The organism is Fictibacillus sp. KU28468 (genome assembly GCF_026153615.1).
Classification (GTDB): Bacteria; Bacillota; Bacilli; order Bacillales; family Fictibacillaceae; genus Fictibacillus_C; species Fictibacillus_C marinisediminis.
This window is the reverse complement of sequence record NZ_CP110666.1, coordinates 2,005,361-2,466,733: the sequence shown is the minus strand read 5'-3', so window position 1 is coordinate 2,466,733 and position 461,373 is coordinate 2,005,361. Positions and strand designations below refer to the sequence as shown.

General features: G+C 42.5%; 451 protein-coding genes, 2 tRNA genes, 2 other RNA genes, 22 pseudogenes, 2 riboswitches and 2 other annotated features (1 of these 481 running past the window's edge). Of the genes and pseudogenes, 257 read left to right on the top strand and 220 right to left on the bottom strand.

Features of this window, described 5'->3' with window-relative positions; all coding sequences use genetic code 11:
- Positions 1-199 precede the first annotated feature (199 nt).
- Positions 200-1,711, top strand: coding sequence for a phospholipase C (locus tag OKX00_RS12805; RefSeq protein ID WP_265407624.1), 1,512 nt, complete (start codon positions 200-202; stop codon positions 1,709-1,711).
- 255 nt (positions 1,712-1,966) lie between these two features.
- Positions 1,967-2,944 carry an NAD(P)H-dependent flavin oxidoreductase gene (locus tag OKX00_RS12800; protein ID WP_265407623.1) on the top strand — a complete coding sequence of 326 codons (978 nt, stop codon included), beginning with the start codon at positions 1,967-1,969 and terminating at the stop codon, positions 2,942-2,944.
- A 62-nt stretch (positions 2,945-3,006) separates the two neighbouring features.
- On the opposite strand, the gene OKX00_RS12795 is transcribed toward OKX00_RS12800, so the two are convergent.
- Positions 3,007-3,165: a response regulator gene (locus OKX00_RS12795; RefSeq protein WP_322114318.1), complete on the bottom strand. Its 159-nt coding sequence runs from the start codon at positions 3,163-3,165 to the stop codon at positions 3,007-3,009.
- A gap of 198 nt (positions 3,166-3,363) precedes the next feature.
- On the opposite strand from OKX00_RS12795, the gene OKX00_RS12790 reads away from it, so the two are divergent.
- On the top strand, positions 3,364-3,864 hold the full coding sequence (locus OKX00_RS12790; RefSeq protein ID WP_265407622.1) for a hypothetical protein: 501 nt from the start codon (positions 3,364-3,366) through the stop codon (positions 3,862-3,864).
- A 176-nt stretch (positions 3,865-4,040) separates the two neighbouring features.
- On the opposite strand, the gene OKX00_RS12785 is transcribed toward OKX00_RS12790, so the two are convergent.
- A complete protein-coding gene (locus tag OKX00_RS12785; RefSeq protein WP_265407621.1) occupies positions 4,041-5,372 on the bottom strand; it encodes a CitMHS family transporter in 1,332 nt (443 codons plus the stop codon).
- 171 nt (positions 5,373-5,543) lie between these two features.
- On the bottom strand, positions 5,544-6,410 hold the full coding sequence (locus OKX00_RS12780) for a LysR family transcriptional regulator (protein WP_265407620.1): 867 nt from the start codon (positions 6,408-6,410) through the stop codon (positions 5,544-5,546).
- Between the two features lie 152 nt (positions 6,411-6,562).
- On the opposite strand from OKX00_RS12780, the gene OKX00_RS12775 reads away from it, so the two are divergent.
- Positions 6,563-7,720, top strand: coding sequence for a 2-methylaconitate cis-trans isomerase PrpF family protein (locus OKX00_RS12775; RefSeq protein ID WP_265407619.1), 1,158 nt, complete (start codon positions 6,563-6,565; stop codon positions 7,718-7,720).
- Between the two features lie 419 nt (positions 7,721-8,139).
- Here the strand turns inward: OKX00_RS12775 and OKX00_RS12770 are convergent, their stop codons facing one another.
- Positions 8,140-8,490, bottom strand: coding sequence for a response regulator transcription factor (locus OKX00_RS12770; RefSeq protein WP_265407618.1), 351 nt, complete (start codon positions 8,488-8,490; stop codon positions 8,140-8,142).
- A 519-nt stretch (positions 8,491-9,009) separates the two neighbouring features.
- On the opposite strand from OKX00_RS12770, the gene OKX00_RS12765 reads away from it, so the two are divergent.
- The 3 genes from OKX00_RS12765 to OKX00_RS12755 are packed head-to-tail and all read left to right on the top strand — an operon-like array spanning position 9,010 to position 13,292.
- The gene (locus tag OKX00_RS12765; protein WP_265407617.1) at positions 9,010-10,158 is read left to right on the top strand and encodes an iron-containing alcohol dehydrogenase; all 1,149 of its coding nucleotides are present in this window, start codon (positions 9,010-9,012) and stop codon (positions 10,156-10,158) included.
- A gap of 14 nt (positions 10,159-10,172) precedes the next feature.
- Positions 10,173-11,810 (top strand): ATP-binding protein, encoded by a 1,638-nt coding sequence (locus OKX00_RS12760; protein WP_265407616.1) that lies wholly within the window; start codon positions 10,173-10,175, stop codon positions 11,808-11,810.
- Between the two features lie 30 nt (positions 11,811-11,840).
- Complete coding sequence (locus OKX00_RS12755; RefSeq protein WP_265407615.1) at positions 11,841-13,292, top strand: sigma-54-dependent transcriptional regulator; 1,452 nt, start codon at positions 11,841-11,843, stop codon at positions 13,290-13,292.
- A gap of 44 nt (positions 13,293-13,336) precedes the next feature.
- Here the strand turns inward: OKX00_RS12755 and adhP are convergent, their stop codons facing one another.
- Complete coding sequence (gene adhP, locus OKX00_RS12750; protein ID WP_265407614.1) at positions 13,337-14,347, bottom strand: alcohol dehydrogenase AdhP; 1,011 nt, start codon at positions 14,345-14,347, stop codon at positions 13,337-13,339.
- Between the two features lie 305 nt (positions 14,348-14,652).
- On the opposite strand from adhP, the gene OKX00_RS12745 reads away from it, so the two are divergent.
- The 12 genes and pseudogenes from OKX00_RS12745 to OKX00_RS12690 form a co-directional block, all read left to right on the top strand.
- Positions 14,653-14,970 (top strand): hypothetical protein, encoded by a 318-nt coding sequence (locus OKX00_RS12745; protein ID WP_265407613.1) that lies wholly within the window; start codon positions 14,653-14,655, stop codon positions 14,968-14,970.
- 4 nt (positions 14,971-14,974) lie between these two features.
- On the top strand, positions 14,975-15,163 hold the full coding sequence (locus OKX00_RS12740) for a hypothetical protein (RefSeq protein ID WP_265407612.1): 189 nt from the start codon (positions 14,975-14,977) through the stop codon (positions 15,161-15,163).
- Positions 15,164-15,256: 93 nt separating this feature from the next.
- A pseudogene (locus tag OKX00_RS12735) lies at positions 15,257-15,346 on the top strand (ATP-dependent Clp protease proteolytic subunit); the annotation flags it as partial.
- A gap of 105 nt (positions 15,347-15,451) precedes the next feature.
- On the top strand, positions 15,452-16,333 hold the full coding sequence (locus tag OKX00_RS12730; RefSeq protein WP_265407611.1) for a LysR family transcriptional regulator: 882 nt from the start codon (positions 15,452-15,454) through the stop codon (positions 16,331-16,333).
- A 286-nt stretch (positions 16,334-16,619) separates the two neighbouring features.
- Positions 16,620-16,784: a hypothetical protein gene (locus OKX00_RS12725; RefSeq protein WP_265407610.1), complete on the top strand. Its 165-nt coding sequence runs from the start codon at positions 16,620-16,622 to the stop codon at positions 16,782-16,784.
- A gap of 458 nt (positions 16,785-17,242) precedes the next feature.
- Positions 17,243-18,455 (top strand): annotated as a pseudogene (locus OKX00_RS12720) (DUF2515 domain-containing protein).
- A 55-nt stretch (positions 18,456-18,510) separates the two neighbouring features.
- Positions 18,511-18,831 (top strand): CBO0543 family protein, encoded by a 321-nt coding sequence (locus tag OKX00_RS12715; RefSeq protein ID WP_416054339.1) that lies wholly within the window; start codon positions 18,511-18,513, stop codon positions 18,829-18,831.
- 574 nt (positions 18,832-19,405) lie between these two features.
- Complete coding sequence (locus OKX00_RS12710) at positions 19,406-20,326, top strand: dihydrodipicolinate synthase family protein (RefSeq protein ID WP_265407609.1); 921 nt, start codon at positions 19,406-19,408, stop codon at positions 20,324-20,326.
- Between the two features lie 283 nt (positions 20,327-20,609).
- Positions 20,610-20,957, top strand: a complete 348-nt coding sequence (locus OKX00_RS12705; protein WP_265407608.1) for a VOC family protein — start codon at positions 20,610-20,612, stop codon at positions 20,955-20,957.
- 174 nt (positions 20,958-21,131) lie between these two features.
- Positions 21,132-21,350 (top strand): annotated as a pseudogene (locus OKX00_RS12700) (IS110 family transposase); the annotation flags it as partial.
- A gap of 691 nt (positions 21,351-22,041) precedes the next feature.
- Positions 22,042-22,824 carry an SDR family NAD(P)-dependent oxidoreductase gene (locus OKX00_RS12695; protein ID WP_265407607.1) on the top strand — a complete coding sequence of 261 codons (783 nt, stop codon included), beginning with the start codon at positions 22,042-22,044 and terminating at the stop codon, positions 22,822-22,824.
- Positions 22,825-23,227: 403 nt separating this feature from the next.
- Positions 23,228-23,608 (top strand): annotated as a pseudogene (locus OKX00_RS12690) (IS110 family transposase); the annotation flags it as partial.
- Positions 23,609-23,875: 267 nt separating this feature from the next.
- On the opposite strand, the gene OKX00_RS12685 reads toward OKX00_RS12690, so the two are convergent.
- Both OKX00_RS12685 and OKX00_RS12680 read right to left on the bottom strand, forming a co-directional pair.
- Positions 23,876-24,793: a DMT family transporter gene (locus OKX00_RS12685; RefSeq protein WP_265407606.1), complete on the bottom strand. Its 918-nt coding sequence runs from the start codon at positions 24,791-24,793 to the stop codon at positions 23,876-23,878.
- Positions 24,794-24,999: 206 nt separating this feature from the next.
- Positions 25,000-25,893, bottom strand: coding sequence for a LysR family transcriptional regulator (locus OKX00_RS12680; RefSeq protein ID WP_062231962.1), 894 nt, complete (start codon positions 25,891-25,893; stop codon positions 25,000-25,002).
- 234 nt (positions 25,894-26,127) lie between these two features.
- On the opposite strand from OKX00_RS12680, the gene OKX00_RS12675 reads away from it, so the two are divergent.
- Together OKX00_RS12675 and cysI are read left to right on the top strand one after the other, a co-directional pair.
- Positions 26,128-27,942 (top strand): assimilatory sulfite reductase (NADPH) flavoprotein subunit, encoded by a 1,815-nt coding sequence (locus tag OKX00_RS12675; RefSeq protein ID WP_265407605.1) that lies wholly within the window; start codon positions 26,128-26,130, stop codon positions 27,940-27,942.
- Positions 27,943-27,968: 26 nt separating this feature from the next.
- Positions 27,969-29,687: an assimilatory sulfite reductase (NADPH) hemoprotein subunit gene (gene cysI / locus OKX00_RS12670; RefSeq protein WP_265407604.1), complete on the top strand. Its 1,719-nt coding sequence runs from the start codon at positions 27,969-27,971 to the stop codon at positions 29,685-29,687.
- 65 nt (positions 29,688-29,752) lie between these two features.
- Here cysI and lexA read toward each other — a convergent pair whose 3' ends face one another.
- Positions 29,753-30,373 (bottom strand): transcriptional repressor LexA, encoded by a 621-nt coding sequence (lexA, locus tag OKX00_RS12665; RefSeq protein WP_062231969.1) that lies wholly within the window; start codon positions 30,371-30,373, stop codon positions 29,753-29,755.
- A gap of 155 nt (positions 30,374-30,528) precedes the next feature.
- Here lexA and OKX00_RS12660 point away from each other — a divergent pair, with 155 nt between their 5' ends.
- The 11 genes and pseudogenes from OKX00_RS12660 (at position 30,529) to OKX00_RS12610 (ending at position 37,483) form a co-directional block, all read left to right on the top strand.
- Entirely contained in the window at positions 30,529-30,807 is a 279-nt protein-coding gene (locus tag OKX00_RS12660; protein WP_265407603.1) for a cell division suppressor protein YneA, read from the top strand.
- A 7-nt stretch (positions 30,808-30,814) separates the two neighbouring features.
- Positions 30,815-31,471: a YneB family resolvase-like protein gene (locus OKX00_RS12655; RefSeq protein ID WP_265407602.1), complete on the top strand. Its 657-nt coding sequence runs from the start codon at positions 30,815-30,817 to the stop codon at positions 31,469-31,471.
- A 44-nt stretch (positions 31,472-31,515) separates the two neighbouring features.
- The gene (locus tag OKX00_RS12650; RefSeq protein WP_053354391.1) at positions 31,516-31,755 is read left to right on the top strand and encodes a DUF896 domain-containing protein; all 240 of its coding nucleotides are present in this window, start codon (positions 31,516-31,518) and stop codon (positions 31,753-31,755) included.
- Between the two features lie 106 nt (positions 31,756-31,861).
- Entirely contained in the window at positions 31,862-32,146 is a 285-nt protein-coding gene (locus tag OKX00_RS12645) for an iron-sulfur cluster biosynthesis family protein (RefSeq protein ID WP_053354390.1), read from the top strand.
- Positions 32,147-32,326: 180 nt separating this feature from the next.
- Positions 32,327-34,324 (top strand): transketolase, encoded by a 1,998-nt coding sequence (gene tkt / locus OKX00_RS12640; protein WP_265407601.1) that lies wholly within the window; start codon positions 32,327-32,329, stop codon positions 34,322-34,324.
- Positions 34,325-34,463: 139 nt separating this feature from the next.
- Complete coding sequence (gene sirA / locus OKX00_RS12635; protein ID WP_053354388.1) at positions 34,464-34,904, top strand: sporulation inhibitor of replication protein SirA; 441 nt, start codon at positions 34,464-34,466, stop codon at positions 34,902-34,904.
- Positions 34,905-34,984: 80 nt separating this feature from the next.
- Positions 34,985-35,197 (top strand): YneF family protein, encoded by a 213-nt coding sequence (locus OKX00_RS12630; RefSeq protein ID WP_053354387.1) that lies wholly within the window; start codon positions 34,985-34,987, stop codon positions 35,195-35,197.
- A gap of 561 nt (positions 35,198-35,758) precedes the next feature.
- Positions 35,759-35,953, top strand: a pseudogene (locus OKX00_RS12625) (ABC transporter ATP-binding protein); the annotation flags it as partial.
- A gap of 89 nt (positions 35,954-36,042) precedes the next feature.
- The gene (locus OKX00_RS12620; RefSeq protein ID WP_062231978.1) at positions 36,043-36,753 is read left to right on the top strand and encodes a cytochrome c biogenesis protein CcdA; all 711 of its coding nucleotides are present in this window, start codon (positions 36,043-36,045) and stop codon (positions 36,751-36,753) included.
- Positions 36,754-36,843: 90 nt separating this feature from the next.
- Positions 36,844-37,302, top strand: a complete 459-nt coding sequence (locus OKX00_RS12615) for a CcdC family protein (protein WP_091005558.1) — start codon at positions 36,844-36,846, stop codon at positions 37,300-37,302.
- A 31-nt stretch (positions 37,303-37,333) separates the two neighbouring features.
- Entirely contained in the window at positions 37,334-37,483 is a 150-nt protein-coding gene (locus OKX00_RS12610; protein ID WP_265407600.1) for a hypothetical protein, read from the top strand.
- Between the two features lie 152 nt (positions 37,484-37,635).
- Here OKX00_RS12610 and OKX00_RS12605 read toward each other — a convergent pair whose 3' ends face one another.
- Positions 37,636-38,061 (bottom strand): DUF2621 domain-containing protein, encoded by a 426-nt coding sequence (locus OKX00_RS12605; RefSeq protein WP_265407599.1) that lies wholly within the window; start codon positions 38,059-38,061, stop codon positions 37,636-37,638.
- Between the two features lie 486 nt (positions 38,062-38,547).
- Between OKX00_RS12605 and OKX00_RS12600 the strand changes: the two genes are divergently transcribed.
- The gene (locus OKX00_RS12600) at positions 38,548-39,078 is read left to right on the top strand and encodes a type 1 glutamine amidotransferase domain-containing protein (RefSeq protein ID WP_265407598.1); all 531 of its coding nucleotides are present in this window, start codon (positions 38,548-38,550) and stop codon (positions 39,076-39,078) included.
- Between the two features lie 60 nt (positions 39,079-39,138).
- On the opposite strand, the gene OKX00_RS12595 is transcribed toward OKX00_RS12600, so the two are convergent.
- Both OKX00_RS12595 and OKX00_RS12590 read right to left on the bottom strand, forming a co-directional pair.
- Positions 39,139-39,235 (bottom strand) — tRNA-Sec (locus tag OKX00_RS12595).
- 259 nt (positions 39,236-39,494) lie between these two features.
- Positions 39,495-39,713, bottom strand: coding sequence for a helix-turn-helix domain-containing protein (locus tag OKX00_RS12590; protein WP_053354381.1), 219 nt, complete (start codon positions 39,711-39,713; stop codon positions 39,495-39,497).
- Between the two features lie 135 nt (positions 39,714-39,848).
- Here OKX00_RS12590 and selB point away from each other — a divergent pair, with 135 nt between their 5' ends.
- Positions 39,849-41,747, top strand: a complete 1,899-nt coding sequence (selB, locus tag OKX00_RS12585) for a selenocysteine-specific translation elongation factor (protein ID WP_265407597.1) — start codon at positions 39,849-39,851, stop codon at positions 41,745-41,747.
- A 28-nt stretch (positions 41,748-41,775) separates the two neighbouring features.
- Here the strand turns inward: selB and selD are convergent, their stop codons facing one another.
- The gene (selD, locus tag OKX00_RS12580) at positions 41,776-42,834 is read right to left on the bottom strand and encodes a selenide, water dikinase SelD (protein WP_265407596.1); all 1,059 of its coding nucleotides are present in this window, start codon (positions 42,832-42,834) and stop codon (positions 41,776-41,778) included.
- Positions 42,835-42,928: 94 nt separating this feature from the next.
- Here selD and selA point away from each other — a divergent pair, with 94 nt between their 5' ends.
- Complete coding sequence (gene selA / locus OKX00_RS12575) at positions 42,929-44,314, top strand: L-seryl-tRNA(Sec) selenium transferase (RefSeq protein WP_265407595.1); 1,386 nt, start codon at positions 42,929-42,931, stop codon at positions 44,312-44,314.
- Positions 44,315-44,345: 31 nt separating this feature from the next.
- Here selA and OKX00_RS12570 read toward each other — a convergent pair whose 3' ends face one another.
- Entirely contained in the window at positions 44,346-44,486 is a 141-nt protein-coding gene (locus OKX00_RS12570) for a small acid-soluble spore protein P (protein ID WP_053354377.1), read from the bottom strand.
- 80 nt (positions 44,487-44,566) lie between these two features.
- On the opposite strand from OKX00_RS12570, the gene OKX00_RS12565 reads away from it, so the two are divergent.
- Positions 44,567-44,821: a hypothetical protein gene (locus OKX00_RS12565; protein ID WP_053354376.1), complete on the top strand. Its 255-nt coding sequence runs from the start codon at positions 44,567-44,569 to the stop codon at positions 44,819-44,821.
- A 1-nt stretch (position 44,822) separates the two neighbouring features.
- On the opposite strand, the gene sspO is transcribed toward OKX00_RS12565, so the two are convergent.
- Complete coding sequence (gene sspO, locus OKX00_RS12560; protein WP_062231999.1) at positions 44,823-44,999, bottom strand: small acid-soluble spore protein SspO; 177 nt, start codon at positions 44,997-44,999, stop codon at positions 44,823-44,825.
- An 89-nt stretch (positions 45,000-45,088) separates the two neighbouring features.
- Positions 45,089-45,280, bottom strand: coding sequence for a DUF378 domain-containing protein (locus OKX00_RS12555; protein WP_265407594.1), 192 nt, complete (start codon positions 45,278-45,280; stop codon positions 45,089-45,091).
- 268 nt (positions 45,281-45,548) lie between these two features.
- On the opposite strand from OKX00_RS12555, the gene acnA reads away from it, so the two are divergent.
- The 7 genes from acnA (at position 45,549) to OKX00_RS12520 (ending at position 50,581) form a co-directional block, all read left to right on the top strand.
- Positions 45,549-48,278 (top strand): aconitate hydratase AcnA, encoded by a 2,730-nt coding sequence (gene acnA, locus OKX00_RS12550; protein WP_062232001.1) that lies wholly within the window; start codon positions 45,549-45,551, stop codon positions 48,276-48,278.
- Positions 48,279-48,390: 112 nt separating this feature from the next.
- Entirely contained in the window at positions 48,391-48,519 is a 129-nt protein-coding gene (locus tag OKX00_RS12545; protein WP_082316242.1) for an FbpB family small basic protein, read from the top strand.
- Positions 48,520-48,590: 71 nt separating this feature from the next.
- Positions 48,591-48,731, top strand: coding sequence for an acid-soluble spore protein N (locus tag OKX00_RS12540; protein WP_053354373.1), 141 nt, complete (start codon positions 48,591-48,593; stop codon positions 48,729-48,731).
- Between the two features lie 162 nt (positions 48,732-48,893).
- Entirely contained in the window at positions 48,894-49,403 is a 510-nt protein-coding gene (locus OKX00_RS12535; RefSeq protein ID WP_053354372.1) for a hypothetical protein, read from the top strand.
- 67 nt (positions 49,404-49,470) lie between these two features.
- Positions 49,471-49,692 (top strand): small acid-soluble spore protein Tlp, encoded by a 222-nt coding sequence (tlp, locus tag OKX00_RS12530; protein ID WP_265407593.1) that lies wholly within the window; start codon positions 49,471-49,473, stop codon positions 49,690-49,692.
- A gap of 137 nt (positions 49,693-49,829) precedes the next feature.
- The gene (locus OKX00_RS12525; protein ID WP_053354370.1) at positions 49,830-50,258 is read left to right on the top strand and encodes an acyl-CoA thioesterase; all 429 of its coding nucleotides are present in this window, start codon (positions 49,830-49,832) and stop codon (positions 50,256-50,258) included.
- Between the two features lie 2 nt (positions 50,259-50,260).
- On the top strand, positions 50,261-50,581 hold the full coding sequence (locus OKX00_RS12520; protein WP_265407592.1) for a hypothetical protein: 321 nt from the start codon (positions 50,261-50,263) through the stop codon (positions 50,579-50,581).
- A 20-nt stretch (positions 50,582-50,601) separates the two neighbouring features.
- Here OKX00_RS12520 and OKX00_RS12515 read toward each other — a convergent pair whose 3' ends face one another.
- Positions 50,602-50,889: a HesB/YadR/YfhF family protein gene (locus OKX00_RS12515; protein ID WP_053354368.1), complete on the bottom strand. Its 288-nt coding sequence runs from the start codon at positions 50,887-50,889 to the stop codon at positions 50,602-50,604.
- A gap of 171 nt (positions 50,890-51,060) precedes the next feature.
- Between OKX00_RS12515 and asd the strand changes: the two genes are divergently transcribed.
- The gene (gene asd, locus OKX00_RS12510; RefSeq protein WP_265407591.1) at positions 51,061-51,906 is read left to right on the top strand and encodes an archaetidylserine decarboxylase; all 846 of its coding nucleotides are present in this window, start codon (positions 51,061-51,063) and stop codon (positions 51,904-51,906) included.
- Here asd and OKX00_RS12505 read toward each other — a convergent pair.
- Complete coding sequence (locus OKX00_RS12505; protein ID WP_265407590.1) at positions 51,875-52,177, bottom strand: hypothetical protein; 303 nt, start codon at positions 52,175-52,177, stop codon at positions 51,875-51,877. The two genes, asd and OKX00_RS12505, sit on opposite strands and share 32 nt — an antisense overlap.
- Positions 52,178-52,279: 102 nt before the next feature.
- Here OKX00_RS12505 and OKX00_RS12500 point away from each other — a divergent pair, with 102 nt between their 5' ends.
- Positions 52,280-52,915, top strand: a complete 636-nt coding sequence (locus OKX00_RS12500) for a uracil-DNA glycosylase family protein (RefSeq protein ID WP_265407589.1) — start codon at positions 52,280-52,282, stop codon at positions 52,913-52,915.
- Here the strand turns inward: OKX00_RS12500 and OKX00_RS12495 are convergent.
- Positions 52,912-54,321: a Na+/H+ antiporter NhaC family protein gene (locus tag OKX00_RS12495; RefSeq protein ID WP_265407588.1), complete on the bottom strand. Its 1,410-nt coding sequence runs from the start codon at positions 54,319-54,321 to the stop codon at positions 52,912-52,914. The genes OKX00_RS12500 and OKX00_RS12495 overlap by 4 nt on opposite strands.
- Before the next feature lie 394 nt (positions 54,322-54,715).
- Here OKX00_RS12495 and OKX00_RS12490 point away from each other — a divergent pair, with 394 nt between their 5' ends.
- The 3 genes from OKX00_RS12490 (at position 54,716) to OKX00_RS12480 (ending at position 60,660) form a co-directional block, all read left to right on the top strand.
- Positions 54,716-56,221: a degradosome RNA helicase CshA gene (locus tag OKX00_RS12490; RefSeq protein WP_053354364.1), complete on the top strand. Its 1,506-nt coding sequence runs from the start codon at positions 54,716-54,718 to the stop codon at positions 56,219-56,221.
- Between the two features lie 93 nt (positions 56,222-56,314).
- Positions 56,315-56,866 carry a GNAT family N-acetyltransferase gene (locus OKX00_RS12485; protein WP_265407587.1) on the top strand — a complete coding sequence of 184 codons (552 nt, stop codon included), beginning with the start codon at positions 56,315-56,317 and terminating at the stop codon, positions 56,864-56,866.
- Positions 56,867-56,976: 110 nt separating this feature from the next.
- Entirely contained in the window at positions 56,977-60,660 is a 3,684-nt protein-coding gene (locus tag OKX00_RS12480; protein ID WP_265407586.1) for a dynamin family protein, read from the top strand.
- Here the strand turns inward: OKX00_RS12480 and OKX00_RS12475 are convergent.
- A complete protein-coding gene (locus OKX00_RS12475) occupies positions 60,651-60,932 on the bottom strand; it encodes a hypothetical protein (protein WP_265407585.1) in 282 nt (93 codons plus the stop codon). The two genes, OKX00_RS12480 and OKX00_RS12475, sit on opposite strands and share 10 nt — an antisense overlap.
- 171 nt (positions 60,933-61,103) lie before the next feature.
- Positions 61,104-61,421, bottom strand: a complete 318-nt coding sequence (locus tag OKX00_RS12470) for a hypothetical protein (RefSeq protein WP_265407584.1) — start codon at positions 61,419-61,421, stop codon at positions 61,104-61,106.
- Positions 61,422-61,593: 172 nt separating this feature from the next.
- Between OKX00_RS12470 and OKX00_RS12465 the strand changes: the two genes are divergently transcribed.
- On the top strand, positions 61,594-61,857 hold the full coding sequence (locus OKX00_RS12465) for a DUF2533 family protein (RefSeq protein ID WP_265407583.1): 264 nt from the start codon (positions 61,594-61,596) through the stop codon (positions 61,855-61,857).
- 32 nt (positions 61,858-61,889) lie between these two features.
- Here the strand turns inward: OKX00_RS12465 and OKX00_RS12460 are convergent, their stop codons facing one another.
- Positions 61,890-63,059: an aminotransferase A gene (locus OKX00_RS12460; RefSeq protein WP_265407582.1), complete on the bottom strand. Its 1,170-nt coding sequence runs from the start codon at positions 63,057-63,059 to the stop codon at positions 61,890-61,892.
- A gap of 168 nt (positions 63,060-63,227) precedes the next feature.
- On the opposite strand from OKX00_RS12460, the gene OKX00_RS12455 reads away from it, so the two are divergent.
- Positions 63,228-64,484, top strand: coding sequence for a bacillibactin exporter BcbE (locus OKX00_RS12455; protein ID WP_062232025.1), 1,257 nt, complete (start codon positions 63,228-63,230; stop codon positions 64,482-64,484).
- A gap of 28 nt (positions 64,485-64,512) precedes the next feature.
- On the opposite strand, the gene zwf is transcribed toward OKX00_RS12455, so the two are convergent.
- The gene (gene zwf / locus OKX00_RS12450; protein ID WP_416054338.1) at positions 64,513-66,021 is read right to left on the bottom strand and encodes a glucose-6-phosphate dehydrogenase; all 1,509 of its coding nucleotides are present in this window, start codon (positions 66,019-66,021) and stop codon (positions 64,513-64,515) included.
- 92 nt (positions 66,022-66,113) lie between these two features.
- On the opposite strand from zwf, the gene OKX00_RS12445 reads away from it, so the two are divergent.
- The 10 genes from OKX00_RS12445 to OKX00_RS12400 all read left to right on the top strand — a co-directional run bounded on the left by OKX00_RS12445 (position 66,114) and on the right by OKX00_RS12400 (position 76,283).
- Positions 66,114-66,950 (top strand): sulfurtransferase, encoded by an 837-nt coding sequence (locus OKX00_RS12445; RefSeq protein WP_265407580.1) that lies wholly within the window; start codon positions 66,114-66,116, stop codon positions 66,948-66,950.
- A 48-nt stretch (positions 66,951-66,998) separates the two neighbouring features.
- On the top strand, positions 66,999-67,841 hold the full coding sequence (locus OKX00_RS12440; RefSeq protein ID WP_265407579.1) for a PHP domain-containing protein: 843 nt from the start codon (positions 66,999-67,001) through the stop codon (positions 67,839-67,841).
- 105 nt (positions 67,842-67,946) lie between these two features.
- On the top strand, positions 67,947-68,810 hold the full coding sequence (ablB, locus tag OKX00_RS12435) for a putative beta-lysine N-acetyltransferase (RefSeq protein WP_265407578.1): 864 nt from the start codon (positions 67,947-67,949) through the stop codon (positions 68,808-68,810).
- 68 nt (positions 68,811-68,878) lie between these two features.
- Positions 68,879-70,279, top strand: a complete 1,401-nt coding sequence (locus OKX00_RS12430; RefSeq protein ID WP_265407577.1) for a sigma-54 interaction domain-containing protein — start codon at positions 68,879-68,881, stop codon at positions 70,277-70,279.
- A gap of 168 nt (positions 70,280-70,447) precedes the next feature.
- A complete protein-coding gene (gene ablA / locus OKX00_RS12425) occupies positions 70,448-71,872 on the top strand; it encodes a lysine 2,3-aminomutase (RefSeq protein ID WP_416054238.1) in 1,425 nt (474 codons plus the stop codon).
- A 10-nt stretch (positions 71,873-71,882) separates the two neighbouring features.
- Entirely contained in the window at positions 71,883-72,161 is a 279-nt protein-coding gene (locus OKX00_RS12420) for a YokU family protein (RefSeq protein ID WP_053354352.1), read from the top strand.
- A gap of 67 nt (positions 72,162-72,228) precedes the next feature.
- Positions 72,229-73,596 (top strand): aspartate aminotransferase family protein, encoded by a 1,368-nt coding sequence (locus tag OKX00_RS12415; RefSeq protein WP_265407576.1) that lies wholly within the window; start codon positions 72,229-72,231, stop codon positions 73,594-73,596.
- Positions 73,597-73,615: 19 nt separating this feature from the next.
- Complete coding sequence (locus OKX00_RS12410) at positions 73,616-74,341, top strand: CoA transferase subunit A (protein WP_265407575.1); 726 nt, start codon at positions 73,616-73,618, stop codon at positions 74,339-74,341.
- The gene (locus tag OKX00_RS12405; protein WP_265407574.1) at positions 74,308-74,970 is read left to right on the top strand and encodes a 3-oxoacid CoA-transferase subunit B; all 663 of its coding nucleotides are present in this window, start codon (positions 74,308-74,310) and stop codon (positions 74,968-74,970) included. The genes OKX00_RS12410 and OKX00_RS12405 overlap by 34 nt, the downstream gene beginning before the upstream one ends.
- 20 nt (positions 74,971-74,990) lie before the next feature.
- Positions 74,991-76,283 carry a peptidase gene (locus tag OKX00_RS12400; RefSeq protein WP_265407573.1) on the top strand — a complete coding sequence of 431 codons (1,293 nt, stop codon included), beginning with the start codon at positions 74,991-74,993 and terminating at the stop codon, positions 76,281-76,283.
- A gap of 26 nt (positions 76,284-76,309) precedes the next feature.
- On the opposite strand, the gene OKX00_RS12395 is transcribed toward OKX00_RS12400, so the two are convergent.
- Entirely contained in the window at positions 76,310-76,699 is a 390-nt protein-coding gene (locus tag OKX00_RS12395) for a hypothetical protein (RefSeq protein WP_062232044.1), read from the bottom strand.
- A 98-nt stretch (positions 76,700-76,797) separates the two neighbouring features.
- Positions 76,798-77,049 (bottom strand): hypothetical protein, encoded by a 252-nt coding sequence (locus OKX00_RS12390; protein WP_062232046.1) that lies wholly within the window; start codon positions 77,047-77,049, stop codon positions 76,798-76,800.
- Between the two features lie 113 nt (positions 77,050-77,162).
- Between OKX00_RS12390 and OKX00_RS12385 the strand changes: the two genes are divergently transcribed.
- The 3 genes from OKX00_RS12385 (at position 77,163) to OKX00_RS12375 (ending at position 78,585) form a co-directional block, all read left to right on the top strand.
- Positions 77,163-77,303: a hypothetical protein gene (locus tag OKX00_RS12385; RefSeq protein WP_265407572.1), complete on the top strand. Its 141-nt coding sequence runs from the start codon at positions 77,163-77,165 to the stop codon at positions 77,301-77,303.
- 34 nt (positions 77,304-77,337) lie between these two features.
- Positions 77,338-77,522: non-coding RNA, 6S RNA (gene ssrS, locus OKX00_RS12380), on the top strand.
- Between the two features lie 169 nt (positions 77,523-77,691).
- On the top strand, positions 77,692-78,585 hold the full coding sequence (locus tag OKX00_RS12375; RefSeq protein ID WP_053354345.1) for a 5'-3' exonuclease: 894 nt from the start codon (positions 77,692-77,694) through the stop codon (positions 78,583-78,585).
- Here OKX00_RS12375 and OKX00_RS12370 read toward each other — a convergent pair.
- Both OKX00_RS12370 and OKX00_RS12365 read right to left on the bottom strand, forming a co-directional pair.
- The gene (locus OKX00_RS12370) at positions 78,582-79,505 is read right to left on the bottom strand and encodes a DMT family transporter (RefSeq protein ID WP_053354344.1); all 924 of its coding nucleotides are present in this window, start codon (positions 79,503-79,505) and stop codon (positions 78,582-78,584) included. The two genes, OKX00_RS12375 and OKX00_RS12370, sit on opposite strands and share 4 nt — an antisense overlap.
- On the bottom strand, positions 79,502-79,900 hold the full coding sequence (locus OKX00_RS12365; protein ID WP_265407571.1) for a reverse transcriptase-like protein: 399 nt from the start codon (positions 79,898-79,900) through the stop codon (positions 79,502-79,504). Before OKX00_RS12365 ends, OKX00_RS12370 begins: the two co-directional genes overlap by 4 nt.
- Positions 79,901-79,984: 84 nt before the next feature.
- Between OKX00_RS12365 and OKX00_RS12360 the strand changes: the two genes are divergently transcribed.
- Together OKX00_RS12360 and OKX00_RS12355 are read left to right on the top strand one after the other, a co-directional pair.
- Positions 79,985-80,647, top strand: coding sequence for a reverse transcriptase-like protein (locus OKX00_RS12360; protein WP_053354342.1), 663 nt, complete (start codon positions 79,985-79,987; stop codon positions 80,645-80,647).
- 57 nt (positions 80,648-80,704) lie between these two features.
- Positions 80,705-80,992, top strand: a complete 288-nt coding sequence (locus OKX00_RS12355) for a DUF6123 family protein (protein ID WP_265407570.1) — start codon at positions 80,705-80,707, stop codon at positions 80,990-80,992.
- Positions 80,993-81,014: 22 nt separating this feature from the next.
- On the opposite strand, the gene OKX00_RS12350 is transcribed toward OKX00_RS12355, so the two are convergent.
- Entirely contained in the window at positions 81,015-81,266 is a 252-nt protein-coding gene (locus OKX00_RS12350) for a DUF2564 family protein (RefSeq protein ID WP_091005610.1), read from the bottom strand.
- A 73-nt stretch (positions 81,267-81,339) separates the two neighbouring features.
- On the opposite strand from OKX00_RS12350, the gene OKX00_RS12345 reads away from it, so the two are divergent.
- A complete protein-coding gene (locus OKX00_RS12345) occupies positions 81,340-81,984 on the top strand; it encodes an HD domain-containing protein (RefSeq protein ID WP_053354339.1) in 645 nt (214 codons plus the stop codon).
- 58 nt (positions 81,985-82,042) lie between these two features.
- On the opposite strand, the gene OKX00_RS12340 is transcribed toward OKX00_RS12345, so the two are convergent.
- Positions 82,043-82,363, bottom strand: coding sequence for a 2Fe-2S iron-sulfur cluster-binding protein (locus tag OKX00_RS12340; RefSeq protein ID WP_062232057.1), 321 nt, complete (start codon positions 82,361-82,363; stop codon positions 82,043-82,045).
- 183 nt (positions 82,364-82,546) lie between these two features.
- Here OKX00_RS12340 and OKX00_RS12335 point away from each other — a divergent pair, with 183 nt between their 5' ends.
- The 4 genes from OKX00_RS12335 (at position 82,547) to OKX00_RS12320 (ending at position 86,967) form a co-directional block, all read left to right on the top strand.
- Positions 82,547-84,235 carry a formate--tetrahydrofolate ligase gene (locus tag OKX00_RS12335; RefSeq protein ID WP_265407569.1) on the top strand — a complete coding sequence of 563 codons (1,689 nt, stop codon included), beginning with the start codon at positions 82,547-82,549 and terminating at the stop codon, positions 84,233-84,235.
- Positions 84,236-84,281: 46 nt separating this feature from the next.
- Positions 84,282-84,434 (top strand): YycC family protein, encoded by a 153-nt coding sequence (locus OKX00_RS12330; protein WP_082315907.1) that lies wholly within the window; start codon positions 84,282-84,284, stop codon positions 84,432-84,434.
- 95 nt (positions 84,435-84,529) lie between these two features.
- A complete protein-coding gene (locus OKX00_RS12325) occupies positions 84,530-85,390 on the top strand; it encodes a CvfB family protein (protein ID WP_265407568.1) in 861 nt (286 codons plus the stop codon).
- Between the two features lie 158 nt (positions 85,391-85,548).
- On the top strand, positions 85,549-86,967 hold the full coding sequence (locus tag OKX00_RS12320) for an amino acid permease (RefSeq protein ID WP_265407567.1): 1,419 nt from the start codon (positions 85,549-85,551) through the stop codon (positions 86,965-86,967).
- A 24-nt stretch (positions 86,968-86,991) separates the two neighbouring features.
- On the opposite strand, the gene OKX00_RS12315 is transcribed toward OKX00_RS12320, so the two are convergent.
- Both OKX00_RS12315 and OKX00_RS12310 read right to left on the bottom strand, forming a co-directional pair.
- A complete protein-coding gene (locus tag OKX00_RS12315) occupies positions 86,992-88,533 on the bottom strand; it encodes a solute symporter family protein (protein ID WP_091005616.1) in 1,542 nt (513 codons plus the stop codon).
- Positions 88,530-88,868: a DUF485 domain-containing protein gene (locus OKX00_RS12310; protein WP_265407566.1), complete on the bottom strand. Its 339-nt coding sequence runs from the start codon at positions 88,866-88,868 to the stop codon at positions 88,530-88,532. The genes OKX00_RS12315 and OKX00_RS12310 overlap by 4 nt, the downstream gene beginning before the upstream one ends.
- 220 nt (positions 88,869-89,088) lie before the next feature.
- Here OKX00_RS12310 and OKX00_RS12305 point away from each other — a divergent pair, with 220 nt between their 5' ends.
- The 8 genes from OKX00_RS12305 to OKX00_RS12270 all read left to right on the top strand — a co-directional run bounded on the left by OKX00_RS12305 (position 89,089) and on the right by OKX00_RS12270 (position 95,260).
- A complete protein-coding gene (locus OKX00_RS12305; RefSeq protein WP_265407565.1) occupies positions 89,089-89,769 on the top strand; it encodes an MgtC/SapB family protein in 681 nt (226 codons plus the stop codon).
- A gap of 22 nt (positions 89,770-89,791) precedes the next feature.
- Positions 89,792-90,370, top strand: a complete 579-nt coding sequence (locus OKX00_RS12300) for a cysteine hydrolase family protein (protein WP_265407564.1) — start codon at positions 89,792-89,794, stop codon at positions 90,368-90,370.
- A gap of 77 nt (positions 90,371-90,447) precedes the next feature.
- Positions 90,448-91,098, top strand: coding sequence for an SDR family oxidoreductase (locus OKX00_RS12295; RefSeq protein ID WP_265407563.1), 651 nt, complete (start codon positions 90,448-90,450; stop codon positions 91,096-91,098).
- A 77-nt stretch (positions 91,099-91,175) separates the two neighbouring features.
- Positions 91,176-91,607, top strand: coding sequence for a BrxA/BrxB family bacilliredoxin (locus OKX00_RS12290; RefSeq protein WP_248252704.1), 432 nt, complete (start codon positions 91,176-91,178; stop codon positions 91,605-91,607).
- A 161-nt stretch (positions 91,608-91,768) separates the two neighbouring features.
- Positions 91,769-93,061, top strand: coding sequence for an ammonium transporter (locus tag OKX00_RS12285; RefSeq protein WP_265407562.1), 1,293 nt, complete (start codon positions 91,769-91,771; stop codon positions 93,059-93,061).
- A 59-nt stretch (positions 93,062-93,120) separates the two neighbouring features.
- Positions 93,121-94,179: a DUF294 nucleotidyltransferase-like domain-containing protein gene (locus OKX00_RS12280; RefSeq protein WP_265407561.1), complete on the top strand. Its 1,059-nt coding sequence runs from the start codon at positions 93,121-93,123 to the stop codon at positions 94,177-94,179.
- Positions 94,157-94,894, top strand: coding sequence for an exonuclease domain-containing protein (locus tag OKX00_RS12275; protein WP_265407560.1), 738 nt, complete (start codon positions 94,157-94,159; stop codon positions 94,892-94,894). The genes OKX00_RS12280 and OKX00_RS12275 overlap by 23 nt, the downstream gene beginning before the upstream one ends.
- Before the next feature lie 39 nt (positions 94,895-94,933).
- Positions 94,934-95,260, top strand: a complete 327-nt coding sequence (locus tag OKX00_RS12270) for a hypothetical protein (protein ID WP_265407559.1) — start codon at positions 94,934-94,936, stop codon at positions 95,258-95,260.
- On the opposite strand, the gene yjcZ is transcribed toward OKX00_RS12270, so the two are convergent.
- The 3 genes from yjcZ to OKX00_RS12255 form a co-directional block, all read right to left on the bottom strand.
- Positions 95,250-95,495, bottom strand: coding sequence for a sporulation protein YjcZ (yjcZ, locus tag OKX00_RS12265; RefSeq protein ID WP_265410534.1), 246 nt, complete (start codon positions 95,493-95,495; stop codon positions 95,250-95,252). The genes OKX00_RS12270 and yjcZ overlap by 11 nt on opposite strands.
- A gap of 254 nt (positions 95,496-95,749) precedes the next feature.
- Complete coding sequence (gene plsY, locus OKX00_RS12260; protein WP_265407558.1) at positions 95,750-96,328, bottom strand: glycerol-3-phosphate 1-O-acyltransferase PlsY; 579 nt, start codon at positions 96,326-96,328, stop codon at positions 95,750-95,752.
- Between the two features lie 141 nt (positions 96,329-96,469).
- Complete coding sequence (locus OKX00_RS12255; RefSeq protein ID WP_265407557.1) at positions 96,470-98,644, bottom strand: MMPL family transporter; 2,175 nt, start codon at positions 98,642-98,644, stop codon at positions 96,470-96,472.
- Between the two features lie 107 nt (positions 98,645-98,751).
- Between OKX00_RS12255 and OKX00_RS12250 the strand changes: the two genes are divergently transcribed.
- Both OKX00_RS12250 and OKX00_RS12245 read left to right on the top strand, forming a co-directional pair.
- Entirely contained in the window at positions 98,752-99,528 is a 777-nt protein-coding gene (locus OKX00_RS12250) for a class I SAM-dependent methyltransferase (protein WP_265407556.1), read from the top strand.
- A 10-nt stretch (positions 99,529-99,538) separates the two neighbouring features.
- The gene (locus OKX00_RS12245) at positions 99,539-99,823 is read left to right on the top strand and encodes a hypothetical protein (RefSeq protein ID WP_265407555.1); all 285 of its coding nucleotides are present in this window, start codon (positions 99,539-99,541) and stop codon (positions 99,821-99,823) included.
- A gap of 49 nt (positions 99,824-99,872) precedes the next feature.
- Here OKX00_RS12245 and OKX00_RS12240 read toward each other — a convergent pair whose 3' ends face one another.
- Positions 99,873-100,148 carry a YciI family protein gene (locus OKX00_RS12240; protein ID WP_265407554.1) on the bottom strand — a complete coding sequence of 92 codons (276 nt, stop codon included), beginning with the start codon at positions 100,146-100,148 and terminating at the stop codon, positions 99,873-99,875.
- Positions 100,149-100,300: 152 nt separating this feature from the next.
- Here OKX00_RS12240 and OKX00_RS12235 point away from each other — a divergent pair, with 152 nt between their 5' ends.
- Both OKX00_RS12235 and ltaE read left to right on the top strand, forming a co-directional pair.
- Entirely contained in the window at positions 100,301-101,122 is an 822-nt protein-coding gene (locus tag OKX00_RS12235; RefSeq protein ID WP_265407553.1) for a vanadium-dependent haloperoxidase, read from the top strand.
- 86 nt (positions 101,123-101,208) lie between these two features.
- The gene (gene ltaE, locus OKX00_RS12230; RefSeq protein ID WP_256226869.1) at positions 101,209-102,249 is read left to right on the top strand and encodes a low-specificity L-threonine aldolase; all 1,041 of its coding nucleotides are present in this window, start codon (positions 101,209-101,211) and stop codon (positions 102,247-102,249) included.
- 53 nt (positions 102,250-102,302) lie between these two features.
- Here the strand turns inward: ltaE and OKX00_RS12225 are convergent, their stop codons facing one another.
- Both OKX00_RS12225 and OKX00_RS23365 read right to left on the bottom strand, forming a co-directional pair.
- The gene (locus OKX00_RS12225; protein WP_265410533.1) at positions 102,303-103,763 is read right to left on the bottom strand and encodes an amidase family protein; all 1,461 of its coding nucleotides are present in this window, start codon (positions 103,761-103,763) and stop codon (positions 102,303-102,305) included.
- A gap of 23 nt (positions 103,764-103,786) precedes the next feature.
- Positions 103,787-104,050, bottom strand: a pseudogene (locus OKX00_RS23365) (DUF6081 family protein).
- A gap of 289 nt (positions 104,051-104,339) precedes the next feature.
- Here OKX00_RS23365 and OKX00_RS12215 point away from each other — a divergent pair.
- From OKX00_RS12215 to OKX00_RS12160, 12 genes are all read left to right on the top strand, one after another.
- Complete coding sequence (locus tag OKX00_RS12215; protein WP_053354320.1) at positions 104,340-104,552, top strand: hypothetical protein; 213 nt, start codon at positions 104,340-104,342, stop codon at positions 104,550-104,552.
- 111 nt (positions 104,553-104,663) lie between these two features.
- Positions 104,664-105,047, top strand: a complete 384-nt coding sequence (locus OKX00_RS12210; RefSeq protein WP_248252715.1) for a DUF2203 domain-containing protein — start codon at positions 104,664-104,666, stop codon at positions 105,045-105,047.
- Positions 105,048-105,136: 89 nt separating this feature from the next.
- Positions 105,137-105,211 (top strand) — tRNA-Arg (locus OKX00_RS12205).
- Positions 105,212-105,299: 88 nt separating this feature from the next.
- On the top strand, positions 105,300-106,238 hold the full coding sequence (locus OKX00_RS12200) for an oxygen-dependent tRNA uridine(34) hydroxylase TrhO (protein WP_265407552.1): 939 nt from the start codon (positions 105,300-105,302) through the stop codon (positions 106,236-106,238).
- Between the two features lie 182 nt (positions 106,239-106,420).
- Positions 106,421-107,170: a DeoR/GlpR family DNA-binding transcription regulator gene (locus OKX00_RS12195; protein ID WP_265407551.1), complete on the top strand. Its 750-nt coding sequence runs from the start codon at positions 106,421-106,423 to the stop codon at positions 107,168-107,170.
- On the top strand, positions 107,167-108,141 hold the full coding sequence (gene pfkB / locus OKX00_RS12190; protein ID WP_265407550.1) for a 1-phosphofructokinase: 975 nt from the start codon (positions 107,167-107,169) through the stop codon (positions 108,139-108,141). The genes OKX00_RS12195 and pfkB overlap by 4 nt, the downstream gene beginning before the upstream one ends.
- Entirely contained in the window at positions 108,092-109,972 is a 1,881-nt protein-coding gene (locus tag OKX00_RS12185) for a PTS fructose transporter subunit IIABC (protein ID WP_265407549.1), read from the top strand. Before pfkB ends, OKX00_RS12185 begins: the two co-directional genes overlap by 50 nt.
- 96 nt (positions 109,973-110,068) lie before the next feature.
- A complete protein-coding gene (locus tag OKX00_RS12180; protein ID WP_053354315.1) occupies positions 110,069-110,380 on the top strand; it encodes a hypothetical protein in 312 nt (103 codons plus the stop codon).
- On the top strand, positions 110,367-110,747 hold the full coding sequence (gene kapB / locus OKX00_RS12175) for a kinase-associated lipoprotein KapB (protein WP_062232096.1): 381 nt from the start codon (positions 110,367-110,369) through the stop codon (positions 110,745-110,747). The genes OKX00_RS12180 and kapB overlap by 14 nt, the downstream gene beginning before the upstream one ends.
- A gap of 121 nt (positions 110,748-110,868) precedes the next feature.
- Complete coding sequence (nadE, locus tag OKX00_RS12170; protein ID WP_265410531.1) at positions 110,869-111,696, top strand: NAD(+) synthase; 828 nt, start codon at positions 110,869-110,871, stop codon at positions 111,694-111,696.
- Positions 111,697-111,791: 95 nt separating this feature from the next.
- A complete protein-coding gene (locus OKX00_RS12165) occupies positions 111,792-112,046 on the top strand; it encodes a hypothetical protein (RefSeq protein ID WP_053354312.1) in 255 nt (84 codons plus the stop codon).
- A gap of 178 nt (positions 112,047-112,224) precedes the next feature.
- Positions 112,225-113,481: an MFS transporter gene (locus OKX00_RS12160; protein ID WP_265407548.1), complete on the top strand. Its 1,257-nt coding sequence runs from the start codon at positions 112,225-112,227 to the stop codon at positions 113,479-113,481.
- A 36-nt stretch (positions 113,482-113,517) separates the two neighbouring features.
- Here the strand turns inward: OKX00_RS12160 and OKX00_RS12155 are convergent.
- Positions 113,518-113,664, bottom strand: a pseudogene (locus OKX00_RS12155) (Lrp/AsnC family transcriptional regulator); the annotation flags it as partial.
- 98 nt (positions 113,665-113,762) lie between these two features.
- Here OKX00_RS12155 and dat point away from each other — a divergent pair.
- The 4 genes and pseudogenes from dat to OKX00_RS12135 form a co-directional block, all read left to right on the top strand.
- Positions 113,763-114,620 carry a D-amino-acid transaminase gene (gene dat, locus OKX00_RS12150; RefSeq protein ID WP_265407547.1) on the top strand — a complete coding sequence of 286 codons (858 nt, stop codon included), beginning with the start codon at positions 113,763-113,765 and terminating at the stop codon, positions 114,618-114,620.
- 12 nt (positions 114,621-114,632) lie between these two features.
- Complete coding sequence (locus OKX00_RS12145) at positions 114,633-115,205, top strand: DUF502 domain-containing protein (RefSeq protein ID WP_265407546.1); 573 nt, start codon at positions 114,633-114,635, stop codon at positions 115,203-115,205.
- Between the two features lie 114 nt (positions 115,206-115,319).
- Entirely contained in the window at positions 115,320-115,688 is a 369-nt protein-coding gene (locus tag OKX00_RS12140) for a hypothetical protein (protein WP_265410619.1), read from the top strand.
- Positions 115,642-115,995: pseudogene (locus OKX00_RS12135) on the top strand (DUF2515 family protein); the annotation flags it as partial. The gene OKX00_RS12140 and the pseudogene OKX00_RS12135, both read left to right, overlap by 47 nt.
- Before the next feature lie 331 nt (positions 115,996-116,326).
- Here OKX00_RS12135 and OKX00_RS12130 read toward each other — a convergent pair.
- The 3 genes from OKX00_RS12130 to OKX00_RS12120 all read right to left on the bottom strand — a co-directional run bounded on the left by OKX00_RS12130 (position 116,327) and on the right by OKX00_RS12120 (position 118,633).
- Complete coding sequence (locus OKX00_RS12130) at positions 116,327-116,866, bottom strand: hypothetical protein (protein ID WP_265407545.1); 540 nt, start codon at positions 116,864-116,866, stop codon at positions 116,327-116,329.
- A gap of 125 nt (positions 116,867-116,991) precedes the next feature.
- Entirely contained in the window at positions 116,992-117,999 is a 1,008-nt protein-coding gene (locus OKX00_RS12125) for an inorganic phosphate transporter (protein ID WP_053354304.1), read from the bottom strand.
- A 13-nt stretch (positions 118,000-118,012) separates the two neighbouring features.
- Positions 118,013-118,633, bottom strand: coding sequence for a DUF47 domain-containing protein (locus OKX00_RS12120; RefSeq protein ID WP_265407544.1), 621 nt, complete (start codon positions 118,631-118,633; stop codon positions 118,013-118,015).
- Positions 118,634-119,058: 425 nt separating this feature from the next.
- Here OKX00_RS12120 and OKX00_RS12115 point away from each other — a divergent pair, with 425 nt between their 5' ends.
- Positions 119,059-119,724, top strand: coding sequence for a GDSL-type esterase/lipase family protein (locus OKX00_RS12115; RefSeq protein WP_265407543.1), 666 nt, complete (start codon positions 119,059-119,061; stop codon positions 119,722-119,724).
- On the opposite strand, the gene OKX00_RS12110 is transcribed toward OKX00_RS12115, so the two are convergent.
- Complete coding sequence (locus tag OKX00_RS12110) at positions 119,712-121,574, bottom strand: terpene cyclase/mutase family protein (protein WP_265407542.1); 1,863 nt, start codon at positions 121,572-121,574, stop codon at positions 119,712-119,714. The genes OKX00_RS12115 and OKX00_RS12110 overlap by 13 nt on opposite strands.
- 83 nt (positions 121,575-121,657) lie before the next feature.
- Here OKX00_RS12110 and OKX00_RS12105 point away from each other — a divergent pair, with 83 nt between their 5' ends.
- Entirely contained in the window at positions 121,658-121,786 is a 129-nt protein-coding gene (locus OKX00_RS12105) for a hypothetical protein (RefSeq protein ID WP_265407541.1), read from the top strand.
- Between the two features lie 257 nt (positions 121,787-122,043).
- Positions 122,044-122,330, top strand: a pseudogene (locus tag OKX00_RS12100) (fructosamine kinase family protein).
- On the opposite strand, the gene OKX00_RS12095 reads toward OKX00_RS12100, so the two are convergent.
- The 3 genes from OKX00_RS12095 to OKX00_RS12085 all read right to left on the bottom strand — a co-directional run bounded on the left by OKX00_RS12095 (position 122,325) and on the right by OKX00_RS12085 (position 124,651).
- A complete protein-coding gene (locus OKX00_RS12095) occupies positions 122,325-122,936 on the bottom strand; it encodes a DUF2238 domain-containing protein (protein WP_265407539.1) in 612 nt (203 codons plus the stop codon). The pseudogene OKX00_RS12100 and the gene OKX00_RS12095 overlap by 6 nt on opposite strands.
- 105 nt (positions 122,937-123,041) lie before the next feature.
- Positions 123,042-123,878, bottom strand: coding sequence for a pyrroline-5-carboxylate reductase (gene proC / locus OKX00_RS12090; RefSeq protein ID WP_265407538.1), 837 nt, complete (start codon positions 123,876-123,878; stop codon positions 123,042-123,044).
- 200 nt (positions 123,879-124,078) lie between these two features.
- A complete protein-coding gene (locus OKX00_RS12085) occupies positions 124,079-124,651 on the bottom strand; it encodes a cysteine dioxygenase (protein WP_265407537.1) in 573 nt (190 codons plus the stop codon).
- Positions 124,652-124,871: 220 nt separating this feature from the next.
- Between OKX00_RS12085 and OKX00_RS12080 the strand changes: the two genes are divergently transcribed.
- Positions 124,872-125,465: a cell wall hydrolase gene (locus OKX00_RS12080; RefSeq protein ID WP_265407536.1), complete on the top strand. Its 594-nt coding sequence runs from the start codon at positions 124,872-124,874 to the stop codon at positions 125,463-125,465.
- A 41-nt stretch (positions 125,466-125,506) separates the two neighbouring features.
- Here the strand turns inward: OKX00_RS12080 and OKX00_RS12075 are convergent, their stop codons facing one another.
- The gene (locus OKX00_RS12075; RefSeq protein WP_265407535.1) at positions 125,507-125,995 is read right to left on the bottom strand and encodes a universal stress protein; all 489 of its coding nucleotides are present in this window, start codon (positions 125,993-125,995) and stop codon (positions 125,507-125,509) included.
- A 164-nt stretch (positions 125,996-126,159) separates the two neighbouring features.
- Positions 126,160-126,268, top strand: a riboswitch (SAM riboswitch).
- Between the two features lie 82 nt (positions 126,269-126,350).
- On the opposite strand from OKX00_RS12075, the gene metX reads away from it, so the two are divergent.
- Positions 126,351-127,445: a homoserine O-acetyltransferase MetX gene (gene metX, locus OKX00_RS12070; protein ID WP_265407534.1), complete on the top strand. Its 1,095-nt coding sequence runs from the start codon at positions 126,351-126,353 to the stop codon at positions 127,443-127,445.
- 29 nt (positions 127,446-127,474) lie between these two features.
- On the opposite strand, the gene OKX00_RS12065 is transcribed toward metX, so the two are convergent.
- Both OKX00_RS12065 and fabL read right to left on the bottom strand, forming a co-directional pair.
- A complete protein-coding gene (locus tag OKX00_RS12065) occupies positions 127,475-129,079 on the bottom strand; it encodes an MDR family MFS transporter (RefSeq protein WP_265407533.1) in 1,605 nt (534 codons plus the stop codon).
- 252 nt (positions 129,080-129,331) lie between these two features.
- Complete coding sequence (fabL, locus tag OKX00_RS12060; protein ID WP_231689113.1) at positions 129,332-130,084, bottom strand: enoyl-[acyl-carrier-protein] reductase FabL; 753 nt, start codon at positions 130,082-130,084, stop codon at positions 129,332-129,334.
- Positions 130,085-130,250: 166 nt separating this feature from the next.
- On the opposite strand from fabL, the gene OKX00_RS12055 reads away from it, so the two are divergent.
- Together OKX00_RS12055 and OKX00_RS12050 are read left to right on the top strand one after the other, a co-directional pair.
- Positions 130,251-131,144, top strand: coding sequence for an ATP-binding protein (locus OKX00_RS12055; RefSeq protein WP_053354290.1), 894 nt, complete (start codon positions 130,251-130,253; stop codon positions 131,142-131,144).
- Positions 131,145-131,172: 28 nt separating this feature from the next.
- A complete protein-coding gene (locus OKX00_RS12050; RefSeq protein WP_265407532.1) occupies positions 131,173-133,065 on the top strand; it encodes a vWA domain-containing protein in 1,893 nt (630 codons plus the stop codon).
- 133 nt (positions 133,066-133,198) lie between these two features.
- Here OKX00_RS12050 and OKX00_RS12045 read toward each other — a convergent pair whose 3' ends face one another.
- Positions 133,199-134,569 carry an MATE family efflux transporter gene (locus OKX00_RS12045; protein ID WP_265407531.1) on the bottom strand — a complete coding sequence of 457 codons (1,371 nt, stop codon included), beginning with the start codon at positions 134,567-134,569 and terminating at the stop codon, positions 133,199-133,201.
- Between the two features lie 136 nt (positions 134,570-134,705).
- The gene (locus tag OKX00_RS12040) at positions 134,706-135,782 is read right to left on the bottom strand and encodes a bifunctional 3-deoxy-7-phosphoheptulonate synthase/chorismate mutase (RefSeq protein WP_265407530.1); all 1,077 of its coding nucleotides are present in this window, start codon (positions 135,780-135,782) and stop codon (positions 134,706-134,708) included.
- 249 nt (positions 135,783-136,031) lie between these two features.
- Positions 136,032-136,263 (top strand) — a binding site (T-box leader).
- A gap of 53 nt (positions 136,264-136,316) precedes the next feature.
- Here OKX00_RS12040 and aroC point away from each other — a divergent pair.
- The 15 genes from aroC (at position 136,317) to OKX00_RS11965 (ending at position 154,954) form a co-directional block, all read left to right on the top strand.
- Positions 136,317-137,486 carry a chorismate synthase gene (gene aroC, locus OKX00_RS12035; protein WP_265407529.1) on the top strand — a complete coding sequence of 390 codons (1,170 nt, stop codon included), beginning with the start codon at positions 136,317-136,319 and terminating at the stop codon, positions 137,484-137,486.
- Positions 137,486-138,589: a 3-dehydroquinate synthase gene (gene aroB / locus OKX00_RS12030; protein WP_265407528.1), complete on the top strand. Its 1,104-nt coding sequence runs from the start codon at positions 137,486-137,488 to the stop codon at positions 138,587-138,589. The genes aroC and aroB overlap by 1 nt, the downstream gene beginning before the upstream one ends.
- The gene (locus OKX00_RS12025; RefSeq protein ID WP_265407527.1) at positions 138,582-139,682 is read left to right on the top strand and encodes a prephenate dehydrogenase; all 1,101 of its coding nucleotides are present in this window, start codon (positions 138,582-138,584) and stop codon (positions 139,680-139,682) included. The genes aroB and OKX00_RS12025 overlap by 8 nt, the downstream gene beginning before the upstream one ends.
- 17 nt (positions 139,683-139,699) lie before the next feature.
- On the top strand, positions 139,700-140,998 hold the full coding sequence (aroA, locus tag OKX00_RS12020) for a 3-phosphoshikimate 1-carboxyvinyltransferase (RefSeq protein WP_062232149.1): 1,299 nt from the start codon (positions 139,700-139,702) through the stop codon (positions 140,996-140,998).
- 188 nt (positions 140,999-141,186) lie between these two features.
- Entirely contained in the window at positions 141,187-142,806 is a 1,620-nt protein-coding gene (locus OKX00_RS12015; protein WP_265407526.1) for an ABC-F family ATP-binding cassette domain-containing protein, read from the top strand.
- A gap of 412 nt (positions 142,807-143,218) precedes the next feature.
- Complete coding sequence (gene pxpB / locus OKX00_RS12010) at positions 143,219-143,938, top strand: 5-oxoprolinase subunit PxpB (protein WP_265407525.1); 720 nt, start codon at positions 143,219-143,221, stop codon at positions 143,936-143,938.
- On the top strand, positions 143,922-144,890 hold the full coding sequence (locus tag OKX00_RS12005; protein WP_265407524.1) for a 5-oxoprolinase subunit C family protein: 969 nt from the start codon (positions 143,922-143,924) through the stop codon (positions 144,888-144,890). The genes pxpB and OKX00_RS12005 overlap by 17 nt, the downstream gene beginning before the upstream one ends.
- A 4-nt stretch (positions 144,891-144,894) precedes the next feature.
- Entirely contained in the window at positions 144,895-145,653 is a 759-nt protein-coding gene (locus tag OKX00_RS12000; protein WP_265407523.1) for a 5-oxoprolinase subunit PxpA, read from the top strand.
- Positions 145,654-145,666: 13 nt separating this feature from the next.
- Positions 145,667-146,842 carry an NRAMP family divalent metal transporter gene (locus OKX00_RS11995; protein ID WP_265407522.1) on the top strand — a complete coding sequence of 392 codons (1,176 nt, stop codon included), beginning with the start codon at positions 145,667-145,669 and terminating at the stop codon, positions 146,840-146,842.
- A 118-nt stretch (positions 146,843-146,960) separates the two neighbouring features.
- Positions 146,961-147,464 (top strand): thioredoxin family protein, encoded by a 504-nt coding sequence (locus OKX00_RS11990; RefSeq protein ID WP_416054337.1) that lies wholly within the window; start codon positions 146,961-146,963, stop codon positions 147,462-147,464.
- A 132-nt stretch (positions 147,465-147,596) separates the two neighbouring features.
- Positions 147,597-148,529, top strand: coding sequence for an EamA family transporter RarD (gene rarD, locus OKX00_RS11985; protein ID WP_256226912.1), 933 nt, complete (start codon positions 147,597-147,599; stop codon positions 148,527-148,529).
- 312 nt (positions 148,530-148,841) lie between these two features.
- Positions 148,842-151,724 carry a 2-oxoglutarate dehydrogenase E1 component gene (locus OKX00_RS11980; RefSeq protein WP_265407520.1) on the top strand — a complete coding sequence of 961 codons (2,883 nt, stop codon included), beginning with the start codon at positions 148,842-148,844 and terminating at the stop codon, positions 151,722-151,724.
- The gene (odhB, locus tag OKX00_RS11975) at positions 151,717-153,000 is read left to right on the top strand and encodes a 2-oxoglutarate dehydrogenase complex dihydrolipoyllysine-residue succinyltransferase (RefSeq protein ID WP_062232162.1); all 1,284 of its coding nucleotides are present in this window, start codon (positions 151,717-151,719) and stop codon (positions 152,998-153,000) included. Before OKX00_RS11980 ends, odhB begins: the two co-directional genes overlap by 8 nt.
- A gap of 131 nt (positions 153,001-153,131) precedes the next feature.
- Entirely contained in the window at positions 153,132-153,377 is a 246-nt protein-coding gene (locus OKX00_RS11970; protein ID WP_265407519.1) for a DUF2584 domain-containing protein, read from the top strand.
- A gap of 110 nt (positions 153,378-153,487) precedes the next feature.
- Entirely contained in the window at positions 153,488-154,954 is a 1,467-nt protein-coding gene (locus OKX00_RS11965) for a UDP-N-acetylmuramoyl-L-alanyl-D-glutamate--2,6-diaminopimelate ligase (protein ID WP_265407518.1), read from the top strand.
- A gap of 50 nt (positions 154,955-155,004) precedes the next feature.
- Here OKX00_RS11965 and OKX00_RS11960 read toward each other — a convergent pair whose 3' ends face one another.
- Positions 155,005-156,075 carry a DctP family TRAP transporter solute-binding subunit gene (locus OKX00_RS11960; protein ID WP_265407517.1) on the bottom strand — a complete coding sequence of 357 codons (1,071 nt, stop codon included), beginning with the start codon at positions 156,073-156,075 and terminating at the stop codon, positions 155,005-155,007.
- 100 nt (positions 156,076-156,175) lie between these two features.
- Here OKX00_RS11960 and OKX00_RS11955 point away from each other — a divergent pair, with 100 nt between their 5' ends.
- From OKX00_RS11955 to OKX00_RS11930, 6 genes are all read left to right on the top strand, one after another.
- Positions 156,176-157,774, top strand: coding sequence for an ATP-binding protein (locus OKX00_RS11955; protein ID WP_265407516.1), 1,599 nt, complete (start codon positions 156,176-156,178; stop codon positions 157,772-157,774).
- Positions 157,771-158,469 carry a response regulator gene (locus OKX00_RS11950; protein ID WP_062232170.1) on the top strand — a complete coding sequence of 233 codons (699 nt, stop codon included), beginning with the start codon at positions 157,771-157,773 and terminating at the stop codon, positions 158,467-158,469. Before OKX00_RS11955 ends, OKX00_RS11950 begins: the two co-directional genes overlap by 4 nt.
- A gap of 142 nt (positions 158,470-158,611) precedes the next feature.
- Entirely contained in the window at positions 158,612-159,883 is a 1,272-nt protein-coding gene (gene dctP, locus OKX00_RS11945; RefSeq protein ID WP_062232172.1) for a C4-dicarboxylate transporter DctP, read from the top strand.
- Between the two features lie 310 nt (positions 159,884-160,193).
- Entirely contained in the window at positions 160,194-160,400 is a 207-nt protein-coding gene (locus OKX00_RS11940; RefSeq protein WP_053354268.1) for a DUF6501 family protein, read from the top strand.
- A gap of 38 nt (positions 160,401-160,438) precedes the next feature.
- Positions 160,439-160,597 carry a hypothetical protein gene (locus OKX00_RS11935; protein ID WP_265407515.1) on the top strand — a complete coding sequence of 53 codons (159 nt, stop codon included), beginning with the start codon at positions 160,439-160,441 and terminating at the stop codon, positions 160,595-160,597.
- The gene (locus tag OKX00_RS11930; protein WP_062232174.1) at positions 160,594-161,121 is read left to right on the top strand and encodes a D-glycero-alpha-D-manno-heptose-1,7-bisphosphate 7-phosphatase; all 528 of its coding nucleotides are present in this window, start codon (positions 160,594-160,596) and stop codon (positions 161,119-161,121) included. The genes OKX00_RS11935 and OKX00_RS11930 overlap by 4 nt, the downstream gene beginning before the upstream one ends.
- 43 nt (positions 161,122-161,164) lie before the next feature.
- Here the strand turns inward: OKX00_RS11930 and recQ are convergent, their stop codons facing one another.
- Positions 161,165-163,285, bottom strand: coding sequence for a DNA helicase RecQ (recQ, locus tag OKX00_RS11925; RefSeq protein WP_265407514.1), 2,121 nt, complete (start codon positions 163,283-163,285; stop codon positions 161,165-161,167).
- Between the two features lie 334 nt (positions 163,286-163,619).
- On the opposite strand from recQ, the gene OKX00_RS11920 reads away from it, so the two are divergent.
- The gene (locus OKX00_RS11920) at positions 163,620-164,270 is read left to right on the top strand and encodes a C40 family peptidase (RefSeq protein ID WP_265407513.1); all 651 of its coding nucleotides are present in this window, start codon (positions 163,620-163,622) and stop codon (positions 164,268-164,270) included.
- A gap of 124 nt (positions 164,271-164,394) precedes the next feature.
- Positions 164,395-165,918 carry an FAD-dependent oxidoreductase gene (locus OKX00_RS11915; RefSeq protein WP_265407512.1) on the top strand — a complete coding sequence of 508 codons (1,524 nt, stop codon included), beginning with the start codon at positions 164,395-164,397 and terminating at the stop codon, positions 165,916-165,918.
- A 33-nt stretch (positions 165,919-165,951) separates the two neighbouring features.
- Here the strand turns inward: OKX00_RS11915 and OKX00_RS11910 are convergent, their stop codons facing one another.
- The gene (locus tag OKX00_RS11910; RefSeq protein ID WP_265407511.1) at positions 165,952-166,668 is read right to left on the bottom strand and encodes a gamma-glutamyl-gamma-aminobutyrate hydrolase family protein; all 717 of its coding nucleotides are present in this window, start codon (positions 166,666-166,668) and stop codon (positions 165,952-165,954) included.
- 214 nt (positions 166,669-166,882) lie between these two features.
- Between OKX00_RS11910 and OKX00_RS11905 the strand changes: the two are divergent.
- Positions 166,883-167,134, top strand: a pseudogene (locus OKX00_RS11905) (gamma-glutamyltransferase); the annotation flags it as partial.
- Positions 167,135-167,170: 36 nt separating this feature from the next.
- Positions 167,171-167,395 carry a hypothetical protein gene (locus tag OKX00_RS11900; protein ID WP_265407510.1) on the top strand — a complete coding sequence of 75 codons (225 nt, stop codon included), beginning with the start codon at positions 167,171-167,173 and terminating at the stop codon, positions 167,393-167,395.
- Between the two features lie 88 nt (positions 167,396-167,483).
- On the opposite strand, the gene cbpA is transcribed toward OKX00_RS11900, so the two are convergent.
- A complete protein-coding gene (gene cbpA / locus OKX00_RS11895; RefSeq protein WP_265407509.1) occupies positions 167,484-168,137 on the bottom strand; it encodes a cyclic di-AMP binding protein CbpA in 654 nt (217 codons plus the stop codon).
- A 254-nt stretch (positions 168,138-168,391) separates the two neighbouring features.
- Between cbpA and OKX00_RS11890 the strand changes: the two genes are divergently transcribed.
- The 16 genes from OKX00_RS11890 to OKX00_RS11815 all read left to right on the top strand — a co-directional run bounded on the left by OKX00_RS11890 (position 168,392) and on the right by OKX00_RS11815 (position 185,746).
- The gene (locus OKX00_RS11890; RefSeq protein ID WP_265407508.1) at positions 168,392-169,900 is read left to right on the top strand and encodes a M1 family metallopeptidase; all 1,509 of its coding nucleotides are present in this window, start codon (positions 168,392-168,394) and stop codon (positions 169,898-169,900) included.
- Positions 169,901-170,031: 131 nt separating this feature from the next.
- Positions 170,032-171,387: a D-serine ammonia-lyase gene (locus OKX00_RS11885; RefSeq protein WP_265407507.1), complete on the top strand. Its 1,356-nt coding sequence runs from the start codon at positions 170,032-170,034 to the stop codon at positions 171,385-171,387.
- 338 nt (positions 171,388-171,725) lie between these two features.
- Positions 171,726-172,706 carry a sugar-binding protein gene (locus OKX00_RS11880; protein WP_091005741.1) on the top strand — a complete coding sequence of 327 codons (981 nt, stop codon included), beginning with the start codon at positions 171,726-171,728 and terminating at the stop codon, positions 172,704-172,706.
- The gene (locus tag OKX00_RS11875) at positions 172,703-174,136 is read left to right on the top strand and encodes a sensor histidine kinase (protein WP_265407506.1); all 1,434 of its coding nucleotides are present in this window, start codon (positions 172,703-172,705) and stop codon (positions 174,134-174,136) included. Before OKX00_RS11880 ends, OKX00_RS11875 begins: the two co-directional genes overlap by 4 nt.
- Positions 174,114-175,532, top strand: a complete 1,419-nt coding sequence (locus tag OKX00_RS11870) for a response regulator (protein ID WP_265407505.1) — start codon at positions 174,114-174,116, stop codon at positions 175,530-175,532. The genes OKX00_RS11875 and OKX00_RS11870 overlap by 23 nt, the downstream gene beginning before the upstream one ends.
- Positions 175,533-175,644: 112 nt before the next feature.
- Entirely contained in the window at positions 175,645-176,922 is a 1,278-nt protein-coding gene (locus tag OKX00_RS11865) for an ABC transporter substrate-binding protein (protein WP_416054235.1), read from the top strand.
- Positions 176,923-176,998: 76 nt separating this feature from the next.
- Positions 176,999-177,973, top strand: a complete 975-nt coding sequence (locus OKX00_RS11860; protein WP_265407504.1) for a carbohydrate ABC transporter permease — start codon at positions 176,999-177,001, stop codon at positions 177,971-177,973.
- Positions 177,973-178,794, top strand: coding sequence for a carbohydrate ABC transporter permease (locus OKX00_RS11855; RefSeq protein WP_265407503.1), 822 nt, complete (start codon positions 177,973-177,975; stop codon positions 178,792-178,794). The genes OKX00_RS11860 and OKX00_RS11855 overlap by 1 nt, the downstream gene beginning before the upstream one ends.
- 112 nt (positions 178,795-178,906) lie before the next feature.
- Entirely contained in the window at positions 178,907-179,383 is a 477-nt protein-coding gene (locus tag OKX00_RS11850; protein WP_091005751.1) for a hotdog fold thioesterase, read from the top strand.
- An 88-nt stretch (positions 179,384-179,471) separates the two neighbouring features.
- Positions 179,472-180,752 (top strand): ergothioneine biosynthesis protein EgtB, encoded by a 1,281-nt coding sequence (egtB, locus tag OKX00_RS11845; RefSeq protein ID WP_265407502.1) that lies wholly within the window; start codon positions 179,472-179,474, stop codon positions 180,750-180,752.
- 217 nt (positions 180,753-180,969) lie between these two features.
- Entirely contained in the window at positions 180,970-181,881 is a 912-nt protein-coding gene (locus OKX00_RS11840) for an NAD(P)/FAD-dependent oxidoreductase (protein ID WP_265407501.1), read from the top strand.
- A 21-nt stretch (positions 181,882-181,902) separates the two neighbouring features.
- Positions 181,903-183,084, top strand: coding sequence for a MalY/PatB family protein (locus OKX00_RS11835; protein WP_265407500.1), 1,182 nt, complete (start codon positions 181,903-181,905; stop codon positions 183,082-183,084).
- A gap of 265 nt (positions 183,085-183,349) precedes the next feature.
- Positions 183,350-183,847, top strand: coding sequence for a hypothetical protein (locus OKX00_RS11830; protein ID WP_265407499.1), 498 nt, complete (start codon positions 183,350-183,352; stop codon positions 183,845-183,847).
- A 93-nt stretch (positions 183,848-183,940) separates the two neighbouring features.
- Positions 183,941-184,354 (top strand): YflT domain-containing protein, encoded by a 414-nt coding sequence (locus OKX00_RS11825; protein WP_062232214.1) that lies wholly within the window; start codon positions 183,941-183,943, stop codon positions 184,352-184,354.
- 204 nt (positions 184,355-184,558) lie between these two features.
- Positions 184,559-185,356: an STAS domain-containing protein gene (locus tag OKX00_RS11820; RefSeq protein ID WP_265407498.1), complete on the top strand. Its 798-nt coding sequence runs from the start codon at positions 184,559-184,561 to the stop codon at positions 185,354-185,356.
- Positions 185,357-185,380: 24 nt separating this feature from the next.
- Positions 185,381-185,746, top strand: coding sequence for an STAS domain-containing protein (locus OKX00_RS11815; RefSeq protein ID WP_265407497.1), 366 nt, complete (start codon positions 185,381-185,383; stop codon positions 185,744-185,746).
- Here OKX00_RS11815 and OKX00_RS11810 read toward each other — a convergent pair.
- A complete protein-coding gene (locus OKX00_RS11810; protein ID WP_265407496.1) occupies positions 185,714-186,061 on the bottom strand; it encodes a hypothetical protein in 348 nt (115 codons plus the stop codon). The two genes, OKX00_RS11815 and OKX00_RS11810, sit on opposite strands and share 33 nt — an antisense overlap.
- A gap of 119 nt (positions 186,062-186,180) precedes the next feature.
- On the opposite strand from OKX00_RS11810, the gene fdhF reads away from it, so the two are divergent.
- Positions 186,181-189,138, top strand: a complete 2,958-nt coding sequence (fdhF, locus tag OKX00_RS11805) for a formate dehydrogenase subunit alpha (RefSeq protein WP_265407495.1) — start codon at positions 186,181-186,183, stop codon at positions 189,136-189,138.
- On the top strand, positions 189,131-189,670 hold the full coding sequence (locus tag OKX00_RS11800; RefSeq protein WP_265407494.1) for a helical membrane plugin domain-containing protein: 540 nt from the start codon (positions 189,131-189,133) through the stop codon (positions 189,668-189,670). The genes fdhF and OKX00_RS11800 overlap by 8 nt, the downstream gene beginning before the upstream one ends.
- Before the next feature lie 418 nt (positions 189,671-190,088).
- Here OKX00_RS11800 and OKX00_RS11795 read toward each other — a convergent pair whose 3' ends face one another.
- Positions 190,089-190,991: a glutamate biosynthesis transcriptional regulator GltC gene (locus tag OKX00_RS11795; RefSeq protein WP_265407493.1), complete on the bottom strand. Its 903-nt coding sequence runs from the start codon at positions 190,989-190,991 to the stop codon at positions 190,089-190,091.
- Between the two features lie 119 nt (positions 190,992-191,110).
- On the opposite strand from OKX00_RS11795, the gene gltB reads away from it, so the two are divergent.
- Positions 191,111-195,676 carry a glutamate synthase large subunit gene (gltB, locus tag OKX00_RS11790; RefSeq protein ID WP_265407492.1) on the top strand — a complete coding sequence of 1,522 codons (4,566 nt, stop codon included), beginning with the start codon at positions 191,111-191,113 and terminating at the stop codon, positions 195,674-195,676.
- Between the two features lie 17 nt (positions 195,677-195,693).
- Entirely contained in the window at positions 195,694-197,175 is a 1,482-nt protein-coding gene (locus OKX00_RS11785; protein ID WP_265407491.1) for a glutamate synthase subunit beta, read from the top strand.
- A gap of 166 nt (positions 197,176-197,341) precedes the next feature.
- Here OKX00_RS11785 and yhfH read toward each other — a convergent pair whose 3' ends face one another.
- Positions 197,342-197,470 (bottom strand): protein YhfH, encoded by a 129-nt coding sequence (gene yhfH, locus OKX00_RS11780; RefSeq protein ID WP_082315898.1) that lies wholly within the window; start codon positions 197,468-197,470, stop codon positions 197,342-197,344.
- A 216-nt stretch (positions 197,471-197,686) separates the two neighbouring features.
- Here yhfH and OKX00_RS11775 point away from each other — a divergent pair, with 216 nt between their 5' ends.
- Complete coding sequence (locus OKX00_RS11775) at positions 197,687-198,622, top strand: manganese-dependent inorganic pyrophosphatase (RefSeq protein ID WP_265407490.1); 936 nt, start codon at positions 197,687-197,689, stop codon at positions 198,620-198,622.
- A gap of 128 nt (positions 198,623-198,750) precedes the next feature.
- Positions 198,751-199,446, top strand: a complete 696-nt coding sequence (locus OKX00_RS11770; protein WP_256226949.1) for a YukJ family protein — start codon at positions 198,751-198,753, stop codon at positions 199,444-199,446.
- 36 nt (positions 199,447-199,482) lie between these two features.
- Here OKX00_RS11770 and OKX00_RS11765 read toward each other — a convergent pair whose 3' ends face one another.
- Complete coding sequence (locus OKX00_RS11765; protein ID WP_265407489.1) at positions 199,483-200,163, bottom strand: CAP domain-containing protein; 681 nt, start codon at positions 200,161-200,163, stop codon at positions 199,483-199,485.
- Positions 200,164-200,337: 174 nt separating this feature from the next.
- Between OKX00_RS11765 and OKX00_RS11760 the strand changes: the two genes are divergently transcribed.
- Positions 200,338-201,474, top strand: a complete 1,137-nt coding sequence (locus tag OKX00_RS11760) for an NADH-dependent flavin oxidoreductase (protein WP_265407488.1) — start codon at positions 200,338-200,340, stop codon at positions 201,472-201,474.
- A 268-nt stretch (positions 201,475-201,742) separates the two neighbouring features.
- On the opposite strand, the gene OKX00_RS11755 is transcribed toward OKX00_RS11760, so the two are convergent.
- A complete protein-coding gene (locus OKX00_RS11755; protein ID WP_265407487.1) occupies positions 201,743-202,747 on the bottom strand; it encodes a zinc-binding dehydrogenase in 1,005 nt (334 codons plus the stop codon).
- 386 nt (positions 202,748-203,133) lie between these two features.
- On the opposite strand from OKX00_RS11755, the gene OKX00_RS11745 reads away from it, so the two are divergent.
- Positions 203,134-203,988, top strand: a complete 855-nt coding sequence (locus tag OKX00_RS11745) for a VOC family protein (RefSeq protein ID WP_265407486.1) — start codon at positions 203,134-203,136, stop codon at positions 203,986-203,988.
- Between the two features lie 46 nt (positions 203,989-204,034).
- Here OKX00_RS11745 and OKX00_RS11740 read toward each other — a convergent pair whose 3' ends face one another.
- Positions 204,035-204,619 (bottom strand): YitT family protein, encoded by a 585-nt coding sequence (locus OKX00_RS11740; RefSeq protein ID WP_062232235.1) that lies wholly within the window; start codon positions 204,617-204,619, stop codon positions 204,035-204,037.
- Positions 204,620-204,757: 138 nt separating this feature from the next.
- On the opposite strand from OKX00_RS11740, the gene glsA reads away from it, so the two are divergent.
- Together glsA and speD are read left to right on the top strand one after the other, a co-directional pair.
- Positions 204,758-205,687, top strand: coding sequence for a glutaminase A (gene glsA, locus OKX00_RS11735; protein ID WP_256227000.1), 930 nt, complete (start codon positions 204,758-204,760; stop codon positions 205,685-205,687).
- Between the two features lie 126 nt (positions 205,688-205,813).
- Positions 205,814-206,632, top strand: a complete 819-nt coding sequence (gene speD, locus OKX00_RS11730) for an adenosylmethionine decarboxylase (protein WP_053354234.1) — start codon at positions 205,814-205,816, stop codon at positions 206,630-206,632.
- A gap of 127 nt (positions 206,633-206,759) precedes the next feature.
- Here the strand turns inward: speD and OKX00_RS11725 are convergent, their stop codons facing one another.
- Positions 206,760-206,951: an alpha/beta-type small acid-soluble spore protein gene (locus OKX00_RS11725; protein WP_053354233.1), complete on the bottom strand. Its 192-nt coding sequence runs from the start codon at positions 206,949-206,951 to the stop codon at positions 206,760-206,762.
- Between the two features lie 189 nt (positions 206,952-207,140).
- Here OKX00_RS11725 and OKX00_RS11720 point away from each other — a divergent pair, with 189 nt between their 5' ends.
- The 4 genes from OKX00_RS11720 (at position 207,141) to OKX00_RS11705 (ending at position 210,493) form a co-directional block, all read left to right on the top strand.
- Positions 207,141-207,710, top strand: a complete 570-nt coding sequence (locus OKX00_RS11720) for a nitroreductase family protein (protein WP_062232237.1) — start codon at positions 207,141-207,143, stop codon at positions 207,708-207,710.
- 114 nt (positions 207,711-207,824) lie between these two features.
- The gene (locus OKX00_RS11715) at positions 207,825-208,811 is read left to right on the top strand and encodes an aldo/keto reductase (RefSeq protein ID WP_265407485.1); all 987 of its coding nucleotides are present in this window, start codon (positions 207,825-207,827) and stop codon (positions 208,809-208,811) included.
- Positions 208,812-208,905: 94 nt separating this feature from the next.
- Entirely contained in the window at positions 208,906-209,268 is a 363-nt protein-coding gene (locus OKX00_RS11710; protein ID WP_265407484.1) for a MerR family transcriptional regulator, read from the top strand.
- Complete coding sequence (locus tag OKX00_RS11705) at positions 209,255-210,493, top strand: multidrug effflux MFS transporter (RefSeq protein ID WP_265407483.1); 1,239 nt, start codon at positions 209,255-209,257, stop codon at positions 210,491-210,493. Before OKX00_RS11710 ends, OKX00_RS11705 begins: the two co-directional genes overlap by 14 nt.
- 14 nt (positions 210,494-210,507) lie before the next feature.
- Here OKX00_RS11705 and OKX00_RS11700 read toward each other — a convergent pair whose 3' ends face one another.
- Entirely contained in the window at positions 210,508-210,822 is a 315-nt protein-coding gene (locus OKX00_RS11700) for a hypothetical protein (RefSeq protein ID WP_265407482.1), read from the bottom strand.
- A 398-nt stretch (positions 210,823-211,220) separates the two neighbouring features.
- On the opposite strand from OKX00_RS11700, the gene OKX00_RS11695 reads away from it, so the two are divergent.
- The 15 genes from OKX00_RS11695 (at position 211,221) to OKX00_RS11625 (ending at position 225,210) form a co-directional block, all read left to right on the top strand.
- Positions 211,221-212,447 carry an acyl-CoA dehydrogenase gene (locus tag OKX00_RS11695; RefSeq protein WP_265407481.1) on the top strand — a complete coding sequence of 409 codons (1,227 nt, stop codon included), beginning with the start codon at positions 211,221-211,223 and terminating at the stop codon, positions 212,445-212,447.
- A gap of 26 nt (positions 212,448-212,473) precedes the next feature.
- Positions 212,474-213,247, top strand: a complete 774-nt coding sequence (locus OKX00_RS11690) for an SDR family oxidoreductase (protein ID WP_265407480.1) — start codon at positions 212,474-212,476, stop codon at positions 213,245-213,247.
- A gap of 27 nt (positions 213,248-213,274) precedes the next feature.
- Positions 213,275-214,027, top strand: a complete 753-nt coding sequence (locus OKX00_RS11685) for an SDR family NAD(P)-dependent oxidoreductase (RefSeq protein ID WP_265407479.1) — start codon at positions 213,275-213,277, stop codon at positions 214,025-214,027.
- 152 nt (positions 214,028-214,179) lie between these two features.
- Positions 214,180-215,799, top strand: a complete 1,620-nt coding sequence (locus tag OKX00_RS11680) for a long-chain-fatty-acid--CoA ligase (protein ID WP_265407478.1) — start codon at positions 214,180-214,182, stop codon at positions 215,797-215,799.
- A 97-nt stretch (positions 215,800-215,896) separates the two neighbouring features.
- Positions 215,897-216,466, top strand: coding sequence for a TetR/AcrR family transcriptional regulator (locus OKX00_RS11675; RefSeq protein WP_053354223.1), 570 nt, complete (start codon positions 215,897-215,899; stop codon positions 216,464-216,466).
- A 24-nt stretch (positions 216,467-216,490) separates the two neighbouring features.
- A complete protein-coding gene (locus OKX00_RS11670) occupies positions 216,491-217,375 on the top strand; it encodes a 3-hydroxyacyl-CoA dehydrogenase family protein (RefSeq protein WP_265407477.1) in 885 nt (294 codons plus the stop codon).
- Entirely contained in the window at positions 217,375-218,154 is a 780-nt protein-coding gene (locus OKX00_RS11665; protein ID WP_053354222.1) for an enoyl-CoA hydratase, read from the top strand. Before OKX00_RS11670 ends, OKX00_RS11665 begins: the two co-directional genes overlap by 1 nt.
- Before the next feature lie 29 nt (positions 218,155-218,183).
- Complete coding sequence (locus tag OKX00_RS11660; protein ID WP_265410529.1) at positions 218,184-218,603, top strand: acyl-CoA thioesterase; 420 nt, start codon at positions 218,184-218,186, stop codon at positions 218,601-218,603.
- A gap of 27 nt (positions 218,604-218,630) precedes the next feature.
- Positions 218,631-219,689 carry a phosphotransferase family protein gene (locus OKX00_RS11655; RefSeq protein ID WP_265407476.1) on the top strand — a complete coding sequence of 353 codons (1,059 nt, stop codon included), beginning with the start codon at positions 218,631-218,633 and terminating at the stop codon, positions 219,687-219,689.
- A gap of 9 nt (positions 219,690-219,698) precedes the next feature.
- A complete protein-coding gene (locus OKX00_RS11650; RefSeq protein ID WP_265407475.1) occupies positions 219,699-220,451 on the top strand; it encodes a 2-phosphosulfolactate phosphatase in 753 nt (250 codons plus the stop codon).
- A gap of 23 nt (positions 220,452-220,474) precedes the next feature.
- Positions 220,475-222,250 carry an acyl-CoA dehydrogenase family protein gene (locus OKX00_RS11645; RefSeq protein WP_265407474.1) on the top strand — a complete coding sequence of 592 codons (1,776 nt, stop codon included), beginning with the start codon at positions 220,475-220,477 and terminating at the stop codon, positions 222,248-222,250.
- A 12-nt stretch (positions 222,251-222,262) separates the two neighbouring features.
- Positions 222,263-223,039: an SDR family NAD(P)-dependent oxidoreductase gene (locus OKX00_RS11640; protein WP_265407473.1), complete on the top strand. Its 777-nt coding sequence runs from the start codon at positions 222,263-222,265 to the stop codon at positions 223,037-223,039.
- 18 nt (positions 223,040-223,057) lie between these two features.
- A complete protein-coding gene (locus OKX00_RS11635; protein WP_265407472.1) occupies positions 223,058-223,837 on the top strand; it encodes an enoyl-CoA hydratase/isomerase family protein in 780 nt (259 codons plus the stop codon).
- 10 nt (positions 223,838-223,847) lie between these two features.
- Positions 223,848-224,822 (top strand): quinone oxidoreductase family protein, encoded by a 975-nt coding sequence (locus tag OKX00_RS11630; RefSeq protein WP_265407471.1) that lies wholly within the window; start codon positions 223,848-223,850, stop codon positions 224,820-224,822.
- Between the two features lie 238 nt (positions 224,823-225,060).
- Entirely contained in the window at positions 225,061-225,210 is a 150-nt protein-coding gene (locus OKX00_RS11625) for a hypothetical protein (RefSeq protein ID WP_265407470.1), read from the top strand.
- A gap of 37 nt (positions 225,211-225,247) precedes the next feature.
- On the opposite strand, the gene OKX00_RS11620 is transcribed toward OKX00_RS11625, so the two are convergent.
- Entirely contained in the window at positions 225,248-226,372 is a 1,125-nt protein-coding gene (locus tag OKX00_RS11620) for an NAD(P)/FAD-dependent oxidoreductase (protein WP_265407469.1), read from the bottom strand.
- Positions 226,373-226,516: 144 nt separating this feature from the next.
- Here OKX00_RS11620 and OKX00_RS11615 point away from each other — a divergent pair, with 144 nt between their 5' ends.
- Positions 226,517-227,236: a YebC/PmpR family DNA-binding transcriptional regulator gene (locus tag OKX00_RS11615; protein WP_265407468.1), complete on the top strand. Its 720-nt coding sequence runs from the start codon at positions 226,517-226,519 to the stop codon at positions 227,234-227,236.
- Positions 227,237-227,295: 59 nt separating this feature from the next.
- On the opposite strand, the gene OKX00_RS11610 is transcribed toward OKX00_RS11615, so the two are convergent.
- Positions 227,296-227,811 (bottom strand): DoxX family membrane protein, encoded by a 516-nt coding sequence (locus OKX00_RS11610; protein WP_265407467.1) that lies wholly within the window; start codon positions 227,809-227,811, stop codon positions 227,296-227,298.
- 206 nt (positions 227,812-228,017) lie between these two features.
- On the opposite strand from OKX00_RS11610, the gene OKX00_RS11605 reads away from it, so the two are divergent.
- The 35 genes from OKX00_RS11605 (at position 228,018) to OKX00_RS11435 (ending at position 261,670) form a co-directional block, all read left to right on the top strand.
- Positions 228,018-228,200 (top strand): hypothetical protein, encoded by a 183-nt coding sequence (locus tag OKX00_RS11605; RefSeq protein ID WP_053354213.1) that lies wholly within the window; start codon positions 228,018-228,020, stop codon positions 228,198-228,200.
- Positions 228,184-229,323 (top strand): stage II sporulation protein P, encoded by a 1,140-nt coding sequence (locus tag OKX00_RS11600; RefSeq protein WP_265407466.1) that lies wholly within the window; start codon positions 228,184-228,186, stop codon positions 229,321-229,323. Before OKX00_RS11605 ends, OKX00_RS11600 begins: the two co-directional genes overlap by 17 nt.
- 60 nt (positions 229,324-229,383) lie before the next feature.
- On the top strand, positions 229,384-229,875 hold the full coding sequence (locus OKX00_RS11595; protein WP_053354211.1) for a DinB family protein: 492 nt from the start codon (positions 229,384-229,386) through the stop codon (positions 229,873-229,875).
- A 278-nt stretch (positions 229,876-230,153) separates the two neighbouring features.
- The gene (locus tag OKX00_RS11590; protein WP_265407465.1) at positions 230,154-230,567 is read left to right on the top strand and encodes a hypothetical protein; all 414 of its coding nucleotides are present in this window, start codon (positions 230,154-230,156) and stop codon (positions 230,565-230,567) included.
- On the top strand, positions 230,564-231,838 hold the full coding sequence (locus OKX00_RS11585; RefSeq protein ID WP_265407464.1) for an ammonium transporter: 1,275 nt from the start codon (positions 230,564-230,566) through the stop codon (positions 231,836-231,838). Before OKX00_RS11590 ends, OKX00_RS11585 begins: the two co-directional genes overlap by 4 nt.
- 126 nt (positions 231,839-231,964) lie before the next feature.
- Positions 231,965-232,189: a binding site (T-box leader), on the top strand.
- Between the two features lie 49 nt (positions 232,190-232,238).
- On the top strand, positions 232,239-233,363 hold the full coding sequence (gene proB / locus OKX00_RS11580) for a glutamate 5-kinase (RefSeq protein ID WP_265407463.1): 1,125 nt from the start codon (positions 232,239-232,241) through the stop codon (positions 233,361-233,363).
- A complete protein-coding gene (locus tag OKX00_RS11575) occupies positions 233,360-234,607 on the top strand; it encodes a glutamate-5-semialdehyde dehydrogenase (RefSeq protein ID WP_265407462.1) in 1,248 nt (415 codons plus the stop codon). Before proB ends, OKX00_RS11575 begins: the two co-directional genes overlap by 4 nt.
- Positions 234,608-234,715: 108 nt before the next feature.
- Complete coding sequence (locus OKX00_RS11570) at positions 234,716-234,997, top strand: DUF6509 family protein (protein ID WP_256226976.1); 282 nt, start codon at positions 234,716-234,718, stop codon at positions 234,995-234,997.
- A gap of 235 nt (positions 234,998-235,232) precedes the next feature.
- Positions 235,233-236,066: an MBL fold metallo-hydrolase gene (locus OKX00_RS11565; RefSeq protein ID WP_265407461.1), complete on the top strand. Its 834-nt coding sequence runs from the start codon at positions 235,233-235,235 to the stop codon at positions 236,064-236,066.
- A 234-nt stretch (positions 236,067-236,300) separates the two neighbouring features.
- Complete coding sequence (locus OKX00_RS11560; RefSeq protein WP_265407460.1) at positions 236,301-236,582, top strand: hypothetical protein; 282 nt, start codon at positions 236,301-236,303, stop codon at positions 236,580-236,582.
- A 331-nt stretch (positions 236,583-236,913) separates the two neighbouring features.
- The gene (locus OKX00_RS11555) at positions 236,914-237,702 is read left to right on the top strand and encodes a response regulator transcription factor (protein ID WP_265407459.1); all 789 of its coding nucleotides are present in this window, start codon (positions 236,914-236,916) and stop codon (positions 237,700-237,702) included.
- Positions 237,703-238,776: an XdhC family protein gene (locus OKX00_RS11550; protein ID WP_265407458.1), complete on the top strand. Its 1,074-nt coding sequence runs from the start codon at positions 237,703-237,705 to the stop codon at positions 238,774-238,776.
- A 53-nt stretch (positions 238,777-238,829) separates the two neighbouring features.
- Positions 238,830-239,381, top strand: coding sequence for a nucleotidyltransferase family protein (locus OKX00_RS11545; RefSeq protein ID WP_265407457.1), 552 nt, complete (start codon positions 238,830-238,832; stop codon positions 239,379-239,381).
- Positions 239,382-241,811 (top strand): xanthine dehydrogenase family protein molybdopterin-binding subunit, encoded by a 2,430-nt coding sequence (locus OKX00_RS11540; RefSeq protein WP_265407456.1) that lies wholly within the window; start codon positions 239,382-239,384, stop codon positions 241,809-241,811. It begins immediately after the preceding gene.
- The gene (locus OKX00_RS11535) at positions 241,811-242,266 is read left to right on the top strand and encodes an SRPBCC family protein (protein ID WP_062232281.1); all 456 of its coding nucleotides are present in this window, start codon (positions 241,811-241,813) and stop codon (positions 242,264-242,266) included. Before OKX00_RS11540 ends, OKX00_RS11535 begins: the two co-directional genes overlap by 1 nt.
- A 20-nt stretch (positions 242,267-242,286) precedes the next feature.
- The gene (locus OKX00_RS11530; RefSeq protein WP_062232283.1) at positions 242,287-243,156 is read left to right on the top strand and encodes an FAD binding domain-containing protein; all 870 of its coding nucleotides are present in this window, start codon (positions 242,287-242,289) and stop codon (positions 243,154-243,156) included.
- A 5-nt stretch (positions 243,157-243,161) separates the two neighbouring features.
- Positions 243,162-243,653, top strand: a complete 492-nt coding sequence (locus OKX00_RS11525) for a (2Fe-2S)-binding protein (RefSeq protein WP_053354198.1) — start codon at positions 243,162-243,164, stop codon at positions 243,651-243,653.
- Between the two features lie 4 nt (positions 243,654-243,657).
- Positions 243,658-245,211, top strand: coding sequence for a class I adenylate-forming enzyme family protein (locus tag OKX00_RS11520; RefSeq protein ID WP_265407455.1), 1,554 nt, complete (start codon positions 243,658-243,660; stop codon positions 245,209-245,211).
- A gap of 28 nt (positions 245,212-245,239) precedes the next feature.
- On the top strand, positions 245,240-246,028 hold the full coding sequence (locus OKX00_RS11515) for an enoyl-CoA hydratase/isomerase family protein (RefSeq protein WP_053354196.1): 789 nt from the start codon (positions 245,240-245,242) through the stop codon (positions 246,026-246,028).
- A gap of 145 nt (positions 246,029-246,173) precedes the next feature.
- Positions 246,174-247,511, top strand: coding sequence for an MFS transporter (locus tag OKX00_RS11510; protein WP_265407454.1), 1,338 nt, complete (start codon positions 246,174-246,176; stop codon positions 247,509-247,511).
- A gap of 58 nt (positions 247,512-247,569) precedes the next feature.
- Positions 247,570-249,057, top strand: coding sequence for an aldehyde dehydrogenase family protein (locus OKX00_RS11505; RefSeq protein WP_265407453.1), 1,488 nt, complete (start codon positions 247,570-247,572; stop codon positions 249,055-249,057).
- Positions 249,054-250,232, top strand: a complete 1,179-nt coding sequence (locus OKX00_RS11500) for an iron-containing alcohol dehydrogenase (protein WP_265407452.1) — start codon at positions 249,054-249,056, stop codon at positions 250,230-250,232. The genes OKX00_RS11505 and OKX00_RS11500 overlap by 4 nt, the downstream gene beginning before the upstream one ends.
- Before the next feature lie 31 nt (positions 250,233-250,263).
- Positions 250,264-251,094, top strand: coding sequence for a R2-like ligand-binding oxidase (locus tag OKX00_RS11495; protein WP_265407451.1), 831 nt, complete (start codon positions 250,264-250,266; stop codon positions 251,092-251,094).
- 65 nt (positions 251,095-251,159) lie between these two features.
- On the top strand, positions 251,160-251,519 hold the full coding sequence (locus tag OKX00_RS11490; RefSeq protein ID WP_265407450.1) for an SLC5/6 family protein: 360 nt from the start codon (positions 251,160-251,162) through the stop codon (positions 251,517-251,519).
- Positions 251,520-251,539: 20 nt separating this feature from the next.
- Positions 251,540-252,958, top strand: coding sequence for a UbiD family decarboxylase (locus OKX00_RS11485; protein WP_265407449.1), 1,419 nt, complete (start codon positions 251,540-251,542; stop codon positions 252,956-252,958).
- Positions 252,959-253,194: 236 nt separating this feature from the next.
- Entirely contained in the window at positions 253,195-253,473 is a 279-nt protein-coding gene (locus OKX00_RS11480) for a diadenylate cyclase (RefSeq protein WP_322114373.1), read from the top strand.
- A 185-nt stretch (positions 253,474-253,658) separates the two neighbouring features.
- Complete coding sequence (locus OKX00_RS11475) at positions 253,659-254,039, top strand: hypothetical protein (RefSeq protein WP_322114316.1); 381 nt, start codon at positions 253,659-253,661, stop codon at positions 254,037-254,039.
- 107 nt (positions 254,040-254,146) lie between these two features.
- On the top strand, positions 254,147-255,004 hold the full coding sequence (locus OKX00_RS11470; protein ID WP_265407448.1) for a DMT family transporter: 858 nt from the start codon (positions 254,147-254,149) through the stop codon (positions 255,002-255,004).
- A gap of 339 nt (positions 255,005-255,343) precedes the next feature.
- Positions 255,344-256,393: a Delta(5) desaturase DesA gene (locus OKX00_RS11465; protein WP_062232293.1), complete on the top strand. Its 1,050-nt coding sequence runs from the start codon at positions 255,344-255,346 to the stop codon at positions 256,391-256,393.
- A 116-nt stretch (positions 256,394-256,509) separates the two neighbouring features.
- Positions 256,510-257,637 carry a sensor histidine kinase gene (locus OKX00_RS11460; RefSeq protein WP_062232295.1) on the top strand — a complete coding sequence of 376 codons (1,128 nt, stop codon included), beginning with the start codon at positions 256,510-256,512 and terminating at the stop codon, positions 257,635-257,637.
- On the top strand, positions 257,634-258,233 hold the full coding sequence (locus OKX00_RS11455) for a response regulator transcription factor (RefSeq protein ID WP_053354185.1): 600 nt from the start codon (positions 257,634-257,636) through the stop codon (positions 258,231-258,233). The genes OKX00_RS11460 and OKX00_RS11455 overlap by 4 nt, the downstream gene beginning before the upstream one ends.
- Before the next feature lie 406 nt (positions 258,234-258,639).
- Positions 258,640-260,088 (top strand): sensor histidine kinase, encoded by a 1,449-nt coding sequence (locus tag OKX00_RS11450; protein ID WP_265407447.1) that lies wholly within the window; start codon positions 258,640-258,642, stop codon positions 260,086-260,088.
- Complete coding sequence (locus tag OKX00_RS11445; protein ID WP_265407446.1) at positions 260,085-260,771, top strand: response regulator transcription factor; 687 nt, start codon at positions 260,085-260,087, stop codon at positions 260,769-260,771. The genes OKX00_RS11450 and OKX00_RS11445 overlap by 4 nt, the downstream gene beginning before the upstream one ends.
- A 271-nt stretch (positions 260,772-261,042) precedes the next feature.
- The gene (locus OKX00_RS11440) at positions 261,043-261,423 is read left to right on the top strand and encodes a hypothetical protein (protein WP_265407445.1); all 381 of its coding nucleotides are present in this window, start codon (positions 261,043-261,045) and stop codon (positions 261,421-261,423) included.
- 28 nt (positions 261,424-261,451) lie between these two features.
- Complete coding sequence (locus tag OKX00_RS11435; RefSeq protein WP_265407444.1) at positions 261,452-261,670, top strand: SHOCT domain-containing protein; 219 nt, start codon at positions 261,452-261,454, stop codon at positions 261,668-261,670.
- Positions 261,671-261,766: 96 nt separating this feature from the next.
- Here OKX00_RS11435 and OKX00_RS11430 read toward each other — a convergent pair whose 3' ends face one another.
- Complete coding sequence (locus OKX00_RS11430) at positions 261,767-262,102, bottom strand: hypothetical protein (protein ID WP_265410527.1); 336 nt, start codon at positions 262,100-262,102, stop codon at positions 261,767-261,769.
- Between the two features lie 401 nt (positions 262,103-262,503).
- On the opposite strand from OKX00_RS11430, the gene OKX00_RS11425 reads away from it, so the two are divergent.
- Positions 262,504-262,845, top strand: coding sequence for a YflT domain-containing protein (locus tag OKX00_RS11425; protein WP_053354181.1), 342 nt, complete (start codon positions 262,504-262,506; stop codon positions 262,843-262,845).
- 559 nt (positions 262,846-263,404) lie between these two features.
- Positions 263,405-264,019, top strand: coding sequence for a class I SAM-dependent methyltransferase (locus OKX00_RS11420; protein ID WP_256226992.1), 615 nt, complete (start codon positions 263,405-263,407; stop codon positions 264,017-264,019).
- Between the two features lie 103 nt (positions 264,020-264,122).
- Here the strand turns inward: OKX00_RS11420 and OKX00_RS11415 are convergent, their stop codons facing one another.
- Positions 264,123-264,350, bottom strand: coding sequence for a hypothetical protein (locus OKX00_RS11415; RefSeq protein ID WP_265407443.1), 228 nt, complete (start codon positions 264,348-264,350; stop codon positions 264,123-264,125).
- 255 nt (positions 264,351-264,605) lie between these two features.
- Between OKX00_RS11415 and OKX00_RS11410 the strand changes: the two genes are divergently transcribed.
- Positions 264,606-264,887, top strand: a complete 282-nt coding sequence (locus tag OKX00_RS11410) for a YggT family protein (RefSeq protein ID WP_265407442.1) — start codon at positions 264,606-264,608, stop codon at positions 264,885-264,887.
- A gap of 240 nt (positions 264,888-265,127) precedes the next feature.
- Here OKX00_RS11410 and OKX00_RS11405 read toward each other — a convergent pair whose 3' ends face one another.
- Entirely contained in the window at positions 265,128-265,394 is a 267-nt protein-coding gene (locus OKX00_RS11405) for a hypothetical protein (protein ID WP_265407441.1), read from the bottom strand.
- Positions 265,395-265,594: 200 nt separating this feature from the next.
- Here OKX00_RS11405 and OKX00_RS11400 point away from each other — a divergent pair, with 200 nt between their 5' ends.
- Positions 265,595-266,296 (top strand): DUF1510 family protein, encoded by a 702-nt coding sequence (locus tag OKX00_RS11400; protein ID WP_265407440.1) that lies wholly within the window; start codon positions 265,595-265,597, stop codon positions 266,294-266,296.
- 370 nt (positions 266,297-266,666) lie between these two features.
- Here OKX00_RS11400 and OKX00_RS11395 read toward each other — a convergent pair.
- Positions 266,667-267,187 (bottom strand): annotated as a pseudogene (locus tag OKX00_RS11395) (DinB family protein).
- A gap of 288 nt (positions 267,188-267,475) precedes the next feature.
- Between OKX00_RS11395 and OKX00_RS11390 the strand changes: the two are divergent.
- The gene (locus tag OKX00_RS11390) at positions 267,476-267,988 is read left to right on the top strand and encodes a GNAT family N-acetyltransferase (protein WP_265407439.1); all 513 of its coding nucleotides are present in this window, start codon (positions 267,476-267,478) and stop codon (positions 267,986-267,988) included.
- Positions 267,989-268,109: 121 nt separating this feature from the next.
- Entirely contained in the window at positions 268,110-268,283 is a 174-nt protein-coding gene (locus OKX00_RS11385) for a hypothetical protein (RefSeq protein ID WP_265407438.1), read from the top strand.
- Between the two features lie 455 nt (positions 268,284-268,738).
- Here the strand turns inward: OKX00_RS11385 and OKX00_RS11380 are convergent, their stop codons facing one another.
- Positions 268,739-269,221 (bottom strand): YndM family protein, encoded by a 483-nt coding sequence (locus OKX00_RS11380; protein WP_265407437.1) that lies wholly within the window; start codon positions 269,219-269,221, stop codon positions 268,739-268,741.
- A gap of 515 nt (positions 269,222-269,736) precedes the next feature.
- Here OKX00_RS11380 and OKX00_RS11375 point away from each other — a divergent pair.
- Positions 269,737-270,816, top strand: coding sequence for a DUF3626 domain-containing protein (locus OKX00_RS11375; protein ID WP_265410526.1), 1,080 nt, complete (start codon positions 269,737-269,739; stop codon positions 270,814-270,816).
- A gap of 171 nt (positions 270,817-270,987) precedes the next feature.
- On the opposite strand, the gene OKX00_RS11370 is transcribed toward OKX00_RS11375, so the two are convergent.
- Positions 270,988-271,827: a tyrosine-type recombinase/integrase gene (locus OKX00_RS11370; RefSeq protein ID WP_265407436.1), complete on the bottom strand. Its 840-nt coding sequence runs from the start codon at positions 271,825-271,827 to the stop codon at positions 270,988-270,990.
- A gap of 144 nt (positions 271,828-271,971) precedes the next feature.
- Here OKX00_RS11370 and OKX00_RS11365 point away from each other — a divergent pair, with 144 nt between their 5' ends.
- The gene (locus OKX00_RS11365; RefSeq protein ID WP_265407435.1) at positions 271,972-272,193 is read left to right on the top strand and encodes a hypothetical protein; all 222 of its coding nucleotides are present in this window, start codon (positions 271,972-271,974) and stop codon (positions 272,191-272,193) included.
- A 135-nt stretch (positions 272,194-272,328) separates the two neighbouring features.
- On the opposite strand, the gene OKX00_RS11360 is transcribed toward OKX00_RS11365, so the two are convergent.
- Positions 272,329-272,904 carry an STAS domain-containing protein gene (locus OKX00_RS11360; RefSeq protein WP_265407434.1) on the bottom strand — a complete coding sequence of 192 codons (576 nt, stop codon included), beginning with the start codon at positions 272,902-272,904 and terminating at the stop codon, positions 272,329-272,331.
- A 519-nt stretch (positions 272,905-273,423) separates the two neighbouring features.
- Here OKX00_RS11360 and OKX00_RS11355 point away from each other — a divergent pair.
- The 4 genes and pseudogenes from OKX00_RS11355 to OKX00_RS11340 all read left to right on the top strand — a co-directional run.
- Positions 273,424-273,879 carry a GNAT family N-acetyltransferase gene (locus OKX00_RS11355; RefSeq protein WP_265407433.1) on the top strand — a complete coding sequence of 152 codons (456 nt, stop codon included), beginning with the start codon at positions 273,424-273,426 and terminating at the stop codon, positions 273,877-273,879.
- A 1,385-nt stretch (positions 273,880-275,264) separates the two neighbouring features.
- Positions 275,265-276,461, top strand: a complete 1,197-nt coding sequence (locus OKX00_RS11350) for a hypothetical protein (protein WP_265407432.1) — start codon at positions 275,265-275,267, stop codon at positions 276,459-276,461.
- Positions 276,462-276,489: 28 nt separating this feature from the next.
- Complete coding sequence (locus OKX00_RS11345) at positions 276,490-277,359, top strand: hypothetical protein (RefSeq protein WP_265407431.1); 870 nt, start codon at positions 276,490-276,492, stop codon at positions 277,357-277,359.
- A gap of 76 nt (positions 277,360-277,435) precedes the next feature.
- A pseudogene (locus OKX00_RS11340) lies at positions 277,436-277,657 on the top strand (glyoxalase/bleomycin resistance/dioxygenase family protein); the annotation flags it as partial.
- Between the two features lie 134 nt (positions 277,658-277,791).
- On the opposite strand, the pseudogene OKX00_RS11335 reads toward OKX00_RS11340, so the two are convergent.
- Positions 277,792-278,248: pseudogene (locus OKX00_RS11335) on the bottom strand (arsenic resistance protein).
- 76 nt (positions 278,249-278,324) lie between these two features.
- On the bottom strand, positions 278,325-278,672 hold the full coding sequence (locus tag OKX00_RS11330; RefSeq protein ID WP_416054336.1) for an ArsR/SmtB family transcription factor: 348 nt from the start codon (positions 278,670-278,672) through the stop codon (positions 278,325-278,327).
- A 169-nt stretch (positions 278,673-278,841) separates the two neighbouring features.
- Between OKX00_RS11330 and OKX00_RS11325 the strand changes: the two genes are divergently transcribed.
- A complete protein-coding gene (locus OKX00_RS11325) occupies positions 278,842-279,387 on the top strand; it encodes an AAA family ATPase (protein ID WP_265407430.1) in 546 nt (181 codons plus the stop codon).
- Between the two features lie 164 nt (positions 279,388-279,551).
- Here the strand turns inward: OKX00_RS11325 and OKX00_RS11320 are convergent, their stop codons facing one another.
- Positions 279,552-280,805: a Y-family DNA polymerase gene (locus tag OKX00_RS11320; RefSeq protein WP_265407429.1), complete on the bottom strand. Its 1,254-nt coding sequence runs from the start codon at positions 280,803-280,805 to the stop codon at positions 279,552-279,554.
- Between the two features lie 501 nt (positions 280,806-281,306).
- On the opposite strand from OKX00_RS11320, the gene OKX00_RS11315 reads away from it, so the two are divergent.
- The 5 genes from OKX00_RS11315 (at position 281,307) to OKX00_RS11295 (ending at position 285,104) form a co-directional block, all read left to right on the top strand.
- Positions 281,307-281,792 carry a tetratricopeptide repeat protein gene (locus tag OKX00_RS11315; protein WP_265410524.1) on the top strand — a complete coding sequence of 162 codons (486 nt, stop codon included), beginning with the start codon at positions 281,307-281,309 and terminating at the stop codon, positions 281,790-281,792.
- A gap of 128 nt (positions 281,793-281,920) precedes the next feature.
- Positions 281,921-282,463 (top strand): GNAT family N-acetyltransferase, encoded by a 543-nt coding sequence (locus OKX00_RS11310; RefSeq protein ID WP_265407428.1) that lies wholly within the window; start codon positions 281,921-281,923, stop codon positions 282,461-282,463.
- 168 nt (positions 282,464-282,631) lie between these two features.
- Positions 282,632-283,132 (top strand): GNAT family N-acetyltransferase, encoded by a 501-nt coding sequence (locus OKX00_RS11305; protein WP_265407427.1) that lies wholly within the window; start codon positions 282,632-282,634, stop codon positions 283,130-283,132.
- A 208-nt stretch (positions 283,133-283,340) separates the two neighbouring features.
- A complete protein-coding gene (locus OKX00_RS11300) occupies positions 283,341-283,814 on the top strand; it encodes a DinB family protein (RefSeq protein ID WP_265407426.1) in 474 nt (157 codons plus the stop codon).
- 453 nt (positions 283,815-284,267) lie between these two features.
- A complete protein-coding gene (locus OKX00_RS11295; protein WP_265407425.1) occupies positions 284,268-285,104 on the top strand; it encodes an STAS domain-containing protein in 837 nt (278 codons plus the stop codon).
- Between the two features lie 177 nt (positions 285,105-285,281).
- Here the strand turns inward: OKX00_RS11295 and OKX00_RS11290 are convergent, their stop codons facing one another.
- The 3 genes from OKX00_RS11290 to OKX00_RS23360 all read right to left on the bottom strand — a co-directional run bounded on the left by OKX00_RS11290 (position 285,282) and on the right by OKX00_RS23360 (position 288,114).
- The gene (locus tag OKX00_RS11290; RefSeq protein WP_265407424.1) at positions 285,282-285,641 is read right to left on the bottom strand and encodes a hypothetical protein; all 360 of its coding nucleotides are present in this window, start codon (positions 285,639-285,641) and stop codon (positions 285,282-285,284) included.
- A 682-nt stretch (positions 285,642-286,323) separates the two neighbouring features.
- Positions 286,324-287,151, bottom strand: a complete 828-nt coding sequence (locus OKX00_RS11285) for a hypothetical protein (RefSeq protein WP_265407423.1) — start codon at positions 287,149-287,151, stop codon at positions 286,324-286,326.
- Between the two features lie 846 nt (positions 287,152-287,997).
- The gene (locus OKX00_RS23360) at positions 287,998-288,114 is read right to left on the bottom strand and encodes a hypothetical protein (RefSeq protein WP_416054335.1); all 117 of its coding nucleotides are present in this window, start codon (positions 288,112-288,114) and stop codon (positions 287,998-288,000) included.
- Between the two features lie 150 nt (positions 288,115-288,264).
- On the opposite strand from OKX00_RS23360, the gene OKX00_RS11280 reads away from it, so the two are divergent.
- A complete protein-coding gene (locus tag OKX00_RS11280) occupies positions 288,265-289,485 on the top strand; it encodes an MFS transporter (protein ID WP_265410434.1) in 1,221 nt (406 codons plus the stop codon).
- A 105-nt stretch (positions 289,486-289,590) separates the two neighbouring features.
- Here OKX00_RS11280 and OKX00_RS11275 read toward each other — a convergent pair whose 3' ends face one another.
- The 4 genes from OKX00_RS11275 to OKX00_RS11260 all read right to left on the bottom strand — a co-directional run bounded on the left by OKX00_RS11275 (position 289,591) and on the right by OKX00_RS11260 (position 292,807).
- Entirely contained in the window at positions 289,591-290,490 is a 900-nt protein-coding gene (locus OKX00_RS11275; protein ID WP_265410433.1) for a D-2-hydroxyacid dehydrogenase, read from the bottom strand.
- Between the two features lie 235 nt (positions 290,491-290,725).
- Positions 290,726-290,920 (bottom strand): AtuA-related protein, encoded by a 195-nt coding sequence (locus OKX00_RS11270; RefSeq protein ID WP_265410432.1) that lies wholly within the window; start codon positions 290,918-290,920, stop codon positions 290,726-290,728.
- 410 nt (positions 290,921-291,330) lie between these two features.
- Complete coding sequence (locus OKX00_RS11265) at positions 291,331-292,425, bottom strand: PRK06851 family protein (RefSeq protein WP_416054334.1); 1,095 nt, start codon at positions 292,423-292,425, stop codon at positions 291,331-291,333.
- Positions 292,426-292,531: 106 nt separating this feature from the next.
- A complete protein-coding gene (locus OKX00_RS11260) occupies positions 292,532-292,807 on the bottom strand; it encodes a hypothetical protein (protein WP_265410430.1) in 276 nt (91 codons plus the stop codon).
- A gap of 502 nt (positions 292,808-293,309) precedes the next feature.
- Here OKX00_RS11260 and OKX00_RS11255 point away from each other — a divergent pair.
- Positions 293,310-293,672: an STAS domain-containing protein gene (locus OKX00_RS11255; RefSeq protein WP_265410429.1), complete on the top strand. Its 363-nt coding sequence runs from the start codon at positions 293,310-293,312 to the stop codon at positions 293,670-293,672.
- Between the two features lie 202 nt (positions 293,673-293,874).
- Positions 293,875-294,270, top strand: coding sequence for a DoxX family protein (locus OKX00_RS11250; RefSeq protein ID WP_265410428.1), 396 nt, complete (start codon positions 293,875-293,877; stop codon positions 294,268-294,270).
- A gap of 72 nt (positions 294,271-294,342) precedes the next feature.
- Here OKX00_RS11250 and OKX00_RS11245 read toward each other — a convergent pair whose 3' ends face one another.
- The 12 genes and pseudogenes from OKX00_RS11245 to OKX00_RS11190 all read right to left on the bottom strand — a co-directional run.
- Entirely contained in the window at positions 294,343-295,557 is a 1,215-nt protein-coding gene (locus OKX00_RS11245) for a M20 family metallopeptidase (RefSeq protein ID WP_265410427.1), read from the bottom strand.
- Positions 295,554-296,543: a P1 family peptidase gene (locus OKX00_RS11240; protein ID WP_265410426.1), complete on the bottom strand. Its 990-nt coding sequence runs from the start codon at positions 296,541-296,543 to the stop codon at positions 295,554-295,556. Before OKX00_RS11240 ends, OKX00_RS11245 begins: the two co-directional genes overlap by 4 nt.
- A complete protein-coding gene (locus OKX00_RS11235) occupies positions 296,543-297,100 on the bottom strand; it encodes an ECF transporter S component (protein WP_053358239.1) in 558 nt (185 codons plus the stop codon). The genes OKX00_RS11240 and OKX00_RS11235 overlap by 1 nt, the downstream gene beginning before the upstream one ends.
- Before the next feature lie 48 nt (positions 297,101-297,148).
- The gene (locus OKX00_RS11230; RefSeq protein ID WP_265410425.1) at positions 297,149-297,991 is read right to left on the bottom strand and encodes an energy-coupling factor transporter transmembrane component T family protein; all 843 of its coding nucleotides are present in this window, start codon (positions 297,989-297,991) and stop codon (positions 297,149-297,151) included.
- A gap of 2 nt (positions 297,992-297,993) precedes the next feature.
- Positions 297,994-298,860, bottom strand: coding sequence for an energy-coupling factor transporter ATPase (locus tag OKX00_RS11225; protein WP_265410424.1), 867 nt, complete (start codon positions 298,858-298,860; stop codon positions 297,994-297,996).
- Positions 298,857-299,720: an energy-coupling factor transporter ATPase gene (locus tag OKX00_RS11220; protein WP_265410423.1), complete on the bottom strand. Its 864-nt coding sequence runs from the start codon at positions 299,718-299,720 to the stop codon at positions 298,857-298,859. Before OKX00_RS11220 ends, OKX00_RS11225 begins: the two co-directional genes overlap by 4 nt.
- 30 nt (positions 299,721-299,750) lie before the next feature.
- On the bottom strand, positions 299,751-301,076 hold the full coding sequence (locus OKX00_RS11215; RefSeq protein ID WP_265410422.1) for an MFS transporter: 1,326 nt from the start codon (positions 301,074-301,076) through the stop codon (positions 299,751-299,753).
- A gap of 46 nt (positions 301,077-301,122) precedes the next feature.
- Positions 301,123-301,896: an SDR family NAD(P)-dependent oxidoreductase gene (locus tag OKX00_RS11210; RefSeq protein ID WP_265410421.1), complete on the bottom strand. Its 774-nt coding sequence runs from the start codon at positions 301,894-301,896 to the stop codon at positions 301,123-301,125.
- Complete coding sequence (locus tag OKX00_RS11205) at positions 301,893-303,341, bottom strand: aldehyde dehydrogenase family protein (RefSeq protein ID WP_265410420.1); 1,449 nt, start codon at positions 303,339-303,341, stop codon at positions 301,893-301,895. The genes OKX00_RS11210 and OKX00_RS11205 overlap by 4 nt, the downstream gene beginning before the upstream one ends.
- A 15-nt stretch (positions 303,342-303,356) precedes the next feature.
- Positions 303,357-304,442, bottom strand: a complete 1,086-nt coding sequence (locus OKX00_RS11200) for a tartrate dehydrogenase (protein WP_322114365.1) — start codon at positions 304,440-304,442, stop codon at positions 303,357-303,359.
- Positions 304,443-304,594: 152 nt separating this feature from the next.
- Positions 304,595-306,430, bottom strand: coding sequence for a sigma-54 interaction domain-containing protein (locus tag OKX00_RS11195; protein ID WP_265410419.1), 1,836 nt, complete (start codon positions 306,428-306,430; stop codon positions 304,595-304,597).
- Between the two features lie 282 nt (positions 306,431-306,712).
- Positions 306,713-307,165: pseudogene (locus tag OKX00_RS11190) on the bottom strand (ATP-binding cassette domain-containing protein); the annotation flags it as partial.
- A 289-nt stretch (positions 307,166-307,454) separates the two neighbouring features.
- Here OKX00_RS11190 and OKX00_RS11185 point away from each other — a divergent pair.
- Both OKX00_RS11185 and OKX00_RS11180 read left to right on the top strand, forming a co-directional pair.
- A complete protein-coding gene (locus tag OKX00_RS11185) occupies positions 307,455-308,939 on the top strand; it encodes a class I adenylate-forming enzyme family protein (RefSeq protein WP_265410418.1) in 1,485 nt (494 codons plus the stop codon).
- A gap of 3 nt (positions 308,940-308,942) precedes the next feature.
- Entirely contained in the window at positions 308,943-310,670 is a 1,728-nt protein-coding gene (locus OKX00_RS11180; RefSeq protein ID WP_265410417.1) for an acyl-CoA dehydrogenase family protein, read from the top strand.
- A gap of 205 nt (positions 310,671-310,875) precedes the next feature.
- Here OKX00_RS11180 and OKX00_RS11175 read toward each other — a convergent pair whose 3' ends face one another.
- The 17 genes and pseudogenes from OKX00_RS11175 to OKX00_RS11095 all read right to left on the bottom strand — a co-directional run bounded on the left by OKX00_RS11175 (position 310,876) and on the right by OKX00_RS11095 (position 330,437).
- Positions 310,876-311,712 carry an SDR family oxidoreductase gene (locus tag OKX00_RS11175; RefSeq protein WP_265410416.1) on the bottom strand — a complete coding sequence of 279 codons (837 nt, stop codon included), beginning with the start codon at positions 311,710-311,712 and terminating at the stop codon, positions 310,876-310,878.
- 20 nt (positions 311,713-311,732) lie between these two features.
- Positions 311,733-312,053 (bottom strand): annotated as a pseudogene (locus OKX00_RS11170) (mannonate dehydratase); the annotation flags it as partial.
- A gap of 53 nt (positions 312,054-312,106) precedes the next feature.
- On the bottom strand, positions 312,107-313,003 hold the full coding sequence (locus OKX00_RS11165) for an ROK family protein (protein WP_265410415.1): 897 nt from the start codon (positions 313,001-313,003) through the stop codon (positions 312,107-312,109).
- Positions 313,004-313,014: 11 nt separating this feature from the next.
- Entirely contained in the window at positions 313,015-314,049 is a 1,035-nt protein-coding gene (locus OKX00_RS11160; protein ID WP_265410414.1) for an SIS domain-containing protein, read from the bottom strand.
- On the bottom strand, positions 314,046-315,008 hold the full coding sequence (locus tag OKX00_RS11155; RefSeq protein WP_265410413.1) for a 1-phosphofructokinase family hexose kinase: 963 nt from the start codon (positions 315,006-315,008) through the stop codon (positions 314,046-314,048). The genes OKX00_RS11160 and OKX00_RS11155 overlap by 4 nt, the downstream gene beginning before the upstream one ends.
- Entirely contained in the window at positions 315,005-315,856 is an 852-nt protein-coding gene (locus tag OKX00_RS11150) for a class II fructose-bisphosphate aldolase (RefSeq protein WP_265410412.1), read from the bottom strand. Before OKX00_RS11150 ends, OKX00_RS11155 begins: the two co-directional genes overlap by 4 nt.
- Positions 315,843-316,943, bottom strand: coding sequence for a dihydrodipicolinate synthase family protein (locus tag OKX00_RS11145; protein ID WP_265410411.1), 1,101 nt, complete (start codon positions 316,941-316,943; stop codon positions 315,843-315,845). The genes OKX00_RS11150 and OKX00_RS11145 overlap by 14 nt, the downstream gene beginning before the upstream one ends.
- A complete protein-coding gene (locus tag OKX00_RS11140; RefSeq protein WP_265410410.1) occupies positions 316,944-317,960 on the bottom strand; it encodes an NAD-dependent epimerase/dehydratase family protein in 1,017 nt (338 codons plus the stop codon).
- Positions 317,961-318,027: 67 nt separating this feature from the next.
- Entirely contained in the window at positions 318,028-320,133 is a 2,106-nt protein-coding gene (locus OKX00_RS11135) for a beta-galactosidase trimerization domain-containing protein (RefSeq protein WP_265410409.1), read from the bottom strand.
- Between the two features lie 16 nt (positions 320,134-320,149).
- Positions 320,150-320,995, bottom strand: coding sequence for a carbohydrate ABC transporter permease (locus OKX00_RS11130; RefSeq protein ID WP_265410408.1), 846 nt, complete (start codon positions 320,993-320,995; stop codon positions 320,150-320,152).
- On the bottom strand, positions 320,992-321,927 hold the full coding sequence (locus OKX00_RS11125; protein WP_265410407.1) for a carbohydrate ABC transporter permease: 936 nt from the start codon (positions 321,925-321,927) through the stop codon (positions 320,992-320,994). Before OKX00_RS11125 ends, OKX00_RS11130 begins: the two co-directional genes overlap by 4 nt.
- Positions 321,928-321,999: 72 nt before the next feature.
- The gene (locus OKX00_RS11120; protein ID WP_265410406.1) at positions 322,000-323,298 is read right to left on the bottom strand and encodes an ABC transporter substrate-binding protein; all 1,299 of its coding nucleotides are present in this window, start codon (positions 323,296-323,298) and stop codon (positions 322,000-322,002) included.
- Positions 323,299-323,447: 149 nt separating this feature from the next.
- Entirely contained in the window at positions 323,448-325,334 is a 1,887-nt protein-coding gene (locus tag OKX00_RS11115) for a beta-N-acetylhexosaminidase (RefSeq protein WP_265410405.1), read from the bottom strand.
- Between the two features lie 2 nt (positions 325,335-325,336).
- Positions 325,337-326,569: a DegT/DnrJ/EryC1/StrS family aminotransferase gene (locus OKX00_RS11110; RefSeq protein WP_265410404.1), complete on the bottom strand. Its 1,233-nt coding sequence runs from the start codon at positions 326,567-326,569 to the stop codon at positions 325,337-325,339.
- A complete protein-coding gene (locus OKX00_RS11105) occupies positions 326,562-327,836 on the bottom strand; it encodes a DegT/DnrJ/EryC1/StrS family aminotransferase (protein WP_265410403.1) in 1,275 nt (424 codons plus the stop codon). Before OKX00_RS11105 ends, OKX00_RS11110 begins: the two co-directional genes overlap by 8 nt.
- Positions 327,829-329,529, bottom strand: coding sequence for a polysaccharide deacetylase family protein (locus tag OKX00_RS11100; RefSeq protein ID WP_265410402.1), 1,701 nt, complete (start codon positions 329,527-329,529; stop codon positions 327,829-327,831). The genes OKX00_RS11105 and OKX00_RS11100 overlap by 8 nt, the downstream gene beginning before the upstream one ends.
- Positions 329,526-330,437, bottom strand: a complete 912-nt coding sequence (locus tag OKX00_RS11095; RefSeq protein WP_265410401.1) for a Gfo/Idh/MocA family protein — start codon at positions 330,435-330,437, stop codon at positions 329,526-329,528. Before OKX00_RS11095 ends, OKX00_RS11100 begins: the two co-directional genes overlap by 4 nt.
- Before the next feature lie 159 nt (positions 330,438-330,596).
- On the opposite strand from OKX00_RS11095, the gene OKX00_RS11090 reads away from it, so the two are divergent.
- Positions 330,597-331,964 carry a GTP cyclohydrolase IIa gene (locus tag OKX00_RS11090; protein ID WP_265410400.1) on the top strand — a complete coding sequence of 456 codons (1,368 nt, stop codon included), beginning with the start codon at positions 330,597-330,599 and terminating at the stop codon, positions 331,962-331,964.
- A 3-nt stretch (positions 331,965-331,967) separates the two neighbouring features.
- On the opposite strand, the gene OKX00_RS11085 is transcribed toward OKX00_RS11090, so the two are convergent.
- Positions 331,968-333,089, bottom strand: a complete 1,122-nt coding sequence (locus OKX00_RS11085) for a mandelate racemase/muconate lactonizing enzyme family protein (protein WP_265410399.1) — start codon at positions 333,087-333,089, stop codon at positions 331,968-331,970.
- 143 nt (positions 333,090-333,232) lie between these two features.
- On the opposite strand from OKX00_RS11085, the gene OKX00_RS11080 reads away from it, so the two are divergent.
- Positions 333,233-334,900 carry a hypothetical protein gene (locus OKX00_RS11080; RefSeq protein ID WP_265410398.1) on the top strand — a complete coding sequence of 556 codons (1,668 nt, stop codon included), beginning with the start codon at positions 333,233-333,235 and terminating at the stop codon, positions 334,898-334,900.
- Between the two features lie 37 nt (positions 334,901-334,937).
- Here OKX00_RS11080 and OKX00_RS11075 read toward each other — a convergent pair whose 3' ends face one another.
- From OKX00_RS11075 to OKX00_RS11045, 7 genes are all read right to left on the bottom strand, one after another.
- A complete protein-coding gene (locus OKX00_RS11075; RefSeq protein ID WP_265410397.1) occupies positions 334,938-335,888 on the bottom strand; it encodes an acetylxylan esterase in 951 nt (316 codons plus the stop codon).
- A gap of 45 nt (positions 335,889-335,933) precedes the next feature.
- Positions 335,934-337,133, bottom strand: a complete 1,200-nt coding sequence (locus OKX00_RS11070; protein ID WP_265410396.1) for an ROK family transcriptional regulator — start codon at positions 337,131-337,133, stop codon at positions 335,934-335,936.
- Positions 337,087-337,845, bottom strand: coding sequence for a sugar isomerase domain-containing protein (locus tag OKX00_RS11065; RefSeq protein WP_062232420.1), 759 nt, complete (start codon positions 337,843-337,845; stop codon positions 337,087-337,089). The genes OKX00_RS11070 and OKX00_RS11065 overlap by 47 nt, the downstream gene beginning before the upstream one ends.
- The gene (locus tag OKX00_RS11060; RefSeq protein WP_265410395.1) at positions 337,823-339,007 is read right to left on the bottom strand and encodes an N-acetylglucosamine-6-phosphate deacetylase; all 1,185 of its coding nucleotides are present in this window, start codon (positions 339,005-339,007) and stop codon (positions 337,823-337,825) included. The genes OKX00_RS11065 and OKX00_RS11060 overlap by 23 nt, the downstream gene beginning before the upstream one ends.
- A complete protein-coding gene (locus OKX00_RS11055; RefSeq protein WP_265410394.1) occupies positions 339,008-339,778 on the bottom strand; it encodes a glucosamine-6-phosphate deaminase in 771 nt (256 codons plus the stop codon). It abuts the gene before it with no gap.
- The gene (locus tag OKX00_RS11050) at positions 339,753-341,072 is read right to left on the bottom strand and encodes a neutral/alkaline non-lysosomal ceramidase N-terminal domain-containing protein (protein WP_265410393.1); all 1,320 of its coding nucleotides are present in this window, start codon (positions 341,070-341,072) and stop codon (positions 339,753-339,755) included. Before OKX00_RS11050 ends, OKX00_RS11055 begins: the two co-directional genes overlap by 26 nt.
- A gap of 472 nt (positions 341,073-341,544) precedes the next feature.
- The gene (locus tag OKX00_RS11045; protein ID WP_265410392.1) at positions 341,545-342,870 is read right to left on the bottom strand and encodes an esterase-like activity of phytase family protein; all 1,326 of its coding nucleotides are present in this window, start codon (positions 342,868-342,870) and stop codon (positions 341,545-341,547) included.
- Positions 342,871-342,935: 65 nt separating this feature from the next.
- Here OKX00_RS11045 and OKX00_RS23355 point away from each other — a divergent pair, with 65 nt between their 5' ends.
- Positions 342,936-343,151, top strand: a complete 216-nt coding sequence (locus OKX00_RS23355) for a GrpB family protein (protein WP_416054322.1) — start codon at positions 342,936-342,938, stop codon at positions 343,149-343,151.
- 1,084 nt (positions 343,152-344,235) lie between these two features.
- Here OKX00_RS23355 and OKX00_RS11035 read toward each other — a convergent pair.
- The 4 genes and pseudogenes from OKX00_RS11035 to OKX00_RS11020 all read right to left on the bottom strand — a co-directional run.
- Positions 344,236-344,364, bottom strand: a pseudogene (locus tag OKX00_RS11035) (sugar ABC transporter substrate-binding protein); the annotation flags it as partial.
- Positions 344,365-344,381: 17 nt separating this feature from the next.
- The gene (locus tag OKX00_RS11030) at positions 344,382-346,076 is read right to left on the bottom strand and encodes a WG repeat-containing protein (RefSeq protein ID WP_265410391.1); all 1,695 of its coding nucleotides are present in this window, start codon (positions 346,074-346,076) and stop codon (positions 344,382-344,384) included.
- A gap of 289 nt (positions 346,077-346,365) precedes the next feature.
- Positions 346,366-349,119, bottom strand: coding sequence for a bifunctional YncE family protein/alkaline phosphatase family protein (locus OKX00_RS11025; RefSeq protein ID WP_265410390.1), 2,754 nt, complete (start codon positions 349,117-349,119; stop codon positions 346,366-346,368).
- Between the two features lie 189 nt (positions 349,120-349,308).
- Complete coding sequence (locus OKX00_RS11020) at positions 349,309-352,398, bottom strand: efflux RND transporter permease subunit (protein WP_265410389.1); 3,090 nt, start codon at positions 352,396-352,398, stop codon at positions 349,309-349,311.
- Positions 352,399-352,945: 547 nt separating this feature from the next.
- Here OKX00_RS11020 and OKX00_RS23350 point away from each other — a divergent pair.
- The 4 genes and pseudogenes from OKX00_RS23350 to OKX00_RS11005 all read left to right on the top strand — a co-directional run.
- A pseudogene (locus OKX00_RS23350) lies at positions 352,946-353,002 on the top strand (LacI family DNA-binding transcriptional regulator); the annotation flags it as partial.
- Between the two features lie 72 nt (positions 353,003-353,074).
- Positions 353,075-353,463 (top strand): annotated as a pseudogene (locus OKX00_RS11015) (substrate-binding domain-containing protein); the annotation flags it as partial.
- A 135-nt stretch (positions 353,464-353,598) separates the two neighbouring features.
- Positions 353,599-354,924 (top strand): alpha-glucosidase/alpha-galactosidase, encoded by a 1,326-nt coding sequence (locus tag OKX00_RS11010; protein ID WP_265410388.1) that lies wholly within the window; start codon positions 353,599-353,601, stop codon positions 354,922-354,924.
- A gap of 35 nt (positions 354,925-354,959) precedes the next feature.
- Entirely contained in the window at positions 354,960-355,181 is a 222-nt protein-coding gene (locus OKX00_RS11005) for a hypothetical protein (RefSeq protein WP_265410387.1), read from the top strand.
- A 383-nt stretch (positions 355,182-355,564) separates the two neighbouring features.
- On the opposite strand, the gene OKX00_RS11000 is transcribed toward OKX00_RS11005, so the two are convergent.
- From OKX00_RS11000 to OKX00_RS10945, 12 genes are all read right to left on the bottom strand, one after another.
- Positions 355,565-356,824, bottom strand: a complete 1,260-nt coding sequence (locus OKX00_RS11000) for a M20 family metallo-hydrolase (RefSeq protein WP_265410386.1) — start codon at positions 356,822-356,824, stop codon at positions 355,565-355,567.
- Between the two features lie 59 nt (positions 356,825-356,883).
- Complete coding sequence (locus OKX00_RS10995) at positions 356,884-357,117, bottom strand: hypothetical protein (protein WP_265410385.1); 234 nt, start codon at positions 357,115-357,117, stop codon at positions 356,884-356,886.
- A gap of 34 nt (positions 357,118-357,151) precedes the next feature.
- Positions 357,152-358,567 carry a dihydropyrimidinase gene (hydA, locus tag OKX00_RS10990; RefSeq protein ID WP_265410384.1) on the bottom strand — a complete coding sequence of 472 codons (1,416 nt, stop codon included), beginning with the start codon at positions 358,565-358,567 and terminating at the stop codon, positions 357,152-357,154.
- A complete protein-coding gene (gene preA, locus OKX00_RS10985; protein WP_265410383.1) occupies positions 358,564-359,850 on the bottom strand; it encodes an NAD-dependent dihydropyrimidine dehydrogenase subunit PreA in 1,287 nt (428 codons plus the stop codon). The genes hydA and preA overlap by 4 nt, the downstream gene beginning before the upstream one ends.
- A 40-nt stretch (positions 359,851-359,890) precedes the next feature.
- Positions 359,891-361,264 carry an NAD(P)-dependent oxidoreductase gene (locus OKX00_RS10980; protein WP_265410382.1) on the bottom strand — a complete coding sequence of 458 codons (1,374 nt, stop codon included), beginning with the start codon at positions 361,262-361,264 and terminating at the stop codon, positions 359,891-359,893.
- A gap of 27 nt (positions 361,265-361,291) precedes the next feature.
- A complete protein-coding gene (locus OKX00_RS10975) occupies positions 361,292-362,182 on the bottom strand; it encodes a nitrilase-related carbon-nitrogen hydrolase (protein ID WP_062232482.1) in 891 nt (296 codons plus the stop codon).
- Positions 362,183-362,776: 594 nt separating this feature from the next.
- Positions 362,777-364,123: an aspartate aminotransferase family protein gene (locus OKX00_RS10970; protein WP_322114364.1), complete on the bottom strand. Its 1,347-nt coding sequence runs from the start codon at positions 364,121-364,123 to the stop codon at positions 362,777-362,779.
- Positions 364,124-364,139: 16 nt separating this feature from the next.
- Positions 364,140-365,603, bottom strand: a complete 1,464-nt coding sequence (locus OKX00_RS10965; protein ID WP_265410380.1) for a CoA-acylating methylmalonate-semialdehyde dehydrogenase — start codon at positions 365,601-365,603, stop codon at positions 364,140-364,142.
- A gap of 156 nt (positions 365,604-365,759) precedes the next feature.
- Positions 365,760-367,316: a PucR family transcriptional regulator gene (locus OKX00_RS10960; RefSeq protein ID WP_265410379.1), complete on the bottom strand. Its 1,557-nt coding sequence runs from the start codon at positions 367,314-367,316 to the stop codon at positions 365,760-365,762.
- Between the two features lie 284 nt (positions 367,317-367,600).
- Positions 367,601-367,909 (bottom strand): DUF4870 domain-containing protein, encoded by a 309-nt coding sequence (locus tag OKX00_RS10955; RefSeq protein ID WP_062235577.1) that lies wholly within the window; start codon positions 367,907-367,909, stop codon positions 367,601-367,603.
- Positions 367,910-368,009: 100 nt separating this feature from the next.
- The gene (locus OKX00_RS10950; protein ID WP_265410378.1) at positions 368,010-369,065 is read right to left on the bottom strand and encodes an anthranilate phosphoribosyltransferase; all 1,056 of its coding nucleotides are present in this window, start codon (positions 369,063-369,065) and stop codon (positions 368,010-368,012) included.
- A gap of 107 nt (positions 369,066-369,172) precedes the next feature.
- Positions 369,173-369,907 carry a L,D-transpeptidase family protein gene (locus OKX00_RS10945; protein ID WP_082683454.1) on the bottom strand — a complete coding sequence of 245 codons (735 nt, stop codon included), beginning with the start codon at positions 369,905-369,907 and terminating at the stop codon, positions 369,173-369,175.
- Positions 369,908-370,134: 227 nt separating this feature from the next.
- Here OKX00_RS10945 and OKX00_RS10940 point away from each other — a divergent pair, with 227 nt between their 5' ends.
- The gene (locus OKX00_RS10940; RefSeq protein WP_265410377.1) at positions 370,135-372,177 is read left to right on the top strand and encodes a molybdopterin oxidoreductase family protein; all 2,043 of its coding nucleotides are present in this window, start codon (positions 370,135-370,137) and stop codon (positions 372,175-372,177) included.
- A 20-nt stretch (positions 372,178-372,197) separates the two neighbouring features.
- Entirely contained in the window at positions 372,198-372,383 is a 186-nt protein-coding gene (locus tag OKX00_RS10935; protein WP_053358194.1) for a ribbon-helix-helix domain-containing protein, read from the top strand.
- Positions 372,384-372,411: 28 nt separating this feature from the next.
- On the opposite strand, the gene OKX00_RS10930 is transcribed toward OKX00_RS10935, so the two are convergent.
- The 5 genes from OKX00_RS10930 to OKX00_RS10910 form a co-directional block, all read right to left on the bottom strand.
- Positions 372,412-372,741 (bottom strand): MGMT family protein, encoded by a 330-nt coding sequence (locus OKX00_RS10930; protein WP_265410376.1) that lies wholly within the window; start codon positions 372,739-372,741, stop codon positions 372,412-372,414.
- 83 nt (positions 372,742-372,824) lie between these two features.
- Entirely contained in the window at positions 372,825-373,082 is a 258-nt protein-coding gene (locus OKX00_RS10925; protein ID WP_265410375.1) for an alpha/beta fold hydrolase, read from the bottom strand.
- The gene (locus OKX00_RS10920; protein WP_265410374.1) at positions 373,054-373,215 is read right to left on the bottom strand and encodes an alpha/beta fold hydrolase; all 162 of its coding nucleotides are present in this window, start codon (positions 373,213-373,215) and stop codon (positions 373,054-373,056) included. Before OKX00_RS10920 ends, OKX00_RS10925 begins: the two co-directional genes overlap by 29 nt.
- A gap of 12 nt (positions 373,216-373,227) precedes the next feature.
- Positions 373,228-373,389: a hypothetical protein gene (locus OKX00_RS10915; protein ID WP_265410373.1), complete on the bottom strand. Its 162-nt coding sequence runs from the start codon at positions 373,387-373,389 to the stop codon at positions 373,228-373,230.
- Between the two features lie 26 nt (positions 373,390-373,415).
- Entirely contained in the window at positions 373,416-373,901 is a 486-nt protein-coding gene (locus OKX00_RS10910) for a DinB family protein (protein ID WP_265410372.1), read from the bottom strand.
- Positions 373,902-374,019: 118 nt separating this feature from the next.
- Between OKX00_RS10910 and OKX00_RS10905 the strand changes: the two are divergent.
- Positions 374,020-374,936: pseudogene (locus OKX00_RS10905) on the top strand (helix-turn-helix transcriptional regulator).
- Between the two features lie 41 nt (positions 374,937-374,977).
- Here OKX00_RS10905 and splB read toward each other — a convergent pair.
- The 4 genes from splB to OKX00_RS10885 all read right to left on the bottom strand — a co-directional run bounded on the left by splB (position 374,978) and on the right by OKX00_RS10885 (position 377,408).
- On the bottom strand, positions 374,978-376,006 hold the full coding sequence (splB, locus tag OKX00_RS10900; protein WP_265410371.1) for a spore photoproduct lyase: 1,029 nt from the start codon (positions 376,004-376,006) through the stop codon (positions 374,978-374,980).
- A gap of 14 nt (positions 376,007-376,020) precedes the next feature.
- A complete protein-coding gene (locus tag OKX00_RS10895) occupies positions 376,021-376,263 on the bottom strand; it encodes a transcriptional regulator SplA domain-containing protein (RefSeq protein WP_265410522.1) in 243 nt (80 codons plus the stop codon).
- A gap of 202 nt (positions 376,264-376,465) precedes the next feature.
- Positions 376,466-377,008 carry a GNAT family N-acetyltransferase gene (locus OKX00_RS10890; RefSeq protein WP_416054333.1) on the bottom strand — a complete coding sequence of 181 codons (543 nt, stop codon included), beginning with the start codon at positions 377,006-377,008 and terminating at the stop codon, positions 376,466-376,468.
- Between the two features lie 118 nt (positions 377,009-377,126).
- Positions 377,127-377,408: a hypothetical protein gene (locus OKX00_RS10885; protein ID WP_062235547.1), complete on the bottom strand. Its 282-nt coding sequence runs from the start codon at positions 377,406-377,408 to the stop codon at positions 377,127-377,129.
- 103 nt (positions 377,409-377,511) lie between these two features.
- Between OKX00_RS10885 and OKX00_RS10880 the strand changes: the two genes are divergently transcribed.
- The gene (locus OKX00_RS10880; RefSeq protein WP_322114363.1) at positions 377,512-377,976 is read left to right on the top strand and encodes a DUF4395 domain-containing protein; all 465 of its coding nucleotides are present in this window, start codon (positions 377,512-377,514) and stop codon (positions 377,974-377,976) included.
- A 40-nt stretch (positions 377,977-378,016) separates the two neighbouring features.
- Here the strand turns inward: OKX00_RS10880 and OKX00_RS10875 are convergent, their stop codons facing one another.
- The 13 genes and pseudogenes from OKX00_RS10875 to OKX00_RS23245 all read right to left on the bottom strand — a co-directional run.
- Entirely contained in the window at positions 378,017-378,517 is a 501-nt protein-coding gene (locus OKX00_RS10875) for a metal-dependent hydrolase (RefSeq protein ID WP_053358185.1), read from the bottom strand.
- Between the two features lie 83 nt (positions 378,518-378,600).
- A complete protein-coding gene (parC, locus tag OKX00_RS10870) occupies positions 378,601-381,039 on the bottom strand; it encodes a DNA topoisomerase IV subunit A (protein ID WP_265410369.1) in 2,439 nt (812 codons plus the stop codon).
- A 3-nt stretch (positions 381,040-381,042) separates the two neighbouring features.
- Positions 381,043-383,019, bottom strand: a complete 1,977-nt coding sequence (gene parE / locus OKX00_RS10865; RefSeq protein WP_256225906.1) for a DNA topoisomerase IV subunit B — start codon at positions 383,017-383,019, stop codon at positions 381,043-381,045.
- A gap of 287 nt (positions 383,020-383,306) precedes the next feature.
- Positions 383,307-383,723 carry a CoA-binding protein gene (locus OKX00_RS10860; RefSeq protein WP_265410368.1) on the bottom strand — a complete coding sequence of 139 codons (417 nt, stop codon included), beginning with the start codon at positions 383,721-383,723 and terminating at the stop codon, positions 383,307-383,309.
- Positions 383,724-383,829: 106 nt separating this feature from the next.
- Positions 383,830-385,347, bottom strand: coding sequence for a carboxypeptidase M32 (locus tag OKX00_RS10855; RefSeq protein WP_265410367.1), 1,518 nt, complete (start codon positions 385,345-385,347; stop codon positions 383,830-383,832).
- A 303-nt stretch (positions 385,348-385,650) separates the two neighbouring features.
- Positions 385,651-385,845 carry a hypothetical protein gene (locus OKX00_RS10850; RefSeq protein ID WP_248252938.1) on the bottom strand — a complete coding sequence of 65 codons (195 nt, stop codon included), beginning with the start codon at positions 385,843-385,845 and terminating at the stop codon, positions 385,651-385,653.
- A gap of 90 nt (positions 385,846-385,935) precedes the next feature.
- Positions 385,936-387,072, bottom strand: coding sequence for a THUMP domain-containing class I SAM-dependent RNA methyltransferase (locus OKX00_RS10845; protein ID WP_416054321.1), 1,137 nt, complete (start codon positions 387,070-387,072; stop codon positions 385,936-385,938).
- A gap of 111 nt (positions 387,073-387,183) precedes the next feature.
- Positions 387,184-387,573, bottom strand: an RNA gene (gene rnpB / locus OKX00_RS10840) — RNase P RNA component class B.
- Between the two features lie 78 nt (positions 387,574-387,651).
- Positions 387,652-387,960, bottom strand: a complete 309-nt coding sequence (gene gpsB / locus OKX00_RS10835) for a cell division regulator GpsB (RefSeq protein WP_053358547.1) — start codon at positions 387,958-387,960, stop codon at positions 387,652-387,654.
- Between the two features lie 151 nt (positions 387,961-388,111).
- Positions 388,112-388,684 (bottom strand): SLOG family protein, encoded by a 573-nt coding sequence (locus OKX00_RS10830; RefSeq protein WP_322114362.1) that lies wholly within the window; start codon positions 388,682-388,684, stop codon positions 388,112-388,114.
- Between the two features lie 375 nt (positions 388,685-389,059).
- Entirely contained in the window at positions 389,060-390,319 is a 1,260-nt protein-coding gene (locus OKX00_RS10825) for a ribonuclease H-like domain-containing protein (protein WP_265410365.1), read from the bottom strand.
- Positions 390,288-392,594, bottom strand: a complete 2,307-nt coding sequence (locus OKX00_RS10820) for a DEAD/DEAH box helicase (protein ID WP_265410364.1) — start codon at positions 392,592-392,594, stop codon at positions 390,288-390,290. Before OKX00_RS10820 ends, OKX00_RS10825 begins: the two co-directional genes overlap by 32 nt.
- Positions 392,595-392,926: 332 nt before the next feature.
- Positions 392,927-393,194 (bottom strand): annotated as a pseudogene (locus OKX00_RS23245) (carbonate dehydratase); the annotation flags it as partial.
- Positions 393,195-393,396: 202 nt separating this feature from the next.
- Between OKX00_RS23245 and OKX00_RS10810 the strand changes: the two are divergent.
- Positions 393,397-393,960, top strand: coding sequence for a glycerol-3-phosphate responsive antiterminator (locus OKX00_RS10810; RefSeq protein ID WP_062235523.1), 564 nt, complete (start codon positions 393,397-393,399; stop codon positions 393,958-393,960).
- Positions 393,961-394,012: 52 nt separating this feature from the next.
- On the opposite strand, the gene OKX00_RS10805 is transcribed toward OKX00_RS10810, so the two are convergent.
- The 5 genes from OKX00_RS10805 to OKX00_RS10785 all read right to left on the bottom strand — a co-directional run bounded on the left by OKX00_RS10805 (position 394,013) and on the right by OKX00_RS10785 (position 398,192).
- A complete protein-coding gene (locus OKX00_RS10805) occupies positions 394,013-394,684 on the bottom strand; it encodes an MgtC/SapB family protein (protein ID WP_091005282.1) in 672 nt (223 codons plus the stop codon).
- Between the two features lie 52 nt (positions 394,685-394,736).
- Positions 394,737-395,549, bottom strand: a complete 813-nt coding sequence (locus OKX00_RS10800; RefSeq protein WP_265410363.1) for an HAD-IIA family hydrolase — start codon at positions 395,547-395,549, stop codon at positions 394,737-394,739.
- Between the two features lie 139 nt (positions 395,550-395,688).
- A complete protein-coding gene (locus OKX00_RS10795) occupies positions 395,689-396,465 on the bottom strand; it encodes a sugar phosphate isomerase/epimerase family protein (RefSeq protein WP_265410362.1) in 777 nt (258 codons plus the stop codon).
- The gene (locus OKX00_RS10790; RefSeq protein WP_265410361.1) at positions 396,449-397,813 is read right to left on the bottom strand and encodes an MFS transporter; all 1,365 of its coding nucleotides are present in this window, start codon (positions 397,811-397,813) and stop codon (positions 396,449-396,451) included. Before OKX00_RS10790 ends, OKX00_RS10795 begins: the two co-directional genes overlap by 17 nt.
- 190 nt (positions 397,814-398,003) lie before the next feature.
- Entirely contained in the window at positions 398,004-398,192 is a 189-nt protein-coding gene (locus tag OKX00_RS10785; RefSeq protein ID WP_265410360.1) for a hypothetical protein, read from the bottom strand.
- A 436-nt stretch (positions 398,193-398,628) separates the two neighbouring features.
- On the opposite strand from OKX00_RS10785, the gene OKX00_RS10780 reads away from it, so the two are divergent.
- Entirely contained in the window at positions 398,629-400,572 is a 1,944-nt protein-coding gene (locus OKX00_RS10780; RefSeq protein WP_265410359.1) for a lamin tail domain-containing protein, read from the top strand.
- Between the two features lie 94 nt (positions 400,573-400,666).
- Here the strand turns inward: OKX00_RS10780 and OKX00_RS10775 are convergent, their stop codons facing one another.
- The 5 genes and pseudogenes from OKX00_RS10775 to mutM all read right to left on the bottom strand — a co-directional run bounded on the left by OKX00_RS10775 (position 400,667) and on the right by mutM (position 405,906).
- Positions 400,667-401,800, bottom strand: a complete 1,134-nt coding sequence (locus OKX00_RS10775) for a Gfo/Idh/MocA family protein (protein ID WP_265410358.1) — start codon at positions 401,798-401,800, stop codon at positions 400,667-400,669.
- Between the two features lie 17 nt (positions 401,801-401,817).
- Entirely contained in the window at positions 401,818-402,840 is a 1,023-nt protein-coding gene (locus OKX00_RS10770) for a Gfo/Idh/MocA family protein (protein ID WP_265410357.1), read from the bottom strand.
- A gap of 53 nt (positions 402,841-402,893) precedes the next feature.
- Positions 402,894-404,003 (bottom strand): GntR family transcriptional regulator, encoded by a 1,110-nt coding sequence (locus OKX00_RS10765; RefSeq protein ID WP_265410356.1) that lies wholly within the window; start codon positions 404,001-404,003, stop codon positions 402,894-402,896.
- Between the two features lie 130 nt (positions 404,004-404,133).
- Positions 404,134-404,815: pseudogene (locus OKX00_RS10760) on the bottom strand (carbohydrate ABC transporter permease); the annotation flags it as partial.
- Between the two features lie 281 nt (positions 404,816-405,096).
- Entirely contained in the window at positions 405,097-405,906 is an 810-nt protein-coding gene (gene mutM / locus OKX00_RS10755; RefSeq protein WP_265410355.1) for a bifunctional DNA-formamidopyrimidine glycosylase/DNA-(apurinic or apyrimidinic site) lyase, read from the bottom strand.
- A 104-nt stretch (positions 405,907-406,010) separates the two neighbouring features.
- Between mutM and OKX00_RS10750 the strand changes: the two genes are divergently transcribed.
- The gene (locus tag OKX00_RS10750) at positions 406,011-406,367 is read left to right on the top strand and encodes a DUF2512 family protein (protein WP_265410354.1); all 357 of its coding nucleotides are present in this window, start codon (positions 406,011-406,013) and stop codon (positions 406,365-406,367) included.
- A gap of 55 nt (positions 406,368-406,422) precedes the next feature.
- On the opposite strand, the gene OKX00_RS10745 is transcribed toward OKX00_RS10750, so the two are convergent.
- Positions 406,423-407,622, bottom strand: coding sequence for a phosphoglycerate dehydrogenase (locus tag OKX00_RS10745; protein ID WP_265410353.1), 1,200 nt, complete (start codon positions 407,620-407,622; stop codon positions 406,423-406,425).
- A gap of 127 nt (positions 407,623-407,749) precedes the next feature.
- Positions 407,750-407,828: riboswitch (ZMP/ZTP riboswitch) on the bottom strand.
- 173 nt (positions 407,829-408,001) lie between these two features.
- On the opposite strand from OKX00_RS10745, the gene OKX00_RS10740 reads away from it, so the two are divergent.
- Positions 408,002-408,229 (top strand): hypothetical protein, encoded by a 228-nt coding sequence (locus tag OKX00_RS10740; RefSeq protein WP_265410352.1) that lies wholly within the window; start codon positions 408,002-408,004, stop codon positions 408,227-408,229.
- A gap of 184 nt (positions 408,230-408,413) precedes the next feature.
- Here OKX00_RS10740 and OKX00_RS10735 read toward each other — a convergent pair whose 3' ends face one another.
- Positions 408,414-408,911 (bottom strand): metallophosphoesterase family protein, encoded by a 498-nt coding sequence (locus tag OKX00_RS10735; protein ID WP_265410351.1) that lies wholly within the window; start codon positions 408,909-408,911, stop codon positions 408,414-408,416.
- A gap of 202 nt (positions 408,912-409,113) precedes the next feature.
- Between OKX00_RS10735 and OKX00_RS10730 the strand changes: the two genes are divergently transcribed.
- Positions 409,114-410,502, top strand: a complete 1,389-nt coding sequence (locus tag OKX00_RS10730; protein ID WP_265410519.1) for a peptide MFS transporter — start codon at positions 409,114-409,116, stop codon at positions 410,500-410,502.
- A gap of 59 nt (positions 410,503-410,561) precedes the next feature.
- Here the strand turns inward: OKX00_RS10730 and OKX00_RS10725 are convergent, their stop codons facing one another.
- Both OKX00_RS10725 and OKX00_RS10720 read right to left on the bottom strand, forming a co-directional pair.
- Complete coding sequence (locus OKX00_RS10725) at positions 410,562-410,747, bottom strand: hypothetical protein (protein WP_053358100.1); 186 nt, start codon at positions 410,745-410,747, stop codon at positions 410,562-410,564.
- A gap of 108 nt (positions 410,748-410,855) precedes the next feature.
- Complete coding sequence (locus tag OKX00_RS10720) at positions 410,856-411,767, bottom strand: oxygen-dependent tRNA uridine(34) hydroxylase TrhO (protein ID WP_265410350.1); 912 nt, start codon at positions 411,765-411,767, stop codon at positions 410,856-410,858.
- Between the two features lie 165 nt (positions 411,768-411,932).
- Here OKX00_RS10720 and OKX00_RS10715 point away from each other — a divergent pair, with 165 nt between their 5' ends.
- On the top strand, positions 411,933-412,715 hold the full coding sequence (locus tag OKX00_RS10715) for a LysM peptidoglycan-binding domain-containing protein (protein WP_265410349.1): 783 nt from the start codon (positions 411,933-411,935) through the stop codon (positions 412,713-412,715).
- 68 nt (positions 412,716-412,783) lie between these two features.
- Here OKX00_RS10715 and OKX00_RS10710 read toward each other — a convergent pair whose 3' ends face one another.
- The 5 genes from OKX00_RS10710 to OKX00_RS10690 all read right to left on the bottom strand — a co-directional run bounded on the left by OKX00_RS10710 (position 412,784) and on the right by OKX00_RS10690 (position 416,097).
- Entirely contained in the window at positions 412,784-413,254 is a 471-nt protein-coding gene (locus OKX00_RS10710; protein ID WP_265410348.1) for a hypothetical protein, read from the bottom strand.
- The gene (locus tag OKX00_RS10705; protein ID WP_416054332.1) at positions 413,255-414,475 is read right to left on the bottom strand and encodes a DEAD/DEAH box helicase; all 1,221 of its coding nucleotides are present in this window, start codon (positions 414,473-414,475) and stop codon (positions 413,255-413,257) included.
- Positions 414,476-414,477: 2 nt separating this feature from the next.
- A complete protein-coding gene (locus OKX00_RS10700; RefSeq protein ID WP_265410346.1) occupies positions 414,478-415,008 on the bottom strand; it encodes a hypothetical protein in 531 nt (176 codons plus the stop codon).
- 159 nt (positions 415,009-415,167) lie between these two features.
- Positions 415,168-415,524, bottom strand: coding sequence for a YppE family protein (locus OKX00_RS10695; protein ID WP_053358095.1), 357 nt, complete (start codon positions 415,522-415,524; stop codon positions 415,168-415,170).
- 63 nt (positions 415,525-415,587) lie between these two features.
- A complete protein-coding gene (locus OKX00_RS10690; protein ID WP_265410345.1) occupies positions 415,588-416,097 on the bottom strand; it encodes a MerR family transcriptional regulator in 510 nt (169 codons plus the stop codon).
- A gap of 192 nt (positions 416,098-416,289) precedes the next feature.
- Between OKX00_RS10690 and OKX00_RS10685 the strand changes: the two genes are divergently transcribed.
- Positions 416,290-416,412, top strand: coding sequence for a hypothetical protein (locus OKX00_RS10685; protein WP_255357569.1), 123 nt, complete (start codon positions 416,290-416,292; stop codon positions 416,410-416,412).
- A 38-nt stretch (positions 416,413-416,450) separates the two neighbouring features.
- Entirely contained in the window at positions 416,451-416,720 is a 270-nt protein-coding gene (locus tag OKX00_RS10680; protein WP_265410344.1) for a hypothetical protein, read from the top strand.
- A 191-nt stretch (positions 416,721-416,911) separates the two neighbouring features.
- On the opposite strand, the gene OKX00_RS10675 is transcribed toward OKX00_RS10680, so the two are convergent.
- Positions 416,912-417,892 carry a DUF2515 family protein gene (locus OKX00_RS10675; RefSeq protein ID WP_265410343.1) on the bottom strand — a complete coding sequence of 327 codons (981 nt, stop codon included), beginning with the start codon at positions 417,890-417,892 and terminating at the stop codon, positions 416,912-416,914.
- 112 nt (positions 417,893-418,004) lie between these two features.
- Between OKX00_RS10675 and OKX00_RS10670 the strand changes: the two genes are divergently transcribed.
- The 3 genes from OKX00_RS10670 to OKX00_RS10660 all read left to right on the top strand — a co-directional run bounded on the left by OKX00_RS10670 (position 418,005) and on the right by OKX00_RS10660 (position 421,739).
- Positions 418,005-418,253 carry a glutaredoxin family protein gene (locus OKX00_RS10670; RefSeq protein ID WP_062235455.1) on the top strand — a complete coding sequence of 83 codons (249 nt, stop codon included), beginning with the start codon at positions 418,005-418,007 and terminating at the stop codon, positions 418,251-418,253.
- Positions 418,254-418,340: 87 nt separating this feature from the next.
- A complete protein-coding gene (recU, locus tag OKX00_RS10665) occupies positions 418,341-418,949 on the top strand; it encodes a Holliday junction resolvase RecU (RefSeq protein ID WP_265410518.1) in 609 nt (202 codons plus the stop codon).
- An 84-nt stretch (positions 418,950-419,033) separates the two neighbouring features.
- Positions 419,034-421,739: a transglycosylase domain-containing protein gene (locus tag OKX00_RS10660; RefSeq protein ID WP_265410342.1), complete on the top strand. Its 2,706-nt coding sequence runs from the start codon at positions 419,034-419,036 to the stop codon at positions 421,737-421,739.
- Between the two features lie 47 nt (positions 421,740-421,786).
- Here the strand turns inward: OKX00_RS10660 and OKX00_RS10655 are convergent, their stop codons facing one another.
- The 19 genes and pseudogenes from OKX00_RS10655 to OKX00_RS10565 all read right to left on the bottom strand — a co-directional run bounded on the left by OKX00_RS10655 (position 421,787) and on the right by OKX00_RS10565 (position 439,321).
- Positions 421,787-423,055, bottom strand: coding sequence for a glycosyl hydrolase family 18 protein (locus OKX00_RS10655; protein ID WP_265410341.1), 1,269 nt, complete (start codon positions 423,053-423,055; stop codon positions 421,787-421,789).
- Positions 423,056-423,118: 63 nt separating this feature from the next.
- A complete protein-coding gene (locus OKX00_RS10650; RefSeq protein ID WP_091004937.1) occupies positions 423,119-423,595 on the bottom strand; it encodes a YpoC family protein in 477 nt (158 codons plus the stop codon).
- Positions 423,588-424,265 carry an endonuclease III gene (gene nth / locus OKX00_RS10645; RefSeq protein ID WP_062235439.1) on the bottom strand — a complete coding sequence of 226 codons (678 nt, stop codon included), beginning with the start codon at positions 424,263-424,265 and terminating at the stop codon, positions 423,588-423,590. Before nth ends, OKX00_RS10650 begins: the two co-directional genes overlap by 8 nt.
- Before the next feature lie 57 nt (positions 424,266-424,322).
- Positions 424,323-425,042 (bottom strand): DnaD domain-containing protein, encoded by a 720-nt coding sequence (locus OKX00_RS10640; protein ID WP_062237030.1) that lies wholly within the window; start codon positions 425,040-425,042, stop codon positions 424,323-424,325.
- Between the two features lie 145 nt (positions 425,043-425,187).
- On the bottom strand, positions 425,188-426,480 hold the full coding sequence (gene asnS / locus OKX00_RS10635; RefSeq protein WP_265410340.1) for an asparagine--tRNA ligase: 1,293 nt from the start codon (positions 426,478-426,480) through the stop codon (positions 425,188-425,190).
- Between the two features lie 77 nt (positions 426,481-426,557).
- Positions 426,558-427,742 carry a pyridoxal phosphate-dependent aminotransferase gene (locus OKX00_RS10630; RefSeq protein WP_265410339.1) on the bottom strand — a complete coding sequence of 395 codons (1,185 nt, stop codon included), beginning with the start codon at positions 427,740-427,742 and terminating at the stop codon, positions 426,558-426,560.
- Between the two features lie 18 nt (positions 427,743-427,760).
- On the bottom strand, positions 427,761-428,243 hold the full coding sequence (locus tag OKX00_RS10625; protein ID WP_053358084.1) for a cell wall elongation regulator TseB-like domain-containing protein: 483 nt from the start codon (positions 428,241-428,243) through the stop codon (positions 427,761-427,763).
- A gap of 12 nt (positions 428,244-428,255) precedes the next feature.
- Positions 428,256-428,426, bottom strand: a complete 171-nt coding sequence (locus tag OKX00_RS10620) for a YpmA family protein (RefSeq protein WP_265410338.1) — start codon at positions 428,424-428,426, stop codon at positions 428,256-428,258.
- Positions 428,427-428,574: 148 nt separating this feature from the next.
- Positions 428,575-431,385 carry an ATP-dependent DNA helicase DinG gene (gene dinG / locus OKX00_RS10615; RefSeq protein ID WP_265410337.1) on the bottom strand — a complete coding sequence of 937 codons (2,811 nt, stop codon included), beginning with the start codon at positions 431,383-431,385 and terminating at the stop codon, positions 428,575-428,577.
- An 86-nt stretch (positions 431,386-431,471) separates the two neighbouring features.
- Entirely contained in the window at positions 431,472-431,855 is a 384-nt protein-coding gene (gene panD / locus OKX00_RS10610) for an aspartate 1-decarboxylase (protein WP_062235427.1), read from the bottom strand.
- 5 nt (positions 431,856-431,860) lie between these two features.
- On the bottom strand, positions 431,861-432,721 hold the full coding sequence (gene panC, locus OKX00_RS10605; RefSeq protein WP_265410336.1) for a pantoate--beta-alanine ligase: 861 nt from the start codon (positions 432,719-432,721) through the stop codon (positions 431,861-431,863).
- A gap of 1 nt (position 432,722) precedes the next feature.
- Entirely contained in the window at positions 432,723-433,556 is an 834-nt protein-coding gene (gene panB, locus OKX00_RS10600) for a 3-methyl-2-oxobutanoate hydroxymethyltransferase (RefSeq protein WP_265410335.1), read from the bottom strand.
- A gap of 208 nt (positions 433,557-433,764) precedes the next feature.
- Positions 433,765-434,752: pseudogene (locus tag OKX00_RS10595) on the bottom strand (biotin--[acetyl-CoA-carboxylase] ligase).
- Positions 434,737-435,924, bottom strand: a complete 1,188-nt coding sequence (locus tag OKX00_RS10590) for a CCA tRNA nucleotidyltransferase (RefSeq protein ID WP_265410334.1) — start codon at positions 435,922-435,924, stop codon at positions 434,737-434,739. Before OKX00_RS10590 ends, OKX00_RS10595 begins: the two are co-directional and overlap by 16 nt.
- A gap of 6 nt (positions 435,925-435,930) precedes the next feature.
- Complete coding sequence (gene bshA, locus OKX00_RS10585; protein ID WP_265410333.1) at positions 435,931-437,058, bottom strand: N-acetyl-alpha-D-glucosaminyl L-malate synthase BshA; 1,128 nt, start codon at positions 437,056-437,058, stop codon at positions 435,931-435,933.
- A gap of 11 nt (positions 437,059-437,069) precedes the next feature.
- A complete protein-coding gene (gene bshB1, locus OKX00_RS10580) occupies positions 437,070-437,762 on the bottom strand; it encodes a bacillithiol biosynthesis deacetylase BshB1 (RefSeq protein WP_265410332.1) in 693 nt (230 codons plus the stop codon).
- Positions 437,759-438,175 carry a methylglyoxal synthase gene (gene mgsA, locus OKX00_RS10575; protein WP_053358075.1) on the bottom strand — a complete coding sequence of 139 codons (417 nt, stop codon included), beginning with the start codon at positions 438,173-438,175 and terminating at the stop codon, positions 437,759-437,761. The genes bshB1 and mgsA overlap by 4 nt, the downstream gene beginning before the upstream one ends.
- A 14-nt stretch (positions 438,176-438,189) precedes the next feature.
- Positions 438,190-438,993 carry a 4-hydroxy-tetrahydrodipicolinate reductase gene (gene dapB, locus OKX00_RS10570; protein WP_265410331.1) on the bottom strand — a complete coding sequence of 268 codons (804 nt, stop codon included), beginning with the start codon at positions 438,991-438,993 and terminating at the stop codon, positions 438,190-438,192.
- 1 nt (position 438,994) lies between these two features.
- The gene (locus tag OKX00_RS10565; RefSeq protein ID WP_053358538.1) at positions 438,995-439,321 is read right to left on the bottom strand and encodes a nucleotide pyrophosphohydrolase; all 327 of its coding nucleotides are present in this window, start codon (positions 439,319-439,321) and stop codon (positions 438,995-438,997) included.
- A 157-nt stretch (positions 439,322-439,478) separates the two neighbouring features.
- Here OKX00_RS10565 and OKX00_RS10560 point away from each other — a divergent pair, with 157 nt between their 5' ends.
- The gene (locus tag OKX00_RS10560; RefSeq protein WP_265410330.1) at positions 439,479-440,351 is read left to right on the top strand and encodes a YitT family protein; all 873 of its coding nucleotides are present in this window, start codon (positions 439,479-439,481) and stop codon (positions 440,349-440,351) included.
- A 374-nt stretch (positions 440,352-440,725) separates the two neighbouring features.
- On the opposite strand, the gene OKX00_RS10555 is transcribed toward OKX00_RS10560, so the two are convergent.
- The 26 genes from OKX00_RS10555 to OKX00_RS10430 all read right to left on the bottom strand — a co-directional run.
- Positions 440,726-441,403 carry a zinc metallopeptidase gene (locus OKX00_RS10555; RefSeq protein WP_265410329.1) on the bottom strand — a complete coding sequence of 226 codons (678 nt, stop codon included), beginning with the start codon at positions 441,401-441,403 and terminating at the stop codon, positions 440,726-440,728.
- 73 nt (positions 441,404-441,476) lie between these two features.
- On the bottom strand, positions 441,477-442,262 hold the full coding sequence (locus tag OKX00_RS10550) for a sporulation protein YpjB (RefSeq protein WP_265410328.1): 786 nt from the start codon (positions 442,260-442,262) through the stop codon (positions 441,477-441,479).
- A 59-nt stretch (positions 442,263-442,321) separates the two neighbouring features.
- The gene (locus OKX00_RS10545) at positions 442,322-442,909 is read right to left on the bottom strand and encodes a lipoprotein heptaprenylglyceryl N-acetyltransferase LhaT (RefSeq protein WP_265410327.1); all 588 of its coding nucleotides are present in this window, start codon (positions 442,907-442,909) and stop codon (positions 442,322-442,324) included.
- 66 nt (positions 442,910-442,975) lie between these two features.
- A complete protein-coding gene (locus OKX00_RS10540) occupies positions 442,976-443,734 on the bottom strand; it encodes a menaquinol-cytochrome c reductase cytochrome b/c subunit (RefSeq protein WP_053358069.1) in 759 nt (252 codons plus the stop codon).
- Positions 443,735-443,867: 133 nt separating this feature from the next.
- Positions 443,868-444,539 carry a menaquinol-cytochrome c reductase cytochrome b subunit gene (qcrB, locus tag OKX00_RS10535; RefSeq protein WP_053358068.1) on the bottom strand — a complete coding sequence of 224 codons (672 nt, stop codon included), beginning with the start codon at positions 444,537-444,539 and terminating at the stop codon, positions 443,868-443,870.
- Positions 444,540-444,542: 3 nt separating this feature from the next.
- A complete protein-coding gene (locus OKX00_RS10530; protein ID WP_062235401.1) occupies positions 444,543-445,046 on the bottom strand; it encodes a Rieske (2Fe-2S) protein in 504 nt (167 codons plus the stop codon).
- A 134-nt stretch (positions 445,047-445,180) separates the two neighbouring features.
- A complete protein-coding gene (locus OKX00_RS10525; RefSeq protein ID WP_265410326.1) occupies positions 445,181-445,642 on the bottom strand; it encodes a YpiF family protein in 462 nt (153 codons plus the stop codon).
- A gap of 90 nt (positions 445,643-445,732) precedes the next feature.
- Entirely contained in the window at positions 445,733-446,269 is a 537-nt protein-coding gene (locus OKX00_RS10520) for a ReoY family proteolytic degradation factor (RefSeq protein ID WP_053358065.1), read from the bottom strand.
- Positions 446,270-446,378: 109 nt separating this feature from the next.
- Positions 446,379-447,638 (bottom strand): tetratricopeptide repeat protein, encoded by a 1,260-nt coding sequence (locus tag OKX00_RS10515; RefSeq protein WP_265410325.1) that lies wholly within the window; start codon positions 447,636-447,638, stop codon positions 446,379-446,381.
- Between the two features lie 319 nt (positions 447,639-447,957).
- The gene (gene hisC / locus OKX00_RS10510; RefSeq protein ID WP_265410324.1) at positions 447,958-449,070 is read right to left on the bottom strand and encodes a histidinol-phosphate transaminase; all 1,113 of its coding nucleotides are present in this window, start codon (positions 449,068-449,070) and stop codon (positions 447,958-447,960) included.
- An 18-nt stretch (positions 449,071-449,088) separates the two neighbouring features.
- On the bottom strand, positions 449,089-449,904 hold the full coding sequence (gene trpA / locus OKX00_RS10505; RefSeq protein ID WP_265410323.1) for a tryptophan synthase subunit alpha: 816 nt from the start codon (positions 449,902-449,904) through the stop codon (positions 449,089-449,091).
- Complete coding sequence (gene trpB / locus OKX00_RS10500; protein ID WP_265410322.1) at positions 449,894-451,102, bottom strand: tryptophan synthase subunit beta; 1,209 nt, start codon at positions 451,100-451,102, stop codon at positions 449,894-449,896. Before trpB ends, trpA begins: the two co-directional genes overlap by 11 nt.
- On the bottom strand, positions 451,083-451,745 hold the full coding sequence (locus OKX00_RS10495; RefSeq protein ID WP_265410321.1) for a phosphoribosylanthranilate isomerase: 663 nt from the start codon (positions 451,743-451,745) through the stop codon (positions 451,083-451,085). The genes trpB and OKX00_RS10495 overlap by 20 nt, the downstream gene beginning before the upstream one ends.
- Positions 451,735-452,493, bottom strand: coding sequence for an indole-3-glycerol phosphate synthase TrpC (gene trpC, locus OKX00_RS10490; protein ID WP_265410320.1), 759 nt, complete (start codon positions 452,491-452,493; stop codon positions 451,735-451,737). The genes OKX00_RS10495 and trpC overlap by 11 nt, the downstream gene beginning before the upstream one ends.
- Positions 452,474-453,514, bottom strand: a complete 1,041-nt coding sequence (gene trpD, locus OKX00_RS10485) for an anthranilate phosphoribosyltransferase (RefSeq protein ID WP_265410319.1) — start codon at positions 453,512-453,514, stop codon at positions 452,474-452,476. Before trpD ends, trpC begins: the two co-directional genes overlap by 20 nt.
- A 338-nt stretch (positions 453,515-453,852) precedes the next feature.
- Positions 453,853-454,635, bottom strand: a complete 783-nt coding sequence (locus OKX00_RS10480) for a CheR family methyltransferase (protein ID WP_322114360.1) — start codon at positions 454,633-454,635, stop codon at positions 453,853-453,855.
- Positions 454,636-454,754: 119 nt separating this feature from the next.
- Positions 454,755-455,198 carry a nucleoside-diphosphate kinase gene (gene ndk, locus OKX00_RS10475; protein ID WP_053358056.1) on the bottom strand — a complete coding sequence of 148 codons (444 nt, stop codon included), beginning with the start codon at positions 455,196-455,198 and terminating at the stop codon, positions 454,755-454,757.
- A gap of 98 nt (positions 455,199-455,296) precedes the next feature.
- Positions 455,297-456,262, bottom strand: coding sequence for a heptaprenyl diphosphate synthase component II (hepT, locus tag OKX00_RS10470; RefSeq protein ID WP_265410317.1), 966 nt, complete (start codon positions 456,260-456,262; stop codon positions 455,297-455,299).
- Between the two features lie 9 nt (positions 456,263-456,271).
- Positions 456,272-457,120, bottom strand: coding sequence for a menaquinone biosynthesis protein (locus OKX00_RS10465; RefSeq protein WP_265410316.1), 849 nt, complete (start codon positions 457,118-457,120; stop codon positions 456,272-456,274).
- Positions 457,120-457,710, bottom strand: a complete 591-nt coding sequence (locus OKX00_RS10460) for a UbiX family flavin prenyltransferase (RefSeq protein ID WP_265410315.1) — start codon at positions 457,708-457,710, stop codon at positions 457,120-457,122. The genes OKX00_RS10465 and OKX00_RS10460 overlap by 1 nt, the downstream gene beginning before the upstream one ends.
- Positions 457,707-458,570, bottom strand: a complete 864-nt coding sequence (locus tag OKX00_RS10455; protein WP_082316216.1) for a UbiA-like polyprenyltransferase — start codon at positions 458,568-458,570, stop codon at positions 457,707-457,709. Before OKX00_RS10455 ends, OKX00_RS10460 begins: the two co-directional genes overlap by 4 nt.
- 15 nt (positions 458,571-458,585) lie before the next feature.
- Positions 458,586-459,293 (bottom strand): demethylmenaquinone methyltransferase, encoded by a 708-nt coding sequence (locus OKX00_RS10450; RefSeq protein ID WP_265410314.1) that lies wholly within the window; start codon positions 459,291-459,293, stop codon positions 458,586-458,588.
- 3 nt (positions 459,294-459,296) lie between these two features.
- On the bottom strand, positions 459,297-460,004 hold the full coding sequence (locus tag OKX00_RS10445) for a heptaprenyl diphosphate synthase component 1 (protein ID WP_256225951.1): 708 nt from the start codon (positions 460,002-460,004) through the stop codon (positions 459,297-459,299).
- Between the two features lie 128 nt (positions 460,005-460,132).
- Entirely contained in the window at positions 460,133-460,366 is a 234-nt protein-coding gene (gene mtrB, locus OKX00_RS10440) for a trp RNA-binding attenuation protein MtrB (RefSeq protein ID WP_053358050.1), read from the bottom strand.
- Positions 460,367-460,390: 24 nt separating this feature from the next.
- Entirely contained in the window at positions 460,391-460,972 is a 582-nt protein-coding gene (gene folE / locus OKX00_RS10435) for a GTP cyclohydrolase I FolE (RefSeq protein ID WP_416054320.1), read from the bottom strand.
- Between the two features lie 174 nt (positions 460,973-461,146).
- A protein-coding gene (locus tag OKX00_RS10430) for an HU family DNA-binding protein (RefSeq protein WP_053358048.1) crosses the window boundary here: on the bottom strand, positions 461,147-461,373 show its 3' portion. 46 nt of this gene lie beyond the right edge of the window; the window shows 227 of its 273 coding nt (coding positions 47-273); the start codon falls outside the window, past its right edge; the stop codon is at positions 461,147-461,149.

The following is a 461,373-nucleotide window of genomic DNA, read 5'->3' as shown; positions in this document are numbered from 1 at the left end:
TGAAAATCTCTTCCTTTTATTTTTTCAAAATGCTGTTTTTATTAACTTGCCATCCTCTGGAATCAACACACATTTGTCAATCCTCAAAAAAATAAGTTTAAACTAAAGCTTAAAAGCTTTGTAACTAAAAGTTAATAATTGAACATTAGTCTTGATATGTAACAGAATCATCAATCGGCACGATATAAAGGAGACAGCTATGAAAAAGTTATTCAGTGTAATGGGAATAGCCGCTTTATGCTCTACGATGGCATGTTCTACAACGCATGCAGGGAACAACACGCAAGTTAATCCAGACCTAGATACTAAAACACCGATTAAACACGTGGTTGTTTTATTTGGTGAAAATGTTTCATTTGACCATTATTTCGGCACGTATCCACATGCTAAAAATCCAGACGGTGAACCTAAATTTACTGCTAAGCCAAACACACCATCGGTGAATGGCTTGTCAAAAGAACTTCTTACCAATAACCCAAACCAATTTAATCCAAAGCGATTAAGCCGTGCACAAGCAGTAACAGATGATATGGACCATGAGTATACTGCTGAACAAAAAGCATTCAACGGTGGGAAAATGGACAAGTTTGTGGAGAATACATCAGGTGGGACCGATAAATCCCTCGTAATGGATTATTATGATGGCAATACAGTTACCGGCCTGTGGAATTACGCCCAAAACTACGCAATGAGCGATAATTCATTTAATACAACTTTTGGGCCTTCCACTCCAGGAGCACTTAACTTGATCTCTGGCCAAACCCACGGTGGAACAGGATTTGTAAATGGTGTGAAAGTAGGAGATATTGAAGAAAATATTGCAAATGGATCAGTGATTGGTGACCCGGACCCTCATTATGACAATGCTTCTAATACAAAACGGGCACAAGCCTCTATGGATGGAAAAAATGTTGGGGATCTTTTGAACAAAAAATCCGTCACATGGGGCTGGTTTCAGGGAGGTTTCCGAGATACCACTGCTAAACACGCCAACATAGCGGGCCAATACAGTACAGATTACAATCCGCACCATGAGCCATTCCAATACTATAAATCAACAGCCAATCCGGACCACTTGCCGCCAAGTTCTGTTGAAAAAATTGGGCATAACGATCAAGCGAACCATCAATATGATCTTGAAGACTTTTGGAAAGCAGCCGATAAAGGTAACATGCCTGCTGTAAGTTTCCTCAAAGCGGCCAACTATCAAGATGGCCATGCAGGTTATTCTGATCCGCTCGATGAACAGCATTTTATCGTTAATACCATTAACCATCTTCAAAAGCTGCCAGACTGGAAACATACTGCCGTTGTATTAGCCTACGATGATTCAGATGGTTGGTATGATCACGTGATGCATAACCCTCTGGTTAACGGTTCAGATGATCTGAAAACAGACGCACTTTATGGTCCTGGAGATGCTGGAAAGCCTCGATTGGGCTCCTATAAAGATCGAGCCGGATTTGGTCCTCGCTTGCCATTGCTTGTAATTTCGCCATATGCGAAGAAGAATTTTGTGGATCACGCATTAACGGATCAAACATCCATTCTTCGATTTATTGAGGATAACTGGAGTCTTGGAAAAATAGGAGATTATTCGTTTGATTCGGTTGCAGGCAGCATGGAAAACATGTTTGACTTTAATCATGCCCCTTCGGATAAAAAACTGTTCCTTGATCCAGAAACCGGACAGCCAATCAAGAAGAAGTAAATAAATGAAGGAAAGATGAGTTGGCCTTTTGGCCAACTCTTTTAATTAAGAAAGTGTGGATAAAATATTGTGGAATCCTTATTCTTGTTAACTGAAGCGATTGTTTGATCGCTGCGGCGGTCATTTTTTCTTGTTGAACTGGGCAGATTAGCACAACAAGAGCTTCCTTTTTAGGAACAATTGCAGGATTAATAATCTTTTGTGTGGAATGTTTAACCTCATACATAGAACATCTGAAAAGGAGTGGGATAAACTATGAAAACACGAGTAACCGAGACTTTTGGAATTAAATATCCAATTGTACAAGGAGGACTTGCCTACCTTGCTTATGCTGAACTGGCGGCTGCGGTCTCGAATGCAGGAGGACTTGGACAAATTACTGCAGCAACGCTGCGTTCACCTGAAAAGCTTCGGGAGGAAATTCGTAAAGTACGCACACTTACCAATAACCCATTCGCCGTAAACTTTGCCATTGCAAGGCACGATGGACAATATAAGGAATTGCTTGAAGTTGCTATTGAAGAAAAGGTACCTGCAATTTCTATAACAGGAGCTAATCCTCAAACTATTTTTGAACGTATAAAAGGAGAAAATATTCGAACGCTTGTCCTTGTTGCAGGCGTTAGACAGGCACAGAAAGCAGAACAACTCGGTGCTGACGCTGTAATGGCAGTTGGACAGGAAGGCGGTGGACATTTAGGACGAGACGATATTGGTACAATGGTACTTATTCCTCGTGTAGTCGATTCCGTATCGATTCCAGTGTTAGCGAGCGGTGGGATTGGAGATGGACGAGGTTTATTAGCAGCTTTTGCACTTGGGGCAGAAGGAATTGAAATGGGTACTCGCTTTATTGCTACTAAAGAGTGCGTTCACGCAAACGAGAAATATAAGCAGGCAATTGTTAATGCGAAAGAGTCGGATACAGTAATTATTAAGAGAACAATTGGTTCACCAGGACGAGTCTTGAAAAGTGAATTTACTCTGGATATTATCGAACGTGAAAAAGAAGGAGCCACCTATGAAGATCTACAAGAAATAATTGGCGGAAATGCTAATTGCAGATATATCTTTGATGGAAATGAAGATGAAGGTTTTGGATGGGCTGGACAAGTAATCGGACTTATTAACAATATTCCTACTGTTCAGGAGTTATTTGATGAAATGATTCTAACAACAGAAAAAGGATTAAACCGTATTGGTAATATTATCGGAGAGCAGACCCATCGATAATTATTTATTATATTTATGGACGTTTTCTGAATCGTTAATGGTTGCTGCGGCAACCATTTTTATTAGCCATAAGCCAAATCCACATTTCTGGTGGTTTTGGCTTTTTTAACTGACTTTCCGTTGTGTTCGATGAGGACCTCATATCCTTCAAGCTCCAATTCTATTTTTAACATCCGAGCGATTTGTACTTCATCTTCTACGACTAAAATACGATGTTTCATTGCAAACCTGTTATTGTATAGTATGAAATTTGATACTGCAATAACTTTTTTGGTAATAAAATCCTAGTAAAGTAAGTGTATGCTTTTGAAAATAGTACAATAAACGCATTTCTTTACCTTTGGTTGAATAAGAACACAACTGATGTCATAGAAAATAATAAGGGAAACAGCTGTGAACAGTTGAAAAGGGGGAAAACCTTGAGAAAACGTTACGCTGCAACTCTTATATTTTGTATTCTGTTTTCCATGGTTGGTTGTAATCACATTAGGAAAACAAAAATTTCGGTTGAGGCAAAGGTTTTAAAATTAAGTAATAAACAATTTGATGAAGTCGGAACCGAAGGTTTAAAAGATCCTACAATGAATGATTTTCGTAAGTTAACCTTCAATTTTAAGATGGATAATCCACCCGATACCTCACGAAAAATTGTATTTCCCAAAACGATTTCTTGGAAGAAATCGATAAACTCCGTAGATGGAAAAGTTAGGTACTGGGGTGGCGAAGAATACCAACAAGATAATGAAGGTGAAAATTTCGCACTTTATCACAGAGACTTTCTCTTTTACTCCAAAGGGTTAAGCGAAGATGAAATAAAAGAAGCATTCGACTCAATTGTCTTGAAAGTAGCTTGGAAAACGAAAGATGAGACCCAAGAAGAAAAAGAATACAAGGTGAGCAAATTAATCAAATTTAAATGAACATTAGTTTAAAAAAGGGAAAGCTCAAGGGCTCATTTTTGAATAGGTGCCTTTATTATAATACGAAAACCCTAGGCAAGGCCTAGGGTTCCAAAAAGCTTATAACCAGGCGAAAAATTTGGGTTTCCATCGTTGTAATTTTACCCAAAGGAGGCAGATAAGTAACAAATACGAAGTTAGAGCAAGGTTAATGCTCCGGTAATCAGAGCTAAGCCTGTAATAACTACACCAGTCAAAATGGCCCATTTATAGGCAAACCGCTGAAAAGCGCTAATATCGACATTCACCATACTCACTAGTAAAAAGGTAGAAGCCACCAGCGGGCTCATTAAATGGACCGGCTGTCCCATAATGGAAGCCCTTGCAATTTCAATGGGACTTACTCCATAAGCGGAAGCTGCTTCTGCAAGAATGGGGAGTACACCAAAGTAATACGCATCATTGGAGAGAACAAAGGTAAATGGCATACTGGTAATGGCCACAATTGCTGGAAAAAGCGGTCCGGCTGAGTCCGGAATGATAGATATGAGGGCCTGGGCGATCGCGTCCACCATCTTGGTGCCTGATAATATACCTGCAAAAACACCCGCAGCAAACACCAGCAGTACTACGGTCAGCGCATTGTTCGCGTGTGCAGCGATGCGCTCCTTCTGAAGATCAAGATTTGGGTAGTTGATCATTAACGCAACGATGAAACCGACCAAGAATAAAGCTGGAGCCGGAAGCAATCCCATTACTAAAACCGTCATGACCACAAGAACAAGCAATAAGTTGAAATAGCGGAGATGCGGCCGTTTGATGCTTGCAGAACCATCGTTATAAACTGTTTCCTGGGCGGCAGCCAATTGCGAGAGAATCTCAGGATCTACTTTTTTATGCTGTATATCTGCAATCCCAATCCGCCGGCGTTCTCTTTTTCCAAGCAGATACCCTGTAAAAACGACCCATAACGCGCCACCGATCATGGTCGGCAGCAGCGGGATGAAAAATTCCGAAGCATCCAGCCCCATTACGGCAATGGCACGTGTAGCAGGACCTCCCCACGGAGTCATACCGCTCATAATGCTGAGGGAAAGCATGGATACGGTTGCCAGAATCAATGGATTCATTCCAATGCGGATATAAAGGGGAAGCAATGCGGAAACAGCGATCATATAAGTGGTGGTTCCATCCCCGTCCAACGCAACCAGCAAGGAAAGAATAGCCGTTCCCATGGCAATTTTTACAGGATCTCCTTTAACAATCTTGAGAATCTTTTCAACGAGTGGATCAAACAATCCAGCATCGATTAAAATACCGAAAAATAGAATGGCAAAAAGCAGCAAAGCAGCAGAAGGGGCGACAAGCTTCAGACCGTCCATGATCATGGTGCCAAGCTTCCCTCTAAACCCTCCCAAAACAGCAAACACAACAGGAACAAGAGTCAGAGATGCGATGGGTGATAATCGTTTCGCCATAATCAAATACGTAAACACCACAATCATTACGGTACCTAAAATAGCCAGCATAGTACGAAAACCTCCTCAATTCTGTATACGCTTTCAAAAACGGATTTTATAAAAGCGTCTAACATGTTTGTTCAAGAATAATACATGTAAAAGAATAAGTTAAATATATATTTTTTGAGACTTTATATAAAAAATATTTATAACACAACTATGCTGGGTGAAAGCTCTTTATTAGGTTGTGGACAGTTCTTGGTGTAAAAAATCAGTAAATGCTTTTACTACAGCCAAATTGAGAGAATCGGGATGATACATTAGCCATGTATCACGGAGGACCGGTTCGTTATTTTTATAAGAAAGACCTTTAACAAAAAGATCATCTGACGGCTGCAGACAGATTTCAGGAACAATTCCGAATCCAAGCCCGTGCTTTACCATTACCTTGCACGTTTCCTGGCGGTCCACTTCCATGGCAACAGAAGGAGGGTTTGTAAAATTATCGCGCCACCAGGCATTGATCAAATTATCGAGAGATGTGTCGGTCTTGTAGTGGATTAACGGTAAATCGGGCAGCTTTTCCAGATTAATTTCTGATTTGGAGATCAGACACAGCCTTTCCTTTGTCAGCAAAAATTTATCTCCCTGCCAATGGTAATCCCCTCTTAAAACACCAACATGAACACTGGAAGCATCCAGTAGATTCATTATTTTCGTACTCCAGCCGGTATTCACTTTAAATTGGACATCAGGATAGATTTGCGAAAACCGTTTAAGAATATCGGGCAGGCGGTACTGCGCAAAATTACTGGAAACCCCGATTCGAAGTGTTCCTTTAACATCCTGTCCAATATTTGAGATATGATCTTTTGCCCTCTGCAGCTCTTCAATCATCTGTTCTGCATATTTAGCGAGATACTCTCCTTCTGCGGTAAACTCAATTCCTCTTTTTCTTTTATAAAACAACTGGCTGCCGAAGGCCGCTTCGAGGTGCTTCAGGCGGTAGCTCAAAGCAGGCTGGGAAATGTACAGTCTTTCTGCCGCCCGCGTAATGCTTTTTTCCTCAAATAATATTTTCATTAATGCCCAATCTTTCTCGTCCATTTCTCTCACTCCTTTTTTTCATCCTAACACTTCTGTTTCTAGTTATAAATATTTTTTAAGGTTTTAGATAAATAATATGTATTTAATTTATCGGAAGAATTGGACTAAGATGAGGTCAAAGAGAGAAGTTCAGATTAGTTGAGGTGATGAAGATGACGAAAATTCCGGTAACCATTATGCGGGGAGGAACAAGCAAAGGCGCATTTTTCAATGAACAGGCTATGCCTAAGCAGCGGAAGGATTGGGAAGAATTTTTGCTGGATGTCATGGGAAGCCCGGACAATATGCAAATTGACGGATTGGGCGGCGCCAATTCACTTACCAGTAAAGTAGCCATCATTAAAAAGTCAAAGGAAGCCGATGTGGACATTGATTATACCTTTGCCCAGGTCAGCATCGACAAGAAAATGGTCGATTTTAAAGGGAACTGTGGAAATATTTCTTCAGCAGTCGGCCCTTATGCGATCGAACAGGGGTTAGTGGCGGCAAGGGAGCCGGTTACTGAAGTAAGGATTTACAACACGAATACAAAAAAGGTGATTATTTCTGAAGTGGAAGTAGAGGACGGAAGGGTAAAACAGGTAGGGAATTGTTCGATTCCCGGCGTGCCAGGTACGGGGTCTCCTATCTATCTGTCCTTTAAAGATGCCGAAGGATCAGTGACAGGCAAGGTGTTTCCAACCGGAAATGCTATTGATTTAATTGAGACATCATTCGGTGCCTTTTGTATCTCTATCGTTGATGTCGCAAATCCACTTGTTTTTGTAAAAGCCGCAGATATGGGGTTGGATGGAACCGAAATGCCTGATGACTACACTCCGGAATCGTTAGCAAAGCTGGAAGAAGTAAGGTCGATCGCGGCTGAGCTTTGCAGATTTTGTCCGAAAGAAGGGGCGACAGAGAATTCACCAGCTGTGCCAAAGCTTACGATTGTGGCAGAACCCATAGATTATATAGATCTGACCGGAAGGGAGCGGAAGGCAGAGGACATGGATTTGGTGATCCGCATGATGTCCATGCAGCGGCCTCACAGAGCATTGGCCATAACGGGGGCAGTATGTACAGCAGCGGCTGCCTACCTGGAAAACACCATTGTGTCCCGAATGGTTCAAAATCGCACCAGCACACTGCGTCTTGCTCATCCTGCCGGGATCATGGAAACTCAGGCACAATTGTATGAAAAGAAAGTGCACGCGATAAAAGTGGTCCGAACCTCCAGAAGAATTATGGAAGGCTATGTTTATACGAAAAAAGAGTATGAAATGGCAGGTTCAACAAACAAACAAAAAAGAGAACAGCTCGTGTTTTAAGAGCGATGATTTCCCCATCCGGCATAAATTGCCGCGGTTAATCCGCTTGCTGTGCCGGCCAGAAGATACTCCATCGTATCTTTATTCCCGCCGAGCTGCATGGTATGGGTAGCCACCAGATCTCCGGTAAATTCATAGATATCCCAAAGAGCGGAGGCAAGAGTGGTGAAGGAGAGAACAAAAAGAAGAGAAAGCCAGGGAGATACGCTGTTCCTGAGCTTTTCTGGCACGAAAATGTTGTAAAGCTATAGGGCACATAAGCCGACTAAGGTTACTTTGTTAGGATAAAAGTTCTATAATCTCAAACTCTTTTTTTGCCAAAGAAATCTGGATGTCGTTACAGTATAGCGCCGCTCAGAATAGTCGATGACATGGCGATGGCTGAATTTTACCAAACATTTCTGTTGATTTCGCATTTCTCAGCGCAAATGGGCAGCCACTCTGGCACCTAGTTCATGAATACCGATTGGTTTCTGAATATATTCATCTCCTCCTGCCTGAAAATCAGAAATTTTTTCCGCATCTTCTATACGTGCAGTAAGGAATAAAATAGGACAGGACACAAACCCACATATTTCACGAAAAACGTCCAGAACATCCTTCTCAGGCATGTTGATATCCAGCAAAATAATATTCGGTTGCTTTTCTGCTTGCCGCAGAGCCTCAATGCCGTCCTTAGCTATGAAAACGACATAACCGTTCAATTGAAAGTAATCCGCCAGAAGTTTTCGAAGGTCTGCTTGATCATCAATTATTAATATCTTTTCCATTTGCTCTCCCTGCTTCCGTACATTTATTACCAATATTATACTATCAATGCCGTGATTTTTTTGTCTGGTTCTACTGGGAGTTTCACGATAAATCCGGATAAGTCTTTATCTGGATTTATCGTGAAGCAAATCGTTTGGCCGCTCAAGGCCTGAATGGCGAGCTCGCCATGAACAACAAGCCGGTTACCGGAAATGTTGATAAAAAAAGTACTGCTGGCAGGTCCAGCAGTGCTTTTTGTTTTCGGAAAATGAAAATGACTTGATATGCAACTATTCCTTGTCAACCGCAAGTAATGCCCAAGCCAAGAGACCATAACACCTCAAAACGCTGATCAAACCATCGAATTTCCTTTAACTAGACCTCTTTATTCTCAATACCATGAGACGTAATACATGTTTTTCGTGAGAAAGGTGTTGAGGAAGCCGATTTTCTATGGTATGTCTAATTAAAAGATAATTCTGTTCTTTATTGAAATATCCATTATCAGCACAACTACAGCCATGGAAAAGGAGCGCCGAATGAACATCAATAAATTTGTTATGCCGGAAGTTATTTTTGGTCATGGTTCAAGGGATCAGGTTGGAGAAAGCTGTCTTCGGCTGGGAGCTAAAAAAGTTCTGATCGTAAGCGATCGGGGTGTCATGAATGAGGGGTGGCTCGAGAATGTGATTGAAAACTGCAAAAAGGCAGGGCTGCTCTTTGCTACTTTTTATGATATTACGACCAATCCAAAAGACTTCGAGGTTGAAAAGGGGAAAGAACAGTATATTGCCAATGAGTGTGATGCTGTCATTGGCGTAGGAGGAGGGAGCGCGATTGATACAGCAAAAGCAATCGCCATCCTGGTGACCAATGGCGGAAGTATTCATGATTATGAAGGTGTGGATAAAATCAATGAACCATTGCCGCCAATGGTTATGATCGCCACCACCGCTGGTTCGGGCTCTGAAGTTTCCCAGTTCTCTGTTATCGTTGACTCAAAAAATAAAAAGAAAATGACCATTGTATCGAAATCATTAGTTCCGGATATTGCCATTGTTGATCCTCAAACACTGACGACCAAAAGTCCTCAATTGACCGCTTCAACCGGATTGGATGTATTAACCCATGCGATAGAAGCCTATGTAAGTATAGCAGCCACACCTTTGACAGATGTTCAGGCCAAAAATGCGATTCAGCTTGTGGCAGACCATCTCCGTCCATCCGTTGCCTCGAAAATTAATATGGAATCCAAGTATCATATGGCGATGGCTTCCTTACAGGCAGGATTGGCTTTTTCCAACGCCATATTGGGAGCCGTGCATGCCATGTCTCATGCCATTGGAGGCCGGTTTCCATTGCTTCATGGTGAGGTAAATGCCGTATTGCTACCGCATGTCATGGAGTTCAACTTTCTTGCTGTACCGAAAAAATTCAGCACGATTGCTGAATTGTGCGGAGAAAGCGTTCAGAACCTGTCAAATATAGAGGCAGGAAAAAAAGCTATTGATTATATTAAACAATTATCCCTGGATATCGGAGCACCACAGCGGCTATCGGAAATGGGACTTACGGATGAGGGGATTTCTGAAATGAGCCAGGTCGCATTGGAAGATGCATGCATGATAACCAATCCTCGTGATATTAAAATAGAAGATGTCATTCAGCTTTATCGACAAGCCTTGTAAGGGGGTTGGAAAAAATGACCATGCGGCACCAATTAATCGAACAGCTTACGGGTGTTCAATCCTCAAAGCGTAATTACTACACCGAATTGAAAAAAACAGTCATGAAGATGCAGAAGAAAAATCTTCAGCTAGAAATTATTAATGATATGATGAAAAGCTTGAATGTGGAAATGCCAATGGATGAGATGCTAAAAAACATACTGGATAAATTGAAAACCATGTATGAATTTGATTCGATCAGCTTGTCCATTTGTCAGGGGGAAACACTCGTATTAACAAATTTTTATGCAAACGAACATGACGCAATGAATCATCAGCTTCATGATCGATCGATTTATGGAAGAGCATTGGATAGCGGTAAAATGCTGTACCATACCTTTGAGGAAGAGACTGAAACCATTTCAGCTTCGGGTCAGTCATTAAAAAGTATGTTGGTTTTCCCTCTGTACAGCAAAGGGACGGTGATTGGAGTTCTTGGCATTGGAAGCAAGGGGATCATCGAATATGATAAGTCAGATGGTTCTTTTCTTCAGCAGCTTTCCGATCATTTTTCGGTCTGTCTGGAAAACGCCAGACTTTACAACGAGGTTTTAAACGCCAAAAAGGAATGGGAAGATACGTTTTCAGCAGTGACTGATTTGATTTTCGTACTCAACTTAAAGGGTGAAATTTTGAAGGTCAATGCATCTGCTAAAGACTATTTACAATTAAAAGATGCAGAGGAAACGGGGAGAAACATTCGACTTTTTCTCAATCATAATGAAATAGAAGTCCTGATGGAGGATTGTCTTCAAAAGAAAAAGGCTGCACTGCAAGAAATTCGACGAGCAGACGGACAAATATTTGAAACCACTATTTCTCCGGTGCTAAATGAAAAAAAACAAATGTATGGGTTGATCTTATATTTACGAAATGTTTCTGCAAAACGGAAAATGGAAGCCCAGCTTGTACAATCAGGCAAGCTTGCAGCAATCGGGGAGTTAGCGGCAGGTGTGGCCCACGAACTGAACAATCCGTTAACCGCTATCCTGGGGAATTCACAATTGTTGTTAAGAACAGCGAATAAAGATGAACCTTCATACCGGCTGTTAACCGACATCGTGAACTGTGGAAAAAGGAGCAAGAGTATTATTCAAAATTTGTTAACATTCTCGAGACAGGATGAATATTTTTTTGAGGAATGTTCCCTTAACGAGGTCATTGATCAATATTTAAGCTTAATTGTGTACCAGATTGAGAAGCAAAATGTAAGAGTGGAGGTAGTAAAACAATCACCGCTTCCCAAAATCAACGGAAATCAGAAGCAAATCGGCCAGATAATGATCAATTTATTACTAAATGCAAAGGATGCGCTTGAGAACAGAAGCGAAAAAAATAAAAAGGTTACCATAGCTACAGCCTCCTGTTTGGTAAAGGGAAAAGAGTGGATTTGCCTGTCGGTTACTGACAACGGGATAGGAATCAGTGATAAACAGATCCAGGAGATTTTCCATCCCTTCATCACCACAAAAAAGGAAGGGAAAGGCACAGGCCTTGGTTTATCTGTGAGCCTGGGAATTGCCCAGGCTCACGGTGGAACGATTGAGGTCAAAAGCGATATGGGGCTGGGGAGTACATTTACTCTTTTCTTGCCTGCAATAATGGATGAATAGATTTGAATTGAGAGCTAAGGCGGGGATAGCATGATTAATATTTTAATCATTGATGATGAACCGGAAGTAGGGCATTTTTTATCGTATTTGTTATCCAGTAAAGGTTACACCGTTTCCCTTGGAGGGAGCGGTAAAGATTTTTACCATTTAATCAGGGCGCGGGTCTATGATTTGGCTCTGCTGGATATTCGACTGCCTGATGCCAATGGTCTCGATATTCTTAAACAGCTCAAGAAAACATGTCCCGGGTGCAAATCCATTGTAATGACTGGTTATAGTACGATCAAAACAGCAGTGGATGCTATTAAATTGGGGGCAAATGATTACATTGAAAAGCCGTTTGAAGATATTGATGAATTGGAGTCTTTAATTGATCGCCTGCTTCATCATAACCAGACGGTCAATGACAGTGAAATACATAGAATTGCAAAACAAACAGGGTTGGTTATTGGCTCCGGCAAGGAAATGCGGCATTTGATTATGCTTGCTTATAAAATTGCAAAGAAAAATATCAATGTGCTGATTGAGGGAGAGACAGGAACAGGTAAAGAGGTGCTTGCTCACTTTGTTCATCAAGCCAGTTTAAGATCCGACAATCCCTTTCTTGCAGTGAATTGCGGTTCGCTTTCAGAATCTCTTTTAGAGAGTGAGCTTTTTGGCCATGAGAAAGGGGCATTTACCGGAGCCATAAAAGAACGAAAGGGAATATTTGAAATTGCGAATAAAGGAACAATATTTTTGGATGAGATTGCAGAAGCCTCTTTATCTACCCAAGTAAAGCTGCTGCGAGTGCTTGAATCAGGAGAGTATATGAGAGTTGGTGATGAAGCTGTCAGAAGAACAAACACACGAATAGTGGCTGCATCTCACGTGGATCTTGCTGGTGCCGTGGAACAAAAAATGTTCAGAGAAGACCTGCTCTATCGACTGGAGGTTGTAAAACTGACTATTCCTCCTCTTCGTGACCGTAAACAAGACATTCCGGAACTATTAACCTATTTTCTTGAAAAACAGCAATCCCAGCTCCCTTTTTCAGAAGAGGCGGTAAATCTATTACAGCACTATCAATGGCCAGGAAATATACGAGAACTTGTGAACGTTGTAAAACGTGCAACCGCTTTGGCTGAAGGAGAAACGCGGATGATTACATCCGAATATCTACCGGATAAACTAAGAGCTGCCACCTATGATAGGACTAGTTCTCGCGCCTCCATTATTCCTGCCTTAAGGAAATCAGAAAAGGATCTGCCATTTTACCTCGAGGACTGGGTCAAACATATACATCAATTATGGGCGGCTGAACAGGACGTAGGGCTTGATGAAATTATTCAACAAGTGAAAGAGTTGGAAGTTCGTATCGGGAGGGCATTTGTTACAAAGATGCTGAAAGAAACGATGGGAAATCGAAAGGAAGCGGCGGAACGGTTAGAAATCACGACTCGTCAGCTGCGTTATTTTTTAAACGAAAAAAAGGGAGGCTAGCTCGTTCTCTTTGAGCTCAGCCTCCTTTTGGCTTTTCGGCCATTCTACATGGTTAGTACATATCGTCCGTTGATTTCTCCTTTTTCCATCTTGTCAAAAATTTCATTAATCTGGTTGATCGGTGCTGTTTCAATATTCGTTTTTACTTTTCCTTGGGCAGCAAATGCAAGAGCTTCCTGCATGTCTTTTCTGGTTCCAACTATGGAGCCTTTGACTGAGACTCCGTTTAAAACGGTATCAAAAATCGGGATGGGCAGTTCATCGGCAGGTAGTCCAACCACAACCAGCGTGCCGCCGCGTTTTACAGAATGATAGGCTTGTTCGAAAGCAATTCTTGAAACAGCCACACTGATGGCGGATTGAACGCCGCCGGTTTTTTCTTTAATTACTTGGACAGGGTCGTTATTTCTTCCGTTAACCGTTAGATCAGCGCCTAGTCTTTTTGCAAGTTCCAGCTTTTCGTCCTGGATATCGACTGCTATCACATTGAATCCCATTGCCTTGGCATATTGCAAAGCAACATGGCCGAGTCCTCCGATTCCATAAATGGCTACCCAGTCACCAGGTCTTGCTTCGGAAACTTTTAATGCTTTGTAAGTAGTCACACCTGCACAAAGAATCGGGGCGATTTGCACAGGGTCAACGTTTGGAGGGATTTTTGCGACATAGCTGGCAGGTGCTTTACAGTACTCGGCATATCCGCCATCCACCGAATATCCGCCGTTCAGTTGGTCGGGACAGAGTGTCTCCCTGCCGGTTAAGCAATATTCACACTCTCCGCAAGCAGAATACAACCAGGGAATCCCTACACGGTCACCAACTTTTACAGAAGTAACTCCTTCTGCAATTTCTTCTACAATCCCGACTCCTTCGTGTCCGGGAATGAGGGGGAGCTTTGGCTTGACCGGCCAATCGCCATGGGCGGCATGGAGATCGGTATGGCAGACGCCGCAAGCTTCAATTCTGACAAGCACTTCCCCAAATTCCAACTTCGGTTTTGGAACATCCTTAATTTCCAACTTGTTTTTAAATTCATTAATAACAGCTGCTTTCACACGAGTTCCTCCTTTTATGAATAGACTTCATCTCTTACTAATGCAAGATTTGTGCCAACTCTATTTATCGTAAAATCGCTTACAAAAATCACAATGGCCTTCAGGGTGTGCCGATTTTTCGGCAAATTCACACAAAAAAACGGAAAAGAAGGTCGAGTGGTCGGCTGTATCATTATATAAGTATGGGTAATTTTACCTGTTTAGGTAATTTTAATAAATTTCTGCCTGTTCATAGGATCTTAGAAGTTCATCAGACAGACGAAGAACTGGCATATGTGGTATCCAAATATATAGAAGGTGACAAATTGTTTGACTTTAATAGTCAACAATTACTGGATATTGTTCCAGATGTGTTAAACAACTTAGAAATCCTTGAATCAATTGAAGTGTCTGATAATAATAAAGGGTATGGTTATTTCGACAGTTCAGGTAATGCTTCATACCCCACTTGGTTAGATTTTATAGAGGCAGTTTATAATAATGACATTTATAATTGGGCTTCATTGGAAAAGAAAGGACTGGATTCAGAAGTCGTCACGAAAGCTATTCAAGAATTAAAATCACATAAAAAGTATCAATGTAAACAAAAGATATATTGTTCACGGAGATTTAGGGTCATATAATTTATTGGCAAAAGATAATCAAATCACTGGTATCATTGATTGGACCTTAGCAATTAATGGAGACCATTTATATGATAAAGCAAATTTCCCTTTCTGGAATGAAGAAAAGCTACAGCCACTGATTCAGGAAATAACCAACAACAGCCGGAACATGCACCAGATGATGAAACAAAAGACGCGAATGCAGCAATGATGGCAGGACATTAAAAAGAAATCGGATGATCTTTTCTATATAATAAGTTGATCTTTCGTGATCGGGCGCTTTAATGGAATAAGGAACACAGCAGTGGCTAAAGATACTGACCGGGATTACTTTATGAGTGCTGAAGAGGCTAAAGAGTATGGGATTATAGATGAAATCATTTTTCCGAAATGATGTTTCAAGAGGGAGACTGCTCAAGCAGTCTCTTTCATTGTCGGAATATGATGAAGTTAATTCATTTTTTATGTTATATTATGAGTAAAACTAATATAAAGAGGGATGAATTTGTCGATAGGCAAATATGAAATATTTCATACAGTAGTAGAACTTGGCAGCTTAACAAAAGCAAGTGAATCGTTAAATATTTCCCAATCAGGGGTAAGTCATGCCATTTCCAGCTTGGAAAAAGAGCTGGGGTTTTCCTTATTAACCCGTAATAAAGCCGGCATCAGGCTAACCGTAAACGGTGAGCGAATGTTGTTATATATTAGGGAGATTCTAAATTTAAATGAAAAAATGCTTCAGGAGGCTGGGGAAATAAGAGGACTAGAAATAGGGACTGTTAGGATTGGCACATTTTCATCTATTTCTGCTGTATGGCTTCCTGGAATATTGAAAAAATTCATGGATCAATATCCTCATATAAAAGTAGACATTATGGAGGGGAAACAGGAGGAAATCTCTCTGTGGATTTCACAGGGGATTGTAGATTTCGGTTTTTTAATGCTGCCTGCTGCCGATCTGGAGGTTCTCCATTTAAAGCGAGAAGCGTTTTGCTGTGTTGTTCCGGAAAACCACCATCTTGGTGCTGAAAATTCTATAAAGACAAATGCACTGAATGAAGAGAAGCTGATTGTCCAAAATTCTACCCTTAAAATCATCCATAACATTTTGAAATCAAATAAACTTTCTCCTGAAATTGCTTTTCATTTAGACGATGAACATGCTGTTATCTCGATGGTAAAAAACTCCCTTGGTGTAGCTATCCTGCCAGACATCGCTTTACATAATCTTCCTGATGGTGTAAAAAAAATACCCCTTTCAGATGATCGAGCAATTTCCTCCATCGGCATTGGTTCGATATCCTTCAAAAATCTTCCGCCAGCTGCCGAAAAATTTATAGCAGCATCGACCTTATGGTTAAACGAACATTTCACATGATTCTCGTAATTATGCCATTTTCTTATGATGCACATCTAAAGTAAATTTGATATTTATTGGAACCGGGGGAGGAAGTACGCTTATTTTTCATATGAAAATAAGCGTAGCATGTAAATGTAAGGGTAAACAAAGCTAAGCCTAACTCCCGGAAAAGTGAATTATGCTTTGGGATACGGAGATATAAAGGGAGCAAGAGGGGCTGTCCTAGAAGTCTGTAAGCTGTTGATTTCCGTTCCAGGCTGCTCGCTTTTACCGGCGCGAGCTCCTACTTTCGTGGGGGCGTGCGGTGAGCCTTACCGGCGTGAACGCCTACTTTTTGGAGCTAGCACCGGCGGGAGTCTCACCTGTCACGCTAGTCCCGCAGGACAAGGAAAGCTTCGGCAGCGTTATATCGCACGAAGAAAATGTGAAGTTCATTTTCGAGGAGTCTCGCATCTTCCACTTCAATTAACTTTTCATTGAAGATTTTTCAAGCCAAAAAGGGGCTGCCTGAAGGTCAATTTTCGACTTTCTGGACAGCCCCTTTTTTAGGGATCCAGAAGTCATGACAAGAAGAGAACGGATTCTCTTGTTTTGAGGATATTTAAACAATTACCTTGAGGTCATGGTGTACACTAAACGGCAGTTTGTACTTAACATGTTAGAGGGTGCCATTCCAAGCTTGCAAGATATGGGGGCTGCATCTCTCGGTACAATTTCTATCGACAAAAGAAAAAGCTGAATAGCACTGAATCACGTTTGGTTGTTGAAAAAACGATCATCATTTATTCCTAATGTTCGTAATAAAATGATAGTAGCCCCTTTGTTACTAGTAGAGTAGAAGATTCATTTCTTTTGTATAGATTGAAAAATTGATCATCTTATTGTATTCCCCAGATTAATTTAATCGCCCTTGAAAGAGCAACATTCATGTTAACGGGAGGAAGAGGGATGCATAACAAGGATTGGAAAAGGAAATGGAATAGTTATTCCTATAAGTTTCCATATTTTCTTTTAGATGTCAAACAAGAATTAAAGAAAAAAGGTAAAAGCAAACAAGCTTCTGTTAAATCGTGGGAATTAACGGAAGAAGAGAAAATGCTAATTCATGAAATTAAAGAATGTACAAGACAACGCAATAAAAATAATGTGACACGTACGCATGCCTATTATCAGTTTTACCTCCGATACCCAGAAATCCATTGGGCACTACTTGGACATATGGTATCGCGTAATGGCGGTTGGAATATGACGGATTTAAAAGGGGAGTTATATACGAGACTATTGTCTGAAAAAGATCAACTCACCTACTTTTCTTTTTTGGAACGAGGAAACTGGTTAATCTTCCTGGATGTATATCCACAATTTTTGTTGTATGAACAAAGTGTGAAAAGATCCAAAAAACTGTTTCATCTTCTACCTTTTTTCAATGTGTCAACGTTTATGGAAACGATGTGGAATCATTTTTGGAGGACGGGCGACCGCTATACGTTAGCCATTGCTACTGTTATCAATGAACAAAGCTATTTAGAAAAAAAGGTTATTCAAAAAGCCCATTTTAAAAAGACTGTGCTAAATAGCGTTGGATTCAAACTTTATGATTTTTTTCGCTTTAATCACATTCTTTTTCCATTATATAAGGATGAGACCAAACGAGAAACATTGTTAGTCGGTGATACAATGAAGCATTTCACCTCCCTTCATGAACGGATTTTGCTGGGCAAGCGATTATACTCACTGTTGTTTTGCCGAGAGAACATCTTATCCGGAGTAGTCGATTGGGCTCATGATCATCCACATACCGGTTCGAGAAAAGATTACTGGCCGCATTTGTTTTATGATGTTAACGAGTCATTCTCCCGTGCCTTTTATAAACGGCGGATAAAAAAATGCCAATTAAGAAAAGGGGCACATCGTTTATTCAGTCCTCGATTAATATACGCATGGAAAGATGTTAATCACGAAGACCCTGAAAGCGGAGACTGGTTTGAAGACTGGAATATCATTGACTACTTAATTGATAAGGGAGAAACTACAGATGGGAAAATTTATGATGAATACTGCAAAACACTTGAAAAAATTGAACTGGCCATTATGGCAAAAAAAAAACGTCCTTCTCCGCGAAGAGGCAGAAGAAGAGTAGCCATCAAGGAGCTTTTGTAGCCACCATCATTTTCTCTTCTTTCACAGGAACGTATTTGGACTTACTGTTTGTCGGAAAACATATGTATGCCTTTCCAGAAAGACCCTTCCCAGGTGTATTTACCATCAATGTTGCCTTTACATTATTGATATTGCCAATCTTTACTGCTCTCTTTTTACGGATCGTAAAAAAGTTGCCTCAGCTTTTAAGAATTCTATTTATCGTTTTAATTGGACTTTGTATAAGTATTTCCGAACAGTTTGGAGAGAAATTAGGATTGTTTACTCATAGCGAAGCGTGGCATCATTCTTATTCATTTTTCGGATACAGCATCTTCATGTTCCTTATATGGAAATTTTATCGATGGTTTCAATAACCACGACTGTGTTATCGAAATAAAAGAATTGCATCTAGTTTATAAGGTATCCCCTTTTCTAAACCACCTAACTAAATTTCTGTTTATAGTGAGCTAACGTCAACAGCGGCCAAATGACTCGCTTCGAGTGAAAAAGTGGATATTGTAAAACCGTTTTGATTGCTACAAAAACAACCCCATTTGTTTAGAAATCAAGTTTTTCATAATTTACCTGAATAGCTTGATGGCAAATGAAATTAAGCACATGGTGGCAGGCGCTATAGCATGTATAGCCGTAGTAGTTTGGTATACTTAAATAAATACATAAAAGATAAGAATAATCAGTAAAAGAGCAGCCAGGTACATCCTAGTTGTTTTTTTGCGTAAACTGGAACAATTTTGTCCGGTCCCAAGGACATTACAGTCCGTTAATCCCATTGGCATATAATTCTAATTTTTCAGAAAAAATGTTATGATATATTCAGAGAATAGAAACCTTGTTTGATATTATAAAATCCTTTAGGTGGAAAGGAGGTTTATATAGCTCAGATCTGCTTTAATACTATTAATCAATTTTTAAAAAAGGAGAGATCATATGTCAGCAAAATTCCAAGGTGTTATTCCACCGATTCCAACCATATTACATAAAGATGGACGACTAGATGAAAAGGGTATGGGAAATCTGATTGATTTCTTAATTGAATCAAAAGTAGATGGACTGTTCTTTTTAGGGACAGGTGGTGAATTCAGCCAGATGACGGTTGAATTAAGAAAAGCTGTAGCTGAATTTGCCATTCAGTTTGTTAACGGCCGGGTCCCCGTTCTCATTGGAACAGGTACTCCAAGCACACTAGAAACCATCTCATTAAGTATGCATGCAAAAGAGGCTGGAGCAGACGGTATTGTTGTCATTAACCCTTATTATTGGCAGCTTACAGAGGAGAATCTTTTTCAACATTATGCCGAGATTGCTGAAGCGATTGATCTGCCCATTCTGCTCTACAATTTCCCTGGATTAACAGGACAAGATTTATCACCAGAATTTGTACTTAAGCTTGTGAAATCGCATCCAAATATCGTGGGCATTAAAGAAACGGTTGAATCTGTGGGGCATACCAGGGAAATGATCTTAACGGTGAAGTCCTTTAAAGAAGATTTTGCGGTTCTCTCTGGATACGATGATCACTTATTAAATACATTATCTGTTGGCGGGGACGGTGCCATCCCGCTAACGGCCAATTTTATCCCTGAGCTTACTGTTGGCCTCTATCAATCTTTTAAGGAAGGAAACTACGGGAAAGCGATTGAATTACACAAAAAGTTAGCGCCATTTCCCCTTTTATATAAACTCGATTCTCCTTTTGTGAATGTAGCTAAAGAAGCCATAAGGATGCGTGGGATCGAGATCTCTACCGATGTATTGGCACCTTCACGTCCTTTAAGTGCTGAAAAGAAGGAAAAAATACAGCGATGTATGGATAAAGTATTGAATCAAGCCATACCTTCGTCAAACTAAACCGTTTTTAACACAATAATATTTGGAGACCTTTTAAAAAGAAATGTTGAAGTAAGAATTATTATTAAGCTTTTGGAATCTGTGTGGAAAAATCAAAAAACAAGTTTTGATTGGACCATGTGTAGAATGGATTATGCCGAAAAAAAGATTTCCAATTGAACTAACGGGTGCGTTGATCCAAGAAGGATTACGCACCTTTTTGCTGAATTTAATAATTGAACGAAGCAGTAATGTTGAAAAAGGAAATAGCTGAAAATTTGATGACGGACAGGAGTTAGATAAGATGATAAAAGGTTTTGGAGGAATATTTTGGAGAACTAAGAATCTTGAAGCTGTAAAAAAATGGTACAGTGAAGTGTTGAAGATTGATATGGAAAATTGGAATGGGGCTATGATAAAACCCCAATCAGGAAATGAAACTATCTTTTCTTTCTTTACCGAGAATGACAGTTATTTTCCAACAGAACAACAAGTGATGTTAAATTTCCAAGTACATAATCTAGACGAGACTATTAAGCATCTCGAACATATTGGTGTACCTCTTGCAAAGAAAAATGAGATTAGTGAATATGGAAAGTTTATTTGGATTGAAGATCCAGAAGGTCGACTGGTCGAGCTTTGGGAGAAATAGCGAGTTGTAATTCATTTGCTATTGAGCTAACGGGTGCATTCGTATTATGGAGTTAACCAGTTTTTACTGGCTGCTCTTTTTTTATAGGACCTATTATTTCAGTAGCAAGGGCAGAATGTACGGGTGCGTGGGAGTTAGATCTCGTCAACTAAACTGTTAGCCCCCTAAATCATATTACTAAACCGAGGTTCAAGCCGGTTACGACACGCTTTGTATATGGCCGTATTATGTGGAATAAGAAGCTCTCGAAACAAGAAGCTAAAAAAATATTATGATCGAAAACGAAATGAAGGAAAACCCTCAAAAGTAGCGATGATAGCTTGCGTAAATAAACTTCTACACTGGATTTTTGCAATCCTAAAACGAAATGAGCAGTTCCTGTATTTGGCTTAATCCACAATAAAATACTGCATATGAAAAACCTTCCAACAGTATTTGGAGGGTTATTTGGCCTGCCGTTAAAAAGTATACCACGAGAGATAATTCATTTTAATAAAAAACTATTGACTCCTATTAGCTGGTTTAGTTTAACAAGAAAACCAAAACCTGAAAAGTGTTGGAATTACTCCGCCTCAAACATCATAAGAAGTTGATGTAAAAGTCACAGATTGCTTTAGAAGGTGCCTGGAGTTCCGGGTAAACCTGTTCTGCCGCATCCAATTAACGACTGTAGAAGCAAAAGATGCGGAAGGTTTAGTAAATAAAATCATCCAATCGATAAATCAATAAGTCAGGCGGACCCCGATTGTTCTTATGTACACTTACAGGATCAGCTTTTTTATTTTCAGAGTAATTTGAGATATAATAAAGTTATATTCTGGAATTTGGAAGGAATTTATTTCTATGGAAAAAAGGGTTAAATTAGTGGTCGGGATTTTCCTGATCTTTAACCATCCCAGGTTTTTAAGATAATGGATTATTTGGCTGGACTTTATTATCAAAGAAAGAAAGAATAAGTTTGGAAAAACTTAGTCGCTTCCGATACACATAAAATTTTTAACTGCAGGGGAACTGATATATAAAAACTGTACATACTATCATAATCCTTTCGAAGATTTGAATTTAAACCAAATGGGGTGGAAAAATGGCTAAAGAATTAACTGGCGTACATGCGGTTGTTACAGGAGGATCAAGCGGTTTAGGATATGCCATGGTAGAAGCACTTCTTGATGAAGGAGCAACGGTTGCAGTGGCATCCCGTCCGGGAGCAAAAATGACGGAAGCTGTAAAAAACCTTCAAGATAAGGGATATTCGAATGTTTTTGAACTTCCATTGGATGTCAGGTCAGAGGAATCGGTACAAGATGCAGTGAACTGGGTAAAAACGGAATGGGGTAAGATCGATGTCCTCGTGAACAATGCCGGGATAGGCATGAGGACTGTAAATCCAAAATTCCTTACAGAACCACAGCCTTTCTATCAGGTCTCTCCTGAAGGGTTTCGAAATTTAATCGATACAAATGTGACCGGTTATTTCCTAACCGCCCGGGGATTCGCTCCTCTGATGGTCAAGCAGGCAAAAGGAAAAATCATCAATATATCGATGAATTATGAAACCATGAAACGAAAAGGATTTGTCCCATACGGCCCTTCTCGTGCCGCAACCGAGTCCCTGTCATTTATCATGGCTGAAGACCTGCGTGAATTTGGTGTGACGGTAAATATGCTTCTTCCTGGCGGGGCCACCGTAACCGGAATGATACCTGATGAAGTGAGAAGGGAACTTGAAGGAAACTCTCAGCTTCTGAAGCCGGAAATCATGGCAAATCCTATCGTTTATCTTGCTTCCGAGCAATCTGAAGGATTAACAGGTGAACGCCTAGTCGCCTCCGAATTTGACAGCTGGTTAAAAAATAGAACCAAATAAAATGAGTGAAGAGATTTCTTCTTTGGCAATATGAATGAATAGAGAAAGAGACTTGTTTTTGCGGTTTTTGGTTCTTAGAGTTCGATTTCCTCCATTCTTTTTCTTGTTTCGCAATATGGTTCAACTCTACAATAATTCTTCTTCAATTAACGGGTGCGATCGTATTATGGAGTTAACCAGTTTTTACTGGTTGCTCTTTTTTTATAGGACCTATTATTTCAGTAGCCAGGGTAGAACGTACGGGTGCGTGGGAGTTAGATCTCGTCAACTAAACTGTTCGCCCCTTCTTGTAGAATGATGTTTGAGGCTGGTTGGGACATATGATCTCGTATAACAAGCGAAGCTATGGAACTACAGGAAGGTTAGGGGTTACTGGCGAGTACAACAAAGGGAGAGATAATTATTGAATCCAGTAGTTGGCCTAGACTTGGCCAAAGGGGAAAGTGAAGCTCAAGCCTTTTTAGATAAAGACAGGCCTTTTGGGAAAAGCTTCAGTGTGAAGCATACCAAGGAGGACTTAGATTCATTTGTTTCTTTCTTGAGAGGAATAGAGAGAGATACCGGGGTTCGGCCAGCGGTCATTCTTGAATCTACAGGACATTACCATACACCAATTATTCAATGTCTTGAGGACAGTCAATATCTATACATCTTGGTAAATCCGATTAGTTCAAATCAAGCCAAGAAAACAAGCCTTAGGAAGGTAAAGACGGATGCCGTTGATGTATATCATCTTTGTGTTCTTTATTACAAGGAAGAATTTGAGCCTTATAAGAAAAGAGGACTAAGATAATTTTTAGGTGCTTTTTATTTTGCTCTCAATCTCCCTTTAATTTAAAAAAACAACTAAGAGCTGTTATATTATGTAAAGAAAATACACAAAACGCCGTTTCTATGCGGGCATTGGAACAAAAAGTTATAAAAGACGGAGGTTATACATCTAAAGACATTATAGGAATGAAAGCCTGTCAGGCTATTGAAAACTGAAAATCAAAATTTGCTGGGGACTACATTGTTAATTGGAAAACTAAAGATGGCTAATCGATACATACTATTTTATGGTATGTAAATTAGCGTTCGCTCTTCTCACAGATAATTTTGATTTACGATTCACCAGATATATGCTGGCAATGATCAGGAGTAATCCGATTAAAAGTGTGTTGGTGAACGGCTCATCCAAAAATAAGATACCAATAAAAATAGAGATGATCGGCACGAGAAAATTAAAAGAAGCAATCATGCTTGCATTTCCTCTGGAGAGCAAATGGAAGTAGATCAACCAAGCAATGGCTACAGAAAATAAAGCTAAAAACAACATGGTCAGAACAAAGGGAAAACTCCATGTAATGCTGGACCATTTCTCCACTCCGCTGCCTGCTCCTGTCATGATCAGTCCGCCGATAATATTTTGAATGGTAATGAGCCAGATCCCATCGATTTTTGAGCTGATTGATTTCATATAAACGGTACCGATTGCCCAGCTTAAAGCTGTACAGACCCCGAGCAGTATGCCAATGAGAGAGATATGAGATGATAATCCTCCAAGACTGACCGTGGCTACTCCGGCGAAGCCAAGAAGTAAACCTGTTAGTTTTAGTGCTGTCATGGTTTCTCCAATCCACAACCACGCAATAATACCAATCAGAACCGGTTGTAAATAAACAATGACACTAAACAATCCTGCTGGCATAAACATCAGTCCAATGGTTTGCAGGCCATAGAACAAGACCGAATTAAACAGACTGGAGAAAAAGTACATCTTCCAGTTTCTGTTAAAACTCATTTTTTTATATCGTGGCAAAGCAAAAAGAAACAATAGAATTCCGGCTCCAAGTGATCGGAAACCCGATAAGAGTACAGGAGGGCAATAATGAAGTGCTACCTTGGAAATAGGCCAGGTAAGGCCCCATATCAATACTAGAATAGCAATGAAAACCATGTTTAATAAGGGGACTGAATGATGTTTCATCGTAGATCCTTCCTTAATGTTTGACGTGAAAGGTGAGTAAATTAAATATATCTAGTAAATAAGCTGATTAAAATATATATGAAAATTATTATTTTCCAATTAGACAACCTTGACGGAAACATGATTCATTTTTCTACTATTGAATCAGCTGCAGAGACATGGAGAAGACACAGCCAAATAAAGCAGTGTCTTTTGTTATGCAGTTATTAAATTGAAGAGGGATATTTCTGATGGATGACCTGCAGAAAAGCAGAGACGTTTCTGTTTTCCTGGACAATGGGCGAATAAATGTAGGAAAATTTTCGGTTAAAGAAGTGATTCTGGATTTTTATAATAGACAGGTTGCCGTACTGTACATCCCGTTCGATCACGCTGCCGGAAAGAAGTGACAGCCCCAGCCCATGAATGACGGACTCTTTAATGCCTTGATTGGAGCTGATCGTCAGCAGAGACTTTGTTTTCAAACCATTGGATCTGATGACATGAGTAAGATAATCGCGTGTTCCGGATCCCGTTTCCCTTGATACCCATTGCTGATTTTGCAGATCATCTATGGTCACTTTGTCCTTGGAGGCAAGGGAGTGGCTTGGGGAAGAAACGATAAAGAGTTCATCACTCATAAACGGATGGACTGAAAGCTCCTTTTCGTTTGTTTGCCCTTCAATCAGTCCAACATCCACTTTGTAGTTGCGCACGGATCCAACGATTTCTTCCGTATTTCCAATCAGCACTTGCAGCTGAAGCTCTTTGTGTTGTTTTTGCAGCTCATAAAGAAGTGAGGGGAGGATATATTCTCCGATTGTAAAACTGGCCCCAATCTTCAGCTCACCTTTAATCGTTGTATGGTGCTCTCCAATCTCCTGCCGGGCTTGTTCGTAAATCGTAAGGATCAGTTTTGCCCGGTCATATAATATTTCACCTGTAGGCGTAATTTGCAGAAACTTGGGTGAGCGGAGAAAAAGCTTGGTTTGAAACTCTTTTTCCAGATTTTTAATATGCAAACTGACACTCGGCTGAGACATCCGAAGAAGTTCTGCTGTTTTTGTAAAATTTTTTACCTCGGCCAGGGTGACGAACGTTTTTAATGCATCATAATACATTTTTTAAAACATCCTTTATGATTAGTAATCTTAATGGCAACGATAATTAATATGTATTTTACTAATGTTTTGTACTGAGGTAAAGTAGAGGATATAAATTTTTTAAGGGTTCTGACTATTTTTAAGATTAAAACCGAGTTAATGGATAGAAATAATTTAGTCTTAACCTAGAGGGAAACTTTTAAAGTGAAATGACGGAAAATTATGTTTATATTTCAATGTGAGGTGTTATCATTGCAACTTCAGGCAACAAACAGTCCATTCGATCAGGAGCAAGCTGAGCTCCTTAACAAGCTGATACCGACGTTAACTGAAGCACAAAAGCTTTGGCTTTCCGGTTACTTAGCGGCTTCTCAGTCACTTGCAGCACCAGTGGGACCAGTAGCTGTTGTAAAGCAAGGCTCCATTTTGCCCGTTTCTAAAGAAGTAACCATCCTTTACGGATCTCAAACCGGGAATGCTCAAGGCATTGCGGATAACAGCAGTAAAGCTCTCAAAGAGAAAGGTTTTGAGGTAACGGTTTCTTCCATGAGTGACTTTAAACCGAATCAGCTAAAGAAACTCAAAAACCTGCTGATCATTGTTAGTACACATGGAGAAGGAGATCCGCCGGATAATGCGATTTCGTTCCATGAATTTGTCCATGGCAAAAGAGCTCCAAAACTAGAAGATCTTCGTTTTTCAGTCCTGTCACTAGGGGACAGTTCCTACGAGTTTTTCTGTCAGACGGGCAAAGATTTTGATAAGGTCCTGGAAGAGCTTGGGGGTAAACGCCTGACACCGCGTGTGGATTGCGATCTCGATTATGATGAGCCTGCAGCAGAATGGCTGTCAAAAGTAATATTAGGTTTAAATGAGGCACAGGGAGAGACTGCAAGTGAAGCTTTTCAAGAGGCTTCAGCAACCCTAGCCGAAGAGGCAACGTATTCCCGGACCAATCCATTTCATGCAGAGGTTCTGGAAAATATTAATTTGAACGGACGCGGCTCGAATAAGGAGACCCGCCATTTAGAACTTTCGCTTGAAGGGTCGAATCTATCTTTTGAACCGGGTGACAGTCTTGGAGTCTACCCTGAAAATGATCCGGAACTGGTTGATTTGCTTCTTGAGGAATTACATTGGAATCCTGAAGAAATTATAACAGTGAACAAGCAGGGAGATGTGGCAGCTCTGAAGCAGGCGCTTATCACCAATTTTGAAATTACAGTATTAACAAAGCCGCTGCTTCGGCAGGCAGCACAGTTAACTGAAAATGAAAGACTGCATGAACTTTTGTCTGCAGGGCATGAGAGCGAGCTGAAAAGTTATCTTTCGGGCCGTGATCTTCTGGATCTCGTTCAAGACTTTGGTCCATGGGCCGTTTCACCACAGGACTTTGTCAACATTTTACGTAAAATGCCAGCTCGTTTGTATTCGATTGCTTCGAGCCTGAAGGCCAATCCGGACGAGGTTCATCTAACCATCGGCGCTTTGCGTTATGAATCCTTCGGACGCAGCCGCAGCGGCGTTTGTTCCATTTTATGTGCGGAAAGGCTGGAGCCAGGGCACACACTTCCGGTTTACATCCAGCACAATCAGAATTTTAAACTGCCAGCGAACGGAGAAACACCGATCATTATGGTAGGACCTGGAACAGGAGTAGCGCCATTCCGGGCGTTCATGCAAGAACGTGAGGAAACAGGTACAGAGGGGAAATCATGGATGTTCTTTGGAGATCAGCATTTTGTCAGTGATTTCCTATACCAGACAGAATGGCAAAAGTGGCTGGAGAATGGCGTTCTGACAAAAATGGATGTGGCGTTTTCCCGCGACACCGAGGAAAAAGTATATGTACAGCATCGTCTGCTTGAACACAGTAAAGAACTCTTCCATTGGTTAGAAGAAGGTGCTGTTTTATATATATGCGGCGATGAGAAAAACATGGCCCATGATGTTCATCAAACACTGATCGGAATCATTGAAAATGAAGGCAGCATGACCCATGAACAAGCGGAAGAGTATGTCGCCCGCATGCAGCAGGAAAAACGTTATCAGCGTGACGTGTATTGACCGGCAACAGAAAGGAGTTTAAAGAGATGTCAAACCCATTATTAAAAGCACCGGAAGGCAAACCGAGTGATGTGGAACGTATAAAAGAAGAGAGTAATTATTTACGGGGTACGCTGAAGGAAGTGATGCTTGACCGGATCAGTGCAGGTATCCCGGATGATGATAACCGCCTCATGAAGCATCATGGCAGCTATTTGCAGGACGACAGAGACCTTCGTACAGAGCGGCAGAAACAAAAGCTTGAACCAGCTTATCAGTTCATGCTCCGCGTAAGATTGCCAGGGGGAGTGGTGACGCCTTCTCAATGGCTGGTTTTGGATCAGCTGGGCAACCAGTATGGTAATGGAACATTAAAATTAACCACACGCCAGACGTTTCAAATGCACGGCATTTTAAAATGGAACATGAAAAATACCATTCAGGAGATCCATGCATCAATGCTCGATACGATTGCAGCTTGCGGTGACGTAAACCGTAATGTGATGTGCATCTCCAATCCCTATCAATCAGAAGTTCATTCTGATGTGTATGAATGGTCCAAAAAACTCAGTGACCATCTCTTGCCAAGAACAAGAGCGTACCACGAGGTTTGGCTGGATGAGGAAAAAGTAGCAGGCACTCCAGAAACAGAAGAAGTTGAACCGATGTACGGACCGCTTTACTTGCCGCGTAAATTTAAAATCGGCATTGCAGTTCCACCTTCCAATGACATTGATGTCTTTTCACAGGACCTCGGTTTAATCGCCGTAGTAGAAGATGGGAAGCTAATTGGATTTAATGTGTCCATTGGTGGAGGCATGGGAATGTCACATGGAGATAAAGCAACCTATCCGCAGCTGTCAAAAGTGATTGGTTTTTGCACACCCGACCAGATTCTTGAGGTGGCTGAAAAAGTCATTACCATTCAGAGAGATTATGGAAACCGTTCACAGCGTAAGAACGCCCGCTTTAAATATACAGTCGACCGGTTAGGTCTTCAAACCGTTAAAGAAGAGCTGGAAAACCGTTTAGGCTGGAGTCTGGATGAAGCGAAAGACTTTTCTTTTGAAGATAATGGAGACCGGTATGGCTGGGTACAGGGTGTGCAGGAGAATTGGCATTTTACTCTGTTTGTTGAAGGCGGCCGTATCACGGATTTTGAGAACTGCAAGCTGATGACCGGTTTAAGGGAAATCGCGAAGGTCCATAAAGGGGAATTCCGTTTGACCGCCAACCAGAACCTTATAATTGCCAATATTACGAGAGAGAAGAAACAAGAGATTACAGAGTTGTTGGAACAGTATGGAATGCTCGACAGCCAAAAAGTTTCTGCGATCCGGCGCAATTCCATGGCTTGTGTGGCCCTTCCTACTTGCGGTCTAGCCATGGCGGAGGCAGAACGCTATCTTCCGGTGCTAATGAACAAGATCGATAACATAGCTGAAGAAAACGGCTTGAGAAACGAAGAGATTACCGTTCGAATGACGGGTTGCCCCAATGGATGTGCCCGCCATGCGCTAGGTGAAATTGGGTTTATCGGTAAAGCGCCAGGAAAATATAACATGTATTTGGGTGCAGCGTTTGACGGCAGCCGATTGAGCAAAATGTATCGTGAAAACATAGGGGAGGAAGAGATTTTAAAAGAATTGAAGATGCTGTTCCCTAGATTTGCGAAAGAACGCGAAGAAGGCGAGCACTTTGGAGACTTTGTGATTCGTGCGGGCATTATAGAAGCAACGACGGACGGTACAAACTTTCATAATTAATATTATCCTTATAACTAAAACAGCGACCCAGCCTTGTGTGCGGGGTCGCTGTTTTTTGCTTTTTTTTATTGAAGTGTTCGATATACACCGATTACTTTACCAAGTATGGTCACATTTTGCAGCAAAATTGGAGATAAAGCGGCGTTTTCCGGCTGCAGGCGAATGTGGTCTTTTTCTTTAAAAAAGCGTTTTACAGTCGCTTCATTTTCTTCTGTCATGGCCACAATGATGTCACCGTTTTCAGCTGTTGGCTGCTGCTTGACGACCACGAGGTCCCTGTCGTAGATGCCAGCTTCTATCATACTGTCTCCTTCTACAGTTAACATAAAAACATTATCGTCTCCTACAACGTGTTCTGGCAATGAAAAATATTCATCAACGTTTTCGATAGCTGTAATCGGGGAACCCGCGGTAACTTTACCGATGATCGGTACATTAACTGATCGCGTTCTGTTTATGATCTGATCTGATTCGAGGCCGAGCACTTCAATGGCCCTGGGTTTGGTAGGATCACGCCTGATCAGCCCCTTTTTCTCAAGCCTGGATAAATGGCCGTGTACGGTTGAGCTTGAAGCCAGTCCAACTGCTTCACCGATTTCCCTGACTGAGGGTGGATAGCCTTTCGCGTTTACTTCTTCCTTAATAAAGTCCAGGATATCGATTTGTCTTCTGGATAATTTTGTCATGATTACACCTCATTCACTGAATACTCTTGAAAAAAGTATAGCATGCAGGAACAAGATATACAAACATAAGTTCGAAGAAAACCCTTGTAAAGAACAGGTGTTCCTATTATAATAAAAATTAATAAGAACACATATTCGCAAAGGGGAGATATACGATGAAGGGATTTTCACCGGTATTTATGCTATTATCTATTGTTGCAGCAGGTTTTATTATGTTCGCTTATCAGTCTCACGCAGAAGGATCCAGAGAATATATGGAGATTATCGTTAATAAAGGTGATTCACTTTGGGAGATCGCCGAAGAATATACGAAGGACAAAGGTTCAAATTGGGAATTTGTCAACTGGGTTGAAAAGAATAACGGAATACAGGCAGGAACCATTACCCCAGGACAGAAATTAACGATACCCATCAAGGCAGAAGAAGACAGGTGAGGCACAATTGAGATCGATCATTTATTGCAGAGTAAGCACCGAAAAGGAAGAGCAGACATCCTCTTTATCCCGGCAGGAAGATGAATTGAGACAGCTGGCATTCAGCCATGGGTTCGGCATTGTCTCTGTCATAAAAGATAGAGAAAGCGGATACAGCCTGGAACGGGATGGTTTGTTTGAGGTAATCGAGCGGGCCCAAAACGAAGAATTTGATGTTCTTCTTGTAACGGATGATACCCGCTTGGGCAGGGGGAACGCCAAGATCGTTCTTCTTCACGAACTTCAGAAGAGGAACATTAAAGTTTATACCTACAGCAGCCAAGGGGAATACCATCTTTCCGAAGCGGAGTCTATGGTGCTTGAAATCGTTGCCGTTGTAGAGGAATATCAGCGCAAGCTGCATAACTTAAAGATAAAAAGAGGAATGAGGAAGGCTGTTCAAAAAGGCTATAAACCACAAAAGAATTTAAAGAACATCCATCATGGAGGAAGAGACCGGAAGGTACTTCCGGTTGATGAAATCATACGGCTTAGAGGAATGGATCTTACGTTTGCAGAAATTGCCGTTACGCTAAGGGGTTTTGGATATGAAGCATCAAAAGCGACAGTTCACCGCAGGTATAAGGAGTATTTAGAAGGTGCTCCGACTGGAAACTCTACTTAATATTCGTTACGATAGGGATATCGAAGAAAAAGGAGAGGTGTTCCATGCTTACACCAGATAAACTGGAACGGATAAATTTTCTTGCCAAAAAATCTAAACAAGAAGGTTTGTCAACAGAAGAAGCCAAAGAACAAAAGCAATTAAGGGAAGAGTATCTGAAAAACGTCAGAACTTCTTTTCAAAATAGATTGCATTCATTGAAGATCATTGACCCGGAAGGCAATGATGTAACACCGGATAAGCTAAAAGAAAGTAAAAAAAGCCAGAACAATATGAAGCATTAAGTAAAAAGGCCTGATTTCAGTACAAAGAAATCAGGCTATTTTGTTGTTGCAAAATTCAGAATTTCGTATATACTGTTATATAACAACTGTGAAAGGGGAGAACACCTTGGCCTTTTCAATAACGGATTCTGTGGTCAGACTGTATAGTGAAATCGATCTTAATGAAGGTGAGGCACTCCGGTTATATGCGCGATATGCAGGCAGTGCAAGCAACGGCGGATACTCATTAGGCGTCATCCCAGCTCAGCCGGCAGACGGTGATGATATTCAGGAAATAAGCGGATTGAAATTTTGTATTAAACCGGATGACCGCTGGCTCGTAGATGATATGAAACTGGACTATGATGAAGGGGAAGATATCTTTTATTGTGAGTTCCCTGCGTTAAACTAAATAAAGGAACCTGTATTATAACAAAAAGTTATAAAGTTATAATGCAGGTTTTTTTATTTGTATCAAAGAAAGATTTTATGGGACACTATTGGTGGGCATTGTGCTTGTATAAAATGTCCAATATGTTTATGATGGTATCGAGAAATCTTTTACATATGTAGATGAAGGGATGATTAAATAATGTCTACTGCTTCAATTGACCAATTATCAATCAACACTATCCGTACCTTGGCTATAGATAGCATTGAGAAAGCCAAATCTGGACACCCTGGTATGCCAATGGGTGCTGCACCGATGGCTTACAGTCTTTGGACGAAATTCATGAATCACAACCCGGAAAATCCTGAATGGTTTAACCGTGACCGTTTTGTGTTATCTGCAGGGCATGGCTCCATGCTGCTTTACAGCCTGCTTCACCTTTCAGGCTATGACTTGTCCATGGAAGACTTAAAACAATTCCGCCAATGGGGAAGCAAAACGCCAGGACATCCTGAGTACAAACATACGGCTGGTGTAGATGCTACAACAGGACCGCTTGGACAAGGGATCGCGATGGCTGTAGGTATGGCAATGGCAGAACGCCATCTTGCTGCTACTTACAACAAAGACGGCTTTGAAGTTGTTGACCACCATACGTACTCTATCTGTGGAGACGGAGATTTGATGGAAGGCGTATCAGGTGAAGCTGCATCTTTAGCAGGTCATCTTGGACTCGGAAAACTTGTTGTTCTTTATGATTCAAATGATATCTCTCTTGATGGAGATCTTCATCTTTCGTTTTCTGAGAGTGTAGAAGACCGCTTTAAAGCATATGGATGGCAAGTACTTCGTGTAGAAGACGGAACAAACCTTGAAGAGATCGAAAATGCGATCGCCGAAGCAAAAAAGGATACTTCACATCCGACGTTAATCGAAGTGAAAACAGTAATCGGATACGGTTCTCCTAACAAGTCCGGTAAATCTGCTTCTCATGGTGCTCCTCTTGGATCAGATGAAGTAAAACTGACAAAAGAAGCATACAACTGGGTGTTTGAAGAAGACTTCTTCGTACCTGATGAAGTAAGTGATCACTTTGCTTCATTGAAAGAAGATAGCAAAAAGAAAGAACAGGAATGGAATGAGTTATTTGCACGCTATGAAAAAGAGCACAGTGAAGCTGCAGCTCAATTGAAAACAGCGATCGATAACAAATTACCAGAAAACTTTGATGCGAATCTTCCTGAATTTGATAAAGCTGTTGCGACAAGGGCTTCTTCAGGAAAAGCATTGAATGCTTTTGCAAAAAATATTCCATGGTTGTTTGGAGGATCTGCTGACCTTGCAGGATCAAACAACACGATGCTTACTGGAGAAACAAACTTCAGCCGTGAAAATTACAGCGGCCGCAACATCTGGTTTGGAGTAAGGGAATTTGCGATGGGTGCAGCTGTTAACGGAATGGCGCTTCATGGCGGACTGAAAGTATTCGGTGCAACGTTCTTCGTATTCTCAGACTACTTGCGCCCGGCAATCCGTCTGGCTTCCATCATGAAGCTTCCGGTAACCTATGTGTTTACCCATGACAGTGTAGCAGTTGGTGAAGACGGCCCTACCCATGAGCCGGTAGAACAGCTTGCGTCCCTCCGTGCGATGCCTGGGCTTTCTGTCATCCGCCCAGCAGATGCATATGAGTCTGTTGCTGCGTGGAAGCTGGCTCTTGAAAGTGTAGATCAGCCAACTGCACTAGTTTTAACAAGACAAAACCTTCCGATTCTAGAAGGGACAAAAGAAAGTGCATATGAGAATGTCAAAAAAGGTGCATATGTTATTTCTGAAGCTGAAGGTACACCTGAAGCATTGCTTCTCGCTTCTGGTTCTGAAGTCAGCTTGGCGATCGAAGCACAGAAACAATTAAAACAAGAGGGAATCCAAGTTTCTGTTGTTTCTATGCCTTCATGGGATCGTTTTGAAAAGCAATCTGCAGAATACAAAGAGAGCGTTCTTCCTTCATCGGTAAGAACAAGACTCGGTATTGAAATGGCGGCATCTCAAGGCCTTCACAAATATGTTGGTTTGGATGGCGACACAATTGCGATTGACAAATTTGGTGCTTCAGCACCTGGAGAAAAAATCATTGCTGAATACGGCTTTACAGTCGAAAATGTATCCAATAAATTAAAAGCTTTATTGAATAAATAAGCTGTATAAACCCCGGAGAATATTTTCTCCGGGGTTTTTTTTTTTCGACAAAAGAAGTGGCCTCATGCTACAGCATAAGACAAGTATTTTGTAAAGAATCCATTATACTAATTGTAAAAAAGGGAGAGAGGTGGCGGTTTTGAGAGAGTATTTGATCTATAAGATAAAGGAAGATGTCGCCGAAGAGTATTTTGGGAAAGAAATCAAACTCTTTCAGCTGTTTTTGGAAGAATACAAAACCTTTACTCAGCAAAAAGAAGTATTGATGAAACAAATCCTGTACATCACCTCTCCGCTTCAGTTGAACCCTCTTCAATCGTTTATAAAACAGATGCTGCTCTCATCAAAAGGATTTCAGGCGGAAGTCCACTCTTTCCTTCTGGAGTGTGAAAAAAGCTCTGCGCGGCTCAGTTTTTCAGAACGTTATATGCTTCTTCAAAGCGTAGGCAGTTTTGAGGCGGAAACAGCCATTTTTGAAAACATACGAAAGTATGAACGCTGTTTTTTTGCGATGGATTTTAAGTATTACCGCTATGGCTGGTTGAATCCGTTAAAGGCTAGGTCAGGCTATGGGTCATAAATATTTTGGCGTGTATCTTGTAACTGATTGTCTTTTTATAGTAAACTAGTGCTAGACAACACGAAGGAGGAAGTTTTACTATGTTTTATTATATCCTTGTGGGCATTTTAGCGCTTCTTGCAGGAGTAGCAATTGGATTTTTCATTGCCCGCAAATACATGATGAATTACCTACAAAAGAATCCACCAATCAATGAAAACATGCTGCGTGTGATGATGATGCAAATGGGTCAGAAGCCGTCCCAAAAGAAAATCAATCAGATGATGAAAGCAATGAACAACCAGATGAAGTAAAAAGCCCGTACCAGCAGGCTTTTTTCATCAATTAAGATTAATCAGTTGATCATTCCTTAAGTCATTGGTTAATTTTTCGTATATCACGACAACTACCACTTTTTCTGCGTAAGATTCAGCAGAAAGGGTGGTTTTTTTAATGGAATTAGAAAGATTAATGGAGGAGTATTACTAGCAATTGAAAAAGGAAGTTGATCTTCTTTCAGTCAAAGGAAATTAATTCCTTTTATTGAATGGAGTAGATATAGAGCCGAGTCGGCTAGACGTATAGGTTTTACTTTACAGGGAGAAAAGTGAGTTAGTTAAGGATGGGGGAACTCTATGATAAAAATTTATTTGCATTTATACTCTAAAGGCGAAGACCATGGAGCTGCTGGATATTACGAATTTCAAACTGTCAAATCGCAGTGAGAATACTTAACTGACAATGAGAATCTGTACAAGGTTGAGATGGTAATTCATGCTCCAGGAAATGATTCAGCTGCAGCTGAAATATTTGGTGTTAAAGTGAATTTAGAGGAAGAGTTGTCGGAGAATATATCTTAGTTAGATTTAAAGAAAATGAGGGCAGGTAGAACGACGATCGCAATCGCTCACCGTCTGTCCACTATTCAAGATGCTGATCTGATTCTTGTTCTTCATCAGGGAGAGATTGTGGAAAGAGGAACTCATCAAGAACTGGTGGAAGCACGAGGCTTATATCACAAAATGTATTCCCTTCAGCAAAAAGGAAAGCTCTTCTATGATGCCAGATGATCCTCCCTGAGGAAATTTTCTTCATTTTCATTGAACTGGCGGTCTTAAATCTATAAACTAAAAGTATTACATAAAGAGGAGTAGACTTGATGGCAGACTTGAATATATGGCTGGCTTTTGGAGCTGGTTTACTGTCTTTTATCTCCCCGTGCTGCCTGCCGCTTTATCCGGCTTTCCTTTCTTATATCACAGGAATTTCAGTCAGGGAGATCAAAGAAGAAAAGGGAATGAAAAGAAAACAAGCCATGCTGCATACGGCTTATTTTTTGCTCGGTTTTTCGATCGTTTTTATCGTCCTGGGGTTATCGTCTTCATTCATCGGCAATATCTTTGTTGAATACAAAGATTTTCTTCGCCAGTTCGGAGCAATTATCATTGTTATCTTTGGCTTGATCATTTTAGGCTTATTAAAGCCGGCGTTTTTAATGAAAGACAGAAAGCTGGCTTTCAGAAACAGGCCTGCGGGATACATGGGCTCCATCTTGATCGGAATCGGTTTTTCTGCAGGATGGACACCTTGTACAGGCCCGATTCTAGGTGCAGTGATCGCTCTGGCTGTGTCCAATCCAGGAGCGGGCATGCTGTATATGGCTTTTTATGTTCTTGGTTTTGCGGTTCCTTTTTTCTTTTTAAGTTTCTTTTTGGATAAACTAAGCAGCATAAAGAGATATAATGTTCAAATAATGAAATCTGGCGGTTTTCTTATGGTCGCTATGGGGGTCATGTTATACTTTGACTGGATGACCAAGTTCACTTCGTTTCTCGTAAATCGCGTTTTTGGAGGCTTTCAAGGATTTTAAGAAGGATCACTCCTGGAAAGAAACAGCAACGATCTTATTTTAAAAACAACAACAATTTTTTGAGCCATCTGAATAAGAAAGAAGGAAAAGATTTTGTTTTTTATTGCAAGCAGTATACTGGCAGCCGTCATGGCTGTCACCGTTATTTTTGTACGTTTGAAGGCTACGAAAAAACCTGCCTCACTTAAAAAGATTATACTTCCTCCTTTTTTCATGTCCACCGGGTTTCTCATGTTTGCATTTCCTGAGTTCCGAGTTACCTGGTGGGAGGCAGGGGAGGCGTTCCTGGTTGGCTGTCTCTTTTCCATATTTCTGATAAAAACAAGCAAGTTTGAAAAGAGGGGAGGGGAGGTCTATCTTATCCGCTCAAAAGCTTTTGTGGCGATTTTGATTGCTCTTTTCCTCATACGAATGGCGATGAAGACGTACCTTGGCCATCAGATCTCCTATACAGAAACGAGCGGTCTGTTTTTTATCGTGGCGTTTGGGATGATTCTCCCCTGGAGAGTGGCGATGTATTTCGGATATCAAAAAGTGCTGAAATCATAAAAAAGGGGCTGTCCAAGAAGTCTTTAAGCTGTTGATTTCCGTTCCAGGCTGCTCGCTTTTACCGGCGCGAGCTCCTACTTTCGCGGGGCGTGCGGTGAGCCTTACCGGCGTGAACGCCTACTTTTTGGTGCAAGCACCGGCGGGAGTCTCACCTGTCACGCTAGGCACGAAGAAAATGTGAAATTCATTTTCGAGGAGTCTCGCATCTTCCACTTCAATTAACTTTTCATTGAAGATTTTTCAAGCCAAAAAGGGGCTGCCTGAAGGTCAATTTTCGACTTTCTGGACAGCCCCATAAAAAAACTCGATCACCAAATGGTGATCGAGTTTTTTTTATCCTAAAAGGCTCTTATAGGGAGAGAGGTCAATGTGCTTTTCGTTTAACTTTTTTATAAGCCATTTATGATCTCTTTTCGGTGTAGCGATAATGTATCCCCGTACTATAAGATCCTGCGTCATCACAGATGCTTTTTCCTGTATGGCAAGCTCGCCGATTTTTCCTGCAATCTTTTCACGGGCAACATCACGGAAAAGTTCGGGAACAGGTGTGACGAGTTCCTCCAAAAAGGCCTTTTGCTGCGGAGTCCATAAATGGATCGTCTCCTGGATATAGTAATCCTGCCAGTCCAAGATTGATTTTCCGTCTTTTTTCGGAAGCCGTTTCAAAAACTTTCGAAACATAAAATAACCGCCGATCGCAAACATTGAGATTAAAAATATTGTCCAGGCTGCAATGAATAGAAAAAAACCTGCAGACATGCTGTCCACCCCGATCAATAGGTTTCTTCAACCTTATTATGTATTCTCTATCAATTATATCTTGAGAAACAGGACGAAATCAATAAACATCTGGAAGTGTGTGAAGAGGGGAGGGAAAGATCGATTACGGGAAATAATTTTATACGACAAAAAATGACATCCTCCGAAGGATTATAACAGTTCGAAAATGGAACTATAACAGTTTATTCATTGGTACAGAAAGTTATTAACACTATAACAGGTCTTGTTGTGGATAACTGTAAATAACTTAAATTGTGGATAAACCTGGGATAACTAAGCGTGCATAAATATTCATGTATGCATAAACGCTTGGATAACCTGCTGGAAAAAGAAGTATACCTCCCTACCGTTTATGGATGCTGGGAAATAATGATCATGGCAGCAAGCGGGATGGCTTGACTTCACCTTGAAACTCACGTTACATTATCGGACAGAGAGTAATCTATTATTTTGGAGGTGCCGTACATGCGGTTAGCGGACAAAAAGGTATTGAGTCTTGTACATCATGAGTTTGAAGATCTGGAATTATGGTATCCTATTCTGCGTTTGCGGGAAGAAGGAGCTCAAGTCGATCTTGCCGGGGAGAAAGCGGGAGAAACCTATAAAGGAAAATACGGAGTACCTGCGGAATCGGATTATTCATTTGAAGAGATTGATCCCTCAGACTATGATGCTTTACTCGTTCCAGGCGGGTGGGCACCCGACAAACTGAGACGTTTTTCAAAGGTTATAGAAATCGTTCAGCATATGGAAACTCATAAAAAGCCAATCGGTCAAATTTGCCATGCCGGATGGGTCCTGATCTCTGCAAAAATGCTTCAGGGTAAAAATGTAACGAGCACACCCGGGATAAAGGATGATATGGAGAATGCCGGAGCAGTGTGGCTGGATGAGGCAGTAGTCGTTGATGGCCACCTGGTCTCAAGCCGCCGTCCGCCAGACCTGCCGATATATGTGAAAGCATTTGCTGATGTACTGGCCGGTGAGTATAACTAACAATAAAAAAAGAAGGCGGCATCTGCCGTCTTCTTTTTTATTTGGTTCATTCATTTTCAATGGCGGGACCATGTGGGAATCGAACCCACCGGAGACGGCACGCGCCTCCCAAGAGGTGTTGAAGACCCAGGCGAGCACCAGCTGCACTTCTGGCCCCGTGGAAGGAAGTTATTTCTTAACAAGTTCTTCCTCAAAGTAGAATGTTGAAGGATTTTCTTTCACAATGTAAGAATAGCGTTTCATGTTCTTAATAAACTTGCATCGTAAAACAGTGACCATTTCATCGGTAGCTTTAATTTTTACGGATTCACCGGCGGCAAACAGATTATTTTTCAGGTTGGTTCTCTCCCTAATTCGTAATAAAGTATTGCTTCAGCCCTGAGTAACAAACAAAAAGGAAAAAAAGAGTGAAAGTTTCACTCTTTTACTATCTTCCAGTCATAAAGTTCTTCAATCTGGCAATCTAATTCTTTTGCGATGGTCATAGCATTGCTTAGACTCATTACTTTTTTAGACTGGTAATCGTTTAACTGGTCAACAGAGATATTGGTTTTTTTTGAAAGAGCTTGGATCTTCATGTTCTTATCAGCAATTAAAGATTTAAGATTGCTTTTTTTAGGTTTATAAACGTTCAAAACGCCACCTCACTTTTAAATAGTATAACACAATGGCAATGGAATAGATAGTTTCACCCGAATAAAGCTTCACCGCAGAAGCCTGTCTGTAAATAAAATGGTGCGATATAATAAGAAAAGAGAAAATACAGGGAGGTGTCTGCGATCGGAGCAAAGCATATTACGATTGGAATTGCCGGCCATATTGACCATGGGAAAACAGCCCTGACGAAGGCGTTGAGCGGCGTGGATACTGATACGTTAAAAGAGGAAAAAGAGCGAGGCATTACAATTGAACCCGGGATCGCTCATTTTTACCTCGGTGATGGAATCCAATCAGTTATCATTGATGTTCCTGGGCATGAACGGTTCATCCGCCAGATGATTGCTGGTTCAGCAGGAATTGATATGGTCATCCTTGTGATTGCAGCAGATGAAGGAATTATGCCGCAAACCGTTGAGCATCTTGAAATTCTTCAATTTCTGGGAATCACGGATCTAGTTTGTGCAGTTTCCAAGGCAGATAAGGTTAATGAAGAATGGAAGTCATTGCTCCTCGAAGAGGTCGAAGAGATGATGAAGAGCTTCTCGTTCCTTAACCATTCTGTTCATTTTGTCGACAGCTTTTCAGGAACAGGGTTGGAAGAACTGAAGTTGGAACTCCTCGGCATGGCGGAAAACGTAACCGCTAAAAATGTCTGCGGTCCATTTCGGCTGCCGATCGACCATTCGTTTACTGTAGCAGGACAGGGAACGGTTGTAAGAGGAACGATTTTAGAAGGCTCCGCCTCTGTCGGTGACACACTGCAAATGGAGCCGGGCGGAGATATAGTAAAAGTAAGGCAGCTGCAAGTACACAACAGACAAGTGGATTATGCCCTGGCGGGACAAAGGGCCGCCCTGAATGTCACGGGGATCAAGCATGAGGATGTTAAAAGAGGGCATGTTCTTTTTTCTCCAGGAGAGTATCAAGTTACGGATACATTAGACATCATGCTGCTGTTAACCAAGAATCATAAGAAGATCAAGCAGCGCCAGCTCATCAAATTTTACATAGGAACTACAGAAATCATGGGTAAGATCGTATTCTTTGACAGAAACGAATCTACTGAAAAAGCGGGAGCTGCTTATTGTCAGGTTCGGTTAGTCCACCCGGTCATAGCCAAGCGGGGTGACCGGTTCATTTTGAGGCGTCCTTCTCCTGAAGAAACGATCGGCGGCGGAGAAGTGATCGATCCAAATGGTGGAAAATACCGGTTTGGAGAGGAGACTGTTGCATTCCTGAAGGAGAAAAAAGAGGGTGCTCCAGAAGAATGGATCATCCGTCACCTGCAATCACATCATTTGCTGCACGTGGATGAGATGGCAAAATTGACGGGCATCCCTGCCGTTCTGTCTGGCCATCTACAGCGTTTACTGGCTGAAAAGCACATCGTTGAGGTTTCTTCAGAACAATATGCACTGTCAGAGAGCGTTTCGGAGATAAAAAACAGGATCGTAGAAGAAGCCGCTCGCTTTCATCAGCAATATCCTTTGCGGGAAGGGTTGGATAAAGCCGAACTTCTACAGCGGCTCAAAGGATATCCTGCCTTGCTGATTGAATATGTTTTAAAAGAACTGCTCCATGAAGCTGCATTGCGGCAAAATCAGAATCTGATCGCACAAAGCAATTTTCAGCCGGAGATTCCAAATCAATGGAAAGTGCGTTACCAACAGTTGGAGCAAAGGCTGTTTCAGCAGGGAATTGAGTCAGATCCTTTTGATCAGCTTTACGAACAGGCTGGACTGCCGAAAGGAATGCGACTGGACATCTTATCCTATTTGCGACGCACAGGCCAGGCTGTGCAAGCAGGGGGAGACAGGCTGATCCACAGCAAAGCCCTGAATTTGCATATGAAGACATTAAAGGAGAACTGTGCACCGTCCTTTTCCATACAGGAAGCAAAAACGGCATTGAAGATATCCAGGAAATTTCTTATTCCGTTTCTTGAATTACTGGATCAGCTGGGATATACAGAACGTGCAGGTGATCATAGAAGATGGAATAAGGCATGAAAAAAACTCCGCAGTAATCGGAGTTTTTTTAAGGTTCAATGATGATCAATCTTTCTTTTCGTTCGGTAACACTGCCGATCTTTGCTGCTTGCTTTAATCCTGCGCTATGCAGATCTCTAAGATAAGCATCGGCCTGGTTCTCCGGCAGACTGACTAATAATCCGCCGGACGTAACAGCATCACATAATATCCATTGCTGTGTTTCTGTCAGCGACTCATCATACCTGATCAAATCTTCAATCCATTGATGGTTCGCTTTCGTGCCGCCTGGGACGACTCCCTGCATGGCAAGTGCTTCTGTTCCTTCGACGACCGGTGTTCTGGAATAAGAGAGAGCGACCGAAACTGATTCACTGCCTTTAGCCATCTCACTGGCGTGTCCCAGCAAACCAAATCCGGTCACATCGGTCACAGCATTAGGCTGATAGTTAGCAAGGCATTCTGCCGCAGTTTTGTTCAATGTGGCCATGATCTCCGAAACATACCGGACTTGCCCCTCATTCAAACGGTTCTGCTTGATGGCGGTCGTCTGAATGCCGATTCCGATTGGTTTTGTAAGTATAAGAGCATCGCCGGGCTTTAATCCTACATTTTTGTAGATCTGCGCCGGGTGGGCAAAGCCTGTAACCGATAAGCCGAATTTTGGCTCCTGATCATCGATGGAATGTCCTCCAACGATAAGAGCACCAGCCTCTTGCACTTTGTCGGCCGCGCCTTTTAGAATCTCCGCTAATACTTCATGGCCCAATTTTTTTAGCGGAAAACCGACAATATTTAAGACGGTTTTTGGGGTGCCGCCCATCGCATATACATCGCTTAAAGCATTGGCTGCAGCAATTTGTCCGAACATATACGGATCATCTACAATGGGTGTAAAGAAATCTACGGTTTGAATCATGGCAACTTCTTCACTCAGTTTGTATACTCCTGCATCATCAGAAGTTTCCAGGCCGACGATCAAGTTAGGGTCAGCTTCTCTTTCTGGTAAATGGCACAAAACTTGTGCCAGGTCCTCGGGACCGATTTTGCAGCCTCAGCCGCCTTTGGTTGAAAACTGGGTCAAACGGATTTTATCCTGGCTTGTCATGAACTCCACCTCCTTAAATGTAGTATAAACATTTTTGAGGCAAAGTGCGAAAAAGTACAATCGAAAAAAAGAGAAAGAAGAAAGGAGCAGCAACGTGAAGGAAAAGTTGAGGAGATTGCCTGCTGTGAATGCTGTTCTGCAGGCCAAAGATTGGCAGGCGGGGAAATTGGAAGTTCCGGCAGAAGTAATTACACGATGGGTTCAGGAAGAAATCAGTAATCTCCGGGAAGCCATACTGAAGGGCAGCTATAATGGAAAAGCCGAAAATACAGAACTGCTATCCCGGGTTTGTGAAGCAGTCAGCCGCAGGCTTTACGAAGAAGGTCCCTATTTGTTGAAGAAAGTAATCAATGCAACAGGTGTTGTTTTACATACGAATCTAGGGCGGGCAAGGCTGAGCAGAGCTGCTGCAGAAAGGGTGGCCGAGGCTGCATCTTCCTATACGAACCTTGAATACAATCTTGAAGAGGGATCCAGAGGATCTCGGAATGAGGTTATTGAGAAGCAGATCACATCCATCACTGGCAGTGAAGCGGCATTGGTGGTAAACAATAATGCCGCAGCGGTTTATTTTATCCTGAATGTTTTAGCGAAAGAGAAAGAAGTTATCGTTTCGCGGGGAGAGCTTGTGGAGATTGGCGGCTCCTTTCGAGTGTCATCCATCATGGAAGAAAGCGGTGCCCGCCTGATTGAAGTGGGCACGACTAATAAAACGCATATGGCAGATTATGAACGAGCGATCACAAGTGAAACGGCTATGATTATGAAAGTCCATAGCAGCAATTTCAAAATGAGTGGCTTTACAAAAAGTATTCCTGCAATCGAACTGCTGAAATTGAAAGAAAAAAATCCGGGACTTATTTTATATGAGGATATGGGGAGCGGATCGCTCTTTCCGTTCTCGCGGTATAAGATCGGAGACGAACCGGAGATAAAGCCGGCCGTTCAGGCAGGAATTGACCTGATCTCTTTTTCCGGGGATAAATTGCTTGGCGGCCCTCAAGCGGGGATTATCGCAGGAAAGAAGGAATTAATAACCGTATTAAAAAACCATCAGCTTGCGAGGGTGCTTCGTGTAGATAAACTTACCCTTGCTGCTCTGGAAGCCACTTTGCTCGCTTATCATAATGATGAGAAGGCGAAAGAGATTCCTGTTATCCGGGACATGCTGAGAACACAGGAGGAAATTCAGACACAGGCCGAAAGGATTGCAAGAAAGCTGGAAGGCGCGTTCAATTGTACGGTAAAAAAAGGGTTTTCCATGCCGGGAGGCGGAACGATGCCGGATGTGCTATTGCCTGCCTATATAATAGAAGTAACGGATTGTAATCTGTCACCTTCTGAGCTTGCGGATAAGTTAAGAAAGCAGAGAGTGCCTGTGATCGTAACGGTAAGAAACAATAAATGTGTCATCGATCCGAGGACTTTGGATGAAACGGATGAAAAGGCTCTGATTCAAACGTTCTTAAACCTAAACTAAAAGCCAACGCTTAGGTTGGCTTTTAGAGGAATTACATTTTTCCGCCGTGCTTCTGGCGGGTGTGATTTCTGTTTTTCACTTTTTTTGATCCGCTCAGCGGTTCAGGCTGTCCTGGATTTTCACCTTTTGGGGCATTTTTGCGAATATCATCAAACCTATTATGCTCTGTCATAAGACCCTCCGTATTGAATAAATTATTCTTTGTTTTGGCATAGTAAAGACATTATGACATCAAACAAAGGAGAAAGAACAATGCCGTATCACAAAGATAAACAACAGGCTTTTCAAGATGCAGAAAAAGGATATTCTCAGGCAGTTTCTGCAAATCAGCTCATTCAAACCCAAGCTGCCGATTATGGCAGAAGGGTAAAAGAACTGAAAAAAGAAGCAGAAGAAGCACTGCAGCAGATCGATAATGCACTCGAAGTGTCCTCTGAACATCAAAGACAGCAGCTCGAGCAGTACCGTTCAGAGCTCCAAGGATTTATTTCACAATATAACAGCTGATTTATTTTCGTTTTTTTGTCTTTTTATTGTTCTGTTTCTGTGCCTCTGTCAAAGGTTCGTTGGAAGCGTGAAGCTGTTCGTTGCCAAATTCCGTCTCATATCCTGCGCCGCCGCCTTGAGCTTTAGCTGCATTCATTCCCGGACGGATATGATTCGCTTTCCCTTTTGCTTTTGCCATAAGATCCACCCCCCTTGTTCCTTTAGTGTGTGCAGAACAAAGAAAAAAAGCACTCCCTAATTCTGGAGTGCTTTTTATAAAAGAACAGACTATTTTTTCCTGAACCAGTCAACAAGCAGCCAGAGACCGCTTAAGCCAGCCAATACATAAATGATTTGCGTTAATGCGGAACCGCTTCCAAAAATTGCGGTAACTACGTTAAAATCAAATAAACCAATCAGACCCCAGTTCAGTGCTCCGATAATTGCAAGAAGTGTAGCAAGCTGTTTTAGAATAGCCATGTGCTCTCAGCTCCTTTCCCAAGAGAGTTATTTAAGTCTCTATATCATACGAAAACGCAAATCTTTGGTGAATGGAAACGAACATAAGATTTTCTTATATCGTTTAATAACATATCTGTTATTTACTTATTGAAAGCACTTTCGTATGATAGGTAAGGGAAGGAAATTGTAGAATAAGTAAAGAGAGAATTTTGCAGTATATGTGCAACTTTTCGACAATTTTTCTCTTGTTTGGTGTATGATTGGTTTGAAGGAGGAGAGTGGAGTTATGACTAAACAACAAAATGACATTTTTAAAGCGCGTTCATCATTTAGCGCAAATGGAAAAACGTACAACTACTATCGACTGAATGCACTCGAAGAAGCGGGTGTGGGCAACGTTTCCAAATTGCCGTACTCCGTTAAAATTTTACTTGAATCCGTTTTAAGGCAGCATGACGGCAGAGTAATTCTAAAAGAACATATTGAGAACCTAGCGAAATGGGGAACTCCAGAACTTAAGAATATCGATGTTCCTTTCAAGCCGTCACGTGTAATCCTGCAGGATTTTACAGGTGTGCCTGCTGTCGTTGACTTGGCTTCTCTGAGAAAAGCCATGAAAGATATGGGTGGAGACCCTGCTCAAATTAACCCTGACATTCCGGTTGACCTTGTAGTTGACCACTCTGTACAGGTTGATAAATATGGAACAGCTGATTCTTTAAATGTAAACATGAACCTTGAATTTGAACGAAACGAAGAGCGCTATAAGCTGTTAAGCTGGGCACAGTCCGCGTTCGATAACTATCGCGCGGTGCCGCCTGCTACAGGAATTGTCCATCAGGTAAACCTTGAGTATCTTGCTTCTGTCGTGCAAAGCCACGAAGTAGAAGGGGAACTTGAAGCTTTCCCTGATTCACTTGTTGGAACGGACTCCCACACAACAATGATCAATGGTCTTGGTGTATTAGGATGGGGTGTCGGCGGAATTGAAGCCGAAGCTGGAATGCTTGGACAGCCATCTTATTTCCCAGTACCTGAAGTAATCGGCGTGAAGCTTGTCGGTGAACTTCCTGACGGTGCAACCGCAACTGACCTTGCGTTAAAAGTGACACAAGTTCTGCGCGAAAAGAAAGTAGTCGGCAAGTTTGTTGAATTCTTTGGACCTGGGCTTGCGGAAATGCCGTTGGCAGACCGTGCCACGATCTCCAACATGGCGCCTGAGTATGGCGCGACTTGCGGATTCTTCCCTGTAGACCAAGAAGCGCTAAACTATCTTCGGCTTACCGGAAGAAGTGAAGAACAGATCACCCTTGTTGAAGAATACAGCAAAGCAAATGGCTTATTCTACACACCGGGAGCTGAAGATCCGATCTTCACTGACGTAGTTGAAATCGATTTAACACAAATTGAATCCAATCTTTCCGGTCCTAAACGCCCTCAAGACTTGATTCCGCTGTCTAAGATGAAAGAAGCTTTTAATAAAGCGCTTGTTTCTCCTCAAGGCAACGCAGGATTCGGTTTAACAGACGAAGAGATCAACAAGGAAGTTAAAGTGAAGCATCCGAGCGGAGAAACATCTGTCTTGAAAACGGGAGCAGTTGCTATCGCTGCGATCACAAGCTGTACAAACACATCTAACCCATATGTAATGCTTGGTGCCGGGCTTCTTGCAAAAAAAGCCATTGAAAAGGGACTTAAAGTTCCAGCTTATGTGAAAACGTCTCTTGCTCCTGGATCAAAAGTTGTTACAGGATATTTAGAAAAAGCAGGACTTATGTCTTACCTTGACCAATTAGGCTTTAACCTTGTCGGATACGGATGTACGACTTGTATCGGTAACTCCGGCCCACTATCTCTTGAGGTAGAACAAGGCATCGCTAAAAATGATCTTACGGTTACCTCTGTACTTTCAGGAAACCGTAACTTTGAAGGACGAATCCATCCGCTGGTAAAAGCGAACTATCTCGCTTCTCCTCCGCTTGTTGTGGCATACGCGCTTGCGGGAACGGTAAACATCGATCTTCAAAATGATTCATTTGGCAAAGACAGTGAAGGCAACGATGTTTATTTCAAAGATATCTGGCCTTCTTCTGCTGAGATTAAAGAAGCGATGAACCAAGCGGTTACTCCGGAAGTGTTCAAAAAAGAATACGAAAGTGTTTTTGATGAGAACGCTCGCTGGAACGCATTAAAAACAAGTGCTGAAAAGCTTTACAGCTGGGATGCAAACTCAACCTACATTCAAAACCCGCCGTTCTTTGAAGAACTTTCTGCTGACCTGAAAGAAATTCAGCCGCTGAAAGATCTTCGCCTGATCGCGAAGTTCGGTGATTCAGTTACAACTGACCACATTTCTCCAGCAGGTGCAATCGCTAAAGATTCTCCAGCAGGAAAATATTTGATCAGAAACGGTGTAGAGCCTCGCGAGTTTAACTCTTATGGTTCACGCCGCGGTAACCATGAAGTGATGATGCGCGGAACGTTCGCCAACATTCGTATCCGCAACCAGATCGCACCTGGAACAGAAGGCGGCTGGACGACATACTGGCCGAAAAATGAAGTAATGAGCATCTATAAAGCTGCAATGAAATATAAAGAAAACAACACAGGCTTAATGGTCATCGCCGGAAAAGATTACGGAATGGGAAGTTCTCGTGACTGGGCAGCAAAAGGTACAAACCTTCTTGGTATCCAAACGGTTCTTGCTGAAAGTTTTGAACGGATCCACCGCAGCAACCTCGTGTTGATGGGTGTGCTTCCTCTTCAATTCAAAGAAGGCGAAACTGCAGAAACGTTCGGTCTTACAGGCAAGGAATCCTTTACTGTACAAGTTGACGAGAATGTAAAGCCGCGTGACGTAATTAAGGTTACGGCCGTGACTGAAGAAGGATCAAAAATTGAGTTTGAAGTCATCGCACGCTTCGACAGTGAAGTAGAGATTGACTACTACCGCCATGGAGGAATTCTTCCAATGGTTCTTCGCAACAAAATTTCCAACAAACAGCCTCAAAACTAAATGAATATTGAAGCTCTCCTTTGGGAGGGCTTTTTTATTTTTCTGAAATTTGAATAATAACATTTTTTCCTGTCCATAACAGTAACAGAATATGGATGATGGAGTGATGATTTTGAGGAAGAACAGACACATCTCGTTTAAGGACCTGGTCAGAGAAAACAAGAGGGAACTGCTGGGTGATCAGGAAGCCATGGAACGAATTGAGAAGAAACTTGAAGAAAAGCATACAAAAAAAGCCTAATGGAGACAGGAAGTTCCTGTTTCTTTTTTTTATTTTGAGTAAATATTATGTAATGAAGGAGGCAGATATATATGAGCAACCCGAAAAGACATCCGCAATCCTTTGTACCCAGCCATCTGGGGACACAGCCAAGAGAAGGAAAAGGCAATAAGGGAAAACAAATGGCCAACAAAGGCAATGAACATCCTGATTATGTGCCCACAAAAGGCTGAATAAAAAAGAGGTTCTATTGCCTGCAGGTCAGCGATAGAACCTCTTTTTTGCCATTTTCCGAATGAAAACACTGGCATTTCCTTCTTGTTTTGTTCACTACCACCATATAAATCAACATATTTAGCGAAGTATGTAGTAGATGAGAAATAGGAGGGGTACGGTTGATAACTGCAGAAGTGAAACCATTGCCTGTCTCAACCAAGAAGGAAGATCAGGACGTTTTATATCGGGAGCTTGAATTACAGATGCAGCGTCTCGGTCATCTTGTTCCTTTTCGTGAAGAATTAAATTGGGGAAATGAAATAGGATCGGTTGAGATTGGGCCTGACTCAATCATAAATAAACTTAAAAAAGCTGCCGCTAAAAGCGACGGTGTTCTTTTGCTTTATGCAAAATTAACAAAAGGCACGGTCTATCAGCACATTATCATGCATCCGAATGTGGAAGGGTTCTATCTCCCGTTCCGGTTTGAAGAGCCATTCTTCATAACGGTGAAAAATAAAAAAATTTGGATCGGTTCCTCAGTCAGGCTTGCGGAAGAGCTTAATTGGCTCGGTATTACCATGCAGAACCTGGAGGACAAGGAAGTGGTGGATTGCTGGAACGCTTTTAAAGAATTATGCGATCTCAGCATCGAACACCATTCGCCAGTCATTATGAACAGAAATTAGCCCGGAATATTTTTTCCTCTTTGATACAAACTATGTTTGATTCAAATTTAGAGGAGGGAAAATCCCGATGGCTAAACCAGACGACAGAAGCAATAATGTTGAAAGGCTGCAGCAGATGGTAGAAAATACGCAGCAAAACATTCAGGAAGCAAATGAATCTGTTCAGAATACAGATATGACTTCCCAGCAAAAAGAACAGATCAAGAACAAGAACGAGAGAAGAGAAGAAAGCATTCAATCGTTCCAGAGCGAGATTGAAGATGAAAAATCTTACCGCAATAACCAATAGATAAAAGAACCGCCCCCTGCTGTAACATTCGTTGCGATAGGGGGTTTTTGCATATTGCTTCAGTCGTGCACCTTCACTGTGTTACACTTTACTGGAATGGCGGATAAAGGAAAATATAAGACAGGTGATGACAGAACATGTTAGTTTCAGAAGCAAAAGTGGACGTAAGATATGCAGAAACAGATCAAATGGGTGTCGTCTATCATGCCAATTACCTAGTTTGGTTTGAGATTGGCCGGACGGCATTTATTGAAGATCTCGGATTCAGCTATGCACAGATGGAGAAGGATGGAATTTTATCTCCAGTCACTGAGATCCATGCCAATTATAAGAAGCCACTGACATATGGCGATCAGGCCAAGATTTTCACATGGGTGGATGAATATACAGGGCTGAAGGTAAAATACGGTTATGAAATCAGAAATTCCAAAGATGAGCTGTGTGTGACTGGGAATTCGACACATGTTTGTGTCAAAAAAGATTCATTTCGTCCCATTTCAATTAAGAAAGTTTTTCCGGATTGGCATCAGGCTTATGAAGCACAGAAAAAACAAAAGCAGGGATAATCATGGCATTTGGTTTAGCAAGACAAGAGCTGAACGATTGGAAGAAACGAGCGGCCAGTGGCAAAATTGCTTTTATTACCCATTTTTGGTATGATCCCCGCTTTCCTGATATGAAAACGGTCACGAAGGTTGGCTGTTCAGATCTGATAGCCTTAGAAGAATGGGGTAAGAAGTATGGCCTAAAGAAAGAATGGATCCATCACCGCCATGGCTATCCCCACTTCGATCTGATGGGGCACAGGCAAACAGCAATTCTTTGGGCAGAAAACAAAATGGATCAGGTAGAAAGGCTGATAAAAAAGACAGAAAAGAGGAATCGGTAATCTCGATTCCTCTCATTTGTTTATTCATACTGAAAATCGATCGTTTGACCGTCTTCATCCACGTCGATGTTCAGGTTATGATCATCGAAATACCACATGTCATCTCGTTCAACGTAGAATGTAATTCCATCCTTCTGAACTTCAGAACCTGCTTCTTTCGGCTGTTCTTTTGCAACTCCCAGTGAAAAGCCGCTCTGGACTGTACTGCAGCCGCCGAGCCTCACAAAAAAACGCACAAAATCTCCGGTTTTTATTTCCATTTCGTTCTTATACCATGCAACAGCAGAGTCCGTAATGTTCATCTTCATAGTAGTAGTAAAACCTCCTTGAGAGCCTGATTGTAACATTGCATTCCTCATCTTTGCTACTATAGCTGAAGCCTCTCATCAAATAAAGAATTTTGTTTTAAATGAAACATGTTATAATAATATCGATACATACCGGACAGAAATACAGGTAACATATAAGGGGACAATAGTGTGAAACATAGAGTAGCAAAGGTTTTTATTTCCATGCTTCCGCAAAATGGGATCTCCCGTATTGCCGGTTCATTGGGAAGAACAAAAATGAGCAAATGGTATGTTAAACCATATGCCAAAATGTATGACATTAACTTATCAGAAATTGAAAAACCAATACAGGACTATAAGCACCTTACTGAATTTTTTTCAAGGAAATTAAAGATCAATGCGCGCCCGATTGATAATTCGGCTGACTCAATCATTTCTCCGGTTGACGGAGTGGTATCTCAGTTTGGACGGATTCAAAAAGGGACGATCATCCAGGCGAAAGGAATCGATTATTCGGTTCATTCTTTATTGGGTGAGGCGAAAGAGGACTTTGAAGAAGGAAGCTTTGTTACGATCTATTTAAGTCCAAAAGATTATCACCGTATCCATATGCCGCTTGACGGAAAAATCACTTCGAGCACGTATATACCGGGGCGTCTGTTTCCTGTCAACGATATCGGCGTTAATCATGTCAAAGGGCTCTTTACGAAAAATGAAAGACTCGTTACCTATGCTGACACAAAAGCAGGGGAGATCGCCATCGTGAAGGTCGGAGCATTCATCGTCGGAAGTGTGCAAGTGGCATACAGCGAGCCGTATAAACGGGCAAGAAAAAAGGTGCTAAAAACGGAGCATCCCTCTGAACGATATAAAAAAGGGGAAGAAATCGGCCATTTTGAATTCGGTTCGACCGTCATCTTAATCTTTCAAAACGGAAAAATGGAGCTCGATCCATCTGTCAAAGCCGGTTCAGCTGTTAAAATGGGCCAAAGAATAGGAAAGATTAAAGGGGCTGTCCTGAAAGTCGAAAATTGACCTTCAGGCAGCTCCTTTGACGTGAAAAATCTTCAATGAAAAGTTGATTGGAGTGCAAGGGGCGAGACTCCTCGAAAATGAACTTCACATTTTCTTCGTGCGATAAAAAGCTGCCGGAGCCTTCCTTGTCCTGCGGGACTAGCGTGACAGGTGAGACTCCCGCAGGCGCTTGCGCCAAAAAGTAGGCGTTCACGCCGGTAAGGCTCACCGCACGCCCCGCGAAAGTAGGAGCTCGCGCCGGTAAAAGCGAGCAGCCTGGAGGGGAGATCAACAGCTACCAGACTTCTTGGACAGCCCCTTTTTTGCATCATTTTAAAACGGGTATAGTGGCTTGAGCAGCGAAAAAGTAAAAGAAGAAAGGAAGGAAAAGTTCATGAGCTTCTTAACAATGGAACAATTATTTCAGCAGGCGAAGGCGGATTTTTCAGTGTCCGACATCATATCACCTCATGTACGAATTCTGTTTATCCTGGAGTCCCCGCATCGCGAGGAAATCAAACATCATATACCGTTGGCCGGTTCTTCAGGGAGGTCGGTAAGCAAAGTTTTATTTGAAGGGAAACAAAGCCTCCCCTTTGGATTGCTGCTGAAAGAAAATAGCGATAAGAAACCTTATTGCCATCTTGGCATCTTGAATGTTTGCCCGTTTCCGCTGCAGAGCGCAGCGATTCCAGATAGCAAATGGTGTGATAGCCACCCTGAATTTGTGAGTGCTGCGGAAAAAGTCCGTGTGGGGAATGATAAAGATGTGTACAGGGACGAAACATGGAATGCTTTCCAGGAAATCATGCAGCAGGATTTTAACCAAAGGTTAACCGAACTTGTCCATCAGCCTTTGGTCATCGTCCCGTGCGGACGGTTTGCACAGAAACAGTTCCGGCTTGCTGATGTCCAGTCTTCCAACTGGAAAGTTGTCAGCGATGTCCCTCATCCTTCCTATAATTCCTGGTCAAAGGATCGGTATAGTGCACAGATAGCCGAGGTTACTGAGGCAGTGGGTTACATTTAAAAAAAGAAAAGCATGCTTACACCATACAGGACGGCAGTAATTCCTGCAGCAATAAGCGCGGGCTTCAGTTTGTATTTCGCATAATCAATGACTGGAAGATTCAATATCCGGGCGATCGTGTTCGTATCATCGCTGAGCGGTGATGCAAAGGCTCCGAACGTTCCACTCGCGAATACAGCTCCGATCACAAGAGGAAGGGAGATGCCGGCAGCTTGGGACATGGAGATCCCGAGCGGCATCAGAATGCCCCATGTTCCCCAGGCTGAACCAATAAAATAGGACACTGCTGCACCGAAAATGAATAGAGCAGGAGTCACGAATGCGGAAGGAATCCATCCTGAATGGTCGGTAATAAACCGCGAGAATCCCAGCTTGTCGGTCACGGAGGACAAGCCCCAGACGACGGTAAGCAGTACGATAACAGACATCAGCTCATTTCCGCCGGCAATGAAGCCCTCCATCAGGGGCCCCGTTTTCACACCTTGAAATCGGTAGTAGACGAACGAAAACAATATGGTGATGATAAGAGCCATCACCATGGCATCTAGCACATCCGCTTTAATGAAGGCGTTAAAAAATCCTTCACTTTTTTTGCTCCCGTCCCACCAAGTGAGGAATAACGTGAGAGAAACGGCAATAATCAACGGAATGAGCAAGTTCCACGGCTTGACGGGAAGATCTTTTGACACAGCAGGGTCACAGTTATGCCAGTCATCTTCCTCAGTTTCGATGGACTCATTGCTGCTCATGGGCTGTGAGCTGGAATGGTGGAAAAAGCTTAAATAAATGCCAAGGATGATCATAACAATTGAAAAAAAATTATAGGGGATGCTTTGGATAAAGAGGGAATAGGCATCGCCTTTTATCTTTTCATTCTCTAAAGCCATATCAACGATGGAAGTCATATAGCCTACAAAAGCGGTCGCGATCGGGATGAGTACAATGATCGGCGTCGCTGTAGTTTCGATGACAAATCCCAATTCCTGGGTAGACATTTTTACTTTTTTCATCAATGACCTCATGATCGGAGCAATGGTTACGAACCGGAAGCTGGGTGCGCTGAATGTGCCGATCGTAGAAACGTAAGTTAAGAACAACGCTCCTTTTTTTGTCTGAATCCTTGAAGAGGCTGCTTCTACGAAACCGCGAATACCGCCTGAAAGTTTAATGATGCCGACCAGTCCTGAAAAAGCGTAAAGAAACAACAGGATTTTCAGGTTGCTTTTATCGGTTAAGCCCTCAATGACAAAAGTGATCATTTTTTTGAGGCCGCCGATGAGGGAAGGCTCCAACAGGTAGCAGCCCGCCAGAAAGCCGATAAATAAGCCCGGCAGAACTTGCCTCGTTTTAACCGCTATGGGAATGACAACAAGAAAAGGTATGATGGACAGCCAAGTTTGATTCATAATGCCCCCCGATTCATCTGGATTGACTAATCATTATCATGTGATGCTCAAGGGAAATTATTCTTGATCGTTCATGAATCGCCAACAAAGCCTTACCGGCATACACTATTATGTATGCCGCAAGATCAGTTTGCAGCATGTAGAGGTTGCATTATTTCTTCTGTCATGTTAAGGTTATGTTCGATAATAAATTGTAAAGCAAAACTGTTTATATATACTTCTGTATAGGGGCATATTATATCTAAATATGTGCCTTTTTTTAAGGCCTACTTTGTTTAATAATCTTTATATTGAACACTAAACCAGTGATTTTTAAGATTGTAAAAGATGATTTCAGGAGATTTGCTTGGAAGTATAAGGAAATGGTTTTGACGAAAAAGGAGACAGTTACACATTGACAACATTCAGTGAATTAGGTTTAAGTCCCGAATTGCTAAAATCAATTAACAATATGGGTTTTGAAGAAGCTACGCCGATCCAGCGTGATACGATTCCAACCGCTCTTAATGGAACGGATCTTATCGGACAGGCTCAAACAGGAACAGGAAAAACCGCTGCTTTCGGTATTCCGTTGATCGAAAAGATCGACGTAAAAGCCCGTAAAATTCAAGGAATCGTTCTTGCTCCAACACGTGAACTCGCAGTTCAGGTTGGTGAAGAACTAAACAAGATTGGCCAGTATAAGGGGATTAAAACCCTTCCGATCTATGGTGGACAATCGATCGTCAGACAGATCAAAGCACTAAAAAACAATCCGCATATTATTGTGGGTACACCAGGTCGAGTGATCGACCATATCAACAGAAAAACATTAAAGCTTGAAGATGTTCATACTGTTGTTCTTGATGAAGCAGATGAAATGCTGAACATGGGCTTTATCGAAGACATTGAAACAATCCTTGAAAATGTCCCGACTGAGCGCCATACGATGCTCTTCTCTGCTACAATGCCGAAACAGATTCAAAAGCTCGCTGAGCGTTTCATGAAAGATGTTCTTGTCATTCGTGTGAAAGCAAGTGAGATGACGGTTAAAAGCATTGAACAAGAGTATGTAGAAGTTAAAGAAAAACAAAAGTTTGATGCTCTTACCCGATTGCTTGATATTCAATCTCCAGAGCTTGCCATCGTTTTCGGCCGTACGAAGCGCCGTGTTGATGAATTGGCTGAAGCATTGAACAAGAGAGGCTATTCTGCTGAAGGAATCCATGGTGACCTTCCGCAATCGAAACGTGACATGGTTCTTCGCGCGTTTAAGAACAACACGATTGAAGTACTGGTCGCTACTGACGTTGCAGCCCGCGGATTAGACATCAGCGGTGTTTCTCACGTATATAACTTTGACATTCCACAGGATCCTGAAAGCTATGTTCACCGTATTGGACGTACAGGACGTGCGGGAAGAACAGGATATGCGGTTACATTCATCACTCCTCGTGAGATCGATCATCTCTATACGATTGAAAAAATCACGAAGCGTAAAATGGTGAAACGTCCTGTTCCTTCTCTTAACGAGGCGATTGAAGGCCAGCAACGCATGGCGCTTGATAAGCTTCTTAACGTGATTGAAGACGGAGATATCCAAATCTACAAACAAACAGCGATGGAAATGCTTGAAGAGCATGATTCTGTATCCCTTTTGTCTGCAGCATTAAAACTGTTGACTAAAGAGCCGGATAGCACTCCGATCGAATTGACATTCGAACCGCCACTTTCGGTGAAAAAACGCCGTGACAACCGATTCGGAGACCGCCGACGCCCTCAGCGCGGCAGCAGCAACGAATCAAGAGACAAGAGAAGAAACGGAGGCAACCGCAGTGACAAACAGCGTCAAGGCGGCGGCAACCGAGACATGTCATACCGTGCGCCAAAACGCATGAGAGAAGACAAAAAAGCAAGATAACATACGAAAGGAATCTGCGAATCAGCAGGTTCCTTTTTTATTTTTTGGTTTCAATGAACCGATTTTGGCATACTAGCTATAGGAGGGATAACGATGGAAATGATCGGTTCAACCTATACATTTAATGCCAATAACGGTGAAAAAATAACCTTGAGACCTGTTGTTATGGAAGATGCCGGGCAGATCGTTGATGCAGTAAAGGAAATCGTTGATGCAGGAGAATTTTTACAAAAAGAGAGGCCCCGCACAAAAAGTGAGGAAGAAGATTTTATCATTGACTGCCGGATGAAAGGAAATATGTATACCGCCATCGAAAAACAGGGAACTGTGATCGGGATCGCCCGTATCATTAAAGGTGAACTGACGATGAAAAAACATACGGGGATGTTTAGAACGTGGATTAATTCAAAAGGACAGGGTTTAGGGATAGGCAAAGAGGTAATGGACTATTCCATCCAATGGGGGAAGGAGAACGGACTTTATAAGATCTGGCTGACTGTCTTCTCAGAAAACAAAATCGCCATCAGGCTTTATGAAAAAGCTGGTTTTACCGTGGAAGGCGTTCAAAAAGGACAAGTGATCATCAATCAAGAACTGCAGGATGAATGGTATATGGCCTGTTTCCTTAAAAAAGAAAGCGAGTAGCGAAAAACTGGGCAGCCCCAGTTTTCTTTTTATAGATTCATTCATAGAGAATCATACATAATTATGGTAAAGTGAAGAGGACTAAAGGTATTGGAGAAGTGGAGAGTTCAATGAATAGAGCAGGAATCACCGAACAAAGTGAACAGCAAATAAAGAGTGCGGCTTCATCCATTGCCGCAGCTTACCGTGAATTAAAAAAACTCGGTTCTGGGGGCGAGGCTGGTGCGGTCTTGGATCTGTATGAAAAAGTGAAAACCCAGCAGTTTGCCATCGCGTTCTGCGGCCATTTTTCTGCCGGTAAATCCAGCATGATCAATGAGCTCATCGGGGAAAACATATTGCCCTCAAGCCCGATTCCAACAAGTGCAAATGTGGTGAAAGTCCAAAATGGAACACCTTCAGCAAAAATCTTATTAAGAAACAAAGGAATAGTGAGTGTAGATCCACCTATTGATGTTTCAGAGATAAAAAAATGGGCAAAGAACGGCGAAGAGATCGAGAGTATTGAAATCAATGTGGACCGTACTGTTCTTCCCGACCGAATCGCCATCTATGATACACCTGGCATTGATTCAACGGATGATGCCCATAAGGTTGCAACAGAATCTGCCCTTCATATGGCAGATGTCGTATTTTATATCATGGATTATAACCATGTTCTTTCACAGCTTAATTTTACTTTTATCCGGCTGCTGAAAGAACAGGGAAAGAAATTGTACCTGATCGTGAATCAGATCGATAAACACAATGAAAAAGAGATCACGTTCCGTGAATTTACAAACAAAATTAAGAGCGGATTCAAGAGCTGGGACATTGAACCGGAAGAGATCTTTTTTACCACCATCATGGATCCCAGCCATTCCGGGAACCAGCTTCAGGAGATCAAAACGCTCTTCCAAAAATTTTATTTGGCGAAGGACGAATGGATTCAGGAAAACGCCTTCAGCGAAACTGAGCGCTTGATCAGAAAAACGGTACAAACTGGTCTTGACCTTGATGAAGACCGCTATAGAGAAGCATTTGAAACAGCTGAAGGAGAAGAAGAAAACGCGAGTGAACAAAAAGCTGTTCATTTTCTTGGTAAAATGGAAACGTTGGAAAAAGATGTGGTACAAAAGAAAGCGGATGCCGCGAAACGGTTTAAAGACATCCTGGACAACGCTATCCTTATGCCCTTTCAGACGAGAGAACTTGCCAAGAACTACATTGAGAGCCGGCAGGATAGTTTTAAAGTAGGCGTTCTGTTCGCCTCTAAAAAAACTGAAGCCGAACGAAATGCACGGCTTCATGCCTTTTATGAATCAGTGCAGGAGAACATAAAGACACAGATCAACTGGCATCTTAAAGATTACTTTCATGCACATTCCGTTGTAATGAAAGAAGAGCCGGTACTGAGTCCAGACCGGCTGGCTGCTCTTATCAAGCCTGGAGCTTCATTAAACGGCAATTATGTTTTGCAATACTGCAATGATGTCGTGGAAGATATCAAGCGTACTTTTATGTCGCATTACCGGCCGGAACTTGATCAGATCAATATTGAGACAGACAAAAACGCGCAAGCAAAGATTCAACAGTACAAGGTGCTGATCTCAGAGCAGGAAAATATTTTAGCCGCACTGCGAAAAACAAAAGAAGTGAGACAAAAATGGATATCCATAGAAAGCATGATTTTAGATACCTTGTACAATGAACAAAACCATGCAGTTGCGATGGAAGAAGCAGATCTCGTCCTTGCAGCACAAGTGGAGGAGGTTTCTAAACTTACCGTTGAAGACTTAAAGAAAAACGCCAATCCTTCAGAAGAAACCGAAATACTGGATAACGTCCCTATTGGAGAAACAGCAGTGAACCGCGCAAAGACCGGGGAGTCGTCCCGTCTTGAGGATGAAGCAGAAAAGCTTGAATCCGCAGCAACCATCCTGTCCAGGCTTGAGTTGATGAAAAATCGTTCTGATGATATGAAACGTTTTTCAGAACGGCTTTTAAACCGGGATTTTACGGTCTCGCTGTTTGGTGCTTTTTCTGCTGGAAAATCATCGTTTGCCAATGCGCTGATCGGGGAAGAACTCTTGCCCGTTTCTCCGAATCCAACAACTGCCACGATCAATAGGATTGTTCCGCCTGATCAAGAGCATCAGCACGGCACAGCACTCATTTATTTTAAAAAAGAACAAGATCTTTTAGATGAGATCAACCTGTCACTGTCTCATTTTGGAAAAAAGGCAGGAAACATTCTCGAAGCCATACAGGCAGCGGGCCAGATTGACAGCCGAAAAAGCTCTGATAAGCTTCGTCCGCACCTTCAATTTTTAATGGCGGTCCATAGAGGGTTTAGTGCGATAGAAAAGCAGATTGGTACCGAAATGTCTATTTCCGCTGGAGAGTTTAAGGCATTCGTTGCCGATGAAGAAAAGGCATGTTTTACAGAAAGTGTATCGGTCTATTATGATTGCGCGCTGACAAAGATGGGGGTGACATTGGTGGATACACCGGGAGCTGACTCCATCAATGCCCGCCATACGAACGTCGCTTTTGAATTTATAAAAAAATCAGACGCCATACTTTATGTAACCTATTATAACCATGCATTCTCAGCCGCTGACCGTGAGTTTCTGATCCAGCTCGGACGTGTCAAAGACACCTTTGAACTGGATAAAATGTTCTTCGTGATCAATGCATCAGATCTGGCGAAGGATAGTGAAGAGCTCATCGATGTTGTGGAACACGTCGGTGATAATTTGCGCCGGTTCGGGATTAGACATCCAAAGCTGTATCCGATTTCGAGCTATTTTTCATTGCTGGGACAAAAACCGACGTGTGAACTGTCTCAGGAGGAACGAAACCGGCTCGGAAGCATATACCAAGAGTTACAAGGGCAGGAACTATTGCAGCAGACAGGATTCCTGCCGTTCATGAACGCCTTTATGTCCTTCTTAAAAGAAGACCTTGCAGATGTGCTGATGAATTCAGCGATTAACCAATTCCAGCAATCCAAGTTTATGCTGGAGCGGCTGATCGACGAAGCAGCCTCCAGTCAAAAGGACCGTGAAAGAAAAACACAAGAGCTTAAGAATACATGCACGAACGTGCTGCAAACGATGGAAGGCTATTTTCTGCAGCAAAAAGAAGAGCTTCTTCAAAAAGAGATCAATGAGCTGCTGTTTTATGTAAAACAAAGAGTTATGCTTCGGTTTACCGAATTTTTTAATGAGGCATTCAACTCCTCTGTGATCACAGGATCGGTAAAAGAACAAAAGAACGCTTTGCCTGAAAGCTGGAAAGAACTGCATCAGAGGATTCAATTTGATCTGCAGCAGGAATCGAGGGCAACCATGCTCAGGGTAGAGAAATACATTCTTTACTTGCTCAGTGAGATGCACGAGGAAATGGATCAGGCATTGAAAAGGTTTAATGGTCCGGAGTATCACATGGAAAAAGAGGAAATTCAGTTCAAGAGCCTTGAAATTGAAACGAAGCTTCACGAGGCCGAGGGAAAACAAACGATTCTTAAAGAATTTAAGAACGCACGTCATTTCTTTGAAGAAGGGGGAAAGAAAAACATCATGGAAAAGATGTACACCATGATGGAAAACCCAGTTCAAACTTTTGTGGATGATAGTGCAGGAGTGTTCTATATGTATTATCTTTCAGCATTTAATGATTCAGCGCGATCCGAAATCAGCCGTAGAAAAGAAGAAGCTGTCCTTTATTATGAAGGGCTGCTTAAAGCGCTTGAAACTCCTGGGCTTCTGGAAACGATGAAGAAAAGCTTACTGGAACTGAATCAATTATAAAAAAGGGGCTGTCCTGAAAGTCGAAAATTGACCTTCAGCAGCTCCTTTTTGTCTTGAAAATCTTCAATGAAAAGTTGATTGAAGTGGAAGGTGCGAGACTCCTCGAAAATGAACTTCACATTTTCTTCGTGCGATAAAAAGCTGCCGGAGCCTTCCTTGTCCTGCGGGACTAGCGTGACAGGTGAGACTCCCGCAGGCGCTAGCGCCAAAAAGTGGTAAGGCTCACCGCACGCCCCGCGAAAGTAGGCGTTTACGCCGGTAAAAGCGAGCACCCTGGAACGGAAATCAACAACTTACAGAATTCTTGGACAGCCCCTTTTGCTCTTATTGGATCTCACTGACAAAGCTTGCTTCGATCAATCCTAGTTTTTTATGGATTGTATTTACTTTTTCGGCAAAAGCACTGAACTGTTTGTCAGCTTCTGCTGTTTTCGCTTCATCACCTAGGCCTTCAGCTCAGGGATTTCTTTCGCTGCTTTCTCTCCAGAGTCCTTGGCTGCCGCAGCTAATTTTTCAATGTCTGCTTTTGGTGTTTTCTTTTCAGGATCAAGAGCTGCTGCATAGGCATTGAACGGCGCATGATATTCGCGCAGTTTTGCTCCTAATTCAACTTCAAAATCCAATACTGCGGATTTTTCTTTGTTTTTGTCCGATGAAGTTTCTGAATTTGGTTTATCCTGGCCTTTTGCTTCTTTTTCCTGGCTGCATCCTACGCTCAGCACAAGCAAAAGTACTGCGGCAATACTCATAAATTTCTTCATATCACAAAACCTCCCTAAATATGTAATTTTCTAGAAATTGGCCGGCAAAATCTAGTTTATTATGTTTTCAGTCAGTTGTAAAATGATAAATTATTTAAAATGTTTTGAAAAATGAACGCTGATCAATCACATGGTATACTAAACCAAAGATGAGGTTTGAGGAGGAAAAAGGATGAGTGTACATCAAGAGATCAGCAAACATTCCAGCAGACAGCACGCGATTGTATCAGAATTTCTGATGCTGGAACAAAGAAGAGAAAATTTGATCGATATCGCGGTTGAGCAATGCGGAAAAGGACTTCCTTTCAGTGTGAAAGAGATTAATGAAGTAAGTAAACAAATGAACCAGCTCGCTCAAAAGGGGATTGTTCCTCAGCGGAAATTGATCACAGAACAAATGGTAAAGGAATATGTGCACAAGAAAAACCAGGCTTAAATGCCTGGTTTTTTTGTGATTTCCTAAAATAATTAAGGATTAGTGATGGATAGGGATTTTAAAAAGGATTCCAGCCTGTCTAAACCGGCAGATAGCTGTTCCATAGATGCTGCATAAGATATCCTGATGTAGCCTTCACCCAGTTCAGAAAAGGCTGAACCGGGAACTACGGCTACTCTCTCTTTTTCCAATAACTTTGTGGCAAATTCCAGTGAAGTGATCCCATATGGAGAGATATCAGGGAAAATATAAAAAGCTCCTCCTGGCTTTTCGGCGTGCAGTTTCATTTCAGTTAACCTTCTGATGACAAACTCTAAACGCTTGCTATATTCTTTTTTCATGGGAAGCGCATCGTCTTTGCCGGCTGTTAATGCTTCAATCGCAGCCATCTGTGAAATAGTTGAAGCGCACGTCACATTGTATTGATGCACCTTTAATAGATGTTTTGAAATCTCTGCGGGAGCAAAGACGAGGCCGATCCGCCATCCGGTCATAGAATGTGATTTGGAGAGCCCGTTGATAACAATCGTTTTTTCTTTCATCCCTGGCATCGATGCGATCGAGACGTGATCCTGCTCGTAAGTGAGTTCGCTGTAGATTTCATCGGATAGTACAAAAACATCCAGATCTTTTAGCACATCTGCAATTTCCTTGAGCTCGCCAGGAGATAATATACAGCCCGTTGGATTGGAAGGATAGGGCAGGATCACGCACCTTGTATTGGGGGTGAGGTGTTCCTGAATTAGCTCGGCGTTAAGTTTAAAGCCGCTTTTTGTGGTATCCACATAAACTGGATTCGCTTTGCACATCTCGATGACAGGAGCATAGCCTGGGTATACTGGACCGGGAAGCAGGACATCACATCCTTCATCTAAAATCGTGCGCAGAGAAATGTCAATTGCCTCACTGGCACCGTTCGTTACGATCACTTCATGTTCTGGATGATATTCCATTCCATATTTTTCATTCAAGAAGGAAGAGGCGGCTTTCCTTAACTCTAAATAGCCGGCATTATGAGAATACACGGTTTTGTTTTCATCAATGGCCTGTTTGGCAGCATCTTTAATATGCTCCGGAGTAGGGAAGTCAGGCAGTCCCAAGGTAAAAGAAATGGCGTCCGGATATTGGCTGACAAGGTTATAAAACGTACGGATCCCCGATATTTGAATATGTCTGACCGAGGGATTCAATAAATGTTCCAACTCATTCTTCCTTTCTTTATCCGTTTGCTTTTAGCAGCGGATGTCTGTTGTTGTTAAGTTTAGCTTTAAACTCCTTTTAGAGTCAATGGTTTGAATTTCTTGTATGTAAAAAGCTGTGAAAACCATACTAAGAAAAAGCCTGTATGCTATTTGGATCTGGAGGAGAATATGGAATCGAAAAAAAAGCTGGACTTAATTTCACTAGCATCAATCCCGCTGGTAATGACGCTGGGAAACTCAATGTTGATCCCTGTACTGCCCTCGATTGAAAAGAAACTGCATATATCTTCTTTTCAAGTCTCGATGATCATTACGGTATATTCTATAGTGGCTATCATCCTTATTCCTATCGCGGGCTACCTGTCCGATCGGCTGGGCAGAAAAAAAGTCATCATTCCAAGTTTGATCATAGCAGGTATTGGGGGGCTCGTAACAGGCTGGGCTTCTTGGAAAATGAATGATCCTTATTACATTATCCTGGCCGGACGGCTGCTGCAGGGGATCGGTTCAGCAGGAGCAGCTCCGGTCGTACTCCCATTGGTGGGGGATATGTTTGATGATGAAAAGGAAGTAAGCTCAGGGCTCGGCCTGATCGAAACGAGCAATACATTTGGCAAAGTGTTGAGCCCAATCGTGGGGGCTATATTGGCAACCTTCATCTGGCATCTTCCTTTTTGGTTTATCCCCATTTTCTGCTTGATTTCCATCGGCCTTGTTTTTTTTCTTGTGAAGACTCCAAAGAAAGAAGAACAGGCACCGCCGGCTTTCAAGAAATTTTTACGATCGTTTAAGAAAACGTTCAAGAACAACGCCAAATGGCTGATCGCTATCTTTGCAATCGGGGGGATCATCATGTTTGTGCTGTTTGGCATTTTATTTTATTTATCCACAACACTTGAAGAAGAATACGGCATACACGGGATTAAAAAGGGATTCGTATTAGCCATTCCGCTTCTTGCGTTATCTATTTCTTCATATATTGCTGGCAAGAAGATCGGCCAGAACAAGTCTTTCATGAAATGGCTCACTTTCGGGGGAATCATGCTGCTTGCCGTTTCGATCTTGAGTGTTACGTTTACAGATGGACTCTATTTCCTGCTTGCCATTCTTTTTGTCAGCGGAATAGGAATTGGATCAGCCTTGCCATGTCTGGACGCTTTAATCACAGAAGGTATAGAGAAAGAAGAGAGAGGGACCATCACCTCATTGTATAGCTCAATGCGCTTCGTCGGGGTTGCTCTCGGACCTCCCATTTATGCGATTATCATGAAATCCGATCATTCCATCGTATTTTATACATCCGCGGGTGTCAGTCTGTTTGCTGCACTGCTTGCTTTTTTTGCGATTAAACCCGAAAAGGAAAAAGGTGAGAAAGGCAAAAAAGAAGAAGGGCAGGCAAAACCGCTGAACCCTGCATTACATTAAAAAGCTCACGGCAGATGCCGTGAGCTTTTTACTTTTCATCGCGATCAGTTCTAAGGTTTGTTGGCGGCCACCAAGTGTAGCCGTCTTCGTTCAATAGTTCTTCCGCTTCAAGAGGACCCATTGTTCCTGAAGAATATTTGTAGAGAGGAATATTTCCATTTCTCCAGGCATTTGTAATTCCATCAATAAATTCCCAAGAAAGAGCCACTTCATCCCAGCGCGTGAAATACGTTGAATTTCCGAGGAGGCAATCGTGCATCAGTTTCTCGTATGCCTCAGGACTGTTCAACTCATTATGGCAGTTGTTGCAATAGCTCATGTTGATGGGCAGAAGGGCAGGGAAATCACCTTGAGGCTTCGCGTTCAGCGAGAGACTCAAGCCCTCATCCGGCTGAATATGAATTCTCAGAAGGTTTGGCTGATAATGGTCATCATGCTCGTGATAGAGCGCCATTGGTCCGTTCTTAAACTGAACCACGATTTCTGTTGCCTTTGTTGCCATACGTTTACCTGTACGAAGGTAGAACGGTACACCAGCCCAGCGGAAATTATCAATAAACACACGAGCCGCAACAAATGTGTCCGTTTTTGAAGCAGGATCGACATTCTCTTCATCCACGTAAGCAGGAACGGTTTTTCCGTTCATTGTGCCTTCCTTATATTGTCCGCGGATCACGTTTTTAGCAACTTCTTCTTCATTGTAGAAACGCAGGGCACGAAGCACTTTAACTTTTTCATCGCGGATTAATTTGGGATCCAGTCCGCCGGGAGGCTCCATAGCAACCATCATCGCCATCTGCAGCATATGGTTCTGCAGCATATCCAATATCGCACCGGATTTTTCATAATAGGATGCGCGGTCTTCAACACCAAGTGTTTCACTGGAGGTAATCTGAACAGAGGATATGTACTTATTGTTCCATATCGATTCAAAGATCGCATTTCCAAAGCGGATGACCTGAATGTTTTGGACCATTTCTTTACCAAGATAGTGGTCGATACGGTAGATGCTTTCCTCAGGAAAACTCTTCTGAAGCTGCTCATTCAGTTCAGTGGCTGAGTGAAGATCGTGTCCGAAAGGTTTTTCAATAACCAGGCGCTGCCAGCCTTCCGTCTCAGTCAGTCCTTCTGATTTTAAGAAGGAAGGAATGGTACCGAAAAATTGCGGAGCCATCGCAAGATAGTACATACGGTTTCCGCCAAGGCTGTATTTGCTGTCGAGTTCATCAGCAAGAGCTTTTAGATCTTGATAGCTTTTTTCGTTGGTTACATCCATTTGAAGGAAATAAAAATGGGAGATGAATTCATCCACTTTATCATTTTGGATGTTTTGCTCTTTGGATATAGAAAGCTTCACATCTTCCTGAAATTTTTCATGTGAAAATTCTTTTCTTCCGACACCGATGACAGCAAACTTTTCGTTGAGCTTTTGCTTTTGGTACAATTGAAAGAGTGCAGGGTACAGTTTACGGTGAGCCAGATCTCCTGTTGCACCGAAAAGTACGATACAGGCTTCTGGAATATGGTTGTTCATGATATCAATCCTCACTTTGCTAATATTACTTATGACATCAGTTTCCCCTATGTTTCATAAAAATACGTGAATTATTTATCGAAAGGAGTCGCCTCATGAAAAATATTGTAACACAAGAATGGCTGGAGTCTCATTTATCGCGCTCAGAGCTTGTCATATGTGACTGCAGGTATAGCCTATCCGACCAGGAAGCCGGAAGGAAACAGTACGATTCGGGACACATTCCAGGTTCAATTTATGTGGATCTAGAAAAAGACTTGTCAAGGAGTGTCACAAAGCATGGAGGTCGCCATCCGCTTCCGTCAAAAAAAGAAATGTCGCAAGCGTTTGGACGTTTAGGAATTGATGAAAAGAAAACCGTTATTGCTTACGATGATCAGGGAGGTTCATATGCTGCAAGGTTATGGTGGATGCTGAAGCTTCTGGGCAATGAGAAGGTTTTTGTCCTGCAGGAAGGTTTTTCTGCCTGGGAAAGGAAAGGGTACCCAGTGACGTCCGAGAATACGGTTCTGCAGCCAACGGTTTTTACTCCTCAAGAAAGCAAATGGAGGACAGTCAGTATGGAAGAAGTCAGACTAGCATCGCTCGAAGATGGTAAGGAAGCCATTGTTGTTGATTCAAGGGACCCTGAACGGTATAAAGGTAAGCATGAGCCGATCGATAAGAAAGCGGGGCATATTCCAGGAGCGGTGAATATTCCGTGGCTAAAGAACGTGAGTGAAGGAAGTAAATGGCTTGACTCATCAGAGCTGAAGAGTGTTCATAAAGATCTGAAAGGAAAACCTGAAGTGATCGTCTATTGCGGATCTGGAGTAACGGCGTGCGCCAATATACTCGGCATGGACGAAGCCGGCATCGAGAATGTAAGATTATATCCTGGAAGCTGGAGTGACTGGATATCTTATCCGGAAAATAAAATTGAAAAACAATAAAATAATTTCACGTACCGTATTTAAAGTATGAATTGAAGGGAAATAAATATGGCAAACATCGACATGCATACTCATTCAACCGCATCAGACGGAGTAAACTCGCCTGCTCAGAACGTCAGACTTGCCGCAGAAAAAGGGCTTGGCGGGCTTGCAGTTACCGATCATGACACGGTTTCAGGCGTTTCTGAAGCACTAAGCGAGGCTGCCAGTCATTCAAACTTTTTATGTATCCCAGGAATTGAAATCAGTACGCTCGACAACGGACAAGATATTCATGTTCTTGGTTATTTCATTGACCATGAGAATGCTGAATTCCTTTCAAAGCTGGAGGAACTTCGTATTGTCAGAAATAAAAGAAATGAAAAGATCGTTAACAACCTTCAGGAGCTCGGAATTTCAATCACCATGGAAGAAGTAACAGCAAAAAGGAAATCATCCAGTGGTAATATTGGCCGTCCTCATATTGCTGAAGTACTGATGGAGAAAGGAATAATCAGCTCTTTGAGAGAAGCATTTGATAAGTATTTAGGCAAAGGGAAGCTGGCTTATGCCATCACTGAGAGAATATCGCCGGCTGATGGCGTTAATATTATTCTTGATGCCGGGGGTGTCCCTGTTCTGGCTCACCCGGGTTTATATGATCAGGACGAACTGATTCCGCAGTTGAAGGAGCATGGATTAGCAGGGCTAGAGGTTTACCATTCGGATCATTCAGCCGAGCAGGAAGTGCATTATCGAAACCTTGCTGAGCGCTACCAGTTAATTCCCACAGGAGGCAGTGATTATCATGGAATTCGAAACGGAAAAGTTTTTCACGGAGACCTTGGTAATCGATACTCTGACTTAATAACAGTAGAAAAGTTAAAAAGCTTATCAAAAAAATATCGTTAAACTGCCAATTGGCAGTTTTTTTCTTTTCGCCTTTCATTTTAAATTTTTAAAGGAATAAACAAATGGCTATGGAATAAACAAGGTAGAAATGGGGGTAATAATCAAATGCAAACTGAAACGTTTTATAAACAAACAGAAATTAATAAAGAAGATGTAACAGCTGAGATATTTCTGGATTATTTTAATGAACGCTTGAGAGTGGATGATTATCGGGGAAATATTTCTTCCTTGGCCGCTGAAGTCAACGAACTGGCTGTTCAGCATGATTTCTCAAAAGTGATCATTAAGGCAAAATCAGAACATGTTGGAACTTTTCTAGCATTTGGCTTTTTGCCTGAAGCGGTATTCAGCCAGTATTTCAATGGAAGCGACGCTGTGGCGATGTGCCGATATTACACAAACGAAAGGAAGAGAAGTGACTTTTGGATTGAGGAAGATAAGATTATGGATCGGATTTTTGAACTTCCAGAGGGCAAATCCGGCGGATATTCTCTGCCAGAAAACTACCTTATCCGATTAGCTGACCAAAACGATACAGAAGGCCTATCCACTTTATATGGAAAGGTATTCCAAGTATATCCCACTCCAATGAATGATCCTTCCTATATTAAAAATACAATGGAGAAGGGGACCATTTATTATGTGATCGAACAGAATGAAGAAATTGTAAGTGCTGCATCTGCGGATATTAATCAGCAATATCACAATGCAGAACTTACAGACTGTGCTACATTGGCTGAACACCGAAAATTTGGTCTGATGAAAATCTTGATTGAGAAGCTTGAACTGGAACTGAAGAACCGTAAGATCTATTGTGCCTATTCCATCGCACGCTCTTTGTCGTTTGGAATGAATGCCGTCTTTTTTCAAAGAGGCTATAAATATCATGGGAGATTCACAAAAAATTGCCTGATTTTTGATAAATACGAGGACATGAACCTCTGGATGAGAGATCTGTCAGCAAAATAGTGCCGAATTTTCGGCGATCCTGATGAAAATTGAGCAGCTTGTTCTTTTGATTCAGAGTGGAGGTGCCTATGTTTAAAGACTCGGTTGAAACCATTGAGATGCTAAAAGCCATATTGAAGACGATTGATGAAGGAATTCATGCAGTGGATGCCAGCGGAATGACCATTTTTTATAATGAAGTTGCCGCAAGGCTTGATGGTTTAAAAGTTCCTCAAGTGCTAAACCAGCACGTACTATACTCTTTTCCTTCATTAAACCAGCAAACCAGTACATTGCTGAACGTTATTAAAACAGGAAAACCGATCATCAACCAGCATCAAACGTATACAAACGTAAACGGCAAGCGGGTGGATACGGTCAACACGACGCTGCCGCTCATAGTTGACGGGGAACTGATCGGTGCGATTGAAATATCAAAGGACCTTACAAAAATAAAACAATTGTCCGAGAAGCTTCTTGATATGCAGGCTCAGTTTCATAAAGACCGTTCCGTTACCATAAAAAATGGCCATTATGCATCTTATCACTTAGAGGATTTTATTTCAGCTGATCCTCAGATTGATCAGTTAAAGTCACTGTCGAAGAAAGTATCTGAAACTTCCTCACCCGTTCTGATCTTCGGGGAGACCGGAACCGGAAAAGAAGTTCTCATTCAAGGTATACATAATCATTCATTGAGAAAAAACAAACCATTTATTGCCCAGAACTGTGCTGCAATTCCATCACAGCTCTTGGAGAGTATTTTATTCGGTACAGTGAAGGGAAGCTTTACGGGTGCTGTCGACCGGCCGGGCCTTTTTGAACTGGCGGATGGTGGAACCCTGTTTCTGGATGAGATCAATTCTATGCCTCTTGATATCCAAGCAAAATTATTGAGGGTCCTTCAGGATGGGGTAGTCCGCAGAATCGGTGCTGTTCAGGGCAAATTGGTGAATGTAAGGATCATGGCTGCATTGAATGAACACCCTTCAGAATGTGTTAAATCAAATAAACTTAGGGAAGATTTATACTACAGGCTGAACGTGATTTTTTTTGAAATCCCTCCATTGCGGTATCGTATTTCAGATATTCATCTGCTTGCTGAGCACTTTATTTCTCAATATAATGTTCAATTCAAAAAACAAATTAAGGGGCTTTCAGAAGAAGCATTCCATCTTTTTAAGCAATATCCATGGCCAGGAAATGTCAGGGAGCTGAAACATGTGATCGAATATGCCATGAATATGGCGGATGATAATGAGGAAATAAAAGTTGCAGACTTGCCTCATCATCTCCTGGCCACTCCTTCTCTTGCAGGCTCTATTGAGCAGACACCTATTCCTCCTCTTAGGGAGGCTCTCGCTCATCGGGAACGCGAGCTGATATCCAAGGCTCTTTCTGCTTCGGATGGAAATATTCAGAAAGCTGCACAACTGCTCAAAATACCGAGACAGACACTGCAATATAAATTAAAAATCAATGCACACTGAACTGCCGGATTTTCGGCAGTTTTTTCTTTTTCCCAAACAAGTGGATAGGTGCATACATTAGCATTATCAGAATAATCAGGGATCTAAGGCTTTTTTTCAGTATCATTCATTTTGGCACGGAACTTGCAAGTATAGATTAACGAGCTAAGTATACAAGGAGGTAACGCAATGCCTATCATGAATGGATTGTACCAGCCAAAAAGACATTGGAAAGAAATTGAGTTATGGAAGGACGTCACAGAAGAGCAGTGGAATGATTGGCTCTGGCAGCTGACGCATACGGTAAGAAATCTTGAAGACTTAAAAAAAGTCGTAAACTTAACGCCTGAAGAAGAGGAAGGCGTTCGTATATCCACCATGACGATTCCTTTAAATATCACCCCGTATTATGCATGGCTGATGGACGAGGATGATCCGCGCTGTCCGATCCGGATGCAGTCCGTACCGATCGGAAAGGAAATCCTGAAAACAAAATATGATCTTGAAGATCCCCTGCATGAGGATGAAGATTCTCCAGTTCCTGGACTGACACATCGTTATCCTGACAGAGTGCTATTCCTGGTAACCAATCAATGCTCCATGTACTGCAGATATTGTACGAGAAGACGTTTCTCCGGACAGATCGGAATGGGGGTACCTAAAAAGCAGCTCGACGCAGCCATTGATTATATTGCAGCGACTCCGCAGGTGAGAGATTGCCTGATTTCTGGAGGAGACGGTTTATTAATCAATGACAACATCCTTGAATATATTCTAAAAAGGCTAAGAGAAATCCCGCATATGGAAATCATTCGGATCGGAACACGTGCTCCTGTCGTGTTCCCGCAGCGAATTACCGAAAATCTGTGCAACATCTTAAAGAAATATCATCCGGTTTGGCTCAACACCCATTTTAATACATCCATTGAAATTACAGAGGAATCCAAAAAGGCATGTGAAATGCTGGCAAATGCCGGTGTACCGGTCGGAAACCAGTCTGTTATCCTGGCTGGTATCAATGACAGCACGCATATTATGAAAAAGCTGATGCACGATCTCGTAAAGATCCGTGTACGCCCTTACTATATTTATCAATGTGACTTATCTGAAGGCATCGGACATTTCCGTGCACCTGTCTCAAAAGGGCTGGAGATCATAGAAGCATTACGTGGCCACACATCCGGATATGCTGTTCCGACTTTTGTTGTGGATGCACCGGGTGGGGGAGGCAAAATTTCTCTTCAGCCAAATTATTTGATTTCACAGAGCCCTGATAAAGTAATTTTACGAAACTTTGAAGGAGTTATCACGTCTTATCCCGAACCTCAAAACTATAAAGCCGGATTGGCAGATGAGTACTTTAACCAGACCATGGGTATTACAGAGCAGCCGGCCGCAATAGGAATTACAGCACTTATGAAGGATGAGAAATTCAATATCGTTCCTGAAGGCTTAAACCGATTTGACCGAAGAAAAAAATACGAAACGAACCCGGAACATGCCACGCTGAAAGATAAACGTGAAAAACGGGACGAAATGAAAGAAAAGAAATTCAAACATGAACTGAAAAAAGAAACAGCCACTCAGGATGATGGCACAGTGAAAGAAGCTTAGGAGGCCGCTCATGAAGGAATGTATGTGGTGCAATGATCACTCAGCCAAAGACATTACCAAGACGGGATACTGGGAACTGCATGACGGTACCCGGGCACTTCAAATAAAAGAAATCCCGGCTCTTTATTGCGAGTCTTGCAATATGGAATATCATGAAGATGAAATCGTAGAAGAAATTGAAGATCAGCTTTTATTGATTGATACAAAAAAGCTGAGTCAGGTTTTGACGTTCAAAGAATTAATGGCTCAAGAACGTTTTTTAAAGAAAAATTACTTTAAATCCTATTAAACATGCATTCAATGAAAAGCAGCGGATTTCCGTTGCTTTTCCATCATGATTGGAAGGAGTGCCTTTCATGGACAAAACAGGAATTATTAAACCGGTGCTGGATGCAAGCTATCCCATGATCAGTCATGGAAAGGGAATCTATTTATATGATGAAAAAGGCAATCGGTATATCGATGGATCCTCAGGAGCCGTAACCGCAAACATCGGCCATGGTGTGGATGAAATCGCGGATGCGATACATGAACAAGCAAAGCAGGTTGCCTTCGTTTACCGTTCGCACTTCACAAGTCTGCCGGCAGAAAAACTGGCAAAGAAGTTAGCAAGTATGACTCCTGGTGACTTGAACTGGACCTTTTTTGTCAACAGCGGATCAGAAGCCACGGAAACTGCATTAAAAGTAGCGATCCAGTACTTCCAGGAACAAGGAATTTACACGAAAACAAAAATACTTTCCCGATGGACCAGCTATCATGGCATAACACTCGGAGCTCTGTCGATGTCCGGCCATCATATGAGAAGAGAACGATTCTCGGAGCTGCTTGAAGATTTCCCGGCTGTTCCCGCACCTTATTGCTACCAATGTCCTTTGCAAAATACATACCCCGGATGCAGATTAAAATGTGCTGACGAATTGGAACGTGCAATTGAACAGATTGGGCCTGAAAACATCGCTGCGTTTATTTTTGAACCTATCATTGGCGCTGCAGGCGGCGCGATTGTACCTCCACCGGGCTATTATGAAAAAGTGAAAGAAATCTGTGACAAGTATCATATTTTAACCATCGCCGATGAAGTGATGACGGGGATGGGCAGAACAGGAAAAATGTTTGCTATCGACCATTGGGGAATAGAGCCTGATATTATGACCCTCGGCAAAGGGCTCAGTGCAGGATATACCCCAATGGCGGCAACCGTGGTGTCCGACCGCATTATTAATGTGATACGAAAAGGATCCAGAGTGGTCATGAGCGGGCACACCTTCAGTGCGAACCCTCTTTCTGCTGCGGCATGCTGTGCAGTCATGGAATATATGGATCAACAAAATCTTGTTCAGAATGCCGATGAACAAGGAGAACGTTTATTAAATGGATTGAAAGAACTGGAGCAAAAATACTCTTTTGTCGGCAATGTTCGCGGTAAAGGTCTCTTATGCGGATTAGAACTTGTCAATGATGCACTGAACCACGCGCCATTTTCTGTCAGCGACCGTGTAGGGGAAAAGCTGATCTCTATTTGCTTCAACAATGGACTCATCATATATCCTGCTTTCGGAGGAGTTACCGGGTACGAGGGAGATGCTGTGTTAATTTCTCCGCCATTAATTGTTACTTCTTTTCAAGTTTACGAGATATTAAGAATATTGGATGAAAGCTTGCAAGAATTAATGAACCATCTTGTATCTTCAGGAATTGTGATTCATCGAGCAACGAGCTAGAAGAAAGGAGATTAAAACCATGCTGTCCAATACCAATGAAACAACATTAAAAACAAAGCTCATCACGATGGAAGAAGCAGCTGCTCTTTTTTATGATGGCATGTCGCTGATGGTAGGAGGGTTTGGAGGGGTGGGGGCTCCGCCCGGCTTAATCAATGCCATTCTTGACCAAAACATCAAGGATATTTTTATGATCAGCAACGATACCGGCTTTCCTTGGATCGGACCGGGCAAACTGATCACTGAGAAGCGGATCAGCCGTCTTATTGCTTCCCACATCGGTTCCAATCCGGAAGCGGGTAAACAGATGCACGGCGGTGAACTGGCTGTGGAGTTTATTCCTCAGGGTACCCTGGCCGAGAAAATCAGGGCCGGCGGGATGGGCCTTGGCGGAATTTTAGTGGATGTAGGCCTTGGAACGGTCGTTGAATCCGGCAAGCAGAAAGTGGATATTAACTCAGCGACTTATATGGTAGAGCCTGCCCTTACAGCCGATGTTTCTATCGTTTATGCACAAAAAGCCGATACCTATGGAAATTTAGTCTACGATAAAAGCGCGCGGAATACGAATCCTCTCGTGGCTATGGCAGGCAACATAACGATTGCAGAAGTAGAAGAAATCGTACCCGCAGGTGAACTGGATCCGGAATGTATTATAACGCCTGGTGTCTTCGTGGATTATATCGTTCAAAGCAAGGGGGTGGATTGGGAATGGGTTTGGGAATTGAAACAAGGCACCGAATAGCACGCAGGGCAGCACTTGAAATCGATAGAGGAACGATCGTCAATTTAGGCATCGGCATACCTACGCTAGTTGCGGATTACATTCCGAATGACCACGGTGTCATGCTTCATACAGAGAATGGAATTCTAGGCATGGGCGGATCACCAGAAAAGGGAAAAGAAGACGGCAACCTCTCCAATGCCGGAGGTTATCCAGTCACCTTAATCTCAGGAGCATCCTATTTTGACAGTGCCACAGCTTTTGGCATCATAAGGCGCGGACTTCTGGACATTACCGTATTAGGAGCTTTGGAAGTCAGTGAAAAAGGGGACATCGCCAATTGGATTGTACCCGGAAAAAGGGTGCCGGGCATGGGGGGAGCCATAGACCTTGCACAAAAATCCAAAAAGGTCATCGTTCTTATGAATCACACGGATAAAGAAGGCAATCCAAAGATCGTAAAAAAATGCAAATTGCCGCTTACGGTGCAAAAAGGCGCTCACATGATCATTACAGAAAAAGCTGTAATTGACGTGATGGATGGAAAGCTTGTATTAAGAGAAATTATGCATCCCTATACCGTTGATGATGTGGTGAAATCAACGGGTGCTCCTTTAGAAATTCTCGATCAGATCGGAACTTTTCAGTAAAAAACGGCAGGAGGGTGAACATGAAAAAGGAAATTCAAAAGTGGATGGACAGCAAAAAGCCAGAAGCCATCTCATTTTTGCAGAAGATGGTACGTTCGAACAGTGAACAGGGAAAAGAAAAAGAAGTCCAGATGCTAATTGCAGATAAGCTTCAGGATATAGGTCTGGAAGTAGATGTTTGGCATCCGGATGGCGAAGCGTTTTTCCGGCATCCTTATTTTTGTGCGACGAGAACAGATTTCTCAAACAGCCCTAACGTTGCAGGGATTTTAAAAGGAAGCGGAGGAGGGCGGTCGATCGTTTTGAACGGGCATGTGGATGTCGTGCCTCCAGGTGATCTCAGCCAATGGGAAAACGATCCCTATAGCGGTGAAATTAAGGACGGAAAACTGTATGGCAGAGGCGCGACAGATATGAAGGGCGGAAATTTATGCCTGCTTCTAGCAATACAATGCTTAAAGGATTTGAACGTTCCGTTAAAAGGAGATGTCATTTTCCATAGTGTAATGGAAGAGGAGAGCGGAGGCGCAGGTACACTTGCCGCTATTCTTAGGGGATATACGGCAGATGCTGCTATCATTCCGGAACCGACGAATATGAAGATATTTCCAAGCCAGCAAGGATCCATGTGGTTCAGGATAAATGTGTACGGCAGATCCGCCCATGGAGGAACAAGATACGAAGGGGTCAGCGCGCTTGAAAAGGCGATGATTGTTGTTAAGGAGCTGCAAGACCTTGAGAAAGCAAGAAATGAAAGAATTACAGATCCTCTCTATCAAAATATTCCTATCCCTGTACCGATTAACTTGGGGAAAATATCAGGCGGGGAATGGCCTTCATCTGTTCCCGATCATATTGTTATTGAAGGGAGAATAGGTGTGGCTCCAAGTGAAACACTTGAGGATGTGAAAGGCGAGCTAGAAAATCGAATGGCGAGCCTCAACGATCAATGGCTTAAAGAACATCCTCCCGCTGTGGAATGGTTTGGAGCACAGTGGCTGCCTGGCAGCATTGAACAAGACCATGATCTCATGAAGCTTTTGTCCAATCGTTTTACTGAAATCTGTCAGAGTGAACCTGTTATTGAAGCATCACCATGGGGAACAGATGGAGGGTTGTTAACATCTGTCGGCCATACACCGACCATTGTATTCGGGCCTGGAGTAACTTCAGTTGCCCATTATCCGGACGAACATATTGAGCTGGATAAAATTTTTAAGGCAGCTGAAATTATCACTTTAACGATTATGGATTGGTGCGGCGGGATTGAAACAGAAACAAAAGAAGATCTGCTCGTCAAAAAAGATACGTAAAACTTGCTGAGGCGTTTTTTTTTTCTTTAACTGTGGAATGAATGAGAAGTGAAATGATCGGTGATCGGAGGGAGTTTGCTCCAATGAATAGTAAGTGAGGTGATATGCTGTTTCGTGATTAAGGATGAACAATGGGGCGGGCAGGGAGCTGCAAGCATTTCATAAACAAAATTTAATCCAAGAGGAAGCAGAAAGGCCGGAACATGCAGAGGATACGACTGATTCAGCTCGTACGCAGCACCGTATGTAATGCCGAGTTCATAAAGGAGATAGGGTGTTCCTAATTTTGAAACGATAAATGTTCTGTACGCCAAGTATTCGCTTTCATAATATTGAGAGACAATTTGAAACTCATCGTTTTGAATGCTGCATCTCGGTATTTTAAACAAATGGGATCCTGGACTTTTATCGTGCAATCGCTTTATTCCTCCTTTGGTATTTACTCTACATTTCGCCGCCGTAGAATGATTTCCTTTTTCAGCCAAAAAAAAGATGAACAAGACTGTTCATCTTTTTAACGAGGGTTGTGCTGTGCTCTTTTAATAAATGAAGCTTCTTCCCCGATGACTCCGCAAGCAGCGCACTGAACGAGCCTTTCCGCTCCGTTGTACGGAATATGGAAGGGATCCAAGTCATCAGCATTTTCGTACTGATTGACAACTGAGCCTGTTGACGGATCTAATTTTACAGACTGCGGAACTTGCGCGATCAGATTAAACCTTGTACGATTGGTTTTACAGTTTGGGCATAGATAAGCATTTGACATTGTACATCAACCTCCTGTTCATAGGGTTACCATTGTCAGGAAAATTATGTTACGCATTTATTTTTGACGAATGGAAACAATAGTTATACTCTATATAACAGGAGCTGAAAACATTGGGAAAACAGAAAAAAGGAAATGCCAATGCCCAGCGCAACAACAATGCGAAACAAATGGCAGAGCGAAGTGATTCTGAATTTGCTGCTATGGAAGATTCCAGAAGCAGCGGCCATCGCCATGGCAAGAAAACGAAGTAAACTTATTTACAAAATTTAAATATGGCGTTATAATTACAGTCTGCGATGTTAGTAGCTCTTATTTTGTCTTAAACCGATATGAGTAATAAGGGAATCCTAAATGTCTGTTGAATACATCGTGCCTCTCCATTCGTTAGAGGAAGGTGAAAATACAGCTGCGGATACCCACCTGTGAGAACGGGTTTTAAGACAGGATGAGTTACGGCAGAGCGGACATACATAAACAGCTTATTTTACAACTACGTAAAATAAGTTTTTTTTATAAGTTTTTATTTTTCAAAATAAAAACTTCATTTATTTTTCAAAATAAAACTTCATTAATTTCTCAAATATGAAACAAATATAACTTGGCAGACGAGATGGCCGGGTATGCGGGACGGTGAATGAAATGGTTGATGAAAAACATGAGAAACTATTGCTGATTGATGGGTTTAATTTACTGAGCAGGTGTTATTTTGCTACGGCTTACGGAAAAGAACTTCATCAGCTTCAACGCAACTCTAAAGGGTTGTTTATAAATGGTCTGCGCGCTAAAATTCAAAAATTGCTGCAATTGGTGAGGATCCACACACCGACTCACTTAGCCATCGCTTGGGATGTAAAGAGAAATGAAACGCTGCGCAAACAGAAATATCAAGATTACAAGGGAACCAGGAATGAATTGCCGGAACCATTGATCCAGCAATATGAAACAGCAGTTTCGCTATTTAATAGCTTAGGTATTCCACAGTTTACTGTTCCAAAATATGAAGCCGACGATATCATTGGGACGTTTGTTCAAAAATGGAGAGATGAAAAAGACGGGGAATGCATCATTTACAGTAACGACAGGGACTTGCTTCAGCTACTATGCGGAAAAACATCTCAGCTTATCGCTGCAAAGAAGGGTGAAACCAAGTATACGCTGACTCATTTTCAATCAGACTATGGTATTGAACCGTCTCAATGGGTGGATGTAAAAGCACTGTTAGGGGATAAGAGCGATAATATTCCCGGTGTTGCCGGTGTAGGTGAAAAGGCAGCTCTGCCTCTCATTCAGCAGTATGGAAATGTTGAGGGCATCTATCATAAGGTAGATGAACTGGACGAGAAATACAAAAGGTATTTCAAAAAGCTTCAGCTTGGAAGAGAAATGGCGTTCCTTAGCAAGGATCTTTGCAAAATATATACCGATGTTCCTGATATTCTTGAGCTTGATTTTGATCAGATACAGATCAAAGTAGATAAATCAAAATTGTTGGACGAGCTTACTGAGCTTGAGATAAATGTAAGAGTGGGTTAAGAATTTACCCACTCTTTTGTTTTTCTCTTCTTTAAAAATTTAGCAAATGGAAATTCAGCAGCGATCATTCCTGCAAGGATAAGGATACATCCTGTAATCCCTTTCGCACCAAGGGTTTCATTTGCCCAAACATAAGCTGTCAGAGCACCGAAAACGGGCTCGAGAGCAAAAATGAGAGCCACACGGGCTGGAGTAGTGTAGCCTTGAAAATAGGTTTGTGCTAAAAACGCGAGAGCTGTAGCAAAAATAGCAGTGACGACCAGAGCTGTTATCACTTCCTTTTGGAGCATGATGTCCCACTTGAAAGCGGGTTTCCAGTTTTCAATGGAGAGCGATGTGATCATGCTCAGGAATGAGACGGTTGCCAGCTGAATGAGTGTTAACCATAAAACGGGGGCACCAGAAGCGAATTTAGCAGTCATCACAATATGCATACCAAATGAAAATGCACATAGCAGGACGAAAAAGTCGCCTTTATTCATAGCTAAGCCGCTTCCTCCTGTTAGTAGATACAGACCAGCTACTGCCATTATTACACTGATTGCAGAGGAGAGATTCAGCCTTTGTTTTAATAAAAAGACGGCCATAAGGGGAACGACAACCACACTCAATCCCGTGATGAACGCAGTCTTCGACGATGTCGTGTAGACTAATCCGACAGTTTGAAATCCATATCCCAGGTATAGCCAGAAGCCGAGTGAGATCCCTTTATGCCAGATGCGTTTACTCTTGAGAAACTGCTTCTTGTCAGGTGCAGCAAAAACGATCCAGCCTCCCAATATTATAGCAGCCAAAAAAAAACGGATACTGTTAAATGCAAACGGAGGGAGGAAGGCAACCGCGTTTTGAACGATGACAAATGTTGTTCCCCACACCAATGCAACAAGAAGAAGACCGGTATCTGCTATTTTTCTTTTCATTGCACTTCATTGAGCTGGACAGCTTTTCGAGCAAGATCATCCGCCACCTTATTTTGTTTGCTCGGTATCCATTTCAGGAAGAACAACTGCAGCTGATCAATCATATGTAAGGCTTCCTGCAATAAGGAATCATATCGTTTGTCTTTGGCAAACCGTTTTTCTACCGCTCTTTCCACCGCCTGAGAATCGGTCCTGAATGAAACCGGGTCATAGTTCTTTTCCACACAAATCGTTAAAGCAAGAAGCAGGCTGCGGAATTCCGCTTCATGATTGGATAAGCTTCCGAGCGGAATGCTGTGTTTTTCAACTGTCCCATTTCCTAGTTTAATAAAGATGCCTGCCCCGGAAGGACCCGGATCTCCTGCGCTTGCTCCGTCAATATACACTTCGATCAATCCGATCCCCTCCTGTTTTTTTCTATTATAGCGAAATGGGATACAATAAGAAATGAGATATTACAAATTCAGGGAGGACCTGCGATGAAAGTTACGTTGGAATGGGAATATAAGCCCTCAAGATCAAAGAATATGATACGGTTTGTTTCAGATCCCGTGACGGTGGCGCAAGCGGTTCAGCTTGCTGCTGACATTGAAAGAACAGGCCGTCTTGGAAATCTTACGTTTCTTGACGAAACTGGTGTTTATTGGTCTAAAAAAGAACTTCAAAAAATGGTGGCTGTTATTGAGACAGAACCATCGGATATCACAGCGTTTTTTGATGGCGGGTTTCAAAAAGATGAGCTTTTATCCGGGCAGGGAACAGCAGTTTATTACAAACAATCGAATAAAAATTACCGGGTACGCTCCAATGCCTCTTACCATATGATTGAATCGAATAATGAATCGGAATATGCGGCGCTTTGGCTGCTTATAAATGAACTGGAACGTCTGGGTGTACAGCGGACACCGGTAACGATTAAAGGGGATTCAATGGTGGTTATTCAGCAAATGAGCGGGGAATGGCCTTGTTACGAAGAAAATCTGCAAAAATGGATGGACAAAATTGAAGAAAAACTGAAAATACTCGGAATCAAACCATCCTATGAGTTAATCTCCCGGAAAGAAAATAAAGAGGCAGATTCCCTTGCGACACAGGCACTTCACAAGAACATGATCCATGGTAAAAAAGAAATCATTGATTAATGGTATTTTTGACTGATACAATTTACATGAATCTTCAAAGAATAGGATGGGATGCAATTGTCTCAGTTTTCAATCGAGGAATACTTCCGGTACCTGGCTTCAAAGGGGATTAAATTAAAAGAAAGTGATACTGCATTTATTGAATTCGGTAAGCACTTTACTGGAATGAGTGATTATATGGTCAGCGTCGCCATTGAAATTACGTTAAAAATCCAAAGAGAGTTCGACGGAAGCTACTATATTGCTCTTTTAGAGGAATTTAAGCAGAATGAAATTAAAACAAAAAGAAAAGCGTATACATATGTGGAGGATCTTGAAGAAGAGGTTAACGTTTCTTATTCATAAATAAAAGCCGGATATCCGGCTTTTATTGTTTTAATGCTTCATTGATCTGCTGTTCGCAGCGTTCTAATGTTTCACGGGCATTCTCCAAAAACATGCCATCCATTCCTGTTTGGTTGTTCATCATGGCATCGTAATGCTCTTTAGCAGTATTCAGCGCTTCTTTGGCTGCATGAAGCTGGCCGGGATCCATACTCATCGTAGCATGTCCGATGATTCGTTGTGCACTCTGAATGGACATGTCTACCTGTTTAAGATCGTTATACGGTTCTGACATATAATTCACCTACCTGTTTTACTTTTAGTATGTCTTTTGGAACAAACTTTTATAATGAGAAAGGAAAAATTCAATGGAAAGAAAAATTATTGAAGCTGCCGAGCGATACGTTCAAGAAACTTTGCGCGGGGAAGGCAGCGGCCATGATTGGTGGCATATATACAGGGTGAATAAACTAGCTCTTACCATTGCAGAAAAAGAAGGTGCGGATCCCTTTGTCTGCAGCTTGGCAGCACTCCTGCATGACATAGCAGATGAAAAATTCAATGCATCTGAAGAAGCAGGACTTGTAAAGGTATCCTTATGGCTAACCAAGCATGAGGTAACAAACCCCGAAAAGCAACATGTTCTTGAGATCATTTCAACCATGTCATTTAAAGGCGGAAATTCAACAGGGATGAAGACAATTGAGGGAATGGCAGTCCAGGATGCCGATCGTTTGGATGCCCTTGGTGCGATCGGCATCGCAAGAACTTTTGCGTATTCCGGGCATGTCGGACAAATGATCTATGACCCGGATATTCCTGTACGGAACACAATGACAAAAAGTGAATACCGAAATGGAGTGTCAACTGCTATCAACCATTTTTATGAAAAACTGCTGACATTGAAAGACCGAATGAATACAGAGCATGGAAAAAAACTTGCAGAGAGCAGACATCAACAGATGGTATCGTATCTAGATGTGTTTTTTTCTGAGTGGGAAGGCATCCGATAATAAACCCTATAAACAAAGGAGGCTCATTCTAAAAGAATGGAGCCTCCTTTGTTAAAGCTTATTCGGCAGGGCGCGGACCTGGATCGAGCCCATCTTTTGAAACGGTCATCGCAGGACGGATTTCAGCATCCTGCTCAACCCTTACCTGACAAGATAAACGAATCCCCTCGCCTAACCCTTTCGTTTCAATGATATTCCGTTCAAATTCGTTCATCTCACCCAGGTCACCGGAGACAACCTCTACCCGGCAGGTTGTACACTTTGCTTTCCCGCCGCAGCGGTGAAGAATATCCACTCCATTGTCTTCAAGTCCGATTACAAGTTTTTTTCCATTTTCAATTTCATAATCACCAAAACCCTGTACAGTGATTTTTGCCATGAATCTCAATTCCTCCTTTTAGAATTGCAAGATCAAATCCTTTCTATTATACGATAAACTCATCTCGGTAAAAACAAAATTCAGGATAAACTAAATCGATAGGACGACAAGAATGTTTACATTTTATAAATGATTTTATGTAAAATGATAATATGTACGTATTTTACAGGGGGTACCTTACACATGAAAAAGGAAGTCAAACATAAGTCCGACATTGAAATCGCACAAGAAGCGAACATGCTTCGAATTGAAGAGATCGCCGCTCAATTGAATATTCAAGAAGAAGACTGGGAACCTTATGGGCGCTATAAGGCAAAGCTTTCACTGGGTTTGTTCGACAAACTCAAAACGAAGCAGGAGGGTAAGGTTGTACTCGTAACATCCATCAATCCAACTCCTGCTGGTGAGGGTAAATCAACGGTAACGGTAGGCCTTGGACAGGCTCTTAACCGAATCGGAGAAAAAGCCATTATTGCTCTAAGAGAACCTTCGCTTGGCCCTAGTATGGGACTTAAAGGCGGTGCAGCTGGAGGGGGATACTCCCAAGTTATTCCGATGGAAGATATCAATCTTCACTTTACTGGCGACATTCATGCGATTACAACTGCCAATAACGCTTTGGCAGCAGTCATCGATAATCACATCCACCGCGGGAATGAACTGAACATTGATCCTCGGAAAATTGTGTGGAAGCGTGTTCTCGATATGAATGACAGAGCACTTCGGAAAATTGTCATCGGTCTTGGCGGACCCGTGCAGGGTGTGCCGCGTGAGGATGGATTTGATATTACAGTAGCTTCTGAAGTCATGGCCATCTTTTGTCTTGCCAAAGATCTGGATGACTTGAAGAAGAAACTTTCCAGAATGGTTGTTGGCTATACCTATGAAAATAAACCCGTTACCGTTTCCGATTTAAAAGTAGAAGGTGCACTGACCCTGCTTTTAAAAGATGCGATCAGACCTAATCTCGTTCAAACGCTTGAAAATACTCCAGCTATTATTCATGGAGGCCCGTTCGCCAATATTGCCCACGGATGCAACAGCATCATCGCGACAAAGTTAGCCAGCAAACTTGGAGATTATGTTGTAACAGAAGCAGGGTTCGGTGCTGATCTCGGGGCTGAGAAGTTTTTAAACATAAAAGCCCGCTATGCTGATCTGAAACCCAGTGCAGTCGTAATCGTCGCTACAGCACGTGCATTGAAGATGCATGGAGGACAGAATAAAAATCAATTGTCAACGGAAGATCTTAAAGCATTGGCTGATGGAATGGCCAATCTTGAAAAACATATTGAAACGATCCAGGCATTTGGGGTACCTTTTGTGGTAGCTGTCAACCGTTTTGTGTCCGATCATGATTCTGAAATTCAGTATATCTTGAAGTGGTGCAGCGAGAAGAATATACCTGTTGAACTATCCGATGTTTGGCTGAAAGGCGGAGAAGGCGGTGAAGAGCTGGCAAGAAAAGTACTCGATATTATCGAGAATGGAACCAATGAGTATCAGCCGTTGTATACACTGGATCAGCCACTTGAAGAAAAAATCATAACGATTGCCGAGAAAGTGTATGGTGCAAGCGGGGTTCAGTTTTCACCAAAAGCGTTGACACAGCTTCAAGAGTTTGAACTTCAAGGCTGGTCAACCCTTCCTGTCTGTATGGCCAAAACCCAGTATTCACTTTCTGATAATCCGAAAAGACTTGGACGACCTGAGGAATTTGTGATCACTATTCGTGAATTAAAAGCATCAATTGGAGCAGGCTTCATTGTGGCACTGACCGGAGATGTGATGACGATGCCAGGATTGCCGAACGCACCTGCAGCATTGAATATGGATGTTACAGAAGACGGGAAAGCAGTGGGATTGTTTTAAAAGAGAAGCAGGTTTGGTATACTTAGCGGAGGGGAGGCTGCACATTATGAAACCATTGCAAATTTCAGCAGAAACAGCTCTCATGCTGTCCAAGAAGCTGAATGTTCCGCTTGAACAGATCATGCATATGCCTCAGCATATTTTAATAAAGAAACTCATGGAAATTTCTGAGGAAGAAGAGACAAAAAAGGAAGAATAAAAGGCGGAAACCTACTTTACGGATTAAAAGTAGGTTTCTATTTTTCGATGTTAACGTCCATACTATTATAAAAAGAACAAAGGAATTGAGCTGCGATGGAAAATAAATTAAGAGCCGGAGAGGTATTTACATTAAAAGTTGAACGGTTGAGCGATTTCGGCTATTTTTTAAGCCTTGGAACGGAAGAAGTTATGCTGCATAAAAGAGAAGCTTCTAAAGAGCTAAAAGAAGGAGAAACGGTCGAAGTATTTTTATACCAGGATCATGAAGGCAGATTGGCAGCAACCATGATCCAGCCAAAAGTCCGCCTGGATACATTGGCATGGCTCAAGGTCGTTGGCTCTACGAAACGATTGGGTGTATTCCTGGACATTGGCATACATAAGGATGTATTGCTGTCAAACGATGATCTGCCCGGCCCTTTAGAGCAGTGGCCTGTAATTGGAGACCAATTGTACTGCGGTCTTCGCCTGGATAAGAAGGGAAGGCTGTTTGCAGACCTTGCGAATGAACAGGAAATTGTTGAACAGGCAGAAGCTGCGAATGAAAGCCATTTTAATCAAATGGTTACTGGACATGTGTACAAGCTCAATGATTCAGGAGCATTAATCTTTACAGAGAACAGTCTGATCGGCTTTATCCATCAAGATGAAATGAGCCACCGGCTCCGCCTCGGTGAGCGGGTAGAATGCCGCGTCACATTCATAAGGGAAGATGGAAGAATAAATCTTTCGATGAAGCCGAGGAAAGAACAAGCATATAGTGAGGATGCCGAAAAAATCTACACCTATCTAAAAGCAAATAAAGGCCAGATGCCTTATACTGATAAATCCAGTCCGGATGAGATTGAAAATGAATTTGATATAAGCAAGGCGGCATTTAAACGGGCCCTGGGCAAATTGATCAAAGAAAATAAAATCAAGCAAGAGAACGGAAAAACGTACCTTAAGATTTAGAATGTTCATTCAACAACATGGACTAACAAAGTTTTTTTTATAAAGCATCCAGAAGATAAACGGTCTGCATGCTTTTACTTTTGCCCTGATGATGGTTAGCGTTCATGAAATACGGAAATATTAGGGGGGTATTATTTATTTTTCAGGAGGTTGCTGTATTGAAAGATCATAAGCTTGGCCTGTGGGTTTTGACGGCCCTGGTTGTTGGAAATATGGTAGGTTCAGGGATATTTATGCTCCCTCGGTCTTTAGCTGAGGTCGCTAGTCCTGGAGGTGTACTTGGTGCATGGATCCTGACGGGTGCCGGTGTGCTTCTAACCGCATTGGTATTTGGAAACCTTGCACTTAGGAAGCCATCTTTAAATGGGGGGCCACAGAATTATGCACAAGCCTTGTTTAAGGAAGGAACAGAGTCATCTTTAATTGCCGGCTATTTGGTCGGATGGGGTTACTGGGTGGCGAACTGGGCTGGAAATGTTGCAATCATAACAACGTTCGCCAGTTATCTGTCAACGTTTTTTCCGGTTATGACGAGCAAGCAGCATCTTTTTAATGTTGGATCAGCTTCAATCCGCCTCGGGGGAGCCATAACTTTTCTGGTTTGCTCGGCTTTTTTATGGGGACTCCACTTTGCCATTCTAAAGGGAATAGAAGGAGCCGGTAAAGCAAACCTAATTGCAACCATAGCTAAAGTAGTTGGTTTCTTATTTTTTATAATCATCTGTCTGTTTGCTTTTAAGTCCAGCAATCTCATCCCTTTTATCGAAACGAAAATTGACAGCAATACCGGAGAAACAACCGGATTTCTTGGACAGTTGAACGGTGCTGCGATTGCAACCCTTTGGGCTTTTGTTGGAGTGGAATCCGCCGTAGTGTTTTCAAATCGTGCCAGAAAACAAAACGATGTCAAAAAAGCAACCATTCTTGGACTTCTTATTGCACTCATAATTTATATTGGAATCACCGTGCTTGTCATGGGAACGCTGCAGCAAAAAGAACTGATCCATTCCCAAAAGCCGCTGGTCGATGCGCTTGAAAGTGTCGTTGGACCTTCAGGAAGCAGTATTATGGCACTTCTTGGCATCGTATCATTACTTGGAGCGACAATCGGATGGATCTTGCTCGCTGCAGAAGTACCTTATCAAGCAGCTAATAAATCTATGTTCATCCCTGCTTTTTCCAAGGAAAACAGATATGGAGCACCTTCATTCTCATTAACAGTAACAAATATCATGACACAGCTTTTTATCTTTTCAGTTGTTTCCCAGTCGATGGCTGAAGCTTTTGACTTTGTCATATTTGTTGCTACCTTGGCTTTTCTGGTCCCATATTTAATGGCTTCCCTTTATCAGATCAAATTGGTCATTCTGGGCGATACCTATGAAAACAACAATAAAAACAGATACAGTGATGGCCTCATTGCTGTTTTAGCGGCTATTTACTCCTTATGGGTCATAAAAGCAGGAACCGCCGATATAAAAACCTTCCTCTTCGGCATGGTGCTTCTTGTATCAGGAATCATTTTTTATCCGATGGTAAGGAAGCATTTTTGGAAGAAAGAAAAAGGACAGCTTTAGCTGTCCTTTTTCATTGGTTTTATTTTAAGCATTATCTCGGAGACCGATTCCGGTATTGACCTTGACTACGATTTCATCGAACTTGCCATCATCAGATTTATTAGAGGAAAGAAGGGTACCTGCAATTGCACCAATGAATCCGAGTGGAATTGAAACAATACCTGGATTTGCTAATGGGAAGACAGGTTCCCCAACCAAAATCGCCATCCCTGCTTCTGGAGACCAAACGCTTGGGCTTAGAGCTACTAAAATAAGTGAGCTTAAGAGCCCAACCAGCATTCCAGAAATGGCTCCGGCTGTATTAAAGCGCTTCCAAAATACAGTGAATAATAGAATGGGAAGGTTCGCGCTGGCAGCTACAGCAAAAGCAAGTGAAACGAGAAAAGCTACGTTTAATTTTTGTGCAAATAACGCCAGGATAATGGACAAGATGGCTACCCCAATGGAAGACCAACGGGCAGCTTTCATCTGTTCTTTTTCAGTGGCTTCGCCTTTCCGTAAGATTTGACTGTAAAAATCATGGGCGAATGCTGAAGCAGCTGAAAGGACTAGACCAGCAACTACTGCCAGAATGGTAGCGAAAGCAACTGCAGATACAAAAGCAAACAAGAAATCTCCCCCAAGCGCTTTTGCAAGCAGTGGGGCAGCCATATTTCCGGCGGCATTTGCTTTTATGATAGAATCAGTTCCAACGAAAGCAGCAGCTCCAAAACCAAGAAAGATTGTCATAATATAAAAGATACCAATCATCCATGTCGCATAAACGACTGACTTTCTTGCGGTTGGTGCATCCTTTACAGTAAAAAAGCGAATAAGTATGTGGGGAAGTCCTGCCGTTCCCAGAACCAGTGCCAGATTCAGAGAGATAGTGTCCAGAGGATCTTTGTATTTGTTTCCTGGATGGAGAAAACTCTCACCTAATGGGGTGGCTGTTTTTATATGTTCAAACATACCCGTGATGCTGTAGCCGAATTTTGCAAATACCATCAGAGAGATAATGAAAGTACCTGCCATCAGCAGTACCGCTTTTACAATCTGAACCCAGCTTGTCGCCATCATTCCTCCAAACACCACATAGACTGTCATAAGCACACCAACAATTAGAACAGAAGTTGTATACTCTATGTCGAGTAATAAGGTAATCAGCGCGCCCGCACCGACCAATTGAGCAATCATGTAAAAGATTGAAATAGTGATGGTGTTTAACGCAGCCACACCCCGGACTTTTTTATCATTAAACCTAGCCGCAATCATATCAGCCATTGTATATTTCCCCAGATTTCTCAAAGGCTCAGCCACGAGATAGAGGACAACAAGGTAAGCCACAAGAAAGCCGATGGAATAAAAAAAGCCATCAAAACCCGAAAGTGCAATAGACCCGGCAATCCCGAGGAAAGATGCTGCTGACATGTAGTCCCCTGCGATCGCGAAGCCATTCTGCCAGCCTGTCAGTCCACTGCTGGCTGTATAGAAATCATTGGCTGTATTTGTGCGTTTTGCTGCAAAATAAGTAATCACAAGGGTAATTGCCACAATTGCTATAAATAGCATAAAAGCTGTATTCATTTTCTGTCAGCCTCCTTTAAAGACTGACGTATAATCTCATCTGCTTGTTTGTCAAAAGCAACCGCTCGTTTAGAATAAAGGCTGCATAATGCCCATGTCATAATAAATTGTGAAAAAGCAAAAACCCAGGCCCAGCTAATTTCACCGAATGCAGAAGTATTAAGAATTGTAGAGTATGAGGTCATGATGGGGAGAGTAAAATAAAAAACAAAGAAGAAAATGGACATCGGAAGAAGAAATTTCTTTTTTGCTTGAAGTAAGTGTCTAAAGGACGCAGAAGAAGCAATCTTGGAATAATTAATATTTTTGTTTTCAGATTTTTTCTCTGCTAACACTCTATCCCCTCCTGAGCCTGAGCGGGTATTTTGTTTAACATCATGCAACACTCCTTTTTGTTTTTTTCTGAAAATTAAATCATTTCCATTATATAAAAATTACGGCTTATTATCTAGCTTTTTAAAAGATATAAGTTGATGTTAGCTTAAGGTTATAGTATTTTAAGGATATTTACCTTACATATACATAGGAAGAAGGAAAGAAGGATGGTGAGAAGCATTGAGCTTGATTTTAATTAAACTTGGCATTTCGGCATTTCTTGGATTAGTTATCGGTCTCGAGCGAGAGCTTAAGCGAAAACCTGTCGGGTTAAAGACCTGTTTGGTGATTTCAATCAGCAGCTGTTTATTAACGATCGTATCCATCGAGTCAGCGAAGAGCTTCTCTGAATTAACCGGGCGAACGATGATGGACCCAATGCGTCTGGCTGCACAGGTCGTAAGCGGGATCGGTTTTCTTGGAGCAGGGGTGATATTACGGAGAAGCAATGATGTAATTTCCGGACTGACTACAGCTGCAATGATTTGGGGAGCATCCGGGCTGGGAATAGCATCAGGTGCAGGTTTCTTTTTAGAAGCAGCAGCTGGAGCTCTTATGATCCTAATCAGTGTTGAGTTAATTCCAATGATCATGAAATGGATGGGCCCCAAAACGCTGAGAGAAAAAGAAGCCCGTGTTCGCATTATTGTGCCGGATGGATGGAACATGACTGAGATGGTAAAAGAAATCAAACAAAAACAATTAAAGATCCTGAATGTTCGTGTAAAGGACCTGGAAAATGGCACAAGTAAAATGGAGCTTACCTTGAGCATTTATGAAAAAAGATATACAACTGACATTTATTATGATATTAAAGAGATAAAAGGAGTTCAAAACGTAGAAATTGAAACGTTGAGCTAACTTCATAAAAGGGGCCCTGTGAATGAAGGCATTAGTGATTGTAGATTATACCTATGATTTTGTAGCAGACGATGGAAAGTTGACTTGCGGAGTTCCTGGTCAATCCATAGAAAAAAGGATTACAACAATAACAAAACATTTTATTGAACAAAAAGATTTTGTTGTTTTTGCTGTTGATCTCCACGAAGAAGAAGATTCTTATCATCCAGAGACCCGCCTGTTTCCATCTCATAACATCAGAGGAACAAAAGGCCGGGAGCAATATGGAAAACTTGGTGAACTTGCTGATTCTCTAACTGCACAGGAAAAAATCAACATTTACTGGATGGATAAAACACGATACAGTGCGTTTGCGGGTACCAATCTGGATCTTAAACTTAGAGAACGAAACATTACAGAGCTGCATCTCGTTGGAGTATGTTCTGACATCTGTGTTCTTCATACAGCTATTGATGCTTACAATAAGGGCTATAAAATTGTGATTCACGAGGATGCTGTGCAAAGTTTTAATTCGGAAGGGCACCAATGGGCACTCCAGCATTTTACAAACGTTTTAGGCGCAAAGGTAATTAAGGACAGCGAATTTACTTCAATATTTTGATTCGTTTGGAAGGCGGGCGGCCAGCTCCGCCTTTTTAATTGTCACAGGCCACAAGATCATATGGAAGGAATGATCCCATGCCAAAAACAGCATTGATTGCGGGAGCAACCGGTTTGGTAGGAAAAGAACTTCTCCGGCTGCTTGTCAGCAGTGATGACTATGATCAAGTCATCGTGTTAACAAGAAATGAAACAGGCGTTCATCATAAAAAACTCATCGAAAAGCAGTTTAATTTTGACGAACTGCCATCCTATCAGCAATTTTTTAGTGCAAATGATATCTTTTGCTGTTTAGGGACGACGATAAAAAAGGCTAAAACGAAGGAAGCCTTTCGAAAAGTTGATTTTGAGTATCCCGTGATGATCTCTCAATTTGCCGCAGAACAAGGTGCTTCGCGCTTTCTCGTAATCTCTGCCATAGGTGCCAAGCCAGATTCCAGGTTTTTTTACAGCAGTGTAAAAGGAGAAATGGAACAAGCCGTAAGGAAAGCAGTTATTCCTTCTGTTGGAATCTTCCGCCCCTCACTTTTAACTGGGAACCGGGAGGAGTGGAGGACGGGAGAAAAAGCAGGAGAATGGCTCGCCAACTCCCTATCTTTTCTGTTCAAAGGGAAACTTCGAAAGTATCTGCCTGTTTCAGGGAATTTGGTTGCGCGTTCCATGTACGAGTTTGCTCAAGGGAATATAAAAGGTAATACTGTAATTGAATCAGAAGAGATGGCAAAGTAAAAGGTAAAAGATAAATGAGTTTATTCCGTCAACGGAATCAGCTATAATTAGTGTACAGATCTATTTGGAGGGATAAAATGAACGCTTACGAAGAATACATGAGACAGATGGCTCAGCCGATGAGAAATGAGCTTACAAATGCAGGGTTTAGTGAACTGACAACACCAGAAGAAGTTGATCGTTTTATGGAGAATACGGAAGGAACTTCTCTCGTTTTTATTAATTCGGTATGCGGATGTGCTGCTGGATTGGCCAGGCCTTCTGCGATCTACTCTTTGAATCATGCAGCAAAACCGGATAACATTGTTACAGTTTTTGCAGGCCAGGATAAAGAAGCAACGGCAAGGATGAGAGATTATTTTGAAGGTTACCCTCCTTCTTCACCTTCCATGGCACTTTTAAAGGGAAAAGAAGTAGTGCATTTTATCCATCGTCACGATATTGAGAACCACAGCGCAGAAGAAATTGTAGAGAATCTTGTAACCGCCTATGAGAAAAATAATAAATAATTAAAAGAACTCATTTTGAGTTCTTTTTTTTGTGCGAAAAAATCAATCTCACAACTAATTTTGAGAAAATATTCAGAAAACAATTGCCATTTTTATTTTCATGTCATATAGTATATCTAATGATGTTAGAAAACATGACATGAGAAGGGTGGAGAGATAACATGAAAGAAAGTACTGTATTGATGTTCATTGATTCTTTATGGGTAATGGTTGCTGCAATTTTAGTAATTGGAATGCAAGCTGGATTCGCACTTTTAGAAGCAGGATCCACCCGAATGAAAAATTCGGGTCATGTTGCAGGAAAACAGATATTAAGTTTTGCTATTGCTACAATTGCCTTTTGGGCAGCTGGCTTTGGCATTACCTTTGGGGAAGGGAACAGCTTTTTAGGAACGACAGGCTGGCTCTTGCACGGTGACAGCAAAACGTTTGATTCCTTGTCTTGGGCCAATGTTCCGCTTTCTCTTAAATTTTTATTTCAACTCGCATTTGTAGGTGTTTCATTGGCAATCGCTTGGGGAGGATTTGCTGAGCGGGCAAAACTATCCGTCTATTTTATCTTCGGAACAGTGTTTACTGTTTTGATTTATCCGATCATCGGCCATTGGGTTTGGGGAGGAGGATGGCTTGGGAAAATGGGCATGCAGGATTTTGCTGGATCAACTGTCGTCCATCTTCAAGGTGCGATCGCTGCACTTGTAGCTACATTGCTTTTAGGTCCTCGTATTGGAAAATTCAATAAAGATCGCACACCAAATCTCATCCCTGGCCATAATCAGGTCTACACTGTTCTTGGAGGCATCATCCTGTGGATTGGCTGGTTTGGATTCAACGCGGGAAGCACAATGGGGACAGCGGATGGATTCTTCGGTTATATCGCTTTAACAACCAACCTTGCCGCTGCAGCTGGCGCAATCGGCGCTATTCTGACTTCAAAACTATTAACAGGAAAAGCGGATATTCCAGCAATGGTAAACGGAGTGCTCGCAGCATTAGTTGCCATTACGGCTGCTTGCGCTTTTGTGGAAGCATGGGCAGCGATCGTGATTGGTGCTTTCGCGGGAGCATTTACATTCTGGACTTCTATATATTTTGAGAGAAAAGGTATTGATGACCCGATCTATGCTTTTTCGGTTCATGGTATCGCTGGAATCATCGGAACGATCTCAACCGGATTTTTCGCATCGCCGCGCCTAGTAGAGCAAACTGGTGTCGGAAAGGCAGGTCTTTTTTATGGCGGCGGAGTTCATCAGCTTTTCGTTCAGACAGTAGGAGTAATTGGTGCGGCTGGATATGTAGCTATCGTTTCTTTTATTCTATTATTTGCTTTGAAGAAACTTTTCGGATTAAGGGTTACCCCTGAGCAGGAAATTTCAGGCCTTGATATCAGTGAACATGGTTCCTATGGATACCCTGAGCATTTAGATCCGGCAATTACTCAGAAAGCCAACTGATTCTTATGCTTAATTTTTCTAATGAATCGAAATACCAAGACACGGTAACAGTTCATGAGATGAAAGAACGAGTGAAGAAAGCTGCTGCACTGGAGGAACTTAGGGAGATTCATGAGGAGATCATTCCGTTTATTCAAGGGCTGGAAGCTTCCGGTCTCTCTATTAATAACAGATACAATTCACTGAACGATATTCACGATGTTTTAACCCGTAAGACTGTTTCGTTTGCTTACGATACAACAAGAGAGACTATAGGAACAGCCCCTGGAGAAAGATATTGCTTCTTCAGTATGGGATCGAGTGCACGGCACGAACAAACGATATGGACAGATCAGGATAATGGGCTAATCTATCAGACTGGTCATGCAGATAAGAGAGAGGTTGAGGCTTTTGCTGAAGAATTTTCCCGGACGGCTGTCCAATATTTAGCTGAAGTAGGCTATCCCTTATGCCAGGGAAACGTGATGGCGTCCAACCTTCGATGGAGGAATAGTGTTGAGGAGTGGAAAGATCAGCTATCCTCCTATTTAAATAAAGGATCAGAAGATGATTTGAAATACATTATGATCATGCTGGATACAAAGCCTGTTTATGGCCTCCCTGCACTTCTGTATCGCTTAAGGGAATGGTTTATCCAGGAAATACGCCAGCGTCCGTTTATCCTCAAAAAAATGGCAGAACTCGTAACTTCACACGAAATACCGATTAACATCTTCGGAATGATCTTTACAGAACGCTGGGGGAAATTTGCAGGGCGCTTCGACTTGAAACAAGGAGTATTCGCTCCGTTTACCAATAACATTAAATTGTTGTCGTTGTTGTATGGAGAAGGCGCCCAGTCTACAAGAGAACGAATCTTCGGTCTGAACGAGAAAGGCTGTTTTTCCTCTTTACAGATGGATGAATGCGTTGCGGCTTATGATTTTTTATTGGAACTGCGGTTAGCTCACTCGATTGATCTGAAGGAAATGGATGATAGACTTGATTATCATTTATGGTTGACTACTATGGATTCTAAAGCGGCTCAGCAGCTTAAACGCACAATGAAACTGACCAAACTGATACAAAAACAGATCAAAAAGAGAGGAACAAGTTTTGAACAATCAGCCGGGATCTGAAAGAAATCTAAAGTATATTATGCATAGATTATTCAATCTTGGATTGAATCGGGAAGAAGTCCCTCCTGGAAATCCTGGTTCCTTTCAGCATGAAGCCTGGATAAGAAAAATCTTGAAAGAGAAGGCTTCCAAACGAGCCGATTTAAAAACAAAGCTGGATGACGTTCTATTTATTATTCTGGATACTGAAACAACAGGTTTCAGGCCGGAACATGGGGATCAAATATTCTCAATAGCCGCCGCAAAGATGAAGAATTCGACGGTTATTGAACAATACCACCAATTCATTAATCCTTCTGTCAAAATTCCAGACGATATCAGAAGTTTAACCGGAATCATTGAAGACGATGTGAAGAACGCTCCAACGCTGGATGAGAAAGCGGAAGAAATCTTTCGCTTTCTCTCGGGCGGAGTGATAATCGGTTATCATATTTCACATGATATAGCTTTTATTAACCATTACTTGTGGAAACGATACCGTTCTTCATTAAAACTGCCATCACTTGAACTGGCATTGATTACAGAAAAACTTGTAGGTTCATCTGCTTTTCCAACGTTGGACAATGCATCTTCTTACTTTGACATCGATTGCTGCAACAGACATAGTGCTCAAGGAGATGTTTTGATCATGGTTGATCTTTGGAGAAGCCTATTGGACCTTTGCAGAGAAAAAGGGATTGAGACACTTGAAGATCTTTACGTTTATATCAAATAAATTAAAAAGAAAGGGGCTGTCCAAGAAGTCTGGTAGCTGTTGATCTTCGTTCCAGGCTGCTCGCTTTTACCGGCGCGAGCTCCTACTTTCGCGGGGCGTGCGGTGAGCCTTACCGGCGTGAACGCCTACTTTTTGGCGCAAGCGTCTGTGGGAGTCTCACCTGTCACGCTAGTCCCGCAGGACAAGGAAGGCTCCGGCAGCTTTTTATCGCACGAAGAAAATGTGAAGTTCATTTTCGAGGAGTCTCGCACCTTGCACTCCAATCAACTTTTCATTGAAGATTTTTCACGTCAAAGGAGCTGCCTGAAGGTCAATTTTCGACTTTCAGGACAGCCCCTTTCTTTTTTTAATATTCTTATTTACTGAGTCTACGGCTGCTGCTGCTGCTTTCGCAACATTCGTCTCCAGAAAAGCCGGACCAACAAGAACAGCCAATAATGATCAATAAAATAAACAGCACAATAATCAATGTATAGCCGTGCCTTCCTCCGCCGAATCCATAACCTGTTCCGTAGTCGTATCCAGTTCCATACCCATACCCATACCCGCATCCATATCCGTAGTCGTAACCGTGATGTCCGAGGTGATGGTGATCATAGATCGCCTTGCCGGGTGCAACCGGCAGGTTGACCGGAGCCTTTACCGGTGCATTCATAGGAATATTTAAAGGGGTGTTTACTGGTTTATTAACAGGTGCCATGGGTACATTTATTTTTTTATTTTCCATTATTGTCCCTCCGTCGTTAAATAATATTAGGTATATATCTCCATACAGCCTATGTACGTTCGCCCTGCTCGGTAACGGACAAATGCGGATTTTTTGAAAATAAAAAAGCATTCCGGATGGAACGCTCATTATAGCCATTTAATTTTCGGTTCGGTTTTTGCGATAATTCTGCCGATATTCGTTCGATGCCGATAGAGCAAAAAGAGCAAGAATGCAGACATAACGGTTATTAATAAAATATCGTGGACAACGATTCCATATAATACCGCGGCCATGCAAGCAACCAGTGAAGATAAAGAAACATATTTCGTAAGGTAGAGTACCATAAAGAAGACGGCAATAAGAAGCAAGAACATTAACGGTGCATAGAATAACAAGATTCCCGCAGAAGTGGCCACTGCTTTTCCGCCTTTGAATCTTGCGAAAAGAGGGTAGCAATGTCCAATAACAGCCGGTATTCCAGCTAACAGGACATGCAAATCCGTATTCAGCAGCAACGGAAGGGAGGCTGCAAGCGTCCCTTTAAGAATGTCTGAAATCGTTACGATGAAACCCGCTTTTTTTCCAAGGATACGGAAGGTGTTGGTACCTCCCAAATTTCCGCTGCCATGCTCGCGGATATCAATTCCATACTTCCATTTGCCTACGATGAGCGCAAAAGGAACGGAACCAATGATATAAGATATGACCAAAATTAAAAGTATCAAATGATTCACCTTCTGCCTGTCTTTTCTTCTTATTATATATGCAATCGCTTCCAGGTAACAGATGTTTTTTAGATTGAAATGTGTAGTGTCTGTTCTGGCTGAAGCTGGAACGGGAAAAGATGAACCTAAAAAAACCATGCTTTAATGAGCATGGTTCTTCGCTATATTTTTCCTTCGAAAGGGCAGCCACCAGTTCCATCTGCCCATCAGTTTCATTAATGAGGGGACGAGGATCATTCTGACTAGTGTGGCATCAATAAGAATGGCGAGTGCAATGGCGATACCAATTTGTTTTACAGGCATAACATCTGTAAAAATGAACGATCCCGTAATGACAATCATGATGGCTGCCGCGGATGTAATGATTTTGGAGGTTGACGTTAAACCTTCCAATGTCGCTTTATCATTATCACCGGTTTTCTGATAGACTTCCTGAATCCTGGAAATCAGGAAAACCTCATAATCCATACTGAGACCAAACACAATACCAAAAGTAAAGACTGGGATCATCAAACCTATACTGACAGGATCCATTAAGTAACTACTCTGAAAAATCCACACGAGAATTCCGAATGTCGCAGAAAGGCTAATAACATTCATTAAAATGGCTTTTAAAGGGATAAATAGCGATCGAAAGGCAATTAGAAGAACAACAAAAGTCGATAAAAGGACAATGGATAGACCGTCTGGTGTTTTATTAATGATTTCATCAAAAATCTCCTGATTAAACTTTGTGGGTCCCCCGAGGATCAGCTCTAATCCATTCTCTTTGCCCTCCCATTTTTTCACCCATTTTTTTGCCTTTTCTGAAGTGACATCAATAGAAAGATAAACTCTGATCACTGTCTTATCGTTTTTTACATAGCGATCTAAAACAGGCTTCAGTTTTTCACTGCCTTGTTTAGTTTTGCTGGTTGCAAGAATTTCAGCCGGTGTCAGGCTTCCTGTGTAGGAAAACAGGGATTCAACATGCTCTACTGCTTTTTCCTTTTCAAGCCGCTTAACGAGCTTTTCGGTGTTCAATAATTGGCGGTCGGTCAATACCTTTCCGCCGGCATCAGCAACAATGGTTACAGGATATAATTCTTTCTTGCCAAACGTGTCTTCAAATCGCTCAAACATAATTCTTGATTCATAATGAGGAGGAAGAGACTCGGCTTCAGGGATAGAAAGCTTTAAATCATGGACAGGGATTAAGGCCAACATTAAGATCGCTACTGAAAATATAAGCATGATTGCAGGTCTTTTCATCACGAATGAAGCAAATTTTCTCCATCCTGAACGGCCGTTTTTTCGCCTCAGCAGCATAAAAGAATTAATTCGTTTACCGAGTACTGCCAAAACAGCAGGAAGAAATGTGAGTGCATTAATAACAGAAATAATGACGACGACCATTCCGCCGAGTGCAACGGATCTGAAGATATCAATCTGAATCAGCAGCATCCCTGAAAGACCCAGAAACACACAAAATCCTGAAAAAGCAATCGATCTTCCTGCAGTAAGTACCGAGATGACAACTGCGTCCTCAATACTCTGACGTTCAAGTTCTTCTCTAAACCGATTAACGAGCAGGAGTGCGAAATCAATACCTAGGGCGAGCCCGATCATTGGCACTACATTAAGGATGAATATCGTTAAGCTGGACTCCTGGCCAATCAGAAAAAGAATCCCCATAGCGCAGACCACACTGACCAAGCCGATGATTATGGGCAACCCGGCTGCGATTAATCCCCCGAACGCCAGCAGCAATATGATCAGTGCTGCAGGAAGGCCGATCGCTTCTGCTCGGGCGAGATCCTTCTGGCTGGCAGTATTCATATCTTCTGCAATCACTGGTCCGCCTGTAATCCCAATCTGCATATCCTTTGTACTTTTCGTCTTTTTCCGAATCTGCTTGATAGAATCCTTTAATTCATCAAAGCTTTTATCGAAATTCACGGTAGCATATGCTGTTTTCCCTTTAATCATTTTTGGTGACCCATAGGGGGACGTTACACTTACTGCGTGATCAACAGACTGCAATTTTCTCAGAGCCTCATCTACCGTCTTCTTGTATACTGGATCATCAGGTGAGAGATTACTTGATTTAAACAGAATCATTACAGACGATTTTGGCTGGTTAAAATCCTTCTGCATTATATTTTCAACTTTCTTGAATGAACCTTCCATCTCAAAGCCGCTGCCGCTTAATGAATCCGGAAGTTTAATGGCAAGCATGCTGAATGCTGCTGTCACTAAAACCCAAAATACGATAATGAGCTTGCGGTATTTAAAAGCCCCTTTTCCAATCATTTGAAAGATGCCCTTGTCTCTCATTTTCTTCCTCCTATTAAGAGATACAACGATGGCTGAATATTGCCCTTTACCGGTAAATGTGATATAGATGAAAAGATTAAATAAACAAGGTAACAGGTGACGTGGATATGATTGTGACTACAGCAGGAAAATTTGATGATAAACTGATAGAAAAGGCAGAAAAAATAAACCGAATGGTACATGGCAGGCTGGTTTCCAGAAAAAATCAATCCATATCTTCCTTACATACCCAATTTAATGACCATATATTAATGGTTGGCAAAGAAAAATTAACACTTCATCCACTGGGACAATCAGAACCGCTTTTTTTTCATCCGAATTCCTCCATGTTTAGAGTGAAACAAATACTCCGCGGTGAAACGGATCCCTTACTTTCAGCAGCAAGGCTTGAAAAGGGAATGACCATGTTGGACTGTACAGCTGGACTGGCTTCTGACGCCATTGTTTGCAGTCTGGCTGTCGGAAACAGCGGTAAGGTGGTTGGCATCGAAAAAAACCGCTATATCGCTTTTTTGGTAGAAAGCGGACTTGTCACCTGGGAAAGCGGTATTAACGAGATGGATGATGCGATGCGGCGAATCGCCATTTTGAACGAAGACCACTTTTCCTATTTGAAAACCCTTCCTGATGATTCGTTCGATGTGGTTTATTTTGATCCGATGTTTGAGGAATCCATTGACTCGCCAGGACTCAAAGGCTTAAAGGGTATGGCTGCCTATGTGCCTATAACAGAAGAAACGATAAATGAGGCCGAACGTGTGGCAAGGCAAAGGGTCGTTTTAAAGGACCATTTTAAGAGTACCAGGTTTTCGCAGTTTGGATTTACGGTTATTAAAAGGCCATCTTCTAAATTTCATTATTCGGTTATCGAATTAACTAAATAAGGAGTTTCAAATGATAACAGGATTGCTTTTACTGCTTTTAGCAGGGGCTGGGATTGCAGGTTTCATTAAAAAAAATATTTTCAGAATAAAAGACCCTGACCTCGAAGATTACATGGATCAATTAAAAGCTCAGACTTGGTATCAGGAATTAGCTGACGATCCCCGGTCCTGTGGATTGATTGCTTCATTTGAGCAGAACGGCCCTCTTAAAGATGTTTATTATGTTCAGCAGCTTCTGACAAATGATGGATCCAAAGAAGGGTTCATCCGCTATATTCGTGAAAAAACCCAGTAAACAGCTCTTCTGCTTACTGGGCCTTTTTGTGTCTTTTGCACTTATCTTATTAACGGGACAGAACGTCTGTATTCATTGCCCATTCATTAATTACAAAATCCCTTGCACCTGAGGATACATAAGGATCCTGCTTTGCTAGAGCAGCAGCTTCCTCAAGATCTTCCGCTTTATAAATAACAAGGCCCCCAGTGCCGTCAGTAAATCTTCCATATGTAAAGATATTTCCCTGACCAACAAGACCTTCAAGATATTTCAAATGATCCTCTCGGTAAACGCGGCTCTTTTCTTCATCCAGTATCGGTAGACGTACAGCATAATAGTTCATGTTTGACCTCCTAAAATTCTTAATCTCTTTTATTATGTAAGGAATTCCTCAAAAAGAAAAGTCATTCACACTGCAAAATTACAAGAAAGATTTTTCGTTTCCTCCATATGGTTAATTTATATAGCTGATTTTTAGGACATTGGAGGAGATGTATGGGTAAACACGTAACGTATCCGACCTGGAATTCACTGTACAAAAAATTTGAGAAGAGAGAAGCAGTTGGAGTGGAACCGACCGCAGGCAATTGGCCGACCTATTTCCTAAGAAGAAACAGAAGGGGAGAGTTTACGGATTTTAAAGGAGAAGTTATTGAATGGGAGATCAAAGACCCATCGGAAGTTGATTTTACAGGCAAAGAGTTAACAATCGTTAGATCAACATTAAATAGACTGACTGCCAAGCAAAAAAAAATAGCGAAATATTATGCATTGCTGCCGACATCCAACTGGTCAATGGTGGCAGGAAAACTGATCAGCGCTTATCAGCTTTCGCCCCCTCTTGCAGCACGTTTGCTGTCTGCGTTGCAGCTGGGTATTTCTGATACGTTGTGCGTCGTCTGGCATTACAAATATCTCTGGGATGTCGCAAGGCCAATACAGCTTGATCCTTCTCTGAAAACCGTCATATGTACTCCGCGCTTCCCTTCGTATGTCTCTGGGCATGCAGCAGTAGCTGGTTGCGCAAACACAATTCTTTCTCATTTTTTCCCTCACGAAGCAGAGAAATTGCATGGTATAGCTGAAGAAGATGCGGCTTCCCGGTTATTTGCAGGAGTGCATTTTCATGCCGATAATGAAGAGGGGGTTAAACTGGGTACTCAAATTGGTGAATTTGTGGTCTCCTCCTTGAACTATCAAAAAATCACGGTTGAAGTTCAGAAGAGCAACAAGCATGCGAATCTATCCACTCATTATGCCAGTCCGCTGGACGATTGCCAGCACTGTGAATCCGTTTTGGATCGCCATATTAAATAAACTCCCGATGCCGGGAGTTTTTTATTTAATTGTCAGATAACTATGTTACTATAGATAAAAAGAAAATTTGGAGGTGAAGGCTGGCCATGATTGATTTAAGAAGCGATACGGTAACGAAACCCACCGAAGAAATGCGCAGGGCCATGTATGAAGCAGAAGTAGGGGATGATGTATACAGTGAAGACCCTTCCATTAATGCGTTAGAAGAAGCAGCTGCAGAAATCCTTGGAAAAGAAAATGCGCTCTTTGTTACGAGCGGGACCCAGGGGAATCAAGTAGCAATTCTGACCCATTCTGTTTCAGGCAGTGAGGTTATCATGGAAGCAGATTCTCACATTTTTATGTATGAAGCGGCGGCTGCTTCCGCCTTTGCGGGGATTCAGCCACGTCCGCTAATGGGGATAAGGGGATCGATACAGCCTGAGGACTTATTACAGGCGATCAGAAGCGAAGATATTCATCATCCTGAGACTAGCCTTGTTTGTCTGGAGAATACACACAATCGAGCTGGAGGGGCAGTTATTTCAGCAGAAGACATGGCAGCAATCTATAAAATATGCAGGACCAATAAGATTCCTGTACATCTTGATGGGGCCAGGCTTTTTAATGCAGCTGCCGCATGCAATTTATCCGTAAAGAAACTTTCATCACATTGTGATACTGTACAAATCTGTTTATCGAAGGGACTGGGTGCTCCGGCAGGTTCTATCCTGGCTGGCTCTGCTTCATTTATTCATAAAGCAAGAAAATGGAGAAAACGGCTTGGAGGCGGACTGAGGCAAGGGGGAGTCCTTGCGGCTCCAGGAATGATCGCTCTAAAGAAGATGACTCACCGTCTTCATGATGATCACGTAAAGGCGACAAAGCTGGCGCAAAGCCTGGCGGAACAGCCAGCACTTTTTGTGGAGAACAGGGTCGATACGAACATAGTGCTCGTTAATATTGGACAAACTGGGTTTTCTACCAGCCATTTTTTACAGTTATTGAAAGAAGAAGGAGTCCTGGCTGTGGCTTTTGGACCACAAACCATACGTTTTACAACACATTATGAAATATCCATCAAAGATATCGAACAGGCTGTTGAAAAGATCTCAAAAATCGTATCAGCAAAAGTTATCCTTCACTAACGGTCAAAACAAAAAAACCAATCCCGATTTAACAAAGGGATTGGTTTTTTTGATTAGAGTTTTGGGGTGGCTCTGTGCTTTGTTGCTTGTTCAAAAGAGTAGGCAAACCCGATTAACTCTGGTTCTTTAAAGGCTGAAGAGGTAAAGACAATACCGATCGGCCTGCCGTTTTCATCATAGCCTGCAGGCACACTGATCGATGGGTATCCTGCTTTAGCCGAAAAACCGTATCCTGTATCTCCAGGGTAAAGCAGGGCATCCAGCTGGTATTCCTTTATCACTTTATCAATCCCCAGCTCTCTGGATTTTCGAAGATCATTCATCCGGTTTTCCAAATATTCAAATTCAGTGAGTGTACCCGATGTTTTTTCACTTTCCTCCAAAAGAACTTGTCCATGGCGCAAACATTTTGCTGCATTAGCGTTATTAAAGGCAATGATATCTTTTAAAGAAGTGATGGAATCAAGCCGCGTGTGCTGCTGTAAATAATGGTTGATTCCTGATTTAAACTCATACAGAAGTACATTATAGTCCCATTCCACATGCTCTAAAGGGGTGGCAGAGTCGATGATTACGATTTCGCACCCTTGCTGTTTGATGACCTCGATTGAATCATCGAAACGCTCCTTTTCAGAAGAAGAGAGTTCTTTTGTGCAAAAATGGTAAGAAACACCGATCCTTGCACCATTAAGTGCTGTTTCCTTTAAATGTTTAGTATAATCCGTTTCAAATGCGTGAATAGATTTGTGTGTTGCTGGATCCCTGTTATCCACTCCCGTCATGCCACCGAGCAGTATTGCCGCATCGGTAACCGTTCTGGCCATCGGACCGGCCGTATCCTGGCTAGACGAGATGGGAATAATGCCGAAACGCGAGAGTAATCCTGTAGTAGGTTTAATGCCAACGATGCTATTTGCCGAAGCGGGGCAAAGAATAGATCCGGAAGTTTCTGTTCCGATCGCAGCTGCTGCAAAATTGGCAGCCACAGCAGCTCCAGAGCCTGAGCTTGAACCACTGACATCAAACGATTCTGGGCCATATGGATTTAGAACCTGTCCACCACGGGAACTGAAGCCGTTTGGCATGTTTTCTGTCATGAAGTTGGCCCACTCGGTCATGTTCGTTTTTCCAAGTATGATTGCACCAGCCTCCCTAAGCTTAACTGCTATGAAAGCATCCTCGTCAGCATAGGAATCAGCAAGGGCTAGTGAACCGGCACTGGTATGCATCGCATCACCTGTGTTGATATTGTCCTTTAACAGAACAGGTATACCATGGAGAGGACCGCGTTTTCCTTTTTGCAGTCTTTCGGCATCCAGCGCTTCTGCGATATGAAGAGCATCGGGATTGATCTCGATCACGGCATTAATATTAGATCCTCGGTGATTGTGAAGGGATATTTGTTTAAGGTAAAGACATACAAGCTGCACAGATGTTAGTTCTTGGCGATCAATAGCATTCTGAATGTCAGCAATCGTTGTTTCTTCAAGAACAAATGTTGAATGATTGACCATGGTCATCAGGAAACCCTTCTTTCTTATTCGTTAATTGTGATCCTCTTATACGTGTTAAATTCCCGTTTCTTAAAGTCGATTTCTTCTTTAAAAATGCGAAAATATTTCGTTTGTCCTGAATCTGGAACCTCGACTCCAGGGAAGGGCAATATACCATAGACACTGGCATATTTCTAATTTCCTGCGAAAAAATCAAGTGCTGCACTTGTACTGAAATCCAAAAGATTCAAGGAAACAAAGCCATCGTATAGATCATCAGGAACCGTATTTTCTGTCCTCGCACGGATGGAAATTTCAAAAGAGATAGAGCCATTGATTTGATTTGTCCATCATCGCAACTCCCATTTTTTGATAATTCAATTAAAGCAAAAAAGGAGCCGGTTAGCAAACCGAAGTCTAGTAATTGAGATTGGTAGATAAACTAGTTTTATTTTTCAGGACAAGTATATTTCTGAAAATATTGAATAATAATGGTAAAAAGAACGTGAAGGGGAAGGTGAGCGTATTATGAAAGGGTTTACTAGTCTTACATTATACAGTTGTAATGGGAAGGACTTCAGCACGGATGATAGAATTATGCTGTTTATTACAAAATTTCATTTGAAAACCAAAAGTGAAAAGTGGATGACACTCAGACGGCTGCTTAAAAAGAAGGCAAATCCGCTGGTTGCACATATATTGATCAGTTCAGAATATAGAAGGGATTTTTCGGAACTCCTTGAGGATGAAACCGTAAGAGATTTTTATCTGGACTTAAAACAGCCTCGAAAGCAAGCGATACGGGCATAAATATGCCGGGAGGAGCCCGGCCATTTCCCTGTTGAAGAACATAATTGATGCCAATTCTCCAAAGTGTTGCTATAATAGAAGAGTACTTTTACACTAGAGGAGTTTTTAAGCATGAAATATTTTACTGTTGAAGAAGCGAATCAGCTTCTGCCAGTCATTTCACGTGAGTTAGAATCCCTTCAGCAGCTTCAGCATTCGTTTGTACAATTTTATGATGAATTAGAACGATTGCGTTTATCTGAAAATCCCCCGAATGATGATTTTTTTACCATCGAAAGCAAACTGGATTTTATGGAGATTGAAGCTCAAAGCTACATCCATAACATTCATTCTTTCGGTGCTGAACTAAAAGATATCCATTCAGGCCTTGTTGATTTTCCAGCTATTATAGGGGATAAAGAAGTGCTGCTTTGCTGGAAGCAGGGAGAACCCGCGATCACGTATTATCATGGAAAAGAAGACGGTTATATCAACCGGAAATCTTTGGAGAATTAAGTCCGGAAAATATTTTAAAATTTATTTTCTGAAAAACGCTTGTTTTATTCTCGGAAATTGTTTATGATATATCTCGTGACGGTAACCAAGCGCCTATAGTGAAATGGATATCACACGAGATTTCGGCTCTCGTATTCTGGGTTCGAATCCTGGTGGGCGCGCCATTTAAAAGTTATAAATACCACGGGGTCATACCGGTGGTTTTTTATATGCATTTCAAAAAAAATTCAACGTTGCAGGTTGGTGATCATAATGTCAAACGAAATGCAAAAGCCATATCGGATTTTACTTTATTATAAATATGTTCCAATTGAAGAACATGAATATTATGCCCGAAAACACTTAAAGTATTGTAAAGAATTAGGCGTTCTAGGCAGAATTATTGTTGCTCCTGAAGGGATTAATGGAACGATCTCAGGAACAGTGGAGCAGACAGAGCAATATATGAGGGATATGAAAAGCGATCCCCGTTTTGCTGACATGGTATTTAAGATTGACGAGAGTGACGAACATGCGTTCAAAAAAATTTTCGTGCGTCCTAAAAAAGAGCTTGTAACCTGGCGCCTCGATGAAGATGTCGACCCTAATGAATTAACAGGGAAACGGTTAAGCCCAAAAGAATGGATGGAAATGATTCAGAGAGATGATGTCGTGATCGTAGATGGAAGAAACGACTACGAATATGAGATCGGCCATTTCCGAAATGCCATCCGGCCAGATGTTAAGGCATCCCGTGATTTTCCAAAATGGGTGAGAGAAAACCTTCACCAATTTAAAGATAAAAAAGTCCTCACGTACTGTACTGGAGGAATTCGCTGTGAGAAATTCTCCGGCTTCCTCCTACAGGAAGGTTTTGAAGATGTTTACCAGCTTCACGGCGGTATTGTCACATACGGAAAAGACGAGGAAACGAAAGGCCGTTATTGGGACGGTAAAATGTACGTCTTTGATGAGCGGATTTCAGTACCGGTCAACCGAACAGAAGAAGATGTGGTAGTCGCGAAATGCTACTATTGCGGTAAATCAGAAGATCGTTATGTTAACTGTGCAAATCCGGATTGCAATCGACAACATGTTTGCTGTGAAGAATGTGAAACGAAATATAAACGATCTTGTTCCGATGAATGCCGTGAGCATCCGAAAAACCGTTATGAGATTGAAAACGAAGTTATAGAAACAAAAGCACAATAATTAAATCACTCAAGCAGTCAGCTTACGCTGGCTGCTTTTTTCTTTCAAAATCTTTCACCTTCACTTTGAATGATTTTGACAGAAAATTAAACTATTTGAATGATATTGATTGTTTATGATAGTTTTTGATTGTTTTTTGAAAGGGCTTACTTTATAATGGGTTATTAAGAGGGAGGGCTGGTATGTTATTTACATTGCGGCAAGAAATTATTCTTTCACTTATGGAAAAACAAAAAGTGGTTACACTTGAAGAGCTTGTTCAGGAAACCGGTTCTTCAGAGTCAACGATCCGCAGAGATTTGGACAGACTTGAAAAAGCAAAAAAACTAAAACGCATTCATGGGGGAGCATCCAGGATAGAAGATAAATCGGAAGAGCCGTCCGTAGAAGAAAAAAATCTTAGAAACATGAAAGAAAAACGGGCGATCGTTCAATATGCCGCTTCTATTATTGAAGAACATGAATGTGTTTATCTTGATGCCGGCACGACAACGCTCCAAATGATACCTTACTTAAATCCCTCAAATCTCATTGTGGTGACAAACGGCATTCAGCATGTTGGGCCACTAGTAGAAAAAGGAATATCTACTTATCTGGTCGGTGGGATGATTAAATCTAAAACCGGAGCCATGATCGGCAGCGGTGCCATAAAAAGTCTTGAGAATTATCGGTTTGACAAATGCTTTATCGGTATTAATGGGATTCACGAAGAATGGGGTTACACGACGCCAGACCCTGAAGAGTCCATTTTAAAACAGAAGGTGCTGGAACTCTCACAAGAAAGTTTTGTTTTAGCAGACCCCTCGAAATTCGGAAAAAGCACGTTTTCAAAAGTAGCTTCACTGCAAGAAGCGTCCATCATCACAGTGAAAAGCAACATTCAACTGACATCTTATGAAAAGAAGACGATTGTAAAGGCGGTGGAATTTTGATCTATACAGTTACCTTAAATCCTTCCATTGATTATTTTGTTAAAGTCAATGAGTTGAATGAAGGATCGATCAACCTTGCTGACGAGCAAAACATCGTGGCTGGCGGTAAAGGAATAAACGTTTCAAAAGTTTTAAAAAACCTTGGAATCGAAAGTATTGCCACAGGCTTTATAGGCGGTTTTACAGGGGATTATATTGAACAGTCTCTTCAGAAAGATAACATAGGCACACAGTTTGTCAGAGTTCATGAACAGTCAAGAATCAACATTAAACTAAACACAGGGAAAGAAACAGAGATTAACGGGATCTCCCCAGAGATAAGCTCAGTTGATCTTTCTTTGCTGGAGAAGAATTTATTTTCCAAATTAAAGGAAGATGACTTTGTTGTACTAGCAGGCAGTCTTCCTTCTAGTTTACCTGTCAAATTTTATGGTCAACTAATAGCAGGCATCCGATCGAAAGGATCTCAAGTCCTATTGGATACCAAGGGAAATCCATTGCAGGAAGCATTAAGGCATCATCCATTTTTAATTAAGCCAAACCATCATGAACTTGGAGATCTAGTTGGAGCAGCCATTGAAAATCCATCTGATGCTGTATTTTATGGCAAGCAGCTGATTCATGAAGGTGCGGAAAATGTCTTAGTTTCCATGGCGGGGCAAGGTGCTGTTTTTGTATCAAAAACAATTTCTGCGTATGCCAATGTCCCAACTGGAATCGTAAAAAACTCAGTCGGTGCAGGCGATTCCGTAGTAGCAGGTTTTTTAGCACATTACACACAGCATCAAAATCTTTTGGAGGCCTTTAAGTATGGTGTCACTGCCGGCAGTGCTTCCGCCTTTTCAGCCGGATTCTGCACAGCAGCTGAAATCGAGAGATATCTGCCTGAAGTTAAGGTAGAAGTTATAGAGGGGGATAAGAATGAAAATTACAGAATTAATCACGAAAGAGACGATAAAACTTCATCTTGAATCGAAGGAAAAAGCAGATGTGATAGATGAACTGGTTCAGAAATTGGATGAAGCAGGAAAACTGAATAATAGGAAAGCTTTTAAAGAGGCTATAATGGCGAGAGAATCACAAAGCACGACAGGGATTGGAGAAGGCATTGCCATTCCGCATGCCAAAACTGCTGCAGTCCAATTTCCTGCCATCGCCTTCGGAAGAAGTGTGGATGGGCTTGATTATGATTCCCTGGACGGCCAGTCTTCCAAGCTGTTTTTTATGATTGCCGCCAGTGAAGGAGCCAACAATGAGCATCTTGAAACGTTATCCAGGCTCTCTGCATTTTTGATGGATATGAATTTTCGTGAAGGGCTTCTTCATGCCAAGGATGAAGATGAAATCATAGCGATGATCAACGAAAAAGAAGAGGCTGAGGAAGCAGGAAAGGAAGTACCTCTTGAAACAGAAAAAGATCAGCCATTGCTTCTTGCCGTTACTGCCTGCCCTACAGGAATTGCCCATACCTATATGGCTGCAGATTCTCTGAAAGCAAAGGCAGCAGAATTAGGTATGCTGTTAAAAGTAGAAACAAATGGCTCAAGCGGTGTAAAGAACAAATTAACCTCCACAGAAATTGAAAAGGCCACTGCCATTATTGTTGCTGCTGATAAACAAGTGGAAATGGAACGTTTCAGCGGAAAAACACTGATACAAGTACCTGTAGCACAGGCAATCAGAAATCCAGAAAGCCTGCTGAAAGATGCAGCGGCTAAAAAGGGAACCGTTTACAATCCAGGAAACAGGCCATCGGGCTCAGAAAACGAAGGGAAAACGAAACAAAAGTCGGCCTTTTACCGCCATCTTATGAATGGTGTGTCCAACATGCTTCCGTTTGTAGTCGGAGGAGGTATCCTGATTGCCATCTCCTTTATGTTTGGTATCCATTCTGCCGATCCCAAAGATCCTTCTTACAGCCAGTTTGCAGCTGCACTCGATACGATCGGAGGAAAAACAGCCTTTGCATTGATGGTAGCCGTACTTGCCGGTTTCATTGCACGAAGCATTGCTGACAGTCCTGGATTCGCACCGGGAATGGTCGGAGGATTCTTGGCATCAACGGGCCAAAGCGGATTTTTAGGTGGACTAATCGCAGGATTTCTTGCAGGGTACATCGTCCTTGGGCTGAAAAGACTGCTGGCATGGCTGCCAACTTCTCTTGAAGGAATTAAGCCTGTCCTTCTCTATCCTGTTTTTGGTATTCTACTTACCGGATTGATTATGATCTTCGTCATAAACGGACCTGTACACGCATTGAATGTAGCGCTATCTGACTGGCTGCAAGGATTAGGAAAAGGGAATGCCATCCTGGTGGGCTTGCTGCTCGGAGGAATGATGGCGATTGATATGGGAGGACCAATTAACAAAGCAGCCTTTACATTTGGTATTGCTATGATTGATGCAGGTAACTTTGCTCCCCATGCTGCCATTATGGCAGGCGGTATGGTTCCGCCACTCGGATTAGCCATTGCGACCACTATTTTTAAAAACAAGTTTACAAAGCAAGAACGTGAGGCCGGAAAAACATGCTATGTTATGGGACTTTCCTTCATTACCGAGGGAGCCATTCCATTTGCTGCTGCTGATCCTGGACGAGTCATTCCTTCCATTGTGGCAGGTTCTGCAACAGCTGGAGCGTTGACTATGCTGTTTGGTATCGGTCTGCGGGCACCTCATGGAGGAGTATTTGTTATCCCGTTTGTCGAAGGCAATCCTCTTCTATATGGCCTCGCAATCTTAATTGGAGCCATCGTGACAGCGGTCCTTGTCGGGTTCTGGAAAAAACCTGTTCAGCAATAAAACCAGGTAAGCCATCCAACGCCAAATGGATGGCTTTTTCTTTTCCCGGAAGTGATGCTATGATAGAAAAGAGAGGTCTAAGAAGGAGTGTAAAAGATGGATCCCAATGAAATTGAAAACAAAATTATTCAAAATTTTAAACAAGATGAAGGCATGATGATTCTTGTATTTGCTCAATGGTGCATCAATCAAGGAATTGATCCAAAACAGCTCTATTTTCGGGCATATCCGGGCCAGACTGAGAATGAATTATTAAACCATATGCTTGAACAAACCGTCCCTAAAGAGGAAGCGGAAGAAATCCCGGATGCAACCGTCCTTGGTGTATTATCTTTGTTCGGAAACGAAGATTTGGCATTTGAAGTATCAAACGAAATCGAAAGGAGAGCAAAACATGGAGCAGATTGAACCAGGCATGAAAGTGACGGCGCTTTATAAAACGGGGAAATACATAGGAGAAGCAGAACAAATAAAAAATGGAAAGGTGCTTGTCAGTGTTCTCTCTGTATTGAAACACCCTAGACAAGGAGATCTGCATAATCCGAACCAATCGGATGTTCCGTTTTTTCATCAAAGAAAAGCACTGGCCCTGCACGAAAAGACTTGGGCTCCCATCCATACTGTAAAACCATTTGATGGAGAGATTCCCGATTATTCCTCCTCCCTAAAAGCTGCATTTGAGGAACATCTTCTTGAAGTAGTGGAAACAGACAATCAGTGGGCTCAAAAATCTTTAGAAGAATTAAAGAAGCTAAAAAAAGAATACAAGCTATAGATAAAACTATGATGAAAAAATCGCAAGTGTTATAATATGATGTGATAAAACCTGACATGGTTTTTGATGACAGGTTACAGGGTAATATAAATTTAACGCTACGATAAAGGTGGATGGCATGATGAATGAGACACAGCAAAAAATTATTCAGGACCTCGGAGTAAAACCTGAAATTAATCCGCGGGAAGAAATTCAGGACCGTGTAGGATTCATGAAAGAGTATTTAAAAAAGAACGGTCTGCACGGCTTTGTTCTAGGCATCAGCGGAGGCCAGGATTCATCGCTCGCCGGGAAACTTGCACAGCTGGCAATCAACGAATTAAAAGAAGAAACCAACGATCAAAACTATCAGTTCATTGCAGTACGGCTGCCGTACGGAGTACAAAAAGATGAAGAAGATGCACAGCGAGCATTAAAATTTATCCAGCCAGATAAAACCCTTACCATCAATATTAAGGGAGCGGTCGATGCTTCTGCCCAAGCATTTCATAATGCAACCGGCGGGAAAATAACAGATTTCCTAAAAGGCAACATTAAAGCGAGAGAGCGTATGAAGGTTCAATATGATATCGCTGCAGCAAATAAATCTCTTGTTATAGGAACCGACCATGCAGCTGAGGCTATTACGGGCTTCTTTACAAAGTATGGGGACGGAGCCTGTGACCTTGTTCCGCTCACAGGCCTTAGCAAAAGGCAAGGTAAGGCTTTATTGAAAGAGCTAGGGGCAGACGAAAAACTTTATTTGAAAGTACCTACGGCAGATTTGGAAGACGACAAGCCGCTCGTACCGGATGAAACCGCTCTTGGAATTACTTATGAAGAACTGGATGATTACTTGGAAGGCAAAGAAGTATCACCTGAATCGAAAGAAAAAATTGAACACCGGTATATGATTACTGAGCACAAGCGCCGTTTGCCTGCAGCTCCTGATGATACTTGGTGGAAATAAAGTGAAACTCATTAAAAGCAGACAAATGTCTGCTTTTTTTCATGGAAAAGATGATGTATACTTATTTTGGAATGATGTGAGAAAGGAAGCAAACTGTGAGTAAAAAAGCAAAAATTGTATTTGTAATCAGTACACTTGTTTTTGTTATTGTATTATTTTCCTCCATACAAAGGGAAAATACCCGAAAAGAGAACTTAAAAGCAATGGGCGATTATTTCAACAAAAAGTTTGAGTTAGATGAAGATCTGAAAAGCCAATACGATAATAAATTTAAAGTTAAAGTAGGGAAAGAACGCTATATCGTCACATTGAAAAACAAAAAAGTGGTTTCAGCAAAGAAGGAGTCCTAAACACAAGAAGATTGCCAAAATAAAGGCAATCTTTTTTTGAGGAAAAAATGATTTAGAAGGTTTAAAACATTTCAAGTTTTCCGGCAACTAATTTGACAGGATATGGTATTTTTCGTATAGTTAGAAAGCTGATGTACCAAAGCTTTAATCATAAAAGTCGAAAAGAAGGAGGGTGAACATGCGTTTTAAAGATTTTCACCCCAATATTAAAATCCGGATTGTTGAATCACTGCTCTCAGGATCCATAGGAGCCATGATCTATCCTTTTATGGCTATTTATTTAGCAGAAAGAGTTGGTGAATCCCTAACCGGCATATTGTTAATTATCAATATAGCGGTTGGATTCCTCGTTGGATTTTACGGCGGTTATTACGCCGACACCATTGGCCGTAAGAAAATCATGGCCATTGCAGAGACGTTAAGATTTGCTAGTGTACTGATTATGGCAGCAGCAAATGGCCCATGGGTACATTCGGAAATGGCCGCTGCTTACATAACAATAGCCATGATGATGGTTAACAGCATCTGCTGGGGACTGGCAGGCCCTGCGGCAAGTGCGATGCTGATTGATGTGAGCACTCCAGAGAACCGAAAATTCATGTATGGTATTACCTATTGGACAAATAATCTTTCAATTGCTCTTGGGGGTTTGGCAGGAGGCTACTTGTTTAAAGATTATCTTTTTGAATTGCTTGTCGGCCTAACCATTGTTTCCATGGTATCCGTTATTCTTGTCGTATTTTTTATCAAGGAAACCTATGTTCCTGTGAAGAAGACAGTAAAGAAAAGTGTACTGGCTGATATTTTATCCAGCTATAGAATCGTTTTTAAAGATACAACTTTCATTTTGTTTATTGTTGCTTATTTATTGGTCTTATCTCTTGAATTTCATTTATCAAACTATGTTTCTGTCCGCTTAAGCCAAGATATGCCTGTTCAGAAATTTTTCAACTTCTCAGTAGATGGCTTCAACATGCTGGGAATTCTGAGAACAGAAAACACATTGCTTGTCGTAGTTCTTGCTGTTCTTGTCAGCAAGATCATTTCGCGTTTCAAAGACAAACGTGTTTTCTTTCTGGGACTTGCTTTGTATACTGTGGGTTACTTAACCATTTCCTACAGCAATCATGGCTTGATTCTGCTTACAGTGATGGTCATCGCTACGGTTGGAGAATTGATGTTTGTTTCAATTGAACAGTCCTATCTTGCCGACATTCCTCCCGATGATCTCCGCAGTTCTTACATGGCGGTGAGCGGAATGGTATACCGGGGAGCAATGACCATTGCCGCAGTCAGCATTACACTCGGCCATTTTATCCCTCGAATGGGTATGACCTTTATATTCATGTTAATGGCTTGTACAGGAATTGCCATTTTTATTAAAGTGCTGCCTTCTCTGGAGGAAAAACGCACGAAGCAAAAACAAACAGCCTAATCAATAACCCTTCAGCCTGCAGGGCTGAGGGTTTTTTCATGCACGGTTAATAACAATGGAAAGTTTATAATTAACATGTTCGTTTAACTTAACCAGAAATTGATCGAATATTTCATTTTATGGAAACCTGCAATCCAAAAGGCAGCAGCCATCTCCGCTTATTTTGAAGTTATTCATGACAAAATCCTTTTGCGCATCCAAAAACTTGGTAAGGAATCGTTTCTTTAGGGTAGATAAACAGCCCGCTGCTGTCATATAATCGATTACGAGGTGATATCTAAATGGAAACTCAGTATGTATTGTATGGAGACCAAATTATTAAGAGAGATCAAGCATCTATTGATATGGAAGACAGAGGCTATAATTTCGGTGATGGAATTTATGAAGTGGTTTATATTTATGGCGGAAAACCATTTTCAATGGAAGAGCATTTCAAGCGATTTGCCGAAAGTGCAGCCAAGCTTGAAATGAAGCTGCCTTACACACTCGAAACGATTATAGATCTGACAGTTAAACTGATTGAAGCCAACAAGATTCATAATGGAATAGTATACATACAGATGACAAGAGGAGCATCTCCAAGGAATCATTTATATGAGCGGGACTCAGCCTGCCTAATCACAGGCTTTGCAAGAAAAATGGATCCACCCGTCCAAGCTCAGGAGAATGGGGTAAAAACCTATCTTACAGAAGATATGCGCTGGCTGAGGTGTGACATAAAGAGCTTGAACTTGCTGGGCAACACGATGGCCAAGAGAAAAGCGGCAGACCATGGATGCCACGAAGCGCTCCAGCATCGGGAAGGGACATGTACAGAAGGGTCATCTTCTAACCTGTTTATCGTGAAAAACGGAACATTGTATACGCATCCGGCTACAAACCTGATCCTTAACGGCATTACTCGCCAGCATATTTTAACGATTGCAAACGAAGAGAATTTTGACGTCACTGAACAGGCATTTACTACGGATGACCTCCTCGAGGCAGATGAAGTTTTCATCTCAAGCACAACGATGGAGATTGCCCCTGTCATTGCAGTGACGGGAGACAAAAAAGGGACCTATCCGATTGGTCCGATTACTCGTCTTCTTCAGAAGAAACTTAAAGAAAAAATAAACCAGCCGACTGTTCTAAATTAAAGGGGTATTTGTTTGAAAGCTATTGCGAAATATTTTATCAATGGAATTTTGACTGCACTGCCTATTATTTTGGTTTTTTATGTTCTCGTAAAGGTATTTGATTTTCTAGACAGCATCCTTGGCGATACCTTGAAAAATTATATGAAGAATGATTATATTCCGGGAATCGGCATACTTGCGACAATTGTTCTTTTAACCATATTAGGATGGCTCTCGTCTCAATATATCAGTGGGCGGTTCATATCATTACTGGATTCGGCTTTAGAAAGGATCCCGCTCGTCAAAACTCTCTATTCTGTCATTAAAGATACTTTTCAGTCCTTACTGGGGGAGAAACGATCGTTTTCTACAGTCGTACTGGTTGAAATGCCTGAAAATGGTTTGAAAAGCATCGGCTTTATTACGACTGACAATCCAGAGGTTCTTTCAGAGGCATTTATGGGACATGTGGCGGTTTATATTCCGCAAACGTTTCAGATTGCCGGTTTTACCTTTTTGGTTCCAAGAGCCAACATTACTGTTTTGGACGTTAAACCTGAAGATGCCATGAAATTTATTCTTTCGGGAGGAGTAGCGTCCAAATAAGAGAAACTTGCTTTTGTTGAACCTTCAAGAACGGTCTTCCTGCCGCGCTTGAGGGTTTATTTTTTATTTCCGCCACATACCTTCTTAAGAAGAGAATTCTTAAGGAGACATCAAATGAACATGAATAGAAGGTACTTCACTCATACAAAAGCTGTTATCATTCCTTCAGGATTCTTTGTTCGCATCCTTCGCAGCTTTATTCCTTCTGAAAGATCTATTGTCTGGGCAATCCCTCAGCAAGACCGAAAATGGATCACGGACAGAATGAACAAAGCGAGTTCTGAAAGTGGACTCTCTTTTTATTACGGCAACGAAAAAAGCTTGATCAGCCTCATTAAAGAAAAGACGCAATTACATAATCGAAACAATATCACAAAACCATCCCGAGGTTCATTGGGCATTGCTTGCGCACATGGTGTCCAGGAATGCCTGATATCAGATGACGGATTTAAAGGGAGAATTTCTGACAAGGCTCCTGAATGATGAGCAGCGCTTTCCAATCTATTGGGCATTACAGACAGCGAACAGCCTCATCTTTCAAGATGTATACCCGCAGCTTCTCTTGTATGAGGAAAGCAAACGTGCCAGAAGAAGTCTTTTTCATTTGCTGCCAGGGATTGAAACCTCCGCCTTCATCCGATTTGGGAACATTTTTGGCACAGCCAAGAGAGCCGGATCCTTATCATGGCTCTTATTATTAATGAGCAAAATTTTATTGATGATCGGGTGGTTCATAATAACAACCATGCCAAACTTGCTGGCATACGGGTCACCAGATTTAACGATCTAGCCAGCAGGATAGAAGCAGGCAAACACCTATACCGGCAGCTTTTTCATGAAAGGCTGCAACCTTGTATATTGCGATTTGCGGACCAACAGCCCCAAATTGCTTAACGCCTGGAATACTTTTTTACTGATTCTCCAGTGAAGGGAGATTGGTTTAACGGTAAGGACGTGCCTGAACAATTCAATTTCTTATTTAAAACAAAACCTGCATTCAAAGAAAGAGAATATTGGACCGATCTACATCAACTGGAGGGTGCAGTGCTGGCTAAACAATTTTTATTCTAAAACAAGCAAAAGAGAACTCAGTTAGGAAAGAGCTCTCTTTTTAACGAAGATTATTTAAAAAGGGAGATGATGGATCCTAATTGCTGCATCATTCCCATGGCAGAGTTTATTCCATTGATTGTTTTACCCCAGCTGAATGGACTGCCTTGATTGCCGGGGTTCTGGAATGGCTGCTGGTTAAATGGGAATTGCTGTCCGCCGGGAAACCCGCCGTTCCCGAATGGAAACAGGTTGGGAAACATGGCATTGGCTGCTTGATTGTTATTTTGTTTATTCAACTTTCCGTTCCCACCCTGACCACCAAGAAAAGGGTTATAGGGATAGGGTGGGCGAGGAGGGAGCATATGATGATTCATATAGGGATTAGGTGGCGGAGGATACGGAGGATAGGCAGTCATATAAGGATTCGGTTTTGATGCATAATGCTGGCTCCCTGATGGAGGAGAAGCAGGAAGCGGCGGACGGGGAGGAGAATGTTCAATCAGTTCCGGATGATGGGACACCGATTCTTTATGGAACGGATCATAGCCTCCATATGGAAAATAACGCAATGTACCATTATTCTTCCTTTGGTTATACAAATTTTTCACCTCGAATTTTTTCCTTATATGTATATGCTTATTTAAGAAAAGGGTATAGACAAGGGTCTTTATTTCATAAAATAAAGCTTTTCATTCAAAAAAAGCTTCCGGGAAATGATCCCGAAAGCTTTTTATTATACGAATAAATTTAAAATTTGATAGATAATGGCAGCTAATACCGCTGAGATCGGCAATGTAATGATCCATGTTAGGACAATTCGCCGAGCAACTCCCCATTTAACTCCTTTAACACGCTTAGCAGAACCTACACCCATGATTGCAGATGAAATAACATGAGTCGTACTGACAGGCAGTTTTAAAGCCGTAAACGTGAAGATAATCAGGGCAGATGATAAATCAGCTGCAGCTCCATTTACCGGTTGAAGTTTCATGATCTTTCCACCGACGGTCTTGATGATCTTCCAGCCGCCCACGGATGTTCCGATACCCATTGAAAGAGCTGCGGCAAACCTTACCCACATTGGGATGCCTTCTGTGGTATGGTATCCACCGGCAATCAAGGCCAGGGTAATGATCCCCATCGCTTTTTGTGCATCGTTCGTTCCGTGTGAGAAAGACTGAAGAGCGGCAGTGAAAATTTGAAAGGTACGGAAGCCTTTATTTGTTTTTGTTTTATTAAAGTTTTTAAAGATCGCCGCAAATAGAGTCATGATGATAAAACCGACAGCTAAAGCAACAAACGGTGAAATAATTAAAGCTTGAATGATTTTTAGAAACCCATCGTAGTTGAGGACCCCGAATCCTGCTGCAGAAATAGCAGCACCAGCAATCGATCCGATAATAGCATGAGATGAACTTGATGGAATCCCGTAATACCAGGTAATCAGGTTCCAGGCGATACCGGCGATAAGGGCCGACAATACAATGAGCAGTCCTATTTTTTCATCATGAAACTGAAAAGGATCGACAATATCTTTACTTACACTTTTGGCTACGCCTGTAAAGGTCAATGCACCAATAAGGTTCATTGTAGCGGCAAGTGCGATGGCTACCTTAGGAGGCAGCGCTTTTGTTGACACTGAGGTCGCAATCGCATTGGCTGTATCGTGGAAACCGTTGATAAAATCAAAGGCCAATGCGAAGATAACGACTAAAACGATAAGAAAAAATAACGTATCCATAGCCAATCACTCCTTAGGCGTTACGCATGATGATGGTTTCAAGAGTATCGGCAACATCTTCAGTGCTGTCGGAAATAGCCTCAAGAAGCTCATAAAGCTCTTTATATTGCATGATTTTAATCGGGTCCTTTTCGACGCTGAATAAGTTTTTGATGCTTGTACGAAGCAGGTCATCAACTACAGATTCAAGATCGTTCAGCTTAATCGCATGCGGACGGATTTCCATAAGTTTTTTCTTGTGCAATAATTTAGCGGATTCAGCAACCTCGTAAGTTGCTTCTAGAATATGGCCGGCAAATTGAACCATGTATGGGTCTGGTGTTGTGATGTTGTACATTTCAAATCTCGAAGCACATTGTTCCATGCCGTCCAGAATGTCGTCCATTTTATTGGCAAGCTCTAAAATGTCTTCACGTTCTAGGGGAGTAATAAAGGTCTTGTTCAAACCGATAATCAACTCGTGGATAAATTTATCGCCCTTGTTTTCATATGCCTTCATTTTTCTTGCAAATTCTTTTAAATCATCATCGGATTTGATTTTAAAATCCACAAAGTATTGTGCGGAGTCGCGGACGTTATCTGCGATGCTGGTTAGTAAGTCCAAAAACAAATCCTTTTTCGATGAAAATATCATGTACAAAAACCTCCGTTTGTTAAGAAAAAGTAAATTTCCCCTAAATTTTTTGCTAACCCAAACAAATCGTATTATAACTTTTATGATTCTAAAGTTAAACAGCTTTTTTTGAATTGAAATAAAACATTTACAAAAGCTTTACAATTCAGTTCTTCCCTTATAGAGTATACCCCCTATGACATAAAAAAAGCAGCTTTCAGCTGCCGATCATTCATATGTAATGACCGGGATGAAAAAATTAGATCCTTCAGCATCGTTCACGCTATGCATGTTCGCTGATATTCTGTGGTACATCCCGTTATCAACTAAAATATAACATTCACTTAAAAAAATTGGCAAGAATTTTATCTCTTCTCATTTTTTGTACCTTTTCCACTGTAAGTTCATATTTATAAAGTAACTGAGAGTGAAAGGTGCGGAGAAGGATGGGCTTATCTTGGAAAGTAAATTCTCATTATACCGCCTTAGGAGATTCCATTTCTGTGGGAATCGGCTCATCCAAGGAATGGGGAAGCTTCGTCCAGCGGTATACTGTTCTCTTAGAGCATACTCTCTTCAAGACATATCATCTTTCAAATTACGCTAAAAATGGCTTTACAACACTCGATGTACTTTCTTCGATTGAGGAGCCGAAGATCAGAAAAGCCCTCATGAATTCAGAAATCATTACCATCACTGCAGGCGGAAATGACTTGATCAGGGCTGGGAAAAAATATCTTTTAAAAAAGGAAGAAGTGGAATTTCATCAAACGTTAAAAGAGTGCCAAAGGAATATGTCTGCCATTTTAAGGAACATTATTGAAATGAAAGAGAAGGGGAAAAAGAATTACATTATCCGCTTAACGAATATATACAATCCTTACCACAAGTGGGATCTTGCTTATAAATGGGTAAACTTATTCAATGCTTATATCCAGACGTTCCAGAACTACCCCAACGTAAGGGTCGCAGATATTTACTCCTTATTCGTAAGACGAGAAAAAGAATTGTTGTCATGGGACAGTATCCATCCTAACAACCTCGGCCATAAAATGATAGCTCAAGCAGTCTACGACACGGGTATTGGCCCGTTAAGCCCTCACTTTGACTGAAAATATTTTCTGAAAACATGACTTAATGCATTCAGTGGCCAAATTCGGCTGTAACTGTGATACAGAACATAAAAAAATCCTGGCAGGGCGGATCCCGTTGGGTAATTTAACGCGGATGCATCATGATAGGAAGAAAGCAAATAATTTACTCCATTAGCAATAGCGGTTGTTGGCTGCGGACTTATCGAAGTGAGAGCATCAATGGCCCATGCAGTTTGGACAACCGTTCCATAACCCAAAGGTACATACCTCTTCGCCTCATCACTATAACATGATTCACCCCAGCTCCCATCCGTATTTTGAATAGACTCAAGCCACCTCGCAGCTTTTTTAAGACATATATCTCTGTTTACCGGTATTCCAACAGATGCAAGCCCTGTTACAGCCGCCCATGTTCCATAGATATAGCAGACACCCCATCGTCCATACCATGATCCATCGGACTCCTGATGGGACTTCAGCCAATTCACGGCACGGCTTACAGCAGGATCCTTTATAGTCAAGGTTGTATAACTGCCTAAAAATTCAAGAACTCTTCCTGTGATATCAGGGTTTGACGGATCAATCAAAGCGTCGGATGCATTTTTAACAGGAAGCAGTCCAAGCCATTCTTTATTTGTATTTTTTTCAAAAGCAGGCCAGCCGCCGTCATCATTCTGCATGGCAAGCAGCCAGGTTATTCCTTTTTGCCAAGAGTGAAAGGAAAGGGGAGAGAAAGCAGCCTGTATTGAAATGGAGCGTAAAGCTGCCTGTGTATCATCCGTATCGGGATGGATGGAATTGGTCTCAGAGAAACCCCAACCACCGGGAGCGGTTTCTTTACAATGAACCTGCCAGTCGCCTTTTTTGGTGTGCTGCTGTTCGAGCAGAAAGTGAACCCCTTTTTGTATGTGATGATTTGCAGGTGGGATGCCGGCTTCGATTAAGGAATAGAGAAGAAGTGAGGTGTCCCATACAGCAGATGGTGAATTTTGAACAAAAAAATGAGTGCCATTATTACATAAAAGAGAAATAATCCCTTGAATGGCATGAAGAATGATTTGTGAATGTTTCGGATAGCCAAGGGAAAGCAAACCATAAATCATATAGAACGTTGAAGAGGCGTAACTAAGCAGGGTTCCGTCTTTTTCAATTCTGTCCAGCATGTACCGTTCCAATTTTTTATGAACAGAATCAGAGGGCTCCTCTAAGCCGCTAAAAAAACGAATTACCGAATCATTTTCAAGTTCCGGCCAATAGTATTCATGATTCCGATTACCCGTTAAAGCAGAGAGCTGCTGGCTGCAAGGATGAAATACAAAAAAATCATTTCTCATGGCAGCTATCATTGGTACGAAATGAGCTCTCGCATAGCTGCTCATATCGTAGAACTGGATAGGAGATAAGGATGGGGAATCGATTAACAAACCGGGATCAAAGGGGATACTGGGCCAAGGTATAATGCCATTTACAGACAGAAAAGCGCGCGTTAAAAAACTTGCCTTTTTTAATCCGCCCTGATGGAGAATAAATTCCTTGGCCATTTTCATCCGTGGACTGTCAATATTGAGATATCCAGCGTAACAGAGTGCAACATACGCTTCAATCGTAACAGAAAGATTGCCTTCTTTCTCATCAGGGTATACTTTCCATGTTCCGTCCAATTCTTGTTTTGAAAGAATGCGCTCAGCCAATTTTCGTTTTAATGGCTTATCATTCCACTCCCATAATACAAGAAGGACAAGCAGATAGGCATCTGTTGTAACCGGATTTTCAAAACAAAATCTAAACGAGCCATCTGCCTGCTGTAAAGATAGCAGATCATGGCAGCGCCGTTCAACCTCATTTCTGATTTTATCCAAATCGAGCATTGGGGTTACACCCTTCCCGGATGACTAGAGTAAGAAATCAATACATCACATCTCCAATCTATATGAAGCAGGTGAGGGCAATTATGAATAATGAACAAAACACAGCGTTCTGCAAGCTGTTAAAAGAACATCTGGAACGTCTTCAAGATCCGGCTGAATCACTTCAATCCGGGGGCTCATCAATGAGATGTTCCGGACGTTTATACGTATGAAGACAACAGGACTGGCGACAAAGCAAGACTTCTTTTGGCAGAGTGAGTTGTGGGAAAAAAAAACGAAAGATACAGAAAGAAAACTGGGAGAAAGACTTGCTGCTCTTCGCAGTTCCCGGACCGGTGCGTTATGGATTGAATAATGACAATTACATCGGAACCATTCCGCAGCCGAACGGCTTATATTCAACATGGACAGCGTATACATAACGAAACGGATTCTGCCGCAGATTGAAAGAGGAAGTGAAGGAAACGGAATGGATTCAGAACGAAAAAAATCATGGAGAGAATGGAAAAGGATCTTCCAGATGCTGCATGGAGATCTATGGGGAGGGAACTGGATCACTGGAAAGAATGGGGAACCCGCTCTGATCGATCCCGCCGTTCTTTATGCCATCATGAAGCTTACTTTTTGCCAATTGAAAAAGAATATCAAGACCGTAAAGAACTTTATCAATTGTTTTATCTTCTCGTTCATTTGAATTTATTTGGAGAAACATACGGTCGCCCCATAGATCGAATTCTAAAGAGATATTTATCATAGTTTTTCAAGTTGCTGATCATGAAGGCGGTATAGTAGAAGATAGCCAATGATCGACCCGACAAAAGCAAGGGACATATCCCATTGTGAATCCCAGATATCCCCTTGGATTCCCAGAAAATCTTTGGCAGAATGCCCTTCCGTTTTCGCAACCAGCCACTCGATAATCTCATATCCTGCGGCGAGGGAGAGAATGATGCTTAAACTGAGGAGAATAAGCCAAAAACGGCGAGGGAGGCCGGCCAGCCTGAGCAAAACTTCTCGTACAGGAATAATCGTGAGCCCCTTAAAGAAATGTCCGAACCGATCATAATCATTTCGTTTAAGATGAAAGGTATTCTGAATCCGCTCAAAAAGGGGGACATCATCGTACGTATAGTGGCCACCGATAAACATTAATATGAACACGATGGAAAAAAGGCTGTAGGAAAGAGTTGTAAATTGAAAACGTTTATAAGTAAGCATAAGGATTAGGATTGGAAGGACAGCAGGTGATACTTCAAGAACCCAAGTGAAATAATCAGCCGGGCGGAAAGCAGACCAGATGAAAACAAGCGCAGTAAGCAACAGAATGTACAGATGAATATTTTTTGGATGGTTTATTTCCATGTGTGCTCCTCCTGATCTCCTTTTTATCAGTATGAGGGACACAGCCGGCAGTTATACCTTATCCTAAAATATAAAAAATCGCCCAGGTCGGGCGATTTTTTATTATCATACAGAAACTTTCTCGAATTCTTTGCGGATCTCAGCAGATCGGTCTTTTGCGCTGATGATTGCTTTAGTAAACGCTTGGCCAGCTTCATTTTCCCGCAGAGCATCCAACCCTGCTGCTGTTGTGCCGTTTGGGGATGTAACTTTTTTTCTTAGTGATTCAGGTGATGCATTTGTATCCAGCACCATTTTACTGGCGCCGAAAACCGTTTGTGCTGCAATCTCCCTTGCAAGATCCTCATCCAGTCCTTCAGCCTGAGCTGTTTTTTCAATATGTTCAAGAACATAGTAAATGTAAGCCGGACCGCTTCCTGCTATACCTGTAAACACATCCATCTGTTCTTCTTCAATCACTTTTACCCTGCCGATCGCAGAAAATAATTCTTTTGCGATTTCTATATGCTCCATTGTGACCGATTGTCCACCAGTTACGGCCGTAATCGATTCTCCAATCGTACTGGAAGTGTTAGGCATTACCCGAATAACCGGCTGTTCATCAGGAAGAATTTCTTCCATAAAGCCAGTAGATATCCCCGCGAGAACAGAGAGTACAATTTGATCTGGCTTTAGTTTGGGTTTCAGCTCGATTAATGCTTTTTCTGCATCTTTCGGCTTCATGGCTAAGATGATCAGATCCGCTTCTTGGACCCTTACTTCACTGTAAGGTAAGGCAATCACCTTATATTTTTTCATCAGTTCAATTCGTCGTTCTTCATTTTGTTTATTCGTCATCATGATATTGCTGGGCGGTAATTTATCTTGATTGACCATTCCGGCAGCTATTGCCTCGGCCATGGAACCTGCCCCGATAAAAAGCACCTTTTTAGTTTCTAACATGCAACCTCTCCTTATTGCTGTGCTGAGTTCACTTAAGGTCCTATCTTAACATGTAAAGAAGAGGTTTCAACCCTTTACCGGGACATCGTCCGTTATAGCCAATAATCTCTAAAGAAAGGGAGAATTAAGGAGGCTAAACTGCACAAATTGTAAGAAATTATGGGAAAACCATTTAAATCCCTGGATATGCGGAAATACATTCACCGCTTAGCAGGCTGTGACGGGAGCAAAATGGTTTGCAGCAATTGTCTTTGTTCATCAGGCCACCATGCTCCACAATCTTCTGAGACGATGCAAGCTGCACATTTTTCAAGGTCAAACACTTTCATACCGGAAATTGGGGGAGAGTAGACGTGTAAAGTAATCAGCGGTTCCTTTTCATGAGTACCCATCTTATGAATCATTCCTCTTCCAACGTTTAGGAGCGATCCTTTATTTTCAACCTGTTCTTTCACTGGCACAGGCTGTCCGCCGGGCTGGAGCTTATAGAGTGTGTGGTTTGAAGAGCCAGATAAAATCTGGACCCACCCATATGACTGCCCATGGTCATGAGGAGAGCAATCCAGGGCAGAAGCCCAATGCATAACGAGAATTTCTACGTGATCACTCTTATAAATTAATTTCCTGCCATAGGGTTTGTTTTCTGGATCCCTGATAAAAGGGCCGGCGTCCTTTACACTAGCTTGCAGTTTATGGATAGCATCAAGCAATTCCTGTGAGGTAGGTTGAACGAGCGGAGTGAAGAGTTTTTCAATCTTAGTAAGGAATAGCAAGTTATCATCCTCCTGCCGAATTAAATGGGGTTATCTATAGTATATTGGAGCCACTTATCGCTCATGTGCTCTGAAGGAAAATCGGTCAATGGTCACAAAAAATATCATATATCCGAAACATAACTCCTAGGGGCTTCGTTAGTTCGCAACAACAAAAGGGTGATCAGAAATCGTCCTTTTACTTTTGACGAAAACACAAAGATCCAGGAGGTATAAATTTATGTTTAAAAAGATTGGTTTAATTACGGGAATAACAGCCATTGGGCTATCTATAGCAGGAGGAACAAATGCAAGTGCACATACGGTAAAGGAAGGGGATACTCTTTGGAAGCTTGGTCAGTCTTATAACGTATCTTATGAAAGTATCAAAAAAGACAACAATTTAGACGGAAATATGATAAGACCTGGCCAGCAATTAAACATACCGGCAGTTAAAGGGGTAAGTGAACATCAAGTGAAAGCATCTTCAGAAGATAAAAGACTTCTCGCTTCTCTTGTCGAAGCCGAAGCAATGGGTGAAAGTTTTGAAGGTAAAGCTGCAGTTGCTGCTGTTGTCTTGAACCGAGTAAAGGCTGATAGCTTTCCGGATACGATCAAAGGGGTTATCTACGACAAAGGGCAGTTTCAGCCTGTCATGGAAAACAAACTGAAAAAGCCTTCACCTTCATCAGAAAAAGCTGTTGATAAAGCATTATCCGGTTATGACAATACGAATGGATCGCTGTTTTTCTATAATAAAACGACAGCGGTAAGCCGTTGGCTCGATACAAAGCCTGTCAATATAGTAATCGGCAACCATACATTCAGCAAGTAAATTAAAGCCTCAGGCCATAGAAAGAAAGGTCTGAGGCTTTATTATCGTTCACTTGAGCTCTTTATGCTAAGACCCGATGATTCGATTTTTTGGCTGTTCCGGGCAATGAGAACATCACAAGTGGCATGCCTAGTGATATATTGTGAAACACTGCCGATAAAAATGCGTTCCATAGCGTTTAACCCGGTTGCACCGCAGACAATTAAATCTGCTTCATGCATGGAAGCAAAAGAAAGGATTTCTGTTTTTGGAGTTCCGTAATTGGATAAGGTTTTAACATGTTTTAATCCATGTTTCCTTGCCATTTCATCATAATCTTCAAGAAGGGATTCACTGAAACTCTTATCACGGCTCAACTCGATGTTAACTGCACCTGCGTCTAATGGAGCAGTAGGGATTTTTTCCTCAGAAATATGAACAATTAGCAATTGCGCATGATATTCTTTCGTAATTTCTATAGCTCTGTAAAAGGCAACCTCCGAAGATTCCGATCCATCCACACCAACAAGGATTTTTTCGTAATAAGGCATAAAAATCACCCCTTTTTTGTAAACTTATATAAATTCATTCCCTATATATAAGAGAGGCAAACATAATCGTAACATTTGTACCCAACCTCCAAATTCCATTTGACAAACCTATAGGAGTAAGGTATTTTTGAACGTATTAAAGTATTTGAAAAATTCATAATTGACTCTTATCAAGAGTGGTGGAGGGACTGGCCCGATGATACCCGGCAACCTGCAGATTATTTCTGAACAGGTGCCAAATCCTGCAAGGCAGAAGGCTTTGAGAGATAAGAGAAGGTCAAGCCCAAGCGGATAATTGCACCTCTCTGAATCTTTTAGAGAGGTGTTTTTTGTTGAATAAATGGGGGGATATCTGTTGGCAAATACACAATTATCTGCTGTAAATGATACGGCAGCAATAGGAGAACTTACGTTAGAGTCTGGAAAAGAGCTGAAAGATGTCCATATCGCATACCAGCGAATCGGCGCAGCAAATGCACCTGCCATTTTCGTATGCCATGCGCTTACAGGTAATCATTATACGTTAAACAGTGAGATGGGAGAAGGCTGGTGGGCAGGTCTTTTGGGAAATGGGCAGTATATTGATTTGGAGAAATACCAGGTGATTACTTCAAATGTATTGGGAGGGTGTGACGGATCAACAGGACCACTCTCGGTCAATCCCGTTACTGGAAGTCCTTACGGAGCTGAATTTCCATTGATAACAATCAGAGACATGGTGCAGGCCCAAAAGAAACTTTTGGACGTACTCGGCTTGGGACGTCTAGAGGCAGTGATCGGCGGATCGTTAGGCGGCATGCAGGTATTAGAGTGGGGACTGATGTATCCTGATTTTATGGAGCGTCTGATCCCGATTGCCGTAACCCCTTTTCTAAGTGATTATGCGATAGGTTTCAATGCAGCGGGAAGAACGGCCATCCTAAGTGATCCCTTATGGAATAATGGACAGTACGGTAAAGAAAATACACCAAGGAAAGGGCTTGGCATTGCTCGGATGATCGGTATGCTCACTTATCGTTCGGGAGCATTGTTCAATCATCGATTTCAGCGAAAACAAACTGAGAATTGGGAAACCATTCATGAGAATGCAGCCTTTTCAGTTGAATCCTATCTTCAATACCAAGCGGATAAATTAGCGGACCGTTTTGATGCCAACAGTTACTTAACACTATTGAAAGCGATGGATACTCACGATATCGGCAGAGAAAGGGGAGGAGTAGTGGCTGCTTCCCAGAGCTATAAGGCTCAAATGCTTTGTGTTGGTTTCACTGGTGATTTGCTCTATCCTTCTGATTTAATGGAACAGTTTGTAAAAGATGTTCAAGCTGCAAATAAAAGAGCAAAATATCTTGAGGTATCCACCATGTTTGGGCATGATGGATTTCTGACAGAATTTGATAAGTGGGGGAACTTGCTCAAGGAATTTATGAGAGAAACAATAAAGACATGAGGATATCATCCTCATGTCTTTATTTATCACTATTCAACAGCTGGTTTTTCAATAACCGCCGTCTGATTAGAAGGCGTATGCTGTTCAGGGCGCTCCCGGCTAATTCTTCCGCCGCCGACGGATAAAGCGACCAAAATACCCGCTCCAATAAAAATCAAGCCTGTTAAAAATACAGTGGTAAAAGAATCACTCCATGCGGTCTGTATAGAATGAATAACGGTATCTTTAATTGTATCAGGCAATTTAAGAAGATCTGGATGGATTAAAATGCTGAACAATGCATCTGTTTTGTCTGCTAACTTTTGAAAGATCCCTTGAAGCATTGGGTTCGTTTGTCCACTCACTACATCTTTCATTTTTGTTTCTAAGGAATGGTTCATCACTACATTTAGAACAGTGATACCAATCGTACCGCCAATTGAACGGAAGAACGTTGATGCAGAAGTAACAGCTCCCAGTTTTGTTTTCGGAAATTCATTTTGAATCGCGATCATTAATGTCGGCATAACAAGACCCATTCCGAATCCCATTATAATCATATAAGCGTATGCTGTAATTTCATTGGAATCAACACCCATCGTGCTCATCAAGTAGAAGCCTACTGCTGTAATGATCATGCCCGCAGTCAATACGGTTCGATAAGGAACTTTCAATAAAAGTCTTCCACCAATAATACTCGCCAGGATGAGAGAAATCATCATCGGTGTCATGGTAGAACCAGCTTGTGTCGGAGTTACACCCAGAATACCCTGCATAAACATCGGAACGAACATGATCGCACCGAACATGCCTAAGCCCAGTAAAAACCCTAGAGCATTTGTTGTGGCAAAAACACGGTTTTTAAACAGTGAAAGATCTAGGACAGGCTCTTTTGCCTTCTTTTCTACAAATCCGAATACGATCAATAGAACGATGGAGAAGCCGAAGATCAATCCGCTTACCAGAGAAACCCATTCAAATTTATCTCCGCCAAACGTCAAACCAAGGAGCAATAAGACGATGGCAGGAATTAGAGTGATGATTCCAAGATAATCGATATTCACTTCTTCTTTTGGCCTTACCAGTTCATTTTTCATTCCAACAAAAATGAGGATGGCAGATAAGAGACCAAAAGGAACATTAATTAAGAAAATCCAGTGCCAGCTGATCGAGTCGACTAAAAATCCACCGATGAACGGACCGATAACAGAGCTTAATCCGAAGATTGCTCCGAATACTCCCTGCCATTTCGCACGCTGTTCCGCTGTGAAAATATCTCCGATAATGGTTTGTGAAAGAGGCATGATCATACCGCCGCCAAGACCCTGCAGCCCGCGGTAGAAAATCAATTGTTCCATAGAATTCGCTGTTGCACATAACCCGGAGCCAATGACGAAAATGACGGTTCCAATCAAATAAAGGGTACGGCGTCCGTATAGATCCGAAAGCTTTCCGACGATCGGAATTATCGTAGTAGATGTAATTAAATAGGCAGTAGTTACCCAGGCAAAAATAGAAAATCCATTTAACTCACCGATAATGGTAGGCATCGCTGTACCAACCACGGTCTGTTCCATTGCGCTGAAAAACATCCCAATAATAAGGCCCAAAAGGACCATATTGCGGTTGATAGGCATTTGTTGTTCAATTTTCATATGAGTGATTTTCTCCATTCTGTTGTTATACTAATTGAATCTTTAAGTGTTAATCTTTGTTATACTCCTTCAACTAGTATTTTTACCATTCGTTTTGATCACCTTCCATGAAATGACCCCCAGTCAAATTCTCAATTTAATTAACCTACTAAACTAAAATCACTAAATCATTATATTACTGATATGACCAGTCAGTCAATCTTATAATTTAAAAAAACGCCCAAAAATTTTTAGGCGTTTTTCCAGTTTTATTTAAGCAAGCAATGACAGGCCGCCGTCCACTATAATGGTTTGCCCTCTAATCATGCTGGCTGCAGGTGTACAGAGGAAATAAACCGTTTCAGCGATATCAACCGGTTCAACAATTCGTCCCGCCGGGTTCTTCTTCTTCGCTTCGTTTAAGAGTTCTTCCCGATTAGGGAAATGCTTCAGTGCATCCGTATCAACAGCTCCGCCAGATACCGCATTGACAACAATTCCTTTAGGCGCAAGTTCAACAGCAAGATAACGGGTGATTGCTTCAACCGAAGCCTTGGATACACCAACGGCTACGTAATTCGGAAGTGCTCTGATTGATCCAAGACTCGATAGAGCAACGATAGCACCTGAACCTTTTTCTGCCATAAGCATCGCTGCTTGCTGGGAGGCAAACAGGTACGCTTTTGCGTTGATGTCCTGAGTCCAATCCCAATGGCTTTCTTCAATTTCCAGCAGGGGCCTTAAAACACCGGAAGCGGCATTGTTTATAAATACATCTAGACGGCCAAAGGTTTCTTTTACTTCCGCAAACAAGGCTTTGATCTGGTCAAGGTCACCGACGTTCGCTTTCACTAAATGGACCTTAATTCCGTATTGAGATTCAAATTCTTGTTTGGTCTCCTCTGCGTCTTTCTTCTTCCTCATGAAATTCAACACGAGATCATATTCTTCGGAGGCAAATTTGGAGGCGATGGCTTTACCGATACCTCTGGTGCCGCCTGTAATTAAAGCTACTTTTCTTGTCAACAAAAACACGTCCTTTATCACATTCTGCATTTAGTACCTGGTCCTAATTCTAATTCGGTTCCCACCGAATGTCAATGCTGCCCTAAACTAAGCATTTGAAAGGAAAGAAGAAGAGATATACTATATAATAGATTTTTATAGTTTTTATGATGAAAGGGATTTTTACATGACCATAGATCAATTGCAATTACCCAACGTACTGGCTGAAAAATTAAATTTTGAAAGAAATAGACGAAATGAAAACAATTCTGCTGAGTTTCAAGGTCTAATCGGATCAGAAGGGTACACAGCGGAAGATAATGAGATTGTAAAAGACGCTGTGATTGCCTTGCTGATGGGGAAGAATGTTCTGCTGAAAGGGCCTACAGGTTCAGGCAAGACAAAGCTGGCGGAATACCTTTCTTCTTTATTTCAGCAGCCTCTGCATTCTATCAACTGTTCAGTGGATTTGGATGCTGAAGCGTTACTGGGACATAAGACCATCTCTTATGAAAAAGGACATTCTGAAATTGAATTTATTCCTGGGCCGGTAACAAAAGCGGCAGCGTTCGGCCATTTCTTATACATTGATGAGATCAATGTTTCAAAGCCAGAAACACTCCCCATCTTAAACGGTATTCTCGACTACAGACGGACAGTTACTAATCCGTTTACAGGTGATATTATTAAAGCTGCTGAGGGTTTTAACGTGATCGCAGCGATCAACGAGGGATATATTGGGACCGTTCCATTGAATGAAGCATTAAAAAACCGTTTTGTTGTTATTGAAGTCCCTTATATTCAAGGAGATACACTTTTTGAGATGCTACTATCCCATTCTCAACAGAAAGACCGAGGAATTCTAAAACAATTTGTTCAGTTTTCTTCAGATCTTGTTCAGCAGACTAAGACGGGGCAGTTATCGGAGGACGCAGCGTCCATCAGGGCTTTGCTTGACGCAGCAGACTTATCGGCCTATATGCCGCCAAAGAGGGCGATTCAGCGTGCTGTAGCTGATAAATTAGAAGACGAACGGGAAAAAACATTAATCCATAACATTTCAGATACCCTTTTTATGTAGAGTGGATGTCAAGGAGGTGAAGTAGCGCATGAAATTTTTAACATTTGCAGATACAAAAATCGATTCTTTTCTGCATATGCAGCTGATCGACCTTGCGAAAACCCTGTCCAGAGATCCAAAAATGGATGTAGAATTCTCATACCATTCTTATTTGAACAAACCTGGCCATGTGCTGCAAGTCAGCCAGTTTTGGATGACCTATCCAGCCAGCCTGCAGCTTCATGGATTAAAAAGTGAAGTTTACTTAAGAAGCTATGGGAATTTCTTTTTTTCGGATCATACCTCTCTGCAAGAAGCACTTCAGTCCTTAAAAAATGAAGAGCATTTTCAATTTCTTAAGCATCTGCTTTTGTTTTCAGAAGATTTTCGCCTGGAAAAAGTATGTGTGACTAAACGGCCTGGTATGTCTGTCTCTTTCTTGGAGAGGAAGAAAGTTCTTCTTACCCATTATCATAGGCAGTACCGTCAGCATATCCAGCAAAGAAGATGGCTAGACGCGTTCTTCTGCTGTATTTTTCTGTTTGCCAACCACCGGCTCGTGCCGCTTCAAACACCATTAAAGGAATGGTATGTTGAGCTGTGCCATGATCTAATAAAATTAAACACTGCTGGAAGCACATCAGAGCTAGTTGCAGTAATCCATGATATAAAGAGAGCACTAAGAACATTTAACGAAAGAGATATGACGAGTTCTTATCTGTCGTTCTACGAATCGGAAAAGTTGAATTTTAAAGATATCTCAAGAGAAAGTGAAGTAAAATCACCACATTCACAGACTGCATCAGAAGACGAAAAAAGCAGTGATGAAACGGAACGGGAAGAAATGCCAAGCTGGCACGAAGAGACCTCTTCTCCGTCTGACTCGTTTCTGCAGTTTGATCTGGATCAAGGGACATCAACCGATTTGCTTGGTGAAGGAGGGAGGAAAGCGGAGGAAGGAGATCAGGCTTTCGGAGCGGTTCAGGCTGGAGCGAAAGATTCAAAAGGCAAGGATTTTAAAGGGGAGACTGGTGCAGGTATGGACCAAACAGACGGGCGTTCAGGGCAAAGCCTTTTTCCATACGGTGAGATGAACCGTTTTGCTGTTGAAAAAAAGATCCTACCGAAGAAGCCTTCTTTTCAGGAAGTACAGGATTATCAGGAGTTCAAATCTGCTGTACAATCTTCTGTCAGCCTGTTAAAACAAAGCTTTTTGAAGACCATAGAACATAAAAAAAATGTACCAAACCACGATTTGCATTTTGGCCGATTAAACAAAAGGCTGACACGGCTACTGACCGATAAAAATCCAAGGCTGTTCTTTAAAAAAGCGGAATCACCGCAAGAACTCGATGCCGTCTTTACTTTGCTTGTCGATTGCTCGGCCTCCATGTTTGACAAAATGGAAGAAACACAACAGGCTATTGTCCTTTTCCATGAGACCCTAAAAGCCGTCCGCATCCCACATTCCATAGTAGGCTTTTGGGAAGATGCGGCTGATGCGAAGAAAGACAGCCAGCCTAATTATTTTCAGGAAGTGATTTCGTTCACGAGCTCACTTAAAAATCAGGCTGGACCTGAAATTCTGCAGCTGGAGCCTCAGGAAGATAATCGAGATGGCTATTCCATCCGGAAAAAGGCAGAGGATTTGCTGCGCCGGAAGGAAAAACAAAAGTTTTTACTCGTCTTTTCAGATGGAGAGCCAGCGGCGTTTAATTATGAGGACCATGGCATTCTGGACACGTATGAAGCTGTAGCCAATACTCGTAAGTTGGGGATTGAAACGCTTGGGATGTACATTTCTAATGGAAAAGTGACCGAGGAAGCTCAAAATCTAATGAAAAATATATATGGCAGCCATCAGGTGGTCGTACCCAGTGCAGCAGAACTCGTCAGTTATTTAGTGCCTGTCCTGCGCAAGCTCCTATTCAAATTATCTTAAAAAAGCTTGTGTTCCAAAAATTAGCTTTTGGCTGCATCAACAGCTATCTAATCCATTACTTGTAAAAAAAATTGGAAGGTCTCATTTAAGCAACAGCATGCGATGTTGAACTGAAAAAGAAAATCCAGGAGGGTTATCCTGGATTTTTTAAATGGTTTGTTTTCATTTGTTTTTGTTGAATATATGCGAGACGGAAGTAAAGAGTGACCGCACCCATCGCTAGGCCTGTGATCAATCCTACCCAGTATCCATACGCTTCAAGGGCAGTATAATTAGCCAGCACATAGCCAACCGGCAACCCGATCACCCAATAGGATATTAAAGATAATACAAGCGTTACATTTACATCCTTATACCCTCTCAGAGCTCCTTGTATGGGAGCGGCAATAGCATCGGAAAGCTGAAAAAAGACCGCATAAAGCAAAAAATGCTTCGTTAATTTTATGACAGATGAATCGTTTGAATACATTCCGGCTACTTGGCTGGGGAAGATGAGCAAAGCTGCTGCACACAGCAAGGCAAGAATGACCGCAGTTCCTATTCCGAGATAACTGTATTGCTTAGCGTCTTTATACCGATGCGCCCCGACTTCGAAACCGACCGCAATGGTAAGTGCAAAGGAGATACTCAAAGGCAGCATATAAAGAAACGAAGCAAAATTAAGTGCAGATTGATGTGCGGCAATCGTTGCTGTATTGAATGAACTCATCAGCAGCGTTACGGCTGCAAAGATACTCGTTTCAAAAAAGATGGAAAATCCAATCGGCAGCCCGATTTTTAGCTGGCTTTTCCATGCTGAAATCGAAAGGGAGTAAAACTTGCTGAAGACTTGATAATCAGAAAAAGGCAGCTTTTTGTGAATGATATAGAACGCCAGTAAAGCAATAAACCAATACGTAAGAGCAGAAGCATAACCCGAACCAACACCGCCAAGCTCCGGAAACCCCCACTTACCGAAAATCAATAAATAATTGAAAAGGGCATTGACGGGAAGTGCAGTTAACGTAATCAGCATAGACACCCTCGTTCTGCCGAGAGCATCGATAAAACAGCGGAGAACGTTATATAAGAAAAGAGGAATCATACCGAACGAAAGGGCTATCAGATACCCAGAAGCTACCTCCCTTACTTGACGGTCGAGATTCATGGCATTCAGCAGGGGATTTAGTACCAATAATCCAACAGCTATTACAGCAAATGAAAGAGCAAACGCAAGATAGATGCTCTGTATGACAGCGTAAGGTACTTTTTCTTTATTTCCGGCACCATTATATTGGGAAACGATGGGGGTAAGCGCCATCAATATTCCGCTTAATCCAGTAAAAACAGGGACCCAGATGCTTGAACCGATTGCTACACCAGCAAGCTGTTTCGGGCCTGAGTGGCCGGACATCACTGTATCAAGAAAATTCATCGCGAATAATCCGATCTGTGTAACCAATACAGGAAGCACCAGCTTGATGAATAATAAAATTTTTTGCTTGATCGTTTGAGTTTTTTCCATTTCATATTCCTTTTCCACGTCTGTAATAATGGAAATTATAACATATGGGCAAAGAGGGGAGGGCAGTTATTTCGCAGGAAGTAAGATGAAAAACACAAAAGAAAAAGATGGTCCGGATGGACCATCTTTTTACAATTTATGAAGAATGAACAACCGAATGTTTTTTCAGTTCGTTCATGAACTCGTGGAATTGTGGAATATTCATTTGCTGTGCAGAGTCAGATAGAGCAACAGCTGGATCCGGATGAACTTCAGCCATTACGCCGTCAGCACCGATCGCTAGCGCTGCTTTTGCCGCAGGAAGCAATAGATCCCTTCTTCCGGTAGAGTGGGTCACATCGACCATAACTGGAAGGTGAGTTTCTTTTTTAAGAATCGGAACAGCAGAGATATCGAGCGTATTCCGTGTTGCTTTTTCATACGTACGGATTCCGCGCTCACAGAGAATGATTTGGTCGTTTCCTTGAGCTAGGATGTATTCTGCTGCGTACATGAACTCTTCAATCGTTGCAGATAGACCGCGTTTTAATAATACTGGCTTTCTGATCGCGCCAGCTGCTTTTAAAAGTTCGAAGTTTTGCATGTTGCGTGCTCCGATTTGAACGACGTCCACATAATCCAGAGCTTCTTCCAGATCGTTTGGATTTAAAATCTCACTGATAACAGCGAGGTTCTCTTCATCAGCAACTTGTTTTAAGATTTTAAGTCCTTCCATGCCAAGACCTTGGAAATCATAAGGAGAAGTACGGGGTTTAAACGCTCCGCCGCGCATAAGCGTCAATCCTTGATCTTTTAATGCTTTTGCCACTTGTTTGACCTGATCGTAGCTTTCAACCGCACAAGGTCCCATCACAAAATGCTGCTCACCTGTTCCAATAAGCTCGCCTTTTATGTTTATAATGGTATCATCAGGTTTCTTTTTACGGGAAACCAGCAGCGCTTTACGGTTATCATCTTCCTGCAGCTCCAGGCTGGCTTTGAAAATTTGTTTAAAAATATATTGAAGGGTAGACGTTTCGAACGGCCCTTGATTACGGTCTTCAATCAGATCAAGAAGCTTGCGTTCACGTACAGGGTCAAATCGCTTAACACCCTGCATTTCTTTTAATTTTCCAATCTCTTGTACGATGGAAGCACGGTCGTTTAACAAATCAAGAATCTTTTGATCGACGGATTCGATCTCACTGCGAAGTTCTTCCAGTTCTTTTGACATTCTAAGCTCCTCCTCATGATTTATAAAATAGGTGTTTACTCCTTCAAAATTGTTTCTTTCATAAGGGCGGCGCCGGCCCTTTTTCGAATTATTTTTTGAGTATTGTTTGCTACTTTAAAGCACGATAGTATATCTTGTCAAGAGGTTATTTTCAGATTTCTTCAAAGGCTTTGTTAATTTTCAAAAATATGGGCCATCCCCCTTTACAATCGCCTCTAACCGTGTTAAAACTTGATATAATACAATTAAACGATCGCAATGACAGGCAACAGTAGTATTCTTCTCCCTGTTTTAAGAGAGCTGGTGGACGGTGCGAACCAGTACAAAGGAGAATGCGAATTACACCCTCGAGCTTCCTTTTTGAACGATCTTGTTTCATGGTTCAGTAGAAAAGGACGGTTTACTCCGTTATCCGTGAATGAAGTGGCGGAATGTTTTTTTCCGCAATGAGGGTGGTACCGCGAATAAATTCGTCCCTGCTATTTATAGCAGGGACTTTTTTGTATTTCTAAAGAAAAATAAGGAGGCAATATTATGAGGTATTTAACTGCCGGAGAATCACACGGCCCGCAGCTCACAACTATACTGGAAGGCATTCCATCAGGATTGCCACTGACAGCAGCAGAGATTAACGAAGAACTCTCCCGCAGGCAGAAAGGGCATGGCCGCGGAAGAAGGATGCAGATTGAAAAGGACCAAGCTATTATCAACAGTGGTGTCCGCCACGGCTATACGCTCGGATCTCCGATAACGCTTGCCGTAGAGAACCGGGATTTTAAACACTGGACGAAGATCATGGGGGCTGAACCTTTGGAAGAGGACAGTGATGAAGTAAAACGCCAGATCACAAGACCTAGACCGGGGCATGCTGATCTAAACGGAGCCATCAAGTATAACCATAGAGATATGAGGAACGTTTTGGAACGGTCATCTGCCAGAGAGACTACAGTGAGAGTAGCGGCAGGTGCAGTAGCAAAACAGCTTCTGAAGGAGCTTGGGATAAAAGTCGGCGGCCACGTGATTGAAATTGGAGGAGTCGTGGCGGAGCAGCTATCCTTTGAATCCATAGAAGACCTCCAGGAAAGAACAGAAGCTTCTCCTGTACGTTGTTTGGATGAATTGGCTGGAAAGAAAATGATGCGTGCCATCGACGAGGCGAAGGAGAAGGGTGATTCAATCGGAGGCATCGTTGAAGTGATCGTAGAAGGCATGCCGGTCGGGGTTGGAAGCTATGTTCATTATGATCGGAAGCTTGATGCAAAGCTTGCAGCGGCCATCATGAGCATCAACGCATTTAAAGGTGCAGAGATCGGCATCGGATTTGAAGCCGCTCATAAACCGGGAAGCCTCGTTCATGACGAAATCCTTTGGAATGAAGAAAATGGTTATACTCGACGAACCAATAACGCTGGCGGATTAGAGGGAGGAATGACGACCGGAATGCCAATCGTCGTCAGAGGCGTAATGAAACCAATTCCAACTCTATACAAACCTCTTCAAAGTATTGATATTGATTCCAAGGAACCATTCCAGGCCAGCATTGAACGTTCAGACAGCTGCGCAGTGCCGGCAGCGAGCGTGGTAGCGGAAGCTGTGGTTGCTTGGGAGCTGGCAGCAGCCATTGTTGAACAGTTCGGAGTAGACAACATGGAACGAATTAAGGAAAATATCGGACGGCATAACCGTCAGGCGCGTGAGTTTTAATGGAAACCCTGAAGATTAACACGGAGTCCAAGCGATACCCCGTCTTCATAGGAGGAACTGTTCTCGATGAACTGCCTGATTTCATTCAGGCTTTGTCTCCAAAAGTGACGAGTATCCTTATACTATCTGATGAGACCGTAAGCAGCCTTTATCTCAAAGAAACGGCAGGGAAACTTGAAAGTATCGGCCAATCGCTGCATTCCTTTGTTGTACCGAGCGGCGATAAGGAAAAATCATTTCATAATTATTATGAGTGTCTGACGTTCGCTCTTGAACAAGGATTGGATCGACATTCGTTGATCCTCGCCCTTGGCGGAGGAATGATCGGAGACCTAGCCGGTTTTGTAGCAGGAACATATATGAGAGGCATCCGTTTCATACAAGTGCCAACAACTCTATTAGCTCATGACAGTGCGGTAGGCGGAAAAACGGGGATCAATCACCCTCTCGGAAAAAACATGGTCGGCGTTTTCCATCAACCCGAAGCAGTTTTTTATTCTACTGCTTTTTTGAAATCTCTGCCCGAAGCAGAATGGAGATCAGGATTTGCAGAAGTCATCAAGCATTCTCTTATTGCTGATGAGGAATTCTATCATTGGCTCGTTAAAGAAGTTTCTGGATTACAAGATATTTCTGAAGATAAACTGGCTTATTTATTGAAGAGAGCTATTTCAATAAAAGCACAAGTCGTATCACAAGATGAGAGAGAAAGCGGATTGCGTGCGATCTTGAATTTTGGCCATACCCTCGGACATGCGATTGAGAGCAAAGCTGGTTATGGTGCGATCTCCCATGGTGATGCCGTATCAATCGGAATGCGGTTCGCATTGAAGCTCAGCGAATCTATCTCTGGCAAAAATCTTCATTATAATATGATCAGTGATTGGCTTCATGATTATCAATTTCCTGCACTTCCTCCTCAACTGGCAGCAGTAGAGTTGCTTGAAACCATGAAGAGAGATAAAAAATCGACGATGGGCCATGTGAATATGGTGCTTCTAGAGGAGATTGGACGAGCCTATGTTCAAGAAGTCAGTGACTCCTTCCTATTAGACTCTCTCCAAGAATTTATTTTGACAGACAAGGAGCAATACAGTGAATAAACGGGTTCTGCTGATTGGATTAGGCCTTATTGGCGGATCCATCGCAATGGCTATAAAAAAAGAACATTCTTGCACCATCATAGGACATGATATTTCTGCCGATCATGCCAACCTCGCAAAACGGCTCAGTATCATTGACACAATCTGTACTGATCTCCAAAAAGAAGCAGAGATGGCCGATCTGATTGTATTGGCTACACCGGTGGAGGAAACGGAAAGACTGCTTGAATGGTTTTCTGACTTTAACATCCCCCCAGGTGCCCTCATCACAGATGTAGGCAGCACAAAATCGAGAATCATGGAAAAAGCTTCTTCCATGGTAGATAAAGGCATTACATTCATCGGAGGGCATCCGATGGCCGGATCTCATAAATCAGGACCGGGCAGTGCCAAAACACATCTGTTTGAAAATGCGTTCTATATGATCACACCTGGGCCGGAAACTCCTGACCAAAGAATAGAAGAATTAAAGGACTGGCTAAAAGGGACACGAGCAAAATTCATCGTCATGGATGCCGAGAAACACGATCTTCTTACCGGGGTCGTCAGTCACTTTCCCCATGTCGTCGCAGCGAGCCTTGTACGCCAAGTAGAGCATTATTCCCACGCACACCATCAAGTTAACGACCTTGCTGCTGGCGGCTTTAAAGATATCACTAGAATCGCTTCCAGCAGTCCTGTAATGTGGAAAGACATTATCAAGCACAACAAGGAAAACATTTTAACCTTTATTGATGAATGGATCATGGAAATGGAATGTGTGAAGGATCTTGTTAAAAGCGGAAGCGACCAAGGATTGCTTGATTACTTTTCAGGTGCAAAACAATATCGGGATGCTCTTCCGATTAAAGCCAAAGGTGCTATCACATCGTTTTATGATCTGTATGTAGACATTATCGATGATGTCGGAGTGATTTCCCGTGTTACCTCTATTCTTGCTGAGAAAAAGATCAGCATTACGAATATCCGAGTGATTGAGGCAAGAGAGGATATTTACGGAGTACTTCGAGTCAGCTTCCAGTCGGAGGGGGACCGCCAGCAAGCAAAAGAGAGTCTTGAACACCTGCAATTTACAACCTACATTGCAATGTAGCAAAGGAGGCCAATTTGATGTCAAAACAATTAAAGCCAGTTTCCGGTCTGCAAGGAACCATCCAAATACCTGGAGATAAATCCATCTCTCACCGGGCGGTTATGTTCGGTTCAATTGCTGAAGGACGTACAACTGTTCAAGGATTCCTTCCTGGAGATGATTGTTTAAGTACCATTGATTGCTTCAGAAAAATGGGAGTCAGCATTCATCAGGAAAATGACACAGTTATAATAGAAGGAAAAGGGTTAGAAGGGCTCAAAGAACCTGTTGACATTTTGGATGTCGGAAACTCCGGCACTACGATTCGGCTTATGCTTGGCATCCTTGCAAATACACCATTTCATTCCTGTATTACCGGTGATGCATCCATTGCAAAACGGCCAATGAAAAGGGTAACCGGCCCGTTAAGGAGTATGGGTGCTGCCATCGAAGGAAGAGATGAAGGGAATTTTGTTCCTTTAAGCATACGAGGAGGCCAATGCAAGGGGACCGATTATCAGTCACCGGTTGCCAGTGCACAAGTGAAATCAGCGATCTTGCTTGCAGGGGTATCTGCTGAAGGAACAACATCTGTTACAGAACCACATAAATCCCGTGATCATACTGAGCGGATGCTTGGAGCGTTTGGCTGCAAGGTAGCTGTCGATGGCAACACAGCAAGTATAAAAGGCGGTCAAGTTTTAAAAGGAACACATATAGAAGTACCCGGAGATATTTCTTCTGCCGCTTTTTTCCTTGTCGCTGGCTCCATTGTACCCGAGAGTGAGATCACTTTGAAAAAAGTAGGGATGAATCCAACGAGGACAGGGATCATCGATGTTCTAAAACAAATGGGCGCAGATATTACCATTTCACCGATTGAAGGGGAGGGTGCTGAGCCGTACGCGGACCTTACAGTAAGAACTTCAAAACTTAAAGGAATTGAGATCAGCGGAGAGATCATTCCCAGGTTAATAGATGAGATTCCGATTATTGCTCTGGCTGCCACTCAAGCATCAGGGACAACAGTGATCAAAGATGCGGCGGAATTAAAAGTGAAAGAAACAAACAGGATTGATACTGTCGTTCACGAACTGCAAAAAACGGGCGCAAAAATTGAAGCGACCTCAGATGGGATGATCATTAGCGAAACATCATTACTAAAGGGAGCCGAAGTAGACAGCCATGGAGATCACCGGATCGGCATGATGCTTGCTGTCGCATCCTGCCTGTGTAAAGGTGAAACCACGCTGTTGAACAGTGAGGCTGTAGCCGTTTCGTATCCTGGTTTTTTCGGAGAGCTCGATCACCTGCAGAGCAAAAATATCAGAGTTTAGTTTGCACACCTTTATTATAGTAGAAAAAATTCAGTACAGAGCATAAACTGCGGAGAGGCCAATGCGCCTCTCCGCTTTTTAAGTTGTATGTGAAGGAGTTCTTTACATTCTTGCTTGGATGTATGCCCAAAGGATATGGTATGATACAATCATTGAGAGTATGGAATTAGCGAAGGAGAAATATAACTATGATCACAGTAACAAATGTAGGTCTCCGCTACGGAGACCGAAAGCTTTTTGAAGATGTAAACATTAAGTTCACCCCAGGAAACTGCTATGGCTTGATCGGAGCTAACGGAGCTGGAAAATCAACGTTTATCAAAATTCTGTCCGGTGAAATCGAACCTCAAACCGGAGATGTAAATATAACACCCGGCGAACGTCTTGCTGTCTTAAAACAAAACCACTTCGAATACGAAGAAAATGAAGTACTGCAAACCGTTATTATGGGGCATGCCCGCTTGTACCAAATCATGCAGGAAAAAGACGCGATCTATATGAAAGCCGATTTCTCTGATGAAGACGGAATTAAAGCTGCCGAGCTTGAAGGCGAATTCGCAGAGCTGAACGGCTGGGAGGCAGAGTCTGAAGCTGCCATCCTTTTAAAAGGATTAGGTATCGGTGAAGATCTTCATTATAAAAAGATGGCTGACCTTTCAGGGTCTGAAAAAGTAAAAGTATTGCTTGCTCAGGCTTTATTTGGGAAACCGGATATTCTGCTTCTGGATGAGCCGACAAACCACTTGGATCTGCGTGCGATCCAATGGCTTGAAGAATTTTTGATTAACTTTGAAAACACAGTTATTGTGGTCTCCCATGACCGCCACTTCTTGAATAAAGTTTGTACCCACATGGCAGATTTGGATTTTGGAAAGATTCAGCTTTATGTTGGAAACTATGATTTCTGGTATGAGTCCAGCCAGCTTGCATTAAAAATGGCACAGGAACAAAACAAGAAAAAAGAAGAGAAAATCAAAGAACTTCAAAATTTCGTTGCCCGATTCAGTGCGAATGCATCTAAATCAAAACAGGCAACCTCCAGAAAAAAATTGCTCGACAAAATCTCGTTGGATGATATTCGGCCGTCTACCCGGCGTTATCCTTTCGTAAACTTTTCCATTGACCGTGAAATCGGCAATGACCTTCTTATGGTGAAGGACCTCAACAAAACCATTGATGGGGAAAAAGTATTAAACAACGTTAGCTTTACAATGAATAAGGGTGATAAAATTGCATTTGTCGGCAAAGACGAAAACGCAGTAACTGTCCTCTTTAAAATCTTAATGGGTGAAATGGAAGCAGACAGCGGCAGCTTCAAATGGGGAGTTACAACATCACAGGCTTATTTCCCAAAAGATAATACTTCCTATTTTGAAAATAATGAGCTTAACCTTGTTGACTGGCTGCGCCAATACTCTCCTGTCGATCAATCAGAAAGCTTTTTGCGTGGTTTCTTGGGACGTATGCTGTTTTCCGGTGAAGAAGTACTGAAAAAATCAAAAGTACTTTCTGGAGGAGAAAAGGTCCGCTGCATGCTTTCCAAAATGATGCTCAGCGGAAGCAATGTCTTACTATTGGATGATCCGACAAATCACCTGGATCTAGAATCCATTACTGCATTGAACAATGGTTTGATCAACTACAAAGGGTCCATCTTATTTACATCTCATGACCATCAATTTGTTCAAACCATCGCAAACAGAATTGTTGAAATTACACCGAATGGACTTCTTGATAAACAAATGTCCTATGATGAATTTCTTGAAAACGAAGAGCTTCAAAAACAAAGAGAAAAGATGTACAAATAAAAAAACGGCCCTAGGCCGTTTTTTATTTGTACAAACTTCCAATTGCCAGCAAAAAAGTGGTATTGAATAGTCTCGAAAAGCACCGGTACAGCTCTAAGTTTACTTTTTATTTTTTGAGGTAATTATAACCAGATAAAGACAGTTAACAAGCCAAAGAGAAAAGCAGCAGCAAGAGATAAAACAATTAATGAAACGGAATAAAAATAATCGGGAAATATAGACTATATACTTCTAATGCAATCGCACTATATTGGGAATTTTATGTAAATTCCATTTATCTGAAAATATTAACATTTCTTTCTGTGAATTGTGATTGATATGGTAGAATAATTCCCCGTTGTCTGAATTCCCTTGTTTTTTAAATTTTTTCTTTGTATAGTGTGAATATTATTAATTTAGAAAGGATGCTGAAATGTTTCAAGATATTAGTTATTTCCGCTTTGGGGAAGCTGGAATTCTCATGGAATTTGGCCATGAGGTCAGTGAAGAAATGAATCAGCAAATTCATGAAATCTCTGGATGGCTCAATGAAAACCCTTTTGATGGGTTTATTGAAACAATTCCTGCTTACACCACACTTACTGTACTATACGATCCTATGAAATTTGTACACCCTGAAAAATCAGCATTCGAACTGGCAAAAAATCGGGTTGAAATGCGTATTGAATCTATGCCAAAAGAAAGCGCAGCCGCAGGAAGGGTAATAAGAATTCCAGTTTGTTACGGGGGAGACTTTGGTCCTGACCTTCAGAACGTGGCGAAATTTAACAAGCTTACAGAAAAAGAAGTGATAAAAATACATACTGAGAAGACCTGCTACGTATATATGCTCGGCTTCGCGCCCGGGTTTCCTTTCTTAGGAGGCATGTCTTCTGAAATTGCTGCTCCAAGGCTTTCCTCTCCCCGCCTGTCCATTCCAAAAGGAAGCGTGGGAATTGCAGGAGAACAGACAGGGATTTACCCAATTGAAACTCCCGGTGGCTGGCAATTGATCGGCAGGACGCCCCTGGAACTGTTCAGGCCTACTGAAAATCCGCCAACACTGCTTGAGGCTGGAGATCAAGTTGAGTTTTATGAGATTACAACAGAAGAATATCATTCATGGGAGGCTGAAGATGACCATCAAGATTGATAAACCTGGGATGCTGACCAGCCTTCAGGATCTCGGACGCTATACTTATCAGCAATATGGGGTCATTGTAAATGGAGCGATGGATCCTTTTGCACATACTGCAGCCAATCTGCTAGTTGGAAATCCGGAAGGAGAAGCAACGCTTGAAGTCACACTGACCGGCCCTAAGCTTACTTTTGGGATTGATACATACATTGCTATCTGCGGTGCTGATCTCACCCCGTCTATTAATGAAAAACCCATTGAGAATTGGAGAACAATCTCCGTTAAGGAAGGGGATGTTCTGGAATTCGGAAAGTGCAAGTGGGGATGCAGGGCCTACATTGCTGTAGCTGGAGGTTTTGATACTAAGCGGGAGATGGGGAGCAAAAGCACATATTTGCGTGCAGGCATTGGAGGTTACAAAGGCAGAGCACTCAAAGAAGGTGATACTCTATCAGTCTGTTCAGATGGAGACTCCTTTCATCCGGTTTCATTAAATTGGTTTGTAAGTCATGAATTAAGAGCAGTTTACTCAAATAAGAACACCATCCGAGCAGTTAAAGGAAGACATTTTGAACTTTTTACAAAGGAAAGCCAAGCAGCTTTTTTTAATGAAGGATTTAAGATCTCTACTCAGTCTGACAGAATGGGGTATAGGGCTGAGGGTACGGCCCTGCAGCTGGAAGAACAACGAGAGATCCTTTCCGAACCTGTCCTTTTTGGAACCGTTCAAGTTCCATCAGAAGGCAAGCCCATCATATTAATGGCCGATCGCCAAACGACAGGCGGATATCCCAAAATTGCACAGGCGGCGTATGTTGACTTGCCAAAGCTTGCACAGGCAAAACCGGGAGACTCGATTGTCTTTCAAGAGATATCAGACGAAGAAGCACAGATTAATTATATAATTCAAAAAATACAGCTGAACTACTTAAAAACCGGCATCGGCTTAAAGAACAGGGAGAGGTGAGGACATGAATTTTTCGGTAGACTTGAATTGTGACATGGGTGAAAGTTTTGGCCGTTATCAAATTGGCTTTGATGAAGAAATGATGGATTTTATTTCATCCGCTAATATTGCTTGCGGTTTTCACGCTGGCGACCCTTCTATTATGAAACACACTGTTCAGCTCGCTTTAGAAAAAAAGGTAGCCATTGGAGCGCATCCAGGTTTGCCTGACCTCATGGGGTTTGGACGCCGAAATATGTATCTTACTCCTGAGGAAGCCTATGAATATGTCCTTTATCAAGTTGGAGCATTATCAGCCTTTGTACGAGCAGAAGGCGGAAGGCTTCGCCATGTCAAACCGCATGGAGCTTTGTACAACATGGCTGCGGTTAACAAGGATCTCTCTCTCGGAATTGCTAAGGCGGTCTATAACATGGATCCTGATGTAACTCTGTTTGGACTTGCGGGGAGCCAGTTGATTGAAGCTGGAAAAGAAATTGGGCTCCAAACATGCAGTGAAGTTTTTGCTGACCGAACCTATCAGGCTGACGGCACACTTACTCCGAGAAACGAACCGAACAGTGTTTTGACCGATGATCAGCAGGCGGTCGATCAAGTCATAAAGATGGTGAAGTACGATAAGGTAGGCACTCCTGCCGGCGATATCGGAATTAAAGCAGAGACCATCTGTATCCACGGTGATGGAGAGCATGCCCTGTCTTTTGCACAAAAGATAAACAAAGCATTCGAGAAAGAAGGCATTCAACGACTACAACACAGATAAGCGAGGTAAACGAATGAATCAAAAAAGCAATTGGCAGCTCCTGTTAGGGGCCGCATTTTTAATGGCGACATCTGCTATCGGGCCAGGATTCTTAACACAGACTACTGTATTTACACAATCTTTAGCTGCAAGCTTCGGATTTGTTATTTTAATATCCATTCTTCTTGATATCGGAGCACAATTAAACGTTTGGCGAATTATCGCTGTGTCTGAGCGAAAAGCGCAGGATATAGCGAATTTGATGCTTCCGGGACTCGGCTATTTCATTGCTCTGCTTGTTGTTATTGGCGGACTTGCTTTCAATATCGGAAACGTGGGGGGAGCTGGTCTGGGAATCAATGTAATGTTCGGCGGAATTTCTCCTGAGTCTGGTGCAGCGATCAGCGGGGCGATTGCCATCTCCATTTTCTTGGTTAAAGAAGCCGGAAAAGCGATGGACCGTTTTACACTGGTCGCAGGTTTTGTTATGGTAGCGCTCACAGTTTATGTTGCGATTACTTCCTCGCCGCCGGTAGGTGAAGCAGTGGCAAAGACATTTGCACCTGACAAAATTGATTTTGCAGCTATCGTTACTCTCGTCGGCGGAACGGTCGGCGGATATATTACATTTGCCGGTGGACATCGACTGCTTGATGCTGGTGTTAAAGGTGAAAAAGCGTTAGGGGAAGTGAACAAAAGTGCAGTATCGGCTATCGGGATCGCCTCGATTATGCGGATTTTCCTCTTCCTTGCAGCTCTTGGGGTCGTAGCAAGCGGCGCAACATTAAATCCTGACAATCCGCCAGCATCCGTATTTCAGCATGCCGCAGGAAACATAGGCTACAAGCTTTTTGGAATTGTGATGTGGTCGGCTGCAGTTACGTCAATAATCGGTTCTGCCTACACGTCTGTTTCATTCATCCGAACGTTTCATCCTAAACTTGAAAAATACGGAAACCTATTGATTGTAGTCTTTATCTTATTCTCAACACTATGCTTTGTCGCGATTGGAAATCCAGTTAAAATCCTAGTGTTTGTAGGGGCATTAAATGGAATGATCCTGCCGATCACGCTCGGTGTTATGCTTGTCGCTGCCTACAATAAAAAAATTGTCGGTTCTTATAAGCATCCGTTATGGATGACCATCGTAGGCGCTATTATCGTCATCGGTATGGCAACCATGGGTATTGATACTTTCATGAGTCTTTAATACTTTTCAAATTCATCCTGAAACCTTTACAATATAAACTACGAAAGAGGTGAGCAGGTTGAAAAATTTAAATGAATGGTTTCAAAAAGCTTTAACAAAAGACGAATATATTGAAAGTATGCAAGTCAATAAGGAAGAGCTGATGTCGATCTACAACAGCTTCTCCCTTAATGAGGAAGACAAGGATTTTTATCAGCAGTTTCCTGTTCTTGAACTGAAGGCAGCAGTGCTTACTGCTGACTGGTGCGGTGATGCTTTGCTATGTGTTCCGGTCATTCAGAGAATTGCAGAATATGCTGGTATCGAGCTGCGCTTTTTAATCCGTGATGAAAATCTTGTGCTTATGGATCGATATTTAACGAACGGTACAGCGCGCGCCATTCCGAAATTCATTTTCATGGATCAGAAGGGAAATGAGAAAGCGGTATGGGGGCCTCGTTCTCCAGAGGTACAGTCTCTGATCATGCACGAACGAAGCACTTTGCCTGCAAAGGAAGATCCATCTTTTGAAGAAAAACAAAAAGAGATGTACAAGAATTTCAAAGCTCGGATGACAACAGACCAAGCTCTATGGGAATCCGTCAATAAAAGCATAAAAGAGGAACTGAAAAATCTTTTGTAAGAACAGCTTAAAGGAGCAGCTCAAAAATGGAGCTGCTCCTTTGTCGTGCAGGCAAACTATTTTGTCATAAATTTGGCACCCACTATAATAGAGAAATAAGACGCAGAGAACTGAAGGAATTGAGGCGTAAAAATGGAAAAACAAACTGAACAATCTATCGGCATCTGGTACGCTGCTCTTTCGTACTTGATGTGGGGCTTTCTTCCGCTTTATTGGAAGCCTCTCCAATCTGTTGAATCTGGAGATGTACTTGCCCATCGGATCCTCTGGTCTTTTGTATTTATGATACTGGTCATCCTTTTTATGAAGAAGACATCATCTTTCTTCAGCAATTTACAAAGCCTATTCTTACAAAAGAAAAACTTTTTTGCGGTTTTGGCTTCATCTCTTTTAATCAGTGCCAACTGGCTGATGTATATTTGGGCCGTGAATAATAATCATGTCGTTGAGGCTAGTCTGGGCTATTACATCAACCCGCTTGTCAGCGTGTTATTGGGGATTATTGTTCTGAAGGAAAAGTTAAATTACTGGCAGATCGTTTCATTCGGGGTCGCACTCATCGGGGTGGGTCTGCTAACATTCCAATACGGAAAATTCCCATGGATTGCCGTATCCCTTGCATTGAGCTTTGGTCTGTATGGCCTCACCAAAAAAATGGGCAGCTATGATTCTATCCTTGGGCTGACTTATGAAACCATGTTTGTGGCACCTCTTGCCCTCATCTATATCGTTTTTGCCCAGCAGAAGGGTACAGAGGCCTTTGCGGCACAAAACAGCACAGTGACTTTGCTGCTGATGGGAGCGGGAATAGTAACTGCCATTCCTTTATTATGTTTTGCACAGGGCGCTAAACGGATTTCTTTATCCATGATCGGATTTCTGCAATACATCGCACCGACCATCATGCTCATCCTTGGGGTCTTCCTCTATCATGAGGATTTTTCAAATACTCGTCTTTTTTCTTTTATTTTAATTTGGATGGCTCTGGTTATCTTCTCAATTTCCAAAACAAGGTGGATGGCTCGCTTACAGCCTAAAAATAAGCATAAAACATACGGTACTTGAGCATTTTTCGCCGTAATTCTCTACTTTTCTCCAATTTTCTTGAAAGTTAACTTTTGACCTACGCCCATACTGTGCTAAAATAACCATGAAAACGTTTAATAAAGAAGTTCAAATCTGCTTTCGCTTTATTGCAAAAGATTGAATTTACTGTGATTTGTAAAAGAATCGTTTTATTGTTGAGTATTCAGGGGATGTATTTCAATGATGATAGATTTGCTTTTGCTTTAAAAACAGGAACTTTGAGAACTTCTTGTCGTTCTCCTAATTAGTTGTTAAAAATTGATATTAAATCGCAGCAGGGGGTATCAACCAATGAGCACAAACCGTCCAAGCCAGGATTCACCATGGCAGGGATTTTACGGACCGAACCTTGGTTATGTCATTGAATTGTTCGAACAGTATTCAGCTGATCCCAATTCAGTTGACGAGGAACTAAGAAAACAGTTTGAAGAGTGGGGTCCGCCACCATCTTCTGATGAAGCAAATCAAGATGCAGGCACCAGCCTGTCTCAGCAAGCTCCATCCGGAGTTTCAGTCAGCAAGATTGTTGCCGCATCGAAGCTAGCCGAAAACATCCGTACCTACGGACATTTGGCAGCAGAAATTCATCCCCTTGAAGAAGTGTCAAAAGAAATTAAGTTGCTGAATCCATCCCATTATGGACTGAGCGAGGCGGACTTGAAAACGATTCCAGCCTCTTTAATTTGGACTGAGGCGCCAAGAGATGTTCAAAATGGATTGGAAGCGATTAAACGCCTAAAAGACATTTATACGAAATCAATGGCTTATGAGTTCAGCCATGTGCATGTTGAAGAAGAACATAACTGGCTAAATAACATGGTAGAATCTGGCTTCATCTATCCTGAGATGACTGATGAAGAAAAGATTGCATTATTACAGCGCCTGACTGAAGTGGAAGGCTTTGAAAAATTCCTTCATCGTACATTTGTCGGTCAGAAACGTTTCTCCATTGAAGGTCTTGACATTCTAGTTCCAATGCTCGATGAGATGATCCATCAGAGCGTTAAAGGAGGAACAAGCAACGTCATGATCGGAATGGCACACCGTGGACGCCTGAATGTACTCGCTCATACTTTAGGGAAACCTTACGAGAAAATTTTCGCTGAATTTCATCATTCGCCAAACAAGGAGCTGATTCCTTCTGAAGGTTCGAGAGGAATTAGTTTCGGCTGGACAGGTGACGTTAAATATCATCTTGGAGCAGACCGTTCCATTGAAGAAAACACAGCCAAAGCAACATTAACGCTGGCTAATAACCCATCCCACCTTGAGTTTGTTAATCCGGTAGTCGTCGGATACACTCGTGCAGCTCAAGAAGTGCGCACAGAACCTGGATATCCTAAACAGGATGTGAATAAATCATTCGCCATTTCAATCCATGGGGATGCGGCTTTCCCGGGTGAGGGAATTGTTGCTGAGACACTTAACCTCAGCCGATTGAAAGGTTATCAAACAGGTGGATCTGTTCATATTATCGCGAATAATATGATTGGATTTACGACTGAAAGTTCTGATTCACGTTCAACCAGATATTCAAGTGACCTTGCTAAAGGTTTTGAAATTCCTATTGTCCATGTTAACGCAGATGATCCGATTGCTTGTATCGCTGCGATCACACTCGCATATCAATACCGTATGCGTTTCCAAAAAGACTTCTTGATCGACTTGATCGGGTACCGCCGTTTTGGACATAACGAAATGGACGATCCTGCAGTAACGCAGCCTGCAACCTACGAAAAGGTAAACAGCCATCCTACTGTTCGTGCGCTGTTTGCCAAACAGCTTGAATCTGAAGGAGTAATCAAAGAAGGCCAAGGCGATACAATGGATAACGACGTTCAGCAGAAACTTCAGGCTGAATATGAAAAAGTAAAAGGCATTTCTAAAGACGGAGAAGTGAAGGATATAGAAGTCCCTGAAACGATTGTCAAGGGATTCCCTGCTCTAGATACATCTGTTGCGATAGATGAACTAAAAGAAATCAATCAGGCTCTTCTAGAAAGACCTGAAGGCTTTACTGTCTACCCTAAACTCGAGCGGATTTTGGCGAGAAGAGCCAATGCCCTTGATGAAGGAAGCAAAGTTGACTGGGCACTTGCTGAAACACTTGCATTTGCAACCATCTTAAGTGACGGTACGCCGATCCGTATTACCGGACAAGATGTTGAGCGTGGAACATTTGCTCAAAGACATTTGGTTCTGCATGACAGCCAAAGCGGAAAACTATTTTCACCGCTTCATCAGATTCCGCAGGCAAAAGCAGCATTCGGCATCCATAACAGCCCGCTCTCTGAAGCATCTGTCGTCGGTTTTGAATATGGATACAATGTTTTCGCACCTGAAACTCTTGTTCTTTGGGAAGCACAATATGGAGACTTTGCAAATGCAGCACAAGTCATCTTCGACCAATTTATTTCTGCCGGACGAGCAAAATGGGGTCAGAAATCAGGTCTGGTTATGCTTCTTCCACACGGATATGAAGGTCAAGGCCCTGAACATTCAAGCGGCCGAATCGAAAGGTTCCTTCAACTCGCTGCGGAAAATAACTGGACAGTGGCTAACTTATCAAGCGCTGCACAGTACTTCCATATCCTAAGACGCCAGGCCGCAATTCTGGATAAGGAAGAAGTTCGCCCGCTCGTCATCATGACGCCTAAGAGCCTCCTAAGAAATCCAAGAACATCTTCAGCAGGAAGCCTGCTTGGAGAAGGTCAATTCAAACCGGTTCTTGAGCAAGAGGGGCTTGGAAAAAATGGGGAACAAGTAAAGCGCGTCGTTCTTTGCACAGGTAAAGTTGCTATTGATTTAGCGGCTGAAGCTGAAGGTAAAGCTGAGGAATTGAATCACCTTCATATCCTTCGGGTGGAACAGCTGTATCCTTTCCCTAAAAACGAGGTTAAAGAGATTCTTGAGCGCTATCCTCATTTAGAGGAGGTCGCATGGGTTCAAGAAGAGCCGAAAAATATGGGATCATGGGCATATATCGAATCCAAGCTGCGTGCTGCCGCTCCAGAAAGCGCAAGCGTAAAATATATTGGACGTCCAGACCGATCCAGTCCGTCAGGCGGAGACCCTGATATTCATAAAAAAGAACAAGAGCGTATTGTATCTGTCGCTCTAAGAGCAGACCAAACCAAAACGATAACTTCAGAGGGAGGCAATGAACGTGATTGAAATTAAAGTACCAGAACTAGCAGAATCCATCTCCGAGGGCACGATCGCCCAATGGCTAAAAAATGTGGGTGACAACGTTAAAAAAGGCGATAACATTGTCGAACTTGAAACGGATAAAGTCAACATTGAAATCAGCGCGGACTATGATGGCATTATTCAAGAAGTTCTTCGTGAAGAAGGCGATACGGTAGAAGTTGGTGATGTTATCGCTGTACTTAAAGAAACAGGGGATGCATCAAGTGAAGCCCCAGCTGCTTCTGAAAACAAACAAGAAACTGTACAGCCAGTTGCTGAAGCTCCGGCAGCTGCACAAAACAAGCAGCCTGAAGAAGTAAAAGAAACAGAGCAAAGAAAAGAAACAGACCGTCCATTAGCTTCACCTGCAGCACGCAAGCTTGCTCGTGAACTTGGAATCGATCTTTCAAAAGTGGAAGCACGCGATCCTCTTGGACGAGTACGCCCTGAGGATGTAAAAGCAGCTTCTGAAAAACCGGCAAGCCAGCCTGAACAAAAGGCACCAAAAGCTCCGGAGAAAAAAGCATCCAATGCTCCAAAAACGGCTGACGTGTCTGGGAAACCCGTTGAACGCATCAAACTTTCCCGCCGCCGCCAAACGATTGCAAAACGCCTCGTTGAAGTACAGCAAACAGCAGCGATGCTTACAACCTTCAACGAAGTGGACATGACGGCGATCAACGATATCCGCAAACGAAGAAAAGATGCTTTCTTGCAGCAGAATGACGTGAAACTCGGATACATGTCTTTCTTTACAAAAGCAGTTGTAGGTGCTTTAAAACAATTCCCTCTTCTCAATGCTGAGATTCAAGGTGATGAAGTACTTCTTAAGAAGTTCTATGACATCGGAATTGCAGTAGGAGCTGAGGAAGGACTAGTTGTCCCTGTTGTAAGAGATGCTGACAAGCTTAGCTTTGCTGGTATCGAAAAAGAAATCCTCTCTCTTGGTAAAAAAGCGCGAGACAACAAACTTACACTTTCTGAGCTGCAAGGCGGTACGTTCACGATTACGAACGGAGGAATTTTTGGTTCCTTAATGTCTACACCGATCCTAAATGCCCCTCAAGTTGGGATTCTGGGAATGCACGGCATCAAGATGCGTCCTATTGCTATTGATGCAGAAAGAATGGAAAATCGTCCGATGATGTACATTGCACTTTCATATGACCACCGTATCGTTGACGGACGTGAAGCAGTAAGCTTCCTTGCGAAGGTCAAAGAAATGCTGGAGGATCCAGAGTCTTTATTATTACAAGGTTAAATAATTTGAAGCCAGGGGCCGAATCCCTGGCTTTTTTGTGTTAAATATGTTGGCGGCATGTAGGCAAAAGGGATATTTCCCTTTAAAATAAAGAGTAGAAAGACTAATTGAGAAAAGAAAGGGCTGAGAAAATGGGGATGCCATTAGAATTGAATACTATGATTGTTACAAAGAACAAAGAAATCCGTTTGGAGTCGTCCAATTTTTATAAGCTAATTAAAGAAGGCTTTCGGCTATATCCTATCGATATCCCCCTGGAGATTCGAAAAACAAAGGAATCAAAGCCTGTGGCTATCGCTAAAATTTGTGAACTAAAATGGAAAGACGGAGATACAGAAATCACATATGAATTAATCGATCTAAATACTGTAAATTAATTCCACTCATTATTATCGAAATTTGTCGAAACGAAGTACGATAAACAGCATTGTCCAGCGAAATGATATGTGTACAGCTCAATTTAGTTGAAAAAGGGGCGCACGCAGTCATGTTAATGGACGAACTATTAATAGGGATTAAATTTGCACAACCTGAAAGCCATGACCCATCAATGCTGATTCAAGGGATTCAATTCAATTCCCGCAAAATCAGGCCGGGGGATTTATTTGTAGCTATTAACGGGTTTAGCGCTGATGGGCATCGCTATATTAATCAAGCGATTGCCAATGGGGCAGCCGCGGTGGTCGGAGAACAAAATGTATATGGGTTAAACGTCCCTTATTATCAGACCTCCGACTCAAGGAAGGCATTGGCGAGGCTGGCAAGCAACTTTTATGGCCACCCATCTAAAAACCATATAATGATCGGAATAACTGGAACGAACGGAAAGACGACAACAGCTTATTTATTAAAACATATCATTGAACAGTCAGGCATGACATGCTCAATGATCGGCACAGTAAACAACATGATAAATAATCAGGCCATACAGTCCAAAAATACCACTCCAGATCCTCTTGAATTACAGTCACTTCTTGCAGAAAGCCGTGACGAAGTCGTCATTATGGAAGTTTCTTCACACGGAATTGAGCAGCAGCGGGTGGAAGGAATATTATTTGATTATACTCTTTTCACAAATTTGGGAAATGATCATCTTGATTATCACAAAAGCATGGAAGCTTATTTTAATGTGAAAGCTCGACTGTTCAAACGAATGAAGAGCCAAGGAACAGCAATTATTGCTTCACATAATGAATGGGGAAAGAAGCTGCAGAAAAGGTTGTCCGAATCAGGGCATAATGTGCTTACATTCGGCAAACAGAGCGAGGACGCGATGCAGCTCTTGAACGTATGTACTGAGTATTTTCCAACCATTAAAGTCAGACTCGGTGATACAACAGATTTTCTCCAGATTCCTTTGCCTGGTATGCATAATGTATGGAACACTCTAGGGGCGCTGTTAACTGTTCAAAAAATGGGAATTTCTTTAAAGAAAGCTGCCTCCTACCTATCATCGTTTAATGGAGTGCCAGGGCGTTTTGAAACATTCAGCCATCCTGCGGGAGCGACCTTCATTGTTGATTATGCCCATACGGAAGACGCCATTGAATACTGTTACCAGACGGCCGAACGTGAAAATGCCGAACGGATCATTCATATTCTTGGGTTTAGAGGCAAAAGGGATCTTTCCAAGAGAAGAGATATTGTTGCGCTTTGTTCAGATGTCTGCTCACAATTGATTTTAACTTTTGATGATTTAAATGGTGTTCCCTCAGACCGGATGGTGGAAGAACTGCAAGAATTGAACGAAGATTTTGCGGACGGAAGTGCCAAGATCATACCTGACAGAACAAAGGCGATTCAGCACGCCTGGGAAAAAGCAGAAAACGGTGACTGGGTTTTCATTACAGGTAAAGGTCAGGAAACCTACAAACAATCCTTTAAATTGCCAGCTTCCACAGATATACAGACCATTCAATTCTTGAAAACGTCAAAAGATATGGTTACCAGTTAAAACGCCTCTGAACATCAGGGGCGTTTTTTATTTATGTTCAACCGCTCATACTATCGGAATAATTGTTTTTCATATTTTCTTTGGATGTTTTTAATTTCGGAGATCAATTTTCTGCCTGCTATTGGTTCATATTGTTTATAGATAGGATTCAACTTTTCAATCCATTCTATTTTTTCCTTTGATGTCAGTTCGTGGATTTGAATATTTGATTCTTTTTTTATCAGATTCAGCTGCTCTTTATTCATGGATCGATAGTGGTCCTGGTTCCACTTGACCGTTTCATTAATGGAATCTTGTATGATCAGCCTGACCTTTGCAGGAAGGCTGTGCCAATAGTCCTCATTCATTAATATGGCATACCCTAAAAATCCATGGTTGCTGATCGTCATGTAATCTTGAACTCGGTAGTATTTTTTTGAATAGATGTTAGAGATCGTATTTTCTTCCCCACTAACATTACCGGATTCCAAATTTCTATAGGTTTCATTAAAATCCATCGGTTTACTCTGGCCGCCAAGAAGCTCAAACTGTTTTTTCAGTACATTGCTGGACATAATACGGAACTTTTCACCCTTAAAATCATTTGGTTGAATAACCGCATGGCTTTTATTGGTGATTTGCTTTAAACCGTTCACCCAAAAACCAAGGCCTTTTATTTTTTGGCTGTTAAGAGATGCAAGCAATGATTTCCCTATGTCTCCGTTCAGCCCATCATTGATCGCTGTTTCTGTAGGAAAAGCAAACGGCAAATCAAGAACCTGCCATTTTGATGAAACACCTCCCAGTTTTGATGTAGCAGGGGCTATCATTTGTACCCTGCCGTCCTTCAATGCCTCTAATTCCTCTTTATCGGAATACAGACTGCCGTTAGGAAATACCTCCACCTTCACTCTGTGATTGGATTTTTGATCCACCAGATCAGCAAATTTTTGCGCCGCCAATCCTTTAGGTGTGTTCTCTGCAACCACATGGCTGAATTTGATTACAATCTGTTTTCGAATGCCAGATTGTTCATCATCAAAAGCCAGGTCTTGTTCTTCGCTATTAAAATGAAACCCTATATAAAAAGAAAGCAATAAGCCTGTGACGAGAAAAATTAAAATTCCGATGATTTGCTTCATGTTCAGCCTCTTTTGTACTCTTTTTCTATTAAGTCTAGCATAACTTAAAAACCATGTTACAATATTACACAGAATTCACTGGAAGGAATGGCATGGCCATATGAAATTTTTAAGATTACCCATCCGCTGGAAAATCATCATTTTATCGTTCGGAATTGTCCTTTTTTCCCTTTTGATCGGAGGCATTATCATAATAGGTAAAATTGTCGATATGAGGGAAGAGGAACTTGGCAAACGTGCAATGATTACTGCCCGGACAGTGGCTCAGCTTCCTGAAGTACAGAAGAAGATCCAAAAGAAAGATGGAGCTGCGGTCATCAATCCCATTGTGGAAAAAATAAGAGTGATAAATAGTACAGATTACATCGTCGTTTTAAACATGGATCATGTCAGATACTCTCATCCTGTATATAGACTTATTGGAACAAGATCAGAAGGCAAAGATGAAGAACCGGCGTTTGCAGACCATACCTACATATCAAAAGCAAAAGGAGAGCTGGGGGTTGCTGTACGTGCTTTTATGCCTGTTAAAAATGAACAGCTTGAACAAGTTGGTGTCATTATCGTTGGAAACATACTTCCAGGTTATCTTGAAATCCTGCAAAGCTTGAAAGCACAGGCCGCTCTTATAATAATATTAACCCTGTTCTTCGGCCTGCTTGGTTCCTGGATGCTGGCAAGGCACATTAAACAGCAGATGTTTGAGCTAGAGCCGCATGAAATTGTGCGCATGTATGAAGAAAGTACAGCCGCTTTTCATGCTATGCATGAAGGAGTAATTGCTGTAGATGTAAAAGAGAACATCACCATATTCAATGAAAAAGCAAAATCGATATTTCGAGTGGAAGGGAGTCTGATCGGCAAACCGATACGCGAGGTGATCCCGGATACCAGGCTTCCTGAAATTATTGAGTTTGGAAAACCCGTGTACAACCAAGAGATTAATGTGAGCGGCAAAATCATTATGAGCAATCGAATTCCGATAAAAGTCAATCATTCCGTCATCGGAGCTGTAGCGATCTTTCAGGACCGGACAGAGGTTGCAAAAATGGCGGAAGAACTAACGGGGGTAAAGGCATTCGTAGAGGCACTCCGTATTCAAAATCACGAGCATTTGAACAAGCTTCATACGATAGCCGGACTCATCCAGCTGGAAAAGCGTGAACGAGCGCTTCAGTATGTTTTTGATATATCGGAGCAACAGGAGAATCTGACGAGATTCGTTACAAAAAATATTAAAAACGACAGTATTGCAGGTCTTCTCTTAAGCAAAGTGAGCAGGGGAAAAGAATTGAAAATCGACGTCTCGATCGACAGCCAGAGCCATTTGGAAGAACTTCCTTACCTGCTCAATGAACACGATTTTGTAATGATCCTCGGGAATCTCATAGAAAATTCCATTCATGCCTTAAATGACTCAAATACTCCTGAACAACAAATTGATATCAGTATTGGACAAGACAATGAAATTTGTGCTGTCCTGGTCGAAGACAATGGCCCAGGAATCCCTGAACACCTGATGCCTTACATTTTTGACAAAGGAGTCACTACGAAAGGTGAAAAAGGACTGGGACTTGGTTTATTTTTAGTTAAAGAGATTATAGATAAGGGAAAAGGGGACATTAACCTATCTTCCTATCCAAATGGAGGGACGAGTTTTTACATCACGTTCCCAATGAACGGGAGGAGACAGTCATGAAAAGAAAAAAGATTTCTGTTGTTTTAATCGAAGATGATCCGATGGTCCAGGAAGTTAATAAAGCATTTATTGAAAAAGTCAGCGGTTTTGAAGTGACCGGCAGTGCTGCTAACGGAGTGGAGGGTGTAAAAAAAATTCAGGAACTACAGCCGGACCTTGTCATTCTTGATATCTTCATGCCCAAACAAGACGGTCTCGAAACACTTTATCAGATACGGAAAAATAAGGAGAAAGTAGATGTTATTATTATATCTGCAGCCAAGGATAGGGACACGATACAGACGATGCTTCAACAGGGTGCGATGGATTATATCATCAAACCGTTTAAGTTTGCTAGAATTAAGCAAGCTTTGGAAAGATATAAAGACTATTACACACAATTTTGTCCGGACGGTGAAATGTCTCAAAAAGAAGTGGATACTGTATTATCAGGTATACATAATGAACATCAAAATCAAGAACAAAAAGGGATTCCTAAAGGGTTGAATCAACTCACCCTGAAACAGATTATCACCTATCTACAAGAGCAATCGTATGGTAAATCTTCCGAAGAAGTAGCTGAAGGGGTCGGGATTGCCCGTGTGACAGCCAGAAGATATCTTGAGTATTTAGAAAAAAGAGGAGAAATCATACTGGATATGCAGTATGGAGGGGTGGGGAGACCGGTTAATCGATATCTCATGAAGAACTTCTAAGGTTATCTGGCTAACGAAAGACCAAAAAGACCAAAAAGGACAATATAACCTAAATATTCACTAAATTTTCAGAAAGCGTTATCATCAATTTCATGGATGATAACGCTTTCAGTATGTTATTAGCTAATAAAGGAGGAAGAACATGAAACCCCTGTTTAAGAATTTAACCTTCCAAGTCATTATTGCTATTATTCTCGGTATCACTTTGGGGCTGCTATGGCCTGAAGCCGGAAAAAACATGAAGCCATTGGGTGATACGTTCATTAACGCTGTTAAAATGGTCATTGCGCCTATTATTTTTCTCACCATTGTTCTAGGTATCGCCAAAATGGGGGATATGAAAAAAGTAGGTAAAGTTGGCGGTAAAGCCTTTATTTATTTTGAAGTCGTCACTACATTTGCTCTGATTATTGGTTTAATCGTTGTCAATGTCATTAAACCCGGAGCGGGGCTGGACTTTGACAAGCTGCAAAAAGGAGATGTTTCTCAATTTACTTCCGGCGGTGCAGAAGGAGGAATCAACTGGGTAGATTTCGTTACCCATATTGTACCCCAGAATATGGTCGACGCGTTCGCGAAGGGTGATATCCTTCAAGTCCTCTTTTTCTCTATCTTGTTTGGAGTCGGATTAACGGCTCTGGGAGAAAAAGGGAAACCAGTGATTGATTTTTTTGATAAGCTTTTACAGATCTTTTTTAATGTCGTCGGTTATATCATGAAAGCTGCGCCGATAGGGGCCTTTGGAGCGATGGCTTTCACCATTGGAAACTTCGGACTTTCATCATTGCTGCCTTTAGGAAAGCTTATGATTTCCGTCTATATGACGATGATCTTATTCGTAGTCATCGTGTTGAACATCATCTGTAAAATGTATGGTTTCAGTTTATGGAAATACTTAAAGTACATTAAGGATGAAATTCTAATTGTACTTGGAACGAGTTCCTCCGAATCTGTCCTTCCCAGGATGATGAACAAGATGGAGCGTTTCGGCTGTTCCAAGTCAGTAGTCGGACTGGTGATCCCTACAGGCTACTCTTTTAATCTTGACGGTACTTCCATCTATCTTTCGATGGCCGTCGTATTCCTGGCTCAAGTTTTTAATATCGACTTAAGCCTTACACAGCAAATTACCATCATTGCCATCCTTATGTTAACGTCAAAAGGTGCAGCGGCTGTTACAGGCGGCGGTTTTATCGTACTTGCCTCAACACTTTCAGCCATGCAGGTTATCCCTGTAGAAGGACTGGCTTTACTGCTTGGGGTTGACCGCTTCATGAGTGAAGCCCGGGCGATCATCAATTTGATCGGAAACGGGATCGCAACTATCGTTGTATCAAAGAGTGAGAATGAATTTGATGAGAAAAAAAGTGAAGAAGCCTTTCTTGAACTTAAGTCCCAGGGAAGAACAGCATAAATAAAAGCGCCTCCTTGGCGCTTTTTTTGATGAGTCTGTTCACTTTAACAGATCAATAGGCTTTAAGAGTCGGGAAACCATTTAATGGTATTAAACCGGTTGTTAATTGTCCGCTGTGCCAGATCTGATTGAAGGGATCGGACTAACAGATCCATCTGGAGCACATTTTTCATATGAGGCAGCACCGCTTAAATCCTGAGCGGCATAAACACCTGAGAGAACAAAGAGGAATTAGGCTTTTCTTTTGTTCTTTTAAAAAACAAGAGATTCCTTTAAAATAAAAAGGTACACAAAAGTAGGAGGCTGAATGATGATCCACCAATCATGGGAAGACAAAGCAACGATCAAAACGGTTACATGTATCCATACAAATGCAGCAAAGTATATGGTAGACCGAGTGCTGACCGAGGGAAAAACGTACGAAGTAAAGAACGAAACAGAAGAATTCTATTTTGTAGTTGATAACTCGGGCAGAGTCGCAGGATTTTATAAAGAGTACTTTCAAGAAAAACAATAAGCCTATAGGCTTGTTGTTTTTTTGTTTGGAGAATGAGCATGGATGAGAAGAAGGGAAGCAAAGTGCCCCCCCATATGATTTGGATGCTTGCTGCTTCGGCTATAATGACAATAGGCAATGCAATACCTATTCAAATAAACAGTCTATCTGTAACAAATAAGCCAATTACTGTAAAAAGAAAGGATCGTCAGGAATGACTAAAGCTGTATTTATTGACAGGGACGGTGTGATTAATGAAGTTATGTCGTCAAGAGTCAAACATGTTAATCATCCCAGCAACTTTTATTTTCTGAAGGGCGCTCTTGAAGGATTAAGAGAACTGACCGAAATGGGGTTTCATTTATTTGTTGTAACGAATCAAGGGGGAGTTGGGCTTGGATTCCTCCAGGAAAAAACGCTAAAGAAAATTCACGATAAAATGGTTTTAGAAGTGGAAAATGCAGGTGGTGTGATAAAAGATATCGCTTATTGCTGCCACAAGCCGAATGAAGGATGCTCCTGCAGAAAACCAAGCCCTGGAATGATATTGGACCTGGCAGACCGGTACGATATTGATCTCACTAAGAGTTATATGATCGGGGATCGTGAAACAGATATTGAAGCAGGAAGGAAAGCCGGTGTCACCACTATAAAAATTGGCGGGGAAATAGGAAAAGCTGATTTCATGGCAATCCATCTGCTAGAAGCAGCCGATCATATCCGATCTCGTGAAAAAAAGTAAAGAACGCTCATTTCTAGAGCGTTCTTTACTTTTACACAGACATCTACTTATGAACCAGCTGTCTTTTATTTTTTTGAATGACCGCTTTTATTGTAAAATAGGAAACTTCTTCCCCGAGTTCTTCCTTCAATGGTTTCAACTTTTCACTTCCAAGATGATCAATAGCGTTTAAGACCATAGCTTCTTGATCAGCCGGGATAATTCTTTCCCAGTTTAGCGGTATTCCTTCCTCTGCACAACGGAGAAGATGGTTTTCTACTGTTTGCACCGAAAGATTCCGCGTTTTGGCGATATCAGGAATAGGCTGGTTTTCTTGAAAGAGTGCGTAAGTATCCAAATGGCTGTCCTTTTTTGGAGAATCTGATGAACTCTCCATTTCCGCTGCAGCAGTTGCTGAAGTAGTGAATTCCTTAAGTGTGTCCAGGAAAATCTGGCCATAACGGTCAAATTTCACTTTTCCGACGCCTTTAATCTCCAGCATTTCTTCTTCATTTCCAGGAACTTTTTCGCTCATTTCCTTTAGGGCACTATCTGCAAAAACGACATATGGAGGTACGTTTTCCTGATCTGCCAGTTCCTTACGCAAGTTCCTCAGATGTTCAAAGAGCTCGTTATTTTCAGTAAAGCTGGTAATCGATTTTCGTTTCTCTTTTCGATAAACCTTTTCTTCTCCCTTTAACACAAACAGTGCTCTGGGTGCCAGCATAAGCACAGGGTACTGGCTATCGGATAACTGAAGGAGGCCTTCCGCTGTCAAATAATCAATAAGCTGCATAATTTCTTTTTGAGGCCGGTTTTTCATTAAACCATAGGTCGTTAGAGAGGTAAGCCCCAGCTCTTGGATTCGCTTTGTTTTCGATCCGTTCAGCACTTGTGCGACTGCTGTTTTTCCAAACCGCTGATTCATGCGTTTCACACAGGAGAAAACCATTTGCGCTTGAGTGGTAATGTCCGTTTGCTCACGCTGGTCGGTACAATTTCCGCATTTCCCGCAATCAGCTGATTCCTCATCTCCAAAATACTCGACAATAAAGCGCTGCAGGCATTGTTCAGTATGGCAATAGTCTGTCATAAACTGAAGCTTTTTGTATTCATTTCCTTTCCTTGCTTCATCCATGGTTCCTTGTTCAATTAAAAATTTCTGAAGCTGGACATCCCGTGCGGAGAAGAATAGAATACACTCACTTGGTTCGCCGTCTCTGCCCGCACGCCCCGCTTCCTGATAATAGGCTTCAAGATTGCGGGGAAGATTGAAATGAATGACATAGCGGACATTCGTTTTATTAATCCCCATTCCAAAAGCATTTGTAGCTACCATGATTGCAGTATCATCAAAAATAAATTGATTTTGTGATTCCCGTCTTTCCTCTTCGGATAGGCCGGCATGATATTTTGAAACAGTAAAACCATTTTTCTTTAAAAAACTATGAAGCTGATCGACTTCATTTCTAGTCGAAGCATATATAATTCCAGAATTTGAACTGTTTTTCTTTACATATCGAAGCAGATATTCACGTTTAACTTCATCTTTAATAATAGAAAACGTTAAATTATTCCGAGCAAAACCCGTAACAAAAGTGTTTTCTGGCTGAATGTCTAACAGCCGGCAGATATCTTTTGTTACTTCCTTGGTGGCTGTAGCCGTCAAGGCGACGATTACAGGCCGCGGATGAAGTGAAGCCAGCATATCTTTGATACGCAAATAACTTGGACGGAAGTCATGTCCCCATTGAGAAATACAATGAGCCTCATCGATGGCAATCATGGATATATTCATTTTTCCTATGAGACGTCTGAACGCCATGGACTCCAGCCGTTCAGGCGCAACATAAATCAACTGATAGGCACCGTTTGCCGCTTGTTGTATCCTGTTCTGAATGTCTTCGTCAGATAGTGAACTATTAATATATGTAGAAGGAATTCCAGCATTCTCAAGGGAATCGACCTGATCCTTCATCAACGAAATAAGGGGAGAGATAACTAGGGTCACTCCATTGAGCAGCATAGCAGGAACCTGATAGCAGATGGACTTTCCTCCCCCTGTAGGCATGATCCCCAATGTATTCTTATGCTTGAAGATGCTCTTGATCACTTGCTCTTGTCCTGGCCGAAATGAAGAATAGCCAAAATGTCTTTCTAAAATTTGTTGAGCTAAATTAAACATACAATCTCCTTCCTGAACAAAAGAAAGAATAGAAAAAAAGAATTTTACAAAGAGGCTAAATAAAACGGAACAATGCTTAATTATACATCAATCCTGAAAAACCTGCTGTAAATAACAAAAGAAAAACAGGGTTCTACTCTATGCTTTCTAAAATAACGATATCAATTACTTTCCACTAATGGATAAATTATTAAATGTAGTTTTTTGTTAGAAATAGATGAATAAAATAGTATTTTGTAATATTATTGTAATCTCCCTAAAATGATTTTGTTATAAATATTTTATATTATTAATTTATTGGTATCGCAAGAAAATTTTAGGGGGAAAGAGCAACTTGAAAAGATTACTTATGGGGTTGGGAATTGCAGGCATTTTAACTGCAAATCCTTTAGTGGGACAGGCAGCACTGGGAGATCATACGTTAAAATACGGAATGACTCATACAGAAGTAAAAGATTTGCAGCAAACGTTAAAAACGAAAGGTTACTTTACGTACAGCACGACTACAACCTATTTTGGTACATATACAGTGAATGCTGTGAAAGGCTTTCAAAAATCAAAAGGACTTACTGCTGACGGAGTTGCAGGGCCGGCCACCTTTAAGGCATTGGGAATCTATCCGTCCTATAGCAAAACTCAACTTGTTTCCACTGCTAAAACTTACTTAGGTGTCCCTTATGTGTGGGGTGGTGCGACACCTTCAGGCTTTGACTGCAGTGGATATATCGACTATGTATTTAAAAAATCGGCGGGAATCACACTGCCAAGAACGGTTGCAGATATTTATAAAGTAGGTACAAAGGTTACTACTCTAAGCGCCGGAGATTTGGTTTTCTTTGAAACTTATCAGACCGGTGCTTCACATGTCGGTATCTATATTGGAAACAACCAGTTTATTTCCGCTACTTCATCAAACGGAGTCAGTATAGCTTCCATGAGTAATACATATTGGGCACCCCGGTATTTAGGGGCAAAACAAATATAAGAGAAAAGCCAGAACAGCGTTACTGTTGTTTTGGCTTTTTTTATTTATATAATAAATCAAAATCCACATGAAAATAGAAAAAAGAGGGAAATATAGGAAGAAACGAGGAGGGATCTTTTTAATCATGAAAAAGAGTAAACTGCCCGATTTTTCAGAATCCTACTGGAAAGAATCCTGCCAAGTACAGGGATATGAAACTTTATCAACCGATTTAGAAGCAGATGCAGTGGTTATAGGAGGAGGAATTACAGGAATCACAACTGCTTATCTTCTGTCGAAAGAAGGGCTGAGCGTAATCCTACTGGATGGAAGTAAAATATTAAATGGGACAACCGGCCATACAACCGCAAAAATAACGAGTCAGCATGGTATCATCTATGATGAGTTAATTCAGCATTTTGGAGTAGAACAAACGAAGCTCTATTATGAAGCAAACAACGGTGCTCTGAATTTTATCAGGTCCATGATCCAGGACCATCAGATTGACTGCGATTTTTCCGAAGAAGACGCCATCATCTATGCAGAATCGGAAACCTATCTCAAACAGGTTCAAAAGGAATATGATGCCTACCAAAAGCTGAACATCAGCAGTGAATACTCTGAGAGCATCGCGTTGGATCTGGCAGTGCGAGGAGCCGTTTCGATGAAAAACCAGGCACAATTTCATCCGGTTAAGTATCTTTCCGCACTCATACAGGAGATTACAAAGAACGGCGGCAAAATCTTTGAAAATACCACCGCAGTTGATGTTGAAACTGGAAATCGCCCTCGAGCCGTAACAAAAGACGGTTATAAAATTACCTGCAGACATGCTGTAATTGCTTCTCACTTTCCTTTTTTCGATGGAGCCGGGTTTTATTTTGCAAGGATGCACGCTGAACGTTCATATGCGATTGGTGTTACGACGGAAAGAGATTATCCAGGCGGGATGTATTTAAGTGCGGACAGTCCGACCCGTTCTTTAAGATACACGAATTACAATGGTGAGAAATTAATCATCGTTGGCGGTGAAAGCCATCAGACAGGACAGGGAATGTGCACAAGCAAGCACTATGAAGCCTTGGAAGCATTCAGTGAAAAGGTGATAGGTATATCCGACATCCCTTATCGCTGGTCTGCACAGGACTTAATTACATTAGATAAAATTCCTTACATCGGTCCGATTACTGGCCCCCATGAAAATATCCTGGTTGCCACAGGATATCGCAAGTGGGGAATGACGAATGGAACGGCGGCAGGTTTGCTCATAAAAGATCTGATTTTAGAAAAGAAGAATCCGTATGCCGACGTCTTTTCACCATCAAGGTTCAAGGCTGATCCAAGCCTGAAAACATTGGTTGTAGAAAATGCTGATGTTGCCAAGCACCTGATCGAAGGCAAGCTGGAGATGCCGGATAAAACTCCAGGAGATCTATCACCGGATGAAGGGGCAGCAGTTACGTACAATGGCAAAAGAGCAGGAGCGTACAAAGATAAAGAGGGAAAGCTCTATGTACTCGATACCACCTGCACACATCTCGGATGCGAGGTGGAATGGAACAATGCCGAACGCTCGTGGGACTGCCCGTGCCATGGATCGCGCTTCTCGTTTGAGGGTGAGGTACTGGAAGGCCCGGCGACCGAACCGCTGGAAAAGCTGGATCAATAGACAAAATAAAAGTGGCTCCCTTTTTTTCGGGAGTCACTTTTTTGCTGCGGCAATTAAAGCTTGAAATATGCTCATCATTCCAGGGGAAGCTGTAAGCTCTTCTGGATGCCACTGAACACCCAGGATAAAATGGTCTTTGTTTCTGCTTTCAATGGCTTCCACGATTCCATCCGGTGCATAGGCACAGGGTAGAAGAGGCGGAGCTGCAGATTTTACGGATTGATGATGGAAGCTGTTCACTTGAAGCGTAGGAGTTCCTGCAAGTTCGTGAAGGAACGAACTCTTCTTGATCGAAACTTCATGGGTGGGAATATTTCTTGGTGCCTGTTGCTTATGTTTAACCGGCTGTTCAGTTTCAGCAGGAATGTGTTGAATCAATGTTCCTCCTAACGCAACATTGATAATGTTCATTCCGCGGCATATGCCCAAAAGCGGCTTTTTATTCTGTTCAGCTAACCTTACAGCTTGGATTTCAAATTCATCCTGCGTCCTGTTTACGATGCCAAGCTCTGGCGTTGGATGCTGCTGATAGAAGAAAGGATCTACATCATCTCCTCCAGGCAGTACAATCCCATCACACTTCAAAATCATTTGTTCTGTTAACCCCTGGTTTACAGATGGAAGAAAGACGGGAAGCCCCCCCGCTTGAATAATTGCGTCACTGTATTTACGGTGTAAAATAGAGCTCTGGTTTCCATTATGTTCAGCACTTGAAACTGTAATCATGATCATAGGCGAGACTTTTTTCATAGCATTAAATCCTTTCAGGCATTATCTGTTTCTTTCCAGTATGCCCCATTTGATGATTACGTTTACAAATAAGAAGGCACGGTAAATTATCAGGATTAATTTTCTTAATATTCAAACAAAATAAAAGGAGGAAGTCTATGAAAAAGAAGGCATCGGTTACGATCAGTCTCGTCCTCAGCTTTTTTCTGGTTATGGAGCCGAGCCTTGCTGTTGATCCATCCTTCATTCACTCGAGTACGAAATGGAACTGAAGGCAGCAGTTGAGGAGCCAAGAATATATACCAACAATACAAGCAGTTATATGAAGGAAAAAGGGATTCCTGAGGCGGCTGTTCCGAAGCTCAATCAAATAGGTCATAAATTTGGCGCAGCAGGGGATGAAATCGGCAATGTTCAAAGTATTTTTATTGGGGACTCCAGCAGAAACGGAGCTGCAATCGGTATACTCCTTATCCATCACCTGTAGCAGATAAAAGGGGCTGTTCAAGAAGTCTGTAAGCTGTTGATTTCCGTTCCAGGGTGCTCGCTTTTACCGGCGCGAGCTCCTACTTTCGCAGGGCGTGCGGTGAGCCTTACCGGCGTGAACGCCTACTTTTTGGCGCTAGCGCCTACGGGAGTCTCACCTGTCACGGTCCCGCAGGACAAGGAAGGCTCCGGCAGCTTTTTATCGCACGAAGAAAATGTGAAGTTCATTTTCGAGGAGTCTCGCACCTTCCACTTCAAATAACTTTTCATTGAAGATTTTTCAAGCCAAAAAGGGGCTGCCTGAAGGTCAATTTTCGACTTTCTGGACAGCCCCTTTCTTATCGTCTTGCTTATAGAATTGCATTCTCAAACTCTCTTAAATCTTCTATTTCTGCAACTTTAAACCCGCTGTGTTCAATCTTATGAATCAGCTGTTCCACTTCTTCTTTTGATACAGAACGGTTAAGAGTAATAACGATCCGGCGCACGAATTGCTTGCCCGCATCCTGTGTGAAGACTCCTTCAATATTATATTCATCATTTATAGAAGAAAACAGCTTTTTCAATGATCCTTTCCCTTCTGTAGTGGAGACAGTGAGCGAATATCCGCCTTTTTTTATGCCATAGGAATCTTCAAGAATATCCATCACCTTTGAATGGGTGACGATTCCTTGAAAAAAGCCGTTTTGATCAATAACAGCCATGAAAGGAAGGCGCCGGATAGAAAACAAAACTTTAAAATATGGCGTATCCTCATACACATAGCTTTCCTCATCCTGAATCAGCTTGCTCACTGGATCGGATGTAGAACCGGATTCATCAATGATATAATCGGAAGTTGTTTCTTTATAGATCAGCCCCCGAAACTTTTCCTCTTTTTCATCAAGAACGGGAATACAGCGGTATCCTGACTGAATGAGCTGTCTTCTGCTCTCGCTGATCGATGTATTCTCTGTGACGTATGTTACTTTCGTTTTTGGTATGTAATTTGATTTAATCTTCATTTTTGACCCCCTTTGGATAGAATGCGTTTATTCTTACTAGTTTCGTCATTATTTGCACCATTCCCTTTTTCTATCGTTTGATATTCCGAAAATATTTTCAAAAAATTGCTATTTTTACAAATTCGTACAAATGACCCGGGATAATATTACCTTTATTCTCCTTTAGTGTGTCGAATGATTCGTCCTTTTGTTGCAAGGAGTCACACTTTGGCATCCAGAAATAGGTAAGGCAGTTAACCAAAGGAGGATGTATCATGAAAAAACCAGCAAAAAAAACCGTAACGATGACAACAGCTGCCTTGCTTGCAGCAAGTTTATTTACAGGGTCCGCTGCAGCAGCTGCTCAAGGGAAAGGAATCGTTTCTCCGCCGCATGTGATGAAAGGCGGCTATCATCCCATCCAAAAATACAGTCAGATGCCAAAAGCTCCTTTTCAGGACCTTGCGAAACAAGGAAACAGATTAAATGTGATGGGTCCTTCAAAACCTAGCTACAAGATGAATGTGTTCTATGACACTTCGAAGCACCAAATTTCAGGAAAGCTCTCTGTAAAGTTTAAAAACAACTTGAAGAAAAACTTAAATGAACTTTATTTCAATCTTTGGGGCAACGCGGACATGTTTGCGGAAAATGGAGGCAGCATGGACGTCAGCAATGTGAAAGTGGATGGAAAACGTGTGGTATACAACGTTGATGGAACTGCACTGCATATCCCTTCTGTAAAAATAAAAAAAGATAAATCAGCTTCTGTCAGCATGAACTTTACTGTAAAGGTTCCAGAACAGCAGGACCGCTTCGGCTGGTTCAAAAATACTGTATCACTAGGAAACTGGTTTCCGATTCTTGCAGTCTATGACAAAGAAGGCTGGAATGTGGATCCCTATTTCCATGCCGGTGAATCCTTTTATTCTTTAACAGGGGATTATGATGTAACCGTGACTACTGACAAAAAACAAGTCATTGCAGCCTCTGGAACGGAAGTTGGAAAACCGCAAAACATCGGTAACCTTGCTGTACACCGCTACAAAGCCCATGATGTCAGAGATTTTGCCATGGAGATGGATCCTACCTACAAGATCAAAAAAGGGATGGTCAACAACGTAAAAATCAATGTCTACTATACAGCTGAACAAGCAGCCTATGCCGATTCAATGCTGCAATCCGGACTGAAGAGCATCGATCTGTTCAGTGATCATTTTGGGACTTATCCATGGCCTGAGCTTGATATTGTCGGAATGGAAGGCTGGTTCGGCGGAATGGAATACCCTCAGCTCGTTATGATCAGTATCGCAGGGCAACGTTCTCAAGAATGGGTAAAATCCGTGACTGCACATGAGATCGGCCATCAATGGTTTTACGGAATTATTGGGGATAACGAATATGATGAGCCTTGGCTGGATGAATCCTTTGCAACATTTTCGGCAGCCTTATATAACAATGGGTTAAATCAGCTGACCACACCAGCCGTACCAAATAAGAATTACCATCTTTCTTCTCCAGTCTCAACATTTACAGCGGACGGAGATTCAGGGATTAACGCTTACTATCAAATGATCTATGGCTACGGTTCCCGCACACTTAATGATCTCCGTCTAAAAGTAGGGGACAAAGCATTCTACTCTGCAATGAAAGCCTACTTTAAAGAGAAGAAGTTTGACGTGACGACGACAAAAGATTTCGTCACCATCATGGAAAGAGAAACCGGGAAAGATCTTGGAGAGTTCTTTAAAGATCACCGTGTTTATATTTCAGATCAAGAATAGAGTAACCTCATTGCAACTAGCCGGCTCTGTATTGAGCTGGCCTTTTTTAATTCCTATCTACTGAAAGCTCTAAAACAATGAAATTGGCCGTGTTATTATTGGAGGGAGATGTTAAACAGGGAGTTGATAATATGGAAACCAGGAAACCGCTTAAAGAAGAAACGATACAGCATTACTTAAATAAATACCCTTTATTGAGTAAAGCCTCTGACGGGGAAGAAGTGTTTTGGAGTAATCCAGGATATACCCCAGAGCATAGACCGGAAACTGAAGCGCTCACTTTAACAGATATTAAGGAAGCTGAAGAGAGGCTTCATCGGTTCGCTCCATATCTATCAGTGGTATTTCCTGAAACGCGGCCAACAAACGGGATTATTGAATCCCCATTGCTGGAAATACCTGATTTTCAAATGGCAATAACAGATATAGAAGATTTGAGTCATCCGGGCAAATGGCTTTTAAAATGCGACAGCCATCTTCCTATATCAGGTTCGATCAAAGCGAGAGGCGGCATCTACGAAGTATTGAAGCATGCTGAAGAATTGGCTCTTCAAAATCAGTTGATAACGAGGGACGAGAACTATGCAAAGTTTGCGGAAGAACCGTTTACACAGTTCTTTTCCCAATATTCCATTGCTGTAGGCTCTACCGGAAATTTAGGGATGAGCATAGGAATAATGAGTGCGAAATTAGGTTTCAACGTAACCGTCCACATGTCGAGTGATGCACAAGAATGGAAGAAAAACCTTTTAAGGAGCAAGGGAGTCGAAGTCATCGAATATCATGCGGATTACAGCTTAGCCGTTGAGGAGGGAAGGAAACAGGCCGAACTCGACGAGAGGTGTTATTTTATTGATGACGAGAATTCCACTACTCTTTTCTTAGGTTACTCTGTAGCTGCTTTGAGATTAAAAAAACAGCTCGAAGAACAAGGAATTCCTGTTGACCAAGATCATCCTTTATTTGTCTACCTCCCTTGCGGAGTAGGTGGGGGTCCAGGGGGAGTGGGGTACGGATTAAAAGTTTTGTTTAAGGAGAATGTCCACTGCTTTTTTGCTGAACCGGTACAATCTCCCTGCATGCTTATAGGGATGATGACAGGCCTTCATGAAGAGGTATCCGTATTTGACTTTGGATTAACCAATGATACAGCAGCTGATGGTTTGGCAGTCGGCCGTCCTTCCGGCTTTGTCGGGAAATTCATGGAACCATATTTAAGCGGTATTTATACGATAACGGACGGAGAACTGTTCAGGCTTCTTCGACATATTTCCGACTCTGAGAAGCAATCTCTCGAGCCCTCCGCCTTAGCCGGTGCAGCTGGACCTTCCAGACTTTTAAAGACCACTGAAGGTGCCGGTTATCTCAATAAACATCACCTGGTGGAGAAAATTGAAAAAGCAACTCACATCCTATGGGCAACTGGCGGCAGCATGGTGCCTGATGAAGTAATGGCAAACTACTATCAAATGGGCAGCAGAAGTTAGAGTTCATAAAAGACAGGGAAGGAAGAAATGGTTATCCTCTTTTTGAAAGAGTTTTATCTATGCTTGCCTATCCATACAACCGTTTATGATGTCATCGTCACTCCTAAAGTTTTCATGACCACTGTTCATAAAATCTTTTTAAATCCGCTATTTTTGCTTTCAAGCTCTTATGTCGGATTGCATGTTCTCTATCTATTGATTTCAGGTATATTTTCAAAAAGAACAAACCAGCCAGCCTGCTAAAGGCTGGCTTTTCCTTTATCTTCCGGAAATCGGTCTATTCAATTTTTTTACAATCCATTATTATAAGTATAAAAACGCTTACAGAAGGGGTTTTTATGGGATTGAAAAAAATAGGTCTTTCCATATTTATAGCCATCTTTTTTTTAAACGCGGGTTATATGCTGTTTTTCGGAAGGGAAACGTTTCAGGTAAAGCCCTCCGCTGCACAAACACCGAAATATCTTTATCATTTTGTCCTGATATCAGAGGAAATAGATAATGAATATTGGCGGCTTGTAGAAAAAGGAGCAAAAACAGAAGCAGATAAACGTCATATTCACTTGGACTATCTAGGGCCCAAGCAGGCAAACAATGAAGAACAGCTTACCTTAATCGATAAAGCCATCGCAGGCAAGGTCGATGGGATAATGACCCAGGGATTATCCAATGAAAAGTTTAACTACCTCGTTAATAAATCTGTACAAAAAGGAATCCCACTCCTGACCGTTGACACCGATGCTCCGGACAGTGAACGCCAGGTCTATGTAGGTTCTGACAATTACAGGGCCGGCAAGCTTGCAGGAGAAGAACTGGTGAAGAATACACAAGGTAAACAAAAAGTAGGAATTGTTACCGGCCGGCTTGATGCGTCCAATCAGAAGCTGCGGGTAAAAGGATTTGAAGACGTTCTTGCTAAACATAAAAGAATCCAGGTCGCCGGCATTGAAGAATCGAACATCACAAAAAGTGGTGCGCTGCAAGCTACCTATGAATTACTCAAGAACGATCCGGATATTACGGCCTTTTTTGGGACGAGTGCTTTGGATGGCATTGGCATCAGCCAGGTCACTTCACAATATCAAAGCAAGAACAAACCTTTCATTATTTCTTTTGATACCTTGCCCGAAACCATGACCCTTATCAGGACTGAACAAATTAATGCAACAGTCGGACAGTATCCCTATCAGATGGGGGAAAAGGCCGTCCGAACTCTTCTGTCGGTGAAAAAAGGAAAGCTGCCTCAACCGCTTCAATATACAAAAACGGATATCATCAAAAAAACGAAACCAACTAAGCTGTGGAGGGCCTCAAGATGAAAACGATCCGCAGCAAGCTGTTGCTCTATTTTTTTGTCTTTGTCATTCTATTTAACGTAGTTTCCATCTCCATTTTTTTCAGCAGCCGATCCTTTTTGTTAGAGTATGATTCTCGATTTAAGCAATTTTTGCTCCTGAACGAAATCTCACAGACATCTGACCAGCTGTACGATAAAGCAAATCAGTATGTGGTTGAACGAAACAAAAAAGTGATTACTGAGTTTCATAAATTACGATATAAACTAAACGAAAAGACAGGATTACTTCAAAAGGATCAGAAAGGGTTTGACAATATTCAGATGCAAACCTATGTCCATATGGTCCAAACCTTAATACAAGAATGCGAATTATCGATCGGATTTGCCATTCAGGATGATATCGATCAGTACTCACTGCATTTAAAGGAAGCGAGGAACACGTCTTCTTATCTTCAAGACACCACATTGTCACTGATCGATCTTGAACTGACGGATTACCAATCTTTTTATGCAGACCTCGAAAAGAGAAATGAATCATTCAAGTGGTTTACTTTGTTTTTATTTAATACGACTGTTCTTCTCGCCATCTTTTTTGCCCTATGGTTCTCCAGAGGAATCAATAAACCTGTACAAATTTTATCGAAAGCCGCATCAGAAGTCTCCGCCGGAAAGCTTGATGGGAAGCCCGTACTGATCCAGTCCAACGATGAGCTGAAGCTGCTGGGTGAAACCTTCAATCTGATGCGCAAAAACATACGTCAGTACATCTCTGAGATTGAAGAAAAGTCCGAGCTCGATTCCCTGCTTAAAGAACTGGAGCTGAAGCATCTTCAAAATCAAGTCAATCCTCATTTTTTATTCAATACATTGAATACCATCTCAAGGATGGCCTTTTTTGAGCAGGCAGAGGAGACGTCAAAACTCATTCATTCTGTTTCCACGCTCCTTCGATACAGCCTGAATGATATTAATCAATCTGTCCTCTTGCGTGAAGAGGCAAAGGTAGTCATTGAGTATTTTCATATTCAGCAGACGCGGTTTTCCGACCGGATCGCGTTTCACACTAAAATTGATGAAGATTGTACGAACATCTTGGTTCCAAGACTGATTCTTCAACCTATTGTTGAGAATGCTTTTATCCATGGTGTCGAAAGTATGGAGGATGGGGGAGAGATTTTCTTGGCCATCTATACAGAAGGAGAAACAATCATAGCAGAAGTAAAGGATAATGGAGCAGGAATGCCTGCCGATGCATTATGGAAACAGACAGGTTCGGCTCATGTGGGCCATTCAACTGGCATTGGTCTGGAAAATGTCATGAGACGGATGGCGCTTTTCTATCAATCTGATAACCTTGTAAAGATCCATTCAACCCCTGGAAAAGGTACATCGGTTAAACTTATATTTCCCCAGAAGGAGGCGGCTTCAGTTGAAAGTAATTATAGCGGATGATGAAAGCCTGGAACGGAAAGCATTACGAAGAATAATTGAAGATCACTTTCCTGATATGACCATTGCAGGAGAAGCTTCCAATGGAAGATTAGCCGTTGAAATGGCCAGAAAACACAAACCTGATTTTATGCTGATGGATATTAAGATGCCCGGTTTAAACGGAATTGAAGCTATCCAAATCATAAAGAAACAAAACCCTTCCATGCAATTTATCATGGTTACTGCCTATGAATCTTTTCAATATGCAAAAGAAGCGATGAAGGAGGGGGTAAGAGAGTATTTGTTAAAGCCCAGTACAGCAGAAGAAACGGTCCATGCGATTCAAAGAGTGTGCCAATCCATTTCTGAAGAGCAAGATAAGCAAAGCCGCTATTCCGCTACAGCAGAGATTGTTTTAGAAAATATTCTGTTGAAGATTCTGCAATATGAGCATAACGATAAGGTTCTGGAGCAATTAGCTGTTTTATTTCCAAATATGCGGAATTCCTTTATTTCTGTCATTGAATATGAAAAAAACATTCAATTAGAGCAAGTGATTTCTGTGCTTAATAAAAGATCACCATTTCCGTTTATTTCTCTTCCTTATGGAAATCAGCTCGTTCTGCTTTTTATGAGCCACAAGAGCAATCCAATAAATGATTCTTTGCAGCTGGCAAAGAGGCTTCAAGCTGAAGTCTTTGAAAAATTATGGATGGGAGTGGGAAAACCATATACGGATTTAAAAGAGATCAGGCACTCCTATGAGGAAGCCGCTAAGACTGTTCATTTTCTGAAAAAGCAAAACAGCGGGCGTTTTGCTCATTTTTCCCAAGTTGACCCTGCAAAAGAAACTGGACTCGATGAGATCGTTGAGGCTATTTTCAGCAACGATTCTAATGGAGCGAAAAGTATGCTGGGAAAAGAACTGTCATCCATTCAATTAATGGATTTATACATTTTACTCAGGGAAAGACTGGTTCAGGAAGAAATAGACGTCAGTGATTTGTCCTACCCTGAAAATAGAAATGCTTGGGAGGAATTAATCAGAAATGCTTGCAGGATGATCAATGAAAACAAGGAAACGAATGATCCGATAAAACTGGCAAAGAAATATATCGATGAACACTTTCATGAAGCTGTATCTTTGGAGCAGGTAGCAGAAATGGCGGGCTTGAGCCCGACTTATTTTACTAAGCTATTTAAAGAAGAGACAGATGTTACGTTTATTGAATTTCTAACAGAAATCCGCCTCCGGAAAGCGATGAAACTGCTAAACCAAAATCAGTACAGCCTGAAACAAATTTGCTTTATGGTCGGTTATAAAGATCCGAATTATTTCAGCCGTGTGTTTAAAAAGCAGTTTCTGCTTTCGCCTAAACAATATGTCAGACAAAAAGCAGAGGACGCCAAATCATAAAAAAGTGAAGATAATGATAAAAAAGTACAGAAAATTGGCAAACAAGAACCTGCCAATCCTTTTTATACTAGTGATGTAAGCGGTAACAACGTAAATGAAGGGGGAGGTTCACTTGAAAAAGAAAGTATGGATTTATGCTGTACTGGCTTTTAGTTTGATTCTGTCAGCATGCAGCCAATCCAGCTCGGGACAGAGTGATCAGAAGAAAAGCTCTGGCAAGCTGGAGATTTTCAGCTGGTGGACAGGTGCCGGTGAAGAGGACGGATTAAAAGCTCTTATCAAGCTATTTAAAGAAAAAAATCCTGATATCCCAATCGAGAATGCGGCTGTAGCCGGAGGAGCAGGCACGAATGCCAAGGCAGTACTGGCAAGCCGTATGCAGGGGAATGATCCTCCTGCTACTTTCCAGGTACATGGCGGTTCTGAACTGAACGACGGCTGGGTGGCTGCAGGCAAGATGGAGCCTTTGAATGATCTGTATGACAAAGAAGGATGGAATGACAAGTTTCCTAAGCAGCTGATTGACATGGTCAGCAAAGACGGGAAAATTTACTCTGTTCCAGTAGATATCCACCGCGGAAACGTTCTCTGGTACAACAAGAAAATTTTCACTGAAAACAATCTTGAAGCTCCAAAAACGTTTGATGAATTTTTCAAGGTTGCTGACCAATTAAAGAAAAAAGGGATAACACCTCTTGCCCTTGGGGATAAAGAGCCGTGGACAGCCACCATGATTTTTGAAAACGTCCTTCTCGGAACGCTGGGAAATGAAGACTATCAGAAATTGTGGAAAGGCGAAATGAAGTTTGATGACCCAAAAGTGAAGAAGGCTGCTGAAACGTATAAAAAAATGCTTTCTTATATTAATTCTGACCATAGTTCAAGAAACTGGCAGGATGCTTCTCAAATGGTCGCCAAGGGCGATGCAGCGATGAACATCATGGGAGACTGGGCCAAAGGCTATTTCGTGAATGATCTTAAGCTTAAAGTGAACGAAGACTTCGGATGGGTGCCGACACCAGGCACAGAAAATCAGTTTATGATCATCACAGATACGTTCGGACTTCCTAAAGGTGTGAAGAATGCAAAGGATGTCAAGCAGTTCTTATCTGTTTTAGGCTCAGTTGATGGCCAGGATGCTTTTAATCCATTAAAAGGGTCTATACCAGCTAGAACTGACGCGGATGTTTCCAAGTATGATGAATACGGAAAACAGACGATTAAGGAATTTAAAGAGGCACAGCTGGCTGCTAGTCTTGCACATGGTTCAGCCGCTCCTGAAGGATTTGTAACAAAAGCTAATCAGGCGGTCAATATTTTTGTAACACAAAAGAATGTGAACCAGCTGATCGATTCATTAACACAAGCGAGCAGTGAACTGAAAAAGTAAGGATTGAGAGAAAAGAGGAGGAGGACATCTCTTCCTCTTTTCTTAATACCAACAAAGATTAAGGAGGAACGGTTGGATGGAACCCAAAATATTGCCTTCTCTTCAATCAGGCACTTCATTAGCCGTTTCAGCAAAGAAACGGAAAAAACGAAATGTAGATCAGCTTTTGTCTTTTGTTTTTATTCTCCCTTCCATTTTGGCAGTAGGTGTGTTTGTCTATGGATTCATCGCCTGGTCCGGGTATGTTTCATTATCCAACTGGAACTCTCTTGTTCCAGACATGTCTTTTGCTGGGTTTAAGAATTATGTTTTCCTGTTTAAGGATTTCCGGTTTCAGGCTGATTTAAGGAATACACTGTTCTTCACGGTGTTCTTTATTCTTGCTGTTCTTGTGATGGGATTGTTGCTCGCTGTATTCCTTGATCAAAAGATCCGCGGGGAAGGGCTCTTCAGAAATATTTTCTTTTTCCCTATGGCCCTTTCTTTTGTTGTTACAGGCGTCATCTGGCAGTGGCTGCTGAATCCGGCAACAGGGGTCAATCTCTTTTTGAAGAAATCAGGTCTGGATTCCCTTTGGTATACTTCAGTAAAAATTATTCCTGGAGTGGAATGGGGGAAAATTCAGTTTGGTGTTCCTGTTGCGGTGATCGCAGTCGTCATCGCCGCTGCATGGCAGATGACCGGGTTTTCAGTGGCAATGTATTTAGCAGGATTGAGAGCCATCCCGGAAGAAATCAGAGAGGCTGCCCGAATGGATGGTGCTTCCGAATTTCAGATTTACCGTAAAATCATTTTCCCAATCGTTGCTCCGGTAACCGTGAGTGTTGTCATCATAATGGCCCATATATCGTTAAAGATCTTTGATTTGATCTATGCCATGACAGGGCCAGGAGCCAATTTTGTCACAGATGTTCCCGGCGTCTATATGTTTGAGACCACATTCAGGGGCAACTATTATGCAAACGGTGCTGCCATTTCCATCATCATGCTTGTAACCGTTGCCGTCTTTATCGTACCTTACCTTATTTCAAGCAGAAAGGGGGAATCGTGATGGCAGTACGCTCGGTTTATCGTACCCTTCTTTACGTTTTGCTGATCATCTTAAGTCTTTTCTATCTTATGCCTGTCTATGTCATGCTGATTACGAGCCTGAAACCGCTTGACCAGATTACACTGTCACAAATGTGGGAACTCCCGCATTCACTTGATTTCAGCAGTTATCAGCAGGCATTCGAGAGACTCTCCCCCAATTTTATGAACAGTATTTATCTGGTGATTCCTGCGACACTTTTGTCCGCTTTATTAGGTTCGTTAAATGGATACGTGCTTTGTAAGTGGAAATTTAAAGGAGCCGACTGGATTTTTACCGCTATTTTGTTCGGTATGTTTATCCCTTATCAGAGCATTTTGATCCCTCTCATTCAATTTTTGCGTGAAGTAGGCCTTTATAACAGCATACCGGGTCTGATCTTTGTTCATGTAGTATACGGAATTCCGATTACTACTCTAATGTTCAGAAATTTTTACGCCAGCATACCTGAGGAAATGATGGAATCAGCAAAGATTGATGGAGCTGGCATCTTTAAAATCTATCAGCATATCATCGTACCGCTCTCTATTACCGGGTTTGTTGTTGTAGGAATCTGGCAGTTCACAAACATATGGAATGAATTTTTATTTGCTGTAACGATTACAACTTCGTCGCAGCAGCCGATCATGGTAGCACTCCAAAATCTTTCAGGAAGTCAGATTGTACAATGGAATGTTCAAATGGCCGGTGCTTTATTGGCCGCTTTGCCTACTCTTCTCGTCTATATTTTCCTTGGTAAATTTTTTGTAAAAGGCCTTTTGGCAGGTTCGGTCAAAGGATAATAGTGAAGACAGTCTGATTCGAGCAAGAGCAGGCTGTTTTTTTGTGCAAATTTTTTTATAATATTCTTACTTTTATATATACTGGCTATAAGAACGTTTAAGGAGGACTATCATGAATCAGAAACGGTCGGAAGAGAACATTCACAAAACGTTTAAAAAGGAAATTTTTGAGTTCTTCGAAAATGAACCGTATGCAAAGTTTTTAGGCATCAAATTATTGGAACTAGGAGAAGGGACAGCAACAGCAGAGGTTGAAGTTGAAGCTCACATGTTAAATTCCCACGGCACGGCTCATGGAGCCGTGATTTTTGCATTGGCTGATTTTGTGTTTGCTGCCGCATGCAATTCCTATGGGAAGACTTCAGTCGGACTTTCCACCACGGTGAATTTTATGGCAGCAGGCAGAGCAAGCGCTAAACTGAAAGCGGTTGCTTCTGAAGAAAAGAAAAACAACAGAACCGCCTGGTATAACATCAGAGTTGAAAGTGAAGGAGAGTTAATTGCTGTAATGGAAGCTCTTGCCTATAGAAAAAGCGGATATTTTGTTCCAGTGGAAGAGATGGAAAAGCCAATACCAGAATCCTTATAAAAATCGGTTATCATTCTATGAAAGAAGGGAATGTACCACCGACAGATGAACCTTTAAAAATCACTGTTCAGTTATGAGGAGGTAAAGTATGAAAACGCAGGCAACAGAAATGAACAAAATGCTGAAGAGCTATCAGACGGTTCGATCTTTCAGTGAAATGCTGGTGCAGCCGCTGAATCTGGAGGATTTTATCATTCAATCCATGGAAGATACCAGTCCTCCTAAATGGCATCTTGCCCATACAACTTGGTTTTATGAAAAGTTTATTTTAAAAGAATTCGCCGAGGATTACCGGGGGTTTAATGACCAGTTCGATTATTTATTTAACTCTTATTATGAAACAGTGGGCCCTTTTCATCCCAGAATTCAGAGAGGTCTGATCACTCGTCCTTCGGTTGAGGAAGTGTTTGAATACCGCAGTTATATTGACGTACATATGGCTGATCTTCTGGAATCCGGCATTTCTGAAGAAAAGAAGAAAGAGCTGCTGCAGGTTCTTGAGATCGGATTACATCATGAACAGCAGCATCAGGAACTGCTCTTGACAGATATAAAGTACAATTTATCTCAGAACCCTTTTTTGCCGGCCTATCAAGAACAAAAGGAGAGAAATAAACCTTCTGCCGGTGCTTCAACTTATTTTGAACTAAAAAGCGGGCTCTTTGAAATCGGGAACAATGGTGAAACTTTTTGCTTTGATAATGAAACACCTCTTCACAAAGTATGGCTCGAACCATACAAATTGGCCACACATCTTGTTACCAATGGAGAATACTTGGCATTCATAGAGGATGGAGGATACAAGAAACCGCAGTTTTGGCTCTCCGACGGATGGAGTGGGGTATGTAAAAATCAATGGGAGTCGCCATTGTATTGGTTTAAGAGGGATGATGAATGGCATGTATATACCCTTGGTGGAGAGAAGAAGCTAGATCACGATGAACCTGTATGCCACGTCAGCTTTTATGAAGCGGACGCTTATGCAAGGTGGGCAGGTAAACGTCTTCCTACAGAACAGGAATGGGAACATGCACTGGCAGGGAAAAAAGTGGAGGGGAACTTTGCAGAAAGTGGAAACTATCATCCGGTTTCTTCCGGTTTACATGAAGATGGTCCCTTATATCAGACTTTCGGCGATGTGTGGGAGTGGACGAAGAGCCCTTACGTTTCTTATCCTGGGAACAAACCTTATGAGGGAGCTCTCGGAGAGTACAACGCAAAATTCATGTGTAACCAGATGGTGCTGAGAGGCGGATCCTGTGCCACCTCATCCTCACACTTCCGACCGACTTACCGGAACTTCTTTCAGCCGGAGAAAAGGTGGCAGTTCAGCGGCATTCGTTTGGCTGAAGACGTAAAGAGAACATAAGCTGTTCTTCTGCGTTGTTGGCCATCTGCAGTGCTCTGCAACAGAGGTGAACTTCACATTGTTTTCTTCCACGATTGTTCCCCTTCATACGTTCTATTTTACTTCTATGCTTTGCCTTAATTTGGGTTAAACTAAACATCATGTTCAGGTTTCAGCTTTGGCGGCGCAGTGAAAGTAAGAAAAACAATATTCTTTTCGCAAAAGATCGGGGGAGAGTATGGAAAAATCATATGATTGCATCATAATTGGCGGCGGAATTGCAGGATTACAGGCAGGTATTCAGCTAGGACGTTATAAACACAAAACACTTATACTGGATTCCAATAATGGAAGATCCAACTTGTGCAAAAATTACCGGAATATACTGGGTTGGCCTGAAGGAGTAAGCGGAGAAACGTTAAGGCAAAGTGGAAAGAAGCAGGCTGAAAGGGTTGGTGTCATATTTAAGGAGCAAAAAGCCTCCAAGTTGAATAAAAGTGATAACATCTTTACCATAACCACTGATCAGCAGGAATTCCTGCAGACCCGAACCGTATTGATTGCCACTGGCGTCATGGACAGGCTTCCTGCAGGAATCGAAAATTTGAAAAAATGTCTGGGTGAAACCATGTTTATCTGCCCTGACTGTGACGGCTATGAAGTTGAAGATAAAAAACTGATAGTTATTGGTTCAGGACAGGCTGGAGCGGGAATGGCCATCACGCTGAATTATTGGACGAAAGACATCACATATATTAACCATGAGCAAAAAGAATTGGATGAATCAACGCTTCAGGATTTAAAGGACTTAGGCATTCTGCACATCTCGAAACCCATACAGGAAATTATCGTGAAGGGCGAGTCAATATTTGAAGGAGTCCTATTTAAAGATGGTGAAAAAATAATGGGTGAGCGTGGTTTTGTTGCCTTTGGAGGAAACAGGGTACATTCAGAACTTGCAGAGAAGCTGGGGGTTCAACTTGAGAAAAAGCACATCGTTGTTAATGCAAGAACGAAAGAAACCAATATCGAAAATGTATGGGCGGCCGGAGATGTTGTCGCTCACTCCGAGCAGGTTGCCATAGCCATGGGAGATGGCGTACAGGCAGCGATTTGGATTCATAAAAGACTTCGTTCTTTAGAGCCTTAGAAAGGGAGGAACACAGAACGGATGAAAGCATTCAGTGAAAGAATTGATAGATTGAACACCCACTCTGTCAAATGGGATCATACGAAAGCGATATTTGGAAAAGAAGATCTACTCCCGATGTGGGTGGCAGATATGGATTTTAAAGCTCCGCAGCCAGTCATCGATGCCATGAAACAAAGAATTGATCATGGTATTTTCGGATATTCTATGGCCACAGAAGATACAAAGCAAATCGTCATAAACTGGTTGAAGAAAAGGCATAACTGGGACATTCAAAGTGATTGGATCGTCTTTACCCCAGGTGTTGTTCCTGCTCTTTCTGCAGCGATCCATACCTATACCGACCAAAATGATGGGGTGATGATCCAGAGTCCGGTTTATTACCCGTTTGGTGACATGGTGAAAAAGAACAATAGAAAACTTTTCAGGAATTCTTTGCGCTATAACGGTGAAACCTATGAAATGGACTTTGAAGACCTTGAGTTACAGTTCCGGACGAATAATATTAAATTGATGCTCCTTTGCAACCCTCACAATCCTGTGGGCAGAGTATGGACCAAAGAGGAACTGGCGAAATTGGCAAAACTCTGCATTCAATATGACGTATTGGTGTTTTCAGATGACATTCATTTTGATCTGATCTATAAGAAGTACAGGCATACGATCTTGTCCTCTTTGTCCCCTGAAATTGAGGACAGGACGATCACAGGAATTGCTCCAAGCAAGACGTTTAATCTTGCAGGACTTCAATTTTCTACAATTATTATTCCGAATAAAACACTAAGGGACAAATTTAGTGATTATTTAGCAACAATTGGTTTTTTTTCACCAGGATCTTTGGGGATCATTGCTGCGGAAGCTGCTTATCAGCATGGGGAAGAATGGCTTGAGGGCTTAATGGAATACCTGGAAAGCAACCTGGACTACTTGAAAAATTTTATAAAAGAGAAGCTTCCCCAAATTAAAGTGATCGAACCCGAAGGAACCTACTTAGTTTGGCTGGACTGCTCCAATCTAAACATGGATCATAAAAAATTGGAGAGCTTTATGCAAGACGTAGCAAAATTGGCATTTGATGAAGGTTATATCTTCGGGAAAGAAGGAGAAGGCTTTGAACGAATCAATATTGCCTGTCCTCTTGAAACCTTGAAAGAAGGATTAACAAGATTAGAGAAAGCGATAAATAAACAAAATGTTATTTGATGAAACCGCCCTGAATCTGATTCAGGGTTTTTTAAATTGGAAAGCTCTGTTAGTCCATGAAGTTTTTTGGTGGCGTATGATTGAAGAGCCGTCATATCATAGTCAGCTATCCCCCCTTCCTATTGGAGTAAAAGATCAACAATATGCTTTAAAAAAGCCAATTGGAAAGAATTACTGTGCTAAATCAGTTGAAAACTTAAGGAATCCTTAGTAAAATGGCAAACTGTGTGAAGTGAATCGATCAAAGAGAAAGGGGGAAGTCAGGATGCATAACGTAATGGAAATAGAAACAGCTTCGGTTGAACAAGCGCGGAACAGTCTGGAATTTCAAGTGCTTCGAATGCAGAATGATCTAAAAAAAATAGCTAAAAAGTGGGATGTCCTTGGGGTCGAACAGACAAAAGATGACCATCTGACCATCGTGTACAAATTGGAAAATAAACATCAGTGTAAAATTATGCTGAATGACTGCTCCACTTCTTTTCAAGGAATTTGGGATTTTTCCATTGATGCCATTTATGACAGGAATGATAGTATCTTTATCGGAGACATTAGGGGACCCGCCAACATGGGTTATGGCTCAATTTGTATACGATATTTGAAGGAACTGGCGAAGGACCAAAACATCCCTTATATAAAAGGGGACATTGCTCCAAGAGACTGGGACCACGTAAACCGGCTAGTCCATTTTTATGAAAAGCACCATTTTTCAGTTCAATTGGATAACGAAAGCAAATCTGGCAGTATCGTTTGGAATGGCTAAAATAATTATTTCCTTTGAAAGTTAGAAAGCAACGTTTATAAACCTCCCGCCCGGGTATGTAAACACCCAAAAGCTTTAAAAGGAGGAATCTTTATGGGCAAGAATGTCCTGGGCGTTTTTAATTATGATGAGGAAGCAGTCATTGCTGTACAGCAGTTGAAGTCAGACGGTTATCCTATTGATGAAATCTCATTTGTCATCAACCATGATGGATTCAAAGATACTCTCGAAAAGAGGACGGGAGCTGCGGTTGATATCATTAATCAAGAAGAAACAATATTCCAAAAAATTAAAAATATTTTCTCGAATGATCCGTATACAAATAACTTCGAAGAAAAACTGGCTGGGCTAGGCCTCCCGGAAAACAAAGCCATAACCTATGCATCTGAACTAGAAGCAGGAAAGATATTAATGCTGGCAGGCTCAGATTATCAACTTGATGCGAGGGGCGAAAAGACTCTAGCAGAGTCCGAGACCTTTGGGCATGACAAAACACCTCATTCATAACGAAACAGAAACCAGTTCCATACCTGAGAGGAACTGGTTTCATTTGATTGTAAATATTTGTGCTATATGTTATATTATGTTTATACGTTTGTTAACAATATATTATACAGGCATCCAGCGAGGAAGAAATTTAGTTCCTCGCTCTTTTACTATCCAGACTGCTATCGCTAAGTTTTCCTTAGGGGGAGGACTAGGAGGTGCAAGATGATTAACGAATATCAATCAAAGATCAAGCACATGCCCATTCCATACTTTGAAATTGATAAAGAAATGAATATCTTGGCTCAATCCGACAAATCAGTCGAAACTTTTTGTAATAAAGGAAATTTTTTAGATATTGTTGATCTCGAAAGCCGTGAGAATGCTTTGATATTTCTTGTTTCTAAAAAACGGCAGCAAGAAATCGAGCTGGTTCTTCAGACGGCTCATTCACCTTATTCATTGTTCAGCTGTTCCATTCACTGGAATGAAGGGATCGGTTACCTTGTTTGTATTGAACAAACGGACAAACTCAAGAATCTTGAATCTAAAATTGAAAAGCAGTGCAAGCGGCTGGCTGAAACCAATTTTGAACTGCTTGAACAGAAAGGGCAGCTTGAACAATCTTTAAAACGGATATTAGAGCTTTCTGCACATTTTATTAAGTTATCTGAATCTGTAGGACTAGTTCCGCTTACTGGCGAGCTCAATCCGGAATTGATTCGAGAAAACCATTTAACCCTAACCAATATTGCACACGATGGAAAATTTACTACGGTATTTTTTGATTTCAGCAGTGTCGGTAAACTTACCAGTGAAGGCATTGAATCATTTTCACAGCTCATACACAGTCTGAATCTTGTAGGCGTAATCTGTTATGTGATCGGCCTGAAACCCGAACATGCCGTATATTTAAAAAATAAAGGCCTTAATAAAAAAACGTATTTCATGCGGAACCTGGATGAAATCATTCAAGTTGATCTGGAGTACAATCCTAAAAAGAATTCAATCATGCTGCATTAAAACCTATAGGGAGGTTTTTTCAAAATGAGTATACCCATCCTAAAAGTCAATGATTCATTGCTTGTCTCCATTCAGGAAGATTTGGACGATCAGTCAGCAATACAGCTTCAGGAAGATATTCTAAAAAAGATTCAATCTACCAATGCTAGAGGTATTGTAATGGATCTCTCTTTGGTCGATCTGGTGGATTCCTTTATTGCCAAAATACTAGTTGATATTGTCAACATGTCAGATCTGATGGGAGCCAGGGTCATTGTAACGGGTGTTCAGCCTCTTGTTGCCATTACACTGAATGAGATGGGAATTTCCATGAAAAATATATCAACCGCCATTGATGTAGAAAAAGGTTTAGAATCTTTAAAAGAACTTAACGGAAGACTCCAAAATTAAAAACATAAATCCTAGTTTGAAAAGGGGCTGTCCTGAAAGTCGAAAATTGACCTTCAGCAGCTCCTTTTTGTCTTGAAAATCTTCAATGAAAAGTTGATTGAAGTGGAAGGTGCGAGACTCCTCGAAAATGAACTTCACATTTTCTTCGTGCGATAAAACGCTGCGGGAGTCTTCCTTGTCCTGCGGGACTAGCGTGACGGGTGAGACTCCCGCAGGCGCTAGCGCCAAAAAGTAGGCGTTCACGCGGCTCACCGCACGCCCCGCGAAAGTAGGAGCTCGCGCCGGTAAAAGCGAGCAGCCTGGAGCGGAAATCAACAGCTTACAGACTTCTTGGACAGCCCCTTTTTTTAGTAAAAGTTTAAAAATTCACGGTAAGGGTAGTGAGGAAATGAATAGTTTATAACAATTTAAGAGGAAAGCAGTGGTGAGCGATATTGTCAGATTCAATACATGTGAAAATTAACGGCATTCAAAAAACAACCCAATCAGATCAAACCGTTCTACAGCTTCTTTCAGAACATGACATTGACGTCCCCAGTGTCTGTTACCACCCTAGTCTCGGACCGATTGAAACCTGTGATACTTGTATTGTCAGTGTGAACGGAGAGCTTGTAAGATCTTGTTCAACTTCTTTAAAAAATAGAGATGTAATTGAAACAGCATCAGAAGAAGTCAGGAAAGCACAAGTCATCGGCATGGACCGGATATTACATAACCATGAATTATACTGTACGGTATGTGATTACAATAATGGCGGATGTGAAGTACACAATACGGTAAAAGAAATGAAAGTCAACCATCAGAGCATCCCGTTTGAGCATAAACCGTATGACGCGGATCAGTCTCATCCGTATTACCGGTATGATCCTGACCAATGTATTCTATGCGGACGCTGTGTGGAAGCTTGCCAGGATGTTCAGGTCACCGAAACACTGACAATTGACTGGGAAAGGGATCGCCCTCGTGTGATCTGGGACAATGATGTACCGATCAATGAATCATCATGTGTATCCTGCGGCCATTGTTCCACCGTTTGTCCTTGCAACGCCATGATGGAAAAGGGGATGGAAGGAGAGGCCGGCTACATGACCGGGATTGACCGTAAAACCCTTCGTCCCATGATTGAAATTACAAAAAGTGTAGAAACGGGTTATGGATCCATTTTGGCCATTTCAGATATGGAATCTGCGATGCGTGAGGAACGGATCAAAAAAACAAAAACCGTATGTACGTATTGCGGTGTCGGGTGCAGCTTCGACATCTGGACAAAAGGCAGAGAGATACTCAAAGTTGAACCTCAGGCAGAAGCTCCGGCAAATGGGATATCCACATGTGTTAAGGGGAAATTCGGATGGGAGTTTGTCAACAGTGAAGAAAGATTGACTAAACCTTTGATCAGAGAAGCTGACGGATTCCGTGAAGCCGAATGGGATGAAGCGATTAGCCTGATCGCGGAAAAGTTTTCTGAAATCAAGAAAGACCATGGAGCAGACGCCCTTGGTTTTATCAGTTCTTCCAAATGCACAAACGAAGAGGCCTATTTGATGCAAAAACTAGGGAGAGCTGTCATCGGCACTAACAATATTGACAATTGCTCAAGGTATTGCCAGACACCTGCCACCCTAGGTCTGTTTCGAACAGTTGGACATGGCGGAGATTCGGGCGGTATTAAAGATATTGAGATGTCTGAACTGGTCATTGGCATAGGTACAAATACTTCTGAATCGCATCCTGTACTCTCCACAAGAATTAAACGTTCACATAAGCTGAACGGACAAAAGCTGATTGTAGCTGATTTAAGAAAACATGAGATGGCAGAACGCTCAGACTTGTTTGTCCAGCCGGCACCAGGGACTGACCTTATCTGGCTGTCAGCAGTGTCCAAATATATTCTTGATATGGGCTGGGCCGATAATGACTTTATTCAAAAGAGGGTGAACGGATTAGAAAACTATGTTGAAAGTCTTGCTCCATTTACATTGGACTATGCTGAAAAGCTGACTGGTATGCCGAAAGAACAAATCATAAAAATTGCTGAAATGATTCATGAAGCGAATTCTGTTTGTGTATTGTGGGCCATGGGGGTCACACAGCACAGTGCAGGAAGCGATACGAGTACAGCCATTTCAAACCTTATGCTCATTACAGGCAATTATGGCAAGCCCGGGGCAGGTACGTACCCACTTAGAGGGCATAACAATGTACAGGGAGCAAGTGACTTTGGAAGCATGCCGAACAGACTTCCGGGCTATCAGCATATTGAAGAGGAGCAGGTGCGGAAAAATTTTGAACAGGCCTGGGGCGTGAAGCTGCCGGAAAAAATCGGCTTAAATAATCATGAAATGGTTGCTGGCATCCATGATGGTACACTCAAAGCCATGTATTTAAAAGGTGAAGATATGGGAATCGTTGATTCTAATATCAACCATGTACATGCAGCATTCGAAAAGCTTGAGTTTTTTGTTGTACAGGATATTTTCCTTTCCAGGACAGCAGAATTTGCTGATGTTGTTCTTCCTGCAAGCCCCAGCCTTGAAAAAGAAGGCACCTTTACAAACACTGAACGAAGAATTCAACGTTTATATCAGGTGTTGGAGCCTTTAGGTGATTCCAAACCTGATTGGAAGATCATTCAACATATAGCAAATTCACTGGGTGCAAACTGGAAGTATGAACATCCTAGCGATATTATGGAGGAAGCTGCTCCTCTTGCACCTTTATTTGCAGGAGTTACTTATGAACGCCTTGAAGGGTATAAAAGCTTGCAGTGGCCAGTGGCAGTGGACGGAAAGGACACGCCTCTATTATTTACAGAGGACTTTCCATTTCCTGACGGGAAAGCCAACCTTTTTCCATTAGAATGGACAAAACCAGTCCATTTTGGAAAAGAATATGATATCCATGTAAACAATGGCCGTCTGCTTGAACACTTCCATGAAGGGAATATGACATATAAAGCAAAAGGAATCGCCTCAAAAACACCAAATGTTTTCCTGGAGGTTTCTCCCGAGCTTGCGGAGGAACGCGGACTGAAGAATGGCTATCTTGTCCGCCTCACTTCACCTTATGGAAATGTCAAAGTGAGATGCCATATTACCGATCGGGTGAAAGGGAAAGAAGTTTACCTTCCGCTGAATGATAACGGAGACGCAGCGATCAACCTTCTGACAAGCAGTTATGCTGATAAAGATACCGATACACCAGCTTATAAGGAAGCCATGGCTAAGCTGGAAGTCCTGAATACTGAAGGAGTCGACCCTATCCCAAGAATCAACCATCGGAATGGAAACCCACAGCCGCAGATTGGTGTAAATGTGCAAAAGAAATGGGCAAGAAAAGATTACGTTTTTCCTGGTGACCTTGTAAAAAAGGAGATGAAGCAGGATGGCTAAAGCAACGAAAATCATAAAGAGGCTGGAAGTTACAGAGGAAGAGCAGCGAACCAGAGACTTAAAAGAAGTAGAAGATGCTTTGATTAAAAACAAAGATGCACTTCTGGAATCACTCAGTGTCATCAATCATATGCATGAAAAAGGAATCATCTCTCTGTTAAACGGGCTGTTCGGACAAGGAGACAAAGTACTTGAGATTTTGGTTAAGACTGCTGATACGCCAGAGACCTCGAACACTCTTAAAAACCTTCTTTTGATGATGGGAGTATTGGGCACTCTCGATGTAAAACAGCTTGAACCCCTTTTATTGAAAGTCAACGCAGGGGCAGCCAAAGTAGCCGAACACAAAGATACCGAAGAAAAAACAAGTTATTTTGATCTTGTACGTGCACTTAAAGATCCTGAAATCAATCGCTCCATAACCCTTCTCATGACATTTTTAAAAGGAATGGGCGAAAAGACCGAGCATAAAGAACGCAGCACAGAAGAATTCACGGTTCAAAGAAAAGATAAAGGCAAAAATCTTGGATGATAGAAAACGAACTCCCTAAGCAGGGAGTTCGTTTTTTATGGAATTACCTAAAATTTATCGACAATCTTTTAGCTTATTTCTGCTTTGACGCGTTCCGTCCTCTGAATATTCGCTAAAAATTCCGTATTATTACACTTTTATGCAGATTTAGGAAGAATTAAAGAGAAAGGTTTACAACAAGAAAAAGTTTGCGAATTACAACAGGTGGTAATATATAGATACAATTAAAAATAAAGGTTGTTTAATAGATGCAGCGGTTTCAATCTATTTGTAAAGAGGAGGTATTGGCTTGAAGTACAAAGTAAAAGATTGGCTCAGACTGACTCCCCGTGAGAGATACTTGCTTTTGTACGCTGTTGCCCTGCTTCAAAAAGAACAAAGAGCGGTATAAAGAAAAAGCTGCACATGGCAGCTTTTTTTACTGATATTGCTCAAGTTTAGAGAAGAAATGTATAACAAAGTCGTAAAACACATTTTCAGCCGGTGCCAATTCCCGTTTCTTTGGTGTAATAAGCCCAACTGTACGCTGAACAAGCGGAAAGTCAATGGGCTTTTTTACTGTGTAGCGAGGAGTGGTTTCATAGAAAGAACTATCGGGTAATAAGGTTACACCCATTCCTGCCGTAACCAGCCCTTTGATCGCATCCATATCTTCCCCTTCAGAAGATATGATAGGCGAAAAACCGGCTTCTTTACAGGCATTAATGACTACTTCCTGCAGCACATAGCCTTCAGGAAACAAGACGAAACGGTCATTTCTTAAATCACTTAAAACCAAGCTGCTTTTATCTGCCTTTGGATGGTCAGCTGGTAACAATGCGGAAATTCTTTCCGTAAAAAGGATGTGGCCCTTAACATCAGGCTGATTTGCTGGAACAGGCCCTAAAAACGCTAGATCAATATCCCCATTTTTCACAGCATCGATTAAAAAATGATAAGATCCCTGACGCAGGTGAAAAGCGATGTTCGGATACTCTTCTTTAAACGCTGAAATAATAGTAGGCAGAAGATGGCTTGCGAGGCTGGTCGGAAAACCGATCTTGATTGTACCTCGTTCGGGATCCAAATATTCTTCTATTTGTTTTCTTGCATAATCTATTGCTTTTAATGCAGTGGATGCATGGGTCAAAAAAAGTTTTCCTACAGGGGTCAGCTTTACATTTCTGCCTTCTCTCTCAAACAGTTCGACATTTAATTCTGCTTCCAGGTTGGCAATTTGCCTGCTGACTGCGGACTGTGCCACATGCAGATGCTGTGCCGCCTCGGACACGTGCTCTCGCTCTGCCACCTCGATAAAATAGTGCAATTGACGAAGTTCCATTTTGATACCCTCCAGCAATCATTCTCAAAAATAGATTAATCTTATCTAAATTATATATTGTTTGGATGAATTATTAAACCTACACTATAAAAAAGACATTTGAAACGGGGGAGCGAACAATGACATTCCATAACTTACCAAAACCACAGGGCCTCTACCGTCCGGAATTTGAACATGATGCATGCGGTATTGGCTTATACGCCCATATTAAAGGATTAGCTACCCATGATATTGTAAAAAAAGGTTTAAGTATGCTTTGCCAATTGGATCACCGGGGAGGGCAGGGAAGCGACCCGCTAACCGGAGACGGTGCTGGACTTATGGTACAGCTTCCACACGAGTTCTTCAAAAAAGCATGCCCTCAATTCGATCTTTCTGAAAAGGGAAGATACGGAGTTGGCATGATGTTTCTTCCAAAAGACGAAAACGAACAGCAATCCGTTAAGAATAAATTAAACCAAATCATTGAACAAGAAGGCCAAAGCCTCATTGGATGGAGAAGTGTGCCTGTAATTGACGGAAAAATCGGAACTATCGCACAAGAAAGCTGCCCATCCATTCATCAGGTTTTTATTAAAGCCTCAGATCATACCAAGAATGAACTGGCGTTTGAGCGCAAACTGTATATCATTCGGAAACTAGCAGAGAAATGGGGAAAAGAAAACCAATTAAACTTTTACTTCTCTAGCCTTTCTTCATCCACTATTGTATACAAGGGGCTTTTAACACCTGAACAGGTAGATGCATTTTACCGGGATCTAAATGACCCTTCTTTTGTTTCAGCATTCGCTTTAGTGCATTCCCGTTTTAGCACAAATACATTTCCGAGCTGGGAAAGGGCTCATCCAAACCGGTACCTCATCCATAATGGCGAGATTAATACGTTAAGAGGCAATATTAATTGGATGAAAGCGCGTGAACAGCAATTTGCTTCTGAAGCTTTTGGAGATGACTTAGAAAAACTGCTTCCGATACTTGATACAGAAGGCAGTGATTCCTCCGTACTTGATAACGCTCTTGAGTTTTTTGTCCTGGCGGGGAGAGAACTTGCACATGCAGCCATGATGCTGATTCCTGAACCATGGTCTGAAAATCCTCATATGACAGATGAAAAAAAAGCTTTTTATGAATATCATAGCTGTCTAATTGAGCCGTGGGATGGCCCCACAGCCATTTCTTTCACAAACGGCCGCCAAATCGGCGCCGTCCTTGACCGAAACGGTTTACGGCCCGCGCGCTATTATGTGACGAAGGATGACTATATTATTTTCTCTTCCGAGGTTGGGGTCATTGATGTAGAACCAGAGAATGTACTCTATAAAGATCGGTTAAGTCCAGGAAAAATGCTTCTTATTGATCTAGAAAAGGGAAGAATTGTTTCAGATAAAGAAATTAAAACTGAACTTTCCCATGCCAAGCCTTATCGCTCATGGCTAGAGGAAAATCTGATCCATCTGGACAGCGGCTCACATGAAGAAAGTGCTGAATCAGTTGATCAGCTCGTACTCCGGCAGAAGACGTTTGGCTACACGCATGAAGATATTCATAAATACTTGATTCCTATTATCACAGAAGGAAAAGATCCAGTCGGATCCATGGGGAATGATACACCTTTAGCTGTGTTGTCAGACCGCCCCCAATCATTGTTCAATTATTTTAAACAGTTATTTGCACAAGTAACAAATCCGCCGATCGATTCTCTTCGTGAACAAGTGGTTACGTCAACAGTCAGTTATTTAGGAGCGGAGGGCAATCTGCTTGAAGCGAACGCAGCTAGCTGCCGTCGTATCCAATTGGATACCCCGATCCTATCAACCGGAAGATTCAACCAATTACAACAAAATGTCTGGCCTGAATTTTCGAGCAAGACTCTGCATACACTTTTTTCTGAAGATTTGGAATCCAGTTTGAATCAATTGTTTTCGCAAGCAGAAAGAGCGATTGAGGAAGGACATACTCTTCTCATCCTTTCAGACCGTGAAATGAATGATAAGAACATCCCGATGCCGGTTCTGTTATCAACAAGCGCACTCCATCATTATCTTGTTCGAAAAGGACTTCGAACGAAAGTAAGCATAATTGTTGATTCCGGGGAAACCAGGGAAGTCCATCATTTTGCAGCACTCATTGGCTTTGGAGCAGACGCCATTCATCCTTACCTTGCTTATGCTACGTATCATCAGGCAATTATTGATGGTCATCTGTCCGTTTCTTTTGATCAAGCTGTTCAAGGTTATATTAAAGGAGTGACAGACGGGGTCGTTAAAGTGATGTCTAAAATGGGCATCTCGACGATCCAAAGTTATCGAGGAGCTCAAATTTTTGAAGCGGTCGGCATCGGCCAAGAAGCCATTGACCGATACTTTACTGGAACGGCATCTCAGCTTGATGGCATCGATCTTCAAACGATGGGCCTTGAAGCCATACGGCGCCATTCTAAGGCTTATCGGGAGACAATGGAGGAAACGCTTGAATCCGGCAGTGATTTTCAATGGAGGAAGACAGGCGAGCATCATGCCTTTAATCCTAAAACCATTCATACATTGCAATGGGCCTGCCGAAAAAATGATTACAGCCTGTTCAAACAGTATTCTAAGGCCGCAAACGAAGAACGCCTTAACTTTTTAAGGAATTTATTCTCCTTCCCTTCAGAAGACCGAGCTGTCCCAATCGAAGAGGTTGAGTCTGTTGAAGACATTGTGCGCCGGTTTAAAACAGGAGCAATGTCGTTCGGTTCTCTAAGCCAAGAAGCACATGAAGCATTGGCTATTGCCATGAACCGCTTGGGCGGAAAAAGCAACAGCGGGGAAGGCGGAGAGGATCCAAGCCGCTTTATATTGGATGAAAATGGTGATTCGCGGCGAAGTGCGATTAAGCAGATCGCTTCAGGACGATTTGGCGTGAAAAGCCATTACCTCGTCAACGCTGATGAACTGCAGATCAAGATGGCTCAAGGAGCGAAACCTGGGGAAGGCGGCCAGCTTCCTGGAAACAAAGTATATCCATGGGTGGCAGATGTGCGAGGATCAACGCCTGGGGTAGGACTGATATCTCCTCCTCCGCACCATGATATCTATTCCATTGAAGATTTGGCACAGCTCATTCATGATTTAAAGAACGCAAACCGTGATGCGCGTATTTCCGTTAAGCTCGTTGCGAAAGCAGGTGTAGGAACGATTGCTGCAGGCGTTGCAAAAGGAGCTGCCGATGTAATAGTGATCAGCGGCTACGACGGAGGGACAGGTGCATCACCCAAAACAAGCATCAAGCATACGGGACTGCCTTGGGAGCTGGGATTGGCGGAAGCCCATCAAACGTTAATGCTGAACGGATTGCGCGACCGTGTAGTATTGGAAACCGACGGCAAGCTGATGACAGGCAAAGATGTAGTACTGGCAGCTTTACTGGGAGCAGAGGAATATGGTTTTGCTACAGCTCCACTCGTTGTTCTTGGCTGTGTCATGATGCGTGCCTGCCACCTGGATACGTGTCCGGTAGGGGTTGCGACACAAAATCCAGAGCTGCGGAAGAAATTTATGGGCGATCCAGATCATGTCGTCAACTATATGCGCTTTGTTGCTCAGGAAGTCCGTGAGATCATGGCTGAGCTTGGGTTCAGAACGATGGACGAGATGATTGGCCACAGCGAAATACTGAGCGTTTCAGAACGCACGAAAAACCATTGGAAAGCTAAACAATTGAACTTGGCCAATCTCACACATACTGTAGATGGTTCTGTCAGAACGTTCCAGACACCGCAAAATCATAAGATCGAAGAATCCATGGATATGAGAGAGATTCTTCCAGCCATATCCAAGGCTTTGGAGCATCAAGAACAAGTGAATCTATCGTTTCAGCTGAATAATACAAATCGTGTAGCCGGAACTATCTCCGGAAGTGAAATCTCAAAGAAATATGGAGAGAACGGACTTCCCGAAGATACGGTCAATCTGCAATTCTACGGTTCAGCGGGACAATCCTTTGGTGCCTATATCCCGCGCGGCATGTCACTATATTTAACTGGTGACGCAAATGATTACGTAGGAAAAGGATTATCTGGCGGAAAAATAACGGTATCTGCTCCAAAAGAATCTGATTTTCTATCGGATACAAACGTTATCGCTGGGAATGTTGCCTTCTATGGTGCAACCAGCGGAGAAGCGTACATCAATGGATCTGCGGGAGAGCGTTTTGCTGTGCGGAACAGCGGAGCAAATATTGTTGTAGAAGGCATCGGTGATCATGGATGTGAATATATGACCGGCGGAAGAGTGGTCATTCTTGGAGAAACCGGCAAAAACTTCGCTGCTGGTATGTCCGGGGGGACTGCCTATGTTCTGGCCAGTGAAAAAGAACAGTTCATATCATTATGCAACAAGGACAGTGTTGAATTTGAGGCTTTGCATGGTGATCAGGAAGAAGAAGAGGTTAAAAAGATGATTTTGAGTCATTATCATTATACGCTCAGCTCAAAAGCAGCTCTTATCCTCAGCAACTGGTCACAATACAGAAAACAATTTGTCAAAGTTATTCCTAAAGATTTTAAAGCGATGATCGGTCTGATCGAGGAACAAAAAGAGGCAGGGTTACAACATGATGAAGCCGTAATGAGTGCTTTTTTAGAAACATCATCTATAAAAAAAAGTACCCCGGTCAAAAAAAAGACTCAGTTAATTCTTAATTAGGAAAGGGGAGAGGACGAATGGGAAAAACAACAGGATTTATGGATTATGCGAGAGAAGAAGCCAAAGAACGGAATCCTCTCACACGCTTAAAAGACTGGAATGAACATACAGAACAGATGAGTGATGATACCCTTCACCGCCAGAGTGCGAGGTGTATGGATTGTGCAACACCATTTTGCCATATTGGCATGGAGATTAGCGGGATGACCTCTGGTTGTCCCATCCATAACCTCATTCCTGAATGGAACGACCTGGTCTACCGCGGCAGATGGAGAGAAGCGCTTGACCGGTTAATAAAGACAAACAATTTTCCGGAATTTACAGGTCGCGTATGTCCAGCGCCATGTGAAGGCTCATGTACAGTTGAAATCTCTTCACCTGCCGTCACTATTAAGAACATTGAGCAGGCTATTATCGATAAAGGTTTTGAAAACGGCTGGATCCAACCCAGGATCCCCGACAGGCGAACCGGCAAAAAGATTGCTGTTATCGGCTCTGGCCCAGCTGGTTTGGCAGCAGCAGATCAGCTCAACCAAGCCGGACATTCCGTCACAATCTATGAAAGAGCAGAACGTGCCGGAGGATTGCTTACCTATGGTATTCCAAATATGAAACTTGAAAAAGATATCGTAGAACGCCGAATTCAGTTACTCTCTCAAGAAGGAATTGACTTTGTGCTGAATACGGAGATTGGAAAAGACATCACTTCCGAAGAACTTAAAGATCAGTACGATGCGGTCATACTTTGTGTCGGTGCCCAGAAGCAAAGAGACCTGGAACTCGAAGGCCGCGAAGCGAAAGGTGTTCACTTCGCTATGGACTATCTTACAAAATCCACACAGCATCTTCTGGATCAGCATCCATCTGATGAAGCATTCATCGATGCTAAAGACAAAGATGTTATCGTAATTGGAGGTGGCGACACAGGTGCAGACTGTGTTGCAACAGCTCTCCGTCAAGAATGCAGAAGCATCGTTCAGTTCGGTAAGTATCCTAAACTTCCAGAAGCCAGGACACCTGATAATATGTGGCCTGAACTGCCTAATATTTTTACGATGGATTATGCCTATGAAGAAGCACAGGCGAAATTCGGTGAAGATCCGCGGCAATATACGGTACAGACGAAAAACATCGTTGCAGATGGAGATGGAAACTTAAAAGAACTTCATACGGTTCAAATGCAATATACAACGAACGAGCAGGGACAGCCCGAACTAAAAGAAGTTCCCGGCACAGAAAAAGTATGGTCCGCTCAGCTCGTATTTATCGCGATTGGTTTTGAGGGGCCTGAACAGCCGCTGCTTCAGCAATTCGGTGTGAAAACAGAGAATCAAAAGATTTCCGCCGTACATGGTGATTATCGCACAAACGTAGAAGGGGTGTTTGCCGCGGGGGATGCAAGACGCGGACAGAGCTTAATCGTATGGGCGATCCAGGAAGGCAGAGAAGCCGCACGCGAAGTAGATAAGTATTTGATGGGCAGCACAGTATTGGTGTAATGAATATCGTTTAGAATACCGTCTTCCTTTTAAGGCAGGCGGTTTTTCCTGTGGATAAGAATCTATTTTTCTGGTAAAACTGTTTAACCAGCAAAAAATACCCTGTTCACCTTTTCCTCGGTAATCAGGGTATTATCCGTAACGCACATTCATCATTTACAATCACCTATGCTTCATGTAGTCCCATGCATCTTTCACATTCATAAACGTATGATTCATGCTGTTCTTCAATCGTTTTTCCGCATTCCCGGCATTGCTTCTTAGGTAAATTACGATAAAATTCCAACGTCAACATTCAGCATTACCTCCTGTTTTTGAATTAAATTCATTGTATTATAACAGATAAAAATAGTCAACATCTGTTATAGAATTATTTTGAAACACTACTAAACTCCTAGATATTCCATATTAGCTTATTTGTAAGTTCTGTTTTACCCTTACGTCAGTAAATGCTAAAATATAAAACGAAAAGGGAAAGTATACCGAGAATTATTGATAAAGGAGAAGGATTATGGAAAAAGTATTGATTTTTGGACACAAGAACCCGGACACCGATACCATCTGCTCAGCTATCGTGTATGCTGATCTTAAAACGAAACTGGGATTTAATGCAGAACCTGTGCGTTTAGGAGAAATTAATGGTGAAACACAATATGCCCTTGAGCAATTTAAGGCGGAAATGCCTCGTCTGGTGGAAACTGTAGCAAACGAAACGAATCAAGTTATTCTCGTTGACCACAATGAGCGCCAGCAAAGTGCATCTGATATCGAAAAAGTCCGCGTGCTTGAAGTCATTGACCACCACCGCATCGCAAACTTTGAAACAAGTGATCCACTTTTTTACCGCGCTGAACCTGTAGGATGTACCGCAACCATTTTAAACAAAATGTACAAAGAGCATGGGGTTGCTGTTGAAAAAGACATCGCAGGCCTAATGCTGTCCGCTATCATTTCTGATTCCCTTCTTTTTAAATCTCCAACCTGCACAGAGCAAGATATCGCTGCTGCACAGGAACTTGCGGAAATCGCGGGTGTAGATGCAGAAAGTTATGGTTTGGAAATGCTGAAAGCCGGAGCAGACTTAAGCGACAAATCTGTAAGCCAGCTCATCACTTTAGATGCCAAGGAATTTCAGATGGGCAGCAGCAAAGTAGAAATTGCACAAGTAAATACGGTTGATACAGCTGAGGTATTTGAGCGCAAGGCAGAAATCGAGGAAGCCATCAGCCAAGTTGTCCAAGATAAAGGACTCGATCTGTTCTTGTTCGTTGTGACTGATATTTTAACAAACGATTCAACAGGGCTTGCAATCGGAAGAAAAGCTGCAGCCGTAGAACAAGCTTATAATGTGAACCTTGAACATAATACAGCTGTTCTTAAAGGTGTAGTATCCAGAAAGAAACAAATCGTTCCAGTTTTAACAGATGCCTTCAGCCGTATCCAATAAATATGATAAGACAGCGTTACACCTAGGTGTAATGCTGTTTTTTGTCTAGTCAATAAAGGGATTGCAATGCAACTTGGCGAAAGGATTAAAGGACAAAATTTATGGGCCCAAGAGGCGGGAGGTTTCTCATGGCAGTTAAAAACTACGGCTTGCTGAAGGGAACGGTCATAGAGTCTCGAATGGAAAGGGATTTAGATACTCCTCATTATCAGATTCATGCAGTGGACGAAAACAGTGTGCATTATCGTATAGCGGTTAACGTCATGTCCAGCTCAGAAAACTCCGAGGTTCTTTATCTGGTTAATGAAAATTTCAATTCATCCCTTACTGAAAAATTAACACAGCTTCCTGAAACCTATTTGCCGCTTGGGAATGAAAACAGGGAACTTGCTATTGATTACATCAGGGACGGGCTCTTTGATCCTTCTTTAATGAAACCCCTGCCAAGCGACGCGACAGGACCAGACAACGATTTAAACGATATACTTGATCATTACATTCAGAAAGCCATTTCTGAAAAAGCATTCATCTATGTATATGGGTCCAAATTCGGACCTGAATCACAGCGGGATAAAGTATTTGGTTTTCAGCCAACAAACGGGATGCACAACATACACATGAACCAGGGGAATGAAGACAAGCAGAATCAAAGAGATTGGGCAGGGGATAACGGAACTTGGCACGATGGGGCGTTATTCCTGCAATTCGAGAATCAATGGACGGCCATTTTTCTTGCCTTCTTATCCCAATCATGGTGTACAGATGAACGAGGCTACCCAACCAAGATGTGCCAGCACGATGATAAAATGAGTAATCAAATATAACAAAGAGAACAGCCGATAGGCTGTTCTCTTTTATTTTTACTTTTTGATGAACTCCTGGGCCCAGAAATCCCCATTATCCGTATATCCAATACCAATATGAGTATAGTCGGGATTAAGGATATTCTTGCGGTGTCCTTCACTGTTCATCCAGTCATTGACCACTTGTTCTGGAGACTGCTGCCCGACAGCAATATTTTCTCCGGCAGAACTGTACGGGATATCCATTTTATCCATCTGTTCAAAAGGGGATCCATATGTCGGACTGTTATGTGAGAAGTAATTATTCTTCTCCATATCGTTTGCTTTTGCTTGCGCAACGTTGGTTAATGAAGGATCCCATTTTAAATCGGAAAGCCCATACTTTCTTCTCTCCTGATTCGTTAGCTCTACAACCCGCTGAATCATCTCCTGGCTATAGCCCTGATTTCCTGAAGGAGGAACTGTTCCATTAATGTCCGGGTTGGTTTCCATGCTCATATCTGGATTGTTGTAGGAAATGTTTTCTCTTTGGACCATTTCTTTCTTTCGTCCAGCTTTCGACTGGTACGGTATCTTTTCTTTCGTTAAATATCCATTTCCTGTTTTCATCATATTTTTATTAGCCATTCTTTTATGCTGCTGATCCTGGCCCAGTTCATTCTTCTTCATGTTATTGCATCCGCTGCTGAAAACAAGAATACATAAGAAGGCCATCGGTATTGAAATTGCTTTTCTCACAGAGACTGCTCCTTTACAACTTATTAGCTCTTAACTAAAAACGTTTTTAGTATTTCACGAAATAAGAAAGGCATACTAAACCATGTAAATTTAACTCCGGGCACTTTTAATGCATAAATTACTTTTTAAAAGTATGATGGGTAGGAAAGAAGAAACAAGAAAAGGAGTGCGCTCATGAACAACACATACCAAAAATTATTAGAGCCTTATACTTTTGCAGAGGGATTTTCAGTGAAAAACCGTATCGTTATGGCTCCAATGACCAATTTTTCTTCCAATCCAGACGGAACAGTGACTGATGAGGAAGTTAACTATTATGTACGCCGTTCAAAGGGAGCAGGTTTGGTGATTACAGCCTGCGCATATGTTACACCAAGCGGCAAGGGATTTCATGGTGAGTTCGGAAGCCATAGTGATGATATGATTCCAAGTTTAAGAAAGCTTGCTTCCAGCATAAAAAAACAGGGGGCAAAGGCCATTCTTCAAGTTTTCCATGGCGGGCGAATGTGTCCTCCTTCGCTGGTACCCAATGAAGATGTGGTAAGTGCCAGTGCTGTTCCTCCAGAACAGAAAACACCTACTGGTGAACAGCCAGTACCACGTGAATTGACCCATTCAGAGATCGAAGAAATCATCTCTGACTTTGGCGAATCTGCACGCAGAGCGATTGAGGCGGGCTTTGACGGAATCGAAATTCATGGAGCAAACGGATATTTAATTCAACAGTTCTTTTCTCCGCATTCAAACCAGCGTGATGACCAATGGGGAGGAAGTTTGGAAAAACGTATGTCGTTTCCGCTGGCAGTTATTGATGCAGTAACAGCCGCTGTTCAGACACATGCCAAAGAGCCTTTCCTGGTGGGTTACAGACTTTCACCTGAAGAACCTGAAACCCCTGGAATTACGATGGATGAAACGTTAGGATTAATGGATGAACTTGTGAAAAAGAAACTGGACTATCTTCATGTATCACTTATGGATTTCTGGTCTGTTCCAAGAAGAGGTGTAGACGATAATCGCTCTCGAATGGAGATCATCCAGGAAAGAGTCGGAGATCAGGTTCCCGTGATTGGGGTGGGTTCCATTTATACAGCAGAGGATGCGTTAAAAGCCTTGAATACCGGAGTCCCCTTTATTGCTTTAGGCAGAGAATTAATCATTGATCCTGATTGGGTCCAAAAGATCGAAGAGGGAAGAGCCTCTGAGATTGAAACGAAATTAAGAAAAGACGCACAAGAAGAGCTCGTCGTTCCTGAACCACTCTGGCAGGCCATCATGAATACACCAGGATGGTTTCCAATAGAAAATTAAAATAAAAGTTCTGTTAGTCCATGTTGTTGATTTTTGGTGGGGTGTGATTGAACCGCCTACTGAAAAGCAGAAGGGAATAAGAAAGTTTTTTCCTTTCTGCTTTTCGGGCGCTTCATTTTTTTCACAAATCAGTTCTTATTGGAGAAAAAGACTTGAGGGCGTCTTTTAAGCATCTTTATGCGATGTCCAATATGATTGAAAATCAACAATTTTCTTTAAGATTGGCAAAATAAAAAGAAGCCCCGGATTGATTTCCGGGGCTTCTTTTTTAATCGGATTGGCTGTTGATCCTAAATCCTATTTTTCCAAATTGTTCAGCTTTATTCAAACGCTCAAAAGCATGCTCAAATTGATTTAAATCAAACATTTTATCAACAATCGGCCTGATTTTATGTTTGTTAATAAATTGAATCATTTCATTGAATTCTTCACTGCTGCCCATCGTAGTGCCGAAGAAGCTATATTGTCCATAGAAGAATTTCCTTAAATCAAGCTGAATCTGGTCACCGGCTGATGCACCAAATGTTACGATTGTGCCTCCTGTACGCAACTGATCCAAAGATTTGTTAAAAGTTGCTGCACCCACACTTTCAATCACAAGATCCATCTTTTGGTTATCAAGCTGCCGGTTCCAATCCTCATTGCTGTTTATCGCCTGAACGGCACCTAATTTGCGTGCTCTTTGGCCTTTTTCTTCAGAACGGGAAGTCACATATACTTCGGCATTAACTGCTTTTGCAAATTGCAGCAGGAAGGTAGCCACACCGCTGCCTATCCCGGGTATAAGAACCTTTTGATGTTCTTTCAGTCTGCCTCTGGTAAAAAGAGCTCTGTATGCCGTCAACGCGGCTAATGATAAGACTCCCGCTTCTTCCCACGTTAAATGTGCTGGTTTAGGCACGGCATTTTCAGCCGGAACAGTCACCTTTTCCGCAAAGGTTCCGTGAAAGGGGAGTCCTAGTATTTCAAAACCTTCCGGCGGTGCATCACTTTTTTCCTTCCAGCCGAGCCCCGGGTTAATAATAACCTTATCTCCGACAATCACGTTGTTTACGCCATCTCCAACAGCTTCAACAATTCCTGCTCCGTCTGATCCTATGATTAAAGGGGGATCTGATGGCTGGTGTCTTTCCATCACAAACAAATCACGGTGATTTAAGCCTGCGGTTACTAATTTAATTCTTACTTCTCCAGTTTTTGGGCCTTTTTCCTCAAATTCAGTAAAGACGAGTCCTGATAAACCTTTTTGATTTTTATGAACAAGTGCTTGCATGATAGCCTCCCATTCCACTAAATTTAGTTACAACAAGTGTATCAAAGGAAATCTTCATTGTCTTTTACCTCGTATTGATTTCATAGGGTAAATGAAAACTTTATACCGTAATACTACAAAAAAGGGAGATGAGATTTACAATGTATCACCAAAATTTTTGATAATTCATAACCATCAGCCTGTCTCTGCAATCATACGTTTTGCTACAATGCAGGCGTACTTCAGTTAAATTGGTAAAAAATTATCTTGAAGATGAAGGATCTCAAAATTATGCCGTATTGATGGAATGGAAAAATCCGTTTATAACTTGATATTTTCTTCTAAATATATAATAATAGTAACAAACTTACTTTTTGTATGTTACAAAACATAAAGGAGCATATAAGATGAACTTTCACACACGTCCGCACACTTTTGTAGAACACGTTCAATTAATCGTGGAGGATTTGAATCGATCCCTATCTTTTTATCAAGATATATTAGGTTTTTCTGTTCTTAAAGAAGAAAGGGGAATCGTTTTCTTAACACTGGATGGCCACAGCTCTATCTTATCTGTCGTGCAGCCTGAAAATGCGAAACCAAAACAGCCCCGAACAACAGGATTGTATCACTTTGCACTGCTTCTCCCAAACCGTAAAGAATTAGCCAAAGTGCTGCATCACTTTATTAATATTGGTTATCCACTTCAGGGCGCATCGGACCATCTTGTGAGCGAAGCTTTATATTTGGCTGATCCGGATGGCAACGGAATTGAAATATACGTAGACCGTGATTCAAATGAATGGAAATGGGAAAATGGACAAGTGGAGATGACTACGGAGCCTCTTGATGCAAAAGGGCTGTTAGCTGAGAGTGACAGCTCCTCCTATGAAGGGCTGCCAAAAGAAACCATAATGGGCCATCTGCATCTGCATGTATCTGATTTACAAGAAGCAGAATCATTTTATTGTAAAGGATTAGGTTTCGAAGTTGTTCTTCGTTATAGCAACCATGCATTATTTATCTCAACCGGCGGTTATCATCACCATCTCGGTTTAAACATCTGGAACGGCCAAGGTGCACCTGCTCCCGATGAACACCGCGCAGGATTGAAACAGTTTACTGTGGTTTATCCGTCAGCTGAAGCAAGAGATGAAGCCGCAGACCGGCTTGGAAAATTAGGTTATCATGTCCAGCAACTTGATCAATTTCTTTTTGTAAAAGATCCTTCAGGTACTCTGATGGAATTAGCGATAGATTAACATAAAGTAAATCAACCCATCGTCTTTTTGCAGACGGTGGGTTTCTTCATTTTGTGTCCCATACAACGATGGACTTAAAGGAGGTCAAAAAGGCTGTTACAGCTCCGGCGGTCAAAATGGTGATAAAAGAAAAAAGCAGGCGGCTGTCATGGAGAATGATCATACCTGCCGAAATAATGACAGCATCCATGATGATCATTAAGAACCCAGCGTTAACGAGATACCATTTTGAAAGCAGAAGTGCTAATAGATCCAAGCCTCCTACACACGTATTGTGCCTCATCATGATACCGATTCCAGTTCCGATTAAAGACCCGCCGATCAAAGCACTCACAAAAATCCGCAAATGAAACATTTGCTGTATGGGAAGCAGGAAGTCAATAATAATCGAAGAAATGAGCATTCCAAACAGGCTGTTAAAAAAATAGGACTTATCAAATCGAAGGGCTAACAGAAAAACCGGTGCACTTAGAATAATAATGGTCAAGCCAACTTTTACGCCAAGTGTATAGTTCAGCAGCAGTGCCAAACCAATAAATCCTCCGTTCAAGATATGCATGGGCAGGATGAAGCCATTAATGCCAATTCCCAATAAAGTACTGCCGCAGCCGATGGCGAGCCATTTCATCATATTATCTTTCATCTCCGAACAATGGTTTTTTACTACCATATGTACGAGCTTAAGAATTATGTTTCACCGGATGATAGGAGTATTATCCGGCTTACGATTGCTCAAACTACCCATATGTTGAACAATCGGAGAGCTGCCATGATTTGTCGTTCTAGTAAAGAGCTTAATCAATTAGTATTGGAAGCCAAGGACTGCACGAAGTTCGGTAAAGTAGCGGATTACATACCTGCACTGAAAAAAGCAGATCCTGATGACTTATCTGTCGCCATCTATCACCCTGATGGTACATGTTTATCCGCAGGAGATGTACAATTGAAGATAACGCTTCAAAGCATTTCTAAAGTACTGGCTCTGGCCCTCGCATTAATGGACTGCGGCGAAGATGAGGTATTTTGTAAAATTGGGTATGAGCCTACTGGAGATCCTTTCAATTCCATCGTAAAGCTGGAGGTCAGTAAACCTTCGAAACCGCTAAATCCCATGATCAATGCAGGAGCACTGGTCGTAACTCACATGGTTAAAGGACATTCGGTCCATGAGAGGTTTGAACGTCTTCTTCAATTTGTCAGGAAGCTGGCTGGGAATCCTTCCATCTCTCATTGTGAAGAAGTTGCTCTATCAGAGTTTGAGACCGCACATTTAAACCGTTCACTTTGTTATTTTATGAAGCAGCACGGCATCATTAATGAAGATGTGGATGATCTCATCTACCTTTATACAAAGCAATGCGCAATAGAAATGAATTGCCTTGATTTAGCGAAAATTGGCCTTGTTCTTGCCCTTGATGGTATTGACCCATTGACGAATAATCGGTTAATCCCCACGCATATCGCTCGGATCTGCAAGACTTTAATGGTGACGTGCGGCATGTACAATGCTTCCGGCGAATTTGCCGTAAGAGTTGGGATTCCCGCGAAGAGCGGTGTTTCTGGAGGAATCATGGGTGCCGTGCCCAATCGGTTCGGCATCGGGATCTTTGGTGCGGCACTTGATGATAAAGGAAATAGCATAGCCGGACTTAAAATTCTGGAGATGCTTTCTAAACGATACGATCTAAGTATGTTTTAGGACGAGCTATTTTACAGCCTTATTTACAATAGGGCTGTTTTTTTATGTCGAATGGAGGGTATCTTAACAATATTTGATGGAGTAAATGTTTAATTACAATACTTTGCTAATAAGGGGAAATCATTCATGAGCCGAACACATGAGCAGCGAATTCAATTGCACGGTTTTAATAACCTGACCAAATCATTAAGCTTTAATATGTACGATATTTGTTACACGAAGACAAGGAAAGAGCGGGAAGCCTATATTGATTACATCGATGAAGAATACAGCGCTGAGCGGTTAACCGGCATTCTTCAGAAAGTGTCCGACACGATTGGCGCGCACGTATTAAATATCGCTAAACAAGACTATGTTCCCCAAGGAGCCAGTGTAACATTATTAGTTTCTGAAGGCCCAATTGTCGAAGTGCCTACTGAAAATATTGATGAAACACCGGCAGCCATGCCTGAATCTGTAGTCATGCAGTTGGACAAAAGCCATTTAACCGTTCATACGTATCCCGAGTATCATCCGGACGAAGGAATCAGCACCTTTAGAGCGGATATTGATGTTTCAACTTGCGGAGAGATTTCTCCTTTAAAAGCTTTAAATCATCTAATCGATTCCTTTGATACCGATATTATGACCGTCGACTACCGGGTTAGAGGATTCACAAGAGATATTAATGGCCAAAAGCTTTTTATTGATCATGACATATCTTCCATACAAAATTTTATCAGCGAGGATTTTAAAAACGAATTTGATATGATTGATTCAAACATCTATCAGGAAAATATTTTTCATACGAAATGCAAGCTGAAAAATTTTGACCTGAACAATTACTTATTCGGGTACTCAAGGGATACACTGACCGAACAGGAACAAGCGGAAATCACCAAAAGAATTACCGAGGAGATGGATGAGATCTATTTTGGAAGAAATATGAATCGGTTTTTAAAGTAGGTTTTGTAAAAGCATTTTGTTGATTGTATCAGGCCTTCTTCTATCAACCTTAATTCCAACATCAATGTTAACAAAGCGTTAAAGTGAAAAAGAGACCCGAATGGGGTCTCTTTTTTTGAAATCAACACTATCGGGGCTGATTTCCAAGCTGCTGTTCTGCCATGGCAATGAGACGTTTTGTCATCTCTCCGCCTACAGATCCATTAGCCCGTGCGGTCGTATCTGCACCAAGCTTCACTCCAAACTCATTGGCGATTTCCTCTTTCATCCGGTTTAACGCATTCTCAGAACCAGGTACCAAAAGTTTGTTTCTTGCCATGATGCAACACCCCCGCATAGAATTGAGCAGACAATGCTGCTCGTCTATTAAGGTTTCCGAAACTGAAAAAAGGCATTCGTTTTTCAGATCCTTGCAACTGTTTAAAAGTAAAACATTGGCTCCTGAAAATCAGCAGCGTTATAATGGATTCATAAATAAGCATAAGGTAGTTAAAAAGGATGATGCAGTATGGATATTTTTGAAGCGATTAAAACAAGGAGAAGCATAGGTTCGGTTAAGGATGATCCAGTTCCCGATCATCTCATCGAAAAAATTTTAGAAGCAGGAACATATGCTCCAAACCACCACCGTACGAATCCTTGGAGGTTCTTTGTCATCAGCGAAGCAGGGAGAAACAAGCTGGGAGAGCTTCTGGCAGAAATCACAAAGTCTGCAATGAATGAACCACTGTCAGAAGAGGATCAGCAAAAATTGGAGAGGGTAAAGAAAAAACCTCTTCGTGCACCGGTTATTATTGCGGTAGGAGTAGAGCCGGGAGATCACCAAAAAGTGATTCATAAGGAGGAAACAGCAGCTGTCAGTGCCTCTATTCAAAATATGCTGCTTGCTGCCCATGCGCTCGGTCTTGGGGCAGTTTGGCGCACAGGCACGATTTGTTATGACGACAGAGTAAGGTCTTATTTCGGCCTCTCAGACAAAGGTGAAATGGCTGGATTTATCTATCTTGGCTATCCAAATAAAGCGCCTGCGGCTATCAAAAAACAACCCTATCAGGAAATCACCGAGTGGTTAAAATAGTCGATTACAACACGAAGAGAAGCCAACACGTTTCTCTTCGTTTTTTTATGGAGGAAAACAGGGTAAAGGTACTTTGTATGAATTGGTTTGACTAAATGAGAGAGGATGAACAATGTGCAAAAAAGAAAACTAGGCAATGAGGGTCTGGAAGTCTCATCCCTTGGATTGGGCTGCATGGGCATGTCGGACTTTTACAGCGGACAAGATGATCAGGAGTCACTAAAAACCATTCACCATGCACTTGAATTAGGTGTAAACTTCCTGGATACCGCTGACATGTATGGTGTTGGCAAAAATGAAGAATTGGTAGGTACAGCGATCAGTGATTGCCGGAAGGATGTCATCCTTGCTACAAAATTTGGCAATGTAAGGGGAGAAGACGGTTCCTTTTTAGGTGTAAACGGACATCCGAAATATGTGAAAGAAGCGTGTGAAAACAGTTTGAGGCGGCTTGGCACGGATTACATTGATCTCTACTATCAACACAGAGTCGATCCAGGGATCCCTATAGAAGAAACGGTAGGGGCAATGTCGATTCTTGCTCAGGAAGGAAAAATACGCTATCTGGGCCTTTCAGAAGCTTCTCCTGAAACCATTCGGCGCGCACATGATGTCCATCCCATTACAGCGGTACAAACAGAATATTCATTATGGAGCCGGGATGTTGAAGAACAAATTCTGCCTGCGATCCGGGAGCTTGACATCGGATTTGTTCCCTACAGCCCGCTTGGCCGAGGCTTTTTAACAGGTCAGATCAAAAAAATTGAAGACTTGGCTGAGGATGACTACCGCCGGTTTTCTCCAAGGTTTCAAGGAGAAAACTTTCAAAAGAACTTAGATCTTGTTGAAAAAATAAAAGAGATCGCTTTAGAAAAAAACTGCAGTACATCACAGCTGGCTATAGCCTGGCTGCTTGCACAAGGTAATGATATCGTCCCAATTCCCGGAACAAAGAAAACCCGTTATTTAGAAGAAAATGTTGGGGCAATAAAGGTTGAACTGACACAAGAAGACCTAAACCGGATCAATGAGGCTGCACCAAGGGGAGCGGTTGCAGGTGAACGATATCCTGAAGCCGGAATGAAAGGTGTGAACCTATAAAGCAGAGTACGCAAATAAATGGCGGCTTACTTCATAAGGAGGAGCTGCCATTTTTGTGTTAAGATAGGTTCATTATTATAAAGCAGATGTTTTCATGAAAAACAGATTCTCCATTGGCCAGATGGCTAAATTTCACAACATCCCCGTTAAAACGCTGCGCTATTATGACGAAATCGGTTTATTTACGCCAGTAAACGTTGATCCCGTTTCTGGTTTTCGCTACTACTCCATTGAGCAATTCGAACTGTTGGACATCATTTATTATTTAAAATCTATGGGAGTCCCACTCAAGCAGATCAAGCTCCAGCTCGAAAAACGAAACCTGGATTCATTCCTGGACATTCTTCAGAAACACAAAGAAGATGCTGAAGAAAAAATAAGAGAGCTGGAATCGATCAGTAAGAGGCTTGAACACCGAATAACCGAATCGAAAGGGAAGAGCCATGAATCAAACTAATCCAGAAAATTCACCTTATTCAGCTATTCAACAATCCAGCACATTCAAAAGGCTCTGGCTTGCATTAATTTTAGGCTCGATGACGGCAATCGGTCCATTATCCATTGATATGTATCTGCCTGCTTTACCTAATCTAACAAAAGAGCTGAGTACCACCTCTTCAGCCGCACAGCTCAGTCTCACTGCCTGCTTGTTGGGGATTGCCGTGGGGCAATTGTTTGTAGGTCCTATCAGTGACAGAAGAGGAAGGAAGAGCCCGCTGCAGATCGCCCTGGGACTATATGCCGTCTCTTCTTTGCTCTGTGTTTTTGCTCCAAATATCAGTATTCTCATTTTCCTTAGATTTGTTCAGGGAGCTTCAGGAGCCGGTGGCATTGTCATATCCAGAGCCATGGTCCGAGATCTTTTTTCCGGCCCGGATATGACAAAGTTCGTTTCTTTATTGATGCTGATTAACGGTATCGCTCCGATCCTGGCTCCTGTGGCAGGAGGACAATTATTGCAGTTCACCTCATGGAGAGGCGTGTTTATTGTTCTTTGTGTCTTAAGTCTGCTTATGCTGCTTGCTGCCTTCTTTGGTTTGCAAGAAACGCTTTCAGCAGAGAATCAGACATCTGGCGGGATCAAACAGACGCTTACGACGTACAAAAAACTGCTGAGTGACCGTGTTTTTATGGGGTATGCAGCCTCACAGGGGCTTGTCATGGCAGCTATGTTCGCCTATATTTCAGGATCTCCTTTCGTCATTCAAAATGTGTTCAGTGCCTCACCACAAGCGTTCAGTGTGTTTTTTGCAATCAATGGAGTTGGAATTATCATCGCCAGCCAGATTGCTGGAAAACTTGCAGGAAAAGTCAGCGAAACGGCACTATTGCGAAGCGGGTTGCTGATTGCGTTAGGAGGCAGTATCCTAATGGTCATTGTAAGTCTTGCAACGAAAAGCTTATTCGGCTTGCTCATTTCCTTATTTTTAACGGTATCCAGCGTAGGAATCGTCAGTACGGCCAGTTTTTCACTCGCTATGCAGAATCAGCAAAAGGCAGCAGGGAGTGCTTCTGCGCTGCTAGGGCTGCTGCCTTTTATACTCGGTGGTATTGCAGCACCATTGGTTGGGCTCTGGGGAAGTAATCCTGCTGGTTCAATGGCTTTCATCATTGCACTGTGTGAAGCAATAGCTTTTGTTTTATATTTCTTTTTAACGGAAAAAGTGAAAGAAAACGTGTAAAAGCCAATCCTTTTTTAGGATTGGCTTTCTCTTTTATAGAGACTTATGCTTCCATTTTGTTTGATGAAGAAGACATGGTCTCCCTTCTTTATAGAATTAAAATCCGGTGACGAAACAGAAACAGCCTGGCCTGATGAAAGGCGAATGGTATAGTTTGGCAGGCTTTGAATATTTGTTCCTCTTTCTACCGTTTTTTCTGAGTAATCTTTTTCAAGCACACTGCCTTCAAATTTAGAAAATTTAAACTGTCCCTGTACAAAGTCTGACCACGCGAAATAAAGAAAGAAGACAGCCACGGTCCACAGAATGATGATCATTGGTTTGCTCAAAGCTTCCACCTCCGGGATTAGTATTTCCCATACCCGAATTAAATACATAAGGCTGTTTTCGTATTCTTTGTTGCTATTGGGGGTGTTGATTTCCGTTCCAGGCTGCTCGCTTTCCGCGGGGCGCGCGGTGAGCCTCCTCTGCGCAGGCGCCTGTGGGTCTCACCTGTCGCGCTTCTCCCGCAGGAGTCTCGCACCTTCCACTCCAATCAACTTATCAATGGAGTCTTTACAAAACTGTTCCGTAAGCAACAATCTTTTAGTAAAGAGCCTTACATAAAGAACTTTCTTATTAATTTTTTGAATAATAAGTTTATTTTATTGATAATTTTATCGAAAAGAGTATACTTTAGATAATCTAACATACCGACCGGTTAGTAAGTTGAGAGGAGATGAAGATTTTGGATTTTTCGTATTCTGAAAAAGTGAAAGACTTGCAAAAAAGGATCATCTTTTTTATGGAACAGTATGTATATCCAAATGAGGCTCTTTATGAAGAACAGCTTAATAAGCAAAAGGACCGATGGAGCGCAGTTCCGCCGATAATGGAAGAATTGAAAGTAAAAGCGAGAAAAGAAGGCTTATGGAATCTGTTCTTGCCTGACAGTGAAGATGGAGCTGGACTTACCAATCAGGAGTATGCCCCGCTATGTGAAATTATGGGACGATCCCTCATCGGGCCAGAAGCCTTTAACTGCAGCGCACCTGATACAGGAAATATGGAGGTTCTTGTCCGCTATGGAACAGAAAAACAGAAAGAGTCGTGGCTCAAGCCCCTTTTAGAAGGGACGATCAGATCCTGTTTTTCCATGACAGAACCCGAAGTCGCTTCCTCGGATGCCACGAATATTGAAGCACGCATTGAAAAGGATGGAGATGAATATGTCATCAACGGACGGAAATGGTGGTCATCCGGAGCCGGGGATCCTCGATGCAAAATTGCTATCGTGATGGGAAAGACCAATCCAGGTGCGAGCCGGCATGAGCAGCAATCCATGATTCTTGTGCCTTTGGATACCCCTGGGGTGAAGGTGGAAAGGATGCTTTCCGTTTTCGGTTATGATCATGCTCCGCATGGACATGGAGAAATCACCTATGAAAATGTACGAGTGCCGGCTGAGAATATCATCTGGGGTGAAGGGAAAGGATTTGCTATCGCTCAAGGAAGGCTTGGACCGGGAAGGATCCATCACTGCATGCGGCTGATCGGAGCAGCAGAAAGAGCGCTTGAAGAATTATGTAAGCGCGTTCAAAAACGGACAGCCTTCGGAAAACCAATTGCAAATCAAGGAGTAATCCGTGAATGGATCGCTGATTCAAGGATTGAAATTGAACAAGCCAGGCTCCTGACCTTAAAAGCAGCATATATGATGGACACCGTCGGCAATAAAGAAGCCAAGACTGAGATCGCTATGATCAAAGTTGTCGCACCTTCAATGGCGCTGCGCGTGCTGGACCGCGCCATTCAGGCTTTTGGAGGAGCAGGGGTCTCTGACGACTTTACACTTGCTGCCCAGTGGGCGAATGCAAGAACATTAAGGCTTGCTGACGGTCCGGATGAAGTCCACCGGGCACAGCTAGCCAGACTAGAACTTAAAAAATACCCGCAAGAACTGTTGGTCCATTAGAATTTTCAAAGAAAGAGGGCAGAAACATGAATGTACTCAAGCTGTTTGATTTAACAGGTAAAACAGCGATCATTACAGGCGGAGGAAGGGGATTAGGGCAGCAGATTGCCGAAGCGTTCGCTGAAGCAGGCGCCAACGTTGTTCTCTGTTCCAGAAAAGTTGAGGCCTGTGAGGAAACAGCTCAGAAGTTAAAGCAACTCGGAATAAAGACACTCGCCTTGAAGTGCGATATCTCAAATCCGGAAGATGTTCAATCTGTGATCGATCGAACGCTGCAGGAATTTGATTCCATCGATATTCTCGTCAATAACAGCGGAGCGACATGGGGCGCACCCGCCGCAGAAATGCCATATGAAGCATGGAAAAAGGTGATCGACGTAAACGTGACAGGCACATTTTTAATGAGCCAGGCTGCAGGGAAAGTGATGATAGAACAGAAATCAGGCAAAATCATCAATATTGCCTCTGTTGCGGGACTTGGGGGCACAGATCCGCGTTATATGGATACGATCGGCTACAACACGAGCAAGGGAGCAGTCATAACTTTCACAAAGGATCTTGCCGTGAAATGGGGGCAGCACAATATTAATGTGAACGCGATAGCTCCAGGATTTTTTCCAACCAAAATGTCGAAAGTGCTCATTGAACACGGAAAAGATGCCATTCTAGAGGGGACGCCTCTCAACCGTTTTGGCAGTGACGATGATCTTAAAGGAGCCGCTCTTTTCCTTGCATCAAATGCTTCTAATTATGTTTCAGGAGACGTGCTGATTGTAGACGGCGGGGCACATGCCTTGTAAAGACAGAAGCAGGGAAGGGTTGAAGTTATGAGACTGCAGGGAAAAACAGCGGTGATTACAGGCGGAGGAGGGGGCATCGGCCGTGCTGCTGCTCTTCTTTTTGCCAAGGAAGGCGCCAAGCTGGCCATCGCTGACGTGAAAGAAGACTTTGGGGAAGAGACCGTTCGTTTAATTAGAGAACAAGGTGGACAGGCCATTTTTATCAAAACAAATGTTACAGACTCTAAGCAGGTAAAAAAGGTGATCGACGCGGCCATTAGCGAGTTTGGGGCTCTGCATATTTTGTTCAATAATGCCGGTATTGGAAACCCTGAGGTAAAAAGTACAGATCTTCCTGAAGAAGAATGGGACCGCATTGTGGATATCAACTTAAAAGGGGTCTTCCTCGGAATCAAACACGGCGTTCCGGAACTGATCAAAGCCGGAGGAGGAGTCATCATCAATACTTCGAGCTTGCTTGGACTTAAAGGGCAGAAATACTTATCCGCTTATAATGCATCAAAAGGCGGAGTTATCCTGCTCACTCAGAACGCCGCACTTGAATATGGCAGACATAACATTCGAGTGAATGCCGTTGCTCCAGGAGTTATCGATACGAGCATCATCGATAACTGGAAGAACAATGGAAGAAAATGGCCGATCATCTCTACCGCCAATGCTCTCGGGAGGATCGGAAAACCTGAAGAAGTGGCAAGAGCGGTGCTGTTCCTCGCTTCAGATGAAGCATCATTTATTACAGGAGCCACTTTATCTGTGGATGGCGGCGGGCTGATTTTTTGAGTGTTTTTTAGAACGGGCTTTACTGGTATTTTCCCGACAAACTCATGACGTCAAAATTGGTTGACTTCTGTCGAGTATCATCTGATCAATAATAAAGTTTTTACCGCCAAAACAGCCATCTCATCAACTTTTAAAAATCTGGAGGGTTAATAATGAGCGAAAACAAAGTTTGGAAAAGCCATTATCCTGAAACCATACAACCAGATATACAGATTCCTGACCTGTCCATCCCGCAGTTGCTTCAACAGACAGCAGAACGATATCCTCATTACAACGCTTTATCCTTTTATAGCCAAAAGACCACGTACGGAGAACTGCAGAACCTCGTAAACGGTTTTGCATCCGCTTTGCAGCAGTCGGGAGTGAAAGCCGGAGACCGTGTGGCCATCATGCTGCCGAACTGTCCTCAATATGTGATTACATACTATGGAGTCCTGACTGCCGGAGCGATCGTTACCCAGGTTAATCCGATGCTCGTTGAGCGGGAACTGCAGCATATCCTCGAAGACAGCGGAGCTGAGACCATCGTCGTCTATGAACCGCTTTATGAACAGGTGAAAAAGCAACAGCATGTTTCTCCTTTAAAACGGATCATCTCGGTTAGTTTTGATGAAAACCCAAAAGATGTTTCACCTGACTGGTCTTTTTCTCAGTTTTTGCAAAGCGGCACCGGACGGATCGATCCTGCAGCGATCACTCCTGAACAGGATGTTGCGGTTTTACAATACACCGGAGGGACCACTGGACGTTCCAAAGGCGCCATGCTGACGCATAAAAATATTATCGCTAACGTCCTTCAATCACATGAGTTTTTTAAATATAACATTGAGATCGGGAAAGAAAAGTATTTAACGGTCATTCCTCTTTTCCATGTGTTTGGCATGACTTCCTGTATGAATCTCGCAATCTATACCGCATCAGAATCAATCTTGCTCCCGAGATTCGACATCAATGAGGTTCTTCAAACAATTAAAAAAGAACAACCGACCGTTTTTCCCGGTGTTCCGACGATGTATGTTGCGATCACCAACCATCCGGAAGCTGAAAACTTCGGTATAGACAGTATAAAAGTGTGCAACAGCGGAAGTGCTCCGATGCCTGTAGAACTGCTTCAGGATTTTGAAAGAAAGACAGGTTCAAAGATTCTAGAAGGCTACGGATTATCAGAAGCCTCACCGACCACACATTGCAATCCGATGTTTTCTGAACAAAAAGAAGGGAGCGTAGGCATTGGTCTGCCGTCGACAGATTACCATATCGTGGACTTGGCAACAGGAACTGAAGACGTAAAGACAGGTGAACTTGGCGAGCTCATTATCAAGGGGCCGCAAGTCATGAAGGGTTATTGGAACATGCCGGAGGAGACAGAACATACCCTTCGCAACGGCTGGCTCTACACCGGAGATATAGCCAAGATGGATGATGACGGTTATGTCTTCATCATGGATCGCAAGAAGGATCTTATTATCGCGAGCGGCTATAACATCTATCCAAGGGAAGTAGAAGAAGTGCTGTATGAATTTCCATCCGTTCAGGAGGCCGTTGTGATTGGTGTACCTGATGCTTACAGAGGAGAGGATGTGAAGGCTATCGTCGTATTAAAAGCAGGGGAAACCGCGACAGAGGATGAGATTATTTACTATTGCAAACAAAATTTATCTGCGTATAAGATCCCGCATATCATCGAGTTTCGCGAGCAGCTGCCAAAGACGAATGTCGGTAAAATTCTGCGCAGAGCTTTGCGGGAAGAAGCAAGAATAAAGACAAGGTAGGGACAATTATATAGATTCATTGAGAAAAAAAGAAAAGGAGAGAAAGAGAATGATATAATTTTGCCTGAAATTGATTAAAGAATGCGAGGACACAGACATGAAGGAAAAAATTACGGAATGCAGCATCCGTTTATTTGAGAAAAAGGGATTCAGTGAAACATCCATACAGGATATTGTTGATGCTCTTGGCGTAACAAAAGGGACTTTTTATTATTATTTTGCAAGCAAAGAAGAACTGCTGATGAACATTCACAACAGATATATTGATGAACTATTAAACCAGCAGGAACGAATCATCTCTGATGAAACGAAATCAAGCAAAGAAAAGCTGTTTGAGATCGTTTATGCGTTAATCGGCAACATCAGACAGGCCGGAGCCAGTGCAAAAGTGTTCTTCAGGGAAATCAAAAACCTGAACGAAGAGCGCCTCTCCCTGATTATTCCTAAACGGGACCGTTTCCGCTTTAATCTGGAGCAGTTGATCCATGACGGCATTGAAAACGGTGAATTTCGTTCTGACCTGAACGAATCCATCGTTACGTTTGGAATTCTTGGCGCAGCTAACTGGAGCTATCAATGGTTCAATCCGGATGGAATGATGTCAGAAAGAGAAGTAGCCGAAATATTTGTAGAAATGATTCTAAATGGCATAGCACATAGAAATTGATACTAAATAACGGGAGGCTATACGATGAAAGCAGAAGATGTACAGCAGATTACTGTATTAGGTGCAGGCCAAATGGGACATCAGATCGCCATGCTGTGCGCGCTTGGCGGATTTGAAACTGTCATACAGGACGTGCAGGAACTGGCGCTTTCCAAAGCAGAGAGCAAACTCAATGCCATTATGGACAGATGGGTGACTAAAGGAAAGCTTTCTGACGATCAGAAAGAAGCGGCTTTTCAGCGCCTTCGTTTCACAACAAGCTTTGAAGATGCGGTCAGAAATACCGATTTTGTGATTGAAGCTGTTGTGGAAAAACTGGAAGTGAAGCGGGAAGTGTTTGCAAAGCTTGAGCAGTTGGCGCCTGAGCATACCATTTTTGCAACCAACAGTTCAACAATCGTCAATAGTCTGATTGCTTCAGAGACAAACCGTGCGGAGAAGGTAGTTAACATGCATTTCTTTTTCCCGCCTCTCGTGATGGATTGTGTGGAAGTGGTGATGAGTGACCAAACATCCAAAGAAACGGCTCAGCTGACGATGGAGATTTGCAAGCGGATCAACCGTACCGCAGTTCTGCTTAAAAAAGAGATTTCGGGTTTTATTGCCAACCGTATTTTGGGTGCGCTGCAGAAAGAAGCCGTTTACCTGTATGAACAAGGAATCGCTGACTATAAAGACATCGATATCATCTGCTGTAAAGCATTGAACCACCCGATCGGACCATTTGAACTTATGGACTTATCCGGCATCGATGTCGGCTACTATGTCATGGAACAGCGCTATAAAGAGACGGGCGATCCAGAAGACAAGCCGTTTGCCTGCATTGAAGAGAAGGTGAAGCAAGGCCATTTAGGGAGAAAAACCGGCAAAGGCTGGTACAACTATGAAACTGATGGAGTGAAACTATAATGGGAAAATATCTTGAGGTAGTAAAAGACAATCATCTCGCTGTCATTACGATAAACAATCCGCCACTGAATGTATTGAGCAGAGCCGTATTCCAGGAGCTTGATGATACGTTCATGGAGTTGGAACATGACCGGGAAACGGTAGCTGTTGTACTAACGGGAGAGGGAGAAAAAGCATTCGTTGCTGGAGCCGACATTAAAGAGTTTCCTCAGATGATGGGGAACCCTGATATGAGGGCACAAGTGATGGAGGTCCATTATATCCTAAACCGAATTGATTCTTTTCCAAAGCCTACGATCGCTGTCCTGAACGGCTTGACACTCGGAGGCGGCTGCGAACTTGCCCTTTCATGCGATATGAGGATTGCGGAGGAACACAGCCAGATCGGATTGCCTGAAGTTACCCTCGGTTTATTTCCTGGCGGGGGAGGAACACAGCGTCTTCCCCGCTTAGTGGGAGAAGCGAAAGCAAAAGAAATGATGTTTACAGGGGAACCGATTTCAGCAGCCGCAGCTGAACGAATCGGACTGGTCAATAAGGTAGTTCCTTCCGGTGAAGGACTGGTCAGTGCCAAACAGTTGGCGAGTAAAATCACGCGCCACTCGCTTCAGGCTCTATCACGAATTAAACAATCGGTTGATGTAGGCATTAACAAATCCTTGAATGAAGGCATCGAAGTGGAAGCTTCTCTGTTTCAGGAAGTGTTCCAAACGGAAGATATTAAAGAGGGCGTTCAGGCATTTTTTGAAAAAAGAAAACCAGCCTTTCAGCATCGTTGATCGGTAAGAGGCAGAAAGTGAGGAAAGACATGCATGAAATTGAACTGACGGTACGGTTCTGTGAAACGGATGCCCTGGGCCACATTAACAACACGAGTTATTTTATTTATCTGGAAGAAGCGAGGGTCCGCTGCTTTGAAACCCTCGGCCTTGAAATGAACACGAACGAATGGAGCTTTATTCTTGCTTCCACAAAATGTGACTTCATGGCACAAGGTTATTTTAACGAAAGACTAGTGGTGCGGACCGGGGTATCAAAAATCGGAACAAAAAGCTTTACATTGGAACACGATATCTATAAAGCAGAAACCGAGGAGTTAGTTGCGAGAGGGAATGCAGTCATTGTGTATTTTGACTTTAAAACACAGCAGACTGCTCATATACCAGAATTTCTGCGCGACGCATTGAAAGAGAATCTAGTATTGCAGACTCAAGAGTCAGAATCTTGAAATAAATGAATCGAGGAGGAGGAAGACATGAGTAAGGATACGATAGCCGTTCGCCAGGGAGAAGAACTGGATCTTGCTGCTCTTGAGCGTTTCCTTAGGCATTCAATGGATGAATTGCCGGAAGAGGCGCTGGAAATCCTGCAGTTCTCCGGTGGCCATTCCAATTTGACGTATCAGCTCAAAATGGGAGAATGGGAAGCCGTTCTGCGGAGGCCGCCGCTTGGCCCCGTTGCGCCAAAAGCCCACGATATGGAGCGGGAATTCCGTATTCTGTCTGAGATTCATGAAATGTTCCCGCCTGCTCCAAAGCCTCTTCTTTTTTCAAAAGGAGAGGAGATCGTTGGCCGACCGTTTTTCTTGATGGAAAGAAAACACGGAATCGTAGTTGATACCTCTTTTCCGAAGGGAGTCCAGGTGACTCGGCATCTATGCGGCCAGATTTCCAGTGAGATGGTGAATCAGCTTGTCCAGCTGCATGCCATTGACTACAAAAAAACAGGATTATCTGAAATCAGCAAGCCTGATGGGTTCATGGAACGGCAGGTGCATGGATGGATATCCAGGTATGATCGTTCGAAAACCGATGATATTCCGGAAGTGAAGCATTTGACCACATGGCTTGCGGACCATATCCCAACACAGCAGCCCGCTTCCATGATCCATTATGATTACAAGCTCAATAACAGTATGTTTGATCAGCGCTTGAACCACATGACAGGATTGTTTGACTGGGAGATGAGTACGGTTGGAGACCCTCTCGCCGATCTTGGAGTCGCCATGGGATACTGGATTGAAGCCGATGATCCCGATCTTTTGAAAACGGGACTGGGAAAACCGCCTGTAACCACTATGGAAGGTTTTTTTACGAGGGAACAGTTTATAGAGGAATATGCTAAAAAAAGCGGTAGAGACGTTAGCGCAATCAATTTTTACTTAACGTTCGCCTATTTCAAACTAGCTGTTATCTGCCAGCAAATCTATTACCGGTATAAAAAAGGGCAAACCGAGGATGCCCGCTTTTCACAATTTCATCACTTTGTCAAAAGCTTGATCCTGCATGCCTCCCATACTGCTTTTGGACAATGAGGTGAAGAGATGAAAGTCCATTTGCTTTTGAAAAAGGAAGAGATCCATTCTGAAAAGATGGCTGAAAATAACAAAATTGCCGTGGTACTTGATGTCTTGTTGGCGACCACGACCATCGTATCTGCGTTGTATCAAAGAGCAAAAGATGTAATTCCTGTGAAAGACCACAAAGAAGCGCGGGAGTTATCAAAAATGTTCCAAAAGGGAGATTACCTTCTGGCCGGAGAGCTGCATGCCAAACCAATTGACGGTTTTCTATATCCGAGCCCTTTATTGCTCAGCCGCCAAGTCCAGGGAAAAACACTTATCTTATCCACGACGAACGGCACAGTGGCTCTTCGAAAAACAGCAGGGGCACAAAAAGTATATATTTCTTCTTTACTGAATAATACAGCGACTGCTAAGGCTTTGTTACATCACAATAGTTCGAGTACGATCGTTATCATCTGCTCCGGCAATTACGGAGAGGTGAGCCTCGAGGATGTATATGGAGCAGGACATCTCATTACGGCGTTAGTTGAGCTGGGTGGAGAACCGCTGCAGCTGAGTGACGCTGCCCAAACGGCCTACTATCTGTATAAAGGAAACAGACAGAATGCTTATCAGGTTCTTCAGTCGTCCTATGTTGGAAATTTATTTGCCAGATACGGCTTATTTGACGACTTGGATTTTGCCTCTGCTGTCGATGCAGCCCCTGTTGTTGCGGTGCTGAAGGATGGGAAAGCCACCATTGAACAAGCGCACGCCCAACAGCAATCTTAAACACAGAAAGGGAGGGAACTTTCATGGCACAAACCGGTACGAGAGTGAAAGGCTCCGGATTTTTATTTTCATCCATAGATTTGGAGCACTTGTTTACCCCGGAGGATTTCACTGAAGAACATGTGATGATCAAGGCAACGGCCAGGCAATTTATTGAAAAAGAAGTCGGACCTTATCGTGAAAACATCGAGAGCCAGGATTTTAAACGGATTGTTTCTTTATTAAAAAAAGCAGGGGAGCTTGGCCTTTTGGCTCACAGTATTCCTGAACAATACGGCGGGCTGGGCCTCGATAAGATCAGCAAGGGCATCGTCGGTGAGATGGTCGGCCCTTCAAGCGCATACGGCGTAGCGCATTCCAATCATACGTGTATCGCCACACTGCCAATCACCTATTTCGGTACACCAGACCAAAAGAAAAAATACCTTCCGAAAATGGCATCAGGTGAATTCCTAGGTGCCTATTGTCTGACAGAACCGAATGCCGGCTCAGATGCCTTGGCCGCGCAAACGACAGCAGTCCTGAACGAGGAAGGCACTCATTATGTTTTAAACGGTACAAAAATCTATATTACCAACGCTGTTTTTTCAGACACCTTTATCGTGTATGCCAAAGTGGATGGATCGAAATTTACAGCCTTTATTGTTGAAAAGGATTTTCCAGGCTTAGCACTTGGACCCGAAGAAAATAAAATGGGGATCAAAGGTTCATCGACCCGGTCGGTTATTCTTGAAGATTGTCTCGTACCCGTGGAAAACCTGCTTGGCGATATCGGAAAAGGCCATGTTATCGCCTTAAATGTCCTGAACCTTGGAAGATTTAATCTCGGATCCGCCACCATGGGAGCTGCAAAATACGGGTACCAGAAAGCGGTACAGTTTATTCAGGAACGTAAACAATTTAAGCAGCGGATCGCTGACTTTCCAGCTACGAAAGAAAAAATCTCCAAACTGGCTGCCCGCCTGTATGCGGCAGAATCTCTCCAGTACCGGACGGCAAGCTTAATTGAAGATGCTCTTCGAGATCTGAATGATTCTTCTGATTTGAAAACTGTCGGAACACGGTTGAGTGAATACTCCACAGAATGTGCGATCTGTAAAGTCTATGGATCGGAAACATTGGATTATATCGCTGATGAAGCGCTTCAGCTGCATGGCGGTGCAGGATTTATAAAAGAATACGGGATTGAACAGATGTACAGAGACTCAAGGATCAACCGTATCTTTGAAGGTACGAACGAAATTAACCGGCTGCTCATTCCAACCCACCTTTTTAGAAAGGCAATAAAAGGGGAGATCGACCTTCAAACCTCTATCCAAGGTGCGGTCCGGTCCTTGCAGCAGGCGAAGGAACAAGGCACCTCCCTTATGGCTGCAGAACGGCACGCTATAGAAACCATACGCCATCTGTTCCTTCTCTCTGCAGGTATAGCCTATGAAGCATTTGGTGATGGACTGATTCAGGAACAGGAGGCTTTAATGGCACTCGCTGATTTAGCCATAAACCTTTATGCAGCTGAATCTTCTGTATTCCGTACTTTGAAAGCCGTCAAGAAAAGCGGGGCTGAAAAGGCAGCCCTCAAAACAGCCCTGACCCACACGATATTAGAAGACAGTCTGTGGGAAGCTGAAATGCTGGCACGCAAGCTTGTCCACGAACTGACGGATGGTGAGAAAACAAATCAGCTTGTATTGTTGATCACGCAATCTTGTAACTGCTGTCATCAATTTGGGAAAAGTGTCGCTAGAAACCGCATGATCGCAGAGAAACAATATGAAGCAAATACTTTTATTTGCTAAAGGAGCAGGGTTATGAAGTTCACGCACTCTATTGCCCTAATCACCGGAGCCGGCAGCGGAATAGGGCAAGCCGCTGCAATCAAACTGGCGAAAGAGGGATCCAAAGTGATTTTAGTCGGCCGGACAAAGTCTAAACTGGAAAACACGTCGGCAGAGATCAGCAAAATTCCCAATGCTCAGGCAGCGGGAATTTTCACAGCAGATGTAACGAGTGAAAAAGAAGTTGAGGGATTGGCAGAACACGTCCAATCGCAATTTGGTGAGCTGCACGTGCTGATCAATAATGCAGGCGGCAGCTCCCAAACAAGAATCATGGAAACTGCTGCCAGTGAATGGGATCACGTACAAAGCGCCAACTTAAAGAGCGTGTTTCTCGTTTCTCGTATGCTAGGAAAAATCATGATTGATGGTGCCAAAAAAGAAACAAAACGGCAGAACCGGGCCATTGTCAATGTAGCCTCCCTTTCCGGACATCAGGCAGGTGCCCATATTCCTCATTACAGTGCTGCAAAAGCCGGTGTCATCAATTTTACGAGAGCACTTGCCTTGGAACTATCCCCTTATTGCATCCGGGTCAACTCTGTTTCTCCCGGTTTTATTGAAACACCGCTCACAGAAGAAGGCCTTGAGAATGAACAATTTGTAAGAGCCATCAAAAAAAATACCGCATTAAAAAGGGTCGGCAAGCCGGAGGAGATTGCCAATATTATATCTTTTCTAGCATCGAGTGAAGCTTCTTATATGACAGGATCAGACGTACTAGCTGACGGCGGCTGGCTCATTATGTAATTAAAGGAGGAGAAAATAATGAATCAAGAACACCTTTTAGTAGAATCCGAGGGTCCGATAATGATCCTCACCTTAAACAGACCGGAGAGTTTAAATTCCTTCAGCGAGGAAATGATCACCGGGTTGACCGATGCATGCGCTGAAGCACAAAACCGAGAAGATATAAAAGTCATCGTGCTCAAGGGAGCTGGTCGCTCTTTCAGTGCAGGCGGTGATGTCAAAACGATGGGGAAGGCGACTTCCAATGATGTGTATCACCATATCGGCAAACTCAACCGCTGCATCCTGGCGATGAAAGAAACGGAGATTCCGATCATTGCTGCTGTCCACGGATTTGCTGCGGGGGCCGGCTTTAACCTTGCGATGGCCTGCGACTTAATCGTCTCTGCAGAAGACAGCAAATTTGCGCTGAGTTTCTCACAGGTCGGACTGATCTCTGATGGAGGAGGCTCTTACTTCCTGCCTAAGCTCATCGGGCCTCATCTAGCAAAACAGTTCTTTTTCAGCGCCGAGCCGATTTCAGCAGAGAGACTTTACCAACTAGGAGTAATCAATTACCTGGCTCCACTTGAAAGGCTGGAGGCTGAAGTGTTCAAATTGGCTGCTAAACTGGCAAACGGTCCTGTGGCAGCCTTTGGAAAGATGAAAAAGCTTATTGATGCTTCCTATCAATCTACCCTTGAAGAGATTCTTGAGCAGGAACGTTTAAACCAGACACTTATGATCTCAACAGAAGATCATCAAGAAGGCATTTCGGCGTTTAAAGAAAAAAGACAGCCCGTGTTTACCGGCAAATAGGAGGATGACGATGAAAGCAGTACGATTTAAAGAATATGGCGGACCGCAAGTGCTGGAGAATGTTGAACTCGACAAACCTGTTCCTAAAGGACATGAAGTACTGATTGAAATCCATGCTGTCGGCGTGAATTATGCGGATACGGCACGCAGAGAAGGCCAATATGTCATTCCTACACCTTTGCCATTTGTTCCTGGAGCTGAAGTCGCAGGGGTCGTTGTTGAAACAGGAGAGAAATCCGCTCACATAAAACCTGGCACAAGGGTCGTGACCTTAATCGAATCCGGTGGCTACGCAGAATATGCGCTGGCTGATGGAAGATTTGTAATACCGATTGATGACCATCTCGATTTTCAGCAGGCTGCCGCATTGCCTCTGCAGGGATTAAGCGCCTACCATATTCTTAAAACGATGGGAAGGCTTGAAGAAGGAGAAACGGTGCTCGTTCATGCGGCAGGCGGAGGAGTCGGAACGATCGCTGTCCAGCTTGCGAAGCTTTTTGGAGCCGGAAAAATCATAGCAACTGCCAGTTCTGAGGACAAGCTGGAACTTGCGGTGCAGATGGGCGCTGATGTGGCAGTCAACTATACGGAGGATGGCTGGGAAAATAAAGTTCTCGAAGCAACAGATGGCAAAGGCGTAGATGTTGCTCTAGAAATGGCAGGAGGCGATGTGTTCCATAAGACACTGAAATGTCTCGCTGTGTTTGGCAGGATTGTTGTTTATGGTGTCGCTAGCGGGGAGCCAAGCAAATTTTATCCTTCGAACCTTATGGGAAAAAATCAATCCGTGATAGGATTTTTCCTTCCGCAGATCATGAAAAGGCCTGACCTGTTAAAGCCAAGCCTTCAGGAGCTGTTTACGTATCTGGCTCAAGGCAAGCTGAAACTGACCATCGGTGAAGTTTTCCCTTTAAGAGAGGCTGCACAGGTTCATGACCTCATGCAGTCAAGAAAGACAAAAGGAAAGCTGCTGTTAAAGCCATAATAACAGAGATGAACATACACAATTAAAAAAGAAAAATATGCCTTTTCATCAGTGAAGAAAGCTTCAGGAAGAAGAAAAATTGTAAGATGAGGCAGTTTCTGGACGATGAATTCAATGGTGGAAACGGTGACAGGTCCTATCTCTGTTAGACATTGATTCATGATTATTCCATATTTGGCTATTCCGGCTTAACGGAGACGTAACTCTGGGGAGATTTAATGAAGAAGAGGCACTGCTCATGGAGAATTGGACACCTGCTCATCTTTTCCTCAACATCCTGCCTGAATTAAAGGAAAGAGGAGTGACCATTATGCAATTTGAAAAAATGTTTAATGAGAATGCCAAAGGTCTTTTCAGCGGGGTGACAGAGAACGTCATTTCTTTATAACAGCATGCTAAAAGACAGCGGATATCCGCTGTCTTTTTTATGATAATTGAATGGCATCTTCAACAGGATAGAGGGATAGATCAATATCCAGTTCCATCTCTAACGCCAGTTTAGCAAGCTGCTCCCCGATAAAAGGACCCATCGTTAGCCCTGAAGCACCGAGTCCGTTGGCAAACAGAATTCCTTCCCAGCCAGGCAGTTTCCCAATCACAGGCAGAAATCCTGGAGTAAATGGGCGAAAGCCTGCTCGAGCCTCGGTGAATGAGGCATCAGACAGACCCGGAGCGGTTTCTAATCCTTTATTAAATACTTCATGCAGACCTCCGGCTGTAATACGATGGTCATAGCCATCAGGATCGTTTTCATGAGTCGCCCCGATAATGATGCGGCCATCCTCGAGCGCCAGCACGTATTGATCACTGGGCGGCATCACAACAGGCCAATGATTCGTGTCAGTATCACGAAACTGCAGATGAACGATCTGCGCTTTTTGATACGTTACGTTCATATGGATTCCCAATGGTTCAAACAGCGCATTCGCCCACGCTCCTGCACATACGATAACCTTGTCCGCTTCTATCGATTCGCCACCGGCTTTAACACCGGTTACTCTATTTCCGCTGAATAGGAGGGAGGCATCATCCTTCACCAAGAGAGCTCCATTTTTTTGTGCGCCGCGAAGCAAAGCATCACGAAGAGCACGTCCATCAACCCGTGCCGCGCCGCTCACATGCACGGCACCATATTCTTCTTTTAGAGCAGGGAACAGAGCTTGAGCTGCCTCAGGAGTCAGGATTTTTATTTCTCCCATCTCTGGTGCTTCTTCTTTCCGTTTCAACGCACGTTCTTCCATCTTCCTCAGTTTTTCATGGTCATGATGCAGGCTGACGGCACCTACACGAGCATAGCCTGTTTCTGTTTCACCATCTGCTCGCAGCTGTTCAATTAAAGCCGGATAAAAGGCTGCGCCGTTTTTAGCCAGTGCATACCATGCTTTATTCCGCCTCTGAGACAGCCATGGGCAGATGATGCCTGCTGCAGCATCTGTAGCTTGCCCTTGGTGTTTCCGGTCGACAACGATGACCTCAGCACCTTTTTTGCTTAAAAGATAAGCGGCAGACGCCCCGAGGATTCCTGCACCGACGATAACATATCTTTGCATTTTTTCAGCATCCTTTACTTGGTTGATCCATTTCTATTATAACCGAATCATTGAATAGAGAAAAAAGTCCATTTTATGTATAATAAGAGGTGTTGAACGGTAAGTTGTGTTATTGAAAATGAAGTTGAAAGAGAGTGGAACATAATGGGACGTAAGTGGAACAACATTAAAGAGAAAAAAGCGTCAAAAGATGCCAATACGAGCCGCATCTACGCTAAATTTGGCCGTGAGATCTACGTGGCGGCAAAGCAGGGAGAACCAGATCCTGAATCCAATCAGGCATTAAAAGTCGTTCTTGAGCGTGCAAAAACATACAGTGTGCCTAAAAATATCATCGACCGTGCCATTGAAAAGGCGAAGGGCGGATCGGATGAAACGTATGACGAGCTTCGTTACGAAGGATTCGGCCCAAATGGTTCAATGGTCATCGTTGACGCGCTAACAAATAATGTGAACCGGACGGCTGCGGATGTGCGTGCGGCCTTCACGAAAAATGGCGGGAACATGGGTGTTTCCGGCTCAGTGGCCTATATGTTTGATGCGACAGCCGTATTTGGCATCGAAGATAAAACGGAAGAGGAAGTACTGGAAATCTTAATGGAAGCGGATGTTGACGCCCGTGACATTATTGAAGAAGACGGTTCTGTCATCGTGTATGCAGAGCCTGACCAATTCCATTCTGTACAAGAAGCATTCAAGAATGTCGGGATTACTGAATTTACAGTAGCCGAGCTTACCATGCTGGCACAAAATGACCTGTCCCTTCCTGAAGATGCACAGAATCAATTTGAGAAAATGATCGATGCGATCGAAGACTTGGAAGATGTTCAGCAGGTTTACCACAACGTAGACCTTAGTGAATAAAAAGAAAAAGCAGACCTTCAATTGCAAGGTCTGCTTTTTTGTTATTGTTATGTATTCTACTATGCACTTTTAGACAAAGGAGTATTCGATAATTTCCTTTTCTTGAATTTCAATCCAAGATAGTGAACAACCCAGCGGTCCATACCGATTCGCCCAGCATTTGCTCCTGCAGCCAGAAGGATCATGCCTGCTAGAACCATTTGCGGGTTGACAGATGTTGTACCGGAGAATAAATATGCAAAGTTCATTGTAAGCCCCATGAGAACCGCTAAACTAGTAAACATACCTAACAGGAGCCCAAGACCTACCAAAAATTCTCCCCAGGGAATGAGCGCATTAAAGATTTCAGCATTCGGCAGAGCGACTTGCCGCAAGAAATCACCCCACCAGGGCTGAACAGCAGGATGATCACTAGAAACTTGCTTAAGAGCCCCCAGCATAAAACCACTGGCATCAAAATGTCCGCTGCTGATTTTTTCCCATCCTGCCTGAACCCACTTAACTCCTAGATACAACCGAAGAAGTGTAAGCACATAAGAGGCTAAACGATTTTCACTTAACCATTGAATAAACATAGAATTTCTCCTAAACAACAAATGATAACGATTATCATTTTCACGTCAAATTCTAACTTGGTCAATGCGATAAAAATTGTCCGGCCGCATTACTTTTTCGTTCCTGGCCCGCTTTCGCTTTTCTTTGCATTCTTCCATCTTTTTCAGAATAAAATCTCTCAGATTGAATATAGTTTACTAGAAACGGACGGAAGAAGGTGAATTCTATGAGACTTCAAGCAGTGTACTTTTGGATTCTCATCATGATCTCTACGACAGGGTTCAGTTATCTTTATTTATCATCGCTATTTACTGTTGGGTTCCTTGTTACCGGGCTCATCATGGTGTGTTTAGCCTACATTGCCATTGATCTTAAAGAGGAGGAGGAATGGGATGAGAGACAGCAATAACGGCTTGTTTTCAACGGGTATAAAGGTTTCTCTCCTTAGCATTCTTCTATTCTTTGTAGCGGGATTTATATCATCCGCAGAAATTAAGTTCGATGTATCTTCGTCCCTTGTTAAAAAGTGGTTTAATAACTTTACAACGGAAGCCTTGGTATATGCCATCGGATCAGAGAATCCTTATTATACACAGGTACTTCCAAAAGAGAGCAAACCGCCAGCCGCTTCTTCCATCATGCTGCAGCTAATGACCAACCTGAGGCCAGGGGACCCGCGAAGTTTGATCGGAACGGAACTGCCGGGCTTTGCGATCTATGATTCAGAGATTTATATTGCCGGAAAAGGGACAACCTATTCTACATTGCCGATTGAACCAACATTGCCCCTTCAGGAAATTCTAAAGCCGAACGAACCGAATAAAAAGAATGTGAATATCGATAACCCGAACGAAGATATTCCTCCGCCCAAATTAAAAACGAAAGGCCAGGTCGTTTATATTTACCATTCACACAGCTATGAATCATTCAGGCCGATCCTGCAAGGAGGCAAATTTACAAGTTCCAATCCAAAGACCAACATTATAGCGGTAGGTGACCGGTTAAAACAGGATCTGGAGAGCAGAGGGATTGGCGTAGACCATGACACCACTAACGTAGGGGAAAAGTTAAATGCCAGAAAGTGGACTACCAATCGAGCGTATGCTCTGTCACGAGAAACCGTCCAGCATGCCGTCTCACAAGACCGTGATCTATCTTACCTAATTGACATCCATCGTGATTCTCAGCCAAGGAAAATGACAACGATCTCTATCAACAACCAGCCTTATGCGCGATTATGTTTTATCGTTGGAAGGGAACATCCGTCTTTTGAAAAGAACCTTCAGATCGCAGAAGAACTGAACAGTCTTGTAAATAAAAAGTATCCTCATCTCAGCCGGGGGGTCATTATTAAGAATAAATCCCAAGGCAACGGCATCTACAACCAGGATCTTTCGAACAACGCCATGCTGATTGAAATGGGAGGAATCGATAACGACTTCCGTGAACTGTACAGAACCGCAGATGCTTTTGCAGATGTGTTCAGCAGCTTTTACTGGCAGGCAGAAAAGGTAAATGGGAATGCGGATTAGAATATAGTGAGAGGAGCTGTTTCAGCGGCTCTTTTTTATGAAAGATGAAGGGGGATAAGAATGAATCGGATCGAATATGAATGGGTCAAACAGACGAGAGAAATTCTTTTGAAATTTTGTGATGAGCTTCAACCTGAAGATTTCACAAGACACATTGATGGGTTCGGCTTCCAAAGTGTGCGGGATTCACTGCTTCATGTTGCAAACTGCTATCATGGATGGCTCGGTTCCTATATTTTATTGCAGACGAAAACGCCTCTGACACCAAAAGAAAACATTTCAAAAACAAGTTTGGAAGAAATTAAACAGAGATTTATCCAGGCTGATGCCTATGTTGATGATGTCCTTAATGATTTGGATGGGCAGATGGATGAGCTTATCATAAGAGCCATTCCTTGGAGAGAGCATGGAGAACCTATTTCCATTTCAGCTGCACAGCTTCTTCTGCATGTGGTAACACACGAATACCATCATAAAGGCCAAATTATGGCGATGGCCAGACACATGGGTTATGAACCGCCCAATACAGATGTGCTGGGGGTTGGGGATTAATCAAATTTTTAATTATTGTACGAAGAGCATTTTCATTGTATATGAAATGCTCTTTTTTCATGGTAAAAACCAACATTCCGGCAATCAGATAAATTTAACAATTTCACGTACCGTATTTTAAATATTTAAAAAATAAAAATTATATTTAAAGATTTAAACTCAAAATCTACCTATTTTGACAATTACATCGTTATTTTTCAAAATTCCATCATTGACTCGCAAGTAACTTATCGATATAATGTCAGAAAATATAACATTGAATTGTAAGGGGTATTTACATGTTAGTACGTGATGAAGTAAATCCAAATATTAACATTCAAATTTCACCATCAGAACTTTTAAAAATGCTGCAATTCATGAAAACAAAAAAAGAACAAGAAATTGAACGGATTAAAAACAAGATTAATAAATACGTCCAAAAGAAAAATGCCGAAGATGCCTTTTATCAATCACTATCCCCTTTTCGAAAATTATTTACAGGCCGTTCTCCCAGCCATCATCAAGCAGTTGAATACATTGCACATGTAAAAGAACCACTTAAACAAATTGATAAATTAAAACAAGGTTTATTTGAGCTGGATCATTCCATCCATGGTCTAAAAGAAGAACCATCAAAAGATGAGATTATCCTTTCACGCACTATTATTGGGGAAATAAAGATGAATCGGAAATCGGGGAAGGAAACAACATGACCATTCACACACTAAATACAGGGTTAGATACCATTTGGGTTGTCCTGACTGCAGCTATGATTATACTAATGGAGGGTGGTTTCGCTCTATTAGAAGCCGGATTCGTCAGACATAAGAATAACGTTAATATTCTCATGAAGGTATTTGCAGACATTACAATCGGTACCCTTTGTTTTTACCTTATTGGGTTTGGTTTAATGTATGGAAAGGATTTGTCGGGCTTAATTGGAAGTAACGGATTTATGATAAAAGGAGATCTCTCACATTTACACTTTTTAATTTCTGTTGATACCTTTTGGTTATTCCAAGCAGCGTTTGTTATTGCCGTCATTTCCATTGTATCTGGCGCTGTTGCTGAGCGTATTAATTTCCGTGCCTACATTCTTTATGCCGTTATCATGACAACCTTTATTTACCCGGTTGCAGGCCACTGGGTCTGGGGCGGAGGATGGCTCGGAAAGCTTGGAATGCAGGACTTTGCAGGTTCTGCGGTTATTCATGCACTAGGTGGTTTTTCTGCTTTAGCCGCAGCAATATTTATCGGTCCTCGAAAAGGAAAATTCACTCCCCAAGGAGTTAGTACAGTCTCCTTGCCAAGTAATCTTCCCTTAGCATCTGTAGGCGCCTTCTTACTTTGGTTTGGATGGTTTGGTTTTAATGCGGGAAGTACGTTAAGTGCCACTGATGCCAGAATTGGACATATTGCCATTGTAACCATGCTGTCAGCAGCATCAGGCGGTGCAGCAACAATGCTTTATACCCTTTTTCGTTATAAGCGCTCTGATGCCCCTTCGGTTATTAATGGATCATTGGCTGGGTTGGTAGGGATCACAGCAGGATGTGCTTTTGTCAGTGATCCTTTTGCTATCCTTATTGGAGCTGTATCTGGTCTGCTTATGCTTTTCGCCACTTATTGGTTAGAGATCAAAAGGATTGATGATCCTGTAGGCGCGTTTCCCGTCCACGCGGTTTCAGGAATATGGGGAACCATAGCGGTAGGGTTGTTTGCAACAGATAAAGGTCTTATTACGACAGGTAACTGGCACCTGTTAAGCGTTCAGCTTTTAGGATTACTCGTCTTGTGCATATGGGGTTTTGTCTTAACCTGGATGGGACTTAAATTGATTCAATTTTGGATACCTGTCCGCTCAACTGAAGAAGAGGAAGAGGTTGGATTAGATATTAGCTACCACGGTATGGTAGCCGCTTTTCAGGAACAAGAGTTTATCAAATACGAAAGTAATTACCTCCATCATAAAGATGATGATTAATAGTATGAATATTGAACCAAAGGCACATACCCACCTTCATTTTAAGTTGCAGGTGGCTTAGTGTAAAATTACCTGAATTTTCTTGACATTTGTTGATGAAGTAATGCATAATATTCTTTAAAATTATCTGGTGCGTTAATAGGGGCCAGTAAATATGTTATCAGGCGAAAGAGAGTGGAATTCATCAGGCTGAGAGATTCCATCGCTGAAGAAACAATTGAACCTACCCCTTGAGCTGCTAGGCGAATAACCTGGCCGTTTCCCTCGTTACGGGTTTTAAGAGAGTATCATCTGCCTAGATGATACTAATAAAGGTGGTACCGCGGATGACAGACTCTTTCCGTCCTTTTTTTAAGGATGGGAAGGGTCTTTTTTAGTAAACAAAAGGAGTGGCGGATACATGAGCAAAAGACGAATCGTTGTAAAAATCGGGAGCAGTTCCCTAACCAACAAGAAAGGCGGACTAAGTAAGAGTAAACTTACCGAACATGTGGAAGCAATCGTCCAATTAAGAAAACAGGGACATGAAGTTATCTTGATCTCTTCTGGCGCGGTGTCAGCGGGGTTTGCCGATTTAGGGTATCCCGCGCGTCCTGTAACAACAGCCGGGAAACAAGCCGCTGCAGCTGTGGGGCAAGGGTTATTAATTCAAGCTTATACTGAAATCTTTAAACAACATGGAATTGTTGCTGCCCAACTGCTGTTAACACGGAATGACTTTTATAAAAAAGAGCAGTACAGCAATGCCTATGCGACGTTATCCGAACTGTTAAAACGTTCCGTTCTTCCGATCATTAATGAGAATGATTCCGTTTCGATAGATGAATTGACCTTTGGAGATAATGATATGCTCTCCGCCCTTGTCAGCGGCCTCGTGCATGCAGATTTTTTGATGATATTGACGGATATCAATGGACTGTATGATCAAGATCCTCGAACGGTTCCAACAGCTCACCGGTATGATTTTCTTTCCGACATTACAGATGACCATATTCAGATGACAAACTTGGCGTCGGCATCAAAATTTGGTACAGGAGGTATGAAATCAAAACTCCTGGCCTCAAAAACCGCTCTCTCGCTGGGGGTAAACGTCTTTGTCGGTACAGGCTCCCATCAGGAAAAACTCCTTCATATTTTAGATGGCATGGGCGACGGAACATATATCGGCAATTCGCCTGCCACTCCATTAAAAACACAGAAACAATGGTTGGCTTTTCATTCACCGATCAGCGGAATCATTGAAATTGATGATGGAGCAGCAAAGGCTATTCTGTTCGACGGAAAAAGTTTGTTGCCAGCGGGAATTCGTGCTGTCAGTGGTGTGTTTTCAACCGGGGAAGTGGTAGAAATCATCAATTCCGCAAAAGAAGTCATCGGTAAAGGCCAGGTTCAGTATTCCTCTGAAGACTTACAAATCATTAAAGGATTAACGAGTCAAGAAGCGATGGAAAAGACCAAGAATACTCACCCTGAAGTAGTTCATCGCAACAGATGGCTGTCCATGATAAAGGAGAGAATCGTATGAATGAATTAATCACCAAAGCAAAAAAAGCAAAAAAAGCGGTCACTGAACTCATCACAAAAACGACTTCACAAAAAAACGAAGCGTTGCTGCGCATTGAGGGCCAGTTGATCCAAGAGATACCCTACATCTTGCGGGAAAATAATAGAGATATAGAGCATGCTCGAAACACTGGTGTTCATGAGTCCTTAATTGACCGACTGATGCTGAATGAGCAAAGAATAAAGGATATGTCAAAGGCACTGGTGCAGCTAGCGTCTTTACCCGATCCAACAGGAAACGTGCTAGAGAGATTTGAACGTCCCAATGGGCTCATTATTGAAAAGGTAGCTGTCCCGCTAGGAGCCATTGGGATGATTTATGAAGCAAGGCCCAATGTCACTGTAGATGCCGCCAGTCTGTGTTTAAAGACGGGAAACGTAGTCCTGCTTCGAGGAAGTTCTTCAGCTATCCATTCAAACAAAGCGTTAGTTTCTGTGATCCACCGTGCACTGGAACTTAGTGATCTCCCAGTAGATTCTGTTCAGTTAATCGAAGATACGAGCCGTGAGACAGCTGTAAAGCTGTTTAAAATGGACGACTATCTTGATGTTTTGATTCCGAGAGGCGGGAAGGCATTAATTCAGGCCGTCGTCGAAAACGCTTCTGTTCCTGTTTTAGAAACAGGTGCCGGAAACTGCCACGTTTATATCGATAAAAGTGCTGATAAGAAAATGGCGATTGACATCGTTCTTAACGCCAAAACCCAACGTCCGTCGGTTTGTAATTCTATAGAAACCGTGCTCGTTCATGAAACCTGGGCGAAAAAACATATGAAAGAGATGGTCGAAAACCTCATAGAGAGAGGGGTCGAGCTGCGAGTCGACCAGAACATTCATGAGCTCTTTCCAGCCATTGTATTAGCAACCGAGGAAGACTGGCAAACAGAGTACTTAGATCATATTTTAGCGATAAAAACCGTGTCTGGCACATCGGAGGCCATTGAACATATTACCCGCTATGGTTCTAAACATTCCGAAGCCATCATCACGGAAGCTGAAGATAACGTTCGTTCATTTTTTCAATTGGTAGATGCCGCCGCGCTTTATCATAACGCCTCAACCCGTTTCACCGATGGCCATGAATTCGGCTTTGGCGCTGAAATCGGCATCAGTACACAAAAGCTTCACGCTCGCGGGCCGATGGGCTTGCCCGCCTTAACCTCAAGCAAATATGTGATCAGAGGAAGCGGACAGATACGGGAATAGGAAGTGACGTTGTGAAACCGAGCAGCGGATATCCGCTGCTTTTGTTTGTTGTTATATACTTTTTGAAGGGTATAATAAGGAATACACTATAAGGAGGTACATGTATTTATGAATGTAATTAGACATACACTTGATAAGCTTCGGGATCCTACCAATATTCTCGAAGGGGATCGATACGAATTTATCATACATATAGAGGTTGAAGAAGACGATGAACTGTATATGGAAAATGGCGTATATATTAAACTGATTTATGCCGCTCTGCCTCAAGAGCCCCGAATTGTTCAATACCACTTATACGAAGACACAACAAACAATCCTCTTGATTTTGAATTAGAAGACGACGAAGTAGATGAGCTTAGAGAATTCTGCCGAAGCCAAGTGCAGTAAAACAATAAAAACATTAAAACAGTATCCATCAAAATTTATGGTTACTGTTTTTTCATTTAAGATTCATCTTCATTTAGCTGCTGTCATGATGCACTTCAATTCCACCAAACCCGGGGTTGCATCAGAAATTTTCGACTGAAATTATCTCGTACTTTGATATTATTGGTGATAGGATATAGTTTCCTGTTATTGAATGTAAGAAGAAAAAATTCTTAAATAGGTAAGGGGAATATTCATGATTCACTATCAAAAAAATGGTTTGAACGTTTTTCAAAGTGCGCTTTGGCAAACAACAAGTACAGTAGTAGAGGAAGATGAGTTTGTCCTTATTGTCGATCCTTCTTGGCTCCCCCATGAAATTAAAGCCATTCAGGAACACGTTGAGGAGCTTAATCGAAATAAAGAAGTATATCTTTTATTTACCCATGGAGATTTTGACCATATTATTGGTTACTCAGCGTTCTTAAATGCTAAGGTCATTGCAAGCGAAGGTGTGAGTAGTCATCCTGCTAAAGATTATAAACTTGGTCTTATAAAGGATTTTGATCGTAAATATTACATAGACAGGCCTTATCAGCCTAAATTTCCAGTTGTTGATATTGAGATCAACAAAGATGGCCAGCAGCTTGCATTAGGAAGCACAACGTTAACCTTTTATTTATCCCCTGGTCATACTCATGATGGAATATTTACAATCATTGAGCCTCAGGGGATTTGGATTGCCGGGGATTACCTTTCGGATTTTGAACTTCCTTTTGTATTTGATAGTGTAAAGGCTTATCAGTCAACACTACTAAAGGCAAATACAATATTGGATAAACATCATCCAAGTGTTTTGGTACCCGGCCATGGCAAAACAACTGAAAGTAAAGAAGAGATGAAGCAAAGAATTGAAGCATCCCAAACCTATCTTTCCCGGTTAATAGAGGCTGTTGAAAATGAAGATGAACAAACATTAAGCCAGTTAAGGCAGGAGATGCCGTATGAATCAAGTTTTACTTCAAGCTGCCACGAAGAAAATGTGCAGCAAGTGAAAAGGGAGTTTGCTAACGAATGGGGGAAGCAATGAGATTAAACATTATACATACGAACGACCTTCACAGTCATTTTGAAAATTCTCAAGAGCGGGAACGTTCACGTATCTGATAAAAAGCTAATTAAAATATGCCCATCCCCCCTAAATGCAACTTCATTTGAAGTCCATGGGAAACATATCCTAACCGCTTTAGAACTATCTTTGGATGCGCAGCACTGTTTGTCAGACTGAAGAGGCCCGGGATTCAGAGGTAAGTATACGGGGAGCTTGCATATTGCGGGTGCTAAAATCATTCATGATGGAAAAAGAGTTATTGATATATTAATTGGAGAAAAATCAATAGAGAAAGAAAAATGGTATACAGTGGCTACATCCGATTACCTTCATCGGGGTTCAGGGGATGAATCACTTGCTAACAACAGAAATCAAACGTTCCTGGCTGAAGAAATAAAAGACGTGATCCGAATTTATGCAAGTAAGAAAGAGTTTGTCGAAAGGGCTTCAGTTTCTAGATGGATTGATCAAGAAAATCATAGGTTGATGGTGTAGAAGTGGAATCCAGTCCATTAATACTGAAAATTCATTCAAAGTGTTCCGGAATATTCCTGGGATACTTTTTTAATGCGGCCTTGAAATAGTCATTTTATTGTATACTACGGGGAATAGTACAAGCTTATTTATATCTTTACATAATATTTTCGGGTTAAAAAAAGAAGATTTTATAAGTCCCAAAGCAAAAAATTAGAACCAGGCATTTACCTTGTCAATTAGTATGGAAATAATCAGAAAATTATAACATGATTTTATAAAAATGATTATCAGATTTTAAAACTGCTTATTACTCAATCGCGTTAACCTAAATATGTGAGGGGGGGCACAAGTGTCCGAGTTACTCATTATCGATAATGATAAACAAAGCCGCAAGGAAGTCTGCTCGTTAATTGAAGAAAGCAAATACAGCTTTCTATCGATCTATGAATCGAGCACGGCTAACCGGGGTATGCTGCTGCTGAAACAAAGTAAACCGAGTGCGCTGATGATTGATCTTTCTTTACCCGATATGGATGGTATGGCTTTTGGCAAAACAGCCCTTCAATTGTATCCAGATCTCCCCATCATTGTGATTACCCAGTTAAAGATGTTTGAACTTGTTCAGTCATCTATTAATTCCGGATTTTTAGGGTATTTGTTGAAACCGCTTTCTAAACATGAACTAATTGAAACGCTGGACAGGGTTTTAATCCCTGTTCTCGGCAAAAGTGTGAACCGTGTGATGAAAACGGGTGAAGATCATTTCACAGCAGATCTAAAAAATCCTATCGGCAGCGCCATCCAATATATGCAAATCTATTACGGTGAGCCGCTAACCTTAAAGAGCCTGGCGGACAAAGTTTACTTAAGCCCCTCGTATTTCAGCAAAATGTTTAAAGAAGATACTGGAATGACTTTTGTTGAATATCTGTCTTTTGTCAGAGTTCAAAAAGCAAAAGGACTATTGCGAATGTCTTCACTGCCCATCGAAGTCATCGCCAATAATTCTGGATTTGCTAATTCAGGATACTTTGCCACTACATTTAAAAAGCTGCTTGGTATTACACCGAGCGAATACCGTGAGCAATTTCATTTACAATCAGAGCCGGGATTAACAATATCAGCAGGAGGTGCATAAATGCTTCCCATTTATCTTGAAATGAAGCGCTGTGCTGAAAATGGCATCCGGGGTGTTCTCGGAACGATTATTCGTACTGAAGGGTCAACCTATCAAAAGGAAGGCAGCAAATGTTTTTGGGCAGAAGACGGAAAGCTGACAGGCTTATTGAGCGGAGGCTGTGTGGAAGGAGATTTGGCCGAACATGCCCGGGAAGTTCTGAATCACTTTTCCTGCAAAACGCTAGTTTATGATTTTCGAGACAAAGGCGATGATTTGTGGGGGCTTGGGCTTGGTTGCAACGGATCGATTGATATTTTTTTGGAACCGTTTGACCCTGTACACCTTCGAGAAAGCACAGAACGCAGCTTAGAAATCTATCAAAAAGCCGACATCTATGAAACAAGCTTGGCGACAATCGTCGAAGCAGAAACTCCATCACTTATAGGGAAAAAATGGATGGTCAAAAATAATAGTTCTGATCCCGTGAAATCAGGACTTCATTCTGTTACCTATGAAAAAGAAAAGGTCCTTGTGTTTACAGACACCATTACACCCACTCCCAGACTAACGCTATTCGGAGCAGGTCCGGATGCTGTTCCACTCGCAAATGGTGCAAAACAATTGAATTGGCACGTATCCGTAATTGATCATCGCCCGTCTTTTGTAAACAAACAGAATTTTCCTGAGGCTGATCAACTGCTTTGCATCCCTAAAGGAAAATGGCCAAAACTGGAGTTAGAAAGCCGTTCTTTTGTTGTTATCATGACCCATCATTTTGATCAGGACCTTCTGTTGCTTGAGCAAATTCTTGAAACAGATGTTCCCTATATTGGAGTGCTTGGACCCAACAAACGTACTTACCAGCTGATGGATAGGCTTGGAAGGGAATTTCATGAGGAATGTCTCTCACGGCTTTATAGTCCAATAGGGCTTGACATCGGATCACAGACTCCTGAAGAAATTGCACTCAGTATTCTTGCAGAAATGGTAATGGTCCATCGAGGGAAAGGGAGCGGAAAACCCCTTCATGTTATGAAAGAGACAAGCTTCACTAAGTACCTGCATAAGAAAGTGGGTGAACTGGCATTTTAACTGAAAAGAGGGAGACCTGGGCCATCATACTGGGAGCCGGCAAGTCTGAGCGTATGGGCACACCTAAAATGATGCTCCGCTATCAGGAAAAAACACTCATACGCCATGTGATCGATGCAGCACTCGACTCAGATGTAGATGATGTTGTGGTCGTTATTAACCCTGAAGTGGAAGGTTTGCTTGCCGAGGCTACGGCGGCGGGAGTGAATAAGATTTTTTTGAATAACCACTCAAACAAAGGATTATCATCTTCCGTAAAATCAGGGCTTTATGTTTTGCCTGCTGAGGTGGAAGCTGCCATTTTTCTCCTAGGGGATCAGCCTTTGGTATCTACACGAGAGATCAATCTTCTGCTGGAAGAGTTCCATGCTGACCATGAACATTTTATTTATCAATCATCTTATATAGGGAAAAGAGGACATCCTGTCTTGTTTCACCGGAGGATGTTTAACAGGCTGTTAGAAATAAAAGGTGACAAAGGCGGCCGAGATTTAGTGAAAAAATATACCGATCAAGTAAAGATTATTGAAATGGGGAAAAACTATCCGTTTGATATTGATACAATTGCCGATTACAAAAAGCTTTTAAGAAAGGAGGTCTCTTAAATGAACAAGGTTATTGGTAAAGCGATAACCAGGGTAGAAGACATGAGACTTTTAACCGGACAGGGCAAATATATCGATGACATCGGTACACCGGCCCAGACGTTTCAGGCCGCCATTCTAAGAAGCTCAAGTCCGCATGCGAAAATTGTCTCGATTGATACGACAGAGGCTGAAAGAATAGCCGGAGTAAAGGCGGTAATTACCGGAGAACAGGTGAAGGAGTATCTCGAACCATTTAGTGTAGGTGTCAGTGCTCCAGTTCATTATTATCCTATTGCCATCGACAAAGTCAGATATGTAGGAGAGCCTGTAGCGGTTGTGATTGCAAAAAGCCGTTACTTAGCGGAGGATGCGATGGAGCTCATTAAAGTGAAGTATGAATCCCTTCCGCCTGTCGTTGATATCGAAGGATCACTTGAGAAGGATGCACCGGTGCTTCATGAAAACGTGGGATCCAATATAGCCAATCACAGGACGTTTTATTACGGAAAAGTGGACCAGGCTTTTGAAGAAGCGGATACCATCATTAAACATAAATATCTTTTTCCTAAATATACCGCTACACCTGTGGAAACATACGGTATTATCGCTCATTATGAATCAAGTGAAAATCAATATACAGTTCACGCCAATTTTCACGGACCTTTTGTAATCCAGGCCATTATGGCTCAAGCGCTGAAAATTCCAAGCAATAAGCTAAGAATCATTGTTCCAAAGGATATTGGCGGAAGCTACGGAATAAAAGCGGGAACATTTCCATATATGGTTCTTCTGTCTGTAGCGAGCCGAATTGCCGGTTGTCCGGTAAAGTGGATTGAAGATCGGCAGGAGCATTTGTCGGCAAGCTCCAGCGGGACAGACAGGGTCACCTATATTGAAGCGGCGGTAAAGAATAACGGAAAGGTTACCGGCTTACGCATGAAGATGATTGACAATGTCGGTGCCTACATCCGGGCTCCGGAACCCGCCTGTTTGTATCGTACTCATGCCAATTCAACCGGTGCCTATGATATTCCGAATCTTCATATTGATGCGTACGCGATCATGACCAACAAGCTTCCCACAGGATTAATCAGAGGCTATGGAGGCCAGGAGCTGTATTTTCCTCTAGAGCGAATCATGCAGAAGGTTGCATTCGAGCTGAACTTGGATCCGGCGGATGTGATTCGCAGGAATCTTATCCAAAAGGAACAGTTTCCTTACAAGACAGCTTCGGGCGGCCTGTATGACAGCGGCGATTATATCAAGGGGTTCGAGCTTGCACTTGAGACCGGAAAATATGGGGAATTCCGCAAAAAACAGGAGGAAGCAAGAAAGAACGGAAAAATTTTCGGTGTCGGCCTTGCCTGTATCGTCGAGCCGTCGGGTTCCAACATGGGATATATCACGGTTGCCCTAACTCCTGAAGAAAGAGCAAAATCCCTGCCCAAATCAGGTTGTTCGGAGGCTGCTACTGTTTCAATGGATCCGATGGGAAGCGTTAATGTGAGGATCAGCACGACTCCGTCCGGGCAGGGGCATGAAACCGTTGCAGCACAAATTGTTTCAGAAGTTTTAAGCATCCCAACGGATAAAATCAAGGTTGTCGCGGAGCTGGATACATCCACAAGCGCATGGTCTATTGCATCCGGAAGCTATTCCAGCCGCTTTGCCTCATTAGGATCCAGTGCCGTCTTTTATGCGGCACACAAGGTGAAGGAAAAGTTGATCAAGATTGCTTCTCACCAGCTGAATGTAAATCCTGATGAACTCGAACTAAGGGATGGTGCTTTTTATGTAAAGGCAGATCCTGCAAAAAAATATGCATTGAAGAGGGCTGCAGGATCCGCGCACTGGAATCCGTTATCCCTTCCGGAGGGAATGGAGCCGGGAATCTATGAAACTTACTATTATTCTGTAAAAGCGGCAGAGCCTCCTGATGAAAATGACCTCATCAACTCATCTGTGACCTATGGATTTGTCGCCGATCTGGTAACGGTTGAGATTGACCCCGAGACAGGGGAGGTAAACATTCTGGACTATATAACAATCCATGATGCCGGAAAACTGCTCAATCCGCTCATCGTGGATGGACAGATATTTGGCGGACTCGCGCATGGCTTGGGTGGAGCGCTCTTTGAAGAGCTCGTGTATGACAATAAAGGGCAGCTGCTTACCGGTTCATTCATGGACTATTTGTGCCCGACCGCTCCTGAAATTCCAAATGTCACGATCAAGCATATTGAAACGCCATCACCTATGACTCCGCTCGGTGCAAAAGGACTTGGAGAAGGTAACACAATGAGCGCTCCAGTTGCTGTCGCCAATGCGGTAAGTGATGCCCTTTCTCCGTATAATGTGGCGATTGATACCCTGCCGCTCAGTCCAAATCGAATATGGACTCTGCTGAATCAAGCGAAAAAAAACAAACATAAAGAGGTGACCATCTGATGGAAGGCAAAGGAAAGCTAGTTTTAGATGCAGGAGTGGAAAGAGCTTATGAAGTGCTGCTCGATCCCAACGTTCTTGAAAAATGTATCATGGGCTGCAAAAAACTCGTCCTGGTGGAGGACAACAAATATGAGGCCGAGCTGTCCATTGGGATCGCGGCCATAAAAGGAAACTACTCCTCTACGATCGAAATCCTCGATTTGGAGGAGCCTAACCATTACAAGCTCGCTGTAAAGGGAGAAGGATCACCGGGAACTGTAGAAGCGGTCGGAATTGTAGACCTGACCCCGGAAAGTGAAAGCTCCACTCTATTAAACTACTCATACGAAGCTGAAGTAGGCGGAAAGGTAGCGATGGTAGGACAGCGGATGCTAGGTGGAGTAGCCAAGCTGGTCATACAGGACTTTTTCAAAAAACTGGGCAAGGAATTAAAACGAATTGAACAAAGCGCTTAAAGAAAGGGGCCGTGCTGATTATGAAACCCGCAAAATTTGATTACTACCGGCCTAAAGATGTCTCAGAAGCCCTTTCTCTGCTGGAATCCAGCGGTTTTGACGGCAAGATTATTGCGGGGGGACAGAGTCTCGTTCCCATCATGAACATGAGGCTGGCTACCCCTGAGTGTTTAATCGACATTAATGGCTTGCATGATTTAAATTTTATCGATAGCGATGATCATACATTAAAAATCGGGACGATGACACGTCAGAGTACGGTGGAAACCTCCGAACTCGTGAAAAAGAAATGCGGATTGGTAACGGAAGCAGTTGCCCATATTGGCCACCTTCAAACGAGAAACCGGGGAACGATTGGCGGGAGCATCGTCCATGCAGACCCTAGTGCTGAGCTTCCCCTTGTTTTGATGGCGCTCAATGGAACACTTCACATTTCTTCAGAAGAAGAAACGAGAAGCGTGAATGCGGAGGACTTCTTTCTTACGTTTCTAACGACAGACATGATGCCAAATGAAATGCTGACCGAAATTCATCTGCCCATATGGAAGGGACGAGTCGGCTCTTCCTTTCAGGAAGTCGCGAGGCGCCATGGTGATTTTGCGCTCGTAGCAGCCGCCTGTCAGCTTGAGCTTGACGCTCATGACAGAATTTCAGATATCCGGCTTGCGCTCGGCGGGGTAGAGGCTATTCCGCTCTTAATTGAGGATGCAAAAGAACTTCTTGCTGGTGAAAAGGTTACAGACCAAGCTGTGCAAAAAATCGCCGAGCTTGTGGCCAAGAGTGTGGAGCCCGAGTCCGATCTGCATGCCTCGGCAGCATACCGTACACAATTAGCCAAGGTTTTGACGACACGAGTTTTATATCAAGCATACGAGAGAGCAAAGGGGTGAGCAGCATGTCCTTAACCGAAGTAAATGTAACGATCAACGGCAAGTCGTATTCAGAGTGGGTTGAACCAAGAATGCTGTTGAGTGATTTCATACGTGAATCGTGCGGACTAACTGGAACCCATGTAGGCTGCGAGCACGGTGTTTGCGGGGCCTGTACGGTCAGCTTGGACGGGTCGGCGGTAAGGTCGTGCTTAATCTTTGCGGTGCAGGCGGATAATCGCGAAATTAAAACGGTCGAAGGTCTAGCCAGCAGTGGAGAAATGACAACGCTTCAAAAAAATTTCGTGGAATGCCATGGTCTGCAATGTGGTTTTTGCACCGCTGGCATCTTAATGTCCATCACTGATTTTTTGGAAAAGAACCCGCAGCCTTCGGTTAAAGAAATCAAAGAAACCCTGTCAGGACATCTGTGCCGGTGCACAGGATATGACGGAATTGTGAAGGCTGTAGAGAAAACGGTTCAAGACAACAATAAAGAAGTCTTGCAAAGGAGTTGAATCCATGAATCTCGGAACGTTACTGGAATTCGCAGTAGAGCGATTCCCGAACAAGGATGCTGTCGTTCAGCAAGATCATCGTTTATCCTATGCAAGGCTGAACAGCCAGGTTGATAAGCTGGCCGCCTCCCTTCAGCGCATCGGAATAAAACAACAGGATCGTGTCATGGTTTTGTTAAAAAACCGGAGCGAAAATGTCATTCTCTATTGGGCGCTGCAAAAATTGGGTGCCATTTATACACCGATAAACTTCAGGCTTTCAGCAAAGGAAGTAGAGTATTGCTTTAACGATGCGGAAGCAACTGTGATTGTCTATGAGGATGCGAGCCAGGTGGCGGTGTTAAAAGCAAGGTTCAATGAGAGGCCTGTCTATATTGGGCTCGAGGGTGTACAAGGAGCAGATATCTACTTTTCTGAACTGATTGAACGGAGCCCTGAAACGTATGACAGACCAGACATACTGGATGAAGATATCGCCTTAATGCTCTATACTTCGGGGACCACAGGAAAACCAAAGGGAGTTCCAAGAAGTCATAAAAATGAGTATGCAGCCGCCCTTGCCCATATCATCCAAAATCATTATATAGAAGGGGAGAGCACACTCGGAACAATGCCTCTCTACCACACCATGGGAATGAGATCGCTGCTTTCAATTACATTTTTAAACGGAAAGCTTGTCATACTTCCTGATTTTGACGCTAAGGATGCGCTGGAATTGCTCTCTAAGGAAGCTGTTTCTTGTTTGTATCTTGTGCCTACTCTGTACCATGACATTTTAAAGCATCCGAAATTTAGCGATTATGATCTGTCGGCCCTTAAAAAAATAGGATATGCCGGGGCCTCCATGACCTCTTCCCTTACAGAGAAATGTATTGAGCGGCTGAAGCCTGAAGTGTTCGTCAATCATTATGGAAGTACTGAGGTGTACACCTTTACCATCAATTCAAATGTCTTCGAAAAGCCATGTTGTGCAGGCAAACCAGGGTTTCATCAAAACATCAGGCTGGTTAGAGCAGACCCGGACGGACATTCAACCTGCGAAGAGATCGTAGGAAAAGATGAAATCGGTGAGATCATTGTCAATTTGCAATCAGTTGAAGCGTTCAAGGGATATTGGAACCGGCCTGATGCGACCCAAAAAGCGATTCGTGACGGCTGGTATTTTACAGGAGATCTTGGTGTGCTGGATGAAGACGGCGATCTGCATGTCGTCGGCAGAGTGGACGACATGATAATCTCAGGCGGCGAAAACATCCACCCTCTGGAAGTCGAAGACGTCATCTCCGAGCATGAGAATGTAATCGAAGTCGCCATCGTCGGAGAAGAAGACGACAGATGGGGACAGATTGTATCAGCGTTCGTCGTTCCCGCCAGCCATACTGTCTCGATTCAAGAGCTGGACGAGTTCTGCAAAAACCATCCGCAGCTCTCCAACTACAAAAGGCCGCGAAAGTATGTATTTGTTAAGGAAATTCCGAAAAGTCCTGTCGGAAAAGTGTTGAGGCGGAAATTGCGGGATGGGGAATTTGAATTGTTCAAAACAGAAAAAGTAGTTTAATTTCTTAAAATCGAAAGGGGAAATCAATATGACAACCACTACTCAATATGATCACATCCGTGTAGAAAAGAACAGGGAAACACAAACAGCGACCATTTTATTCGACCGGCCGGAAAAAATGAATTACATCAGTATGCTCGCCAGGAAACAATTTGCTGAGATCTTTGAAGAATTGAACGATGACGAAGGCGTACGTGTCATCATTGTAAAGGGTGAAGGCGACAAGTGTTTTAGTGCTGGCGGAAGTATTCCTCAGTTCATGGAAACTCATCCTGAAGAATTGTCCCGTTTAAGAGTGAACGTTGCCGCACCAGAGCGTTCCCCGAAGCCTGTCATCGCACAGCTTCAAGGATATACATTTGGGGTAGGCTTTGAGATTGCCATGGCGTGTGATTTCAGAATCGCTGCTGACGACACCCTCCTCGGGTTGCCGGAAATGAATTTGGGCATGATTCCCGGAAGCGGAGGGACGCAGCGTGTGGCACGGGCTGTAGGCCTTACAAGAGCAAAGGATATGATCATGAGAGCAAGAAGGATACCTGCTGAAGAGGCGTACCAATGGGGATTGATTACTAAGGTTGTGGCCAAAGAGGAGCTTGACAATGAAGTGGATCAACTGGCGGCTGAGCTCGTACGGTTTTCACCACTTGCTCAGCGTGTTTGTAAGGAAGTATTGAATGCTGCTGAGGAAGGCCCGTTAAGCACCGGATTAGAGATTGAGGGAAGAGCGTATGGCATGCTGAGATGCACCGAAGACTTCAAAGAAGGTGTTGATGCATTTGTTGAAAAAAGAAAACCGAACTTTACCGGGAAGTAAGTGGAACAGAGTAATCCTGTGCACATCAGGATTACTCTTCTCCTAAATATAACTTCTATAAGTTCAAAAGACTGAAAATTCAGTCTTCATTTCATTCATCCAAGCTAAGTCATGCCAAAAAAACTTTAGTATTGGAGGAAATAACATGTCAAGTGCAATACCTTCTGAGGTTGTTCAAAAAACGGAAGCACCAAAAGTGAGTAACAGGCAAATGGTTTCTGCAACAGCTGCTTCATTATTAGGATGGTCCTTTGATTTATATGATCTCTTCATTCTCCTGTATGTTACACCAACCATAGGTAAGCTATTTTTTCCTACAACTAATCCCACACTGTCCCTGGCTGCTGTATATGCTTCTTTTGCCGTCACACTGCTTATGAGACCACTCGGATCCGCCATATTCGGATCGTATGCCGACAAGCATGGCAGAAAGAATGCCATGACAGTGGCGATCGTCGGGGTTGGTATTAGTACTGCTATTTTTGGATTACTGCCAACGGTTCCGCAAATCGGCTTTTTCGCTGCCTTCCTGTTTTTACTGCTGCGGCTCGTCCAGGGAATCTTTGTCGGTGGGGTAGTCGCCTCCACCCATACCATTGGAACCGAAACGGCACCTCCTAAATGGAGAGGATTAATGTCAGGCCTTATTGGCGGAGGAGGCGCTGGGCTAGGCGCACTATTTGCTTCCATCGTTTTTACAGTCGTTTCAGCCCTGTTTCCCGGTGAAGCCTTTGATAGCTGGGGCTGGAGATTCATGTTCTTTACAGGTATTTTAGGAGCCATTGCGGGCCTTTTTGTGTTTAGGACGCTGGAGGAATCCCCGTTATGGGCCGAAATGAAAACGAAAAAAAACTCAAAACAAAAAATCGTCCAACAAAAACCGGTTAAATCGCTGTTTACGACATACTCCCGTGTACTTCTGGTGAATTTAATGATCGTTATCGGAGGCGGATCGGGTTATTACCTGACTGCCGGATTTATTCCAACCTTCCTTAATGTCGTAAATAAAGTATCCTCTTCGACGCTGTCGGGCGTTCTTATTGCGGCCAGTATAGCTACCATTATATCTGCACTCATTGCCGGACATCTGAGTGAAATCTTTGGCAGAAAAAAGGTATTCCTTGTCATCGGCGTATTGAACGTTATCGGATTACCTTATTTTTATCTATCACTGGCTGATGCTGCGTCTGTTTCATCCATCTATTTTTATGTCATATGTCTTGTACTATTAGGCAATGCGGCGTATGCACCTGTCCTGATTTTTTTAAACGAGCGCTTTCCGACCTCCATCCGGTCAACCGGCACAGGCCTTTCATGGAATATGGGCTTTGCTGTCGGTGGAATGATGCCTACTTTTGTTACTTTGACGAGTGGATCCATTGAAAACATTCCCCATACATTGATGTATTTTACGATCGTGATATATCTGATTTACATTATTGGAAGCGTTATCATCCCGGAAACGAGAGGCAGACTGCAATAGCGTAACATCAGAGTTTTACACCCGTTTGATCTGAATAGAAAGAAGGGAGACTTTATCGATGTCAACTATCGTCCATAAAAAGATACCCACTTATTATAATTTTGCAGGCGGCGAGTGGACAGAAGCGACTTCTAAGGAGCTGATAGAATCGTTTAATCCGGCGACCGGAGAACTGGTCAGCTATTCGCAAAAATCGAATATTCAGGATGTATCCCAGATTATAGAGTCAGTACAGCATTCATTCCTGACAAGTGATTGGTCAATGAATCCTAAGCGCCGTTATGAAGCGTTGCATTCGTTGGCCGGAAAAATGACAGAAAAGCTGGAGCACCTTGCTCTCATCCTCACGATGGATCAGGGAAAGACAATTCGCGAGTCGCGGATCGAGCTGTCAGGCTGTATTGATACACTGAAGTATTTTGCAGGAGCCGCACGTTCTGTCTTTGGCCGTTCCATGCAGCTTGAACCCGATAATTTTGGTGTCGTTGTAAAAGAGCCGGTTGGCGTGGTGGGAATCATATCACCTTGGAACTGGCCCGCGTTGCTCATGATTCGTGAACTCGCACCTGCTCTTGCTGCCGGTAATGGAGTTCTCGTCAAGCCAGCAAGCCTTACTCCTTCAATATCCGTAGAGATCTTTAAGCTCATTGCTGAAATTCCTCATTTTCCAAAAGGGATCGTCAGCATCGTGACCGGTCCAGGAAAGTCCATTGGAGCAGCCATGGCAGCCAGTGACAAGATCGACATGATCAGCTTTACGGGGGACACCTCTACTGGCAAGTCAATCATTGAAATGGGAGCAGGAAATGTCAAAAAAGTAGCACTCGAACTTGGCGGGAAATCTCCGAACGTCGTCTTTGAGGATGCAAATCTTGATAAAGCTGTTCCGGTCATCGGCCGTTCCATTTTTATTTCCGCAGGCCAAATCTGCATGGCCGGTTCCAGGGTGGTCATTCATGAATCCATTAAAGACGAAGTGGTCAAACGTCTAAAAGAATATGCCGAACAGCTGCGGGTGGAAAACGGGCTTCTGGAAACGGCTGATATGGGGCCGTTGGTCTCACAAAGCCAATTGGATCTTGTTGAAGAGTATTGTGAAATCGGTCGGAAAGAAGGAAGAATCATTACTGGCGGCTACCGAATGGCAGGCGAAACATATGATCAGGGCTTTTATTTCGCTCCTACCATCATTGATGGGCTCATGGCCGGCAGCCGCGTGGTCAAAGAAGAAATTTTCGGGCCTGTTCTCGCTGTTCAGACATTCACAACGGAAAAAGAAGCGCTTCACATTGCGAATGACAGTGATTTTGGTTTGTCCGCCGGTGTATGGACATCGGATCTCAACCGAGCGGTACGGATGTCCAAAGGGATCAAAGCGGGAACCGTCTGGATCAATACGTACAACAAAAACTTTCCTGAAACAGAATTTGGGGGTTACAAGCAGAGCGGTTTAGGAAGAACAAGGGGAGTGGATGGCCTGATGGAATATTGCGAGACGAAGCATGTGCATATTGAAATGGACCCTCGTGAGGAGGGTTCTCTATGAACATGAGTTCTATAGTAAAACAGACAGGGCAGGACTTCTCCTTTCATTTGCCTACGCGGATAGAGTTCGGGTATGGAAAATCCTCCCTCATTGCGGAGAACCTCGTAAATCTTGGTGTGAACAGGGTTTTTATCGTCAGTGATAAAGGGGTGGAATCCGCCGGATTATTGAGCGGAATCATTTCATCGCTGCAAGATTCAAAGATTGTCAGCGAGCTCTATCTAGAGGTAGAGCCTGATCCGAGTCTTGAAACGATTGATCGTGGAGCCGAGTATTTTCTATCGGGGCACTATGATTGTCTCGTTGCAGTAGGAGGCGGAAGTGTCATAGACACTGCAAAAGGGATTAGGATTGTAGCAAGCCAGGGCGGCAGCATCCGCGATTATGCAGGAGTCGATAAAATCGTAAGCTCCTCAGCTATTCCGCTGCTTACGATACCAACCACATCCGGGACAGGGAGTGAGGTGACTATCTTCGGTGTTTACTCAGACTGGAAGAACAATGTGAAAGTGACCGTCACCAGCCAGCATATGGCTCCGACACTTACTATAGTTGATCCTGAACTGACCATGGGGTTACCAGAAAATATGACCGCTGCCTCCGGAATTGATGCTCTGGCCCATGGAATCGAAACCTACTTTTCCTTACGGTCGTGCCCTGCATCCGATGCACTGGCCACTGAAGCGATTACCACTGTCGGTTCACACCTTAGACAGGCTGTTGTGGACGGAAAAGATAAGGAAGCACGAATTGGAATGTCGAAAGGAAGCTTACTGGCAGGGATGGCGTTTAACAACGGCTTCCTTGGGCTCGCCCACGCCATTGGAAGTGCTCTTTCCGGTCATTGCCATGTTCCTCACGGAATAGCCATCGGCTTGCTCCTCCCCCGCGTCGTTGAGTTCAATGCTCAAGTGTGCCCACTTAAAGCGGCTAAGATTGCGCAGTTGTTGGGGGTTGAGGGAGAAGACGAAACACAGTTGGCCGGTCAGGCGGCTAAAGCAGTGGCTTTCCTGGTGCGGGAAATTGGACTGCCTACCCGGTTGAAGGAATTGAACGTCCCTGAGGACAGGCTCGCTGCAATTGCAAGTGACTCTTTTCAAAGCGGGATGATGAGGTTTAATCCCCGGCAGCCAGCAGAGGCTGACGTTCTGGATCTGTTAAAGCGCGTTTACTAGAATTTACAAACAAAACGGAGGCGGTTTTTTAATGAGCGATGAGACGATTCTTAGTTTGGAAAAAAGTACAGACGAGGTAGCCTGGAATTTATACCGGAAAGCGATAAGGTTTGGAACGTGGGATCCTGCTGAGATCGATTTAACCTATGACAGAGATGATTTTGAAGCACTTGATCAAGACCTGAAAGATTACCTCATTCACTTTTGCACCGGATTTCTTGATGCAGAAGAGAATGTTGCCTTAAAATTTTGTCCCTGGATCATGCTTGGGGCATCCACCCAGCAACAAGCCTTCCTCAGTACTCAATTGTTGGAGGAATTCAAGCATACCGAATTTTTCCTTCGGTACTTTGAAGAGGTACTCGGCATCAAACGTTTACATGGAGTGCAAAATCTCGTTCAGCAAAAGCTGGATGAGCGGGGAAAAATGATGCTCAATGCACTGGAAGGAAGTATAGAGGAACGCGAAGCTGCCCTCGTTGAAGGATTGACTCACTACCAGGGAATCATTGAAGGTGTACAAGCCATGGCGGGGTACGATGTATTTGAGGATGTTTATGGAAGTAAAGGACTCCTCCCCGGGTTGAAAGAAGGCTTCAAACGTATAAAAGAGGATGAAGGCCGCCACGTCGGCTTTGGGCTTCGCATGTTAAAGCTGCTCGCAAGAAATGAAAAGCACGCCAATAGAATACGAGAGATTTATAGTGAATATCTTCCCTACATTTTGATTCGCTACGATCAGCCGGTAGTGGTTGGCGGACGCGAGGTTCCAACCCCGGTGGAGGTGAACGGCCGGCAGCGGGTGACGAAGCTTTTTGAAAGGCGCCTGAAGGACATATTCGGAGTGCGATCCGTGAGTTAAATGACTTTTATACTCCGCTCTTTAATAAAGAAGGATCAGACAATAAATCACTCAGGTTTTCAAGAGTGGCGACTATTGTGATGGGTCTTTTACCTATTCCGTTCGCCATTTTTACCCCGGAAATACTAAACACAATCTTTTTTGCCAGAGCACTCCGTACAACAATCGCCGTTATCGTGGTTTTGATGTTTTATTTTCCCCGTTTCAGCAGCGGAATAGGGGCTGCCCTTGGAATGATATTCGCTGTAATTACAACAACATTTTGGTTTCTTGCAGGAAACCCGTTCGGTATCGATAACATTTATATCGCTGCTGTTGCACCTCTTATCGTAATGGGAATCGATCATTTTTGGCGAAAAAACAAAACTGTGGTTCACGAGGAACGTTCAAATGAAAATAACGGCCACCAATACAAGGTGCAATAGAGATAAGGGGGAAAGGTGTAATGAAGGCAAGAACATTTCGTACATGGCTAGCTCACCTTGAATCGACAGGGAGGCTGGTGGCCATCGATAAAAAAGTGAGTCTGGAGTATGAGATCGCTGCTGTCGCAAAGAAACTGGACGGCAAAAAAGCGGTATATTTTTCAAATGTTGAGAACTATGGGATGCCTGTCGTTTCGGGGATATGTTCTACAAGAGATGACTTTGCTGAAGCATTGGAAACAGACCAATATGGAATCATTCCAAAATTCACTGAAGCGGTAACTTCACCAAAAGCATGCAGAAAAGTGAGCAACCAAGATGCCCCGGTAAAGGAAAATATCATCACCGAGAACATCGATTTGCTTAAGACCTTTCCCATTCCCGTCCACCATGAGATGGATTCCGGAAATTACATTACCGCAGGCCTGTTCATTACCCGTGATCCTGTGACCCGAAAGCAAAATGTATCCATTCATCGCCTGCAGATTTCTGGAAAGGATAAACTGGGAGTACTTTTGCTGCCGAGGCACACCTTTCATTTGTACAAACAGGCAGAGGAGGAAGGAAGGGCGCTCGAATGTGCCATAGTTGTAGGAGTGGATCCTGTGACACTTCTTGCTTCACAGGCGAGTACCCCATTCGGGATAGATGAGCTGGAAATCGCCAGTGCTCTGCGATCAGAACCACTTGAGACCGTTCGTTGTGAAACGGTGGACATTGATGTGCCTGCCTATGCGGAGATCGTTTTAGAAGGTAAAATCCTCCCGCATATTCGGGAGCCGGAAGGACCGTTTGGGGAGTTCCCTAAATATTACGGCCCGCGGAGTGACAAGGAAATTGTTCAGCTAACCGCCGTGTCACACCGAAAAGACCCGATCTTTTATACGATTATCCCGGCTGGATACGAGCATCTTCTGCTCGGGGGCATTCCACGTGAGGCTAGCCTCATTCAAAGTGTCCGCCAGACTGTGCCTTCTGCCGTTGCGGTTCACATGAGTCCAGGAGGGACATGCCGTTATCATGCTGTCGTATCCATAAAAAAGCGAAACAAAGGTGAAGCTAAGAATGCCATCCTCGCTGCCTTCGCAAACAGTTTTGATATAAAGCACGTGGTTGTCGTCGATGAAGAGGTAGATATATTTAACATGGAGGAAGTAGAATGGGCAATTGCTACGCGTTTCCAGGTGGACAAGGATTTAGTGGTAGTAGAGGGGGCGCAAGGCTCAAAACTCGATCCTTCCACAAATGACGGGTTCGGCTCGAAAACGGGATTTGACTGTACAGTTCCACTTAACAGTGAACCGATGCGTTATAAACGAATTTCCATTCCGGGATACGCAATTATGGACATCCAGGAGTACCTAAACGAAACATCATCAGGGGTAAACCCAGAGCATCTTGAGTATGGCAACAGGAGGAATGATTCCTTGACCAGCTGATCAATGACAGCTGGTCTTTTGTCTCTACCGTTACTTTTATAAGTCAACGGGAAGAGGAATGCTGACTCCCAGCAGCATTTTATTAGAAACTTTTCGAACAAACACAAACCGCAGCCAGCATCATTTTATTTAAATTCTTATTTGTCTCCCTATACAGAAAAACACCTTGAAATTTTCAACTTGTATCCAGCATGGAGCGCTGATCGTCATCGAACGGGAACAGCGCGGGCAATTCGATCGGAGCAACATTAACGTTTCCGTTATTAGAGTCCATTTTTATCCGGGAAATCCTCTTTATGATCGAGGTGACCTTATTATTTCGGCAGCAAACGTACTTCCCTTATCCAAAATTCCATTCGAGTTCAAAAAAACTGGGAACCTGTCATCGAGCAGCCATAGGATTGACCGAGATTAGTGATGCACTGAAACTCGTGGTATATGAAGAAACGGGCAGGGTTTCGTTCTCTGTGGATGGAAAGCTGTATCCGATAAACATGTCCAGTTCAATCGTTTAAAGTATAGGCAGTGCATCAAAAGCAGACCATCCGTCTGCTTTTTTATTTGGGTCTTTCTGTCGGTTTTTTCTTTTGATGATAACGAATCGCAAAAAACTGCCCATTTCTGGAGTATAATTGACTTGAGACCATAACAAGTACTGGGGAGTGATTGGATGGTTTTAGATTTAATAGGAGAGCCGGGAATGGAACCTGTAGTTGGAATGCTCTACTCAATGGTAGACGGAAATTACAAACGGTTAACAATTGTTGCAGGTATATCACAAGAGGAATTAGATTATAAAGGTCCGAACCAAAAATATAACAGTACTGCGCAGTTAGTAAGGCCCTTAGCATACGTGGATCTCAAATGGATAATTAAAATCAAGGGTGAGGCGGTGCCGAGGGAACTTAAAGAGAAATTTGGGCCTAGTTTTGATAAAAACGACCAATTGCCGCAGCTGAAAGGGATTTCTCTGGATGTGCTCATGACTGATTATGATCATGTTGTACAGATGATTAAATCAATGTGTTATCAGTTAACAGACAAACAGTTACATCAAACCGTTGAATATGAAAATGGCTAGAAAGCCACAATCCAATGGGGTATTTGGCAAATCGCAGACCATAACAGATATCATCAGGCTGCGTAAATGGTTTAGCCAAAAATCAGAGACAAGAGAGGGTCAACATCATGAAAAAAGGGATTTTACTATTGGTGGCGGCAACCTTTCTTTGGGCAGGTAATTACATATGCGGCCGGTATTTAGCACCGGCCTTGCCAGCAACTTTATTAAACACGATCCGTTGGGCTATTTCAACGGGGCTTCTGTGGGGATTACTGATGCTTAACAAAAAACCACTCCCGATCATTTCTAAGTGGAGAGAATTTGTAATACAAGGGTTTCTTGGCATATTCGCCTTTTCTACATTAAACTATTTAGGTCTTAAATCGATTAGCGCATCACAAGCAGGGATGATATCAGCAGGTATACCAATTACCATCTTATTATTCACTCCTTTTTTTCTTAAAGAAAAGATCAAAACAAAAGCATGGATTGGTGCAGCAATCTCAATCTTTGGCGTGATTCTCTTGGTTGAGGGAAGACAAGCAAACTCTTCTCAAGGTTCAATTGTTGGACAAATTGAAATTCTCTTATCATGCTTGGCTTGGGGAATGTATACAGTACTTGGTAAGAAATATGGCAAAAAGATAGATCCCCTTACCATGACCGCTGGAGCTGCTTTCTATGGGACGATTTTTAGTGCGATAAGCTGTATTGGAACGGTACATCCAAATATGATACATATGACGAGAAATGCATGGATTTGTATTTTCTATGTGAGTACATTTGCTTCAGTTATTGCTTATTTTTCGTGGAATACCGGAGTGAAAATTGTAGGAGCAGGGCGTGCAGCTCCATATATTAACCTTCTCCCAGTTTGGACTGTTTTGTTAGGCGTTCTATTGTTTCAAGAACATATATCTGGAATCACCCTTTTAGGCGGAATAGTTACAATTCTTGGAGCTGTGCTAGCAAGTTTAAAATAGTATAAAAATCCCCAGAAGAGGACGACCAGGAGTGGTGGGACAACAGCCATCATTTTTGATCGTCCTCTTTGTGTTTAATCATATTAATAATAGGATTGTGGTTGGGCTATGAATAAGGCGATTGGAAAGATGCTTGGATCAAGAAATATTAAAAATCATCCGTTGTTTTTACCCGTCGTTGGATTTATTACCATTATGGCAGGTTTTTCAAGGCTCCTTATCAACAAATAGAATCCGTATACATGACATTTATCATACTTTGGACATGACACGTATGTCTTAAAAGACCAGATTCCCTTCTTTATACTTGAATTGAACCAATGGGAGGGAAACATACTAATGACGAAACAAAAAAATGTTAACTTACGAAAACAAGTTGCCCCATATGAAAAACCGAATACGAAAAATAGTGTAGCACAGCTCATTAATACGCTTGTTCCATTTTTTCTATTGTGGTACCTGGCTTACGAAAGCCTGTCTATTTCCTATTTCATCACTTTGCCATTAACGATTATTGGAGCGGGATTTTTGACGCGGATCTTTATTATTTTTCACGATTGCTGCCACCATTCATTCTTTAGAAATCGAAAAGCCAATAAAATAGTGGGAACGATTACAGGAATCCTTACGTTATTCCCGTACCATCAATGGCAGCATGAACATAACATCCATCACGCTACAAGCAGTAACTTAAATAAACGCGGTACAGGTGACATTTGGATCCTGACGGTAGATGAGTATTTAGCTGCATCTTTTTGGACGCGCATCGCTTATCGATTGTACCGCAATCCGATCGTGATGTTTGGTCTTGGCCCGATTTACGTGTTTCTGATTACGAACCGTTTTAACCGAAAAGGAGCAAGATCGAAAGAACGCAAGAATTTATATATAACGAATCTTTCTATCGCAGCATTGGCCGCATTGCTTTGCTGGACCATCGGCTGGGAAGCATTCTTGCTTGTTCAAGGCCCTATTTTCTTCGTATCAGGCGTTGCTGGCATTTGGCTGTTCTATGTACAGCATCAGTTTGAAGACTCTTATTTTGAAAAAGACGAAGATTGGGATTACGTGAAAGCCGCTATGGATGGGAGCTCTTACTACAAACTTCCGAAAGTCCTGCAATGGCTGACAGGCAATATTGGATTTCATCATATTCATCATTTAAGCCCAAGGGTGCCAAATTATCACTTGGAAGATGTTCATAGTATTGATTCAACTTTTCAAAATGTACAAACGATCACGCTTGCTTCAAGTCTTCGTTCCCTGGGATTCCGTCTTTGGAATGAGGAGAGCAGAACGTTTGTCAGCTTTAAAGACATTAAAAAGATAAAATCAAACAAGAATAATACAAGAGCGGCCCATTTAAAATCAAGCTTGAGCGGCCGATAACAAATAAAGTCCTGAAAGCAGGTGTAAAACCCTTGTTTTCAGGACTCTATTCTGTCTTCAAAAGTAATTGTGATAAAATAGCAATAGGCATTCAACACCGCAAAAGAGGGTTCAATATGAAAAAGATCTATAAGCTGTTTCAAATAAATACCGGGATTTCCCCGTATGTGTGGAGCGTTTTTAGTATTTTGCCGTTTTATTTTATTTTTCAATCTTCATCCACGAAACAAATTGTCGTGGGTATTTTGCTGACCATTTTATTCTTTATCACCTATCGTTTTGCCTTCATATCAAAAGGGTGGCCTGTTTACGTATGGGCTAGCATTCTAATTGCGATATCGATTACCATGACAAGCCTTTTTAACTATGTTTATTTTGCATTTTTTCTTGCTTATTTTATTGGTAATATAAAAGAACGTATTCCTTTTATTTCCTTATATATTATTCATCTCGTCAGCACGACTGTCTCTTTTAACTTCAACATCGTTTTTCAAGATGATCAGTTCTTAAAACAATTGCCTTTTATCATCATCATTTGGGTCAGTATCATCCTTATGCCTTTCAGTTTATCTAACCGAAAAAAGCGTGAGCAGCTGGAAGAACAATTGCAAGACGCGAATTCTGTTCTAGTAAAACAGCAGGAACGCCAGCGGATTGCCCGTGATCTTCACGATACTTTAGGACAAAAACTTTCACTGATCGGGTTGAAAAGTGATTTGGCCAGAAAGTTAATTGACAAAGACCCCGAGCAGGCTCGTTCTCAGTTGAACGACGTACAACAGACCGCTAGAACAGCACTGAACGAAGTCCGGAAAATGGTGTCTCAAATGCGGGGCATTCGATTAGAAGAGGAACTCATCAACGTTAAACAAATACTTAAAGCAGCGCAAATTGAATATATAGGTGAACAAGAATTACACCTCACGAATGTTTCCCTGCTGATCGAAAATATTTTGAGCATGTGTCTGAAAGAAGCGGTAACCAATGTCGTAAGGCACAGCGGGGCGACAACCTGTCATATATCCATCAAACAATCGTTAAACGAAATTATGATTTCCATACGGGATAACGGAGCAGGAATAAGAGTTGATGAAGATATGACAAAAGGCCACGGACTACTAGGAATAAAAGAACGGCTTGAATTTGTCAACGGTCGTCTGGAGATCTTTTCAGAGGAGGGGACGACGTTAATCATACAAGTGCCGAATGTTATAAAATCGGCGGAAAAGGAGGGAGATAAATGATTCGGATCGTCATTGCGGAAGACCAGCAAATGATGTTGGGGGCACTGGGTTTGCTGCTTAATTTGGAAGAGGATATGGAAGTGGTCGGAAAGGCAAGCGACGGGGAAAAAGCGATTTCGCTTGTTCATCAGCATCAGCCTGACATTTGTATCATGGATATTGAAATGCCAGTAAAAACGGGACTTGAAGCAGCGGAAGAACTAAAAGGATCAGGCTGCAAAGTAATGATTTTAACGACATTCGCTCGTACAGGATATTTCCAGCGGGCCGTAAAGGCGGGGGTCAGAGGGTATTTGTTGAAGGACAGTCCGAGCGAAGAATTGGCTAGCTCCATCCGCAGTGTGATGGCAGGCAGGCGAATCTATGCCCCGGAACTCGTGGACGATGCATACAGTGAGGAGAACCCTCTAACTGACCGGGAAAAAGAAGTTTTATCCCTCGTGGCTGATGGAAAAAACACAAAAGAAATCGCCGATCAGCTTTCCATCAAAGCTGGAACGGTGCGAAACTATATTTCAACGATATTAGAAAAACTTGAAGTCACCAATCGGATTGAAGCCATTACCAGATTCCAGGAGAAAGGCTGGTTTAAATAAGTTTCCCGCACTTTATTGCTTTGTCCATGACCAGTGTAATTTTCACTGTTCAAGTACTTAAGGAGATGAATCAATGAATTCTTCTTCAATTAGCGGTTTAAAAAAATTTAACGGTCTCTGGGACTGATAGTTACACTACAAGAGTGTAAAAGTCATCTCAGAGGCCTTATTTTATTTACTTGATTAGTCCCTTGAAAAGCAAAAATAAACAAACTTTTTATGACTCTATCGGGGACAGTTGCTAGGTACAAGTAGGAAAACTAAGATTCACAGAACATTTTCTAACCGAAACCGCATTTTTTTCAGGTGTTATACATTTATTTCATTCGAGTTTAGAAAAATTTTAGATTTGAAGGATATACTTAAATGGACATTTTTAATCATTAGGGAACAGGAAGGAAGTATTATGTCTATTCGAGTACGTTTGCTTTTATCCAATCTTGCCATGATCATAATGCCCGTCATTTTGTTCGTTCTGGCTGCTTTTTTGCTCTTCTCGTTCGTCTTTGTCGACCACGGGGATCACCGCTCCATTTTTGGCTCGTTGGGTCCGACGGAAGGTGCCCGGCCGGCGGACAAGCAAGTCATGGAATTAAAGAAGACAGCAGCCTTAACACCGGAAAAACTATTGAACGTCCGGTATTTGATCCGGGCAGATAAGGAATTAAATGAACAGGGTGCAGCTTTAGTCGTAAGAAGAGGGGACAAAGTCATTTACCATCCCGTAAAAGACAAATCCTTGGAAATCAAGGATCTTCCACCTTTTGGATTCGAGGGATCGAACCGCCCGGTCTCGCGATTGGGCAATAAGCTTTATTCCATGCAAAAGTATGATTTTTACTTCTCAAATGGATCAACAGGGACGTTATTTTTTATTCGAGATGCTGATTTTGCAAAACAGATCTTCCCCCTTCTTTTTGGTAGTTTCCTGTTCATCATGCTCATTACAAATGGGCTGCTCACCTATTTTGTATCCAAAAGCATCCTATATCCTGTGAACGAACTAACGGCAGGAGCCAGGAAGATCAGTGAGGGAAATCTGGACTTTCAATTAATATCAAAAAGAAACGATGAACTTGGTCAGCTTTGCCAAGCATTTGAGACGATGAGAAAAAAGCTAAAAGTTTCAACGGAAATCCAGCTGCAGTACGAGGAAAACCGGAAAGAACTGATCTCCAACATATCCCATGATCTAAAAACGCCATTAACCGCCATTAAAGGATATGTGGAAGGAATCCGTGACGGCGTGGCAAATACTTCAGAAAAAATGGATCGGTATACTCAGACGATTTACAATAAGGCAAACGAACTCGACCATCTCATTGATGAACTGTTTTTGTATTCCAAACTGGATTTAAAAAAGGTCCCATTTCATTTTGAAAAAATGGAAATCAGCGGGTATATCAAGAATTATATCGAAGAATTAAAGATGGATGCTACATTCGGTCAGGTCAGGTTGTCCCTTACGATTAAGGAGGCAAAAGAATTCAAAGTGATTGCTGACCGGGATAAACTAAAACGGGTTTTCACCAATATTATAGAGAACAGCCTCAAATACATGGATAAAAAAGAAAAGTCAATTGATATCGTGTTATCCTCCAATGGAGAAACCGTGTTGGTTGAAGTGCATGACAACGGCCCTGGGATCAAGGAATCTTCTTTACCGTACCTCTTTGATCGTTTTTACCGGGCGGATCCATCCAGGAATACAACCGGGTCTGGACTGGGACTGGCTATTGCAAAACGGATCATCGAAGATCATGGTGGTGAAATATGGGCGGAAAGCCATGAGAATGAAGGGACCAGTATCTTTTTTACGCTAAAAAAAGCCGTGAATGAGGAGGCAAGCCCATGAAAAAGGTGTTAATTATTGAAGATGATGTGAGTATTGCCGAATTGGAGCGTGACTATCTGGAGATCAATGGGCTAGCGGCCGAAATCGCTTTAACAGGGGATACAGGCCTACAAAAAGCATGTTCTGAACCGTTTGACCTCGTTCTCCTGGACCTAATGCTGCCCAACATGGATGGATTTGAACTATGCAAAAAGCTGCGGCAGGAAAAAGATATCCTAATATTAATGGTATCCGCCAAAAAAGATGACATTGATAAAATACGGGGATTTGGGCTTGGGGCGGATGACTTTATTGTAAAACCGTTCAGTCCGGGCGAACTCGTGGCGAGAGTGAAGGCACACCTGGCAAGATATGATCGGTTGAGTAAACGGGAAAATCCGGCTGATGAGATCCATATTCGCGGCCTTCACATAAAGAAAGCTCCCCGTCAGGTGTTTATGAATGAGCGTGAAGTGATCTTTACGGCAAAAGAATTTGATCTGCTTTTCTTTCTGGCGATGAATCCGAATCATGTGTTCAGCAAAGAACATCTTTTCGAAAGAATATGGGGCCTTGATTCGATGGGTGACATCGCGACGGTTACAGTGCACATCCGGAAGCTCCGTGAAAAAATAGAGATTGATCCCTCCAATCCACAGTACATTGAGACAATCTGGGGGGCCGGCTATCGATTCAGAGGTTAAACCCGGCATAGTCCGGGTTTTTTTCGTTAGAATGCAACAGCGATTTAAAAAGTTTATTGAAATTTAAGCTTTTGTTTAGAAGTGGTTTAGAATTCATGGATACCATGAGGTGAAAGGGAATATTGACGAAAAGGAGGTGTTGATGATGAAGCAGTTGACAAGCAGGGCAAAAAAATGACTGGTAATCCTCCATCTTTTATTCGCTGCTATTTTATTTGGAGTCACTGTATCCTTTCTTGTACTAAGTGTTACCGCAGCTGCTACGGATGACGTGACCATACTGAAGAGCTGTTATACGGTCATGTACATTCTTGCAGCTTCGTCAGTACGTGCATCAACGATCGGTGTAGTCGTAACGGGGATCTTGCTGTCGGTTTGGACGAAGTGGGGGCTGTTCAAATTCCACTGGATCATCGTAAAGGAAGTCTTAACGATTCTTTCTATAGGGCTAGGAATCTTCGGGATGTACTACTGGATCCTCGATGCCTCTTCTATAACGGCAACGGAAGGTCTTCGTGCGCTGCATGATCAGGGGTTCCTTGTGAACCGGCTGCAGTTGTTCATAGGTATTATTCTTCAGATCCTTTCCACTGGGACGATGTTCATGCTGTCAGTATTTAAGCCATGGGGACGCCGGACTGGCAGCAGTTAACCATGATCAAATAAAAGGAGGAAAGTGTATGGGCTGGGAACATCACGGATTTCCATTTCCATTCTTCGGATTAATTTTTTTGAGTCTAGTAACCGTACTGATCATTTTTAAAATGATAGCATTTCGGAGGTGCCATTCCTATATGAACAATCAAAACGACGCTTCCGTTATACTGAAACGCCGTCTTGCTTCAGGGGATATTAAAGAAGAGGAGTACAAGAAGCTTAAACAGCTAGTAGACAAATAAAACCTAAAAGGGTTTTACTAATCGAGAAAGAAATAATAGGAGTAAAAAACACAAAAATTAGTAATACGGACCCAGAATTTCACTGGGTCCAATTATTTAAAAGCCGCCTTCTAAAGGATGAAAAGGAATTCGCAATCTTTCTTCCACTGTGCGCAGGCGTTGGTTTAATCGGTTTAACTGGCGTGAATGGCGTTCAACAGTGTTTTCAAGTTGGTTAACTTCCCGATTAAGCTGGTTGACTCTGTTTTCCAGCTGATTAACCCGCCTTTCAAGCTGCCTTATTGGAGGCTGTCTATCTGGGTCATGTTGCTGATGAGGATAATAATCATTCGACTGTTGTGAATAAGGGTCGTATTGCTGCTGCTGCTGGACGTATGGTTGATAAGAACCGTATTGCTGCTGGACATATGGTTGAGAACCGTATTGATAAATAAATAACCTCTCCTTTCAAAATTCTCAAAATAAACTCCCTTACTAAGATATGTATCCAAAATGGGAGTGGACATATATAAATACCTATTTTTAAAAAGAAGGAGGATCCAGTTTTCATTAAACTCTAATATCATAGTAAATCCTTTTTAGTCAGCCTCTTTATTTTTGTCTATGGTGTAATGGTTTATTACTACAACGCTAAATAAAGGAGAAGAGTTGCACCTCGACGAAAACAAGATCACATACATATTGTAATATTTTCATATTTATCTAGAAAATTATGACGTAGAACGGGCATTTGGGATTGAGCCTCTATTTTATCCTTAAGGTATATAAACACGATCCTATTGTTTAGTTTTTTTCAAAATTGGGTACTTTTTGTCCTAAGGAGAGTGATTTAATTGAATCCTAAATTTAAAATATTCCACAATGATGAACATTTGAGTGAATCGATTGACAAGCTTAGAAACAATGGAATTCGAGATGATGATATTTACATTCTTGCTCATGATAATGATCATGTCAGACGCGACAGGAAGGAAACAGATGCCAATAAGATTGGGGTCAACGTAACTGGGTTGGGCACTGCGACGAAAAATGTGTTCAAAAGCAAAGGTGATAAATTAAGATCCAAAATGAAGGAAATTGGATTTGACCAATCAAAGGCTGAACAACTAGAAGAAGAATTAGACAAGGGAAAAACGCTATTAGTTGTAACAAATCAAGATGAAGTTAAGTTTTAATGCATGAAATTCACCTGTTAGTAAGTAAAAGGGCAGTATTCATATTGGAGTTCTACTTTTTAGACTAGAGGCATTATTCGTAAGCTGGTATATCGAATGTCAGTGGGATTTGTATTTAGTCGGATAAGTATCCTCATAAAGAATTGAGGAAATTTGATTTATCCACAGTTTCTTTGCCATAAGAATGGTTCTTAGAGTGTCGTCAGAAAATGAACACGCTATAAGGTAATAAAATTACTCTTGAACTAACATGTGCATTAAAATGTAAGCTGCCAACACTGGCAGCTTTTTTTTATTGTATCAACGGTAGATTTTTTGATGAATGATCTTATTGTTTTAATTGAATAAGATAAAAATGGGGGCGGGAAATATACAGCGACAAGAAGTTACGAACACTGGAAATCCCGTTAAATGAGGTTGTAAATATAAATCCGTTTAAAGTCACAATAGAAAATATTAATTTTAAAATTGCGTTTTAAAGCAATAGCTAAAGAGGAAAATCCATTGCTGTCCATTAGTTAACTGTCGGTAGTTGTTTTAAGAAGGTAAGGGGGCAAGCATGAACAATAAGAAGCTGATAAAAAAGTTTGATAAACAAGCAAATACTTACGATCGAATAAGAGAAAAACAAATCCAAAGGAAGTGGAGAGAAAAATTAATTGAAGAGGCCCAAGGATCCGTTCTAGAAGTGGCAGTCGGAGCAGGAGGAAACTTCCCGTTTTATAACCGTGAGGAGATTGAAAAAATTACAGCGGTGGATTTTAGTCCTAAAATGTTAGAAAAAGCAAGAGTAGCAGCACATCAATATCATCTTCCAATCGAATTTGTTGAAAGTGACATTGATCAATTGGAGTTTGAGGAGAATCAGTTTGATACCATTGTTTCTACGCTTTCATTCTGCGGTTACCCTCAACCATTAAAAACGTTAGAGAACCTAAGTAAATGGTGTAAACCAATGGGACAAATATTGTTATTGGAGCATGGTATCAGTTCTAATTTCATTTTCTCAACGTTACAAAAGGTATTAGATCCTTTGGCTGTTAGAACGATTGGGTGCCATCAAAATAGAGACATCATGGAACTGATCAGCCTTTCTCCTATTGAGATCCAGAAAGTAGAACATCATTGGCTGGATGTTTTCCATCTGGTTTGGGCGAAACCCAAAAATAAATGATGGTCAGAAAAAATAATGTATTGAATTCATAAGGGGCTGTCCAGAAAGTCGAAAATTGACCTTCAGGCGGCCCTTTTTGGCTTGAAAAATCTTCAATGAAAAGTTAATTGAAGTGGAAGATGCGAGACTCCTCGAAAATGAACTTCACATTTTCTTCGTGCGATAAAAAGCTGCCGGAGCCTTCCTTGTCCTGCGGGACTAGCGTGACAGGTGAGACTCCCGCCGGTGCTTGCACCAAAAAGTAGGCGTTCACGCCGGTAAGTCTCACCGCACGCCCCGCGAAAGTAGGAGCTCGCGCCGGTAAAAGCGAGCAGCCTGGAACGGAAATCAACAGCTTACAGACTTCTTGGACAGCCCCTTTTTGCTTTAGGAAATCTTCAGGCATCTATTTTTCAAACAGCTCTTTATGTTTTAACGAAATATAGTTATCCATAACAAATATCCTTTTTCTTCTTGAACAAGGAAGAAATATCGAAACCTTATTGGAAATAAAAACGTATATGAATCATAAGAAGGAAATTAAAGCACAGGCATTCATTGTATTAATGGTATTTAAAAAATTATAATAGACGGGAAGAAATAAAAATTGGGCTCTATCATTTTACAAATTGGGCAATATATTTACGATATTTATTATTGGTTAATGTTAATATCCATTCTCGGTTCCTGGTTTCCGCAATTTTATGCCACAAAAGTTGGCATATGGATTAGTAAACTAGTTGACCCTTACTTTGCTATCTTTCGGCGTTTGATCCCGCCTCTTGGTGTAATTGATTTTTCACCTATCATCGCTTTAATTGCGTATAGATATTTAGGGGGATTTGCTCTAGAAGGTCTCCGCCAATTAATGAATTTGATGGGCGTATAATAATGATAAACAACATGTTGAATAAAGCAGAGAAAACAATAAATCTTAACAGGGCTGCATCGCAGCTCTTTTTTTTATTGAACTAACGAGCAGCATTCCTGTTCCCAGAGTTTCTAACGGTTTTAAAAGATGGGGAAGGTATTAAGCGATTTGCCAGTACATCTATTGGTAATCGTAAATGTTCTCAACTGGCTATTTTGTACCAAAAAAGGGGCTGTCCTGAAAGTCGAAAATTGACCTTCAGGCAGCTCCTTTGACGTGAAAAATCTTCAATGAAAAGTTGATTGGAGTGCAAGGTCGAGACTCCTCGAAAATGAACTTCACATTTTCTTCGTGCGATAAAAAGCTGCCGGAGCCTTCCTTGTCCTGCGGGACTAGCGTGACAGGTGAGATTCCCGCCGGTGCTTGCACCAAAAAGTAGGCGTTCACGCCGGTAAGGCTCACCGCACGCCCCGCGAAAGTAGGAGCTCGCGCCGGTAAAAGCGAGCAGCCTGGAGCGGAGATCAACAGCTACCAGACTTCTTGGACAGCCCCTTTGACTTCGCATTACCCCAATGTTAAGAATATTTTACCTCTTTATTTTACCCCTTATGTTATAAAAAACCTGTCGAATATTATCCAAACAACATCATTTCCGTTGGTAAAGAAGAAATCAAAACTTTTGTAAAACCATTGCAGTGAAGTGATAAAACTGAAGGAGGGATAAGATGAGATCGAGATTTCAACGCCAAAAGAGAAAAAAGCTCCATGTTAGTCTTAACGCCTTAATTTGTATCGTATTGGTCCTAATATTTATTGTAGCAGGAAATATAATATGGGGAGACAGTAATGAGGCCTCAACCAATAACCCACAAAATCAAACCAGAAGTAAAGGTGAACAAAATAACCAACAAAATAATGACACCACGATCCGAAAAGATAAAGAGACCGATTTGAAAAACCAAGAGATAAAATTGAGAGAAAATAAAAAAACTAAAGACCAGCAAGAAGCTAAGCGAATCCAGAAAGACTCCGAGGAAGCTAAAAAAGAACAAAAAGCAGAAAAAGACAGAGAAGAGCAGAAAGCAAAAGAAGCCAAGGAAGAACGTGATAAGCAAAGGTCTCAAGACGAGAAGAAAGTTACAGGATCTGGGTCGTCGGAACCCATTGGAACGAGTCAGACTGGACCACATACTACGAGTTATGTTGAGGATTCAGTGGATTGGAACGAAAAAGTAAAAGCAATCCAAATGGCAACAGGTCTAGGGGACAACATGAACATCTGGCGAATTGAAAATGGCGGGGGACCGCAAAAATCAGTGGGAAAAGTGAGCCCTGACGGCGAAGATAGTTGGATGTATGTTGTGAATCTTGAATGGGTTGATCAAAAAGGTTGGAAAGTAACAAGTGTTAGTAAACAAAATCGATGAAAGGAATTTCTTATTGAACTAAGTGTGCATACTTAGAGATCAAGAGTAGCTGGTGCTAGTTTCTTTCTCCATAGTCTTGTTCCAATAGGGGCCCTACCAACAAAACGCGGAAAACATACGCTAAGAGAGTAACATCAGGAAAATACGGGTTTACAACGGTAAGGAAATCCAAATATAAAAAAAAGCCTAATTTCTCGTTTTTAACACCGGGAAATTAGGCTTTAGTTACTTCATTAAAGCGTCCTTTTCTTGAATAAACAAGTAGCTCATATTATCCGGTATTGTGGAAGCAATTAACTTATTCTTGATGGTAATGTTAAATATCGTGGAAAAGTGAGATTACTTTGGATTAACAATTGTTTAATTAAAGTTATCCGTTAGGAATAGCATTTTCAGAATACCAATAAAAAGCATAATATTCATAACTGAAGAATCACCCAACTGATGTAGCATAGCTGAAATATTCCCTCTATGATATGTTCCATGATTTACAACGTGTAGACCATTTCAGATATAATTGTTTCTCTTAATCCTGCCCATGGATTATCTAACATTATTCTCTTTTCCATATCTTCCTGTCTGTTCAAAAAGGATTTAAACCGAGATGTTAAAGTGTGAAATTCCGTTTCTAAGTCTTCAATGGGCAGTTTCTCAATCTTTTCTTGAATTTGAAATGAAAATTGCATAGCTTCATTCATACTCTGACCCTCGAGGGTATTAAGCCATCCATATTCCACCAAATAGAGATGAGATAAAACCTTTGAAACAGAAGAAAAGACACTTTTCATTTCCTTCTGATATTTATCTAGGAGAAAGTGTCTTAAGATGATCAATAATCCGTTGATTTGCCCATAAATGATAGTTATATAGATTTTCTAAATGATTTGCTATACAATCGCCTCCTTATCATCACATTTTTTAATACTCTTAATCAGAATGAATTATTCCTTTAATTATTATTACTTATCTGATGAGATCTTCAACTATACTAAATTCCATTTAAATGTGGCTACTGCTCCAGCAGGTAAAGTTAAAGCAAGCAAAAAAAGCATATCTAATGCTGTCCTTTTATGTTTAAGTTTTAGTAGCGGAAAAATGACATCCTGATGCTTATTTGGTAATATTTTCTTACGAATGTACGTTTCGGGACGAGGGTTAAGTTAAAGGGGAGGATCCAAAATGATAGTGATACGAGAAGCAATAGAACATGAATTTGAGTTCATCCGAAGACAAAGAATTACAGCCTATAAACAGTATGAACATGCCGTACCCGCTGAACATTTGAAGGTTCTTCTTAAAGCAATTTCTTCCGAAATCACTGTTGAAAATGGTGTGGAGTATTTGGTAGCCGAATCGGACGGAGCCGTTGCAGGGAGCGTGGTTTTGTTTCCACCACGATCCGATGCCTATGAGGGTCTCACTGGTGCATTGGATTATCCAGAAATTAGAATGCTTGTTGTGGATACTCAATTCCGACAACAGGGGATTGGTAAATCGTTAATCGAAGAGTGCATCAATCGTTCTCAGAAAAAAGGATTTCCATCAATCGGTTTGCATACCGCTGATTTTATGAAAAGTGCGGTTAAACTTTATGAAAGGTTAGGTTTCATTCGTTTGCCTCAATTTGACTTTGTACCTCTTGACGATGGAATTGTGGTGAAGGCGTATCACTTTGATTTGACGACAATCTGATTTGAAGATTGAAAAAGAGAAAAAATTCCGTCTTTTTTCCCTAGTTAACTTTTTGTAGTTGAAAGGAATGGGCAAACATGAACAATAAGAAGCTGATAAAAAAGTTTGATTAGGGAACATTGTGGATCTACAGACATCATTCGAAATCTTTATTTCAAGCACACATAAATTGATATTGAAGACTAAAGGAAAATCCGATGAAGAATACACGAAGAGGCTTGCAGATGCAGGGTATGCTTTAGAAGCAAAAAATATAGACAAGAGTGGTGCGGACAAAGTGCTTTTAGAAATTTAAAATTTCAATAATATATTGGCACTATATTTGTAGTGAGATTTATCAATACTCAAAAACATAAATCTATTTGTGAAAATCGACTTTAAGGTTTATATTAATGGGCTTCACTATCGTGAGGTCCATTTTTTTCGCCAATCGGGCAGCATCTATTTAATAAATAAAAGTATATTAGAGATTGTGAAATAATCTACTTAAACAATAGGGTGCGTTAGCTGAAGATAGGAGCTGGGTCTGTTAAGGCAGCTTTTTTCTAATGAAACTATCGGGGCAGGATAGTTGAAGAAATGGGTAATAAATTGATATGTATCGTAATAGGTTTCGGTGGGAATTACGAACCCGGCAGAGAGCAATGCCATCTTGAACGCAAATCAAATTGCCGTCGAAAATCCACCAGCGGAATAATTGGTATAATATAAAAAAGCGTACATTCTTTGGAATATACGCTTTTTTGACTATTATTGTTTATCTTGGTTCTCCTGAGACTTGTCCTGTTGAGCACTTCTTACATCCCGTTTAACAGGAGTTAATTCAGAAGACGCTTCTGTTTGAAATTGTGGTCTTGCAGTTTGCATGGTTTGTCGCTGATTGGAAGCCTGTTTGCCAGGTTCTCGTCCTAATAAGCGATGGAAGAAGATTTCAAAAGCTGTGATTGCTATCGAGCCAATAAGTGAAGCGGATAACACGTCATCCTCAATGGTCATATTATCGATCATTAGGTAGAGAATTACAAACGCTAAGGCAAAATCAGCAATAGTTGCCACTGTGTTATTGGTAACCCGTAAAATAAATAAGTCACCCACTACATAACTAACAATAGCTAATACCGCTGAAATCCCTAGGATATCAGAAGCACCCAAATCGTAGCCCAACGCATCGATAATGCCCAGAACAACAGCAGCTGCAATAAACTTCATGACAATTCTTAAAATATGCCTCATTTCTTACACCTCCTTTGTTTATTTTTCGATAAAATCTTTTTAGATATACACCGAGATAAAAAGAATTTCAGGAGGTTAAATTGGAGGCTAACTTGAAGGTCATTTTTTATTGTTGTTGTACTAAGTACGTAAAGGGATAAGAAGACGGGTTAATTAATGCTGCAATGAATGTTGGTGTAGGTTTATCCATTATCGATATATTATAGCGGAGAAACAGGAAGCGTAGGTTCTAGAATTTTGCTTGGATTTGAAGGATTAACGGAAACTGAAATCAATACAGGAATTAAGTTATTAAAAGAAGCCTGGAAGCTCTAAGGTAATGCCAATTGTACACTCAACAATTAATGAGTTTTTGAATTGTACTTACCTATCGGGTAGCTTATGTTAAAAATGGGATGGCTGCGGTGATCCCGTTTTTTTATTGTGCTAACGGGGCAGTTTAGTTGAAGAAGGAAAAAATAACCTTTGGTAGAATTTTTAGATGTAATCCGATGAAAGGAGACATTTATCTATTCATGGAATTAACCAGATCCCAATTGTTTGCACTAAAAAATATTACAGATTATGCAAGGAACCATATACATGAAGCTAATGTATCAATAAAACACATACTAAAAATGTCTAATATTTCTGATGAATCATTTAAAAATGCTGTTGCTAAAGTAAAGGATCATGCAAGGGTAGGATTACATTTTCATCCCGATAGACCAAATTCAACTATGCAAACCGTTGCTGAAGCGTTGCTTGAGAATGGAATATATAAGAGTCAGTTTGAAACAGGTATATCTAACGGCAGCGTATCTTCATACCCTGGTGGTGAACGAGACCTTTGGGAGAAGAGAATTTTTGGAGGTGCTTATCAACTTTTCGGCACAACCAATAACCAACGTCCTAAATATGGTGCACTAAATTTGATGTTGCACCCAGATGGACCTGCTCCTCGGTTTGGATCATGTTATTTTCTTCTATCCCCAAAGGTCTCATATCGTTCAACATACACGTATTTAGATTCACATCAAGACCCAAAAGAAAAGGGGACTTATGAAGCGTTTAATATGATTTTGGCTGCACTCTTAGAAGAAACATTCTTAAGGGATTTTGCGATTGGTGAAAGAAACCTGACTCCAGTTAGATTAGTGAATCATTTACTGGCTAATCTTGAAGGACCTTTCACGAATCCTGCAATTACAGAGCAAAATAGAAATCTTAACCACTATATTGAAGCTCAGATTCATGGGGATGTTTCTCTAAAAGACGATGTGGAGGTGCTTGTGGCGGATCCTTCTTTTAAGGGCACCCTTGTAGGAAGTTTCCTAGAACAAATATGCCTTAAGTATTACATTGATCTATATTGGCACAAGGGCTTTAAACTTATGGTAGACGAAGTTCCTTCTGATTTTAGAGGTCCATCAATGCCATCCTTGGCAAGACGTATTGCCCCCAAAAAATTTATCGATGTGAGCATAATTGGATCTGCAGTAATGGACTTAAAAAAGGATCCAGCATCCTGGAGAGATCGAGGAACTTATAAAGATGTACTTCAAGAATTGAAACTATTGTGGCACGTTTTAGTAAGGTATGGAAAACCATTTTGAAGCTGAACGAACGTTGGATTGATTCCTCAAGAAGAATGTCACCTTTTTTATGATTCAAGAAGAATTGTGAAGGATTGTACTTAAAGTAACCGGTGCAAGAGTGAAAAAAGTAACTGTACTGCAACCCAAAAGTTAGAGCTGAATTCTGACTTTTGGGGTACTTTTCTATGGCTAAAAATATTTCCTATAAAATTCCTGTCTGATGCTTCCGCTTAATTGCGCATAAATCCGGGTAGTTTCACTTTTTTCATGACCTAATAAGCTTTGAATAACATCATGAGGTGCTCCTTTATTCAATAAATGGGTTGCATAGCTGTGCCTCAGTTGATGCGGATGAATGTCTTTGTTAATGCAAGCACGGTTGGAAATTCGCTTAATTATGTAAAGCATCGTGGCAATGCCCATTCGATGAGGATCGCGTTCCGTGACAAAGATAGCAGGATCTCTGTCTACACGACTATCCAGGTATCGTTTTAACCAAATTTCGCAGCGGATATTAAAATAGACTTCCCGTTCCTTATCGCCTTTACCTCTTATAACAGCTGACCGGTTCGACCAATTAATTCTACCTCTATCTAGGGTAACAACTTCACCTATTCGACATCCAGTGGAAAACATGAATTCAAACAGAGCCTTTTCCATTGGGGTACAACAGGCTTCCCGTAAATGTTCAATTTCTATTTCAGTCAAAAATTTAGGAATTCGTTTCCCGGTTTTAGGTTCTTTTATTTTAGCTGCTGGGTTTTTGGGAATATGCCCTTCTTCATGAGACCATCGAAATAATAATTTCATAAAACGAATTCGATGAGCCAAACTTGCAGGCTTGAGGTTTTCACTTGATTTTGCTAAATAAGCTTTTAATTGATCCGTAGTGATCGTATCAAGTTGAACATCATTAATAAAGCGTATAAGTAAGCTGGACTGTAGTTTATATGCTTTTAATGTTTGCGACGAAAAGCCTTCAATACGTTTATCAGATTCATACGTTTCCCATGCTTGAGATAATAACAAGTTCATCTCTCCCTAAAAAATCTTTTTTTCAGGAATTATTGATCTGTTTCACGAAATTGAAACGGCGATTCGTATTAAACTGAGGGAGTTGAAAAGGGAATTAGATAACTATGCTAATATAAACTTAAGTTAGGGGGAGATAATGTGGATGACAAATTAATGGAAATGCCCTTTCCAGAACTTATCTCAAAATTAGTGGTAGCCCCTTTATATATTTTAGTGGTAATAGTGGCTATTTTAAATGTAATACTAAATAGAAAAAATAAAGGATGTTTTAATTTTTTCTTGATAATGGGTTCTTGGGTATACATTTGTATATATTTATTAGCACTGTATTTCTTTTTCTTTTCCTTGGAAAATAAATAGTTATACAACTAACAGGTGCGCTAGCTGAAGATCGGAGCTGTCTTTAAGGCGGCTTTTTCTTATGGAACTAAAGGGGCAGGTTTGTTGAATATGTAAGATGAATAATTGTACTCAAACTAATGGATGTAAGTGTCCCTATATATGCTTCTTATCTCTGATTTTTTGTAATGGATACCCTGACTTCTCCCAGACATATAAGACTCCTTGTTTGAAGGACGTAAAGGTCTTCGCACCAATAAAAATTTGATCCCTAACAATAGATTGGGCAAGCTCGGGTTTGATTCCGACATAGATAGGTTCTACACCCATTAAGCAAAGTGCAGTTTGCATCTGTTGCAGGCGAGATGCGGTTTCAGGCTTAAGTCCTTCGTTAACCCCTGATAAATCAAAAAGGACGTCATTAATTTGATGATTGGCACAGTATTTTAATACTTTGCTCTCAATATGATTTATTCGGTCTTCCGTGATTTTCCCGAGAAGGGGAACAAGCACAGAAGTATCATTAGCAAGTGGAATAATAGGGCTTTCTAATTCCTTAATTTGTTCGTTTTTTTCCTGGATGGCGTTGTCAAATTCGGTAAGGTCTTTCCAAGTAAGAATATAACCCAGCTTTTCCCCTGCTTCAGAGGTTAAGGTGTTGACAACGATATTGGATTTAAATCGTTGAAATAAAGTTATAGTAGTGGAATGAGGAAAGTACCCATTTTTCATATATTCCAACGATTTTTGACTATGAAATCTAGAGATGTTTTGCCCTATAAAATCTTCTGGGTTATCAATATTGACAAAAGGTCCAATTACTTTAAGGAGTTCTTTGGCAGATTGGTTAATCCATACGATTTCATACTCAGCATTGGTAATTAATATATTTTCACCAACCTTATCAAGTAGCGTTGGAATGTTTGTTTGACTAAAAAGTTCAATAGTTATGGCAAACCTCTCCTTTAATCATTATAAAACAAGTATAATTGAGACAATAAAGTATTACAATTTTCAAAATTCAAGCAAATATTAATATAATAACTAAAGGGGCAGTTTAGTTGAATAAGAAAGTTAAATTATGTTAAGAGGGAATTAAATGGGTAAAAATGGTATAATTAAAAAGTCTGAAAATTAATTGATATAATTTTTAGTCAATAGTTGTTAGAGGAGGCGTTAATCACTACAAGGGGATAACGACTACTTAACAAAGTTGTTTAGCGTTTCCCCGAATTTTGAAAGGGGAAAATTATGAGTATTGAAAATGTGAAAATCGTAGAATTAAATGCAGAAAACTGGTACGAATGTTGCGAATTAGAGGTATCAACAGAACAAAAAGAATACATGGAGCCCAATGCTATATCAATAGCTCAGTCAAAGTTTGAGCCTACACTAAAGCCATATGCTATTTATGTTGAAGATAAAATAGTTGGCTTTTTGATGTACAATTCTGTTCAAGAAGAACTTGATGGTTATTGGGTTTATAGAATAATGGTGGATGAGGAATACCAAGGCAAGGGTATAGGTAAAGCTGCAACCAAATTAATGATTTCAAAAATGGCTAAATTACCGAATGCCATAAAAATTGTTGTAGGCTATCACCCTGAAAACTTAGGAGCACATAATTTATACTCGAGTTTGGGATTTATTGATAATGGTGATAGGTTCGGTAAGGAAATGGCAGTTATAAAAAATGTAACCGAGTGATAGGCCGATAGAATACTTCAATAAGAAAGGACCATTCTTTGGTCCTTTCTTATTGTGCTAACGGGCGCGTTAGTTGAAAATCGTTTGGCCGCTTTTTTATGATGCTGTTTTACTCAAGGGCAGGTTACTAAAGCAGGTTAATTGATATTAACAAATGAAAAATGTAGCAGGGCTTGCCCAGCTACATCTCATACATCCTATTTAACAAATAACAGCTTCCATCTTCGGCAAACCATAAAAATTTACCAGATTTAATATTAAACTCAACGGTGTTTTTATTATAAATTAACTTTGTTACTTTTTTAAATTGCATTAGTAATTCCATCGGGGGATCTGTGATAATGTCCTGAGTGTAGTTAGTAATGACAAATCCTTTTGGATCTAATCTTCTATCAGGTTTTACTTCTGTCATCCAATTGCCGTTAAGCAAAATCGATTTAGCTATTATCTTCTTTTTCCTATTCTGAACAGACCAGATCTTTCGGCAATTACACCGATGTATTTTACACTTCATCCCATAACCCTCTTTTCTTTTAGGTCATGGTTCATTATATTTAAACTTTTAGCAAATCATTATGATGAAAGAATCGATTATTGAAATAAACTTAAAAGTACTTATTGTGCTAACGGGTAAATCTTGTGTCGATTGTGGTTGTAGGTATCATTATCATTTATACGAAGAAAACATGGTAGTACCTTTCGTGTGCAATTGTGGTCACACTTATTTACCAGCCTCAATTTATGTCCAATACAACAATTTATTTAGCAAAACCATAGATCAATCCAACTATTTGAGCAACTACATCAATCGTAACGTGTCCACCGATGAAATACATTATTTCCCTAAAAATTTGTTATTACAAGGGTATATAAATCCCCTCGAAGATTTTTTATCCATGAAGGCAAAAAAGGGAGCAGGCAAGTGCCATGTCGTAAAGAAGAGTGTCCCGAACTTTGTGTCGCAAATGTCCCTATGTTTGTGTCGTATACAGTTAGTTAATGTATAGCGACATTAAAGTCGGGACGCTATAAACGTAGATTAATAAAGGTTTTTTTAAAAATGTCCTTACTTTAGCGTCGTAATTTCAACGACATTAAAGTAAGGACATTTTCTGCAATGGACACAAAAGTCAGAACAATCTCTGCAGCCCCCAAAATAAGTTCTGCAATGCCATAACACTAAGCGTCTTTATTATTGTAATATAAGTAAAATTTTCAACATGCTAATTCGAATTTGAATTGCTTTGAAACGAAAGCTACTGTTCAGTAGCAGATGCAGCCTAAAAAACGAGCTTCTTTAGCTAGCTAATGAATCCTTTGATGCCAAATTCTTACTTTTCCTGTATAGTACAAATATAAAACGTATAGACAAGGGTGTTAGGAAAATGGCTAGAGCAGTTACTGGTGACCATGTATTGTTTAATGAGTGCATTCCTTTGTTTCGCCCGGAAACAATCAGAGTAAAACAAACGGAAAATAAGTTGACAGGATATCTATTGTTAGATTTTAGTTTGGCTGAAGTTCTTACCTTCAGCCATTTCAGCATATATCCAACGATTGAAGTAAAGCTTCCAGGTGCATATTCCGCTTTTATTGCACCAGTACTCTTACCAGATTGGTTTGAATGGCATCAAAATGCTCATTTATTTACGATAGCTCTTGCTGCAGTTTGCTCATTTGTAACTGGTAGACCGGTAAAAGCACCAAGAGATGGGTATTTAACTGATCATAAACAGTTAGATGACGATTGTCTCGGCGAACTCGCAATACAACACCCTATTCTTACAGCAGGACCCGGTGCTCATGATATACGCCTTTCTCAAAAAACCTTAAGAAAGATAAAGATACTCCTACAAGAAACGATTCAACTCCTGTTTGATCTTCCGTATAATTTATACACTAAAGCAATGCAATCAATCCGATTGGTTCACTTAGCCCATTTGAATAAAAGGGAAGACTTCGGTTTGAGTTATTATTTGTTAATTTCAGCAATGGAACCAATGGCGACCTCAGCTATCAAAAGAAAAGTGGTTGCCTCAAAGAATCCTTTACTGGATCAATGGAACGAAATAGCAAAAACCCATCCTGAATTTGAGCACTTGTTAACGGCTTACAAACAAGAAATAGGAAAAAACAAATTGATTGGAAAAAGGTTCGTAGAGTTTGTCATGAAATATTGCCCACCAGTACAATGGGGAGAACTAGAACATCCTCGGGAAAACTCTTTCTCCTACATATCTGAAATCTCAAAGCACTCGAATGACTGGAGTTCGGTTACTGAAAAACAATGGTTCGAAGTTTATCCGGAAGATCTTAATGAGGAACAAATAAGGAAATTGCTTTCAGATTGCTACAATCAACGGTCAAGGTTTACTCATGAAGGTGAAAATCCACCACATAAATCTCCTGAAAGTTCTAATCGATTTTTCGATAAGGAAACCATTGTAGATTATGATAATAAAACGAAAGAGTTATGCAGGATTTATGAAATAGTTTTACCTAATTTCCGACCAATTTCCTTTATTGCAAAAATGTCGATAATCAATTATTTGAGAGAAAAGTCAAAGGTAATGAATACCTAGCGTTAATGAACTCAGAGAGGAGTAATAAATGAATAAGATAATAGTTGTTTGGGTAGTCGTTCTTGGGGTAGTTCTTTCTGGATGTAGTAAAGTGACCAGTGAATCAACGAAAACTTCCCCACAAAGTTCCAAACAAAACACAAAAACAACAGAAACGACATCACACAGTTCGGAACAAAAAACTAAACCAGCGGTAAAGAAATCACCTTTTAAAAGTTCTACAACTTCAGAAGTATCACACGCGGGTGAGAATATCACTGGTGTTTGGCTGGCAACGGGAAAACAGGATGGTGTAAATAGCACTTGGTACTTTAGCAACGGACGATTAATTGTCAATTACATGTACCATTTTTCTTATGTAATCGCTAAAAATAAAGATCCTCATGGGTATACTGTGGTAACGATAAAAAATAGCAAAGTCAAGCGGCAACATGCTTTGTTATTGAAAAGAAACGGGAACAGTAATTTTGAAGGTTTAACTGTTGAGGGGGAAGCTTATAACAAATATTTGGCTAATGGTACAGTTCCAAAAGGACAGATTATCGAATTTGCCTTCCAAAAAAATGCCTGGGGAAGTATGGACGAAGCTATTGATTTTTATGAAAACACCTATAAGAATACGAATAATGAGATTTCTAAAGAAATGATATGGGATAATTACCGAAGGGATTTGTGGGATTTGGTTAAGAAAGGAACTTCAGATCATACGATAACGTTACACTGGACGAATATCGGCGGGGCTGGGGGAAGCTACGATCAATTTGTTAAAAATGATAGAACCACAGTGATCACCTTCTTTGATGGAAACGCAGGCTATCCCAATCATCCTACCATGAGATATACGATTCGAAATTCAGATTATAAAGTGATTAAGACAGAAGAACTGTGGAAGCAATAATAAAAATGGCGAATTTGATTATCAGTTCGGCTGGGGCAAGCCTTTGTAAAGCGGGATCTCGATGAAACACTAGCATCGCTTAGAGAAGTTAGGCTTCTTCGCTCGGGAGGAAATGGATGTCACCTGTTGCTATGCCACTCAGGACAAATTTTGGGTGACGGACCCGAACGGGAACGAATGGGAGTTCTTTTACACGAAGAGTGATGTAGAGAGCATGGAACCCAAAAAATCTGCATGTTGTGCACCGCAAACTCAAAAGATTGAGATAACAAAGTCATCATCATCATCTTGTTGCTAAGACGCATAAAGAGAGGCCCCTCCAAAATAGGAGAGGTCTCTTTTAGTTGTAAAAAGATACATAGCCCATGATTACAAAAAAAGTAAGAAGAGCTATCAATACCACCAGACCAATCCATACTCTTTTTTTCATTGTTACATCATCCCTTTTGGTTGGTTGTTGAAATACTTTCGTTGGAACCAAAGAGCAACATTAACGAGAGCGATCATGATAGGTACCTCAACAAGCGGTCCAATAACCGCTGCAAATGCTGCACCAGAATGAATACCAAAGCCCCCAACGGCAACGGCGATGGCCAGTTCAAAATTGTTGCTCCCTGCTGTAAACGCTAGGGTTGTTGTAACAGGGTAGTTCGCCCCAATCTTCTTTCCGAGATAGAAAGAAACAAAAAACATGCACGAGAGAAAGCCCTAACACTTTGACATCTTTAAACACGCGGCCCATTTCCTCGTAACGTACCTTCGCCAAGGGAGGATACATCATTAGTATGAGACCCACGGCAAGGGGAATGGATGTCGTACCCACCTGCCAAGAATTTAGGCTATCTACAAATTTTGGGAATACAGCTCCCATACCAATTCCTATGGCCATCGCAATAAAAATCCACAGGGTTAACTATCGATCCAAAAAGGACAAGCGTTTCATCTCAACAACTCCCTTGATGTTTTTAACAATCGCAGTGGAGGGCTACCTTGGATTCCTTTATTTTTCGCATGTTTTCGGTTTGGTCAAGAACATGAGCTAATAGGTCGTCAATTAAAGGGTATATTTCACTTTGAAGGATTAATGAATAATACATCCAGCGGCCTCTTCGTTCTTCTTTAATTAAGCCACTATCTTTCAGTTTTCGAAGATGTTGGCTGATGGAAGGCTTGCTCATAGCAAAAACCTCATTTAATTCACATACACAACAATCACGATGCTTCAGAATAGCTACGATCGTTAATCGTGTTTTATCACGCAGTAATTTTAAAGCCTGAACCATCTTTTCCAAGGGTACAGTCTTGGTTGGAATTTCGCACACCTCCTATTCATCCATAGTCATATAACAATATGTAAATCCCGAGCTCGAAAGAATTTGTCCCATTTATCGCTGTTCATCATACAATGAAATTTAATTTAGAATAACGAATGACTTTAGTTTAGAAAGTAAGATAGAATTGCTTTAATCAGGAGGGATTTAGGTGAAAATCCAAATAATTGGAGGCTCAGGAACTGGCAAGAGCACATTAGCAAAATATATCAGTGAAAAGGACAATATTAAGTGGATTGATACAGATCATTATCTTTGGAAAGATGATTCTTTTTCAGAAAATAATCCAATTGACAAACGTATTGAAATGTACCAAAGAGACATGAAAACCAACAGGAATTATGTGGCGTCTGGTTCTATTTTTTCATGGTGTCCTGATGGGTTTAGCAACCGTGACCTTTTAGTTTTTCTTTCAATTGATGAAGTAGTCCGTATGGAACGATTAAGGAGAAGGGAAATTGAACGAATTAATCTTAATCAAATGTGGCTAGATGAAAATGGTGAATATACGAATGACTTTTTAGAATGGTGTAAAACATATCTGTCGGAAGAAGATAAGAGTATGGCGGGTACTTATGCGGAACAATCCTATCAAATGGCAATTTCAAAGAGTGCTGTTTTAAAACTCGACAGCTCTCGCCCCCTCGAAGAACTCCACGCAGAAATTAAGAACAGATTAGGTCAACATGCTGATTAACATGAAAGTAAGCTGTCGAATTGATGTACCGTAAAGTATAGGAATTACACGAAAGCAGGGTTGCTGCGAATTCCTGTTTTTGTGAAGTTTGCGGAGTAGATGATTTATCAAATAAAGAAAAAGCCGCTCAGGCGGACGAGAGAGCTTGGCGATTGCCAAGCTCTTTATCCTTTATGTCCACCGATTAACTTACTTCTATGGAGAGCTGTACCTGCTTTGGTGAACGATACGGCTCTTAATAAAGATGCAGGACCATGTTTTCTTCTTATTTCATCCATCGTATAACCTAGTCGATTTCGTTTAGGATTATCTAAATCAACCAACGATAACTGTATTTCGGAATCATCCACAACGTTAGAAATCCTAACATCTATACTTCTCACCACGTCGCCATTATAAAACTTCTCAAACAATTCAAGACAAACCTTATAGACATCCATCGTGATATTGGTCGGTTGATCGATTGTTTTTGCTCGGTGGAATCCGCCGCCGAAGGAATCTTTGGAGTAACCGATACCTAAACTAATCGTTCTTCCCGCTTTGTGTGCAGACCTTGTTCGCCTGGCCACTTCTTCGCAGATTTCTAAGATCACATGCTTTACTTCTTCTTTGTCTGTGTAGTCCCTCAATAGAATTTGGCTTTTTCCAAAACTGATTTGGCCCAGTATAATAGGTGCACCAAGATCACTATGGTCGATACCGTGAGCGTGATAATAAAGCTGGTTTCCCATGATTCCAAACTTCTTTTCAAATAGTTCTAAAGGGTAGTGGGCTAAGTCACCCACTTTAACGATACCCATTCGGTTTAATGTATTTTGTAGTCTTGAACCGATACCCCACATTTCAGACAGTGGGGTAACCGGCCATAATTTTTGAGGGACTGATTCATATGTCCACTCGGCAATCCCTTCTGTTGTTTTTTTAGCATCAAGGTCCAGACATAGTTTACTGAGCAACATGTTCTCACCGATTCCGATTGCTACTGTGAGTCCTAACTCTTCAAATATCTCCTTTTTTATCCTTCTTGCGATTGACCATTTGTCACCAAAAATACGTTCAACAGGATTTACTCGTATGAAGGCTTCATCTATGGAATAAACGTGTATATCTTCTCTAGCTGCATAACGATGGAAAATTTTGGTTACTTCCATAGACATTTCAAGGTAATACTTCATTTCCGCATTTACGATGTGGATCTCTTTATGTTTGGGTATCTCAAACAAGCGGCTTCCTGTTTTGATACGATATTTTTTTTTCATAAGGGGGGTTGAAGCTAAAACGACACTCCCTTGGCGATCGGTAGCTCCAACAACAGCTAAGTAGGTGGTTAACGGATCTAAGCCTCTTTTTATACACGAACATGAAGCATAAAAGCTCTTTAAATCAATACATAATATGCTTTCTCTTATGAAATCCATGATTAACACCCTCCCGAACTATGTTTCTCTTTATTATATGCGAATGTATGTTCTTGTTTAACTGGTAAATTTAAGGAGGTTAATTTAGACTGCTATCTCCTGCCATAATTAACGAAGGGTTAGACGAAGAGGGAATTGTTAAATTTGGTTGAATTCCATTAACGATCGATAAAATTAAAAGGACTAGTGGTATAGATAAAAGGACATTCGAGGTTCTGTTATTCTTGAAATAAACCATTGTTTAACAAGGATTTATTTTTAAATACGTTGCCAAGATGAAGTATTTTATAATGGAAATATGTTGTAATTGGAGGAATGGCTATGGCTCATTATTTGGATTATGCGGAATACCCAACAGAGGAAACATGGAACAAGTTATATGACAGAAAAAAGAAGGCTTTCGACAGATTTAAGTTTTCAAGGCTGGAGGTGGCACTTTTTCCTAAACTAACGTAAAACAGTTTAGTGGTATAAACAGATAAAGTATAGGGGTTGAGGATGATGGAAAAAGAGCTATACAAAGCAATTGAATTACGGAAAGGTGGAAACCATAAAGAATCCAACAAATTACTTATGAAACTGGTACATGAGTTTCCTGATGATGCATCGATAAACTATCAATGTGCATGGAGTTTTGATTTATTAGGGGAAGAATCGAAAGCAGTCCCCTTTTACGAAAATGCAATTAAATTAGGGTTGTATTCAAAGGACCTGGAGGGAGCCTTATTGGGATTAGGGAGTACATATAGAACATTAGGAGAATATGAAAAGTCCAAAAGTACATTTCTAAAGGGAATTGAATCATTTCCAAACAATAAAGCAATTCAAATCTTCTATTCGATGACCTTATATAATTTGAACGAACATAGTAAAGCGATGGAGTTATTATTAAAATGCTTAACAGATACAACAACTGACGATGAAATTTTAGGTTATAAAAAAGCAATTGATTTCTACTCGAATAAATTAGATGAAATTTGGGAGTAGTTTGTGAAAAGAGGTACTTAAAGTAACGGGTGCGTTAGTTGAAGAAAACGGAGCTGTCTTTAAAGGGCAGATTAGTTAAAGAATTTAGTAAATGAGGTTGAACTTTCTTGGGTAATGGAGGGGCTATTATGATGATAATTAGAGCTGTTAAACAAGAAGAAAATAGTTTTATCGAAGATTTTGTTTATGAAATATTCAAGAATACGAGCTATTCAGATGGTGTAGTTGAAAAATCTCTTGTAAGAGAGATTCGGGAAAAACAATATTACATCCCACAATTAGATTTAGTTGCTGAGGAGAAAAGGGAAATTATAGGACACTTTATACTTTCAAAACTTCCAATAAGTAATAAATATGAAAACGAAATTTTAATGTTATCCCCCGTCTCTGTGGCAATTGAAAAGCAACGACAAGGTGTTGGTACGTTTATGTTGCAGGAAGGTATTAAATTAGCTTCTGAAAGAGGATATAAAGGAATTATTGTTGAAGGAGATTTTAGATATTATCGACGCTTTGGATTTAAAACATCAACTGAGTTCGGTATTTATGCGTCCAAGAAAAACTTACCGCCATCCAAGGAGAATTTAATGGCAATGGAGTTGTATAAAGATGGGTTAAAAAACATTTCTGGTGAAGTGGACTATACAATTTATCATTCATTAACACATTGAAATTTATTTAACACTTCAAATATTAATGGGTGTGTTGATCCAAGGAAGATAAACAACTTTTTTGTTGAATTTCTTATTAAGCTAAAGGGGCAGGATAGTTGAAGAAGAAATTTCTCTAAACTTGGAAGAATTTATACTCAAAAATATGTTAAGGAACTTGTGAATTATATGGAATCCATTAGCAAAAGCGAAGTGAATCTACGAGATATCACAGAGGAAGATCTTCCTATCTTTTTCGAACAACAACTAGATTCAACGGCGAACTATATGGCTGCCTTTACAGCTAAAGACCCCACTGATAAGGACGCATTTTTTGACCATTGGACAAAAATTATCGCTGACGAGACCATCACAATTAAGACTATATTATTCAATGGCATTGTCACTGGACACGTCTCGAACTTTGAACAGTTCGGCGAACCCGAAGTAAGCTACTGGATTGGGAAGGAATATTGGGGTCAAGGTATTGCAACTAAAGCGTTGTCAGAGTTTCTGGAGCATATTAAGGTACGCCCGCTCTATGCACGTGCCGCTAAGGATAACCTCGCCTCCATCAAGGTATTGGAAAAATGTGGGTTTAAAATCATCTCTGAAGATAAGGGTTTTTCCAACGCAAGAGGCAAGGATGTTGAAGAATTTATTTTGAAGCTTGAACCTTATGATATGTAATTTAATACCCGTAATATGATTGGAGCGGTTCTTGACTAAGAAACCTTCTGTTGTTTAACTAACAGATAGCTTTTGTTCAATAAGGCTTTGCAATGATCTTCCACAATCGGGTGCATTTCTTTAAGAAGGAGAAGTGCTCTTTTTTATTGAAGTATAGGGAAAGTAAGTTGAATAAGAATGTCCTTAACGTTAGAGGGAGAGTGTGAAAATGGATGTATTCGTAAGCCAGTATGACTGGATCCAACGCACAAGAGAATCACTATTTCATTATTGCGAAACTTTGTCACCATCGGATTATGTTAAAGAGCTTGAAACCTTTGGTGGAGATTCTATTCGCAGTCTCCATGCTCATGTAGCCGATTGTTATCGCTTATGGTTGGGGGATCGTGCACTTGGTAAATCGCTTCTTAAAATAAAACCAGAGGCTATTAACAACGTACAGGAAATGCGAGAGGTTTTTAGGAAAACGGATATCCTGGTTCATGAATTTCTGAATGAATTTAAAGGCAAATGGGATCAAACCGTTCAAGTATCCTTTGCGAGTGGTGATAGCGTAAAGATAACCTCATTATGGCTTTTTACACATACTATTACCCACGAGTTTCATCATAAAGGACAAATAGTAAAGATAGGAAGACAACTCGGGTATATCCCGCCTGAAACAGATCTCATTGAAGCTTGATGGACGATTGGCATCCTAAAGATTTTAAAGTTAAACAGATTGAGGTTATAAAATAAAATTTATCGAAGTTCTTATTCAACAAACGGGTGCGTTAGTCCAAGAAAAGAAAGGATATTACCAAAAGTTGCTTGTTCCTTATGTTAGCTTACAAAATCAGCCAATGATAAACTTATATTGGGTGATTTAATTTGTTTGTACCTCCAATGTTACTGCAACGAATGGAAGAACCATTCAATCATGACGATTTTATAAGTTGCTTAAACTCGATGGAATCCTATGCCTGTTTTTGTGAAGTTTGCGAACTAGAAGTTTAGACGGTGCATCTAAGTGGGTGCTCTGTTTATTTTTTGTAGTAAATGGATTGAAAACTAAGCGGAAAGGGAATAAGAAGTAGATTTCCCGAAAATTAAAAGAAAAATGAATATCTCTTAAATACTGGAAGGAGAAAAACCAATGGAAAAGCAGCAGCAACAAGAGATTACGGAGTATATCCTCCGCCACAGAGAAGAGTTTCAAAATAAGCTGTTATCCGAGGCTGTGGAAGTCGCAGGTAAAATACAGGATATTTTACAGTCAGGAAATATTGATCTTTTGAAAAACGCTGAGAAGATAGTAAAGTATGTGGTAAAAGGGAAAGAGACCGAACTTATTTCTTTTGCTGAGCAAGAGGGAGTGGCTTGGGCTAAGCATTCTTTAACCCTTACTCTTAAGCTGGAGTGGGTACATGCGATTAGAAGGACGATATGGCACTATCTGTTTGAATATGATCAACAGAACACACATGGACTCAGCATTTCAGAATATAGAGATTGGTTTTTTAAGATGGAGATGCGAATCAATGATGGCCTCGATAAATTTCTTAATAGTTTTTTCCTAAGCTATTCGGCTTATAAAGATGAATTAATCAACACTCAGCGAAAAATGGTTGAACATTTATCGGTTCCTATTATACCGATCAGTCCTTATATAGCGGTTCTTCCTCTAATCGGCGTGATTGATGTGTACCGTATCGATACCATTGAAGAAAAAGTATTAACGGATATTTCGAAGATGAAAGTACGGACGTTAATTTTGGATCTATCAGGCATTACAGATATGGATATTGAGGTAATCCACCATTTTCAAAGAATGATGAGTGGCGTTTCCTTGATGGGATGTGAGGCGGTCATTACGGGTCTGCGTGCAGAACTCGTCAGGAAAATGATTCATTTGGATGTTTCTTTTGATGAGTATGCATCAACTAAAGGTACGCTTCAGCAAACATTAACCGATTATTTTCAGGAACTGTGACCAACTTTATTTATTACTTTCTTTTTTGGGGGGAAGGAATTATCCTTCCTTTCATTATGAAAGTATCTAAGGGATATGATATCGATAGGGAATGGTTTGATTTCGGTGGGGACACTGGTATTAGAAATCCCTCTCTTTTTTTATGCTGTTTTAGCATTGTAGCCTTCTAAATCTTATTCAACAAGATAAGGAAACCCCTAAAGGATCTTTTGCGGAATAGATTTTTGCCCCCACTGGCAGTTTGTTTGCTATTCCATCTTTAAAAGATTTTCGAGAATTCCCAGAAATCTCCCCTAACAATTCTTTTTTTGTAAGTTTTAGTTTATCTACCCAATCAATATCAGCTTTATATACTTCTCCATTAAATTGGAAAATATCAGCGTTTTTATCAAGACTTAAAACCTCTTTTGCATCAGGATTTTTAATAGTAACCTTGGTTTCAGTAGGTTTGTTGCTTTTTTCAGTACAACCAGACAAGTATAAAAAACTCCCTAACAATATTAGACTGGCGATTGCTTTAATGCCTTTTTTTCTCATTCATTCACTCCTCCTTTTTTGAAATAAACCTAACTTCTACTTAATTATTTATTGTGGCTTCATTGTAAAACCTTTTCTAAAATAGACGATATTCCAGTCTAGAAAGTTACTTTCACCTATTTTTAGCAATGCTTTTAGAGCTAATTTCAGCAACCAATTCAAACATAAGACATTGAACATTGTAGTTCTGTTAATTTGTAGGCTAATTTTTTTGCTGATTTATACGTCAAATACCAATAAACCTTATTAAATCAACAAAAGTAATAGGTCCAAATCATATGCGATTTGAACCTAAAATTAATATGTTAATTACGTTTTTGTACTCCTAATCCGAACCCGTTACCAATTTTGATGGGAGTTTTTATTAGGTTATATGATTGTGAGAAACTTCACTTAAAGTAAAGGGTGCGTTTGTTGATGAAGCAAATAAAAAAACAGCTGCCATAGCATGGTTTGACATAAACCGAACGTTTTCACAATGAAAAATTTCTTATTTTACTCAGTTCACTCTTTTTATAGAATGGTAGCTGGTGAAGACTTCTTCGAATTATTAAATACTAATTATACTCAAGAAATGTTGGATAAGGCTTTATCTCAAACTAATCTTGATGGAGAGTAAGCGACTTTTATTGTGGAATGAACGATAAAAAGAACTCTTGAATGTACCTTTCCACACTATTGACTAACGCTTTTTTGCAGTTGCTTGTTCAAATTTTACGAGTGTAAGCCACCATTGTCGATTTGAAATAAGGTCATCGTTTGCTTCTCCTCTAATAAAAGATACATCATCCATCACTTTGCTCCACTCTTTTGTCAGTTCGGAAAAATGATGAAGTTTTTTTGTTTCCTCTTGCGTAAGCTGAGGATCTGTTTTATTCGTCAAATCGAAAAAGAAAGTATCGGCTGCCGAAAGCTCTTTTCGGGTAAGCGTAAGTTCGTTTTTGTAATGACCCCACTTCCAAGCATAATCATGATATTTTAATACAATGATTTCTATCTGAACAAACAAATTTCTAAGTTGAACCGCTTGATCGTGAGATATTTCGTTCGTTTTGATTGTTTTTTTAAACACCTCTCCAGCGTTGAACAAATGTTCATCCAAAGATTGATAGTCTTCATATAATTCATGAGACAATGCCTCTTCATAGGTTTGGAGAGATTGATACTGACTCCACCACTTTATACCCGCTAAGGACAAAAGAAAAAGGAAGAGAATCGCCCATCTATTTACTTTTATTATTTTCATGTTAAGACACTCCTCAAGTCTAAATTGGGGTTTTGGACTCAAAACTCTTTTAAATTCGTATGTGGAATCGACACAAAAAAGAACAGATGTAATCGATAAAATCGCGTACCCTCTCTGCTGTTTTCGTAAGGATTGTTGCTTTTTAAAAAGAAATGCAAAAGTAAGAGGTGATGAAAATGAAAATAACAGATTTAATAAAATTGCTAGAAGAAGCAAAGGAAAAGCACGGTGATTTAAAAACCATTTCAGTGTAATTGCGGCCATTGTTATTTGCCCTCGTTGAACTTTGTTCAATTAGATGGTTTATTTAGTAAACCAATTCATCAAATCAATTATTTAACAAAATTTGTTCAATACCAAACGGTAAATAATGAAATACATTATTTTCCCAAAGATTTTCGACTCGAAGAGTATGCTAATCCCTTAGAGATATTTTTGAGAATGAGAAATAAAGAAGGAGGGGGGAAGCGGGCGATATTTATTCGTAGAAATAAAAAAAGGGATACTGCTTCATATCTCAAATCACCCAACCTAATCGTTCATCAAAGATCTGTATTTAAATCTATAGCAAGACTTACAATGTAAGCTCCAAACTAGAGTAAAAGTACTAAAATCATGAGATGTTTGCTCGTTGCATAAAAATATCTTTAGGCGTCCTTAGTTTTGTGTCGCGCTCCTCAAATTGTCCTTAGTTTTCTGTCTTGAAACACAATTTATCCTTAGTTTTCTGTTGAACTTACGAATTGTTCTAAGTCCTTGTGTCGCAAAATGTTCTTAGTTTTCTGTCGGTTGGGGCAGTGTCCTTACTGTTGTGTCGCAAAAGTCCTTAGTTTTCTGTCGTTATACAGTTATACATACAGTTAACTAGAGAGAAGAAGTCCTTGTCGTACTTCTGTTTGTTTTTAGTTAACATAATATATATTCTAGGAAGCTATGCAGAAAAGAACAAAATCTGTATCAATTGTTAAGTTTACTACTGAAATTGAGACGAAAATAAAAAACAAAAATGCTCTCATAATTTTTTCAGATTGTTTTATTTACTTTTCAATTGAACCAGCTGCAGTTGTTCATCGGTAAAATTCTTTAGATTCTTTCCCTTGAGACGATGTGTTAACAGCTACAAGACCCTTTTTTATATAGAGATCGACTTAGTGCTCTAACTGCTTCTGGGTGCAAAAAACCTTCTGGCTCATCTATCAATAATAACTTATTGTCACTTTCACCCATGAGCTGCTTTTTCATAGCAGCAAAAAGACGGAGAATGATGTTCAATTCTGTTTTTGGTACATCCTTCAATCCTTTCCATTATTCCACCATCTTTAATGTTATAATTGCTAAATATTAACCTACATGAAAATTTTAAGGAAGTGATGACGGATGGAACGTTGGAAAAAAAATATGTGGGTTTTATGGATCGGAGTTTTTTTCACTTCGGCGAGTTATTCTATGGTTATCCCCTTTTTGCCTCTGTTTCTTCTTCAGATTGGTGTGCACCACCACACCGAGATCTGGGCGGGAGTATTATTTAGTGCAGCATTTTTGGCAGGTGCCATCTCCTCACCTTATTGGGGCCTTTTAGCGGACAAATATGGAAGAAAGCCTATGATCATTAGAGCTGGTTTTTCTCTTTTTTTCATTTATACACTTACCGCCTTTGTGAACAATCCTTATGAATTGCTGCTTCTGCGAATCATGCAAGGGCTTTTAACAGGATTCATCCCGGGAGCCATCGCTCTAATTGGTACGAATACACCAAAGAAGAATGTAGGATACGCCCTGGCAATGATATCGACAGCAACGGCTTCAGGCGGGATCATCGGACCTCTCCTCGGGGGCGGTATATCCACATTAGTCGGAAACAGATGGTCGTTTGCCAGCGGAGGATTATTGGTACTATTTTCTACGATTCTCGTAATCTTTATGGTAACAGAGGATAATTTCACCCCCAGTACAACGAGAGGTTCGGTCATTAATGATATCAAAACAGCGGGAGCTAACCGCCCATTTATGATTGTCTTATTATTAACGATGGTGACCGTCTGTTCGCTTATGACCATTGAGCCTGTCTTACCTTTATACATAAAAAAATTAGGAGGCTCTGTCCAAAATATTTCATTCCTGGCAGGCGTGATCTTTTCTTTACCTGGAATTGCAAGTATTTTATTCGGAGCGTTTTGGGGTAAAGTTGCAGATAAAATCGGGTTTCAAACGGTTTTAATTATTGGATTATGCGGGGGCGGACTTGGTACTTTAGCACAAATTTTATTTCACGGGATCTGGGGATTCTCCATCGTACGTTTTATGTTCGGCATCTTTTTCTGCGCGGTTTTCCCTGCATTAAATGGTCTGGTTGTTAAACTAACACCCGATGATTTTAGAGGCAGGGCCTTTGGACTGAATCAAACCGCGAATCAAATCGGAGGAATGCTTGGTCCTGTCCTGGGCGGTTTTATTGGTGGAATTTTCACAATTCACATCGTATTTCTAGTAACAGGAATCTTTCTCTTGATTGCTATGGGAATCGCATGGACGTCAAATTGGGAGAATACAAGCCCAAAAAGACAAGGAAAATTCAGAAGTACCTCTACCTCAGTATAGCCCTTATCAGTACATGTTTTGCAATATCATTCAAACACCCCTGTCGAATTTCGATATTCGACTGGGGTGTTTATGTCTGAGAATTGTCCTGGGCTATAGGACGGTTTAATACCCTCTTTTAAAATCAACCTTATTATGTAGCACCCTGTTTCCTTCAATCATTTTTAGTGTTTCTACAAAACAGGCTGCACCCTCCTCAGGTGTGGTAACTGCTGAGATATGGGGAGTGATATGAACATCGGGATGATCCCAAAATGGGTGATCGTCTGGCAGCGGCTCATGGTTAAATACATCGAGCACAGCAAATCTGACTTGACCTGAATCTAGAGCATGAATCAGCGCATCATTATCAACCGATGCACCTCTTCCTACATTTATAAAACCCGCATCAGTTAAATGATGAAAGAACTGCCCATCAAAGAAATTGGCTGTTTGTTCGGTCAACGGTAAAGTATTAAGGATGTAGTCCATTTCAGGTAACTGTGAAAAATGGGCATCTACAGTTATTACCTCTTTAAAATATTCTTTTTTCTTCCCGCTTAAAGAGACCCCATAGACTTCCATCCCAAATCCCGAGAAAATCTTTGCAGCCGTTTGGCCGATCTCACCGGTTCCATAAATCATGGTTTTTTGTTTATTTAATAATTTTGGTGAAATGGGATGCCATTTTTTTTGATGTCTTAATTCTTGAAATTGGTCATGTAACTGTACATCCTTAAGTATGTAGCTCAAGCAATACTCGGCAATTCTTTGTCCAAAGGAACAAATGGTTCTGCTTAATAAGACATCTTCGTTCCACTGTTTTTTGTATAAAAAACAGTCAACACCCGCTCCAAGGGAGTGTACCCATTTTACTGAACTATAGTCAAAATCCGACTTCAAATTAAAGGAAGCATAAGCATCAGCCCACACTAGATCCTCCTGCGTCATCTGTTCTTCAGGCAGAAAACGGAAATCTTTTTGTAAATCTTCCTTTTCGATAATAGCCTTAAGTTCTTCGTACATGGGGCTTACGACTAGTAATTTATTTATATTAATTTTTCTCACCCCTTTTTCATAAACAATAATTGGATGACTTCATTATAATCCAGAATGTCAAAACAGGAGTGTTTATCTCTTTCCATTTTAATTTATAGAACGATTTCCATATCCATCAGCGCTGAACTCAAACTTTTCCCATGGCGATCTAATGAAAGGGAACGAGTCACACCCCCTCCTAATGCGTTATCCATAACAAAGTTTAAAGCACCGATCTTAGGGATTTCATATCGATAACGTCTCCCTTTACAATTTCCTGAAAAAATTTTTTTACCCGCTCTGCGGTTATAGATTTTTTCACCTTCTCATAATCACCCATTTCATAAACGATGACAGAAACATTCGAGAAATTTCCTTTATCTCCAGTTCTTGAATGGACGATTTCCTTTAGTTTCAAAATTTACACCTCCTCATATTCCACGTCAATTTGGATATCATTTTCAGGGATGAGTATTGAGGCAATGGAAACAATGTCCTGAATGTTTACCCGTACACCCCCGCCTCCTGCAGGTCCATTCGTATAGAGGGCTTCTACTTCTTGTCCTATTGCCAGAGCATCTTTCTCTTCGCTGCTCCCCTAACGTGTGTCAGCTTAGGAGGAAACGGTTCAGTGAATAAAGGACAAAACAGTGATGCTTATAAGGGGGCAAAACGTTCTGGTATTAAGGAAAAGTGTCATGAGTCCAGTTTTGGACTTATGACGCTGTGGTTTCCCCGTTTCTACAATTTAATCGTTTGAGAATTGTTTCTATAAACTAACAGTATGAAAAATAGAGCTAAATGTTCGTTAGCTCTACTTGAATTGTTTTACTTATTTTGTTTCAGGCTCAGTTTTATTTCCTCTTCCACTAAGTCATAAAGACTAACAGATATAGAAGAGTTTCTTATACATTTAAGATCTTCAAGCTGAACCATCATGTTCCTTGCTTCCGCCAAATAAGAGATTGCTTCCCTCATTTTCTCTTTATAAGGTTTGGTTGTTCTTTCGATTTCTGCAGCGAACTTTTCATCCGTACCAGATGTAATACAAGTTTCGTACATATCAATGATTTCATCTGTTTCTCGTTCAGGGTTATATTCATGAGGTGCTGTACTATCAAATATTGCGATGCCTTTTTCGCGAAGGATGACCATGTCTAAACTGTTTGGATCAAATCCGCAGTGGTAAATCTCAACGTCGTATCCTTTTTCTTCTCCAGCAGCTGCAATCTTCTTCAGCATTGTTGATTTCCCTGATCCCGCTCTGCCTTTAATAAAATAACGTTTGCAAATATCTTCTGTTAGATTTTGAATATAGTCAACTGCGCCATTTGGAGTTGCAGCACCTAGGAAACGATGTTTTACATTTGAAGTTTTTCCAGCAGTCTCCTCTCCATAGAAAAGGTCAATAAGCTCATTTGTCAATTCATTGGCTTTAGCAAAACTCATGTTAGCGATATAGATATCTTCAATGTCATCATGTGCTTTAAGTGATTCTGCAAATGTTGTATATGCTTTTTGGAATTTTGCGGAAATGTCCATATTAAGCTGATGAATTTCCTCATTATGTTCAGAAAGATTTTTAGTGGTCCTTTCATTTTCAAGAATGGTTATTTGCAAATTTTCGCTTGCTGCCTGTTTGAGAATCTCAGGTACTGCATCGTCAATAATTCCAACACCGGCATCAGGAACGATTAAACCTTCTGTCCAATCATTATTAGATGCACAATGCAAATATTCAATTGTATGTCCTTCTGCTCTTAATGTTTCACCTATTTTATTTATGAAGGCAGATTTATCTGATCGTAACCCCCCTTGAAGTAAAAACACACGATTCAATCCCCTTAATGCAGAGTCATAAAGACTAATATATCCTTTAGCTGTATTTCCACCTGCATAATAATGAAGCACTTTTCCACCCATACAATCATCCTTTCCCTTTTCTGCTAACATATGTTCACCACATATAAGGGTGATTGCCTACCTTGATAAAGATAAAGCTCTTTTCTAAAAGATTGCTGCTTTTGGGTCATTTTAGTAAACAGCCATCATTGACAAGTTGATTGGAGTGTAAGGTGCGAGACTCCTCGAAAATGAATTTCACATTTTCTTCGTGCGATAAAACGCTGCCGAAGTCTTCCTTGTCCTGCGGGAAAAGCGGGACAGGTGAGACCCACAGGCGCGTGCGCCGAGAAAGTAGGCGCTGGCGCCGGTAAGGCTCACCGCACGCCCCGCGAAAGTAGGCGTTTATGCCGGTAAAAGCGAGCATCCTGAAACGGAAATCAACCACTCCTAAGAGCAACAAAGGTTACGAAAACAGCCAAAGATAAAAAGCTTTTTCTAGACCATTACCTAACTTTCGAACCTCTTCTATTTCTTTTACAAGCTAATGGTTGCCCTTAGAAGATTTCAGGGAAATGAGCGTTTGCCAAAACAAAACTAAGCGATCAGGTTTAATGTTTATTTAATAATTCTTTATAATCTACACACTAATCTTTTATATTTACGTATTAAACTATTAACTGAAAGAACAGTAATGAATGCCTATTGTCCTTTACGCAAACGGCATCTAAACCATGTGTTTCATTGCATCACTCAAAAATACGCAGTAGGTTGGACGATATTCGCGACTCTGACAGTAACCGATTAAACATTTAATGAAGAAGATATTAGACAACGTTGAAGGAGGAAACGATGACATTAACCAACGAACAAATTCTTACTGAGTTAACGGATCATCAACGAGCCATAGCAAAAACAGGTGGCCCTGCAATTATGATAAAGTCTTTCTCCTGGAGTTTTGCCTTATGAGTATGTCAATGGGGAATGTTATGGATCTTAAAATTACACATGAAAAATTGAACGGCACTCATTATTTGGAATTAGTAGGAGAAGTTCAGAGCTACACGGCACCCAGGTTGAAAAAAATACTTGTCCCATTATCAGAAAAAACTAAACAAGACATAATTATTGATGTTGAAAAGATTGATTTCATAGATAGTGTTGGGTTAGGAGTTTTCGCTGGCGTGCTTAGATCAACGAAAAGGAACAACAGTACGTTAATGCTAAGAGGCATGACGAATCGCGTCCGCCGATTACTTGAGGTAACAGGGCTTATAGAAATGGTCGAATCCAGCAAGAACAAGAAGACCGTGGAAACGTTCGCATAAATTTGGCTTGTAAAAAAGAATTATTCTTAAAAGTCATCCTTTACCTCATCCTTATATTTTCGTCAATTACTTTTAAACCATTACTAGACTCATTGTTCTTATATTAAATTGAATAGAAAGTCTCATTCTACTCCTCATTCCCTTTGTATATGGATGATGGTGAAACAAAAATTCAATGCAAAATTATTTTGAGGGGAATGAGATGATGAAGCGAATTCGTGTCTGGTATTGGGTCTTCACAGCATTGTTAGCAGCCTTAATGCTCGCAGGTTCCATTCCTGATATTCTCTCTTTTTCTGCTGCTGTGGATTTATTTAATCATTTGGGCTATCCTGACTATCTTTTGTCTTTTCTCGGAATTGCCAAATTGTTGGGTGTTATCGCCATTCTGGTGCCAGGCGTTCCAAGATTAAAAGAGTGGGCCTATGCCGGTTTTTTCTTCGATCTGGCCGGTGCGATGTATTCTACGATCGCTGTTGGAGATCCCTTCAGTTCATGGGTAATCTTTTTTGTTGGATTTATCTTGATTGCAGGTTCGTACGTTTTCCATCATAAGAAGTTAGCTGCAGTAACATTGAAAGATTCTACCCACACTTAAACCCCGATTTCATCAAACCTCAAAAGGCAGTTCCTGTTATAACAGGAACTGCCTTTAATGATTTGTTAGGAGCTATTTCAAAAAATTATGTGCGGAAAGAGTGTAAAGTTTCACAGTTTCAACAAGTTCTTTAATATCAACATATTCATCGGCATGGTGCGGGATATACCGATCACCTGCTCCTGTTGTAACGATTGGCACCCCTGCAAGATGAAGAAAAGTACCATCTGTTGCACCTGGTACACCGTTATAAACAGGATCCTTGCCCGTAACTTGGGTATATGCCTGTGCCATCGCTTGTACAACTTCATGATCTTTTGGCGTCTCAGTCCAAGGACGGTCTTCAATCAGTTCGAGTGTTGCTTTAAAATCATCATCATCTTCACTAAGCCGCTCAATAATATCTTTAATTTTGCTTCTTAATTGTTCGTGCTCCTGTCCCGGTACCGTCCGAATATCAAGAGTGGCCATACACTGTGCAGGAACTACATTGATTTGCGGCTCCCCCTTTACTGGTGCTTGGAGAATTGTAGGCGTGATACTTGGCCATCCGAGATAAGGATGTTCTCCCAGTCTTTCTTTTTCTGTTTGTTCCAGTTTATCCAATTCTACGATTAATTTAGCCATTCTTGTAACAGGATTGATTCCTGTGAGCGGCATAGCGCCATGAGCCATTTTTCCGTAAGTTTTCAAAACGATCCTCATCGCACCTTTTTGGGTAATGCATAGCTGATTCTCCTCTGGTTCACAAATAATGGCACCATCCACATCATTCGCCCAGCCATTCTTTATAAAATGTTTAATACCAATCATCATGCCTTCTTCGTCACATGGGATACAAAGTATAATTTTACCTTTGAATGCTGCGCCTGATTTTTTCATAGAATGAACAGCAGAAATCGCAGCGGCTAAATTCCCTTTTGTATCACAAGAACCTCTTCCATAAATTTTACCGTTACTGATTTCTCCCCCAAAGGGGTCATACGTCCAGGAGTCCAGGTCTCCTTCAGTTACCACATCTGTATGCCCCTCAAACAGGAGGGTTTTTCCGGGAATACCAGAGTCATAGATTGCTATAACATTCGGGCGCCCAGGCACTACTTCTTCATAGTAAACTTCTAATCCTATGTCCTTAAGATAATCAACGATGAAACGGGCTACCTTTTCTTCGTTTCCGTCTTCAAGATTTGGGCGATAAACACTTTTAATACGGATAAGGCTTCTTGTCAGTTCGACTACTTCTTTTTCATCAACATATTGGAGAATAGATTCTATAGCAGTTGTCATTGCTCCCTTCCTTTCCAAAGTGATTTTTTGACATCTTTACTTGATGGAAAGTTCTTGATCCCTTCAGCCTTCATAATGGCCTGGATGACTGCCTGTGCTAAAACGTCTGCAGCAATGGTTCCAATCAGATCAACAGAAGCACTGATATCTCCAGTAGCCAGAGAAAATATGGTGTCCCCATCATACATCGTATGCACAGGATAAATCGTTCTCGCTAAACCGTCATGAGCCATGGAGGCTACTTTCGAAGCTTGTGACTTCGTTAACATAGCATTGCACGCGACAACTCCGATCGTTGTATTCGTGCCAGCAGTCAATGGAATTTCAGGTTGCTCAATCATCCATTCTAAGCTGCTTCTTATATTCCCTTGGTCATCTCTTGCACCCGCAATGACTTCTCCAGTTTCAGGATTTCGAATCTCCCCTATGGCATTAACGGCAACAATAGCACCCACAATTAAACCACTGGGCAAAATTAAAGACGCCGAACCGAGACCTCCCTTCATTGCTCGATGATGGCCAGCTACTTTACCAACCGTGGCCCCGTATCCTGCTCCTGAATTACCAAGTGGAAAATGTCCCCTTTCCGCGTTGGATGATGCCTGATAACCCATTTCCCGATCTGGCCTTGCCGAAGGGTCACCAACAGGCAAATCAAAAAGGACTGCTGAGGGAACAATCGGAACAACTCCTACTCCAACATCCAAACCAATCCTTTTATCCTCTAAAAACTTCATGACCCCGCTTGCTGCATCCAGACCATAGGCACTTCCTCCCGCCAGGCAAATACCGTGCACTTGCTCAACGAGATTCAGGGGGTGAAGCAGATCCGTTTCCCGAGTCCCTGGAGCAGCCCCCCGAACATCCACACCACAAACGGCGCCTTTTTCTATTATTAAAACAGTACATCCTGTATAACCTATACGGTCTTCTTCATTGCCGATTTTAATGCCAGGGACATCCGTAATATTTTGAAAACATTCCACTACATATCTCCAGAAATCTTGGATTTTCTGTTCCCGCTATGATCCAGTTTTTTCCAAGCTACAACTACTGCCAGGGTAATGATAACGGAGACTATAGCTTCCGGTATGCCATTAGTAACCGCAATTGTAACCGCAACACCCGGTGCAATATAGCCTCTAACCACCGCCATGATTAAAACGAGGAGCGTATTGGTAAAAGCTCCGATAAAGCCAGCCACTCCAATAGCGGCATATTCGTTTACTCTACGAAGTGAAATATAAGAGAAGTAAGCAGTGACACCAATAAACAATCGAGGAAGGATAGCCACTAGTGGATCCTTGAATAGTGGTATCGTTGCATCCAAAAAAGACGAAACACCGAAGATTAATCCAATTACCAGTCCAACAAATGGCCCTTGCATAACTCCTCCAATGATTGCAGGAACATGCATGATGGTTGCGTTTCCTGCTGCTGTTGGAACAGGAATAAAACCTAACCGAGTGACACCAAGCAAAATAGCTACCGCTCCTAAGACACCTGCAATGACAATCTTTCTTGTGGTTAATCCTCTTTCCATTCGATTACCCTCCTTATTTTTTAAAGAATGATAGTTTGGTAGTGATCTCTAGTAGGGAAAAGGGAATGCTAGTAAGAATGCAGCGAATAAAATACAAAAAAGAATAGCTATATAATCTTTGGTTTGAGCCTTATACTTTGTGTAAATTGACCGTTCACTTCCTGGTGTATAGCACCTTGCTTCCATTGCGAGCACTAAGTCCTCTGCCCGGGACATAGCAACATTGAATAATGGAATAATAATAGGGAATACATCTTTTGTTCTTTGGATAATTCTCCACCAGGCACCCGTTCCAAACTCCGCTCCTCTGGATGCTTGGGCCTTCATCATTTTTTCCATTTCCATAGCAAACGTTGGAACAAAACGGATTGCTATCGTAATAATCAGCGCAAATTCATGAACCGGAAACTTTACACGCTTTAATGGTCTTAATAAACTCTCAATCCCATGTGTAATTTGTGTTGTAGAAGTACTTAAGGTTAGTACACTGCTTAAAAAGATGATCTCGATAAAACGAAAGGCAGAAACGACGACTAGCCTTATGCTGTCACTTGTTATTAGGATAAATCCATAATCCACTAAAACCGTTCCACCAGAAGCAACTTTGGTATAGAACAACAATTGCAGCACGGCTAATATCAAAATGAATGGGATTGCAGGCTTGACCCCTGATAAACCATAGTTAATGGGAATACGTGACATGTAAAATAACCAACAGGCAAAAGCAAGAGCAATAATATTACCTCCGTAGGTGTCACATACAGCCATTGCAATGACTAGAATCGTGAAGGCTAAAAGCTTTACGCGGGGATCCATACGATGAACAAGTGAACCAGTAGGCAAGTACTGGCCAATCGTTATATTGCGTGTTAATTCAAAACCAGCCAACATTATCATCTCCTATGAAGGATAGAAACGATTTCCTGTGCGGCAGACTCCATTTCATATGCTTTAAGATTGACTGGATAACCCCGTTCTTTTAGACGTGCGAGAATCTCTACAGTTTGAGGTGCTCCAATATGGTGTTTAGCTAGGGTTTCCGAATTACCGAAAATGTCTCGGGGTGTTCCTTCAACCAGATTCTTCCCTTCTGCCAACACATAAATCCTTTGAGCTAAATAGGCCACTTCCTCCATGTTGTGAGAAACAAAAATGACTGTCATGTTCTCTTTCTCGTTCAACTGACCTATTTTGTGCAAAAGTTCTTGTCTCGAATGGGGGTCAAGACCTGCTGTAGGTTCATCTAATACCAAAATTTTGGGTTGTAATGCCAGAACACCGGCCAAAGCAACTTTTCTTTTTTGTCCACCGCTCAGGGCATAGGTCACCCGGTCTTTCAGTCCCTCAAAAGAAAGGCCGACCAATTCCATTGCCCACTTGACACGATCCCTCACTTCTTTTAATGGGAGTCCCATTTTTAATGGGCCATACGCGATATCATCACCGATCAGCTTTTCGAAAATCTGGTCTTCAGGGTTTTGAAACACGAGGCCTACTTTTCTTCTCAAAGCTTTTACATCAAGTTTTGAATCAGATAACTTTTGGCTTTCCACCAATACTTCTCCGCGCTGAGGACGCATCAAACCGTTGAAATGCTGAATTAACGTGGATTTGCCGGATCCCGTATGACCAATAATTGCGATGCATTCCCCTTTTTTCACTTGTAAATTAATCCCTGAAAGCGCCTGGTATTCAAGAGGGGTCTTTTCCATGTACGTATGATATAAATCTTTCACTTCTAAAATGGGAAGATCACTCATCCTACAATCACCCCTCTTTTGGCTGATAGACGTACAACTTCTTGGACAATCTCGTTATTCTGGATTAAGTCTGCCTGAAATTCTTCGTCGTATTCATGAATAAATCTTGCCAATTGACTGGCAACAGGAACATCAAGCTTCAATTGATGCAACAGTTCATACTGCTGAAAGATTTCTCTGGGCGGGCCGTCCATTACAATCTGGCCTTGTTCAATAACGATCACCCGGCTGGCCTCTGCTACTTCCGACATATGGTGGGTAACGGATATTATGGTCATTCCGTCGTTATTCAGTTTGCGGACAACTTCCAAAATATCTCTTCTTCCATGGGTATCCAGCATACTGGTAGCTTCATCAAGTACTAAACAATCTGGTTTCATTGCAATGATTCCCGCAATGGCGACCCGCTGTTTTTGTCCGCCTGATAGGTGATGTGGCGGTCTTTTTCGAAACTCGCTCATCCCTACTGCTTTCAATGCATATTCAATTCTTTCTTTCATCTCGGATGCGGGTACTTCAATATTCTCTAAACCAAAGGCGACATCGTCTTCAACGATTGTCGCAACAATCTGGTTATCGGGATGCTGAAATACCATACCTACCTTTTGGCGAATCTCCCGGATTACATTCGTTTCCTTTGTATTGTAACCGCTTACCAACACATCGCCATTACTTGGCTTAAGAATTCCATTCAAGTGTTTTGATAGGGTGGACTTGCCGGAGCCGTTATGTCCAACAATCGCAACATATTCTCCTGGAAAAATATCAAAAGTAACTCCATTCAATACCGGTATGGAAGTATTGTTATTCACACTATATTCAAAACTAAGGTCGCTAACTTGAATAAGAGGTTTTGTCATTAAAATCCCCTTTCCCCTATGCTCTGGTAACTATAACGTTTTCGTTTTTACCAGGGGTTCATCAGCCTTCATAACTGAGTTTTGCTTTTTTAAACTGAAAACTAGCAAACTCGTCATTATTAAACTAAAGGCTAGAAAAAATAGCCCTGCCTCCATCTTTCCAGAAGCATCTTTTAAATAACCGATCATGTAAGGTCCGACAAATCCTCCTAAGTTACCAATCGAGTTAATCAGTGCTATTCCTACTGCTGCTGAGGCTTCTGTCAAAAATAAAGCAGGGAGTGACCAGAAGGGACCAAAAAAGCTGTAGATTCCAACGGTTGCAATGGACATCATTAAAATAGAAAGATAAGGATTGGACGTCATCCCTGCCCCAATTAAGCCTAGAGCCCCCAATAAAGGAGGTAGAGCCGTAAATAATCTTCGCTCACCTGTTCGATCTGACCGTCGGGCCCACCAAATCATACAAATTCCTCCAGCAATGTAAGGCACCATTGAAATAAGGCCAACTTGGGTGTTAGTGAGCAACGAAGAGAATGATTTTATGATGGTCGGCATCCAAAATCCAATGCCGTATAGACCGATAACCAGCGTTAAGTAGATGAGTGATAGTTTCCAAACCAGAGGGTTGGTTAGCACTTGACGAGTTGAATGGTGTTTCAGACTCCCTTTCTGTCCGTTTTCATGTTGAATTTCCTGTATGAGCCACTCTTTTTCTTCTTTTTCCAGCCAATTTGCGTCTTGTGGACGATCCGTTAAGTAAAAAAACGTAACAATTCCAATGATGATTGCAGGTATTCCTTCTAAAACGAACATCCAGCGCCATCCAGGCATCCCTGCCCAATTAATAGAATCCATGATCCAAGTAGATAATGGAGCTCCAATGATATTTGAAGCTGCAAGAGCTGTCATAAATAAGGCGAAGGCTCTGGCCTGCTCTTTTGCCCGGAACCAGTAGGTAATATATAAAATAACCCCTGGAAAAAATCCCGCTTCCGCTACTCCTAAAAGAAAACGCAAAACATAGAGGTGTGCAGCACTCTGAGCCCAAGCTGTCATAATAACAACTAATCCCCAGCTGATCATGATCCGTGCGATCCACTTTCTTGCTCCTACTTTGTGCAAGAGTATATTGCTTGGAATTTCAAACAGAAAGTATCCAAAGAAGAAAATACCAGAGATTAAACCAAACGTAGAGCTTGCCAGTGCTAAATCTTTGTTCATATCTAATGCGGCATATCCAAGGTTTACTCGGTCAAGAAAGGCTACAATGTATAACAAAAAGATAAACGGAATGATTCTCCAAAATACTTTTTTTGTTGTACGCTCTTCAATTGATACATTAGGTTGATGCATATAAACCTCCCCTTCTTATCCTGTTTTCTTAATACTTAAATTCAGACTAGATTCCCCGGCCGCCATCGACATTCATAATTTCTCCAGTGACCGCTTTTGCTAGATCAGAAGCTAGATATAAAGCTGCCTCCGCAATATCCTCCGGTTGAATCAAAGTGCCCAGAGGGACGCTGTCGAGAAAAATTTTCTTTTTGTCTTCCTCAACCTTTTCCTCATCACCAGGTAAGAATTTTCCCAGCATAGGAGTTTCAGCTGGTCCTGGATTAATGGCGTTAACCCGGATTTTATAGGGAGCTAATTCAAGTGCCAGTGCCTTGGTTAACATGATCGCCGCCCCTTTCGATGCACAATAAGCGTTTAATCCAGGTCTGGCCCGTATTCCTGCAATGGAAGCGATATTAATTATCGATCCTTTTCTCTTTTTTTTCATATGAGGAACAAGATGCCGTGTGGTCAAAAAAATCGATTTCGTATTGACGTTCATAATCTTATCCCATTCACTTATGCTCATTTCTTCAATGGGAGTGAAAAACTGAGGAACTCCCGCGCAATTTAGCAGGACGTCTAAATTTTTGTATTTATCGACGGCTTCATTGACCAGGTATTGGACACTTTCATCATCTCCCACATCTGTCTGAACGACCATTACTTCTCCTGCTTGTCCTATTTCTTCGGCTGTAAGGTTAGCAGCGTCTCTGTTTAAGTCTGCTAACACGACCTTAGCTCCTTGGGCTGCAAACACCTTAGCTGCAGCTTTCCCCATTCCCGAGCCAGCCCCAGTAATGATAGCTGTTTTTCCTTCTAGCAATCCTGCAGTCATAGATTCATCACCACCATACGTTCATCTGTCATTTCCTGAATGGCGTAATGCGGTCCTTCTTTTCCAATCCCGCTGTTTTTCACACCGCCATATGGCATTACATCATTACGATAAGTTGATACATCATTTATGATTACCCCGCCGTATTGCAAAACTTTAGCCGCTCTCATCGCCAGCTGTAAATCACGGGTGAAAATGCCAGCCTGCAACCCATACTCTGATTGATTGGCGCATTGGAATGCTTCTTCAATATCCTGATAAGGAATGATACTAACAATGGGAGCGAACACTTCCTTACATACCACTTTCATCTCAGGTTTCGTGTTGACGAGTACTGTTGGAAATAATAAGGCACCTTCCCTTTTTACTGGCAACAAGGATTTTGCTCCTTGTTCAATGGCTTCATTCACCCATTTCTCTGAACGAATGGCTTCTTTTTCACTGATCATCGGACCAACGTCTGTTTCTGCTTTTTCTGGATCGCCCACTTTCAATAGTTGTACATAATGTAAATAATGCTCTGTAAAATCATTCAGGACAGATTGATGAACATATAGGCGCTGAACAGCTATGCATGCTTGTCCAGCGTTGTGAAAACTGCGGCTCGCCGTAAGTTTCGCAGCTAACTCTAAATCTGCATCACTATGAACAATGTTCGGAGAATTGTTGCCCAGCTCAAGAGCTACTGGCCTTAAACCGCTTCGTTCTTTAATATGCCTTCCTACTTCACCTGAACCAGTAAATGTATACATCGCAATGCGCTCATCTTCCAAGAGCCATTCACCAACCTCACTGCCTGCACCGGTGACGATGTTTACATAGCCTTTCGGAAGACCTGCCTCCTCCAAAAGATCCACTAGCTGAAAAGTCGCCAGCGGGGTAGTGGTAGCAGGCTTAATTACAATGGTATTTCCAGCAGCAAGAGCGGGAGCAATTTTATGAACCCCTAACAGCAAAGGGTAATTGAATGGAGTGATGACTCCAATAACCCCTTTTGGAACACGGATTGTAAAGCCTAACCGGTTATCTTCCCCTTCCGCCGCCTGCAGCGGAATCATTTCTCCGGCGATTCTTTTGGCTTCTTCTGAGGACAAACGGATCGTGTTAATCGTTCGGTCAAGTTCTCCCGCCGCATCTTTTTGGGTCTTACCCACTTCTTTTACTAATGAGAGTTCAAAATCCCTGCGTCTCTCCTCCATTAAATCAGCTGCTTTTGAAAGAATAGTAGATCGCTGGAAGGCTGTTAATTTGTCGGTCTTAAAGTTTTTTTCAGCCGCAGACACTGCCTGATCCACATGATGCTTACTTGCTTTAGCGATGTTTGCAATCACCTCCCCTGTGTACTTATGATAAACAGGAATAGTTTGTTCGGTTTGAACGTGTTTTCCATCAATGTACAAATAGAGTTTTTTATCATTCAATAATGAAGTTTGTGTCTCGGTCATCCTTCATCCATCTCCCTAATTAAAATTCATACTCTTAAACGTCATTTGTTCATGAATGGCACTTCCAAATTCACTCGTCGTGTGTTTCCCGCCAAGATCTGGTGTTGATACCTTTCCTTCAAGGAGTACCTCTTCGATCGAGTCTACAATTAAGTCCGCAACTTCAGAAAAACCAAGATGCTCCATCATTAAGCTGATACTCCAGATCTGAGCAATGGGATTGGCTATTCCCTTTCCGGCGATGTCGGGCGCAGAACCATGAATCGGTTCAAACATTGAAGGGTACGTTTTTTCAGGGTTAATATTTCCTGAAGGGGCTAGTCCAAGGCCACCTACAATAGCTGCCCCAAGATCAGTTAAGATATCACCAAAAAGGTTACTTCCTACAACAACATCAAGTTCTTCAGGCCGTGTAATAAAATAGGCCGCCAGTGCATCAATATGATAAATATCAGTTCGTATAGATGGATGATACCGGCTGACTTCCTTTACGATTTCATCCCAGAAAGGCATTGAGTGATTAATACCGTTCGATTTAGTAGCTGCGGTCAGCCGTTTTTTGGTTCTTTTTTCAGCCAAGGAGTAGGCATATTTGATCACTCGTTCGGTTCCATATCTCGTAAACACATTGTTTTGTACAGCAAGTTCAAAGGGAGTATTCTCGTGTATCCGCCCTCCCATGTTGGAGTATTCTCCCTCCGTATTTTCACGGACTACTACAAAATCCAAATCATCATGCGCTTTATAACGAAGAGGGCTGTCCAATCCTCTTAGAAGTTTAATTGGACGTAAATTGATATATTGCTGAAAAGTCCTCCGAATAGGCAAGATCAGCTCCCAAACGGATATGTGGTCAGGTACAGATGGGGCTCCTATCGCTCCAAGCAGTATGACATCGTAATCCCGCAAAATTTCCAAACCATTTTCAGGCATCATCTTTCCATGTTTTAAATAGTAATCACAATTCCAATCAAAGGAGTCGATAGAAAAATGAATCCCTCCGTGAAGTTCCTCAATCCTTTTTATTGTTTTTAACCCTTCTGCCATCACTTCAGGTCCAATTCCATCTCCAGGTATGGCGGCAATCGAAAAATGCTTCAAGTTATCACCTCATTTTGTTATGTTAATGATAATTACTTTGCAAGTTTCGTGCCAATTCTGTTAATTTAAAATTTTCTGAACTTATCACGTAAAAAAATAGTACCGAAGAGAATTTTTGTTGCGTTTTACAACAAACGTTTCAAAATAAAACATTATAATCGGTATTCTTTCATTTTCCTCCAAAGAGTTGACCGGTCAATCCCAAGAGCATTTGCTGCCTCTGCTTTGCTCTCATATTTTTGAAGTGCTCCTTGAATTAACTCTTTTTCACTCTCTTTTATCGTGATTGCACTGCTCTCTATTATTCTTGTGTTGTTCTTCCTTAGCTTAGGGTAAAAAAAGGAAGCATCTTCAGCCAAAATTTCTGTTCCTTTTTGCAGTAAAACAATTCGCTCCAAGACATTTCTTAATTCTCGGATGTTACCCGGCCAGTGGTAATGTTGCAAAACAGAAATAAAATCTTCTTCAACTTTTACTATTTGCTTGCGATGCATTTGGTTGAATTGCTCAATAAAATGTCCGGTAAGTAAAGGGATATCCCCCAGTCTATTTCGTAAAGGCGGCAATTCAAGAGAGAGTACATTTAATCTATAATATAAATCTGTCCTAAATTCTTTCTTGGTAATTCCTTCTTCAATATTTGAATTTGTGGCTGCAATAATTCGAACATTAACAGGAATCGTTCGTTGTCCACCAATTCTGCGTACAGACCTTTCCTGAAGAACACGCAAAAGGTGCGCCTGTATCTGCAAGGGCATTTCGCCAATTTCATCCAAAAAGAGGGTCCCTCCATGTGCTAATTCGAAGAGTCCTTGTTTACCGCCTTTTCTTGCACCTGAAAAACTTCCTTCTTCATAGCCAAACAATTCACTCTCCAGGAGACTTTCAGGAAAGGCTGCACAATTAACAGCAACAAATGGACCAATAGCACGGCTGCTTTCCAGATGGATCCCTTGAGCAAATAATTCCTTACCTGTTCCAGACTCCCCTGTAATTAAAACCGTCGCATCCGTTTTCGAAAAGATCTTTGCCTGTTCTTTGGCTTCTCGGATCTCTTTTTCCTCTCCAATAATATCTTCGAGTCTGTATTTTGCTTCTAATCCGTGCTCATGCAACTTTTTCCTTAGTTTCATTTCCAGCCTTTGCAGGTCAGTGATTTCCTTAAAATTAGATACCGCTCCTACCACAGTATGGTTAAGAATGACTGGAAAACGATTAATAATAATTTGCCGATCGAGGATCTTAGCAACATCCCCTATTTCTTTCCTTCCAGTCTGAAGCACTCTAAGCATATCCGAGTGCGGAATAAATTCCGTTATGTACTTTCCAACGACTTCACCTTCAAGTCCTAAATACTTTTTTGCATTTTCATTGGTTAGAGTTATTTTCCCTTGGCGGTCTACCGCTATTAATCCATCATGAGCAGAATCGACGATGGCTTGTACCTGGTATTTTTCTTTGGACATCTCTCTGGTGACACCCAAGAGGTTTATCGCCTGTCTTATAGAGGAAAATACGGTATCCATTGATGGTTGAACATAATATAGGTTCTCTTTTGTTTGTTGGGCAATGGGCAGATGACTTTCCCAAGAAGGAATTAGGATAGATGTGTTTATCTTTGCATTTCCAAAATCGAAGTTGTCTTTGCTGCAAATTTCAAATGTTTTATTGTAAATCATTTGATTCTCATTATCCAGCCATTTTTTTTCATCATTTGATACGATAATGAGTGGGTTTTTTCCAAGAAGATCGTATTTGTCTATCGTTTTTTTAAAATCACTTAAGTGCAAGGACAAGGGGACAATGGGAATCGAAAATGATTCAACCTCGTTTAAATAGATGGAAGGGGTAATAAGGACAAATGGATTCATAATATGATCTATGACTGTTTTTCTTGAATGAAATGAGGATGATTGAATACCACTCTTTATTAATATGTGAGTAATGAATTCCTCTAGCTCCTTATCCACTTTGTATAAAGCAATCATTGATCAACCTCTTTTCTTATAAGTTAGAATAAAAAAGGGGCGCATATCCTTTTGCTAATTAATTTTAAATCTAGTGTAACATAGTTATTTTACAACTTATCCATTTAATAGTAAGGTTTTCTAGTGTTTTACTCAGTAGCGTAAAAAAGACTAACACTATAAAAAAAGAGAATAACCTGCACTCTTTAAATAAAAATTATCCAACTTCAAAAAAGCCTATCCACATTTCTCAAAAATGAAAAGCCTTTCTCTAATCGTTATAGAGAAAGGCCATTCATATACTTACCAAACTCCAAGCCTTTTAAACTGTGAGAGGACCAGCCGGTAATATTCCTTCTCGAGCTCCATCAGCTCCTCGTGGCTTCCTTGTTCAATAATGTTTCCGTGATCGAGCACGATGATGTTATCGGCCTCTCGTATGGTGGAAAGGCGGTGCGCAACGATGCTGGCCGTCCTCCCTGCAAGAAGGGTCTTCAGTGCTTTTTGAATGTTGACTTCGGTTTCAGTATCGATACTCGCGGTCGCCTCATCTAGAATAAGGATTCGTGGACCCGCAAGCAGGGCTCGTGCAAAAGAAGACAAGAGCTGCCGCTCACCTACAGACAGGAGATTTCCCCGCTCTTCTACTTCCGTCTGGTAGCCATTCTTCAGCTTGTTGATAAATAAGTGAGCTCCTACCACGTCAGCTGTTTTTTCTACTTCCTCATCCGTTGCGTCAGGCCGGCCAAACCGAATTTGATATTATAATGCGGCTCCAAATAAATAACTAATAATTGGTATTTAATCCAAAATTCCTAGCATTTCCTTGCTCTTTGGTTCAGTTTCGCTTACTGCTGTATAGGATTTTACTGTGATAATTCGTGGTTTCCATTACTCATTTAAACATGTGACTTATGAAGCATTTTTGTACATTCATGAAAAACCCCTCATTTGCAGGAATCTCATAGGAAGATGTCAAACAGTTAGTTAACACCTTGGAAAAGACGATGACGTTAAATTACTAGTAAAGGTGGCAGTTTGGATTATGAATACCATTCACGGTGTCTTGGAACGAAACGCCCGGAAGTTACCAACGAAAGAAGCATTTATTACAGGTACAGCACGATTGACATACAGCGATATGAATGGCAAAGCCAATCAGCTTGCCCGACTACTGATTGAAAACGGCGTCAGGAAGAACGAACGAATGGCGATCATGTCGCGAAACAATGAGCATTTCTTCTATGCGTATTTTGCTTTATTAAAAGCGGGAGCCATTCCTGTTCCTCTCAACACACGGCTCAAGTCAACCGAGGTCCATTCTATTTTAGAAAGAATGGATTGCAGAGGAATCCTTTATGAGCAATCTTTTCAGTCATGCGTTTCACAGGAGGCTATAGTATTACCACTTCTGGCGGTTTCCTTGGAACATGCCGTTAACCAATCCCACCCCTTCTCATCCGATAATCTGAACTTCTCGATTGATACGAACGAGATTTGTGAGATCATGCTCACTTCAGGAACGACGGGTCTTCCAAAAGGAGTGATGCTCACTCATGCCCAGGTTTCCTCTGTTGCCTTGGGGATCGCAATAGAATTCCATTTATCCCACAATGACCGCATCCTTTCACAAATGCCTCTTTCCCATTCTGCTCCCCTGAATTGTTTTTTCATGGGCGGGCTTTATTGCGGGGCTTCTCATGTTCTTGGAGATTTCACACCTCAGAACTTTCTCCAAAGGATCCATCAAGAAAAAACGACATTCACCTTTGCCTCTCCTATCGCATATTTGCTTGCAGCCAAAGAACCTTCCCTATCGAATTATGATCTATCCAGCATGCGGGTATTCGCCTATGGCGGTGGAGCCATGCCGCTTGCTTCCTATCATTTCGTAACGAAAGCCTTTCATAACAAAAACTTTTATCAGGTATACGGGTTGACGGAAGCCGGGCCGAACGGGTCCCTTTTGCGCCCGGAGGAACATGAACATAAACCAGGAAGCATTGGTAAAACCCCGGTAGTAAATATGGAGATGAAAGTCATCAATGATGATGGAACAGAAACTGCTCCTGGCGAATACGGTGAAATTATTTTAGCGGGCGACAGTGTCATGTCCGGCTATTTCAACAACAAAGACGCCACCGAGGAAATTCTTCGTGAAGGGTGGATTTATACCGGTGACATTGCTTACCGAGACGAAGATGGCTATCTATTCATTGTTGACCGTAAAAAAGACATGATCATTCCGGGCGGAGTCAATGTGTATCCCCGGGAAATCGAAGAAACACTGACGAAACATCCAGATGTTCTTCAGGCTTGCGTTGTTGGGGTTCAAGATCAGGAGTGGGGCGAAACCATCAAGGCTGTTATTGTAAGAAAAGAAGATTCAGAGGTCTCAGAGGGTGAACTTAGAAGCTTTTTGTCTGGCCATCTTGCTGCGTATAAGTGCCCACGTACATACAGTTTTGTTACTGAACTGCCGTACAATGCCAACGGTAAAATCCTAAAACAGCTCGTAAAGGAGATGTGACACGTGAAAAACAGTTTAAAGAACAGCGGCCGTATCGACTATACAAAATGGAAGGAAGGAAATGAAGCCAATTGGTATAATGACGATCCGATCCTTGTCCGCTATGCGAAACGTTATTTATCAGTTCCGATGTTTACATATGTTGAATCCGCCTTTCAAAAAACAGGAGAGCTTGCTTCTGGCCCAATTGATCAGCGGGCTGTACATACCGATCGCGATGGAGCTCCGAAACTGATCCGTTATAACCGCAAAGGGGAAGAAATCAATGAAGTCTGGTATAACGAGGGATATTTGCAAACGGTAAAGGACGGTTATGGAACAGGTGTCGTATCCTATCGCTATGATGAGAACGCCCCTGAAAAGGTTCCTTTCATGGTGAACTCCATTCTGCTTTATTTGCTGTGTGAAGCTGAAAATGGCTTCACTTGTCCTGTAGGACTTTCACAGTCCGTTGCTTTCGTTCTTGAAAAATTCGGATCCACTCAGCAAAAGAACGATTACCTTTCCCGCCTGTCCTCTACCGATCCTGAAGTACACGCTCAAGGAGCGACATTTTTAACCGAGATACAAGGCGGGTCAGATGTGGGAGCAACCCAAACCATTGCAGTTAAACACGGCGACCACTATCTCCTGACAGGAGAAAAATGGTTCGCGAGCAATTGTGATGCCGAAATTGCCATTGCCCTCGCAAGAGTCAGCGAAAAACCATCTACAAAGGGACTCGGACTTTTTATCGTGCCAAGGACCTTGGCAGATGGGACAAAAAACAAGGTAACGATAAGAAGGCTTAAGGATAAACTGGGTGTCCGTGCAGTCGCCAGTGGGGAACTCATCTTAAAGGAGGCAGTCGGATATCTCATTGGTGAAGAAGAGAACGGCTTTAAATACATGGCAGAAGCTCTCAATGTTTCAAGGCTTGGCACCTCTCTCGCAGGGCTTGCAGTTGCAAGAAGAGCACTTCTCGAAGCGGCCGTCTACACAAGCCATCGTAATGCATTCGGGGCAGCGGTTATCTCTTATCCCATGGTACAGGAATCATTGACGAACATTATGACTGGAATTGAGGCAGCATGGTCGATCTCCGCTCAGATGATTTCTTTATTCGACCGGGTGCATACCTTTAATGAATCCACCCCTGGAAGTACAGCCCTCCTCAGGATCCTGCTCTCACTAGCCAAATACCGGTGCAGCGAGCTAGGTGTATCCGCTGCCAAAGAGGCGCTTGAACTGTATGGAGGCAATGGATACATTGAAGAATATGTTACCCCTCGCCTTCTACGGGATGCTGTCGTTAATCCGGTTTGGGAAGGATCCGCAAACATCCAATCGCTCGAAGTGCTAAAAACGCTTCAGAAGGGCGGAACAGTACCGTTTTTAGAAGATTTGAATCAAAACCTGAACCAAATCGAAAATTCCGAACTTCTTCAGCTCCGAACCCAAATAAAGATGGAATCTCAACGAATGGAAGAACTGTTTGAACATGTATTAAAACAAGATGGTCAGCAGCAAAGTGCCCTCGCGAAGAAACTGGCGGATTTTATGTATGATGTGTATACAGCCGTCCATCTACTGGAAGAAGCGCAATATGATCTTCAACATATGGGAGATAACAGGAGAATGATCGTCGCAGAACACTGGTACAGAATGAGATTTGATCTTTCTCCTGATCGCGGGATCCTGGGTGATACCATTACCGATGAGAAGTTTGAGAAAATCGTTTGCTTTCATTGAAAATTGAAGGATAAAGGAGCGGGGAAAACTCCGCTTTTTTTTTTACAAAAAAAGAACCGAATCAAAAGGATCCGGCTGCTCAATGAGGGTATTTCATTAGGGGGTGTGTCAAGAGATTGTTTAATCCCAACGATTATACTCCCTATCATACCACAACACTTTAATAAGTAAACGCTTTTATGCATTAAATTAATAAAATTATTTTTTACACACCTGAAAAAGCCATAAATCCACCATCTACTGGAACAGTGATACCCGTCACAAATCCGGAGTATGATTCATCCGCTAACCAAAGCATCGTTCCTAGTAAGTCCTTTGGTTTCCCAAACCTCTTCATCGGAGTGCTTCCTATAATTTTACTTGACCGGTCTGTATAGCTTCCGTTTTCCTTCAAAAGCAGTCCGCGATTTTGTGTCGTTAAAAAGAACCCCGGTGCAATCGCATTCACACGCAGACCTGTTTCCGCAAAATGGACGGCCATCCACATCGTAAAATTATTGATCGATGCTTTTGCCGCACTATAAGCAGGCACTTTTGTCATGGGTGAGTAAGCACTCATGGATGAAATATTGATAACAGCCGGTGATTCTGCCTGCAGCAATGCCTTGCCGAATACTTGAGATGCAAGAAAAGTGCCGATAAAGTTAGTTGAGAACACGTTGGAAAATCCGTTCTCATCCATATCAAAAAATGATTTTCCTGAAGCTTCTTCGTCGTATGTCTCAAAGTCAGTGATCGCATCGGGATGGTTGCCTCCAGCCCCATTGATCAGTAGATCGATGGAACCAAACGATTCTAAAATCTCCTCTTTCGCCTTTTCTAATGATTCCCGGTTCAAAACGTCAGCGGAGACAGAAAGAGCGGTGCCGCCAGACTGCCGGATCTCGTCGACAACCTTTTGCCCTTTTTCAGCGGTACGGTTCAGAACTGCCACTTTCATGCCGTGGCGGGCGAGCTCACGGGCCATCTCGGAACAAAGGACCCCGCTGCCGCCGGTGATGACCGCTGTTTTATGGTTTAAGGTTTCATGCACGGGAATCATACGCTAACTCCTTTTTTACGCATGAAGTTGTAGCAGATGACCTTTACTCCAAATTCAGAAAGGTTGCGGATCGTTTGCTTATAATTTTCAATATAACGATTGCGTTCTTCATTGCCGAGTTTGATCGCTTCATGGATATTCACACTTTCTACAACCTCTGCATGAAATCCCTTTGATTGAATGTACTCCACTTCAGACTTTATTTCTTCCTTATCCCATACTTCCCCGACAGGCTTTTGGTGCAGCGCCCAAACGATTCCCTTCACTCCTGGAATTTGTTTAACATGATCCAGTGTGACCGTATCGTTCCCGCGGCCGTACCATCGAAATGTGATATTCATCTTACACCTCCATATCGTTCAGTGGTTAAGTAAATAGATTAAGAGAGTACACTCTACTTCTTTTGGGACCTGAAGTCAGGATTTCTTTTTAAAGCCGCTCCAATAAGTGCTGCCTTTCCGTCAAGATGGCTAATGAACAATCTGTCTACTGTTCCTTGCTGTTCCGGCAAGACTAAGCCCTTTAAAGAATCCTTGATTGATCGTAACAAAAAGGGGTTTTGGGTTATTACACTACCTCCGATGATTATTTTATGAGGATCTAACAAATTAATAATGGTGTAAATTCCCTTACTAAACGTTTTGATCACATCATCCATCAATACAATGGAACACGAATCACCTTTATAATAGTTCTTGACCCATTCCTTTGTGGAAAAATGCTGACCGGTTTGAACCCTTCCTCTTCTGGAAATAGCTGGGCCACTTGCAAGCTCCTCGATCCTCTGATTGCTTGATGTAACAAAAGATAATCCAAGTTCTCCGGCAAAACCACGTCCATTGAGGACTGATCCCTTATACAAGGTGCAGCAAGCAATACCGGTACTCCATGTGATATACACAAAAATTTCGTTTGATTTACTGTTTGCATGCAGCCACTCGCCATATGCAGCCATAACGACATCATTATCAATCCAGACTTCCGTTTGAAATGTATTTCTTAACCTTTCTGCAATGGGAAAGGACGACCAGGAAAGATTGTTTTGATAGACAGCCATTCCTTTTTCCACATCCACTTTTCCAGGAACACCTGCACCAATACCATGAATATCTTTCCATGAAACACAAGCATCTGACACCACTCTTTTTATGCAATTCACAACTTGATCGAACATTTCTTCAGGGTGATGAGGCTTGCTTTGAATGGTTTTTACTTCCTGGCAACTTCCTTGTTCATCGACCAGACAAGCCGCAATTTTGGTACCGCCGATATCTACACCAATAGAATACATAGGTGGACCTCCTATGAAGAAAAGCTAATCTTAACCACCTGATTAAGATTTCTAGGATGGTCGGGGTTTAATCCTAGCGCAGTTGCCCGATAATAGGCTAGCATTTGTAAATAAGGCATTAGACACAGTAAAGCTGCCTTAGAATTGGAACTGCATGGAACGGTAATAACAAGGTCTGCTCCTAATCGTTCATGCTGGTTTCCAATCAGGACTGTCCGCCCGCCGAATGACTGAACATCGAGAAGCAGTGATTCTTCTATTTTTCTTGGCAGGTCACCGGTTGATAACAATAATACAACGGTCTTTTCATCTACCATTGAGATGGGGCCATGCCTAAATTCAAGAGCAGAATAGGCCTCACATTCGGTTTGTGTCATCTCTTTTAATTTGAGGCAGCCTTCTTCCGCTAATCCAAAAGAGCTTCCCGTTCCAAGAAAAATAAACCGTTGATTCTGCTCAGTCTCAGCAATCTCACGCATCATTTCTGTATCCTTCAACGTCTCTTTTACTATTTGGGGAACAAGCAGTAAATCATGCAGCTCAAGCTGAGCCAGTCTGGCAGAATATAGCTGTAGTGCGTACAGCATGTTCGTGAACGATTGAGTCATGACGACACTTTTTTCTTGTACGTGATTCAATATGATAGATTCTCCACTTAATTGAGTAATTTCGGATTCGGCATGGCAAGTCACAGCAAGGGTTGCAATTTTCTTATTTCCTTTTACCGATTTTAATGCGTGCAGAACTTCTGATGTTGTTCCAGACCGGGAAATAGCAATTAGTTTATAATGGCAATCTTGTGCAAATGTCTGTTGAGGATGTAAAAAAACTTCCGAAGCTGGAACCGCTTGAGCAGCCATTCCTGTTGTTTCTTGAAAAAAACGAGAAGCAGAAATGGCAAGATAATAAGAGGTTCCGCATCCAATAAACAAGTGAACACATTTATTTTCAGGTTTCTTTATTGAAAGATCCAACATAAGTTTTTGGGTTGTTTCCAATGTTGCTGCCTGTGAATGGATTTCTTGAAACGTATATGAGCTACTCATGAATAGTACTCCTTTCCATTACGTAAGATGGCTACACTTTTTTTCAATTCGTTCCATTTTTCCAGCGATATAACTCCAGCTCTTTCTTCCATGGCATTAGCAGCTGCTGCAGCTGCTGCAGCTCGCAATACTTCGGCTGTTTTTTTACCTTCTATCATTTTTGCAATGAGAGCGGCAATGAGTGTATCTCCGCAGCCAACCGTATTTACTGCTTGTAATTTAGGAGGCACCACTTTCCATCTCTCACCATGGATGACGGCAAACAATCCGTTTTCCCCCATCGATACAAAAGGATAAGAGATACCTAGATTTTGGCAGTGTATGATCCAATCATAAATATCATCCTCTGACCAAGTTGTCCGGTTTGTCATCTCTATAAGCTCCTGAAAATTCGGCTTGATCATAAATGGCTTAGCTTTAATTGCTTCCTTTAAGGACTCACCGCTTGTATCCACGACCGCCTTTACGCCTAAAAGTTGAACTATACCTACCAAATCCTTGTAGGTGTATGAAGGCAAACCAGAAGGAAGACTGCCCGAAAAAACAACAAATTCACTTAGCTTTGCAAGCTTCTGCAGGCGGCGGCGAAAGCCGCCATATTCTTCCTCTGAAATGACAGGTCCTTTCTCCAATAGCTCTGTTTGGCTCCCTGCCTCTTCATCCAGTATCGTAATACACAGTCGGGATTCACCTGCTGCAGGTTCAAAATCATGTTTCACTGCAAAGAGATCCAGCATGTTACATATGCTCTTTCCGTTAAAGCCCCCAGCAAACCCAGTGGCAATGACAGGAATATGGAAAGCTTTTAATACTTTTGCCACATTGATACCCTTGCCTCCCGGTTCTTTGTGACATGTTCCTACCCGGTGTATGTGGCCGGTTCTGAGGCTGGAAAGTTTATAAGTAATATCAATAGCAGCATTTAGGGTAACTGTCGTAACAAATTTCTGATTTGTCATTGTACGGCTTTTGGAATGGGCTTCAGCAGCAATAGTTTTTCTTTCACGATGGATTTTACGGCTTCTCTTGATGTCACGAAAACCTTACGCGGATCATTCTGAAGAGGATTTTCATGTAAAAAATGGGACAGCTCTTTAAAAAAAGCCTGCTTTAACTCTGTTGAGAAATTCACTTTACTTACGCCACAGCCTATCGCCCGTTTTAGGTCTTCATCCGGAACTCCGGACGCTCCATGCATAACGATAGGAACTCCGGTTTGTTCCGAGATTTTTTTTACACGGTCAAAATCGAGCCTTGGCGCCTTTTTATACTGACCATGAGCTGTACCAAATGCTGCAGCTAAAAAGTCAATCTTCGTTCTATACACAAACTCCTCTGCCATGGAAGGGTCTGTATAATATTCCATGTCTTGTGATTCATCGTCTGCCTTTCCGATAGCACCCAATTCTGCTTCTACTGGTACATCTACATCGTGGCAAACACTAACTACTTGTTTAACCAAATCGATGTTCTCTTCAAATGGGAGGAGAGAACCATCAATCATTATGGAATTATAGCCTCCACGCACACATTGATGTACGGTTCTTATGCTTTCTCCATGATCCAGGTGGAGGGATACTGGAACACTGACACCGTCAGCTGCGGTTTTAACCATGCTTACCATATGATCCATTCCCATATAATAAATGGTTGCAGGTGTGGATTGTAAAATTATCGGTACGCTTAAATCATCAGCAGCTTCAGTAACGGCTCGAATCATTTCCAAGTTATGAGCGGGAAATGCTCCGATCGCATAATGGTTTCGATAGGCATCATTCACCATTTCCTTTGAGCTAACTAATGGCATTGGTATCCTCCTTTACATCATTGATTTTCATTTTAAAGAGGTTCTTTTTCACAAAATCATCGTCATTTAAATGGGGATATTGATGATAGAGCCGATTAATTTCCTCCATTTGTCCCGGTGATAAATCTTCCTTTTGATTTAAACACCATCTTCCTTCCAGCATTCCTTGCCTTCGAAGTATTTCATGGATGCCAGGAATACATCCAGAAAACTGATGGGCAGCATCAAAAATTACTGCATTAGCATCCGTTATTTCTATATTCCGTTGCAATAAGTCATCATAACTTACTGCGTTCGGAGCATTCTGCAGCCTTTTTTTTATGTCCTCCAATAGTTCCACTGCTTTCTTGGTCCAGACTGCCCAATGGCCAAGCAGTCCTCCGACAATTCTTTTCTCAACCAATCGGCCATCGATAACAAAACGGTAAGGTGTGAGTAAATCAGCTACAATATTGTCGTCATTCCCGGTGTAAAGTGCTATTTCCTCTGTTCTTCCTGATTCACAGACTGCTCTTACTACGTCTATTGTTTGATAACGATTGAACGGAGCAATCTTGATTGCCATCACATTTGATAGGTTCGCTATTCTTTTCCAGAACTCATAACTTAGAATTCTCCCGCCAACAGAAGGCTGCAAATAAAAACCAAAGACTGGAATAATGGAAGAGATGGCTTTCATTCGTTCAAAAAGCTGTTGTTCTGTCCATTCAGACAGCCCACCCATGCTGACCAAACCTAAATCGTAGCCAAGCTCTCTTGCCAGCCTTGCCTCTTTTAACGCTTGATCTGTTGGTCCGCAAATTCCTGCAACCATAACAAACGGCCTGTTAAGGCTTGCGTCAGCTGCTTCCTCTATCGCTAATCTCAAGACCTCTTCAAACATTTTTGGCTGATCGCGAATTTCAAACTGGGTGGTATGCACTCCTACTGCAAGACCACCGGCACCTGATGCAATGTAATAACTTGTTAAACTTTTTTGGCGTTCTCTATCCAGTTGCCGTGAAGAAGTAAGGGCTAAAGGGTGGGCGGGTATTACCATACCCGATAAAAGAGCTTTATGCTTTTCTGGGCAAAGCTGTGCATTCATTTAAAAAGCTCCTTCCCGTTGCTGAAAATGAGTGGGCTTGTTAATCATTATTCCGTCTTTTTCGACCCACTGGGCAACCCATTCAATCATCTGCTGAAGCGGCACATTGGGATAACCCAATAATTGATGAGCTTTTGATGCATTGCTTAATAACGCTGTTTCTTTTTCTTCATTTAGAAAAACGGGTTCCTTTTGCAGCAGATTTCCAAACTGTCTGGCAAGCCCGCGGATAGAGATGGTTTCTGGACCTGTTACATTTATAATCAATGGCGGAGAGTCTGCCAATCTTAAACTTCGGATGGCCATTTCGTTGGCGTCTCCCTGCCATATGACATTTACATGCCCCATATTTAAATCAATGGGTTTTCCTTCTTTTACTTGCCTTGCCACATCCAGCAGCACACCATACCGTAAATCAATGGCATAATTTAATCGGAAATGGACGATTTTGATTTGGTGCAGGTGAGCAAAATATTCAAAAATACGTTCTCTCCCCAAGCAGGATTGAGCGTATTCCCCTATTGGACCAGTTGGATGGGTTTCTGTGGCTCCACCTTTTGATACGGGTGTCAGGGGATATACATTTCCAGACGAGAAATTGACAATATTTGCTCCTTTGAATTTTTGGGCCACACATGCTGGCAAGTAAGTATTCATAGCCCATGTATACGCCTCATTGCCGACCGTTCCAAATTTAAATCCAGCCATATGGATAACATTTTCAGCTTCTGGGAGTTGATTCAGCTGATGAGGATCCAATAAATCCGCAGCGATAGTTTCTACTCCTTCTTGCTCTAATTCGATTCGGGCTGGGTGGTTGCTGAAGCGGGATACAGCAATGATTCTTTTTGAGAGCCCCGCTTTATCTGCAGCCCTTCTTGCCATCTTTGCCAAAGTTGGCCCCATTTTCCCGCCTGCCCCAAGAATGATAATGTCACCGGAAATGCTTCTTATATCTTCAATTAATCTTGGTGATGGTTCCGAAAGCTTGTTTTCTAATTCCGCTATTGTATTCATAGTTCTCTTTCAACTCTCCTTTTTAAGACAAGTCTTTTTAGTGTCTCTAATTTTTATAACCCGTTCCTTACGTTGACAATAAACAAATGTCAACGACTTCATATTCTTTAATTGTCGGCAGTTGGATCGTTGCCCATCCTCCGTGCTGGACAAAGTCTGGGCTTTTTTTGCTTCGTAAAAATGTAATAGAATCAATCTCTTTTGGTAATCGGATGTTTATCGTCAAATCTGATAAAGGCAGTACTTCAGTAATCGGTCTCGTCATCGAAGCAGTGTAATTGATTACATGAATAAGAATGCGGTTCTCCCCTTGATTTCTCAAGGATACATGAATGGATTCTGTATTTTGTACAGTACTGACGTAGATTGGAATTTCCACAAGTGACTTCACCGCATTCTCCATTAGCTTCCTGTATTCCGGAAGAGCAAACGCTTCATAAAATTTGCCTACATTTCCGGCAAAGTAAATACTTTCTCCCAATCCATAGCCATTTTTAACGATATAGGGGTGCGATGTCTTTCGGGGAAGCTCACAATATCTCGAGATCTGTTTTTCCCGGTAGAACATCACGCTTTCTGCACCATGATTGCTAGCAACTTCAGTTCCTAACCGTGCAGCTGGAATTAACTGCTGGTCAATGGATGTAAGCAAATCATGACGTGAATCACATTCAATATGATCGTATTGGCAGTGGCGAATAGCACGTAACGTTATGCCAAACACTTCCGCTAACAAAGGCTGATTCCTTTTCTGCCCATCTTCCTGATAAAGAGAAGTATCAAATGATCCTATGATCTTCCCTCCTCTATTAACATAAGCTTTGATACAGTTGGCCTCTTCCTCGTTCATGACACTCACATTGGGCAAAATTAAAAGTTCATACTTTGCAAATGAACCATCTGTTATTGATGCATTGTCTACAATATCAAACGGTATCCTGCTTCTTGATAAAACATCATACCACCCCATAAAGGATCCTCGGGCATCGCTCTTGTCAGGATCTTTCAATTTGTCCTGGCCAGCTGTAAAATCGGTTTCTTCTGCGGAAGATTGATAAAAATTGGCGGTATCATAAGACCACATTAAAGCAACAGATGCCATTGATTTTGTATCGGTATAACACCCTTTATTCTCATCAAGAAAGGTATTGATTTCCCTCACCGTTTGCATTCTTGGGTCAAGATTATTGTCATTGTAAACTCCATACCAAGTGTTGGCACCGTGAGATACAGCCATTGCATGTGTCAGCCATGTTTCAGCTGCCGATAATAAATAACGGGACCAGGGGGCAAGCCGACCTGCAATCGCTACACAATAAGGTTTGCCAGCAGACTGGGTTTCAAGCAGTTGAGCTGTGGCGGCAGGTTTCCAGATCGGGACCTGTCTCAGATCATCACTTAAAAATCCTCCTTCGGCTAAGAGCATATCTTGATGTTCAACGGTAAGCCGGTTATCCCGGCTGCAATAAATGGTTGGGACCAGTTGAGGACTGTTCATGTAAATCATGGCATCCGGTTTTTTGCTTTTTAATAGCCGGCTTGCTGTCTTCATAAAAAGGGCAATGGACTCCCTTTTAAAACGAAATAATTCCTTTCTTTCTTGAGGCGTTGCTTTTTCCCACACAGGAAGTTCATAATGAAAAGCCTTTTGGAAATCATGTTTACAGCTTCTACAATAGCATCCTTCAATACGAAAAAAGGGACCATCCAGGAAAATCCCTTTTATTTTATAAGCTGCCAGATTTCTTATGACTTGAAAGGCGTAATCGCGAAAAGGGGAATTTATGCAAGAATATGCCCCAGATCCGTAAGCACTTGGTATGGGCTGGCCATCCGAATAAACCTGCTGATAGTCAGGATGCTGCACAGCAAGCGAGGATGAAAGCCAATGAACATTGAAGTATACAATAGGGTTAATTTCCAGCTTGTCATACTGGGCCTCTATTTGTTCTAAAATATTTTTTCTTACTTCTACAGCGCAATCAGATGGATAGAACGTTATTCCGGACTCTCCTTCGGCAATATCATGTACTTCTACGTGTTCACAATTAAAGCCCAGGCTTTTTCGAATGAGAAACTGCTCCTGAAGGTCAAGCCTTTCATAAACTTCAGGCCCGGGTGGAATAAAATCCACAATCCTCAGCGGCTTTTGTTTCCATGTTAATGTTTTCATAGGTTACCAATGCTCCTTAGCCTTTAATCGATCCTTGCAGCCCGCTTACAAAATGACGCTGCATGGCAATGTAAAAAATAATAACGGGAACAAGGGAAATAACAACTCCAGCAGCCATTGTTTTTACATCCGTACCAAACGTTCCGGATAAGTAAGCAAGCCCCAAAGAAATCGGGAACAAACTGTCATCTTTTAATATGATGAGCGGCCACATGAATGAATTCCAAACAGAAATAAATGCAAAAACACTTAAAGCGGCAAGCGTTGGCCTTGTTAATGGCAGTATGATACTCCACCACACACGAAAAGGACCACAGCCATCAATAATCGCTGCTTCCTCAATTTCTTTGGGAATGGCCAAATAGGACTGCCTCATTAAAAAGATAGAAAAACCTCCTACTAGACCTGGTAAAATAAGTCCCCACCATGAATCTACCAATCCCAGCTTTTCCACAATGATATACAAGGGTACCAATTTCCCTTCTTCAGGGAGAAACATCGTTGCAATAATGGCATAAAAGATAAAATTTCTTCCCGGGAAATTCATTCGGGCCAAAGGATAGGCTGTTAACGCCGTTAAAAAAATGTGGGCAGGAACCATGATGATGATTAAAAGAAATGAATTTAACAGATAACGCGGAAAAGGAATAGCCGTCCACGCTTCAATAAAATGGTCAAAAACAGCGGGTTTTGGAATAAAACTTGGCGGAAAACTGAAAACATCCTGGCTGTTCGACTTGAATGCAGTAGATAAAAGCCATAAAAATGGTCCTATGAAGATGCAGGCTACCCCAATTAACAGCAAATACAAGAGAGCAAGTTTACTAACTTTCTTCCAATTTGTTTTTTGTCTATTCATCATTGTATGGATTGCCCCCCTCTTGAAAGCTTGTAATTGATGATGGTCAGGACCATAAGGATCAGCCACAATACCATTCCCATAGCAGTAGCGTAGCCCATATCAAATTCAACAAACGCTTTTTGATAGATATAAAGCGGTAGAGACATTGTACTGTCCAGCGGGCCTCCACCTGTCATTACGTAGATGCTCGTAAACATTTGAACCGTTCCGAGTGTGGCCATAACAACTGTGACAGCAAAAACAGGCCGCAGCTGGGGCAAGTATACATGCCAGAGGATGCGGATTCTTGAAGCTCCATCAATTCTTGCTGCTTCAATCAAGTCTTTGGAAACTGTCTGCAAACCGGCTAAATATATCAGCATATAAAAGCCCGCCGCCTTCCAAGCTTCCAGCATAGAAACCGCCGGAAGTGCTGTATTTTTATTCAACAGCCAATTTATGTCTGCATGATCCCATCCTATTCCATGAAGGGCTGCATTAATTAAACCGGTTGGATGATATAAATATTTCCACACGATGGCTACAGCCACCATCGCTGTTACAACAGGGAGATAATAAATAACACGGAAGAGAGTGATTCCTTTAATCGAACGGTTTACAAGTATGGCAAGAAATAAAGGGAGGATGACCAGCATAGGAACGGTTATAACAAAGTATTTCATGGAGTTGCCCAGTGCAATCCAAAATTTTTCGTCATCCATCATCATTTTGTAGTTTTGAAGCCCCGTCCATTCAGCAGGAGATAAAATATGATATTCGGTAAAAGAATAATAGAAAGCGTTCAGAGTCGGCACATATTCAAAAACGAGGAGGAGCACAATTGCCGGCAGCAGGAATACATAAGGAACATAGTTGAATTTTTTCTTTTTCTTTTGTTTAACGGAAACTTTGACCGTTTGGTGGATATTTGTTTCTACTTGGTGGACGGCCATTTTACCACTCCTTTCAATCAAACAGTAGCAGCGGACGGGAAACCCTCCGCTGCTCTTTTTAGGTACTAAACGTTATTTTTGATTCTTTAGTGCTTGATTCCAATAGTCTACCGATTTATCCAGTGCTTCTTTTGCAGATTGTTCACCCATCAAGGCAGCTCGGATTTGTTCAGTAAAATAGTCTCTTAACTTTTCCTCATCTTTGATCCCTAAAATATTAACCTTTAAATGCGGAGCTGTTTCCACCATAATTTTCCTTGCTTCATCATGAATGGTCTTCCCCTTTGATTCTTTAAAAAACGGGTCTTCCAATGTTTCAGTAGTCGATGGGAATATAGGAACAAGTTTGGCAAAATCCAATTGATTCTTTGCGTTAGTAACAAAAAGAGCAAACTTAGCGGCTTCTTTCGGATGCTCTGATTTCTTCGGTACGACAAAGGTTTGAATGGCTTTAACAGCTACGGTTCCATCTCCTCCGGTTACAGGTTTTGTCACTTTAATCTTCTTAATTTCATTAGGAGCATTTTTTTCCAGATTGAGTAAGGTGGCTGCTACGGACTGCCCAGCCTGTGCCTGCTGCTTATTTTCATAGGTTTGCTGAAGCTGACGGTCATCCTTCGTTACCGCCCCGGGAGCAATTGCTCCATTCTTGTAGCCGTCTACAAACATTTGTACAAATTTCACGTGTTCGTCTGAATTAAATACCGCTTTTGTATGATCATCATTAAGGATGGGAAGCCCTTGGCTCACAAAAACTTCAATACCCGGCAAGTCATTGGAACCAAATACTTTTGGAAGTTTCTTATGAATCATTTTTCCGTTTTCCAAGCTTTCTTCCCATGTTTTTGGTGGATTGTTGGGATCTAATCCTGCCTTTTTATACACTTCTGTATTAATGGTGCCAATTGGAGGTCCGCCATAGTACCACGGAAGCCCTTGAAGTTCATCCTGGAATGTTAAGCTGTCAATCAATCCAGGAATATACGCATTCAATTCATCTTTGGAGATAAGTTTATTAAGCGGGGACAGAACATTGTACTGCTGAATCATGGAGATATCACTGCTGGCCAGATTGACCACATCCGGCACTTTCCTGCTTTGTAAGGATGTCAAAAACTTTTTGGACGCATCGGCACCCGGAACATCTACCCATTTAATCTTGATATTTGGATTGGCCTTCTCGTAATCATTGATCATGCCCTGAATATAATCATTAAAATTCTTCTTTAAATTAATCGTCCAAAATTCAAGTTCCACCTTTTCTCCGTTTTTGCTGTCACTTGATGCTTTTTCCTCGTTTGAACAAGCTAACAAGGGAATAAATGCAAGTAGAAAGACCAAAAATAGAAACGCCAGTTTTTTCCTTTTCACGTAAGCCCCTCCCCAACTTTCAAATTTGATTTACCCAGGTTTATGAAAGCATTTTTGTAAAGGTTTTCATAAACTTGACTTCATTATAATGACCACTTTATTTAAAGACAAGTCTTTTAACTGTCTTTAAATGCATGATTTTTCAATATTTACAAAGGATTAGCAGAAACAATCCGCTGATATTTAATTTCCTTCCCTACCCCTTTCTTTGAGTCACGGGAAAATGAATCATAAAATAGCTTTTCCTCCTCCATTTCATCCAGAGTGTCAATCCGTCCATCAATAAAAGACATAAGCCGATCCCGTACCGTCTCTATCCTTGCCAGCAGTCCGCCATAACGAATATCAAGGATTTCCCATCCAAATGGTTTGTTATTTGAAAACCATTGTCTTCGATGGATCATACGAAGATCCTTAACGGCTTCTTCTAAAAGGTTCAATTCCTTTATAGCTATTTCCTTTAGTTCTTCCTTCCTGTTTCCATGGTAAAATTCACTTATTTTTAATCCTAATTCACTCTTAATGCTTAGTACCGTACACAGCTTCATCATGAACGAATAAAGAGATTTCCATGGAGAAGATGTCCCCAAATATCTTTGCAGTTCGTCTTTAATGTTTTGAAAATGCTGTGAAAATCCGAGGCCTTCTATATTTTTATCGAACAATCCGAGTAAAATATCCTGCCACAGCAGGTACTTTGCAGGACTGTCGGGAATCAGGGCATGTATGTTAGCTTGAGGATGCACATCTAACTTTCCCATCGTTAAGAATGCCTCATAGTTTCCACCCGTGCAGAATTCAAACCGCTTTTTCAGCTTGTGTTCGTCAACAATGCTGTTATACCCATGTTCCGCAAATAACTGCAAACCTAAAAGGGCAAAAAAGAAATTGCTTTCCGCGCCATTATCACCCCACAATGTCGCAAAAACCTCTCTCACGCCTTTTCTTTTGCATACAGCCAAGGCAGGATTGCTTGTATGAAACGTCTTTTCATAATGAATCGTAGGACCATGCCAGGTCCAGATTCCTCCTGCAAAAATCGGGAGACTTCCGAAAGCAGCATGTTTGTCAATATACTGCTCATAAAAGCCTTCTTCCTCATTGTAATAATCCCAATACACCATTTGTACTTGTTTAGAGACTTGTTTTGTCTCTTCTTCAGGGATTTCAATATTTAAATCATAATAGGCATCCGCTTCAGACCATACTCGAAAGTACATATCACTCCAAATCATGGGACGCAATTTATACTTTTTCAGGATTTCTTCGACCAGCTTTAAATGTTGAGTCATTAAGGAATAACGGTTTTTTTTCCCTTGCTGGTCAAGGTAGTTTCCCCTGCCTAGTCCATGTGCTTCGTCCATTCCAATATGGATTCGCTTACTTCTAAAAGGAGATGAAGCTGATACAATCATTTTTTCTATGAACTCATATGTGTTTTGATTCCCGACCAGCAAGACGTCTTCCGTGTCTCTGATCGCTGAAGTGTGAGACCATTTTAAATACGTTGATAAATGGGCTAACGTCTGTATGCAGGGAATCACTTCGATTCCTAAAGAGTAGGCGTAATCATCGATTTCTTGAAGCTCCTCATTACTATATCGTCCGCGCATATAGCCAAAATACGGATCACCATCAATCGTATACGTGTCTTCTGTATACAGCATCATGACATTTAAGCCCATAATGGCCATATAACGCAGAAAAGTTTTGGCCGTCTCGGTTTTCATGACAGCGTTTCGGGAACAGTCAAACATTGCCCCATTCATATCAAAATAGGGCTGTTCTGTTATGTGGAACGTTTCTTTTTCACGCGTTGCTTCCACAAATAATCCCATCGCCCGGAAAAAATGTATTTTATCGTGGTAACCAATCAAACCTTGGCCATTTTCCAGCTGAACGTCTAGATGCGAGTTTGAAGATTTTACTACATGAATGGGAAGTCCATCTTCACATATCTCAATGCCAAGCAGTGGAGCAATTTTTTCAATTCCTTCTTGCAATGTCTCCAACTCACCCAGAAATGACACTTTCATTGTCATCCTCCTCCCATGACGGGAAGATGCGACTGAGCGACTTTTTTAACGGCCTTTGCCGCATCATAAATCCCTTCTTCATCTCCCAGCAGCACGGTTTGGGTGATCCACAAAACCTGCTGGTCACCCATTCGTTCAGCAACGGGACAAGTCTGTATCCTTCTTTCTCCTGTCCATTCCTCAATTGAATTCTGTATGGCGTCGTATTTCGTAAGAGACGTATATCCGCTTGCACAGGGAATTCCTTCTGCAAAAAGCCGTTTCATGAACTCAGCTTTATGAAAAGACCTGGCGAACTCTTCTTCCAGATAAAACATATAGAGGTGATAACCGTTACGGGTCACCCGTAAATCGTCTCTAAACAATTGTATCCCGTCAATGTCTTTGAGCAACTGATCCAAAAGAATCGCATTGCGATTGCGCCGTTCCACCTGTTCTTCAAGCCTCTGCATCTGTCCGAGCAATACTGCTGCCTGAAATTCCGTAAGACGCAGATTCCATCCTATCGTGTCGTGCTGGTACCAAGCACCGTCACGGCTCCTTCCTACGTTGCACAAAGACCATGCCTTGTCAGCTAGAGTACGGTCGTTTGAAACGATCATTCCTCCTTCACCAGCTGTTAAATTTTTGCTTGATTGAAAACTGAACGTGCCAATATCGCCAATGGCTCCTACTCCTTTTCCTTTCCATTGAGATCCTACCGCCTGGGCTGCATCCTCAATCAATGCAATCCCATGTTTCCTCGCGACAGCGCTTAACCGGTCCAAATCTGCTACCGTCCCTCCGATATGAACCGCAATAATGGCTTTTGTCCGTGGGGTGATGGCTTCCTCCACCTTCTCTGGGTCGAGAAGCATAGTATCTTCTTCTACATCCACGAACACAGGTATCGCTCCAAACATTAACGGGGCCGTTGCTGTAGCTATAAAAGTATAAGGGGGCATGATTACTTCATCGTATGGCTTTACTCCCGCTGCTTGCAAAGCAACGGTGATAGCAACGGTTCCATTTACAACACTGACGCCGTAACCAGCATCTTGAAAACTTGCAAACTTGTTCTCGAAAATAGGAAGTTTTGCTTCATAACCTGCTAGATTTGCTCCTCCTGAACCTCCCCATTTTCCTGAGTCTATCACTTCGTACAGCAGCCGTTTTTCTTCCTCTTCACTAATGGGCCAGATGGGATAGGGTTTGTTCCTGACGGGAACGCCTCCATGTATGGCGAGCTTATCCATGTGATTCTCCTTTCTGTAACGTGCCGGCAACTTTTTGTTTTTGGTAAAAACGCGCTACTTTCTGAATGGCCGCAATCATTGCTTCGATATCTGTCATTGTATAAAACTCATTGACAGGAAGCCGTATGGCGGTTTTCAGTATGTTTTCAGCTTCAGGGCACAATACCCCTTCATAGGCAGCACCAGTCACGTCAAAAGGAAAGGTACTGTTTTGATAAGCTGAACGCTTTTGAAATAATCCGCTTTTGTAGACCACTTCAGGAATATAGCCTGCTGATGCGGGAATTCCTTCTTCTTTCAAGGCAGCAGCAAATTCATCCCTAGTGCAATGAAATTTGGAAGGTTCAATACGGAACATATAGAACCAATAGGTGCAAACATTGCCAGCATCTACTTTATGTGGATGAATACCATCTAGCTCTTGAATTCCTGCTGTAATCTTGTTTCCATATGCTGTTCGGATGGAGCAAATCCCAGGAAGCTTTTTCAGCTGTGCGATTCCAACGGCTCCTTGTAGTTCCGTCATTCTGTAGTTGGGAGCAAGGTAAGAAAGATCTCTATTTACAATGCCACCCAGTCTTAAATAATTCTTGTCAGCAAAAGCATGAGTCAATTTATAATCCTGCTCATCAGCAGAATTTACGGTTACCATACCGCCATCACCTGTGCTGATATGCTTAAAATCATTTGTGCTGAAACAGCCATAATTACCAATGGTACCTGCCAGCCTTCCTTTGTACGAAGCAAGATAGCTCTGTGCACAGTCTTCAATCACTTTTAACCGGTACTTTTTTGCAAGAGCCATGATCTCATTCATATCTGCAGGATTGCCTGCTAAATGAACGACTAAAATCGCTTTTGTCCTGGTTGTTATGCCCGCTTCAATGGATTTTGGGTCCATATTATACGTGTGAGGATTTAGATCAGCAAAAACAGGGATGGCATTTTGATAAAGAATTCCAATTAAAGTCCCTTGATCGGTGATGGGGCTCGTTATGACTTCATCGCCTACAGTAATCCCAGCTGCACCCAGTGCTGTATGGATAGCTGCAGTACCAGATGAAACTGCCACACTGTAGGAAATCCCGTACATTTCATTAAACGTCTTGAGAAACGTTTTTACTTTTTCTCCTGTATGATAAAAGAGCGTATTTTGTTCAAGAGCCTCCAGTAATTCCTTAGCCTCTTCTATTCCAAACCTTTTGCCTGTTCCAAACGGAGTATCCTTCACTTTCCTGCCGCCGTGAACAGCCAGTTTTTCACTCATGGAACTTCGTCTCCTTCCCAGGAAGCACCATTTCTTCAGTTCCTGCTTCCACTTTCTGCTTTTTGCAGTAAACTCCGAATCGTTCGATATAAGTACCACTGTTTTCTTTTTGTTTTACCGGAATGCAAATGACTGCACCTAAGCATCCGTCCGTATATTCCACTTCTCCTTCTGGCATTATTCCTTGAATCTTCATCCTGGTACGGCGCCTTACCCACTCGTTGATCTGGTCTCCGGTCCAAAAATGGTAACCCATCTCTTTTGCCTGACGCACCACTTGTTTCAGTGCCTCCTTCACCGCTGGTTCCCTGTGAAGATGGATCTGATGAAATAAAAAGTGGGCAACTCCTCGCACCTCCTTCGCCTTTGTTAAAAACGGCTCGATGATGGACGTATCTGCTAATCTTGATAAATCCACGTCCTGTGTTAAAAATCCTATTTCTAATACATCATAGATACGGTTTTGTTTATCTGCCCATGCAATAGGAAAATAGGGGTGGCATGTGCCAAACAAAAAGCCAACATTCCCTTTTTTACTAGGTCCTCTCGTTTGATCCGACTGGATGCCGATACTTTCACACCATTCAAATAGTTCTCCCCAGTTTTGAAAAATTGTGTAATGGTTCTTATTGGAGATAATTGTCTCTACACTGCTCACTATATGGAGCCAGTGTAACTGTCTTTCCATTTCCAAGTTACTCCAAGAACCACCGTCCTCTTTCCTGGCATTGTAGTGAAGTGCAATTTCATGGCCTTTCTGACGGATAACAGGATATATAGCAGGGCTGTATCCCGGCTCCATCATGCACCAGGTGCTATGAATATCACATTCTTCTAAAATAGCTAGAGTGGTATACGCAGATTCATCGTCATTTACATCACTATCATGAGAGACCATGGCTAACTGCTCTATGCCATCTGGCCAATAATCAAGAAAAGGCAGTGTCAATCCCTGATCAAGGACGGTTTTCATCAAATGAGAAATCATAGCTTCTTTCCATAAATCAGCATAAGGAACAGAAAAATATGGCTGGCCAGTAGAGGTTCGCAAACGATCCATCTCCCAATCCATTGCAAACCCATCGTCTGCCTTTAACAGCCCATCATCTAAATTAGCCGTGCCATCCGGAGCTGGCGGCCCATCTTTTGTCACAGGTTCTCTTCCCTGCTGCATCCCGACAATGGCTCCAATGATATCCACCGTCCAGCGATGAAGGATGCCTTTTCCTATGTCCCATTTCTCAAGCAAGGCGCCAGTACTTCGTCCTTCTCTAGAACCTGATTTGATTTCTCCGGACTTTTGGCAATGAAACAGAGAGGGTGATGCAGTCCAAGGAAATGCGTGAAAAAAACGTAAAAATTGCTGATTGTAAACGCCATAACCACCATCTATTAGGTACTCTTTCAAGCCCATGCGTCGGGCAAACTCCCCAAATGTGCCAAAGGAAATAACAGAGCCTCCCGAGTGGATGTAATCCCATAGATCCTCTGTCTCCTCAAGCTTTAGTGGCGGCAATGCCAGCACAACAATGTCAAAGTGATGTAGTTGTTTTGTTTCTTCTATTGGTGTGAATGGGATTCCCGCATACTGAAATAAAGAACTACAATAACATTCAAAAACGTTTTCGCCTCTTCCCCAATTATGGATGGCGCGTTCTTTATCCAGGTAAACACCTACCCTTGCCATCCTCAATGGCGGGCCATCCTTTCCCCGAGCTGAACCGTTTTACCCGTTTGCCGGCTTTCATTCGCCGCTTCGATAAAGCGGATTAATTCCATGGATTCTTCCATGCCAACCGGAGGTTCTCCGGTTAAAAACATTTTCATTACTTCTTCAAGCAAGCTCGCGTAATGCGGCTTTGTACCTTTTTGGCAATCCACAAATGCTGTACCTGAACTTCGGTGGACCAAAGCGCCAAATTGATTATTTCCTGTACGATTTCCTCTAACCGTTCCTATTCTTCCATCTGCCCACTTGCCAACGATGACATCGTGATCATGATTTACGGTGCAGCTTACCTGTTCGCACCCGGCTCCCATGACGGTAAACAGCATCTCTACCGAATGAATCCCATACCAAAAAAGGCCGGGCAACGGAGGTTCAATTTTCATGGGACCGTATGTATCTGCCCCGATGATCGAGCCTTTTTCCATGGCGGCTTGCTGAAGTTCTTCAGAAAATCTCAAGGATGAGCTGCTGCTGACTGGCACGTTGTACTGCTGTGCCAGCTCAAAAATCTGACGGGCATCAGCAGACGTACAGGCTAAAGGTTTATCAATATAAATCGGTTTTCCATAAGGAACAATTCTTTTAAATTGTTCAAGGTGGACTCTTCCGTCTACCGAAGTTAATAAAATTGCATCTGTTTGTTCCGCTACTTCTTCTGGACTCCCGGTCATTTTCACATTGTAGTTTTCTTCCAGCTGCCGTGTAATCGATCCTACCCGCGAAATGCTTAGTTCAAAATCCGGCGAGCCCCCCGGATAAGCAGCCACAATCTTACCCCCCTTGATATAATGAGGATTTTTCTCATTATTTAAAAGATCGGTAAAAGCTGGACAGTGAGTGGTATCAAGACCAATCATTCCAATTTTCAGCATTTTGATGATGTAGACCTCCTTCCGAAATTTTCTGAATAATCAATCTCATTATAAGGGCAAAGTTTATTTAAAGACAAGTCTATAAAAAGTCTTTTTTTCTTAATTTCCTTCAGCTATAATAAATTCAACATGTCTGATTTTTGGAGGTAAGTAAATCGTATGGCGTCTCATTCTCCGGAGGAAACGGAAAACGGTGTTGCTATTGGTGTGGTCGGCCCTTCAGCTTTAATTGAAAAAGCCCGTGAAGCGCTGCACTCTTTTCCATCTTTCATACCACTTTTGCGCAGTTATGAAGAAGAAAGTGAAGTGATGGATCTTACAAAAGACTTACTAGCGAACGTAGAGGTATTGCTTTTCCTCGAATATCACTTGTTCAGGAAGGTAAAAGAACAGCTTCATTTTCATATTCCCGTCCATTACGTACCCCTTATGGGAACAGGTTTGTATCGTTCTTTGTTTCGAAGTAAAAGCCTTTATGGTTTAAGGATGCTGACCATCGATTCGGTTCCTAACCAGTATGTGAATCAAATTTTAACTGAGCTTAACGAAAAGAACACAGTCCTGCATATATTTGAAGGAAGTCCGTTGGCTACGACGGAAGAAATGGTGAATTTTCATTTATCACATTTTGACAACAGGCCAGGCTCTTCCGTGTTGACAGGTATTGAAGCTGTTTCCGAAAAACTTACCGCTCTCGGAATACCAAATGAATGGGTCACCCCTACCCATCAGGATTTAATCGTATCGTTGGAGCGGGCGTTATTAGCCACCCGTACAAGGAGAAACAAAGAATCTCAAATTGTCGTTGGTTTAGTAAACATTGATCAGTTTCGCAAGATGGTGGACAGCTATCCATCAGAACATGAGGTTCAAAAGCTGAAACTTGATTTACACCGGCTGCTGCTCGATTACGTGAAACTTCTCGACGGCCACTTAACAAGCCTCGGCGGAGGAGAATATTTATTTTTCACTACAAGAGGCATCTTTGAAAGAGAAACAAGAGGTTATAAATATTTGCCTGTCCTGGATGAGGCTGATAAACTGTTGGGCATTTCCTTAAGTGTTGGAATCGGTTTTGGCCGAACAGCCACCGATGCGGGAAACCATGCGAGAGTGGCACTCCGACAGTGCAAGGAATTTGGCGGAAAAGCCTGCTATATCGTCAGGGAGGATCTCAGTGTGATCGGGCCAGTAGAAATTACCCATCCGATGATCTATGACCTTTCCATAACGGATGACAAACTTCTTGAGGAAGCGGAAAAGGCTGGAATGTCGGCTGCTTATATGAGCAAATTGATGGCACAAGTCGCCCGGTACAAAAAAGCTAACTACACTGCTCAGGAACTCGCTTCCATCCTCGGTATTACTATCCGAAGTTCCCACCGAATCCTTGGACAATGGATAGATGCAGGTTTGGTAGACGTGGTGGGAGAGGAAAAAATCTCATCAAAAGGCCGTCCCCGCCAAATTTACCGGCTGTCTTTTGTTGCCGACCATTTAAAAAAAATAAGAGAAGCAGTGGAATAGACTCTATTCCACTGCATAGTTTTGAAGCTTTTCACTACTAACCTTACAGCCTATCCCGTACCGATCACCAAGGTATACGGTTCCTTCTTCACGTACAGGCCCCTCCGAAACAGGATCATCTGCAAGAAAAAAAGGTCCATTTAAATCTACTGGTGCTGATATTTGCAAGTAATTAAAAAGATGGGCACTCGCTGCCAGACCAAGTGTAGATTCGGTCAAGCCCCCTCCGAGTAAAGCCAGCCCCGCTTCCTTTGCGATTTCCCCGCAAATTTTTGCACGGTACAAACCCGCCATTTTGGTCAGCTTAATGACAGCCGTATCACATGCTTCCATCCGAATCGCCTGTATTAGATCACCTGAACTCCAAATGCTTTCATCAAGTGCAATAGGAATGTGCACTTTCCTTCGTATTTCCGCGTGTCCTAAGAGATTATTTGCACTAAGCGGCTGTTCGAATACATCCACTCCTAATTTCTCAAGTTTCCTTGCAACATAGATGGCTTGTGCCACAGTATAGCCCTGGTTCGCATCAACCCGGAAAAATAGGCCGGGAGCAGCTTCCCTTACCGCTTCTGCCAAATGGATATCGTGATCAGGATCAAATCCGATCTTTACATCCAGCCCCTTGTACCCTTTTCTGTTAGCTTCTGTTGCTTTTTGAACCGCTTCATTCACGTCTCTTGTACTAATAAGATAAGACAGGCTGATCGTTGAATTCGTTGAACCCATCCATAATTCTCCAATGGTTTTTTTATTCCTTTGTCCGATTAAATCATGAAGCGCTGTATCGATCGCAGCTTTGGCAATCGGTTGGCCAACAGTCAATCCACTCTTAATTTCCTGGTTCATCACTTGGTGCACATAAGAAATGTCGTCAATCCTTTTCCCTATGAGAGCCGGAATGAAATAGGTGTTGATGGTGGTGGTAACTGATTCGATCGTTTCATAGCTCCATCGATGGCTTGGCCGTGCCTCCCCCCACCCGCTTATTCCATCCTTATCCGTAATTTTTACATAAACATGTGGAGCACCTGCTTGCATATCACCTACTGAACCACCTGAAATCCTAAAGTCCTGAAGCATGGGTAATGTTAAAGGAAAAACTTCTATTTTAGAAATAAACATCTTAAAGCTCCTTTCTTGAAGCATGACTAACTTCCTAATTTTTTCCTAAACTATTAATAGACATTTTATAGACGTGTCTTTTTTTGATAACGTTAAGCTACAGAGAAAGCTACAAGAAAATTGCCTGAAAAAGGAGGATTACTATGAAAAGAAAAATGGGTGTGATCGTACTCTTGTCTTCTATCTTGATGTACAGCCTGCTGACAGGTTGGGCTCCTCTTCCAAGAGCGGCGGCTCAGACCGACGGACAACCCGGTGAGATTTTAGCTGATTATGCTGGTGTTGTCAGGGAAACAACCCCTCGCTCTGATGGGATTTACCACATTGATACCCCGAGATCCATTCAAAAACTGAAAGAACTTCATATCAATACGTACTACTACCTCGTTTGGCATGAGAAAACGGATTGGGACGATTTAAAGAATGAGTTTTTGCCTGCAGCCCGTGATGCCAATATCAATATTGTTGTCTATCTCGTACCTCCCTCTGAATCTACCGGCGTTCGAAAATCTTATCCTTACACCACCGATTACATTGCATGGTCAAAAGCTATCGCCCAACTCTCCCTTGACTTCCCTAATCTTATTGGATGGGCCATCGATGATTTCAACCACAACCTGTCTACTTATACACCTCAATATATGGCACAAATGAAACAAACTTCTGAGGCCATTAACCCAAAACTCATGTTTACTCCGCAAATGTATACCGACTCCTTGAACGAAAGCTTTTTACAAACCAGAGGTGCTTATATTGATGGCGTCATATTGGCTTTCAGAGATGGAATCTATCGAAATACGCAAGTCTATGAATCTGCTCAACAGCAAATTGATACCGCTTACAACCTATTAAGTTCCTATGACCTTCCGCTTTATTGGATGCTGTATGCTTCACAGCTTTCCCTTACCCCTGCGAACCCTTCAGCAAACTACGTAAGAGAAGTCGTGCAAATTGCCTTGGATAACATGAAAACAGGCAAAATTAAAGGGGTCACTACGTATGTTCTTAAAAAGAACTTTGAACCTGAACCAATAGACGACAAGGCCTTTAATGATACTGGGTATCTTAACTTTTTTGTTGGAGCAGGTGCACCTACCACAGCCGGAGATTATGAGGAAGCTTCACAGAAAATCCGTGTGGACCGAAAATCTGATCAATATTCGTTAACATTCCAGACAATGGATCATGGCCCCAATGCGATGGGTTACCATAAAAAACAATTGCTGATCGATAGCCAGATGGTGTGGGAACAGGACACAGCCGAAATTCTGACGGATTTGCAGTGGAATACCATTCACGTGGATCTTACTCCGTATTTAAGCGGCAAGAAGAATGCCCGGCTCTCCTTTCGTTTTTATGAAGCCCGCCCTGTCAACAATTTCTGGACTTATGCTGGTTTTGATGGTCTGCAGCCAGAAGGATTTTCTGTAGAGAATGGTGATTTTGCAGATAATAGCTCCTGGGCATTTTCCTCTATCTCTGCCGCCATTATTGGTGAGATTATGCATTACGACGAAAATAGAGCCGAAAGAGCCTATGAACAAACAAAAAGATCCTATTTAACCTATGAGTTGTATCACTCTATCTATACTGCAGATCTTAAGCCAGAAACAAAGACCGATTTAGCAGAAAAAGCTGAGATGGTAATGGATGAATACTTTTCCGAAAATAATCAAAAAGCGATCATTAAGCTTCGTCAGCTAAAAAACAAAATACGGATTAAAAGCGGACGGGAGATTTCCCTGGAAATGGCAGAGAAATGGGAATCAATATGTGACGAACTGCTAACCTACTATGAAAGCGAGATGTGAAGAATGTCCCTCTGGAATTTTCCAGAGGGTTTATTTCTTATAAATGCTTATTGACGAACTCAAGGGTTTTATCGATATGTTCTTGGCTTCCTGGAGCATTGTGTGTCGAGAAAGGATAAACCTCTATTGATTTTTCGGAAGTTATGTGATTATACACGCCAAAAATCGTTTTCGGAGGGCACACCGCATCCTTTAACGCGACAGATAATCTGACTTTGCTTTTAATATTTGAAGCGAAATTAAGATTGTCAAAATAAGTTAGGTTTTCAAAAACCTTTTCCGTGTATTGGGGATACCTTGCTAAATAATTCTCGATAAATACGAGAGAGCCTTCTGTTTTTAATTGAATCGCCAGCTCCAAATCACACATATTCGGAACGTCTGCCACTACCAATTGCGGCCGAGGATCCAGAGCAGCCACAGCTAAAGCAATCCCCCCTCCCAAACTTGACCCTATTAAACAGATTTTTTGTGGATTTACCTCTGGACGCGTTAAACAATAATCAATGGCCCGTTTAGAGTCCAGATAGACTTTATAATAGTAGTATTCTTTCTTGTTCATAAGCCCCTGTGTTGCCCAGCTGCCTAGTGTTCCCGAACTATAACAGGAATCATCCCCCGTCTCTCCCATTCCCCTGCAATCCACTGCCAATACAGCATAGTCCTGAATCAGCCACTGCATATACTGGGAAATGGATCCTTTGCTGCTGTTGTATCCGTGAAAAAAGATAAGGCATTTAAGATTCCGTTCCAGTCTTTTTGGTTTTAGAAAAATCCCCTTTATCAGAGATCCGTATGCTCCGCTATAAGCAACCTTTTCACATTGGATTTGTTTAATGGGATATTCCATCATTTCTGCCTGTTCATTTAACTCAATACACTCCAGCTCTTTCAGTGCCTGTGACCAAAAAGAATGAAAATCATGTCTTGCCGATAGAAGTGGTTTGTAGGCACTGTATTCTTCAATTGCTTCACAAACTTGCCTCATATCATCATTCCCTTCTTCGGTAGAATGGAACAAAATTAATAGATTTTAGCTATTCAGAAGAATAGAAACCGCTGCTCCTTTCGCTGGAGAATAGAACTCTTTTGAAAAAACAATCTTCGTCTGAGCAAAAGCGTCGGAAAGAGTACGTTGCTTTGCGGAAGAAATCGTCTTCTCCTGAAATTCATAAATTTGGTTATAAGGTGCTTCTATAACGATTTCTTGAGGATTTAGCAAATGAATCACCTGCACCAGAGCACGGCCCAAATAATTTCCGTATTCTTCTATCTCTTGGTGTACCCTGTGGTCTTGCTTAGCTAACTTTGTAAGATCCATGTCATTTTTATCTGAAGGAGTATAAGAGAGGCTTTGAAGAAATTCCCGAAAAGCTTCCATACTGATTATTTTTTCAAGGCAACCCTTCTGGCCGCACTTGCATATTGGACCATGTGAAGCCACAGATAGATGGCCAATTTCACCGGCTGTCCAGCTGTTGCCATTCATTACTTGATTGTCTGCCACATAGGCTCCTCCGATCCCCTCGCCAATCCTTATATAAAAGAAACTAGATCGCAATTTTGGTTTGACCGTTTCTTTTCCTCTTTCCGCTGCAATTTTCACATTGTTAAAAACCTCGACAGGCACTTTAACCTCGGTGCTAAGAATTTTTTTTAAATCCACATCCTTCCAATTCAAATTTGCCGATTGGTATACATACCCTCTTGTCGGGTCAACAATGCCAGGTATGGCAATCCCAATCCCTTTTGCCTTCTGAAATCTGCTTGCTAAGTTTTTTGAGAGGTTGATCACTTCATCCAAGACGGATTGGCTTTTTATGGATACTGACCCCTCCTCTAGTTCATTTAATTGAAAATCCAATACGATATATGAGATGTTGTCTTGCTGAACCATTAATCCGATGGTTTGCAGCGCATCTGGCCTTAAGCGCAGCAAAACTTTTGGTCTTCCTGCTCCAATCGGTTCTTTTATTCCCGACTCAGCAATCATGTTTTGTTTCAGCAATTGTTCAACGATAAGAGACACTGTATTTTTGCTTACCTTTAACGCTTGGGCAATCTCCTTTCTTGAACATGGTTCATGTGTCCGAATATAGTCCAAAATATTTTTTTGATTGATTTCCCGTAACAGAGCAGTACCTTTTACCGGCATTTTATATTCTCCTGTCCTTTTCCGTACTTCTTTATAGCTTTTTAATCTTTCCTTTAAACCGATCGATAAATTGGGCATTCCATTCATCCCCTCCTGAGGCGTTTCCACTCATCCAAATGGGCGGCTGAATGCCTTCAGCCACAAGCAAAGCGATCGCTTCAGCTGTCATGGCATTCAACAGATAGGCATTCGCAAATGTAGAAATAGCGGCTACTTTTTGCTCCAATCCGCTGATTTGCAATATCGCATCGCCTACTCCAACCTTGCTGTCCAAAACGACATCCACCAATTCATGCAAGTTTTGCTTGGAAGGGTGACGGGCAGGGTGGTCAGCAGGAGTACTTGATGCATGCTCCACAGAGGTTACACCAATTGTTTTTACACCTCGCCGTTTGGCTTCCAAGGCCGCATCGATGGTCGCTGCATTAATGCCATAAGCATTAACGATGATCAGAAGATCGTCTTTCACAAGTCCATAGTCTTCGATCACAATTTTTCCATAACCCGGTGTCCGCTCGATCGCCATCGAACGAAGAGCTCCTCCACTTAGAAGCGTTCCTTCATCCAGCATAGCACTGATGTGCATAAGACCACCGGCACGAAAAAACAGCTCCTGTGAACCTAAATTGGAGTGGCCGCCAGGACCATAAGCGAAAACAAGTTTATCCTGCTTCACTTGTTGTGCCACCAACTTCGCAGCCTCTGTAATAGCATGCTGCTCTTCTTTGTGTATTTTTTCCAAGTGACGGATAATCCCCTGCAAATATTCAGTCATTAACGGTGTTTTCATGAAAATAAGCCTCCCTATTCATATATACAGAAACTCCATTTTTGTACGTTTCGGTTATGGTTAATTCATTCTTTTCTGATTGGTGAAGCAATAGAAAATCTGCTGGTGCACCTTCACAGATGCCTTTCTGTTGCGGCAAATTCATCACCGTGGAAGGATGGATTGAGGCCAGGTCCACAGCAAGAGATAAGCTGCACAGTCCCCGCCTGATCAAATGGTTAATCCCCCATGACTGCGTTTGAGCTGACCCTGCCAAAAGATCGGCATTATCATTCATATATAGCCTTCCGCTCTTATCCAGTACAACATCACCGCCAATATGAAGATGATAAGATCCTTCAGGCATTCCGGCTAATGAGACGCAATCACTGACCAGAATGGCCAGCTTTCCTTTCATCCTCAGGATGACCTTTATGACTGAATCGGGGAGATGAAATCCATCAGCAATCATGCAGGCGGCAAGCTCATCGCTTGCCAGCTGTTCCCAAAGGTAGTTAGGATGCCTCTTTAACATGACATGAGCACCATTTCCTAAATGGGTAGACATCTTCGCTCCCGCCTCAATCGCGTTTTGGATGTTTTCAGGGGTGGCAGATGTATGGCCTATGGAAACGAGAACACCATGATTTGTACATTTTTTTATAAACGATGCGGACCCAGGCCATTCAGGTGATACGGTGAGGATGGAAATCCGTCCCCCAGAAGCTTCTTGCCACATCTGAAATTCAGTCCAGTCAGGAGCTTTAACGAATTGTTCAGCATGAGCTCCCCGAGGTCCATCCTGAGGAGATAAGTACGGCCCCTCTAAATGAATGCCCGGAATGGCTTGATTGACCGTTTTGTTTGTTACTGAGGCTTTTTGGAATACGGACAACGAGTTTATTATGTTTTCCGGGTGATTGGTGATGATCGTAGGATAAAATGTAGTTACTCCCTGGCTCCATAAATGTCGAACGGTAGATTCGATAGAAGCAGGTGTGAGCGTTGCGTCATTATAATCAATTCCTCTATACCCATTGACTTGTAGATCAACAAAACCCGGTGCTATGATCGGTAGTTCTTTTCGCTGTTCATCCTCTTCAATAGAAAGAAACACTCCATCTTCAAAACTCACTTTTACTGCTTTGCCAGTTTTATAGTGAATCGCAGAAACTTGTTTCACTTAACAGCCACCGCCAAATGAATCTTGATCTAGATATAAGGTACAATTTTTGTGTTTTCGAAGAACGGAAGCAGGACAATCTTGTGTAATTGTTCCATGAAGCACCGATTGTACAGCATGTGCTTTTGTCTTGCCTGGCACCACACAGTACAGGAATTCAGCTGAAACCAATGCAGGTATCGTTAATGTAAGCGCCTCTTTTGGCACCTCATCGAGAGAAGAGAAACAGCCATCATTCACTTGCTGTCGCCGGGATGCCTCGTCTAATGTCACCACTTTCATTGTTTTTGGATCATGAAAATCTGCAACTGGAGGATCGTTGAAGGCAATATGGCCGTTCTCACCGATACCCAAACAAACAATATCAACAGGTTTTTCTTTGATTAGTTTTGTGTAACGATCACATTCTTCTTCTGCTCCATTCGTCGTTTGAATAAGATGGACTTCTCTTGGATGAACTCGATCATATAACTTATCTTTTAAAAAGGATCCAAAGCTTTTAGAAGATCCGGATGGCAAATCCATATATTCATCCATATGGAAAACTGTAATCCGGCTCCAGTCAATGCTGTTATCTGCTGCAAGATTATCCAGCAATTCGTTTTGAGAAGGAGCCGATGCAAAAACCATCCGTAGATTTTCCTGAATCGAGAGAAGTTCCTTAATCTTGCTGCTAACATCACTTGCTGCTTGCTGTCCCATCTCTTTTCTCGTTTCAAATACCTTTACATTTAAACGGTCTGCTCTACTCGTTAATGGATAAACCGTCATATTCCTCCCTCTCTTTCTTCTGGATAAGGTTATCTATTGCTTCTAATATTCTGTTTTCAACCGTTCGTGAAAACGGGGATGGAAGCGCAAAATAATAAATGGAGTCCTTTGCTTCATAGCCTCCTTCAATCAGTTGGGCTGCTGTTGAAACATAACCAATCATCCCATTGCTGTACGGAAGGGGTATGATTCGTCCTCCATACTTTTCTTTCAATTTCAGACCATATTCTGTAACCATTTCGGCGTTCATGGATAGAAAGGACAGATCTTCACAAAACGTCATCAAACGGAGCTTTAAAGGTACCCCCGCCTCAAAGACCGATACACGCTCTTTCATAATGGTGCACCATTCCAGCATCAAAAGGTCTTCAGAATAAGCTGCTGGTTCATAATGCTCGTCAGAAAGTAATTGCTCAAAGTCCAAGGACAAAACGGTGGTTGAAGTATGTACTTTTGCAGATATTACGTCCTTCCAATGGCTTTCATTAAAACAATCCAATACGGTGCTTGCTAATCGTGAACCAAGTCGTTTTACATCCTCTTCTTCTCCCCTGTAAAAGGCATCACCTTTAATAAGGGCCGGCCGGATGTCACCGCAGCACCCCTGTAAATAACCAGCTATACATCCATTGCCTATTTTCATTTCTACGATCTCAAGCGCAGTTCCAGGAAATTCGGAAGATACATGGTTATTTCCAGTTGTAGTCGGATGGCATGCATAATGAATCAACAAAGCTTTTGTCTTTTGGCAGCGGGTTTCAAAGCGAACGAGTATGACTTCATTGTCTACTAAACCATCAGGATTAGGGGCCATGATGATCTCACCGTTTACTGCCTTTCTGCGGTTAATCCCTATATCAGAGGAAGTAGCTCCTTTTTTTACCGTCACTTCTTCCGCATTTTGTTTTGCAGACTCAATCGCAAGAAGAAGTTGTTTCTCCAAAAAATCAATATAGGAGTTACTGTAAATCCCCAGATAGGAAGTAAACAATCTGCTTGTTTGCGGACCGGAATGATTGTGTGTCGCGTGAAAAATAATGGACTCTGCGGGGATAGAAAATTGTTCAGCGATTTTCTTTTCAAGTTGAGAAACTAGATCTGACCCCCACCAAATTAAATCAGCAATAATTAACAACGAAGGGTTCTTATTTGTTTCTTCAAAGAAACAAAAAACACGGACATACAGCTTCGATTTAATTTCTGTGAAAGGGTCTTTACGATGTGCAAAACCAGCCAAATGAACTGGCTGAAAAGGAGTAATATCCTGTTTGGACGTTCCTAACCATATACTCATTTGTTTTCCGCCCTTTTTGTTCATAATTAATCATAGTCTATGACTAAATATTCATCTAAAAAATACCACCTTAATCAATGAAAGTCAATTAATATTTTGAAAATTTTAATTATTTAATAATAATGTTGGAAAGCAGCTATCTAAATAGGAATACGGCATCATTCCTGTTTCGGAATCATGCCGCACAAAGAGCGGTTATTAACTTTTCCTTCTGCTCCCATCAATTTGTTCATTTAGTATTCTTAATTTATTTAACGACATTCCGAAGTTCCCCGCCTTTCCCTAAGTATTGTAAAGTTGAAATGACCAGGATATATTAAACCCTGCGTTCTGTTCATATCCCGGTCCAGTTTATGGAGTAACGAAAAAAGCCCAAGTTCTCAATCTTAATGTTGAAATTGGGCTTTTTAATATTAGTTTTTTATTGTTATTGGTACATGATACATCTGTCTTAAGAAGCAAAGCAGTTGGTTTAATTACTGATTCCAATCTTCCATAGTTCAGTTGGAGTTCCATTTTGGGAAGTATTGGTGATGCTAAAGTCATTATCATTCATCACAGCTAAGGAATGGTCGTTGGTCATGGTTAAACCTTCAAGTTTTTCAAACGGATAGCCTAGTTTTAGCATATCAACCACTAAACGTTGTTTTGGAAAAGCGATACCGGCTTTCTCCATTTCATCCACCGTCATTTGTTCTAAGCTTTTTGTTGTTCCGGTCGGGCTATTATATTTACCTTGTATATTTGTAGCTTCCGTAAGATCGATTTGATAAATTTTTTTCACTTGAGATTCACTTCCTCCAAAGCTGTCCCTTTCATCGACAAGGAGAGTATGGTCATCCTTCGCATATAGATCAGAAACATAAATGTTCGATTGTTTCAAATCATTATATTGTTTTTCGTCATCTGTTAAATAAACATATTCTCCAGCCACTTTTAATGTTTCCAGGTTGATTTTAAGAATCCTGAGTGTCCGCGAACGGTTACTAGTATCTTCATCAGGATTTCCAAGCGGTCTTTGCGTAAGAGCGAACATCCATTTTCCATCAGGGGAAATGGTAACTCCCTCAAACCCTTTATTAGAAATTCGTTTAGAAAATACAGCAGGTAAACTATCCTTTACTGGAATGTTCGGAGCATTTTCATATTGTTTGGACATGCCTGATGGAAGAAGTCGCTGTAAAATCGTACCGTCCCGCTTTACTTGTACAAGACTCGGACGATATTCGTCGCTGAGCCAAAATGTATCATCTTTCGGACTGTATGCGAGTCCTTCTGTGTCCAGGCCATAAGGGTCATAAGGCAATTGTTTTTCTCCTTTTTCATCATAGGGCGTTTCATCAAGTCCCGGCAGATTGGATACACCGGAAATGTAGTTATTACCGGTAATCTCGTCTGTGCCTTTTGGCAATTTTAGCTTGATCGTTTTAAGGATTTCCACTTCACCGTTGGATACTTTGATTTTATAAATCCTCGGTGTATACGTCGGCACGGGGAAGGTGCGTCTTTTTTCACCATTTACGACCACTTCTCCATTTGGCCCCCGGTCAGCTGTCGTATAAAAAATAGTATCGGGATCCCCTGGAAGATGAGTGAGTGAAGAACCCATGCCTGCTTTTATCCCATTTCCTACATCAGGAGGATTTTTTACTAAAAACCGTTCTTTGACAACGGGATTTGAATTGCTTACCTGAGTGGAAGAAGTCGCTGCCTCGGTCACTGCATCGTGAGTATATGCGAATGCGGCTGAAAAAAAGTTAAAAGTAAAAATACCTGTTAAAACTATTTTTTTGTTCATGTCGTCTATGACCCCCCGTAATTGTAAAAAAGTTTAATCACACAACGGAAGTATATCATTCTAATATGAAGAAATTAAAAAAGGAACGTAAAATAAATATGAAGAAGAGTTTGCGCCAAATAAACAGAAGAAAAGAAGCTGTACGAAATATTTCAATCAGAGATTATTCAAATTCTATTCATCATATTGGTAGTACATCGATTCCAGGTCTAGCAGCAAAACCCATAATCGATATCTTAACCGGAGTTCAAGATATCGATGGGGTTGATCTATATAATTAAGCAATGATATCCATTGAACGACAACTTTGTAAATTCGCTTCAAGAAACATAAAAAAGGCAACACCCAATAGGGTTAGTTGCCTTCTTATAGATTAAATTTAGATTGATATTCCTCTTCTCACAGAACCTTAAGTATGCTGATAAACCGAGTAAATGATGTGGTAGTCACCTGGTTCTCGGTACCTTCTGCTATTTTTAAAGTAATTTTAGCAACACTGTACATTCCAAATGACTTGACTGTGGAAACAACTTTTTTATTATTTAGGATAAAATTATATATTTTTCATTCTTTAAACAAAAAGCTAATTCAAACTCTTAAAAATGTTGTTAATCGATAATCAAGAAAAAACTGCAATAAAATTAAGGGTAGATCCGAGAAAAAAACGATAGATTTTCTATTATGTTAAAAATACCTGTTTAACAGGTTCTTTTGTATTCCTTGACAAAAGGTTTTTAATTTTATTATGGGAGATAGCTATTTCCAGCACTTAAGTATTCGAAAAAGATTACTCTATGGTGACCCGTTATTTATTCATCCATTAAAGACTACCAAACATAGGGTAGAGACCCATTGATTTAAATATTTGGTCTCAAAGTTATTAATTCCCAAGCAACTAAGTCGCTGAAAAAAATGTGGGGGTCACATGATTGGTAAGTACTTTAATTAAAGATTTTTACTTTTTCTAAATGCAAGTCCATATAATAGTGTCCCTTTTTTGCTGTTGGTTTGACGATTCATCTTGAGAGCAATGCTTTATACAAATGTGTTTCATAGCCAAACTCCAACAACCGGCGAAAAAAGTCCAGTTTCCGTATGGCTGTTTTGTTTGCATACTTGTTTATTATGTACTCGTTATATGCCTTAACTTCCGGAAACCCTAGATCCCTAAAAGACAGGTTATGATGAAGCATATAAAAGCCTTGGCTTCGTCAAAATCATCGAATTCCTTTTAGCCTTTTTTATTTAAGTAGAACTCTCCTTTTTTTTGTTTTTCTTTTTCTTCTAACTTTTGAACAAGATCCTCAATAAAGTCATGAAACTTTTCAACCGTAACCCAATTTTGCCTTGCATCATATGTAGATGGTTTTTCCCATCTACCAAACCAAATACTTGAGTTTTTTCGAAAGAAGCTGCTATTTCATTCGATAGACTACCAAAGGCTATCACCACTTCATTTGACTGATCGTCCTTATTTTCTGTAACCAATTTATTAGTGATCACCTACTAGTTTAATAATATATTAATTTGATGATGACTTTCCCATTTTTGTCGATGAACCCTGCTTTTCCGTTCTTTTTTACATAGAGCAGGCCTTCATGGAAGTCACCTAATTCGTCGTATTGAGGAGAAATCACGACCTTTCCCGTTTTATCGATGAATCCATATTTCCCTTTGTAGTCGATATAGAAATAATCGTATTGATTGGAAAAGGAGTTAATTTCACTATATTTGGGTTCGACTAGCATTTTCCCTGTTTCGGTTACGATTCCGTATTTTGAACCCATCCTCACTCTTATTAACCCTTTACCTTCCATTGGATCAATCCGGTCATATTTAGGTGTGATGATCACTTTGCCTTTGCTGTTTATAGCACCTTCTTTGTTTTTTTGCTTAAAAATCAAATAATCACGATTTATTAAGCCTTCGCCATAGGTTGCCATCCTTAAATAGTCATAGGTTGGCTCAACTATCACTTTGCCTGTTTCGTTAATAAAACCGTATTTATTATTCTGCCGGATAATAGCTAACCCAATCTGGTTAAAGTAACTAATTGAATCATAGTTGAAATCGAGAACGACTTCGCCTTTTCGATTAATGACCCCATACTTGCCGTCCTTTGAAGCCACCGCTGCATCTTTGCGAAATACATAAAGTGCGGTTTCATCACCGTCTTCTGCTTTCTCAAACTGTGGTTTAATCACCATCGATCCAGTTGTATCGATGAATCCAATCTTTCCATCAATAACAACGGAAGCCAGGCCTTCTGAGAAATGACTCGTTTCGTCAGAAATTGGCTCAACAATTACTTTTCCTTTTGAACTAACGAAACCGTACTTTCCACCCAATTTTGTTTGAGCAAATCCCTTGTTAAATGGCCAAATCTGATCGTATCTAGGTTCAACCATGATTTTCCCACTTAAGCTCATCAGTCCATATTTTCCTGCGTTTCGAATCTTTGCCAAGCCATTTTGAATTGAACCGATGCTATCAAAAGTTGGGGCAACGATGACTTTTCCTTGCTTATCGATAAGGCCGAACTTTTTGTTAAGAATGACAGTGAATACACCATTTGTGTTCTTTGTAATTTCATCATATGTGGGGACTAAAACGATTTTTCCGCTTGTGCTTATAAGTCCGTATTTTCCCTTACTCTTGTAAGATGCAACTCCGTTTTGAAAATCACCTATTTTTTCATACTTAGGTGAAACGATTATTTTTCCACTTGTATTGATGAGCCCGTATTTTCCCTTACTCTTGTAAAATGCGACTCCGTTTTTAAAATCACCTATTTTTTCATACTTGGGTGAAACGATTATTTTTCCGCATGTATTGATGAGCCCGTATTTGTTGTCCTTTTCTACTAGGATCGGGCTCTTATAACCATCCGCTGCATACTGGTATTTAGGCGACACTATTACTTTACCCTTTGAGTTGATGAACCCATATTTATTATTCTGCTTGACTCTCAATAAATTAGTCCGCTTTGATTGGGTAATCTCTTCATACCGCGGCTTAATGACAACTCTTCCTTTTTTGTCCATCATTCCATATTTCCCATTTTGCACGAATGAAACGAGCCCATTTGTAAATTGAGTACCTAGAAATTTTTTACTTGTTGCTGCATGTGTTGTGGACTGAGTTGTTCCTAGTAACAAGCTCATTAATAAAAACACGAATACCCAAATCTTCAAATGATTCTTCATAAAATCTCCCTCCTTGTTCTTGAATGATGACATTTTTTCACAATCTGAATTATCGCTTGAACTTCTTTACTTTTTCATTATTTCCTACACCATTCCTCCTTTATAATTTAGACGAAATGTATATTAGGAAGTTACAAACTTATGTCTTAGGGGATCCGTATTTTTATCTTGTCGGTCAGCATGTCCACTGGCTGCAATGATTGATGTATCCGAAATAAATAAATAAATAAATAACAAAGACCGTTCAGTTTCATACTGAACGGTCTTCTACAAGCTTCACTCTAAACTATTAATCATTGTCTGCCGGCGATGGAGCCTTGCTTTCCGGCTGCTGGGCAACTTCATTTGGTGAGAGCGGCTTTTTGTCACCTGGATACGGTGTATCAAAACCTTTTGTTGCGTACCATACCGCGTGATTCAGCATGTTTGCATTAATTTCGTCAGGGGATGCATTTTTCCCGCTCATCCATGACTTGTTTTTGTTGGACCATTCCGTCCATTGCTCTGCCAATGCCTTAGACTCTGAGGTATTCTCTTGTGTATTCGCAAGTGCAGCTGTATTCGCCTTTGGCTGGCTGTTTAATGTGTCAAGCGGAATTCGGTTCGCTTCAGCCTCATATGGTGTGAAATCCGGTTTATTCGTAAAGATTTCGCTCATCGGCTGTGCGGATGCATCATTTTGGTTCATGGCAGGCAGACCGAGGATTTGTTCAATACTGCGAACCATATTGATCACTGTCCAGTAGCGGCTATTGGTTACTTCTTTTTTCACCCAAGGACTGATCACATAGGCTGGCTCACGGTGCCCGTCCACATGGTCCAACCCATTTTGAGCATCATCTTCGGTAATAAAAATGACAGAGTCTTTCCAGTACGGACTATGGGAGATTAAATCAACCATTTTACCAACAGCAAGGTCATTGTCCGCAACCATGGCCTGAGGAGTTGGATTACCTGAAGCGGTTCCTGCCGTATGGTCATTGGTTACCCACAGTGTATTTAATTGCGGCAAGTCCTTATTTTTTACATGCTTTTCAAACTGCCTTTTGAAAATCTCAAATCGGTATTGATCTGGAATGTTCATATCGAAGGTAGGATACGGTTTGTGAGTAATCGGCCCAAGAGACGGAATGTCATAGGTTGCCTGATAATGACCCACCGGAACGTGAAGATCACCTTTTTGTTTTCCGGTCAGTTTCAAGTAATCATTGTACCAGTCCGTCCAAGTGCCGAATTCCTCAGGACCTGTAAATCCAGTCGTATCTTCTCCGAAGTTTTCCACAGAAACCTTGTATTTGAGGGCTTGGTCCCAAAGATGTCCCGTTGGGGCATAAGCCATCGGATCTCCGGCTCCTCCTGGATAGCTTCGGACGTTGGCTGTGTCGGTTTCTTTATCTTCATAATCTGTATTGGTCCCTTGCATGACCCATTGGTGGCCGCTTGCAGATTGGATCCCTGAAACATAGAAATTATCCAACAGCGGGTAGGTATTGGCAAGCTTATGGAAGTTTGGTGTTACCTCTTTACCGAATTGCGTGATAGCCGGTTCACCATTTCCTTTGCCTAAATCGCCAAGAACTTGGTCATAGGTTCTGTTCTCTTTAATGATATAGAAAACATGTTTGATGGTTGATGGCTCGCCAACCCGCTCTGGCATGGCAACCGGCTTTATGTCGCGGCGAGGTTCCGCATTCTGGTTCTTTAGACCAAACCAGTTATTATTGGCGTAAACCTTTTTTGTTCCTTCCATTAAATCATCTGCAGTTGGGAAAGGAATCATGGACAAAGAGCCAACTTGCGCATAAGAGGAATGTCCTGAAACAGTCACTCCTTGAATGGTTGATGTACGTGCAGGTCCAAGTGAGCCTACACCATCAGCGTTTGCCACAAGCAAGCGTTTATTTTCCGCATCCATAGCCATGTCTACAGGGAACCATGCTGTAGGCATAAGTCCTAAAAGTTCTGGTGTCTTCTTCGGACCTTTCCAGTCATATACAGCTACTGCGTTAACTCGTCCTAAACTGACTAGCAATCGGTTATTGTCCAGCATCCTGACCGCATTGGGTGCAGCACCTTTTTTAGACTTAGAATATGGTTTAATGTCGATGGTTTGGACTACTTTATCTGTTTTAGAATCAATAACAGAAACCGTATCACTGTTTGTGTTCGCAACAAAAATATACTGGCCGGATTGAGTCATGCGTTCTGGCTGGACACCAACTGGAATCGTTTTTGTAACCTTTTTGGTTTTAAGGTCTACCACAGAGACCGTTCCAGTCGAAGTGGCACCAGTCTTCGGATTAACAACCACCTGCGTACCGGAAGAATCAACGGTTGTGTCACCAGACTGTGGTTTTCTGCCGCCTTGGTTGGTGACATATGCTTTATCTCCATCCACTAACACACTGGTTGGGGCATTTTCAACTGGAATCTTGCTCGATACAGTACCCGTCTTCGGATCGATGACGGCAAGGCTGTTATCCCTGTTCAGTGCGACGAGCAACTGCCCTTGAGGCCCGACTTTAATATCCAGCGGGTTGATGTTTCCTCCAACACTCGCTTCTGGGAGGTCATATGTCGTTTTGACGGTTGGCGTGCCATCGTCGGCAATCGTCATTACAACTACTTTTCCAGTTTTACCTGCTGATCCTGTAGCATACAATTCTTTGCCGTCCTGTGAATAAGCAACGCCCCACATATGTGAGAGTTTTAATTTAAAGCTTGTTGCCATTAATTTTCCGGTTGTGAGATCGACGATGTTTAGACCGTTTCCGCCATAATCTGTTCTTCCATTCAACACGGCCGCTGTTTTACCATTTGGGTGAACCGTAATGGAAATAGGATTGCCCCCAAACTCAATTTGTTTACCGGCTGGAGTGACGAGCTGATTTACAGGCGTTAACACCGAACCGTCTTGCTGTCGGCCTACTGTCTTTGTGCCAAAGGGATCATCAATGGATGCGTATACACTTGCCGAACCAAGAAGCGCTGTACTTATTGCAATACCAGCAATCAGTTTCTTCTTGTGAATGATCTTTTTCACTTTCCTCTCTCCATTCTAATTGGTATGTTTTACTAGATTAGGATACTGCTATATTTTTAACGTTTGTTTACATCAAGGTAAAGTTAATTGTTTAACTATGTAAAATATTCAATCTCTTCTCTTCACAATTAGTATCTTAATAAAAAGAAAAAGCAGCCTTTGCCCAGGCTGCTCACGATGGTTTGGGTATTATGCATATATTTTTTCTTCAGGGATATTTTTTTGAGAAATGTTTGGTGAACCTTTATGCAACCATTTATAGACAATGGGAATGACAATTAAACTGATAAACGTTGAACTGATCAAACCGCCTATTACGACAATGCCAAGAGTTTGTGAGATTACAGAATCGGTGCGGGAGGATAGAGCTAACGGAAGTACGGTTAAAACAGTCGTTAAAGCTGTCGTTAATATCGGACGCACTCGAGTGGACGTTCCAAGAACAATTGCTTCATTTAACATAAGACCCTCGGCTCGTTTTCTCTCGATCTTATCAACAAGAACAATGCCATTTGTAACTACAATGCCTGTGAGCATTAATAGACCGACCAGGGCTGCTAGATTCCATTCCAATCGAAAGATAAACATAGCCGCCACTGATCCAATAAACGCTAAAGGGATACAGATGAAAACGGATAAAGGTGCTTTCCAACCTCTAAAGACTGTACCTATGATGAAGAGAACGAGCAATAAAGAGAAAGAAAAAGCAATTGCAATCTCATAAATCATTTCATTTACTTGTTCTGGTATTCCAGCAAAGGAGTAGCTGATATTCTGCGGCAACGGAAGTTTCTCTAAAATTGATTTTACTTGTTTAGTCACCCGGCCAATATCTGATGAAGTGATATTGGCCGTAACCTCGGCGAATGGCTGTCCGTCCTTTTCCTGAATTTCTGATGAATCGGCATCGGCTTCCAGTGTGGCAAGCTCATCTAATCTTACATTCTGTCCCTGGTCATTCTTAAATGTTTCTGACCCCAGGGCAGAAAAAACATCTGGAGGATTGTCTTTGATTTTCAACACGACCGGAAAAGCATGTTGATTAATGGTTATTTGCCCCTTTGTACCTTCCGCTGTATAAAATTGAATCCGATTTAAAAGGTCCTCCACTTTAATACCATTTCTTTCAATGGCTTTTTGATCAAGATGGATATGATACTTTTTCGTACCGGCCTCATCGTCAGCTATATCCTCTACTGCCAGCCCGGGAACTCTCGTAAGCTTTTGCCCAATTGTATGTGCCATGGATTCCAGCGTTTCATGATCCGATCCAGTGAAGTTAATCTTTAATTGGGAGTCGTCTCCCGCAATCCGTTGATCCGTAACCGTGTATACGGCTTGTCCCTTTATGGAATCAAGCTGTTTTTGAAAATTTTCTATAAAAGAAGCAAGGTTTGTATCTGGGTTAACCTCAACAAATAAGTTGGCAACATTCGGTTTTTGAATCCAACCGCCGCCTGCATCAAAAACATCATCCGATTGAGCAGTAAAAGACGACCCAAGGACTGAAGAATATGTACCCACATGTTGATCCTTTTTAATAAGCCCTTCTACTCTTTGAACTTCTGCATCCATTTCTCTTAACGATGAAGACTGAGGAAGTTCGATCCGAACACCGGCTTGTCCTTTTTTATAACTTATGGGTAAAAAGTTCACTGGTAAAAATGCTGCTCCAATACCCGTAATAAGAAACAATAGAAGAGTTAGGGCGATAATTTTTTTCTCCTTGTGCAACATCCGCTTAAAAGCTTTATGCATGAGAGGTTCTAACGGATCATGAATACTTAGGGGTTTTCCCTTCCAAAACAGGTTGTAGAGAGTCGGCACCACCAGCATGGCAACCAATAAGGAAACGAAAAGCGCAATAACTACCGACCAGGCAAACCCTGAGAAAGCAGAACTTACGATGCCGCCGATCAGGGCAATGGGAACATACACCGCAATCGTCGTTGCTGTTGAAGAAACAATGGCAGGGATCATTTCTGAGACCGCGTGTGATAACTGATGAAGTTTTATTTTCCCCTCTGTTTCCTGCACTTTCCGGTTTAAATTATCCAAAATAACAATGGAGTCATCGACCACTCGTCCCATGGCCACGATCAAACCTGAAACCGTCAGTATGTTCAAGCTGATTCCCAACGTTTTAAGTACACCGATGGTTGCTAAAAGACATATGGGAAGCGACAGAACGATCAATAAGGTGGAACGAACTTGACGGAAAAACAAGAACACACAGATCATGGCGAAAAGACAACCTAACAACCCTTCTTTAACTAGTCCTTTTAAAGATGAATTCACTTGTGCACTTTGATCAAACAGAATGGACGACTTCACATCATTATTTTTTAGCTCAGGTATGGTTTTCAGCTTGCTTCTTATTTTTTCACCTACATCTGTAATATTTGAAGTGGATGTTTTTAACACATCAAGCCGAACACTCGGCAGCCCATCGGTCCGGGAGATCGTTTGAAGATTGACCACTGAATTTGAAATGTCAGCTACATTAGAGAGCGGGATGGATGGGCCATCCTGCCTTTGAACAGGCAAGTTTAATAACTCCTGCTTATTTAATGACCAACCAGAGACTTGGAGAGGAATAGAAGCTTGATTACTTGAGACATTGCCCTGCAGTTCTGTTGTATATTTTTTCTCCATTGAATTTTGAAGATCGTTTACGGTTAATCCAGCCTTTTTTAGTTTTTCCTTATCAATGGTCAAAGCATATCCAGCCGTTCCACCACCCGTTACATTGATTTCCTTTACCCCTGGAACAGTTTTCAACCCACTTACGATATCTTCTTGGACCATCGTTCGTAAGGTGTTCTCGGTTACGTTTGGAGAGGCACTGGTTAAATTGATGCTCATAATCGGAAACGAATTTGTACTAAGGCGTGTCACAACAGGTTTTTTCACACCAGCTGGCAGGGAAATCGTTTCAATGGCATGGTTGACCTCCGCCTCAGCTTTTTCCATATCGTAGCTCATAGGAAAGTTGAGACGTAAAAGAGTGCTGCCATTTGAGGAGTTGGTTTCGATATCCTGAAGGCCATCCACTACCCGAACGGCTTGTTCAATCGGTTTTGTAACGTTCAGTTTCATTTGATCTGCTTGATAATTTTCAGACTGTGCAGACACAGTAAGAGTTGAATTATTGATTTCAGGCAAATAATCTCGTTGAATTTGCCGGGCAGCCATCGCCCCCCAAGCAATAATCAGTACCATAAGAGTAATAATAAGAACAAACCGCTTCATCGATGCGTCAATGAGTGATTTCATCATTTTTCTTTTACGCCCCCAAACTTTATACATTCTGTTCATCAAACAAGATGATTATTTTAATATAATGGACAGTTGTAAAAATTCGATTAATGAAGCGTAAAAGAATTATAGAATTGTAGATTATTTACATAATAAAAAGCTAATCTAAATTATTTCCGATTAGCTTCTGTATATTAGGCAGTATCCTCTTTGTCTTTTGTAAACTTGAGTAGTTTATTTTTATATTATTATAAAAAATTACGGTATGTGAAATTATCAAATGTAGAAACCTGATTAGGTCTTCTGTAAAATACCAACAATTCTTTAAAACATATTTTTATTAGGAGAATCCTAACATTAAGAATGATTATTGACTGCATTTTTGAGGAGATCCCGTCATAAACGTTTAGTAATTTTTTAACCTGCCCAAATCAATCTCCATTAAAAGTTCCAACTAAATAGTCAGAATAATTAAAAAATAACTATTGAAAGCCTTTCCACTTGGCGGTATCATTCTATCAATCAGTTATAAAATATATAACTAAAGAGGTTTTTTAAGACGGCAACCATTAAGGATATAGCAAAAAAATCCAACGTCTCAACAGCAACTGTATCACCAGTGTTAAATAACGACGACTCCATAATCGTTTTAGAAGAAACACCCCAGCGCATAAAAAATGGAGAGTTTGAAGGTTCAGAGGATATATACATTGGTGAATATACGATGTCTCATGGCTATGAACTAATGAAGAAATCAAGAAGAAGAATGTTCCAAAAGCCTTATTTGTGGCGAGTGATCCCATGGCAATAGGGGCTTTACGTGCTTTACAGGAAGCTGGACTGTCCGTTCCCTCAGATGTTGCCCTTGTCGCGTTCGACGACATTGAAGCTGCAAGATTTAGCAGTCCCCCCCTTTCGGTGAAAGTTTACACCAAGGAGATGGGAAAAACCGGGGTCAAGCTATTAATGGAGCGAATAAATGGCAGAAGTCTTCCCATCAAGGTAACGATTCCAACCTCTTTGGTCATTCGCCAAAGCTGCGGATCATCTATAACAAAGCAACCTTTCAAGGAGGTGATTCAATAGATTACAAGGAGTTCTTATATAAAAGGCTTATTGCCCAAAAACCCACCTTTCTAGCCCATAGGTATGAGTGACTGCCAATCACTGGCTCCTAAAGCGAATAGCTCAACTCCCAATTAAACAAGTGGAGGGTTAACGATGAAGGTTACAATTATTGGAGCAGGAAGTGTAGTTTTTGCCAAGCGTTTAATTACAGACATTTTAAGTTTTCCAGAGTTGCGGGATACTACCTTTTCTTTAACCGATATTCATGCGGAACGGCTGCAAACCGCAGAAAAAATGACAAAATCTATCATCGCTCAGTTCGGAAACAATGCTCAGGTAGAAGCGCACATCGATCGAAAGCAGGCATTGACCAATGCTGATTATGTACTTAACTTAATCCAAGTGGGAATGCATGAAGCAACTTTAGTTGATTTTGAAATTCCAAAACGGTATGGGTTAAAACAAACCATTGCCGACACACTAGGTGTTGGAGGCGTATTCCGTGCATTACGTACCATACCGGTTCTCCTCGACATCTGCAGAGATATGGAAGAAGTTTGTCCAGAGGCGTATTTGCTTAATTATACAAATCCGATGTCCATGCTTATGATGGCCATTCAAAAAGCTTCTTCCATAAAATCCGTGGGATTGTGCCATAGTGTTCAAAACACAGCGGACGAGTTATCCTCTTACTTAAACATTCCCGTGGAAGATCTGGAATACAAAGTTGCAGGCATCAATCATATGGCCTGGTTCCTGGAGTTAAAAAGAAATGGTCAGGATCTTTATCCTTCTCTCTTTGAAGCCATGAAAGACCCAGACATTTATGCCAAAGATAAAGTGCGGTTTGAAATGATGAAGAGATTAAATTACTTTATCACAGAATCCAGTGAACATATGTCCGAATACACGCCGTATTTTATTAAACGGGATCAGTTAATTCAGGACTTTGATATTCCAATTGATGAATATGTGAGAAGAAGCGAAGACAATTTAAAGCAATTTGCCGAAACACAAAAAATGATAGACCAAGGGAAGGCCTTTCCAATGGAAAAAAGCCATGAATTTGGAGCCCCTATCATTCATTCTCTAGAAACGGGGATCAACCGAGAGATTTGGGGAAATGTGTTAAATACACAACTTATTACGAACCTGCCGAATAATTCCTGCGTGGAAGTTCCTTGCCTGGTCAATAAACGAGGGATTCAGCCCATCCATGTAGGCGATCTCCCACCTCATTTGGCTGCGATGAACATGACCAATATCAATGTTCAGCAACTCGTTGTTGAAGCTGTACTTACAAGCAATGTGGATTATGTGTATCAGGCAGTCATGCTCGACCCTCACACGTCTTCTGTTCTATCACTGGACGAAATGTGGAACATGACGAAGGAACTATTGGATGCTCATGCAGATTACTTGCCTGCATTTACTAAAGGGAGGCACTTAACCTATCAGGGCAAAGCAGTAACCTTATAAATCTAAAAGGGGCTGTCCAAGAAGTCTGTAAGCTGTTGATTTCCGTTCCAGGGTGCTCGCTTTTACCGGCGCGAGCTCCTACTTTCGCGGGGCGTGCGGTGAGCCTTACCGGCGTGAACGTCTACTTTTTGGTGCAAGCACTGGCGGGAGTCTCACCTGTCACGCTAGTCCCGCAGGACAAGGAAAGCTCCGGCAGCTTTTTATCGCACGAAGAAAATGTAAATTTCGAGGAGTCTCGCATCTTCCACTTCAATTAACTTTTCATTGAAGATTTTTCAAGCCAAAAAGGGGCTGCCTGAAGGTCAATTTTCGACTTTCTGGACAGCCCCTTTTTATGTTCAACATTGTTCCCTCTCAGCCAGTTCCTGTTTACCCTCCTTCCTTTCATCTGCAAAAATGTGTTCTTGGTAAAAAACAGGTTTCTTTATTGGAGTCCATAACATATTCAACCAAACAATCCCCCATCGAACTCTCCTCTAGCATTGTCCGTGGAGATCGTTCAAAGTTTGTGATGGAAAGGTATTATGGAAAGTAACCGAAAGTATTTTTTTCATAGTGATTAAGGATTTCTTAATAATTTTACTCACACTGAAAGATACAAAAGGCATGCAGGCGTTTAATGTCGTCTGCATGCCTTTTCTCATTTAACTAACATCATTCTTCTCATCGTCCGATATAGCAGCTCCGTCCCCTTCGCAAGATCCTCCGGTGCGGAAAATTCCGCAGGATTATGGCTGATGCCGTCTTTGCAGCGGACAAAAATCATTCCGTAATCACACGCATAAGAGAGCATCAATGCATCATGGAAAGGCCCGCTCATGAGCTCTGGTGTTTCCAGTCCCATCTGTTTGCTTTCGTCGTGCATAATCTCCTTGATCCAGTCGGCACAATAACGCGGCTCACTGTTCGTATCTTCCTGAATCTCGTAGTTCAGCTGATACTTTTGACAGATCTCCTCAATTTCCTGCCGCAGCTGTTTCTCATATCGGTCACGGCGGTTTTGGTCAATGTCACGCAGGTCGACGGTAAACGTTACTTCTTCAGCAATGATGTTTCTTGAATTCGGAAAGACCTGTACATGGCCGACCGTTCCAACCGTTGGTGCTCCCGGTTCCTGCTGTACGATCCGGTTGAGAGCGAGTGCGATTTCTGAAGCTCCCAGCATAGCGTCCTGCCGCATCCCCATAGGAACGGAACCCGCATGCCCGGCAAATCCCTTCAGCTTGACCGTCCACCATAAAGGGCCAGAGATGCCAGTTACAACTCCAATAGGAAGATTAGACTTATCCAGCACCGGGCCTTGCTCAATATGAAGCTCCAAGAAAGCATGGATGCTTCCCGGCTGATATTGTGATTCATGAAACTTGGCTGGATCACAGCCGAAATCACGCAAAGCCTGTTCTCTTGTAACTCCATCCTGGTCCTTACGCATTAAATCTCCTTCATCCAGCTTGCCTAGTATACCCCTGGACCCAAACAAGCCTCGGTTAAACCTCCATCCTTCTTCATCACAAAACGATACGACTTCGATCGGCCGGTCTGGTGTAATCCCCTGTTCCTTTAAGGTGGCTACAGCTTCAATGCCGGCAAGAACCCCAGCAGGCCCGTCAAAACGGCCTCCGTAAGGCTGAGAATCCAGATGTGAACCTATCATGAGCACCGGAGCCTTCCTATCCTTGCCTTCGATTCTGCCGATCAAGTTTCCAAAATGATCAATTCTGACAGACATCCCTGCTTCTTCCATCCAAGTACTTACAAGTTTAAACGCTTCCTTTTCCAAAGGTGAAAGGGCCGGCCTGCATACACCTGTTTCCCCGATCTTTCCGATCTCGGCCAACTCTTGCAAATTGGCATTCAGCCGTTCACTATTGATCTGAATCTGTTCAACTTTCACAGTCATTCCTCCTTTTTCAACGTACAAAAAGGCTGCTGCAAATAACTCAACAACCTCTTTGTCTATTATTCTGCCGGTGTAAGATTTTTTTGCTGATGAAACATGATAGACGAAAAATACTTTCTGGCATCTGCCGTTTGAAGAAGAAGAACTTCCCTTTCTTGATTGGTAGTACCTGCACGTTCAAACTCTACTGCGGCACCATCAAGATTCTCTGACACTCTCGTAATCTGATATCCCTGATACAGGAGAAAATCTATTTTTTCCTTTTCCTCGAAATATTCCTGTGATGCTGACATACCCCATCCTCCTTTTCAAGAGTGTGACTACCGATTATTTGGAAAGCGCCGCCAGCTGTTTCTGCCCTTCGGCATTGAACCGTTTTCTTTTAATATAACGGCCTTTTCCCAATTTGCCGACAAACGTTTTATCTTTAATAACAAACTCGCCTCTGGATAAAACAGATACCGGCTCACCAGTGATCTTCATTCCTTCAAACGCGTTATAGTCAACGGCCATGTGATGCGTTTGCGCAGAAATAGTTCGTTCCTTTGTCGGATCAAAGATAACAAGGTCTGCATCACTGCCAACAGCGATCGTTCCTTTTTCAGGAAACAAACCAAACAGTTTTGCTGATCGGGTAGAAACAATGTCAACAAACTGGTTGAGTGTGATTCGGCCTTTTTTTACTCCCTCTGAAAAAAGAACAGAAAACCGGTCTTCGATGAACGGACCGCCGTTAGGTATCTTGGTGAAATCTCCCTTGCCAAGATCTTTCTGTCCGTTAAAATCAAACGAACATTGATCCGAACCCAGCGTCTGAAGCTGGCCGCTTTTTAAAGCATTCCATAACGGTTCCTGATGTTTCTTTTCCCGAAGCGGCGGGGACCAGACATATTTGGCTCCTTCAAAATCAGGCCTTTCCATTTCGGATTGATCAAGCACTAGGTATTGAGGGCATGTTTCTCCATAAACCTGGTAGCCTTTGCTTCTTGCTTCTGCAATTTTTTCGGCTGCTTCCTGACAGGATACATGAACCACGTACAGCTGAGAATCAGCCAGCCCTGTCATCATGCAGGCACGGCCAGTTGCTTCCCCTTCCAGTTCCGGTGGCCTCGTCAATCCATGATAGATGGGTTCCGTCTTCCCTTCTTCGAGCGCTTTTTTGGTCAGAAAATCAATGACATCCCCGTTTTCAGCATGTACCATAACAAGGGCTCCCTGTTCTTTTGCCATAACCAGCGTCTTAAACAAGGTTTCATCATCTGCCTGAAGCACGTTCTTATACGCCATAAATACTTTAAATGAAGTGATGCCTTCTTCCTCTATTACCTGCGGAATCTCCTTCATTACCTCTTCGTTTATTTCCCCAATCATAAGGTGGAACGAATAATCGATGACGGCTTTATCCTTTGATTTGTTATGCCACGTTTCGATGGAATTCTTCAGTGGAACCCCTTTGTCAGTTAAGCAAAAATCGATAACCGTCGTCGTTCCTCCGAAGGCTGCAGCAATCGTACCGGTCTCAAAATCATCTCTGCTTACCGTACCGCCAAACGGCATCTCCAGATGGGTATGGGGATCGATGCCTCCCGGAAAGATATAGCATCCTTCAGCATCGATCACCTCCATGCCTTCACTTGGAAGGTTCTTTGCGATCATTGCTATCTTCCCGTTTTCAACGAGAACATCTGCCACAAACGTGTCAGATGCGGTTACGATTGTACCGTTTTTTATCACTTTTTTCATTTTGCTGCCTCCCGTTCATTATCTTTGTATCCAGCCAAAACCGTCTGGCGTTCGTTCCAAGTCATCGGAGGCTGTTCATGAGGAAGTTCAATCATGTCGATCGCACCTTCTTCAGGACATACAATCGAACAGAGGTTACAGCCTACACAGTCATCTTCTCGGACTTCCAAATATTTTTGCCCGTTAGGATCTGTAAGCATATCAATGCATTGATGAGAAGTATCTTCACATGCAATATGGCATTTGTTGCAATTGATGCAGACATCATTGTTGATGCGGGCGACAATCCTGTAGTTTAGATCCAGGTTGCCCCAGTCAGAATAACGTTCCACTGATTTTCCGATAATCTCCTGAACCGATGAGATTCCTTTGTCATCTAAGTAGTTGCTTAAGCCATCAATCATATCTTCTACAATGCTGAAGCCGTGATGCATGGCTGCTGTACAGACTTGTACGCCTCCTGCCCCCATCAGCATAAATTCCACTGCATCCCGCCATGTTGATATCCCGCCGATTCCTGAGATCGGCACATTGATGTAAGGGTTCCTTGCACATTCGGCCACCATGTTCAAGGCGATCGGTTTAACCGCAGGTCCGCAATAGCCTCCATGTGCTCCCTTGCCTGCAACATGAGGAATCGTATTCCAGGTGTCGATGTCCACACCGGCTAAACTGTTGATCGTATTGATCATACTGATTGCGTCCGCTCCGCCTTGAACGGCTGCTTTAGCGGTAACCGTAATATCCGTGATGTTTGGTGTCAGTTTCACAATGACAGGCGTTCTCGCAGCTTCCTTCGCCCACATCGTCTGTGCCTGGACCAGATCAGGCTGCTGTCCTGAAGCTGCACCCATTCCACGTTCAGCCATACCATGAGGACAGCCGAAATTCAGTTCCAGTCCATCAACACCCACATCCTCTACCCGCTTGACGATTTCGTGCCATTTTTCCCTTTTCGGTTCTACCATTAAAGAGGCGATAATGGCATGGTTCGGAAACCTTTTCTTCGTTTCATAGATTTCCTTAAGGTTTACTTCGAGGGGGCGGTCTGTGATCAGTTCTATATTATTGAATCCTGCTACTTTTTTCGCGTTAAAACTAACAGCTGCAAAACGGGCGGTTGTATTGATGATTGGTTCACCCAGCGTTTTCCATACTGCTCCTCCCCAGCCAGCTTCAAAAGCACGCTGAACCTGATACCCCGAATTGGTTGGCGGTGCAGAGGCCAGCCAAAATGGATTTGGTGATTCAATTCCTGCAAGGTTAATACGCAAATCTGCCATATAAAGACCCTCCTAAGTGATTTGATTGAAAAACAAATGGTTACGCGGTCTCAATTATGGAATTCTTTAACGTCTGATGAATCGCATAAGCTGCTCTTTTCCCTTGCTGTGCGGCTGTAACGACCATCGCTTCACCCTGCCCGTCACCAAAAATAACATCACCAGCAGCAAACACTTTTTCATTGGAAGTTTGATAGGTTTCAAGGTTTACCTTAACCGTTCCCCACTGATGTTCGAGCCCAAAGGATTCAATCAGATTGGTATACCTTGTCTGCCCGATCGCCTTAATGACTGCGTCAACCTTCAGAATAAATTCAGATCCTTCGACCGGAACCGGCCTTCTTCGGCCGTCTGTTCCTGGCTCGCCAAGCTGCATGCGGATGCATTCCAGCTGCTTCACCTTGCCTTTTTCATCTCCGATGATTCGTTTTGGAGCGGTCAGCCACCGAAATTCCACATTATCCTGTTTTGCGAATTCAAACTCAAAATCGTATGCGGTCATTTCCTCCTGAGTCCGGCGGTAAAGGATTTTTACATTCTCCGCTCCCAAGCGAACGGAACACGTTGCCGCATCAATAGCTGTGTTGCCTGCCCCGATGACGGCTATCCTTTTGCCGATGTAAGCTTCAGAAAGTTCTTTTGTTTTAGTGTCTTCCACAAACTGAATAGCATCGTGGACACCGTCAAGATTTTCTCCTTCAATTCGGAGCATCGGTACCTTCGACATTCCCACAGCAAGTACTACAGCATCATATTCAGTAAGAACATCTGCTGCCTGAACATCTCTTCCGATCATCGTATTCGTTTTTATTTCTACACCGAGTTTTTCAACTTGCTGTACTTCCCATAATGAAACTTTTTGCGGCAGGCGGAACGAGACGATGCCATACGTATTTAACCCTCCAGCCTGTTCTTTTGCTTCAAAAATAGTAACTTCATAGCCGAGCAGAGCAAGCTCTCGGGCTGATGACAAACCTGCAGGCCCGCCGCCGATCACAGCAACTTTTAAGCCGTTTTTCTCACCAGCCTTAAACAATGTCTGTTCGTTCTTGATCGCCCAATCTGTGGCATAGCGCTGAAGATCACCGATCATGATGGGTTTAGTGGAGTCGTTGAGTACACATGCTCCTTCACAGAGCTCCTCGGTCGGACAAACCCTTGCACAGCTTGCTCCTACAGGGTTCGATTCCATGATGATCCTTGCTGAACCCTTTAAGTTCCCAGATGCGATCTTTTTAATAAATGACGGGATGTTTATCCCGGTCGGACAGGCTTGAATGCATGGAGCGTCATAACAATACAGGCACCTGTTCGATTCGTCCCTGGCTTCCGCTGGAGTCAATCCTGACCTTACCTCGTCAAAGTTTCGCTGAAGTTCTTGCAGTGAAATAAACGCTTGGCTTCCGTTACTCATTTTGTATGCCCCCTCTATTCTTTGGAATTAAGGCAAAAGCGTAGTCATTTCCTGATAGGTTTCAGGACGTCGGTCTCTAAAGAACTGCCAGGTATTTCTTACTTCACGGATCAATTCCTTGTCCATCTCACCAATGACCACTTCATCCTGATCACGGCTGCCCATGGCTACAAAATTCCCACGCGGATCGCAAAGGTATGATTGACCGTAAAACTCGCCAAGGTTCCATGGACCTTCCGTTCCTACACGGTTGATCGCTCCGATATAATATCCGTTGGCAACCGCATGAGCCGGCTGTTCGAGCTTCCATAAGTATTCTGAAAGGCCAGCGACCGTGGCAGAAGGGTTAAACACGATTTCAGCACCGTTTAACCCTAGAAGTCTAGCTCCCTCCGGAAAATGGCGGTCGTAGCATATATAAACCCCTACCTTGGCAAACGCCGTGTCAAAAACCGGGTATCCAAGATTACCGGGTTTAAAGTAATATTTCTCCCAGAAACCGTTGCCTTCATGGCCAACGTTCACTTGTGGAATATGATGTTTTCGGTACTTGCCAAGGTAGGAGCCGTCTGCATCAATCACTGCAGCTGTATTGTAATAGGTTGCAATCCCTTCTCTTTCATAGATTGGAAGCACAATCACGGTGCCCAATTCACGTGCCAATGCCTGAAATCTGCTGGTAGTCGGGCCGTTCGGAATTTCTTCCGCCGCATCATACCATTTGGCATTTTGTTCCGTACAAAAATAAGGACCATAAAAAATCTCCTGCAAACAGATGATTTGAGCTCCTTTTTCTGCGGCTTCCCTTACGAGTTTGATATGCTTTTCAATCGCCTGTTCCTTGTGAACCGACACGGATTCATTGCCATCTGCTTCATTGGAAGCTTGAATGAGACCAATCTTAACCATGTTTGACATCATATCTCCCCTTTTATTTAGTTGGTTAAAGTATCTAAAAAACAATAAGATGGATGTTGAACAACGATGAGGCATGAAACAGATTTTCATGTTAGCGGAAGGGTACAATCTGGTCTTACGTAATAACATTCTCCATGAACACTATGTAATCATTCTAAAATTCTGAATATTTTTACTATACATGCTTTCAAACAAATTTTCATTATACATTCCGTCAAATGTTGGAGCTGCTTTTCGTTACACTATGTTAATTTCACCTTTGAAGGAAACACCATGTCTCCTTTAGCTGGGAGCCATGATGAAAATTTAAGGTTCATTTCTAAAAGATTGTTGCTTTGGAAACATTTTTGTAAAGAGCTTCATTGACAAGTTGATTGGAGTGGAAGGTGCGAGACTCCTCGAAAATGAACGTCACATTTTCTTCGTGCGATATAACGCTGCCAAAGCCTTCCTTGTCCTGCGGGACTAGCGTGACAGGTGAAACCCGCAGGCGCTTGCGCCGAGGGGTTCAGCGCACGCCCCGCGGAAAGGGAGCAGCCTGAAACGGAAATCAACCACTCCCAAGGGCAACAAAGGTTACGAAAACAGCCAAATTTAAAGGGTAAAGATGGCTTCTTTCAGTGTTTTTACAAGAAAGGCTGCATCCTCATCCGTAATATTCAGAGGGGGAGCAAGAGTAAGCACATTATTAAAGCCCGCAACCGTGTCTCCGTTTTTGCCAATCAGGAGTCCTTTCGCCTTGCATGCACTGATGACTCCGTTAACCTGGTCTACTGACAGCGGTACTTTCGTTCTTTTATCCTGAACAAGCTCTATGCCGAACAGCAGTCCCTTCCCTCGGACGTTTCCAACATAAGGATGTGCTTCAAGTTCAGACAGCTCCTTTAATAGCTCTGCTCCCTTCTCTCTGGAGCGGTCGATCAGATTTTCGTTTTCCATGATCTCCAGGTTTTTAAGGGCGACTGCACAGCAAGCCGGATTTCCTCCAAACGTATTGACGTGGCGGAAGTGATCATACTCTCCGTCTCCTTTAAATGCCTCGTAGATCTCACGTTTTACAGCTGTTGCAGACAGCGGCAAGTAAGAACTTGTAATCCCTTTTGCCATGGTCACAATATCAGGCTGCACGCCGTAATTCATGAAACCGAACGCCTTACCCGTCCGTCCAAAACCGTTGATGACTTCATCAGAGATGAGCAGGGCACCGTGTTTTTCACAGATTTCTTTTACTTTTTTCATATAGGAATCATGCGGGATGAGGACACCGCCCCCAGTAATGATCGGTTCCATAATGACACCCGCAATGGTTTCCGAAAGCTCCCATGTCATCACCCGGTCAATCTCAGAAGCACATTCTTCACTGTAAGACTCGGCATTATGATAATCAGGGAACCGGTAACTATCAGGTGGAGCAACATGGAGAAAGCCCTGTCCGAGCGGTTCGTATTTGTACTTACGCTGCGCCTGCCCGGTTGCCGCAAGAGCACCCATGGAGTTGCCATGATATCCTCGGTAGCGGGCAATGAATTTACAGCGTCCTTGCTCGCCCTTCTGCTGATGGTACTGCCTTGCGATCTTAAAGGCTGTCTCATTTGCTTCTGATCCGCTGTTTGAGAAAAAAATAACATAGTCACCGCCAAGCCATTGATTCAGTTTTTCACCTAATTCTATGGCTGGCTGGTGGCTTTGTGTCAGGGGGTAATAAGGCAGCTCTTTTAATTGGCTGTAAGCCGCTTCGGCAAGCTCTTTTCTCCCGTATCCCACATTGACTGACCACAGACCTGCCATTCCATCCAGATATTTTTTGCCTTCATTGTCTGTAATCCATGATCCGTCTGCTGATTTCACGACCATGGTAGAAGGGTTATACCGTTTCATAGAATGCCAGATGTACTGTTCATCTTTTTGCTGAAGAAGATCCCTTTGCTCGGTTTGCATCACAGTCTCTCCTCTCAAATTAAACAAAACGGGAAGTGATCATTTTTTTCTTTGTAAAAAAGTTTAGGCCGTCCTTACCGTTCGCATGCAGATCTCCATAGAACGAATCCTTTGCCCCGGAAAACGGAAAGAATGCCATTGGAGCTGGCACACCAACATTAACGCCAAGCATGCCAGGCTCAGCTTCTTCACGGAATTGGCGCACAGCTTTTGCATCCTGTGAATAGAGGGTAGCTGAGTTTCCAAACCTTGATGTGTTGACAATTTCCAGCGCCTCATCCAAATCGGCAGCCCTAAGAATACTGAGAACCGGAGCAAACAACTCTTCCCGAGCAATCATCATATTAGGTGTTACCTGGTCAAAAATCGTTGCCCCAAGAAATGTTCCGTCAGCATGGTCGCCCATATCTTCTCTTCCGTCCCGCACTAATACAGCGCCTTCTTCCTTGCCTTTTTCGATTAAGCCCAATACTTTTTCACGGTGGCTCTGACGGATGATCGGTGTCAGCAGAACATCCTCATCCATGCCATATCCCATTTTCATTTCATCCGCTTTATCCTTTAATGCTTGAACAAAGGTATCCTGATGGCCGACTAATACGACAGCGCTGCACGCCATACAACGCTGGCCAGCACTTCCGAACGAGGAACTTAGGACGTTCTGGACCGCTTTATCCAGATCAGCATCCGGCAAGACGATATGATGATTCTTTGCCCCTGATAATGCCTGAACTCTTTTTCCTTTAGCTGCTGCTTTTTCATAGACGTACTTCGCCACTGGCTGAGAGCCGACGAACGAAACCGCTTTCACATCTTCGTGCTCAATCAGTCCGTTAACGACATCGTGGGCACCATGGACAATATTGAAGACTCCTTCTGGCAATCCTGCTTCTGCCAATAGCTCTGCAAGACGGTTAGCAAGAATTGGTGTTCTTTCAGAAGGCTTCAGTACAAACGTGTTTCCGCATGCGATCGCCAGCGGAAACATCCAGCATGGCACCATCATCGGGAAGTTAAAAGGTGTTATGCCTCCTACAACACCAAGCGGATATCTAAACATTTCTGAATCAATGTCTTCAGCGATACTGCCAAGGGACTCACCCATTATAAGGGATGGAGCTCCACAGGCAAACTCAACACATTCAATGCCGCGAAGTACTTCCCCATAGGCTTCTTTATAGCTTTTGCCGTTTTCCATAACGACAAGCTGTGCGAGCTTTTCGTGGTTTTCTGTTAACAGCTGCTGGTATTTAAATAATACTCGGGCACGCTTTGGCACGGGAACCTTCTTCCAAGTTTTAAACGCTTCTTTCGCTGCCTGCACTGCCTGTCCTACCTCTTCCTTCGTCGAGATTGGCACGCTCGCAAGAACTTCACCCGTAGCCGGGTTGGGCACATCGAGAAATTCAGAGGCCGATGAATCCACCCACTGGCCTTTTACGAAATTTTTAAGCGTTTGAGCTTTATTTGTCAACACTGTCATAAAATTACCTCCCGTAACAATTTTTAAAATATTCTAAACTTTCCAATTCTATTATATCTGTATAATACACAACTTTCATTAGACATAACGTAAAATGGTTTCCCTTAATTGGTATACATAATGGTAAATAAAAAGAGACTGATATAGGTTCAGCCTCTACAGTTCCATATATTCATGAGCCATCGCGGCAAATTCAAGGGCTTGGCGCTTTCCGGGTTCCATAAAATCTTTGCCAAGCAATTCCTCCAGCTGCTTAATCCTGTGGTACAAGGTCTGCCTGACGATAAAAAGATGGCCGGCTGTTTCTTGCTTGGAACCGTTGTACATTAAAAATACCTTCAGTGTGTTCAGAAGTCTTGTATTATTTTTTGTGTCGTATTCAATCACAGGCTTGAGATAATCTTGAATAAAATCATCGAGCTCTTGCTTGTCCTGAATCATGGAAATCAGGCGGTACATGTGGAGATCGTCATAAAGCGGACTGATTTTTCCTTTTGCAAGTTTGGTTTGAAGCATTAACGCCTTCTGAGCTGTATCATAGCTTTTATCCAGTGCACTTAGTCTGCTTATCCATTTACCGACCGCCATAAAGAGCAAAGGAATATTCTGATTTTCCCTTGCCAGATGGATTCCTTTGCGCACCCTTTCTTTGTATGAAGAAGCATCCCTAAGATTAATGAGGATAAAGATGAGATGGTCGCTTTTTACATAGGGCAGGATATAAAAACCGAGTGGTTCGAAAATGGACCGGATAACAATCTGTATGTACGGATATTGTGTTTCAGTAAAACCGGCCTCTCCGTTTTCCAATTCAACACAAAAAACAGACGCCCCTTGATGCCGGCCTTTCATTCCCAAATATACAAGATGCTTTTCGATCTCCTCGTCACGGTGGCGTCCCTCCAGCCACTCTTGCATCCAGCTGTTTTCTTCCGCTCTCTTTTTTTCAGCGGTATACATCTCCCGGAGCAGCTGGTTGGCAAGGGCTGTAGCCGTCCGGTCTGCCAGGAGGATGTGCAGATCAGTAATCGGCTGGTCTTTCGAACAGAGAATCAGCTCTGCGAATAGATGGTCAAGTGCCTGGATGGGCTGCCTTACCACAGAGGAGCTTTCCTGGTTTTTTTCAATAAAATCCAGCCATTCTTCCTGCTCTGGAGAATCCACGGCAGGGAACAGTGTCACGTTTTTCTGGCTGTGTATAAAAACCACCTGCAACTTGACGGATTGGTGGAGAAGTTTAAGTATATTTTCCTGTGGATTTGAGCTCAGCAGCAGCTGATTCAGCGCTTGTGAAAAACTCTCAAGCTCTGCGATCATCTTAAAATGCTGCTGGATGAGATAAGTATGCAAGTCCTGGGTAATATCGATGAAACGGACTTCTTCTTCAAACAATATGATGGGAAGCCCGTGATTTTCAGCAGCTTCAAGAACCGATGCCGGCACAGCCGACAGTTGAGTTCCAAGCTCGATGCATAAACCAGAAACATTCAGCTCAATAAGTTCCAGCACAAATGAAAGAAAGGCTTGTTCGTTGTCTTTCCATGCCATACCTGTCGAAAGAATTAGCTCGTTTCCGTTGAGGAGATTTCCGATCTGAGCGACCTCCATCACATGAACCCATTTGACGAGACGGTTCAGCCCTTTGCTGCCGGCAGCCACTTTCGCTTTAGAGAAGGTTGTTCTCTCCAGTACATCATTCACAGTAATTTTCAAATGAAGAACGATACCGGCACCTCATTTCTGTCAGAATTCTTTTATTTTTCACTCTTTTATTGTACAATAGGCGAAGCCGTTTGGGGTAATGATTATCCATTTCAAAATTATCATACAAGTCGTTGTCATATGTAAGTGTGCAGCTGCAGCCAGTATGGACTGAAATATTGAATCCTATGTTGCCCCATGTAAAGAAACTAGAGAAGGTCGATCTTTTGAAATAGAAAAGGGGCTGTCCTGAAAGTCGAAAATTGACCTTCAGCAGCTCCTTTTTCCTCAAAATATTATTTTACCCAAGAACCAACTATCGGATATTGGTAAGGCCGGTCATTTAATGCACGGAAAATCCCCACTAAAGGGGCGATAATTGCCATTAATCCAAAAACAATCAAGAATGGCAAACCGATGAGTACCCATGAGAAGAATGCCGAGATAGCGATTAACACCCCAATTACAATATGGAAGAGCGCAGCTTGAAGCGCCAGGCTTTTCACTTCCCGATCAGATATCAAAAGGTAAACGATCAGCGGTACGAGTATAGGTGCAAACCACGTACTGGCGTGAATAAGAATTCGAAGCCCTTTATGTTCCAATTATCATAAACTCCTTTTTCTGCTGTAATAAACTATATGTTTAGTTTATTTGATTCCCCCCCATTTTGTAACTCGCCTTGAGTCTAATTTTACATACGCCTCAAGTCTTATGAGTATAAGCGGAATGTGCTTGATGCTGCCAGCGCTGAAGCTGCTCCATTCCTTTATGGGCATTCAGCAGCTGTTCTGCCAGTGCCGTTCCTTCGGCCATGGAAGAGGTATGCCCAAGTATATAGAAGCGCAGCCCTGCGTTTAGAACCACTTGATTCCGATAAGGGGCAATCTCTCCTGATTTTTCTCCTGCTAGTACTCTTTGAATAGTTGTACATTGCACATCAGGAGTCAGGTTCTCTTTGTTTACTTCCTTTGCATGCTTTAATCCATAGTCCTCCGGATTGATAATGATAGATTCACTTTTCTCTTGGGTTACTTCATAAATAAAGCTGCTTCGGTGTACAGGCAGATCTTCTGAACCTTCCACCCCCTGCACGATAAATGCTTTTTCATAGGTTAGCCGCTGAAGGCTGGGTATGATCTTATTGACTGCGGATCGATGAAAAACACCAAGGATAATGTATTTGGCACTCGAAATATCCAGCAGCTTCTCAACCGTGTTCATGATTGTCCGCACGCCGATTTCTTTGCGTATTCTTCTTAATGAACCAAGCGGTGGACAAAACTTTTCCGTCCACCCAAACCCGATCTCTGTCTGATCAAGAGAAGATTCCACTTCTTCCAAGCTATGCGCGATCGGGACCTTTAAGTGTTCCAATATTGTTTTTAATGAAGTTCCGTGTTTAGGAGGAAGCGATTCATCCGCATGCAGAAACACTGGCAATCCTTGCTGTGATAACAGGATACTTACAGGAATCGTGGCGGCAAATGAGTTTCTGCCATTATAAGGGCCTCCGCAGTCGAGGATCTTTCGAGTGGTCTGCTGCGTCAAATGCTCGGTATGGTTTCGGAATTCATGAATGAAAGCGAGAAGTTCATCCGGAGTTTCCATCTTGATGCGTTCGGCCATAAAAAATGCGGCGATTTGGGCATCCGTTGCCACCCCTGAAGCAATGCACGCAGCAGCTTTAAGCGCCTCTTCATATGTGAGGTCTTTGGCACCCCGCTTTCCTCGTCCTACTTCTTTAATCCATTGCTGCATATCCGTCACCTCTCATATCTGTTAATTTTAGAATTATCTCATTTTTTAGCCTGAAAGGAAAATAAAAAAAGAGATTCAGTTTAAGAATCTCTTTTCCTGTTTCTCTATTACAGCATTCCCAGCCTTTTTTTGGTTGCCGGTCCCACAATTCCGTCGACTTTCAGTTTGTTTGCCTTTTGGTACTTGCGTACAGCCGAATCTGTATTTTTCCCGAAGATGCCGTCGATCCCTTTCGTACTGTAACCTTTATTGGTAAGTGTTCTTTGCAGCTCTTTCACTTCGGTTCCTTTGCTCCCAAGCTTCAGGTTCCCAGAGGAGTTCGCAGGAAGTGAGGATGGTTTCAGACCGTTTGCCGCTGCTATGGAATCATAAGATTTGCTCGAACTCGCTATCACCACAGGTGTATTCACTTTCACCTTACTGAAGAGCCACTGTACTTCGTTGTTGTACATGCGGATACAGCCGGCACTGGCATAGGTGCCAATGGAATTCGGGTTGTTGTTTCCGTGAATAGCGTAAGTGGTACCCCATGTCCCTCTGGCATTTAATCCCATCCAGCGGTTTCCAAGCGGGTTCCTCGGATCTCCTCCAGGAATATGGCCAGAGTAGTACGGCCGGTTAACGATTTTGTTTACAATTTTGAACTTTCCTTCAGGCGTAAAAGACCTTTCTCGGCCAGTAGCCACTTTGAACACACTGTTCAGCCTGCTGTTTTCATAGTAGGCCAGTTCATTCTTTGATTTGTTGATGATAATGAATTGGCTTACTCCAGCTGCACTGGCAGGCTGAGCAAAAAACAACACAAAACTGAACGTTAAGAGGAGCGCTAAAAATTTCTTCATCTGTTCCCTTCCTTACTTTAAATTTACGTTTGTTGCCAAACAATAAATCATATGCTCCTCCGCAGGATTAAGATTACAATTTTTACAAATTTATTTCATTTCAATGAAAACCGCTTCTTCGGTATCTTGTTAAAGTTACCAACCCTCTTTCTTTTGGAAAGAAGTCATTGATAATCTGGTGAATTGATCTTATCCTTAGATAAACAAGAGGATGAAAGGAGTAAACCATGAGCACCTTCAAGAAACAGCAGAATGGCATATTCCCCTCAGTCTGCCCTCTGGATTGTCCGGATCAATGCGGTCTGCTTCTACATAAAACAGATGGGAAAATAACGAGAGTTCAGGGAGATCCAAATCATCCCGTTACAAAAGGGAACATCTGCAACAAAGTAAGAAATATGCCGGAACGAATCTATGATTCGAAGCGGCTGACCACTCCTTTAAAACGGACAGGCCCTAAAGGGTCGGGGCAATTTGAACCAATAACATGGGACGAGGCAATAGAATCAATCGCCTCCAAATGGAAGAATCTTATAGCATCTGCGGGTCCTGAGAGCATTCTTCCCTACAGTTTTTATGGAAACATGGGGATATTGAGCGCTGAAGGCATGGACAGGCGTTTCTTTCACCGTCTCGGTGCCAGCCGCCTGGACCAGACTATCTGTTCAGTGGCAGGATCCGTTGGCTATAAATACACAATGGGAGGAAGCTTTGGAATCGATCCTGAAGACACCATCCATTCAAAATTAATCATCTTTTGGGGGATAAATGCAGTCAGCACCAATATGCATCAAGTCGCACTGGCGCAAAAAGCACGAAAAAACGGAGCAAAAATCGTCGTTATTGATGTCCATAAGAACCGGACAGGTATTCTAGCAGACTGGTTTATTCCTATTCTTCCGGGAACAGACAGTGCTCTTGCTCTCGGCTTGATGAACCTCCTTTTTGAAGATGGCCTGGCGGATCTGGAGTTCTTGCAAGAATACTCCATCGGCTATCAGGAACTCCGGGAACATGTAAAACAATATGATCCCCATACCGTAGCAGCAATTACCGGAATCCCGGTTGACGATTTAAAGGAACTTGCAGCGCTATACGGTACAGTCTCACCTTCTTTTATCCGCATCGGAAACGGTCTGCAGCATCATGACAACGGCGGTATGTCTGTCCGTACCATCGCATGCCTTCCAGCCATAACAGGGCAATGGATTGTAAAAGGCGGTGGCGCGATAAAAGGAAACTCCGGCTACCTTGCCCACAATACAGCAGCGGTTCAACGGCCAGATCTGCTTGAGAATAAAGGGACACGCGTCATTAACATGAACCAGATCGGAAGTGCTTTGCTTGACTTAAAGCCGCCCATCTCATCGATGTTTGTATACAATTGCAATCCAGCTGTAGTAGCTCCGGAAGGGAATAAAGTACGCAAAGGGCTGGAACGGGAAGATCTGTTCATTGTCGTTCACGATCTGTTCCTGACCGAAACAGCATCCTATGCGGACATCGTGCTGCCCGCTACCTCATCGTTTGAAAACACGGATTTTTATACGTCCTACTGGCACAAATACACTCAGATACAGGAACCTGTAATCGAGCCATATGGGGAAAGCAAGTCCAATCCCGATGTTTTCCGCCTACTGGCCGAAGCGATGGGGTTCCAGGATGATGTGTTTACAGATTCTGATGAAGAAATGATTGAACAGGCGTTCCATTACCCGGCCAATTCATATATTGAAGACATTGATTTGCAGGCGTTAAAAGAAAATCAGTTTGTCAAAGCAAAAAACACACCATTGTTTCCAGGAAGACTGCCGACACCAAGCGGGAAAATCGAGCTGTATTCCAAAAAGATGGAGGAAGACGGCTACCCAGCACTGCCGACGTATATTCCACTTCCTGCTGACGGTGATCATCCATTTTTATTCGTATCGGGACCCAATCATAATTTCTTAAACTCGACGTTCAGTAATAACGATAAACATATCCAGTTGGAAAAAACACCTCAGGTGCATATCAATTCGAGAGACGCAGCTGAACTGGACATTGAAAACGGAGAAATGGTAAGAATATGGAACAAACGTGGAGAATGCTTGCTGCAGGCATCCATCGGTGAAAACGTTCTGTCCGGAGTAGCGGTTACACAGGGGCTTTGGGCAGACCTTCCTGGTACAAAACAGTTAGTCAACGTTCTAACGCCTGACCGGGTCGCCGATATGGGCGGCGGTGCGACTTTCTTCTCCGGACGGATCAGTATTGAAAAAATACAATAAATAACCAATAGGAGGAAACGATGTATCAGAGCAGCATCCGGCCAAAAAATGATGACCGAAAGAACGTGAATACGACTTTGAGCCAGTCATTGTATAAGGAATTAAAAGCATTGGCAGCAAAGCTTGACAGACCTGCAAACGACCTTCTAGAAGAAGGCATGAGGCACGTACTAGAAAAATATAAAAATAAGAGGACTTCAAAATAAGCAAAAAAATAAAGGATGTACGCCCCGCTCATGAGGTGTACATCCTTTTGCTTGTTTCAGGCTGATGCAAGTACAATTGAAGATTGATCCTGCCATCTGATGAAACAGATATCCCTTCACTCTCGAGAAAAAACCGTTGGACAGTGTGCATTTCTTCGTCTGTAAACCCGATTTCTCCCTTTGCATTGATGACCCGATGCCAAGGAAGGCGATGCTTTTTACTCATCGAATGAAGAATTCTCACAACCTGTCTTGCACCGCGGGGACTTCCAGCGAGGCGGGCGATCTGTCCATAAGTCATGACTTTTCCTTCAGGTATTTGTTTTATGATAAGAAGTGCCCGGTCAGTAAACGTCATAGATACATCCCTTTCAACGAGAGGTTTACTGTTAGTGTACAACAAAAATTCGGTACAACCCAGTGAGAGCTGTACCTAAAAAACTAAATCTGCCGTTCTTTGATAAATCCACGCTTACTCATAAAGTTAATAATCTCTTCTCGATAACATTCAGGATTGTCAAAATAGACCGCATGGCCAGCTTCAATACTAACAAGCTCTGTGTTCGGTCTTTTTGACACCATTTCCTGAGCATGCTCAGATGATAGCACTCTCTTCAATAAGGCCGGAACGCTTGAGACGGTCCATTCTTTCCAATAGTCCCCGTTTAGTTCACGTTGTGAGCGGAGGATGTCCCCCACGTCGAATGGAAGCCCCTACCTTTTCAATGTTGAGATGATTCAGCAGAGCAATCGCGTCTTCAACATACAAGTCATTTTCATAGCTTGACGGACGGCCGGATTCACCGTGCCCCCTCTGATCAAGCGAAATCATACGGCAGGCTTCCTAAATAAGTTCGGCTAATCCTTCTGCAAAGCGCCCCTCATTCATGTGTCCGTGCAATGCGAGAATAGTCGTTCCTTCCCCGCCAAAGTCCAAGTAGGATAGTCTTGTGTCCGGCCCATCGAAGAACAACCGTTTATAATTTGTTTTCTTTTTGATCATCATGCATCACCTTCTTTCCAATTGTTCGCTCAATACAGATCAAACATGTTGACTTCATATCCTTGTTGCTTCAAATAGTTAAACAGCTGCGCCCGGTGATGCTGAGCGTGCGTTACGATTTCGATCAGCCATTTGGCTTGCACAGTCCCGTGATCTAAATAAAACGGCTTCGTTTTCTTTTGAAGAAATTCTTCATCCGGCAGCTGTTCCATGTAGCTTCTTACATCCTTCAGCCCGTTTTTCATTCTCGCGATCCATTGTTCTGGCTCGTGATCAGCGGCAGCCTTCGCTTCAAGTTCCCGCACCTCTTCTTCGCCTTTCTCCTGTAGGATCAGAAGGTCAGTAGAAGGCACGGAAACGAGATGCAGCACCAGTTCATGCAAAGATCTCATGTTATCTCTTGGCCGGTAATCCAAGTGGTTCGTTGATATTTTACCGATTAAATTTGTTGAAGTTCTTACAATCAGGTCCAATTCTTCGAGAAGCATCTCTTTCAATTCCTTAATTTCCTGCATTTTGCTCACTCCATTTCCCTTTTTTGATTTCCTTAAGCGCTTATTCACTTGTTGTGATTTCATTGTAGCTTATAATAGTGACAGGGAATGTCATAAATAAAATATGGGGAAAATTAAGATTTCAAAATCGAAGCGTATCCTGGAATTAATGATGACTGTAAACCGAAGAAGAAAGTTTACTGTAAAAGAACTGGCTCAGGAATTCGGCGTCTCACAGCGCACGATCCTCCGCGATTTGCAAGAGCTAAGCGAGCTGGGTGTCCCTCTGTATTCAGAAGTAGGCCCTCATGGAGGCTATCAGGTGCTGAATGAACGGATACTGCCCCCCATCGCGTTTACGGAAGAAGAGGCAGCCTCCATTTTTTTTACAGGCCACGCCCTGCGCCATTTTTTATCATTGCCGTTTGAAACGGAATACTCTTCAGCGCTAAACAAGTTTTATTTTTATATGTCCGGTGAAGTCAGGGACTGGATTGATGAGATGAAGAATCGTGTAGACATCATCACCCCGCATCGGAGCTCAAAATCTCCCTATCTGTCTGCTCTTCTGAAGGCGTCCATCCAGCAAAAGGTAATTGAGGTAGAGTATGCATCAAGAGGTGAAACCACAAAAAGGGAGATTCAGCCGATCGGAATTTATGCGAGCTCCTCCGCAACGATTTTCGGCTCTTCCGCTGCGACCGCATTCATAATGTTGGCGATCCATCGAAAAAAATGGGACCGATGGACTCTTCCTCGCTTCACCTGGGAAACAGAAGATCCTACAACCAGCCGGGAGAAAAACTGGTCAAGCTTATTGTTGAACTGAACAAGGAAGGTGTCCAGCAGTGTGAATCAGAAATTTGGGCCGCACCCCAGCTAAAGACACGAAAAGATGGCACAGGATGGCTGGAGTGTCCAATTCCAATAACCGATTTGGACTATTTTGCGGAATTTTTTATTGGAATGGGTAAAAAAGCGAGGGTAAAGCAGCCTCAAGATTTGCTGGAGCTCATGAGGATCCGGCTGAGGGAATTATTGGACCTTTATAAATGAAAAGAAAACCAGGCCCATTTTGAAACCAGGCCTGGTTTTAGTTACGTAAAGTATTCAATTTTCGCATTAGGAAAGTATTTGTCGATGTCTGACTCCAAACTTTCCCGCAGTTCGAGCTCTTCTTCTTTGCTGTAGATATATTTTCCGATTCCGTAACGGCCCCATTTGTAGCGCCGCTCTTCTTCGTTCATCTCAAGCTTTGTTTTAGGATAGTTTTTCTCGATGACGCGTTTGGCAGGCTTTGTAAAGCGATGCTGAATCATCTCAAATGTAATATCATCCCTGGCACTTTGGGGAAGTGCGGCATCCAGCTTTTCAAACAGCTGGCGATAGCCTTCCTGCCAGCTTTCATGAATATAGATGGGAGCGACGATAAATCCAAGAGGATATCCTGCTTCAGCGACCTTCTTTGCAGCCTCGATCCGCATGTCGAGAGGGGATGTTCCCGGTTCAAAATATTTAATCACATAGTCAGCATTCACACTGAAACGGAATCGCGTGCGTCCGTTATGTTTTGCGTCCAGCAGATGATCGACATGATGAAATTTGGTTACAAATCGAAGGCGTCCAAGGTCAGACTGGCCAAAATATTCAATGGCATGCTTCAATGTATGTGTCAAATGATCGATTCCAACAATATCGGACGTACAGGAAGCTTCAAACCGTGTGATCTGCGGAGCTCGTTCTTCCATATATTTTTGAGCCTGGTCCAATATTTCTTCCACGTTCACATAAGTGCGGATATAAGGCTTGCTTCCCATCGTTGTCTGTAAATAACAGTAGTGGCAATGACCCATGCACCCGGTGGCAAAGGGAATGGCATACTCAGCTGACGGTTTGGACGAATCAAAATTTAAAGTCTTCCGCACGCCCACAACAAGTGTTGATTTGGCATTCCTGTATTTTTGCAGATCGTTATCTCCTGGGATATTTCGTACTTGATTATGTGAGGTTGTTTCCCGGATCTCGAGGCCCATATCTTCAAATTTCTTTTTCAGCTGAACCCCAAGAGGGTACTCCAGCGCTCTCGGTTCAATGTATACCAGCTGCGGTACAAAAGGTTTAATCAAAAATTACACTCCCTTTACTGATACTGTTCATAATCAAAGATTTCTTTATATTGCTGCTCTGCTTCTTCAAAGGTGTCATATACAGCATCATCTTCGGCCAGAAGATGATAGGACTCGTGCAAAAACAGCGCCACTTCATTCTCATGTTCAGGATGCTGGACAATTTCAGCCTGCGTAATGTTTGCAACATTCGGCGTATGCGGGTTTCTATAGATGACAAAGACTTGATCGCCGGCTTGATATTCCCTTTTTTGCATGTTGATCCATTCCTTCCTGATAAATTGCTTTCCGTTTCTATCCTTGCCCCAAGCTCCTCTTTTTATGTTAGGCTTCGTTAAAGCATATTGTTGACTGGCGATGATGAGAGCCGGCGGTTCAATCACACCCCACTAAAAAACGACAACATTGACTAACAGAGCTTTATGTTAAAAAAGACCTTCCATTATGGAAAGTCTTCAACTATTCATCATGAGGATTAATGATGGCCAGGACTTGGTGATCCTCCCATTTTCCATTGATCTTTACATTCTTAATGGCCAGGCCCTCTTTATGAAAACCTGCCTTCTTCAAAACTCTTATCGATCCTATGTTATGAGGCATAACTCCCGCTTCAATGCGGTGAAGTTTCAGTTCTTCAAATGCATACTGTACGATAAGCTTGGCTGCTTCTGTCGTGTACCCTTTACCATTATGCTCCTGATCCAGGAAATATCCGATGAACGCACTCTTAAGGGAGCCGCGCAGTACTTGAAAAAGATTGATCGTGCCAATTAGCGCATGCTTGTTCTTTGTAAATATACCAAACTGATAATCCGAATCATTTTTTTGAGATTGTTCATATTCTTTTATCCTTTTCCGCTGGCCTTCTATACTGTAAAAATCGTCGGGACGTCCCATGGAAAATCGCTCAAAAAAACAACGATTTTTCTTTTGCAATTCAAGCAGCGCCTCCGCATCTTCCATCGCGAACGGCTTTATGTATATTCTTGCCACTAACAACAGATCCCCCCTCTCTTATAAGCGCACCTCATTTGAAACTTCAAACATGTAGCTGACGGTCTGTTTTATTATTTTACTTCATTAATTACTAGTTAAATATTACCATAAAAGGACAAAATTTTCACGTGGTAACTTGTTTTTTCATTCTTTTTACTGTAGCGATGCCTATGATAAAAATACAGAAAACCGCAATAGCCGACACCATGATACCTGCCCAAACTCCAAAGGGAGGAATGGTGTGAAGCGATTTATATAAAAGCAGTGCACCAAATGACAAAATAAATAAGGTCACTGAAAAAAGAAAGAGCAAAACATAATGCACAATATAAAGGATCATGAACCGGCTTAAGGGCATATGCTGAAGCGTTAGCCCCTCCCAAACAAAATCTATTAATCTTTTCATTGCGGCCTCCTTTATAACCATAATAGACATTCGGAGGAAAAGTTATTCGTATATTCTTACTTTCAGCACATTTTACTTAACACCCTCATTGGCTTCGGCTATAATGTGTATATTCCAATCAGAAAGGTCGGATATTAAAATGCGCCAGCCTCCAGTCTCTATTCCACGACCCTTAGTACGGCTTAATCAGTGGTTTATTGTCCTTTCTGTTGCGGCAGTTTGGTTGACAGGCTTTGAATGGGCCCTTCTTCTCCCGCTCGCTGCAGGTGTCTCTGGACTTTTGTTCCGGTTTAATCCGGTCATGCAGTTTGGAAAGCTGTTTCTGCAAAAACCACCTTCTTCCTATGTTCCGGAAGAATGGAATCAGCAGCAGTTTAACCAGAAGATTGCAGTGGCATGCCTTTTCTTCGCTTATCTTTCTTATATCCTTCATTACACGATCGCTGCCTATGTATTTACGATTATGGTTTTCTTTGCCGCTTTTATCGCGATCCTCGGATTTTGCATCGGGTGCTTTATCCGTTTTCAATGGCAGCAGTATCAATACCGCAGATCATCCAGCCATTAAAAAAGCAGCGTTCCTGAATATATGGAACGCTGCTTTTTTGTTATACGTTTAATATATGCTGTTTTGCTAGTAGAATAAGAGCAGCGATCATTAAGATTCCTGAAACAGCTGCTTCCGTATTGGAGCCCGTCTTGGTATATAGCGGAGATCGAAACCGTAAAGGAATCGGATACAAAAATTGAATGCCTCTGGATGTGCAGGCATCCAGAATGAGATGGCTGATCACACCAGCGAGTAACCCATATTTCAGATTCAGACTGTAGGTTGAATGGAGGTCATCAGCAAGCAGGATGACTGCTGCAATGAACAGCCAGCTATGTGTAATCGTTCGATGACCAAACGTTTTGCTGACAAACTTTGAAAATAGCTTTGTTTTTCGCCCAGCCCATGAATTAGGATGGCATAGGTCTGGAAGCAGACTGCCGAGAAGTCCTGCTCCATAAAAGACAAGCTGATGGTCTAAGGAAGCTGGTCCATCTATCCATTCGTTTACGAGTGCTGCCGCTGCCAAACCTCCCATTAAATGTGTGTTCCCTTTCATCGTTCACCTTTTTTCTTGTTGTTAGTTTACATAATCTTATGCAGGTTAACTAGTAGAGAGAAATAACAAAAGAGCAGCAATTGCTACTCTTTGTTTTCTTCCGTACGGACATGCTCCCATACTTCTGTCACTTCACCTGAATCACTGATATCCACGACATATGAACCGTTATTATACCGATCTGCATTTTTAAGTTTTGCCGGTTCAACCAGTACGACACTGTTGTTCTTTGTTTTTACTTCATAACTGGCATTTGCATTTGCCAGCTCCAGACCGATGACACGGTGTGGATTGCTTTTCAGTTCCCGCAGCATGACAAGCCCGCGTTTTGCTCTTGATGATTTATCAAATTCCGTAATCTTCATTTTTTTAACAGATCCGCGATGTGTAATTAAGACAAGCTGGCTGGCTTCTTTTTCAGGCAGCGCTTTTCCGCTCACAACAAAATCGCCATCTTTAAGGTTTATTCCTTTGACTCCAGCAGCCCGCTGTCCGACCACATTGATCTCTTCCTCACCAAACCAGAGACCGTAACCATAATGTGTAGCAATAAAGACATCCTCACTGCCGTTCGTAAGGTGTACATCGATCAATTCATCGTCGCCTTTAAGCTTGAGAGCCATCAACATCTTGTTATACCGCTGTGCCTTATACTGCATTAACTCTGTTTTCTTTGCCATCCCTTGTTTCGTAAAGAAGACCAGGAATTGATTCTCCTGAAATTCCTTGACAGGTATGACTTTAATCAGCTGTTCATCACGGTCGAATCCAACCATGTTGGCCAAATGCTGGCCTGTATCCTTCCATCGTGCTTCCGGAAGCTCATAGACCGGCATAAAAATGTAATTTCCTTTGCTTGTGAAAATCAATATAGTATCGGTTGTGTTCAGCTGAGCAGCCATCAGAAGGCGGTCAGTCTCTTTCATCCCAGGAGCTTCTCCGTTTGAAGCGGAATAAGAACGAAGGGACGAACGCTTGGAGTAGCCGTCTTTCGTTACGGTGACCATCACTTCTTCTGAAGGAATCATGACCTCCATATTGATTTTGATTTCTTCAATTTCATCTTCAATCTTCGTTCGGCGTTCATCACTATATTTCTTTTTGATTTCAGCCAATTCTTTTTTGATTACATTGAACAATTTAGCTTCACTGTTTAAGATGCCTGTTAAATAAGCAATTTTCTTTTCAAGTTCTGAAGCTTCATTTTCAAGGGTTGTTACGTCCGTATTCGTCAGTCTGTAAAGCTGTAATGTAACGATCGCTTCAGCCTGAGCTTCTGTGAAGGAATATTTTTGAATAAGATTGTCTTTCGCATTCCGCTTATCTTTTGAACCGCGGATGATCGCGATGACTTCATCAAGAATTGAGATCGCTTTAATCAAGCCTTCAACGACATGCTGGCGTTCTTTCGCTTTGTTAAGATCATACTGGGAGCGCTTAGTAACAACTTCTTTCTGGTGCTCGATATAAGCTGAAATGATTTGTTTGAGCCCCATCAACTTCGGCGTCTTATTATGGATGGCGACCATGTTGTAGTTGAACGAGATCTGAAGGTCCGTATTCTTAAACAGAAAAGCTAGTACGCCTTCAGCATTACCGTCTTTTTTCAGTTCAATAACGATACGCATTCCAGTACGGTCGGTTTCATCCCTTACTTCGGAAATTCCCTCAACCTTCTTGTCCAGCCGTAGCTCGTCAATCCGTTTTACCAGGTTGGCTTTGTTTACTTCAAAAGGAATCTCGGTAATAACGATCTGCTGCCTTCCGACCTTTAGATCTTCAATCCGAGTCTTTGCGCGTACGATCACACGGCCTTTACCTGTTTCAAACGCTTTTCTTATGCCTTCTTTTCCTTGTGCGATTCCTCCTGTAGGAAAATCTGGCCCTTTGATCACCGTCATCAGCTCATCGAGAGTCACGTCGGGATTAGCGATCTGCATCGTTACAGCGTCAATAACTTCTCCAAGATGATGTGGCGGAATGTCTGTAGCATATCCAGCAGATATACCGGTTGATCCGTTGACAAGCAAGTTCGGATATCTTGCAGGAAGTACGACAGGCTCATCAATCGTATCATCAAAGTTTGGTGCGAATTCCACCGTGTTTTTTTCAATATCCCTTAACAGTTCCGAAGAGATTGAAGCGAGTCTTGCTTCGGTATAACGCATGGCCGCTGCCGGGTCTCCGTCAACACTTCCGTTGTTGCCATGCATTTGGATCAGCACGTTTCTAACTTTCCAGTCCTGGCTCATCCGTACCATCGCCTCATATACGGAAGAATCTCCATGGGGATGATAGTTCCCGATTACGTTACCGACAGTTTTTGCTGATTTTCGGTACGGTTTATCGGCGGTGTTGCCTTCCTGAAACATCGCGTACAGAATACGCCGCTGTACTGGCTTCAGGCCATCCCTGGCATCAGGCAATGCACGGTCCTGAATAATGTATTTACTGTACCTCCCAAAACGGTCTCCGATGACCTCTTCGAGCGGTAAATCCATAAATCGTTCTACTAATGACAAAATCTAAACCTCCTCAGGATACTGCTGATCTGATATGTTTTCATTATCCAGAATGTTGGTATCCTCGTTTAACCCGAACTGAACATGTTCTTCAATCCATTTTCTTCGCGGCTCTACCTTGTCTCCCATCAGTACGGAAACCCTTTTTTCAGCTCTGGCAGCATCGTCGATCTTCACACGGATCAATGTTCTAGTTTCAGGATCCATCGTTGTTTCCCAGAGCTGATCAGCGTTCATCTCACCAAGTCCTTTATAGCGTTGAATGATATAGCCTTTTCCGACCTTTTTTATCGCCGTTTTTAACTCATCATCATCCCATGCATATTCGATGATTTCTTTTTTTCCGCTTCCTTTGCTCACCTTGTATAGCGGCGGCAGAGCGATGTATACTTTTCCGTTCTCGATCAGCGGTTTCATATAACGGTAAAAGAAAGTCAGCAGCAGGACTTGGATATGCGCGCCATCCGTATCCGCATCGGTCATGATGATGACTTTTTCATAATTAAGGTCTTTCACTGTAAAATCAGAACCTACTCCTGCTCCAAGTGCATGGATGATCGTATTGATTTCTTCATTCTTAAAGATATCCGCAAGTTTTGCTTTTTCTGTATTGATGACCTTACCCCTTAGAGGCAGAATCGCTTGAAAACGCCGGTCACGCCCCTGCTTGGCTGAACCTCCGGCAGAATCACCCTCTACGAGATACAGTTCGTTCTTGGCAGGGTTCTTTGAGGTTGCCGGAGTCAGTTTTCCGCTTAGCATCGTGTCTTTCCGTTTGTTCTTCTTGCCGTTACGCGCATCTTCTCTCGCCTTGCGTGCTGCTTCCCGTGCCTGGGCAGCTTTAACGGCTTTCCTGATCAGCATTTCACTGATCTGAGGGTTTTCCTCAAGGAAGTACGAAAGATTGCCTGAAACGACGCTGTCGACGCTTGATCTGGCATCACTGCTGCCAAGCTTGCTCTTCGTTTGGCCTTCAAATTGAAGCTTTTCTTCCGGAATGCGGACCGAGATAATAGCGGTCAAGCCTTCACGAATGTCGGATCCGTCCAGGTTCTTATCGCGTTCTTTTAAAAGAGATACCTTTCGGGCGTAATCATTCATGATCCGTGTGATAGCGGTTCTAGCACCTGATTCGTGCGTTCCTCCATCCTTCGTGCGAACGTTGTTAACGAACGAAAGGACGTTTTCTGCGTACCCGTCATTAAACTGAAACGCAAAGTCGACTTCGATGTCATTTTGAGACCCTTCGAAACTGACTACAGGGTGCAGCACATCTTTATCCTCGTTCAAGTACGTGACGAAGGCTTCAATGCCTGACTCATACTGATACGTATCACTCTGTCCGGTCCGTTTGTCCGTCAGTTCAATCTTTACGCCTTTCAATAAGAATGCCGCTTCTCTTAACCGCTCACTAAGCGTTTCATAGTTATAATTGGTCGTGCTGAAGATCGAGGCATCCGGTTTAAAATGAATGATCGTCCCCGTCTTTCTTGTCGTACCGATTTCCTCGAGTGTTGTAACCGGCTTGCCGCCGAATTCAAATCGCTGCTGAAAGATCGTACCGTTCCTGTGAATCGTCACTTCGAGCCATTCAGACAAAGCGTTAACGACTGAGGCGCCTACACCATGGAGACCGCCGGACGTTTTGTATCCGCCCTGGCCAAATTTACCCCCTGCATGCAGAATGGTCAGGATTACTTCCGGTGTCGGCTTGCCCATTCTATGCATACCAGTCGGCATACCCCTTCCTTCGTCTCTGACGCTTACACTGTTGTCTTTATGTATCGTGACATATATATTATTGCCGTGCCCCGCGAGTGCTTCATCGACGGCATTATCTACGATTTCATAAACAAGATGATGCAATCCTCGGCTATCGGTGCTCCCGATATACATACCAGGACGTTTTCTGACCGCTTCAAGGCCTTCTAATACCTGTATGGCATCATCGTTATATTCTAAATGTGGTTTACTAGCCAAAACACTTTCTCCCTTCAAAAAACTTGCAGTGTAACTAATCATACCAGAACATTTGTTTCTATTCCAGATAAGAAAAGCGTAAGCGGCCTGGGACGAAATGTGTTTATATTTCATCTTCCGAGGACCTAAACTGAAGCCAGACATTCCTTCTCTGCCAGCTGATTTTATACTTTCCTGCATCTTAAAAAATGATAGACCGCTTTCTATTTTAACTTTTCTGCTTCAATCGTGCAAAAACCTTTTGAGTTTACACAAAAAACCACCCCATCAAATCGGGTGGTTCAAGCTTATCTGACTAATCTGGCGTACTCGATTTTGATGCATTTATCCATTATGGAAACCGTTTGATTTTCCTTCAAATAGTCATATGCTTCATCGTTCGCAAGTCCTAGCTGTGCCCAAAAAACATCTGCCCCGATGGCAACGGCATCCTTCGCAACCTCAAGCAGGTATTCACTTCTGCGGAAAACATTCACGATATCAACATGACCTTCAATCTCCTGCAATGTTTTTACCGCTTTTACCCCTAGTACTTCATCAACTGCCGGATTTACCGGAATGATTTCATAGCCGGCATCCTGCATGACCGAAGATACCATGTAAGAAGTTTTCATGGGATTGTCCGAAAGGCCTACAACAGCGATCCTCTTTTTTGATGTGAGAATATCCCTGATTTCATGATCAGCCGGATTTTTAAAATGCATACCGTTTCCCCCTTAAGATTTCGACCAATACTCTATATATGAACCTAAAATCCGATTTTCAAACACATGAAAATGCCAGCCGTTATGAGGCTGGCACGTTTTAAGACTAATTCAAATGATAGATCGAGGAATACTTCTCTTCAAAATATCGGATCAAATAGTCAGGATTTAAGCCCTCACCTGTAACATCTTGAAGAATCTCCATCGGTTTTTTCATTTTCCCGTATTGGTGGATATTTTTGCTCAGCCACTCCTGAACTGGTTTAAGATCCCCTTTTTCAACAAGCTGATCAAAATCAGGGAGATCACGGATTAGGGCTTCTTTTAATTGTGCTGCATAGATATAGCCCAATGCGTAAGAAGGGAAATAGCCAAAGCTGCCTCCTGACCAATGAACATCCTGAAGGACACCCTCACTGTCATTCTGGGGCTTCACTCCGAGATATTCCTGCATTTTTTCATTCCAGATACGAGGAAGATCTTTCACCTCAATTTCATCGTTGAATAAACCTTTTTCAATTTCATACCGAACAATGACATGAAGAGGATAAGTCATCTCATCTGCTTCGATACGGATCAGTGAAGGTTCAACTACATTTATCGCTTTATAAAAACTCTCCAGATCTACATTATCGAACTGGCTTCCTGCATATTGCTTGAGCGAAGCATAATGATGATTCCAGAACCCTTGATGGCGGCCAACGAAGTTTTCCCAGAACAGCGACTGTGATTCATGTATGCCCATGGATGTACCCGTGCTGAGCGGTGTTCCTACGAGTGCTTCTGATAGGTTTTGCTCATATAGGGCATGTCCGCCTTCATGAATTGTACCAAAAATCGCTGTACGGAAATCTTTTTCCACATAGCGGGTCGTTACACGGACATCTCCAGGATTCAAACCAATAGCAAACGGATGGACCGTTTCATCCAGACGTCCTGATTCAAAATCGTATCCCATCTCTTTTAGGACATGAAGACTGAATTCCTTTTGTTTCTCTTTAGGGAACGCCTCAAACAAGAAAGCCGTCTCAGGCTTTCCAGCTTCGGTCACCTTCTGCAAGAGCGGAACGATGCGGTCGCGCAGTTTAGCAAACGTCTCATCCAAAATTTCTACAGTGACACCAGGCTCATACATATCCAAAAGGGTATTGTACTTATTGCCTTCATAGCCCCAATATCCGATAAAGCGTTTATTAAATTCCACAAGCTTTTCCAAATAAGGCTGGAACATAGCAAAATCAGATTTGGCCCTCGCTTCTTCCCAAATGCTTTCTGCTTTCGACTGCAGAATCACATATTCCTTAAACTCATCTGCGGGAATTTTTGTATTGCGGTCATAATCTTTTTTGACCTCATCCAGCGTTTTTTTTGTTACTTCCGAGAGCGAATCATATACGGAGCTTACAGAAAGTTCTTCTATGTATTTTTTCATTTCATTTGATGTGGACATAGCAAATACATCCGCAGAAAGCGTACCTATGACTTCTGAACGCTGGCTGACTCCTTTTTTTGGCGCACCTGTACGCAGATCCCAGTACATCAAACCAATGGCTTCATTCATATGCGTCATTTTTTTTACGTAATTAAGAAATTCCTTTTCTACCGATTGCAAGGTCTGTGACATTATGTTCTTCCTCTCTAAACTTAAGTAAATTAACCATACCATCTAACCATTCGGCAGAAAACATAAAACTCCTGCAAGAAAGAAAAGCAAAAGCACCCTTATAAGTCCGACAAGCGCTGGAGATCTTACACTGCAACACGTTTTTTTGTGTTGTGGGGTAAGAGTGAAGCGACCTAAGACGAATTGTGATTTATCAATTCGCCCACCGAGGACTTAAGCTGAAAACTGAAATTCGTTTTCAGCCCTGGGTGCAGGAGCCAGACATCACACCTATGCCTTTTCAAGGCTGTCTTGGAAACATAATTAATGTAAACGTTCTAGAAATGAGGAGGTTCCATGTTCTCCTCTGATGCCAAATTCGTAAGATAACGCCTGTTTTAATGCATGATCAGCTTCTATAAAAGCCTGATGATATTGATCACCGTATTGTTCCTTTAATGCTTTTATCGTTTCATACGCGTGCTTCAGCTGCAGGATATATTCCGCATTCTGTTCCAATGTCCATCACCCCTGATCACAGTATGGCCGGTTCCTGTGTTCCTCATTACTCATCCAACAAAAAAGATCTCCCGAAGGAGATCCTTTATGTTAGCTGCGGGGCTGTCTTTTTCCGAAGTACTGGTAATAATCGGTCTTAATATGCCCATTATATAATTTTCTCTTTTTCGTAGCTGCTTTGCCATAGTGCTGCTCAAACTGCTCATTGGAGGTAATGACATATACCGACCAAGTTTCAAGTGGACGGAAGACCTCACCCATGTCTCTATAAAGCTGTTTCACTTCTTCCTTCTCACCCAGACGTTCCCCATAAGGCGGGTTGCTGATCACATATCCGTACTCTTTTCTTGTCGTAAAATCTCTGACCTGCATCTGTTTAAACGAAATGAAATCGCCAAACCCAGCTTCTTCAGCGTTATTGATCGAGAGGTCGATCATTTTATGGTCGATATCCGATCCTTGAATATCAAGCGGTGTATCATACTTGGCGAGATCATGCGCTTCTTCAACCGCACGATACCATACTTTTTTATCAATCCAATTCCAATTTTCAGAAGCGAATTCTCGATTAAGCCCTGGCGCCACATTCTGCCCGATCATGGCTGCCTCGATCGGAATGGTTCCTGATCCGCAGAATGGGTCTACAAACGGCTTGTCCGGTGTCCAGTTCGTTAATTTGATGAGAGCTGAAGCCATTGTCTCTTTTAGCGGCGCTTCACTGTGCAGGGCACGGTAACCCCGTTTATGGAGGCCCGTCCCGCTCGTATCAATCGTAAGAGTAGCCAAGTCTTTTAATAGTGCGACTTCAATTCGATAAAGAGCACCATCTTCCGGAAACCATGTTTCTCTTTGATAAGCATACTTCATTTGATCGACTACAGCTTTTTTAACGATGGCCTGACAGTCAGAAACACTGAATAATTTTGACTTAACGGACTTTCCGATAACAGGAAATTCTCCATCCTCAGGGATAAAATCAGACCAAGGCAACGCTTTCGTCTGTTCAAACAGTTCATCGAATGTTTCCGCTTTAAATTCTCCGACAAGAAGTTTAACACGGTCTGCGGTCCTCAGCCATAGATTGGAGCGGCATAGGGCAGACTCGTCTCCTTTAAAAATAATCTTGCCGTTTTCAACTTTTACGTCCTCAAACCCAAGGTCACGGACTTCCTGTGCAACAATGGATTCCAGGCCCATGGCTGCGGTAGCAATATACGTCAGATTCATAAGAGATCTCCTCATGGTTGTTTTTCCAGTCTTAATATACCCAAAATTGTTTATGTAAAAAGAAAAAAGGCCACTAGGGCCCTCTTACATTCTCAAGTGTCACCAATAACGTTCTGTAAGCCATGTTCTGTTCCATCGTACTGCATTCGGCTTCCGCCTCGTACTCCGGTGGTAATCATCTATCTCCAGATGAATAGTCATCTGTTCTTCTTCGCGTTCAATTCCGCTCAGAAAACTCCCCTACCATAATTTGGGTTTCTCGCTCGTGGGGTTTACCGCGTTCCACTCTTGCCGTTTCCGGAAAGACTACGTCACTGTGGCACTTTAAAGGTAGTGTCACCATATCCGAAGACTTAGGTGAGTTCCCTGCCGTTAATCCAGTCGAAACCAGAATACCCTGGCTTATCTTTTCGCCAGGCACGAACACTACGGCCATCGCAGACCGTGCGAGCATGGACTTTCCTCAACATCTTTAAAAAGATGCCGCGATTACCCGAACGTTATTAGTTTTAAATTGTCAAAGCAAAATTTAGTATAGCAGGAAGCTGTTTAAAAATCAAATGGATAATAATTACTGAATCAATCGTAAAGTTTGCTTCCGAATACGTGCTTTTCCAGATTTGACAGACGCTGAAGAATGTCGGAATTAATGTTCATGGATGATGTTGGAACTCTTCTTGTCTGTTCAGATGTATTTTGCACTTCTTTGCGAAGCCTGTTGTTTTCCTGAATGACTTTGTCAAATTCCTTTTGGAAGTTCTCATAGTCTTTTATGATCAAATCAAGAAATTTATCTACTTCATCTTGATCATAACCTCGAAAACCCTGTTTAAAATCTTTTTCGAGAATTTCTTTTGCAGTCAGATTCAATCGTTTTTCTCCATTCATCGGGCTCACCTCAATGTTTAACTTCATTTTTCCTGCGTTCGCAGCATAATTCAAACAAATACACCGTTCTTTATTTATACATGATGACTTTTTATTAAATCTAGCCTATATTTTTTCAAATTCAATAGAAAAAGTCAATTTCTATCCAAAATCATTCCCAAAATTCCCCTTTGGCGTCCTGTTCATCCTGATAGATCAGTTCAAGGTCAGACGGTGTGATATATAGTACTTCGTATGCCGGATCTTTTTCTTGCCTCCGTCTGGCAGGTTTAAGATAAAAACGCGGTGTTCCCGGAGTATCTTCATCATATAAAATGAGCATCCCATCGGTTTTCTGCACAAGAAACCCATTTTTTGCGGCCAGCTGCTTCGGACTGAAGTACGGTTTATTGGAGATCGATTCTACAAAATCCGCCTGCGCCAGCAGTTCATGATACTGCTCCTGCCGGGCTTCGTTCCAATTCGCTTCCTGATCCAGGAATGGGGTAAGCACTGCAAGTTTGAGATCCGGAAATCTTTGATCCCGAAGCTCAACAGCGACTTCCCCCGCCCATATTTCAACACCCGGCTGGCCGCTGATGATCACCCATTCCAGTCCTTCTTCCAAGAGCACTGTCAGTTGTTTCTCAATGGCTTTTTTTATATAGTGTACCCCCGGATCTTTCTCTTTAAAAATCCCGAGTTCATGGGATTTATATCCAGTTATCAGCAAGTTTTTCACCATGAACTTCTCTCCCAGCACTTCATTTACTTTGAAAAAAGGAACCAATCAAAATGATCAGTTCCCTCACGTAACATGACTTAATTCATTTGCAATAAAAAACGTCAGTCCCAAAACAAGAAAAAATGCAAATACTACCCATTGCCTCACGGATCCATCTCTCCATCGCTTAATATACTAGCATATTTTTACAGGAAAATGGCCGATTCCCCAAATTTCTACATCACGTGTAACGTTTTAGCGATTATCGTCAAAGCGGCGCACATTTTGCGCTTGCCTGGGGAATAATTATTATTTTCCTATGAAAAATCTCTTTTTTTATTCTACACAAAAAGTGTCCAAATTTAAATACATTTATCGGCCAAAATTTATATTTTTTTAGGAGTTTTCACATTTTTTTCTTAATCTCTGAATTCTGTTGTCCAAAGCTGCTTTTTCTTTCTCTTCCGTCCGTTTTAACAACCTCTTTTTGCTCTTCCAGATCCCGTACGCAGCTTCTGCATAATAGAGCGCTTTTTCATAGTCTTTTCCCTGATGTTCATGCCATTTCGCCAATTCGACATACGGTTCTTCATCATTTCCCAGCGAACCATTGGTGCAAAGTTCCTGCCAGAGCGGAACTGCCAGATGATCTTGCTTTGTTTTTTTATAAAGAGCCGCTGCTGCCTTTTTGGCCATTTTACTTTGGCTTCCTTCCCCGTTCATCATCTCCGTATATTTTTGCAGAGCAATGCCAAACTGGCCGGCAGATTCGTACCACCTTGCCGATTCATACTGTTCAATGCTCGTCACTGCAGATCCGCCCTGCAGGAGTTTGGAGATATGGATATAGAGGGAAATCAGCGATAAAACATCCCATTCATTATGGGTCATGATCCCTTTTACAAGTTCGGGATCGTTTTCTTTTAAATATTGAAAATAGAGCATGGGCGCCAGATAACCTGGAGTGTCATGCTCCCGCTTCACACCGAGGATCTCCTTTTCAACGACAGAGAGCCTTACGGATTCAAGGCTCTGTTTCCAAAGCCTTCTGGATCCATGGAGAAGATCAAAATGTCCAAACGCCGGCAGAGAAGGTACAAAATCCCGAATCAGTGTATGTCTCGTTTTAACTTGAGGCCAGTCAAAGGATTTCCCATTGTACGTAACCAAGTTTTTCAGTTCCTTGATTTGAATTAAAAAAAGATGGTACATCGCAATTTCCGATCCAGGGCCTGGAAGAAAAAACTGTTTCACTTTTACCTGATCTTCTTCCACTTGGCTGTAGCCGAGGAGAAAGATGGTATTTCCTGCTCCACCGCTTAGTCCAGTCGTTTCCGTATCAAAGAAAACAAGATCGGATGGATATAGGTCATGAGAAGATAGCGGATGAACGGCACCAGCCTTCCTCCAGTTTTCCATCACTTCTTCCAGTTCTTCGAATGAATAATTTCCCCAGCGCTGATCCAATGGATAGCTGACTTCCCTGACGAGGCAATACTCTTCTTCATAAAAATAAGGCGTCGTTTGAAAACTGTTCCAAGCTTTATGATGCTGAATGACTGGCTGAGAAGGCGGCGTCTGGATGCTCGTCAGGGCTTCCTTCTTCTCAGAGACGAGGTGCTTCTTAAAACGATTCAGTTTCGACTGCATCGACATTTTCATCTCTCCTGACTGCATCCAGCAGCTTCAGTGCCAGAACTTTCGCATTTTCCCCTTCAAGCATTGTTCCCGTACAAGAAGGGCATCCTGCTTCACAAGGGCATGTTTGGATAACCTGGTGAGCTTCGTGTATCACCGTATCCCATATCTTATATACATTCTCACTCAACCCGATTCCGCCCGGATACCGGTCATAAAGGAAAATAGTCGGCTTTCCGGAATGAACCGCTTTGATCTGCGGAACAACATGCAGATCGCTCGGATCGCACATAACAAAAAGCGGAGCTACATGCCGGAACACATTTGCAATCCCGATCAGCCCCTGTTCGATGGAGCTTTCACGTATATTTTGAAGCTGATCCCGGTCAAATTCAAGCCAGGTAGCTGACGTGTGAAGCTCCTCTTCCGGAAGATGGATGGGGCCAGATCCGATATTCTCATGGGTTTCAAATTTTATTTTCTTAAAAATGGTAGCCATCGCATTCACGGTTACTTCCCCAAATGCCCTCTCCTGATCTTTCAGCTTCGTATTCTTGTCGATTTCGAGCACTTTTAAGGAAACGGCAAGATTGGCATCTGTAAAATAATCAACATCTACTTCCCGGACGAATGCTTTCTTTTCTTCATAATCCAGTTTTTCAACCTGATATTGAACACCCTGATGAAGATAAATGGCTTCTTCATGCAAAAGAGTCATTGAGCTGAAACGGTCCATCTCCCCGATGATTCTTACGTTTGCTACATCACTTTGATCCACGATCACCACATTTTCCTGAGAGGCGGAGCGTAACGAAATGTTGTGGGCCGGAAAGGAATCGTTCATCCAGAAGTATCGTTTCCCCTGATGATGAAGGACTTGTTCTTCGGTTAAAAACTCAAGTATCTCTTCAATTTCTACTCCTCCAAATACATCCCCTTCTTTAAAGGGAAGCTCATATGCCGCACATTTGACATGATCCACAAGGATGATCAGATTTTCCGGGTTGATACGGGCAGATTCAGGCGACCGGTCAAAAAAGTATTCCGGCTGCTGAATGATATACTGATCCATCGGACTAGAGCTAGCGACCATGATCACGACAGATTCATCCTGACGGCGGCCCGCTCTTCCCGCCTGCTGCCACGCACTGGCGATCGACCCGGGATACCCTGTTAAAATACAAGCGTGGAGCTGTCCGATATCGACACCAAGCTCAAGGGCGTTTGTACTGACGACACCCATGATCTCCCCGTTTCGCAAGCCCTTCTCGATGGCCCTCCGCTGGGTCGGAAGATAGCCGCCTCGATACCCTTGAATGGACTTCATGCCGAATTCCTTTTTGGCTAGTTCCTGAAGGTACGTCAGCAGAATTTCCACTCTCACGCGGCTTCTGGCAAAAACGATCGTTTGGATCTTGTTTTTAAGAAACTGGCCTGCAAGATCTCTCGCCTCCAGTGTGGCTGATTTCCGAACGTTCAGCGGCTTGTTCACAATCGGCGGGTTATAGAAGATGAAGTGTTTCTTACCGCTCGGCGCGCCGTTGTTGTTGATGAGTTCCATTCCTGTTCCTGTGAGATTTTCCGCCAGTTCTTTCGGATTGGCAATCGTAGCTGAAGTACAGATGAAGATCGGATCGCTTCCATAGAATGAGCAAATTCTCTTCAAACGGCGGATGACATTTGCGACATGGCTGCCAAACACCCCTCTGTATGTATGGAGCTCGTCGATGACGATATACTTCAGGTTCTCAAACAGTGAGACCCACTTCGTATGATGAGGCAGAATCGCTGAATGCAGCATGTCCGGATTTGTCATAACGACATTTCCGGCTTTTCTTACCACCTGCCTGATGTTGGCCGGTGTATCGCCATCATACGTATAGCTCTTGATATCAAGACCGATCGCATCAATAAACTCGTTGATCTCAGCCTTTTGGTCCTGTGCGAGCGCTTTGGTCGGAAATAAGTATAAGGCTCTGCTGTCCGGGTTTATCGCGATTTCTTGCAGGACCGGCAAGTTATAGCACAGGGTTTTCCCTGAAGCTGTCGGCGTGACCGCGACAAAACTCTTTTGGTTCTGTGCGGTTTGGAAGGCAGTCAGCTGGTGGGAATATAGTGAAGTTACTCCCCTGTCTTGTAATGCTTGTTTTATATGTGGATGAAGTGTTTCAGGTATTTGCCCTGTCAACGCTTCTTTTTCTTCTATTATTTTCCAGTGAACAATCTGTTCATTAATGGACGGCTCCGTTCTTAATAATGCAAGCAGTTCCTGCATCGTTTTTTTCGTTTCCATATCGTCACCTCATCCTCTATTTTATCGAATAAACGTTCGTAAGAAAACTAATATCTCATTTAGAGGGGATTGGTGTATGTAAATTGTTGCGACGGAACCGGGAAAATAAACAAATCAACTTAAAATCCCCCTCTCAAAGTCAGATGAAAGGAGCTTTAATTGTATGAATACCTCTAATTCCCTGCTTAAAACGGCTTAAGAAGAAAGAAAGTTTAATATTTAGGGGGGAATGGACTCTGATTTTATCTTTTAGGAGCTGTACGCAGACTTTATTATCGAAAAAAATTTTTTATTATCGAAAATCCAGATATATTATCGAAATTCTAATTTTATAAAATGACTCCATCCTGAAGATTTGTATTAGACCCTATATAAAATGGAGTCCCTTCATCCGCACGTACACTAACATTAGGTGCTACATAAACATTTTTTCTTATGACTACATCACCAATTACACTGGAGAAAGGACTAATGAATGATCTTTTGTCAATTTTGGGGGAGATTTGAACGGGATTAAACGGGATTAAATGAAGTAATTGGATTGGGACTGATAAATGGTCTAAAACAATCGTCGCGTTTCAAACTGATCACCTCTTTGATCACTTTATCTCATCAGGTTATGCAGGTTGGTGAACATACGCAACAGGATCGTTATATTAAAATTGAATACGATCTTCGTAACTGAGTGAAAAAATAGTTCACGCTGCCTTTGTCGGAAGGAGAAATGATTTCTGATATAGAATACCTGATAAAACCCTATATTTTAACAAAATTTCAAACCTTGGCTAAGGAGTTGCACCGTATGAATATCGTAGATCTCGTTCAGTCACAAGTCATTGCTGCTATTAAAAATGAAGAAGAAATCGAAAAAGCGATAACAAGCAATGCAAATATTGTATTCCTCTTAACAGGAAATTTGTTGAATATAACAGAATATCTTGATCGATTAAAAGAAGCTCAAAAGAGTATCTTTATTCATATCGATTTTATAGAAGGCCTTTCCAATACGAAGAGCGCCATAAAATATATTGCTCAAAAATGGAAGCCCTTAGGCATCATTACAACAAAAAGCACCCTGATTAAATTTGCCAAAGAAGAAGGGTTAATGGTCATTCAACGAATGTTTCTTATTGACCATAGTGCCATTTCAAAGGGAATCAGCATATGCGAGACGTATCATCCGGATGCCATTGAGGTGCTGCCAGGACTTATGCCAAACGTGATCGATCATCTGACAAGACAGGTTAACCTGCCCATCATTGCAGGAGGCTTAATCAGTTCAAAAGAAGATATCATCAAAGGACTGGAAGCGGGTGCTCTGGCCATGTCTACCGGAGATTCCTCCCTATGGAATTTTGATATCTAAAAAGCACACAAAAGGGGAACTAGAGAGAATTGTTCCCTTTTTATGTGCCTGATTAACCGCTGATATCTGTCCGATGAACTTTGTTAATCTCTGTTATGCCTCTGTAAATGTCATAAATGGTATTTTTGTTTAATACCGCTACTTTTAACTCCAGAAGAAGTGAATGATCTTCCAGATCCTGGATATGAACATGATCGATTCTAAGCCCTTGCTTCTGTACTTCAGCAATCACCTCACCCATTTCATCCCTGTATTTCAAGTTAAGTTTTAGGGAGATTTCTTTTGCTTGAATCTTTCGCCAAAAACCTAGTTTATTAATAAAAAGAGGAAGAATCTCAACACTGATCATAAGCAGGATGACACCTGCAACAGCTTCGATAAAAAAACCCGCACCGGTTGCGATACCAATCCCCGCCGCTCCCCATATCATGGCAGCCGTCGTTAAACCCGTGATGGTATCATCCTCTTTTCTTAAAATCACTCCCGCTCCTAAAAACCCAATTCCCGAAACAATCTGCGCAGCTAATCGAAGCGGATCCATTTGTATTTTTACGAGAGCAGATGACGGAAAGGAATAGGAAGATTGTATGGAAACAATGGTTAACAGACAGCTAATAATGGAAATAACCAAGCTTGTTTTTAACCCCAATGGTTTCCTCTTTAATTGTCTTTCTAAACCGATAGCCAGCCCCAATATGGCAGATATGAATAGTTTCACCAGCATCTCTGCATCAAAGTTTGCTGCCAATTCCTTCAATCCTATCGACCTCCTTCTCCTAATGACTCGTTATTGGCAAAGAGCGGTGCAATGGCAACTGGTGGATATCTTTAATGCTTTGAAGGATATAGGAAGGTTTTTGTACAGAATCCTTTACCATTTCTTTTGTTGTAATTCCAGACAGCACAAGCACGGTTTGGATCCCATTATCATTTCCCATTCGGATATCCGTCTCTAAACGGTCTCCGATGATATAGCATTCTTCAGGCTTTAAATGTAAAACATCCCTTATGACAATATTCGCCGCGAATTTCGAAGGTTTCCCCATAATATAATCAATGGGCTTGCCAATCGTTCCTTCCATTGCCCCAATAATGGACCCACAATCAGGAATCTCACCATCCACAACCGGACACGTGCGATCCGGGTTGGTTGCCAGAATCACCGCCCCGTTTTTCACCCATGCCTGGTAGGCATCGTTTAGTTTTTGATAATTGAATTGGCGATCCCAGCCTAAAACGACAAAGGTCGCTTGGGCAGGATTCTCGGTAAGTCTTATTCCTTCATGGATCAACTCTTCGAATAAAGCGTCCTCCCCGATCACATATGCCGCATCGCTAAGATTCATTTGCTGTTTTAAAAACTTGGCTGTAATGTAATTGGAATTGATGACTTCATCGATGGATGCCGCAATGCCCAGTCCATTCAGCTTCTTTACATAGTCATGACGAGTTGAAATCGATTTATTCGTGAAAAAGACGACCTTGTGCCCGCCATTCCGCAAATATTCTATCGCTTCCTTCCCCCCCTCAATCATCTGGTTTTCTATATATACGGTTCCATCCAAATCAAATATAAAACCTTTTGCCATATGAATACCTCCATTTAAACTGCACTAAAATGAATAAAACCCCCAGCTATAGAAGCCTTATAAGCAAAGGCTAAAATAGCTAGGGGTTTCTCTTATTCTCTTCCCGCTGTTATTCAGTTGTAAGTTTCAGAGATGCCTGTTATCGTACGATAGAATTAACGTTCGATACATGATTGATAATATCCTGGATCGAGTATTGATACGGATTAATTTCATAGATCACCGGGCCATCAAAGAATTGCTTCTCTAAAAAGCCCTCCAGCCCCTCCGTGAAATGATTTCCCTCCCCAGGAAGCAGATGAAGATCCGATTTCCCATCATTCTCTGATAAATGGATGCCGCCTAATGATCCAGCCAGCTGATCAATCGTTGTTTCCAAAGCCTCCCCCATCAAATCTAAATGGCCGATATCCAGGCACGCCTTTACATTTGAAGCAGTGATTAAATCGATCCATTCTTCCACATTAGAAGCAATCTGATGGCAATAGTTCAATCGATCCGGAATGAGATTTTCCAACAGCAATTCTACCCCATGCTTTATTGCCACTTCATTTAGCTTTAAAATTCGCTCTTTTACCCGGAGTAAGGACTCATTTCGTTCTTCAGAGAACCAGGCATAGCCGCCATGAAAGGTCGCATGCTTCCCCCCACATTCAGCAAGCCTTGCCAGCCATTGTGTTAAAACATTAAATGTTCTTTCGTAAACTATCGAATCAGGAGTAGCCAGATTGAGATCGTGGAAAGGCAAATGCAATCCAACTTTAAAATCTAAATCACTGGCAAACTTTAAATAGTGATGAGCATTATTCTGTTCAGCCAGTATTTCAATGCCATCGAACCCCGCTTTTTTTATCGCGGTAAACTCATCTACACTTGCATTTAGGCCAAATGACCAGCTATTAAGCCATTTTTCCATGATTTTCTCCGTCTATTGGTGAATGAAAATCAGGAGTTCGATTCTCATTCAGTTCTTCTAATTTTTTCCCTTTCGTTTCTGGGGCCAATAATGCCGATATAATTAAGCCCAATAAACCGATGACTGCAAAAAACCAGAGGGCTTTGCTGCTTCCCCATGCGGCAATCAAATTCGGGAATACCAAGATCCCCATAATGGAACCAATTCGGCTGAATCCTGTAGCCAAACCGGAAGCACTTGCGCGTATGCTTGTCGGGAATAATTCTGTTGGATAGACAAAGTTAAGGATTCCTCCACCCATATTGGCAAACAGCACAGCCAAACTGAACAGGATGACCAGAAATGCAAACGTAGGACTTGGATTAAGAGCGAGAATAATCAGTGCAATCGATAAACCAGTAAACGACGTGATAATTAGAGGTCTTCTTCCAATCCTTTCAACAAGGTTCATTCCGACGATGGCACCCAATAAACCTAATAAACTGACCGTTCCAGCTCCCATATAAACCATCATTTGTGAACCATTGGTAAACGGTTTTAATATCGTTGGTGTATACATGGAGATTCCATAATAGGCGACTGCATAGCAGAACCAAAAGCCGCAAACAAAGAACGTACGTTTAAAAAGAGTTTTTGAAAATAAATGGCTGACTTTTGTTTTCGGAGCAGAATCTGCTGGAATGATGACTTTTTGCCCGGTAATTTTCAGCATGATCTCTTCTGCTTCTTTCTCACGTCCTCTTGAAGCCAGCCATCTAGGAGATTCCGGAAGGGTGACTCTAAAAAAGAAAACAATTAATGCAAAAACAGCTCCTACCAGAAGCATGTATCTCCAGGCACTCGGCCCAACCGGCACTAACAAGATTCCGACGAGATAGGCCGTAACAGCGCCTACAAACCACATGGCCCCCAGAGATGTACTATGTTTTCCCCGGCTTTTGGTTGAACTGAATTCCGATACAAGAGTAGCAGAAATCGGATAGTCTGCACCGATTCCAATTCCTAACAAGAAACGGAATAAAATGAGCTCCCATGGAGCCTGTGCGAATGCGGTTAAGGCGGCAAACACAACAAAAGCCATTAAATCAACAACATACATCGCTTTTCGGCCGAATTTATCGGTTAAGTTACCAAGCCACAACGCACCGATCAATGAACCAATAACAGCCGAAGATGTGATCAAAGCCTGAATCCCGGGAGTAATTTCCCACTGGCTTAAAATTAACGGCATGGCAACAGCAATAACCGTTAAATCAAAGCCATCAAGAAAAGTACCGGCAGCTGACAAGAGGGTGACTTTTCTTTGAAAGCGCTTTAATTTTGGAGAATCCAAATGCTCAAAACTCATAATCTGACCCCTTCCCTTTTTCATTATGTAAAATTATGGAAGAAGAAAAATAAAAGCCATAGTCAAAAAAACATGTAACATGTTTTTAATGACTATGGCTTCTCTTCATCTCCGGCCATAAATCTACACAATGCATTATTTTTTTATTTGCTAAACAATTTATACAATATTCAAACGAGTCTGTCAACTATTATTTGGAAATGCTCTTTCCTAAAAGATTGTTGCTTTGGGAACATTGTTGTAAAGAAACTTCATTGACAAGTTGATTGTAGTACAAGGTGCGAGACTCCTCGAAAATGAATTTCACATTTTCTTCGTGCGATATAACGCTGCCGAAGCCTTCCTTGTCCTGCGGGACGAGCGTGACAGGTGAGACCATATGAAGGCGCTAGCACCGACGGGCTCAGCACACGCCCTGCGAAAGTAGGCGTTTACGCCGGTAAAAGCGAGCATCCTGCAACGGAAATCAACCACTCCCAAGAGCAACAGTGCTTACGAAAACAGCTTTTGATCATTTACTATAGATGACCGAATGAAAATATTGATGAACCATTTAGCAGGTTAATATAAACTATTCTGGATCGTCCCGGTTTATGTTGCTATCTCTTCCAAATTTATGTATAATTAAAAATAATCAGATAACTTAAACTAGTTAGTGTTTCGGGTAGAGATACGGAGAACCCTGTGAACATGCATTCGTACGGCATTTATTGCCGCACATGCTATGTCATGGGGTTTTTTTTTGTGTGTTTATCCTCTCTAAATGTTATCTGGAAAGAATAGGATCAACAAAATATTACCGGGGAGGGGAAAGAATGAAAGGTTTGAAGTATAGGAAGTGGCTCGTCTATGCTGCAACGCTTGTTCTGGCAATGGGAAATGATTGGGGACTGGATGCGTTTAAAGCAAATGCTGCTGAAAATGCAGTACCCGATCTATTGATTACAGAGGTCATTCCAGATACGGATAACTATGCGGGTTATGATGCATTTGAGTATATCGAAATCTATAATAACAGCGATCAGGAGATCAATCTGCAAGGCTATCACATTCAAACAGGAGGCTGGAACAAGACCATCGAAAATTCAGCCAAAATCGGCCCGTGGGATACGATGCTTTTCTGGACGAGAAGACAGGAAACTCAGCCGATGACATTGGAAGGCTTCAATCACTTTTATTTTTCGTCTTATGCCAGTAAATACATCGAAGAAGATCACTTGCAGAGGATAGAAGACGTTGGCGGCCTGGTGAATAGCAAAACCCAGAAGGTATCTATTTTTGAACCGGGCGGAAAAGAAGTTGTAAAAGCGAACTATACCGGTGACCAAGTTGCCGCAAACAAGTCCATTACGTTCGGCTTTCCAACCAATGGAACCAATACGATGAGAACGTTATCCGGCAATCAAAATCCGACGCCTGGCTGGATCGAACCGGGACAGGCTCCTCCAAGACCAAAACAAGACGATGCAGCACCTGCCATCCCTGCCAATATAAACGCAAAGGCAGGAAATGGTGAAATTCCGGTAACGTGGGAACCCAATTCAGAATCCGATCTCTATCGCTATAATATCTACAAGAATGGAAATTTAGAATTTTCCGTTCCTCCATCCCAGCATGAATTTACGATATCTTCGCTGATCGGCAATCTTGATTATACCGTACAAATGACAGCTGTTGATACTTCAGGAAATGAATCGGCGAAATCAGCCCCCCTAACGGTTAGACCCGGACATCAGCTCATTACACAAGTAGAAAGATCATCCAATGACAGAAACCCAAAATATCAAACACTGTGGGATATCAGCAAGGATGGCCCGATCATCCCTGGATTGGTACAGGATCTTGTCCCGCAAGGACTCGGCTATTACAAGAAAAAAGACTGGTTATTTACCATTAATTATTTGGATAATGGAAGGCCCGGAACGCTATCCGTGATTGATGCCACAACTGAAAAACTGGTGAAATCCATTGTATTGTATAACCAAGACGGCACACCATACACCGGCCACGCGGGAGGCGTTACCGTAAGCATGGACCATGTTTGGATCTCTTCCGAACAATTTCTCTATACATTAAATATCAGTGATATCGTTGCGGCGCAAAATAATGATGAGCTTACGTTCACGAACCAGATTCCTGTTCCCGTAGAAGCGGCTTATGATGTCTATGACGATGATAAAAAAATTCTATGGGTGGGTGAATTTTATGAGCCAAGCAGCTACCCGACGGATCCAGCACACCACCAGGTGAACCGTGCCGGAGAAATGCAATATGCCTGGATGGTCGGTTATAAGCTCACACCAAGTACGGACATGCTGACAAGTGAACAATGGAATCAAACATCGAATGAACCTGCAACTCCGGATTATGTCTTTTCCACCATCGGAAAGGTTCAGGGCGCCATTGTTCAAAAGAAGGGAATCTCTTTAGTTACTTCCTATGGACGGGCAAACGATAGTGTTCTCTATCGATACGAAGATCCGCTGAAAGAGGAGCCTAATCAATACTTTACGATCGGGGAAAAGCAAGTCCCTCTTTGGTTCCTTGATGGACAAACCGCCAAACCGATAGAAAGTATCACCGCGATTCCCATGAATGAAGGAGCAGTGCTAGTAAAAAGTGACCTCTATGTCTCCTTTGAATCAGGAGCGAACAAATATCGGTATACCGGGACCTATCCAAGGGATCGGATGCTCAAAATTGATATGAAGACATTAATGAAGGATGATCGGAATACAGAGAAAGAAGAACGTAAATAGAGTAACTGGCCGGTAAGCATTGCACCCATCATTCAATCTCCTTTGATACCGCCAAAAAAGCTGCAGATACCCCTGCAGCCTTTTTCGGTATTATTTATTGAAGTATTTTATTTGTTTTGACAGACTTGTCTAGACCTTTCACTTCTTCGTCGAAATAAACCGCCTTGCCAGATTTGGCAGATTCGTAGATTGCTTCAAGAATCTCCGTAACCACCAAAGCCTGTTCCGGTTTAACTACCGGCTCCTTGTCGTTCAGAATAGCGTCGATCCACAGTCTTGCTTCATGCTCGGCATCGCTTTCTTCATCCGCATCATAAAATGCGACTCCTTTTCCATCAACCTGAACCTCATTCGTGTATAGCTTGCCGAAGTCTTCTCCGTTTATCCTTAGTCCGTCCAACATGTCGGCTCCGCCTTCTGTTCCACATAGGGTACACATGGCTTCACCTGTCTGTAAGGTATTCAGTGCCCAGCTCGTTTCCAGCGAGATGGTTGCTCCGTTTTTCATGGTGATCATGCCAAAGGCTGAATCTTCTACGGTAAACTTTTCAGGATCCCAGGAACCCCAGGCGTTTGCTGCGTCTTTCTTTTTGCCGAGTTTGTGATAGGTCGTTCCGAGTACTGCCTTCGGTTCGTAATTGTTCATCATCCATAGGGTCATATCGAGTGAATGTGTACCGATATCGATCAGTGATCCCCCACCCTGCTTTTCTTCATCCAGGAACACGCCCCATGTTGGGACAGCACGACGGCGGATCGCGTGTGCTTTCGCATAATAGATATCTCCAAAATCTCCGCGCTCACACAGCTTATGTAAATGCCAGCTGTCTGCACGGAAACGATATTGATAGCCGATGGTCAGTTTTTTCCCTGTTCGTTTGGCGGTCTCGACCATTCGGCGGGCATCAGCTGCTGTTTTGGCCATTGGTTTTTCGCACATTACATGTTTGTCCGCTTCAAGAGAATCGATCGTGATTTCTGCATGGGAATGGTTCGGTGTACAAACATGAACGACGTCAACGCGTTCATCCTCAAGAAGTTCTTTGTAATCGAGATACACTTTGGCATCCTCGGTTCCAAACTCCTGAGCCGCTTTTCTTGCTTTTTCTTCTTCCAGGTCACAAAAGGCAACCAGTTCTGCTTCGTCAATCTTTGAAAGGCTTGGCATATGCTTTCCGTTGGCGATTCCGCCGCATCCAATAATTCCGATCCGTATTTTCTTAGACACGATAGCTTCCTCCTTGATTATTGATTAAAGAGAACTTCTTTTACTTCAGAAATTGAAACCTTTCTTCCTTCAGCGTTTGATCGTGCTGCTGCTTCGTTGATTAAGGTAAGACTGCAAACATCTTCTTTCGTGATCGTCGTTTCTCCTCCATTCAGTATGGACTCCGCCCATTGTTCCATCGGCATCGGAAGTGCTTCGGGCAACTGCTGTGGTGTGGCCCAGCCCTCTTGATCAAGCTGTCTGCTAGTTAGACGAATTTCGTTTTCTTCAATCAGTAAGGCTCCTTTTGTACCGTAAACCTCTAACTGAAAAGGACTTCCATACGATAAAAATCCGGTTTCCACCGTTCCGAGCGCACCTGATTCATATTCGACAAGGACCATCGCACTCTCCTCCACATTTCTTTCATTACTTTGTTGAAAAATAGACGTTACCGCTTTTGCAGGCCCTGCCAGCCGGTTGGTTAAATAGATGGGATGGGCGCCAAGGTCGATTAACGCTCCACCTCCGCATTGTTCTTTGTTATAAAAATGTGGAGGAAGCCAGCCATTTACATTGCCGCTCTCAGGAACAGCACCATTATGTGCCAGCCGGCAGCGAATCGATGTCAGCTCCCCTAGCCACCCCTGATCTAACGCGTGCTGTGCATACAAATAGTAATTGGTTGTCAGCCTCGGCAAGGAGACGGTTAACTTAACACCTGCTTTTGCCACAACCTCATAGATTTCTTCACAGTCAGCTATTGTTAACGCAAGGACCTTCTCTGTAAAAACATGTTTTTTGTGTGCGACGGCTGCCATGATCACTTCTTTGTGCAAATTCGTGGGTGTGTTGACGATAACCGCATCAATTCCAGGGTCTTGCAGCACTGCTTCAAGTTCTTTTTCAAAACGTACTCCCAGTTCTTGGGCCCATTTTTCTCCCCTCGAAGGATCTTCATCCCAAACTCGTTGAATAGAAAGGGATGGATTCCTTTTTGCCTCTCTCGCATAATCATCAGCATGAACATGCCATTTGCTTAATAACGCTACGGAAACCACTTTTCATCACTCCTCCTCTTTATCATGAAATTCTTAAATTTTTGAAAAGGTTTTCAATGGAGTGGACGGGTAGAATCTCCTTCTATTAATTCCACGTCCAAAAATTCTTTTTTAATAGAAGAGCTGCCGTTCATCATCTCCAGCAATCGGTTAAGAGCAAGCCTTCCCATCTCTTTTTCGTTTTGGCGAAGGTGAGTAAACTCCCAGCCGCTTAAATTGTTGTCGTACGCATCAAAACATAAGATTGAGAGATTTCCAGGAACACGAAGACCCAACTCTTCGGCTGCACGTTTGGCAAGAACCGCAATGTTGTATTCCAGGGCAAATATCGCTGTGATCTCTGGGTGCTTTTGAAGGTGTTTCTTGATGATCTCGACATCATGTTCTGGTTTAATATCTTTGCTGATAGAGGAAGGCAAAGATTTTTTCAGATCAGAACACCATAACTGCCGGTTAACGATTCGGTTCTTTTCTTCATACGCGCGCAGTATACCGTTAAAACGGTCTACGACGGTCGTCGTTTCTGCAGTGGCTGGTCCCAGAACACCGACGTATTCATGTCCCAATTCGAACAAATAGTTTATTCCCTGTTGAGCAGCCTTAATATTGTCAGTCGAAACGAACGCCGCGGCCACTCCCTTAAAGGTTCGGTCAATCAGCACAAACGGATATTCTGTGATCACCATTTTAAGAATCTCAGATCCATAATGTTCAGCGTGTGCAGGATAAAGGATTAACCCGTCTACTCCAAAGTCGATCAGCTGTCTGATAGCATCTGCCTCTTTATCGATTGATCCATTTGTGCGCTTTAATATCACGAAACAGCGATGATTGGCTGCTTCTTCAATACTGGAAACCACTTTTGAAACATAACTGTCATCCAAGTCAGGCACAATCAATCCGACTAAAAACTTGTTGGTTTCTTTTACGTCATTTTCTGGGTTGTCTGTTGAATCTTCAGACACGAAGGTTCCTTTTCCGCGCTGGCGAAACACGAGGCCTTCACTGACTAGTAACTCCAACGCCTTCTTGCTGGTTATACGGCTAACTTGAAAGGAGTCTGATAGTTCTTTTTCAGAAGGTACCCGATCTCCTGCTGCATACTGGCCATTGATAATATTTTTTTTGATTGATTGATAAACTTGTTTGTATAAAGGTTCCATGTTACCACTCCAAAAACAGAAATATGCAAACTATATCTGGAAAACAGTGTATACATATTGATTATATCTGAAAGGTCCGACAATTCTAACAGTTAACTCCTTCTTCGAACCGGCCTGCTTCCACTCACAGTCACCCTTTGGAAGCCCCGCCCAGGCTGAAGCCTTGAGACATAAAGTGCTGCGAAAAGATGTACAAAATAATCGCCGGGAAGGTATACAGAATGGAAAATGCGGCGAGTTTACCGTACTCTACCATTCCAAAGTTACCAAAAAACTGATAAATGGTAACTGAAGCAGGAAGCTTCTCTGGAGACTGAATGAGAATATACGGTACAAAGAAATTGCCCCAGCTGCCTGAAAAGGTAAAAATGCCGACCGTACAGATACCTGGAATCATCAATGGCGCGACAATTCTTTTCAGTCCCTGCCATACCGAGGCACCATCAATCCAAGCGGATTCCTCAAGCTCCAGTGGAACGGCATCCATGAAGTTTTTCAGCATCCAGATTGCATAAGGGAGTACAGCCGCTGTAAAAAGAACATCGTCCCCCATAGCGAGTCTTGAATTTTCATATAAATAAACAACTGATATACTGGCACCATAACAGCCGTAATCGCAGTGAAGTCATAAAGAGAATCGTAAACATAAAATGCTTTTTATATTTCATCTGATAACGAGAAAGTGGATAAGCAGCCAGCCCTGCCACCAGCACCACGAGCAGGCCTTGCCCCATAGAAAGAAGCAATCCAATGATAAAGGCCCGAATGTTTACCGGATCGGTTAGGATGCTTTTAAAATTATCCACCGTAAAGGCAGTTGGAACCTTAATGGAGGGATGACAGCGCTTTCAATAAAAGCTATAAAAAATATCCTTTCTGAATTTTCAGTAAATTGGTTATACTATTAACTTAATTGATATACCTGATATATGTCAATATATTATTTGATATATCTAAAAAAAGTTCTGTTAGTCAATGTGGTTGATTTATGAAGGGGTGTGATTGAACCGCCCAGAAAAGAAATAAAAAAGAGACATCTCTGCCTCTCAGTCGTACACTTCTAATTCTCAATATTTTAAGGATTGCCTTGATTCTAAACCTGACAGTTAGGGCAGAAAAACGATTTTCGCGAAGAAATTTCCCTTTTCCTGATTTCTGTTCCGCATCTGAGACACGGTTGATGCTCCCGTTCATAGACAAGCAAATGGTTGTTATATCCTCCTGTTTTCGAATCGCCAGCATACAGCGGATTTTCCATATATCCTCCAAATTGAATTCCATTTTGCAAAACCGGCCCAATCGCTTGATACAGTTCAATAACTTGGTTTGCATTAAGTTCGCTGGCTTTTCTTTCCGGCTGCAGTCTGGCCTGCCAGCATATTTCGTCTGAATAACAATTACCAATTCCTGCCAGAAATTTTTGATCAATCAAGATGGATTTCAATGTCCCTCTCTTCGTACCTAGGCGTTCCTGTAACGTTTCAAGGGTAAAATCGGGATTAAGAGGCTCTGGACCCAGCTCTTCCAATTTTTCTTTAAGTTCAATCCCCTTCAGCAAATGAAGATAACCTAACCGTAACCCAATAAAATAAAGCCTTTTATCGCCGAAGGATAAAATGACTTGCTTTGTCCGATCAGGGTTATCTTGATCATTTCCAATATACATCCACCCGCCGAGCATGAGATGGAGCAGCAGTGCGTTCCCGGTGCTCAATTGAAAAATCAAATACTTAGCCCGCCTTCTTATATCAGTAACCACCGCTCCCTGCAATTCTGCTGCAAAGATCTCCGATTTTTTATTAATGGATTTTTTACGGTTGATCTCCACCTGTGTAATTGGCTTTGCTTTCAACTGGCGGGATAACGCCATCCTGTAATTCTCCATCTCTGGAAGTTCTGGCATGTCCTCCACTCCTGTCTTTTTTCAGCTGATGTTTAGTATGCTTCATTTTTGCTGAATTGAGACAAAAGATCGTGGTTACAATATCAGCAGACAGGAGGTTAAATATGACCAGTTTGATCATAAAACTTATTGCGATTCCCATTGTTTTATTCGTCGCTGCTTTTTTCTTTCCAGGTGTACATTTCGAGAGTTATTGGCAAATCATTGTGGTGGGAATGACGCTTGCAATTCCTGGAGTCGCAGTCGAATACTTTGTCCTTCGCAAAGGGGCTCTTTGGATCAGTGTATTCATTGATGTGGCGGTATCCTGTATCATTCTCTATTATGCCTCAAACTTTCAATGGGAAGCTTCTGTTACTTGGTTTGGCGCTCTTTTAACAAGTGTCTTTCTGGGAATCCTCGAATTTTTTACGCACCGTTATTTATTGGCTTCTCATAAAGCTCATAGTGAACCTATATAAAGAAAGCCTCGATTCCATAAAGGAATTGAGGCTTTCTTTACAATTTTATTTGTTTTTAGATCACACGCGTTGTAATGATGCCGTCAATTTCTTTGATCTTATCTTCTAAACCAGGGATTACCTCGCCGTTTACCTTATTGTCAATGTCAATCATCGTATAGGCGTATCCTCCTCGGCTTCTGTTAACCATGTCAGCGATGTTCAAATTATAGCTTGATACAGCAAGTGTGATCTGGCCCACCATATTCGGTACGTTTTCGTGGAAAGCTGCCACTCTCAGCTTTCCTGTATAAGGAAGGGAAGCGTTTGGAAAGTTTACGGAGTTTCTGATGTTTCCGGTTTCTAAAAATTCCTTCACCTGGCGGGTCGCCATAATGGCACAATTTTCCTCTGATTCTTTCGTGGAAGCTCCAAGGTGTGGGACCGGAACAGTATTTTTCATTTTCAGCACATTTTCATTCGGAAAGTCAGTAATATATTGGCCGACGATTCCATTTTCGAGTGCGATTTCCATATCCTTTTCGTTCACAAGCTCTCCGCGAGAGAAATTTAATATATGGACTCCCGGTTTCATAACATTGAACGCTTTCTGATTAAACATCTCTTTTGTATCAGGCGTTAAAGGAACATGTACTGTAAGATAATCTGATTCGGCAAATAACTGTTCAAGCGTCATCGCCCGCTGGACATTGCGGGACAGGTTCCAGGCTGTATCCACGGAGATGAATGGATCAAACCCAATTACATCCATGTCTAAATCAAGCGCATCATTCGCTACAAGTGCACCGATTGCACCTAAACCTATTACACCCAACGTTTTTCCCTTGATTTCTTTTCCAAGAAATTGTTTCTTTCCTGCTTCTACAAGTTTTGGTATTTGTTCACCTTCGCCTTCCAAAGTCTTTGTCCATTCCACACCGGCAAAAAGGTTCCTGGATGAAGCCATTAATGATGTCAGTACCATTTCTTTTACCGCGTTCGCATTAGCTCCAGGAGTGTTAAAAACAACAATTCCTTGCTCAGTACATAGTTCAACCGGAATATTATTAACTCCCGCCCCAGCCCGCGCAATGGCTTTGAGTTCATCTCCAAATGTTAAAGAGTGCATGTTAAAGCTGCGAACAACGATCGCTTCAGGATTGTCACTGTCGTTGTCTATAATATAGCTGCCTTTGTTGAATACCTTCAGACCGCTTTCCGCTATATTATTTAAGGTTTTGATGGTTTTTCCTTTTTCTAGCGTGATTGTCGTCATTTTGTTCTCTCCTCTTTTTTATGATGGTTTCCTCTTTAATCAAATTACCAAAAGTAAAGCAGGAAACTTGCGAATTACCCTATACTTCCTCAAATAAACAGAAAAGAGGTAAGGGAAAAAATCTCCTTACCTCTGCCCAGGCGAACGGCTGCGACACTATGTGCTCCCTCGCGGTTATCCGCGTTTCGCCAGTTACACATAGCCTTTTAATTTGTTTTATACTAACAAACTTTCAGGCAGCTATCAACACCTGTATATTAAAAATTCAAACATTTTATTTAGAGACTATCGAATTCTCTTAATCCCTACCAATGTTAAGGCTTTTCCGTTAACCCTCTTGAGCGGAAAAGGTGGGGCTGTCCAAGAAGTCTGTAAGCTGTTGATTTCCGTTCCAGGCTTCTCGCTTTTACCGGCGCGAGCTCCTACTTTCGCGGGGCGTGCGGTGAGCCTTACCGGCGTGAACGCCTACTTTTTGGTGCAAGCACCGGCGGGAGTCTCACCTGTCACGCGAGTCCCGCAGGACAAGGAAGGCTTCGGCAGCGTTATATCGCACGAAGAAAATGTGAAATTCATTTTCGAGGAGTCTCGCATCTTCCACTTCAATTAACTTTTCATTGAAGATTTTTTAAGCCAAAAAGGGGCTGCCTGAAGGTCAATTTTCGACTTTCTGGACAGCCCCTTTTTTATATGATCGGAACTGTTTTAAGGTTTTACGGTTCAGTTCTAGGCGTTCAATCCCAATATTTGAATTTCGGCGAGAATAGGAATAAACTGCTTATTAGTTAATAATGTTAAATTTTATCTCTATAAAATATATGCTTACCTTTTAGTTCCTGATCAATTGTAAGGATGCCGTGAGAAAAATATTTTTCTCTACGTTTATCAATTGGTGAACCTGGGTTGAACATAAGAATCTCATTGAACATATAGTTCTTAGGAATATGGGAGTGGCCAAAAATGATGCAGTCCACTTTTTCATCCTGAAAAGCAGTGATTGCTCTTTTCTCTGTCGTCTGTTTCTTTCCATGTCCATGAACGATGCCTATTTTGTATCCATTGATTTCAAGGATGAGTTTCTCACTTAGAAGTCCTTTCATTTCCAGTCCATCCACATTTCCTGTCACTCCTTTGACAGGTGCATAGGATTGCAGCTCATTGTATAAATCTAACGTATTCCAGTCGCCAGCATGGATAATGAGGTCGGCAGTTTCCAGGTCACACAGGAGCCTTTCAGGCAGCTTTTTGGACTTTTTGGGCATATGGGTGTCAGCTATCACGACAATTTTCATAAAAATTTTCTCCTTCTTTTTCACACTTGGTCATTTTTTCATAGGCCGTAATCCTTAGTGATATCAAGGAAAGCGCTTTTTCGTGAAAATATTCATTATTTTCACAATTGAATTATAATAGCTTTTCCATTTAATTGTTATTGACTACTAAATATTTAGTAAATTAAAATATTTATAGATTAAACAAATTGGAGGCATCATGATGGAAGCAACTGTAAAAGTGGAGCAGGACATTCAGCTCCATACAAAAAAGAAACATCCACCTGGATTATACTTGCTCTTCTTCACTGAAATGTGGGAGAGGTTCAGCTATTATGGCATGAGAGCCATTCTGGTCCTTTACTTGACTAAATCGCTGATCAGCGGCGGTCTAGGCATGAGTGATAGCGTGGCCATGAGTATTTATGGATTCTTCACCGGTGCTGTATACTTCACACCAATGATAGGCGGATATTTAACAGACCGATTCCTGGGCAAAAGACTTGCGATTACCATAGGCGGTGTCACAATGGCGCTTGGTAACCTTGTATTGTTTGCCAATCAGAGTAAACCTGCATTCTTCGCTGGACTTGCATTGTTGATCATCGGAAACGGCTTCTTTAAACCAAACATTTCTACGCTTGTTGGTGATCTATACTCTAAAAATGATGCCCGTAAAGATGCTGCGTTCACTATTTTCTATATGGGAATCAACATTGGTGCATTCTTCTCTCCACTCATTGTAGGATTTCTTGCTGAAGATTTCTTTAAAACAACAGTTAATGGTGTTGAGCATTTCGGATTTAAATTTGGATTCTTAGCGGCGGCCATCGGAATGATTATCGGCCAGCTCCTATTCAACTTTCTTGGAAACAAATTATTAGGCGATATCGGCAAAAAGCCGGTTGGAGCTGCTCAAAATACTGTCAGCGATAATGTGAAAAAGAAACCTCTTACTAAAGTGGAGAAAAACAGAGTGAAAGTTATCGTAATTCTGACGTTCTTTGTTATCTTCTTCATGGCAGGTTTTGAACAAGCCGGAAGCTCGTTAACCCTTTATACGGACAAGTTCATTGACCGTACAGTATTTGGATGGACGGTTCCGACTTCTTGGTTCCAGTCACTTAACCCATTGTTTATCGTAATCTTTGCTCCAATCATCTCTATCTTATGGGTTAAATTATCAAAATCAAAACGCGGAGACCTGCCAACTCCTACGAAAATGGCAATTGGTATGATGCTGCTTGGTGCTGGTTTTGCTGTTCTTGTTCCTGCTCTTATTCAAACAGGAGCCGGCGATTCTTCAGCAGTTAAAGCAAACATGATCTTCATGGTACTGACTTATTTCCTCCATACGATCGGTGAGCTTTGCTTACAGCCGGTTGGTTTGTCCATGACCAGTAAACTCGCTCCAGTTAAATTGGCTTCCCTTATGATGGGTGTCTGGCTTGCTGGATCTGGTTTCGCCAACATCCTTGCCGGACAATTGGCTTCTACTACTGCATCATTAGGATACTTTGAAGTATTCATGATCATCGGCGGAGTTACCATTTTCCTTGGTCTTATACTCCTAAGCCTTTCTAAAAAACTTGTGAAAATGGCAGCTGAATAAAACATGTAATTACGCATTAAAAACAGGCAGCCTGGCCGGCTGCCTGTTTTTAATGCGTACTAATGCTTATTTTGAAGTTCAAATTCTTTCATTCTAGCTTCTGCTGCTTCAGCTTTTTTCAGTTCCTTTGTATGTAACTGTTTAAGAAATTTAACCGTCATCCACGCCAGAATCACAAAAATGATGAAGATGAAGACAGCTGGCAGAAGTTCAAGCTTATTTTCCGGGAATTCCACATCAATCATTGAATACACACCTTTCTTGATGTCTCTGCCTATATTATACACCTATTGAAAACGCCTTCCAGTATAAAAAAAGTACCCTCTCTAAATTAAAGGGTACCCGGTACTCATTTAGGCTTCAATCGAACGGTTTTCTTTTACATAGCGGTTGTCCTTATGGTCCCGGCAATGAGTGCTGCATGCCCGCTTATGCTCGTGCTCACATTCTTCACACATGAGCAGGTGTTTGTTGCATTCCGGATTGCCGCACTTCACATAGCGTTCCTCGGGCTTGCCGCAATGATAGCATGTGCCTACTACCTTTTCTGTTCCTGCTCTGTTGACCGGTACTGAGATGCGCTCATCAAAGACATAGCATTTTCCGTCCCAAAGGTCTCCCTTCACTTCTTTATCATAGCCATAGGAAATGATTCCGCCCTCTAATTGGGAGACATCCTGAAACCCTTCTTTTAATAAGAAGCCCGAAAACTTTTCACACCGTATGCCTCCCGTACAGTACGTCAGCACTTTCTTGTCCTTGTACTGGCTGAAATTTCGCCTGATCCAGTCTGGCAAATCTCTGAACGTTTCAACATCAGGCCGGATGGCGCCTTTAAAATGGCCAAGGTCATATTCATAGGTGTTTCTGGCATCGAGTATAACCACATCCTCCTGTTGCATTGCTTCATAAAAATCTTTTGGCGCAAGATGATAGCCTGTCAGCTCATTCGGGTTAACATCGTCATCCAAGTTTAGGTTTACAATCTCTCTTTTCAATTTAACTTTCATCTTTTTAAATGCGTGGGTTTCAGACTGCTCGATCTTAAATACGATATCGTGAAACCGGCTGTCATTTTTCATATGCTCTATATATAAGCCCGTTTGATCGGTCGTTCCAGATACCGTTCCGTTGATCCCTTCATTTGCGACAAGGATCCTTCCCATTAATCCTATCGATTTACAGAATTCAAGATGCTCAGCAGCGAATTGCTCTGGATCTTGAATCGTGATGTATTTATAAAACAGCAACACTTGGTAACTCATTAATTTTCACTCCATTATCTTAGTTTCAACTCAACTATCATAACAAATATTATTGCAAAAAGGCAGATTGTATCATGAAAACGATTTCCCTTTGATTCCCAGTTGTTTTCATTTACTGGATGTGTGAATATTTGAATTGTGAGAATCATTTAATAAGGAGGAACTATGTTTTTTAAAACGGCCGCATTAAGTTTTACCGCTTTTCTGAGTATGACGACTGCCGCTTTTGCAGCAAGTCCATATACTGCAAAGCCGGGAGACTCCATCTATAGAATTGCTCAATCCCATCAGACAAGCGTTAAAACTATAATGAATATGAATCAATTGCACCAAACGATGATCTATCCTGGACAAGTCATTTATATTCCTGATCATTCAGCATTATATACCGTCCGCTTCGGAGACACTCTCTATACCATCTCAAAAAAATATGGACAAAGCATCCAATCTTTGATTCTGGAAAATCCGCAAGTCAAGAATCCCAGGTTGCTATATCCCGGGCAAACGATTGAGCTTCCAGCAAGCAACAAAACAGAAAGTCAGACTGTCAGCCAGTCGGCTCCAAGCCAGCAGGTTAATGTAAGCGCTAACGCCAAAGAAGTGGCCAGCCTCGTTAACCAGGAACGGAACAAACAAGGGCTCACTCCGCTTACTCTCAGCCAGAAACTAAGCAATGTCGCCCAGATCAAAGCAAAAGATATGGTGGAACGGAATTATTTCTCCCACACCTCACCAACTTACGGCTCGCCTTTTGATATGATGAAAACATTCGGCATCTCATATACAGCCGCCGGTGAGAACATCGCTGAAGGGCAACGTTCTCCCCAGCAGGTGATGCAGGACTGGATGAACAGTACAGGTCACCGTGAAAACATTTTAAGCAGCAAGTATAGCCAGATTGGCGTCGGGTACTACAATGGTGCCTGGGTCCAAATGTTCATTCAATAAAAAACGTTAGATTCTCACAAAAAAGTCCAGTACTGTTTGATCAGCACTGGACCTTTTATATATGAGCTTTAAGCGACACCCGCATCATCCATGCGAACAGAAACCGCTTTATAATGATGTTCCAAGGAAATCCTTTTTATTTTGTTGAAGAGTCCATCTGGCACATCCCTGACGAGGGCCTTCGCAATCTTCCAGGCCTGAACTTCAACTATCAGTTCAATCTTTCTTTTTTTCAGTTCATCTTCTGTATCATCGTACAGTTCCACTAGCTTTTGCAAATAGGGATCTGTGGCATGGCCCGCTTCATGAGCAAAGATGACCAGGGCATACTCCAGCAGGACATCCTGTTCAGGAAACATCCACTGACACTGAGATTGAATTTCTTCCAGATACAATGTTATCGAATGATCTCCGGCATTATATTTCCCGCCGATATTTCGGTCGAGCGGATATTTGGCCTCGATCTGAACATCAACTGATAAGTTAAAACGTTCCACCATTTTATTGATTCTAGAAATTAGTTTTTCATTCTCCAGCAATTATTTCCCCTTCTTTTTTGTAAAATTATGAGTTCGCTGGGGCGCTGACTTTTTGGGCGGCCTTTTTTTGTCCGTTTTTTGCTGTGTACTATGCGACTGCGGGACGAGCTGATCTCTTTTAAAGACCATTTTTTGAGGGTGGGTGTTCATCTTCTTCGCCCATTTTACGAGCACGTTCTCTTCTCTTTCGGTCACTAGAGAAATGATGGTTCCCTCTTGGCCCATCCTGCCTGTTCTTCCTGAACGGTGAATGTATTGTTTTTCTGAATCTGCTAGGTCAAAATGTATGACGTGTGTAAGTCCGCTAATATCCAGTCCGCGCGCAGCTAGATCTGTTGAAAGAAGCAATGCATGATCACTTGCACGGAATTCTCTCATCACTTTTTGCCGTTCTTGTTTGGACGCTTGTCCAGAGATCACCCCTACGGTAATACCTCTGTAAACCATTTTTGCAGCAATCTCTTCAAGATGCATGCTATCACCAAAAAACACGATAGCCTTCATGTTCGAATGGTGTCGAATAATGCGCCTGAGATTATCTATTTTATCACGTCTTTCAGAAATCAGGTAAAGATTCTGTACTTTTTTTGCAGCAGATGCATCCCTTTCAACCTTTATGAAAAGAGGCTCATTCATCCATTCCTTTGCGAGCTCTTCTGATTTTTTTGAAATGGTCGCTGACACAAAAACAAGCTGGCGGTCTTTCATCGTCCCTTTAACAATATTCTGAACCTCGTCCATTAATTCCATATCATAAACGACATCTGCTTCATCCACTACAATCGTCTTCACCTCATGAAGCTTGAGCTTTTTATTTTTGTAAAGCTCAAGAATCCTTCCCGGTGTCCCGATGATGTACTGTGGCTTCTTCTTTAGCTTATCGATCTGCCGCTGTACGTTTACTCCGCCGATCAGTGTTGTTCCTGAGATTCCGCTTCCTTGAGCATATTCCTGAAAAACGGTATGAATCTGCATGACCAATTCTTTTGTTGGCGCAATGACCACTGCCTGTACAGAAGATGAACTGCTGTCTATGTTTTGCAATACCGGCAGACAGTAAGCCAGTGTCTTGCCTGTTCCAGTCGGAGATTCAACGATTAAGTCTTTTCTTCCAAGCATACTCGGCAGCATCTGCTCCTGTACTGGAGTCAGTGTTTCAAAAGCCGCATTTTCCCAGTTCTCTTGCAGGAAAGGTTGCAACTCCTTTAATTGTGTAGTCATACTCATTTATTTTCCCCTTTATGAAAAATTTGTTTACATGAAGCCATCATGCGTTCCAAGTAATCCTCAAGCTGTTCGCTGTTTTCTTCATGCAATTTGCTGTCTATGTTTATTAAAATTTCATTATGGTAGCTGCCTCTTGGCAACCCATAGATATATGAAACCTTTTGAGAGACTTCACCGTAAGGCTTCCATATCCTTCTTAAGGTTTCACCGAGCTCTGAACACTCTGCTTCAATATCCTGCACCGTTAAATAATAGGTCACAGAAAACCGGCATCCAGTATTCGCTGTCTCTTTTTCCATTATTTCATCTGCAAGGTCTTCTAAACCTGCTGCAAGTTCAATTTTTACCTTTACTCCCTGTCCTGTTTTTTCTGTTATAAATACTTCTAAATTGTATTTTCTGCTGAGAGATGCAAGATCGACCAGATCACGGCGGTTCGTAACCTTTAAGCTCCCGTCAAAATCAAGGTCATAGACCATCCCTTCCAGTATAATTTTTAAATTTTCATAGATCGTGGGATCAATCATGTAAGTACCTTCTTTGTTTTATAGTCTTAAAATACGGTACGTGAAATTATATTTGGCTCTGGATGAATACATTCATTTTACCTTCATACATCTCCGTACGCTACTCTTTCTCTTTTTTGAAACAGACAAAATAAAAAAGACGGCTTAGTTTTCCGTCTTTTACGAATGCAGCCGATCCAGCATGGTACTCAGGACGTAATCGATGGATTTGACCATCTCGGTGAACCGTTTCTCCCTCGTATCCGGCTGAAATGCAAATACCGCAATAAACTGTAAGTTATCAAACGTGTCATTAATCTGGTTAACGTGAATATATTTGGGCTGGTTAGCCGCTACCCATGGCAAGGAAAGGTTCTTCCACTCTTCCGCCATCGTGCGGATCCGGTCGGTAAAGGGCTTGACCTCTCCATAAAAGTCTACTTCATAGCCTTCTTTTTTTGTTTTTTCGATATATTGATCAAAAGCTTCCCGATTGGCATCTAAAAGCTCTCTCGTTAATTGATTTAAGCGATCCATAATTCACCCCTGACTCTTCTATCCTACCAAAATAAAGAATAGAATGCACGAGGTTCATTAAAGTTAAAGGGTAAAAAGACTGACGAGCCAATTCCTCCGGGGTTTTTTATATCCAGCGGTCTCTTCTGTGCCCTGCGGCATCTTCAGCAGCTTCACTTCGATATCTTCAATCTTCTCTTCAATTTTGATCAGACGCTTCATCATGTCATCCATCTCTGTAGCATGCTGAAGAACTTGATAGGACAATACGTCGTCTGCCTTTTCTTCGATCTTTTTTTCCAGCTTTTCGATCTGTGCCATCAGACTCTCGAACCGTTCATCAAACCTCTCGGCCTTCACCGGAACCACTGGAGATTTCACCTGAGCTGCGATCTGGATATCGTTCATGAGAAGCCCGGCGTCCAGCTGTTTTTTTATCTCACGCAAATCTTCTATGTCTTGCTCAGAGAACAGATAATGACCATGGTCATTTTTTTGGCAAGTAAGATTGAAATGTTTGACCCAGCGCTGAATGGTAGTGGGGTTGACACCAAGTTCTTCCGAAACCGTTTTTGTTTTAAACACCATTTCCATTTCTAATTCCCTCCCCGTTTTCTTATATGGTAGTAATTCCGTACCTTTTTTTGATTCCCTTCATAGGTGACAAAACTAGAAGCGATTCGGCAAAGAAAGTGATATTCCTTAAAAATATCCTCCTTTCGACACTGTTCACTCCGTATGAAACAGGTCCTCCTGCCTAACACTACAATCAGGAGGTGAACGATTATGGAAAAACACGAAAACAGCCTGGAGCAGGAGCAGGAAAAAATGACAAACGCACCTGAACAGGAAAAAGAAACAGGACACGGCGACAAAAAGCTGGAAGGCCCCAACTATCCGGCTACATAATACGAAATGCTGAAGCGCCTGGTCAGAGACGAAAGTTGGTGGAACTTTTACAAATCAGCACGCTCTTTGTGCTGAGATGTAAAAGTGAAGCAGCCGAGTCTCTAGGCGCTGAAGCTGGATCAAGAAATGCTGAAACGGCTGTTCAGACCCCGCAAGCCCTGGAGTTCTTGAGCATAAAACGCTTTTTGTTTTCTGCAAAAGAGCGAAGCGACTCAAGGGTCTGGCCGTTGAAGCAGGATCAAGAAAGGCTGAAGCCCCTGGTCAGAGACGAAAGTTGGTGGAACTTTTACAAATCAGCACGCTCTTAGTGTTGAGATGTAAAAGTGAAGCGGCCGAGTCTCTAGGCGCTGAAGCTGGATCAAGAAAGGGTGACGCGTCCATTGAAGCTGGATTAAAAGGATGAACCACTCGTTCAGACTTTAGGCTATCAATCCATTCTTAATAAAAGCAAAAAAGGTGATCCTGCCCGCTTTAACAGCGGAAGCCAGATCACCTTTTTTTATTTCAAATTCCTATCTTTAAACAGGAGTTCTTCCAACAGGATCCCGATCTGCAGCTCCAGCTCTTTTTTGTGGTACCACTCCGTCAGGTTGATTTGCCGAGGAATAGAAAAGTCTCGATAATAGGTATCCATGTTCTTTACTCGTTTACTCCAGTCCGGCAGGGACGGCCGGCCGTGATCAACGAGCGGATAGATCAGCCGGAGCAGCTGCGGCAGCCTTTCGCGGTTCGGATAGACGTACTGTTCATAATCGTGGCGTGAGCCTGTATGGGGAGTCATCTGTGCAAAATCAAAAAACAATGTCTGGTAGGGAGATTGAAACAGCAGCCATGCAAGCCTTCTTCCGAGCAGAATGCGATTTTTAATCGTACGGAAACCGTGTACAGAAAAGCCGAACACATCTCCCTCTAATGTCGGTAACAAAACTGTACTGAAATGGAGCCAATTCTGGAGCCGATACGGCATGGAAAGAAAAACTCTCCGGCGATAAACAGGATGATCGATGACCGGGCGCTGGATCAGATGCTGTTCATTGATGATCAACGATGTCCATAGCCTCTCTTCGTCTCCCACAGACCAAAACTGAAGCCACTCTCTCTGCATATACTTAGAAACATTGAGCATCGGAAGCAGTGAGAACAACGGACGGCCGGCCTCTTTGCTTTTTTCATAAAGAAGGAGCTGCGGATAGGCATCCGAGAAAATCAGCCAGTTCGCCCGCTCATACGTAAAAAAAAGCAGATGGCGGTATTTTTGGGGAATGGATCTCCTCATCCATTCCCCCTCAAGGTCACACATGTTGTAACCAGCATTTCTTGATACGATGGAAGCCAGAAAAGACCATTTGATCTCTGGGTGTTTTTCATAAAACTGCTGATAAAATACGGTACGTGAAATATTATCTCTGTTCCCTTTTTCTGTTTTTAGCTGAATCTCTCGGCTCAGCTCTGATTCGATCCATTTTTGTTCCTGGCTCAACTTTTCCCCTCCTTTTATCCTTATCGTTCTACAGCGCTGCCTAAAATATTTGTAAGCTCTATAGAAAAACGGTAAAATAAGAAGATAAACATTAAGGTTTGGAGGCATGAACATGGAGCAAAAGGTGATCATCTATACACAGGAAACCTGCCCGCCATGCTTTGCAGAGAAAGAATGGCTAAAATCAAATAACATTTCATTCGAGGAAAGAGATATCCGGAAGAATCCCCAATATATGAATGAAGTCATCGGTTTTGGAGCAAGTGCGACTCCTGTTACCGTGATTATAAAGGACGGTTCCCAGGAAGTTGTGATGGGCTTCAAGCAGGAGGAACTGCAGTCCATTCTTGCGATCGATTAAACAAATACGGCCTATCTCTAAAAAGCTATGCCAGCACTTGCCGCTCGCATAGTTTTTCTTATGTATTCATTATAAGGATGTGAAATGATGGCACCCATCAATTATCCGAATGGAAAAAAGCAGGAGCCTACCCTGCCGCATGGCGCTTCTAAAGCCGAAAGCACCATTTCCTACGGCAACAGAGGCATGACCCTGGAAGAAGACTTGAATAAAAGCAATGAGTATTATCTGGAAACCGGCAGAGCCGTCATCCATAAAAAACCGACCCCTGTTCAGATTGTCAATGTTGAATATCCAAAACGTTCGGCAGCGGTCATAAAAGAAGCTTATTTTAAACTCGCTTCCACTACAGATTACAACGGCGTATACCGGGGAAAGTATATTGATTTTGAAGCGAAGGAATCGAAAAACAAGACCTCCTTCCCGCTCCGTAACTTCCATGAACATCAAATTCATCACATGGAAGCGATCACGGCGCACGGCGGCATTGCATTCGTCATCCTGCGCTTCTCTACACTGAACGAAATCTATCTGCTTGAGGCTTCACACTTAATCTCATTCTGGAACGATCAAAAGAACGGAAGGAAATCGATACCGAAAACTGACATAGAAACCCTCGGATTCCTTGTTTCCCCAGGCTTTATCCCCAGAATTGACTATTTAAAAATTATTGATAAAATATACTTCAATCACTAGCGGACAAGTCAAGTTCATAAATTATAAGCTATTGACGAATAATCATAATGTATAATGCAGTAAGTGAAAGGTTGGTACAAATACATGTCTAATGAATACCGCAGCAGGCAGGAACGCAGACAGGTTTCCGGCGGAGGCAAAAATCCGCCCAAGAAGAAAAAGAGGTTCCCGCTCTTTAAAGCTATCATCTCGTTCTTGATCATCATGTTTCTCATTGGAACAGCAACTGTCGGGGTCATCATGGCGAAATCCCCAAAACTCGACCCTGAAAAACTGAAGACCCCTTTATCTTCCCAGATCTACGATAAAGACGGAAAGAAAGTCAGCTCCCTCTTTTCTGAAGAGAATCGGGTAAAAGCAGGAATCGCAGATATTCCGCCTAATGTAAGAGATGCATTCGTATCCGTTGAGGATGTGCGCTTCTATAAGCATCCGGGTGTCGACGTGCGCCGGATTTTCGGAGCAGCACTCGCCAACCTGACAGGCGGTTTTGGTTCTGAAGGGGGAAGCACAATCACCCAGCAGGTCGTAAAAAACACGATCCTCACCAATCAAAAATCGCTGACGCGTAAAATTCAGGAAGCGTACCTGGCGATCAAACTCGAACAGAAGTACTCAAAGGAGCAGATCCTGGAGATGTACTTGAATAAGATTTATTTCGGCCATGGTGCCTATGGCATCGGAACAGCTGCTAAAACCTATTTTGATGCGGACAAACTTGATCAGCTTAAGCTTCATCAAGTGGCCCTGCTCGCCGGACTTCCAAAAGCCCCGAGCAACTATGACCCGCTCACGCATCCAAAAGAAGCGGAACAGCGCCGAAACGTTGTATTAGGACAGATGCAAAAGTATGGTTTCATCACAAAGGCCGAAGCGGATAAAGCAAAAGCCACTCCGGTAACAGACGGCCTGCGTAAAGGAAAGCTGCAGGAAACACGGGTTCACGAAGCTTACCTGCAGCAAGTCATCAAAGACCTTCATAAAATTAAAGGCATGGAAAATGTCGATGTCTTTGCCGATGGTCTGAAAATCTACACGAACATGGATACAAAAGCTCAGGAAACAACGGAGGATGTGCTTCAGAACGCCTCATTCCTGCGTAATGAGAATAAAAAGCTTCAATCCGGTATCGCGATTGTTGATACGAAAACCGGTGGAATCCGGGCGATCGGCAGCGGACGCGATGAGAACCTAATGAGCGCCTACTATGCTTCTGGAAATCCAAGGCAGCCGGGGTCTACGATCAAACCGATCCTTGACTACGGCCCTGCGATCGACAACATGAAGTGGGATACCGGGCACATTCTGAAAGATACACCGGTTACAATCAATGGCGCGACCATCAATAACTTTAATAATGAACAATTTGGAGAAGTAACGATGCGCAAGGCTCTAGAAAAATCGGAGAATACACCTGCCGTCCGAACATTCCAAGAAGTCGGCGAAAGCAAAGCAGTCGATTTCGCCAATAAACTTGGTATCAAGATTGACTCTGCACCTCCAGCTTATGCGATCGGCGGATTCCAAAAAGGGATCACCCCACTTAACCTTGCGGGTGCCTACGCCGCTTTCGGAAATGAAGGCGTCTATACCGAACCGACAACGATCCGGAAGATTGAGTTCCCGAACGGACAGGTTGTAAAACCAGAGACAAAACCAGTCGCTGCGATGAAGGATTATACTGCTTATATGATCACCGATATGCTGAAAGGCGTCATGAGAAGCGGTACAGGAACTATGGCGAACGTCCCAGGCCTTAATATCGCCGGTAAAACGGGAACGACCAACCTTCCTAAGGAAATCCGAGAACAGTACGGCATCCCTAAGAGCGCAACGAACGATGCGTGGATGGCAGGATATACAACCTCCTATTCCGCTGCTGTTTGGACCGGATACAACAAATACAAAGATGAAGACGGCGTTCACTATCTCGATACGAACCAAAAAAACTATTCCAAGTTAATCTTTAAAGAAGTGATGAGCCGCTTAAATCACAGCAACACTGACTTCAAGAAACCGAACTCTGTAGTAGATGTAACACTTGAAAAAGGAACACATAAAAAAGCAAGCGAATTTACACCTGATGATCAGAAAACAACCGAATTGTTTGTTCGCGGAACGGAACCAAGCGAAGTTTCTAACAAGTATGAGAAACCAGCTTCGATTGAAGGCCTGACCGCCAAGTACGATGATAAGAGCAAGTCCATTGATGTGAAATGGAATTACAAAGGCGGCAAGGGCAAAACGGTCTATAAGGTAGCAGCGAGCGTTGACGGCGCAGCTGCTGCTGAACAGACGATCAGCGACAAGAAATTCACCGTGCCAAACGCAGAACCTGGCAAGACGTATACCTTCCAGATCGCAGCGGTTGAAACAGATACTGGGAAAGAGAGCGACCCTGCTCAAACATCCGTAACCGTACCAGGTGAACAGCAACCGCCTGCAGAAGGACAAACGCCTGATCAGGGGAATAACCCTGGACAAGGAAACAACCCCGATCAAGGGAAAAAACCTGGACAAGGAAACAACCCCGATCAAGGGAAAAAACCTGGACAAGGGCAGGAAGGCAGCAACCCAGGAACACATCCTGGAGACAACACCAATCCTGGACAGGGAAATAACGGCAGCAACAACGGCCAGCCTGATCAGGGCGGCGGCCAGCAAGGAGGCGGAACGGAGCCTCAGAATCCGCCAGGACAAGGACAGCAGGATCAGCAACAACGAAAACAAGAAAAGAAACAGCAGCAAGAACAAGGCGGTTTCCCTTCCCTCCCAGACTTAAATCAATAAATTAAAATAAAACAGGCCATCGCCGTATGCGGCGATGGCCTGTTTTATTATTGAAACCGGATCGTATAGCCGTCCTGAAGGTAGTTCCATAATCCCGGATAATCAAAAGCAAGGTTCCAGAAACTTGCTCCTCCCAGCCGATATTCATCAATCAGATCAAACTTTGCTTTCATGCTGCGGTAATCTTCAAACCAAACCTTATGCTGTTTCTTCTCTTTATCCCAGTATTCATAATATGGAGCCTGAACGTCTTCTGCGTATCGAACAGCGGTTTTCCTTTTTCCTGCGAGCTGCAGCGCCTGAACCGGGCTGAGGGCTTTAGCTTGCGGCCCGCCTTGGACGTAGGGAAGTGTCCAATCGTAGCCGTACAGGTTGATCCCCATCAAAATCTTGCTTCTTGGTATCGCTGTTACAGCATAATCCAGCACCTTTTTTACTTCGTTGATCGGGCTGACCGGGAGCGGAGGGCCTCCGCTGTATCCCCATTCATAGGTCATCAGGATCACATAATCAACAGTCTGTCCATGTGCTTTATAATCGTGTCCTTCATACCAGACGCCTTTTTGTTTTTCTTTAATCTTCGGAGCGAGCGCCGATGTGGCAACATAGCCCTCTTTGTGCATTCGGTCGGTAATATTCCGCAGAAACCGGTTATACCGTTCTTTGTTTTGCCGCCCAATATATTCAAAGTCTACGTTTACCCCTGTGTACCCTTTTTCTTTCATGATCTTTACAGTGTTCTCAATGACTTTATTGCTGATCTCAGGACTTTTCAGAATAGTCGTCGCTAGTTCCTGGCTAAACGCGCCGTCTTTGATCGTCGTGATCGAGATAAGCGGCCTGACGTTCTCATTTTTTATCTCACGCAAAAAAGAGCTGTCGTCAAGCGGCTTTAAATCACCCTTTTCGTTCACTTCATAGCTGAACAGCGTTATATAGCTTAGTGCTTTTGCTGCTTTTTTAAAATTTTCCCTTGATTTTTCAGATGGTTCTGCAAATGCATTTATCGTCAGCGTCCTCTTCCTCTTTTGCGGGACATTCAGCGTCTGTCCTTCCTTCAATGGCTTGTCATCAGCCTCGGGGTTGGCCTGCTTCAGCTCAAATACTGTGACTCCAAGCTTAGAGGCTACCGTTTCAAACGTATCCCCTTTTTTAGCTTTATAAATGAATGGCGCGGGTATGAGCAGCGTCTGCCCGACAGTCAGGACATCCTGAGCACCAAGAGCATTTACGGAAGCGATCTCTTGCCAGGGCAGGTTATAAAACTGAGAGATTTTATAAAGCGAGTCTCCCTTTTGAACCACATAAATCTGCATAGCTCCCCCTCCTACACGTTCTCATGAATTAGTCTATGTAGGGAGAATTTGTCCATATTCCGGTCAGCCATTGTGTTTGATGGCAGCCGCCTTTTTCTGAAGCTCCTGAAACAGCTCGTTCAGCTGGATATAAGAATGATAATGATCCGGCTCTGAACAGATCATCTCGAGGCGTTCTATGACATTCACTGGCTTGATATCCAAAGGTTGAATCTCTTCTTTCCATCCTAACAGGTTGCCGGCAGGCTGGCCGTTGCACCACATCAAAGCCTGCAGAAAACAGCCCAGCTGGAAAATCATCGGATTCCTCGCTTCTTTTCTGTTTCTCTCGGAAAAGAAGGATCGGATAACTGAGCTTGCCGCTTTCCAATTAACAAACTTTGCTTCTATTCCTTGTTTTTGTTGAGTATGCGGAGAAGGCCCCATACCGTTATAAAAGAGGAGTTCTTCCAGAAAAGGGACGTAAGCATCCCTTTCTTCCAGCTGCTCTTCATTGCCGAAAAAAAGGGGATGTCTCATGGATTCAGGAATGTTAAGCATTGGAGCGCGGCGAGTCTTTCTTTAACTTTACTTTCATACGTTTTTGGCCTTCGCGGCATAGTTCCAGGAGTGGACATTCGGGGCACTTCGGGTTTTGCGCTTTGCAATGATACCGTCCAAAAAAGATCAGCCTGTGATGGGTGACACACCAGTCTTCTTTTGGAACTTTTTTCATCAGCGTCTCTTCCACCTGCAGGACGGAATCCTTCCATTTACAGATGGCAAGCCGCTTGCTGACCCGCTCAACATGGGTATCGACAGCTATGGCCGGCAAACCGAATGCGACTGATACTACGACGTTCGCTGTCTTTCGCCCAACGCCTGGAAGCTTCGTGAGTTCATCCCTTTCTTCCGGCACTCTTCCGCCGTATTCGTCCAGAAGAAGCTCGCACAGCTTTTGAATATTTTTAGCTTTATTGCGGTAAAGTCCGATGGAGCGAATATCATCCTGCAGTTCTTCCAAAGGAACCTGCAGGTAATCTGCGGGTGTTTTATATTTTGCGAACAGGCCCGGTGTAACTTTGTTCACCAGGGCATCGGTACATTGTGCAGACAGGAGTACGGCGATGGTCAGTTCAAATGGATTGCTGTGGTTCAGCTCGCAATGTGCATCCGGGAACATCTTGCCGATCGTGTCTAGGCAATAGGCGATCTGTGATTTATTAAGCATCGTAACCTCCAGAATTCTTGTAGAGCAGACATAGAAAAATAGACGAGGGTCACTCGTCTACGATTGCTCAAGCCAGTTATAAACAGGAACCGAGAACTGATTGTGGCTCTCAGATTGCTCTGCCGCCCGCGATGTTCCGCGGGTTTGCCGCGCTCTGAACTTCTCCCCGTACGTTCTGGCCTGTTCGGGTGTCTGTATATTATTTTTCTTCCATTCGAACAGAATGCGATCGATATACCGGAAGTTCAGCTTTCCGCTGATCACCGCTTCTTTTAGCGCTGAAATGATCAAAGCAGGCGAGTGCCTGTCCTGGTCGATCCATATTTTTAACGTTTCGCATTCCATCGGCGATAGCGGCCTTCCGAATTCACGTTCAAAGATGGAGTAGACGTTTTCTTCATCTTTTTCTTTTTCCTGCTGATCCTGCTCCGCTTCTTGGCTTGAAAGCAAGGAGAGCAGCTTTTCCCAAAGCGGGTTCAAAGAATAGGCTTCATAGTACATGCCTTTTTCACCGTCTTCGAAATGGTCGATCTCCAGAAGCCCCTGCTGGATAAAACTTCTGAGCAGCGCCATGCATCTTGCAGCTGAGATGCTCATCCGTCCAGACAGTTCTTCCGGTGTCGGAAACGGGTTTCCGGATTCTATAAATGTGTGGACATGAAGAATCAGCATGCATTCTTCATCCTGCAGCCCGATGGCCCGGTAATGTTTAAACAATACATGGGGTATAGAAACCGTGCCTTCAGACAGCCATTTAAGAAACAAAGCCTTTTCCATCATAACACCCCTCCTTCATCAGTATACCACGATCAACCCAGCTTCCTGCAATCATGATGAAATCGTGATAGACGAAATGAAGCAAATGGGCATCACTTAGATGGCTTAACGGTGAAAAACCTCCGAAAAAGGAGGTTTTCCATCATCATGGATATAAACGGTTTAACAGTCTTGGGAATGGGATGGTCTCACGTACGTGTTCTGCACCTGTGATCCAAGCAACCGTACGCTCAAGCCCCAGGCCAAAACCTGAATGCGGAACGCTGCCGTACTGGCGCAGCTCGAGATACCATCTGTAGGCATCGTCTGTCAGTCCGTGTTCTTCATAGCGAGCTTTCATGAGCTCCAGGTCATCGATACGCTGGCTTCCGCCGATGATCTCTCCGTATCCTTCCGGAGCGATCAGATCCGCACAGAGAACAACGTCATCACGTTCTGGATGGGGCTTCATGTAGAATGCTTTAATCTCTTTTGGATAGTTCGTGATAAAGACAGGCTTGTCAAAGCTCTCAGCGATGGCTGTCTCATGAGGGGCACCAAAATCGTCTCCCCAATCAATGTCATTGAACCCCTTGTCTTTAAGCAGTGTAATCGCATCATCGTAGGATATGCGAGGGAATGGAGCTTTCACGTTTTCAAGTTTGGAAAGATCGCGGCCAAGTATTGTCAGTTCAAGCTTGCAGCGCTCAAGGACTGATTGAACCACATGGCTGACAAACTGCTCTTGAATCTCGAGAGATTCTTCATGCTCAACAAACGCCATCTCAGGTTCGATCATCCAGAATTCGATCAGGTGGCGGCGAGTTTTTGATTTTTCAGCACGGAACGTCGGGCCAAAGGAGAATACCTTCCCGAGTGCCATTGCTGCAGCTTCCATATAGAGCTGCCCGCTCTGAGAAAGGTAGGCATCCTCATCAAAATATTTTGTATGAAACAGTGTGGTCGTTCCTTCTGCCGAGCTTCCAGTAAGAATCGGCGGATCCACTTTGATGAACTCATTCTTATGGAAGAATTCATACATGGAATGGATGATTTCGTTTCTTACTTTCATAATCGCGTGCTGGCGTTTGGAACGAAGCCATAGGTGTCGATGGTCCATCAAGAACTCTGTTCCATGTTCTTTCGGTGTGATCGGATAATCGACCGCTTCATGGATCACTTTCACATCTGTAACCACCAGCTCAACACCCGTCTGGGAACGGTCGTCCTGCTGAACTTTTCCAGTTACATAAAGGCTTGTTTCCTGAGTAAGGCTCTTTGCAGTCATCCAGATATCTTCAGCGACTTCAGCTTTAACGACGACTCCCTGGATAAAGCCTGTCCCGTCGCGCAGCTGCAAGAACGCAATCTTACCGCTGGAACGCTTATTGCTCAGCCAAGCACCTATGGTAACGGTTTGATCGATATGGCTTTTTAATTGGGATATAGTAGTTTTCACGTGACACCCTCCAAAATATTCTATGTATAAGTGATTATCGTCTAATCACTTACAAAAATCAAATAAGCCTGTATAGATTATTTGCTGTTTTTCTTCATGAAACGTTCAATGCGCTCCAGTGCCTCTTCAAATTTCTCTTGAGAAGTGGCATAGGAAAGCCTGACGTTATCCGGTGAGCCGAATCCTGATCCGGGCACGAGAGCAACCTTTTCTTCCTCAAGCAAGGCAGACACCCATTCGTCTACAGTTTCAAAGCCGGTCAGCTTGATCGCTTCTTTTACATTAGGAAACAAGTAAAAGGCACCCTTTGGTTTAACGCAGGTAAAACCGGGAATCCGGATCAATTTTTCATAGACGGTATCCAGCCTGGATTCAAAAGCTTTTCTCATCTCTTCAACCGGCTCCTGGGTTCCTTCATATGCTGCAATCGCCGCATATTGGGAGATGGTCGTCGGATTGGATGTGCTGTGGCTGTCCAGGTTCGTCATCGCTTTAATGATCGCACTGTTTCCAGCTGCATAGCCAATCCTCCAGCCTGTCATGGAATGAGACTTGGAGACGCCATTAATGATGATGGTCTGTCCCTTCAGTTCAGGTGAGAGCTGGGCAATGGAGGTATGCGATGCCCCGCCATAGATCAGTTTTTCATAGATCTCATCAGAAACGATCAGTATGTTATGCTTCAAGCAAACCTCTCCCAGCTGCTTCAGTTCGTCTTCTGAATAAAGAGATCCGGTTGGGTTGCTTGGAGAGTTGATGATGATCGCCTTTGTTTTATTGTTCACTGCCTGTTCGAGCTGTGAAGGAGTGATCTTAAAGGCGTTCTCTTCTTTGCCTTCTATATAGACCGGAACACCTCCGGCAAGTTTCACTTGTTCAGGATAGCTGACCCAATATGGAGTAGGAATGATCACCTCATCGCGGTCATTAAGCAGGACCTGAAAAAGCGTATACAATGATTGCTTTGCCCCTGTGCCTACAACAATTTCAGGCGGTGAATAGTCCAGGTTCTGATCTTCTTTAAACTTTTGCGAAATAGCATGTTTCAATGAAAGCAGGCCGCCGGAAGCCGTATATTTTGTATGGCCTTCCTTCATCGCGCGGTAAGCGGCTTCGATGATATGGTCCGGAGTGTTGAAATCGGGTTCTCCTGCTCCAAGACCGATCACATTGTGCCCTTCAGCCTTCAGTGCGTTAGCCTTTGCTGTTATTGCCAATGTAGTTGATGGTGTCAGTGCTTTAACTCGGTTTGCCAGTTCCATTTCTTTCATCCCTCGCTTTTAGATTTCTTGTTTCATACTATATTTTTTATATCGTTCACCGTTCTCAAAATAGCCGTAATAAAACGTATATCTTCCTTTTTCATCCAGATAGACAGCTTCCCACAGCACTTGATCATGCTCCATGCCAAGACGGAGATTGACCCATTTTTTCGGGTTCAAATTCCTGTCGACAAAGGCCTTCATCTGATTCTTGGTCAGTCCGTCGCTTTGTTTAACAAGCTTTGTTTTATTCTTTGGACCAACGAGAACATAGACTTTTCCGTTCTTTGCGGATGTCCCTTGTACTGTCTCATACGCCTGGTTTCCGTGATAATATTCCACACTGTCGATGCGGGACAATCCATACTGGTCCTTGGCGATTTCCTCCGCTTTGCTTTGGCCAGCTTCCTGGCCCGACAGGATTTGCCGATACATTGAGATTCCCTGCCAAAGAATGACACCTGCACAGGCAATCCCCAAAATAACCCACCATTTTTTCATTTTTGGCCGCCTCTATGTCTTATAGATGGTAAATATCATTATATTTTCGTCGTGGTCATCAAGTGCCAGGCCAAACATCACATCTTTTGTTTTCAGCGTTTTGTTCAGCTCAGTTACAACTTTATACAAGTCCGGCGATTTTTTTACTTTTACCGTGGAAAGAACTTCAATCTTGCTTTCCAAAGTACTACCTCCTTACAGCTGCCGTAATTACAGGCGAAAACGGGACTCACCAGGAAATCGGTGCTGTGCTGCCGTTCCCGCTTTATTCGTCTCGTTTCCTACTATATCAAACTTCAGCCAATTTGGGACAGGCTTCTGCTATCATTTTTCATGATTCGTTCAGCCAGCCTTCAAGATCGATCAAAAGATCGTGCATCAATCCTTTTTGCACTGGAACTGGAGGGAGAGACGTAATAAACAACTTGCCGTAGCGCGTTTCTGTGATCCTCCTGTCAAAAACAAACACGACACCGGTATCCCGCTGTGTACGGACAAGCCGGCCAAATCCTTGTTTAAAGCGGATGATCGCCTGAGGAAGAGAAAGCTCCATAAAGGGATTGCCGCCCTCGCTTTTCAGTTTCTCCGCTCTCGCCGCGGTTACCGGATTATCCGGTGGAGTAAAAGGAAGCCGAATGATTACGAGGCAGGAAAGATCATCTCCCGGGATATCGATCCCCTCCCAAAAACTGCTCGTGCCGAAAAGGATGGACTGTTCGAACTTCTTAAAGTTCTTTGTAAGGCGTGCACGGCTGCCGCTGTCAATTCCCTGTCCGAACAGAACAAAGTCATCTTGCGCGATGATTCCTTTAAAGACGTTGTACGTTTCCCGGAGCATATCGTTGGACGTAAACAAAACGAGCATCCGTCCTTTTGTGACTTTTGCGATATTGTGAAGCTGGCGGGCGATCACAGCGACGAATGTCTCCTGATCCACTTCATTGATCAGAGGGACATCTGTCGGCACCATAAATTTCACCTGCTGGTCATAAGAAAAAGGAGAAGGAAGATTCGCAGTCATCGGCCCGAAATCATCAAGTCCGAGTCTTGTCGTCATATAATGAAACGAATTCCTAACAGACAAAGTAGCTGAAGTCATGATGACACTATTTTTCTTGGCGAAGAATTCATCGGCCAGCAGCTCACTGATCACAATGGGTTTGCTGTATAGATAGACCGCGTTCTTTGCGCCCTTCGCTTCGACCTCAAACCAGAAAACCTCGTTATCATTGACTTCTTTTAGCAGATGGCGAAGCTTTTCTTTCTCTTCCTCAAGCTGGCTTCTCAATCCGTCGAAATCAGCCAGCAGACCTTTTTGCGCAAAGTTCAGATGTTCTTCCTTTTCATCTGCAAGCTTGTTCACTTTTTTTAGCGATTTCCCAAGGTCACCCAACCCGAAGAGCACACGCTCGACCATCTCAAGGATCGCCTGCCACATTGCGCTCTTTGTGTCCCGTCCGCCGTAACGGTAGCTCACACGGCCAAAGTCATTCATGCTGCTCTTCTTGGCTTCCAGCACGTAAGACCGGATGGAGCGGAACAACTCGTCTATCTCCATCTTTGCTTCAGGCAGCTCCTTCGCGATCTGTTCCAGCACGGGCTCAAGCCCTGGCAGTTCAACAGTCTCTATCAGCTGATAAAGCTTTTTCACCAGTCCGCTGTCATCGTCGTGTCCAATACGTTCAAGCAGTCTCGTAAATACGAAGTAATCGGTCTGAATGCCGAAATGGTCGCTGACCACTTCTTCTACATGATGAGCCTCATCAATGATGACTTCTTTGTAGGAGGGCAAGAGCTGCGCATCGGATTTAACATCGCTGAAGAGCAGCGCATGATTGGTGATCACAAGATCGGATGCCAGTGCGGCTCTTCTTTTTCTATGATAGAAACACCTGGAGTACCAGGGGCAGCGGTGGTTCAGGCACGAGGCAGAATCGCTTTTCACCTGATGCCAAAAAAGTTTGCCTCCTGATGCGAGGTTCAGTTCTTCAACATCTCCTTGATCTGTCTCCGTCAGCCAAACGAGCAATTGTGCTTTCGTAAGGTTCGTATCATAATTATCTTCTGAATGATCATCCAGCGACTGTTCAAACTTTCGTAAACAAAGATAATTGTTGCGTCCTTTTAGGACCGTAGCATGGAATGGAAAAGGCAGGATATTTTTCAAAATGGGAATGTCCCGTTCCAACAGCTGCTGCTGAAGCTGGATCGTATGTGTGCTCACTACGATCGGCCGGTCTTCCCGTTTTCCATAAAGGATCGAAGGGATCAGATAGCCCATTGACTTTCCTACTCCTGTTCCAGCCTCAATCATCGCATGCTGATGATCCTCCATCGCATCGTACACCATTTCCATCATCTTCTGCTGGCTCTCACGTACTTCATAATGTTCCATTTCCTGTGACAGATCTTCCAATAGTGCAGACGGATCCATCTTGATCTGCAGCGCATTCTCCTCTTTCTCGATTGGAGAAAAAGACTTCAATACTAACTGCCTGAAATAGTCCATTCCATGATCATCTTCTATCTTGGAAGATTTCAGGATGATCAGATCCCCTACGATCTCCTCCAGGCTGCTCTGCATCTTTATAAGAAACGGATCCATCCGCTGCAGTGTGAGTAGAGGAAGCCTGGACAGTTTATGCAGCAGTTCGATCAGCAGGTAAGCCGTCACTTCAGCATCGCTGTCCGCTTGATGGGGATTCTCATGAACAATGCCAAGATAATCTGCCAGCTGGCCGAGCTGATATCCATCAGCCTGCAGGAGCAGAATCCGCGAAAGTTCAACCGTATCCAGAAGGGGGCCGGTAAATCGCTGATATCCGCTGTTTTCAAACTCTTCCTGCAGAAAGTTCAGATCAAATAGGACGTTGTGGGCAACAAAGTAGGACCCTTCAAGCATCTGCAGAATAACGGGAGCCACCTCTTCAAACAGTGGAGCATCCGCGACCATTTCATCGTTGATGCCGGTCAGCTGTTCAATAAACGGCGGAATGGGTATCTCCGGGTTAACAAAGGAAGAAAACCTGTCAACAATTATGTTATTTTCAACAACAACGGCACCGATCTGAATGACACGGTCTCCGCGGGCAGGAGCGTTTCCTGTAGTTTCTACATCTATGACAACATAACGGTTGTTCATCCTTTTCACCTCGGGTCAAGCGGCTCGGTATTCAATAAATGAATCCAAGTCCTTTATGTAAATAGAAAAACCCCTTTAGCAAGGGGTTAAAGAATCGTTGAAGCCGGTTCATAACCTAGTATTTCAGTAATTGAGTTATTTTCATCCATGATCGCCACTCTCGGCTGGTGGAACGGAACTTCCTCTTCTGCCATCATGGCGTAGGAGATCACGATGATAACGTCTCCTTCCTGAACGAGCCGGGCAGCAGCACCGTTCAGGCACATCACACCTGTGCCGCGGGGCCCCGGGATGATATACGTCTCAAATCTGGCTCCGTTGTTGTTGTTGACGATCTGCACCTTCTCGTTGGGCACCATATCAACCGCATCCAGGATATCCTCATCTATCGTTATGCTTCCCACGTAATTTAAGTTAGATTCTGTTACGCGGGCGCGGTGTATTTTGCCTTTCATCATTGTTCTGAACATATGAATCACCTATGGTTCCTTCCATCAGGAATAATGGTTATATTATCAATCAGTCTCGCATTCTTAAACTGGACGGCGAGCGCGATGATCTTTTTCTGGTCTGCTGCTGAAGCTTCTTCAAGTTCCGGATAGGACAATATCTCAAAATAGTCCACTTTTCCGCTTGTATGCTCCTCTAAATACTCTATCATTTTTTCCTTGATGTGTATAACATTTTCCCCTTCCAAGAGAAGATCTGATGCCTCCTGGAGCGACCGGTATAAGACAGGCGCCTCCTGCCTTTCCTGAGGTGAAAGATAAACATTCCTCGAACTTTTTGCGAGCCCGTCTTCTTCTCGGACGGTCGGACAAGGGACGAGTCCGACCGGAAAGTTCAAGTCTGAGATCAACCCTTCCACGACTGCCACTTGCTGTGCATCCTTCATCCCGAAATAAACCCTGTCAGGTGAGATGATATGAAACAGCTTGGTCAAAACGGTGGCCACGCCGTCAAAATGGCCTTCCCTCGTTCTTCCGCAAAGAGCATCCACCCTCTTGTTTACCCTCATGGTGACTGAAGGCTCGGAAGGATACATCTCCTGTACCTCCGGATAAAACAAAGCGTCCACACCATAGTTCAGGGCCACCCGTTCGTCTCGTTCAAAATCCCTCGGATAACGGTCAAAATCTTCGTTTGGGCCAAACTGGAGCGGATTGACAAAAATACTCAGTACGGTAAGAGCATTCTCTTTTCCCGCGCGTTCCAAAAGTGAGGCGTGCCCCTCGTGGAGATAGCCCATCGTCGGTACGAACCCGATTGTCCTACCCCCGGTCTTTGCTTCGGCACTGAACGCCTTCATTTCGCTGATACTTGTGATGATTTTCACTTTATTTCCCTCCGTACAGCGCTTCTGCTTCTTCCGGCTTCATCGTAAATGAATGCTCTTCAGCAGGAAACGTTCCTTCTTTTACTTCAGCAATAAAGTCTGCGATCCCCTTTTGCATATCCTCCGCCGAATGGGCGAACATCTTCACAAATTTAGGAACATGATGAAAGCCATAGCCGACCAGATCATGATACACAAGCACCTGGCCGTCGGCAGAATTCCCGGCACCAATGCCGATAACAGGAATTTTCACGGACTCCGCAACGAGCTGTGTCAGCTGCTTCGGTACACATTCAAGCACAAGAGCGAAGGCTCCCGCCTCTTCGATCGCAAGGGCATCCTGGAGCAGCTGTTTTGCCTTTTTCGATTCTCTTCCCTGTACTTTATAACCGCCGAGCACGCCAGCTGTCTGAGGTGTAAGCCCGAGGTGGCCTACGATAGGAACGCCCGCATCCACCAAATATCCGATCGTTTCGATCACATTCTTTCCACCCTCAAGCTTGAGAGCGTGTGAGCCTGTTTCCTGCATGATCCTCATCGCGTTCTTCACCGTCTCCGTTCTGCCGGCATGGTAGCTCATAAAGGGCATATCAGTCACGATAAACGTGTTCGGTGCCCCTCGTTTTACAGCGCGGGCATGATGGATCATATCCTCTACGGTTACCGGTACTGTCGAATCGTACCCAAGGACAACCATTCCGAGCGAATCGCCGACGAGAATCATATCCACTTCCGCTCGTTGGGCCAGCTGGGCTGATGGAAAGTCGTAAGCAGTAATCATGGTGATCTTTTCTTTCTGGTGCTTCATAGCCAAAAAACTTTGCGTGGTCTTCATCCTTCTTCCTCCTTTTTTGGGAGGAACAGAGGAAAAACCCCTCAATTAAGCAGAGGGGTCCATTGCATCTCTAACATTTCCAATCCCTCTGTCCCGGTCCTTGATGGATCTAGGCAGATGTAAAGCTATCTGTCATACGTTCAAAGAAAGTGCAGTTCCCGCACTGCGGGATACCGCCTTTTCTACACTTTATAATGTACCATATTATTTATGTTCCGGGTATCTCAATATCCGCTGAATAGATCGAATGCACCTTTCCGTTATCATCTTCAAGGAGCAGGATGCCTTCATCAGTAATTCCTTTGGCCACGCCCTCAAGCTGCTGGCTCGCTGTCCTCACTTTGATCCGCCTTCCGATGCTGTAGGCATATCCTTCCCACAACAGTTTGATCAGCCCAAAGCCATTGTTTAAATATTCACGATATAGAACTTCCATCTCTTCAAGAATGGCTGCGATCAAATCGGCTCTTTTCGTCTCTTTTCCTGATTCGATCTTCAGCGATGTTGCGATCTTCCTGACATCTTCATTAAAATCCTCGCCTGTTACATTCACGTTCAAGCCAATCCCGATGATCACAGCGTGCACGCGATCAGATTCCGCCTGAAGCTCTGTCAGAATGCCGACTGTTTTTTTTGCCGTTGATCAAAATATCGTTCGGCCATTTAATCTCTGCATGCAGCCCCGTCACTTTGTAGATTGCTTTCGTGACACTGACAGCAGCGAGAAGTGTGAGCTGCGGCGTTTTTTGAAGGGCGATTTCCGGCCGCAGGATAAGGCTCATCCAGATTCCGGTTCCCTTTGGAGACTGCCAAGGCCTTCCGAGTCTGCCCCTGCCGCCTGTCTGTTCGTCAGCAACTACAAGTGTACCCTCCGGCTTTTGTTCATAAGAAAGCTTTTGTGCGATTTCCTGTGTGCTTTTCACCGATTCTTCATACACGATGTTCTTGCCTAATACATCTGATTTCAGACGGGCGCTGATCTCATGCTCAGTCACGCGGTCGGGAGAAGACACGATACGATAGCCTTTCCGCTGTACGGCTTCAATCACGTATCCTTCTTTCCTCAGCTCTGTGATATGCTTCCAGATCGCCGTACGGGAGCAATTCAGCTCATCACTGATCTGCTGTCCGGAAACAAACGTATCTCCATTCTCAATAAGCATCTGAAGCAAATGCTGTCTCATTTTCCCTTCCAACTCCTCACCCACTCCATGATGGCCCTTTTTTCATTTAGAACTTTTCCTTCAACAACCCCGTGTTCGATCCTTTGCAGCATCTCCTGTATCCAGGGGCCTTTCTCTGATTCATCAAGACTTACGATGTCCTTCCCGTTTACAGCAAGCTCTTTCCGCTGATGAATCGGCAGTTTTTGAAAGCGCTGCTGAACAGAATCAAGATCCTCATCCACAATCCGGCCCTTCAGTGCATTTCTCACCCTCTGACAGGACACTGCCTGCAATTCTCCCAATTCATAAAGATCGTGCGGCCGCAGTTCCTCCTTGTCCAGATAACGGATGAGCTGCAGTACCGAACGGATCAAAGCATTGGACTGCTTCCAGGCTTTCAGGAAGACGGCTGGATCTTCCTCTCCAAGGAGAAACAGCAGCGCGGCCCACCTTTCTTCATCACTCTCCAAGCAGGCCCAATCCAAAGCATACAATCGTTCTGAAGAGCTCCTGAAACGGTTAAGCTCAGGAAGGGAGGAAACCACCCCTGTTTCAAACATAAACCTGAGGCATGAAGATGCTTCTATACCTCTTAACAGTTTTATAAACTCAGCAGCGAGGCGTTCCACTGCAATCTCTTTTAATTCATCAGCAAGTCTTTTACACGCTTTTTCTGTTTCCTCTTCAAGTGTAAAACCCAAGACCGCCCAAAAGCGGAGAGCTCTCATGATACGAAGAGGATCTTCCATAAACCGCTTTTCAGCGTCTCCGACCGTTTTGATTTTCTTTTCCTTTAAATGCTGACGACCGCCGAACGGATCGTGCAAATTTCCGGCCGCATCCATCGCCATGGCATTGATCGTAAAATCTCGTCTTGAAAGATCTTCGAACAATGAATCAATATACTCCACAGAAGAAGGATGACGGCGGTCAACGTAAGTGCCTTCTTTTCTGAAAGTTGTCACCTCATATGAAATTTGCTGTACACGCACGATAACGGTCCCGTGCTCCATGCCAACAGGGATCGTTTTTGCAAAAAGCGAACACACCACTTCTGGTAGTGCAGAGGTGGCGATATCAATATCTCCGATGTCCCGGTTCAAAAGGTAGTCCCTCACACATCCACCGACCATATACGCCTGGTAGCCGGCTTGAAGCAGCCTGTCCATGATGATCTGTGCTCCTGCAAAAAGATCGCTCATATTATCCTATCCTTTTAGCACACTGTAATATAAATCCTCATAATCTCCTACAATCTTAGAAGAATGGAAATGATCCCTGACGTGCTGCATCGCTTGATAGGCGAACGTCTGCTGTTTGTTCTCATCCGTCAGAATAGAAAGGGAGGCCGCTGCGATGCCTTCTACGTCTCCCAGCTCGCAGATATAGCCGGTCTCTCCGTCCAGAATCACTTCTGGAATGCCGCCGATATTCGTACCGACAACGGGCACCCCGCACGCCATAGCTTCAAGAAGAACAAGTCCGAAGCTTTCTTTCTCAGAAAGGAGGAGCTTTAAATCACTGATCGAAAATAGTTCTGCCACATTTTCCTGCTTGCCGAGAAAAAGGACATGATCCTCGATATCCAATTCCTCCACCATTTTGCAGGCTACCGTAAATTCCGGCCCATTTCCGATCAAGAGAAGTTTGGCAGGAATCTTACTCACGATCTTATGGAAAGCCCTGATGACATCCGGCACCCGTTTGACCGAACGGAAATTGGAGATATGGATGATCACCTTTTCTTCCGGTTTAATGCCGTATCCCTTTTTAAGATGGGCAGCCTCCTGCTTAAAGTATTCCCGTTCATCGACAAAATTGTAGATCGGCTGAATCTCGTTCTTTATGCCGAGCAGCTTATAGGTATCATCCTTAAGACTGTTAGAAACGGCGGTCACCGCATCTGAATTCTCGATGCCGAACTTGATCATCTCCTTCAGTGAAGGATCGTATCCAAGCACCGTGATGTCGGTACCATGCAGTGTCGTCACAATCTTTAGTTGTTCGCCGGCCATCTGCTTGGCAAGAAAAGCACAGATCGCATGAGGAATGGCATAATGCGCGTGGATGATATCAAGTTTCTCACGTTTGGCGACCTCCGCCATCTTGCTCGCCAATGCCAGATCATATGGCGGGTATTTAAAAACAGAATAGTTGTTCACCTCAACCTCATGATAAAAGATGTTGGCGTATACTTTCCCGAGCCGAAACGGCAGGCTCGAAGTGATAAAATGGATCTCATGCCCCTTTTCTGCCAGCAGTTTTCCTAGCTCAGTCGCTACAACACCCGAGCCACCTACAGTAGGATAACAAGTGATTCCTATTTTAAGCTTCATAGCTGTTCTCCTTATAATTTCTTTAATAACAGGGGTTTCTTCATCATAAAGCCTTCCGCATAGTCTACGCCCGCTTCATGCCCGAACATCTTCTCCCTCGCGCTCACCGACTCGATATAGCCGTTGACAAGCGGTGTATCAAAGCTGTCATCCTGCTTTACGAACTGGCTCTTATAGCATTGAAGCGCAGCTTTCTTCTTCTCATAGACGCTTGAAACATCGACCAAGAGCTGAGGCTTATGAAAACCATTGATAAAATAATAATAGATTTTCTTTACCCTGTGTGGCGGCAGGTTGTCAGGATCAATAATATTCCTCACCCCGGCTGAAAAAGCGGCTTCCTCTGAGAGCCTTGAGCAGTTGCCATGATCGGGATGGCGGTCCTCCCAGTACGGGATAAAAAGACAATCAGGCTTCTTGCGCCTGATCAATGAAACAATCGCCAGTATGTATTCTTCTTTCATCAACAGGCCTCTGTCAGGCAGTTCAAGATTCAAACGCTCGGAAACACCTATAACTTCTGCCGCATGGCCTGCTTCTACCTTGCGCAGTTCCACTGTTCCATTGGAAGACAGTTCGGCTCTTGTCAGGTCACAGATTGAAACCTTGCCGCCATTGGCCGTATGTATCGCAATCGTGCCTGACATTCCGATCTCAACGTCGTCGGAATGGGCGCCGACAGCCAGCCAGCTTTCTTTGTTCATGATTGATTTCCTTCTCTTTCTTTAATAATATTTCTCCAGTTGAAATCGCCTCGCTCCATCGCCCGGATAAAAAGTTCTCCGCTCGCCACGTTCGTCGCGACAGGAATCTGATATACATCACAGAGACGGATGAGTGCAGAGATGTCCGGTTCATGCGCCTGCGAAGTTAATGGGTCCCTAAAAAAGAGCACCAGATCCATTTTATTCTGAGCGATCAGCGCACCGATCTGCTGATCCCCGCCGAGCGGGCCTGATTGGAACCGATGGATGTCCAGTCCGGTTGCGTCCATTATCTTTTGTCCGGTCGTTCCCGTGGCAAACAGCTCGTGTTTTCTTAAAATCGGTTCATAAGCCATGGAAAAGTTAATCATTTCCTGTTTTTTATTATCATGCGCAACCAAAGCAATTCTCATCGTTCGCCCACCTTTTACTCTATAATATTTTCCAAGCCATACACGAGATGATCCACATTTACAACCGCTTCTACCGCCATCTTAACACCAGGCATAAACGAAGCACGGTTCATCGAATCATGTTTAATCGTTAAGGTTTGTCCCTCTCCGCCTAAAATGACTTCCTGGTGGGCAACAAGCCCCGGCAGCCTGACACTGTGAATCCGTATTCCATCAAGTTCAGCACCCCTTGCTCCAGGAAGATCTTCTCTCTCATCACGATGCCCTTGGGATTTTGGCTCTCTGACCTCTCTGATCAGCTGTGCCGTCTTCAAAGCCGTTCCGGATGGGGCATCGAGTTTTTGGTCGTGGTGCTTCTCGATAATCTCAACATTAGGCAAATACTTGGAAGCCATCTGGGCAAACTTCATCATTAAGATGGCACCAACCGCAAAGTTGGGGGCGATGATCGCTCCCAGTTCTTTTTCTTGAGCGAGGTTTTTCAGGCGCTCTAAATCCTCATCCGAGAAGCCTGTCGTTCCGATGACAGGCCTGACATTATGCTCGAGCGCCTGTTCAAGATGGACTTTCCCGATCTCAGGCTTCGTAAGATCGATCAAAACATCCGGCCTGATTTCTGAAAAGCAAAGTGTTGCGTCATCGTATACCGGAATATCGAGGGATGGCATTCCCTCCAGATCTTTCAGCTTCATTCCTGCATGTCTGGAATCAATCACTGCTAAAAGTGTAAAATGTGGAGTTTCGTTGACCAAGTTCACGGCTTCACGCCCCATTTTTCCTCTTGGCCCGGCAATGACAATGGTTATTTGTTTGCTCATGCTACTTTTCCTCTCCTTCTTCGATGCGCGTCCATCGGTCTTTATCTCTCGTATTAAACTTATTCATGACCATATCAAATGCTTTTTCCATACTAATATCGAGTGAATTGGCAAAACATAGTAAGACAAATAAAATATCACCCAATTCTTCTTCAATGGTCTGCTCTTTTTCAGTGGATTTTTTCGGTTTTTCACCGTAATAGTGGTTAACTTCACGAGCAAGCTCGCCAAGCTCTTCTGTCATCCTGGCCATCATCGCAAGGGGGCTGAAATATCCTTCTTTAAACTGGCCGATATATGTATCAACTTCTTGCTGCATTTCCTGCATGGTTTTTTTCAACGATATCACCTCTTCGACAATCCTACGTTTATGTTAGCGAAGAATAAGACATTTGACAAATTTCACGAGCGATTGAACCCCCCTTCTTTTTCCTTTATAATGAAAACGCAAACAGGGTATCGCATTAGTCTCAGGAGGCACATAAATGACATTTCCGATTCGCAGCAAAAACGTATTTTTTATTTTATTTGGTTCCGCCATCTTTTCATTTGGCGTCGTTCACTTCAATATGGCAAACAATCTGGCAGAGGGCGGATTTACAGGAATCACCCTTATTCTTTACTTTTTGTTCCATATTGACCCTTCCTATTCCAACCTCGCCCTCAATATCCCTCTTTTCTTTGTAGGATGGAAGCTGCTTGGAAAAAACGCATTCATTTATACGATGATCGGCACGCTGGGTGTTTCACTGTTCTTGTTCCTCTTCCAGCGTTATTCAACTCTTACTATTAATTTAAAACAGGACATGCCTCTCGCCGCTCTTTTTGCCGGGGTATTCATCGGTATCGGCCTAGGAATCATCTTCCGTTTCGGGGGAACGACAGGCGGTGTCGATATTATTGCAAGGCTCGGCCATAAATTCTTCGGCTGGAGCATGGGAAAGACCATGTTTATGTTTGACGCGGTGGTCATCACGATGTCGCTAGTTTACCTCAACTACAAAGAAGCGATGTACACACTTGTCGCCGTTTTTGTCGGCGCCCGCGTCATCGACTTTATGCAGGAAGGCGCCTATGCCGGCAAAGCAGCAATGATCATCTCCGAAAAAAATACTGAGATCGCTGCACTGATCATGAAAGAACTCGACCGCGGCGCGACCTTGCTCAGCGCTAAAGGAAGCTTTACTGGCAGCCAGAAAGAAGTTCTTTATTGCGTGTTCGCGCGTAACGAAATCGTCCGGCTTAAGCAAGTAATTGAACGGGTCGATCCCCATGCCTTCGTAACCGTTAACGACGTACACGAAGTCCTCGGAGAAGGCTTCACACTCGATAGTGATAAGAATCCGATAGGGATATGAGAAAAGCTGAGCGCCTGACCAAAGACGATAAGGACTGGAACTCTAGAACTTCAACACGATTTTTGTGTTGGGGTGAGAGAGTGAAGTCGTCGAGTCTTTGGGCGCTGAAGCTGGATCCCAACTGAAGGAAAGCGTGTTGAAGTAATCGAACTTCAGCACGCTTTTTTTGCAGCAGCTGTGTGAAATTGGAAGAATATTCAGTATGATTCAATTATCTGGAGTTAGGTTCAATTATCCGCTAGTTTGGTTCAATTATTTTTTCTACGGTTCAATTCTTCACTCAATTGAATCAATTCTCGCTCACATTCCCGCATTCTTCATCCAATGCACCACAAAAAACAATAAAACCCCTGCCTGAGCAGGGGTTTCGTCATTTAATCGTCATTATTCATTCCAGCAAACATGAGCACGAAACGTAGAAGCTCCAATACAGCGACCAATGCTGCTGCTACATATGTCAGTGCAGCGGCATTAAGGACTTTTCTTGCCTGGCGCTCTTCGTTGTTGCGGATCATACCGGTGGATACGATCTGCTTCATCGCCCGGCTGCTTGCGTTAAATTCGACCGGGAGTGTGACCAGCTGAAAGAGAACCGCGGCTGCCATGAAGACAATACCCACTAAAAGAAGGTTTGCAGAGGCAAAAATAGCTCCTGCAATGATCAAAAGATAAGCAAAGTTGGAACCTAAGTTAGCAACCGGCACTAGTGCATGCCGGAAACGCAGCGGCGCGTAGCTTTCCTTATCCTGAATGGCATGGCCGACTTCGTGGGCGGCTACTGCAGATCCTGCAATGGAATGGCCGTAATAGTTTTCTTCGGATAGGCGGACAACTTTTGAACGCGGGTCATAATGGTCGGACAGCCGCCCTCTGACCGGCTCAACCGCGACATTGTATAGCCCGTTGCGGTCCAGTATTTCACGGGCGACTTCCGCCCCTGTTTTTCCGGTTGAGTTTTCAACTTTTGCGTACTTTTTATACGTGCTTTTCACCCTCATCTGTGCCCAGATCGGGATGATCAGCAACAATGCAAAATAGATGAGAAAAGACATTTATAGCATTCCTCCACTATAGTAATTACTTTAATTTTATGATTGTCGCCATATATATGTCAATCAGAATGCTTTACCGCTTATCTACAGCCTTCACGTTTTCCTTCTCCGCTTTGTATTTTCTCCATCCTACATAAAATAATGTAGAGAAGATGATTCCCCCGATTGAAAAGATCAGCCAGAACAGGGAAGGTTCAGAGTTGTCTTCTTTTGCAGCAAACAGTTTTTCAAAATCGGCCCTCACGGATTCAAGTTTCTTCTTGTCCCCTGAGGATGTGAAAATGCTGGTCCGGCTGCTGTCGATGAACTCGATATCTTTATCCACCTGATCAAAAAAAGTATCTTCAACGTCCATGCTGACTGCCGGGCGGATCATGGCGTAGTTGGCCAGAAACTCGTTTGCCGCCTCCTGATATTCCTGATTATGATTCTTCCGTAAAGCCAGCTGCATGTGCTTTAATGGATTGATGAGCTGATACTCCGTTTGTTTCCACAGCGGCTGATGGTCGGAAATCAAGGCGTCGACAAGCAGCCTTACACCTGTAAGCTGGTGGAGTTTAACGTCGCGCGGTTCTTCAGCTCTTCCAAGCGTTTCAATTGTATCTTCTACTGTGACATCAACCATGCGGATTTTATCTTCAGCCAATTCGGACTTCAGGGCGCCCTTACCAAATTGAGATGACAAATAGAAAAGGACTTCGCTCGCTTCTTTATACCGTTCCTCTTTGGCAAGCTCCAGCGCTTTATCCGATAATTGAGTGACGTTTTCAAGGCTGCTGGTCTGTCCGCCGTTCGCGTGCGCAGCAATCGGAAGACTAACCAGCAGTAAACTGAACACAGCGGCAAATTTAAATTTCATTCCTTGTCCCTCCCATACGGTATAACAAATCATATGAGGAAACGGACAAGGTTAGACCTTTATTTGCCGGAGTGAGCCGGCTTCTCCCTCGTTAAATAATACACAAGGACGACGGATACCACACTGAGCCAGAAGGTAAGATATCCGATCAGCTGCATATGTTCCCAGAGTACGTCGTACCTCGGCATCATACCATAAACATAATCGATAATTTCGTTATGAAATACCCAGAGGCCCGCTATCGCCAGATGCCGGAGCTGAATTCGATAGTACGGTGTATATAGGAGGCCTTCGATAGCCATCCCCAGATGGGAAACGATGAGCATATAATTGGCCCAATACATAGGAGGATCGACTACACCGCCGGCAATATTCATGCCAACCGCCCAGATTCCGTACTTAAAAAGGCTTACCGAGGCCAGTGCTTCGATGTATGGAAGGTTTTTTCCGAAAAGAAACGCAATGAGCACGAAGACAAAGAACAGACTGGCCGTCGGGCTGTCTGGCACAAAAAGAACAAACTTCAGCGGTGTTTCAGCGAGCTGGTCTTTATACCAGTAATATCCGTAGGCCGTTCCAAGAATATTGATGATAAGCAAACTGGACAGGAACCATTTTTGCTTCAAAATTCCATAAAGATAAATCATTCTTTTTCTCCTCACTTGCCATTGATGTAAAAAAAGCCGACTCTGCAAGCCAGCTTTTTTTGATGTTTATTTTTTCAGTTTTGAAATGAATGTGGCCAATTTTTTCAAATCGGCTTCATTGCCTTTATAAGCGTTTGCAGGCATAGCCCCTCGCCCTTCCTTGGCAATCTTCATGATCTGTTCAGGTTTTAAACCGGTTCCAATAAGTGATGGCCCCGTTCCGCCTGTCAATTCCGATCCATGGCAGCCTACACAGGACTGGCCTTTGAAGACTTGATAGCCGGGATCGTTCTTGTCGATGTTGGTCTCCACGATTTTACCCTGTTCTTTCGCCTTTTCCCAGTCATGGGTAACAACGGACTCCCATGTTAAATATGTAATGGAAATAAGGGCAAGCAGCATTAATCCTGTAGCAACAGGACGGCGTGAAGGACGGCGTTCCGGCCCTCTGTCCAGCCATGGTGCGAGCAGCAGCGCTCCGAAAGCAAGTCCAGGAATAACAATCGTTCCGATTAAAACGTAATCACCGGCAGCATACTTGTATTTCAAGAGCTGATACAAGAATAGGAAATACCAGTCAGGAAGCGGAATATATCCTGCATCTGTCGGATCTGCTTTACGCTCCAGCGGAGATTCGTGAGAAATGGTTAAGATTAAATACCCTATTAAAAAGACGGCACCTACCATCCATTCTTTCAAAAGGAAGTTTGGCCAAAACGCTTCCGTTTTTCCGGGATACTCAGAGTAATCCTTCGGAATGTTCGGCTTGCGCTCTGCAGGAACACGGGAGTCTCCTACAAACTTCATTCCTTTGCCTCGATGCATCTTTCTCCCTCCCTTTTTTAGCGTCTAGAAGCTTATCTGCTCTGACGCAGATGAGCTTTATCTGCCAAGATATATCTCTGATGTAGAGAATGGTCACTCAATTTTAAAAATAAAGACAATTAAAAAAGCAATTTTACAGCGGACCCGAGATACCCTGTTTGCGGATCATGATAAAGTGGGCACCCATGAGCGCGAGCAGTGCAGCCGGCAGGAAGAATACGTGAATCGCAAAGAAACGCGTTAATGTCTGTGCTCCGATGATTTCTCCGCCTGCTAGGAATGTTTTCGCGATCGGTCCGATCACAGGGATTGTTTCTGCGATCTGAATCCCTACTTTTGTAGCGAACAGCGCTTTCATATCCCACGGCAACAAATAGCCTGTGAACCCAAGTCCAAGCATAACACCAAAAATCAATACTCCTACTACCCAGTTCAATTCACGAGGTTTTTTGTATGCGCCCTGGAAAAATACGCGCAAGGTATGTAAAAACATCATAACGATTACCAAGCTGGCTCCCCAGTGGTGCATTCCTCTTACGATGACACCGAATGCCACCTGATTCTGCAGATAATATACAGATTCCCAGGCATTCACAATATCCGGAACGTAGTACATCGTTAAGAACATTCCAGACAAGATTTGGATTACCGTAATAAAGAACGTTAATCCTCCGAAACAATAAACGAACGCGGAAAAATGATGGGCCGGGTTAACGTGCTCTGGCACTTCATGGTCAGCCACATCGCGCCAAAGCGGCGTAATATCCAAACGCTCGTCTACCCAATCGTAAATTTTTTGCAGCATCTATTACGCCCCCTTTCGTGGTTTTGCCTTTCCTAGATACAACTTTCCGTCCTTCACCTTGCTGTCATAAACATCGAGAGGCGCAAGCGGCGGTGTTCCTTTAATATTCGTACCGTCTTTCTCATAACGGCCTCCGTGGCAAGGACAATAAAATTGGCTTGGGTGGCTTGGATCAGTGTTCCAGTCGATGGTACATCCCAAATGCTTGCAAACCGGTGAAAGCGCTATTAATTCGCCCTTGCCGTTTTTGTAGACCCACGCAGATTGGGTGACCTCTGATTCGTACCATCCGTCTTTTTGCTTGATTTTAAAGTTAAATCGTTTTGGTTCCTTGCCGATCTTGCTGACTTCAGTAACCGCTACCATATCCTGGTCCGCACCCTTTTCAAGGATGGGGTCGATGGCAAAACGCACCATTGGCATTAGCATCCCTGCAGCCATGAACCCTCCGACACCGGTCAATGTGTAGTTCAAAAACTGGCGTCTGGAGATATCTTCCTTAGACATTTCGTTTCCCCCCCTTGCTGTAAATAAAGTCCATCCGGACAATTGTTTTACACACATATTACTAGGACATTAACATGATAGCGTAAGTTGTCTTTTACTGTCAATATGAACATGTATCTCCAGTGCTTGGTTTTTTAGCTTTCCTGCCACTTATGAAGGATGATCTGAAACAGCTGTTTGACCTGTTCTTTAACGATTTCTTCCTTATATGACGAATCCATCGTCTCCATCGGTATGACAGGCATCCAAAGGAGTGTTTCTCCTAGCTCATGTTCAGCTTTTTTCCAATCGGCATCGCTCGTCAAGAAAAAAATATGGCGGAACCCTTCTTCCTTAAGTTCACTGACCCATGAGTGGAGCCGGGCCATGAGAGCTTCTTCACTTTCCAGCTTCAAATAGGTAAAGGAAGGCATGAGAAACAACCGCCCGTGCAGCTGACGTTCTGTCTCTTCTGCAATGAGAAGGGAATAATCAGCCATCCCTGCACTTGTCCTCATGGAAGGGCCGAAAGAAAGAGGCTGAAGGGGAATGATGACAGTATCCACAAACTCTTTCGACTGCTGATAAATATTAATATCACCTGAACTCCATTTCATCTGTGAAACTCCTTTTATGTATAAATAGTTTAATATGTATTCCATCGTATCAAAAAAAACAAAATAAAACCCTCTTTTTAAAAAAGAGGGTTACAATTTTCTAAGTTCTTCGGTAAGCTGCTGGAAAGTTTCTTCATCTTTTTGGTCCAGCGCACGGTCAATGTTAACGAGTATTTTCTGTTTTTTAAATTGGGATACCGATTGGTCAAGAATCAGTTCTGCCCACAGTCCATATTTCCGGTCTGTTACCATATTGTCAGGCAGATGCGGATTTTCTTCCAGTACCGAGGCATACTCGGGCGTCAATCTTGAAGAATTAAAGTTTAGTTCAATAAAGATGTCTTCTTCCTGGTTAAGCCGGATATCGTGGAATGATTTTTCTGCATCCGTTGTCAAGACATTCTGTTTATAAAAACGGAATGGAACACCATCGGTACATTGAGCGGACATAATAATGGCTTTAGGGCAATACTCTGCTTTCTCCACAAAGTGAACCTTTTCCATGAGCTGGTCGTCACTGACAAGGTAGTTTAACAACCACACGCACTCACGTTTTTTTAGTTGATAATGATTTAAAAACCATTTAATAAAATCCTTCTTTTCAAGGACAGAAACGGTGCTGCTCATTGTGATCCCCCCATCATTCCTAACCAAAGTATATTACTTTAGTATATTCTTGCCCTGCTTGATAAATCCTTCTAACCGGAAAGAATATTTAAAGAAAAAAGCGGGTTGATTAGTACTCTTCCAGCCGGCTGATTATTTCTTCAACATGGTGAAGGTTCGGGTTCAATGACAAGGCTTGTTTCAGGATGCCGGCTGCCTTTACAGGTTCCCCTTCTTCGATCAGAAACATGCCATACTCTTCCAAGAAGACTTCATGGTTCGTGAAGGAAGGAAAGGCCGCTTCATATTGTTCTCTGGCCTGTTCATATTCTTCTGCTTCTTTATATGCAAAGGCCAGATCCCAGATCATCTCCGGCGTTTCGTCACCCTGCTCTGCAACATGTGTGAGCAGTTCGACCATGTCAGTAAAACGTTCTTCTTTTTTAAGCATGGAAGACAAGTGAAGGACAGCTTCAGCATTTGAAGGATTGAGCGCGATAACCTCCCTCGCGTACTTTTCGCCTTCTTCTTTGTTTCCTGTCCGGTACATGAGGCGTGCGGCACGTACTTTAAGGTCTTCGTTGAATTCATCCTTGCTGATTCCTTCCCGGATCGCCTCGATCGCCTCGTCAAGGGCCCCCTCTTCCTCATAGGATGAAGCAAGCAAAGGATAAAGCGTCGTATACTCAGGGTCCAGTCCTTTTAATTCTTCAAGCGCAGATATCGCTGTTTTATACTCCCCTGTTTTATACGCGGTCAATCCGTATCCAAACAGACTGTGCAGTTCTTTTTTGGATTCCAGGCCTTTTTTATAATAGTCAAGAGCTTCTTCAAACTTACCTCCTCTGCTCAGCGCTTCGGCAAGCCTTAGGTAAAGATCCCCTTCGGGAAGAGTCGACGCAATCGGTTCGGCTTCCTTGAAGAAGGCAGCGCTTTTGATAAAATCGCCTCGTTCAAGATACAGTTCACCAAGAGCAAAAGCAAGAACTGGCTCATCTGGTTTGGTCTGCTTGGCTTTCAGGAGCTTTTGCTCCGCAACTTCATGGAGTCCTTGCATAAAATAAAGGTCAGCCTGCAATAGGAGCGATTGGATGTAAGATTCATCGTATGCACTGATTTGTCCCAGTATCTCCAGAGCTTCATCTTCCTTTTCCATCTCAATGAGCAGCTCGGCGGCAAAGATGCCGAGGTCGCCATCCTCCGGGTAAAAAGCTCTCAACTGGGCAACGATCTTCATCGCTTCCTCCAGATGTCCCCAGTTTTCATAAACCCTCGCAATATCATAGAGTGTTTGATGGTCGGCTTCCTTTGTAAGCATTTCGATGAGCTTCATGCCCTCACGGACATGTCCCATTTCAACAAGGGTGATGGCTTCTTGTAACTTTTCCAATAACAAAAACTCCTTCTCTTACGGCAATCTATTTTGTTTTCATTATACATGAGAGGGTGTGTTCACTTCAAAATCTACGATTCGCCTTCGCCCTTATATAGACAGGCTATGAGCGCACCTGCAAAGATATGAGTATAGGAAAACAAAAAAAAGCCCTGACTTTGAAAGCGCTGTCAGGGAAAACAATAATATGGATAGGAGTGGAGAGAAACCATATTAGTTATATTATAGCAGTAGCGCTTCAAAAATCAACAATATTTTTCGAAAATTTTGAATTTATAGAGAAAGAGGCCGAGCAGGCCCCTATTCTCTGATGGATTTACACGGTTTCTTTTTCTGTGTTTCCTGACATCAGCAAATAATTTTCCAGATGCTCAATGATCTCCCCGTTCTGCTGCTTATCGCCGATGGTTATTCTGAGGCTTGTAGGAAAGCCCAGTGCTGATCCAGAACGAACAATGTAGCCTCTTTCAAGAAGATGCTGAAACAAAAGATTCGAGTCTTCCTTAAAATCAATTAGGATGAAATTCGCTTGAGAAGGATAGTAAACCAATCCGCGTTTCTGGCAGAAATCATAAAATTGCTGCAGCCCTTCTCTGTTTCTTTCAGAGCAGGTGCTGATGAAATCCTGGTCTTTGATCGCAGCACGGGCTGCTGCCTGTGCAATGCGTGATGTGTTGAACGGCTCTCTGGCCGGTTCAATGGCTGTGATAAGCTTCTCATCACCGATTCCATAACCGATCCGGAGTGCAGCAAGTCCGTAAGCCTTAGAAAACGTCCGCAGGATCACCAAATTCGGATATCGGTCCAAATAAGTGATGGTCTCTGGAAAATCTTCGGCTTCAACGTATTCATAATACGCTTCGTCACTCACTACCAGTACGTGCGGAGGAACCTCAGCCATAAATGTTTCAAACGATTTTTGATCAATGTAATGGCCGGTAGGATTATTCGGGCTGCACAGCCAAACGATTTTAGTTTGTCCGTCGATCGCTTTGAGCATCCCATTCAGGTCATGTTCTCCGTTAAACAGCGGAACTTCGCGAACTTCCGCTCCTTCAATCACAGCGTTATGCTTGTACTGAGGAAAGGTGTTCGCTGCCATGACCGTGTTCGTTCCTTCATGCAAAAAGCTTCGTGACAAGATCTGCACGACTTCGTCGGAACCATTGCCAAAAATCAAATTTCCTTTTTTTACTCCTAAAAATTCTGAAAGTTCCTCCCGCAGTTCAGCGCTGTAGCCATCAGGATACAGCCCTAAGTGAGCGGCTTCTGAAACGATAGCGTCCTTAACCGAAGGCGAGCTTCCGTATGGATTCTCATTTGATGCCAATTTAACGATTTTGTCCAGCCCGTACTCGCGCTTCACTTCCTCGATTGGTTTTCCCGGCTGATAGGGTTTTAAATTCAACAGCTGTGATTTTGCCTCCACAAAGACCCTTCCTTTCTGTTAACTGTAAACATTCAGCGGGACCAGCTTGGAAAGAAAGTCAGAGAACGTTTGAAGCGCTTCTCTTTTCTTGTCCTCCCTGAGAAGATCTGGTCCCAGCTCCTCAATTTTTGATACGATCGTGCTCCCCATGATAAAACCATCACATTTCCCCTCAAATTGCTGCATCTGCTCTCTGCTCGACAAGCCGAAACCGATCAATACCGGAACCGAACTCGCAGATCTCGCTTCATTCAGAAAACGGTCCAGGCCGTTGGCAAACGAAGTCCTTGCCCCGGTAACACCAAGTGAAGAGATGCAATAGAGAAACCCCTGTGCAGTATTTCCGATTTCTTTTAGCCTTCCTTGAGAAGTAGTGGGCGCAGCGAGTGAAATGAAGCTTAGATCATGGGCGGAACATGACTTCTGAAGGTCTTTGCTTTCTTCAAAAGGCAAATCCGGCACAAGCAGTCCATCAATTTCGTTCTGTGATGCCAATTCAAAAAATTTCTGTTCTCCCAATTGTAACAAAAGATTGTAATAAGTAAAGATAATAACCGGAATGGTTAAACCGGCTGCGCGCATGTTTGCGACGAGCTTCATGGCTTTTTCCAAACTCATATCTTTTTCCAGCGCCCGTTTGGAAGCCCGCTGGATCACCGGCCCGTCTGCAAGGGGATCAGAATATGGAATACCCAGCTCCAGTGCATCCGCCCCTTCGTTTTGAAGAGCGAGAGCCAGGTCAACCGTAACCTCAGGAGAAGGATCACCTGCTGTGATAAAGGGTACGAACAATGGCGATTTCTTTGACTGAAACTCTTTCATTCTACTCCCCATGAGAGACTTCCTCCTTCTGCTGTTCAAAAAGTGTATGAACGTCTTTATCTCCCCTGCCGGACAGGCAGACGATGATGTTTTCGTGAGCACTCATGCTTCGTGCTTCTTTTAATGCTTGTGCCACAGCGTGTGCGCTCTCCAGCGCACATAGAATGCCTTCTTCACGGCAAAGGAGATTCAGTGCCTCAAGCGCTTCCTCGTCCGTGATGTTTTCATATTTGACACGTTCAGTTGATTTTAAGAAAGCATGTTCCGGTCCTACTCCAGGATAATCCAAACCTGCTGAGATGGAATAAGGCTCCTGGATCTGGCCTTCCTGCGACTGAAGGAGGTACGTCAGTGAGCCATGGATAACACCGGCTGTCCCGTTCGCCATCGTCGCGGCATGCAGGCCGGTCAAGAGTCCTTTGCCACCCGCTTCAACCCCGACAAGAGAAACATCTTCATCGACGAACGCTGAAAAAATACCGATCGCATTGCTGCCGCCCCCTACACAGGCCACCACTTTCTCAGGAAGGCTGCCCTCCTTTAGTTGAGCAAATTGTGCTTTTGCCTCGTATCCGATTACACTCTGAAACTCTTTGACGATCTTCGGATACGGATGCGGTCCAACGGCTGATCCAATCATGTAGAAAGTATCTTCAACCGATGCAACCCACTGCCTGATCGCTTCATTCGTCGCGTCCTTTAACGTTTTTGTTCCGCTGCTCACTGGAATCACTTCCGCTCCCAGCAGTTTCATGCGGAATACGTTTAGAGCCTGACGGCGGATGTCTTCCTCGCCCATATATACTTTGCATTCCAAACCATACCTAGAAGCAGCAGTAGCAGCCGCAACGCCATGCTGTCCTGCTCCTGTTTCAGCGATGATCTTTTTCTTTCCCATCCTTTTTGCGAGCAGCGCCTGGCCGATCGCATTGTTGATCTTGTGGGCGCCGGTGTGGTTCAAGTCTTCTCTTTTCAGGTAGATGGATGCTCCGCCGGTCTTTGCACTCAGCTTTCCTGCATAGGTTAATGGTGTAGGCCTGCCGGAGTAATCTGTCAGTTCATGCTGAAGTTCTTCCATGAACTCAGCGTTTTCAATCGCTTCACTAAAACCCTTCTCAAGGTTTTCCAAAGCAAACATGATCGTCTCGGGTACAAACTTCCCGCCAAACTCTCCATATCTTCCCCGGCTGTCAGGATATACTGTTTTCATATTGCATCATCATCCCTTCTAAATCCTTTATTTTTTTCCGGCTTTTTTTACCGTCTTCCTCAATTCCGCTGCTGATGTCTATGCCGTCCGGGCTATAGCTAAGCAGTTTTGAAATGTTTTCTGCATGAATCCCCCCTGCAATAAAACAAGGTACACCTTGCCGTTCAGCCTCCTGTAAATACATCGGAACAGCATCCCAGTCAAAGGCTGTTCCTGTTCCTCCGTAAGCTCCCTCTACCCGGGCATCAATTACATAACCGTCTGCGACCCCGGCAAACTCTTTCAGGTTGTTCCATCCGCCTGGCTCGTGGCGTAAGGCTTTCCAAATCGTTATTCCTGTTTTTTTCTTTAGTTCTTTTAGAAAATCAGGAGTTTCATCACCATGGCATTGAACGATATCTAAAGGCACGTTTGCTAAAGCGGCCTGTATTTCATCAAGAGAAGGGTTCACAAATACTCCTGTTAATTGCTGTTTGAGCGGCTGATTTCCCCTCACCCATTTGCCCGCATCTTCAGGAGCTACCCTTCGTTTGCTCGGGGCAAAAATAAATCCTGCCAGATCTGCGCGTGACTCTTTTACAAGAAGCAGGTCTTCCTTGCTCCGGCATCCGCAAAATTTAAGAAACGGAGTCTTACCGGCCATACAGCGTCTTGATCCCTTCGGCTGGAGATGAAGCACGCATGAGCGTTTCGCCGACTAAAATCGCGTTGATGCTGTGACTGCGCAAGTAATGGAGGTCGTCAGTTTCTTTTATTCCGCTCTCACTCACGGTTAATATGCTCTCTGGAATATGGCTGGCGATGGCCGCTGTATGTTTTACATCCGTTTTGAACGTACGGAGATCCCTGTTGTTGATCCCGACGAGCTTTGGTGTGAACTGCTTCAGGACGCCTTCCAGTTCCTCTACAGAGTGAACTTCCACCAGGCATTCCAGATCATGCTCATGAGCAAACTCGTACAATCCATGCAGCTTTTGCGGTGTCATAGCAGCTGCGATCAGCAAAATCGCATCAGCGCCGATATGAGCACTCTCGAGCACTTGGAGCTTGTCGATAATAAAGTCTTTTCTCAAGACCGGAAGAGAGACCATCTGTTTTACAGCGACCAGGTCTGCCGCATGCCCCTGAAAAAAACGCTGATCCGTAAGCACCGAGATTGCAGCCGCTCCTCCCTGTTCATATTCAGCAGCAATCTCTGCAGGAACGTAATGCTCCTTAATCGTCCCCTTTGAAGGCGAAGCTTTCTTAACTTCAGCAATGAGCGCAGGCGCATTTTCTGATGTTCTGATCGCCTCATAGAGAGATGCCTTTTTTCTGTTATGTTTTATAGTGAAGTTGTTTTCAAGCTTTGTGATTTCTTCCTTTTTTTGATCAAGAATTTGTTGCAGCATAAGGCAATCCTCCTGTTTGGTTCTGAATCATTTCTAAATGGCGGCTGGCTTTCCCCGTTGCAATAATGTCCCGTGCCAGTTTAACCCCTTCATGGATGGTTGAGGCTCTTCCTGTCAAATATAAAGAGGCTGCGGTATTATAGATCACGATATTTTGTGCAGAAGCAGAACCATTACCGCTCAGAACTGCTTTGATCAGGGCTGCGCTCTCCTGGCTGGAGGCCACCGTCACCTCTTCTAAAGTTCCATATGGGAGTCCTGCATCTTCAGGAGTGAGTGTGAATTCGTTCACGTTCCCATTATCCACTTCGAAAAAGTGTGTCGGTGCGAATATGGAGCATTCATCCAATCCGTCTGCTCCTGAAACCACTAAGGTTCTCTGCTCTTTGAAATCAGCAATCGCATGCGCCATTTTTTTTGCCGTTTCCTTGTTATAGGCACCGATCAGCTGATGTGTTGGATGGGCCGGGTTGCATAACGGACCGAGAATATTAAAAACTGTTCGGAAAGACAGTCCCTTTCTTGTTTTGCTCGCATGCCGGAGTGCCGGATGATAGTTTGGCGCAAAAAGGAAACATAGAGAGAACTTCTCCAGACTCTCTGCGATTTCAGACGCATCGCCGCTTGATCCGATCCCGAGCTGCTGAAGCACGTCTGCGCTTCCGCTTTTCGATGTAACAGCTGAATTGCCGTGCTTGGCAACTTTAATGCCCGTTGATGCGAGCAATAAGGAAGACGCAGTGGATATATTAAAGGTTGACGCCCCGTCTCCGCCTGTTCCGCACGTATCAAGGATTTGCGGATATTCCAGGTGAAGCGGCACGGTATGATCCAATATTGAAGTTGAGAATCCAACGATTTCTTCGATGGTTTCCCCCCGCAGCCGGAGTATGGTCAGCAAACTGGAAAGCTGGACTTCCGTCACTTTTCCCTCCAGTATTTCGTTCATCATTTCGTAGGCTTCTTTTTGTGAGTAGGTTTCTCCAAGAATTCCTTTTTGGAGAAGTTCTTTGACGGCCATTGCAATCCCTCCTTAAGATTATAAATGTAATAAGGCAGCAACGATCCGTTCATGTAGGGGATAAATAAAAAGATAGACATAACATTGTGATTATTCACCTCCATCAAAAATGGAGAATGAATGAGGCGAAAAAGAGGTGCAAAAAAACCCATGCACGAAGAGGCATGGGTACTATGTATTCATAACCCTCTGCTCGGCTCCACTCATCATTCTCAACTATTCTCATCTCTCAACTAAACTGCTCTCTGGGCTAAATTATCCTGAAAATCTAAATCGTTAAAACACAAGATAAAGCATTACGCACAGTTTGTCAACCCAAAGGGCTGTGCATTTCTGATCTAGACAAGCGGTTTCTGATAAAGAAAAGCTTCCCTTGGCTGCAGATTAAAGCGGCCGGGGTGAAAGATCTGTTCCGTGCTGCCCACGAACAGATAGCCTCCGGGGCGCAATGACTCTGAAAACTTATGAAACAATGCTTCTTTTGCATCTTCTGTAAAGTAAATCATAACATTACGGCAAACGATGAGATCAAAGCTCTTCTCAAAGACATCTGCCAATAAGTTATGCTGTTTAAACACAATTGGTTTTTTTAGTGCTTCCGTAACCGCAAACCCTCCAGCTTTTTGCCGAAAACTGCTGTTCCTGACTGACTCAGGCACGTTCTTAATCGATGTTTCAGCATATAAGCCCTCCTTTGCCCTTCGCAGCGCAAGCTCATCGAGGTCCGTTGCCAGAATGGAATAGGTGATGATGTTCCGTCCTGTTTCCTGCAAAAGCGAAGCAAGGGTGTAAGGCTCCTCTCCCGTTGAACATGCGGCACTCCAGATCTTCAGTTTGTTCGTCCTGCTTAAAAGGTCTGGTATGATCTTATCCTTCAAAACCATCCATCGTTCCGGATTCCGATAAAACTCCGAAACATTGATCGTCATCCGGTCAAGTAATTCATCCAGCAAGCGGCGGTCTTTCATAAGAGCTTTCGAAAAGACAGAGAAACTTTCAAAGCTCTTCTTGTCACGAAAAGCAGTGAGGCGCCTCTTCATCTGTGCCTCCTTATACAGTGACAGGTCAATAGATGTTATGGATTGAACGTCTTTAATAAAATTTGAATAATCTTGATCCACGTTTCTTACCCCTTTATGCATAGCGTTACTTTAACTATCGGCAAATAAGAAACATTCCTTAACGCTAAACACGCCAAATAAAAAAACCAGCCGTGGCCGGCTGGTTTATAACGCTTACATTAAATCCAAGAAGAAACCGCTTTCTCGTAATTGACAAGTTCTTCTTCCTTGAAGAAAAGACCAATTTCACGAACAGCACTTTCAGGAGAATCAGAACCGTGAATGATGTTATTGCTTACGCTTACGGCAAAATCTCCGCGAACAGTTCCTGCAGCTGCTTCTGAAGGATTGGTTTTTCCCATCATGTTACGAGCAGTAGCAATCACGTTATCTCCTTGCCATACCATAGCAAAAACTGGACCAGAAGTGATGAAGTTTACCAACTCGCCAAAGAACGGACGCTCTTTATGTTCTCCGTAGTGGTTTTCTGCAAGCTCACGTGAGATTGTCATCAATTTGGCTCCAGCAAGCTGAAATCCTTTTTTCTCGAATCTTGAAACAATCTCTCCGATCAAATTGCGCTGTACACCATCTGGTTTTACCATTAGAAACGTTTTTTCCATAATAGTTCTCCCCTATCTTCTATGTATTGGTTCAGGGCTTGTAAGCTAGCTGTGACCCCTAGAAAATAGTATCAAAAATAGTACGATTTAGCAATGAGCTAAAATTTGCGCTTTCCAATATATTTGGCAATCTTGATCATGCTGTTTCTTGCCTGTCCTGCCGGAAGCTGATCGGCGGCGGCAAATGCATCTGCCAGATAGGATTGGGCAGCCATGGAAGCTTTCTGAACGGATCCGCTTTTTTTGATCTGAGCAATAATGCCGGAAAACTCACCCTCATCCCAGGTTTGATAATAACGCTGGATACTGCCTTTTAATTCTGGTATCTGGTCCATTGCATAAAAAACAGGAAGGGTAATGTTTCCCTGCTTCAAGTCGCCGCCTGCAGGTTTGCCCAATTCTTTTTCAGTTGCTGTAAAATCCAGAATATCATCCGTGATCTGATAAGCCATGCCAACGGAATAGCCAAAACGGTACAGCTGTCTTTGCAGCTGAACAGAAGCATTGGAAGCAATAGCTCCAAGCTGGCAGCTGATAGCGATCAAGAGGGCTGTCTTTCTTTTGATGCGCCGCAAGTATTGTCTTATGTTCTGATCCAGATCAAACTGCTCTTTGATTTGCTGGATCTCACCAAGACACATCTCTTTCATGGAATAGGACAAGACTTGATGTGCTGCAATCTGGCTGACATTGGTCATCATCTCGATCGCTTTGGCAAACAGAAAGTCCCCTGTATACATCGCTACTTTGTTGTCATACTCAGCTTTAACCGTCTTTGCCCCTCTTCGCAGCTCGGCATCGTCAATCACATCATCATGGACGAGTGATGCCATATGTATGGTTTCCAGTGCGGCAGCAACTTTCTTCACACTGCGGATATCGTATTCGCCGAAATGTGCGGAAAGCAGTACGAAAACAGGCCGGATTCGCTTGCCTCCAGCTTTCAGAAGCTGGCTTCCAGCCTTTTGCAAGATAGGGTGGTCTGCTGATATCGATTGCTCCAGTTCGGATTCAATCTGAAGCAGATCTTTTTTTACATGTGAATAGAGTTCAGTCAGTTTCATAGCTTTCACCTAAATGCCCTGTAAGGAGTAGTTAAAAAAAGTAAATTCGGGAACCGTCTGAATCAGTGAATGCTTATGGGCCAGCTCAAAATAATGCTTCAGCCCTTTCAAATGGCTTTCCCCGAAATCATAATTGATGCCATGGAAATAGTTTGCCCAATAAGAGTATTCCCCTCCATGGGCAGGCAGGATATGGCTGATCATCTCATGATATTCGTCTGACTTTGTCTTTTGTTTGCTCTCTGACATTTCAAATAAGAGCTTCTCCAGAAGAGCCGGCTCTCTTTCAATGCTGTCGTTTCGCACGGCCATGACGGCATAGGTCATCGGAAGCTCTGTATGCTTATACCACAGTTCGCCCAGATCATACACATGAATGTCTTTCTCCTGCCGCCAGTCGGCTTTAATGGCATCCTCCCCGATCAGCAGGCAGGCTGAATGATTCTGCAGCATCTGATCATAGTCTGGTGCCATCGTTTCATAGACAGGATCAAATCCGTAAAATTCTTTAAGGATCACTTTCAAAAGAACGACCGAAGTTGCAGAACTTGAAGTAAGTGCGATGCTCTTTCCGTCCAGATCTTCAATGGCTGTTTTTGAGAACAATAGAATTGATCCTACCTTACCGAAAGTCGATACGGATAAATTAGGGAAAAGGCTGTATTGATGGCTGTTTTCCCCAAAAGAAAAGGAAGAAATACCGCCAAGGTCAATTTCCCCCCTGGCCATTCTCCGGTTCAGCTCAGCCGGTATCTGCGGAATGAACTCCGCTCCGGTATTTTCAATCTCTTTTTTATTCAAATAGAAAAATAGAGGAAGGATGTTTGTATATTTAATCTCGCCGATATTGAGCGCCATTACTCTCCCCACCTTTTAAATAAATCATGTTGCACGCCGAGGCTGTCCAGCGCTTTGCCGACTAAGAAATCAACAAGGTCGTCAAGGGTCTTCGGCAGCTGATAAAAACCAGGCATCGCAGGCAGGATCTTGCCGCCTGCCTGTGATACTTTAAGCATGTTTTCCAGATGAATACTGTTTAGCGGTGTTTCACGCGGCACGAGTACGAGCTTTCGCCCCTCCTTAAGCATTACATCCGCCGCCCTCTCAAGCAGGTTGCCGGACGCTCCGTGTGCGATTCCTGACAGTGTACCCATCGAACAAGGAATGATGATCATGCCACTGTTCTGATAGGAGCCAGAAGCGATCGGAGCTTTAAAGTCTCTTTGCGTATGATAGTGAAGTTCGCCGCTGCTCCCCTGTATAAAGTATTCTTGAAGAATGCTGCCGCGGTCTGTTGTATCCCATCCGAGCTCTTCGTGAAAAACCTGCCAGCCGGCTTCAGTGACCATGAGGTGCACTTTATGGCCGCCCTTCAGCAGTTCCTGAACAAGGCGTACACCATATACAGCCCCGCTCGCTCCCGTAATTCCTACGGCAAAATTTTTCATAGCAGCAAATCTCCCAACGAGAAAATAAACATAACGACGCTCAGGATTCCATTCATCGTAAAAAAGGCAACGTTCAGCTTCGACAGATCTTCCGGAGAAACCATCGAGTGTTCATAGATCATGATCGCTCCTGATAAAAACACGCCGGCAAAGTATACCCAGCCGAACGATGAGACCGCACCGAGAACCAAGAAAGCCGAGAAGCTGACGACATGGAAAAAGCGTGCGATGAAAAGTGCCTTTGGAATCCCAAAATAAGAGGGAATGGAATACAAGCCGTGGTTCCTGTCATAATCCGCATCCTGCGTGGCATAGATCACGTCGAATCCTGCCGTCCAGAACAAGACACCTGCATAGAGCAGAAAGGCTTCAGCAGAAAGGGTTCCCGTTGCTCCAACCCATCCTCCAAGCGGAGCGAGAGCGATCGTTGCACCGAGAATGACATGGCATAAGTAGGTAAAACGTTTCGTATAGGAATAGAATACTAGAAAAAATACAGCCAGAGGCAAAAGCCATACGGAAAGAAGGTTAAGCTGTGAAGCACTTACAAACAGCAGAACAAAAGAACCGGCAATAAACAGCACAGCTTCTTTCTTGCTGATTAACTTTGCAGGAATAGCCCTCGTCGCCGTTCTGGGATTTTTTTGGTCGATCCTGGCATCGATGACACGGTTGAGCGTCATCGCAGCGCTTCTCGCGCCTACCATCGCCAGTGTAATCCAGATCCATTCCGTTATGGACGGAAAAGTTCCTTCTTCCACTACATTTCCGAGAATCGCCCCCAAAAATGCAAATGGAAGCGCAAATAAAGTATGTTCAAACTTTATCATTTCAAGAATGATAGCTAATTTCTTATACACGAGCGATCTCTCTTTCTATGTTTGTTTAAGTCCCATGTGCATAGCCGCCGTTCCGAACGTATATGGCTTAACTGTAACTTGGGATAACCCCGCTTCTTCAAATAACGCCTTCAATTCATTCCTATCAAGGAATTCTCCGGCAGATTCCTGAAGCCAGGAATATTCATTATAGCTTTTTGCCAGAAGTCTGCCGAGAAACGGCATGACGACCGAAAAATAAAAACGGAAGACATGCTTTACGATCGGTGTGGTCGTCTGAGAAGTTTCCAAACAAACCACTCTGCCTCCCGGTTTAACCACGCGTTGCATCTCCTTGATTACCTGGAGATAATCCGGAACGTTCCGAAGACCGAACCCGATGGTCACGTAATCGAACGTATTATCGGGAAAAGGCAGTTCCATAGCATTCCCGTGTATCAGCTTTACATTCGGGCACTTCAGCTCCGAAAGCTTTTTCTTGCCGACTTCCAGCATGTTCTTGCTGAAATCCAGTCCGGTTACTGACCCGGATGCTCCGACCGCTTTCGCGAGAGCGATGCTCCACTCCCCTGTGCCGCAGCATACATCGAGCGCACGGCTTCCTTCTTTCACAGCCATGCGCTTCATCGTATCATTGCGCCATCTCGTATGCTGCTTAAAGCTGATCACGTTGTTCATAAAGTCATATTGACCTGATATTTTTTCAAAGACCGAATGGACCCGCTGTTCTTTTAATTGTTCCATCGCTTATCCTTCCTCCGGCAATAAATAGTGAGGTGCTTCAAGCAGTGCCCTCATTCTCTTTTCCATGACAGCTTTTAAGGTAGCCGGCTGCTTTTGTGTCTTAAGTTTGTGGCGGGCTAGCAGCAGATCATTTTTAATCTGATGGTGATAATCTGAAAAAAGAGGATCAGGGCATTGAGAAGCAGCAGAAACAAACAAGAACTCAGAGATAAACGGAATGAACTCTTCCTTGCCAAAGTGGCGTGCTACCCTTGTCAGGATACCAGCCTCCATGCTTTTGATTCCGTTTGTAATTTCATCAGGTTTTGATTGTTTGCTGTAAAAAAGCTTCATCTTGCTTTCGTTTACATCCTGAATCCCAAGTGAGAGTACCCGTATTAACGGAAGATCTTCACAGAGGGATAGCATAAAATAGTAGAGGCTGCTGTAATAGTCTCCCGCCAGAACGGTCAATTGCCGCTCTTTTACTTCGTCCTTTTGAATCTTCAGTATGTATTCATGCATATCGAGTGCACTCTGGACGAGCATGACAGCTGCGTAATATTCCTGTAATTCCTCGCCTTCGTATCCGCTTTCTTTCAGAAGCGAATAGGCAATCAGGCATTTATCGTTATTGATCCGGGGAACATCGACATACTGCTTTAGAAAAGAATGTTCCATCGTTCGTAAAACATATTCATTTAACTTATTTATTTCCTGGATGATCTTCATGTCCCTGCCCCCACATCCTGCAAATACAGCTTACTCTATCTATTATTTATTATATCATACCGGCCATTCAATAATTGTTTACACCTTAAAGTATCAGGCGTAAAGAAAACTTGGCACAAGCCAAGCTTTTATACTTCCGTGTCAACTTCACCGTGCCGTGTATAAATGACCGCCTTGCCTCTTACTTTAACCGCAGATGTATGCTCGGTGAACTGAGCGAGCATGACCTCTCCCTTATCAAGCTTCTCTGAATGGTGGAACCTGGTCTCAGTCCCCCTGGTCAAGCCAATCACGTTAACTCCGTTTTCTTTCGCTTTAATCACAAAAAACTCATTCTCGTTCATTTTCTCGTTCGTTTTCATGCCGAACACTCCGTTTCTTTTAAATTAACCGCGAATAAACGTGAGCACTTCTGCTCTTGCAGCCGCATCCTTAACAAATATCCCTCTAACTGCAGAAGTTATGGTTTTTGAGCCGGGCTTTTTCACTCCGCGCATGGTCATGCACATATGCTCAGCCTCGACAACGACGATCACACCATGAGGTTCAAGCGTCTCTACGAGCGCATCAGCAACATCTGAAGTAATTCTCTCTTGAAGCTGGGGCCTGCGGGTCACTGCCTCAACAGCTCTTGCAAGTTTGCTCAGACCGGTTACTTTTCCTCCTCTTGGGATATAGCCGATATGCGCTTTTCCAAAGAAAGGAACAAGATGGTGTTCACACATGGAATAGAACGGAATGTCTTTCACGAGTACCAGCTCTTCATGATCCTCTCCGAAGATCGTAGCAAAGTGCTCTTTCGGATCCTGGTTCAGTCCCTGAAACACTTCCTGGTACATTTTAGCCACTCTTTTCGGTGTATCAACAAGTCCTTCACGCGACGGATCTTCTCCAATGGCCTCAAGGATCATGGTAACTGCCTGTTCAATTTTTGCTCGATCGAATTCCTTCACTGCGGTAGCCTCCATTTTCATTCCTGCAACGTTTCATGTAGGTTCATTTTCACGTTTGCTGTACGTTTTTCTAAAACCGATTCTAGCATATGTAACAAGCAATGGCAAAAAAGGAGAGCTCATTCCACACTTTTAACACAAAAATAAAAGAACCGCATAATGCGGTTCTTGCTTGCCCTATGTATAAGATTATTTTAGAGCATCCTTAAGGGCTTTTCCTGGTTTGAAAGCAGGCACTTTGCTTGCTGCGATTTCGATCTCTTGACCAGTTTGCGGGTTGCGACCCTTACGAGCTGCACGCTCACGAACTTCGAAGTTACCAAAACCGATAAGTTGTACCTTGTCACCTTCTTTAAGTGTTTCAGCGATCGCCTCGAATACTGCATCAACAGCTTTAGTGGCATCCTTTTTAGAAA

Coding starts and splice junctions, on each gene's coding strand:
- OKX00_RS12210 (WP_248252715.1), top strand. CDS start 104,664: ATGAAATATTTTACTGTTGAAGAAGCGAATCAGCTTCTGCCAGTCATT.
- acnA (WP_062232001.1), top strand. CDS start 45,549: ATGACTAAACAACAAAATGACATTTTTAAAGCGCGTTCATCATTTAGC.
- OKX00_RS10725 (WP_053358100.1), bottom strand. CDS start 410,747: ATGATTGATGTGGAATTCCCGGAAAATAAGCTTGAACTTCTGCCAGCT.
- OKX00_RS11770 (WP_256226949.1), top strand. CDS start 198,751: ATGGCAGTTAAAAACTACGGCTTGCTGAAGGGAACGGTCATAGAGTCT.
- OKX00_RS11545 (WP_265407457.1), top strand. CDS start 238,830: ATGGGCACACCTAAAATGATGCTCCGCTATCAGGAAAAAACACTCATA.
- OKX00_RS10810 (WP_062235523.1), top strand. CDS start 393,397: ATGAATATCGTAGATCTCGTTCAGTCACAAGTCATTGCTGCTATTAAA.
- proB (WP_265407463.1), top strand. CDS start 232,239: ATGAGCAAAAGACGAATCGTTGTAAAAATCGGGAGCAGTTCCCTAACC.
- OKX00_RS10560 (WP_265410330.1), top strand. CDS start 439,479: ATGACATTTCCGATTCGCAGCAAAAACGTATTTTTTATTTTATTTGGT.
- OKX00_RS12015 (WP_265407526.1), top strand. CDS start 141,187: ATGATCACAGTAACAAATGTAGGTCTCCGCTACGGAGACCGAAAGCTT.
- cbpA (WP_265407509.1), bottom strand. CDS start 168,137: ATGAAGATTAAATCAAATTACATACCAAAAACGAAAGTAACATACGTC.
- OKX00_RS12250 (WP_265407556.1), top strand. CDS start 98,752: ATGATTGTGACTACAGCAGGAAAATTTGATGATAAACTGATAGAAAAG.
- OKX00_RS12440 (WP_265407579.1), top strand. CDS start 66,999: ATGGCAAACATCGACATGCATACTCATTCAACCGCATCAGACGGAGTA.
- OKX00_RS12225 (WP_265410533.1), bottom strand. CDS start 103,763: ATGGTCAATCATTCAACATTTGTTCTTGAAGAAACAACGATTGCTGAC.
- OKX00_RS10785 (WP_265410360.1), bottom strand. CDS start 398,192: ATGGTCTCACCTGTCACGCTCGTCCCGCAGGACAAGGAAGGCTTCGGC.
- OKX00_RS11250 (WP_265410428.1), top strand. CDS start 293,875: ATGATGAAGCGAATTCGTGTCTGGTATTGGGTCTTCACAGCATTGTTA.
- OKX00_RS11610 (WP_265407467.1), bottom strand. CDS start 227,811: ATGTTTATTCAATGGTTAAGTGAAAATCGTTTAGCCTCTTATGTGCTT.
- OKX00_RS10940 (WP_265410377.1), top strand. CDS start 370,135: ATGAGCACCTTCAAGAAACAGCAGAATGGCATATTCCCCTCAGTCTGC.
- OKX00_RS12280 (WP_265407561.1), top strand. CDS start 93,121: ATGAAAGAACGAGTGAAGAAAGCTGCTGCACTGGAGGAACTTAGGGAG.
- OKX00_RS12350 (WP_091005610.1), bottom strand. CDS start 81,266: ATGTCAGAACCGTATAACGATCTTAAACAGGTAGACATGTCCATTCAG.
- OKX00_RS10530 (WP_062235401.1), bottom strand. CDS start 445,046: ATGTCTAAGGAAGATATCTCCAGACGCCAGTTTTTGAACTACACATTG.
- dinG (WP_265410337.1), bottom strand. CDS start 431,385: ATGAACAACCGTTATGTTGTCATAGATGTAGAAACTACAGGAAACGCT.
- OKX00_RS12465 (WP_265407583.1), top strand. CDS start 61,594: ATGAGTGTACATCAAGAGATCAGCAAACATTCCAGCAGACAGCACGCG.
- OKX00_RS11095 (WP_265410401.1), bottom strand. CDS start 330,437: ATGCTGAAAATTGGAATGATTGGTCTTGATACCACTCACTGTCCAGCT.
- OKX00_RS11965 (WP_265407518.1), top strand. CDS start 153,488: ATGTTAATGGACGAACTATTAATAGGGATTAAATTTGCACAACCTGAA.
- trpC (WP_265410320.1), bottom strand. CDS start 452,493: ATGCTGCAACAAATTCTTGATCAAAAAAAGGAAGAAATCACAAAGCTT.
- sspO (WP_062231999.1), bottom strand. CDS start 44,999: ATGGCAAAAGCAAAAGGGAAAGCGAATCATATCCGTCCGGGAATGAAT.
- OKX00_RS11725 (WP_053354233.1), bottom strand. CDS start 206,951: ATGGCAAGAAACAAACTTTTGGTACCTGGTTCTGAGAATGCGTTAAAC.
- OKX00_RS10445 (WP_256225951.1), bottom strand. CDS start 460,004: ATGAAGATCATCCAGGAAATAAATAAGTTAAATGAATATGTTTTACGA.
- lexA (WP_062231969.1), bottom strand. CDS start 30,373: ATGACAAAATTATCCAGAAGACAAATCGATATCCTGGACTTTATTAAG.
- OKX00_RS11085 (WP_265410399.1), bottom strand. CDS start 333,089: ATGTTTATTTCTAAAATAGAAGTTTTTCCTTTAACATTACCCATGCTT.
- OKX00_RS11675 (WP_053354223.1), top strand. CDS start 215,897: ATGAAGGAAAAAATTACGGAATGCAGCATCCGTTTATTTGAGAAAAAG.
- OKX00_RS11785 (WP_265407491.1), top strand. CDS start 195,694: ATGGGAAAAACAACAGGATTTATGGATTATGCGAGAGAAGAAGCCAAA.
- OKX00_RS11995 (WP_265407522.1), top strand. CDS start 145,667: ATGAATCAAAAAAGCAATTGGCAGCTCCTGTTAGGGGCCGCATTTTTA.
- OKX00_RS12335 (WP_265407569.1), top strand. CDS start 82,547: ATGAAAAAGGAAGTCAAACATAAGTCCGACATTGAAATCGCACAAGAA.
- OKX00_RS11235 (WP_053358239.1), bottom strand. CDS start 297,100: ATGGAAAGAGGATTAACCACAAGAAAGATTGTCATTGCAGGTGTCTTA.
- OKX00_RS11860 (WP_265407504.1), top strand. CDS start 176,999: ATGGAACCCAAAATATTGCCTTCTCTTCAATCAGGCACTTCATTAGCC.
- ablB (WP_265407578.1), top strand. CDS start 67,947: ATGCAAACTGAAACGTTTTATAAACAAACAGAAATTAATAAAGAAGAT.
- OKX00_RS12705 (WP_265407608.1), top strand. CDS start 20,610: ATGATAAAAGGTTTTGGAGGAATATTTTGGAGAACTAAGAATCTTGAA.
- OKX00_RS10780 (WP_265410359.1), top strand. CDS start 398,629: ATGAAAGGTTTGAAGTATAGGAAGTGGCTCGTCTATGCTGCAACGCTT.
- OKX00_RS11350 (WP_265407432.1), top strand. CDS start 275,265: ATGGCTAGAGCAGTTACTGGTGACCATGTATTGTTTAATGAGTGCATT.
- OKX00_RS12620 (WP_062231978.1), top strand. CDS start 36,043: ATGGCAGACTTGAATATATGGCTGGCTTTTGGAGCTGGTTTACTGTCT.
- OKX00_RS11600 (WP_265407466.1), top strand. CDS start 228,184: ATGAGAGACAGCAATAACGGCTTGTTTTCAACGGGTATAAAGGTTTCT.
- OKX00_RS10720 (WP_265410350.1), bottom strand. CDS start 411,767: ATGAGTTACCAAGTGTTGCTGTTTTATAAATACATCACGATTCAAGAT.
- OKX00_RS12360 (WP_053354342.1), top strand. CDS start 79,985: ATGAAAGTTACGTTGGAATGGGAATATAAGCCCTCAAGATCAAAGAAT.
- OKX00_RS11520 (WP_265407455.1), top strand. CDS start 243,658: ATGAATCTCGGAACGTTACTGGAATTCGCAGTAGAGCGATTCCCGAAC.
- OKX00_RS11795 (WP_265407493.1), bottom strand. CDS start 190,991: ATGGAACTTCGTCAATTGCACTATTTTATCGAGGTGGCAGAGCGAGAG.
- OKX00_RS10700 (WP_265410346.1), bottom strand. CDS start 415,008: ATGATTGATCCCACGATCTATGAAAATTTAAAAATTATACTGGAAGGG.
- pxpB (WP_265407525.1), top strand. CDS start 143,219: ATGTTTCAAGATATTAGTTATTTCCGCTTTGGGGAAGCTGGAATTCTC.
- OKX00_RS11955 (WP_265407516.1), top strand. CDS start 156,176: ATGAAATTTTTAAGATTACCCATCCGCTGGAAAATCATCATTTTATCG.
- trpB (WP_265410322.1), bottom strand. CDS start 451,102: ATGAAAACAGTATATCCTGACAGCCGGGGAAGATATGGAGAGTTTGGC.
- OKX00_RS10920 (WP_265410374.1), bottom strand. CDS start 373,215: ATGATTTCGCTTGATCAGAGGGGGCACGGTGAATCCGGCCGTCCGTCA.
- OKX00_RS11980 (WP_265407520.1), top strand. CDS start 148,842: ATGAGCACAAACCGTCCAAGCCAGGATTCACCATGGCAGGGATTTTAC.
- OKX00_RS11420 (WP_256226992.1), top strand. CDS start 263,405: ATGAACAATAAGAAGCTGATAAAAAAGTTTGATAAACAAGCAAATACT.
- OKX00_RS11670 (WP_265407477.1), top strand. CDS start 216,491: ATGAAAGCAGAAGATGTACAGCAGATTACTGTATTAGGTGCAGGCCAA.
- speD (WP_053354234.1), top strand. CDS start 205,814: ATGAGCCGAACACATGAGCAGCGAATTCAATTGCACGGTTTTAATAAC.
- OKX00_RS10995 (WP_265410385.1), bottom strand. CDS start 357,117: ATGTCAGCATCACAGGAATATTTCGAGGAAAAGGAAAAAATAGATTTT.
- OKX00_RS12005 (WP_265407524.1), top strand. CDS start 143,922: ATGACCATCAAGATTGATAAACCTGGGATGCTGACCAGCCTTCAGGAT.
- OKX00_RS11550 (WP_265407458.1), top strand. CDS start 237,703: ATGCTTCCCATTTATCTTGAAATGAAGCGCTGTGCTGAAAATGGCATC.
- OKX00_RS11475 (WP_322114316.1), top strand. CDS start 253,659: ATGGAACCTGTAGTTGGAATGCTCTACTCAATGGTAGACGGAAATTAC.
- OKX00_RS11435 (WP_265407444.1), top strand. CDS start 261,452: ATGGGCTGGGAACATCACGGATTTCCATTTCCATTCTTCGGATTAATT.
- OKX00_RS12630 (WP_053354387.1), top strand. CDS start 34,985: ATGTTTTATTATATCCTTGTGGGCATTTTAGCGCTTCTTGCAGGAGTA.
- OKX00_RS11745 (WP_265407486.1), top strand. CDS start 203,134: ATGAACTTTCACACACGTCCGCACACTTTTGTAGAACACGTTCAATTA.
- OKX00_RS11690 (WP_265407480.1), top strand. CDS start 212,474: ATGAATGTACTCAAGCTGTTTGATTTAACAGGTAAAACAGCGATCATT.
- OKX00_RS11460 (WP_062232295.1), top strand. CDS start 256,510: ATGAAAAAGATCTATAAGCTGTTTCAAATAAATACCGGGATTTCCCCG.
- OKX00_RS12140 (WP_265410619.1), top strand. CDS start 115,320: ATGAACATGAATAGAAGGTACTTCACTCATACAAAAGCTGTTATCATT.
- OKX00_RS11030 (WP_265410391.1), bottom strand. CDS start 346,076: ATGAAGAATCATTTGAAGATTTGGGTATTCGTGTTTTTATTAATGAGC.
- OKX00_RS11655 (WP_265407476.1), top strand. CDS start 218,631: ATGAGTAAGGATACGATAGCCGTTCGCCAGGGAGAAGAACTGGATCTT.
- OKX00_RS11755 (WP_265407487.1), bottom strand. CDS start 202,747: ATGCAAGCACTTGTTCATAAAAATCAAAAAGGTTTATCAGGACTCGTC.
- OKX00_RS12710 (WP_265407609.1), top strand. CDS start 19,406: ATGTCAGCAAAATTCCAAGGTGTTATTCCACCGATTCCAACCATATTA.
- OKX00_RS10545 (WP_265410327.1), bottom strand. CDS start 442,909: ATGATTTATCTTTATGGAATTTTGAAGCAAAAATGGTTCCTGTCCAGT.
- OKX00_RS12540 (WP_053354373.1), top strand. CDS start 48,591: ATGAGCAACCCGAAAAGACATCCGCAATCCTTTGTACCCAGCCATCTG.
- OKX00_RS12410 (WP_265407575.1), top strand. CDS start 73,616: ATGCTGTCCAATACCAATGAAACAACATTAAAAACAAAGCTCATCACG.
- OKX00_RS10520 (WP_053358065.1), bottom strand. CDS start 446,269: ATGAGCAGCACCGTTTCTGTCCTTGAAAAGAAGGATTTTATTAAATGG.
- rarD (WP_256226912.1), top strand. CDS start 147,597: ATGGAAAAACAAACTGAACAATCTATCGGCATCTGGTACGCTGCTCTT.
- OKX00_RS10950 (WP_265410378.1), bottom strand. CDS start 369,065: ATGCAGCAATGGATTAAAGAAGTAGGACGAGGAAAGCGGGGTGCCAAA.
- OKX00_RS11720 (WP_062232237.1), top strand. CDS start 207,141: ATGGATATTTTTGAAGCGATTAAAACAAGGAGAAGCATAGGTTCGGTT.
- OKX00_RS11155 (WP_265410413.1), bottom strand. CDS start 315,008: ATGACAAATCAGAAATTTGTTACGACAGTTACCCTAAATGCTGCTATT.
- OKX00_RS10525 (WP_265410326.1), bottom strand. CDS start 445,642: ATGAAATGGAGTTCAGGTGATATTAATATTTATCAGCAGTCGAAAGAG.
- OKX00_RS11930 (WP_062232174.1), top strand. CDS start 160,594: ATGACTAAAGCTGTATTTATTGACAGGGACGGTGTGATTAATGAAGTT.
- OKX00_RS12065 (WP_265407533.1), bottom strand. CDS start 129,079: ATGAAAATTGAACAACAAATGCCTATCAACCGCAATATGGTCCTTTTG.
- preA (WP_265410383.1), bottom strand. CDS start 359,850: ATGGCAGATTTGCGTATTAACCTTGCAGGAATTGAATCACCAAATCCA.
- OKX00_RS11055 (WP_265410394.1), bottom strand. CDS start 339,778: ATGACGGTTTATCCATTAACGAGTAGAGCAGACCGTTTAAATGTAAAG.
- OKX00_RS10930 (WP_265410376.1), bottom strand. CDS start 372,741: ATGACGTTTACTGACCGGGCACTTCTTATCATAAAACAAATACCTGAA.
- OKX00_RS11210 (WP_265410421.1), bottom strand. CDS start 301,896: ATGACTGCAGGATTGCTAGAAGGAAAAACAGCTATCATTACTGGGGCT.
- OKX00_RS10750 (WP_265410354.1), top strand. CDS start 406,011: ATGACCAGTTTGATCATAAAACTTATTGCGATTCCCATTGTTTTATTC.
- OKX00_RS11575 (WP_265407462.1), top strand. CDS start 233,360: ATGAATGAATTAATCACCAAAGCAAAAAAAGCAAAAAAAGCGGTCACT.
- OKX00_RS12340 (WP_062232057.1), bottom strand. CDS start 82,363: ATGGCAAAAATCACTGTACAGGGTTTTGGTGATTATGAAATTGAAAAT.
- OKX00_RS11135 (WP_265410409.1), bottom strand. CDS start 320,133: ATGAAAACATTAACATGGAAACAAAAGCCGCTGAGGATTGTGGATTTT.
- OKX00_RS11970 (WP_265407519.1), top strand. CDS start 153,132: ATGGGGATGCCATTAGAATTGAATACTATGATTGTTACAAAGAACAAA.
- OKX00_RS11990 (WP_416054337.1), top strand. CDS start 146,961: ATGCAAGTCAATAAGGAAGAGCTGATGTCGATCTACAACAGCTTCTCC.
- recQ (WP_265407514.1), bottom strand. CDS start 163,285: ATGTTTAATTTAGCTCAACAAATTTTAGAAAGACATTTTGGCTATTCT.
- OKX00_RS10845 (WP_416054321.1), bottom strand. CDS start 387,072: ATGAATCTGACGTATATTGCTACCGCAGCCATGGGCCTGGAATCCATT.
- OKX00_RS11295 (WP_265407425.1), top strand. CDS start 284,268: ATGGAAAAGCAGCAGCAACAAGAGATTACGGAGTATATCCTCCGCCAC.
- OKX00_RS12780 (WP_265407620.1), bottom strand. CDS start 6,410: ATGGACGAGAAAGATTGGGCATTAATGAAAATATTATTTGAGGAAAAA.
- OKX00_RS11605 (WP_053354213.1), top strand. CDS start 228,018: ATGAGACTTCAAGCAGTGTACTTTTGGATTCTCATCATGATCTCTACG.
- OKX00_RS12295 (WP_265407563.1), top strand. CDS start 90,448: ATGCCAAAAACAGCATTGATTGCGGGAGCAACCGGTTTGGTAGGAAAA.
- OKX00_RS11310 (WP_265407428.1), top strand. CDS start 281,921: ATGATGATAATTAGAGCTGTTAAACAAGAAGAAAATAGTTTTATCGAA.
- nth (WP_062235439.1), bottom strand. CDS start 424,265: ATGCTTAATAAATCACAGATCGCCTATTGCCTAGACACGATCGGCAAG.
- aroC (WP_265407529.1), top strand. CDS start 136,317: ATGAGGTATTTAACTGCCGGAGAATCACACGGCCCGCAGCTCACAACT.
- OKX00_RS11230 (WP_265410425.1), bottom strand. CDS start 297,991: ATGTTGGCTGGTTTTGAATTAACACGCAATATAACGATTGGCCAGTAC.
- OKX00_RS11105 (WP_265410403.1), bottom strand. CDS start 327,836: ATGAGTGAAAAACTGGCTGTTCACGGCGGCAGGAAAGTGAAGGATACT.
- OKX00_RS12255 (WP_265407557.1), bottom strand. CDS start 98,644: ATGAGAGACAAGGGCATCTTTCAAATGATTGGAAAAGGGGCTTTTAAA.
- OKX00_RS12000 (WP_265407523.1), top strand. CDS start 144,895: ATGAATTTTTCGGTAGACTTGAATTGTGACATGGGTGAAAGTTTTGGC.
- OKX00_RS12080 (WP_265407536.1), top strand. CDS start 124,872: ATGTTTAAAAAGATTGGTTTAATTACGGGAATAACAGCCATTGGGCTA.
- OKX00_RS11140 (WP_265410410.1), bottom strand. CDS start 317,960: ATGAATACAATAGCGGAATTAGAAAACAAGCTTTCGGAACCATCACCA.
- bshB1 (WP_265410332.1), bottom strand. CDS start 437,762: ATGAACAAAGAAAGCTGGCTGGCTGTCGGCGCCCATTCCGACGACGTT.
- OKX00_RS11355 (WP_265407433.1), top strand. CDS start 273,424: ATGAGTATTGAAAATGTGAAAATCGTAGAATTAAATGCAGAAAACTGG.
- OKX00_RS12345 (WP_053354339.1), top strand. CDS start 81,340: ATGGAAAGAAAAATTATTGAAGCTGCCGAGCGATACGTTCAAGAAACT.
- aroB (WP_265407528.1), top strand. CDS start 137,486: ATGGAAACCCTGAAGATTAACACGGAGTCCAAGCGATACCCCGTCTTC.
- OKX00_RS10495 (WP_265410321.1), bottom strand. CDS start 451,745: ATGGCCGGTAAGACTCCGTTTCTTAAATTTTGCGGATGCCGGAGCAAG.
- OKX00_RS11290 (WP_265407424.1), bottom strand. CDS start 285,641: ATGAGAAAAAAAGGCATTAAAGCAATCGCCAGTCTAATATTGTTAGGG.
- ablA (WP_416054238.1), top strand. CDS start 70,448: ATGCCTATCATGAATGGATTGTACCAGCCAAAAAGACATTGGAAAGAA.
- OKX00_RS11625 (WP_265407470.1), top strand. CDS start 225,061: ATGGAGAATTGGACACCTGCTCATCTTTTCCTCAACATCCTGCCTGAA.
- OKX00_RS10935 (WP_053358194.1), top strand. CDS start 372,198: ATGTATCAGAGCAGCATCCGGCCAAAAAATGATGACCGAAAGAACGTG.
- OKX00_RS11400 (WP_265407440.1), top strand. CDS start 265,595: ATGAGATCGAGATTTCAACGCCAAAAGAGAAAAAAGCTCCATGTTAGT.
- OKX00_RS11300 (WP_265407426.1), top strand. CDS start 283,341: ATGGATGTATTCGTAAGCCAGTATGACTGGATCCAACGCACAAGAGAA.
- OKX00_RS10825 (WP_265410365.1), bottom strand. CDS start 390,319: ATGTCGATGCAGTCGAAACTGAATCGTTTTAAGAAGCACCTCGTCTCT.
- OKX00_RS12760 (WP_265407616.1), top strand. CDS start 10,173: ATGACCATGCGGCACCAATTAATCGAACAGCTTACGGGTGTTCAATCC.
- glsA (WP_256227000.1), top strand. CDS start 204,758: ATGATTTGTCGTTCTAGTAAAGAGCTTAATCAATTAGTATTGGAAGCC.
- OKX00_RS12400 (WP_265407573.1), top strand. CDS start 74,991: ATGAAAAAGGAAATTCAAAAGTGGATGGACAGCAAAAAGCCAGAAGCC.
- OKX00_RS12195 (WP_265407551.1), top strand. CDS start 106,421: ATGTTATTTACATTGCGGCAAGAAATTATTCTTTCACTTATGGAAAAA.
- OKX00_RS11665 (WP_053354222.1), top strand. CDS start 217,375: ATGGGAAAATATCTTGAGGTAGTAAAAGACAATCATCTCGCTGTCATT.
- OKX00_RS10895 (WP_265410522.1), bottom strand. CDS start 376,263: ATGCAAAAAAGGGAATATCAAGCCGGCGATCAAGTCTTTGTCATCTAT.
- hepT (WP_265410317.1), bottom strand. CDS start 456,262: ATGAAACTGACTGAACTCTATTCACATGTAAAAAAAGATCTGCTTCAG.
- OKX00_RS11505 (WP_265407453.1), top strand. CDS start 247,570: ATGTCAACTATCGTCCATAAAAAGATACCCACTTATTATAATTTTGCA.
- OKX00_RS11540 (WP_265407456.1), top strand. CDS start 239,382: ATGAACAAGGTTATTGGTAAAGCGATAACCAGGGTAGAAGACATGAGA.
- kapB (WP_062232096.1), top strand. CDS start 110,367: ATGGAGCAGATTGAACCAGGCATGAAAGTGACGGCGCTTTATAAAACG.
- OKX00_RS12055 (WP_053354290.1), top strand. CDS start 130,251: ATGACCATAGATCAATTGCAATTACCCAACGTACTGGCTGAAAAATTA.
- OKX00_RS10795 (WP_265410362.1), bottom strand. CDS start 396,465: ATGGAAAAATGGCTTAATAGCTGGTCATTTGGCCTAAATGCAAGTGTA.
- OKX00_RS10655 (WP_265410341.1), bottom strand. CDS start 423,055: ATGCAGATTTATGTGGTTCAAAAGGGAGACTCGCTTTATAAAATCTCT.
- OKX00_RS11225 (WP_265410424.1), bottom strand. CDS start 298,860: ATGAGTGATCTTCCCATTTTAGAAGTGAAAGATTTATATCATACGTAC.
- OKX00_RS10980 (WP_265410382.1), bottom strand. CDS start 361,264: ATGAGTAACGGAAGCCAAGCGTTTATTTCACTGCAAGAACTTCAGCGA.
- OKX00_RS12095 (WP_265407539.1), bottom strand. CDS start 122,936: ATGGAAATAAACCATCCAAAAAATATTCATCTGTACATTCTGTTGCTT.
- OKX00_RS11885 (WP_265407507.1), top strand. CDS start 170,032: ATGGAAACCAGGAAACCGCTTAAAGAAGAAACGATACAGCATTACTTA.
- OKX00_RS12805 (WP_265407624.1), top strand. CDS start 200: ATGAAAAAGTTATTCAGTGTAATGGGAATAGCCGCTTTATGCTCTACG.
- dctP (WP_062232172.1), top strand. CDS start 158,612: ATGAAACCCCTGTTTAAGAATTTAACCTTCCAAGTCATTATTGCTATT.
- OKX00_RS11255 (WP_265410429.1), top strand. CDS start 293,310: ATGAGTATGTCAATGGGGAATGTTATGGATCTTAAAATTACACATGAA.
- OKX00_RS12430 (WP_265407577.1), top strand. CDS start 68,879: ATGTTTAAAGACTCGGTTGAAACCATTGAGATGCTAAAAGCCATATTG.
- OKX00_RS12290 (WP_248252704.1), top strand. CDS start 91,176: ATGAACGCTTACGAAGAATACATGAGACAGATGGCTCAGCCGATGAGA.
- OKX00_RS11285 (WP_265407423.1), bottom strand. CDS start 287,151: ATGGCCGCAATTACACTGAAATGGTTTTTAAATCACCGTGCTTTTCCT.
- cysI (WP_265407604.1), top strand. CDS start 27,969: ATGTCAAACCCATTATTAAAAGCACCGGAAGGCAAACCGAGTGATGTG.
- OKX00_RS12075 (WP_265407535.1), bottom strand. CDS start 125,995: ATGCCTTATTACGAAAAAATCCTTGTTGGTGTGGATGGATCGGAATCT.
- OKX00_RS11110 (WP_265410404.1), bottom strand. CDS start 326,569: ATGGATAAGCTCGCCATACATGGAGGCGTTCCCGTCAGGAACAAACCC.
- panD (WP_062235427.1), bottom strand. CDS start 431,855: ATGTTCAGAACAATGATGAAAGGCAAAATACACCGCGCCCGCGTAACA.
- nadE (WP_265410531.1), top strand. CDS start 110,869: ATGAATGAGACACAGCAAAAAATTATTCAGGACCTCGGAGTAAAACCT.
- OKX00_RS12040 (WP_265407530.1), bottom strand. CDS start 135,782: ATGTCAAAAGAACTGGAAGAACTTCGCAGTGAGATCGAATCCGTCGAT.
- OKX00_RS11380 (WP_265407437.1), bottom strand. CDS start 269,221: ATGAGGCATATTTTAAGAATTGTCATGAAGTTTATTGCAGCTGCTGTT.
- OKX00_RS11740 (WP_062232235.1), bottom strand. CDS start 204,619: ATGATGAAATGGCTCGCCATCGGCTGCGGCAGTACTTTATTGGGAATT.
- OKX00_RS11650 (WP_265407475.1), top strand. CDS start 219,699: ATGAAAGTCCATTTGCTTTTGAAAAAGGAAGAGATCCATTCTGAAAAG.
- OKX00_RS11010 (WP_265410388.1), top strand. CDS start 353,599: ATGAAGGTTACAATTATTGGAGCAGGAAGTGTAGTTTTTGCCAAGCGT.
- OKX00_RS23355 (WP_416054322.1), top strand. CDS start 342,936: ATGAAGAAATTAAAAAAGGAACGTAAAATAAATATGAAGAAGAGTTTG.
- OKX00_RS12420 (WP_053354352.1), top strand. CDS start 71,883: ATGAAGGAATGTATGTGGTGCAATGATCACTCAGCCAAAGACATTACC.
- OKX00_RS11445 (WP_265407446.1), top strand. CDS start 260,085: ATGAAAAAGGTGTTAATTATTGAAGATGATGTGAGTATTGCCGAATTG.
- OKX00_RS11115 (WP_265410405.1), bottom strand. CDS start 325,334: ATGAAAGTGTCATTTCTGGGTGAGTTGGAGACATTGCAAGAAGGAATT.
- OKX00_RS11590 (WP_265407465.1), top strand. CDS start 230,154: ATGTTAGTACGTGATGAAGTAAATCCAAATATTAACATTCAAATTTCA.
- hydA (WP_265410384.1), bottom strand. CDS start 358,567: ATGAAAAAAGTGATAAAAAACGGTACAATCGTAACCGCATCTGACACG.
- OKX00_RS11485 (WP_265407449.1), top strand. CDS start 251,540: ATGAAGGCAAGAACATTTCGTACATGGCTAGCTCACCTTGAATCGACA.
- OKX00_RS10830 (WP_322114362.1), bottom strand. CDS start 388,684: ATGGTGAAAAACTTGCTGATAACTGGATATAAATCCCATGAACTCGGG.
- OKX00_RS12375 (WP_053354345.1), top strand. CDS start 77,692: ATGGTTGATGAAAAACATGAGAAACTATTGCTGATTGATGGGTTTAAT.
- OKX00_RS10540 (WP_053358069.1), bottom strand. CDS start 443,734: ATGCATCGAGGCAAAGGAATGAAGTTTGTAGGAGACTCCCGTGTTCCT.
- OKX00_RS10705 (WP_416054332.1), bottom strand. CDS start 414,475: ATGACTACACAATTAAAGGAGTTGCAACCTTTCCTGCAAGAGAACTGG.
- OKX00_RS11710 (WP_265407484.1), top strand. CDS start 208,906: ATGAAAAACAGATTCTCCATTGGCCAGATGGCTAAATTTCACAACATC.
- yhfH (WP_082315898.1), bottom strand. CDS start 197,470: ATGTTGACGTTGGAATTTTATCGTAATTTACCTAAGAAGCAATGCCGG.
- OKX00_RS10660 (WP_265410342.1), top strand. CDS start 419,034: ATGTCTAATGAATACCGCAGCAGGCAGGAACGCAGACAGGTTTCCGGC.
- OKX00_RS11195 (WP_265410419.1), bottom strand. CDS start 306,430: ATGATTGCTTTATACAAAGTGGATAAGGAGCTAGAGGAATTCATTACT.
- OKX00_RS11620 (WP_265407469.1), bottom strand. CDS start 226,372: ATGCAAAGATATGTTATCGTCGGTGCAGGAATCCTCGGGGCGTCTGCC.
- OKX00_RS12415 (WP_265407576.1), top strand. CDS start 72,229: ATGGACAAAACAGGAATTATTAAACCGGTGCTGGATGCAAGCTATCCC.
- OKX00_RS12770 (WP_265407618.1), bottom strand. CDS start 8,490: ATGGAAAAGATATTAATAATTGATGATCAAGCAGACCTTCGAAAACTT.
- OKX00_RS23360 (WP_416054335.1), bottom strand. CDS start 288,114: ATGGGTGAAAGTGACAATAAGTTATTATTGATAGATGAGCCAGAAGGT.
- OKX00_RS11535 (WP_062232281.1), top strand. CDS start 241,811: ATGGAAGGCAAAGGAAAGCTAGTTTTAGATGCAGGAGTGGAAAGAGCT.
- OKX00_RS10715 (WP_265410349.1), top strand. CDS start 411,933: ATGTTTTTTAAAACGGCCGCATTAAGTTTTACCGCTTTTCTGAGTATG.
- OKX00_RS12160 (WP_265407548.1), top strand. CDS start 112,225: ATGCGTTTTAAAGATTTTCACCCCAATATTAAAATCCGGATTGTTGAA.
- OKX00_RS10685 (WP_255357569.1), top strand. CDS start 416,290: ATGGAAAAACACGAAAACAGCCTGGAGCAGGAGCAGGAAAAAATGACA.
- OKX00_RS12325 (WP_265407568.1), top strand. CDS start 84,530: ATGGAAAATAAATTAAGAGCCGGAGAGGTATTTACATTAAAAGTTGAA.
- OKX00_RS11800 (WP_265407494.1), top strand. CDS start 189,131: ATGGCTAAAGCAACGAAAATCATAAAGAGGCTGGAAGTTACAGAGGAA.
- OKX00_RS11515 (WP_053354196.1), top strand. CDS start 245,240: ATGACAACCACTACTCAATATGATCACATCCGTGTAGAAAAGAACAGG.
- OKX00_RS11835 (WP_265407500.1), top strand. CDS start 181,903: ATGAAAGCATTCAGTGAAAGAATTGATAGATTGAACACCCACTCTGTC.
- OKX00_RS10885 (WP_062235547.1), bottom strand. CDS start 377,408: ATGAAAAGATTAATAGATTTTGTTTGGGAGGGGCTAACGCTTCAGCAT.
- OKX00_RS12570 (WP_053354377.1), bottom strand. CDS start 44,486: ATGACAGAGCATAATAGGTTTGATGATATTCGCAAAAATGCCCCAAAA.
- OKX00_RS12115 (WP_265407543.1), top strand. CDS start 119,059: ATGGGCTTATCTTGGAAAGTAAATTCTCATTATACCGCCTTAGGAGAT.
- qcrB (WP_053358068.1), bottom strand. CDS start 444,539: ATGCTGCAAAAAATTTACGATTGGGTAGACGAGCGTTTGGATATTACG.
- OKX00_RS12515 (WP_053354368.1), bottom strand. CDS start 50,889: ATGAAGATGAACATTACGGACTCTGCTGTTGCATGGTATAAGAACGAA.
- OKX00_RS11615 (WP_265407468.1), top strand. CDS start 226,517: ATGGGACGTAAGTGGAACAACATTAAAGAGAAAAAAGCGTCAAAAGAT.
- OKX00_RS12370 (WP_053354344.1), bottom strand. CDS start 79,505: ATGAAAAGAAAAATAGCAGATACCGGTCTTCTTCTTGTTGCATTGGTG.
- OKX00_RS11360 (WP_265407434.1), bottom strand. CDS start 272,904: ATGAAAAATGGGTACTTTCCTCATTCCACTACTATAACTTTATTTCAA.
- OKX00_RS11510 (WP_265407454.1), top strand. CDS start 246,174: ATGTCAAGTGCAATACCTTCTGAGGTTGTTCAAAAAACGGAAGCACCA.
- mgsA (WP_053358075.1), bottom strand. CDS start 438,175: ATGAGAATTGCTTTGGTTGCGCATGATAATAAAAAACAGGAAATGATT.
- OKX00_RS11830 (WP_265407499.1), top strand. CDS start 183,350: ATGCATAACGTAATGGAAATAGAAACAGCTTCGGTTGAACAAGCGCGG.
- OKX00_RS11315 (WP_265410524.1), top strand. CDS start 281,307: ATGGAAAAAGAGCTATACAAAGCAATTGAATTACGGAAAGGTGGAAAC.
- OKX00_RS12480 (WP_265407586.1), top strand. CDS start 56,977: ATGAATAGAGCAGGAATCACCGAACAAAGTGAACAGCAAATAAAGAGT.
- OKX00_RS11815 (WP_265407497.1), top strand. CDS start 185,381: ATGAGTATACCCATCCTAAAAGTCAATGATTCATTGCTTGTCTCCATT.
- OKX00_RS12555 (WP_265407594.1), bottom strand. CDS start 45,280: ATGGCTATTCTAAAACAGCTTGCTACACTTCTTGCAATTATCGGAGCA.
- OKX00_RS12200 (WP_265407552.1), top strand. CDS start 105,300: ATGTCAAACGAAATGCAAAAGCCATATCGGATTTTACTTTATTATAAA.
- OKX00_RS11070 (WP_265410396.1), bottom strand. CDS start 337,133: ATGCCCAATTTATCGATCGGTTTAAAGGAAAGATTAAAAAGCTATAAA.
- OKX00_RS11875 (WP_265407506.1), top strand. CDS start 172,703: ATGAAAACGATCCGCAGCAAGCTGTTGCTCTATTTTTTTGTCTTTGTC.
- OKX00_RS10855 (WP_265410367.1), bottom strand. CDS start 385,347: ATGTCACAGACCTTGCAATCGGTAGAAAAGGAATTTCTTAATTACGTA.
- OKX00_RS12045 (WP_265407531.1), bottom strand. CDS start 134,569: ATGGAAAAAACTCAAACGATCAAGCAAAAAATTTTATTATTCATCAAG.
- OKX00_RS11495 (WP_265407451.1), top strand. CDS start 250,264: ATGAGCGATGAGACGATTCTTAGTTTGGAAAAAAGTACAGACGAGGTA.
- OKX00_RS12300 (WP_265407564.1), top strand. CDS start 89,792: ATGAAGGCATTAGTGATTGTAGATTATACCTATGATTTTGTAGCAGAC.
- OKX00_RS10880 (WP_322114363.1), top strand. CDS start 377,512: ATGTGTATATTCCAATCAGAAAGGTCGGATATTAAAATGCGCCAGCCT.
- OKX00_RS10975 (WP_062232482.1), bottom strand. CDS start 362,182: ATGTCAAACATGGTTAAGATTGGTCTCATTCAAGCTTCCAATGAAGCA.
- OKX00_RS12050 (WP_265407532.1), top strand. CDS start 131,173: ATGAAATTTTTAACATTTGCAGATACAAAAATCGATTCTTTTCTGCAT.
- recU (WP_265410518.1), top strand. CDS start 418,341: ATGGCACCCATCAATTATCCGAATGGAAAAAAGCAGGAGCCTACCCTG.
- OKX00_RS12785 (WP_265407621.1), bottom strand. CDS start 5,372: ATGCTGGCTATTTTAGGTACCGTAATGATTGTGGTGTTTACGTATTTG.
- OKX00_RS11680 (WP_265407478.1), top strand. CDS start 214,180: ATGAGCGAAAACAAAGTTTGGAAAAGCCATTATCCTGAAACCATACAA.
- OKX00_RS11585 (WP_265407464.1), top strand. CDS start 230,564: ATGACCATTCACACACTAAATACAGGGTTAGATACCATTTGGGTTGTC.
- OKX00_RS10915 (WP_265410373.1), bottom strand. CDS start 373,389: ATGATGATCAAAAAGAAAACAAATTATAAACGGTTGTTCTTCGATGGG.
- OKX00_RS11320 (WP_265407429.1), bottom strand. CDS start 280,805: ATGGATTTCATAAGAGAAAGCATATTATGTATTGATTTAAAGAGCTTT.
- OKX00_RS10790 (WP_265410361.1), bottom strand. CDS start 397,813: ATGAGTTTTGAGCATTTGGATTCTCCAAAATTAAAGCGCTTTCAAAGA.
- OKX00_RS12650 (WP_053354391.1), top strand. CDS start 31,516: ATGCTTACACCAGATAAACTGGAACGGATAAATTTTCTTGCCAAAAAA.
- OKX00_RS11825 (WP_062232214.1), top strand. CDS start 183,941: ATGGGCAAGAATGTCCTGGGCGTTTTTAATTATGATGAGGAAGCAGTC.
- OKX00_RS11685 (WP_265407479.1), top strand. CDS start 213,275: ATGAGACTGCAGGGAAAAACAGCGGTGATTACAGGCGGAGGAGGGGGC.
- OKX00_RS11760 (WP_265407488.1), top strand. CDS start 200,338: ATGAACAACACATACCAAAAATTATTAGAGCCTTATACTTTTGCAGAG.
- folE (WP_416054320.1), bottom strand. CDS start 460,972: ATGGAGGCTACCGCAGTGAAGGAATTCGATCGAGCAAAAATTGAACAG.
- OKX00_RS12390 (WP_062232046.1), bottom strand. CDS start 77,049: ATGTCAAATGCTTATCTATGCCCAAACTGTAAAACCAATCGTACAAGG.
- OKX00_RS11125 (WP_265410407.1), bottom strand. CDS start 321,927: ATGGCCGTCCACCAAGTAGAAACAAATATCCACCAAACGGTCAAAGTT.
- mutM (WP_265410355.1), bottom strand. CDS start 405,906: ATGCCAGAACTTCCAGAGATGGAGAATTACAGGATGGCGTTATCCCGC.
- OKX00_RS11910 (WP_265407511.1), bottom strand. CDS start 166,668: ATGAAAAAAGTCTCGCCTATGATCATGATTACAGTTTCAAGTGCTGAA.
- OKX00_RS12215 (WP_053354320.1), top strand. CDS start 104,340: ATGCTGTTTATTACAAAATTTCATTTGAAAACCAAAAGTGAAAAGTGG.
- OKX00_RS11940 (WP_053354268.1), top strand. CDS start 160,194: ATGATCCACCAATCATGGGAAGACAAAGCAACGATCAAAACGGTTACA.
- OKX00_RS12125 (WP_053354304.1), bottom strand. CDS start 117,999: ATGGATACGTTATTTTTTCTTATCGTTTTAGTCGTTATCTTCGCATTG.
- mtrB (WP_053358050.1), bottom strand. CDS start 460,366: ATGAAAACGAACGAGAAAATGAACGAGAATGAGTTTTTTGTGATTAAA.
- OKX00_RS11570 (WP_256226976.1), top strand. CDS start 234,716: ATGAATGTAATTAGACATACACTTGATAAGCTTCGGGATCCTACCAAT.
- OKX00_RS11455 (WP_053354185.1), top strand. CDS start 257,634: ATGATTCGGATCGTCATTGCGGAAGACCAGCAAATGATGTTGGGGGCA.
- OKX00_RS12485 (WP_265407587.1), top strand. CDS start 56,315: ATGGAAATGATCGGTTCAACCTATACATTTAATGCCAATAACGGTGAA.
- OKX00_RS10640 (WP_062237030.1), bottom strand. CDS start 425,042: ATGGAAAAGGCTTTGTTTCTTAAATGGCTGTCTGAAGGCACGGTTTCT.
- OKX00_RS11820 (WP_265407498.1), top strand. CDS start 184,559: ATGATTAACGAATATCAATCAAAGATCAAGCACATGCCCATTCCATAC.
- OKX00_RS10745 (WP_265410353.1), bottom strand. CDS start 407,622: ATGACGACAATCACGCTAGAAAAAGGAAAAACCATCAAAACCTTAAAT.
- tlp (WP_265407593.1), top strand. CDS start 49,471: ATGGCTAAACCAGACGACAGAAGCAATAATGTTGAAAGGCTGCAGCAG.
- OKX00_RS10910 (WP_265410372.1), bottom strand. CDS start 373,901: ATGCAGGAAATTAAGGAATTGAAAGAGATGCTTCTCGAAGAATTGGAC.
- OKX00_RS10820 (WP_265410364.1), bottom strand. CDS start 392,594: ATGGAAACGAAAAAAACGATGCAGGAACTGCTTGCATTATTAAGAACG.
- OKX00_RS12800 (WP_265407623.1), top strand. CDS start 1,967: ATGAAAACACGAGTAACCGAGACTTTTGGAATTAAATATCCAATTGTA.
- OKX00_RS11850 (WP_091005751.1), top strand. CDS start 178,907: ATGAATCAGAAACGGTCGGAAGAGAACATTCACAAAACGTTTAAAAAG.
- OKX00_RS10800 (WP_265410363.1), bottom strand. CDS start 395,549: ATGGCAAAAGGTTTTATATTTGATTTGGATGGAACCGTATATATAGAA.
- OKX00_RS11145 (WP_265410411.1), bottom strand. CDS start 316,943: ATGAATGCACAGCTTTGCCCAGAAAAGCATAAAGCTCTTTTATCGGGT.
- OKX00_RS12245 (WP_265407555.1), top strand. CDS start 99,539: ATGATAACAGGATTGCTTTTACTGCTTTTAGCAGGGGCTGGGATTGCA.
- OKX00_RS12795 (WP_322114318.1), bottom strand. CDS start 3,165: ATGAAACATCGTATTTTAGTCGTAGAAGATGAAGTACAAATCGCTCGG.
- OKX00_RS12695 (WP_265407607.1), top strand. CDS start 22,042: ATGGCTAAAGAATTAACTGGCGTACATGCGGTTGTTACAGGAGGATCA.
- OKX00_RS10805 (WP_091005282.1), bottom strand. CDS start 394,684: ATGCTGGTGAAACTATTCATATCTGCCATATTGGGGCTGGCTATCGGT.
- OKX00_RS11660 (WP_265410529.1), top strand. CDS start 218,184: ATGCATGAAATTGAACTGACGGTACGGTTCTGTGAAACGGATGCCCTG.
- OKX00_RS11275 (WP_265410433.1), bottom strand. CDS start 290,490: ATGTACGAAGAACTTAAGGCTATTATCGAAAAGGAAGATTTACAAAAA.
- tkt (WP_265407601.1), top strand. CDS start 32,327: ATGTCTACTGCTTCAATTGACCAATTATCAATCAACACTATCCGTACC.
- OKX00_RS10875 (WP_053358185.1), bottom strand. CDS start 378,517: ATGAAAGGGAACACACATTTAATGGGAGGTTTGGCAGCGGCAGCACTC.
- panB (WP_265410335.1), bottom strand. CDS start 433,556: ATGAAGACCACGCAAAGTTTTTTGGCTATGAAGCACCAGAAAGAAAAG.
- OKX00_RS11130 (WP_265410408.1), bottom strand. CDS start 320,995: ATGATGAATAGACAAAAAACAAATTGGAAGAAAGTTAGTAAACTTGCT.
- OKX00_RS11280 (WP_265410434.1), top strand. CDS start 288,265: ATGGAACGTTGGAAAAAAAATATGTGGGTTTTATGGATCGGAGTTTTT.
- OKX00_RS10565 (WP_053358538.1), bottom strand. CDS start 439,321: ATGCAGGAAATGCAGCAAGAAGTTGATACATATATCGGCCAGTTTAAA.
- OKX00_RS11185 (WP_265410418.1), top strand. CDS start 307,455: ATGAATACCATTCACGGTGTCTTGGAACGAAACGCCCGGAAGTTACCA.
- OKX00_RS11935 (WP_265407515.1), top strand. CDS start 160,439: ATGGATGAGAAGAAGGGAAGCAAAGTGCCCCCCCATATGATTTGGATG.
- OKX00_RS11635 (WP_265407472.1), top strand. CDS start 223,058: ATGAATCAAGAACACCTTTTAGTAGAATCCGAGGGTCCGATAATGATC.
- OKX00_RS10695 (WP_053358095.1), bottom strand. CDS start 415,524: ATGGATCGCTTAAATCAATTAACGAGAGAGCTTTTAGATGCCAATCGG.
- OKX00_RS12600 (WP_265407598.1), top strand. CDS start 38,548: ATGCGGTTAGCGGACAAAAAGGTATTGAGTCTTGTACATCATGAGTTT.
- OKX00_RS11080 (WP_265410398.1), top strand. CDS start 333,233: ATGAAAAGAAAAATGGGTGTGATCGTACTCTTGTCTTCTATCTTGATG.
- OKX00_RS11265 (WP_416054334.1), bottom strand. CDS start 292,425: ATGGGTGGAAAAGTGCTTCATTATTATGCAGGTGGAAATACAGCTAAA.
- OKX00_RS12240 (WP_265407554.1), bottom strand. CDS start 100,148: ATGAACTATTATGCTGTACGTCTACCGATACTGGATGAAGAAAAGAGC.
- OKX00_RS11465 (WP_062232293.1), top strand. CDS start 255,344: ATGACGAAACAAAAAAATGTTAACTTACGAAAACAAGTTGCCCCATAT.
- OKX00_RS11065 (WP_062232420.1), bottom strand. CDS start 337,845: ATGAAAACACCGTTAATGACTGAATATTTGCAGGGGATTATCCGTCAC.
- dapB (WP_265410331.1), bottom strand. CDS start 438,993: ATGAGCAAACAAATAACCATTGTCATTGCCGGGCCAAGAGGAAAAATG.
- OKX00_RS12285 (WP_265407562.1), top strand. CDS start 91,769: ATGAAAGAAAGTACTGTATTGATGTTCATTGATTCTTTATGGGTAATG.
- OKX00_RS11165 (WP_265410415.1), bottom strand. CDS start 313,003: ATGTATTCTATTGGTGTAGATATCGGCGGTACCAAAATTGCGGCTTGT.
- ltaE (WP_256226869.1), top strand. CDS start 101,209: ATGATTGATTTAAGAAGCGATACGGTAACGAAACCCACCGAAGAAATG.
- OKX00_RS11075 (WP_265410397.1), bottom strand. CDS start 335,888: ATGAGGCAAGTTTGTGAAGCAATTGAAGAATACAGTGCCTACAAACCA.
- OKX00_RS11345 (WP_265407431.1), top strand. CDS start 276,490: ATGAATAAGATAATAGTTGTTTGGGTAGTCGTTCTTGGGGTAGTTCTT.
- OKX00_RS10860 (WP_265410368.1), bottom strand. CDS start 383,723: ATGCATTTTAAAAATCCGGCTGATCATGAAATCAGGGATATTCTCACA.
- OKX00_RS12685 (WP_265407606.1), bottom strand. CDS start 24,793: ATGAAACATCATTCAGTCCCCTTATTAAACATGGTTTTCATTGCTATT.
- bshA (WP_265410333.1), bottom strand. CDS start 437,058: ATGAAGCTTAAAATAGGAATCACTTGTTATCCTACTGTAGGTGGCTCG.
- OKX00_RS12405 (WP_265407574.1), top strand. CDS start 74,308: ATGGGTTTGGGAATTGAAACAAGGCACCGAATAGCACGCAGGGCAGCA.
- OKX00_RS10765 (WP_265410356.1), bottom strand. CDS start 404,003: ATGGAACCTTTATACAAACAAGTTTATCAATCAATCAAAAAAAATATT.
- OKX00_RS11205 (WP_265410420.1), bottom strand. CDS start 303,341: ATGACCGAGACACAAACTTCATTATTGAATGATAAAAAACTCTATTTG.
- OKX00_RS12500 (WP_265407589.1), top strand. CDS start 52,280: ATGAGCTTCTTAACAATGGAACAATTATTTCAGCAGGCGAAGGCGGAT.
- OKX00_RS11470 (WP_265407448.1), top strand. CDS start 254,147: ATGAAAAAAGGGATTTTACTATTGGTGGCGGCAACCTTTCTTTGGGCA.
- gltB (WP_265407492.1), top strand. CDS start 191,111: ATGACATTCCATAACTTACCAAAACCACAGGGCCTCTACCGTCCGGAA.
- OKX00_RS11375 (WP_265410526.1), top strand. CDS start 269,737: ATGGAATTAACCAGATCCCAATTGTTTGCACTAAAAAATATTACAGAT.
- OKX00_RS11525 (WP_053354198.1), top strand. CDS start 243,162: ATGTCCTTAACCGAAGTAAATGTAACGATCAACGGCAAGTCGTATTCA.
- OKX00_RS12520 (WP_265407592.1), top strand. CDS start 50,261: ATGGCATTTGGTTTAGCAAGACAAGAGCTGAACGATTGGAAGAAACGA.
- OKX00_RS11500 (WP_265407452.1), top strand. CDS start 249,054: ATGAACATGAGTTCTATAGTAAAACAGACAGGGCAGGACTTCTCCTTT.
- OKX00_RS11840 (WP_265407501.1), top strand. CDS start 180,970: ATGGAAAAATCATATGATTGCATCATAATTGGCGGCGGAATTGCAGGA.
- OKX00_RS11045 (WP_265410392.1), bottom strand. CDS start 342,870: ATGAACAAAAAAATAGTTTTAACAGGTATTTTTACTTTTAACTTTTTT.
- OKX00_RS11450 (WP_265407447.1), top strand. CDS start 258,640: ATGTCTATTCGAGTACGTTTGCTTTTATCCAATCTTGCCATGATCATA.
- dat (WP_265407547.1), top strand. CDS start 113,763: ATGGAAACTCAGTATGTATTGTATGGAGACCAAATTATTAAGAGAGAT.
- OKX00_RS12185 (WP_265407549.1), top strand. CDS start 108,092: ATGAAAATTACAGAATTAATCACGAAAGAGACGATAAAACTTCATCTT.
- trpD (WP_265410319.1), bottom strand. CDS start 453,514: ATGGCCGTCAAAGAACTTCTCCAAAAAGGAATTCTTGGAGAAACCTAC.
- OKX00_RS11000 (WP_265410386.1), bottom strand. CDS start 356,824: ATGACTGTGAAAGTTGAACAGATTCAGATCAATAGTGAACGGCTGAAT.
- OKX00_RS11215 (WP_265410422.1), bottom strand. CDS start 301,076: ATGCATCAACCTAATGTATCAATTGAAGAGCGTACAACAAAAAAAGTA.
- OKX00_RS10590 (WP_265410334.1), bottom strand. CDS start 435,924: ATGAGCGATCTTTTTGCAGGAGCACAGATCATCATGGACAGGCTGCTT.
- OKX00_RS11245 (WP_265410427.1), bottom strand. CDS start 295,557: ATGACAACTGCTATAGAATCTATTCTCCAATATGTTGATGAAAAAGAA.
- OKX00_RS12660 (WP_265407603.1), top strand. CDS start 30,529: ATGAAGGGATTTTCACCGGTATTTATGCTATTATCTATTGTTGCAGCA.
- proC (WP_265407538.1), bottom strand. CDS start 123,878: ATGTTAGAAACTAAAAAGGTGCTTTTTATCGGGGCAGGTTCCATGGCC.
- OKX00_RS12680 (WP_062231962.1), bottom strand. CDS start 25,893: ATGTATTATGATGCATTAAAAACGTTCGTCACCCTGGCCGAGGTAAAA.
- OKX00_RS12445 (WP_265407580.1), top strand. CDS start 66,114: ATGAAAAATATTGTAACACAAGAATGGCTGGAGTCTCATTTATCGCGC.
- OKX00_RS11175 (WP_265410416.1), bottom strand. CDS start 311,712: ATGATTCCCGTGCATGAAACCTTAAACCATAAAACAGCGGTCATCACC.
- OKX00_RS12120 (WP_265407544.1), bottom strand. CDS start 118,633: ATGATATTTTCATCGAAAAAGGATTTGTTTTTGGACTTACTAACCAGC.
- OKX00_RS12470 (WP_265407584.1), bottom strand. CDS start 61,421: ATGAAGAAATTTATGAGTATTGCCGCAGTACTTTTGCTTGTGCTGAGC.
- OKX00_RS11020 (WP_265410389.1), bottom strand. CDS start 352,398: ATGATGAAATCACTCATTGACGCATCGATGAAGCGGTTTGTTCTTATT.
- OKX00_RS10965 (WP_265410380.1), bottom strand. CDS start 365,603: ATGACAGTGTTGACAAATAAAGCTCAAACGCTTAAAAATTTCGTAAAA.
- OKX00_RS10550 (WP_265410328.1), bottom strand. CDS start 442,262: ATGAAATTTAAATTTGCCGCTGTGTTCAGTTTACTGCTGGTTAGTCTT.
- OKX00_RS11775 (WP_265407490.1), top strand. CDS start 197,687: ATGGAAAAAGTATTGATTTTTGGACACAAGAACCCGGACACCGATACC.
- OKX00_RS11050 (WP_265410393.1), bottom strand. CDS start 341,072: ATGAGTATATGGTTAGGAACGTCCAAACAGGATATTACTCCTTTTCAG.
- OKX00_RS12105 (WP_265407541.1), top strand. CDS start 121,658: ATGAATAATGAACAAAACACAGCGTTCTGCAAGCTGTTAAAAGAACAT.
- OKX00_RS12180 (WP_053354315.1), top strand. CDS start 110,069: ATGGATCCCAATGAAATTGAAAACAAAATTATTCAAAATTTTAAACAA.
- OKX00_RS11305 (WP_265407427.1), top strand. CDS start 282,632: ATGGAATCCATTAGCAAAAGCGAAGTGAATCTACGAGATATCACAGAG.
- OKX00_RS11960 (WP_265407517.1), bottom strand. CDS start 156,075: ATGAAGCAAATCATCGGAATTTTAATTTTTCTCGTCACAGGCTTATTG.
- OKX00_RS12315 (WP_091005616.1), bottom strand. CDS start 88,533: ATGAATACAGCTTTTATGCTATTTATAGCAATTGTGGCAATTACCCTT.
- aroA (WP_062232149.1), top strand. CDS start 139,700: ATGTCAAAACAATTAAAGCCAGTTTCCGGTCTGCAAGGAACCATCCAA.
- OKX00_RS12565 (WP_053354376.1), top strand. CDS start 44,567: ATGCCGTATCACAAAGATAAACAACAGGCTTTTCAAGATGCAGAAAAA.
- ndk (WP_053358056.1), bottom strand. CDS start 455,198: ATGGAAAAAACGTTTCTAATGGTAAAACCAGATGGTGTACAGCGCAAT.
- OKX00_RS10690 (WP_265410345.1), bottom strand. CDS start 416,097: ATGGAAATGGTGTTTAAAACAAAAACGGTTTCGGAAGAACTTGGTGTC.
- OKX00_RS12730 (WP_265407611.1), top strand. CDS start 15,452: ATGAATTTGTCGATAGGCAAATATGAAATATTTCATACAGTAGTAGAA.
- OKX00_RS10945 (WP_082683454.1), bottom strand. CDS start 369,907: ATGAAGAAATTTTTAGCGCTCCTCTTAACGTTCAGTTTTGTGTTGTTT.
- OKX00_RS11565 (WP_265407461.1), top strand. CDS start 235,233: ATGATTCACTATCAAAAAAATGGTTTGAACGTTTTTCAAAGTGCGCTT.
- OKX00_RS12765 (WP_265407617.1), top strand. CDS start 9,010: ATGAACATCAATAAATTTGTTATGCCGGAAGTTATTTTTGGTCATGGT.
- OKX00_RS12455 (WP_062232025.1), top strand. CDS start 63,228: ATGGAATCGAAAAAAAAGCTGGACTTAATTTCACTAGCATCAATCCCG.
- OKX00_RS10625 (WP_053358084.1), bottom strand. CDS start 428,243: ATGAAAAAATGGTGGGTTATTTTGGGGATTGCCTGTGCAGGTGTCATT.
- OKX00_RS11880 (WP_091005741.1), top strand. CDS start 171,726: ATGGGATTGAAAAAAATAGGTCTTTCCATATTTATAGCCATCTTTTTT.
- OKX00_RS11630 (WP_265407471.1), top strand. CDS start 223,848: ATGAAAGCAGTACGATTTAAAGAATATGGCGGACCGCAAGTGCTGGAG.
- OKX00_RS11890 (WP_265407508.1), top strand. CDS start 168,392: ATGAAAAAACCAGCAAAAAAAACCGTAACGATGACAACAGCTGCCTTG.
- OKX00_RS12495 (WP_265407588.1), bottom strand. CDS start 54,321: ATGAATCAAACTTGGCTGTCCATCATACCTTTTCTTGTTGTCATTCCC.
- OKX00_RS12775 (WP_265407619.1), top strand. CDS start 6,563: ATGACGAAAATTCCGGTAACCATTATGCGGGGAGGAACAAGCAAAGGC.
- OKX00_RS12525 (WP_053354370.1), top strand. CDS start 49,830: ATGTTAGTTTCAGAAGCAAAAGTGGACGTAAGATATGCAGAAACAGAT.
- OKX00_RS10630 (WP_265410339.1), bottom strand. CDS start 427,742: ATGGAACTGGCAAACCGAGTTAAAGCACTGACACCATCAACTACATTG.
- egtB (WP_265407502.1), top strand. CDS start 179,472: ATGAAAACGCAGGCAACAGAAATGAACAAAATGCTGAAGAGCTATCAG.
- OKX00_RS10465 (WP_265410316.1), bottom strand. CDS start 457,120: ATGGCGCTCAATATCGGCGAGATTAAATATACAAACATCCTTCCTCTA.
- OKX00_RS12235 (WP_265407553.1), top strand. CDS start 100,301: ATGGGTAAACACGTAACGTATCCGACCTGGAATTCACTGTACAAAAAA.
- OKX00_RS11160 (WP_265410414.1), bottom strand. CDS start 314,049: ATGAGTAGCTCATATACGTTTCAAGAAATCCATTCACAGGCAGCAACA.
- OKX00_RS11705 (WP_265407483.1), top strand. CDS start 209,255: ATGAATCAAACTAATCCAGAAAATTCACCTTATTCAGCTATTCAACAA.
- OKX00_RS10730 (WP_265410519.1), top strand. CDS start 409,114: ATGGAAGCAACTGTAAAAGTGGAGCAGGACATTCAGCTCCATACAAAA.
- trpA (WP_265410323.1), bottom strand. CDS start 449,904: ATGGGGAGTAGAATGAAAGAGTTTCAGTCAAAGAAATCGCCATTGTTC.
- OKX00_RS11855 (WP_265407503.1), top strand. CDS start 177,973: ATGGCAGTACGCTCGGTTTATCGTACCCTTCTTTACGTTTTGCTGATC.
- OKX00_RS12110 (WP_265407542.1), bottom strand. CDS start 121,574: ATGCTCGATTTGGATAAAATCAGAAATGAGGTTGAACGGCGCTGCCAT.
- OKX00_RS10460 (WP_265410315.1), bottom strand. CDS start 457,710: ATGAAAAATTTTGCCGTAGGAATTACGGGAGCGAGCGGGGCTGTATAT.
- gpsB (WP_053358547.1), bottom strand. CDS start 387,960: ATGAATGGAGAAAAACGATTGAATCTGACTGCAAAAGAAATTCTCGAA.
- OKX00_RS11950 (WP_062232170.1), top strand. CDS start 157,771: ATGAAAAGAAAAAAGATTTCTGTTGTTTTAATCGAAGATGATCCGATG.
- OKX00_RS12605 (WP_265407599.1), bottom strand. CDS start 38,061: ATGTCTGCAGGTTTTTTTCTATTCATTGCAGCCTGGACAATATTTTTA.
- OKX00_RS12755 (WP_265407615.1), top strand. CDS start 11,841: ATGATTAATATTTTAATCATTGATGATGAACCGGAAGTAGGGCATTTT.
- OKX00_RS11090 (WP_265410400.1), top strand. CDS start 330,597: ATGGCGTCTCATTCTCCGGAGGAAACGGAAAACGGTGTTGCTATTGGT.
- OKX00_RS10450 (WP_265410314.1), bottom strand. CDS start 459,293: ATGGAACAATTAAAAGAACAGCGGGTCCATTCGGTCTTTGAAAAAATA.
- OKX00_RS10650 (WP_091004937.1), bottom strand. CDS start 423,595: ATGCTTAACATTCCTGAATCCATGAGACATCCCCTTTTTTTCGGCAAT.
- OKX00_RS12330 (WP_082315907.1), top strand. CDS start 84,282: ATGAAACCATTGCAAATTTCAGCAGAAACAGCTCTCATGCTGTCCAAG.
- OKX00_RS10670 (WP_062235455.1), top strand. CDS start 418,005: ATGGAGCAAAAGGTGATCATCTATACACAGGAAACCTGCCCGCCATGC.
- OKX00_RS11390 (WP_265407439.1), top strand. CDS start 267,476: ATGATAGTGATACGAGAAGCAATAGAACATGAATTTGAGTTCATCCGA.
- OKX00_RS11530 (WP_062232283.1), top strand. CDS start 242,287: ATGAAACCCGCAAAATTTGATTACTACCGGCCTAAAGATGTCTCAGAA.
- OKX00_RS11645 (WP_265407474.1), top strand. CDS start 220,475: ATGGCACAAACCGGTACGAGAGTGAAAGGCTCCGGATTTTTATTTTCA.
- OKX00_RS11595 (WP_053354211.1), top strand. CDS start 229,384: ATGAATCGGATCGAATATGAATGGGTCAAACAGACGAGAGAAATTCTT.
- OKX00_RS11150 (WP_265410412.1), bottom strand. CDS start 315,856: ATGCCATTAGTTAGCTCAAAGGAAATGGTGAATGATGCCTATCGAAAC.
- OKX00_RS10555 (WP_265410329.1), bottom strand. CDS start 441,403: ATGTCTTTTCTCATCTATTTTGCATTGTTGCTGATCATCCCGATCTGG.
- OKX00_RS11915 (WP_265407512.1), top strand. CDS start 164,395: ATGAAAAAGAGTAAACTGCCCGATTTTTCAGAATCCTACTGGAAAGAA.
- OKX00_RS11640 (WP_265407473.1), top strand. CDS start 222,263: ATGAAGTTCACGCACTCTATTGCCCTAATCACCGGAGCCGGCAGCGGA.
- OKX00_RS10735 (WP_265410351.1), bottom strand. CDS start 408,911: ATGAAAATTGTCGTGATAGCTGACACCCATATGCCCAAAAAGTCCAAA.
- OKX00_RS11220 (WP_265410423.1), bottom strand. CDS start 299,720: ATGACAAAACCTCTTATTCAAGTTAGCGACCTTAGTTTTGAATATAGT.